This window comes from Amycolatopsis sp. NBC_01286, from assembly GCF_035982555.1.
Lineage (GTDB): Bacteria > Actinomycetota > Actinomycetes > Mycobacteriales > Pseudonocardiaceae > Amycolatopsis.
On record NZ_CP108428.1, the window covers coordinates 3,045,714 to 3,499,690 of the forward strand.

General features: G+C 70.6%; 424 protein-coding genes, 1 tRNA gene, 2 pseudogenes and 2 riboswitches (2 of these 429 cut by a window edge). Of the genes and pseudogenes, 241 read left to right on the plus strand and 186 right to left on the minus strand.

Features of this window, described 5'->3' with window-relative positions; genetic code table 11:
- Nucleotides 1-437: the 5' portion of an RNA polymerase sigma factor gene (locus tag OG570_RS14870; RefSeq protein WP_326944882.1), read on the minus strand. It extends 175 nt beyond the left edge of the window; 437 of the gene's 612 nt are visible here — the first part of the coding sequence; the start codon lies at nucleotides 435-437; the stop codon falls past the left edge of the window.
- A 155-nt stretch (nucleotides 438-592) separates the two neighbouring features.
- On the opposite strand from OG570_RS14870, the gene OG570_RS14875 reads away from it, so the two are divergent.
- Nucleotides 593-1,258, plus strand: a complete 666-nt coding sequence (locus tag OG570_RS14875; RefSeq protein ID WP_326957000.1) for a C39 family peptidase — start codon at nucleotides 593-595, stop codon at nucleotides 1,256-1,258.
- Between the two features lie 25 nt (nucleotides 1,259-1,283).
- Here the strand turns inward: OG570_RS14875 and OG570_RS14880 are convergent, their stop codons facing one another.
- The 4 genes from OG570_RS14880 to OG570_RS14895 form a co-directional block, all read right to left on the minus strand.
- Nucleotides 1,284-1,811: a hypothetical protein gene (locus OG570_RS14880; protein ID WP_326944881.1), complete on the minus strand. Its 528-nt coding sequence runs from the start codon at nucleotides 1,809-1,811 to the stop codon at nucleotides 1,284-1,286.
- A gap of 86 nt (nucleotides 1,812-1,897) precedes the next feature.
- A complete protein-coding gene (otsB, locus tag OG570_RS14885) occupies nucleotides 1,898-4,429 on the minus strand; it encodes a trehalose-phosphatase (protein WP_442788272.1) in 2,532 nt (843 codons plus the stop codon).
- Nucleotides 4,430-4,466: 37 nt separating this feature from the next.
- On the minus strand, nucleotides 4,467-5,912 hold the full coding sequence (locus OG570_RS14890; RefSeq protein ID WP_326944879.1) for an alpha,alpha-trehalose-phosphate synthase (UDP-forming): 1,446 nt from the start codon (nucleotides 5,910-5,912) through the stop codon (nucleotides 4,467-4,469).
- 81 nt (nucleotides 5,913-5,993) lie between these two features.
- Nucleotides 5,994-7,493: a threonine/serine ThrE exporter family protein gene (locus tag OG570_RS14895; protein ID WP_326944878.1), complete on the minus strand. Its 1,500-nt coding sequence runs from the start codon at nucleotides 7,491-7,493 to the stop codon at nucleotides 5,994-5,996.
- Nucleotides 7,494-7,743: 250 nt separating this feature from the next.
- Between OG570_RS14895 and OG570_RS14900 the strand changes: the two genes are divergently transcribed.
- A tRNA-Thr gene (locus tag OG570_RS14900) sits at nucleotides 7,744-7,816 on the plus strand.
- Between the two features lie 1,354 nt (nucleotides 7,817-9,170).
- Here the strand turns inward: OG570_RS14900 and OG570_RS14905 are convergent.
- Together OG570_RS14905 and OG570_RS14910 are read right to left on the minus strand one after the other, a co-directional pair.
- A complete protein-coding gene (locus OG570_RS14905) occupies nucleotides 9,171-9,833 on the minus strand; it encodes a hypothetical protein (RefSeq protein ID WP_326957004.1) in 663 nt (220 codons plus the stop codon).
- 135 nt (nucleotides 9,834-9,968) lie between these two features.
- On the minus strand, nucleotides 9,969-11,582 hold the full coding sequence (locus tag OG570_RS14910) for a glucosaminidase domain-containing protein (protein WP_326957006.1): 1,614 nt from the start codon (nucleotides 11,580-11,582) through the stop codon (nucleotides 9,969-9,971).
- A 179-nt stretch (nucleotides 11,583-11,761) separates the two neighbouring features.
- Here OG570_RS14910 and OG570_RS14915 point away from each other — a divergent pair, with 179 nt between their 5' ends.
- Both OG570_RS14915 and OG570_RS14920 read left to right on the plus strand, forming a co-directional pair.
- On the plus strand, nucleotides 11,762-13,363 hold the full coding sequence (locus OG570_RS14915) for a hypothetical protein (protein WP_326957008.1): 1,602 nt from the start codon (nucleotides 11,762-11,764) through the stop codon (nucleotides 13,361-13,363).
- Nucleotides 13,364-13,386: 23 nt separating this feature from the next.
- Nucleotides 13,387-14,310 (plus strand): PIG-L family deacetylase, encoded by a 924-nt coding sequence (locus OG570_RS14920; protein ID WP_326957010.1) that lies wholly within the window; start codon nucleotides 13,387-13,389, stop codon nucleotides 14,308-14,310.
- A 12-nt stretch (nucleotides 14,311-14,322) separates the two neighbouring features.
- On the opposite strand, the gene OG570_RS14925 is transcribed toward OG570_RS14920, so the two are convergent.
- On the minus strand, nucleotides 14,323-17,406 hold the full coding sequence (locus OG570_RS14925) for an AfsR/SARP family transcriptional regulator (protein ID WP_326957012.1): 3,084 nt from the start codon (nucleotides 17,404-17,406) through the stop codon (nucleotides 14,323-14,325).
- Between the two features lie 259 nt (nucleotides 17,407-17,665).
- On the opposite strand from OG570_RS14925, the gene OG570_RS14930 reads away from it, so the two are divergent.
- The 8 genes from OG570_RS14930 (at nucleotide 17,666) to OG570_RS14965 (ending at nucleotide 29,263) form a co-directional block, all read left to right on the plus strand.
- Nucleotides 17,666-18,529, plus strand: a complete 864-nt coding sequence (locus tag OG570_RS14930; protein WP_326944875.1) for an alpha/beta fold hydrolase — start codon at nucleotides 17,666-17,668, stop codon at nucleotides 18,527-18,529.
- A 553-nt stretch (nucleotides 18,530-19,082) separates the two neighbouring features.
- On the plus strand, nucleotides 19,083-20,957 hold the full coding sequence (locus tag OG570_RS14935; RefSeq protein ID WP_326957014.1) for an AfsR/SARP family transcriptional regulator: 1,875 nt from the start codon (nucleotides 19,083-19,085) through the stop codon (nucleotides 20,955-20,957).
- Nucleotides 20,958-21,066: 109 nt separating this feature from the next.
- Entirely contained in the window at nucleotides 21,067-22,923 is a 1,857-nt protein-coding gene (gene asnB / locus OG570_RS14940; RefSeq protein ID WP_326957016.1) for an asparagine synthase (glutamine-hydrolyzing), read from the plus strand.
- 41 nt (nucleotides 22,924-22,964) lie between these two features.
- Nucleotides 22,965-24,176 (plus strand): cytochrome P450, encoded by a 1,212-nt coding sequence (locus tag OG570_RS14945; protein ID WP_326957018.1) that lies wholly within the window; start codon nucleotides 22,965-22,967, stop codon nucleotides 24,174-24,176.
- Between the two features lie 277 nt (nucleotides 24,177-24,453).
- Nucleotides 24,454-25,890, plus strand: a complete 1,437-nt coding sequence (locus tag OG570_RS14950; protein ID WP_326957021.1) for an MFS transporter — start codon at nucleotides 24,454-24,456, stop codon at nucleotides 25,888-25,890.
- On the plus strand, nucleotides 25,887-27,530 hold the full coding sequence (locus tag OG570_RS14955; RefSeq protein WP_326957023.1) for an FAD-dependent oxidoreductase: 1,644 nt from the start codon (nucleotides 25,887-25,889) through the stop codon (nucleotides 27,528-27,530). Before OG570_RS14950 ends, OG570_RS14955 begins: the two co-directional genes overlap by 4 nt.
- A gap of 163 nt (nucleotides 27,531-27,693) precedes the next feature.
- Nucleotides 27,694-28,449 carry a PEP/pyruvate-binding domain-containing protein gene (locus OG570_RS14960; RefSeq protein ID WP_326957025.1) on the plus strand — a complete coding sequence of 252 codons (756 nt, stop codon included), beginning with the start codon at nucleotides 27,694-27,696 and terminating at the stop codon, nucleotides 28,447-28,449.
- A gap of 97 nt (nucleotides 28,450-28,546) precedes the next feature.
- Nucleotides 28,547-29,263, plus strand: a complete 717-nt coding sequence (locus OG570_RS14965; protein ID WP_326957027.1) for a FadR/GntR family transcriptional regulator — start codon at nucleotides 28,547-28,549, stop codon at nucleotides 29,261-29,263.
- 94 nt (nucleotides 29,264-29,357) lie between these two features.
- Here the strand turns inward: OG570_RS14965 and OG570_RS14970 are convergent, their stop codons facing one another.
- Nucleotides 29,358-30,401, minus strand: a complete 1,044-nt coding sequence (locus tag OG570_RS14970; protein ID WP_326957029.1) for an aminotransferase class I/II-fold pyridoxal phosphate-dependent enzyme — start codon at nucleotides 30,399-30,401, stop codon at nucleotides 29,358-29,360.
- Nucleotides 30,402-30,595: 194 nt separating this feature from the next.
- Here OG570_RS14970 and OG570_RS14975 point away from each other — a divergent pair, with 194 nt between their 5' ends.
- Both OG570_RS14975 and OG570_RS14980 read left to right on the plus strand, forming a co-directional pair.
- Nucleotides 30,596-32,179, plus strand: coding sequence for a hypothetical protein (locus OG570_RS14975; protein ID WP_326957031.1), 1,584 nt, complete (start codon nucleotides 30,596-30,598; stop codon nucleotides 32,177-32,179).
- Nucleotides 32,176-33,306 carry an FAD-dependent oxidoreductase gene (locus OG570_RS14980; protein ID WP_326957033.1) on the plus strand — a complete coding sequence of 377 codons (1,131 nt, stop codon included), beginning with the start codon at nucleotides 32,176-32,178 and terminating at the stop codon, nucleotides 33,304-33,306. Before OG570_RS14975 ends, OG570_RS14980 begins: the two co-directional genes overlap by 4 nt.
- Nucleotides 33,307-33,542: 236 nt before the next feature.
- Here OG570_RS14980 and OG570_RS14985 read toward each other — a convergent pair whose 3' ends face one another.
- Nucleotides 33,543-35,480: an AfsR/SARP family transcriptional regulator gene (locus OG570_RS14985; protein WP_326944864.1), complete on the minus strand. Its 1,938-nt coding sequence runs from the start codon at nucleotides 35,478-35,480 to the stop codon at nucleotides 33,543-33,545.
- 762 nt (nucleotides 35,481-36,242) lie between these two features.
- Between OG570_RS14985 and OG570_RS14990 the strand changes: the two genes are divergently transcribed.
- Nucleotides 36,243-36,878 carry a TetR/AcrR family transcriptional regulator gene (locus OG570_RS14990; RefSeq protein ID WP_247058719.1) on the plus strand — a complete coding sequence of 212 codons (636 nt, stop codon included), beginning with the start codon at nucleotides 36,243-36,245 and terminating at the stop codon, nucleotides 36,876-36,878.
- Nucleotides 36,879-36,994: 116 nt separating this feature from the next.
- Here OG570_RS14990 and OG570_RS14995 read toward each other — a convergent pair whose 3' ends face one another.
- The 4 genes from OG570_RS14995 to OG570_RS15010 all read right to left on the minus strand — a co-directional run bounded on the left by OG570_RS14995 (nucleotide 36,995) and on the right by OG570_RS15010 (nucleotide 39,771).
- The gene (locus OG570_RS14995; RefSeq protein WP_326944863.1) at nucleotides 36,995-38,263 is read right to left on the minus strand and encodes a beta-ketoacyl-[acyl-carrier-protein] synthase family protein; all 1,269 of its coding nucleotides are present in this window, start codon (nucleotides 38,261-38,263) and stop codon (nucleotides 36,995-36,997) included.
- On the minus strand, nucleotides 38,260-38,688 hold the full coding sequence (locus OG570_RS15000) for a cupin domain-containing protein (RefSeq protein WP_326957035.1): 429 nt from the start codon (nucleotides 38,686-38,688) through the stop codon (nucleotides 38,260-38,262). The genes OG570_RS14995 and OG570_RS15000 overlap by 4 nt, the downstream gene beginning before the upstream one ends.
- Nucleotides 38,685-39,020: a TcmI family type II polyketide cyclase gene (locus OG570_RS15005; RefSeq protein WP_247058716.1), complete on the minus strand. Its 336-nt coding sequence runs from the start codon at nucleotides 39,018-39,020 to the stop codon at nucleotides 38,685-38,687. The genes OG570_RS15000 and OG570_RS15005 overlap by 4 nt, the downstream gene beginning before the upstream one ends.
- A gap of 73 nt (nucleotides 39,021-39,093) precedes the next feature.
- Nucleotides 39,094-39,771: an SDR family NAD(P)-dependent oxidoreductase gene (locus OG570_RS15010; RefSeq protein WP_326957037.1), complete on the minus strand. Its 678-nt coding sequence runs from the start codon at nucleotides 39,769-39,771 to the stop codon at nucleotides 39,094-39,096.
- Between the two features lie 154 nt (nucleotides 39,772-39,925).
- On the opposite strand from OG570_RS15010, the gene OG570_RS15015 reads away from it, so the two are divergent.
- The 4 genes from OG570_RS15015 to OG570_RS15030 are packed head-to-tail and all read left to right on the plus strand — an operon-like array spanning nucleotide 39,926 to nucleotide 43,757.
- Nucleotides 39,926-41,089, plus strand: a complete 1,164-nt coding sequence (locus OG570_RS15015) for a nucleotide disphospho-sugar-binding domain-containing protein (RefSeq protein ID WP_326957039.1) — start codon at nucleotides 39,926-39,928, stop codon at nucleotides 41,087-41,089.
- A 23-nt stretch (nucleotides 41,090-41,112) separates the two neighbouring features.
- On the plus strand, nucleotides 41,113-42,315 hold the full coding sequence (locus OG570_RS15020) for a cytochrome P450 (protein WP_326957041.1): 1,203 nt from the start codon (nucleotides 41,113-41,115) through the stop codon (nucleotides 42,313-42,315).
- Between the two features lie 36 nt (nucleotides 42,316-42,351).
- Nucleotides 42,352-43,392 (plus strand): methyltransferase, encoded by a 1,041-nt coding sequence (locus tag OG570_RS15025; RefSeq protein ID WP_326944857.1) that lies wholly within the window; start codon nucleotides 42,352-42,354, stop codon nucleotides 43,390-43,392.
- On the plus strand, nucleotides 43,392-43,757 hold the full coding sequence (locus OG570_RS15030; protein ID WP_326944856.1) for a SchA/CurD-like domain-containing protein: 366 nt from the start codon (nucleotides 43,392-43,394) through the stop codon (nucleotides 43,755-43,757). The genes OG570_RS15025 and OG570_RS15030 overlap by 1 nt, the downstream gene beginning before the upstream one ends.
- A 428-nt stretch (nucleotides 43,758-44,185) precedes the next feature.
- Here the strand turns inward: OG570_RS15030 and OG570_RS15035 are convergent, their stop codons facing one another.
- A complete protein-coding gene (locus OG570_RS15035; RefSeq protein WP_326957043.1) occupies nucleotides 44,186-45,196 on the minus strand; it encodes a methyltransferase in 1,011 nt (336 codons plus the stop codon).
- 187 nt (nucleotides 45,197-45,383) lie between these two features.
- Here OG570_RS15035 and OG570_RS15040 point away from each other — a divergent pair, with 187 nt between their 5' ends.
- The 19 genes from OG570_RS15040 (at nucleotide 45,384) to OG570_RS15130 (ending at nucleotide 61,401) form a co-directional block, all read left to right on the plus strand.
- Nucleotides 45,384-46,121, plus strand: a complete 738-nt coding sequence (locus tag OG570_RS15040) for an SDR family NAD(P)-dependent oxidoreductase (RefSeq protein ID WP_326957045.1) — start codon at nucleotides 45,384-45,386, stop codon at nucleotides 46,119-46,121.
- A complete protein-coding gene (locus OG570_RS15045; RefSeq protein WP_326957047.1) occupies nucleotides 46,121-47,365 on the plus strand; it encodes an FAD-dependent oxidoreductase in 1,245 nt (414 codons plus the stop codon). The genes OG570_RS15040 and OG570_RS15045 overlap by 1 nt, the downstream gene beginning before the upstream one ends.
- 29 nt (nucleotides 47,366-47,394) lie before the next feature.
- Nucleotides 47,395-48,252 (plus strand): LLM class flavin-dependent oxidoreductase, encoded by an 858-nt coding sequence (locus OG570_RS15050; protein WP_326944852.1) that lies wholly within the window; start codon nucleotides 47,395-47,397, stop codon nucleotides 48,250-48,252.
- Between the two features lie 25 nt (nucleotides 48,253-48,277).
- A complete protein-coding gene (locus OG570_RS15055) occupies nucleotides 48,278-49,900 on the plus strand; it encodes an FAD-dependent monooxygenase (protein WP_326957049.1) in 1,623 nt (540 codons plus the stop codon).
- Entirely contained in the window at nucleotides 49,897-51,399 is a 1,503-nt protein-coding gene (locus OG570_RS15060; RefSeq protein ID WP_326957050.1) for a peptide MFS transporter, read from the plus strand. Before OG570_RS15055 ends, OG570_RS15060 begins: the two co-directional genes overlap by 4 nt.
- On the plus strand, nucleotides 51,399-51,779 hold the full coding sequence (locus OG570_RS15065; RefSeq protein ID WP_326957052.1) for a SchA/CurD-like domain-containing protein: 381 nt from the start codon (nucleotides 51,399-51,401) through the stop codon (nucleotides 51,777-51,779). Before OG570_RS15060 ends, OG570_RS15065 begins: the two co-directional genes overlap by 1 nt.
- Nucleotides 51,780-51,782: 3 nt before the next feature.
- On the plus strand, nucleotides 51,783-52,661 hold the full coding sequence (locus tag OG570_RS15070; protein ID WP_326957054.1) for an NAD(P)-dependent oxidoreductase: 879 nt from the start codon (nucleotides 51,783-51,785) through the stop codon (nucleotides 52,659-52,661).
- Nucleotides 52,658-53,107 (plus strand): DUF1772 domain-containing protein, encoded by a 450-nt coding sequence (locus tag OG570_RS15075; protein ID WP_326957056.1) that lies wholly within the window; start codon nucleotides 52,658-52,660, stop codon nucleotides 53,105-53,107. The genes OG570_RS15070 and OG570_RS15075 overlap by 4 nt, the downstream gene beginning before the upstream one ends.
- A 193-nt stretch (nucleotides 53,108-53,300) precedes the next feature.
- Entirely contained in the window at nucleotides 53,301-54,506 is a 1,206-nt protein-coding gene (locus OG570_RS15080) for a ketosynthase chain-length factor (protein ID WP_326957058.1), read from the plus strand.
- Nucleotides 54,507-54,527: 21 nt separating this feature from the next.
- Nucleotides 54,528-54,788: an acyl carrier protein gene (locus OG570_RS15085; RefSeq protein WP_247058700.1), complete on the plus strand. Its 261-nt coding sequence runs from the start codon at nucleotides 54,528-54,530 to the stop codon at nucleotides 54,786-54,788.
- Between the two features lies 1 nt (nucleotide 54,789).
- On the plus strand, nucleotides 54,790-55,248 hold the full coding sequence (locus OG570_RS15090; protein WP_326957060.1) for an SRPBCC family protein: 459 nt from the start codon (nucleotides 54,790-54,792) through the stop codon (nucleotides 55,246-55,248).
- Between the two features lie 24 nt (nucleotides 55,249-55,272).
- Entirely contained in the window at nucleotides 55,273-55,734 is a 462-nt protein-coding gene (locus OG570_RS15095; RefSeq protein WP_326957062.1) for a DUF1772 domain-containing protein, read from the plus strand.
- Nucleotides 55,735-55,771: 37 nt separating this feature from the next.
- A complete protein-coding gene (locus OG570_RS15100; RefSeq protein WP_326944844.1) occupies nucleotides 55,772-56,524 on the plus strand; it encodes an SDR family NAD(P)-dependent oxidoreductase in 753 nt (250 codons plus the stop codon).
- A complete protein-coding gene (locus OG570_RS15105) occupies nucleotides 56,524-56,871 on the plus strand; it encodes an antibiotic biosynthesis monooxygenase family protein (protein WP_326957065.1) in 348 nt (115 codons plus the stop codon). Before OG570_RS15100 ends, OG570_RS15105 begins: the two co-directional genes overlap by 1 nt.
- Nucleotides 56,868-57,191, plus strand: a complete 324-nt coding sequence (locus OG570_RS15110) for an antibiotic biosynthesis monooxygenase family protein (protein ID WP_326957067.1) — start codon at nucleotides 56,868-56,870, stop codon at nucleotides 57,189-57,191. The genes OG570_RS15105 and OG570_RS15110 overlap by 4 nt, the downstream gene beginning before the upstream one ends.
- Nucleotides 57,192-57,363: 172 nt before the next feature.
- On the plus strand, nucleotides 57,364-59,064 hold the full coding sequence (accA, locus tag OG570_RS15115; RefSeq protein ID WP_326957069.1) for an acetyl-CoA carboxylase carboxyl transferase subunit alpha: 1,701 nt from the start codon (nucleotides 57,364-57,366) through the stop codon (nucleotides 59,062-59,064).
- 3 nt (nucleotides 59,065-59,067) lie between these two features.
- Nucleotides 59,068-59,580 (plus strand): acetyl-CoA carboxylase biotin carboxyl carrier protein, encoded by a 513-nt coding sequence (locus OG570_RS15120; RefSeq protein ID WP_247058692.1) that lies wholly within the window; start codon nucleotides 59,068-59,070, stop codon nucleotides 59,578-59,580.
- 5 nt (nucleotides 59,581-59,585) lie between these two features.
- Complete coding sequence (locus tag OG570_RS15125) at nucleotides 59,586-60,950, plus strand: acetyl-CoA carboxylase biotin carboxylase subunit (protein WP_326957072.1); 1,365 nt, start codon at nucleotides 59,586-59,588, stop codon at nucleotides 60,948-60,950.
- Between the two features lie 7 nt (nucleotides 60,951-60,957).
- Entirely contained in the window at nucleotides 60,958-61,401 is a 444-nt protein-coding gene (locus tag OG570_RS15130; protein ID WP_326957074.1) for a MarR family winged helix-turn-helix transcriptional regulator, read from the plus strand.
- A 5-nt stretch (nucleotides 61,402-61,406) separates the two neighbouring features.
- On the opposite strand, the gene OG570_RS15135 is transcribed toward OG570_RS15130, so the two are convergent.
- Complete coding sequence (locus OG570_RS15135) at nucleotides 61,407-61,574, minus strand: hypothetical protein (RefSeq protein ID WP_326957076.1); 168 nt, start codon at nucleotides 61,572-61,574, stop codon at nucleotides 61,407-61,409.
- Between the two features lie 437 nt (nucleotides 61,575-62,011).
- On the opposite strand from OG570_RS15135, the gene OG570_RS15140 reads away from it, so the two are divergent.
- Nucleotides 62,012-62,437, plus strand: a complete 426-nt coding sequence (locus OG570_RS15140; RefSeq protein ID WP_326944822.1) for a hypothetical protein — start codon at nucleotides 62,012-62,014, stop codon at nucleotides 62,435-62,437.
- Between the two features lie 35 nt (nucleotides 62,438-62,472).
- Nucleotides 62,473-63,321 carry an ion transporter gene (locus tag OG570_RS15145; protein WP_326957078.1) on the plus strand — a complete coding sequence of 283 codons (849 nt, stop codon included), beginning with the start codon at nucleotides 62,473-62,475 and terminating at the stop codon, nucleotides 63,319-63,321.
- 61 nt (nucleotides 63,322-63,382) lie between these two features.
- Here OG570_RS15145 and OG570_RS15150 read toward each other — a convergent pair whose 3' ends face one another.
- Nucleotides 63,383-65,722: a chitobiase/beta-hexosaminidase C-terminal domain-containing protein gene (locus OG570_RS15150; protein ID WP_326944820.1), complete on the minus strand. Its 2,340-nt coding sequence runs from the start codon at nucleotides 65,720-65,722 to the stop codon at nucleotides 63,383-63,385.
- 268 nt (nucleotides 65,723-65,990) lie between these two features.
- Here OG570_RS15150 and OG570_RS15155 point away from each other — a divergent pair, with 268 nt between their 5' ends.
- From OG570_RS15155 to OG570_RS15165, 3 genes are all read left to right on the plus strand, one after another.
- Complete coding sequence (locus OG570_RS15155) at nucleotides 65,991-67,238, plus strand: S53 family peptidase (RefSeq protein WP_326957080.1); 1,248 nt, start codon at nucleotides 65,991-65,993, stop codon at nucleotides 67,236-67,238.
- 141 nt (nucleotides 67,239-67,379) lie between these two features.
- A complete protein-coding gene (locus OG570_RS15160) occupies nucleotides 67,380-68,018 on the plus strand; it encodes a hypothetical protein (protein ID WP_326957082.1) in 639 nt (212 codons plus the stop codon).
- A 65-nt stretch (nucleotides 68,019-68,083) separates the two neighbouring features.
- Nucleotides 68,084-68,956, plus strand: coding sequence for a sigma-70 family RNA polymerase sigma factor (locus OG570_RS15165; protein ID WP_326944817.1), 873 nt, complete (start codon nucleotides 68,084-68,086; stop codon nucleotides 68,954-68,956).
- A 181-nt stretch (nucleotides 68,957-69,137) separates the two neighbouring features.
- On the opposite strand, the gene OG570_RS15170 is transcribed toward OG570_RS15165, so the two are convergent.
- Nucleotides 69,138-72,338 (minus strand): SpvB/TcaC N-terminal domain-containing protein, encoded by a 3,201-nt coding sequence (locus tag OG570_RS15170; protein WP_326957084.1) that lies wholly within the window; start codon nucleotides 72,336-72,338, stop codon nucleotides 69,138-69,140.
- Between the two features lie 213 nt (nucleotides 72,339-72,551).
- Here OG570_RS15170 and OG570_RS15175 point away from each other — a divergent pair, with 213 nt between their 5' ends.
- From OG570_RS15175 to OG570_RS15215, 9 genes are all read left to right on the plus strand, one after another.
- The gene (locus OG570_RS15175) at nucleotides 72,552-74,189 is read left to right on the plus strand and encodes a S8 family peptidase (protein ID WP_326957086.1); all 1,638 of its coding nucleotides are present in this window, start codon (nucleotides 72,552-72,554) and stop codon (nucleotides 74,187-74,189) included.
- On the plus strand, nucleotides 74,186-74,761 hold the full coding sequence (locus OG570_RS15180; protein WP_326944814.1) for an RNA polymerase sigma factor: 576 nt from the start codon (nucleotides 74,186-74,188) through the stop codon (nucleotides 74,759-74,761). Before OG570_RS15175 ends, OG570_RS15180 begins: the two co-directional genes overlap by 4 nt.
- Entirely contained in the window at nucleotides 74,758-75,243 is a 486-nt protein-coding gene (locus tag OG570_RS15185; protein ID WP_326957088.1) for a hypothetical protein, read from the plus strand. The genes OG570_RS15180 and OG570_RS15185 overlap by 4 nt, the downstream gene beginning before the upstream one ends.
- Nucleotides 75,244-75,314: 71 nt before the next feature.
- The gene (locus OG570_RS15190; RefSeq protein ID WP_326957090.1) at nucleotides 75,315-75,968 is read left to right on the plus strand and encodes a DddA-like double-stranded DNA deaminase toxin; all 654 of its coding nucleotides are present in this window, start codon (nucleotides 75,315-75,317) and stop codon (nucleotides 75,966-75,968) included.
- Nucleotides 75,956-76,378 (plus strand): Imm1 family immunity protein, encoded by a 423-nt coding sequence (locus tag OG570_RS15195; protein ID WP_326957092.1) that lies wholly within the window; start codon nucleotides 75,956-75,958, stop codon nucleotides 76,376-76,378. Before OG570_RS15190 ends, OG570_RS15195 begins: the two co-directional genes overlap by 13 nt.
- Before the next feature lie 174 nt (nucleotides 76,379-76,552).
- Nucleotides 76,553-79,108 carry a CHAT domain-containing protein gene (locus OG570_RS15200; RefSeq protein ID WP_326944811.1) on the plus strand — a complete coding sequence of 852 codons (2,556 nt, stop codon included), beginning with the start codon at nucleotides 76,553-76,555 and terminating at the stop codon, nucleotides 79,106-79,108.
- Between the two features lie 266 nt (nucleotides 79,109-79,374).
- Nucleotides 79,375-79,848 carry a DUF4232 domain-containing protein gene (locus OG570_RS15205; RefSeq protein WP_326957094.1) on the plus strand — a complete coding sequence of 158 codons (474 nt, stop codon included), beginning with the start codon at nucleotides 79,375-79,377 and terminating at the stop codon, nucleotides 79,846-79,848.
- A gap of 137 nt (nucleotides 79,849-79,985) precedes the next feature.
- Nucleotides 79,986-80,480: a DUF4232 domain-containing protein gene (locus OG570_RS15210; RefSeq protein WP_326944809.1), complete on the plus strand. Its 495-nt coding sequence runs from the start codon at nucleotides 79,986-79,988 to the stop codon at nucleotides 80,478-80,480.
- A gap of 35 nt (nucleotides 80,481-80,515) precedes the next feature.
- The gene (locus OG570_RS15215; protein WP_326957097.1) at nucleotides 80,516-81,112 is read left to right on the plus strand and encodes a DUF4232 domain-containing protein; all 597 of its coding nucleotides are present in this window, start codon (nucleotides 80,516-80,518) and stop codon (nucleotides 81,110-81,112) included.
- 229 nt (nucleotides 81,113-81,341) lie between these two features.
- Here OG570_RS15215 and OG570_RS15220 read toward each other — a convergent pair whose 3' ends face one another.
- Nucleotides 81,342-82,325 carry a small ribosomal subunit Rsm22 family protein gene (locus tag OG570_RS15220; RefSeq protein ID WP_326957099.1) on the minus strand — a complete coding sequence of 328 codons (984 nt, stop codon included), beginning with the start codon at nucleotides 82,323-82,325 and terminating at the stop codon, nucleotides 81,342-81,344.
- A 144-nt stretch (nucleotides 82,326-82,469) separates the two neighbouring features.
- Between OG570_RS15220 and OG570_RS15225 the strand changes: the two genes are divergently transcribed.
- Genes OG570_RS15225 through OG570_RS15235 form a run of 3 tightly spaced genes read left to right on the plus strand, consistent with a single transcriptional unit; the run spans nucleotide 82,470 to nucleotide 84,547 of the window.
- On the plus strand, nucleotides 82,470-82,895 hold the full coding sequence (locus OG570_RS15225) for a YciI family protein (protein ID WP_326944806.1): 426 nt from the start codon (nucleotides 82,470-82,472) through the stop codon (nucleotides 82,893-82,895).
- A complete protein-coding gene (locus tag OG570_RS15230; protein ID WP_326944805.1) occupies nucleotides 82,895-83,242 on the plus strand; it encodes a YciI family protein in 348 nt (115 codons plus the stop codon). Before OG570_RS15225 ends, OG570_RS15230 begins: the two co-directional genes overlap by 1 nt.
- Before the next feature lie 39 nt (nucleotides 83,243-83,281).
- A complete protein-coding gene (locus tag OG570_RS15235) occupies nucleotides 83,282-84,547 on the plus strand; it encodes an RNA polymerase sigma factor (protein WP_247058671.1) in 1,266 nt (421 codons plus the stop codon).
- Here OG570_RS15235 and OG570_RS15240 read toward each other — a convergent pair whose 3' ends face one another.
- From OG570_RS15240 to OG570_RS15255, 4 genes are all read right to left on the minus strand, one after another.
- On the minus strand, nucleotides 84,548-85,411 hold the full coding sequence (locus OG570_RS15240; protein ID WP_326957101.1) for a thermonuclease family protein: 864 nt from the start codon (nucleotides 85,409-85,411) through the stop codon (nucleotides 84,548-84,550).
- Between the two features lie 104 nt (nucleotides 85,412-85,515).
- On the minus strand, nucleotides 85,516-86,073 hold the full coding sequence (locus tag OG570_RS15245) for an HD domain-containing protein (RefSeq protein ID WP_326957103.1): 558 nt from the start codon (nucleotides 86,071-86,073) through the stop codon (nucleotides 85,516-85,518).
- Nucleotides 86,074-86,082: 9 nt separating this feature from the next.
- Nucleotides 86,083-87,774 carry an L-lactate permease gene (locus OG570_RS15250; protein WP_326957105.1) on the minus strand — a complete coding sequence of 564 codons (1,692 nt, stop codon included), beginning with the start codon at nucleotides 87,772-87,774 and terminating at the stop codon, nucleotides 86,083-86,085.
- Between the two features lies 1 nt (nucleotide 87,775).
- Nucleotides 87,776-88,558 carry an IclR family transcriptional regulator gene (locus OG570_RS15255; RefSeq protein ID WP_326944801.1) on the minus strand — a complete coding sequence of 261 codons (783 nt, stop codon included), beginning with the start codon at nucleotides 88,556-88,558 and terminating at the stop codon, nucleotides 87,776-87,778.
- A 339-nt stretch (nucleotides 88,559-88,897) separates the two neighbouring features.
- Between OG570_RS15255 and OG570_RS15260 the strand changes: the two genes are divergently transcribed.
- The 6 genes from OG570_RS15260 (at nucleotide 88,898) to OG570_RS15285 (ending at nucleotide 94,542) form a co-directional block, all read left to right on the plus strand.
- Entirely contained in the window at nucleotides 88,898-90,118 is a 1,221-nt protein-coding gene (locus OG570_RS15260; RefSeq protein ID WP_326957107.1) for a Mur ligase family protein, read from the plus strand.
- Nucleotides 90,111-90,833: a type 1 glutamine amidotransferase gene (locus tag OG570_RS15265; protein ID WP_326957109.1), complete on the plus strand. Its 723-nt coding sequence runs from the start codon at nucleotides 90,111-90,113 to the stop codon at nucleotides 90,831-90,833. Before OG570_RS15260 ends, OG570_RS15265 begins: the two co-directional genes overlap by 8 nt.
- A gap of 29 nt (nucleotides 90,834-90,862) precedes the next feature.
- The gene (locus OG570_RS15270) at nucleotides 90,863-92,266 is read left to right on the plus strand and encodes a sensor histidine kinase (protein ID WP_326957111.1); all 1,404 of its coding nucleotides are present in this window, start codon (nucleotides 90,863-90,865) and stop codon (nucleotides 92,264-92,266) included.
- Between the two features lies 1 nt (nucleotide 92,267).
- Nucleotides 92,268-92,942, plus strand: a complete 675-nt coding sequence (locus tag OG570_RS15275) for a response regulator transcription factor (protein WP_326957113.1) — start codon at nucleotides 92,268-92,270, stop codon at nucleotides 92,940-92,942.
- A 194-nt stretch (nucleotides 92,943-93,136) separates the two neighbouring features.
- Nucleotides 93,137-93,646, plus strand: a complete 510-nt coding sequence (locus OG570_RS15280; RefSeq protein ID WP_326944797.1) for a GvpL/GvpF family gas vesicle protein — start codon at nucleotides 93,137-93,139, stop codon at nucleotides 93,644-93,646.
- An 80-nt stretch (nucleotides 93,647-93,726) separates the two neighbouring features.
- Complete coding sequence (locus tag OG570_RS15285; protein WP_326960034.1) at nucleotides 93,727-94,542, plus strand: NHL repeat-containing protein; 816 nt, start codon at nucleotides 93,727-93,729, stop codon at nucleotides 94,540-94,542.
- Here the strand turns inward: OG570_RS15285 and OG570_RS15290 are convergent.
- The 3 genes from OG570_RS15290 to OG570_RS15300 are packed head-to-tail and all read right to left on the minus strand — an operon-like array spanning nucleotide 94,539 to nucleotide 96,093.
- Entirely contained in the window at nucleotides 94,539-94,940 is a 402-nt protein-coding gene (locus tag OG570_RS15290) for a CoA-binding protein (RefSeq protein WP_326957115.1), read from the minus strand. The two genes, OG570_RS15285 and OG570_RS15290, sit on opposite strands and share 4 nt — an antisense overlap.
- Before the next feature lie 23 nt (nucleotides 94,941-94,963).
- Entirely contained in the window at nucleotides 94,964-95,533 is a 570-nt protein-coding gene (locus OG570_RS15295) for a hypothetical protein (protein WP_326957117.1), read from the minus strand.
- A gap of 56 nt (nucleotides 95,534-95,589) precedes the next feature.
- On the minus strand, nucleotides 95,590-96,093 hold the full coding sequence (locus tag OG570_RS15300; RefSeq protein ID WP_247058659.1) for a VOC family protein: 504 nt from the start codon (nucleotides 96,091-96,093) through the stop codon (nucleotides 95,590-95,592).
- Nucleotides 96,094-96,233: 140 nt separating this feature from the next.
- Between OG570_RS15300 and OG570_RS15305 the strand changes: the two genes are divergently transcribed.
- Both OG570_RS15305 and OG570_RS15310 read left to right on the plus strand, forming a co-directional pair.
- Complete coding sequence (locus tag OG570_RS15305) at nucleotides 96,234-97,031, plus strand: 2-keto-4-pentenoate hydratase (RefSeq protein WP_326957119.1); 798 nt, start codon at nucleotides 96,234-96,236, stop codon at nucleotides 97,029-97,031.
- Entirely contained in the window at nucleotides 97,028-97,789 is a 762-nt protein-coding gene (locus OG570_RS15310; protein ID WP_326957123.1) for a 2-keto-4-pentenoate hydratase, read from the plus strand. Before OG570_RS15305 ends, OG570_RS15310 begins: the two co-directional genes overlap by 4 nt.
- 326 nt (nucleotides 97,790-98,115) lie before the next feature.
- Here the strand turns inward: OG570_RS15310 and OG570_RS15315 are convergent, their stop codons facing one another.
- The 4 genes from OG570_RS15315 to OG570_RS15330 all read right to left on the minus strand — a co-directional run bounded on the left by OG570_RS15315 (nucleotide 98,116) and on the right by OG570_RS15330 (nucleotide 103,402).
- Nucleotides 98,116-98,991, minus strand: coding sequence for an alpha/beta fold hydrolase (locus tag OG570_RS15315; protein WP_326957125.1), 876 nt, complete (start codon nucleotides 98,989-98,991; stop codon nucleotides 98,116-98,118).
- Nucleotides 98,991-100,466: a WS/DGAT/MGAT family O-acyltransferase gene (locus OG570_RS15320; RefSeq protein WP_326957127.1), complete on the minus strand. Its 1,476-nt coding sequence runs from the start codon at nucleotides 100,464-100,466 to the stop codon at nucleotides 98,991-98,993. The genes OG570_RS15315 and OG570_RS15320 overlap by 1 nt, the downstream gene beginning before the upstream one ends.
- 212 nt (nucleotides 100,467-100,678) lie before the next feature.
- Nucleotides 100,679-102,568 (minus strand): ABC transporter ATP-binding protein, encoded by a 1,890-nt coding sequence (locus tag OG570_RS15325; protein WP_326960036.1) that lies wholly within the window; start codon nucleotides 102,566-102,568, stop codon nucleotides 100,679-100,681.
- A gap of 366 nt (nucleotides 102,569-102,934) precedes the next feature.
- Nucleotides 102,935-103,402 (minus strand): DUF1579 family protein, encoded by a 468-nt coding sequence (locus OG570_RS15330; RefSeq protein ID WP_326957130.1) that lies wholly within the window; start codon nucleotides 103,400-103,402, stop codon nucleotides 102,935-102,937.
- A gap of 49 nt (nucleotides 103,403-103,451) precedes the next feature.
- On the opposite strand from OG570_RS15330, the gene OG570_RS15335 reads away from it, so the two are divergent.
- Nucleotides 103,452-103,895 (plus strand): MarR family winged helix-turn-helix transcriptional regulator, encoded by a 444-nt coding sequence (locus tag OG570_RS15335; RefSeq protein ID WP_247058652.1) that lies wholly within the window; start codon nucleotides 103,452-103,454, stop codon nucleotides 103,893-103,895.
- 476 nt (nucleotides 103,896-104,371) lie between these two features.
- On the opposite strand, the gene OG570_RS15340 is transcribed toward OG570_RS15335, so the two are convergent.
- The gene (locus OG570_RS15340; RefSeq protein WP_326957132.1) at nucleotides 104,372-104,941 is read right to left on the minus strand and encodes a TetR/AcrR family transcriptional regulator; all 570 of its coding nucleotides are present in this window, start codon (nucleotides 104,939-104,941) and stop codon (nucleotides 104,372-104,374) included.
- Between the two features lie 93 nt (nucleotides 104,942-105,034).
- On the opposite strand from OG570_RS15340, the gene OG570_RS15345 reads away from it, so the two are divergent.
- The 7 genes from OG570_RS15345 (at nucleotide 105,035) to OG570_RS15375 (ending at nucleotide 114,549) form a co-directional block, all read left to right on the plus strand.
- Nucleotides 105,035-107,461 (plus strand): beta-glucosidase H, encoded by a 2,427-nt coding sequence (locus OG570_RS15345; RefSeq protein WP_326957134.1) that lies wholly within the window; start codon nucleotides 105,035-105,037, stop codon nucleotides 107,459-107,461.
- Nucleotides 107,462-107,618: 157 nt separating this feature from the next.
- Nucleotides 107,619-108,521 carry a GNAT family N-acetyltransferase gene (locus OG570_RS15350; protein ID WP_326957136.1) on the plus strand — a complete coding sequence of 301 codons (903 nt, stop codon included), beginning with the start codon at nucleotides 107,619-107,621 and terminating at the stop codon, nucleotides 108,519-108,521.
- A 106-nt stretch (nucleotides 108,522-108,627) separates the two neighbouring features.
- Nucleotides 108,628-109,065 carry a hypothetical protein gene (locus OG570_RS15355; protein ID WP_326944786.1) on the plus strand — a complete coding sequence of 146 codons (438 nt, stop codon included), beginning with the start codon at nucleotides 108,628-108,630 and terminating at the stop codon, nucleotides 109,063-109,065.
- A gap of 32 nt (nucleotides 109,066-109,097) precedes the next feature.
- Nucleotides 109,098-110,717: a 2,3-epoxybenzoyl-CoA dihydrolase gene (boxC, locus tag OG570_RS15360; RefSeq protein WP_326957138.1), complete on the plus strand. Its 1,620-nt coding sequence runs from the start codon at nucleotides 109,098-109,100 to the stop codon at nucleotides 110,715-110,717.
- A gap of 5 nt (nucleotides 110,718-110,722) precedes the next feature.
- Nucleotides 110,723-112,144, plus strand: coding sequence for a benzoyl-CoA 2,3-epoxidase subunit BoxB (boxB, locus tag OG570_RS15365; protein WP_247058646.1), 1,422 nt, complete (start codon nucleotides 110,723-110,725; stop codon nucleotides 112,142-112,144).
- Nucleotides 112,145-112,153: 9 nt separating this feature from the next.
- Nucleotides 112,154-113,698 carry a benzoate-CoA ligase family protein gene (locus OG570_RS15370; RefSeq protein WP_326957141.1) on the plus strand — a complete coding sequence of 515 codons (1,545 nt, stop codon included), beginning with the start codon at nucleotides 112,154-112,156 and terminating at the stop codon, nucleotides 113,696-113,698.
- Entirely contained in the window at nucleotides 113,695-114,549 is an 855-nt protein-coding gene (locus OG570_RS15375) for an amidohydrolase family protein (protein WP_326957143.1), read from the plus strand. The genes OG570_RS15370 and OG570_RS15375 overlap by 4 nt, the downstream gene beginning before the upstream one ends.
- A gap of 142 nt (nucleotides 114,550-114,691) precedes the next feature.
- Here the strand turns inward: OG570_RS15375 and OG570_RS15380 are convergent, their stop codons facing one another.
- A complete protein-coding gene (locus tag OG570_RS15380; RefSeq protein WP_326957145.1) occupies nucleotides 114,692-115,414 on the minus strand; it encodes a dienelactone hydrolase family protein in 723 nt (240 codons plus the stop codon).
- Nucleotides 115,415-115,547: 133 nt separating this feature from the next.
- On the opposite strand from OG570_RS15380, the gene OG570_RS15385 reads away from it, so the two are divergent.
- Nucleotides 115,548-116,369, plus strand: coding sequence for a helix-turn-helix transcriptional regulator (locus OG570_RS15385; RefSeq protein WP_326957147.1), 822 nt, complete (start codon nucleotides 115,548-115,550; stop codon nucleotides 116,367-116,369).
- A 6-nt stretch (nucleotides 116,370-116,375) separates the two neighbouring features.
- On the opposite strand, the gene OG570_RS15390 is transcribed toward OG570_RS15385, so the two are convergent.
- Nucleotides 116,376-116,831 carry a MarR family winged helix-turn-helix transcriptional regulator gene (locus tag OG570_RS15390; RefSeq protein WP_326944779.1) on the minus strand — a complete coding sequence of 152 codons (456 nt, stop codon included), beginning with the start codon at nucleotides 116,829-116,831 and terminating at the stop codon, nucleotides 116,376-116,378.
- A gap of 84 nt (nucleotides 116,832-116,915) precedes the next feature.
- Here OG570_RS15390 and OG570_RS15395 point away from each other — a divergent pair, with 84 nt between their 5' ends.
- Genes OG570_RS15395 through OG570_RS15410 form a run of 4 tightly spaced genes read left to right on the plus strand, consistent with a single transcriptional unit; the run spans nucleotide 116,916 to nucleotide 120,176 of the window.
- A complete protein-coding gene (locus tag OG570_RS15395) occupies nucleotides 116,916-117,881 on the plus strand; it encodes a ring-cleaving dioxygenase (RefSeq protein ID WP_326957149.1) in 966 nt (321 codons plus the stop codon).
- Entirely contained in the window at nucleotides 117,878-118,480 is a 603-nt protein-coding gene (locus OG570_RS15400; protein ID WP_326957151.1) for an alpha/beta hydrolase, read from the plus strand. The genes OG570_RS15395 and OG570_RS15400 overlap by 4 nt, the downstream gene beginning before the upstream one ends.
- Nucleotides 118,481-118,522: 42 nt before the next feature.
- A complete protein-coding gene (locus OG570_RS15405; protein ID WP_326957153.1) occupies nucleotides 118,523-119,662 on the plus strand; it encodes a dipeptidase in 1,140 nt (379 codons plus the stop codon).
- A gap of 46 nt (nucleotides 119,663-119,708) precedes the next feature.
- Nucleotides 119,709-120,176 carry a LapA family protein gene (locus OG570_RS15410; protein WP_326957155.1) on the plus strand — a complete coding sequence of 156 codons (468 nt, stop codon included), beginning with the start codon at nucleotides 119,709-119,711 and terminating at the stop codon, nucleotides 120,174-120,176.
- Here the strand turns inward: OG570_RS15410 and OG570_RS15415 are convergent.
- Nucleotides 120,173-120,994, minus strand: a complete 822-nt coding sequence (locus OG570_RS15415) for a maleylpyruvate isomerase family mycothiol-dependent enzyme (protein ID WP_326957157.1) — start codon at nucleotides 120,992-120,994, stop codon at nucleotides 120,173-120,175. The two genes, OG570_RS15410 and OG570_RS15415, sit on opposite strands and share 4 nt — an antisense overlap.
- 142 nt (nucleotides 120,995-121,136) lie before the next feature.
- On the opposite strand from OG570_RS15415, the gene OG570_RS15420 reads away from it, so the two are divergent.
- Complete coding sequence (locus OG570_RS15420) at nucleotides 121,137-121,934, plus strand: Abi-alpha family protein (RefSeq protein WP_326957159.1); 798 nt, start codon at nucleotides 121,137-121,139, stop codon at nucleotides 121,932-121,934.
- Nucleotides 121,935-121,938: 4 nt separating this feature from the next.
- Nucleotides 121,939-123,174: a DUF445 domain-containing protein gene (locus OG570_RS15425; protein ID WP_326957161.1), complete on the plus strand. Its 1,236-nt coding sequence runs from the start codon at nucleotides 121,939-121,941 to the stop codon at nucleotides 123,172-123,174.
- Nucleotides 123,175-123,195: 21 nt separating this feature from the next.
- On the opposite strand, the gene OG570_RS15430 is transcribed toward OG570_RS15425, so the two are convergent.
- On the minus strand, nucleotides 123,196-123,564 hold the full coding sequence (locus OG570_RS15430) for a winged helix-turn-helix transcriptional regulator (RefSeq protein WP_326944771.1): 369 nt from the start codon (nucleotides 123,562-123,564) through the stop codon (nucleotides 123,196-123,198).
- Nucleotides 123,565-123,677: 113 nt separating this feature from the next.
- Between OG570_RS15430 and OG570_RS15435 the strand changes: the two genes are divergently transcribed.
- The 7 genes from OG570_RS15435 to OG570_RS15465 all read left to right on the plus strand — a co-directional run bounded on the left by OG570_RS15435 (nucleotide 123,678) and on the right by OG570_RS15465 (nucleotide 134,428).
- A complete protein-coding gene (locus tag OG570_RS15435) occupies nucleotides 123,678-124,661 on the plus strand; it encodes a zinc-dependent alcohol dehydrogenase family protein (protein WP_326957163.1) in 984 nt (327 codons plus the stop codon).
- 108 nt (nucleotides 124,662-124,769) lie between these two features.
- Nucleotides 124,770-127,805: a patatin-like protein gene (locus OG570_RS15440; RefSeq protein ID WP_326957165.1), complete on the plus strand. Its 3,036-nt coding sequence runs from the start codon at nucleotides 124,770-124,772 to the stop codon at nucleotides 127,803-127,805.
- Between the two features lie 220 nt (nucleotides 127,806-128,025).
- The gene (ectA, locus tag OG570_RS15445) at nucleotides 128,026-128,580 is read left to right on the plus strand and encodes a diaminobutyrate acetyltransferase (RefSeq protein WP_326960038.1); all 555 of its coding nucleotides are present in this window, start codon (nucleotides 128,026-128,028) and stop codon (nucleotides 128,578-128,580) included.
- Nucleotides 128,581-128,595: 15 nt separating this feature from the next.
- A complete protein-coding gene (ectB, locus tag OG570_RS15450; protein ID WP_326957167.1) occupies nucleotides 128,596-129,849 on the plus strand; it encodes a diaminobutyrate--2-oxoglutarate transaminase in 1,254 nt (417 codons plus the stop codon).
- 11 nt (nucleotides 129,850-129,860) lie between these two features.
- The gene (locus OG570_RS15455) at nucleotides 129,861-130,253 is read left to right on the plus strand and encodes an ectoine synthase (RefSeq protein ID WP_326957169.1); all 393 of its coding nucleotides are present in this window, start codon (nucleotides 129,861-129,863) and stop codon (nucleotides 130,251-130,253) included.
- 34 nt (nucleotides 130,254-130,287) lie between these two features.
- On the plus strand, nucleotides 130,288-131,190 hold the full coding sequence (gene thpD, locus OG570_RS15460) for an ectoine hydroxylase (protein ID WP_326957171.1): 903 nt from the start codon (nucleotides 130,288-130,290) through the stop codon (nucleotides 131,188-131,190).
- A 511-nt stretch (nucleotides 131,191-131,701) separates the two neighbouring features.
- Nucleotides 131,702-134,428: an AfsR/SARP family transcriptional regulator gene (locus OG570_RS15465; RefSeq protein ID WP_326957174.1), complete on the plus strand. Its 2,727-nt coding sequence runs from the start codon at nucleotides 131,702-131,704 to the stop codon at nucleotides 134,426-134,428.
- A 267-nt stretch (nucleotides 134,429-134,695) separates the two neighbouring features.
- On the opposite strand, the gene OG570_RS15470 is transcribed toward OG570_RS15465, so the two are convergent.
- The 6 genes from OG570_RS15470 to OG570_RS15495 form a co-directional block, all read right to left on the minus strand.
- A complete protein-coding gene (locus OG570_RS15470; protein ID WP_326944765.1) occupies nucleotides 134,696-135,364 on the minus strand; it encodes a DUF4190 domain-containing protein in 669 nt (222 codons plus the stop codon).
- Nucleotides 135,365-135,668: 304 nt separating this feature from the next.
- Nucleotides 135,669-136,553 carry a hypothetical protein gene (locus OG570_RS15475; RefSeq protein ID WP_247058625.1) on the minus strand — a complete coding sequence of 295 codons (885 nt, stop codon included), beginning with the start codon at nucleotides 136,551-136,553 and terminating at the stop codon, nucleotides 135,669-135,671.
- Nucleotides 136,550-137,026, minus strand: coding sequence for a DUF6932 family protein (locus OG570_RS15480; protein ID WP_247058624.1), 477 nt, complete (start codon nucleotides 137,024-137,026; stop codon nucleotides 136,550-136,552). The genes OG570_RS15475 and OG570_RS15480 overlap by 4 nt, the downstream gene beginning before the upstream one ends.
- Nucleotides 137,027-137,082: 56 nt before the next feature.
- Nucleotides 137,083-137,478: a hypothetical protein gene (locus OG570_RS15485; protein ID WP_326957177.1), complete on the minus strand. Its 396-nt coding sequence runs from the start codon at nucleotides 137,476-137,478 to the stop codon at nucleotides 137,083-137,085.
- Nucleotides 137,479-137,492: 14 nt separating this feature from the next.
- Nucleotides 137,493-138,224 (minus strand): OmpA family protein, encoded by a 732-nt coding sequence (locus tag OG570_RS15490; protein WP_326957179.1) that lies wholly within the window; start codon nucleotides 138,222-138,224, stop codon nucleotides 137,493-137,495.
- An 840-nt stretch (nucleotides 138,225-139,064) separates the two neighbouring features.
- Nucleotides 139,065-139,883 (minus strand): SGNH/GDSL hydrolase family protein, encoded by an 819-nt coding sequence (locus OG570_RS15495; protein WP_326957181.1) that lies wholly within the window; start codon nucleotides 139,881-139,883, stop codon nucleotides 139,065-139,067.
- A gap of 279 nt (nucleotides 139,884-140,162) precedes the next feature.
- Here OG570_RS15495 and OG570_RS15500 point away from each other — a divergent pair, with 279 nt between their 5' ends.
- Nucleotides 140,163-140,825 carry a DUF3159 domain-containing protein gene (locus tag OG570_RS15500; RefSeq protein ID WP_247058620.1) on the plus strand — a complete coding sequence of 221 codons (663 nt, stop codon included), beginning with the start codon at nucleotides 140,163-140,165 and terminating at the stop codon, nucleotides 140,823-140,825.
- 101 nt (nucleotides 140,826-140,926) lie between these two features.
- Here OG570_RS15500 and OG570_RS15505 read toward each other — a convergent pair whose 3' ends face one another.
- Nucleotides 140,927-141,892, minus strand: coding sequence for an N-acetylglucosamine kinase (locus OG570_RS15505; RefSeq protein ID WP_326957185.1), 966 nt, complete (start codon nucleotides 141,890-141,892; stop codon nucleotides 140,927-140,929).
- Entirely contained in the window at nucleotides 141,889-142,935 is a 1,047-nt protein-coding gene (locus tag OG570_RS15510) for an SIS domain-containing protein (protein WP_326957187.1), read from the minus strand. The genes OG570_RS15505 and OG570_RS15510 overlap by 4 nt, the downstream gene beginning before the upstream one ends.
- Before the next feature lie 148 nt (nucleotides 142,936-143,083).
- Here OG570_RS15510 and OG570_RS15515 point away from each other — a divergent pair, with 148 nt between their 5' ends.
- Together OG570_RS15515 and OG570_RS15520 are read left to right on the plus strand one after the other, a co-directional pair.
- Nucleotides 143,084-143,839 (plus strand): GntR family transcriptional regulator, encoded by a 756-nt coding sequence (locus OG570_RS15515; RefSeq protein ID WP_247058618.1) that lies wholly within the window; start codon nucleotides 143,084-143,086, stop codon nucleotides 143,837-143,839.
- 42 nt (nucleotides 143,840-143,881) lie between these two features.
- Complete coding sequence (locus OG570_RS15520) at nucleotides 143,882-145,420, plus strand: MFS transporter (protein ID WP_326944759.1); 1,539 nt, start codon at nucleotides 143,882-143,884, stop codon at nucleotides 145,418-145,420.
- 1 nt (nucleotide 145,421) lies between these two features.
- On the opposite strand, the gene OG570_RS15525 is transcribed toward OG570_RS15520, so the two are convergent.
- Nucleotides 145,422-146,369, minus strand: a complete 948-nt coding sequence (locus OG570_RS15525; RefSeq protein ID WP_326957189.1) for a threonine ammonia-lyase — start codon at nucleotides 146,367-146,369, stop codon at nucleotides 145,422-145,424.
- Nucleotides 146,370-146,515: 146 nt separating this feature from the next.
- On the opposite strand from OG570_RS15525, the gene OG570_RS15530 reads away from it, so the two are divergent.
- On the plus strand, nucleotides 146,516-147,256 hold the full coding sequence (locus OG570_RS15530; RefSeq protein ID WP_326944757.1) for a hypothetical protein: 741 nt from the start codon (nucleotides 146,516-146,518) through the stop codon (nucleotides 147,254-147,256).
- A gap of 62 nt (nucleotides 147,257-147,318) precedes the next feature.
- On the opposite strand, the gene thiE is transcribed toward OG570_RS15530, so the two are convergent.
- Nucleotides 147,319-147,978: a thiamine phosphate synthase gene (gene thiE, locus OG570_RS15535; RefSeq protein ID WP_326944756.1), complete on the minus strand. Its 660-nt coding sequence runs from the start codon at nucleotides 147,976-147,978 to the stop codon at nucleotides 147,319-147,321.
- Between the two features lie 133 nt (nucleotides 147,979-148,111).
- Nucleotides 148,112-148,217, plus strand: a riboswitch (TPP riboswitch).
- Here thiE and thiO point away from each other — a divergent pair.
- The 4 genes from thiO (at nucleotide 148,211) to OG570_RS15555 (ending at nucleotide 150,777) form a co-directional block, all read left to right on the plus strand.
- Nucleotides 148,211-149,287, plus strand: coding sequence for a glycine oxidase ThiO (gene thiO / locus OG570_RS15540; RefSeq protein ID WP_326957191.1), 1,077 nt, complete (start codon nucleotides 148,211-148,213; stop codon nucleotides 149,285-149,287). (Overlaps the previous riboswitch by 7 nt.)
- Nucleotides 149,287-149,487, plus strand: a complete 201-nt coding sequence (gene thiS / locus OG570_RS15545; protein WP_326957193.1) for a sulfur carrier protein ThiS — start codon at nucleotides 149,287-149,289, stop codon at nucleotides 149,485-149,487. The genes thiO and thiS overlap by 1 nt, the downstream gene beginning before the upstream one ends.
- Nucleotide 149,488: 1 nt before the next feature.
- Nucleotides 149,489-150,247, plus strand: coding sequence for a thiazole synthase (locus tag OG570_RS15550; protein WP_326944754.1), 759 nt, complete (start codon nucleotides 149,489-149,491; stop codon nucleotides 150,245-150,247).
- 98 nt (nucleotides 150,248-150,345) lie between these two features.
- Nucleotides 150,346-150,777, plus strand: a complete 432-nt coding sequence (locus OG570_RS15555) for a MarR family winged helix-turn-helix transcriptional regulator (RefSeq protein WP_247058610.1) — start codon at nucleotides 150,346-150,348, stop codon at nucleotides 150,775-150,777.
- Here OG570_RS15555 and OG570_RS15560 read toward each other — a convergent pair.
- Entirely contained in the window at nucleotides 150,774-151,577 is an 804-nt protein-coding gene (locus OG570_RS15560) for an ion transporter (RefSeq protein WP_247058609.1), read from the minus strand. The genes OG570_RS15555 and OG570_RS15560 overlap by 4 nt on opposite strands.
- A gap of 320 nt (nucleotides 151,578-151,897) precedes the next feature.
- A complete protein-coding gene (gene thiD / locus OG570_RS15565) occupies nucleotides 151,898-152,725 on the minus strand; it encodes a bifunctional hydroxymethylpyrimidine kinase/phosphomethylpyrimidine kinase (protein ID WP_326944753.1) in 828 nt (275 codons plus the stop codon).
- 111 nt (nucleotides 152,726-152,836) lie between these two features.
- Between thiD (OG570_RS15565) and OG570_RS15570 the strand changes: the two genes are divergently transcribed.
- Entirely contained in the window at nucleotides 152,837-153,847 is a 1,011-nt protein-coding gene (locus OG570_RS15570) for a phosphatidylinositol-specific phospholipase C domain-containing protein (RefSeq protein WP_326944752.1), read from the plus strand.
- On the opposite strand, the gene OG570_RS15575 is transcribed toward OG570_RS15570, so the two are convergent.
- On the minus strand, nucleotides 153,844-154,767 hold the full coding sequence (locus tag OG570_RS15575; protein ID WP_326957195.1) for an NADP-dependent oxidoreductase: 924 nt from the start codon (nucleotides 154,765-154,767) through the stop codon (nucleotides 153,844-153,846). The two genes, OG570_RS15570 and OG570_RS15575, sit on opposite strands and share 4 nt — an antisense overlap.
- 91 nt (nucleotides 154,768-154,858) lie before the next feature.
- Here OG570_RS15575 and OG570_RS15580 point away from each other — a divergent pair, with 91 nt between their 5' ends.
- Together OG570_RS15580 and OG570_RS15585 are read left to right on the plus strand one after the other, a co-directional pair.
- On the plus strand, nucleotides 154,859-155,254 hold the full coding sequence (locus OG570_RS15580; protein ID WP_247058605.1) for a winged helix-turn-helix transcriptional regulator: 396 nt from the start codon (nucleotides 154,859-154,861) through the stop codon (nucleotides 155,252-155,254).
- Between the two features lie 92 nt (nucleotides 155,255-155,346).
- On the plus strand, nucleotides 155,347-156,858 hold the full coding sequence (locus tag OG570_RS15585; protein ID WP_326957197.1) for an alkaline phosphatase family protein: 1,512 nt from the start codon (nucleotides 155,347-155,349) through the stop codon (nucleotides 156,856-156,858).
- Nucleotides 156,859-156,902: 44 nt separating this feature from the next.
- Here OG570_RS15585 and thiD (OG570_RS15590) read toward each other — a convergent pair whose 3' ends face one another.
- The 3 genes from thiD (OG570_RS15590) to OG570_RS15600 all read right to left on the minus strand — a co-directional run bounded on the left by thiD (OG570_RS15590) (nucleotide 156,903) and on the right by OG570_RS15600 (nucleotide 160,414).
- The gene (gene thiD / locus OG570_RS15590) at nucleotides 156,903-157,703 is read right to left on the minus strand and encodes a bifunctional hydroxymethylpyrimidine kinase/phosphomethylpyrimidine kinase (RefSeq protein ID WP_326957200.1); all 801 of its coding nucleotides are present in this window, start codon (nucleotides 157,701-157,703) and stop codon (nucleotides 156,903-156,905) included.
- The gene (gene thiC / locus OG570_RS15595) at nucleotides 157,700-159,334 is read right to left on the minus strand and encodes a phosphomethylpyrimidine synthase ThiC (RefSeq protein WP_326957202.1); all 1,635 of its coding nucleotides are present in this window, start codon (nucleotides 159,332-159,334) and stop codon (nucleotides 157,700-157,702) included. Before thiC ends, thiD (OG570_RS15590) begins: the two co-directional genes overlap by 4 nt.
- A riboswitch (TPP riboswitch) is annotated at nucleotides 159,328-159,452 on the minus strand. (Overlaps the previous gene by 7 nt.)
- Nucleotides 159,453-159,502: 50 nt before the next feature.
- Nucleotides 159,503-160,414, minus strand: a complete 912-nt coding sequence (locus OG570_RS15600; RefSeq protein ID WP_247058602.1) for a S1C family serine protease — start codon at nucleotides 160,412-160,414, stop codon at nucleotides 159,503-159,505.
- 206 nt (nucleotides 160,415-160,620) lie between these two features.
- Between OG570_RS15600 and OG570_RS15605 the strand changes: the two genes are divergently transcribed.
- Nucleotides 160,621-162,786, plus strand: a complete 2,166-nt coding sequence (locus OG570_RS15605) for a glycoside hydrolase family 15 protein (protein ID WP_326957205.1) — start codon at nucleotides 160,621-160,623, stop codon at nucleotides 162,784-162,786.
- 83 nt (nucleotides 162,787-162,869) lie between these two features.
- Here the strand turns inward: OG570_RS15605 and OG570_RS15610 are convergent, their stop codons facing one another.
- On the minus strand, nucleotides 162,870-163,448 hold the full coding sequence (locus tag OG570_RS15610; RefSeq protein WP_247058600.1) for a peptide deformylase: 579 nt from the start codon (nucleotides 163,446-163,448) through the stop codon (nucleotides 162,870-162,872).
- Between the two features lie 155 nt (nucleotides 163,449-163,603).
- Between OG570_RS15610 and OG570_RS15615 the strand changes: the two genes are divergently transcribed.
- Together OG570_RS15615 and OG570_RS15620 are read left to right on the plus strand one after the other, a co-directional pair.
- Nucleotides 163,604-163,912, plus strand: coding sequence for a DUF3263 domain-containing protein (locus OG570_RS15615; RefSeq protein WP_247058599.1), 309 nt, complete (start codon nucleotides 163,604-163,606; stop codon nucleotides 163,910-163,912).
- Nucleotides 163,909-164,535: a LytR C-terminal domain-containing protein gene (locus OG570_RS15620; RefSeq protein WP_326944746.1), complete on the plus strand. Its 627-nt coding sequence runs from the start codon at nucleotides 163,909-163,911 to the stop codon at nucleotides 164,533-164,535. The genes OG570_RS15615 and OG570_RS15620 overlap by 4 nt, the downstream gene beginning before the upstream one ends.
- 51 nt (nucleotides 164,536-164,586) lie before the next feature.
- On the opposite strand, the gene OG570_RS15625 is transcribed toward OG570_RS15620, so the two are convergent.
- Together OG570_RS15625 and OG570_RS15630 are read right to left on the minus strand one after the other, a co-directional pair.
- Nucleotides 164,587-166,854: an AAA family ATPase gene (locus OG570_RS15625; RefSeq protein WP_326957208.1), complete on the minus strand. Its 2,268-nt coding sequence runs from the start codon at nucleotides 166,852-166,854 to the stop codon at nucleotides 164,587-164,589.
- Nucleotides 166,855-166,859: 5 nt separating this feature from the next.
- A complete protein-coding gene (locus OG570_RS15630; RefSeq protein ID WP_326957210.1) occupies nucleotides 166,860-167,483 on the minus strand; it encodes a nitroreductase family protein in 624 nt (207 codons plus the stop codon).
- A gap of 15 nt (nucleotides 167,484-167,498) precedes the next feature.
- Here OG570_RS15630 and OG570_RS15635 point away from each other — a divergent pair, with 15 nt between their 5' ends.
- Entirely contained in the window at nucleotides 167,499-168,128 is a 630-nt protein-coding gene (locus OG570_RS15635) for a TetR/AcrR family transcriptional regulator (RefSeq protein ID WP_326957212.1), read from the plus strand.
- A 202-nt stretch (nucleotides 168,129-168,330) separates the two neighbouring features.
- Here OG570_RS15635 and pssA read toward each other — a convergent pair whose 3' ends face one another.
- Nucleotides 168,331-169,305, minus strand: coding sequence for a CDP-diacylglycerol--serine O-phosphatidyltransferase (gene pssA / locus OG570_RS15640; RefSeq protein WP_326957214.1), 975 nt, complete (start codon nucleotides 169,303-169,305; stop codon nucleotides 168,331-168,333).
- 3 nt (nucleotides 169,306-169,308) lie between these two features.
- A complete protein-coding gene (locus tag OG570_RS15645) occupies nucleotides 169,309-170,040 on the minus strand; it encodes a phosphatidylserine decarboxylase (protein WP_247058595.1) in 732 nt (243 codons plus the stop codon).
- Nucleotides 170,041-170,297: 257 nt separating this feature from the next.
- Here OG570_RS15645 and OG570_RS15650 point away from each other — a divergent pair, with 257 nt between their 5' ends.
- Entirely contained in the window at nucleotides 170,298-170,522 is a 225-nt protein-coding gene (locus OG570_RS15650; RefSeq protein WP_247058594.1) for a hypothetical protein, read from the plus strand.
- A 39-nt stretch (nucleotides 170,523-170,561) separates the two neighbouring features.
- Here the strand turns inward: OG570_RS15650 and OG570_RS15655 are convergent, their stop codons facing one another.
- Nucleotides 170,562-170,846 carry a GlsB/YeaQ/YmgE family stress response membrane protein gene (locus OG570_RS15655; protein ID WP_326944740.1) on the minus strand — a complete coding sequence of 95 codons (285 nt, stop codon included), beginning with the start codon at nucleotides 170,844-170,846 and terminating at the stop codon, nucleotides 170,562-170,564.
- Nucleotides 170,847-170,918: 72 nt separating this feature from the next.
- Here OG570_RS15655 and OG570_RS15660 point away from each other — a divergent pair, with 72 nt between their 5' ends.
- The gene (locus OG570_RS15660; protein ID WP_326957217.1) at nucleotides 170,919-171,479 is read left to right on the plus strand and encodes an ArsR/SmtB family transcription factor; all 561 of its coding nucleotides are present in this window, start codon (nucleotides 170,919-170,921) and stop codon (nucleotides 171,477-171,479) included.
- Complete coding sequence (locus OG570_RS15665; RefSeq protein WP_326957219.1) at nucleotides 171,476-172,729, plus strand: MFS transporter; 1,254 nt, start codon at nucleotides 171,476-171,478, stop codon at nucleotides 172,727-172,729. The genes OG570_RS15660 and OG570_RS15665 overlap by 4 nt, the downstream gene beginning before the upstream one ends.
- Here OG570_RS15665 and moeA read toward each other — a convergent pair.
- A complete protein-coding gene (moeA, locus tag OG570_RS15670) occupies nucleotides 172,683-173,876 on the minus strand; it encodes a molybdopterin molybdotransferase MoeA (protein ID WP_326944737.1) in 1,194 nt (397 codons plus the stop codon). The two genes, OG570_RS15665 and moeA, sit on opposite strands and share 47 nt — an antisense overlap.
- Before the next feature lie 73 nt (nucleotides 173,877-173,949).
- Here moeA and OG570_RS15675 point away from each other — a divergent pair, with 73 nt between their 5' ends.
- The 5 genes from OG570_RS15675 (at nucleotide 173,950) to groL (ending at nucleotide 179,015) form a co-directional block, all read left to right on the plus strand.
- On the plus strand, nucleotides 173,950-174,627 hold the full coding sequence (locus OG570_RS15675) for a TIGR00266 family protein (RefSeq protein ID WP_247058586.1): 678 nt from the start codon (nucleotides 173,950-173,952) through the stop codon (nucleotides 174,625-174,627).
- The gene (locus OG570_RS15680; protein WP_326944736.1) at nucleotides 174,627-175,250 is read left to right on the plus strand and encodes an AIM24 family protein; all 624 of its coding nucleotides are present in this window, start codon (nucleotides 174,627-174,629) and stop codon (nucleotides 175,248-175,250) included. The genes OG570_RS15675 and OG570_RS15680 overlap by 1 nt, the downstream gene beginning before the upstream one ends.
- 111 nt (nucleotides 175,251-175,361) lie before the next feature.
- Complete coding sequence (locus OG570_RS15685; RefSeq protein WP_247058582.1) at nucleotides 175,362-175,568, plus strand: cold-shock protein; 207 nt, start codon at nucleotides 175,362-175,364, stop codon at nucleotides 175,566-175,568.
- Between the two features lie 67 nt (nucleotides 175,569-175,635).
- On the plus strand, nucleotides 175,636-177,129 hold the full coding sequence (locus OG570_RS15690) for a serine/threonine-protein kinase (protein WP_326957221.1): 1,494 nt from the start codon (nucleotides 175,636-175,638) through the stop codon (nucleotides 177,127-177,129).
- A gap of 257 nt (nucleotides 177,130-177,386) precedes the next feature.
- Nucleotides 177,387-179,015, plus strand: coding sequence for a chaperonin GroEL (gene groL, locus OG570_RS15695; protein ID WP_326944734.1), 1,629 nt, complete (start codon nucleotides 177,387-177,389; stop codon nucleotides 179,013-179,015).
- A gap of 56 nt (nucleotides 179,016-179,071) precedes the next feature.
- Here groL and OG570_RS15700 read toward each other — a convergent pair whose 3' ends face one another.
- The 3 genes from OG570_RS15700 to OG570_RS15710 all read right to left on the minus strand — a co-directional run bounded on the left by OG570_RS15700 (nucleotide 179,072) and on the right by OG570_RS15710 (nucleotide 180,846).
- Nucleotides 179,072-179,404, minus strand: a complete 333-nt coding sequence (locus OG570_RS15700) for a hypothetical protein (protein ID WP_326957223.1) — start codon at nucleotides 179,402-179,404, stop codon at nucleotides 179,072-179,074.
- A gap of 173 nt (nucleotides 179,405-179,577) precedes the next feature.
- Nucleotides 179,578-179,793 (minus strand): PspC domain-containing protein, encoded by a 216-nt coding sequence (locus OG570_RS15705; protein WP_323324260.1) that lies wholly within the window; start codon nucleotides 179,791-179,793, stop codon nucleotides 179,578-179,580.
- Between the two features lie 123 nt (nucleotides 179,794-179,916).
- Nucleotides 179,917-180,846, minus strand: coding sequence for an o-succinylbenzoate synthase (locus tag OG570_RS15710; protein ID WP_326957228.1), 930 nt, complete (start codon nucleotides 180,844-180,846; stop codon nucleotides 179,917-179,919).
- 74 nt (nucleotides 180,847-180,920) lie between these two features.
- Between OG570_RS15710 and OG570_RS15715 the strand changes: the two genes are divergently transcribed.
- A complete protein-coding gene (locus OG570_RS15715) occupies nucleotides 180,921-183,710 on the plus strand; it encodes an AfsR/SARP family transcriptional regulator (RefSeq protein ID WP_326957231.1) in 2,790 nt (929 codons plus the stop codon).
- Between the two features lie 459 nt (nucleotides 183,711-184,169).
- Here the strand turns inward: OG570_RS15715 and OG570_RS15720 are convergent, their stop codons facing one another.
- Together OG570_RS15720 and OG570_RS15725 are read right to left on the minus strand one after the other, a co-directional pair.
- On the minus strand, nucleotides 184,170-185,027 hold the full coding sequence (locus OG570_RS15720; protein ID WP_326957233.1) for a DUF72 domain-containing protein: 858 nt from the start codon (nucleotides 185,025-185,027) through the stop codon (nucleotides 184,170-184,172).
- A 271-nt stretch (nucleotides 185,028-185,298) separates the two neighbouring features.
- Nucleotides 185,299-186,060, minus strand: coding sequence for a DUF4253 domain-containing protein (locus OG570_RS15725; RefSeq protein WP_326957235.1), 762 nt, complete (start codon nucleotides 186,058-186,060; stop codon nucleotides 185,299-185,301).
- A 233-nt stretch (nucleotides 186,061-186,293) separates the two neighbouring features.
- On the opposite strand from OG570_RS15725, the gene OG570_RS15730 reads away from it, so the two are divergent.
- A complete protein-coding gene (locus OG570_RS15730) occupies nucleotides 186,294-186,866 on the plus strand; it encodes a DinB family protein (RefSeq protein ID WP_326957236.1) in 573 nt (190 codons plus the stop codon).
- 3 nt (nucleotides 186,867-186,869) lie between these two features.
- On the opposite strand, the gene OG570_RS15735 is transcribed toward OG570_RS15730, so the two are convergent.
- A complete protein-coding gene (locus OG570_RS15735) occupies nucleotides 186,870-188,516 on the minus strand; it encodes a DNA repair helicase XPB (RefSeq protein ID WP_247058562.1) in 1,647 nt (548 codons plus the stop codon).
- A gap of 89 nt (nucleotides 188,517-188,605) precedes the next feature.
- Between OG570_RS15735 and OG570_RS15740 the strand changes: the two genes are divergently transcribed.
- Nucleotides 188,606-189,289: an LppU/SCO3897 family protein gene (locus OG570_RS15740; RefSeq protein WP_326957237.1), complete on the plus strand. Its 684-nt coding sequence runs from the start codon at nucleotides 188,606-188,608 to the stop codon at nucleotides 189,287-189,289.
- On the opposite strand, the gene OG570_RS15745 is transcribed toward OG570_RS15740, so the two are convergent.
- Nucleotides 189,286-190,668, minus strand: coding sequence for an FAD-dependent oxidoreductase (locus OG570_RS15745; RefSeq protein ID WP_326957239.1), 1,383 nt, complete (start codon nucleotides 190,666-190,668; stop codon nucleotides 189,286-189,288). The two genes, OG570_RS15740 and OG570_RS15745, sit on opposite strands and share 4 nt — an antisense overlap.
- Before the next feature lie 58 nt (nucleotides 190,669-190,726).
- Entirely contained in the window at nucleotides 190,727-191,692 is a 966-nt protein-coding gene (locus OG570_RS15750; RefSeq protein WP_326944725.1) for an ABC transporter substrate-binding protein, read from the minus strand.
- A gap of 186 nt (nucleotides 191,693-191,878) precedes the next feature.
- Between OG570_RS15750 and OG570_RS15755 the strand changes: the two genes are divergently transcribed.
- The 6 genes from OG570_RS15755 (at nucleotide 191,879) to mdlC (ending at nucleotide 200,476) form a co-directional block, all read left to right on the plus strand.
- Nucleotides 191,879-194,644, plus strand: coding sequence for a sensor histidine kinase (locus OG570_RS15755; protein ID WP_326957242.1), 2,766 nt, complete (start codon nucleotides 191,879-191,881; stop codon nucleotides 194,642-194,644).
- Nucleotides 194,645-194,656: 12 nt separating this feature from the next.
- Complete coding sequence (locus OG570_RS15760; protein WP_326957244.1) at nucleotides 194,657-195,334, plus strand: copper homeostasis protein CutC; 678 nt, start codon at nucleotides 194,657-194,659, stop codon at nucleotides 195,332-195,334.
- A 421-nt stretch (nucleotides 195,335-195,755) separates the two neighbouring features.
- A complete protein-coding gene (locus tag OG570_RS15765; protein WP_247058548.1) occupies nucleotides 195,756-195,968 on the plus strand; it encodes a hypothetical protein in 213 nt (70 codons plus the stop codon).
- A gap of 48 nt (nucleotides 195,969-196,016) precedes the next feature.
- Nucleotides 196,017-196,970: a hypothetical protein gene (locus OG570_RS15770; RefSeq protein WP_326957247.1), complete on the plus strand. Its 954-nt coding sequence runs from the start codon at nucleotides 196,017-196,019 to the stop codon at nucleotides 196,968-196,970.
- Between the two features lie 158 nt (nucleotides 196,971-197,128).
- Complete coding sequence (locus OG570_RS15775; RefSeq protein WP_326957249.1) at nucleotides 197,129-198,781, plus strand: S53 family peptidase; 1,653 nt, start codon at nucleotides 197,129-197,131, stop codon at nucleotides 198,779-198,781.
- A 108-nt stretch (nucleotides 198,782-198,889) separates the two neighbouring features.
- The gene (mdlC, locus tag OG570_RS15780; RefSeq protein ID WP_326957251.1) at nucleotides 198,890-200,476 is read left to right on the plus strand and encodes a benzoylformate decarboxylase; all 1,587 of its coding nucleotides are present in this window, start codon (nucleotides 198,890-198,892) and stop codon (nucleotides 200,474-200,476) included.
- Between the two features lie 67 nt (nucleotides 200,477-200,543).
- Here mdlC and OG570_RS15785 read toward each other — a convergent pair whose 3' ends face one another.
- From OG570_RS15785 to OG570_RS15800, 4 genes are read right to left on the minus strand one after another with little or no spacing between them, the layout of a single operon-like run.
- Nucleotides 200,544-201,401 (minus strand): ABC transporter ATP-binding protein, encoded by an 858-nt coding sequence (locus tag OG570_RS15785; protein WP_326944719.1) that lies wholly within the window; start codon nucleotides 201,399-201,401, stop codon nucleotides 200,544-200,546.
- Nucleotides 201,402-201,418: 17 nt separating this feature from the next.
- Nucleotides 201,419-202,252 carry an ABC transporter permease gene (locus OG570_RS15790; RefSeq protein WP_247058538.1) on the minus strand — a complete coding sequence of 278 codons (834 nt, stop codon included), beginning with the start codon at nucleotides 202,250-202,252 and terminating at the stop codon, nucleotides 201,419-201,421.
- A complete protein-coding gene (locus OG570_RS15795; protein WP_247058536.1) occupies nucleotides 202,249-203,019 on the minus strand; it encodes an ABC transporter permease in 771 nt (256 codons plus the stop codon). The genes OG570_RS15790 and OG570_RS15795 overlap by 4 nt, the downstream gene beginning before the upstream one ends.
- A 4-nt stretch (nucleotides 203,020-203,023) precedes the next feature.
- A complete protein-coding gene (locus OG570_RS15800) occupies nucleotides 203,024-204,049 on the minus strand; it encodes an ABC transporter substrate-binding protein (protein ID WP_442788273.1) in 1,026 nt (341 codons plus the stop codon).
- 702 nt (nucleotides 204,050-204,751) lie between these two features.
- On the opposite strand from OG570_RS15800, the gene OG570_RS15805 reads away from it, so the two are divergent.
- The 6 genes from OG570_RS15805 (at nucleotide 204,752) to OG570_RS15830 (ending at nucleotide 211,698) form a co-directional block, all read left to right on the plus strand.
- Nucleotides 204,752-208,000: a sensor histidine kinase gene (locus OG570_RS15805; protein WP_326951684.1), complete on the plus strand. Its 3,249-nt coding sequence runs from the start codon at nucleotides 204,752-204,754 to the stop codon at nucleotides 207,998-208,000.
- 20 nt (nucleotides 208,001-208,020) lie between these two features.
- The gene (locus tag OG570_RS15810; protein ID WP_247063745.1) at nucleotides 208,021-208,482 is read left to right on the plus strand and encodes a roadblock/LC7 domain-containing protein; all 462 of its coding nucleotides are present in this window, start codon (nucleotides 208,021-208,023) and stop codon (nucleotides 208,480-208,482) included.
- A 25-nt stretch (nucleotides 208,483-208,507) separates the two neighbouring features.
- On the plus strand, nucleotides 208,508-209,305 hold the full coding sequence (locus OG570_RS15815; protein ID WP_326944717.1) for a DUF742 domain-containing protein: 798 nt from the start codon (nucleotides 208,508-208,510) through the stop codon (nucleotides 209,303-209,305).
- Complete coding sequence (locus OG570_RS15820; RefSeq protein ID WP_247017872.1) at nucleotides 209,286-209,894, plus strand: GTP-binding protein; 609 nt, start codon at nucleotides 209,286-209,288, stop codon at nucleotides 209,892-209,894. Before OG570_RS15815 ends, OG570_RS15820 begins: the two co-directional genes overlap by 20 nt.
- 394 nt (nucleotides 209,895-210,288) lie before the next feature.
- Nucleotides 210,289-210,705, plus strand: coding sequence for a roadblock/LC7 domain-containing protein (locus tag OG570_RS15825; protein WP_247063729.1), 417 nt, complete (start codon nucleotides 210,289-210,291; stop codon nucleotides 210,703-210,705).
- Between the two features lie 6 nt (nucleotides 210,706-210,711).
- A complete protein-coding gene (locus tag OG570_RS15830) occupies nucleotides 210,712-211,698 on the plus strand; it encodes a DUF742 domain-containing protein (RefSeq protein ID WP_326957255.1) in 987 nt (328 codons plus the stop codon).
- 79 nt (nucleotides 211,699-211,777) lie between these two features.
- On the opposite strand, the gene OG570_RS15835 is transcribed toward OG570_RS15830, so the two are convergent.
- Nucleotides 211,778-212,347: a hypothetical protein gene (locus tag OG570_RS15835; protein WP_326957257.1), complete on the minus strand. Its 570-nt coding sequence runs from the start codon at nucleotides 212,345-212,347 to the stop codon at nucleotides 211,778-211,780.
- A gap of 81 nt (nucleotides 212,348-212,428) precedes the next feature.
- Complete coding sequence (locus OG570_RS15840; RefSeq protein WP_326957259.1) at nucleotides 212,429-214,666, minus strand: helicase-associated domain-containing protein; 2,238 nt, start codon at nucleotides 214,664-214,666, stop codon at nucleotides 212,429-212,431.
- 91 nt (nucleotides 214,667-214,757) lie between these two features.
- Between OG570_RS15840 and OG570_RS15845 the strand changes: the two genes are divergently transcribed.
- The 4 genes from OG570_RS15845 to OG570_RS15860 all read left to right on the plus strand — a co-directional run bounded on the left by OG570_RS15845 (nucleotide 214,758) and on the right by OG570_RS15860 (nucleotide 218,007).
- A complete protein-coding gene (locus OG570_RS15845; protein WP_247058525.1) occupies nucleotides 214,758-214,937 on the plus strand; it encodes a hypothetical protein in 180 nt (59 codons plus the stop codon).
- Nucleotides 214,938-215,040: 103 nt separating this feature from the next.
- Nucleotides 215,041-216,429: an NAD-dependent malic enzyme gene (locus tag OG570_RS15850; RefSeq protein WP_247058523.1), complete on the plus strand. Its 1,389-nt coding sequence runs from the start codon at nucleotides 215,041-215,043 to the stop codon at nucleotides 216,427-216,429.
- A 190-nt stretch (nucleotides 216,430-216,619) separates the two neighbouring features.
- Entirely contained in the window at nucleotides 216,620-217,090 is a 471-nt protein-coding gene (gene moaC, locus OG570_RS15855) for a cyclic pyranopterin monophosphate synthase MoaC (protein ID WP_247058521.1), read from the plus strand.
- Nucleotides 217,087-218,007, plus strand: coding sequence for a molybdenum cofactor biosynthesis protein MoaE (locus OG570_RS15860; protein WP_326944713.1), 921 nt, complete (start codon nucleotides 217,087-217,089; stop codon nucleotides 218,005-218,007). Before moaC ends, OG570_RS15860 begins: the two co-directional genes overlap by 4 nt.
- Before the next feature lie 7 nt (nucleotides 218,008-218,014).
- On the opposite strand, the gene OG570_RS15865 is transcribed toward OG570_RS15860, so the two are convergent.
- Nucleotides 218,015-218,458, minus strand: a complete 444-nt coding sequence (locus tag OG570_RS15865; protein ID WP_326957262.1) for a nitroreductase/quinone reductase family protein — start codon at nucleotides 218,456-218,458, stop codon at nucleotides 218,015-218,017.
- Nucleotides 218,459-218,513: 55 nt separating this feature from the next.
- Here OG570_RS15865 and OG570_RS15870 point away from each other — a divergent pair, with 55 nt between their 5' ends.
- Nucleotides 218,514-218,984: a MarR family winged helix-turn-helix transcriptional regulator gene (locus tag OG570_RS15870; RefSeq protein WP_326957264.1), complete on the plus strand. Its 471-nt coding sequence runs from the start codon at nucleotides 218,514-218,516 to the stop codon at nucleotides 218,982-218,984.
- A gap of 88 nt (nucleotides 218,985-219,072) precedes the next feature.
- On the opposite strand, the gene OG570_RS15875 is transcribed toward OG570_RS15870, so the two are convergent.
- The 3 genes from OG570_RS15875 to moaA all read right to left on the minus strand — a co-directional run bounded on the left by OG570_RS15875 (nucleotide 219,073) and on the right by moaA (nucleotide 221,881).
- Nucleotides 219,073-219,723 (minus strand): transglycosylase family protein, encoded by a 651-nt coding sequence (locus OG570_RS15875; RefSeq protein ID WP_326957266.1) that lies wholly within the window; start codon nucleotides 219,721-219,723, stop codon nucleotides 219,073-219,075.
- Nucleotides 219,724-220,611: 888 nt separating this feature from the next.
- The gene (locus OG570_RS15880; RefSeq protein WP_247058511.1) at nucleotides 220,612-220,872 is read right to left on the minus strand and encodes a MoaD/ThiS family protein; all 261 of its coding nucleotides are present in this window, start codon (nucleotides 220,870-220,872) and stop codon (nucleotides 220,612-220,614) included.
- A 1-nt stretch (nucleotide 220,873) separates the two neighbouring features.
- Nucleotides 220,874-221,881, minus strand: coding sequence for a GTP 3',8-cyclase MoaA (moaA, locus tag OG570_RS15885; protein ID WP_247058509.1), 1,008 nt, complete (start codon nucleotides 221,879-221,881; stop codon nucleotides 220,874-220,876).
- Between the two features lie 172 nt (nucleotides 221,882-222,053).
- Here moaA and OG570_RS15890 point away from each other — a divergent pair, with 172 nt between their 5' ends.
- From OG570_RS15890 to OG570_RS15910, 5 genes are read left to right on the plus strand one after another with little or no spacing between them, the layout of a single operon-like run.
- Nucleotides 222,054-222,542 (plus strand): MarR family winged helix-turn-helix transcriptional regulator, encoded by a 489-nt coding sequence (locus OG570_RS15890; RefSeq protein WP_247058507.1) that lies wholly within the window; start codon nucleotides 222,054-222,056, stop codon nucleotides 222,540-222,542.
- 33 nt (nucleotides 222,543-222,575) lie between these two features.
- Complete coding sequence (locus tag OG570_RS15895; protein ID WP_326957268.1) at nucleotides 222,576-222,980, plus strand: TOBE domain-containing protein; 405 nt, start codon at nucleotides 222,576-222,578, stop codon at nucleotides 222,978-222,980.
- The gene (gene modA / locus OG570_RS15900) at nucleotides 222,977-223,783 is read left to right on the plus strand and encodes a molybdate ABC transporter substrate-binding protein (protein ID WP_326957270.1); all 807 of its coding nucleotides are present in this window, start codon (nucleotides 222,977-222,979) and stop codon (nucleotides 223,781-223,783) included. The genes OG570_RS15895 and modA overlap by 4 nt, the downstream gene beginning before the upstream one ends.
- Nucleotides 223,784-223,841: 58 nt before the next feature.
- Nucleotides 223,842-224,609 carry an ABC transporter permease gene (locus tag OG570_RS15905; protein ID WP_326957272.1) on the plus strand — a complete coding sequence of 256 codons (768 nt, stop codon included), beginning with the start codon at nucleotides 223,842-223,844 and terminating at the stop codon, nucleotides 224,607-224,609.
- Nucleotides 224,606-225,673 (plus strand): sulfate/molybdate ABC transporter ATP-binding protein, encoded by a 1,068-nt coding sequence (locus OG570_RS15910; RefSeq protein WP_326957274.1) that lies wholly within the window; start codon nucleotides 224,606-224,608, stop codon nucleotides 225,671-225,673. Before OG570_RS15905 ends, OG570_RS15910 begins: the two co-directional genes overlap by 4 nt.
- Nucleotides 225,674-225,749: 76 nt before the next feature.
- Here OG570_RS15910 and OG570_RS15915 read toward each other — a convergent pair whose 3' ends face one another.
- Nucleotides 225,750-227,531 carry a multicopper oxidase family protein gene (locus tag OG570_RS15915; protein WP_326957276.1) on the minus strand — a complete coding sequence of 594 codons (1,782 nt, stop codon included), beginning with the start codon at nucleotides 227,529-227,531 and terminating at the stop codon, nucleotides 225,750-225,752.
- A gap of 193 nt (nucleotides 227,532-227,724) precedes the next feature.
- Here OG570_RS15915 and OG570_RS15920 point away from each other — a divergent pair, with 193 nt between their 5' ends.
- Together OG570_RS15920 and OG570_RS15925 are read left to right on the plus strand one after the other, a co-directional pair.
- Complete coding sequence (locus tag OG570_RS15920) at nucleotides 227,725-228,519, plus strand: HAD-IIA family hydrolase (protein WP_247058495.1); 795 nt, start codon at nucleotides 227,725-227,727, stop codon at nucleotides 228,517-228,519.
- 37 nt (nucleotides 228,520-228,556) lie between these two features.
- Entirely contained in the window at nucleotides 228,557-229,357 is an 801-nt protein-coding gene (locus OG570_RS15925; RefSeq protein WP_247058493.1) for a metallophosphoesterase, read from the plus strand.
- Here OG570_RS15925 and OG570_RS15930 read toward each other — a convergent pair whose 3' ends face one another.
- The 12 genes from OG570_RS15930 to OG570_RS15985 all read right to left on the minus strand — a co-directional run bounded on the left by OG570_RS15930 (nucleotide 229,358) and on the right by OG570_RS15985 (nucleotide 238,656).
- The gene (locus OG570_RS15930; RefSeq protein ID WP_247058491.1) at nucleotides 229,358-229,732 is read right to left on the minus strand and encodes a YccF domain-containing protein; all 375 of its coding nucleotides are present in this window, start codon (nucleotides 229,730-229,732) and stop codon (nucleotides 229,358-229,360) included.
- Nucleotides 229,732-230,493, minus strand: coding sequence for a PhzF family phenazine biosynthesis protein (locus tag OG570_RS15935; protein ID WP_326957278.1), 762 nt, complete (start codon nucleotides 230,491-230,493; stop codon nucleotides 229,732-229,734). Before OG570_RS15935 ends, OG570_RS15930 begins: the two co-directional genes overlap by 1 nt.
- Before the next feature lie 84 nt (nucleotides 230,494-230,577).
- Nucleotides 230,578-232,065, minus strand: a complete 1,488-nt coding sequence (locus OG570_RS15940) for a hypothetical protein (protein ID WP_326957280.1) — start codon at nucleotides 232,063-232,065, stop codon at nucleotides 230,578-230,580.
- A 2-nt stretch (nucleotides 232,066-232,067) separates the two neighbouring features.
- A complete protein-coding gene (locus OG570_RS15945) occupies nucleotides 232,068-232,547 on the minus strand; it encodes a hypothetical protein (RefSeq protein WP_326957282.1) in 480 nt (159 codons plus the stop codon).
- A gap of 103 nt (nucleotides 232,548-232,650) precedes the next feature.
- Nucleotides 232,651-233,214, minus strand: a complete 564-nt coding sequence (locus OG570_RS15950; RefSeq protein ID WP_326957284.1) for a DUF3558 family protein — start codon at nucleotides 233,212-233,214, stop codon at nucleotides 232,651-232,653.
- Between the two features lie 46 nt (nucleotides 233,215-233,260).
- Nucleotides 233,261-233,983, minus strand: coding sequence for an ESX secretion-associated protein EspG (locus OG570_RS15955; RefSeq protein ID WP_326957285.1), 723 nt, complete (start codon nucleotides 233,981-233,983; stop codon nucleotides 233,261-233,263).
- Nucleotides 233,984-234,016: 33 nt separating this feature from the next.
- The gene (locus tag OG570_RS15960) at nucleotides 234,017-235,270 is read right to left on the minus strand and encodes a ComEA family DNA-binding protein (protein WP_326957287.1); all 1,254 of its coding nucleotides are present in this window, start codon (nucleotides 235,268-235,270) and stop codon (nucleotides 234,017-234,019) included.
- Complete coding sequence (locus tag OG570_RS15965) at nucleotides 235,267-235,710, minus strand: hypothetical protein (protein WP_326944701.1); 444 nt, start codon at nucleotides 235,708-235,710, stop codon at nucleotides 235,267-235,269. The genes OG570_RS15960 and OG570_RS15965 overlap by 4 nt, the downstream gene beginning before the upstream one ends.
- The gene (locus OG570_RS15970; protein ID WP_326957289.1) at nucleotides 235,707-236,282 is read right to left on the minus strand and encodes a 4Fe-4S single cluster domain-containing protein; all 576 of its coding nucleotides are present in this window, start codon (nucleotides 236,280-236,282) and stop codon (nucleotides 235,707-235,709) included. The genes OG570_RS15965 and OG570_RS15970 overlap by 4 nt, the downstream gene beginning before the upstream one ends.
- Nucleotides 236,270-236,473: a DUF2997 domain-containing protein gene (locus OG570_RS15975; RefSeq protein WP_247058476.1), complete on the minus strand. Its 204-nt coding sequence runs from the start codon at nucleotides 236,471-236,473 to the stop codon at nucleotides 236,270-236,272. Before OG570_RS15975 ends, OG570_RS15970 begins: the two co-directional genes overlap by 13 nt.
- 8 nt (nucleotides 236,474-236,481) lie before the next feature.
- On the minus strand, nucleotides 236,482-238,110 hold the full coding sequence (locus OG570_RS15980; protein ID WP_326957291.1) for an AAA family ATPase: 1,629 nt from the start codon (nucleotides 238,108-238,110) through the stop codon (nucleotides 236,482-236,484).
- An 84-nt stretch (nucleotides 238,111-238,194) separates the two neighbouring features.
- The gene (locus OG570_RS15985) at nucleotides 238,195-238,656 is read right to left on the minus strand and encodes a VOC family protein (RefSeq protein ID WP_326957293.1); all 462 of its coding nucleotides are present in this window, start codon (nucleotides 238,654-238,656) and stop codon (nucleotides 238,195-238,197) included.
- A gap of 90 nt (nucleotides 238,657-238,746) precedes the next feature.
- Here OG570_RS15985 and OG570_RS15990 point away from each other — a divergent pair, with 90 nt between their 5' ends.
- On the plus strand, nucleotides 238,747-240,405 hold the full coding sequence (locus tag OG570_RS15990) for an AMP-binding protein (protein WP_326957295.1): 1,659 nt from the start codon (nucleotides 238,747-238,749) through the stop codon (nucleotides 240,403-240,405).
- Between the two features lie 154 nt (nucleotides 240,406-240,559).
- Here the strand turns inward: OG570_RS15990 and OG570_RS15995 are convergent, their stop codons facing one another.
- Both OG570_RS15995 and OG570_RS16000 read right to left on the minus strand, forming a co-directional pair.
- Nucleotides 240,560-241,528 carry a R2-like ligand-binding oxidase gene (locus OG570_RS15995; protein WP_247058467.1) on the minus strand — a complete coding sequence of 323 codons (969 nt, stop codon included), beginning with the start codon at nucleotides 241,526-241,528 and terminating at the stop codon, nucleotides 240,560-240,562.
- A gap of 22 nt (nucleotides 241,529-241,550) precedes the next feature.
- Nucleotides 241,551-242,135, minus strand: a complete 585-nt coding sequence (locus OG570_RS16000; protein ID WP_326957297.1) for a TetR/AcrR family transcriptional regulator — start codon at nucleotides 242,133-242,135, stop codon at nucleotides 241,551-241,553.
- Between the two features lie 94 nt (nucleotides 242,136-242,229).
- On the opposite strand from OG570_RS16000, the gene OG570_RS16005 reads away from it, so the two are divergent.
- A complete protein-coding gene (locus OG570_RS16005) occupies nucleotides 242,230-242,853 on the plus strand; it encodes an HAD family hydrolase (RefSeq protein ID WP_326957300.1) in 624 nt (207 codons plus the stop codon).
- A 3-nt stretch (nucleotides 242,854-242,856) separates the two neighbouring features.
- Here the strand turns inward: OG570_RS16005 and OG570_RS16010 are convergent, their stop codons facing one another.
- Nucleotides 242,857-243,093 (minus strand): hypothetical protein, encoded by a 237-nt coding sequence (locus tag OG570_RS16010; protein ID WP_247058461.1) that lies wholly within the window; start codon nucleotides 243,091-243,093, stop codon nucleotides 242,857-242,859.
- Nucleotides 243,094-243,226: 133 nt separating this feature from the next.
- Between OG570_RS16010 and OG570_RS16015 the strand changes: the two genes are divergently transcribed.
- The gene (locus OG570_RS16015; protein WP_326951683.1) at nucleotides 243,227-243,616 is read left to right on the plus strand and encodes a cold-shock protein; all 390 of its coding nucleotides are present in this window, start codon (nucleotides 243,227-243,229) and stop codon (nucleotides 243,614-243,616) included.
- A 7-nt stretch (nucleotides 243,617-243,623) separates the two neighbouring features.
- On the opposite strand, the gene OG570_RS16020 is transcribed toward OG570_RS16015, so the two are convergent.
- The 3 genes from OG570_RS16020 to OG570_RS16030 are packed head-to-tail and all read right to left on the minus strand — an operon-like array spanning nucleotide 243,624 to nucleotide 246,971.
- Nucleotides 243,624-244,109 (minus strand): DUF2771 family protein, encoded by a 486-nt coding sequence (locus OG570_RS16020; RefSeq protein ID WP_326957302.1) that lies wholly within the window; start codon nucleotides 244,107-244,109, stop codon nucleotides 243,624-243,626.
- 10 nt (nucleotides 244,110-244,119) lie between these two features.
- Complete coding sequence (locus OG570_RS16025; RefSeq protein WP_326957305.1) at nucleotides 244,120-246,162, minus strand: MFS transporter; 2,043 nt, start codon at nucleotides 246,160-246,162, stop codon at nucleotides 244,120-244,122.
- A 38-nt stretch (nucleotides 246,163-246,200) separates the two neighbouring features.
- Nucleotides 246,201-246,971, minus strand: coding sequence for a glutaminyl-peptide cyclotransferase (locus OG570_RS16030; RefSeq protein WP_326957307.1), 771 nt, complete (start codon nucleotides 246,969-246,971; stop codon nucleotides 246,201-246,203).
- Nucleotides 246,972-247,022: 51 nt separating this feature from the next.
- Between OG570_RS16030 and OG570_RS16035 the strand changes: the two genes are divergently transcribed.
- Nucleotides 247,023-249,392, plus strand: a complete 2,370-nt coding sequence (locus OG570_RS16035; RefSeq protein ID WP_326957309.1) for a DUF3027 domain-containing protein — start codon at nucleotides 247,023-247,025, stop codon at nucleotides 249,390-249,392.
- A complete protein-coding gene (locus OG570_RS16045) occupies nucleotides 249,389-252,208 on the plus strand; it encodes a sacsin N-terminal ATP-binding-like domain-containing protein (RefSeq protein WP_442788274.1) in 2,820 nt (939 codons plus the stop codon). Before OG570_RS16035 ends, OG570_RS16045 begins: the two co-directional genes overlap by 4 nt.
- Nucleotides 252,209-252,212: 4 nt before the next feature.
- Here the strand turns inward: OG570_RS16045 and OG570_RS16050 are convergent, their stop codons facing one another.
- A complete protein-coding gene (locus OG570_RS16050) occupies nucleotides 252,213-252,440 on the minus strand; it encodes a DUF2530 domain-containing protein (RefSeq protein WP_247063724.1) in 228 nt (75 codons plus the stop codon).
- A gap of 82 nt (nucleotides 252,441-252,522) precedes the next feature.
- Between OG570_RS16050 and OG570_RS16055 the strand changes: the two genes are divergently transcribed.
- Nucleotides 252,523-254,016 carry an NCS2 family permease gene (locus tag OG570_RS16055; protein ID WP_326951682.1) on the plus strand — a complete coding sequence of 498 codons (1,494 nt, stop codon included), beginning with the start codon at nucleotides 252,523-252,525 and terminating at the stop codon, nucleotides 254,014-254,016.
- On the opposite strand, the gene OG570_RS16060 is transcribed toward OG570_RS16055, so the two are convergent.
- A complete protein-coding gene (locus OG570_RS16060; RefSeq protein ID WP_326957315.1) occupies nucleotides 254,017-254,580 on the minus strand; it encodes a hypothetical protein in 564 nt (187 codons plus the stop codon).
- Nucleotides 254,581-254,686: 106 nt separating this feature from the next.
- Between OG570_RS16060 and OG570_RS16065 the strand changes: the two genes are divergently transcribed.
- Nucleotides 254,687-255,118 (plus strand): MarR family winged helix-turn-helix transcriptional regulator, encoded by a 432-nt coding sequence (locus OG570_RS16065; RefSeq protein ID WP_247058446.1) that lies wholly within the window; start codon nucleotides 254,687-254,689, stop codon nucleotides 255,116-255,118.
- Nucleotides 255,119-255,240: 122 nt separating this feature from the next.
- The gene (locus OG570_RS16070; RefSeq protein ID WP_326944688.1) at nucleotides 255,241-256,497 is read left to right on the plus strand and encodes an MFS transporter; all 1,257 of its coding nucleotides are present in this window, start codon (nucleotides 255,241-255,243) and stop codon (nucleotides 256,495-256,497) included.
- A gap of 170 nt (nucleotides 256,498-256,667) precedes the next feature.
- Here OG570_RS16070 and OG570_RS16075 read toward each other — a convergent pair whose 3' ends face one another.
- The 6 genes from OG570_RS16075 to OG570_RS16100 all read right to left on the minus strand — a co-directional run bounded on the left by OG570_RS16075 (nucleotide 256,668) and on the right by OG570_RS16100 (nucleotide 262,172).
- Nucleotides 256,668-257,216 carry a hypothetical protein gene (locus tag OG570_RS16075; RefSeq protein WP_326957317.1) on the minus strand — a complete coding sequence of 183 codons (549 nt, stop codon included), beginning with the start codon at nucleotides 257,214-257,216 and terminating at the stop codon, nucleotides 256,668-256,670.
- A 255-nt stretch (nucleotides 257,217-257,471) separates the two neighbouring features.
- Complete coding sequence (locus OG570_RS16080) at nucleotides 257,472-258,275, minus strand: arylamine N-acetyltransferase family protein (RefSeq protein WP_326957319.1); 804 nt, start codon at nucleotides 258,273-258,275, stop codon at nucleotides 257,472-257,474.
- A gap of 168 nt (nucleotides 258,276-258,443) precedes the next feature.
- Nucleotides 258,444-259,067, minus strand: a complete 624-nt coding sequence (locus tag OG570_RS16085; RefSeq protein ID WP_247058440.1) for a superoxide dismutase — start codon at nucleotides 259,065-259,067, stop codon at nucleotides 258,444-258,446.
- Between the two features lie 255 nt (nucleotides 259,068-259,322).
- Nucleotides 259,323-259,991 (minus strand): biliverdin-producing heme oxygenase, encoded by a 669-nt coding sequence (locus OG570_RS16090; RefSeq protein WP_326957321.1) that lies wholly within the window; start codon nucleotides 259,989-259,991, stop codon nucleotides 259,323-259,325.
- Between the two features lie 72 nt (nucleotides 259,992-260,063).
- Nucleotides 260,064-260,663 (minus strand): TetR/AcrR family transcriptional regulator, encoded by a 600-nt coding sequence (locus OG570_RS16095; protein WP_326944684.1) that lies wholly within the window; start codon nucleotides 260,661-260,663, stop codon nucleotides 260,064-260,066.
- Between the two features lie 9 nt (nucleotides 260,664-260,672).
- The gene (locus tag OG570_RS16100; RefSeq protein WP_247058435.1) at nucleotides 260,673-262,172 is read right to left on the minus strand and encodes a glutamate-cysteine ligase family protein; all 1,500 of its coding nucleotides are present in this window, start codon (nucleotides 262,170-262,172) and stop codon (nucleotides 260,673-260,675) included.
- A gap of 212 nt (nucleotides 262,173-262,384) precedes the next feature.
- Between OG570_RS16100 and OG570_RS16105 the strand changes: the two genes are divergently transcribed.
- From OG570_RS16105 to OG570_RS16115, 3 genes are read left to right on the plus strand one after another with little or no spacing between them, the layout of a single operon-like run.
- Nucleotides 262,385-263,191, plus strand: coding sequence for a TrmH family RNA methyltransferase (locus OG570_RS16105; protein WP_326957323.1), 807 nt, complete (start codon nucleotides 262,385-262,387; stop codon nucleotides 263,189-263,191).
- A 51-nt stretch (nucleotides 263,192-263,242) separates the two neighbouring features.
- Nucleotides 263,243-263,863 (plus strand): DUF2537 domain-containing protein, encoded by a 621-nt coding sequence (locus OG570_RS16110; RefSeq protein WP_247058431.1) that lies wholly within the window; start codon nucleotides 263,243-263,245, stop codon nucleotides 263,861-263,863.
- Between the two features lie 19 nt (nucleotides 263,864-263,882).
- Nucleotides 263,883-264,236: an MmcQ/YjbR family DNA-binding protein gene (locus tag OG570_RS16115; RefSeq protein ID WP_326944682.1), complete on the plus strand. Its 354-nt coding sequence runs from the start codon at nucleotides 263,883-263,885 to the stop codon at nucleotides 264,234-264,236.
- Nucleotides 264,237-264,239: 3 nt separating this feature from the next.
- Here the strand turns inward: OG570_RS16115 and sepH are convergent, their stop codons facing one another.
- From sepH to OG570_RS16130, 3 genes are all read right to left on the minus strand, one after another.
- Nucleotides 264,240-265,091, minus strand: a complete 852-nt coding sequence (gene sepH / locus OG570_RS16120; protein ID WP_326944681.1) for a septation protein SepH — start codon at nucleotides 265,089-265,091, stop codon at nucleotides 264,240-264,242.
- 301 nt (nucleotides 265,092-265,392) lie between these two features.
- On the minus strand, nucleotides 265,393-266,544 hold the full coding sequence (locus OG570_RS16125) for a sensor histidine kinase (protein ID WP_326957325.1): 1,152 nt from the start codon (nucleotides 266,542-266,544) through the stop codon (nucleotides 265,393-265,395).
- Nucleotides 266,541-267,203, minus strand: coding sequence for a response regulator transcription factor (locus OG570_RS16130; RefSeq protein WP_326957327.1), 663 nt, complete (start codon nucleotides 267,201-267,203; stop codon nucleotides 266,541-266,543). Before OG570_RS16130 ends, OG570_RS16125 begins: the two co-directional genes overlap by 4 nt.
- A gap of 121 nt (nucleotides 267,204-267,324) precedes the next feature.
- Here OG570_RS16130 and OG570_RS16135 point away from each other — a divergent pair, with 121 nt between their 5' ends.
- The 6 genes from OG570_RS16135 to OG570_RS16160 all read left to right on the plus strand — a co-directional run bounded on the left by OG570_RS16135 (nucleotide 267,325) and on the right by OG570_RS16160 (nucleotide 273,842).
- Nucleotides 267,325-267,867 carry a hypothetical protein gene (locus tag OG570_RS16135; protein WP_326957329.1) on the plus strand — a complete coding sequence of 181 codons (543 nt, stop codon included), beginning with the start codon at nucleotides 267,325-267,327 and terminating at the stop codon, nucleotides 267,865-267,867.
- Nucleotides 267,868-267,872: 5 nt separating this feature from the next.
- On the plus strand, nucleotides 267,873-268,958 hold the full coding sequence (locus tag OG570_RS16140) for a peptidoglycan-binding protein (protein WP_326957331.1): 1,086 nt from the start codon (nucleotides 267,873-267,875) through the stop codon (nucleotides 268,956-268,958).
- The gene (locus OG570_RS16145; protein WP_326957333.1) at nucleotides 268,955-269,641 is read left to right on the plus strand and encodes an ABC transporter ATP-binding protein; all 687 of its coding nucleotides are present in this window, start codon (nucleotides 268,955-268,957) and stop codon (nucleotides 269,639-269,641) included. The genes OG570_RS16140 and OG570_RS16145 overlap by 4 nt, the downstream gene beginning before the upstream one ends.
- Nucleotides 269,642-269,718: 77 nt before the next feature.
- A complete protein-coding gene (locus OG570_RS16150) occupies nucleotides 269,719-270,852 on the plus strand; it encodes an ABC transporter permease (RefSeq protein WP_326960040.1) in 1,134 nt (377 codons plus the stop codon).
- Between the two features lie 172 nt (nucleotides 270,853-271,024).
- On the plus strand, nucleotides 271,025-272,551 hold the full coding sequence (locus OG570_RS16155) for an amidohydrolase family protein (RefSeq protein ID WP_326944675.1): 1,527 nt from the start codon (nucleotides 271,025-271,027) through the stop codon (nucleotides 272,549-272,551).
- A 46-nt stretch (nucleotides 272,552-272,597) separates the two neighbouring features.
- Nucleotides 272,598-273,842 carry a glycosyltransferase 87 family protein gene (locus tag OG570_RS16160; protein ID WP_326957335.1) on the plus strand — a complete coding sequence of 415 codons (1,245 nt, stop codon included), beginning with the start codon at nucleotides 272,598-272,600 and terminating at the stop codon, nucleotides 273,840-273,842.
- Between the two features lies 1 nt (nucleotide 273,843).
- Here the strand turns inward: OG570_RS16160 and serC are convergent, their stop codons facing one another.
- On the minus strand, nucleotides 273,844-274,971 hold the full coding sequence (gene serC / locus OG570_RS16165) for a phosphoserine transaminase (protein ID WP_326957337.1): 1,128 nt from the start codon (nucleotides 274,969-274,971) through the stop codon (nucleotides 273,844-273,846).
- Nucleotides 274,972-275,124: 153 nt separating this feature from the next.
- On the opposite strand from serC, the gene OG570_RS16170 reads away from it, so the two are divergent.
- Complete coding sequence (locus OG570_RS16170) at nucleotides 275,125-275,442, plus strand: hypothetical protein (RefSeq protein ID WP_326957339.1); 318 nt, start codon at nucleotides 275,125-275,127, stop codon at nucleotides 275,440-275,442.
- A gap of 42 nt (nucleotides 275,443-275,484) precedes the next feature.
- Here the strand turns inward: OG570_RS16170 and OG570_RS16175 are convergent, their stop codons facing one another.
- Genes OG570_RS16175 through OG570_RS16195 form a run of 5 tightly spaced genes read right to left on the minus strand, consistent with a single transcriptional unit; the run spans nucleotide 275,485 to nucleotide 280,274 of the window.
- Nucleotides 275,485-276,822, minus strand: coding sequence for a serine hydrolase domain-containing protein (locus OG570_RS16175; protein WP_326957340.1), 1,338 nt, complete (start codon nucleotides 276,820-276,822; stop codon nucleotides 275,485-275,487).
- A gap of 23 nt (nucleotides 276,823-276,845) precedes the next feature.
- Nucleotides 276,846-277,466, minus strand: a complete 621-nt coding sequence (locus OG570_RS16180; RefSeq protein WP_247058404.1) for a response regulator transcription factor — start codon at nucleotides 277,464-277,466, stop codon at nucleotides 276,846-276,848.
- Entirely contained in the window at nucleotides 277,463-278,620 is a 1,158-nt protein-coding gene (locus OG570_RS16185) for a sensor histidine kinase (RefSeq protein ID WP_326960042.1), read from the minus strand. The genes OG570_RS16180 and OG570_RS16185 overlap by 4 nt, the downstream gene beginning before the upstream one ends.
- Entirely contained in the window at nucleotides 278,617-279,438 is an 822-nt protein-coding gene (locus tag OG570_RS16190) for an ABC transporter permease (protein WP_326957342.1), read from the minus strand. The genes OG570_RS16185 and OG570_RS16190 overlap by 4 nt, the downstream gene beginning before the upstream one ends.
- Nucleotides 279,435-280,274 (minus strand): ABC transporter ATP-binding protein, encoded by an 840-nt coding sequence (locus tag OG570_RS16195; RefSeq protein WP_247058397.1) that lies wholly within the window; start codon nucleotides 280,272-280,274, stop codon nucleotides 279,435-279,437. The genes OG570_RS16190 and OG570_RS16195 overlap by 4 nt, the downstream gene beginning before the upstream one ends.
- 882 nt (nucleotides 280,275-281,156) lie before the next feature.
- Between OG570_RS16195 and OG570_RS16200 the strand changes: the two genes are divergently transcribed.
- Nucleotides 281,157-282,863, plus strand: a complete 1,707-nt coding sequence (locus OG570_RS16200) for an SDR family oxidoreductase (RefSeq protein WP_326960044.1) — start codon at nucleotides 281,157-281,159, stop codon at nucleotides 282,861-282,863.
- Between the two features lie 20 nt (nucleotides 282,864-282,883).
- Nucleotides 282,884-283,468 (plus strand): TetR/AcrR family transcriptional regulator, encoded by a 585-nt coding sequence (locus OG570_RS16205; RefSeq protein ID WP_326951678.1) that lies wholly within the window; start codon nucleotides 282,884-282,886, stop codon nucleotides 283,466-283,468.
- A gap of 55 nt (nucleotides 283,469-283,523) precedes the next feature.
- Here OG570_RS16205 and OG570_RS16210 read toward each other — a convergent pair whose 3' ends face one another.
- A complete protein-coding gene (locus tag OG570_RS16210; RefSeq protein WP_247058395.1) occupies nucleotides 283,524-284,672 on the minus strand; it encodes a citrate synthase 2 in 1,149 nt (382 codons plus the stop codon).
- Nucleotides 284,673-284,951: 279 nt separating this feature from the next.
- Here OG570_RS16210 and OG570_RS16215 point away from each other — a divergent pair, with 279 nt between their 5' ends.
- The 6 genes from OG570_RS16215 to OG570_RS16240 all read left to right on the plus strand — a co-directional run bounded on the left by OG570_RS16215 (nucleotide 284,952) and on the right by OG570_RS16240 (nucleotide 289,418).
- A complete protein-coding gene (locus OG570_RS16215) occupies nucleotides 284,952-285,254 on the plus strand; it encodes an urease subunit gamma (RefSeq protein WP_247058393.1) in 303 nt (100 codons plus the stop codon).
- Between the two features lie 76 nt (nucleotides 285,255-285,330).
- Complete coding sequence (locus OG570_RS16220) at nucleotides 285,331-285,636, plus strand: urease subunit beta (protein ID WP_326957345.1); 306 nt, start codon at nucleotides 285,331-285,333, stop codon at nucleotides 285,634-285,636.
- Nucleotides 285,637-287,352, plus strand: a complete 1,716-nt coding sequence (locus OG570_RS16225) for an urease subunit alpha (protein ID WP_326957347.1) — start codon at nucleotides 285,637-285,639, stop codon at nucleotides 287,350-287,352. It begins immediately after the preceding gene.
- On the plus strand, nucleotides 287,352-288,032 hold the full coding sequence (locus OG570_RS16230; protein ID WP_326957349.1) for an urease accessory protein UreF: 681 nt from the start codon (nucleotides 287,352-287,354) through the stop codon (nucleotides 288,030-288,032). Before OG570_RS16225 ends, OG570_RS16230 begins: the two co-directional genes overlap by 1 nt.
- Entirely contained in the window at nucleotides 288,022-288,726 is a 705-nt protein-coding gene (ureG, locus tag OG570_RS16235; protein WP_326957351.1) for an urease accessory protein UreG, read from the plus strand. Before OG570_RS16230 ends, ureG begins: the two co-directional genes overlap by 11 nt.
- Nucleotides 288,723-289,418, plus strand: a complete 696-nt coding sequence (locus OG570_RS16240; RefSeq protein ID WP_247058383.1) for an urease accessory protein UreD — start codon at nucleotides 288,723-288,725, stop codon at nucleotides 289,416-289,418. Before ureG ends, OG570_RS16240 begins: the two co-directional genes overlap by 4 nt.
- 63 nt (nucleotides 289,419-289,481) lie before the next feature.
- On the opposite strand, the gene OG570_RS16245 is transcribed toward OG570_RS16240, so the two are convergent.
- Complete coding sequence (locus OG570_RS16245; RefSeq protein WP_326957353.1) at nucleotides 289,482-289,718, minus strand: hypothetical protein; 237 nt, start codon at nucleotides 289,716-289,718, stop codon at nucleotides 289,482-289,484.
- A 411-nt stretch (nucleotides 289,719-290,129) separates the two neighbouring features.
- Between OG570_RS16245 and OG570_RS16250 the strand changes: the two genes are divergently transcribed.
- On the plus strand, nucleotides 290,130-290,840 hold the full coding sequence (locus tag OG570_RS16250) for a TetR/AcrR family transcriptional regulator (RefSeq protein ID WP_326944666.1): 711 nt from the start codon (nucleotides 290,130-290,132) through the stop codon (nucleotides 290,838-290,840).
- Nucleotides 290,841-290,886: 46 nt separating this feature from the next.
- Here OG570_RS16250 and OG570_RS16255 read toward each other — a convergent pair whose 3' ends face one another.
- On the minus strand, nucleotides 290,887-292,560 hold the full coding sequence (locus OG570_RS16255) for a purine-cytosine permease family protein (protein WP_247058379.1): 1,674 nt from the start codon (nucleotides 292,558-292,560) through the stop codon (nucleotides 290,887-290,889).
- Between the two features lie 229 nt (nucleotides 292,561-292,789).
- Here OG570_RS16255 and pdxH point away from each other — a divergent pair, with 229 nt between their 5' ends.
- The 3 genes from pdxH (at nucleotide 292,790) to OG570_RS16270 (ending at nucleotide 295,586) form a co-directional block, all read left to right on the plus strand.
- Nucleotides 292,790-293,467, plus strand: a complete 678-nt coding sequence (pdxH, locus tag OG570_RS16260) for a pyridoxamine 5'-phosphate oxidase (protein WP_247058377.1) — start codon at nucleotides 292,790-292,792, stop codon at nucleotides 293,465-293,467.
- Nucleotides 293,468-293,752: 285 nt separating this feature from the next.
- Entirely contained in the window at nucleotides 293,753-295,018 is a 1,266-nt protein-coding gene (locus OG570_RS16265; protein WP_442788318.1) for an MFS transporter, read from the plus strand.
- A 25-nt stretch (nucleotides 295,019-295,043) separates the two neighbouring features.
- A complete protein-coding gene (locus OG570_RS16270) occupies nucleotides 295,044-295,586 on the plus strand; it encodes a DUF3558 family protein (protein ID WP_326944664.1) in 543 nt (180 codons plus the stop codon).
- Nucleotides 295,587-295,618: 32 nt separating this feature from the next.
- On the opposite strand, the gene OG570_RS16275 is transcribed toward OG570_RS16270, so the two are convergent.
- The 4 genes from OG570_RS16275 to OG570_RS16290 all read right to left on the minus strand — a co-directional run bounded on the left by OG570_RS16275 (nucleotide 295,619) and on the right by OG570_RS16290 (nucleotide 298,902).
- Complete coding sequence (locus OG570_RS16275) at nucleotides 295,619-296,572, minus strand: hypothetical protein (RefSeq protein WP_326944663.1); 954 nt, start codon at nucleotides 296,570-296,572, stop codon at nucleotides 295,619-295,621.
- Nucleotides 296,573-296,660: 88 nt separating this feature from the next.
- On the minus strand, nucleotides 296,661-297,491 hold the full coding sequence (locus OG570_RS16280; RefSeq protein WP_326944662.1) for an MBL fold metallo-hydrolase: 831 nt from the start codon (nucleotides 297,489-297,491) through the stop codon (nucleotides 296,661-296,663).
- The gene (locus tag OG570_RS16285) at nucleotides 297,488-298,324 is read right to left on the minus strand and encodes an MBL fold metallo-hydrolase (RefSeq protein ID WP_326957356.1); all 837 of its coding nucleotides are present in this window, start codon (nucleotides 298,322-298,324) and stop codon (nucleotides 297,488-297,490) included. The genes OG570_RS16280 and OG570_RS16285 overlap by 4 nt, the downstream gene beginning before the upstream one ends.
- Nucleotides 298,324-298,902, minus strand: a complete 579-nt coding sequence (locus tag OG570_RS16290) for a TetR/AcrR family transcriptional regulator (RefSeq protein WP_326957358.1) — start codon at nucleotides 298,900-298,902, stop codon at nucleotides 298,324-298,326. Before OG570_RS16290 ends, OG570_RS16285 begins: the two co-directional genes overlap by 1 nt.
- Nucleotides 298,903-299,023: 121 nt before the next feature.
- On the opposite strand from OG570_RS16290, the gene OG570_RS16295 reads away from it, so the two are divergent.
- From OG570_RS16295 to OG570_RS16315, 5 genes are read left to right on the plus strand one after another with little or no spacing between them, the layout of a single operon-like run.
- Nucleotides 299,024-299,578 (plus strand): hypothetical protein, encoded by a 555-nt coding sequence (locus OG570_RS16295; RefSeq protein ID WP_326957360.1) that lies wholly within the window; start codon nucleotides 299,024-299,026, stop codon nucleotides 299,576-299,578.
- Nucleotides 299,579-299,588: 10 nt separating this feature from the next.
- Nucleotides 299,589-300,494, plus strand: coding sequence for an aldose 1-epimerase family protein (locus tag OG570_RS16300; protein ID WP_326957362.1), 906 nt, complete (start codon nucleotides 299,589-299,591; stop codon nucleotides 300,492-300,494).
- The gene (locus OG570_RS16305) at nucleotides 300,461-300,949 is read left to right on the plus strand and encodes a GNAT family N-acetyltransferase (RefSeq protein WP_326957365.1); all 489 of its coding nucleotides are present in this window, start codon (nucleotides 300,461-300,463) and stop codon (nucleotides 300,947-300,949) included. Before OG570_RS16300 ends, OG570_RS16305 begins: the two co-directional genes overlap by 34 nt.
- Before the next feature lie 9 nt (nucleotides 300,950-300,958).
- Nucleotides 300,959-301,687, plus strand: coding sequence for a hypothetical protein (locus tag OG570_RS16310; protein ID WP_326957366.1), 729 nt, complete (start codon nucleotides 300,959-300,961; stop codon nucleotides 301,685-301,687).
- Between the two features lie 45 nt (nucleotides 301,688-301,732).
- Nucleotides 301,733-302,950: an amidohydrolase gene (locus OG570_RS16315; protein ID WP_326944655.1), complete on the plus strand. Its 1,218-nt coding sequence runs from the start codon at nucleotides 301,733-301,735 to the stop codon at nucleotides 302,948-302,950.
- 69 nt (nucleotides 302,951-303,019) lie between these two features.
- On the opposite strand, the gene OG570_RS16320 is transcribed toward OG570_RS16315, so the two are convergent.
- From OG570_RS16320 to OG570_RS16330, 3 genes are all read right to left on the minus strand, one after another.
- A complete protein-coding gene (locus tag OG570_RS16320; protein WP_326957368.1) occupies nucleotides 303,020-303,625 on the minus strand; it encodes a Uma2 family endonuclease in 606 nt (201 codons plus the stop codon).
- 104 nt (nucleotides 303,626-303,729) lie between these two features.
- Nucleotides 303,730-304,269 (minus strand): Uma2 family endonuclease, encoded by a 540-nt coding sequence (locus tag OG570_RS16325; RefSeq protein ID WP_326957370.1) that lies wholly within the window; start codon nucleotides 304,267-304,269, stop codon nucleotides 303,730-303,732.
- A 225-nt stretch (nucleotides 304,270-304,494) separates the two neighbouring features.
- On the minus strand, nucleotides 304,495-305,634 hold the full coding sequence (locus tag OG570_RS16330) for an acyl-CoA dehydrogenase family protein (RefSeq protein WP_326957373.1): 1,140 nt from the start codon (nucleotides 305,632-305,634) through the stop codon (nucleotides 304,495-304,497).
- Between the two features lie 104 nt (nucleotides 305,635-305,738).
- On the opposite strand from OG570_RS16330, the gene OG570_RS16335 reads away from it, so the two are divergent.
- The 4 genes from OG570_RS16335 to OG570_RS16350 all read left to right on the plus strand — a co-directional run bounded on the left by OG570_RS16335 (nucleotide 305,739) and on the right by OG570_RS16350 (nucleotide 310,223).
- The gene (locus tag OG570_RS16335; RefSeq protein WP_247058349.1) at nucleotides 305,739-306,314 is read left to right on the plus strand and encodes a TetR/AcrR family transcriptional regulator; all 576 of its coding nucleotides are present in this window, start codon (nucleotides 305,739-305,741) and stop codon (nucleotides 306,312-306,314) included.
- A gap of 41 nt (nucleotides 306,315-306,355) precedes the next feature.
- Nucleotides 306,356-307,297 (plus strand): carbohydrate kinase family protein, encoded by a 942-nt coding sequence (locus OG570_RS16340; protein WP_326957375.1) that lies wholly within the window; start codon nucleotides 306,356-306,358, stop codon nucleotides 307,295-307,297.
- Nucleotides 307,298-307,494: 197 nt separating this feature from the next.
- Complete coding sequence (locus OG570_RS16345) at nucleotides 307,495-308,811, plus strand: citrate synthase (RefSeq protein WP_326944651.1); 1,317 nt, start codon at nucleotides 307,495-307,497, stop codon at nucleotides 308,809-308,811.
- 65 nt (nucleotides 308,812-308,876) lie between these two features.
- The gene (locus OG570_RS16350; protein ID WP_326957377.1) at nucleotides 308,877-310,223 is read left to right on the plus strand and encodes a cryptochrome/photolyase family protein; all 1,347 of its coding nucleotides are present in this window, start codon (nucleotides 308,877-308,879) and stop codon (nucleotides 310,221-310,223) included.
- 42 nt (nucleotides 310,224-310,265) lie between these two features.
- On the opposite strand, the gene OG570_RS16355 is transcribed toward OG570_RS16350, so the two are convergent.
- The 6 genes from OG570_RS16355 to OG570_RS16380 form a co-directional block, all read right to left on the minus strand.
- Entirely contained in the window at nucleotides 310,266-311,456 is a 1,191-nt protein-coding gene (locus OG570_RS16355) for an ABC transporter permease (protein WP_326957379.1), read from the minus strand.
- Nucleotides 311,453-312,382 (minus strand): ABC transporter ATP-binding protein, encoded by a 930-nt coding sequence (locus tag OG570_RS16360; protein ID WP_326957381.1) that lies wholly within the window; start codon nucleotides 312,380-312,382, stop codon nucleotides 311,453-311,455. The genes OG570_RS16355 and OG570_RS16360 overlap by 4 nt, the downstream gene beginning before the upstream one ends.
- The gene (locus OG570_RS16365; RefSeq protein ID WP_326957384.1) at nucleotides 312,375-312,929 is read right to left on the minus strand and encodes a hypothetical protein; all 555 of its coding nucleotides are present in this window, start codon (nucleotides 312,927-312,929) and stop codon (nucleotides 312,375-312,377) included. The genes OG570_RS16360 and OG570_RS16365 overlap by 8 nt, the downstream gene beginning before the upstream one ends.
- A complete protein-coding gene (locus OG570_RS16370; RefSeq protein WP_247058337.1) occupies nucleotides 312,926-313,195 on the minus strand; it encodes a helix-turn-helix transcriptional regulator in 270 nt (89 codons plus the stop codon). The genes OG570_RS16365 and OG570_RS16370 overlap by 4 nt, the downstream gene beginning before the upstream one ends.
- Before the next feature lie 588 nt (nucleotides 313,196-313,783).
- Complete coding sequence (locus OG570_RS16375) at nucleotides 313,784-315,325, minus strand: glycerol-3-phosphate dehydrogenase/oxidase (protein ID WP_326957386.1); 1,542 nt, start codon at nucleotides 315,323-315,325, stop codon at nucleotides 313,784-313,786.
- Nucleotides 315,322-315,885, minus strand: coding sequence for a TetR/AcrR family transcriptional regulator (locus OG570_RS16380; RefSeq protein WP_247063704.1), 564 nt, complete (start codon nucleotides 315,883-315,885; stop codon nucleotides 315,322-315,324). The genes OG570_RS16375 and OG570_RS16380 overlap by 4 nt, the downstream gene beginning before the upstream one ends.
- A 97-nt stretch (nucleotides 315,886-315,982) precedes the next feature.
- Between OG570_RS16380 and OG570_RS16385 the strand changes: the two genes are divergently transcribed.
- Entirely contained in the window at nucleotides 315,983-317,602 is a 1,620-nt protein-coding gene (locus tag OG570_RS16385) for an FAD-binding oxidoreductase (RefSeq protein ID WP_326957388.1), read from the plus strand.
- On the opposite strand, the pseudogene OG570_RS16390 reads toward OG570_RS16385, so the two are convergent.
- The 12 genes and pseudogenes from OG570_RS16390 to OG570_RS16445 all read right to left on the minus strand — a co-directional run bounded on the left by OG570_RS16390 (nucleotide 317,599) and on the right by OG570_RS16445 (nucleotide 329,765).
- Nucleotides 317,599-318,590 (minus strand): annotated as a pseudogene (locus tag OG570_RS16390) (IS481 family transposase). The gene OG570_RS16385 and the pseudogene OG570_RS16390 sit on opposite strands and share 4 nt — an antisense overlap.
- Before the next feature lie 125 nt (nucleotides 318,591-318,715).
- A complete protein-coding gene (locus tag OG570_RS16395) occupies nucleotides 318,716-319,279 on the minus strand; it encodes a gamma-glutamylcyclotransferase family protein (RefSeq protein WP_326957390.1) in 564 nt (187 codons plus the stop codon).
- A 65-nt stretch (nucleotides 319,280-319,344) separates the two neighbouring features.
- Complete coding sequence (locus OG570_RS16400) at nucleotides 319,345-320,442, minus strand: S-(hydroxymethyl)mycothiol dehydrogenase (RefSeq protein ID WP_247058328.1); 1,098 nt, start codon at nucleotides 320,440-320,442, stop codon at nucleotides 319,345-319,347.
- Nucleotides 320,443-320,555: 113 nt separating this feature from the next.
- Nucleotides 320,556-320,690, minus strand: a complete 135-nt coding sequence (locus OG570_RS16405; RefSeq protein ID WP_326957393.1) for a hypothetical protein — start codon at nucleotides 320,688-320,690, stop codon at nucleotides 320,556-320,558.
- A 58-nt stretch (nucleotides 320,691-320,748) separates the two neighbouring features.
- A complete protein-coding gene (locus OG570_RS16410) occupies nucleotides 320,749-322,011 on the minus strand; it encodes a peptidase C39 family protein (protein WP_326957396.1) in 1,263 nt (420 codons plus the stop codon).
- A gap of 71 nt (nucleotides 322,012-322,082) precedes the next feature.
- Nucleotides 322,083-322,484 carry a PaaI family thioesterase gene (locus OG570_RS16415; RefSeq protein WP_326944640.1) on the minus strand — a complete coding sequence of 134 codons (402 nt, stop codon included), beginning with the start codon at nucleotides 322,482-322,484 and terminating at the stop codon, nucleotides 322,083-322,085.
- Between the two features lie 111 nt (nucleotides 322,485-322,595).
- Nucleotides 322,596-324,320, minus strand: coding sequence for a TIGR03767 family metallophosphoesterase (locus OG570_RS16420; RefSeq protein WP_326957398.1), 1,725 nt, complete (start codon nucleotides 324,318-324,320; stop codon nucleotides 322,596-322,598).
- Between the two features lie 169 nt (nucleotides 324,321-324,489).
- Nucleotides 324,490-324,987, minus strand: a complete 498-nt coding sequence (locus OG570_RS16425; RefSeq protein ID WP_326957400.1) for a DUF4190 domain-containing protein — start codon at nucleotides 324,985-324,987, stop codon at nucleotides 324,490-324,492.
- Between the two features lie 55 nt (nucleotides 324,988-325,042).
- Nucleotides 325,043-325,858: a carbohydrate ABC transporter permease gene (locus OG570_RS16430; protein ID WP_326957402.1), complete on the minus strand. Its 816-nt coding sequence runs from the start codon at nucleotides 325,856-325,858 to the stop codon at nucleotides 325,043-325,045.
- A complete protein-coding gene (locus OG570_RS16435) occupies nucleotides 325,855-326,751 on the minus strand; it encodes a carbohydrate ABC transporter permease (RefSeq protein ID WP_326944636.1) in 897 nt (298 codons plus the stop codon). The genes OG570_RS16430 and OG570_RS16435 overlap by 4 nt, the downstream gene beginning before the upstream one ends.
- Nucleotides 326,748-328,034 carry an ABC transporter substrate-binding protein gene (locus tag OG570_RS16440; protein WP_326957405.1) on the minus strand — a complete coding sequence of 429 codons (1,287 nt, stop codon included), beginning with the start codon at nucleotides 328,032-328,034 and terminating at the stop codon, nucleotides 326,748-326,750. The genes OG570_RS16435 and OG570_RS16440 overlap by 4 nt, the downstream gene beginning before the upstream one ends.
- 102 nt (nucleotides 328,035-328,136) lie before the next feature.
- Nucleotides 328,137-329,765 (minus strand): long-chain fatty acid--CoA ligase, encoded by a 1,629-nt coding sequence (locus OG570_RS16445; protein ID WP_326957407.1) that lies wholly within the window; start codon nucleotides 329,763-329,765, stop codon nucleotides 328,137-328,139.
- 444 nt (nucleotides 329,766-330,209) lie between these two features.
- Between OG570_RS16445 and mihF the strand changes: the two genes are divergently transcribed.
- Nucleotides 330,210-330,521, plus strand: coding sequence for an integration host factor, actinobacterial type (gene mihF / locus OG570_RS16450; RefSeq protein WP_026468624.1), 312 nt, complete (start codon nucleotides 330,210-330,212; stop codon nucleotides 330,519-330,521).
- Between the two features lie 83 nt (nucleotides 330,522-330,604).
- On the plus strand, nucleotides 330,605-331,747 hold the full coding sequence (locus OG570_RS16455; RefSeq protein WP_326957409.1) for an isochorismate synthase: 1,143 nt from the start codon (nucleotides 330,605-330,607) through the stop codon (nucleotides 331,745-331,747).
- A gap of 83 nt (nucleotides 331,748-331,830) precedes the next feature.
- Here the strand turns inward: OG570_RS16455 and OG570_RS16460 are convergent, their stop codons facing one another.
- Both OG570_RS16460 and OG570_RS16465 read right to left on the minus strand, forming a co-directional pair.
- Nucleotides 331,831-332,154, minus strand: coding sequence for a DUF6247 family protein (locus OG570_RS16460; RefSeq protein WP_326957411.1), 324 nt, complete (start codon nucleotides 332,152-332,154; stop codon nucleotides 331,831-331,833).
- A 41-nt stretch (nucleotides 332,155-332,195) separates the two neighbouring features.
- Nucleotides 332,196-332,882 carry a 4'-phosphopantetheinyl transferase family protein gene (locus OG570_RS16465; protein ID WP_326944632.1) on the minus strand — a complete coding sequence of 229 codons (687 nt, stop codon included), beginning with the start codon at nucleotides 332,880-332,882 and terminating at the stop codon, nucleotides 332,196-332,198.
- 130 nt (nucleotides 332,883-333,012) lie between these two features.
- Here OG570_RS16465 and OG570_RS16470 point away from each other — a divergent pair, with 130 nt between their 5' ends.
- Nucleotides 333,013-334,182, plus strand: coding sequence for an acyl-CoA dehydrogenase family protein (locus OG570_RS16470; RefSeq protein ID WP_326957413.1), 1,170 nt, complete (start codon nucleotides 333,013-333,015; stop codon nucleotides 334,180-334,182).
- Nucleotides 334,183-334,248: 66 nt separating this feature from the next.
- Here OG570_RS16470 and OG570_RS16475 read toward each other — a convergent pair whose 3' ends face one another.
- From OG570_RS16475 to OG570_RS16490, 4 genes are read right to left on the minus strand one after another with little or no spacing between them, the layout of a single operon-like run.
- Nucleotides 334,249-334,569: a hypothetical protein gene (locus OG570_RS16475; RefSeq protein ID WP_247058300.1), complete on the minus strand. Its 321-nt coding sequence runs from the start codon at nucleotides 334,567-334,569 to the stop codon at nucleotides 334,249-334,251.
- Nucleotides 334,570-334,627: 58 nt separating this feature from the next.
- The gene (locus tag OG570_RS16480) at nucleotides 334,628-335,269 is read right to left on the minus strand and encodes a TetR/AcrR family transcriptional regulator (protein ID WP_326944630.1); all 642 of its coding nucleotides are present in this window, start codon (nucleotides 335,267-335,269) and stop codon (nucleotides 334,628-334,630) included.
- Nucleotides 335,260-336,801 (minus strand): ATP-dependent acyl-CoA ligase, encoded by a 1,542-nt coding sequence (locus OG570_RS16485; RefSeq protein ID WP_326957415.1) that lies wholly within the window; start codon nucleotides 336,799-336,801, stop codon nucleotides 335,260-335,262. Before OG570_RS16485 ends, OG570_RS16480 begins: the two co-directional genes overlap by 10 nt.
- Nucleotides 336,798-337,535 (minus strand): enoyl-CoA hydratase/isomerase family protein, encoded by a 738-nt coding sequence (locus OG570_RS16490; RefSeq protein ID WP_326957417.1) that lies wholly within the window; start codon nucleotides 337,533-337,535, stop codon nucleotides 336,798-336,800. The genes OG570_RS16485 and OG570_RS16490 overlap by 4 nt, the downstream gene beginning before the upstream one ends.
- Nucleotides 337,536-337,582: 47 nt before the next feature.
- Here OG570_RS16490 and OG570_RS16495 point away from each other — a divergent pair, with 47 nt between their 5' ends.
- On the plus strand, nucleotides 337,583-339,166 hold the full coding sequence (locus tag OG570_RS16495; protein WP_326957419.1) for an amidohydrolase: 1,584 nt from the start codon (nucleotides 337,583-337,585) through the stop codon (nucleotides 339,164-339,166).
- Nucleotides 339,167-339,170: 4 nt separating this feature from the next.
- On the opposite strand, the gene OG570_RS16500 is transcribed toward OG570_RS16495, so the two are convergent.
- Nucleotides 339,171-339,491 (minus strand): hypothetical protein, encoded by a 321-nt coding sequence (locus tag OG570_RS16500; protein ID WP_326957422.1) that lies wholly within the window; start codon nucleotides 339,489-339,491, stop codon nucleotides 339,171-339,173.
- A gap of 59 nt (nucleotides 339,492-339,550) precedes the next feature.
- Between OG570_RS16500 and OG570_RS16505 the strand changes: the two genes are divergently transcribed.
- The 6 genes from OG570_RS16505 (at nucleotide 339,551) to OG570_RS16530 (ending at nucleotide 344,093) form a co-directional block, all read left to right on the plus strand.
- Nucleotides 339,551-339,991: a GNAT family N-acetyltransferase gene (locus tag OG570_RS16505; RefSeq protein WP_326957424.1), complete on the plus strand. Its 441-nt coding sequence runs from the start codon at nucleotides 339,551-339,553 to the stop codon at nucleotides 339,989-339,991.
- Between the two features lie 39 nt (nucleotides 339,992-340,030).
- Entirely contained in the window at nucleotides 340,031-340,714 is a 684-nt protein-coding gene (locus OG570_RS16510; protein WP_247058286.1) for a metal-dependent transcriptional regulator, read from the plus strand.
- A gap of 337 nt (nucleotides 340,715-341,051) precedes the next feature.
- Nucleotides 341,052-341,885 carry an LLM class flavin-dependent oxidoreductase gene (locus OG570_RS16515; protein ID WP_326944624.1) on the plus strand — a complete coding sequence of 278 codons (834 nt, stop codon included), beginning with the start codon at nucleotides 341,052-341,054 and terminating at the stop codon, nucleotides 341,883-341,885.
- Nucleotides 341,886-341,957: 72 nt separating this feature from the next.
- Nucleotides 341,958-342,302, plus strand: coding sequence for a transcriptional regulator (locus OG570_RS16520; RefSeq protein ID WP_326944623.1), 345 nt, complete (start codon nucleotides 341,958-341,960; stop codon nucleotides 342,300-342,302).
- 51 nt (nucleotides 342,303-342,353) lie between these two features.
- Nucleotides 342,354-343,412 (plus strand): zinc-binding dehydrogenase, encoded by a 1,059-nt coding sequence (locus OG570_RS16525; RefSeq protein ID WP_326957426.1) that lies wholly within the window; start codon nucleotides 342,354-342,356, stop codon nucleotides 343,410-343,412.
- A gap of 54 nt (nucleotides 343,413-343,466) precedes the next feature.
- On the plus strand, nucleotides 343,467-344,093 hold the full coding sequence (locus OG570_RS16530; RefSeq protein WP_247058276.1) for an alpha-ketoglutarate-dependent dioxygenase AlkB family protein: 627 nt from the start codon (nucleotides 343,467-343,469) through the stop codon (nucleotides 344,091-344,093).
- On the opposite strand, the gene OG570_RS16535 is transcribed toward OG570_RS16530, so the two are convergent.
- Nucleotides 344,090-344,662 carry an ArsR/SmtB family transcription factor gene (locus OG570_RS16535; RefSeq protein WP_326957429.1) on the minus strand — a complete coding sequence of 191 codons (573 nt, stop codon included), beginning with the start codon at nucleotides 344,660-344,662 and terminating at the stop codon, nucleotides 344,090-344,092. The two genes, OG570_RS16530 and OG570_RS16535, sit on opposite strands and share 4 nt — an antisense overlap.
- Nucleotides 344,663-344,750: 88 nt before the next feature.
- On the opposite strand from OG570_RS16535, the gene OG570_RS16540 reads away from it, so the two are divergent.
- Both OG570_RS16540 and OG570_RS16545 read left to right on the plus strand, forming a co-directional pair.
- Nucleotides 344,751-345,107 carry a hypothetical protein gene (locus OG570_RS16540; protein WP_326957431.1) on the plus strand — a complete coding sequence of 119 codons (357 nt, stop codon included), beginning with the start codon at nucleotides 344,751-344,753 and terminating at the stop codon, nucleotides 345,105-345,107.
- Entirely contained in the window at nucleotides 345,100-345,330 is a 231-nt protein-coding gene (locus tag OG570_RS16545) for a hypothetical protein (RefSeq protein WP_326957433.1), read from the plus strand. The genes OG570_RS16540 and OG570_RS16545 overlap by 8 nt, the downstream gene beginning before the upstream one ends.
- 32 nt (nucleotides 345,331-345,362) lie before the next feature.
- Here OG570_RS16545 and OG570_RS16550 read toward each other — a convergent pair whose 3' ends face one another.
- The 5 genes from OG570_RS16550 to OG570_RS16570 are packed head-to-tail and all read right to left on the minus strand — an operon-like array spanning nucleotide 345,363 to nucleotide 349,610.
- Nucleotides 345,363-346,208: a biotin-dependent carboxyltransferase family protein gene (locus OG570_RS16550; RefSeq protein WP_326957436.1), complete on the minus strand. Its 846-nt coding sequence runs from the start codon at nucleotides 346,206-346,208 to the stop codon at nucleotides 345,363-345,365.
- A complete protein-coding gene (locus OG570_RS16555; RefSeq protein ID WP_326957438.1) occupies nucleotides 346,205-346,813 on the minus strand; it encodes a 5-oxoprolinase subunit B family protein in 609 nt (202 codons plus the stop codon). Before OG570_RS16555 ends, OG570_RS16550 begins: the two co-directional genes overlap by 4 nt.
- On the minus strand, nucleotides 346,810-347,562 hold the full coding sequence (locus OG570_RS16560; protein WP_326944615.1) for a LamB/YcsF family protein: 753 nt from the start codon (nucleotides 347,560-347,562) through the stop codon (nucleotides 346,810-346,812). Before OG570_RS16560 ends, OG570_RS16555 begins: the two co-directional genes overlap by 4 nt.
- Nucleotide 347,563: 1 nt before the next feature.
- A complete protein-coding gene (locus OG570_RS16565) occupies nucleotides 347,564-348,358 on the minus strand; it encodes a putative hydro-lyase (protein ID WP_326957440.1) in 795 nt (264 codons plus the stop codon).
- A 10-nt stretch (nucleotides 348,359-348,368) separates the two neighbouring features.
- Entirely contained in the window at nucleotides 348,369-349,610 is a 1,242-nt protein-coding gene (locus OG570_RS16570; RefSeq protein ID WP_326957441.1) for an MFS transporter, read from the minus strand.
- 117 nt (nucleotides 349,611-349,727) lie between these two features.
- Between OG570_RS16570 and OG570_RS16575 the strand changes: the two genes are divergently transcribed.
- Nucleotides 349,728-350,459, plus strand: a complete 732-nt coding sequence (locus OG570_RS16575) for a GntR family transcriptional regulator (RefSeq protein WP_326960046.1) — start codon at nucleotides 349,728-349,730, stop codon at nucleotides 350,457-350,459.
- 262 nt (nucleotides 350,460-350,721) lie between these two features.
- Here the strand turns inward: OG570_RS16575 and OG570_RS16580 are convergent, their stop codons facing one another.
- The 5 genes from OG570_RS16580 to OG570_RS16600 form a co-directional block, all read right to left on the minus strand.
- Complete coding sequence (locus tag OG570_RS16580) at nucleotides 350,722-352,086, minus strand: ricin-type beta-trefoil lectin domain protein (protein ID WP_326957443.1); 1,365 nt, start codon at nucleotides 352,084-352,086, stop codon at nucleotides 350,722-350,724.
- On the minus strand, nucleotides 352,083-353,948 hold the full coding sequence (locus tag OG570_RS16585; protein WP_326957445.1) for a ricin-type beta-trefoil lectin domain protein: 1,866 nt from the start codon (nucleotides 353,946-353,948) through the stop codon (nucleotides 352,083-352,085). Before OG570_RS16585 ends, OG570_RS16580 begins: the two co-directional genes overlap by 4 nt.
- Nucleotides 353,945-354,988, minus strand: a complete 1,044-nt coding sequence (locus OG570_RS16590; RefSeq protein ID WP_326957447.1) for a ricin-type beta-trefoil lectin domain protein — start codon at nucleotides 354,986-354,988, stop codon at nucleotides 353,945-353,947. The genes OG570_RS16585 and OG570_RS16590 overlap by 4 nt, the downstream gene beginning before the upstream one ends.
- 104 nt (nucleotides 354,989-355,092) lie before the next feature.
- Entirely contained in the window at nucleotides 355,093-356,325 is a 1,233-nt protein-coding gene (locus OG570_RS16595) for a family 16 glycosylhydrolase (protein ID WP_326957449.1), read from the minus strand.
- Nucleotides 356,326-357,536: 1,211 nt separating this feature from the next.
- Nucleotides 357,537-358,772 carry an ROK family transcriptional regulator gene (locus OG570_RS16600; protein ID WP_326944607.1) on the minus strand — a complete coding sequence of 412 codons (1,236 nt, stop codon included), beginning with the start codon at nucleotides 358,770-358,772 and terminating at the stop codon, nucleotides 357,537-357,539.
- Nucleotides 358,773-358,903: 131 nt separating this feature from the next.
- Between OG570_RS16600 and OG570_RS16605 the strand changes: the two genes are divergently transcribed.
- From OG570_RS16605 to OG570_RS16640, 8 genes are all read left to right on the plus strand, one after another.
- Nucleotides 358,904-360,091: an ROK family transcriptional regulator gene (locus tag OG570_RS16605; RefSeq protein WP_326957451.1), complete on the plus strand. Its 1,188-nt coding sequence runs from the start codon at nucleotides 358,904-358,906 to the stop codon at nucleotides 360,089-360,091.
- A gap of 316 nt (nucleotides 360,092-360,407) precedes the next feature.
- Nucleotides 360,408-361,964: an ABC transporter substrate-binding protein gene (locus OG570_RS16610; protein WP_326957454.1), complete on the plus strand. Its 1,557-nt coding sequence runs from the start codon at nucleotides 360,408-360,410 to the stop codon at nucleotides 361,962-361,964.
- 117 nt (nucleotides 361,965-362,081) lie between these two features.
- Nucleotides 362,082-363,104 carry an ABC transporter ATP-binding protein gene (locus tag OG570_RS16615; RefSeq protein WP_326951677.1) on the plus strand — a complete coding sequence of 341 codons (1,023 nt, stop codon included), beginning with the start codon at nucleotides 362,082-362,084 and terminating at the stop codon, nucleotides 363,102-363,104.
- Complete coding sequence (locus OG570_RS16620; protein WP_247058240.1) at nucleotides 363,101-364,081, plus strand: ABC transporter permease; 981 nt, start codon at nucleotides 363,101-363,103, stop codon at nucleotides 364,079-364,081. Before OG570_RS16615 ends, OG570_RS16620 begins: the two co-directional genes overlap by 4 nt.
- 1 nt (nucleotide 364,082) lies before the next feature.
- On the plus strand, nucleotides 364,083-365,078 hold the full coding sequence (locus tag OG570_RS16625; RefSeq protein WP_326957456.1) for an ABC transporter permease: 996 nt from the start codon (nucleotides 364,083-364,085) through the stop codon (nucleotides 365,076-365,078).
- Nucleotides 365,075-366,067 carry an ABC transporter ATP-binding protein gene (locus tag OG570_RS16630; protein ID WP_326944603.1) on the plus strand — a complete coding sequence of 331 codons (993 nt, stop codon included), beginning with the start codon at nucleotides 365,075-365,077 and terminating at the stop codon, nucleotides 366,065-366,067. The genes OG570_RS16625 and OG570_RS16630 overlap by 4 nt, the downstream gene beginning before the upstream one ends.
- 41 nt (nucleotides 366,068-366,108) lie before the next feature.
- Entirely contained in the window at nucleotides 366,109-367,512 is a 1,404-nt protein-coding gene (locus OG570_RS16635; protein ID WP_326957458.1) for a GH1 family beta-glucosidase, read from the plus strand.
- Nucleotides 367,513-367,743: 231 nt separating this feature from the next.
- Entirely contained in the window at nucleotides 367,744-368,373 is a 630-nt protein-coding gene (locus tag OG570_RS16640; RefSeq protein ID WP_442788319.1) for a DUF2306 domain-containing protein, read from the plus strand.
- Here the strand turns inward: OG570_RS16640 and OG570_RS16645 are convergent.
- Nucleotides 368,330-369,484 carry an acyl-CoA dehydrogenase family protein gene (locus tag OG570_RS16645; RefSeq protein WP_326957462.1) on the minus strand — a complete coding sequence of 385 codons (1,155 nt, stop codon included), beginning with the start codon at nucleotides 369,482-369,484 and terminating at the stop codon, nucleotides 368,330-368,332. The two genes, OG570_RS16640 and OG570_RS16645, sit on opposite strands and share 44 nt — an antisense overlap.
- Nucleotides 369,481-371,823: a bifunctional salicylyl-CoA 5-hydroxylase/oxidoreductase gene (locus tag OG570_RS16650; RefSeq protein ID WP_326957464.1), complete on the minus strand. Its 2,343-nt coding sequence runs from the start codon at nucleotides 371,821-371,823 to the stop codon at nucleotides 369,481-369,483. The genes OG570_RS16645 and OG570_RS16650 overlap by 4 nt, the downstream gene beginning before the upstream one ends.
- A gap of 66 nt (nucleotides 371,824-371,889) precedes the next feature.
- Here OG570_RS16650 and OG570_RS16655 point away from each other — a divergent pair, with 66 nt between their 5' ends.
- The gene (locus tag OG570_RS16655; protein ID WP_326944598.1) at nucleotides 371,890-372,282 is read left to right on the plus strand and encodes a RidA family protein; all 393 of its coding nucleotides are present in this window, start codon (nucleotides 371,890-371,892) and stop codon (nucleotides 372,280-372,282) included.
- A gap of 48 nt (nucleotides 372,283-372,330) precedes the next feature.
- On the opposite strand, the gene OG570_RS16660 is transcribed toward OG570_RS16655, so the two are convergent.
- Entirely contained in the window at nucleotides 372,331-373,185 is an 855-nt protein-coding gene (locus OG570_RS16660) for a PaaX family transcriptional regulator (RefSeq protein ID WP_326944597.1), read from the minus strand.
- Between the two features lie 51 nt (nucleotides 373,186-373,236).
- On the opposite strand from OG570_RS16660, the gene OG570_RS16665 reads away from it, so the two are divergent.
- From OG570_RS16665 to OG570_RS16675, 3 genes are read left to right on the plus strand one after another with little or no spacing between them, the layout of a single operon-like run.
- Nucleotides 373,237-373,914, plus strand: coding sequence for a GNAT family N-acetyltransferase (locus tag OG570_RS16665; RefSeq protein WP_326957466.1), 678 nt, complete (start codon nucleotides 373,237-373,239; stop codon nucleotides 373,912-373,914).
- A gap of 43 nt (nucleotides 373,915-373,957) precedes the next feature.
- Nucleotides 373,958-374,728: a hypothetical protein gene (locus OG570_RS16670; RefSeq protein ID WP_326957468.1), complete on the plus strand. Its 771-nt coding sequence runs from the start codon at nucleotides 373,958-373,960 to the stop codon at nucleotides 374,726-374,728.
- A gap of 37 nt (nucleotides 374,729-374,765) precedes the next feature.
- Nucleotides 374,766-375,125: a PLDc N-terminal domain-containing protein gene (locus OG570_RS16675; RefSeq protein ID WP_326957470.1), complete on the plus strand. Its 360-nt coding sequence runs from the start codon at nucleotides 374,766-374,768 to the stop codon at nucleotides 375,123-375,125.
- A gap of 1 nt (nucleotide 375,126) precedes the next feature.
- Here the strand turns inward: OG570_RS16675 and OG570_RS16680 are convergent, their stop codons facing one another.
- Entirely contained in the window at nucleotides 375,127-375,591 is a 465-nt protein-coding gene (locus OG570_RS16680; RefSeq protein WP_247058219.1) for a MarR family winged helix-turn-helix transcriptional regulator, read from the minus strand.
- Nucleotides 375,592-375,736: 145 nt separating this feature from the next.
- Between OG570_RS16680 and OG570_RS16685 the strand changes: the two genes are divergently transcribed.
- Nucleotides 375,737-376,132 (plus strand): nitroreductase family deazaflavin-dependent oxidoreductase, encoded by a 396-nt coding sequence (locus tag OG570_RS16685; protein WP_326951676.1) that lies wholly within the window; start codon nucleotides 375,737-375,739, stop codon nucleotides 376,130-376,132.
- Here OG570_RS16685 and OG570_RS16690 read toward each other — a convergent pair.
- Nucleotides 376,113-377,303 carry an acyltransferase family protein gene (locus OG570_RS16690; RefSeq protein WP_326951675.1) on the minus strand — a complete coding sequence of 397 codons (1,191 nt, stop codon included), beginning with the start codon at nucleotides 377,301-377,303 and terminating at the stop codon, nucleotides 376,113-376,115. The two genes, OG570_RS16685 and OG570_RS16690, sit on opposite strands and share 20 nt — an antisense overlap.
- A gap of 56 nt (nucleotides 377,304-377,359) precedes the next feature.
- Nucleotides 377,360-378,265, minus strand: coding sequence for a LysR family transcriptional regulator (locus OG570_RS16695; RefSeq protein WP_326957474.1), 906 nt, complete (start codon nucleotides 378,263-378,265; stop codon nucleotides 377,360-377,362).
- 92 nt (nucleotides 378,266-378,357) lie between these two features.
- Between OG570_RS16695 and OG570_RS16700 the strand changes: the two genes are divergently transcribed.
- Genes OG570_RS16700 through ligD form a run of 3 tightly spaced genes read left to right on the plus strand, consistent with a single transcriptional unit; the run spans nucleotide 378,358 to nucleotide 382,296 of the window.
- A complete protein-coding gene (locus tag OG570_RS16700) occupies nucleotides 378,358-379,665 on the plus strand; it encodes an FAD-binding oxidoreductase (protein WP_326957476.1) in 1,308 nt (435 codons plus the stop codon).
- Between the two features lie 56 nt (nucleotides 379,666-379,721).
- Nucleotides 379,722-381,287, plus strand: coding sequence for a hypothetical protein (locus OG570_RS16705; protein WP_326957478.1), 1,566 nt, complete (start codon nucleotides 379,722-379,724; stop codon nucleotides 381,285-381,287).
- Nucleotides 381,288-381,339: 52 nt separating this feature from the next.
- Nucleotides 381,340-382,296: a non-homologous end-joining DNA ligase gene (gene ligD / locus OG570_RS16710; protein WP_326944590.1), complete on the plus strand. Its 957-nt coding sequence runs from the start codon at nucleotides 381,340-381,342 to the stop codon at nucleotides 382,294-382,296.
- 67 nt (nucleotides 382,297-382,363) lie between these two features.
- Here the strand turns inward: ligD and OG570_RS16715 are convergent, their stop codons facing one another.
- The gene (locus tag OG570_RS16715) at nucleotides 382,364-383,122 is read right to left on the minus strand and encodes a CDP-alcohol phosphatidyltransferase family protein (RefSeq protein WP_326957479.1); all 759 of its coding nucleotides are present in this window, start codon (nucleotides 383,120-383,122) and stop codon (nucleotides 382,364-382,366) included.
- Nucleotides 383,123-383,192: 70 nt separating this feature from the next.
- On the opposite strand from OG570_RS16715, the gene OG570_RS16720 reads away from it, so the two are divergent.
- From OG570_RS16720 to ribA, 6 genes are read left to right on the plus strand one after another with little or no spacing between them, the layout of a single operon-like run.
- Nucleotides 383,193-384,149 (plus strand): zinc-dependent alcohol dehydrogenase, encoded by a 957-nt coding sequence (locus OG570_RS16720; RefSeq protein ID WP_326957480.1) that lies wholly within the window; start codon nucleotides 383,193-383,195, stop codon nucleotides 384,147-384,149.
- Nucleotides 384,150-384,181: 32 nt separating this feature from the next.
- Complete coding sequence (locus OG570_RS16725; protein ID WP_326957481.1) at nucleotides 384,182-384,580, plus strand: 6-pyruvoyl trahydropterin synthase family protein; 399 nt, start codon at nucleotides 384,182-384,184, stop codon at nucleotides 384,578-384,580.
- Nucleotides 384,577-385,644: a glycosyltransferase family 4 protein gene (locus tag OG570_RS16730; RefSeq protein WP_326957483.1), complete on the plus strand. Its 1,068-nt coding sequence runs from the start codon at nucleotides 384,577-384,579 to the stop codon at nucleotides 385,642-385,644. The genes OG570_RS16725 and OG570_RS16730 overlap by 4 nt, the downstream gene beginning before the upstream one ends.
- Nucleotides 385,641-386,471 carry a class I SAM-dependent methyltransferase gene (locus tag OG570_RS16735; protein ID WP_326957485.1) on the plus strand — a complete coding sequence of 277 codons (831 nt, stop codon included), beginning with the start codon at nucleotides 385,641-385,643 and terminating at the stop codon, nucleotides 386,469-386,471. The genes OG570_RS16730 and OG570_RS16735 overlap by 4 nt, the downstream gene beginning before the upstream one ends.
- Complete coding sequence (locus OG570_RS16740) at nucleotides 386,468-387,487, plus strand: lysylphosphatidylglycerol synthase transmembrane domain-containing protein (RefSeq protein ID WP_326957487.1); 1,020 nt, start codon at nucleotides 386,468-386,470, stop codon at nucleotides 387,485-387,487. Before OG570_RS16735 ends, OG570_RS16740 begins: the two co-directional genes overlap by 4 nt.
- Nucleotides 387,484-388,122, plus strand: coding sequence for a GTP cyclohydrolase II (gene ribA / locus OG570_RS16745; protein WP_247058202.1), 639 nt, complete (start codon nucleotides 387,484-387,486; stop codon nucleotides 388,120-388,122). Before OG570_RS16740 ends, ribA begins: the two co-directional genes overlap by 4 nt.
- Here ribA and OG570_RS16750 read toward each other — a convergent pair.
- Entirely contained in the window at nucleotides 388,111-388,809 is a 699-nt protein-coding gene (locus OG570_RS16750; RefSeq protein WP_326957489.1) for a creatininase family protein, read from the minus strand. The two genes, ribA and OG570_RS16750, sit on opposite strands and share 12 nt — an antisense overlap.
- A 27-nt stretch (nucleotides 388,810-388,836) precedes the next feature.
- Here OG570_RS16750 and OG570_RS16755 point away from each other — a divergent pair, with 27 nt between their 5' ends.
- The 4 genes from OG570_RS16755 to OG570_RS16770 all read left to right on the plus strand — a co-directional run bounded on the left by OG570_RS16755 (nucleotide 388,837) and on the right by OG570_RS16770 (nucleotide 392,994).
- Complete coding sequence (locus OG570_RS16755) at nucleotides 388,837-389,637, plus strand: inositol monophosphatase family protein (RefSeq protein ID WP_326957491.1); 801 nt, start codon at nucleotides 388,837-388,839, stop codon at nucleotides 389,635-389,637.
- Nucleotides 389,638-389,773: 136 nt separating this feature from the next.
- On the plus strand, nucleotides 389,774-391,237 hold the full coding sequence (locus OG570_RS16760; RefSeq protein WP_326944581.1) for a serine/threonine-protein kinase: 1,464 nt from the start codon (nucleotides 389,774-389,776) through the stop codon (nucleotides 391,235-391,237).
- Nucleotides 391,238-391,358: 121 nt separating this feature from the next.
- Entirely contained in the window at nucleotides 391,359-392,417 is a 1,059-nt protein-coding gene (locus OG570_RS16765) for a glycosyltransferase (RefSeq protein ID WP_326951673.1), read from the plus strand.
- Nucleotides 392,418-392,445: 28 nt separating this feature from the next.
- Complete coding sequence (locus tag OG570_RS16770; protein WP_326957493.1) at nucleotides 392,446-392,994, plus strand: DUF4231 domain-containing protein; 549 nt, start codon at nucleotides 392,446-392,448, stop codon at nucleotides 392,992-392,994.
- Between the two features lie 92 nt (nucleotides 392,995-393,086).
- Here OG570_RS16770 and OG570_RS16775 read toward each other — a convergent pair whose 3' ends face one another.
- Both OG570_RS16775 and OG570_RS16780 read right to left on the minus strand, forming a co-directional pair.
- Nucleotides 393,087-396,332 (minus strand): GH92 family glycosyl hydrolase, encoded by a 3,246-nt coding sequence (locus OG570_RS16775; protein ID WP_326957495.1) that lies wholly within the window; start codon nucleotides 396,330-396,332, stop codon nucleotides 393,087-393,089.
- Nucleotides 396,333-396,498: 166 nt separating this feature from the next.
- Nucleotides 396,499-397,392, minus strand: a complete 894-nt coding sequence (locus tag OG570_RS16780) for a LysR family transcriptional regulator (protein ID WP_326957497.1) — start codon at nucleotides 397,390-397,392, stop codon at nucleotides 396,499-396,501.
- Nucleotides 397,393-397,463: 71 nt separating this feature from the next.
- Here OG570_RS16780 and OG570_RS16785 point away from each other — a divergent pair, with 71 nt between their 5' ends.
- The 7 genes from OG570_RS16785 (at nucleotide 397,464) to OG570_RS16815 (ending at nucleotide 406,591) form a co-directional block, all read left to right on the plus strand.
- The gene (locus tag OG570_RS16785; RefSeq protein ID WP_326957498.1) at nucleotides 397,464-398,735 is read left to right on the plus strand and encodes an MFS transporter; all 1,272 of its coding nucleotides are present in this window, start codon (nucleotides 397,464-397,466) and stop codon (nucleotides 398,733-398,735) included.
- 117 nt (nucleotides 398,736-398,852) lie between these two features.
- The gene (locus OG570_RS16790; RefSeq protein WP_326957499.1) at nucleotides 398,853-399,449 is read left to right on the plus strand and encodes a TIR domain-containing protein; all 597 of its coding nucleotides are present in this window, start codon (nucleotides 398,853-398,855) and stop codon (nucleotides 399,447-399,449) included.
- A complete protein-coding gene (locus OG570_RS16795; protein WP_326957501.1) occupies nucleotides 399,446-401,074 on the plus strand; it encodes a CATRA system-associated protein in 1,629 nt (542 codons plus the stop codon). The genes OG570_RS16790 and OG570_RS16795 overlap by 4 nt, the downstream gene beginning before the upstream one ends.
- Before the next feature lie 10 nt (nucleotides 401,075-401,084).
- Nucleotides 401,085-401,705, plus strand: a complete 621-nt coding sequence (locus tag OG570_RS16800; RefSeq protein WP_326957503.1) for a hypothetical protein — start codon at nucleotides 401,085-401,087, stop codon at nucleotides 401,703-401,705.
- Nucleotides 401,702-404,938, plus strand: coding sequence for an ATP-binding protein (locus OG570_RS16805; protein ID WP_326957504.1), 3,237 nt, complete (start codon nucleotides 401,702-401,704; stop codon nucleotides 404,936-404,938). Before OG570_RS16800 ends, OG570_RS16805 begins: the two co-directional genes overlap by 4 nt.
- Before the next feature lie 174 nt (nucleotides 404,939-405,112).
- Nucleotides 405,113-405,295 (plus strand): hypothetical protein, encoded by a 183-nt coding sequence (locus OG570_RS16810; RefSeq protein WP_326957505.1) that lies wholly within the window; start codon nucleotides 405,113-405,115, stop codon nucleotides 405,293-405,295.
- A 99-nt stretch (nucleotides 405,296-405,394) separates the two neighbouring features.
- Complete coding sequence (locus OG570_RS16815; RefSeq protein WP_326957507.1) at nucleotides 405,395-406,591, plus strand: helix-turn-helix domain-containing protein; 1,197 nt, start codon at nucleotides 405,395-405,397, stop codon at nucleotides 406,589-406,591.
- Here OG570_RS16815 and OG570_RS16820 read toward each other — a convergent pair.
- Nucleotides 406,566-409,502, minus strand: coding sequence for an AfsR/SARP family transcriptional regulator (locus OG570_RS16820; RefSeq protein ID WP_326957509.1), 2,937 nt, complete (start codon nucleotides 409,500-409,502; stop codon nucleotides 406,566-406,568). The genes OG570_RS16815 and OG570_RS16820 overlap by 26 nt on opposite strands.
- 199 nt (nucleotides 409,503-409,701) lie before the next feature.
- Here OG570_RS16820 and OG570_RS16825 point away from each other — a divergent pair, with 199 nt between their 5' ends.
- Both OG570_RS16825 and OG570_RS16830 read left to right on the plus strand, forming a co-directional pair.
- Nucleotides 409,702-410,292: a vWA domain-containing protein gene (locus tag OG570_RS16825; protein WP_326957511.1), complete on the plus strand. Its 591-nt coding sequence runs from the start codon at nucleotides 409,702-409,704 to the stop codon at nucleotides 410,290-410,292.
- Nucleotides 410,289-411,221, plus strand: a complete 933-nt coding sequence (locus tag OG570_RS16830; protein WP_326957513.1) for a hypothetical protein — start codon at nucleotides 410,289-410,291, stop codon at nucleotides 411,219-411,221. Before OG570_RS16825 ends, OG570_RS16830 begins: the two co-directional genes overlap by 4 nt.
- 4 nt (nucleotides 411,222-411,225) lie before the next feature.
- Here OG570_RS16830 and OG570_RS16835 read toward each other — a convergent pair whose 3' ends face one another.
- Together OG570_RS16835 and OG570_RS16840 are read right to left on the minus strand one after the other, a co-directional pair.
- Nucleotides 411,226-411,849 (minus strand): response regulator transcription factor, encoded by a 624-nt coding sequence (locus OG570_RS16835; protein WP_326944572.1) that lies wholly within the window; start codon nucleotides 411,847-411,849, stop codon nucleotides 411,226-411,228.
- Nucleotides 411,846-412,946, minus strand: coding sequence for a sensor histidine kinase (locus tag OG570_RS16840; RefSeq protein WP_326957515.1), 1,101 nt, complete (start codon nucleotides 412,944-412,946; stop codon nucleotides 411,846-411,848). Before OG570_RS16840 ends, OG570_RS16835 begins: the two co-directional genes overlap by 4 nt.
- Nucleotides 412,947-413,122: 176 nt before the next feature.
- Between OG570_RS16840 and OG570_RS16845 the strand changes: the two genes are divergently transcribed.
- The gene (locus tag OG570_RS16845) at nucleotides 413,123-413,623 is read left to right on the plus strand and encodes a GlcG/HbpS family heme-binding protein (RefSeq protein WP_326957517.1); all 501 of its coding nucleotides are present in this window, start codon (nucleotides 413,123-413,125) and stop codon (nucleotides 413,621-413,623) included.
- Between the two features lie 10 nt (nucleotides 413,624-413,633).
- Nucleotides 413,634-414,842: an amidohydrolase family protein gene (locus OG570_RS16850; RefSeq protein WP_326957519.1), complete on the plus strand. Its 1,209-nt coding sequence runs from the start codon at nucleotides 413,634-413,636 to the stop codon at nucleotides 414,840-414,842.
- Here the strand turns inward: OG570_RS16850 and OG570_RS16855 are convergent.
- The gene (locus OG570_RS16855; RefSeq protein ID WP_326957521.1) at nucleotides 414,839-416,761 is read right to left on the minus strand and encodes a DUF2075 domain-containing protein; all 1,923 of its coding nucleotides are present in this window, start codon (nucleotides 416,759-416,761) and stop codon (nucleotides 414,839-414,841) included. The genes OG570_RS16850 and OG570_RS16855 overlap by 4 nt on opposite strands.
- A gap of 282 nt (nucleotides 416,762-417,043) precedes the next feature.
- On the opposite strand from OG570_RS16855, the gene OG570_RS16860 reads away from it, so the two are divergent.
- The 5 genes from OG570_RS16860 (at nucleotide 417,044) to OG570_RS16880 (ending at nucleotide 426,842) form a co-directional block, all read left to right on the plus strand.
- Nucleotides 417,044-418,909, plus strand: a complete 1,866-nt coding sequence (locus OG570_RS16860; protein ID WP_326957523.1) for a DNA/RNA helicase domain-containing protein — start codon at nucleotides 417,044-417,046, stop codon at nucleotides 418,907-418,909.
- Between the two features lie 175 nt (nucleotides 418,910-419,084).
- Nucleotides 419,085-420,650: a hypothetical protein gene (locus OG570_RS16865; RefSeq protein ID WP_326957525.1), complete on the plus strand. Its 1,566-nt coding sequence runs from the start codon at nucleotides 419,085-419,087 to the stop codon at nucleotides 420,648-420,650.
- Nucleotides 420,647-421,387: a hypothetical protein gene (locus OG570_RS16870; RefSeq protein ID WP_326957527.1), complete on the plus strand. Its 741-nt coding sequence runs from the start codon at nucleotides 420,647-420,649 to the stop codon at nucleotides 421,385-421,387. The genes OG570_RS16865 and OG570_RS16870 overlap by 4 nt, the downstream gene beginning before the upstream one ends.
- Entirely contained in the window at nucleotides 421,384-425,790 is a 4,407-nt protein-coding gene (locus OG570_RS16875) for a hypothetical protein (RefSeq protein ID WP_326957529.1), read from the plus strand. The genes OG570_RS16870 and OG570_RS16875 overlap by 4 nt, the downstream gene beginning before the upstream one ends.
- Before the next feature lie 2 nt (nucleotides 425,791-425,792).
- A complete protein-coding gene (locus OG570_RS16880; protein WP_326957531.1) occupies nucleotides 425,793-426,842 on the plus strand; it encodes a Wadjet anti-phage system protein JetD domain-containing protein in 1,050 nt (349 codons plus the stop codon).
- Between the two features lie 569 nt (nucleotides 426,843-427,411).
- Here OG570_RS16880 and OG570_RS16885 read toward each other — a convergent pair.
- Nucleotides 427,412-427,582 carry a hypothetical protein gene (locus tag OG570_RS16885; protein WP_326957533.1) on the minus strand — a complete coding sequence of 57 codons (171 nt, stop codon included), beginning with the start codon at nucleotides 427,580-427,582 and terminating at the stop codon, nucleotides 427,412-427,414.
- 126 nt (nucleotides 427,583-427,708) lie between these two features.
- Here OG570_RS16885 and OG570_RS16890 point away from each other — a divergent pair, with 126 nt between their 5' ends.
- Genes OG570_RS16890 through OG570_RS16900 form a run of 3 tightly spaced genes read left to right on the plus strand, consistent with a single transcriptional unit; the run spans nucleotide 427,709 to nucleotide 430,296 of the window.
- Nucleotides 427,709-428,665, plus strand: coding sequence for a hypothetical protein (locus OG570_RS16890; protein ID WP_326957535.1), 957 nt, complete (start codon nucleotides 427,709-427,711; stop codon nucleotides 428,663-428,665).
- Nucleotides 428,662-429,975 (plus strand): hypothetical protein, encoded by a 1,314-nt coding sequence (locus tag OG570_RS16895; protein WP_326957537.1) that lies wholly within the window; start codon nucleotides 428,662-428,664, stop codon nucleotides 429,973-429,975. Before OG570_RS16890 ends, OG570_RS16895 begins: the two co-directional genes overlap by 4 nt.
- 3 nt (nucleotides 429,976-429,978) lie before the next feature.
- A complete protein-coding gene (locus OG570_RS16900) occupies nucleotides 429,979-430,296 on the plus strand; it encodes a hypothetical protein (RefSeq protein WP_326957539.1) in 318 nt (105 codons plus the stop codon).
- Here the strand turns inward: OG570_RS16900 and OG570_RS16905 are convergent.
- Entirely contained in the window at nucleotides 430,287-430,748 is a 462-nt protein-coding gene (locus tag OG570_RS16905; protein ID WP_326957542.1) for a hypothetical protein, read from the minus strand. The two genes, OG570_RS16900 and OG570_RS16905, sit on opposite strands and share 10 nt — an antisense overlap.
- Before the next feature lie 640 nt (nucleotides 430,749-431,388).
- Between OG570_RS16905 and OG570_RS16910 the strand changes: the two genes are divergently transcribed.
- A complete protein-coding gene (locus tag OG570_RS16910; RefSeq protein WP_326957544.1) occupies nucleotides 431,389-432,420 on the plus strand; it encodes a hypothetical protein in 1,032 nt (343 codons plus the stop codon).
- Nucleotides 432,421-432,507: 87 nt separating this feature from the next.
- On the opposite strand, the gene OG570_RS16915 is transcribed toward OG570_RS16910, so the two are convergent.
- Entirely contained in the window at nucleotides 432,508-433,311 is an 804-nt protein-coding gene (locus OG570_RS16915; RefSeq protein ID WP_326957547.1) for a hypothetical protein, read from the minus strand.
- A 245-nt stretch (nucleotides 433,312-433,556) separates the two neighbouring features.
- On the opposite strand from OG570_RS16915, the gene OG570_RS16920 reads away from it, so the two are divergent.
- A complete protein-coding gene (locus OG570_RS16920; RefSeq protein ID WP_326957549.1) occupies nucleotides 433,557-433,814 on the plus strand; it encodes an excisionase family DNA-binding protein in 258 nt (85 codons plus the stop codon).
- 458 nt (nucleotides 433,815-434,272) lie between these two features.
- On the opposite strand, the gene OG570_RS16925 is transcribed toward OG570_RS16920, so the two are convergent.
- Nucleotides 434,273-434,968 carry a hypothetical protein gene (locus OG570_RS16925; protein WP_326957551.1) on the minus strand — a complete coding sequence of 232 codons (696 nt, stop codon included), beginning with the start codon at nucleotides 434,966-434,968 and terminating at the stop codon, nucleotides 434,273-434,275.
- Here OG570_RS16925 and OG570_RS16930 point away from each other — a divergent pair.
- Complete coding sequence (locus OG570_RS16930) at nucleotides 434,930-435,934, plus strand: thiopeptide-type bacteriocin biosynthesis protein (protein ID WP_326957553.1); 1,005 nt, start codon at nucleotides 434,930-434,932, stop codon at nucleotides 435,932-435,934. The two genes, OG570_RS16925 and OG570_RS16930, sit on opposite strands and share 39 nt — an antisense overlap.
- A gap of 229 nt (nucleotides 435,935-436,163) precedes the next feature.
- On the opposite strand, the gene OG570_RS16935 is transcribed toward OG570_RS16930, so the two are convergent.
- The 3 genes from OG570_RS16935 to OG570_RS16945 form a co-directional block, all read right to left on the minus strand.
- A complete protein-coding gene (locus OG570_RS16935; protein ID WP_326957554.1) occupies nucleotides 436,164-436,832 on the minus strand; it encodes a 3'-5' exonuclease in 669 nt (222 codons plus the stop codon).
- Nucleotides 436,829-437,281, minus strand: coding sequence for a hypothetical protein (locus OG570_RS16940; RefSeq protein ID WP_326957556.1), 453 nt, complete (start codon nucleotides 437,279-437,281; stop codon nucleotides 436,829-436,831). Before OG570_RS16940 ends, OG570_RS16935 begins: the two co-directional genes overlap by 4 nt.
- A 115-nt stretch (nucleotides 437,282-437,396) precedes the next feature.
- A complete protein-coding gene (locus tag OG570_RS16945) occupies nucleotides 437,397-439,571 on the minus strand; it encodes a hypothetical protein (protein ID WP_326957557.1) in 2,175 nt (724 codons plus the stop codon).
- Between the two features lie 96 nt (nucleotides 439,572-439,667).
- On the opposite strand from OG570_RS16945, the gene OG570_RS16950 reads away from it, so the two are divergent.
- Nucleotides 439,668-439,835: a hypothetical protein gene (locus tag OG570_RS16950; RefSeq protein ID WP_326957558.1), complete on the plus strand. Its 168-nt coding sequence runs from the start codon at nucleotides 439,668-439,670 to the stop codon at nucleotides 439,833-439,835.
- Between the two features lie 38 nt (nucleotides 439,836-439,873).
- Here the strand turns inward: OG570_RS16950 and OG570_RS16955 are convergent, their stop codons facing one another.
- Nucleotides 439,874-440,890, minus strand: a complete 1,017-nt coding sequence (locus tag OG570_RS16955) for a DUF6414 family protein (protein ID WP_326957560.1) — start codon at nucleotides 440,888-440,890, stop codon at nucleotides 439,874-439,876.
- A gap of 85 nt (nucleotides 440,891-440,975) precedes the next feature.
- Entirely contained in the window at nucleotides 440,976-442,004 is a 1,029-nt protein-coding gene (locus OG570_RS16960) for a tyrosine-type recombinase/integrase (protein ID WP_326957562.1), read from the minus strand.
- Nucleotides 442,005-442,519: 515 nt separating this feature from the next.
- On the opposite strand from OG570_RS16960, the gene OG570_RS16965 reads away from it, so the two are divergent.
- The 4 genes from OG570_RS16965 to OG570_RS16980 all read left to right on the plus strand — a co-directional run bounded on the left by OG570_RS16965 (nucleotide 442,520) and on the right by OG570_RS16980 (nucleotide 445,419).
- Entirely contained in the window at nucleotides 442,520-442,750 is a 231-nt protein-coding gene (locus OG570_RS16965; RefSeq protein WP_326957563.1) for a hypothetical protein, read from the plus strand.
- A 561-nt stretch (nucleotides 442,751-443,311) separates the two neighbouring features.
- Nucleotides 443,312-444,277 carry a sigma-70 family RNA polymerase sigma factor gene (locus OG570_RS16970; RefSeq protein WP_326957565.1) on the plus strand — a complete coding sequence of 322 codons (966 nt, stop codon included), beginning with the start codon at nucleotides 443,312-443,314 and terminating at the stop codon, nucleotides 444,275-444,277.
- Between the two features lie 96 nt (nucleotides 444,278-444,373).
- On the plus strand, nucleotides 444,374-444,508 hold the full coding sequence (locus tag OG570_RS16975) for a hypothetical protein (RefSeq protein ID WP_326957567.1): 135 nt from the start codon (nucleotides 444,374-444,376) through the stop codon (nucleotides 444,506-444,508).
- Between the two features lie 239 nt (nucleotides 444,509-444,747).
- Nucleotides 444,748-445,419, plus strand: a complete 672-nt coding sequence (locus OG570_RS16980) for a hypothetical protein (protein ID WP_326957569.1) — start codon at nucleotides 444,748-444,750, stop codon at nucleotides 445,417-445,419.
- A 116-nt stretch (nucleotides 445,420-445,535) separates the two neighbouring features.
- On the opposite strand, the pseudogene OG570_RS16985 reads toward OG570_RS16980, so the two are convergent.
- From OG570_RS16985 to OG570_RS17005, 5 genes and pseudogenes are all read right to left on the minus strand, one after another.
- A pseudogene (locus OG570_RS16985) lies at nucleotides 445,536-448,868 on the minus strand (error-prone DNA polymerase).
- A gap of 973 nt (nucleotides 448,869-449,841) precedes the next feature.
- Nucleotides 449,842-450,531 (minus strand): CPBP family intramembrane glutamic endopeptidase, encoded by a 690-nt coding sequence (locus OG570_RS16990; RefSeq protein ID WP_326957571.1) that lies wholly within the window; start codon nucleotides 450,529-450,531, stop codon nucleotides 449,842-449,844.
- A gap of 8 nt (nucleotides 450,532-450,539) precedes the next feature.
- Nucleotides 450,540-453,089, minus strand: coding sequence for an MMPL family transporter (locus OG570_RS16995; RefSeq protein WP_326957573.1), 2,550 nt, complete (start codon nucleotides 453,087-453,089; stop codon nucleotides 450,540-450,542).
- Nucleotides 453,086-453,973, minus strand: a complete 888-nt coding sequence (locus tag OG570_RS17000; RefSeq protein ID WP_326957575.1) for a class I SAM-dependent methyltransferase — start codon at nucleotides 453,971-453,973, stop codon at nucleotides 453,086-453,088. Before OG570_RS17000 ends, OG570_RS16995 begins: the two co-directional genes overlap by 4 nt.
- Nucleotides 453,970-453,977, minus strand: partial view of an MFS transporter gene (locus OG570_RS17005; protein WP_326957577.1) — the 3' end only. Its footprint extends 1,261 nt past the window's final position; 8 of the gene's 1,269 nt are visible here — the last part of the coding sequence; its start codon lies off the right edge, out of view; it ends in the stop codon at nucleotides 453,970-453,972. Before OG570_RS17005 ends, OG570_RS17000 begins: the two co-directional genes overlap by 4 nt.

Sequence of the window (453,977 nt, forward strand, 5' to 3'; positions counted from 1 at the left end):
TCGCGGTCGGCCGGGTTGAGCTTCGCCAGCGCGCCGGCCAGCTGGGCCGCGCGGGCCTGGGCGTCGACCCGCTCGGCGACGCGGCCGTCGTGCCCGGCGTGGCTGAGCTCGCCGGTGTGCGCCAGCCGCGCGGTCGCCTGCAAGCCGCGCAGCTCGGACCGCACGTGGTGGCGCAGCAGGTTGGTCGCGATGCCGTAGAGCCACGAGCGCGCCGTGCCCAGCTCCGGCCGGTAGCTCTCCCGGCGCCGGAGCGCGACGAGGAACGTCTCGGCGACGAGGTCATTGGCCGTTTCGGCGCCGGCCCGGCGGGCGAGGTAGCGCCGCAGCGGCCCGGCGTGGGCGTCGAAGAGCTTGGCGAACACCGGTGCCGGATCGGCCCCGCCCAGGTCGGGACGGTCCTGCCCCCACACGTCGGCACCTTCTTGGATCACCTGCATGCCCCCTGTTGCCCGCAGGCGCCGCCGGCGTTCACGGCGAACCTACCTTCGTCGTGATCCGTTCAGGGACGGTACGAGACAACAGGCGTCTCTTGTCGCGATCATCCCTTTGTTCGGCGCTGGCCAACCGGCGTCAAAACTGGGGAAGGATCGTCATGCGCAGATTCCGTCTGGGGCTCGTCACGCTCATGGCCGTTTCCGGGCTCCTCACCGCGCCCGCGGTGGCCGGGGCCCAGAAGTACGTCTTGCCGGCGCCCGGGTTCGTCAACGCCATGGCCGCGCCCGCGCACGTCGACGGCGTCGAGCGGGCCGAGGCCGTGCTGAACGTCCAGTACCAGGTCCAGAACACCGGCTACTGGTGCGGACCGGCCGCGACCCGGATCGCCATCTCGGCCCGGACGTCGAACGTGCCGAGCCAGGCCACGCTCGCCTCGCAGCTCGGCACGACCACCAACGGCACCGACTGGATCGGGCAGGTCACCGGCGTCCTCAACCAGGACCTCGGCACCAGCTGGTACGAGACGAAGGAGATGCCGAACGACCCGCCGACGCAGGCCCAGCGCGACCTGCTGTGGCGCGACATCGTCCTGGACGTCAACAACGGCTACGCGATCGTCGCGAACATCGTCGCCCCGGCGAACAACCACCCGCCGGGCTACCCGAACTACACGATCTACCACTACTTCACGGTGATCGGCTACGACAGCTCCGACATGACGGTCAAGATCGCCGACCCCGCCAGCTTCGGCGGCAACCAGATCTACTGGCTGACCTTCAACCAGCTCGCGACGCTCATCCCGCCGAAGGGCTACGCGGCCTGAGCCGTCCACTGTGGACTGAACCCGCTCACCAGATCGGGTGGTCGCTGAACCGCCGCAACGTCTGCATCGAGGGGCGAACGTAGAACATGCCCGCCAGGAAACCCATGGTGGCGAAGGCGAGCGTCGCGACCGTCGTGAGCAGGTCCGGAGCTCGCGCCGCGTGGGTCTCGTGCCAGACGTGGAACACGATCGGGACCGCGCACGCGCCGATGATGAGGATCAGCGTCAGCACGTAGGTGACCACGAACGCGTTGCGCGCCGACTGGGCGCTCGCGATCACGAGGTAGTCGCCGCGCAGGCACCGGCGGCACGTCAGCACCAGTACCGCCATCGCCAGCACCGCCAGCGGGGGCAGCACGGCCGCCGCTTTGCCCAGCAACGAGTCCGGGAACGCGTGGCCGTGGACGATGCCCTGCAGGAACGTGGTGAGGCCGAACAGCAGGACCGTGCCGACGATCATCGAGCAGCCGATGACGACCGATCCCCAGCGCACGCGCTCGGCGAACCGGGGCGGCAGCGGCACGTACTCGACCTGCCCGAACGTTCCTTGCACCGCATCACCTCCGAACGCCGTCAAGGCCACCTTACGGGCGCGAGACGCCTGCAAGGTGGCCTTGACGGCAGTTCGGACCGAAAGGGCTAACTGGTCGCCAGCAAGTTGGCGCACCGGATGAGCCCGATGTGCGAATACGCCTGCGGGTGGTTGCCCAGGGACCGTTCGGCGATCGGGTCGTACTGCTCCGGCAGCAGGCCCGTCGGGCCGGCCGCCGCCACGATCTGGTCGAACAGCTCCTGGGCCTCGTTGCGCCGCCCGGTGAGCAGGTACGCCTCGATCAGCCACGCCGCGCAGATGTGGAAGCCGCCCTCCCCGCCGGGGAGGCCGTCGTCGCGGCGGTAACGGTACACAGTGGACCCACTGCGCAGCTCCGCCTCGATCGCGGTCACCGTCTGCTGGAAGCGCTCGTCGGCCGGGTCGATCAGGCCGGTGAGCCCGACGAACAGCGACGCCGCGTCCAGGTCCGTGCCGTCGTAGGCCGTGGTGAACGCCTGGACCTCGTCGTTCCAGCCGTGCTCCAGCACGTCGGCGGCGATCGCGTCGCGCAGCGGCGGCCACGCACCCGGCACGTCCCGGCCGTACTGCGCGCCGAGCTTGACCGCGCGGTCGATGGTCACCCAGCACATGACGCGCGAGTAGACCCGGTGGCGCGGCACGTGCCGCTCCTCCCAGATCCCGTGGTCCGGCTCGTTCCAGCGCCGCGTGACGGCTTCGGCCATCGCGCGCACCATCTGCCAGTCCTCGTCACGCAGGTCGCCGCGCGCCGCGGCGAGCGTGCCGACCAGCTCGACGACCGGGCCGAAGACGTCCAGCTGCACCTGGTGGTTGGCCAGGTTGCCGACGCGCACCGGCCGCGAACCCGCGTACCCGGGCAGCGACTCGATGACGGCTTCGGCGCCGATGACACTGCCCGCGAGCGTGTACAGCGGGTGGAGCCGCTCCGGGCCGGCCAGCGTCGCGAGCACGCCGTGGAGCCACTTGAGGTAGCCCTCGGCCTCCTCGATCGAGCCCAGGTGCACGAGCTCCCGCACGGTCATCGCCGCGTCGCGGATCCAGCAGTAGCGGTAGTCCCAGTTGCGGACGCCGCCGATCTCCTCCGGCAGCGACGACGTCGCCGCGGCCAGCACGCCACCGGTGTCGGTGTTGACCAGGCCGCGCAGGGTCAGCGCCGAGCGCAGCACCAGGTCGGTCTGCACCTTCGGCAGCTGCAGCTTCGAGGTCCACTCGCTCCAGTACCGGCCCGCGCGGTCGCGTCGCTCCACTTCGGACAGTTCGTGCGGGCCGAGGTCCGGCGTGCCGCAGCGCAGCTCCAGCACGACCGGCTGGGTCGGCGTCGGCTGCACCAGCGCGGTGGCCGTGTCGTGCAGGCCGTCCGAGGTGATCGTCCACTCGACGCCCGGCGCGTAGAGCACGAACGGCTCCGACGTGCCGAGCACCTTGACGCCGCCCTCGGTGATCTCCAGGCTCACCGGCACACCGCCGAACTCGGGGCGCGGCGCGAACGTCACGGCCGCGGCCGCCTCACCGGAGATGACGCGGACCAGGTCCGTCCGGTGCGGCGCGCTCTCCGGCTCGAGGTAGTCGGTGACGAGCAGGCGCGACCAGCGCGTCTCGACCGTCATCGTGTTCGGCAGGTAGCGCTGGCCGAGCGGGAGGCCGTTGCGGTGCGGCTTGATGGAGAAGTGGCCCGCGCCCTCGCCGCCGAGCAGGTCGGCGAACACCGCGGGCGCGTCCGGGCCCGGGTGGCACAGCCAGGTCAGCTTGGCGTCCGGCGTCAGGAGCGCGACCGAGCGCTCGTTGGCCAGCATCGACAGCCGCTCGATCGGCGGCGCCGACTCGCCGTACAGCCAGTTGCGCCGCTCCTCCAGCAGGAAGCCGAGGACCAGCGCGACGTCGACGGTGTCCGGCACGTGGTAGCCCGCCAGCGTCTCGCCGTCGCCGACCTTGATGCCCAGGTCGGGGCCGGAGAGCCGGGAGAAGGCCTTCTCGTCGGTGACGTCGTCGCCGAGGAAGATCGCCGCGGTCGCGCCCACCTGGTGGCGCAGGATGTCGAGCGCGTGGCCCTTGTCCGTCTGGACGACCGCGAGCTCCACCACCTCCTTGCCGTCGGTGGTCGAGACGCCGTCCCACTTCGACGGTCCGTTGTGGACGTCCGCGAGCACGCGGCGGCCGGCCTCGTGCTCGGCGCGGCGCACGTGCACCGCGATGCTGGCCGGCTTGACCTCCAGCGACACGCCCGGGACGTCGAGCACGAGTTGTTCGAGCTCGGTCTCGAGCCGTCGGTGCAGCTCACGCGCCTTGTCGTCCAGCGCGTGGATGAAACCGATGTCGAACTCCGACCCGTGGCTGCCGACGAGGTTCACCTCGGACGGCAGCCGCGACAGCGTGGCCAGGTCGCGCAGGGCCCGGCCCGAGATGACCGCGGTGGTCGTCTCGTGCAGACCGGCGAGCGATCTGAGGGCGCCAACGGACTCCGGCAGCGGCCGGGCCTCGTCCGGGTTGAGCGTGATGGGAGCCAGCGTGCCGTCGTAGTCGCAGGCGACCAGCAGTCGCGGAGTACGGGCGATCTGGACGATCGCGCGCCGCAGCTCGGCGGGCAGGGCCTCGGCAGTCAACACTCCTCCTCAGGAGCTCGTGCGTGGTCGGGACCAATCAGTCGACCGCTTCGGCACCCAACGCCTGCAAGAACGAGCGCGCCCAACGGTCGACGTCATGTGTGAGGACCTGGCGACGCATGGCGCGCATCCGGCGACGGCCCTCAGCCGGGTCGAGCGTAATGGCAGCCACCAGAGCATCCTTCACCCCGTCCAGGTCGTGGGGGTTCACGAGGAATGCGCTAGAGAGTTCCGAGGCCGCGCCGGCGAACTCGCTGAGCACCAGCGCACCGCCCAGGTCGTGCCTCGTGGCGACGTACTCCTTGCAGACGAGGTTCATGCCGTCACGCAGCGGCGTCACGACCATGACGTCCGCGGCGGAGAAGAAGGCGGCCAGCTCGGTGCGGTCGACCGATTGGTGCAGGTAGTGCACGACCGGGTGACCGACGCGGGAGAACTCGCCGTTGATCCGGCCGACCATCTGCTCGATCTCGCCGCGCATCCGCTGGTAGTGCTCGACGCGCTCGCGGCTCGGCGTGGCCAGCTGCACGAACGTGACGTCGTCCGGCTGGAGCCTGCCCTCGTGCAGCAACTCGTGCAGCGCCTGCAGCCGCAGGTCGATGCCCTTGGTGTAGTCGAGGCGGTCGACGCCGAGCAGCACGGTCTTCGGGTTGCCGAGGTCGCGCCGCAGCTGCGCGGCCCGCTCCTGGACGCCCTTCGTGCGGGACAGCTGGTCGAGGCCGGCGGCGTCGATGGAGATGGGGAACGCGCCGACCCGCACGGTCCGGTCGCCGACCTGCATGGTGCCCGGCCGCGACCGGACGCCGACCGCGCCGCGCGTCGACTCGAGGCCGATCAGCTGGCGGCACAGCCACAGGAAGTTCTGCGCCCCGCCGGGGCGGTGGAAGCCGACGAGGTCCGCGCCGGTGAGGCCGCGGATGATCGCGGCGCGCCACGGCATCTGCATGAACAGCTCGACCGGCGGGAACGGGATGTGCAGGAAGAAGCCGATGCGCAGGTCCGGTCTCAGCTCGCGCAGCATCGCCGGCACCAGCTGCAGCTGGTAGTCCTGGATCCAGACCGTCGCGCCCGGCGCGGCGACCTCGGCGCTGGCCTGCGCGAACCGCTGGTTCACCTTCACGTAGCTGTTCCACCAGGCCCGGTCGAACACCGGGCGCTCGACGACGTCGTGGTAGAGCGGCCAGAGCGTCGCGTTGGAGAAGCCCTCGTAGTAGTCGCGGACCTCGTCGGCGCTCAGCGAGACGGGGTGCAGCACGAGGCCGTCGTCGTCGAACTCCTCGACGTCGACGTCGGGCACGCCCGGCCAGCCGACCCACGCGCCCTTGCGCGACCGGAGGAACGGCTCGAGCGCCGACACCAGCCCGCCCGGGCTGGCCGTCCAGCGGCGTTCTCCGTCGGTCGTGCGTTCGAGGTCCACCGGTAGCCGGTTCGCCACCACGACGAAATCCGCCTGGTTCGAGTTCTCCTTCGTCGCTTCAGTCACGTGCTCGCTCCTCGCGTCCCGGGTCGCGGCCCCAGAGTGAAACCCTATCGCGTGAGCGATGAACAGCCGGTGACCGTCGGGTTACTCCAAGCGCCGATCGGCCGGTTCGAGCGGACCGGCCATGCGTGGTCCGGCGAACCGGCGTTCGAGCCTGCCCAAGCCGGTGCGGACCGGCTGAGCGAGCCATTCGCCGAGTACCACGCCCGCTGCCAGCGCAAGCCCGATTGCGACCGCCGTCATGAGCGTCGAGATATTGCCGTTCGGCTCGACCCCGATTTGGTATAGACCACGATAGGTGGACAGGCCCGGGAGCAGGGGAGTGATCCCGGACACGGCGACGACGAGCGGCGTGACGCCCAGTCGTCGCGCGAGCACGCCACCGCAGAACCCGACCAGCGTCGCGGCGATCGCGGACGAGCTGACGCCGTCGAGCCGGATCACCGTGAGCCCGCCGTAGACGGTCGCGCCGATCGCGCCGGCGGCCATCGCGACCAGCATCGCGCGCATCTTGGAGTAGGACGCGAGCGCGAAGCAGGCCGAGGCGCCGGCCCCGCCGAGGATGACCAGCGGCAGGTGCTGCGGTGTGGAGGTGGGGACGTCGGGCAGCGGGGTGGGCGGCAGCCCGAGCATCACGGCGATCCGCAGGGCCAGCACGACCCCGGAGATCAGGCCGGCCGACATCAGCACCACTTCCATGGTGCGGCCGGCGGCGGTGACGTTGTAGCCGGTGATGGCGTCCTGCACTGCCGAGACCGTCGACAGCCCGGACAGCAGCACGGTCAGCGCGGCCGCGACGACGAGCGTCGGTTTGTCGGTGGTCAGGACGTGGGTCCGCATGATCGTCATCGCGGACAGCGTCGCGACCAGGCCGCCGATCACCTGCTGGAAGAAGAACGGCAGCGAGTAGCGGTTGACGAACCGCCCGATCCGGTCGATCACGCCGCTGATGACGAACGCGACGGCGGCGATGTCGGGCCCGCCGCCGAGCAGGATGGTGATGAACGCGGCGACCCCGCCCCAGGCCAGCGTCGCGACCCAGCGCGGGTACGGGTGCGGCGCCTGCGAGATCCGCTCCAGCTCGGTCTGCGCCTGCTCGGCGCCGAGGTGCCCGCGGACGATCCGGCGGATGAGCTTCTCGGTCTCGGTCAGCCGCGTGTAGTCGAGGCTGCGGCTGCGCACGACGCGCAGCGCGGTCACCGGCGCGAGGTCGGTGCCGCGGTGGCAGGTCACGGTGATCGACGTGAAGATGACGTCGACCTCGCAGTGCGGCAGCCCGAGCGCGGCGGTGACGGCGATGATCGTCGCGCTGACGTCCGAGGCACCGGCGCCGCTGGCCATCTGCACCTCGCCGAGGCGCAGGGAGAGGTCGAGCACGAAGTTGACGGTGGCGTCATCGGGCAGCTGCGGCCCCATCGCCTCCTCGGCGTCGACCGCCGGGAACTCCCCGGTGGGCGCTTCGAGAACGTGCCAGGGACGGCGTCGCAACAGGTTCGGCCGGTGGGTGCGCGGTCTCTGCGCGGGCGGTTCCAGCAGGGGCCATCTGGTCGCCTTGCCCCCGTTGGTGCGCTCGTTGATCTTCATGATCCATCCACCTCCTCGCTCGTTCCCGAGGACCATCGACGCCCGTCCCCCGACCGTTGCACGGATCATGGAGTGGCGTCCACCACGTTCTGATCATCTTGTCCTGACCAGGGGATCTGCGCTCGCTGGACGGCTTTCGCCGGGGGCCGGCCGACGCCGTCGTCCCGATCTTCGAGACGGGCAGGCGGGGGTGGCTCCCCGGGGCGCGCGGCGGGGGCCCGGTAGACTGCGAGCGGCGCTGCGGCGCCAGGCCGCTATAGCTCAGCTGGTAGAGCATCTGTCTTGTAAACAGAAGGTCAGGGGTTCGAGCCCCCTTGGCGGCTCCTCTTGTTCCGCTCAGGTCCGGGCGACGGCGATCGCCCTTCCGGCCGACGCTCCGGACGGCGCTGCGCTCGACGCGGTAAGCGGACTAGGTAGTAATCCTGGCCGGAGCGTTCGAGGGCGGGCTTACAGCGTTCGGTGCTGGGCGAGGCGACCATAATCGCCCCCGTGACGGACTCGATCGCAACCCGGCGGTGTTGCTGGTCGACGCGACCGAGCGGCCACCATGTGGCTCGGGCAGTCGACGACGACGCCGTATTTGCGGTGAATAACGAATTAAGCGACTGCGAGGAGTCTGCTGCTCGCCCTTGCGCGCTGTCGACTTCGGGATCGAGCAAGGCGATGTCGGAGACGCCAGGGCGACCGCGCGATCGGGTTCGACCTGCCGTACCCGGATTCGGGTCACTGTTGCCTACGGGCGAGGCGACCGAAGAAGTCTTCTGGCGCGGCGAACGTGCATCCGGACATCGAGCAGTTGCGGGCGAATCGATCGAACCTTGTGCCCGGCCGAGCGGCGATACCTGATGGCCGAACAAACTATTTGCAACAGCGAACTGTAAGTTTCGGTACTTGCTGTAGGCGCAACAACACGTCGGTGTCCCTGCATGGTGTGTCATGGACCCTGATCGGGCTCGTTGATCGGTCCAAGTCTTACTTAGAGTCGAGAGCTGCACTCGAAAGAATTACCGCTACTCCGAATGGCCTAGCGACTTAAGGGGTGAAGACTGCTGGCGCCACACCCCTAGTAGTGGGGATACTCCGAACGAGATAAAGATGGGCGCCCCTCGCAGCCACGAGGGACGCCCGGTGCAAACCCCATGTCCAGCGTCACACCGGAGGAGAGGGTCTACTTGACTACCGTAACGCGAAGTCGGTGGAAACGTCGCTCTCGCGACTCAGTGAATCAGCCCATCAGGGAATCCCTGACCGTGTGGAGCTTCGCGCTCCACGTGCTTCGGGAGCCTGAAACGGCACAAGCGGCGATGCGTTTCATAATCGCCGGGGGCATCTTCCTGCTGGTGCTCGCCGTCTTAGGCGCCTTGGCCTTCGTTCTTCGACCGAACGAGGTCCAGGCGATCATCGAGGCGTTCGCTAGCGCAGCGAATCACCGGAGCTCGTGAGCTAAGGGGTGGTGCGCGTGCAGCCGGTGTTGCGGTCAGGCTGCACGCGTATCTGTGCGTCGTTCGCGGACGGTAGTGCGTCGCAAGGTCGCGTATTCGCGGCGACAATCCGTACTCCTTGGCTACCGCCGGTGTCCATCGATACCCAGGTCGCCGACTCGGGCACATCGAACCCCTGACCTTCTGAACAGAAGGTCAGGGGTTCGAGCCCCCTTGGCGGCTCCTCTTGTTCCGCTCAGGTCCGGGCGACGGCGATCGCGAACGGGCTGATGACCTTCACGAGCGCGTCCAGCTCGGCCGAGATGTCCTTGCCGCCTCCGGGGATGGCTAGCTGCGTCAGCCGGTCGTGGCTTGCCAGCAGGGCGAAACAGTGTTCGGGCGGGGCTTTCGGGGCTCTGCCGGTGCAGAACACTTCGTGGGCCTCGGTCGCGTCGGCGGCGCTGGTTCCCACGGTGCTCGTCCGGTGGTACCGGGTGCCTTCGTAGGTGAAGCTGCCGCAGGAGTCCAGGGCGGCCCGGATCGCGTCGAGCACCTCCCGGGCGGAGACGCGGCCGTAGGCGATGATGACCTGCCGGATCTCCTGGCCGTCGGCTTGCCAGGTGAGCGCCGCGCCGTAGCGCACCAGCGCGTCCCACGGCTGGGGGAGATCGCAGACCCGCAGCAGCGCCGCCGGCGGCTCGGAAACCAGCGGGCCGGCGCGGGTCAGGCCGACCCCGAACGCGCTGCCGTCGGCTTCGGTCGGGAGGTAGTGCGTCAGGTCCCGGATCGACGGCCAGACGGTCGGCGCGGGCCGCGGCGTCCACGACGACGGCGAGGCCGCCACGTCGATCGGATCGCATCCGGTGGTCGCCACGGCCAGTGCGGCCAGCAGGACCGGCACGCCGAGCCGCCGTCTCATCCGGGGGATTCTGCCGGGGCCGCGCGGTCGCGCCAAGGACCGTCCGGCCCAGTGGCCACTCCTCCGGCACGGCCGGGACGTCGAGCACGCGAGGAAGGCCGCGGCGGTCGCCGCGGCCTTCTCGTCAGTTGTGCGTCACTGGCCCCAGTTTTCGAGGTCTCGGCTGCCCATGCCGGGGCTCCAGTACCAGTGCATCAAGGTGCCGTCGGTGGTGCGGCCGTAGACGTTCTGCTGGTTCTCGGTCGCGAACCCGGTCAGGTTGGCGCCGATGTTCCCGCCCCAGGACGCGTACTGCGGGGCGTTGTCTTCGGGGGTCCACCACCAGTGGCCGAGTTCGTTGCCGGGCGTACGTGCGAAGACGTGCTGCTGGTCGTTCCAGACGTAGGCGATCGGGTCACCCTGGATCGGTGCGTTCAGCGGCTCTTCGACGACGCCGTCCTCCGGCGTCCAGTAGAAGTGCTTCAGGGTGCCGTCGGTGCCGCGGGCCAGGACGTGCTGCTGCTCGCCGAAGGCGTACCCGGTCGGGGTGCCGGTGATGGTGGTGTTGCCCCAGGTTCCGTAGTTGGGGTCGTTGTCGGTGATCTGCCAGTACCAGTGGCCGAGGTGGCCGTCGGCGGTCCGGCCGAAGACGTGCTGCTGGTCGCCCCAGACGTACGCGACGGGGTCGCCCGCGATGTTCTGCGCCAGGGTCTCCTCGATCTTGTCTTCGTTGCCGGGCGCCCAGTAGAGGTGCTTGAGCTTGCCGTCGGTGCCGCGGGCGAACGCGTGGAGCTGGTCGCCGAACGCGTACCCGGTCGGGTTCCCGGCGATGTCCGTCGCGGCGATCTCGAAGATCGGGTCCGCGTCGGTCGGGCGCCAGAACCAGTGGCCAAGGCGGTGACCGGTCAGCAAGGCGAAGACGTGCTGCTGATCACCGGCGACGTAGGCGACCGGCTCACCGGCCAGTTCACCCGGGTACGACTCCGATTCGATGTCGGTACCCGTGTTGTACGAGTGCTTCAAGGAACCGTCCGCGCCGCGCGAGAACATGTGCTCCTGGCCGCCGTAGCGATAAGACGCCGATGCCGCGATGCCTTCGTCGCCCAAGGACGCGCCCGGCGCGGTGCCCGAGTCGAAGCGGCGCAGGTCGAAGTCGTTGATCAGCGTGAGGACCTTGTTCACGTAGCTCGGATCGGTGGCGTAGTGCGGTCCCACCGCTCTGATGAACGCGTCCGGATCATGTCGGTAGGGCAACGCGCCGGCGTAGACGGAGTTCGTCGTGAGCAGGCGCCCGTAGTCGCGGAACGAGTTCTCCATCGAGTCGTACGACCGGAAGTAGGCGTTCTCCGTGTGACACGGCGAGGGGACGCACTCCTGCGTCGGGTAGTTCGCGCAGCCCTTGGCGAACGGCCCCGGGTTGCTCGGTGACGTGCACTTGAAGCCGAAGTAGTTCCGGTCGTTGGTCGAGAGGGCGCTGCGGCCCCAGTTCGATTCGAGCACGGCCTGCGCGACGGTGACCGACGCGGGGATGTCGAAGTCGTCGTGGACGCGCTGGGCGGCGGGGCCGGCCACCGCGATGAAGTCGTCCTGGTAGCCGGCGGCGACGGCGGCCGCGCGCATCGCGGCGGCTCGCGAAGCCTCCTGCGTGCTCTGGCTCGTGCCCGGGTCGCTGGTCGTCGGCTGGGCGGCCACCGCCGGCGAAACGAGGGTCAGGGCACTGAGCAGCGCGCCGAGGCCGGCGACGGCGATGCGGATCTTGGTGCGGGTCATGGCGTCACTCCCGGTCGTTGGTGATGGACCGAGCCTGGGAGCGCCGCCTGTAAGTGCACTTCAAGTCGCCTGCAACCCCGGTTGAAGGGCTTTTGGGGCCGTTTTGAAGGTCGCCCCGGCACCGTTTCCCCCATCACCTCCGCCGCACCGCCGGTGGAGCACGACCCCGGGAGGACTCCATGACCGTCAAGCGCACAGGCACCCTCGTGGCCGCCCTGCTCGCCTCCTTCGTGATCGCCGGCACCGCGCCGGCCGTCGCGAACGCCCACCCGCTCGGCCCGGCCGCCGCGCAGGCCGGCTACTACGACCCCGCGAAGCCCGGGCCGCTCCCGCACGAAGGCGCCGACGGCGTGGCCAGTCATCCGAAGACGCCCGGGGCGAGCGCCATGACGTCGTCGGCGTCGGTGGAGAACGGGCCGATCACCCGCTCCGAGGTGCTCACGAGATCGAGGTCCTGGATCGACGAGCACGTCATGTACAGCCAGAGCGGCACGCACACCAACCAGTACGGCTCCTACCGCCCGGACTGCTCCGGCTTCGTCTCGATGGCGTGGAACCTGAGCGCCAGCCTGACCACGGCCACCCTGCCGAGCCGGATGGACGCCATCGGCTGGGGCGACCTGCGGCCGGGCGACGCGCTGTGGCGCACCGGGCACATCGCGCTGTTCCTCGCCTGGAACGACGCCGCCAAGACGCAGCCGATCGTCCGGGAGGAGTTCGACTTCGGCAACCCCGCGGTCGAGCGCGCGTGGACGACCCAGTCCTACATCCGCACGTTCACGCCGATGCGGTACCGCAACATCGTCGACGACATCGACCAGCCGAAGCCGATGGGCGACGAGGGCATCGCGGCATCGGCGTCCTACCGCTACGGCGGCCAGGAGCACATGTTCTCCAAGGGCGCGGACGGCTCGCTGAAGCACTCGTACAACACGGGCACCGACATCGAGTCGGAGTCCTACCCGGGCCAGCTGGCCGGTGAGCCGGTCGCTTACGTCGCGGGTGACCAGCAGCACGTGTTCGCCCTGCTGACCGGGAACCGGCTCGGGCACTGGTTCTGGCGGCCGACGGACGCGGACCCGATCTTCGAGATCGCGGCGACGGACATCGCGGGCAACCCGACGGGATACGCGTTCGGTGACCAGTTGCACGCCTTCGCGCGGGGTACCGACGGCAAGCTGAAGCACCTGTACTGGGCACCGGGCAACGAGGACAAGATCGAGGAGACGCTGGCGCAGAGCATCGCGGGTGACCCGGTCGCGTATGTCTGGGGCGACCAGCAGCACGTGTTCGGCCGGACCGCGGACGGCCACCTCGGCCACTGGTACTGGCAGATCACCGACAACGACCCGAACTACGGCGTCTGGGGTGGTTCGCAGATCACCGGCACCCCGACGGGGTATGCGTTCGGGGAGCAGCAGCACGTCCTCGCGCGTGGCGCGGACGGGACGTTGAAGCACTTCTACTGGACGCCCGAAGAAGGTGTCGTGGAGGAGCCGCTGAACTCGCCGATCCAGGGTGACCCGATCGCGTACGTGTGGAACGACCAGCAGCACGTCTTCGCGCGTACACCGGGCAACGAACTCGGTCACTGGTGGTGGACCCCCGAAGACAACGCCCCGCAGTACGCGTCCTGGGGCGGGAACATCGGCGCCAACCTGACCGGGTTCGCGACCGAGAACCAGCAGAACGTCTACGGCCGCACCACCGACGGCACCTTGATGCACTGGTACTGGAGCCCCGGAATGGGCAGCCGAGACCTCGAAAACTGGGGCCAGTGAACACCCGAGGAAGGAACACGACCATGCGCAGACTTCGCCGTGCGGTGGCTCCGGTCGCCGCGCTCGTGCTCGCCGCCGCCGCGCTCGGTGGCCTGAGCACGCCGTCCGCCGCGGCGGACGGGCCCACCACGACGCTGAGCTTCTCCGCCCACCAAGACGACGACCTGCTCTTCATGAACCCCGACATCGCGTCGGACATCGAGGCCGGTTTCAACGTCTGGGTGACCTACCTCAGCGCGGGCGAGTTGCCGTGCGAGAGCCACGACCCGTGCGGCATGGATTACGCCGACCTGCGGGTTGCGGGGGAGCGCGCGGCCTACGCCGAAGCGGCCCGGGTGCCGAACCAGTGGACCTACGAGCAGATGTGGTTCGGCGGCCACCCGGTCGCTGTGAACCACCTCGACGGCACCAACGTGCACCTGGCGTTCACCTACATCCACGCCGCCGCCGGGCCGGAGGACAACTGCGGTGACCTCTACCGCATGCTGAAGGACGGCTCCTACGTGGCGAACCCGATCGACGGCCGTCCCGGGTACACGAAGGACTCCTTCGTCGGGATGCTCGACTCGATCATCGACTACGTGGGCCCGGACTACATCCGCACACAGAGCACGATCGGGCACCGCGAAGTGCGCCGTGACGGCGTGGCGGACAACGTCGACCACGTCGCGGGGGCGATCCTCGCGGCCGACGCGGACGTCGACGGCGCGGGCAAGACCCGGATCCGCCGCGACGAGTACCAGGGCTACATCATCACCGACAAGCCGGACAACGTCAGCGGGTACTGGCGCGATCGCAAGCAGGCGATCTGGGACCAGTACAAGCCGCACGACCCCGCGCTGTGGTCGGGATCCTGGAACGAGGTGATGGGCAAGCAGTACCGCCCGGAGGGCCGGATCTTCTGGCCCGGCATCCCGTGGGTGCCACCGGGCGACTTCACCTGCTGAGGCGGAGCCTCCTCACCGGCCCTGGGGGTCGGTGAGGAGGCCTTCGCGACGCGGGAGCGGTGCCTCGGGCGGCGGGGCGACCCGCGGCTCCCCGGCCTCGCGGGCGCCGTGGCCGTCGAAGAGCGACAACGCTTCGGCGTACGCGGCATCGGCTTCCGCCGGCCGCCCGAGCGCGGCCAGCGCGACGGCGAGATCGCGCAGGTTGCGCGCCCGCCACAGCGGCAGGGACAGCGCGTCGCACCAGGTCAAGGCCAGCTCCAGGTAGCGCCGCGCCGCCTCGGGCGCGTCGCGGGCCAGTTCGAGTTCCCCGAGGGTCCGCAGCACGAGCGCCTGGCCGAAGCCGTCCTGCATGTCGTGGCAGGTCCCCATGGCTTCCTTGAGCTCCGCGTGCACCTCGTCCCACGGCCGTGACCGCTGTCTGATGTGGACCTTCGCGAGCGCTTGCCGGGCGTAGGCGACCATCAGCCGGTCGCCGATCCCGTGCAGGATCTCCAGCGCTTCGGCGCAGTTGCGCTCGGCTTCGGCCAGCCGCCCGGACGCCCGGTGCGCGATCCCGATCGACCGGAGCACCAGCGCGATGCCGTGCTGGTCGGGCAGCGCGCGGTAGCCGGCGAGCGCCACGTCGAGCTCGGCCAGCGACTCCGGCAGCCGGCCCAGTTCCGTCAGCACCATGCCGCGCCCGTGGTGCGCCCGGCCTTCGGCCCACGGGTCGCCGAGCGCGGACAGCGTCGGCAGGGCCGCGTCGAGCAGTCCGAGCGCGTCGAGCAGCCGGCCTTGTTCCCGGCGGACGCTGCTGAGCATCAGCCGGGTCACGGTCTTGCCGTGCACGTCGTCGACCTCGGCGTAGGCCGCCAGCGCCTGCGCGTAGTAGTCCGCGGCCTCGTCGAGCCGGTCCTGCTCGCTGCGCAGCCACCCGAGACCGGACAGCAGCAGGCCCTGCCCCGACTTGTCCCCGGCCCGGCGCGAGGCCTCCAACGCGGCGGTGTGCGTGCGCCACCAGTGGTGGAAGTGGTTTTCCACGGCGAAGGACGACGAACACAACGCCGTCGCCAGGCGGACGGCCGTGTCCGCCAGTTCCAGCTCGCTCGCCCGCTCGACGATCTGCACCAGCGCGGCCTGCTCGGCGTCGAACCAGGTGAGCGGGTCGCCGAGCGTCGCGGTGCGAGCCTCCTCCTCGGCCGTCGCGGTCCTGGTGGGCGCCGGGCGCAGGGCCCGCATCGGCGTGCCACCGGACGCCCACTCGACCAGCCGGTACCACTCCTCCGCCGCGTGCCGCACGGCCAGCCGCAGCTCGGCGCGGTCCTCTTCGGCCTCGGCGCGTTCCCAGCCGAACACCCGGACCAGGTCGTGCAGCCGGTAGCGGGTGAGGCCGGAGCCCTCGTCGCTGACGACGTCCAGCAGCTGCGCGCGGACCAGCCCTTCGACGATGTCTTCGGCGTCGTCGTCCGGCACCTCGAGCAGCACGCTCACCAGCCAGGTCCCGAAGTCCGGGACGCCGAGCCAGCCCAGCCGCCGCAGTGCGGCGCGCTCCCGCGCGGCCAATCCGTTGTAGGACAACGCCAAGCTGCCGCGCACCTCGAGGTCGCCGACCGTCAGCTCGTTGAGGAACTTCCGCTGCTCACGCAGCCTCGGGAGCAGGCGGCTCGGCCGCCAGTCGGGGCGCGCGGCGAGCCGGGCGCCGACGATCCGCACCGCCAGCGGCAGGTTGCCGCACAGGTGCACCAGGGCCCTGGCGGCGTCCGGTTCGGCGTCGATCCGGGCGCGGCCGACGATCCGGGTGAGCAACGCGAGGCAGGCTTCGTCGTCGAGGACCTGCAGGTCGATGTGGTCGACGGAGTCGAGCGCGGCGAGCCGGACGCGGCTGGTCAGCACGCACAGGCACCCGTCGCCGCTGGGCAGCAGCGGGCGGACCTGCCGTTCGTCGGCCGCGTCGTCGAGGATCACCAGCAGCTGCCTGCCGGCCGAGAGGGCCCGGTAGAGCTCGACCCGCTCGTCCAGCCCGGCGGGCAGGTCGGCGTCGGCGACGCCCAGTGCGCGCAGGAAGCGCCCGAGCACCTCCACCGGCTCGACCGGCGAGTGCTGCGCGCCGCGGAGGGTGACGTAGAGCTGCCCGTCCGGGAACCGCGGGCGCAGGCGGTGACCGACGTGCACGGCGAGGGAACTCTTGCCGGAACCGGGTTTGCCGGCGATCGCGACGAGCCGCGAGCGCGGTTCGGTGAGGCGAGCCGCTTCGGTGTCGCGGCCGGTGAAGTCGGTGATGTCCGGCGGCAGCAGGCACGGGCCGTTCGGCGGCTGCTCGGGCGCCGGCTCCGGCCGGTCGGCGGGCGGTTCGGGGAGCGGTGGCGGTGGCGGATCCCCGCGCAGCACCAGCTGGTGGACCGCCCGCAGGTCGGCACCCGGTTCGATGCCGAGCTCCTCCACCAGCAGGTCGCGGCCCGCCTGGTAGCAGCGCAGCGCGTCGGCCTGGCGCCCGGCGGCCCACAACGCCGTCATCAGCTGGCCGCGCAGGCGCTCCCGCAGCGGGTGCTCGGTGACGAGCGAAGTCAGTTCGCCGACCAGCGCCGGTCCCCGGCCCAGGGCCAGCACCGACGCCGTCCGGCGTTCGACGGCGGCCAGCCGCTGGTCCTCCAGCCGCACGGACTCGGCCGCCGCGAACCGCGACTTGAGCCCGCCGAGCGCCGGTCCGCGCCACCGGCCCAGCGCCTGGTCGTACCGGCTCACCGCGGCCTCGTGGTCCCCGGCCGCGGCCAGCGCGTCCGCTTCCGCCGAGAGCCGCGCGAACGCCAGGGTGTCGACCTCGCAGCCGGAGAGTTCGATGCGGTAGCCCGGTTGCTGCGTCAGGATCGCGCCCGGCCCCGGCTCGCCGTTCTGCTTGCCGAAGGCGCGGCGCAGCGTCGAAACGTAGGTGTGGAGCAGGGCGGAGGCGCTTTCGGGCGGGTTCTCGTCCCAGATGATCGAGATCAGCCGGTCGACCGAGAGGACCTGCCCTTCGGCGAGCAGGAGCGCGGCGAGCAGCGTCCGGGGTTTCGGGCCGCCGAGCGTGACGGCTGTGCCGTCCCGGTCCACCTCGACGACGCCGAGCAGCCGAAAACGCATCGAGCTCCCCCTGCCCCAAATCACCCGATTCCGCGATCTTGAATCCGAGGTTAACCACCGTCGTGGACAGCGCACAAGAATCCGCAACCTTCGGTGACGGCTACCGTCGATGGTGGCGGCCCGATACCACCCGAACGGCCGTACCGGTCTGACCAGCGGCTATCCCCGGGACGCCGGTGGCCGGGACACGCCGGGGTCCCGGCGTGGCGGCCCGTCCCGGGCTAGGGTCCGGGCAGTTTCTCGACCCGGGAGGATCCCCATGGCTACGACGTACACGCTGGAGACGGCCGAAGCCGGTCTTGTCTATGACGTGCATGGGCCCGCTTCCGCCGACAGTTCCGCGCCGCCGTTGGTGATGGTTGGGCAGCCGATGGCCGCTGATGGGTTCACCACCCTTGCTTCCTTCTTTCCCGAGCGGACCGTTGTCACCTATGACCCTCGGGGGATCGGGCGCAGTGTGCGGAAGGACGGCCGGGTCGAGCATGAGCCCGAGGTTCAAGCTCGGGATGTGCACGCCGTCATCGGGGCGGTCGGGGGTGGGCCTGTCGATCTCTTCGGCAGCAGTGGCGGCGCCGTGACCGCGCTTGCGCTCGTGGCTGCCTTTCCGGGTGATGTGCGGACGCTTGTGGCGCACGAGCCGCCGTTGCTCTCCGTTGTTCCTGATGCCGCAGCTGCCGAGCGGGCTCGGAACGCCGTGACCGATGCCTATCTCGCCAAGGGGTTCGGGGCCGGGATGGCCGCCTTCATCGGGATGACGTCGTGGGCCGGCGAGTACAACGATGACTACTTCGCGCAGCCTGCCGCCGATCCCGCGCAGTTCGGGATGCCTGCCGATGACGACGGGAGGCGGGACGATCCGTTGTTGTCCGACCGGTCCTGGGCCGTCAGCGGGTACCGGCCCGACGTCGACGCGCTCGCCGCGGCGTCCACGCGGGTGGTGATCGCCGTCGGTGAGGAATCGCTGAGTGTCTTCACCGGGCGGACGGCGGTGGCGACCGCGGAGTTGCTGGGGCAGCGGGCCACCGTGTTCCCGAGTCACCACGGTGGGTTCCTCGCCGGCGATTTCGGCTATGCCGGTCAGCCGGCGGCCTTCGCCGCGCGGTTGCGTGAGGTTCTCGGCTGAGTGGGCGCCGAGCGGAATCCGAGAAAAGCGGTTCGGCTGATCGGAAGATGCTTTTGGTGCGCTCGGGTGCCCGCGTGGTGATCATGAATTGCCGTGGGCTTGATCATCCGGCCGGTAGTGCTCCGAACGGCGCAAAGCCGCGCCTCGAACTTGTCGGAATGTGAGCACTCGCGCCAGGTGAACCAGGCATATCCGGCTTATTGCCGGCGCGTGAATCCGCCCTTGAAGACGGCCGTTCGAGGGTTTCGACGGTGTGTCTGTTCGCGTACGCTGCGCAGCGTACGCGGGTTGACCTCGGGCAACGACGGCGGGTAACCTGCTTTCGGCACAAGTCGATCTACGAATGTGTCGCCTGGGGTGGTGGTCTATGCGGAATTCGAGTGTCCGGACGCTGTTCCGGATGTGGAAAAACTACCTGCGATAAACAACGATGTGCGGTGCGGCGGCTTGGGGGAGGTGCCGGTTCCGTACTCGCTTTCGTGGGTGATCGCAACACATTTCCGGACGTCGGGGAAACCGGGCTGACGGAATCGTCATCTGGGGGATGTTCGGCGTGTTGCTGCAATTCAAACTATTGGGTCCGTTGTGCGTGCTGTCCGACGACCGGGACATCACGCCGAGCGCGCCCAAGCTCCGGGAAATCCTCGCGCTGCTGATCGTGCGGGCCAACCAGTTCGTGTCGACGACCGATCTCGTCGACGAAGTGTGGGGCGCCGACCCGCCCCGCAGCGCCCACGTGACCGTGCAGACCTACATCCACCGGCTGCGGAAGTCGTTGTTCCCCAAGGAATCCGGGCACGAACCCGCCGGGCTGCACACGGGGTGGCACGGGTACCGGCTCGAGATCGCCGCCGAGGCCGTCGACAAGATCCAGTTCGAGCACCTGGCGCACCAGGGCAGCGCGGCGCTGGAGAGCGGCGAACCCGGGGAGGCCACCGAACTGCTGCGGCACGCGCTGCGGCTGTGGCGCGGCCCCGCGATGAGCGACGTCGAGACCGGCGAGCTGCTCAGCGCGTACGCCGTCCGGCTCGAGGAGAGCCGGCTGCGCGCGCTGGAGGGCCGGATCGAGGCGGACCTGCAGCTGGGCCGGCACCGCGGCCTGGTCAGCGAGCTCAAGGAACTGACCATGACCCAGCCCCTCCACGAGGGGTTCCACAGCCAGCTGATGCTCGCCCTGCAACGCTGCCAGCGCCGTGACGAGGCCCTCGACGTCTACCGGCGCTTCCGCGGCCGGCTCGTCGAAGAGCTCGCCCTCGAACCGTCGTCCGACCTGCAGCGGCTGCACCGCTCGCTGCTGACCGAGACCGCCGATGCCCGCCCGGCGCCCGAGGTCGCGGCGGAGCGGGTGCAGCTCGTCGCGCCCGCGCAGCTGCCCAACGACATCGCCGACTTCACCGGACGCGCCGAGCTGATCAGCTCGGCCGTGCAGTGGCTTTCGCCGGCCGAACGCTCGGACGACGGGCTGCGGATCGTGTCGGTGATGGGCATGCCCGGCGTCGGCAAGTCGACGTTCGCGGTCCGCGTCGCGCACCGGCTGCGGTCCGCGTTCGGCGACGGGCAGTTCTACGCGAACCTCGGCGGCCCGGCCGGCGCCGGCCCGAAGGAGGTGCTCGGCCAGTTCCTGCGGTCGATCGGGTTCCCCGGCGAGCGGCTGCCCGACAGCGTCGACGAGCGCGCGACGATGTTCCGGACCTGGAGCGTCGATCGCAACGTGCTGGTCGTGCTGGACGACGTCACCTCGGACGCCGACGTCCAGCCGCTGCTGCCCGCCGGGCCGCGGTGCGCCGCCGTGGCCACCGCGTGTTCCGGTCTGCAGGGCCTGGCCGGCACGCACACCATCGACCTCGAACCGCTGACCGGCGAGGAGAGCCTCGAGATGCTCGCCGTGATCGTCGGGCGGGACCGGGTCGCGGCCGAGCGCGACGAGGCACGCAGCCTGGTCGCGCTGTGCGGGTACCTGCCGCTGGCGGTGCGGTGCATCGGCGCGCGGCTGCGGTCGGTGCCCGGGTGGCCGGTGCGGAACATGCGGCAGCACCTGGAAACCAGCAACCGGCCGCTGGACCTGTTGCAGTTCAACCAGCTCGACGTCCGGGCGCGGCTGGCCGGCAGCTACCGGTCGGTGCCGTCGCACGCCCAGACGGCGTTCCGGCTGCTGCCGACGCTCGGCGCGAGCTCGTTCACCGCGGCCGAGGTCGCGGTGCGGCTCGACTGCCCGCCGAAACGGGCCGAGGCGCTGCTGGCCCGGCTCGTCGGGCACGGGCTGCTGCGGATCCAGAAGGACGTGGTGGACGAGGGCCCGGTGCGGTTCGAGTTCCACCCGATCGCGCGGTGCTACGCCGAGGAGCTGCTCGGCGGGGAGGCCGACGCGACGCCGTACCTCTGGCCGATCTACATGCGCACGGTGCTCGGGTTCCGCAACCACGCCTGAGCGAAGGACATCCGGTCCACCTCGGAAGCCGGTCCGAGGTGCTGTCGAGGCGGGTTCGAGCCGTGGTCGACAGGCTCGGCGGCAGCCGAACGACCAGATGGAGGCCAGCATGTGTGGTATCGCCGGTTGGGTGGACTTCGGGCGTGACCTGTCCGGGGAACGCGCCACGATCGAAGCGATGAACGAGGCCCAGAAGCACCGCGGGACCAACGCCCGCGGGGTCTGGTGCTCCCGGAACGTCGCGATCGGGCACACCAGGACGTCGGTGATCGACCTGGCCGGCGGCGTTCAGCCGATGTTCGCGGAGGAGGACGGGCGCACGATCGCCGTGCTGACGTACTCCGGGGAGGTCTTCAACTTCAAGGAGCTGCGCAGCGAGCTCGAACGGCGGGGGCACCACTTCCGCACCCGCAGCGACACCGAGGTCGTGCTGCGGTCGTACCTCGAATGGGGCGCCGACTGCGGCAAGCACCTCGAAGGCATGTACGCCTTCGGGGTCTGGGACCTGCGCACCGAGACGATGCTGCTCGTCCGGGACCGGTTCGGCATCAAGCCGCTGTTCTACAGCCTGCAGCCCGAAGGCGTCATCTTCTCGTCCGAGCCGAAGGCGCTGCTGACGCACCCGCTGACCAAGGCGGTCGTCGGCATCGAGGGCCTGCGCGAGGTCTTCTCGACGGCGAAGCTGCCGGGCGAGGCCGTGTTCCGCGACCAGGACCAGCTGCGGCCCGGGCACACGCTCGCGATCGGCCGCAACGGCGTCGTCGACCGGACGTACTGGGAGCTCGAAGCCAAGCCGCACACCGACGACCTGGACAACACCATCTCGCACACCCGGCAGCTGCTGGAGGACATCGTCCTCGGCCAGCTGACCGCCGACGTCCCGCTGTGCACGCTGCTCTCCGGCGGCCTCGACTCCAGCGCCGTCACCGGGATCGCGGCCGGCTGGCTGAAGAAGAACGGCGAACGCGTCCGCAGCGTCACGACCACCTACGTCGGCTACAGCGAGAACTTCCGGCCGGACGACACCCGCGACACCGCGGACGGCCCGTTCGCCGACGAGGTCGCCCAGCACCACGGGGCCGAGCACATCCACCTCGTGCTCGACACCCGCGACCTGATGGACCCCGAGGTGCGGCTCGCGGCGCTCGTCGCGCAGGACATGCCGACCACGGCCGGCGACATGGACGCGTCGCACCTGCTGATGATGCGCGCGACCCGGGAGCACTCGGTCGTCGCGCTGACCGGCGAGGTCGGCGACGAGGTGTTCGGCGGCTTCCGCTGGATGCACGACGACGAGCTCGTGCGCTCGGGCACGTTCCCCTGGATCGCCAACGAGAAGCGCGTGCCGGGCTGCGTCAAGGGCCAGGGCCGTGGCTTGTTCGACGACGGCTTCCTCAAGAAGCTCGACATGGACGGTTATTACCGCGACAACTACGCCCAAGCGCTGCGCGAAACCCCGCACCAGGAGGGCGAAAGCGAGTTCGAGGGCATCATGCGGAACGTCCGCTACGTCAAGCTGATGCGCTGGCTGCCGATGCTGCTGGAACGCGGTGACCGGCTGGCCGCGGCGTGCGGGCTCGAGGCGCGGCTGCCGTTCCTCGACCACCGGCTCGTCGAGTACATGTACAACGCGCCGTGGGCGTTCCAGTCGTTCGACGGCCGCGAGAAGAGCATCCTGCGAGCCGCCGTGAAGGACCTGCTGCCGGAGTCGGTGTTCGAGCGGCGCAAGGCGCCCTACCCCGTCACGCAGGACCCGGCCTACACCGAAGCGCTGCACGGGCTGCTCGCCGAGACGCTCGCCGACCCGAACGCGCCGATCCGGCCGCTGCTGGACCAGGCGTCCGTCGACGAGGTCTTCCGGCACCCCAAGGGCGTTTCGCAGGACTGGCCGAGCCGGATGAACGTCGAGATGGCGCTGCAGTTCAACACCTGGCTCACGCACTACGGCATCACCCTCGACATCTGAACCACGCCGTCCGACCCGCGATCCGCGGAAGGAGCAAGCCGATGACCCAGACCCGGCCCAAGCCCGTGCCGATGACCCGGCGGTGCCCGCTGGCCCCGCCCGACGAGTACGCGCAGCTGCGCGAGGAGACCCCGGTCAGCGAGGTGGCCCTGCCGGACGGGAACACCGGCTGGCTGGTCACCCGCTTCGAAGACGTCACGACCGTGCTGGTGCACCCCGACGTGAGCGCCCAGCGGAAGTTCCAGACCTCGGTCACGTCGGTCACCCTCAGCCCCGAGGAGTACCTGGCGTCCGGGTTCGGCGTGTCGTTCATCGGGATGGACCCGCCGGACCACACGCACTACCGCAAGCTGATGACCGGGATGTTCACCGTGAAGCGGCTGAAGTCGCTGGTGCCGCGGATCGAGAAGATCGTCGACGACCAGCTGGACGTCCTGGTCGCCGGCGGCTCGCCCGCCGACCTGATCACGGACTTCGCGACGCCGGTGCCGTCGCTGGTCATCTGCGAGCTGCTCGGGATGCCGTACGACGACAGCAAGCTGTTCCAGGAACGCACGCACGTCATCATGAGCCTCGAGCGGACCAAGGAAGGCCTGCTCGACGCCATGACCGGGATGTCCGACGACATGCGCGCGCTGGTCCACGAGAAGCGCGCGCACCCGGACGGCCGGCTGATGAGCAACCTCATCGAAGCCGTACCGGACGACGGCGTCCCGCTCACCGACGACGAGCTGGTGGCCATCGGGAACCTGATGATGATCGCGGGCTACGAGACCACCGCGAACATGATCGGGCTCGGCGCGCTGACGCTGCTGCACTACCGCGAGCAGTGGGAAACCCTGTGCCGGCAACCGGAACTGGCCGAGCGCGCGGTCGAGGAGATCCTGCGTTACCTCACGGTCGGGCCGTTCTGCCTGCCGCGCACGGCGAAGACGGACCTCGAGCTCGGCGGCAAGCACATCCGCGCCGGCGACCCGATCCTGCTCTCGACCGAGTCGGCGAACTGGGACCCGGCGCAGTTCGAGCACCCCGAGGCGTTCGACGTCACCCGCAAGCCCAAGCGGCACGTCGGGTTCGCGTTCGGCGCGCACCAGTGCCTCGGGCAGGAGCTGGCCCGGATGGAGATGCGGATCGCGTTCGCCAAGCTGGCGCAGCGGCTGCCGGGGCTGCGGCTGGCCGTGCCGCTGGAGGAGATCCCGATGCGCACCGACATGCAGATCTACGGCGCGCACGAGGTCCCCGTCGTCTGGTAGGTCCGTCCGGTAGGTCCCGCTGGCAGTCCCCGCGACGAAGCAGTCGCCTCCGGCCCTTGTCGCTCGCACCGGCCGCCGGCCGGTGCGAGCGGCTTTTTTTGTGTTCGGGCGGGGACTCGCAACCCGTCGCACTCTGCCGCGCCGACGTCACTGATTGTAGTTTCGGATGAGTCGGACAACCTCTTGATCGACTTAATCAAACAAGTAGTTGACAGTGTGAGTCGCCTCGTTGATTATGAGTGCAGACGAGAGTTCACTGTGGGAAAAGGAGTACGTCGTGGAGAAGCACCCGCTCAGGTGGTGGGCACTGGCGGTCGCGGTTCTGGCCGTCCTGGTGGACATGATCGACAACCAGATCGTGGCGGTGGCGCTGCCCACCATCCAGCGGGAGCTGGGTGCGGGGGATTCCGCGCTGCAGTGGATTTCGGCCGGGTACGCGCTGGGGTTCGCGCTCACCCTGATCACCGGTGGCCGCCTGGGTGACCGGTACGGCACCAAGAAGCTGTTCCTCGCCGGCATGGTCGTGTTCACGGCCGCGTCGCTGGCCGCCGGGCTGGCCGGGCACGTCGAGGTGCTGATCGCCGCGCGGGTGATCCAGGGTGTCGGGTCCGGGCTGATGGTGCCGCAGGTCCTGTCGTTCATCCACGCGGAGTTCGACGAGAAGGAACGCCCCAAGGCGATGACGTACTACGCCGGCGCGTTCCCGATCGGCGGGCTCGCCGGGCCGCTGCTGGGCGGCGTGCTGACGCAGGCCGACCTGTTCGGCATCGGCTGGCGCGCGATCTTCCTGATCAACCTGCCCATCGGCGTGCTCGCGCTGGTCGGTGCGCTGATCACGATGCCGAGCCGGCCCGGCTTCTTCCGGCACCGCATGGACTTCAGCGGCCTGCTGCTGCTGACCGCGGGGCTCTTCGCGATCTTCTACCCGCTGGTGCAGGGCCGTGAGCTGGGCTGGCCGAAGTGGTCGATCTACCTGATGCTGGCCGCGATCCCGCTGCTCGCGATCTTCGCGCTGCACCAGCGGATCAAGGCCAAGCGCGGCGGCGAACCGCTGGTCCCGCCGGCGCTGCTGAAGTACCGCAGCCTCTCGGGCGGCCAGGCCGTCATGCTCTGCATCAACACCGCGGTCGGCGTCTTCTTCATCCTGACGCTGCACCTGCAGCTCGGGCTCGGGTTCTCGCCGCTGCAGGCCGCGCTGACGTTCGCGCCGTCGACGATCGGCATCGTCGTGGGCAACGTCCTGGGCATGCAGCTGGCCCCGAAGCTCGGGCGGGCGTTCACCGCCGGGGCGATCGTGGTGCTGCTGGCCAGCCTGGTCGCGATCGCGGTACTGGTGCAGCAAATGGGTCACGACCTGAACGTGTGGGCGCTGCTGGCCCCGGTCATCGGCTTCGGGCTCGGCATGGGCGCGGTGCTGAACTCGCTCTTCGGCGTCTCGATGTCGGAGATCCAGATGCAGCAGGCGGGCGCCGCGTCCGGGCTGGTGAACACGACCGTCCAGCTCGGCACCGCGACCGGGATCGCGTTGTTCGGCACGGTGTTCTTCTCGCGGCTGGGCAGCGGGTTCGAGTCCGCCACGGTCAGCGCGATCGCGGTCAGCGTCGGCGTGCTGGTGCTGGCGTTGCTGTTCACGACCGCCCTGCCGGGCAAGAAGGCCGCGGGCCGGTCGGCCGCGGCCGCCGACGAGCACAAGGCCGGGGCCTCGGCGCGATGACCGAGCCGGGCAACCACGAGACAGCGGTGCTCATCGTGGGCGGGGGCATCACCGGCCTGTCCACGGCGCTCTTCCTCGCAAGGCTCGGGGTTCGCCCGATCCTGGTCGAACGGCATCCGTCCACGGCCCTGCTGCCCCAGGCGCGCGCGTTCAACCCGCGCTCCATGGAGATCTACCGCGCCCTGGGGCTCGCGGAGGCCATCCGGGACCGGACGTCGATCCTCACCGACATGCCGGACATGATCGGCGCGGACACCCTGGCCGGGCGGGAGCACTTCCGGTTCGACGTGCTCGCCCAGGCCCGGCCGCCGGCGTCCCTGAGCCCGGCGGACTGGGAGATGATCGACCAGGACGAACTCGAACGGATCGTGCGCGCCCGCGCCGAAAGCAGCGGCGCGGACGTGCGGTTCGGCACCGAACTGGTCGCGCTGACCGACGCCGGCGACGGCGTCACGGCGGTCGTGCGCGACCTGGAAACCGGCGTCCACCAACGGCTTCACGCCGATTACGTCGTCGCCGCCGACGGGCACCGCGCGGGGCTGCGCGAGCGGCTCGGCGTCGGCGCCGACGGGCCGGGCGTGCTCCTGGAGGTGGCGAACTTCGTGTTCGACGCCGACCTCGGGGCCGCGCTGCAGGGCCGCCGGTTCCTGCTCGCCTACCTGGACCGGCCGACGAAGGGCTCGACCCTGATCCCGCTGCGGGAGTTCGGGCGGTGGGCGCTCGCCGTGCCCTACCGGCCCGAGCTGGGCGAGAGCGTCGCCGACTTCACCCGGGGGCACTGCGTGGAGCTGGCGCGGCAGGCGGTCGGCCTGCCGGACGTCGACATCCGGCTGGTGCCGTCGATGCCGGGGTCGGACCGGATCGTCACGACCACCACCATCGGCGGCTGGGTCGCGCGACGCTACCGGACCGGGCGGGTGTTCTTCGCCGGCGACGCGGCGCACGTCGTGCCGCCGTCGGGCTCCTACGGCGCGAACACCGGCATCGCCGACGCGCACAACCTGGCGTGGAAGCTCGCCGCCGTGCTCGAAGACGGCGCCGGTGACGAGCTGCTCGACACCTACGAGGACGAACGGCGGCCGGTCGCCCGGCTGACGCTCGAAAGCGCGATGCAGCTGCTCCACGACCGCCACGAAGGCGCGGGCGACAAGACGAAGACCGATGACCTGGCCATGATCTTCGGGTACCGGTACCGCTCGTCGGCGGTCCTCGCCGGGACGGCCGGCGCGGGCCGGCCCGTCGAGGACCCGCGCACGCCCAGCGGCGAACCCGGGCTGCGGGCGCCGCACGTGCGGCTGGAGCAGGGCGGCGCCGGACTGTCCACACTGGACCTGTTCACCGGGTCGTTCACGGTGCTGGCCGGGCCGACCGGGGTCGGCTGGGTCGCGGCGGCGAAGGCGGCCGCGGCGGCGCTCGGGCTCGCGGTGGACGTCCACCGCGTGGGTTTCGAGTTCGACGACCCGGACGACCGGTGGGCCGCGGCCTACGGCGTCACCGCCGGCGGCGCGGTCCTCGTGCGACCGGACGGGTTCGTCGCCTGGCGGGCCGGGGAGCTGCCCCGCCACCCCGAGCAGGAGCTGCGGGCCGCGCTGGCCCGGGTGCTCGCGTTGCGCGAGGAGGATCGCCGCTGCGCAGGCTGATCAGTTCGCCGGCACGCCGTCCGGGCCGTGGGGGACCATCCCCGCGGCCCGGACGGTTCGTCGGCTCAGGTCCGGTTCGGCAAGCACGTCTTGGGAGCACGAGTTGTGTGCAACGCGCGAAGGGGGACCCGCCCGGCCGTCGAATCCGCCCGGCCGGGACGAGGTGCGGTGGCTGCCGGTCACGGACGAGCGCTGCGGCGACGACGGGTTCGCGGGCCCCGCGATCGGGGCCCTGCACCGGGTCGGTGACCTGGTCCCGGTGCCGGAGACGATCGTGCTGACCGCGCCCGTCCGGCACTGGCGGGACCGGGTGCGCCAGCGGCCCGCCGACCCGTTCGCGGAGTACGCGGGGCTGGTCGAGGAGCCGGTTTCGGTGCGGGCGTGGCAGATCCGGCCGCGGCGCTCGGACCTGCCGATCGGGCCGGTGTTCAACAACCTCGGCCCCGGCACGGTGGCCGAGGCGATGCTGGAGCTGCTGGCGCTCGCCGAAGACGGCGCCCGCGAGTTCCCGCGGCTGGCGTTCGCGCTGCAGCGGTTCACCGCGGCGGAGGCGAGCGCGCACGTCCACGCGGCGCCCGACGGCGAGCGCGTCCGGGTGCAGGCGTTCCTGGGGCTCGCCGAGCAGCTGTCCGAGCCGCTGCACCCGGACCTGATCGTGCTGGCGGGCCCGGAGCTCGCCGTCCGCGAGTACCGGGTGGCCGACAAGCCGACGGCGACGGTCGCCGCGGCCGGCGGCAGCCGGACGTCGCCGGTCGCCGAGCTGCGCCGGCGCGCGCCGGCGCTGCGCGTGAAGACGGTGCAGCACCTCGGTTCGGTCGCCGTCGCGGTCGCCCGGCGGCTGGCCGTCCCGGTGGCCGCGGAGTTCGCCGTCACCGACGGCGAGGTGGCGTTGCTGCGGTGCCGTCCGGTGCCGTCGTGAGCGGGGAGTCGGGTGCGGTGTTGCGGGTGGGTTCGGTCGCGGCCGCGCGCCGGCTGGATGTGCCGGTGGCTGCGGAGTTCGCGGTATCCAGGGCGAGGTGGCGTTGCCGCCCGGTGTCGCCGTGACCGGGGAGCTCGACGCCGTGTTCCGGCCGGTGCGGGCGGGCCGGGCGGTCGAGGAGACGATCGAGCGGCTGCGGCAGCTGGTGCGGCTCGGCGTCGTCGCCACGGGCTCGCGGCTGCCGGCCGAACGGGAGCTGGCCGAACGGCTCGCCGTCAGCCGCGTGACGCTGCGGGAAGCGTTGCGAGCGCTCGCTTCCGAGGGGTACGTCGAGTCCCGGCGGGGCCGCTACGGCGGCACGTTCGTCGTCGAGCGGCTGCCTGCGCCGGCCCGGACCGGGCGGCTCGACGCGGCCGGGCTGGACGACGTCCTGCGCCTGCGGCACGTGGTGGAGACGGGCGCGGCGGAGCTGGCGGCCGGACGGCGGCTGAGCTCGGCGGACCGGCGGCACCTGGTCACGACGTGCGCCGAGGCGGCCGCGGCAGGCCCGGCCGACCACCGGCGCCGGGACGCGCGGCTGCACCTGGCGATCGCGGAGGTGACGGCGTCCGGCTCGCTGACGACCGTGGTCGCCGACGTCCGGATGCAGCTTGCCGAGTGGCTCGACGGGATCCCGCCGGACCCGGAGCGTTCGCAGGCCCAGCACGCGGCGATCCTCGACGCGATCCTGGCGGGCGACCCGCCCGCGGCCCGCGCGGCGATGGCGGCCCACGTCGAAGCGACGGCGGCCCGGCTGCGCGCGTCCCGGTCGTGAGTGTTCAGGGCGGTTAGAACCGCCCTAACCACTCACGACGGGTGGGTGAGACGGGTGCCGGGGCGGTGGTGGACACGCCCCGGCACCCGGGGTCCTAACCGGCGAGCGCCGCGGCCAGCAGCGGGAACTCGTCGTCCGTCGGGGCCGTGATGCGCAGGCCCGGGACGCGGCCCGCCTGGTCGTCGCCGAAGACGCGGACCACCACGCCCGCCCGGACCAGCTCGTCGTAGTCGCGCTGCGGGTCGTCGGAAGCGACGAACCGGTAGTGCACCGGCGCGCCCTTGACGACGCCCGGGTAGCGGCGGACCAGCAAGGCCTCCATCGCCGCCGCGTTGACGAGCAGCCGCTCGCGGGTGCGTTCGGCCCAGGCCGTCTCCCGCAGCGCCGCGATGGCCACCACGGAGTCCACATAGGACAATGGCCAGTTGAGGCGCTGGGCGGCGACGGCCGTCCGCAGGTCCTCGTTGACCGTCCACATGGCACCCGTCCGGGCGCCGGCGATGCCGAACAGCTTGTTCGGCGACGACAACACGACCACATTGGACAGTCCGGACCACGCCATCGAGCGCCGGGTGCCGCCGCCGAGGAAGTCGACGTACGCCTCGTCGACGATCAGCGTCGACGCCGGGTTCTCGCGGCACACCTCGGCCAGGTCGCCGGGCGGGATGTGCAGGCCCAGCGGGTTGTTCGGGTTCGACAGCACGACGTAGCCGTAGCGGGCCATGCCTTCGGCGACCCGCGCGAGCCGCGTCGCGACGGTGTCGATCTCGTCGGTCGCGGGCGGCAGGTGGTTGGTGAACCAGCGGATGCTGTCGGTGTAGTCCGGCGTCACCACGGCGATCCGGTCCGCGGGCAGCAGCCGCGCCAGCACCCGGATGAACTCGGTGATCCCGCGGCCCGAGACCAGCAGCTCGGGGTCCACCGTGAGGTAGTTCGCGTAGGTGGCCCGGAACAGCGAGTCGGCTTCGTAGGGGTGGGCGCGCAGCCGCTGGACGTCCAGCTCCCGCAGCGCGACGCGGACCGCGGACGGCGGCCCGTACCGGTTCACGCAGGTGCCCAGGTCCAGGTAGGTGTCGCCGGCGAGGCCCCGGAGATCTCCGCCCTGCCTGTGGATGGCGTCGTCGGAAAGACTCTTCATCACTTCCTGCCTTCTGGTGGCGGACGTCCGGTGCCGCCTCGTCAGGGTCCGCTGACCGTGCCAGGGGGCGGTCCAGCTTGGCTCGAACCGGGCTGACGCGGCGGGAATCCAGGTCGTCGCGAGTTGCGCACGAGTGCGCGTGGTGACCATCCGGGGGTTCGCAGAACCCCCGCCGAAACCAGGAAGGACCCACGATGACCGCTGCGTGGATTCGCAGACTCGCCCTCGTCTCCGGGGTGCTGACCGTCGTCGGGCTCAGCACCCCGGCCGCACTCGCCGACACTTCGCACGCGCGGGGGACCCAGTACTACGTCGACTGCGCCGGCGGCCACGACTCGGCGTCCGGGCTCGGGGCCGGCCAGGCGTGGAAGACGCTGGCCAAGGTGAACTCCGTCGTCTTCCAGCCCGGCAGCCGGATCACGTTCAAGCGCGGGACGACGTGCGACGGCACGTTCGCGCCGAAGGGCTCCGGCACCGCCGGCCGGCCGATCACCACCGGCACCTACGGCTGGGGCGCCAAGCCGAAGATCGACGCGCACGGTGCGCTCGCCGCGGTGCTGCTGCACAACGTCGAGGGCTGGGAGGTGCGCGACCTCGACGTCAGCAACGAGGGCCCGGCGCCCGGCGACAACGACGTGCGCATCGGCGTGTTCCTCCAGCTCGAGGACTTCGGCGTCGCGCACCACCTCGTCGTCTCGGGTGTCGACGTCCACGACGTCAACGGCTGCGACTGCCGCAACCCGCACACCCCGGACGTCAGCGGCGCCATCGTCGTCAAGGCGGGCGGCACGACCGAGCCGAGCGGCTTCGACGACGTCGTCATCGAGAACAACACGCTGCGGCACGTCGACCGGCAGGGCATCGCGACGTCGTCCGACTGGGAGAAGCGCGCGCAGTACCCCGACGGCCGCGGCACGACGTACGTCCCGATCACCCGGCTGCGCATCGCGCACAACTACGGCGAGGACATCGGCGGCGACGCGGTCGGCGTCTACAACGCGACCGACGCCGTGGTCGAGTACAACACCTTCCGCGGCTGGGCCGAGCGCGCGCCGTCCTACACCGCCGCGCTGAGCGCGTTCAACGCCGACGGCACGGTCTTCCGCTACAACGAGGTCTCCTACGGCCACGGCTCCGGCCCGCTGCCCTCGGCGGCGTACATGACCGAGCACGCGAACCTCGACACGGTGTTCGAGCACAACCTCAGCCGCGAGAACCAGGGCGGCATGCTGGTGGTCTGCGCCGACGCCGGCCGCCCGACAGACCGCACCACGGTCCGGTACAACATCAGCCAGAACGACTTCTCCAACGGCTACTACCCGGACTTCAACGGCGGCACCGACCCGGTCGGCGTCATCACGGTGATCTGCCTGGAGACCGGGCGAGTGCAGGTGTACGGCAACACGATCTACGCCCCGAACGCCGAGCGGCTGCTGATGAACTACACCACCGACCCGCTGGAGTTCTCCGACAACATCTTCGTCGGGCGCGCGGGCGGGTCGGCGTTCAGCGACGCGTACGGGATTTACGACCACAACCTGTACCGGAACGTCACGACCGTGCCGGCCGGGGACGCGCACGCCGTCGTCGCCGACCCGAAGTTCACCGCGCCGGGCCTGGCGGCCGACCGCCAGGACGCCACCGGCTACCGGCTGCGCGGCGGTTCGCCGGCGCTGTCGGCGGGTGCGGCCAATCCGGGCGTGCGGGACTACTTCGGTTACCCGGTCCCGCCGGTGCGCCCGAACATCGGCGCGTACGCCGGGCCCGCGGTCCGATGAGCCGGCGGGTCCTCGTCGTTGGGGCCGGGATCGGCGGGCTCTGCCTGGCGCACGGGTTGCGGCAGGCCGGCGTCGACGTCGTGGTGCACGAACGCGACGAGAAGCCGGCCCCGCGGCACCGGCTGCGGATCACGCCGGACGGCGAGCGGGCGTTCCGCGCCTGCCTGCCGCCGGCGGTGCGGGACCGGTTCGTCGCGACGTCCATGCGCTACACGAAGGGCATGGCCGCCTACGACGAACACCTGGTACAGCAATGGGAACACCACGACGAGGACGACGGGAACCTCGACCGCGTCGACGCCGTCGACCACCGGACGCTGCGCGAGGTGCTGCTGGCCGGGCTCGGCGACGTCGTCCGGTCCGGTTCGTCGTTCGACCACCACGCGCTGACGGCGTCGGGTGGGGTGCGTGCGTACTTCCGCGACGGCACCTCGGACGTCGGTGACGTCCTGGTCGCCGCGGACGGGACGGACTCGGCGGTGCGCGCGGCGTGGCGGCCCGGCGACGAACCCCGCGACCTCGGCGTCCGCGCGATCGTTTCGCGGATCCCGATGGCGAAGGCGATCAAGGGCGGGCTGCCGGAGTTCATGCACGACCGGTTCACGTCGGTGGTCAGCTCCGGCGGTGTCAGCTTCGGTTTGCTGCCCATGGTGTTCCGGCCGGGCGCCGACGCCGAGGACTACTACACGGCGGTGTTCAACACGCACCGCGCGCACCTCGGGATCGCCGACGACGTCCTGTTCGGGCTGCCCGGGGCCGCCCTGCGGGAGGTGCTGCTGAACCGGACCGCGGACTGGCACCCGGACCTGCACGGGCTGTTCGCGCACGCGGAGCCGGCGGAGACGCACGTGCTGGCCCTGCGGGCCACCGCGCCGGGTCCGGCGTGGGGCCAGGGCCCGGTGGTCCCGCTCGGCGACGCGGCGCACACGATGCCGCTGTCGGGCGGGGCCGGGGCGAACGTCGCGGCCCAGGACGCGGCGGCGTTGTGCCGGGTCCTGACGATGCCGGGCTCACTGGCCGAAGGCCTGGCGGGCTACCAGGCGGACGTCACCCGCCGCGGCACGGCCGCCATCGCCGAGTCGGTCCGAATGGCCCAGGCCTCGATGCGCCTGGACTGGGAGTACTGAGTTCGAACGCCGTGAGGGGCACCTTCAGGGACGTGGTGTCCCTGAAGGTGCCCCTCACGGCGTTGCGGCGCGCGGGGATGGCGGGCGCGCCACCGGAAGTCCGTGAATGCCACATCGAGGGACACTAGGTCCCTCGATGTGGCATTCACGGACTTCGTTGTGGGGTAACGGGTCGCGCACCGCACCGGGGGGTAGCGGTGCGGTGCGCGACCCTCTTTCACCGGGGAGGCTGGGGGTCAACCCCGGTTCGGCGCGACGGCCACCCGCCCGGCCTCGTGGCACAGGGGCTGGTAGGCGTCGCCGGTCGTGACGGCCAGTGCCGGCTGCGGCTCGGTGCGGGCCGCTCCCAGGAGCTCCGCCTCCAGGTGCAGCCGGCGGCCGATGTCGCGGAAGGTCGGCAGCATGCGGTAGTGGTGTTCCTCCGTGTGGTCGGCCGCGTGCTCGAACTCCAGCAGGTGCAGGTTCACCAAGTCGTCCAGCAGGGTCTCCGCCAGGCAGCCGTCGAGGTTCAGCACCGCCGACGCGGCCGCCAGCGACAGGCTCCCGGCGTCGGATGTGCTCAGCGTCCGGAACGCCCAGCGCACCTCCGGCGTCGCGACGCGGTAGCTGAGCGAGACGCTCGAACGCAGGTCGAACGGGTCGTCCGCGCCCGTCGCGGCCCAGTCCGCCGCCCGCCGCACCGGCCAGTGCGGGCGGTGCCGCAGCCGGGTCGCCGCCGCGTGCAGCGCCAGCGGCAGGCCGTCGCAGCGGGCGACCAGCGCGCGGGTGCCGTCCGGGTCCTGAGCGAGCCGCTCCGGGCCGACCAGCCCGCTCAGCACCCGGACGCCGTCCGCGCCGCTCAGCGGGCTCAGGCTGACCACCGTCGTCACCGACGGGTCCGACAGCTGCATCCGGCTCGCGACGACGACCGCGCACCCGCGGCCCGCGGGCAGCAGCGGCGCGAGCTGGTGGTCGTCCAGCACGTCGTCGAGCACCACCAGCACACGGCGGTCGGCGGTCCAGGTGCGGAACTGGGTGCTGCGTTCCGCGACCGAGCCGGCGATCCGGTCGCCCGGGACGCCGATCGCGCGCAGGAACCCGGCCAGCACCGTGCCCGGGTCGACCGGCTGCCCGGCGGCGTCGGCCAGGCTCGCGTGGAACTGCCCGTCCGGGAACTTCTCCCGCACGTCGTGGCCCGCGTGCACGCACAGCGCCGTCTTGCCCGATCCCGGCGGGCCGTCGACGGTGACGACCGCCGGGCCCCGCCGGTCCGGCGCGGTGACGGCGGTGACGACCGTGTGCAGCTCGCTGTCCCGGCCGACCAGCCCCGGCCCGGCTGGTGGCAGCTGGCGCGGCGGTTCCGGCCGCGCCACCTGCCGCCGGACCTGGGCCGGGACGGCGTCGAGGCTGCCGTTGGCGGCCAGCACCGCGCGGTGGACGCGCTGCAGCTCCGCGCCCGGGTCGAGGCCCAGCTCGTCGGCCAGCGCCGAGCGGGTCCGTTGATAGACGCCCAGCGCTTCGGAGCGCCGGCCGGAGCGGTAGAGCGCCAGCATCAGCTTGGCCTGGAAGCCCTCGTGCGTCGGCTGCTGCGCCGCCAGCCGGGTGAGCTCGCCCAGCACCTCCTGGTGCCGGCCGAGCTGCAGCGCGGCGTCGATGCGGTGCTCCAGGGCGTTCTTGCGCATCTCGTCGAGCCGCAGCACCTCGGCCTGCAGCACCGGCCCGGGGTTGAGGTCGACGAGCGCGGAGCCGCGCCAGAGCCGCAGCGCGCCGTCCAGGGTGTGGAAGGCCGCCTCCGCGTCTCCGGCGTCGAGCTCGGTCCAGCCCTGCGTCGCCTGGCGCTCGAAGTGGCTCGAGTCCAGGGCGTCGCGGTCCACCGCGAGCATGTAGCCGCCGGAGAGGGTGAGCAGCACGGGCTGCCCGTCGTCACGGCGGACGCGCGCCGACGGCCGCTGCGCCGGGTCCAGCTCCAGCAGCTTCCGCAGCTGGTAGACGTAGGTCTGCAGGGTCGTCTTGACGCTGGTCGGCGGGTTCTCCTCCCAGAGTTCCTCGATGAGCTGTTCGGTCCGGACGATGTGGTTAGCGGACACGGCGAGCAGGCTGAACACGCGCTGGAGCTTCGGCGCGGACGGCGTGATGGGCACCCCGTCGCGTACGACCTCCAACGGGCCGAGAACCTTGACGCACAACATCTGCATCCTCCAAGTATCGATGCGGCGTGGTCCGCTCCCCGTCGGATGACACCGCTCCCCAGTCCCCAGGTTTGCCCGCATCCCGAACCGGGTATGAACCAGTCGGGTGCGGGCTTCTGCCCACCATGGCCGGGTCCGCTGGACGAGCATTAGCAGAGCGCTGACGCCGCCTTGGGAATGTCAGCCTATCGTGCAAGGTTTTCGTAGCTCCAGGTGCATTCTAGTGACCGGCGGTCACTTTCTGGTCGAAGAGCGCACGATAGAAGGGGTGATCGGGATGCAATACTCCCGGCGAAATTCACCTGATCGGCCCGCATCGTTCTGACCTGGGGCGACGTAGATCGTGAGCAAGGCGTACGACTTCGGCCCGCACCCGGCCGCGGATTTCCCGTCGGCCGCCGAGCGGATTCTCCCGCGACGGGAACGGCACGCGCGCGCGTATTACCGAGGGGTCGTGAATGAATTCGAGGACGCGATTGCCGCTCGACGCGAAATGGTCGCGGAGCGGTCGCTCGACTCGTTTCCCAGGACTGCTGCTACGCAATTCCGGAGGCGGCTCGCGGGCGTCCCGGTGCAGTTCACGGGGACGCGGGAAAGCGCTGTCTTCGGTTGTCCACGGCGGCCTTGAGTGGTTGCTCCCGTGCCGGGTGGGCGGTGTTGCCGGTGTGTCTCTCACCATAGTCAGGGACTTGCCTCACTGTGTCAACCGTCTGTTTCATTAAGTCGATCAGCCGGTTGAGGTGGTTGGGCGCATGTATAGTCGCCGGTGTGACCGCGTCGTCGAAGCCCCGCCGTTCGCCGAAGCCGCAGGAGCGGCAGCGGGATCCGGACCGCACGCGCCGGCTGATCCTGGAAGCGGCCGTCGCGGAGTTCGCCGCGCACGGGTACGCGGGCGCGCGCATCGCGGCGATCGCGTCGCGCGCGGGCGTGAACCAGCAGCTCATCTCGTACTACTTCGACGGCAAGGAAGGCCTGTACCAGGCCATGTCGGAGGGCTGGGGCCAGCGTGAGAGCGAGCTGGTGGCGCCCGGCACCCCGCTGTCGGAGCAGCTGCGCCGCTACGTCCTGGAGGTGCTGACGTCCCGGGACGGCATGCGCCTGCTGGCGTGGTCGGGCCTGGAGTACGGCGGCCCGGACACCGACCCGGACCACGCGCCGCGGTCGGCCCGGCTGGGCGGCACCGTGGACCAGGTGGCCGAGCTGCAGAAGTCCGGCCAGCTCCCCGAGTGGGTGGATCCCGCCTGCCTGACGGTGATGCTGATGGCCGCGGCGATGGCGCCGGTGACCCTGCCGCACGTCATCGAGGGCGTGGCGCAGCAGGACCCGGAGTCCCCGGAGTTCGTCAAGCAGTACGCCGACCAGCTCGCGCGCTTGATCGAATACCTGAACCCCGACAAATCGTGACAACCGGTCGTGAGTGGTAAAGAGGGTTAGAACCCTCATTACCACTCACGACTTGTTCGTGGGCACCGGAAAGAGCGGTGGCGCCGCGAACCCGCACCACCGCTCCTTCTCCTCCCTCAGGCGCCGGCCGCTCCCGGCCGGGCCAGGACCATCGCGCTCTGGAAGCCGCCGAAACCGCTGCCGACCGTGAGAACCACGTCCATCTCGTGCTCGCGCGCGGTCAACGGGACGTAGTCCAGGTCGCACTCCGGGTCCGCCTCGTGCAGGTTCGCCGTCGGCGGGACCACCTGGCGGTCGAGCGCCAGGGCGCACGCCGCCACCTCCAGCGAGCCGATCGCGCCGAGCGAGTGCCCGATCATCGACTTGATGGAGCTGACCGGGACCTCGTACGCCCGCTCCCCGAGACTGCGCTTGAACGCCGCCGTCTCGTGGCGGTCGTTCTGCTTGGTCCCCGAACCGTGGGCGTTGATGTAGTCGACGTCCGCCGGCGCCAGCCGCGCGTGGTCCAGCGCGACCCGGATCGCCTCCGCCATCTCCCGGCCGTCCGGCTTGAGGCCGGTCATGTGGAAGGCGTTGCTGCGCCCGGCGAACCCGACGATCCGCGCGTACTCGCGAGCCCCGCGCCGCAGCGCGGCCGACGTCTCCTCGAGCACCAGCACCGCGGACCCCTCGCCGAGCACGAACCCGTCGCGCCGCGCGTCGAACGGCCTCGACGCGTGCTCGGCGTCGTCGTTGTTCGCCGACGTCGCGCGGATCGCGTCGAAGCACGCCGAGGTGATCGGCGACAGCGGCGCGTCTGTGGCGCCGGCGAGCACCACGTCCGCCGAGCCCTCCTCGATCAGCGCCACGCCGTGGCCGACCGCGTCGAGGCCCGACGTGCAGCCCGTCGACACCAGCGCCGTCGGGCCCTCCGCCGCCACCTCCCACGCGACCTCGACGGCCAGCGTGCTCGGCACCATGTAGCCGTAGAGGTGCGGGACGCCGTAGGTGTGGTCGACCAGCCAGTGCTTGCCCTCGTCGGCGAGCACGGCGTACTCCTCCTCCAGGCCCATCGTGCAGCCGACGGCGCTGCCGATGCTGACCGCGATCCGCCCGGGGTCCAGGCCCGTGAGGTCGAGGCCGCTGTCGGCCACCGCCTCCCGGGTGCACACCGTGGCGAACTGCGCGGCCCGGTCCATCCGCCGCACCTGCTGCGCCGACAGGCCCGCGGCCCGCGGGTCGAAGTCCACCTCCGCCGCGATCTTCGAGCGGAAACCGGTGGCGTCGAACAGGCTGATCCGGCGGGTCGCGGTGCGCCCGGCGCTCAGCAGTGCCCAGAACGGTTCCCGGCCGACCCCGCCGGGCGCCACCACACCGATCCCGGTGATGGAGACGCTCCGGGTCACGAAGCACCCCCGACCGCCGGGTTCGGGGCGTCCGGGCGCTGCGGCTCCTCCGTGTCGACGTGGCCGAGCTCCGGCCGCGGCGCCAGCGGCGACAGGTGGAACACGCCCCGCGCCTCGACGTCGCCGACGTTGACCAGCCGGTGCCGCACGCCGATCGGGACCATCAGCGAGTCACCCGGGCCGAGCCGCACCGCGACGCCGTCGAGCGTCATCTCCAGCTCACCTTCGACGACGTGCAGGAACTCCTCGGAGTACGGGTGGTAGTGCTCGGTGACGTGCTCGCCCGCGCCGAGGATGAGGAAGCCGCCGAAGCCGGACGTCGAGCCGACCGTCTTCGGGCTGAGCGTCACGCGGATGTCGCCGCCGCGGCGCTGGTTCGGGGCCGCCTCGGCGACGTTGACCTTCACCCTGTCCACTGTGGTCATCGAACGCGGCCTTCCTCGGGAGTCCAGACGTAGAACGGGGACGCCATCGCGTCCTTCGGTTCCTTCCAGCCGGGGTCGTACGGCGAGACGAGCTCGGCGAGCTTGGTGTTGATGTCGCTGTACAGCTCCGTGCTGCGCGCCTTGTACAGGCTTGGGTTGATGTCCTGGTCCGCCTCGACGAGGTGGAAGTACAGGTCGTGGAAGTTGAAGAGGGTTCGCCGCGAGACGCCGACCATGCGCGGCAGATCGGTGGCGTCGGACTCGGCGAAGACGTCCGCGATCCGTTCGGGTGAGTCGGTCTTGAGCTTCGCGACGATCAGGGTGCGGTGCACGTTCTCGCCTCCTGGCAACGTGGTGGTACGGGACGCTTCATGTTCCGGGCCGCCGGTGTAGCCCGGCTCGAATTCACCACGGAATCCGCTTGCCCGACCGCAGGAACGCGCCCGTCGGGCCGTCGTCGGGCAGGGTCGCGACGTCGGCGATGTCGACGGCGGCGTCTTCGGGACCGCGTTGCGCGCTGGGCACCATGCGCGTGCGGACCTGCCCGGGGTTGACGGCGTTGACCAGCACGCCGGTGCCCTCGATCTCTCGCGCGAGCATGGTGGTCAGGCCGTTCACCGCGGTCTTCGACAGCGAGTACGCCGGCGCGCCCAGCCACAGCCCCAGCTCGAACGACCCGGTGGCGCTGGAGAGGAACACGACGCGGCCCCAGCCGCGGCGCACCATCGCGGGCAGGAACGCCTGCGCCGTGCGCCAGCCGCCGAGCAGGTTCACCGAAAGCGTTTGCTCGACGAGCTCGAGCGGCACGGTCAGCGGGTCGTGGCCGCCGTCGAGCAGGACGCCGGCGTTGCACACCAGCACGTCCACCTCGGTCAGCTCGGCGGCGGCCCGCGCCACGCTCGCGGGATCGGTGACGTCGAGGGCGTACGGCCGCGCGCCGATCTCGGCGGCGGCTTTGGCGGCGGCGTCGAAGTCCCGCGCGGTCATGATGACGTCGAGCCCCCGGCCGGCCAGCTCGGCGGCGACGGCCTGGCCGAGCCCCCGGTTGGCCCCGGTGATCAGGGCGGTGCGTTGTGCGGCCACGGTGTTCCTCCGCTGTCGGTGGTCGTTCCGCCGCGATGGTCGCGGCCGCGGCTCGATCCGCGCTGGGGTGCCGGTCGTTCGAGTCAGGCTTCAGAACGCGGTGCCACCGTCGTCGCCGAGACGGCCGTCGGCGAGAAGCACAGGAGGAACGGACATGCGGGTGGTGTTCACGACGTGGGCCTGGCCGACGCACCTGTACGCGCTGGCGCCGCTGGCCTGGGCGTGCCGGGCGGCCGGCCACGAGGTGCTGTTCGCCAGCCAGCCCGGGCTGGCCGGCGAGATCCGGCGGGCCGGGCTGACCGCGGCACGGGTCGGCGTCGACGTCGACACCGCGGGGATCGTGCGGGAGTACCTGCTGCCGACCGTGCCCGGGGCCGCGTCGCCGGCGAAGAGCGGCAAACCCCGTGCGGTGCGGCTGTTGCTGGAGCACGCCGAGTCCATGGTGGACGATCTGGCCGAGCTGGTCCGCGACTGGCGCGCCGATCTCGTCGTCTACGACCCGACGGCGCTGGCCGGTCCGCTCGCCGCCGCGGCCGCCGGCGTTCCCGCCGTGCGCCACTTGTACGGCGCCGACCTGCTTTCGCGGGTGAGCGGCGTGCTCGCCGAGGCGTTCGCGCCGCTGGCCGCCCGGTTCGGCGGCCTGCCCTTCGACGCCGCCGGCGCCGCGACGATCGACCCGGTGCCGGCGAGCATGCAGGTGCCGGGCGAGCACCGGCGGCTGCCCGTGCGGTACGTCCCGGTCAACGGCCCGGCCACGCCGCCGCGCGGGTTCCGCATCGGCCGCGACCGGCCGCGGGTCTGCGTCAGCTGGGGCCACACGATCGCGAAGGTCGACCCGCGGCGGTTCCTCGTCGACCGGGTCGTCGCCGCGACGGCGGACCTCGACGTCGACGTCGTGCTGGCGGTTTCTTCGGCGCAACGTCCGCTGCTCGGGCCGCTGCCGGGCCACGTCCACGTGCTCGTCGACGAGCCCCTGCAGCCGATCCTGGCCGGCTGCGACCTGCTGGTCGGCCACGGCGGCGCGAGCAGCCTGCTGACGTCGTTGCACGAAGGCGTCCCCGTGCTGCTGGTGCCGCAGCTGCCCGACCACGCCGGGCACTCGGCGCGGGCCGGGGCGCGCGGGGCCGGCGTGGTAGTCGGGATCGCCGACGCGACGGCTGACGTGCTGCACGACCACATCGTGCGGCTGATCGCCCCCGGCACGCCGCAGCGGACGGCGGCCCGGGAGGTCGCGGCGGAGATGCGCGAGCAGCCGTCGCCGTCGAAGGTCGCCGCCGCGCTGGAAACCCTGACCGGCCCGGTCCTCAACCGTCCGTAGCAGACTGTCCATAGGAGACGCAGATGACCCAAGAAGCCGTCGACACACTGCGGTTTCCGTTCACCAGCAAGCATCCGCTGCTGCCGCCCGAGGAGTACGCGCGGTTGCGCGCCGAGGAGCCGGTCGCGAAGGCGACCCTGCCCAACGGCCACGCCGTCTGGCTGGTCACCAAGCACGCCGACGTCCGCAAGGTGCTGGCCGACGCGCGGTTCAGCCGCGAGGCCATCACCCGCCCGGACGCGCCCCGGCTGCTGCCGGTCGCGGCCGGGTCGAAGTCGATCTTCGTGATGGACCCGCCCGAGCACACCCGGCTGCGCAAGCTCGTCGGCCGCGTGTTCACGACGCGGCAGGTGGAGAACCTGCGCCCGCGCGTCGAGGAGCTGGCCGAGGAGATGGTGGCCGGGATGGTCAAGGCCGGCCCGGGCGCCGACCTGATCGAGCACCTCGCGCAGCCGCTGCCGATCACCGTGATCTGCGAGATGCTCGGCGTCCCGCAGGACGACCACGACCTGTTCCGCGGCTGGACCGACGTGATGCTGAGCGTCGGGCACCGGTCGTCCGGGCAGGTCGGCGAGGCCGCCGGGAAGCTGCGGCAGTACCTCGACGACCTCATCGAGACCAAGCAGAAGAACCCGGCCGACGACCTGCTCGCCGTGCTGATCACCGCGCGGGACGAGGACGATTCGCTCAGCACCGAGGAGCTGCTCGCGTTCGCCGAGACCATGCTGATGGCCGGGTACCACGCGACGACGTCCGAGATCGCGCACGGCGTGCTGACGCTGACCGAACAGCCGGGCGCGGTGCGGCGGCTCGTCGAGCACCGCGACGAACTGCCCGCCGCCGTCGACGAGCTGCTGCGGTATTCGCAGGCCGGCGGCGGCGTCGGGCCGATCCGGATCGCCTTGGAAGACATGGAGATCGGCGGCGTCACGGTCAAGGCGGGCGACGCGGTGCTGCCGTGCATCAACTCCGCGAACCGCGACGAAAGCGTTTTCACCGGCGCCGAAGAGGTGGACCTGACCCGTGCGCACAACCCGCACCTCGCCTTCGGGCACGGCATCCACCACTGCCTCGGCGCGCACCTGGGCCGGGTCGAGCTGACGGTCGCGCTGGACCGGATGCTCGAGCACTTCGGCGAGTTCCGCATCGCCGTCCCGCCCGCCGAACTCGAGTGGAGCGCGAACCGCGCGTTCACCCGACCGGACACCCTGCCGCTGCAGTGGTGACCCCTGTTGATCACACCACGCAAGGAAGGACCGTTCATGACCACCACTGCTGACCAGGGCACGGTTTCCGCGATCAACGCCCGGCCGCTGATCGAGCTGGGGACGTCGTTCTGGGCCGCCAAGACGCTGCTGACCGCCGTCGAGATCGGCCTGTTCACCGAACTGGGCGCCGGGTCGGCGAGCGAGGAGCAACTGCGGGCGAAGCTGGACCTGCACCCGCGCTCGTCGCGGGACTTCCTCGACGCGCTCGTCTCGCTCGACCTGCTGGAGCGCGAGGACGGGCTCTACCGCAACACCGCGACCACGGGGTACTTCCTCGACGAGCACAAGGAAACCTTCCTCGGCGGCTGGATGCGGCAGGCCAGCAAGCACCTGTTCCGCGCCTGGGGCGGGCTGACCGAAAGCCTCCGTTCGGGCAAGCCGTTCATCGGCTGGGACACCGCGGACTACTTCGAGCGGCTGTACGAGGACATGGAGGAGCGGCGCTCGTTCATCGCCGCGATGGACGCGTGGACGACGCACATCGCGACCGAGCTGGCCGACGGCGTCAACTGGGCCGAGCACAAGACGTTCGTCGACGTCGGCGGCGCGCGCGGCAACCTGTCGGCGTCGCTGGTGAAGGCCCAGCCGCACCTGGACGGCGTCGTGTTCGACCGGCCGGAGATCGCCGAGCTGTTCCACGAGCACATGGCGGCCAAGGGCACCACGGGGCGCGTCGGGTTCGTCGTCGGCGACTTCTTCACCGAGCCGATCCCGCCGGCGGACGTGCTGATCTTCGGGCACATCCTGCACGACTGGAACGACGAGGAGCGCGCGACGCTGGTGCGGCGCGCGTACGAGTCTGTCAACCCCGGCGGCATCGTGGTGATCTACGACCGGATGATCGACGACGACCGCCGCGTCAACAAGGTCGGCCTGCTGGGCTGCCTGAACCTGCTGGTGGTGACCCCGGGCGGCTCGGAGTACACGATCGCCGACTGCCGCGAGTACGCGTCGGCCGCGGGCTTCGAGTCGACGACGACGGTGGCGCTGTTCGACGGCCTCGAGACGGCCGTCGTCTGCCGGAAGGCCCGCTGATGCCGTACGTGGCGATCACCTACGACATCAAGAGCGGCTGCGAGGACGACGTCGCCGAGGTGTTCGCGGACTTCCAGCGGCCGAGGTCGAGCGTCCTGCCGGACGGTGCCCGGATCCTGGCGACCGCGGTGTTCATCCGGGACGCGACCTTGGTGCGGTTCATCGAGTACGACGGCGACCTGGACGCCGTGGCCCGCTTCATGGCGAACCAGCCGGGGGTGCGGGAGGTGGAGCGCAAGCTGGCGCCGTACCTGAACAACCCGCGTGACACGGGGACGGTGGAAGGCTTCGTGCGGACGTTCCGGGAAAGCATGCTGCGGTGCGTCACGCAGTTCGCGGTGCCCCGGAGCCCGGTACCCGCCTGACCCGCCGCACCTGCCGACACGAGAACGGGCCGGGATCCTGTCGGATCCCGGCCCGTTCTTCGTGTCGACCCTCTGATCACGCGTGTCGGCTTCCTGATCACGCGAGTCGACCCTTCGATCACGGACCCTGCCCGGCCCCGGAGGGTCGGCTCGCGTGTCTGGAGGGTCGGCTCGCGTGATCCCAGGGTCGACACGCGTGATTGAAGGGTCGACACGCGTGATTCCGAGGACGACACGCGTCGCGTCTCGGGCCCGCGCCGACACCCGGACCCCGGAGGGTCGGTTCGCGTGCCTGGGGAGTCGGTTCGCGTACCCGGAGGGTCGGCTCCGCGGCCGGCCTCCCCGGGGGTAGCGAAAAGCCGTGAAGGCCTCCTTACCGGCCGTAAGAGCCGGTAAGGAGGCCTTCACGGCCCTTGGGGGTGCGGGACTCAGGCGGGGCGGCGAAGGACGACCAGGGTGTCGTAGTCGCCCAGGGGCTTCGACGTGAAGTCCGTGAAGCCGACCTCCGCGGCGTGCTCGCGGACCTCCGAGGCCGGGTACTCCGAGCCGCCGTCGCTGACCAGGAGCATGTCGATGCTGATCACCAGGTTCTCGACGTGGCGGGGGTCCTCGTCCAGCATGCGGTCGTACACCAGCAGCGTGCCGCCGGGGTTGACCGACGCCGCGGCCTTCTGCAGGATGCGCTTGCGGTGGTCGCGGTCGAAGTCGTGCAGGATGTGGCCCAGCACCACCAGGTCGGCCGACGGCAGGTCGTCGTGGAAGACGTTGCCGCCGTGGAACTCCAGGCGGTCGGTCAGGCCGAGCGTCGCCATGTGCTCGGTGAAGAACGGCTTCATCGGCGGCAGGTCGAAGACGTGCCCGTAGAGGTCCGGGTTCGCCTTGACGATCTGGCTCGCCATGTTGCCGCGGCAGCCGCCGATGTCGAGCATGGTCTTGAACTCCGACCACTCGAACGCCTCGATCAGCTGCGGCCCGAGCACCTGCGTGAGCGCGTCCATCATCCGGATGAACTGGCCCAGCACCTTCGGGTTGGCGATGACCTGCTCGAAGTCGCCCTCGGCCTGCGGCTTCCCGGTCTTGAGCGCCTCGGTGAGCAGGCCCCACGCCGGGTACAGGTTGTTGTTGGCGCGGTGCATGAAGCCGCCGACGTACGTCGGGAGGTTCGTCACCAGGTAGCGGTCGGCGCCGGCGGCGTTGCGGTAGCGGTCGCCCTCCTTCTCCAGCAGGCCCAGCGCCACCAGCAGGTTCAGGAAGTCGCCGAGGCCGCGCCCGTGCAGCGCCAGGCTCTTCCGGAGCTGCTCTTCGGTCGCCGAGCCCGAGTGCAGCTTGGTGAACAGGTCGAGTTCCACCGCGGTGAGCAACGCCTTGGCGTCACAGAAAGCGTTGCAGAGCCTGATGATTCCCGCCGGGGTGCTGACATCCGGTGCGGTACTCGTCATGTGCCGACTTCCCTTCTCGACAGTTCGCGCGGCCACTGACCGGGCCGGATCTGTCGTCACCGTTCCACCGCGGGGTGGAGCGCAACTCGAACCGGCGTGGAACCGGCGGGCTCCACCCGGGTTCGAGTTCCGGTTCAGCGGTCCTTGTCAGGCTCACGGCCAAGTCGAACGGGAAAGGTGGCGTCCGGTGGAGCAAGGACTGCGGGGCAAACGAGTACTGGTGACCGGTGGCACCAAGGGGATCGGCCGGGCCACGGCGCTCGCCTTCGCCCGGGCCGGAGCCTGGGTGCTCGCCGGCCACCGAACCGGTGACGAGGCGGCGGAAAGCCTGGCGCGGGAACTGAAGGCGCTCGGCGAGCACCACCGCCTGGTGCAGGCGGACGTGACGCGCCGCGCGGACGTCGCGGCGCTGGCGGAGACGGTGCGAGCCGACTGGGGTGGGCTCGACGTCGTCGTCAACAACGTCGGCGTCGACGGCGGGGTCCCCTTCGGGGAGATCGACGACGCCGAGTGGGGCCGGCTCATCGACCACAACGTGACGTCGGCCTACCTGGTCACGCAGGCCGTGCTGGACCTGCTGACCGACGGCGCGTCGGTGGTGAACGTCGGGTCGTCGGTCGCGCTGCGCGGCCGCGTCAACGGCGTGCACTACACCGCGTCGAAGGCCGCGCTGATCGGTTTCACCCGCGGCCTGTGCAAGGAGCTCGGCCCGCGCGGCATCCGGGTCAACACCGTCGCCCCCGGTCTCACCGAGACCGAGCCGGGCGCGGGCCTGCCGCCGCACGCCGTCGAGCGGATCGTCGGGATGACGGCGCTGGGCCGGATCTGCCAGCCGGAAGACGTCGCCGGCGCCGTGCTGTTCCTTGCCGGTGACACGGCGAAGTACATCAGCGGTGTCACCCTCAACGTCGACGGCGGGGTCTGATGGCCACCGCGCGACGCGGCCTGCGGGTCGTCGTCATCGGCGGTGGCGTCGGCGGGTTGTGCCTGGCCCAGGGGCTGCGCAAGGCCGGCGTCGACGTCTCCGTGCACGAACGCGACGACTCGATCCGCGGCCGCAACCAGGGCTACCGGCTGCACATCAGCCAGGACGGCGAACGCGCGCTGCGGGAGTGCCTGCCCGAGCGCGTCCAGACATTACTGACCGCGACCGCGAACAGCCGCTACGGCTTCGGCATGGCGAACTACGACGAGCACCTCACTCCACAGTGGACCCCGGAGATGACCGACCCGCGGGCCGGGCAGGCGGACAAGGTCGACGCCGTCGACCGCGTCACGCTGCGGAAGGTCCTGCTGGCCGGGCTCACCGACGCCGTCCACTTCGGCAAGCGCTACACCCACCACGAGGTCCAGCCGGACGGCACGGTCGCCGTGCAGTTCGCGGACGGCAGCGTCGACACCGGGGACGTCCTCGTCGCCGCCGACGGCGCGAACTCCGGCATCCGGCGGGCGCGCGGCGGAGCCGAGCCGCGCGACCTCGGCGTCCGGACGATCTTCGGCCGGATCCCGATGACCGCGCGGCTGCGCGCGGAACTGCCGGAGATCCTGCAGGACCGGTTCACCTGGGTGATCGGCTCGGACGAGCACAAGCTCGGCCTGATGCCGATGGTCTTCCGGACCGAGCCGGCGACGGCGTCCGCGCGGCTGTGGCCGGAGCTGGCCTTCGAACCGTGCGACGACTACTTCATGTCGGTGTTCTCCATGCACCGCACCGCGACCGGGATGCCGGACGAGCAGTTCCTCGCGATGAGCGGCGCCGAGCTGTGGGAGTTCGCGAAGGCCCGCACCACCGGCTGGCACCCGCACCTGCGGGCGATCATGGAGTTCGCCGACGTCGAAGAGACGTTCCCGGTAGCCGTCCGGGCGACGGCGCCGATCGAGCCGTGGGAGCCGGGCCCGGTCATCCCGCTCGGCGACGCCGTCCACGCGATGCCGCCGTCCGGTGGTGTCGGCGCGAACACCGCGCTGCGCGACGCCGCGACGCTCACCCGCGAACTGCTCGCCGCCGACCGCGGCGAGCAGCCGGTCGCGCTGGCTTCCGAGCGGTACCAGACGGAAATGCTCGGCTACGCCACGGACGCCGTCGCGATGTCGCTGCAGGTCGCCAAGTGGTCGCTCAAGCGGATCGACTTCGACGAGTCGGTGCTCCCGGCGCGCGTGGCCGGCTGATTCGGCCAGCTGAAAAGACAGGAGGAGTTATGGACATCGGAGTGGGCCTGCCCAACACCGTCCCCGGCACGGACGGCCGGCAGCTGATCGAGTTCGCCGCTCGCGCGGACGAGCTCGGGTTCAGCACGCTGGCCGTGCTCGACCGGCTGGTGTACGACAGCTACGACGCCACGGTGGCGCTGGCCGCGGCGGCCGCCGCCACCAGCCGCATCACCCTGGCCCCGACCATCCTGCTGGCCGGCTACTGGCCGAGCGCGGCGCTGCTGGCCAAGCAACTGGCCAGCATCGACCGGCTCTCCGGCGGGCGGCTGGTGGTCGGCGTCGCCGCCGGCGGGCGCGAGGACGACTTCCTCGCCACCGGCGTCGACTTCCACACCCGCGGCAAGTGGCTCGACCAGCTGCTCGGCGAGCTCAAGGAGGTCTGGGCGGGCCGCGGCCCGGTGCCCGGCATCGGCCCGAAGCCGTCGAACGGCGCGGCCGTGCCGATCTGGGCCGGTGGCAACGGGCCCGCGTTCATCCGCCGCGCCGCCGAGCACGGCATCGGCTGGGTGTCCGGTGGCGGCCCGGTTTCGCGCTACCCGCAGCAGGCCGACCAGGTCCGCACCGCGTTCGTCGCGGCGGGCCGCACGGACACACCGAAGATGGGCGCGCTCACCTACGTCGCCCTCGGCGAGGAGCGCAAGGCGGCCGGCGGCCGCTACCTGCTCGACTACTACTCCTACATGGGCGAGAAGGCGCAGTTCCTGGCGAACGGCGTCATCTCCGACGAGACCCGGCTGCGCGAGACGATCGACGCCTACGCCGCCGCCGGGTGCGACGAACTGCTGCTCTTCCCCTGCACGTCCGACGTCGACCAGCTCGACGAGCTGGCCAAGGTCTGCCTGTAACCCGGCCGCGAGCAAAGGAAAACGCATGACTGACATCCGAGTGCCGGTGCTCGTCGTGGGCGCCGGCCCGGTCGGTATCTCGACCGCGCTGTTCCTGGCCCGCCACGGCGTCGGGCCCCTGCTCGTGGAGCAGCGGGACGGCACGTCCACGCTGCCGCGGGCGCCCGGGCTGCAGGCCCGGACCATGGAGCTGTTCCGCGCCGCCGGGGTGAACCAGGAGATCCGCGCCCTCGAGGTCGGCGACTCCCACCCGTACTTCGAAGGCGGCATCATCCAGGTCCGCACCTTCGCCGAGATCGACGACGCCGAGGTGCTGGAGTCGCCGTCGCTCGACGGCCCGACCGTCAGCCCGGAGCGCGTGATGGGCTGCGGGCAGGACCGCTACGAGCGCGTGCTGGCCGACTTGGCCCGCGGCGCGGGCGCCGACATCCGGTTCGGGACGCGGCTGACGTCGTTCACCCAGGACGAAGACGGCGTCACCGCGCAGATCAAGGACCTGACCACCGGCGAGGAGACCACGGTCCGGGCCGACTACCTGGTCGGCGCGGACGGCGCGAACAGCCGGATCCGCAAGGCGCTCGGCGTCGAGCGCAGCGGCATCGGGACCGTGTTCAACGCGCTGAGCGTGTACTTCCGCGCGCCGCAGCTGACGTCGGTGCTCAAGGACCGCAAGTTCATCCTGTGCTACGCCACCGCGGCGCCCGGCACGCTGATGGGCCTGTCGCGGCTGCACGGCGCCGACCCGTGGCTGGCCGCGCCGCTGTACTACCCGGAGAAGGGCGAGACGCCGGCCGACTACCCGGACGAGCGCTGCGTCGACATCGTGCGCACGGCCGCCGGGGTGCCGGACATGGACGTCGAGATCGTCGCGAAGGTGCCGTGGCAGGGTGCGCAGCTGGTGGCCGACACGTTCCGCCGCGAGCGCGTCTTCCTCACCGGCGACGCGGCGCACGTGCACCCGCCGGCCGGCGGGTTCGGCGCCAACACCGGCATCCACGACGCGCACAACCTCGCGTGGAAGATCGCCGCCGTGCTGGCCGGCACGGGCGGCGACGCGCTGCTCGACAGCTACGACGCCGAGCGCCGCGGCGTCGGCGGGGCGATGGCCCGCCAGGCCATGGTGCGCAACCGGATCCGGCACGGTTACGCCGACGAAGAGACCCGGGCGTCCCTGGTGGACGACGTCATCATCACCCTCGGGTACCGCTACCACTCCGAGGCGATCACCGGCGGTCAGGCGGACGCCCCGACGCTCAGCCCGGGCCTGGAGCTGGCCGGCGAGCCCGGCACGCGCGCGCCGCACGTCTGGCTGGAGCGCAACGGGCAGCGACTGTCCACAATCGACCTGTTCTGGGACAAGTTCGTGCTGCTCACCGGCTCGCGCGCCAACGGCTGGGTCGAGGCCGCCGAGCGCGTCGCCAAGCAGACGGGGCTGCCGCTGGAGGTCCAGGTGATCGACGGCGGCGAGATCACCGCCGTCGACCGCGACTGGGCCAAGGCGTACGGCGTCTCGGCGGACGGCGCGGTGCTCGTGCGGCCGGACGCGTTCGTCGCGTGGCGCTCGGCCGGCAAGGTCGCCGACCAGGACACCGTGCTCGCCGACGTGCTCACCCGCGCCAGCGGCCTGCCGCCCGAGGGCGTGGCGTGAGCGCGCCGGAGATCGACCGGGTCGCGCTCGACGGCACGGTCTCGTTGAGACGGATGCCGCGGTGGTACACCACGCTGTTCGTCACGGACACGTTGGAGCGCTTCGGGTTCTACGGCATGCAGGCGATCCTCGTGCTGTACGCCGCCGCGCCGGTGGAGCGCGGCGGCCTCGGGCTGCGCACGGCCGACGCGGCCGCGTTGTTCGGCGCCTGGATCAGCGTGATGTTCCTGCTCTCGCTGCCCGGCGGCTGGATCGGCGACCGGCTGCTCGGGCAGTGGCGCGGGCTGCTGTGCGGCTGTGTGCTCAGCGGCGCCGGCTACCTGGCGCTGGCCGCGCCGACCGGCTGGGCCACCACGGCCGGCCTGATCCTGCTCGCCGCGGGTGGCGGGTTGTTCAAGCCGAACCACCAGGCGCTGATCAACCTGATGTTCGACGGCCGCCGCGGCCGCGAGTCGGGCATCTCGCTGATGTACGTCGGCGTCCAGATCTCGGCGCTCGCCGCGCCGCTGATCACCGGCTACCTCGGCGAGAAGGTCAGCTGGCACCTCGGGTTCTCGGTCGCCTCGGCGGCCGTCCTGGTGACGGCGGTGCTGCTGGCCTTCTCGGCCGGGCAGTTCGGCGGCACCGGGATGCGCCCACGCCGGCCGGCCACGCCGGTCGAGCGGCGCCGGGCCCTGCGCGGGGCGGGCCTGGTGCTCGGGCTCGCCGTGGTGCTGGTCGCGCTGCTGGCCGTTACCGGCCGGCTGTCCGCGACCACCGCGATCATGATCGCGAGCGTGCTCAGCATCCTGCTCCCGGTCGTGGGGTACGTGACGCTGTACCGGAACCCGGCGCTCACCGCGGGACGACGGCGCCGGCTGCGCGGTTACCTCGCGGTGTGCCTCGGGGCGACGTTGTTCTGGATCATCATCGCGCACTCGGCGTCGCTGCTGACGCTGTTCGCGCGGGACCACACCGACCTCACGGTGTTCGGCCTGGGCATCCCGGCCAGCTGGCTGCAGGCGGCGACCCCGGCGTTCATCCTGGTGCTCGCCCCGGTGGTCGCCAAGGTGCTGCCCGCGGTCGACGGCGTCGGCGTGAAGCTCGGCGTCGGCCTGGTGATGGTGGGCACCGGGTTCCTCGTGATGTGCGTCGGCTCCTCGCTCGCCGAAGACGGTCAGCAGGTGTCACTGCTGTGGCTCGCGCTGGTCTACCTGCTGCACGCGGCCGGTGAGGTGATCATCGCGGCGGTCGCGATCTCGTCGGCCGCCGACGTGCTCGGGCCGGAGTTCATCGGCCGCGTCATCGGGATGCTGTGGCTGTTCGCCGCCCTGGGGGGCGGGCTCGGCAGTTTGCTGGTGCGGCTGAGCACGGCCATGAGCGAGCCCGTCTACTACGCCTCCCTCGGCGGGGTGGCCGCCCTCATCGGCGTCGTCTTCCTGCTGTCCCGCCGCACACTCGGCAACGCGCTCGTCGCCGAAGTCGCCGATGTCGCTGATGTCCAGAAAGGACACGTGTAATGCCTTACGCGGCCATCACCTACCGGGTCAAGCCCGGGTTCGAGGACGAGATCGCCGACGTCTTCGCGCGGTTCAAGCGGGTCGACACCCCGGACTTCCGCGGCGACGACGGCGACGCGGCCGGCCGGCTGCTCGGCACGGCCGTGTTCGTCAAGGACGACATCGTCGTGCGGTTCATCCACTTCGAAGGCGACTTCGCGGCCGTCGGCAAGCACATGGCGGCCCAGAGCGGGGTGCACACGGTCGAGCACGAGCTCGCGCCGTACCTCGCCGAGCAGCGTGACACCGACAGCGCGGCCGGGTTCGCCGAGTACTTCCGGAACGCGACCATGCGATGCGTCTCCCAGCTGTCCGTGGCGACCCACCCGGCGGGGAGCTGAGCCATGACTCTGGCACGCATCGGCGTGATCGGCCTCGGGATGATGGGCGGGGGCATGGCCCGGGCCCTGCTCGCCGCCGGGTTCGAGGTCACCGCCTACAACCGGACCGCGGCGAAGGCCGCCCCGCTCGCGGCGGCGGGGGCGCGGATCGCCGCGTCCCCGGCGGAAGCCGCGGCGGACGTGGACGTCGTGCTGCTCAGCCTGGCCGACGAAGCCGCCGTCACGCAGGTCGTGTTCGACGGCCTCGCGACCCAGCTGCGGCCCGGACTGACCATTGTGGACACTTCGACGGTGTCGCCCGCCTTCGCCGAGGAGATCACCGAGCGGCTCGACGCGCTCGGCGTGCGGCGGGTCGAGGCGTGCGTCATCGGGAACCCGAAGATGGCCGCGACCGGTGAGCTGAGGGTGTTCGTGGCCGGCGAACGCGCGTGGGCGGACGACGTGTCCGGCGTGCTGTCCGCGCTCGGCCGGGACGTCCGCTACCTCGGCGGGCCCGGCAGCGCGGGTGTGCTGAAGCTGGCGTTCAACCTGCTGCTCGGCGTGCAGACGGCCGGGCTGGCCGAGGCGGTCGCGCTCGCCGAGTCGATGGGAATGGAACGCGACCTGCTGCTGGACGCGTTCGACAACAGCGGCTGGCGTTCGCCGGTGCTGGCGTTCCGCGCGGACTTCATGCGGCGCCGCTCCTACCGCCCGGCCGCGTTCCGGACGACGTTGATGCACAAGGACCTCCGGCTCGCGACGGCCGAGGCGGAGCGGCACGGCGCCGCGCTGCCGCTGACGTCGAAAGCGGCCGAGCGGTTCGAGGAACTGCTCGACGCGGGCCGCGGTGACGACGACGCGGCCGCGGTCGTCGAGCTGTCCCGGGCGGCTGTCCGGCCATGATCACGTGGCTGCTGTCCGTCGCGGTGCTGGCCGGCAGCGGTGTCGTGGCCGGGGTGCTGTTCGCGGTGGCGCTGAGCGTGCTGCCCGCCCTGATCACGATGCCCGCCGACCGGTACGTCTACGCGCACCAGCTGATCGGCGAGCGGTGGGACCCGACGATGCCGATCATCGTGCTTTCCTCGACGGTGATCGACGTCGTCCTGGTGTTCACGGCCGATTCCGGGAACGGGTTGTTCGCGGTCGCCGCGGTGCTTTTGCTGGCGGTTTCGATCGTCTCGCACTTCTGCAACGTGCCGATCAACCGCGTCGTCAAATCTCTCGACCCGGAAAGCATTCCGCCGGACTGGCGCGACCCGCGTCCGTTGTGGCGCCGCTTCCACCTGCTGCGGACAGCGTTGGCGCTGGTCGCGGTCGTCGTCAACGCGGTCGCATTGGTTCCGGCCTGACGCTCGGTGCAAGTTGTCGTGAGTGTTTAGGGCGGTTCTAACCGCCCTAAACACTCACGACAAGCTGCGGCAGACCGCGAAGCTTCGAGTCCCGTCCTAGGTGGGTTGTAGGGGTGGTCCGCATTCTGGATCGCGTGAGCAGGAAAGCGTTTGCCGTTATCCGTCTCGGATTCTTTTCGCGTGGAGGGCATCGATGAGCACGGTCGTCACCGGGATCGGCGTGGTCGCGCCGACCGGGATCGGCGCCACGGCGCACTGGGAGGCGGTCCTGGCGGGCAAGTCGGGCATCGCCCGCATCGACCGCTTCGACGCCTCCGGCTACCCGGTCCGGCACGCCGGCCAGGTGCCCGGGTTCTCCGCGAGGGAGCGGATTCCCGGCCGGCTGATCCCGCAGACCGACCACTGGACGCACCTCGGCCTCGCCGCCGCGGCCGACGCGCTGGCCGACGCCGCGCTCGACCCGGCGGGCGTGCCCGAGTTCGAGATGGCCGTCGTCACCTCGAGCTCGTCCGGCGGCACCGAGTTCGGGCAGCACGAGATGGAGCGGCTGTACCAGAACGGGCCGTCGTGGGTGGGCGCGTACCAGTCCATCGCCTGGTTCTACGCCGCGACCACCGGCCAGATCTCGATCCGGCACGGGATGCGCGGCCCGTGCGGCGTGCTGGCCTGCGAACAGGCGGGCGGGCTCGACGTCCTCGGTCAGGCGCGGCGGCTGATCCGCGGCGGCTCGCGGGTCGTCGTCAGCGGCGGCACCGACGCGTCGCTGTGCCCGTACGGCCTCGTGGCCCAGCTGTCCGCCGGCGGCTTGTCCACAGTGGACGACCCGGCCCGCGCGTACCTCCCCTTCGACGTCGAGGCGTCCGGGCACCTGCCCGGCGAGGGTGGCGCGATCCTGATCGCGGAGAGCGCCGAAAGCGCCCGCGAACGGGGCGTCGAGGCGTACGGTGTCATCGCCGGGTACGCGGCCGGGTTCGACCCGCCGCCCGGCTCCGACCGGCCGCCGGTGCTCCGGCGCACCATCGCGCGGGCCCTGGCCGACGCCGGCGTCACACCGTCCGAAGTGGACGTCGTGTTCGCCGACGCGTCCGGCGTGCCGGCCGCCGACCTGATCGAGGCTCGAGCCCTCGTCGAGACGTTCGGACCAGGGTCGGTACCGGTCACCGCGCCGAAGACGCTGACCGGCCGGCTCTACGGCGGCGGCGCCGCGCTCGACGTCGCGACCGCGCTGCTCGCGATGCGGGCCGGGATCGTCCCGCACACCGTCGGCCCGGAGCGGCTCGCCCCGGGCTGCGACCTCGACCTGGTGACCCGGCCGCGTGACGCCGACCTGCGCACCGCGCTCGTACTGGCCCGCGGTCACGGCGGCTTCACCGCCGCACTCGTCTTGCGCCGCCCGTAGCACCGAAGAACGGAGAAACCCATGAGCGAGTTCACCCTGCTGGAGCTCAAGGAGATCATGACGACCAGCGCCGGCGTCGACGAGGGCGTCGAACTGGACGGCGACATCGCCGGCGTCGAGTTCGCGGACCTCGGTTACGACTCCCTGGCCATGCTGGAGCTGCGCAGCCAGGTCGAGCGCCGCTACGGCGTGAGCCTGCCGGACGACGCCGTCTCGGAGACGACCACGCCCGGCGACGCCGTCGCGTTCGTCAACGACCTGCTCTCGAAGGCGGCCGTCTGAGATGGCCGGGCACACCGACAACGAGATCGTCATCGACGCGCCGCTCGAGCTCGTCTGGGCGATGACCAACGACATCCCGACGTGGACGACGTTGTTCAGCGAGTACTCCGAGGCGACCGTGCTGTCCGAAAAGGACGGCACGATCCGCTTCCGCCTCGCGCTGCACCCGGACGAGAACGGCAAGGTCTGGTGCTGGGTGTCCGCGCGGACGCCGGACGAGGCCACGCACACCGTGCGCTCGCAGCGCGTCGAAACCGGCCCGTTCAAGTACATGTGGATCTACTGGGAGTACTTCGCGGTCCCCGAAGGCACCCGCATGCGCTGGGTGCAGGACTTCGAGATGAAGCCGCAGGCGCCGGTCGGCGACCAGGCGATGCAGGACCGGCTCAACACCAACACGCCGATCCAGATGCGGCTGATCAAGGACAAGGTCGAGGCGGCGGCGCGGGCCGTCGTCTGAAGCGAGCAGTGAAGGAGGTGTGCGGTGCTGCAGGTGCTCGTCCCGCTCGTGATCCTGGCCAACGGCCTCGCCGCGGGGGTCCTGATGGGAACCCAGCTCGGGGGCTGGCCGCTGCTGCAGAGCCTGCCGGCGGAGGAGTACGTGCACGCGCACGCCTTCTTCGCCACGCGCTACGACCCGTTCATGCCGGTCTGCCTGATCGTGACCGTGCTCGGCGACGTCACGCTCGCGCTGGTCGCGGACGCGGCGGGCACCCGGCCGCTGTTCCTGGCCGCGACCGTGCTCGCGCTGGCCACGATCACCATCTCCCTGCTCAAGAACGTCCCGGTCAACAAGTGGGTGCGGGCCCTCGACCCGGACGACCTGCCCGCCGACTTCGCCGGCCGCGACCCGCGGCCGGCGTGGGGCCGGTGGAACCGGACGCGCACCGCGCTGTCGGTGCTCGCCCTGCTCGCCAACTGCCTCGCGCTCGGCCTGTCGCTGTGAGCCGCGACGCCCACGTCACCAGAACACGGAGGACCTGATGAATCTCGGTTTGGCAGGCAAGAAGGCACTCGTGACCGGCGGGACGCGCGGGGTCGGCCGCGGCGTCGTGCTCGCGCTGGCACGCCAGGGCGTCGACGTCGTCACGTGCTACCGGCAGGAGGGCGAAGCCGCCCTTTCGCTGGAGCGCGAGCTGAAGGAGATCGGCGGCAACCACCACGTCGTGCGCGCCGACCTGGCCGACCCGGCGCAGATCACCGAGCTGCTCGGTGAGTGCCGGACGCGCTTCGGGCAGCTCGACGTCATCGTCAACAACGCCGCGATCATCAACCACGTGCCGTACGAAAAGCTGTCGCTCGAGGACTGGCAGCGGACGCTCGACACCAACGTCACGGCCGTGCACCTGGTCATCCAGGGCGCGCTTCCCTTGCTGCACGAGGGAAGTTCGGTGATGAGCATGAGTTCGAAGTCGATCGAGGTCGGCATCCCGCTGCGGGCGCACTACACCACCACCAAAGCGGCGTTGCACGGACTCCACAGGTCGGTTGCTCGTGAACTGGGTTCACGAGGTATCCGCTTCAACATCCTGTCCCTCGGCATGATCCACACCGAGGCCATCGACGCGATGCCGGAAGAGCAGCGCGCGCTGATGATCCAGCGCTACAGCGACAAGACGGCGCTCGGCCGCCTCGGCACGCCCGACGAGGTCGCCGGCGCGGTGTCCTGGCTCAGCAGTGACTACGCGCGGTACGTCACCGGCTCGGTCGTCTCGGTCGACGGCGGGATCGCCTGATGGCCGCCGCGTTCCGCGTCATGCTGCGGATGGAGATCAAGCCCGGCCTCGGCGGCGAGTTCGAGCGCGTCTGGGCGGAGATCGGCGACTCGGTGACGTCGCACCCGGCGAACCTCGGGCAGTGGCTGTCGCGGTCGGACGAGGACGGCGTCTACTACATCGTCAGCGACTGGGTCGACGAGCCGCGCTTCCGCGAGTTCGAGACCAGCGAGCGGCACCTGGAGCACCGGCAGAAGCTGCACCCGTTCCGCTCGGGCGGCTCGATGACGACCATGCACGTCGTCGCCCACCTGGCCGGCAGTGCCGAAGCCGGCCGAGCGCACGCGGACTGGGCGGTGGCCCGGTGACCGACGGCGGCGTGCGCGTCCTGCTCTACCACGTGACCGACGACGCCGCCGGCATCGAAGCGGCCTACCACGAGGCCGGCGACCGGCTGGCGGGCACGCCCGGCCTGCTGGGCAACGAGCTGCTGCGCTCGGTCCACGCCGGGAACGGCTTCGTGGTGGTCAGCTCCTGGGCCGACCTGGCCGCGTTCGACGCCTGGGAGCAGGGCGCCGGGCACAAGGACCAGACGGCGCCGCTGCGGCCCTACCGCGATCTGTCGCTGGCGCGGCCGTTCGCCGTCTACCGGGTCGCCGCGACCCGCTCGGGACCGGACGCGCCGTGAACCCCGAGTTCACGGCGGAACCGCGGTGGCGGACGGCGGGCCGGGCCGTGCTCGGCGTGCTGATCGAGTGCGGCGGCGCGCTGGCCGGGCAGCCGCCGTTCAGCCCGGCCCCTGACTCCGGCTTTCAAACCGAGGAACACCATTCTGAGACGCAAGAGGGAGACGGTGCGTCATGACGACTTCGGTGACGAACCGCCCGCCGGACACGGCCGGGCCGGTGGAGGAGGAGTGGCTGTCCTGTCCGGACTGCCGCTCGCTGCTCTACCGCAAGCGCCTCGAGCGCGGCGCCAAGGTCTGCTACGAGTGCGGCCGGTACTTCCGGCTGACCGCGGCCGAACGGCTCGACCTGCTGCTCGACCCCGGGTCGGCCGAGCTGGTCGAGCCCGCCGCGACCGTGCACGACCCGCTGGAATTCACCGACCTGCAGCCCTACGAGCGCCGGCTGGCCAAGGCGCGGGAGAACAGCGGGACGTCGGACGCGGTGCTCGTCGCCCGCGGGGCCATCCGGGGCGCGCCCGTGGTCGTCGCGGTGATGGACTTCGGGTTCCTGGGCGGCAGCCTCGGCACGGCCGCGGGCGAGGCGATCACGACGGCCGCCGAGACGGCGCTCGCCGACCGCGTCCCGCTGCTGGTCGTCACCGCGTCGGGCGGCGCCCGGATGCAGGAAGGCGTGCTCTCGCTGGTGCAGATGGCCAAGACCAGCAACGCGATGGCCGCGCTGGACGAGGCCGGGCTGCTGACCGTCACGCTCGTCACCGACCCGACGTTCGGCGGGGTCGCCGCGTCGTTCGCGACGCTCGCCGACGTGATCGTCGCGGAACCGGGCGCCCGCATGGGGTTCGCCGGCCCGCGCGTCATCGAGCAGACGATCCGGCAGCGGCTGCCGGAAGGCTTCCAGTCCTCGGAGTTCCTGCTGGAGCACGGGCTCGTGGACGACGTCCGCGCCCGCGCCGAGCTGCCGTTCGTGCTGGCGGCGCTGTTCACCGCGACCCGGCCGGTCGACCCGGACTGGGGCGAGAGCGACACCGACCCGGTGATCCGGGACGTCGTCGCGCTGGAGCGCCGCGACATCCGGCAGACCGTCGAGCTCGCCCGGCACCCCGACCGGCCGACCACCCTCGACCACGCCGTCTCCTGGCTCGACGGGTTCGTCGAGCTGCACGGCGACCGCGCGGGCGAGGACTGCCCGGCCATCGTCGGCGGCCTCGCCGCCATCGACGGGCTGCCGGTGATGCTGATCGGCCACCAGAAGGGCCACGCGACCGACGAACTGGTGCGCCGCAACTTCGGCATGCCCTCGCCCGCGGGTTACCGCAAGGCCGCCCGGCTGATGCGGCTGGCGGGCAAGCTCGGCGTGCCGGTGGTGACCCTGATCGACACCCCGGGCGCGCACCCCGGCCTCGACGCCGAACGCGCCGGGCAGGCCGGCGCGATCGCGGAGTGCCTGCGGGTGCTCGGCGGGCTGCGGGTGCCGGTGGTCAGCGTCGTCACCGGGGAGGGCGGCAGCGGTGGCGCGCTCGCGCTGGCCGTCGGCGATCAGGTGCTGCTGTGCGAAAACGCGACCTACTCGGTGATCAGCCCCGAAGGCTGCGCCGCGATCCTGTGGCGCGATCCGGCGGCGGCCGGCGTCGCCGCGGAGGCGTTGCGGGTGGACGCCAGGTCGTTGCTGGAACTGGGTGTCATCGACGGGGTGGTGCCCGAGCCACCCGGTGGGGCGCACCGCGACCCGGCGCGCGCGGGACTGCTCGTGCGCGACGCCGTCGTGTGCGCGTTGCGGGAGCTGCGCGGCCGGGACGGCGCCGGCCTGGCCGCGGCCCGGCGGGCCAAGTTCCGCCGGTTCGGGACCCTTGAAGCGGCGCGGGAACGGAGCTGAGTGATGACCAGGACCTATCCCGAGATCACGACCGACGAGGACTCGGTGCTGCCGGCCTCGACGTTCGGCGGGCTCGACGCGGAGGACGCCATGGCGATCCTCGGCCGCAGCCTCGCCGACGCCGTCCGCGCGGCGCCGGAGCCGCCGAGCCGGGCCGTGGTGCGGTTCGGCTGCGCCAGCATCGAGGTCGAGTGGCCAGTGGGGGTGCGCGTCACCGACGGCGTCGCCGTCGTGGCCCGGCCCGAGGTGACCGACCCGGCCGAGGACCTGGTGGCGGTGGCGGCCCCGGTGGTCGGCACCTTCTACCGGTGCCCCGAGCCGGGTGCGCGGCCGTTCGTCGAGGTCGGTGACGAGATCGAGGTCGGCACGCAGGTGGGCATCGTCGAGGCGATGAAGCTGATGAACCCGATCCTCGCCGAGGAGGCCGGCGTCGTCGCCGAGATCGTCGCGGGTGACGCCGAGTCCGTCGAGTACGGCCAGCCGCTGCTGCTGCTCCGGCCGCGAGCCGAAGGGTGACGCGCGTGACTGCCCAGACGTCGCAGACCGACCCGCCGTTCCGCAAGATCCTCGTCGCCAACCGCGGCGAGATCGCGCTGCGCGTCGTGCGGACCTGCCGCGAGATGGGGATCCGCACGGTCGTCGTGCACTCGACGGCCGACCGCGACTCGGCCGCCGTCCGGCTGGCCGACGAGGCGGTGCAGATCGGGCCCGGGGCGCCGCGCAAGAGCTACCTGTACCCGGCGATGATCATCGAGGCCGCGCTGCGCACCGGCGCGGAGGCGATCCACCCCGGGTACGGGTTCCTGTCGGAGGACCCGGACTTCGCCGAGATCTGCGACAAGAACGGCATCGTGTTCATCGGCCCGCACCCGGACGTCATGGCGCGCCTCGGCGACAAGGCGACCGCGCGCGAGCTGATGGCCGCGGCCGGCCTGCCGGTGGTCCCCGGGTCGGCCGAGGCCATCGGCTCGCCGGCCGAGCTGGTCGAGACGACCAAGCGCGTCGGCCTGCCGGTGATCATCAAGGCGTCCGCGGGCGGCGGTGGCCGCGGCATGGCGGTGGTCCGCGAGTGGGACGAGCTGCTCCCGACGTTCCGCACGACGCGGGCGACCGCGCGCGGCGTGTTCGGCGACGACCGCGTCTACCTCGAGCGGTACTGGGAGAACGCGCGGCACATCGAGGTCCAGGTGCTGGCCGACAACCACGGCACGGTGCTGCACCTGGGCGAACGCGACTGCTCGGTGCAGCGGCGGCACCAGAAGCTGATCGAGGAGAGCCCGGCGCCGCTGCTCCCGCCGGCCTTGCGCGAGCGGCTCACGCAGGCGGCCGTCCGCGGCGCGGCGGCGGTCGGTTACACCGGCGCGGGCACGTTCGAGTTCCTGGTGGACGGCGACGAAGCGGCGTTCATCGAGGTGAACTGCCGGATCCAGGTGGAGCACCCGGTGACGGAGGCGGTCACCGGGATCGACCTGGTCCGCGAGCAGATCCGCGTCGCGGCGGGCCTGCCGCTGTCGGTGACGCAGGACGAGGTGCGGCCCAACGGCGTCGCGATCGAGTGCCGGGTGAACGCCGAGGACCCGCGGCGCGACTTCGCGCCGTGCCCGGGCCTGCTGACGGAGTTCGTCCCGCCGGGCGGCCAGTTCGTCCGGGTGGACACGCACGCGTACGCGGGCTGGCACGTCCCGCCGTACTACGACTCGTTGCTGGCCAAGGTGATCGTCTGGGCCCCGGACCGCGACCAGGCGATCGCCCGCATGCGGCGCGCGCTCGCCGAGTTCCGCATCGCGGGCCCGGGCATCAGCACGACGAGCGACCTGCTGCAGGAGGTACTGGCCGACCCGGTGTTCCGGGCCGGGCAGCACAGCACAGCGTTGCTCCGGAAGTGAGGCGGCGATGCGCACGACGGCACCGGACCCGGGCCGCATCGCGGACCTGGGCGGCCGCTTGGGAACGGCGCTGCGCGAGCGTTTCGACGCGGTGACCCGCGGCTTGGGCTTGACGTTCCGGGAGTACCAGTGCCTGGAAACGCTCCGCGGCGCCGACGGCCCGGTGACCGCGGGGCGCATCGCCCTGGAGACGCACCTCTCGACGGGCGCGGTGACGGGAATGCTGGACCGCCTGGAACGAGCGGGCCACCTCCACCGCCGAAAGGATCGGCTGGACCGCCGCCGCATCCTGGTGGAGTGCACGCCCGCGGGCGCGGCCAGGGTGGCAACAGCGAGGGCGGCGCTGTCCCGCCTGCCGGAGGCGGTGGTGTCGAACTGCACGGTGACGGAACTGCTGGCGGTGGAGCGCTGCTTGACCCTCTGGCTGGCGGCCCTGCCGGACGAGCCCTAGTGCGGTCACTGCTCGACCGGCACGGACGTGGTGGCCGAGCTGCTCACCGGGCTCGGGTGCGGTGTGGTGGCCGGCGCGGCGGGCCCCGCGAGGGCCAGCCCGGCCACGAGGGCGAGGGCGACCAGCAGCACGGCGGCCCGTACCAGCGACGCGAAAGAACAGACGACCATCATGGCAGACTCCTCGAATTTCCCGGACCAGCCGGATTTCGACGATTTCGACGTGAGTGCGAAATCGGGTGACTACATTGATGGTGCGCGTGCGACGTCCGCGGCGACAAGGTGTTTCCCGTTGCCCGGCAAAGACTTCCGAGGTGGACGGCCACAGGGTCCGGGCGGCCGTATCGGCTCGGGGGCTCAGTGCGTCGTCATGGCGACTTCCTCACGACTGGATCGAAGTTTCCTGTCGGTTGATCGGTATCGGCTCCGGTTTCGCTACCCGACGGCGCCGATTCCTCGGCAAGTGTCCTGTTTTTGACGGGTTTCCCTCGCGGGTCCCGGCCGGGTCAACCCTGAGGGGGAGTCCTCTTGCCGGCCGCGCGTCGAGGATCGGGCTCATGACAACAACGCCTCCTCGCTGGGCCGTGGTCGCTGCGCATCTGGTGCCTTTGGTGACCCTGCCGTCCGGGTTGTGGCGGATCGCCTTGGTCGCCGGGGTGCCGCTCGGGCTTCGGGCCGGGGACGCCGATGTCGGCGGGGACGCGGTCTACATCGTCGGGCTCAGTGTGGTTTCCGAGGCGCTCGCGCTGCTGACCCTCGGGCTCGTGCGGCCGTGGGGTGAGCGGGTGCCGCGGTGGGTGCCGCTGCTGGGTGGGCGGCGGGTGGCGCCGTGGGCCGCGATCGGGCCGGCGGCGGCCGGGGCCGTCGCGCTCGCGGTGATCTGGGGCTTCGCCTTCCGGGACTTCCCGGACTTCGGGCTCGTCGCGTTCTCCCACCCGGCCGGGCACGTCCTGCTCGTGGCGTGTTACCTGCCGGTACTGCTGTGGGCGCCGCTGCTGGCCGCGGTGACGTGGAGCTACCACCGGCGGCGCTGCTGACCGGCTCGGGAGCGCCGTCCGTGCCATCATCGGGCATGGCCACCCTTCGCGAAGCCCGCGAGCCGGAGCTCAACAGCGGGATTCTGCCCGGGAACGTGCGCGCCGACGACTGGATCATGCTCATCCTGGCCGCCGGTTCGGTCGGGTTGCTGGGGTTCACGCTCCTCAGCCCGCCCGCGCGCGACGTCGGCCTGGTGCTCTTCTACATCGACTGCGGGATCTGCGCGATCTTCCTCGGCGAGTTCCTGTGGCGGTGGCGCAAACGCAAGTGGGCCAAGAAGTTCCTGGTGCGCAACTGGTACGAGCTGTTCGCCATGATCCCCGTCGCGCACCCGTTCATCGCCGGGCACAAGTTCATCGGCGTCGTGCTGCTGCTGATCCGGATCGGGCGGGCCGCGGACCGGGCCGTCGGCGAGCAGTTCACTTATCGGCTTGTCGACAAACTGTCCGAGCCGATCGTCAAGGCCATCAAGAAGCCGGTGACCATCGCCGTGCTCGACGAGGTCGTCAAGGTCCTCGAGACGGGCAACTACCCCGAGAACCTCGCGAAGTCGCTCGGCGCCAACAAGGACGAGCTGCGCACGATCATCGCCGAGAAGATCGCCGCCGACCCGCAGCTGGGCAAGCTCAAGCGGCTGCCGTTCCACGACGAGATCGTCCGCACGGTCGTCGACACGTCCTTCCGCGTGCTGCTGGAGGTCCTGCTCGACCCGCGGATCGACGACTTCTTCTCCACGGTCGTCCGCGACAACCGCGAGCAGATCCGCCAGGCCGTCCAGCTGGGCCTCAACGACCTGGACGCCGAAGACGACGAGCACTCACTCCCCACGCGCACCCAGCGCGAAGCGGCCCACGAGTACGACACGCTCCACCCCAGGCGCTGACGACGAAGGCCGCCCCACCGGGGTCGGGTCCGGTGAGGCGGCCTTCATTGCGTTACCCGGTTTACGGGTAGCTCACCACGTTGACCGGCACCGTGCCCGTAGGCGTGACACCGCCCGTGTCGTTGATGACGTGCGTGATCGTGCCGCGGTAGTTGAGCGACACCGTCAGCAGGCTGTGGAACTTCACGCCGCTGTTGTTCGGCACCTCGAACGCGTGGTAGCTGGACACCGCCGGGTTCGTGTCGAAGAAGCAGTAACTCCCGAGACCCCAGGCCTCATGGGACGTCACCCCCGCCGCGACCTTGTACGCGGCGTACCCCGCCACACCCGATGGCGCGTTCCACGACGCCTGGTTCGGCACGTCGTAGGGCATCTCGTTCTGGAAGAAGATCGTCTTCCCGCCTTGGCCGTTCCAGATCACCTGGTACTTCTGGTAGTGCTCGACGAACAGGCCGGTCGCCAGCACGTTCGCGCCGTTGACCACCAAGCCCGTCTCGGCCGTGTTCGTGTTCCAGCCGACCGTGCCCGCGTTGCCGTGGTCGGCGCGCCAGGCCCAGATGTGGTCGATGATCGTGTTGGCGCTGTTGACGATCAGGCTGTTGGTCGCCTTGCCGGCGATCGCGCCGCCGATCCGGAAGAACACGTCCTGGACCGTCGTCGGGTTCGCCGCGTGGGACGCCGTCGAGCCGGACTGGCCGACCGTGAGCAGCGCCTGCGAGTTCGTCGTGCCGGCGTCGAACAGCAGGCCCTTGAGCCGCACGCCGTCCACATCGGACACCTGCATCGCGTTGACGCCGTTGTCCGGCACCAGCGTCGGGTAGCCGATGCCGAGGATCGTCGTGCCGGCCTTGGTCACGTTGAGCGTCTGGTTGAGGTGGTAGACGCCCGGCGTGAAGAACAGGTTGCAGCCCGCCGCGAGCGCGTTGTTGATCGACGAGGCCGTGTCGCCGGCCTTGACGACGTAGAACTGGCTCATCGGCGCCGACGTGCCCGGGGTGCTGCCGTTCGCCCAGCTCGGGCCGGACGCGTTGGTGCGCAGCGAAGGCAGGAACACGCGGTACTTGCCGGTGCCGTCGACGTAGAGGTACGGCACGTCGCGGGAGACCGGGGTGGTCGCCAGCGTCGTCTCCGGCGGGTTCGGGAACGTCGTCGCCGGCGCACCGCTGGTGCCGGAGAAGACCATGTTCCAGACGCCGCCGTTCCAGCTGCCGAGCTGCGAGTCGCGGGTGTACCACTGCTGCTGCGAGATCGACGCGGCCTGGCCGGCCACCTTCGTGTCGGCGATGTAGCCGCCGCTCGCGTAGCCGTAGCTCGCCGGGTACAGCTGCAGCCCGCCGCGGACGTCCATCCTGCGGAACGGCGCGGCCTGCGCGACGGCCCAGCGTTCCTGGCCACCGGAGGGGTTGACCGCCATGTTCTCGGCCGAGCGCCAGAAGTTCTGCAGCGCCACGCCGTTGTCGGAGGCGTTGAACGCGTCCACGGTGACGTCACCGTTGATCAGGACGTCGCCGGGGTTCTGGCCGAGGCCGGCCACCGAGGTGTAGAAGCCCACGTTGTCGTGCACGTTGTTGTACGTGCCGGGCTTGAACAGGTGGGCGACGCGCCGGTCCGCGAACTGCGCGGTGAGCGTGTCCTTCTGGTTGTTGAAGTCGGTGTCCAGCTGCGCCTGGATCGTCGCCGCGGACATGCTCGGGTCGAAGATCCGCACGTTGGACCCGAAGTTCGGGGTGTCCGACTGCGTCGGGCAGCCCGCCTGGGTGCCGATCGTGTAGGTCGCGCTCGACACCGCCGACGTCGTCGAACCGGACTTGAGCGCGATCGCGTTGACCGTCCGCGAGCCCGGGACGCTGATCGGCGCCGTGTACTGCGGCGACGACGCGGTGGGCGTCGAACCGTCCACTGTGTACCGGATGGTCGCGCCGGAGGTGGCGCTGCTGATCGTCACCGTCTGGCCCGCCGAGTACGTCCCGCCGGGCGGGCTGAACGTCGGCGCCGCGACGGTCGTCGTGCCGCCGCCACCCACGGTGAAGGTGAAGTGCGGGGTGTCGTACTGCGGCCCGCTCTTCTCGTAGGTGAACCAGTAGTCGAGCGTGTTTCCGCTGCTCAGACCGTTGACGGTGGAGTGCCACGTGCCGGAGGCGTTCGTCATCCGGACGTTCTGCTGCCCGGCGCCCGGCACGCCGGTGTAGTGGACGTCCACGTACACCGCGGGGGTCGTCGGGGTGAAGTTGAGCTGCAGCTGCGTCGAGCTGAGCTGCGTGACGCTCTGCGTGTAGTCGTCCGCGGCCAGTGCGGCCGGGGCGTTCAACCCGGCGCCGAGCAACAGGGTCGACGCCGTGAGGGCGAGCGTCGCGACGGCGCCACGCCGGCGTCGTCGAATCTTTTCCAAAGTCCGGGCCACGCCGTGACACCTCCGCCGTTGGGGATCCACGAGCATTTGTTGCGAGTCACAACAAAGTAGCTCCCGCTCAGCGGTGCTTCGATCACGAATCGATAACAGTTGTCTGGACCAATCATCCAGGTGGGTGAGGCGTTCTGTGATTGATGACCCGATTTGCACAGTAGTGGGCGAATGACTGAACCGAGAAACCTCCGTCGGTCGGGTGACCCCGATCGTGTGACATGCGACGATCCGGTGCCACACCGTGGTCCCCTACCGAGGAGTAGGTATGGCTGAATCATCGCGTGGCAGAACCCTCGTCCGAGCCCTCGTGGCCTTCGTCCTCGTCGCGGCGCCCGTGGTCGCCGCCGTCCCCGCGGTCGCTGCTGAGGCCGCGCCGTTGCCGAGCGGCGGCGTGATCAGCTTCGGCTGCGCCACATCCGGAAAGATGCACTGCCTGGGCAAGGCCATCCGGTCGCCGAAGGGCGCCGGCCCGCTGCTGACGTCGACGCCGGTCGGCTACGGCCCGGCCGAGATCCAGGCCGCGTACAACCTCGGCGGGCTGCACGCGAACGGCCGCACAGTGGCCATTGTGGACGCCATGGACGCGCCGACCGCGGAGGCCGATCTCGCGAAGTTCCGTGCGGCGCGCGGACTTCCGCCGTGCACGTCCGCCAATGGCTGTTTCAAGAAGGTCAACCAGAACGGCGCCACGAGCCCGTTGCCGGCGGGCGACTACGGCTGGGCTGAAGAGATCAGCCTCGACCTCGACGCCGTGTCCGCGACCTGCCCGGACTGCCACATCCTGTTGGTGGAAGCCAGTTCCGCGGACACCGACCCGCTGATGACGGCGGTCGACACGGCCGCGGCGACACCCGGCGTGGTGGCCATCTCCAACAGCTACGGCGGCACCGAGGACTCGACGATCCTCGCCGCCGACGCGCACCTGAACCACCCGGGCATCGCGGTGACGGCGTCGTCGGGCGACTCCGGTTACGGCGTGAGCTGGCCGGCGTCCTCGCCGTACGTCACGGCGGTCGGCGGCACGACGCTGAAGAAGGCCGCGGGCACCACGCGCGGCTGGTCGGAGACGACGTGGTCCGGCAGCGGCAGCGGGTGTTCGGCGCTGGAGGCCAAGCCGTCGTGGCAGCACGACACGGGCTGCGCCAAGCGGACCGTCGCCGACGTCTCCGCGGTCGCGGACCCGGCCACCGGGCTCGGCGTCTACGACACGTACAACAGCTGCGGCAGCTCGTCGTTCTGCGACCTGCTGCTGGCGCTGGGCCTGGCCCAGGGCGCGGACGGCTGGGTCCAGGTCGGCGGCACGAGCCTGTCGTCGCCGGTGATCGCGAGCGTGTACGCGCTGGCGGGCACCGCGGTGACGTCGGGGTCGTACCCGTACGCCCACGCGGGCAGCCTGAACGACGTCACGTCGGGGTCGAACGGCAGCTGCGGCGGCACGTACCTCTGCACTGCGGGCACGGGTTACGACGGCCCGACCGGCCTGGGCACCCCGAACGGCACCGGCGGCTTCTGACGCATCTTCCCACCGACGAGTCCGCTGTGGACGATTTGGCCGGTTCGTCCACAGCGGACTCTTCGCGGCCGATCTTCCACGGACGGGTGACGTTCGTGCTGCGCATTTTCGCGGATCCCGGGGCGGGGTGAGGATGACTTCATGCTGGACACCGACGTGCTGTCGACGACACGGCCGCGGGCGCTGGGCATCGACACGCCGCTCGGCGCCGTGCGGTTCGCCGTGCGTGTCGGCGGGTGGGACGTGCCGGCGCGGCCGGAGCTGACCTGGGGCCTGGACTCCGGCGCGTGGCTGTGCCGGTGGCGGCACCGGTCCGTGCGGCTCGACGTGCTGTCCGGGCCGAGCGCGCCGCACCTGCCCGACGGCTACCCCGCCGTCACCCGGCAGACCACCATCTTCCGCGTGCTGGCGCGGGAACCGCTGAGCGAGTTCGCCGTCCAGGCCGAGCTGATCGGTGCAGCAGACGTGAGTCCCGCCGATGCCGGTTTCACGGCCGAGAGCGCCGACGCCGTGGTCACCGTCGGCGGCCCCGGCGTCGAGGTGCTGCGCGGGTGCGCGCGGGCCGGGCAGCACGTGCCGCCGTACTGGGCCGGGTCGCTCACCGAGGACACCGTGGAGCGGGAGGGCGCGCGGCTCACCTGGCAGCTCCCGGCCGTCGACCGCGGCGACTACGCCGACCTGTGGGTGTCGGCCGCGTGGAGCGCGCCGAGCGAGCACCCCGGCACGTGCCGCGCGGTGGACGTCGATCCGGCGCGGGTGCTGCGGGACCTCACGCACTGAGCTGTCACATCTCGCGCACGGGATCCGTCAAGGTGGTGAGGGCACCTGAGCGAAGGACGAGAACCGTGAACGACGCCGACTGGCTGGCGCACCGCTTCGAGACGCACCGCGAGCACCTGCGGGCCGTCGCCTACCGGATGCTGGGCTCGTTGAGCGAGGCCGACGACGCCGTGCAGGAGTCGTGGCTGCGGCTCAGCCGGAGTGACACGTCAGACGTCGAGAACCTGGCCGGCTGGCTCACCACCGTCGTCGGGCGCGTCTGCCTCGACATGCTGCGCTCGCGCAAGGCCCGGCGCGAGGAGTTCGTGCCGGACCCGATCATCACCCGCGAGGACGACGGCCCCGAGGAGTCGGTGCTGCTGGCCGATTCCGTCGGCCTCGCGCTGCTGGTCGTGCTCGACACGCTCACCCCGGGCGAGCGGCTGGCGTTCGTGCTGCGCGACATGTTCGCCATGCCGTTCGAGGAGATCGCGCCGATCGTCGGCCGCTCCGAGGCGGCGACCCGCCAGCTCGCGAGCCGCGCACGCCGGCGGGTGCAGGGCGCGCCGGTCGCGCCGGACCCGGACGTCGCCCGGCAGCGCGCGGTCGTCGACGCGTTCCTCGCCGCCGCCCGCGGTGGCGACTTCGAAGCGCTCGTCTCGGTGCTCGCCCCGGACGTCGTCCTGCGCGCGGACCGCGGCGCGGAGCGGGGTGGCTCGATCGAGGTCACCGGCGCGGCGGCGGTCGCCGACCAGGCCCTGACGTTCTCCCGCCTCGGCGCGGGCGGCGGTACGGTCCGGCGCGCCCTGGTCAACGGCGCGGCCGGCGTGGTGGCGACCCGCGAGGGCCGCCCGTTCTCGGTGCTCGGCTTCACGGTCGCGGGTGGCCGTATCGTGGCGATCGACATCCTCGCCGACCCGGCCCGGCTCGACCGGCTGGACCTGGCGGTGCTCGACTGAGCGCGCACTCTGTGGAGTTGATCCACTACGTGGTGCTACCATAGGGTGTATCGGCGCAAGGGGAGGGGTCGACATGGGGAAGCACGAGAAAAAAGACAGCGGTGACGCGAACACCACCACGGGCACCGAGAACTCCGGCGGTGAGCGGCAAGGGGGCAAGCACCGCAAGTGACCGCGGCGGTCACCACGCGAGGTCGACCACCGCGCCCTTCTCGTCCGTGACCAGCGCGACCCGGTCCCGGTCGTCGAAGTGCAGGTACCGCCGGGCCCCGTCGGCGTGCCGCCGCACCGCCCCGGCGACCACGACCACCAGCTCGCCGTCCTCGATCGCGTAGAGCTCGTCCGGGGTCAGCGTCTCGTGGATGTCGGTGCCGTGGGTCACCAGCGTGCGGACCTGCCGGCCGGCGTGGTCGTAGCCGTACAGCTCGTTGACGCCGTCGTCGCCGTGCACCCCGCGCAGCCGGCCGAACGCGTCGCGGATCTCGATGCCGGCGGGCTGGTCCAGGCCTTCGACCGGCGCCGGCGGCGGGATCTCGCGCAGCAGGCCGCCCGGGCCGCGGACCACGTGCAGGCCGTTGCCGAAGTGCTCGCTGACGCCGTTCGCGTAGTGGACCGCGGTGCGCCGGCCGCGCACGTCGTACTGCACGGTGTCGACAAATCCCGGCACGCTCACCAGCCTGCTCACGTCGTCGTACTGGTACAGCACGGTCAGCCGGCCGTCCCCGGCGTCGGGGTAGGTCACCTGCGACAGCCGCCCGTCGGCGCGGCGGACGATGTCGAGCCGGTACTCGACGGCCACGTGCGCCGGCCGCCACCGCTTCGTGACGGCGTGCCCGAGCGCGTCGTAACCGAGCAGCGTGACGCCCGATTCGTCGGTCACGCGCACCAGCCGCCCGCAGCTGTGCGGGCCCGCTTCGAGCGGCACCGGGAGCCCGCCGTCGTGGTAGGTGAACGTGGTGACCGGCGGCCCGGCCGGGTCGTCGACCCGCACCGCGGCCACCCGGCCCGCCACGTCGTGGACGCGGTACACCGTGCGCCCGCCGGTGGTCCGCGCCTGGACCGAGTTCCCGGCCGCGTCCCGCACGTGGACGACGCCGCCGGTGTCGCGCAGCACCCGGCCGAGCAGGTCGCGGACCGGTTCGACGGCTTCGGGAGCCGACGACGCGGGCTCGAACGTCCGGACCGAGCCGTCCGGGGCCGTCACCCGCACCGGGCGGGCCAGCGCGTCGTAGCGGTACTCGGTCGCCGGCGCGCGCCGGCCGCCGATCCGGAACGCCCGCGACGTCCGGCACACCAGGCCCCGCGCGCAGTACTCGTGGTGCTCGTCGACGACGTCGCCGAGGAGCTCGGCGTGCCGCCGCTGCAGCAGCCGCCCGGCGCCGTCGCGCACCTCCGCCGTCACGAGCACCTCCGCCTCGCCGGACACCGCGCGCTGCTCGGTGGTGACCCGCACCGGCCCGTGGTGGTGGTCGTAGCGGTGGCGCAGCGTCGGCAGGTCCGCCGAATCGCCCGGCCGCACGACGGTTTCCGGGCGCCCCAGGGGATCGTGCGTCACGGTGGTCACCGCGCCCGCCGGGTCGATCACCTCGCAGACCCGCGCCGTCCGGACGTCGTAGCGCGTCGCCGTGATGTTCCCGACCGGGTCCGTGGCCACCTCGGGGAAGCAGCGGTCCGCCGAGTACCGCACCTCGTGGCTGTCGCCGCGTGGTCCGGTGGTCGTGGTGCGCAGCCCGGTGACGTTGCCGACCCGCCGGTGGAACGTCGTGGTCCACCAGCCGGCCTCGCCGTCGCGGCGGTGGTAGCCGTGCCGGCCGAGGTCCGGCGGGATCGGGCCGTAGACGTCGGCGACGAGCGCGTCGGGGAGCACCAGCTCCTCCCGCGCGGTGAGCTGCCCCTGCGAGCCGGCGCTCCCGTCGGGACACTCGTCGTAGCGGAACAGCTTGTCCGACAACACCTTCCCGGCGCCGTCCAGCTCGCGGACCCGGGCGGGCAGCGCGGCGAAGCGGTGGTCGGGATCGGTCGCGTACGTCGTGCGCGTCTCGCGCACCGCGGGCTCCTGGCCGGGCCGCTCGGTCGTCTCCACCACCCGGACCGGGTTCCCGGCGGCGTCCAGGTCCGACTCCGTCGTGGTGACCGAGACCGGTTTCTCCTGGCGCTCGAACACCGTCGTCACCGATTTCGTCCACTGTGGACGTCCACTGTGCTCGATCCGGCGGTACGGCCGGACGGCGTCGGGCGAGTCGTCGAGGCCGTAGGTCTCCTCCTGCCGCAGGAGCCCGTCGTCGCCGAACCAGCGCACGGTCCGCAGGGTCGGCGCGTGCTCGTCGCCGAGGTCGTCCTGGACGACCCGGCCGAAGCCCGTGAAGGCGTCGCCGGACCGCCGTTCGTGGTACTCGAACTCGGTCGCGCCCGCGTGCCCGGTCGCCGACTCGCGGTGCGTGACGCGCCAGACCACCGGGACCGCCTCGACCGTCGTGTACTCGATCGCGGTGCGCAGGCCGATGCCGTTGTCGATCTCGCTCAGCCGCCCGGCACCCGCGAGGTCGCCGGGTTCGAGGGCGTACCACGGCATCGGTTCGTCCTCGGCGTCGAGGAGCAGCACGCCGGAGCCGCTGCTCGCGCGGGCCCGGGCCGGGACCGGGACCCGTGGCGCGGCCGGTGGATCCGCACGGGCGTAGGCGAGCCGCAGCAGCGGCGCGGCCGCTTCGGCGCCGCGCGCGTCGAAGCCGGTCAGCGCGACGGACGTCAGCACGGAAGCGCCGTCGTCGACGTCGTAACCGAGGGTCCAGCGGCGGACGAGCGGGCGCGCGGCGGCCGGCACCCGCAGCTCGATCCGGGAGCAGCGCAACGCCGTCGTCACGCGGTCGGCGTGCAGGACGTCCGGCCGCGGCTCGTACGCGAAGTCCACTTCGTACGGTCCGTAGGAGATGCGCGCGAGGTACGCCTGCCCGCTGTGGTGCGCCCAGCCGAAGGCCGTGGTGTTGCCCAGGGCGTCTTCGGTCCGCTCGAGGTGCCAGGCGTGGGTGCCGGACCGGCCGCCGTCGGAGGTGCCGAGGAAGTGCCGGGTGCCCGACCGCGCGGTGAGCACGAAACCCTCGCCGCGGCGGGCCAGCCGGCCGCTGGTCCGGCTCCGCGCGCGGCCGTCGTCCAGCCGGACGTTCGGCAGCGGCACGGCGAACCCCGCGCCGAACGGGCCGTTCGGCGCGCCGGTGACGTACCGCAGGGCCAGCGCCGGCGCGATGCCGCCCGGGCCGGCCGGCAGGTCGAGCGGGACGGCGAAACTCCCGCCCCCGGTCGCGGGTTCCGGTGTGAAGGCGCCGCCCAGCCCGCGGACCCGTGCGGGCTGGGCCGCGTCCTGGACGCTCGACCGGAGCAGAGCCATGGCGATCTCCCCGAATGCCGGGCGGCGCGGGTGCGCCACCGGTGACTTCCGAGGTCCAAGTGGGTGAGTCGGCGACGCCAGATACGTCGTCACCCGTTTGCCGTCGTAGTTACGCATTCGTGACGTCCGTGCCGTATCCCGGGTGCGGCTGCCCGGTCTTTCCCGAGTAACCACACGTGATCAATGGCGGGGGCGAACGAGAGGGTGGACCCGATGGTGGTCAGGTTCGTGAGGGACGAGGGCTCCAGGGCGCCGAAGGAGGATCCCGGCACGCTCAACGAGCTTCCGGCACCGCCGAGGCAGCTGCTCGACCGGCACGGCGCGCGGGTGCTCGACCCGGCGACGTCGACGGCGGTGCCGGGCCGGCCGGTGCCGCGCACGACCGTGTACCGGCCGGGGGTGTTCCTCATGCCGAACCGGTACCTGCACGACCAGGGGACCCTCGACGCGGTCAACGGCGTGCTCGCCCGCATCGGCATCTACGCCGAGCCGGCCGACCGCGGCGGCGACACCAAGGCGAGCGTCCGGGCCCGGCAGCTCGAAGACCTGCCCGTGCGGGCGCTGCTGCACGTGCGCGAGGACTCCGACCCGGTCGTCGTCGACTGCTGGAAGGCCGTGCAGCTGCTGCGGGGCGCGTCGGCAGGGGAGAACCCGGAGATCGACCCCGAGATCGTTGCGAAGATTTCCGTGGAGCACCTGGTGTTCTCGACGCCGGTGTTCGGCGGGGTGCCGTGGGAGACCAGCGGCCTCGGCGGAACCCCGTGGGAGACCAGCGGGTTCGGCGCCGGCAGCTCGTACGGCCGGACGCGCGGCGCCAACCGGATCCCGGTGACGCTGTCGGCGGCCCCGCCCCACCGCAGCGCCGAGCCCGCGCACCGGCGCCCGGTCGTCGCGGTGCTCGACACCGGCATCGGCCCGCACCCGTGGTTCGGGCTGGCCGACCGCAGCGGCCCGCCGCCCGCCGACAGCGGGCTGCGCGTCGCGCCGGACATCCAGGCGGCGATCCTGCAAGCGGAGACCGACTCCGGCGTCACCGTGCCGACCCAGCTGCTCAGCGACTACTGGGACGCGCCGACGACCGGCCAGCCGCTGATCGGCGACGTCGACACCGACACCGGCCACGGCCTGTTCATCGCCGGCATCATCCGGCAGGCCTGCCCCGAAGCCGACACCCTCGCGATCCGCGTCGTGCACAGCGACGGCGTCGCGTACGAAGGCGACGTGCTGCTCGCGCTGCACCTGCTGGCCGACCGCGTGCGGAACGCGCAGGCGGACAACCGGCCCGAGGACATGGTCGACATCGTCTCGCTGTCGCTGGGCTACTACGAGGAGAACCCGGTCGACGTCGCCTACACCGGCCAGTTCGCCGCGGCGATCACCGAGCTGACCGACCTCGGCGTGCTCGTCGTCGCCGCGGCGGGCAACGACGCCACCACCCGCCGCTTCTACCCGGCGGCCTTCGCCGACCAGCCGCCCGGCCCGAACGGCGGCCCGCCGGTGATCAGCGTCGGCGCGCTCAACCCCGACCGCACCGCCAGCAAGGCGCTGTTCTCCAATGAGGGCCCGTGGGTCCGCTGCTGGGCGACCGGCGCGGGCGTCGTCAGCACCTACCCGGACGACGTCCGCGGCACCGCGTCGGCCGACCACGAAGTGCCGGACCAGGGCCGCAACTCGTTCGACCCGGACGACTACAGCGCCGGCTTCGCGGTCTGGGACGGCACGTCGTTCGCCGCGCCGCTCGCCGCCGCGGAGATCGGCAAGGCGCTGCTCAAGACCGCGGGCGCCGACCTCGCCACGGTCGAGCGCGACACCGTCGTCAAGCGGGCTTGGACCGCGCTGGGCGCACTGTGACCGTGGCCAAGACGGACCACGAACGGGTCGCCACGCTGTTCGACGCCGCGCGGGACGGGGACCGCGCGGCGCTGGACGAACTCGTCGTCCTGCTCACGCCGCTGCTCTGGCAGGTGGCGCGTGATCAGGGCCTGGACGTCGATCAGGCGTCGGACGTCGTGCAGACGGCGTGGCTGCGCCTGCTCGGCTCGTTCGCGGAGATCCGCTCGCCGGTGGCGCTCACCGGCTGGCTGATCACCGTCACGAAGCGGGAAGCCTGGCGTACGGGGGAAAAACGCCGGCTTGAACGGCCGTTGCCGGAACTGCCGGAGCGGCTCGCCGAAGCATCACCGGCACCCGAGGAGGGGGTGCTGCGCGACGACCAGCGCGCGCGGTTGTGGCGCGCGGTCGACCAGCTGCCCGAACGCTGCCGCAGCCTGCTGCGGATCGTGGCGTTCGTGCACCGGCCGGACTACGCCGAAGTCGGCGTCCGGCTGGGCATGCCGAGGGGGAGTATCGGCCCGACCAGGGGACGCTGTCTCGCGCGCCTGCGTGAGCAGCTACTCGCCAACGGCGAAGGAGATTGGCTGTGACCACCGTCGAACCAGCAGGCGCGAACGAGCCCTTGGACGAGCTCGACCTCCGGCTGCTGGCCGGGGTGCGCGAGCTGTGGGAAGACGCCGACCCGATGCCCGCCACGCTGGTGGACCAGATCCGGTTCGCGATCCAGCTCGAGGACATCGACCTGGAAGTGATGCGGATCCGGGAACAGGAGGGACTCGTCGCCGCCCGCAGCGCCGCCGAGCAGGGCAGGCTGATCACGTTCGACAGCGAAAGCCTGACCATCATGGTGAACGTCAGCCCCGAGCCGGCGGGCACGATCCGCCTGGACGGCTGGCTCACCCCACCGGCCGAGCACCCGATCGAGGTCCGCACCAGTGGCGGCCCGCTGACCACGACGTCCGACCCCGAAGGCCGGTTCGCGGTCTGCGGTGTGCCGCACGGAATGGTGCAGGTCCTGGTCCGCACACTCGGCCGCTCGAGGACGGTGAGCACCCCGGCCATCGAGTTGTGACCCGCTCCTGTCGGCCATAAGTTCGTCGGTGGGCAGCTCGTTGAGCAGCCATGACGTGCGCGGGAGCAACCATGGCCGGAGTCGGCGACTTGTCGTCGGCCGTCCGGAAGGCTTTGCGCGAGCTGCCTCCCGGCGGCCTGGAACGAGCTGCTGATCTTGCCGACGAAGCCCGGCAGGCACTCACGCGGCTGGGTTCCGAGCAGCCCGAGGTCCGGCAAGCGGTGGCGGGCTTCGAGCGGGTGGCAGCGGGCGCGAGCGCTCTTCGGCAGGTTGTCGACTGCGCGGCAGGGTTGTTGACCGGCTATTTGGACAGGCTGGGTGTCAGTGAACCGCCACCGGCGGGCGCGGGCACCGCGGTCGGTCTCGTGCCTTCGACGGCCGCCGGCAAACCCGCGGTGAGTCCCTCGAAGCCGGACGGTCAGCGCCTCACCCGCGAGCAGGCGGAAGCCCTGCAGGCCGGTATGCCGCCGCTCGTCACCGGCAACACGGGGGCCAAGACGCACGGCCGTTGGGTGGACGAGCACGGTCGGACGCACGAGATCGTCAGCGGCTTGGACGACGACTCCGCCGAGGCCGTCCGCCTGCTCCGCGAACACGGCATACCTCCGCGTGGTCACCTCGCCGCGACGGCCGATGTCGAACAGAAACTGGCCGCGCGAATGGTGCGGGAAGGCCGGAACTACCGCAAGACGTTCACCGGAGGAGCGAAACCGTGGTCACGCTAGAGGTCTGGTACAACCAGGAGCCGGACAACGACCATGCCGACGGTGACCCGGCAATCCTCGTGAGTTCGGCGGCCGAATTGGATGCCCTCATCGCGCAGGTCCAGGCGGACACCAAAGACGTTCCGGTGCCGTCGATGGTGGAATGCAGTGTTGCCGGAGATCCGAAGCAGGGCGTATTCGACATGGGCATCGGGCAGGACAGAGGCTTTGTCGTGTTCATGACGCCGGAGGCGGTGCAGACGCAAGGCGACGGAGATCCAGCCGAATACGTCACGTACGACTACATGGCGCATGTGCGGGAAATCCCGGCCGGGTGCGAAGTGGCGATGGACGAGGTGCGGCGGGTCGCGCGGCACTTCTTGGAGACCGGGAGCGTCCCTGCGGGGCTGGTTTCCGCCCCGTCCGTTTGAGACCTCGGCGTGGCGCGCGGCCGGGGCTGGATCCGCCCGGGCCGGGGCGCGGCGCGAGGACGGTGAGGACCCCGGCCATCGAGTTGTGACCCGCTCTTCGCGAGCGCTCAAAAACGCGAGCACCGCGAGGTAGGATCCGGCCGGGGGAACGGTTCCCGGCCGGAAGGGCTGCCTGTGCGCACCGAGGTCGCCTCGCCGAAGGTCGAAGACCGGGTGCGCGACCTGCACAAGCGCGCGGTCGCGGCGACCAACGACGGCCAGCCGGTGGTCGGCGGGCGGCTGATCCGCGCCGCCGCGCGGTTGCTCGGCCTGCCCGCGACGTCCGCGCCGGAAGACTGGCCGGGGTGGACGGACCTCGCCACGCGCGTCCTCGGCACCTACGCGGCCGTCGAAACGGCGCTCGGCAACAGCACCCGCGGCCTCGCGCTGCTCGACGAGGCCGACGTCCTCGTGTCGGACGCCGGGCGCGGGATCCTGCGCCAGCAACGGGGTCTGGTGCTCATCCTGATCGGCCGGATGGACGAGGCCCTCGACTGTTTCGACGAGGCGATCCCGTTGCTGCGGCAGGCGGGCGAGTTCGTCGTGCTGGCCCGGACCCTGCTCAACCGCGCGATGCTGCACCAGTACGCCGGGCGCGTCCGGCTCGCGCTCGCCGACCTCGACCAGTGCGAGCAGATCGGCGCCGGCCAGTCCGAAGAAGAGGGCCTGGCCAGGATCTTCGCGAAGGCGGCGCACGGCCGCGGCCAGGCGCGTGTGCTGACCGGCGACATCCCCGGCGCCCTGCGCGACTTCGACGCGGCGAGCGGCTTCTACGCCGAGCAGAGCGTCGGGATGCTGCCGGTGCTGGCCGTCGACAAGGCCCGCGCGCTGCTCGCGGCCGGGCTGCCCAACGAGGCCGCGGCCGAGCTCGGTGCGGCGCTGGAACAGTTCCCGCGGCTGCGGATGAACCAGGAACACGCCGAGGCCGAGCTGACCCGCGCGCTGGCCGCGCTGGCGAGCGGGGAGACGTCGACCGCGCGCAGCTGGGCCGGGCGCGCCGAGCGTCGATTTCGTCGAAGGGGCAACGAAACCTGGGCGGCGGTCGCCCAGCTGACCGTGCTGCGCGCGGACTTCGCGGCCGGCCGCCGGATCGCCCGCGTCGCCGCCGACGCGACGTCGCTGGCCGCCAGGCTCACCGCGCTGGGCCTGCGCAACGACGCGGAGATCGCCGCGCTGCTCGGCGCCCGGGCCCGGATCGTGCTGGGCGACCTCGACGGCGCCCGCGCCGGCATCGCCGCGCGCGACCGCCGCACCGCGCCGCTGGAGAACCGCCTCTTCCGGCGGCTGGCGCTGGCCGAGCTCGGGGCGGCGACCGGCAACCGGCGCGTGACGTTCGCGAACGCGCGGGCCGGGCTGACGCAGCTGCAGCGTCACCGCAGCCGGTTCGGCAGCGTCGACCTGAAGACCGGGACGACGTCGCTGGGCAAGGAGCTCGCCGACGCCGGCCTCGCCGCCGCGCTCGCCCAGCGGTCGCCGGGGGTGGTGTTCCGGTGGCTCGACCGGTCGCGCGCCCAGGCGTTCCGGTTCCGGCCGGTGCGCCCGCCCGCGCACCCGCAGACCGTCGACGCCGTCGCCGAGCTGCGGTACCTCTCGATGCAGATCCGCGCCGGCGAGCTGTCCGGGAAGCCGGACGCGCAGGCCGTGAAGCGTTGTGCCGCACTGGAACACGAGATCCGCGCCAAGGGCTGGCAGGCCGAGGGCACCGACGAGGACCACCCGGAAGCGAAGCTGCGCGAGGTCGGGGACGAGCTCGCGGCGAGCGGCAGCGCGATGGTGTGCTTCCTCGCCGACCACGGCGCGTTGTGCGCGCAGGTGATCGCCGACCACCGGGTCGCGCTGATCGAGCTGGGCCCGGCAGCGGCGGTCGCGGAGCCGGTCGCGCGGCTGCACAGCGACCTCGACGCCCTGTGCGGCCGCCAGCTGCCGCCGCAGCTGGACCACGTCATCCGCCGGTCGGTGCGCACCCAGGTCACGGCGCTCGACGCGATCCTCCTGAAGCCGCTGGCCGCGCGGCTCGGCGACCTCGACGTCGTCGTCGTGCCGACCGGCGCGCTGTCCGCGATCCCGTGGGGGCTGCTGCCGACGCTGCGCGGCCGCCCGGTGACCGTGACGCCGTCGTCGTCGGCCTGGCTCGACGCCGGCCGCCGCCCGCGCCGCGCGACCGGGGCGCCGCTGCTGGTCGCGGGCTCCGACCTGACCCACGCCGACGCCGAGGTGTCCCGGCTGGCCGCGCTCTACCCGGAGGCCGCGGTGCTGACCGGCCCGGACGCGACGGTCGCGGCAACGCTCAAGGCGTTCGACGGCTGCCGCCTGGCGCACTTCGCCGCGCACGGCCACCACGAGCAGGAGAACGTGTTGTTCTCCCGCCTCAACCTGGCCGACGGGCCGCTGATGGCCTACGACGTCCAGCAGCTTTCGACGGCCCCGGAGCAGGTGGTGCTGTCCTCGTGCGACGTCGGCCAGACGGTCGTCCGCGCGGGCGACGAGGTCCTGGGTTTCACGGCGGCGCTGCTCTACGGCGGCAGCCGGACGGTGGTCTCGAGCGTGGCCCGCGTCGACGACCGGACTGCGGGTGGCGTGATGCTGGCCTACCACCGGGCCCTGTCGTCGGGAACACCCCCGGCCCGCGCACTGGCGGACGCCGCCCAGGCCGAGCCCCTGATGCCGTTCGTGTGCTTCGGCCGCAGCTGAGCTTGCTTCTGCTGGCTGTACGACGTTTCGCCCGGGCCGAGGTTGCTCGCCGGTGATCAAACCCACGGAACGTATCCCCGAAGATCACCGGCGCATCTTTCCCGCGTGAGTCCACTTTCGACACACCGGAGGAAGTCATCGTGAAGCGCGTTTTGCTGGGAATCGGGGCCGCGGCGGGAACACTCGCACTGACGGCGTGCGGTTCGGCCACGCCTGTCGCACCTGCCGCTCCGAAGACATCGACGTCCGCACCCGCGTCGTCGATCGTGCCGAGTACGGCAGCCACCGCGAAGGTGGCCGACAACGCCGCGACGCCGCGCTGCACCACGGCCGACCTGTCGGTGTCGCTCGGCGCGCCGAAGGAGAGCCAGGACGCGAAGGGCCAGTTCGACGTGCCGCTGACGTTCAAGAACACCTCGGCCCGCACCTGCGGCCTGCACGGCGTCCCGGGCGTCGACCTGGTCGGCCCGGACGACCCGAACGGCACCGTCTACCACCTGCCGCGGGAGGACAACGGCGCCAAGTACAACGAGGTCTCCGCGGGTACCACGGCGTCGGCGACGATCACGGTCCTGACGCCGTCCGACGGCGGCGCGTCCTGGACGCCGACGAAGCTCGTGACCATCCCGCCGGGCCAGACCCAGCCGCTGACCGCCGCATGGCCGGCGAACCTGCCGATGCTGCGTCAGGACTCCGCGACGCACCCGGGCAGCTACGTCAACGGCATCCTCGCCGGGTGAGCGTTCTTTCTTTTCGACGTCTCACCCGGGCCGGGGTTGCTTTCGGGTGATCGACCCCATCCGGACGCATCCTCGGTGATCACTTGGGCATCTTCCTCATGAGTCCGAAAGTTGTTGACGGAATGAGGGAGAGCACCATGAAGCGCACTGTTACCGCGATCGCCGTCGGTGGCCTGGTGGCCGGGGGCCTGTTCCTGGCGGCCGGCGCCGCGAACGCCATGCCGAGCGACACCCCGTGCGGCGCGTCCGACGTGCACGTGACGGTCGCGAAGGACCCGTCGAACGCGGCGGGCCACGAGGCCTACGTCCTGACCTACACCGCGACCTCGCCGACCACGAACTGCAAGCTCCAGGGCGCGCCGACGGCGTTGACCTTCGTCGCCGACGGGCAGCGGCTGCCGATCGCCACCACGGTCGACGGGGCCGAGGCGCTGCCGGTGAACCTGCGTGCCGGCCACCCGGCCGTGTCGCGGATCGTGCAGCGCTCGGCCGCGACGCCGTCGCCGGTCGTGCCGACGACCGTCACGTTCGACCTGCCGACCGGCCCGTACGGCCAGCCGGTGAGCGTCGACTGGCCGGCCGGTGCGCCGGTCAAGGGTGACTCCGTGCAGGTCACGCCCGTCAGCAGCTGAATCTCGCCGGCTTTCCGGACACAGGGAGGAATGTCATGAAGCGCATCTTGACGGGGATCGGGGCCGCGGCGGGGATGGCCGCGTTGACCGCTTGTGGCGCGGCGGGGGCCGCGACGCAGCCGTCGTCCGGCGCGGCGGGGGCCGCGGGGACGGCCGGGGGCGCCGCGGCGCCGGCAGCGGCCGCGTCCACCGCGACGCCACGCTGCACCACGGCCGACCTGGCGGTCTCGCTGGGCAAGCCGGCTGAGAAGACCGACGCGCCGGGCCAGTTCGACGTGCCGCTGACCTACCGCAACACCTCGGACCACACGTGCGGCCTGTACGGCGTCCCGGGTGTCGACCTCGTCGGCCCGGACGACGCGACGTTCGGCCCGGTCTACCACCTGCCGCGCGAGGACAACGGCGTGAAGTACAACGAGGTCCCGGCGGGCACCACGGCGTCGGCGACGATCACGGTCCTGACGCCGTCGGAGGGCGGCGCGTCCTGGACGCCGAAGTCGCTCAAGACGATCCCGCCGGGCCAGACCCAGCCGCTGACCGCGGACTGGCCGGCCGACCTCCCGGTCCTGCGCCAGGACGCGGCGACCCACCCGGGCACCTACGTGAACGGCATCCTCGCCGACCCGGCCTGACCCGTCCCCGAGCGCCCCGAGGCCACCTCGGGGCGCTTGGGCCGAATGCCACGCCCTCACTCGATCGGGTGAAGCGCGAGAGCGCGCGTCATACCTGAGGCGAGGTGCCCTCTTCCTCCATGCGGCGGTAACCGGCCGGCACGCCCCCCGACTGGCCGGTTACCGCTGCGGTCTTTCCTACTCACGGTGGACCGGCTCGACGCGCAGGCACCCGTGCTCTCCAGCTCGGTCAGGTCGTCGACCAGCCGTCGCCCCACTCGACGTCGCGGGCGGCGCGGTAGCGGGGGCCCTGCTTCTTCGACACGGCGACGCCGCTCTCGAGGCCGTCTTCGGCGGTGCAGAGGTCGAGTGCGACCCAGCCCTTGTGCTTCTTCGGGTGCCGGATGATCCGCGCGTCCGGCCGCGACGGCGTGAACCGCCCGGCGACGACGTAGGCGAACTTCTCGTCCTCGAACCCGAGCGTGGCGGTCTTCATCCGGCGGTGCAGGTTGGACCGCGGCAGCCGCGCGGCGAAGTGGCACCAGTCCTTGCCGGGCGTGATCGGGCACTCGCCGTCGTGCGGACACGGCGCGACGACCTGCAGGCCGAGCCCGATGAGCTGGGCTCGCGCGGCCCGGATCCGCTCGTAACCGGCCGGCGTGCCGGGCTCGACCACCGCGACGGCCCCGGCTTTCGCGGCGAGCCACCGGACGACGTCTTCGCGGTCCGCTTCCGGCAGCTCGCCGAGGACGTAGGACAGCGTCACGAGGTCCGCTGCGGGCGCGGGCGCGGCCGGGTCGACGAGCCCGCGCCGCCACTCGGCGCCCCGGACGGCAGGCTTCCGCGCCCCGGCGGCCAGCCGTTTCCCGAGCCCGATGGCCCCGGCGACCTGCTCGACGACGGCGCACTTCTCGAGCGAAGGCCAGACCTCCGCGGCGGCCCAGACGGCGGCGCCGGTACCCCCGCCGACGTCGACCTGCGTACGCGGCTCGAAGCCGGGAGCACGCGAAGCGGCTTCGGCGAGCACCGCGTGCACGGCGGCGTAGGTCGCGGGCATGCGGTAACCGGCGTAGGCGGCGACGTCGACCTCGGAGGCGAGGATCGGCGACGTGGCCGCGTCACCTTGCCGGTAGCGCGCACTGAGCCGGTCGAAGGCCTGCGTGAGCCGGTGGAGATGGTGCTTGGCCAGCTCGTCGTCGAGCGCGGCGGAGAGATCGTCGGGGAGTACGGCCACGGCCGTTGATTCTCCCCTGTCCGGATCGTCCCGGCTCCACGCACCCTGAGCTGCTACTTTCCGGGCGCGAAAAAGTTTTCCGGCGCACCCGTCGATCCGGCGTCCCGCTGTTCGACGCGTAAGCAGAAGCGAGAGGAGACCGCGATGCGGTTCATGGTCATCGTCAAGGCGTCGGAGGAGTTCGAGGGCGGGCAGGGTCCCAGCGCCGAGCTGCTGGAAGAGATGGCGAAGTTCAACGAAGAGATGCTGAAGGCCGGCATCCTGCTCGCCGGCGAGGGGCTCACGCCGAGCTCGCAGGGCGCGCGCATCGTGTTCTCCGGCAAGGAAGAGCCCAAGGTCGTCGACGGGCCGTTCGCCGAGACCAAGGAGCTCGTCGGCGGCTTCTGGATCCTGCAGGTCCGCAACCGCGAAGAGGCGGTCGAGTGGATCAAGCGGATGCCGAACACCGACGGCTCGACCCACGAGGTCGAGATCCGGCGCGTCGCCGAGGCGTCCGACTTCGACAACCTGAGCCCGGAGGTCGCCGAGATCGAGGCGCAGCTGCGCGCGAAGACGTCCGGGGAGGCGTGATGCGCTTCCTGGTGATGGTCAAGTCGAGCCCGGAGTCGGAAACGGGCGCGCCGCCGAACGCCGTCCTGCTCGAAGAGATGGCGAAGTTCAACGAGGAACTGCTCGCCGACGACCGGATCGTGCTGGCCGAGGGGCTCACCGCCAGCGCGGAAGGCGTGCGCGTCCTGTTCGAAGGCGACGCGGAACCGAAGCTCATCGACGGGCCGTTCGCGGAGTCGAAGGAGCTCGTCGCCGGGGTGTGGGTGCTCAACGGCGAATCGCTCGACGACGTCGTCGCGCTGATGAAGCGGGCGCCGAACCCGGAGGAGCAGGGCGGCGTGATCGAGATCCGCCCCATCGCCGAGTAGTGGGTTGCACCGGGCGGGCGCAGCCTGTCTGATGGCCGGGTGACGGTAGCGGACACCCGGAGCACGGTCGAAGCGGTTTGGCGGATCGAGTCGCCGCGGCTCATCGCGGGCTTGGCCCGGATGGCCCGCGGCGACGTGGGGCTCGCCGAGGAGCTGGCGCAGGACGCGCTCGTCGCGGCGCTGGAGCAGTGGCCGGAGTCCGGCGTGCCGCGCAACCCCGGCGCGTGGCTGATGACCACCGCGAAGCGCCGCGCCGTCGACCAGTTCCGCCGCAACGAGCGGTACGCCGAGAAGCTCGTGGAGGTCGGCCGCGACCAGCAGGTCGGCGAGGGCGTGCTGCCGGACTTCGACGCGGCGCTCGACGACCACATCGAGGACGACCTGCTGCGGCTGCTGTTCGTCGCGTGCCACCCGGTGCTCAACACCCAGGCGCGCGTCGCGCTGACGCTGCGGATGCTCGGCGGCCTGACGACCGACGAGATCGCGCGCGCCTTCCTCGTCCGCGAGTCGACGATCGCGCAGCGGATCGTCCGCGCGAAGAAGGCCCTCGCGGCGGCGAAGGTCCCGTTCGAGGTGCCCGAAGGCGACGAGCGGGTCGCCCGGGTGTCGTCCGTGCTCGAGGTCCTCTACCTGGTGTTCAACGAGGGTTATTCGGCCACCCGCGGCGATGACTGGATGCGCCCGGCGCTGTGCGAGGAGGCCATGCGGCTCGGCCGCGTGCTGGCCGGGCTGATGCCGGGCGAGTCCGAGGTGCACGGCCTCGTCGCGCTGATGGAACTGCAGTCGTCCCGGTCGAAGGCCCGCACCGGCCCGGCCGGCGAGCCGGTGCTGCTGCTGGACCAGGACCGCGCCCGCTGGGACCGGCTGCTGATCCAGCACGGCCTCGCCGCGCTGACGCTGTCGGAGCAGATCGCCGAAGGCGCGTACGGCCCGTACTCGGCCCAGGCGGCGATCGCGGCCTGCCACGCGCGCGCCCGCAAGGCCGACGAGACGGACTGGGCGCGCATCGCGGCGCTCTACGAAGGCCTCGGCAAGCTCCAGCCGTCCCCGGTGGTCGAGCTGAACCGCGGGGTCGCGGTGGCGATGGCGTACGGCCCCGAGGCGGGCTTGGCGGTCGTCGACGCGGTGGCCGACGAGCCGGCGCTGAAGGACTACCACCTCCTGCCGAGCGTCCGCGGCGACCTGCTGCGCAAACTCGGCCGGCTGGAGGAGGCCGAGCAGGAGTTCCGCCGCGCGGCGGAGATGACGGAGAACGCCCGAGAGCGAGCCCTGCTCCTGTCCCGCGCGACGGCGGTCGGTCGCTAGTCAGGCCTCGATGAACACGATCTGTTCCGGTGGCACCGTCAGCTTCACGCTCTGCCGTTTCACCTCCACCAGCGTCGAGAGTTCCGTCGCGTGGCCGCCGGGGACCGTGAACAGGCGGTCGTTCCTCGTGTCCAGGAAATGCGCGAAACCCGACAGGGACGCGCCGCCCGTTTCGTCCAGGACCAGGTAGTCGGCCAGTCTGCGGAACAGTTTCGGCAGCAGGACCAGGTCGTCGCTGAGCTGGGCGCGGTTGCTCAGCTTGAAGCCCGACGTCGTGACGTCCGACGCCCACACGCCGCTGCCGGACTTCCGGGCCGCGACCGCCGCGTCCGACAGCGACTGGCGGAGATCCGGGTACAGCAGGGAATAGAACGTCGGGTACGCCAGGCCCTCGGTGATCATCCGGAAGTTGACGGAGTTCTTGAGCTGCTTGACGTCCAGGTGCACGAGGCTGCCGTCGACCGAACGGCCCGGGCGTTGGCCGGGGAACGCGAACGCGACCGCGCGGCCGTACTTGTCGGCGAAACGGGTGAGAATGTGCCCGGTCACCTTGTCCGGTGTCGCCGACTTCACCTTGCCGTCGTCGGCCCGGAGAACGTCGGTGAAGCCCAGTACGGCGACCAGCCGGTCGGCCGCCGCCGTGCCCAGGGCGACCGGCTGGTGCAGCATCGGGCCGCCGTGCGGGCGGTAGTGCGTCTCCAGCGCGTCGATCGCGTCGAGCCGCAGCTGCATGCCGCCGCGGGAATTGAGCCGGACCTTCAGCCCGGCCTTCTTCGTCGCCTCGGGATCATCCGGGTAGAACCGCACGGAATCGCCGTCCGGCGAAGCTCCGACGAGCTGGAACGTACCTTTGATCAGCGTCATGGGCATACGACAACGGTAGGACGCCCGGCCATTGATCCGTTCGCTTTTCCACCCGGACAGACCAGTGACCACAGTGGAAACAACCGCGATACCGCCGGACGCGGTTAACGGATTTCCCGCCAGGAAAGCGGGGAAAGCGCCACCGCCGCCGCGGCGATCCTGCGGGCGGTCTCCGTGGTGAGACCCGTTCGGCCGGAGTCGATCCACTCGCCGACCGGCCGGATGCCGGCGTGCTGGTACTCGAGCGCCTGCAGCAGCATCTCCAGCTTGTCCGCGTCCTTGGCGCAAAGCGCTTCGGGCGTTTCCCGTGACTCGTATTCGTCGACGGCCGCGCGGACGACGTCGCGCGAAGACACCGGCAGCGCCGCCGTCTGGTCCGCGGTGATCTCCCGCGGTTCCGGCTTCCGCAGGTACGCCACGGCCGTGTGCGGCAGGTCGCCGGTGCGGGTCTCCTGCGTGTCGTGCCACAGCGCCAGGAACGCCGCCCGTTCCGGCGACGCGCCTTCCTCCGCCGCGAGCAACGCGGCCAGCTGCGCCGCCCGCAGGCTGTGCTCGCCGACCGACTCCGGGTCGCGGACGCCCGCCTGCCACCACCCCGACCGCCGGATGCGTTTCAGCACCCCGAGTTCGTAACCGAAGGCGGCCAAGGCATCAGCACTCATGCCGTCAGCCTAGGGCGACGGGATCATCGCCGTGAGGATCGTCGCCTGCAAGAGGGAGATCACGCCGACAACCGCGGTCAGTGCGAACGACCACAGGAACGTCTGCCGCAGCAGCGAGCCCTCCTTGCCGGTCTGCCCGATCGCCGTCGCGCCGATCGACAGGTTCTGCGGCGAGATCATCTTGCCCATCACGCCGCCCGACGTGTTCGTCGCGCCGGCCAGGATCGGGTCGATGTGCAGCTGCTGGGCCGAAATCACCTGCATCGGGCCGAACAGGCTGTTCGTCGACGCGTCCGACCCGGTCAGGAACACGCCCAGCCAGCCGATGTACGCCGAGAACAGCGGGAACACCGCGCCGGTCGTCGCCAGGGCGAGGCCGAGGGTCTGCGTCGCGCCCGAGTAGTTCATCACGAACGCGATCGCCAGGATCATGAAGATCGTCGCGAGCGCCCAGCGCATCTGGTGCAGCGTTTTGCGGTACGTCGAAAGCAGCAGCCCCGGCTTCGCGCCCATCGCGAACCCGGCGATCACCGCCGCGATCAGCGCGACCGTGCCCGGCGAGAACAGGAAGTCCACCGTGAACGTCGCCGCGTACGGCGCGTTCTTCGCGGTGATCGGCGGGTGCTGGATCACGTGGTTGTGCAGCCCCGGCCAGGCGAAGATCCAGTCGGCCTTGTGCAGCAGCTTCGTCAGGTCCAGCCACACCGGCAGGTTCTTGAAGATCGTGCCGATCCGGGTCAGGAAGATCGCCGCGATCAGGATGATGTACGGCATCCACGCGTAGAGCGCGCCCCGCGAAGCCTTGGCCGCGCCCAAGTTCGACGAGGCGGGAACCGGCGACTCGCCCTCGAAGCGCCACACCGACGCGGGCTGCCAGAAGCGGGTCAGGATCCACAGCGCGGCCATCGCGGTGAGCGCGGCGAGGACGTCGACGAGGCTGGCGCTGATGTAGTTCGACGCCACGAACTGCATGGCCGCGAACGCGAGACCCGCCGTCAGCACCGCCGGCCAGACCTCGACCATGCGCTTGAAGCCCGCCAGCACGACGACCAGGAACGCCGGGATGATCAACGCCAGCACCGGGACCTGACGCCCGACCATCGCCGAGAACGCGTCCGTCGCTTGGTCCGGTTTCAAGTGCATGATCGGCGCGGTCAGCCGGCCCAGCACGATCAGCGGGTTGCCGAGGCCGCCGAACGCCACCGGCGCGGTGTTCGCCAGCAGGGCCAGCACGACGGCCTTCACCGGCGGGAAGCCGAGCGCGGCCATCATCGCCGCGGTGATCGCGATCGGCGACCCACCGCCGGCGACGCCTTCCAGGAGCGCGCCGAAGCCGAACGCGATCAGCAGCGCCTGCAGCCGCCGGTCCTCGCTGAACCCGGCCAGCACCCGCTTGATCGAGTCGAACCGGCCGGTCGCGACCGTGACGTTGTGGAAGTACACCGCGTGGAACGCGATCCAGGCCACCGACCAGACGCCGAACACCACGCCCATCGCCGCCGAGTCGAACGCCAGCCCGGCCGGCATCCCGTACAGCAGCAGGGCGACGCCCAGCGCCGTGACCAGGGCGAGCGCCGCCGACAGGTGCGCCGACAAGCGGACCACCCCGAGCGCCACCAGCAGCACGATGATCGGGAGCGCGGCCAGCAGGGCCGACACCCACAGCCCGCCCGCCGGCTGGTAGTCCTGGATCCAGGTCACGTCAGCTCCTTTGCCCTCGCACGTACCCGAGCCTCAGCGACAGGGCGGCGGCGGTCCCGGCCACGGAGGCACCCAGTTCGTCCAGCCGGCGCAGCACCCGCGGTGCCGGCCCGGCGACGCTGATGGCGGCGATCGGCCGGCCCGAGTGGTCGCGGACGGCGGCGGCGACACAGCCGACGTCCGGCTCGTTCTCGACCTCGTCGACGGCCCAGCCGCGACGGCACGTCCGCGCGAGCTCGTCGAGCAGCCGGTGCGGGTCGATGATCGTCTTGAGCGTGAGGGAGTCCAGCTTCATCCGCCGGACGCGCTCGGCGCGGTCGGGCTCCGGCAGCGCGGCGAGCCAGGCCTTGCCCAGCGACGTCGCGTGCTGCGGGCGCCGCGTGCCGAGGCGGCAGGCCAGGGTGACGGCGCTGGCGCTGCGTTCGGTGGCGACGTAGACCATGGTGTCGTTGTCCGGCACGGCCAGGTAGGTCGTCTCGCCGGAGCGTTCCGCGAGCGACGCGAGGTACCGCGGCGCGCACCGGTGCAGATCGGTCGCGGCCATCGCCCGGGCACCCAGTTCGACGAGCCGCGTCCCCAGCCGCACCCGGCCGGTGACCTGGTCGGCTTCGAGGTATTCGAGGTTCTTCAGGGTGCCGACGATGCGATAGGCGGCACTGCGGGAAAGCCCCAGTTGCCGCGCGATCGCGTTGGTGGAAATCTCCTGGTGACGACCCACGTGCTCCAGCACCGCGAGCCCGCGCTCGAGAGTTCCGCTCTGTTCCAGCCCGCGCTCCGGTCCCACGTTGCCCTCCGTTGGACGTTCCGTTCCCGCTCAGCGGTACGTATTTCCGCTGGGCGGGTTTGGACGGTAACACCTCCGATGTATACGGGGAAGATCTTGGAATAACTCGCAATAGCGCGGAATGTTAGCTCGGCTAATTGGTACAACCTCCGATGGTTAGGTTTCCTACCTAAGGCGGTTGTGGCGGCGGTCACGTCACGCTAGGCGGTGGCCCACGTTCATATCCGTGAACATTCGGCCGAACGAGTGGGCAATTCGGAGTGACCATTGGTCACCCGTGCGGAGACCGCCGTCACGCGCTCAGGAAACTCACAGCGCCTTCCGGGCACCGTCTGCGGCATGACCGTCCTGCGTACCCGCGCGTCCGTGGCCGCCGGCCGGCTGACCGCGTGGCTGTCCCGCAGCGCCGGGCTCGGCTCGGGCGGGATGATCGGCGGGCGCGTCACCCTCGCGCTCGACCCGCGGGCGCTGCGCCGCCTCGGCCGGGAACGCACCGTCGTGCTCGTCACCGGCACCAACGGCAAGACGACGACGTCGCTGATGCTCACCCGCGCGCTCGAAGCGCTGGCCGAGGTCGCCTCCAACGGCGACGGCGCGAACATGCCCGACGGCGTCCTCGCCGCGCTCACCGCCCGCCCGGACGCGCCGTACGCGGTCCTCGAAGTCGACGAGACCTACGTGCCGCAGGTCGCGGACCAGGTCCAGCCCGCGGTCCTGGTGCTGCTCAACCTGAGCCGCGACCAGCTCGACCGGGTCGGCGAGGTCCGCGCGACCGAACGCGACCTCCGCGCCGCGATCGCCGCGCTGCCCGGCACGCTGGTCGTCGCCAACTGCGACGACGTCCTCGTGACGTCCGCCGCGAGCGCGGCCGCGAAGCCGGTGTGGGTGAGCACGGGCCGCCGCTGGACCGGCGACGCGACCGCGTGCCCGCGTTGCGAAGGCCTGATCGCCGAGACCGACTGGCACTGGAGCTGCGGCTGCGGCCTGAGCCGCCCGGAACCCAGCTGGACGCTCGAAGGCGACCTCGTCCGCACGCCCGGTGGCCGCCAGGTCGACCTCGACCTGCGGCTGCCCGGCGACGCGAACCGCGGGAACGCCGCGCTCGCGCTGGCCGCGGCGCACCGGCTCGGCGTGCCGCCGCACACCGCCGCGGCCCGGCTGCGGACCATCACCGACATCGGCGGGCGCTACCGCACGGTCCGCCGCACCCGCCATTCCGTGCGGCTGATGCTGGCGAAGAACCCGGCCGGCTGGGTGGAAACGCTGCGCGTGCTGGACGAAGACACGCCGGTGGTGGTCGCGGTCAACGCCCAGGAGGCCGACGGGCGCGACCTGTCCTGGCTCTGGGACGTCCACTTCGAACGGCTGCGCGGGCGCCAGGTCGTCGTCACCGGCGAGCGCTGCGCCGATCTCGCCGTCCGGCTCTGCTACGCCGAGGTGGCGCACTGGGCCGAGCCGGACCCGGTCGCCGCGATCGACACGCTGCCGCCCGGCGCCGTCGAGCTGGTCGCCAACTACACCGCGTTCCGCGACCTGGTCGGCAGGCTGCCCGGTGGCTGAGTCGATCGTCCACATCGGACTGCTGCTGCCCGAGGTGCTCGGCACCTACGGCGATTCCGGCAACGCGCAGGTGCTGTGCAAACGGCTGCAGTGGCGCGGGTTCGACGCCGAGGTCGTGCCGGTCGGGCTCGGCGTGCCGGTGCCGTCCACTTTGGACCTCTACCTGCTCGGCGGCGGCGAGGACGGCGCGCAGGTGCTGGCCGCCGCGCACCTGCGGAAGCACCCCGGGCTGCGGCGCGCGGTGGCCCAGGGCGCCGTGGTGTTCGGCGTCTGCGCCGGGCTGCAGGTGCTCGGCACCCGCTTCCGCGGCCTCGACGGCGTCGACCACGACGGCCTCGGCCTGCTCGACGTCACCACCGAACCCGGCGAGCGCCGGTCGGTCGCCGAGCTGGTCGCGACGTCGTCCGGGCTCTTGGGGAACTCACCGCTGACCGGCTTCGAGAACCACCTCGGCGTCAGCAAGCTCGGCGCCGACAGCGTCCCGCTGGGCCAGGTCGTGCGCGGTACCGGCAACGGCGACGGCACCGAGGGCGCGGTGACCGACCGGGTCATCGGCACCTACCTGCACGGCCCGGCGCTCGCCCGCAACCCGGCGCTCGCGGACCTGCTGCTCGCCTGGACGGCCGGGCACCCGCTGCCGGCGTTGCCCGTGCCCGAGGTCGACCGGCTGCGCGGGGAGCGGCTCACCACTTCGCGCCGGCGCCGGACGTCGTGACGGCGTCGCGGCGTGGTTACGCTGAGTTGGTGAAACTGGGCAGGGTGATCGCCGCGACCGGCGTCCGGATGCGCACCACCGCGGTGGCGGTGTTCGCGCTCGCGCTGGCCATCGCGGCGGCGCTCGCGATCGTCGTGGTGCTGCTGGAGGAGTCGCTCGACCGCAGCGTCACCGAGAGTGCCCGCAGCACCGGCCGTCAGGTCGCGATCCAGCTCGTCCGCGAAGGCGCGCGGGACCTGAGCGCGAGCGACGTCGCGAGCACCGGCGACACCGAGGCCGTCACGCAGGTGCTGAACGCGCAGGGCCGGCCGATCGCGAGCGACCCGGCCATCGTCGGGCATCCGCCGCTGACGTCCGCCCGCCCGACGATCGGGCACGAAACCGTCGAGACGCTCCCGCTCGGCCTCAACGGCGACGGCGACGACTACCGCGTCGTCTCCCAGGAGGTGAACGGGCCGGGCGGGCCGTTCACGGTGATCTCGGCGCGCTCGCTGGAACCGGTGACCGAAGCCTCGACGCGGCTGACGTTGCTGCTCGGCCTGATCGCCGTCCCGCTGCTGGCCATCTCCGGCCTCGCCGTCTACCGCGCGGTCGGCTCCGCGCTGCGGCCGGTCGAGCGGATGCGCCGGACCGTCGCCGAGATCTCGACGCGCGACCTCGAAGCCCGCGTCCCGCTGCCGCCGGGCGGCGACGAGGTGCACCGGCTTGCCGTGACGCTCAACGAAATGCTCGGCCGGCTGGCCTCCGCGCAGGCGGCGCAACGCCGGTTCGTCGCGGACGCCAGCCACGAGCTGCGGTCGCCGCTCTCGACGATCAGCACCGCGCTCGACGTCTCCGGGCGGCACCCGGAGAGCACCGAGGAGCTGGTGCCGGTGATCGCCCGCGAGACCGCGCGGCTGCGCGAACTGGTCGACGACCTGCTGATGCTCGCCCGCACCGACGACGCCACCGACCGGCCGTCGCGCACCGAGGTCGACCTCGACGACATCGTCCGCGCCGAGGCCGAACGCGTGCGCGGCGAATGCGCGCTCGACGTCGAGGTCCGGGCCGGCCCGGCGAAGGTCTACGGCAGCGAGGCCCAGCTGCGCCGGGCCGTGCGCAACCTCGTCGACAACGCGCGCGGCCACGCGCGGGACCGGATCCGCGTCGCCAGCTCGGTGCACGGCGACCTCGCCGTCGTCGAGGTCAGTGACGACGGCCCCGGCGTCGGCGAGGCCGACCGCGACCGGATCTTCGAGCGGTTCGTCCGGCTCGACGCGTCCCGCCAGCGCGGCCACGGCGGCACCGGGCTGGGCCTGCCGATCGTCGCCGGCATCGCGGCGCGCCACGGCGGCCGGGCGCGCTACGCCGCGTCCGAGGAACCGGGGGCGCCGGGTGCGCGGTTCGTGATCGAGCTGCCCGTCATCGCCGTGCCGGAAGAGGAGGAGGACTGACGTGCGCCTGCTGATCGTGGAGGACGGGCGCGAGTTCGCGGAGACGCTCCGGCGCGGCCTGGTCGCCGAGGGCTTCACCGTGGACGTCGCGCACACCGGCAAGGACGGCCTGTGGTCGGCGACCGAGCAGGAGTACGACGTCATCGTGCTCGACATCATGCTGCCCGAGCTGTCCGGCTACGAGGTGCTCAAACGCCTGCGGGCGGCCGAGAACTGGACGCCGGTGCTGATGCTGACCGCGAAGGACGGCGAGTACGACGAGGCCGACGCGTTCGACCTCGGCGCCGACGACTACCTGTCGAAACCGTTCTCGTTCGTCGTGCTCATCGCCCGGCTGCGGGCCCTGCTCCGGCGCGGCGCCCCGGCCCGCCCGGCCGTGCTGGAGGCCGGTGACCTGCGGCTCGACCCGTCGGCCCGGACCGTCCACAGAGGACAAAGGCGGATCGAGCTGACCGCGCGCGAGTTCGGGCTGCTGGAGTTCCTGCTGCGCCGGGCGGGCACCGCGCTGACGAAGAACGAGATCCTCGGCCACGTCTGGGACGCGCACTACGACGGCGACGAGAACGTCGTCGAGGTCTACATCGGCTACCTCCGCCGCAAGATCGACGTGCCGTTCGGCACCCACACCATCGAAACGGTCCGCGGGGTCGGTTATCGGCTGGCCGGTGGAAATTAACCGGAATCACCTTTTCGGCGCAGTCACCGCCAACCGGGTGGCCGAACTCGGCGAACCGGTGAAAACCACGGTGTGAACGGCATTAGTGCCGAAGCTCCGACGTTGCTACGGTGACGGTCCGGCCGGCGAAGGAGCCGATTTCCCGCAATTTCGCCGCGGTGTCGAGAGCAATTGTCGAACGAGAACGGAGAACCGTGGCGCTGCAGTTGTTCGGGGTGGTCCGGGCCGGTCATCCGAGGGTGCCGCGCGCGGTGCGGTGGGAGGACATCGCGATGGTCGTCGGCGAGACGCCCGCCGACCCCGACCCGGCCGCGCACCTGGCCGTGGTGTCGTCGCTCGTCGAAGGCGGCCCGGTGCTGCCCGCCCGGTTCGGCGCGGTCGCGGAAGACGAAGAGGCCGTCCGCCGCGAGGTGCTCGCCCCGGCCGCCGATGAGTACCGCGCCGACCTCGCCCGCCTCGACGGCCTGGCCGAGGTGCACGTCTGCCTGCGGTTCGGCGACTCCGTGTCGGGGGTGGGCCTGCTCGCGGAGGTGGCGGAACGGGCCCGCGACTCGGTGTCGCTGCCGGCGGGGGAGCACGCCGACGAGCGCTGGGCGTTCCTGGTGGGCCTGGGCGACCTGCTCGTCGTCCGGGAGGCGGTCGCCGGGCACGGCGCCGACTGGCTCGGGCCGCTGCCCGCGTACAGCTTCGTCGACCGGCGGTGAGCGCCGGCGGAACAGTGGCTGAACAGTCCTGACGTCGCTGGTCACCGCGGCCCCGCGTCGGTGATCCTGACGCCGTGGCCATGATCGCGACCCGCACCGACCAGCAGGCTCCGCCGCCGGAGTACCGCGGCGCGTTCGGCCGTGTCGGCCCCGGGCCGGGGCAGTTCGCCGGCCCGGCCGGGATCACGGTCGACGCCCGCGGGCAGCTGTGGGTGGCCGACACCGGCAACGACCGCGTCCAGGCGTTCACCCGCGACGGCAAGCTCGTGCGCGTGCTGGCCGGGCGGCTCAAGGCGCCGGAAGCCGTCGCGGTCGACGCGGCGGGCAACGTCTACGTCGCCGACACCGGCAACCACCGCGTCGCGCAGTACGCGTGGTGGGGCGGGTTCGTCCGGGAGTTCGGCACCGGGGAGCTCGCCGGCCCGTGCGGCATCGCGCTCGATTCGGCCGGCCGCCTGCTCGTCGCCGACCCCGGGCACCAGCGCGTCGCGCGCTTCGACACCCGCACCGGCGCGGCGCTGACCGACATCACCGAGAAGGTCGGCTCACCGCGTGGCATCGCCGGCGACGGCGCGGGCGGCGTCTGGATCGTCCACAACGGACACCCGGCGGACGGCGACGCCGCGGTCGTGCGGTACAACGCCGACGGCCGGGCCATCGGGTCCATCGGGATCGGCCGGTCCAGCGCGGCGGACGTCGCCGTGACCGCGTCGGGCGACGCGTACGTCACGTCGCCGGACCACGGCCGGATCACGCGGTTCGACACCACCGGCTCGTGCCGCGTGGAGTTCGGCTCGGACGCGCTCGGCGCCCCGCTCGGCGTGGCCGTCGACGCGGCCGGCGGGATCTGGGTCACCGACGCCGGGCGCCATCGCGTAGTCAGCTTCGGCGGCTAGCTCTTCGAGATCGACGCCGTCGCGCGGACCACCGCGGTGCAGCGGTTCTGCACGAACTCCAGCCCGCCCTCCTCGGCGATGCGGCGCGCCTCGGCGGAGGTGATGCCCTGCTGCAGCCACAGCGCCTTGGCACCGATCTCGACGGCGTCACGCGCGATCCCCGGCGCCTTGGCGGACGGGCGGAAGACGTCGACCAGGTCGACCGGCTCCGGGATGTCCTTGAGGGACCGGTAGACCTTCTCGCCGAGCAGCTCGGTCGCGGTCGGGTGGACCGGGATGATGCGGAAGCCGTGGGCCTGCAACACCGCCGGCACGCCGTGCGCGGCCTTGGCCGGGTCGCGGCTCAAGCCGACGACCGCGATCGTCTTCGCGTTCGCCAAGATCTCTTCAGCGTTCATGAGGGTGGAACGTCCGGCGCGCGTCAAAGCTTCCAGAGCCGCAGGCCGCGGACGCGGTAGACGGGCCAGAGCACGTGCCACGGCCTCCGGTGGGCGAACGTCGCGCAGCAGGTCAGGATGTTGCGCGCGGACGTCGTCGACACCTCGTGCCGGTCCGGCCACGCCTCGCCCTTGGCGCCGACGGCGATGCGGAACACCGTCAGCAGGCCGCGGCCCTGCAGGTCGTACTTGGCGCCGGTGTCACCGGAGTCGGGGCCGAGTTCGAGGATTTCGGCCCCGAAGGCGCGCGCGATCCCGGACGCCCCGCTGGGGACCGCGCCGACACTGCGGGTGATCGCCTTGCCGTGCAGCCGCCGGGCGTAGCGGGCGAGCAGCAGCCGTTCCCACAGCGGGAGGACGCGGCGGTGCGCGAGCAACGCGGCGCACTCGCCGTGTCCGATCGCGAAGATGGTCTCCACGTCGTCGTAGCTGCCGTACTCCGCGGGCTCGTTCAGGTGCAGCCGCACCTCGAACCGGGTGCGGGCGGTGAGCTCGTCGAGGTGCTCACGGCGGTCGAGCCGGGCCTTCGCGCGGGAAAGCGACCAATCGGCCATCGGACCTCCAGACGTCGCGGACAGGGTAGATCGCCCGCGACGTCCAGACCACGCTTTCAGCCGATCTTCTCGCCGTACATCTCGCCCAGCGGGTCGGAGATCAGCTCGACGCGGGCGCCGTCGGGGTCGGCCAGGTAGATCGACGTCTCGCTCTCGAGCAGGTACTGCACGCCGGCTTCGTCGAGCTTGTCCTTGATGACGCTCCACCGCTCCGGCGTGACCGACAGCGCGAGGTGGTGCAGTCCGCCGAGGACCTCCGCGTACGGGCCGAGGTCCAGGCCGGGCAGGTCGAAGAAGGCGACCGCGTTGCCGTTGCCGACGTCGAAGAAGAAGTGGCTGGAGCCGGGGTAGTCGCGGTTCTCGATCAGCTCGGTGAGGGGGAAGCCGAGGATGTCCTGGTAGAACCCGATGGTCCGCTCGACGTCGCTGGAGATCAGCGCGGTGTGGTGGATGCCGCGGCCGTTGGTTTCGGGCCGGTCGGCGGCCGGGCGCAGGTGGCGCTCGCGCAGCTCGTCACGGACCTCGGCGAGCTTGGTGACCTCGGCCTGTGTCGGTGCCATGTCCCTCACGTCCCTTCCTGGTGGTGTCGTTCAACGTACGCCCGATTTATCTCGCGCGCAAGAGGTTGTCTGGCGAGAGTTCCGCTGGGTGGAACATCCGGGCTTGTGTGCGGCTGCCGCCGCGGGCAGAGTTCCCGAGCGTGGACGCCAGCAGAGTGCAGGAGGCCGCCGCCGTTCTGGCCGGGGCCTACGCGACGCGCGAGCCGATCGAGCCGCTGATCAAGACCTTCCCGGAGGCGACCGTCGAGGACGCCTATCGGATCCAGCAGGAGCAGGTGCGGCACTGGACGGCCGCGGGTGACGCCGTCCGCGGGCACAAGGTCGGCCTCGCGTCGGCGGCGATGCAGCGGCAGATGGGCGTCGACCAGCCCGACTACGGGCACCTGACCGGCAGCATGTTCCACCTGGAGCACCAGCCGATCCCGACGTCGACGTTCCTGCAGCCGCGGATCGAGCCGGAGATCGCGTTCGTGCTCGGGTCGGCGTTGCGCGGCCCCGGCGTCACCGTCGCCGACGCGGTGGGGGCTGTGTCATTTGTGCTGCCGTCGCTGGAGATCGTCGACTCGCGGATCCAGGACTGGAAGATCACGCTCTTCGACACGATCGCGGACAACGCGTCGTCCGGCGGCGTGGTGCTGGGCAGCAGCCCGACGGCGTTGGGTGCGGTAGACCTGCGGCTGGCCGGCTGTGTGCTGTACCAAAACGGTTCGGTGGCGGCGACCGGCGCGGGCGGTGCGGTGCTCGGGTCGCCGTTGAACTCGCTGGTGTGGCTGGCGAACACGGTCGGCCCGCTGGGCGTCACGCTGGAACCCGGGCACGTCGTGCTGCCGGGCTCGATGACCCGCGCGATCCCGGTCTCACCGGGCGACACGGTCGTCGCGACCATCGCCGGCATCGGCAGCGTCACCGCGGTGTTCGCCCCTTCGGAGGAATCATGAACGTGCGCGAAGCGGCGGCTTCCTTGCTGGCCACGGAGTCGGAGCGCCCGCCGCTCTCGGCGGACTGGCCGGACCTCGACGTCGACACGGCGTACGCGATCCAGGACGAGGCCCTGCGCCAGCGCCGGGCCCGCGGCGAGACGCTGATCGGCGTCAAGCTGGGCCTGACGTCCCGGGCGAAGCAGCAGCGGATGGGCATCGACTCGCCGTTGCTGGCCTGGCTGACCGACGCGATGGTGCTGCCCGCGGGGGTGCCCGTGCCGTCGTCATCGCTGCTCCACCCGCGCGCGGAGCCGGAGCTGGTCTTCGTGCTGGGCCGTCGGCTGTCCGGCCCCGGCGTCACGGCGGCGACGGCGCTGGCCGCCGTCGACCGGGTCTACGGCGGGATGGAGATCATCGACAGCCGCTACGCGGACTACCGCTTCACGCTCCCGGACGCGGTCGCGGACAACGGCTCGTCGTCTCACTTCACCCTGGGCCCGATCGGCCTGCCCGCGTCTTCCTTGGACCTCACCTTGGAAGCGGCCCTGCTGGAGGTCAACGGCCAGATCGTCGACACGGCCACGGGCGCAGCGGTCCAAGGCCACCCAGCGGAGGCCCTGGCCCTGGCCGCGAACACCCTGGCGACCCGCGGCCTGGCCTTGGAACCAGGCTGGCTGGTCCTGACAGGCGGCATGACAGACGCAGTCCCGCTCAACCCGGGTTCCCGAGTAGCGGCCCACTTCTCCCACCTAGGCTCAGTAACCCTCTCCACCTAACCCGAGTCGCCTCCCATCACGCGAGTTACGCCCTCAATCACGCGAGTCACGCCCTCAATCACGCGAGACACGTCCCGGATCACGTGAGTTACGCGAACCGGCCCGGCGAACTCGTGTACTTGAAGGGTCGACTCGCGTACTTGGAGGGTCGGTTCACGTGCCTGGAGGGTCGGCTCACGAACCGACCGTCCAGGTACGCGACCCGACTCCCTGGGTACGTGAGCCGACTGTCTGAGTACGTGAGCCGACTGTCTGAGTACGTGAGCCGACTGTCTGAGTACGTGACCCGACCGGCTGGGTACGTGGGCCGACCCGCCGGGTGCGGGTCAGGTCGTAACTTTGGCTCGGTCGGCGATGCGGGTGATGCCCGCGACCACCCGGGGCCAGACCGCGCGGGGCAGGTCGTGGCCCATGCCGGGGACGATGTCCAGGTCGGCGCCCGGGATCGCGCGGGCCGTCGCGCGGCCGCCGGAGACGTGGACCAGCGGGTCCCGCGATCCGTGCACCACCAGGGCCGGCACGCGCACCTTGCGCAGCTTCGGCGTCCGGTCGCGGTCGGCCACGATCGCCGCGAGCTGGCGGACCGTGCCGCCCGGGTGGACGCCGCGGTCGAACGTCCGCTCGGCCCGCTCGCGCATCCGGGCCTCGTCGAAGGGGTAGCCCGGCGAGCCGATCACGCGGAACGTGCGGACCGCCAGCTCGATGTACTCGGCGCGGTCGCGCGGCCGGGCGCCGAGCAGCATCGACATCGCCTTCGGGCTCGGGCGGCCGGCCAGCCGGCTCCCGGTGGTCGACATGATCGACGTCAGCGAAAGCACCCGCGACGGGTACCGGATCGCCAGCGTCTGCGCGATCATCCCGCCCATCGACGCCCCGGCGACGTGCGCCGCCGGAATGCCGAGGTAGTCCAGCAGCCCGGCGGCGTCGGCGGCCATGTCGGCGAGCGAGTACGGCGCGCCGCGCAGCAGGTACGCCTGCGCGAGGTTGGCCTGGCCGTGCATCCGGCTCGACCGCCCGGAGTCGCGGTTGTCGAACCGGATGACGTGGAAGCCTTGTGCGGCAAGGGATTCGCAGAACTCCTCGTCCCACCAGATCATCGGCGCGCCGAGCCCCATCACGAGCAGCAGTGGCCGCCCGCTCGCGTCGCCGAACGTCTCGTGGCACAGCTCGACACCGTTGACCGCCGCGACGCGCTCCGCCATCAGGCCTCCCGGGTGTGCTCGGCGGCCAGCTTGGTGAGCTCGGCCAGCGCGTCGTGCAGGTGGTCGATCAGGTCCCAGACGTCCGGGATCAGCTCGCGGCACGCGACCAGCCCGAAGTCCAGCTTGCCGTCGTAGGACATCACGGTGATGTTCAGCCCGCCACTCGCGTCGGTGATCGCGGACACCGGGTAGTTGGCGAGCAGCCGGGCGCCGGCCAGGTAGAGCGGCACCTGCGCGCCCGGGACGTTCGACACGACGAGGTTGACGACCGGCGTGGTCGCGCCGAGGTACTTCATGGTGGCGCGGGCGGCGAGCCCGCCGAGCGCGGCCGGGAGCATGCCGCTGAAGTCGACCAGCCACGACGCCGGCAGCGGCTGGTACCGCTGCTTCGCGGCGACCATCGCGCTGGTGACCTCGGCCAGCCGCGCGGCGGGGTCGGCGAGGTGCGTCGGCAGCGGCGCCAGCATCACCGACACCTGGTTCCCGGCGTCCTTGGCCTGCTCGGGTGTGCGCACCGACAGCGGAACCAGCGTCACGAGCGGCTGGTCGGGCAGCGCGTCGTGGTCGACGAGCCACCGGCGCATGACAGTCGCGCACAGCGCCATCACGACGTCGTTCACCGTGACGCCGAAGGTGTTCTTGACCCGCTTGACCTCGTCGAGCGGCAGCGAGCCGTACGCGAACCGGCGGTGCGGGCCGATCGGGCCGTTGAACGGCGTGGCCGGCGCGACCAGCCGCGGCCGGTCGACTTCGTGGCGTCCGGCGCCCTGGCGCGTGACGCGGTTGAGCACGCTGCCGGCCTTCGCGAGCAGTCCGACGCCGGGGTAGCGGGCGAGGCCGGGCACCTCGTCGATGTGCTGGAGCAGCTTCGGCACTTGGAGCGCAGCCTTGACGGGGTGCAGCGCGAGCCGTTTCACGCCGTTGAGCGCGAGTTCGACGGGGGACGGGATGTCGTCTGTTCGTGGCTCCCCGGGCGGGTTCACCTGGCGTGGTTCGGGCGTGACGTCCATGAGGACGCCGATCAGCTCGGCGCCGGAGACGCCGTCGATCGCGCTGTGGTGCACCTTCGTGTAGACGGCGACGTTGCCGTCGCGCAGGCCCTGCACCAGGTAGGCCTCCCAGAGCGGCCGCCGCCGGTCGAGCGGCCGCGCGGTGAGCCGCGCGATCTGCTCGGCGAGCTGCCGTTCATCACCCGGCGCGGGCAGCGCGATCTCGCGGACGTGGTACTCGAGGTCGAACTCGGGATCGTCGATCCAGTACGGGTGGTCGAGCCCGAGCGGCACCGGCAGCAGCCGCCACCGCAGGGGCTTGGCGAGGTGCAGCCGCGAGCCGATGAGCTCCCGCAGGTCGTCGACGGTCACGGTGCCGCCCGGCGCGGTGGCCGGATCGAGGATCGACAGCCCGCCGACGTGCCCGGTGGTGGTGGTCGACTCGGCGTTGAGGAACTGCACGTCCAGGGCGGTGAGCTGGCGCATCGGGCCTCCTCGGGGACTCGGCAGGCCAGTCTGCCCGGCGGGGTGACGGCCGTAAATCCGCTAGGAGGGTGCGGAGGTGCAGCTCAGGATGGCCCTGCTGTGACGTGCGTTGTCACGGTGTGGTGGGGGCACGGCTGGTCAGGCTGGAACACTGACTGTGGAGCTGTTCGGTGTTCCAGCAGCAGCGCGTCGAGGTCGCGCGGGCTCGGTGGTCAGGCTGAGGGCTTGGCTGGTCGGGCCGTGCCGGTGCGGTAGGCGCGGGCCTGGATCTCGTACAGCTCGTGGTAGACCCCGCCGACGCGGATCAGGTCTTCGTGCGTTCCCTCCTCGATCAACCTGCCCTTCTCCAGGACCAGGATGCGGTCCGCGGACTTGATGTTGGCCAGCCGGTGGGTCACCAGGACCGTGGTGCGGCGGCCGCGGCTCGACGTGCTCGCGTGTTGCAGGCCCGCGAACACCTTCGCTTCGGCGCGGGCGTCGAGGGCCGCCGTCGGCTCGTCGGCCACCAGGACCGACGCGTCGCGGTAGATGCCGCGGGCGATGCCCATGCGTTGCCACTGGCCGCCGGACAGGTCGTGGCCTTCGTCGAACTTCTTCGAGAGCACCGTGTTTTCCTGACGTGGCAACGATTCGATCACCTCGCCGGCGCCGGAGTGGTCCACCGCTTCGCGCCACGCCCGGCGGTCCGGGTCGGGGCGGCCGAGGCGGCCGACCGTGATGTTGTTCGCCGCGGTCATCGGCCACTCCGCCGGTTCCTGCGCGATCACCGCGATGTTCGTGTGCACCGATTCCGGGTCGGCCCGCGCGAGGTCGACGTCGTCCCAGTGCACGGTGCCTTCGTCCGGCGGGTAGAGGCCGGTCAGCAGCTTGCCGAGGGTGGTCTTGCCCGAGCCGTTCTCGCCGACCAGCGCGATCACCTCGCCGCGCCGGATCGTCAGGGAGATGTCCCGCAGTGCCGGTTTCTTCTGACCCGGGTAGGTGAACGTGACGCCCTCGAGCCGGATCTCGGCCGGGTCGGCGGGCGCGGTCAGCGCCGTCGGCGGCGGCCGCAGCTTCGCCGACTCCAGCAGCAGCTGGTTGTAGAACCCGATGTAGAACGAGTCCTCGTACAGCGAGTTGACCGCGCGCATGGTGTTCGACAGCGCCGTCGACGCCGTGCGCATCGCCAGCACCGCGGTGCCGGCCAGAGCCAGCTCCATCCCGCCGGTGTAGAGCAGCCAGCCGAGCACCAGGTAGGCGACGGCGGTGCCGAGGCCGGCCGCGGCGCGCCCGCTCGTGCGGACCAGGTTGCTGCGGTGCGCGAGCCGGATCTCCTCGCGCGTCAGGCTGCGCGAGATGCGCCGGTACTCGCCGAGCAGCGGCTCCTGGAGCGTGAGCGCGTGGCGTTCGAGGGCCATCGACCGCCAGGTGGCGACCTCCTCGACGATCGACTTGCGGATGTTGCGCCCGACCGTGTCGAGGAAGTGCCGGTAGTTCAGCTTGGCCACGCGCGCCGCGGACCAGCCGTCGGCCGCCGCCGCGAGCAGCAGGACCGGCGCCAGCCACGGGTTGAGCAGCCCGGCCGTGAGCATCGCCGCCGCGAGCGAGATCGCCGACGACGTCAGGTCCGCCACCCGGCGCAGGCTGGTCTCGATCGCGCGGACGCCGTAGCGCGCGCCTTGGCGGGCCAGCTCGCGGAAGTCCGCGTCTTCGAAGGCGATCAGCCCGACGCGCACGACCGCCGCCGTCACCGCGTCGTCCGCCGCCGCGGTGACCTGCGGCCGCAGTGCGCCCTCGACGGCGGCGACGGCGGCGTCGAGCACCGCGCGCGCCGCGTACGAGCCGGTGACGACGGCGATCGCGGGCAGCGACTGCATGACCCGCTCCGGGGTCGGGCCCTGCTGGAGGAGCGCGGTGAAGACGTTCGCGGTGGCGAGCAGCCCGAACGCGGTGACGCAGCCGGAGACGACGTGCACCACCCCCGCCAGCAGGGTCAGCCGCGGCGAGGTCCGCCACGCCAGCCGCAGCACGACGGCGATCGCGGCGGGCAACGCGCGCACGGCCCGCCCGAACCCGGCGCCGGCCACGCGTTCGTCGACCCGCGCCCATTCGGGCATCTTCATGTTCTCGACCCCGATCAGCGGGGGCGAGTCCGGGGTGTCCTGGGGTGGTCCGGCGGATCTGCGCACGCGTTCAGGTGTACTCCGGGGGTACGACAATTTCGGGCGTCCGGCGTCCGCCCTCGGGGACACGGTTCGGAGTCGGCGTTCCGCCATCCGGGTGAAAGTAATCGTTTTCTCTGGGCTGATCGCGGCTTCGAGGACACGCTCGCTGCATAGCCTGAAAGCGCACGACTGAATAATTAACAATCGTTGTGGAATTGCCCCGCCGCCGGACCTCTCGTACCGAGCGAGTCCGCGGATGTGGTGGTGGAGACCGGAAACAGGTGACGTCCTCGTGTACGGGGGGAGGGACGTCGCCTGTTTCCACTACCCGTTTCCGCGGGCGTACCGGGCGCGCAGGAATGGGCTGAATTCGCGGTCTTCGCCCATCTTCACGTCGATTTCGTGCGTGAGGGTGTCACCGTCCGGGGTGAGCCGGTGCCGGGCCACGCCGCGGGCGGTCTGCTTGTCCAGGACGAGCGTCGCGTCGTCCCAGCCGCCGCGGGCGGGGGACTCGGGCGGGAAGCCGTAGCTGTCGAAGCCGTACCAGAGCGTCTCGCCGGTCTGCGGGTCCGCGGTGAAGACGTTGTGGCCTAGGAACTCCGTACCGTCTTCGCGGCGCTGACGGTACTGCTGGACCAGCACGAAACCGTTGAGCTGCAAGCGGTATTCGCAGTCGGCGCGCGCTGTCGAGGCCGGCGCCCACGGGGACGCGGCGAGGTCTTCGGTGCCGGTCCAGTCGCCGACGAAGGCCTTCAGGGCGTCGTGCGCGGGGCCGAGGGTGGGCAGGTCCATGGTTCGCCTCCGTTCGACAGGTGCCTGTCGATGTGCGAGGCTAGCACGCATGCGTTCCCCGCGAGCCGAGACGTTCACCCGGGTGATCGACGCGGTCTTCGCGTGCAACGGCGGCTTCCTGGCCGCGGGCGACGCGCTGACCTCGCCGGTCGGCCTGACGGCGGCGCAGTGGCAGGTGCTGGGCTTCCTGGAGGACGGCGCGGCGACCGCCGCGGACGTCGCGCGACGGCGAGGGTTGCGGCGGCAGAGTGTGCAGGAGACGGTGAACCGCTTGCTGCGCAACGGAATGCTGGAGCGCTCGCCGAATCCCGGGGACGCGCGGGCGCCGTTGCTGGTGCTGACGCGACGCGCGAAGGCGGCGATGGCCGAGCTGGGCGCGGCGCAGGTCGAGTGGGCGGAGGAGCTGGCGGCGGAGGTGCCGGAGGAGGACCTGGAGGTGACGCTGCGGACATTGCGGCGGCTGCGGGAGCTGGCGGTGCGGCCGCGGTTGTGAGGCTGCGGATATTGCGGCGGCTGCGGGAGTTGGCGGTGCGGCCGCGGTTGTGACGCTGCGGATATTGCGGCGGCTGCGGGAGCTGACGGCGCGGCCGCGGTTGTGACGCTGCGGATGTTGCGGCGGCTGCGGGAGCTGGCGGTGGGGCCGCGGTTGTGAGGCTGTGGATGTTGTGGCGGCTGCGGGAGTTGGCGGTGGGGCCGCCGTTGTGAAGTGTCGGCTGGGCGAGCTGCGCTGGGGGTGTGGCTCGTCTGGCCGGGTGGATGCTTCGCGGCGGGCGGGAGTGGTTGAGGTGGGCGGAATGTCGCACGGTGGGCGAGGGCGGCAGCGGGTGGCGGCTGCTCCGGTGGAGTGCCGCTGATCGAGTGGTGGCCGCGGCGACCGGCCCGGGGCCGGCGGGTGGGGGAGCCTGCGCTGTTGGCCGGGGATGGTGCCCAATGTGGCGTCGGGCGCACCGAACGCCGCCGTTGTGTGGGTCAGTCCGGTTTGATGCCCAGCAGGGTCAGGAATGTGCGGAAGCCTGCCGACATGTCGACCTCCTCCGGGGCCAGCAGCCACTGCAGTTGCAGGCCGTCCAGGACTGCTATTGCCAAGGGGGCCAGTTGTTCCGGTGTCGATCCCGGGGGTAGCTCGTCGCGGTGGCGCTCGAGCATCTCCGTCATTCCGGCGCGGACCCGGGTGTAGCGGTCCTGGAAGTACGACCTCGCCGGGTGGCCGTCCGTGACGCTGTCCGCGGCCAGGACCGTGTACGTCTGGACTATCCCCTTGCGGGTCGCGTTGTAGTCGACCAAGTCGGCCAGCTGGTTGACCGTCATGGCCGACGAGTCGCGGCCGAAATGGAGCAGGTCCCACTCGTCGCGGGTCTCCAGTACCGCCGTGAGCAGGTCTTCCTTCGTCGGGAAGTAGTGCATCAAGCCCTGCTGGGTCAGGCCCACCCGGTCGGCCACCGCGGCCAGGGACGTGGCCCGGTAACCGCGCTCGGCTATCACGTCGAACGCGGCACGGACGATGCTCGTGCGGCGGTCGGCGCCCCTGACCCGGGTCATGATCCCGAGCCTACGGGACAACCTGTCACGGAAGCGTAACTTTCACTACTCGGCGCCAGGTAGGGTGGCAGCAGGACCTCCGGAAGGGGCGGCATGAGCTTCGACGTCGACGCGCTGCTGGACGAACTCGACCTGGACGCCAAGGCGAGCCTGCTCGCCGGCCAGGACGTCTGGAGTCTGCCCCCGAGGCCGGAGATCGGGCTCCGGCCGCTCGTCCTCTCCGACGGCCCGGTCGGCGTCCGCGGGGTGCGGTGGAGCCCGGACGACCCGTCCGTCACCCTGCCCAGCCCGACGGCGCTGGCCGCCGCCTGGGATCCGCGCCTGGCCGTGCGCGCCGGGCGGCTGCTCGCGCAGGAGGCCCGCCGCAAGGGCGTGCACGTGCTCCTCGCGCCCACGGTCAACCTCCAGCGCTCACCGCTGGGCGGCCGGCACTTCGAGTGCTACTCCGAAGATCCCCTCCTCACCGGGATGGTCGGCGCCGGCTACGTCACCGGCGTGCAGGACGGCGGGGTCGGCGTCACGGTCAAGCACTTCGTCGCCAACGACTTCGAGACCGAACGCTTCACCGCCGACGTCCGCGTCGGCGAACGCGCGCTGCGCGAGCTCTACCTCGCGCCGTTCGAACTCATCGTCCGGCGGGCGAAGCCGTGGGGGATCATGGCCGCCTACAACAGCGTCAACGGCATCACGATGACCCAGCACGCCGGACTGCTCAACGGCGTGCTGCGCGACGAGTGGGGCTTCGACGGCTTCGTCGTCTCCGACTGGCTGGCCGCGCGCGACACCGTGGCGTCCGCCAACGGCGGGCTCGACGTCGCGATGCCGGGCCCGCGCACCGTGTTCGGCGACCGGCTCGCCGAGGCCGTGCGTGGCGGCGAGGTCGACCCGGACGTCGTCGACGACATGGTCCGCCGCGTGCTCCTGCTGGCCCACCGGACCGGCGCGCTCGGCGAAAGCCCGGCAAGACAGGACTCCACTATGGACGGTGAAGCGGTCGCGCGCGAGATCGCGCACCGGTCGTTCGTGTTGCTCAGCAACGAAACCGGCGCGCTTCCGCTGCATGAACCAAAGCGCATCGCCCTGATCGGCGCGCTGGCCGCGGACCCGAAGATCCTCGGCGGCGGCAGTGCCACCGTGTTTCCCGACCACGTGGTCTCCCCTCTCGACGGCCTCCGGAAGGCCGTTCCTCCAGGCACCGAACTCACTTACGCCATCGGTGCCGATCCGCGAACGACGCTACCGCCGGCCACCGACAATTTCCGGCTCCGGGCGACCGCCAAAGCCGCCGATGGCACCCGATTGGCTGAATTTCCTTTGCGAGAGGCGAGAATCGACTGGATCGGCGAGCTGCCGGCCGGCCTCGACCTGGCCACGCTCGCGAGCGTCGAGATCGACGGCACGTTCTTCCCGGAGACCACCGGCACGCACACCTTCGGCCTCACCGGCCCCGGCGACCTCCGCCTGGTCGTCGGCGGGCAGACCCTCTTCGACGGCGTCAACCTGCCCGAAGGCGGTGACGTCTTCACGTCGATCATGCAGGTCATCGAGCAGCGGCGGGACGTCGAACTGACCGCGGGCGAGCCGGTCGACGTCAGCCTGACCTACTGGATCCCGTCGGAGATGGCGGAGTTCGCGCGCGGCACCTTCGCCTGGGTCACCTTCGCGCTCGGGCACCGCGGCCCGGTGCTCGACCCGGACGCCGCGCTCGACGAAGCCGTTGCGCTGGCCGGGAAGTCCGACGTCGCGATCGTCGTGGTCGGCACCACCGCCGAGGTCGAGAGCGAGGGGTTCGACCGGACGTCCCTGGCGTTGCCGGGCAGGCAGGACGAGCTCGTCACGCGTGTCGCGCGGGCCAACCCGAACACCGTGGTCGTCGTCAACGCCGGTTCGCCGGTCGAGCTGCCGTGGCGTGACGACGTCGCCGCGGTGCTGCTCACCTGGTTCCCCGGCCAGGCCGGCGGCGACGCGCTCGCCGACGTCCTCTTCGGCCGCGAAGAGCCCGGCGGACGGCTGCCGACGACGTGGCCGGCCAAGCTCGAAGACGCCCCTGTCACCCGCGTGACGCCCGAGGAAAGCGTGCTGCCGTACGAAGAAGGCGTCTACATCGGCTACAGCGCGTGGGCCCGTTCCGAGAAGCAGCCCGCCTACTGGTTCGGCCACGGCCGCGGCTACACGACCTGGTCCTACGACGAGCTCGACGTCTTCCCGGACGACGAAGGCGGCGCGAAGGTGCGCGTCCGCCTCCGCAACACCGGGACGCGCAAGGGCCGCGAAGTCGTCCAGCTCTACCTGGTCCCGACCGAACGCGGCGACCGCCCGCACCGCTGGCTCGCCGGCTTCGCGAGCGTCGAAGCCGGCCCGGGCGAGGCGGTGGACGCCGAGATCGCGATCGTGCCGCGCTCGGTCTCGACCTGGCGCGACGGCTGGCAGCACATTGCCGGCGAGTACGTCCTCGAGGCGTCGCACTCCTACGCCGAGCCCAGGCTGAGCACGCGGACTGTGCTGCAGAAAATCCGTTGACGCCCGACGCGGGCGGCCCGTAGGTTCTGCCTCGCACCCTTGACCAGCGAAAGGAGGTGGGTCCGATGATCACGCAACCGATCACGCGCTCCCACCTCGCAACGAGGGTGCCCAGTCCGTAGACCGGGAGCGCGCGCGTACTCCCGGAAGGATTTCCATGACCGATCTGGTCGTGCGCCCGCTCGAAGCGGGCGAAGAAACACTGTTCACCTCCCTGCCCGACCGCGGTCTCGTCGGCCGCAAGCTGCTCGGCAAGGACTACGCCGAGATGGCGCTCCGAGGCGAGTACCGGCCCGGCTGGTCGTGGGTCGCGCTGCGCGACGGCGTCGTCGTGGCGCGGGCCGCCTGGTGGGCCGGGCCGGACGACGAAGAGCCGATCGCGCTCGACTGGTTCGACTTCACCGACCTCGACGCCGCCGTGCAGTTGCTGACGACGGCGCCGTTCCGGGCGGAGTACTCCCTGACCACGCCGCCCGCGTGGCAGGACGACCCGGACGTCGCCCACGAGGTGACCATCCGCGTCGAAGCGGCGGAGAAGGCGGGCTACCGCAAGCTCGTCGAGCGCTACCGGTACTGCTGGACGCCGGAAAACGGCCTGCCGGAGCGGCCCGGGCGGCTCGAGTTCCGGCCCGAACCGGACGACGACGTCATCCTCGACGTCTTCCGCAAGGTCAACGCCGACAGCCTCGACGCGCACGTCCGCCGCGTCGTGGCCGAGCAGGGTGTCGAGGCCGCCGCGCAAGAAGACCTCGACATCATGCGGTGGATGCCGGCGCCGCGGGACTGGTGGCGGCTCGCGTACACGCGCGAAGGCGACTTGGTCGGCTTCGCGTTGCCGAGCCGCAACCACTACGACCCGGTGGTCGGTTACATCGCCGTGGTGCCCGAGCAGCGGGGGCACGGTTACGCGTACGACCTGCTGGTCGAGGCCACGCACGACCTGGTCGCGCAGGGCGCCGACCAGATCGTCGCGGCCACCGACGTCCCGAACATCCCGATGGCGAAGGCCTTCGCGAAGGCGGGCTACCCGGTGACGCAGCACCGCATCGACCTGGTCTGAGCAGGGGTCGTGAGTGGTAATGCGGGTTAGAACCCTCATTGCCACTCACGACCGGTCGCGGTACCTTCGCTAGAGCGATCTATCTAGTCGACTCTGGGGGCCCGTGATGGACGTTCTTCAGGAGAAGGGGCTGACGCCGCTTCGCGTGATCCTCGGCTTCTCCCTGCTCAGCACCACGCTGCACTACACGCACAACACGATCCGCGTCGCGGACTACCCGCAGCTGCCCGGCATCCCGGCGGTGGTGGCGGGCGTCGTCGTGGCGTTCGGCTGGGTGCTCTTCACGACGTTCGGCTACCTCGGCTACCGCGCCTACACGCGGGGGCGCTACCCGCGAGCGCTGGCGTTCTTGCTCGTCTACTCGCTGGCCGGGATGATCACCCTGGGCCACTTCCTGACGGGCGTGCCGCAGATCCCGGCGTTCTGGTTCGCCACGATCTTCACGGACTCCGCGGCCGGCCTGGCGCTCTGGGTCTTCCTCATCTGGGCCTGGGCGACGCTCAACCGGGTGACCTTGCGAGATCAAGTTTCTACACAACATTGACGTTCGCAGAATTCGTGTAGACAATCGGAGGGGTGACCACCACCACACCGGTTGACTTCGGCCGCCGTCCGGACGAGTACCGCCACTGGCGGCTCAGCCTCGACGGGGAGGTGGCCTGGCTCGAGCTGGACGTCGACGAGCAGGGCGGGCTGGTCCCGGGCTACGAGCTCAAGCTCAACTCCTACGACCTGGGCGTCGACATCGAGCTGTACGACGCCACCCAGCGGCTGCGGTTCGAGCACCCCGAGGTCCGCGTGGTCATCGTGACCAGCGCGAAGGACAAGGTGTTCTGCGCCGGCGCGAACATCCGGATGCTCGCCGCGTCTGAGCACCACTGGAAGGTGAACTTCTGCAAGTTCACCAACGAGACCCGCAACGGCATGGAGGACGCGACCGCGCACTCCGGCCAGACCTACGTGGCCGCGGTCAACGGGACGTGCGCCGGTGGTGGGTACGAGATCGCGCTGGCCTGCGAAAAGATCCTGCTGATCGACGACAACTCCTCGACCGTCGCGTTGCCGGAGGTGCCGCTGCTGGGCGTGCTGCCCGGCACCGGCGGGCTGACGCGCGTGGTCGACAAGCGGCGTGTCCGGCGCGACCTCGCCGACGTCTTCGCGACGCGCTCGGACGGCGTCAAGGGGAAGACGGCCGTCGACTGGCGGCTGGTCGACGAGCTGGTGCCGCGTCAGGGGTTCCGCGAGACCGTGTTGCAGCGGGCCCGGGAGATCGCGCGCGAGTCCGACCGAACCGGCGAGGGCGGCATCGAGCTGACGCCGCTCGAACACCGCTACGTCGACGTCGAAGTCGAAAAAGACCAGGCCACCATCACCATCAAGGGCCCCGAGAACGACCCCGGTGACCTGCACGAAGAGGGTGCGAACGGCTGGTTCCTCGCCATGACGCGCGAGCTGGACGACGCCATCCTGCGGCTGCGCACCAACGAGGTCGAAGCCGGCACCTGGATCCTGCGAAGCCAGGGCGATCCGGCGAAGGTGGTCGCGCACGAGCAGGCCGTCCTCGGCGGGAAGGACTGGCTGGCCAACGAGATCACGCACTACTTCAAGCGCACGCTCAAACGCCTCGACGTCACCAGCCGCAGCCTGATCGCGCTCATCGAACCCGGCAGCTGCTTCGCCGGCGCGCTGCTGGAGGTCGCGCTGGCCGCGGACCGGCAGTACATCCTCGACGGGCCGCCGATCGACGACGAAGACAGCGACGCCCGCGCGTCGATCCGGCTGACCGAGGCCAACTTCGGCGCGTTCCCCATGGGCAACGGCCTGACCCGGCTGCAGACGCGCTTCTACGGCGACGACGACCACCTCGCCTGGCTCGCGCGGGAGAAGAACCACGACCTCAGCGCCGCCGAAGCCGTCGAACTCGGTCTGGTCACCGACGCGCCGGACGACCTCGACTGGGGGGACGAGATCCGGATCGCGCTGGAGGGCCGGGCGTCGCTCAGCCCGGACGCGCTGACCGGCATGGAGGCCAACCACCGGTTCGTCGGCCCGGAGACCATCGAGACCAAGATCTTCGGCCGCTTGGCGGCTTGGCAGAACTGGATTTTCACCCGGCCGAACGCATCCGGACCGGAAGGCGCGCTGCGCCGATACGGTACTGGTCAGAAGGCCGTCTTCGACAGGAAGCGGGTCTAGCGCTCATGCCCGAGAAAATCGACTACGACGCGAAGATCCCCAACAACGTCAGCCTCGCCGACGACCGCCGGCTGCAGCGCGCGCTGGAGGGCTGGCAGCCGAAGTTCATGCACTGGTGGGGCGAGATGGGCCCGACGCTCGAAACTCAGGGCGTCTACCTGCGGACCGCGATCAGCGTGGGCCGCGAGGGCTGGGCGCACTTCGACCACGTCAACGTGCCGGACTACCGCTGGGGCATCTTCCTCGCCGAGCGCGACCCCGACCGGCGGATCTCCTTCGGCGAGCACAAGGGCGAGCCCGTGTGGCAGCAGGTGCCCGGCGAGTACCGCGCCGACCTGCAGCGGCTGATTGTCATCCAGGGTGACACCGAACCGGCGTCCGTCGAGCAGCAGAAGCTCCTCGGCCTCACCGCGCCGAGCCTCTACGACCTGCGGAACCTGTTCCAGGTCAACGTCGAAGAGGGCCGTCACCTGTGGGCGATGGTTTACCTGTTGCACGCCTACTTCGGCCGCGAAGGCCGGGACGAGGCCGAAGGGCTGCTGCTGCGCAACTCCGGCAGCCCGGACGCGCCCCGCATCCTCGGCGCGTTCAACGAGGAAACCGCCGACTGGCTGGCGTTCTACATGTTCACCTACTTCACCGACCGCGACGGGAAGTACCAGCTCGGCACGCTCAAGGAGTCCTCCTTCGACCCGCTCTCGCGCACCTGCGAGTTCATGCTGAAGGAGGAAGCGCACCACATGTTCGTCGGCACCACCGGCGTCGACCGCGTGGTCATGCGCAGCGCCGAGCTGATCCGCGAGCACGACACGCGCGACATCGGCCCGCACGGCGGCATTCCGCTGGAGCTGATCCAGCGCTACATCAACTTCCACTACACCGTCTCGCTCGACCTGTTCGGCAGCGAGACGTCGACGAACGCGGCGAACTACTACACCGCCGGGCTCAAGGGCCGCTGGCAGGAGACCCGCCGCAAGGACGATCACAAGCTCACCGAGGACGCCCGCACGCTGGACAAACCGGCCGGCGACGGCACCTGGACGTCCGAGGAGCTGCAGGCGATCCTGCTGCTGAACCTCGACCTGCGCGGCGAGTACACCGCCGACTGCCAGACCGGCGTGAAGCGCTGGAACAAGATCCTCAGCGAGGCCGGGATCGACTTCACGTTCCGGTTGCCACACCCTGGTTTCAACCGGGATGTGGGCATAAACTCCGGCCACCACGTCACTCCCGACGGGACGATCGTCGACGAGACGACGTGGCTGGCCGGCAAGGACAAGTGGCTGCCCACGACCGAGGACCTCGCGTTCGTCCGCTCGCTCATGCACCCGGTGTACGAGCGGGGGAAGATCGCGAGCTGGGTGGCGCCGCCGCGGCAGGGCATCAACGGCAAGCCGTTCGACTACGAGTACGTGTACCTCACGTAGGAGGCCTGGGTGGCGACAGGGTTCAACGCGGCCGAGTACCTGCTCTCGGCCGGGCAGCCGGACGCGATCGCGGTCGTCTCGCCCCGCCGTTCGCTGACCTACGCCGAGCTGGCGGCGGAGTCCCGCCGGGTCGCCGCCGGGCTCACCGGGCTGGGGGTGCGTCCCGAAGAGCGGGTCATGTTCTGCATGGTCGACGACGTCGAACTGCTCACCGGCATCCTCGGCGCGATGCTCGCGGGCGCCGTCGCGGTGCCGGTGTCGACCATGGTCACCGGCCTGGAGCTGGGCAAGGTGCTCGCCGACTCGCGGGCGCGGCTGCTGTGCGTCTCGGGTGAGTTCGCCGAGCAGGCCGTGACCGCGCTCGGCCTCGCCCCCGAGGTCACCGACGTCCTGCTCGACCGCGCCGAGGCGACCGGGTTCGGCGTCCGGACGCACAAGTGGTCTTCGTTGGGCGGCGAGTTCCGAAGTGGACGGACGTGGGCGGACTCGCCCGCGTTGTGGCTGTACACGTCGGGGACGACGGGGCAGCCGAAGGGCGCGATGCACCGGCACGCGAGCATCCGGGCGGTCTGCGAGACCTACGGTCGCGAAGTGCTGGGCACCGTCGAGACCGACCGGGTCCTGTCCGTGCCGAAGCTCTTTTTCGCCTACGGGCTGGGAAACTCGTGCTTCTTCCCGCTCGCCGCGGGCGGGACGACGCTGCTGGAGCCGTCGCGGCCGACACCGGCGTTGTTCGCGCGACGCGCTCGTGAAGAGCAGCCGACGTTGTTCTTCGCCGTCCCGACGTTCTACGCGGCGTTGCTCGCCAGCGACGTCCCGGACGACTCGTTCGCTTCGGTGCGGTACGCCGTTTCGGCGGGCGAGCCGCTGCCCGCGTCGCTGTTCGAACGCTTCCGCGCGCGCTTCGGCCTGGAGATCCTCGACGGCATCGGGTCGACCGAGGCGTTGCACATCTTCCTGTCGAACCTGCCGGGCTCGGTGCGCCCCGGCAGCACCGGCGTCCCGGTTCCCGGGTACGCCGTCCAGATCCGAGACGAGGCCGGCGCGGTGATCGACGCCGTCGGCCAGCCCGGCGAGCTGTTCGTGTCGGGGCCGTCGACGGCGACCGGGTACTGGGCGCGTTACGACGCGACGAAGCTCGTGTTCCAGGGCGACTGGCTGCGCACCGGCGACAGCTACGTGCGCAACGAAGACGGCACGTACAGCTGCCTCGGCCGCTTCGGGGACATGCTGAAGGCGGGCGGGATCTGGGTGTCACCGTCCGAAGTGGAGGAACGGCTGCGGCAGCACCCGGCGGTGGCCGAGGTCGCGGTCGTCGCCGCGCCGGACGCCGACGGCCTCGACAAGCCCGTGGCGTGCGTGGTGGCCGCGCCCGGGGTTACGGTGGACGCGGAAGAGCTGATCGAGTTCTGCCGCGAAGGGCTCGCGGCGTTCAAGCGTCCCCGAGGGGTGGTCGAACTGGCCGAGCTGCCGAAGACGGCGACCGGGAAGATCCGCCGCAACGTGATCCGCGATCAGGTCCGCGACGCGCTGCTGGTGGTGCCCAGCCCGTGATCGACGGGCACTTCGTGGTCGACGCGCACGTGCACACCCCGCGCCTGCCGACGCTCAAGCCCGCGTGGCTGCAGTGGGCGCACGACTTCGCCGGGGCGTACCCGTGGCGTTCGGTGTACGCCGACGACGGCTCGGTGATCCCGGCGGCGATGGACGACCTGATGGAGTCGGAAGGCGTCGACCGGGTCCTGCTGTTCTGCGAGTACAGCCCGCGGGCCACCGGGATCCAGGCCATCGAGGACAACCTGCCGCTGGTGGAGCACAACCCGGAGCGGTTCCGGCTGGTCGCGAACGTCAACCCGTACCTGCACCACCCGGCCGCGGCCGAGGTCGCGCGGCAGCTGGACCTGGGTGCGGTGGCGCTGAAGCTCCACCCGGTGCACGGCGCGTTCTCGCCGGCGGACAAGGAGCTGTACCCGGTCTACCAGCTGTGCCTCGAGCGCGGTGTGCCGGTGATCCTCCACTCGGGAACGTCGAGCTTTCCCGGTTCCCGCACCAGTTTCGGCAATCCCGAGCTGCTGTCCGATGTGGTCGAGGACTTTCCGGCCCTGCAGTTCGTGTTCGCCCACGGCGGCCGCGGCTGGTGGTACGACGTCGCGGCGTTCCTCGCGCTGGCCCGCGACAACGTCTGGCTCGACCTGGCGGGCCTGCCGCCGAAGAAGCTGCCGGAGTACTACCAGCGCTTCGACCTGGCCCGGCTGGCCGGGAAGTTCGTGTTCGGGACGGACTGGCCGGGAGTGCCGTCGGTGGCGAAGAACGTCCGGTCACTGGCCGGGCTGGGGTGGCCCGAGGACGTGCTGACCGGGGTCTTGTCGGGCAACGCGATCAAGCTGATGCCCTCGCTCGCTTGACCACAGGGAGCGCGCTTGACCACGGGGATCGCCGGTGCGGCCACTTCGGCCCTGGCGTGGGCCGCACCGGCGTCCCCATGGCCCCCAGACGTCGCTCACCCCATCGTGCGCCTGCTCAGCGGCCCTGACCAGCACCGGTTTTTCAACGGTGCTTCCCGATGAACGCGAGCGTCCGGCTCCAGGCGTCGTCGCACGCGTCCTGCCACTCGGCGTAGGTCGCGTCGAAGAACGAGTGCGGGGCGCCCTCGTACACCTGCCTCTCGTACGGCTTCCCCGCCTGGTCGAGGCGGGCCGTGAACGTGTCGAACTCCGCCGGTGACGTCGCGACGTCGGCGCCGGCGAGCAGCAGCAGGAGCGGCGCCGAAATGTTGTCGACGACTTCGGTGGCCGGCTGCGGCAGGCCGTAGAAGCCGATCACGCCGCTGACGCCGAGGTCGCTCGCGGCCAAGCGCCAGGACTGGCCGCCGCCGAAGCAGAAGCCGACCGTGAACAGCGGTCCTTCGCCCAGGTGCGCGGCCGCCGCCTCGACGTCGGCGGCGACGTCGTCCGGCCGGACCGACGGCAGGTGCCGCCGCCACTCGAACTCGTCGTCGCGCACGCCGACACCCGCGGTGCGGCCGTAGTAGTCGATGGCCGCGGTCGCGAAACCCGCCTGCGCGAAGCGGTCGGCGAGCGCTTGGTAGTACGGGTGCGTGCCGCGGATGTCCGGCAGGAGCACGATCCGGACGCCGGTGGGCTCGGCCGGGATCGCTTCCAGGGCCGAGAACACCGTGCCGTCCGCGGAGGTGAGTTCGAGCGCTCCGCTCCGGGTGATCTCTCCGGGGTTCGGCAACGCGGGCGGGCGGCTGTCCGTGCTGTGACACATGTTCTTCCTTTCGCAGAGCACCAGTTTCGGGGCGCGCCACCCGGGCAGCCAGCTCCCGGCGTGACCCCCGGACGGCCGTTACTGGTACTGGCAGGACCACGCTCGAACCACGCGGGTGTCGCACACTGGCCTGATGAGCGAGCACAACGAGCTGGGCCGGTTCCTCAAGTCGCGCCGGGCCCGGATCGCTCCCGGCCGGGCCGACGCCCGCCGTCGCGTCGCCGGGCTGCGGCGGGAGGAGGTCGCCGCGCTCGCCGGGATCAGCGTCGAGTACTACGTCCGGCTTGAGCAGGGGCGCGCGTCGAGGCCGTCGGAAGCCGTGCTCGGCGCGATCGGCCGCGCGCTGCGCCTCGACGTCGACGAGCGCCGTTACCTCGACGGCCTGGCCCGCCCGCGGCCTTCGGGCCGGCCGCGGCCCGAGCGCGTCCGCGCCGAGCTGACGCAGCTGCTCGCCATGATGGACCGCGTGCCGGCGCTGGTGATCAACCACCGGATGGACGTCCTGGCCTGGAACTCGCTGGCCGCCCAGCTGTTCTTCGACTTCGCCGCGGTGACGCCGCGGGAGCGCAACCTCGCCCGCTTCGCTTTCCTCGACGCGGCCGGCGAAGAGCGGTTCGCCGACTGGCCGGAGGTCGCGCGGGCGACCGTCGGGGCGCTGCGCCTGGCGACCAGCCGGCACTACGACGACGAAGCGCTCGCGACGTTGCTCGGCGAGCTGATGATGAAGAGCGAGCCGTTCCGGACGTGGTGGGCCGGGCGGGACGTCCGGCAGCGCACGCACGGGACCAAGCGCTTCCGGCACCCCGTCGTCGGCGAGCTGACCCTGCGGTTCGAGCACTTCGACCTGCCCGGGGAGACCGGGCAGCGGCTGGTGGCGTTCAGCCCGGAACCGGCGAGCCCGGCGGCGTCGGCGCTGGAGCTGCTGGCGATGTGGACGGCGCCGGCCGCCTCCTGAACCGGCTCACTCGCCGTTGAACGTCCGCAGGGTCCGCATCGCCTCGGCGAGACCGGCCGCGTCGTCGCCCAGCGGGGTCAGGACGATGCGGCGCAGGATGTTCGCGGCCGCCGCCCGGGCTTTGTTCGCCACCTCCAGGCCGTGGTCGGTCAGCGACGCGAACGTGACGCGGCGGTCGTCCGGGCTCGGGACGCGGCAGATCAGGTCGGCCGCCACCAGGCGGTCCGCGACCTTCGTGAAGCCGCCGCTGGACAGCGCGGCCTCGGTCGCCAGCCGGGTCATCGGCATCCGGTGCTCGGGCGAGCGGACCAGCCGCATCAGGATGTCGAACGACGCGGGCGCGAGGCCGAAGCGCTCCGCGATCTCGCCCATCAGCTTGTCCTGGGTGGCCAGGTAACCCTCGATGACCAGGCCCCACCAGGTGACGATCTCGTCGTCGTCGGTCTTCGGATCGGGTGTCACGCGAACAGCCTAGCGGAGAGTCTGCCCGGAATATATCTTGCGCGCGAGAGGTTCTCCGGTTACCTTGGCCAGAGGAGGCACTCCATGTCGATCAAGACGTCCGGCCTGCACCACGTCACCGCCATCGGCGGCGACCCGCAGCGCAACGCCGACTTCTACCTCCGGACCCTCGGACTGCGGCTGGTGAAGACCACCGTGAACTTCGACGATCCGGGCACCTACCACCTCTACTACGGCGACAGCTCCGGCAAGCCGGGCTCGCTGATGACGTTCTTCCCGTGGCCCGACGCGCCGAGCGGCCGCCACGGCACCGGCCAGGCGACGACCACGTCGTTCTCCGTGCCCGAGGCGTCCATCGGCTGGTGGAAGCAGCACCTGAACGCGCAGCAGATCGAGACGGGCGAGGTCCGCAACGCCGACGACGAGGACACGCTGACCTTCCGCGACCCGGACGGCCTGCAGCTCGCGCTCGTCGCGCACCCGCAGGGCGACCCGCGCGACCCGTGGGACACCGAGCTGGTGCCCGCCGAGCACGCCGTCCGCGGCCTGCACTCCGTGACGCTCTCGGTCGACAAGGAGGACGCCACCGCGGGCATGCTCACCGACGGCCTCGGCCTCGGCTTCACCGGCCAGGACGGCAACCGCCTGCGGTTCGCCGCCGGCGACGGCGGGCCGGGCGCGCTGGTCGACGTCCTCGTGACGCCGGACGCGCCACGCGGGCTGGTCGCCGCGGGCACCGTGCACCACGTGGCCTGGCGCGCGCCCGACGAGGCGACGCAGAAGACGTGGCGCGAGGAGCTCGTGGACAAGGGCGTCACCGTGACGTCCATTTTGGACCGGCAGTACTTCCGCTCGATCTACTTCCGCGAGCCGGGCGGCACGCTGCTCGAAGTCGCGACCGACGAGCCCGGGTTCGCCATCGACGAGCCGCTGCTGGAGCTGGGCCGCGCGCTCAAGCTGCCGCCGTGGCTGGAGCCGCGCCGCGACGAGATCCGGCACATGCTCCCGAAGCTGAACCTCCCCGCCGAGAACAACCCGGAGCTGTCATGACGCTGGTGCACAAGTACGTCGAGGGCGCGCCGGACGCGCCGGTGCTGCTCCTGCTGCACGGCACCGGCGGCGGCCCGGACGACCTGCTCGGCCTGGCGCGCGAGCTGGCCCCGGGCGCCACGACCCTGGCGCCCGCCGGGCCGGTGTCGGAGTACGGCGCCGCGCGCTGGTTCCGGCGGCTCGAAGAAGGCGTTTTCGACCACGAAGACGTCGTCAAGCGGGCTCATGAGCTGGCGGACTTCGTCGTCGAGGCGCGGGAGAAGTACGGCTTCGGCGACCGCCGGCTGGTCGCGGTGGGTTTCTCGAACGGCGCCAACATCGCGGCCGCCGTCGCGCTGCTGCGGCCCGAGGTCGTGCGTGAAGCCGCGTTGTTCGCGGCGATGTCGCCGGTGCCGGACCCGCCGGCCCACGACCTGAGCGCGTCGCGGATCTTCCTGGCCAACGGCGAACACGACCCGATGGCGCCGCTGGCGTCCACGGAAGAACTGATCCGGCTGCTGCGTGAGCGGGGTGCCGACGTCGTCACAGATCGTCACCCCGGTGGCCATCAGGTCACTGTGGACGGTGTCCGCGCGGCAGCGAAGTGGCTTGCGCCGTAGCGATTGTACGGAGCGTATACGGCGTCACCCTAGGATCGGGTGATGACTAACGAGGCACTGCAGCGTGCTACCGAACTGCTGGACGGGGTCATCCTCGCCGACGGGCACAACGACCTGCCGTGGGAGCTGCGGCAGCACGGTGGCGCCAACCCGGTCGAGGCGGTCGCCTCGCTCGACCTGACCGTCCGGCAGCCCGCCCTCCACACCGACTTCCCGAAGCTCGCCGACGGGAAGCTGGGCATGCAGTTCTGGTCGGTGTACGTGCCGTGTGAGTTCGAAGGCCACAGCGCGGTGACCGCCGTGCTGGAGCAGATCGAGGTCGTCCACCAGCTCGCCGAGCGCTACCCCGACCGGCTCCGGCTGGTCGACACCGCCGACGAGGCCGAGGCCGCGTTCGCCGACGGCCGGATCGCGTCGCTGCTCGGCGCCGAAGGCGGGCACAGCATCGCCGAGTCGCTCGGGGTGCTGCGGAGCCTGCGCCGCCTCGGCGTCCGGTACATGACGCTGACGCACAACTTCAACACCACCTGGGCCGACTCGGGCACCGACGAGCCGGCCCACGGCGGGCTCACCGAGTTCGGCCGCGACGTCGTGCGCGAGATGAACAAGATCGGCATGATGGTCGACCTCTCGCACGTCGCGCCGTCGACGATGCGGGCCGCGATCGAGATCAGCTCGGTGCCGGTGATCTTCAGCCACTCGTCGTGCCTCGCGGTCAACGACCACCCGCGCAACATCCCCGACGACGTCCTCGCGAAGCTGCCCGGCAACGGCGGCGTCGCGATGGTCACCTTCGTGCCCGCGTTCATCTCGCCGAAGGTCGCCGCCTGGGACGAGCAGCTCAAGGCGGCCATGGCCGAGGCCGGGCAGGACTACCGCAACCTCACCCAGCGCGGGAAGTTCGTCGCGGAGTGGGACGCGCCGGTCAAGCCGAAGGCAACGGTCGACGACGTCGTCGCGCACGTCGAGCACGCCCGCGAGGTGGCCGGGATCGACCACATCGGCCTCGGCGGCGACTACGACGGCGTCGGCACGCTGCCGGAGGGGCTGGAGGACACGTCCAAGTACCCGGTGTTGTTCGCCGCGCTGCTCGACCGGGGGTGGAGTGACGACGACTGCGCCAAACTGGCCGGGAAGAACACGCTCCGCGTGCTCCGGGACGTCGACGCGTACACCCGTTAGGGGGTTTGACGCAGCGGTCCCCGCGTGCTGGACGGACACTGGAGACATGACGCACGCGCGCGGGGACGCGGCCGGCCACCCCACCGGCTCCGCAGACCACGACCTGCCCGGGAACCTGCCCGGAACCGAGGTGCCGGAAGGCGCCTTGGAGCCCGCCGAGCTGCGTGCCGGCGACGTCCGGCCGGGCCCGGAGGAGGTGACGCCGGTGCGGCCGGCGCCCACCCGGGTCGGCACGTCGACGACGTCGTCGTCGGGCCGGGGCAAGGCCCGGCCGACGCGGATCAGCGGCACCTGGGTCGCGGTGATCGCCGGCCTGCTCGTGCTGACCGTGCTGCTGGTGTTCATCCTGCAGAACCTCGACCCGGCGACGGTCCACTTCTTCGGCGCCGAAGGCAGCCTGCCGCTGGCCATCGCGATGCTGTTCTCGGCCTTGGGCGGCGCGGCGCTGGTCGCGCTGATCGGCGGCGCCCGCATCCTGCAGCTGCGGAAGCAGGCTCGCCGCCCACGCCGTTAGAGGATGATCGACGTCATCCCGAGAACCACCGCGCAAACGTTTTCGTCGCCTGAAGTCTTCACGCGGCTGACGTCCGGGCTGTTGTGGGTGCAGAGCCGCCAGAACGTGTCCGCGTCCGTCGTCACCGTGGCCAGCGGCGTGCGGGACGGCGGGGCGCCGCGGTCGAGGACCCAGCCGTCGCGCTCCAAGCGGGCGTGCCACTTGCCGCCGCCCGCGCCGGTCACCGTGTAGCCGACCTGCTTGCCGACGCGGGCCTCGACGTCGCGCAGGGTGTGCGGCAACGCCCGGACGAACGTGTCGGCGATCGGCTCGGCGTGCTCGGGCTCCAGCGGCGTGTGCTCCAGGGCCTCGCGCAGCTGCACGTGGTGCACCCAGAACTCCGAATAGTCGCGAGCCGCGTCGAGCCAGCGCGGTGCCGGCGCGTCACCCGCCCAGCTCACCGGCTCGCCCAGGACGTCGAGGTCGAGCTTCGCCCAGTAGTCAGTCGTCTGGCCCATGAACTCGTACAGCATCGTGAGCAGGACGTCCGTCGAGAGCCGCCGGCAGGCGACGACCCACTCCTCGTTGAGCCGGTCGATGAACCGCGGGAACGCCTCGCCGGGACGCGGGCCGTCGGCGGAGTGGCCGTCGCGGCCGCGGGAGAGCCTGCCGACCTTGTCGCCCAGCAGGTGGGCCGCGATGTCCTTGACCGACCAGCCGTCGCACATCGTCGGCCGCTCCCAGTCCTCGGGAGTCAGCGCGCCGAGCAGCGTCATCAGCGACTGCTCCTCCTTCGAGAAGTACGGGAGGACGTCGATCGGCGGACCCCAGGGATTCATGGCCACATCATGCGCTGCTGTCCGGGGCTTCGCCCCGAGCCGGGGGCTCCGCCACCCGGGTCCCCGAAGGATGCTGGTAGTCACACCGCCATCCGGCCTACTCGCAGGTAGCATCACCGCGTAAGCAGAGGGGAGTCCGCCCGTGAACGCAGAGCGACCGAACGGCCGGGGCACCGGCGACGAGGTGGCCGACCTGGCCCGCCGCGCCGGCCAGCTGGCCGGCTGGGCCGCGCGCACCGGCTTCGCGTTCACCCGCCGGCTGCCCGGCGTGGAGACCGCCGAACGCGGGGTGCGGCAGGTGGAACGCCAGCTGCTGGGCGAGCTGCGGCGGCGGCTCGACGAGGTCGACGACCCGTACCACGCGGCGCTCACCGCGGCGTCCGCGATGAACCGCCCGCAGGTGTCGGGCAGCAGGCCGATCGAGGCCACCGTCACCCTCGTGCCCGCGCGCGACAACCACACCGAGCCGCTGCGTGCCGCGATGGCCGAGCTGCTCAACCACTCCATCGGCTTCGGCCGCGCCCGGGCCCGCGAGTACTTCTACGCGATCATCCTGCGCCAGCTGACGCCGGACGAGGCCCGGATCCTGTCGGCGCTGTCGGACGGCTCGCCGTTCCCCGCGATCGACGTCGCCGAGCGCACCAGCCTCGGCGGCGCGGGCCGGCTGGTGCTGCGCAACGCGTCGACCGTCGGCAAGGTCGCCGGCGTCTCGCTGCCCGACCAGGTGCCCGGCTACGTCACGCGGCTGATCGGGCTCGGCCTGGTCGACCTCGACGAAGAGGTGCCGTCGCTGGAGACGCAGTACGAGATCCTGATGACGGACGAGACCGTGCGCGACGCCGAGAAGCACGTCAAACGCGCGAAGTTCGTCAAGCGGACGATCCACGTCTCGCGCCTCGGCGCGGAGTTCTGGCAGGCCTGCGACCCGAGTCTCGGCTGACCCCGTGGGGTCGTTCCTCGCCGGCATCGTCGCCGACTTCGCCCAGCACTGGCCCCTGTACGTCTCGATCCCGATCGTCGCCGCCCTGATCGGCTACGGCACCAAGCTCGTCGCCATCCGGATGATGTTCCAGCCGGTCGAGTTCATCGGCATCAAGCCGTTCTTCGGCTGGCAGGGCATCGTGCCCAAGCGCGCCGCGCGGATGGCGAGCATCGCCTGCGACACGATGACCGAGCAGCTGATCAAGCCGGCCGAGGTCGTCGCGCGCCTCGACGCCGGCCGCATCGCCCGGGAGATCGAGAAACCGCTGCTCGCGGGCGTCGAGGACATCGTGCGCGAGGTCGCCGGGCACTACCAGCCGGGCCTGTGGGAGTCGCTCCCGGTGCGGGTGCAGCAGCTGGTGATCGAGCGCGTCCAGCACGAGTCGCCGCGGATGGTGGCCGCCGTGCTCGACCTGATCAAGTCCGATGTGGACAGTGTGTTCGACCTCAAGGGCATGGTGGTCACCAGCCTGGTCAAGGACAAGCGACTGCTGAACCGGATCTTCCAGGAGGCCGGCGCGCAGGAGTTCAAGTTCATCGCGCGGTCGGGCCTGGTGTTCGGCGGCGCGATCGGCGTGATCCAGATGATCGCCTGGATCCTGTTCAAGTTCCCGCTGATCATGCCGGTGTTCGGCCTGTTCACGGGCTGGTTCACCGACTGGCTCGCGCTGCGGATGATCTTCTTCCCGATCGAGCCCAAGAGGTACTTCGGCGTCGAGTGGCAGGGGCTGTTCCTCAAGCGGCGCAAGGAGGTCGCGGAGGCGTACGGCGAGCTGATCGCGAAGGAGATCATCACGCCGCACAACGTCATCGAGGCGATCCTGCACGGCCCGCTGTCCGACCGGGTCCTCGCGCTGATCCAGCGCCAGCTGGACGCCGAGCTCGGCCGGGTCGCGCGGCCGCTGGTGGTGTTCGCGGTGGGCAGCCGCAAGTACCAGGACATGAAGCTGTCGATCGCGTCGCAGATCATGAACCGCCTGCCGGAGACGATGCGCTACATCGAGGACTACGCGACGGACGCGATGGACATCCGCAACGTCCTGGTGACGAAGATGAAGGAGCTGTCCCCGCACGAGTTCGAGCGCCTCCTGCGCCCGGCCTTCGAGCAGGACGAATGGATCCTCATCGCCACGGGCGCGGTACTGGGCTTCGCGGTCGGTGAGGCCCAGGTCCTGCTGCTGGAGCACCTCGCGTCGTGAGTGGTAATTCGGGTTAGAACCCTAATTACCACTCACGAGTTCGTAGGCCTTCCGCGCCTCGGCCACCTTCGAGCGGTGCTTGGCCGCCCACGCCGAGAGCGCGTGCAGTGGCTCGTCCAGCTCCGCCGCGTGGGCCGTCATCGTGTACTCCACCCGCGGCGGGACCTCGGGGTAGACCTTGCGCGTCACCAGGCCGTTGCGCTCCAAGCCGCGCAACGTCAGGGACAGCATCCGGCGGGAGACGCCGTCCAGGGCGCGCTCCAGTTCGCTGAACCGCCGCGGGCCGTCGCCGAGCCGGACGAGGACGCGGACCGCCCACTTGTCGCCCACCAGATCCAGCACCTCGCGCAGGGAGCACGCGTCGGCCGGAGGAGTTTCGCCGTTGTCCATCGCTGTGACCTCGTTCGTAACAGGCGTGTGCCGTCGTACCAGGAAAGTGCCGTCTTCCAGCGCAAACGCATCCGGACCACGATCGATTCCGAGGCAACCGAAAGGAATCGAGAATGACGAAGACGGTGCGGTTCGCCGCCGAGGGCGGACCGGAAGTGCTGGAACTGACCGACGTCGACCCCGGCGCGCCGGGCCCCGGCGAACTGCGGCTGCGGGTCGAGGCGATCGGGCTCAACCGGGCCGAGGCGATGTTCCGCGCGGGCACGTACTTCGAGCGCCCGGACGAGTTCCCGGCGAAGCTCGGCTACTCGGCGTCCGGGATCGTCGAGGCGCTCGGTGACGGCGTCACGGAGTTCGCCGTCGGGGAGGCGGTCAGCACGGTCGCGGGCTTCTCGATGCGGAACTACGGCGTGTACGGCGAAGCGGCGGTCGTGCCCGCGTCCGCGGTGCTGCGCCGTCCGGAGGGGCTCGACGCGATCGAGACGGTCGCGCTGTGGGGGCCGTTCCTCACCGCGTACGGCGCGATCGTCGACGAAGGACACGTGGGGCCGGGCGAGTTCGTGCTGATCACGGCGGCGTCGAGCAGCGTCGGCCTGGCGACGATCGACGTCGTCAACCACATCGGCGCGATCCCGCTCGCCGCCACGCGCACCGCGGCGAAGAAGCAGCGGCTGCTGGACGCGGGCGCGGCGCACGTGATCGTCACCGACGACGAGGACGTCGCCGGCCGCACCCGCGAGATCACCGCCGGGCACGGCGCGGACTTCGTCTTCGACGCGGTCGCCGGCCCGGGCGTGCGCGCGCTGTCCGACGCGACGGCGAAGGGCGGCACTCTCGTCGTCTACGGCGCGCTCGACGTCCCCGAGACGCCGTTCCCGCTGTGGACCCCGCCGACCATGCGGATGTTCAACGCGTTCGACCTGACCATGAACCCGGAGCGGCTGGTCCGGGCGGGTCACTTCATCCGGGCCGGCGTCCGCGCGGGCACCTTCCGGCCCCGCGTGGACCGGACGTTCGACCTCTTCGACGTCGCCGAGTCGCACCGGTACCTCGAAGCGAACGGCCAGTTCGGCAAGGTGGTGGTCACGGTCGGCTGAGAAGCCGATCAACTCCACCCGAACGGCCGTACACCCACGCGTATCCCGCGCCTAACCTTCCGCCTCTAGTCTGCGTCGGGCAGGGACGACAACCGGCTTGGGGAGCTCATGGCGGAGCAAGCGGAACCGTGGCAGCAGGAGATCCGCCTGGCCATGACGATGGTCGGTGGCGCCAGCCTCGCCATCTGGATGGGCGGCGTCGCCACCGAGACCTCCCAGCTGCTGCGGGAGTCCCGGGGCGACGCCGAGGCGGGGCTCTACCGCGGGCTGCTGGACCTGCTGCGCGCCACGGTGTCGATCGACGTGCTGACCGGCACCAGCGCCGGCGGGATCAACGCGGCCTGCCTCGGGCTGGCGGAGGCGTTCGGCTCGACGCCGCAGGTGCTGCGCGACACCTGGATCCGGATCGGCTCGCTGGAGAACCTCATCCGCGACCCGGCGGAGACGCAGCCGCGGTCGGTGCTCGACGGCGACCGCGTGCTGCTCGGTGACCTGGCGCAGGCCCTGCACGAGATCACCGGCCCGGGCACGCCGCCCGCCGAACCGCCGGACATCACCGTGCTGCTCACCGGCACGATGATCGACGGCGAGACGACCCGGTTCGACGACGCGCTCGGGAACCTGGTGCGCGACACCGAACACCGGATGCTCTTCCGCTTTGAAGGTCCACTGTGGACGGATGGGGTGCAGGGGCCGCTGGCGCTCGCCGCGCGCGCCACCGCGTCGTTCCCCGGCGCGTTCGAGCTGGCCCGGCTGCCGATCGGCACCGAGGGCACCGACGCGCTGCACCCGGACATGACGGCCTACACCGACCTGACCCGGTCGCACTGGCTGACCGACGGCGGGGTGCTGCTCAACAAACCGCTGCGGCCGGCGCTGCGGGAGATCTTCGAGCGGCCGTCCCACGCGGACGTCCGGCGGCTGCTGCTCTACGTCGTGCCCACCGGTGAGAAGGACACGACGGCGATCGCCTGCGACCCGGCGGCCCCGCCGTTGCTGGCGAACGCGATGAGCAAGGTCGTCTCCACGGTGATGAGCCAGTCGATCAGCGCCGAGCTGGAGGAGCTGACCCGGCACAACGACGCCGTCGTCCGGACGCGCGACACCCGCGTCTCGCTGGCCGCGCTCGGGCTGCGCGGCGGACCGGAGGCGCTGATCGACAAGCGGCTGGCCACGGCGTACCTGGACCGGCGGACGGCCGAGGACGCCGCCGAGCTGGTGCAGGTGGCCAGCCGCCGGTACGCACTGTCCGATGTGGACACCGAGGACCGCGAGTGGGCGTCCGGGATGTCACAGCAGCTGCGCGCGGTCGCCGTCGGCGGGCTCAGCGCCGGCATCCCGCTCGCGCCGCCGTCGACGAGCATGTCCGTGCCCGAGCTGGTCGGCTACCGCACGAGCGCGCTCGACGACGCCGTGGCCACCGGGTTGCAGCTGATCAACGCCGGGTTCCGGCTCGGGCCGGACCCCAAGGAGGCCAAGGAGCTCAACGACGCGCGGGCGGGGCTGCACGCGGCGCGCAAGACGTCGGCCCGCGGGGTGCGGCTGGCGCAGTGGATCGCCGCGCACGACGGGCCGGGCGCGAGCAGCACCCTCGAGGTGTGGATCGGCGAGCTCGCCCAGGAGTGGGCCGGGCTCGGCCGCTCGGACGCCGTCGTCGAGGCCTGGCCGCTGGTCGTGGCGGCGCTGCGGGCGGCGACGCCGACGTTGCGCACGCTCGCCAACGCGGCCCTGCGGAACGCGACGGCGCCGACGTCGCGGGCGCTCGCCAACGGCGCCCTCGAGTCCGCCAACGCGGCCATCGAGACGGCCGACACCGTGTCGGTCCTGCTGGACTGGCTGGCCCTCGAGAACGGCGCCGACAACGTCGTCCAAGCGCGGCTGCTCGGCCTGCACGTCGCGACGCGCGGGCTGCTCGCGCAGGCGCCGTCGGTCGACCAGCGCGTCGAGCTCGTGCAGGTCAGCGCCGACTCCCGGACGCTGCTGGACCTGAAGCGGCGCCGGTCGGGGGACAAGCTGACCGGGATGCAGGCCGACGACTTCGGCGCGTTCTACAAGGCGTCCTGGCGGGCCAGCGACTGGATGTGGGGCCGCGTCGACGGCGCCGGCTGGCTGGTCCAGTGCCTGCTCGACCCGGCCCGGCTGGCGACGCTGCGCGACCTGATCGGGCCCGAGGCGTTCCGCGCCGAGTTCGTCGCGGCGCTGGGCCCGCTCTGGCGCGAGCCGGACCCCGCCGACAACGCCGAGCCGGCCGAGCTGCAGCAGCTCAAGGACCAGCTGAGCGCCGAACTGGCGTTCCTCGGGCTGGACTGCGCACTGAAGCCGGTCGCGAAGTTCTCGGACGACCCGCCGATCAGCATGCCGGTGACGGCCATGGTGCTCGCGCGGACGCGGCAGGCGCGGATCGCCGCGGAGGAGCTGCCGGTGGTCGCCGAGCAGGCCCAGGCCGACGTCGAGACCGGCGGCTGCAGCGGCGCGGCGTCGGCGGCGTTCCGGGCGCGGAGCGCGCGGCCGATCGGCGACGCGGACACCGCCCAGCGCGCCTTCCAGGCCTGCCAGGTCTCGGCGGAGAAGCTCGCCGGCGAGCAGGGCACCCCGCAGCTGACGCGGACGCTGGTCAAGCTCGGCGCGGCCGTGGTCAACGCCGGCACGGTCGCGTTCCGGCTGCCCGGCGGCTGGCCGACGACGGTGGCGGGCATCCTGCGGACGGTGGCCCGCAGCTCGGCGAAGGTCTCGCAGAGCGCGTCCAAGCTGGGCACGCTCGGCTCGCTGGCGGCGGGCGTGCTGGCGTTGCTGGCCGGCCTGGTCATCGGCGACAGTAGCGGCGCGATCCTGCAGTGGATCGGCCTCCCGGTGCTGGCCGGCGCGGTCGTTTACCTGGCGACGGCCCTGCTCACGATGGGCCGCACGCCACGGCGGCTGGTCGGGGTGCTCGGCGCGCTGGTGGTGGCGGCGCTGCTGCTGGCCGCGTTCCTGCCCCCGATCGCCCGGCCGTTCTTCGGCTGGCTCGGCAACGTGGTGGCCGGCTGGCGCCGCGGCGACGGCGCGGTGTGGTGGCTGGTGGTCTCCGGCCTGCTGATCCTCCCGGCGGTCGTGATGCCGGTCAGCGGGGCCTGGCGACGTCTCCGCCACCGCCGTCGCCCCTGACCCGCGGCACTTTCACGTGAAAGTGCCGTGTGGTCACCCGCGGGGATTCGGCCCGGCGCCTTGCGATCTTCGGCCCGGGGGTTCATGGTGCGGGTAGGTCACGGACAACGAGGACGCGACCTGGGCGCCCGTGTGCCCCGGAACTTCTTCCGTCAAACACGTTTGTGGGACTCCTCACCGGGTACTCCACGTCGCCCCAGGTCATCGCGGGGTGCGTGAGCTGCGTCGCTGGCGGCCGGAAAATTCTCTGTTACGTTTCCTGAGTATGTCCGTAACGCACTTGATCGAATCGCCGACCAAGGCGGACGGCGCGGAGCTGTGGCGAATCGCGCGTGATTCCGCCAAGCTCGATCTCAACTCGCCGTACGCATACATGCTGTGGTGCCGCGATTTCGCCGAGACATCGGTGGTCGCGCGCGAGGACGGCAAGGCGGTCGGATTCGTGATCGCCTACCGCCGGCCCGACGAGCCCGAGGCCGCGCTCGTCTGGCAGGTCGCGGTCGACGCGTCGCAACGAGGGAAGGGCCTGGCCGGGGCCCTGCTCGACGCGTTGTACACGCGCCTGGTCGGCGCGGGGGTGCGCTACCTCGAGACCACCATCACCCCGGACAACGAAGCGTCCATCGGGTTGTTCACGTCGTTCGCGAAGCGCTGGAACACCGCGATGGAAACCAGCGTGCTGTTCGGCGGGGACGAATTCCCCGAAGCCGGGCACCTGGCCGAAGAGCTTTACCGCATCGGTCCGCTATCGGTACGCACAGATCCGGGCGAGTAGGAGAAAAGAAACGTCATGAGCATCTTCGAAGAGCTCGAATCCGAAGTACGCAGCTACAGCCGCGGCTGGCCCGTCGTGTTCGACCGCGCGCAGGGGAGCTGGCTCCACGACGAGAGCGGCAAGCCGTACCTGGACTTCTTCGCCGGGGCCGGCGCGCTCAACTACGGGCACAACAACCCGGTGCTGAAGCAGGCGCTGATCGACTACATCCAGCGTGACGGCGTCACGCACGCGCTGGACATGTACACCGTGGCCAAGCGCGACTTCCTGCAGACCTTCCGCGACCGGATCCTCGACCCGCGCAACCTGAACTACAAGGTCGTGTTCCCGGGTCCGGGCGGCGCGAACGCCGTCGAAGCCGCGCTGAAGCTCGCGCGGAAGGTGACCGGCAAGGAGTCGGTCATCAACTTCACCAACGCCTTCCACGGCATGACGCTCGGCGCGCTGTCGGTCACCGGCAACTCGATGAAGCGCGGCGCCGCGGGCATCCCGCTGGTGCACGCCACGCCGATGCCGTACGACCGGTACTTCGACGGCGCCATGCCGGACTTCCTGTACTTCGAGAAGCTGCTCGAAGACTCCGGCAGCGGGCTCAACGAGCCGGCCGCGGTGATCGTCGAAGGCGTCCAGGGCGAAGGCGGCATCAACGCCGCGCGCCTGGAGTGGCTGAAGGGGCTCGACGACCTCTGCAAGCGCCACAACATCCTGCTGATCCTCGACGACGTCCAGATGGGCTGCGGCCGCACCGGCCCGTTCTTCAGCTTCGAGGACGCCGGGATCTCGCCGGACATCGTCTGCCTGTCGAAGTCCATCAGCGGCTACGGCCTGCCGATGGCGCTGACGCTGATCAAGCCGGAGCTCGACGTCTGGGAGCCCGGCGAGCACAACGGCACCTTCCGCGGCATCAGCCCGGCGTTCATCACCGCCACCGCGGCGATCGACACCTACTGGCGCGACGACGAGCTGGAGAAGTCGACCAAGGCCAACGGGGAGCGCATCGCCAGTGCGTTCTCGGGGCTCGTCGAGGCCTACCCGGAGGCGAAGCTGTCCGCCAAGGGCCGGGGCCTCGCGCGCGGGCTCGAGTTCGAGAACGGCGACCTGGCCGGGCGCGTCTGCGCCGAAGCCTTCGCCCGCGGCATGCTCATGGAGACGTCCGGTCCGGACGGCGAGGTCATGAAGCTGCTGCCGCCCCTGACCCTGACCGACGACGAGCTGACGCAGGGTCTGTCCATCATCGACGAGTCCGTCAAGGCCGTCCTGACCAAGTAGAGGAGTACGACGTGCTCGTTCGCACGCTCGACGAGGTGACCGACACCGACGCCGACATCAAGACCCCCAACTGGCGCAGCAAGCGCATCATCCTGGCGAAGGAGGGTGTCGGCTTCTCGGTGCACGAGACCACGCTCTACGCCGGGACCGTCAACGACTTCTGGTACGCGAACCACATCGAGGCCGTGTTCATCACCTCGGGCGAGGGTGAGGTCGAGGACCTCGCCACCGGCAAGGTGCACGAGCTCAAGCCCGGCACGCTGTACCTGCTCAACGACCACGACAAGCACCAGGTCCGGCCGCGGACCGAGATCAAGTGCGTGTGCGTGTTCAACCCCCCGGTGACCGGCCGCGAGGTGCACGACGAGAACGGCGTGTACCCGCTGATCACCGAGGAAGCGTAAGAGAACCGGAGCGGCAACACAGGAGGCGAAGCCCGTGACGCTGATGGACACCCGGGTCGACGACGGTTACCCGACCCGGATCACCGGTGCGCCGGAGCACCTTCCGCGCGTGCACCCCACCGTGTGGGGTACCGAAGCCGATGGTCCGATCGACGCCGCGACCCTGGCGAACCACGAGGCCCGCGGCTACACGGTGGACGACGACCTGCTCTCGGTCGGCGAGGTCCAGACGTACTGGCAGGAGCTGGTGCGGCTGTCCTCGAACCGGGAGCCGGCGCAGGACGAGCGCGTGATCACCGAAGCGCGGACCGGCGAGGTCCGGTCGATCTTCGCCGTCCACGACATCTCGGACCTGATCTCGGAGCTGGTGCGCGACCCGCGCGTGCTGGACCGGGCGCGGCAGCTGCTCGGCTCCGACGTCTACCTGCACCAGAGCCGGGTGAACTACATGCCCGGGTTCAAGGGCACCGGGTTCTACTGGCACTCGGACTTCGAAACCTGGCACGCGGAGGACGGCATGCCGGCCCCGCGGGCGGTCAGCTGCTCCATCGCGCTGACCGACAACTACCCGTTCAACGGCGGCCTGATGATCATGCCGGGCTCGCACCGGACGTTCGTCCAGTGCGCCGGCGAGACGCCGGCCGAGAACTACAAGGCCTCGCTCAAGGACCAGCGGGTGGGCGTGCCGACCGAGGACGACATCACCAGGATGGCGGCCGAGCACGGCATCGAGCAGTTCACCGGGCAGGCCGGGTCGGCCCTGTGGTTCGACGCGAACCTCATGCACGGCTCGGGGAACAACATCACGCCGTACCCGCGCTCGAACATCTTCCTGGTGTTCAACAGCGTGGAGAACGCCTTGACCGAGCCGTACGCCGCGAGCCGGCCGCGCCCGGCGTTCATCGCCGGCCGCGACACGACGCCGATCTCGCGCTGACGCGCACCCGAAAGCGGCCGACACGCACGCGTGCCGGCCGCTTTCGGCGTTTCTGTCGGCTTTTCGGGGCCGGCGCGGAGAATTCGCGTCAACCCGGCGGTGACTGATCCGGTGCGCTTTGTTACCGTGTCGCCACCGCGAGGGCGTGTGGCCCGCGCGAGAACCGTCTTCGCGGACGACCGGCGGGTGCTTCGCTCGGGGTGAGCAGACCCCACCCGGTCGCTCACGGCGACGACGGGCGGACCGCGCCCCCTGGCGGCCCGGCCGGAGTTCCATTCACGACCCCGCACCAGCGGATCGGGACCGATGGTGCGGGGTCGTGTCATGTCCGGCGGAAGCCGCAGGCCCGGCGCGCCCCGGCAGCGGAATCCGCAGAGTGACGAAGTTCCTGGTGACCGGCCTGTGGCCGTCCCGACTGGGTGGTACAGGTCCGCCTGCCGTCACGGTAAGTTGAATTTTCCGACGAGGGAGACGTCGGACAACCGTGATCCCCGGGGAGGTGGGCGCGAGCGTGGCCGAAACCCGCTTCCAGCTGCTCGGGCCCGTCCAGCTCTTCGCCGGCGACGTCCCGGTGCCCATCGGCGGCCCCGGCGTCCGGGGGCTGCTCGCGCTGCTGGCCCTCCAGCCCGGCAAGGTCGTCGCGCTCGACGACATCATCGACGCGCTCTGGGGCCACGACCCGCCCGCGACGGCCCGGACCATCATCCACGGCAACGTCTCCCACCTGCGGCGCGTTCTGCGGGACATCGAGAGCGACGCCGCCATCCTCACCACCCCGCCCGGCTACCGGCTGGTGGCCGAGCCCGGGCAGATCGACGCCCACCGGGCGCGCACGCTGCTGGACCGCGCGTCCGTGGCGAACCCCGAAACGGCGGCCGCGCTGCTGGCCGAGGCGCTCGCGTTGTGGCAGGGCCCGGTGCTCGGCGGGGTGCCCGAGTCCGTGCGGGCGCCCGAGCTGGCGGAGCTGCGCCGGGCCGTGCACGGCGCTCGCGTCGACGCGGACCTGAACCTGGGCCGGCACGCCGAGCTGATCGTCGAACTGAGCCCGCTCGCCGATCCCCTGGAGGAGCGGACCGCGGGGCAGCTGATGCGGGCGCTCTACCACGCCGGGCGCCGCGGGGCCGCGCTCGAGCTGTACCGGACCGTCTCCCGCGCCACCGTCGGCACCCTGGGCGTCGAACCCGGTGCCGAGCTGCGCTGGCTCCACGAGCGCGTGCTCAACGACGACCTCCCGGCACCGGCGGAAGGGCCCGCGAAGGCGATTTCCCAGCTGCCCGCCGCGGTGCCGAGCCTGGCCGGGCGCGCCGGCGAACTCGACTGGCTCGACGCGCTGGTCACCCGCGTCGAGGCCGGGGAGACCACGATCGCCGTGGTCACCGGGACCGCCGGCGTCGGCAAGAGCACGCTGGTCGTCTGGTGGGCCCACCGCGTCGCGGCGCGGTTCCCGGACGGCGTCCTGTTCGCCTCGCTGCGCGGCTTCGACCCGCACCACCCGCCGCTGGAGCCCGCCGAGCTGCTGACGCAGTTCCTGCTCGGCCTCGGCGTCGAAACCGCGCAGGTCCCGGAGCTGCTGCACGAGCGCGTCGCGCTGTACCGGTCACTGATCGCCGGGCGCCGGATGCTCGTGCTGCTCGACGATGCCCGCACGGCCGAGCAGGTGCGTCCGCTGCTGCCGCCGAGCGCGCGCACGATGACCGTGGTGACGAGCCGGTCGCGCCTCGACGGGCTCGCCGTGTCGAACGCGGCCAAGCAGCGCGTGCTCGGCACGCTCGCCCCCGGCGACGCCGTCCGGCTGATCGAGGAGCTGGCCGGCCCGGCCGAGCACAACCACACGCTCGCGCGGCTCTGCGGTTACCTCCCGCTCGCGCTGCGGATCGCCGGCGCCCGCCTGTCGGCGAGCCCGCAGCGCACCGCGGCGGAGCTCGTCGACGAGCTCGGCAACGAGCGCACACGGCTGGCCGGGCTGCAGGTCGACGGCGCCGAAGACGGGGTGCGCGCGGCCTTCGACGTCTCCTTCCGCGGCCTGCCCGGCGAGATCGCCGAGACGTTCCTGCAGCTGGGCGGGGTGCCCGGGGTGATGGTCGGGCCGCACCTGATGGCCGCCGTCGCGCAGATCCCGGTGGCCGAGGCCCGCCGCCGGCTGCGGGCACTGGCCGCGCACAACCTCATCGAAGAGACCGCCCGCGACGTCTTCGCCCCGCACGACCTCGTCTGGCTCTACCTGCGCGAGCTGGCGGAGCAGGAGCTCGACGAGAAGGAGCGCGACGAGACGCTCGGCTGGACGGTCCGCTACTACCAGGCGGTGGCCGACCGGGCGCGGCGCCGGCTCGCCCGCGTCGTCGATCCGCTCGACTTCTCGGGCGTGCTGGCCGAAGACGTGATGCCGCCACTGCGGGGCTTCGCCGAGGCGCAGGACTGGTTCGGTGCCGAGTGGCCGAACCTGCTGGCGGTGCTCGACGCCGCGTACGCCGCGGGCCGCTACGACGACGTCTGGCGGCTGGCCCTGCTCGGGCACACCTACCGCGTCGCGTGCCCGCTGCTCGACGAGTGGACGCGGATGGCCGAGCTCGGCGTCGCCGCCGCCGTGGCCGCGGGGGACGTCGCCGGGCAGTGCTGGCTGCGGCTCACCCGGTGCGAGATCGCGCTGACCTTCGAGCTGCCGGGCGCCGGGCTCGCCGATGCCGAGCGGGCGCGGGAGCTGGCCGCCGGGCTCGCCGACGACCGGCTCGCCACCGCGGCCGACCTGCAGCTCGGCCGCGCGCTGAGCCGGCTCGGCGAGCACGACCGGGCCGTCGAGCGGCTGCGCACGGTCATCGCGGCGGCCGACGGCGATCCCGTGCTGCTCGGGCAGGCGCTCAGCAGCTCCGCGGCGGCGGAACAGCGGGCGGGCCGCTTCCCCGACGCGATCGCCCACCAGCTCGCCGCGCTGCGGATCGACCGCGAGCTGGGCGACGACGACCGGGTCGTCCGCTCGCTGGACGACCTGGCCGCGCTGAGCCTGCGGGCCGGGGACCAGCCGGCGGCCGAGCGCTACGTCCGCGAGGCGATCGACCTCGCGATCAGCCGGGAGTTCGTCGCGCGCGAAGGCGCGTTGCGGCTGACATTGGGCCGGGTCCTGCGGGCGAAAGGCGATCCGGCCGGCGCCCGTGAGCAGCTCGCGATGTCCGTGCGCATTTACGAACGCGTCCACCCGAAGCTCGTCGGCGAAGTCCGCGCCGAACTCGCTGAACTGCAGTGACGATTCGGCAGGCTGTTGCGAACGGGTCACGGCCGCCCGGTGACCGGGGAATCCTTAGTGGATTCTTAGTGCCCGCGTCCGCCGTCCGCGTAGGTTCGGCGGTGCCGGTGGAGCCCTGGGGAGGGGCAGGCTGTGAAGCCGGTGCCAGGCCCCATCAGGAGCACGGGGGAAACCCCGGCGGGGCCGGGAGCCGCCAGGAGCGGCTCGTGGCGGCCCGGCCGGCCGAGATGGGGGTAGGCCGGCCGGTCGCCAGGCGGGTGCCGCCGATCAGCCCACGTTGGCCGTGCAGAGCGCGATGCTCGTCCCGCTGTTCTCCGCGACCTTCTTGCCGTCGACGAGAATGGCGCACCCGATATCGTTGTATGAATTCGAATTGCGCGTGTCCGCGGTGAGCGTCAAAAGATAAGAACCATTGTTGTACGAAGCCTGGCCCTGCCACGCGTCGGTGCTCGCGGGCGCGGTTTCGGTGCGCTGGTCGCTGAGGCTGCCGTAGCGCACGGTCGCGCCGCCGGCGGAGGTCACCTGGAAGACCACAGCGTGCTTGTCGCCGGCCGCCGCGGGCATGTGCAGCCCGGAGCTGCCGCCGCCGAGGAAGGTCGAGTAGACCAGCATCCCGCCGGTCGAGAGCAGCGCCACGACGGAGACGACGACGGCGGTGATCGCCAGCCCGCGGCCGCCCACGGTCCCCTTCTTGACCTGGACCACCCCGAGGACGCCCAGGACCAGCCCGATCGCGCCCAGGGGCCACGCGACGAACCCGATGTCCGGGACGAAAGCGACGGCCAGGGCCGCGATCCCGAGGAGCAGGCCGACGATCGCCAGGATGTTCCGGGCGGGTTTCGCATTCGCTTGACGACGCTCAGTGGCCGTCACCGGCGGCGCCGGCCTGCTGCCGTGGCGCGCGGTGGTCGGCGGGTACTGCGGGTCGGTCATCATGCCTGCCCCTTCGGCTGGGAGTGCGACGACGTTAACCCATAAGTGTGGCCCAGAACGAAATTGTTACATTCTGGAAAAAGTCATTGTCCCACCATTTTGCGCCGGGTATCGGTATTTCCTGACCTCGCGCGCAGGGTGTGGCCCGGTGATCAATGGGAAGAATATCGGAGTTCCCACTGTTCGATGCGATCTTCCGCGACCTCACGGCCGGTATCGTAAATTCGGTACGAACATCCCGGCACCGCCGTGAGGCCTACGACGAGTGGCGGGTCGGTCGCGGAGTGCAGGCCGGATATCGGACTTCTCAGTCGAAAAGACTCACTTCGGGAGTGATCTCGAGGAGCTCGAACACCGGCCGGCCGCGGCGGCCGTCGATCGTGGTCGTGCGCACGACCCGCAGCCGGGCGGTCACCGGGTGGTCGAGGTTCTCCTTGATCTCGTCGAGCAGGTCCTCGGCCACGGCGCCCTGGATGGTCCCGCCCGACTCGCGGTCGAGGTAGAAGATCCGCCGCCGGGTGCGGACGCCGTCGAGCCGCCCGCGCACCGTCTCGTAGCCGACGGCCTCGCGGGACTCCCGGAGGCTGCCCTGCAGGATCCGCGCCTGCTCGGTCGTCATGCTGCGGGTGACCTGCTCGCCGGCGGTCGGCGTCAGCGCCATCCCGATGCCGGCGTTCTTCGCCACGGCGTTGACGATGTCGCTCACGGCGTTGCGGACGGTGTCGCGCTGCAGCAGCACGGCGTCGAGCGCGCCGTCGTCCGAGCCGTTGGCCGGCAGGAAGTCGCACAGCTCCTTCACGGCCCGCTCGGACAGCGTCTCGATGCCGTCCACGATCAGCGCGTCGTCGGCGACGTCGAGCTCGGGGAAGCCGAAGAAGATCGCGTTGCCGGCCTGGCCGCGCTGGATCAGCGGCGCCTTGTCCCGGTCGGCCTGCTGGACGATGGTGACCTCGCCCGAGGGGTTCCGGATGATGTGCCCGATCTTGGCCGTCGCGTCCTGCAGCGCCCGGCTGATGTCGGAGAAGGTGTAGGCGTCGATGTGCTGCTCGCCGATCACGGACACGTGCAGCAGCGGAGAGCGGGACGTCCGCTCGAACTTGGCGTTCGCGGCCATCGCCGACGCGCGCGCCAGGTCGTCCAGCCAGGTGCCGCCCGGGATCTCGTCGGCGATGCGCCGGAACTCGTTCCTCACCAGATCATCTCCGGGTAGCCCTTGCCGCCTGCGGCCCAGACCTCGGCCCAGGTGTCCTCGTCGCCGGGGCGGCACAGGAAGCCGTCCAGCATGCCCCCGACCGGCTGCACCTGGTCCAGGTACATCGCGGGCTGCCCGACGATCACGCCGCGCAGGGTCAGCAGGCCGTACAGCGCCGACCGGCCTTCGTCGTCGAGCCGCTTCAGCGCGCCCCACTCGTCCGGGATGAGGACGACGTCGAGGCCGCGCGGCGGGTGCGCGGTGCGCGTGACCAGCTCGCCGCCGATCCACGCGCGCCCCGACGGCATGATCCGGCGGGCCACGCCGAGGTAGCTGTTGAGCGCGCTGAAGAGGATCTCGCGCTCGTTCTGGTGCGGGGCGTCGAAGACCAGGCGCTCGTAGACGTCGGCGAGGTCGCCGGCGTGCCGGCCCGGCGGCAGAACCTGCTGGGGCGTCCAATGGGGGAGCGCCACGCCACCCCCTTCTCAGCCTCGCTCACAGTGCGTAGCCGAATTTACCAGGATGGGTGTCAGGCACCGCGCCCAGGCTGGTGCGGGGCCTGCGGCCACTGGTGGGTGGCGTCGGGCAGGTCGTCCGCTTCGGGCCAGACCGGTTCCTCTTCGGCGGGCCAGTACTCGTCCTGCGCCCCGCGTTGCGGCGGCAGCGGCAGGTGTCCTTCCCGGTGCCCGGCGGGCTCGGGGGTGTCCTCGTCGTAGCGGGACTCCTCCGTCGGCTGGAAGTTCGCGGCGGGGATGAACTGCGTCTGCTCGGCTTCATCGCGGGGCGTGGGCTCGTAGTACGGCTCGGGTTCCCGCGTGGGCTCCGGCGCGGTGTGCTGGGTGCGCAGAACGAGCCACGCGGAGACCGCACCGAGGGCGAAGGCGACGATCAGCCACAGCCAGATCTGCCCGAACAGCCACACCATCTGTTCACACCCCTTCAGACGACGGTGATCTCGACGCGCCGGTCCTCTTCGCCACCGGCGGCGGGCCGGGTGTCACCCAGCCCCCGCGACGTCACACGCCCGGCGGTCAGCCCGTTCGACGTGAGGATCCGCGCGACGGCCCGGGCACGGTCCCGGGAGAGTTTCAGAGCAGCGCTCTCGCCACCGGGCCCACGGGCGACGTGCCCGGTGACGCGGTACCGAAAGGTCGCGGGCGACTTGGCGAGCGCGACGGCGACGCCCTTGGCGGCCTGCTCACCTTCGGGAGTGAGCCGAGCGGTGTTCGGCACGAAGGCGATGGGCGCCTCGGCGAGCATCCGATCGATCTCGGCCTGCACGCCGGCTTTGTCGGTTGGAGGCGGTGCTGGGCTTGTGGTCGTTGTTGGGCTTGGCTGTGTTGTCTTTGTCGGGCTGGGACTCGGGGTCGGGGTAGGGGCCACGGGGATGACGTCGCCGGAGATCTGCGCGGCCCGGACACCATCGACGTTCTGGACGACATCGAGGGCGCGCAAGGCCTTGTCGGGCGGAAAGCCGCTGAGGGTGGCATCCCGGCCGTCGAAGCTGACGGAGCCCGCGGGAAGCCCCGCGGCGGCGAGCGCGTCCTGGGACTTCGTGGTGAGGTCGCGCTGGATGCTCCCGGCCAGCGCCCAGGTCACGACCCCCGCCAGCAGCGCCGTGACCAGCACCGCGATCGGGATCAACCGGATCCAGCCACGCCCACCGGACATGAAGCGACTGTAAGCCGGACGACGCGGCTTGGCGACCTGGGAGAGCCGTCCGTCCACAGTTTGTCCCCAGCCGGGTCGACATGTGGACAACTCGGGTTGTGGTGATCGTCCGGACACGTTCTGTCGGATCCCCCCGTTACGCTGGAGACGGGCGGCCCCCCTTGGGAGTGGTGGGGTATGTCTGTTGGGTCACCAGGGGGCGGTTTTCGCAGGTTGGTGGGGGTGGTGGGCGCGGAGCGCGAGCGGAGCCGGGCGGAGCGAAGGAGCGGAGCGAGTGGGCGGAGCGCGAGCCGGCGGAGCCTGGTGCAGCGGAGCGAGCCTGGTGCAGCGGGTGGGCGGAGCGCAGCGGTGTGGGCGAGCTGAGCGGGCGGAGCTGAGCGGAACCTGGCGCAGCGGAGCTGAGCGAAGCAGAACCCGGCACAGCGGGCTGGCGGAGTCTGGCGCAGCAGAGCGCAGCGCAACGGGCGGAACTGAGCGGGGCGAGTGAGCGAAGCGAGCCTGGCGGAGCAGTCGGGTTCGGCGGGGCTTGGAGCCAGGCGATCCTTCGGCCGTCAGACAGCTCGGCGGACTTGAGGTGGGCGGGCAGCCGGAGCCCCGATGGTCCTGGGCCGTGTCGGGTGCCCACAGACATGCGCCGCTAGGACCGGCGCGAGATCGGTAGAGAGATCAGCCGCGAGGCGGGCAGCGAGATCAGCCGCAGGGCGGCAGCGGAACAACCGCAGACCGGCAAGCAGAACTAACCACAGAGCCGCAGGCAGCAGGACAAATCGCAGGGCAGACCCCCCAGCCCGACAGCAACCAGCCGAGAGGCGCGAAGACCCCCGACGTGAAACCCCAACCTCAGCTGGCCTGCTGCTGTTGCTGAGCGTTCTCCGCCGCTTCGAGAACCTCGATCGGCACCAACGGCGCCAGCTGCGGCCGCTTCGGGGACAGGCCGTCCCCCATCGACTCGCCTCGTAGCTGGCGGCGGATCCACGGCAGCAGGTGCACCTTCGTCCACGCCAGGTCCGACCTGCGTGAGTCGATCCAGCGGCTCGGGGTGTCCTCCGATGGCCACGGCTCGCGCCAGTCGCTGGCCACCGGGATGCCCAGGACCTCCGCCGACTTCAGGGCGATGCGGCGGTGGGCTTCCGGGGAGAAGTGGAGGCGGTCGTCGCTCCAGGCTCGGCGGTCGTGTAGCGGGCCCATTGTCCACAAGTCGACCATGCGGGCTCCGTGGCGCTCCGCGATCGCCCACAGGTGCGTGTTGTAGATCGCCACCTTGCCGCGCAGCACCGACATCACCGACAGCACCTTGGTGTCCGGGCCGTTGAAGATCAGTACCGGGATGCCGGCCTCGCGCAGCTTCGCGACGCCCTCCTCGAACCGCTCGACGACCGCTTCGACGTCGGCGCCCGGGACGATGATGTCGTTGCCGCCGGCGCAGAGCGTGACCAGGTCGGGCTTCAGCTCCAGCGCGATCGGCAGCTGCTCGTCCATGATCTCGTCGAGCATCTTGCCCCGCAGGGACAGGTTCGCGTACCGGAAGTCGGACCGATCGGCCGCCAGGATCTCGGCGAGCCGATCGGCCCAGCCCCGGAACGAACCGTCCGGCAACGCGTCGTTGAGCCCCTCGGTGAAGCTGTCACCGAGCGCCACATAGCTGTCGAATCCGTACACGTTGGGTCCCCTTCCCGTCCTGCGACCGACCCACCCCGACATATAGTTGTACACCCCAACTAACGAATCGGGCCGCACCCCCACGATGCGCCCACCGCCACCGCGGGTTCAGCCAGCGGTAACAGTGTCTTATCTTGTCGGCCTTCCGCGCTTCTGTATTACGCAGTCTTCACCTTCGGTATGCCGTGAAACAGCACACTCGGAGTTAAAACCGGCACCCGATGTGGCGAAGATCTCCCCGGCCGGGGCGTTCCGGGGCTGATCCGGCAGGCTGGACACGTGTCCGAACAACCCCGCGAGTCGCTCGCGCAGATCCTCGGCGGCCGCCGGGGTGCGCTCGACGCCAGCATCCCGCCGGTCGGTTTCGTCGTGGGCTGGCTCGCGGCCGGCCAGTCCATCGCCTGGGGGGCGGGCGCCGCCATCGCGGTCGCCGTCGCGCTCGGGGTCTTCCGGTACGCCCGCGGCGGCAAGATCCGCGCGATCGTGGTCAGCCTCGCCGCCGTCGTCGCGGCCGCGCTGATCGCCCTCCACACCGGCCGCGCCCAGGACTTCTTCCTGCTGCAGCTGATGTCCAATGTGGCCAGCGCGCTGCTCTGGGCGGCCAGCATCGTGGTCCGCTGGCCGCTGCTCGGCGTCGTCGTGGGCCTGGTGCTGGGCCAGAAGACGCGCTGGCGCCGCGACCCCGTCCTGCTCAAGGCCTACTCGAGGGCGAGCTGGGTGTGGGTGTTCGGCCAGTACGTGCTGCGCGTCGTCGTCTACGGCCTGCTGTGGTGGTCCGGCCAGGTGATCGCGCTCGGCGTGGCCCGCACGGTGCTGTCGTGGCCGCTGGTCGCGCTGACCGTCGCGGTCAGTGGCTGGGTGCTCTACCGCGCGTTGCCGCCGGAGCACCCCGGCCTGCGCTTGACCCCCGAAACCCGGCCGGAGGACGTACCCGGGGCATAAGGCGGCCCCCGGCGAGGGGGGAGGGTCCGGGGGCCACTGCCTACGGTACCCGGCCTACCCGGGTTCAGTCGACGTTTTCACGTCTTCGCGCCGCGTTTTGCTCATTTTCCCAGGAGCGCGGGTCTCGGCGCCCCCTCGCCGAAGGCGTCGACGGCGGCCAGCCAGGCCGCCCCGAGCACCCCATCGGAGCTGGTCAGCACCTCGAGACCGGTCAATCCACGCCGCACGAGCGCCCCGACCGGGCTGGTCCCGGTGAGCACCGAGCCGACGAGGACGACCGGGGTCGACTCGCCGGGCTCGCGCGCGGCGAGGGCGTTCGCGACCAGCAGCCCGGCCCCGCGGGCCACGATTTCGCCCGCCGCGGGCTCGCCGGTGTCGTGCGCCGCGCTCACCAAGGGGGCGAACCGGGCCAGCCGCACCGGCGCCTCCGCGTTGGCGTTCGTGATCAACGCCCGGGACGCGGCGAGCCGCTCGGCGTCGGTCCGGACGTCCACACCGGACGGTCCGAGCGCTTCGGCGAGCACCGCCGAGGGGAGGCCGTCGAGTGACGACCCGCGCCCGAGTGCCTCCAAAGTGGACCGGACGGCTTCCCGGCCGAGCCAGAACGCCGACCCCTCGTCACCGAGCAGCCAGCCGTAGCCGCCCGCGGTGCCGGCCAGCCGCCGCTTCCGGATCCGGCCCGCGATCGAGCCGGTGCCGGCGACGAGCACGGTCCCGTCCGGCGCGGCGGTCGCGGACGCGTACGCCACTTCCGCGTCGGCGACCGTACGCACGACGCCGGTGAGCCCGATCCGGGCCCACGCCGCGTCGAACACGGCCGCGATCGCCGGGTCGCTCAGCTTGCTGACCCCGGCCATGCCGACGACGCACGCGCGCACGCCGCCGGGGTCGCGCCCGCCGAGGGCCGCGGTGATCGCGTCGGCGATCCGGCCCGCGGCCACCTCGGGCGCGTGCGCGTTGGGGTTGGCGCCGTCGCCGCGCCCGGTACCCAGCACGACGCCGGCGGCGTCGACCAGTGCGGCCCTGGTCGACGTGCCGCCGGCGTCCACGCCGACAGCGAAGGTCACCGGGTCTTGGTCACCTTCAGCAGGCCGCGCGGGCTGTCCGGGTCGCCGCCGCGGGCCAGCGACAGGCCGAGCGCGAGCCGCTGGAGCGGCAGGATCTCCAGGATCGGCGCCAGCTCCTCGACGGTCGGCGCGACGTCGATGCGCAGCGCCGCGGGCACCTCGGAGGCGGCCGAGCCGACGGCGAGGACGTCCGCGCCGCGCTTGCCGACGGCCTCGAGGACCTCGTGCATCGCCTGGCCGCCGTGCCCGGCGCTGGTCACCGCGAGCACGGCGGTCTCGCCGTTCACCGCCGCGACCGGGCCGTGCAGCAGGTCCGCGCCGCTGTACGCGCGAGCGGCGAGGTAGCTGGTCTCGGCCAGCTTGAGCGCGCCTTCGAGCGCGGACGCGTAGGAGTAGCCGCGGCCGGTCGTGAGGACGCGGTCCACGAAGCGGTAGCGGTCGACCGCGCGCTGAACGCCCTCGACGGAGCCGTCGAGGGTCTGCTGGGCCAGCTCGCCGATTTTCTCGGCGTCGGCCGCCTTGCCGCCGCGCACCGCGTCGATCAGCAGGTACAGCGCCATCAGGGTGGCGGAGTACGTCTTGGTCGCGGCGACGGCCTTCTCGACACCGGCGCCGATGTCGATGCCGAGCTCCGACGCCGCGCGCAGCGGCGACTCGGGCGTGTTGGTGACGGACACGGTCAGCGCGCCCTGGCGCCGGGCCGTCTCGGTCACCTCGATCAGGTCAGGTGAGCCGCCGCTCTGGCTGACCGTGACGAACAGCACGTCCCGCAAATCGGGCCGCGCGCCGTACAGCGTCGCCGTAGACGGGGAGACAAGACCAGCCGGAAGGCCGAGCATTACCTCGATCAGGTACTTCGCATACAACGCTGCGTGGTCACTCGATCCACGCGCGGCGAGCAAAGCGAAGCGCGGGGGGCGTTGTGAGATCTTTTCCGCCACCCCGGCGATTTCCGCCTGACGCTCGACCAGTCCGGCCAAGACGTCCGGCTGCTGGGCGATCTCCGCGGCCATGTGCTCGCCGGGCCGTTGTTCGGTCATCATTTTCCTCTCCACCTCCGGCATTATGTACCGGACTCAGGCGGCGTCGGTCAGGTCTAGACCAATCTTAGTAGGGCGGCGCGTTTGGGGAAAAGGGTACGTTTCTTACGGGGACGTGGCGTGTTATGAGGGAAGACATAGGGAGTCGGGCATGTTGGACACCACCACCGCGGGCGAGGCGGGTGCCGTCGCCGGGATGCGCGGTCAGCGAGAGCCCAAGTACTGGGCACTGAAACAGCACCTGCTGGACCTGCTCGACGTGCTGCCGCCCGGGTCGCCGATCCCGACGGAACGCGCGCTCGCCGGGGAGTTCACGGTCTCCCGCACCACCGTGCGCCAGGCGCTGGCCGACCTCACCGCCGAGGGCCGGCTGCACCGTGTGCAGGGAAAAGGCACCTTCGCGGCCGAGCCGAAGCTCGCTCAGCGGCTGCAGTTGTCCTCCTACACCGAGGACATGCGCAAGCAGGGCCTGAAGCCGTCGTCCAAGCTCCTGGAAGTCGAGGAGCTCCCGGTCGAGGGCGATCTGGCGAAACTGCTCGGAATCCGGACGGGGGCGAAAATTCTTCGCCTTCGACGGCTTCGACTGGCGGATTCCCAGCCGATGGCACTGGAGACGACGCACCTGCCGCTCGGCCGCTTCCGCGGCTTGCGCAAGCACGTCTCGGCGGGCGCGTCGTTGTACGCCGTTCTGCGCGAGCACTACGGCGTCGAACTGGAACGCGCGGAGGAGACGATCGAGACGTCGCTCGCCGGGCCGCAGGAAGCGGAGATGCTCGGGGCGGACGTCGGCATGCCGGTGCTGATGCTGACACGGCACTCGTTCGCCACCGACGGCAAGCCGGTGGAGTTCGCCCGCGCGATCTACCGGGGGGACCGCTACAAGTTCGTCACGACGCTGATGCCGTAGGGCCAGGTTGACGGGGGTCTTCGGGCACGGTGGAGTGTGCTGGTGACAGCCACCGAAGACACCGGGATCCGGTGGGGGACGCACGCCGCGCGCGGCGTGCTCGCCACGACCATCCTCGGCTCCGGCATGGCGATGCTCGACGGCACGATCGTCAACGTCGCCCTGCCCCGCATCGGCACCGAGCTGGGGGCGTCCGTCGCCGGGCTCCAGTGGATCCTCGACGGCTACATGCTGGCGCTCGCCGCGCTCATCCTGGTCGCCGGCTCGCTCGGCGACCGGTACGGCCGGCGCCGCATGTACCTCATCGGCGTCGTCTGGTTCGGCGTCGCGTCCGGGCTCTGCGCCGCCGCGACGTCGACCGAGATGCTCGTCGCGACGCGCATCCTGCAGGGCATCGGCGGCGCGCTCCTGACGCCCGGGTCGCTGGCGATCCTCCAGTCGTCCTTCGCGCACGACGCGCGCGCCCGCGCGATCGGCGCGTGGTCCGGCCTCGGCGGCATCGCGGCCGCCGCCGGGCCGCTGCTCGGCGGGCTGCTGGTCCAGCTGTGGTCGTGGCGGCTGGCGTTCCTGATCAACGTGCCGATCGCGGTCGCCGTCGTCTTCATGGCGCGCAAGTTCGTGCCCGAGTCGCGGGACGAGGAAGCGACCGGGCACCCGGACTTCGGCGCCGCCGCGCTCGGCGCGATCGGCCTCGCCGGGATCACCGGCGCGCTGGTCGAGGCGCCGGGACGCGGCATCGGCGACCCGATCGTGCTGGTCGCGGGTGTGCTGGGGATCGCGGGGCTGGCCGCGTTCGTGTTCGTCCAGCACCGCTCGCGGGAGCCGCTGGTGCCGCCGTCGCTGTTCCGCGACCGGACGTTCACCCTGTCCAACGCGCTGACCTTCGCCATGTACGCGGCGCTCGGCGGCGTGCTGATGCTGCTGGTCATGCAGCTGCAGGTCTCGCTCGGCTACTCGCCGACCGCGGCCGGCCTGTCCGGCCTGCCGCTCACGGTGATCATGCTGCTGCTCTCGGGCCGCTCGGGTGCGCTCGCGCAGCGCATCGGCCCGCGGACGCAGCTGGTGGTCGGGCCGATCGTCGTCGGCATCGGGATGCTGCTGATGCTGCGCATCGCGCCCGGCGCGTCCTACCTCGGGGCCGTGCTGCCCGCGGTCGTCGTGTTCGGGCTGGGCCTGGCGACCGTGGTGGCCCCGGTGACCGCGACGGTGCTCGCCGCGGCCCCGGACCGCTACGCCGGCGTCGCGTCGGGCGTCAACAACGCGATCGCCCGCTCCGGCGGCCTGCTGGCGGTGGCGGTGCTGCCCGCCGCGGCCGGGCTGACCGGCGAGGCGTACAACGACCCGGTCGCGCTGACCGCGGGCTGGCGGACGGCGTTGATCATCTGCGCGGTCCTGGCCATCGCCGGCGGGCTGATCGCGCTCGGCATCCACAACGGCGTCCTCGCGCCGCCGACTCCCGCGCCCGCGCCGCCGGCCGCGGACGAGTCGTCCCACCCGGACGAGGCGCCGCACCTGGGCGAGTGCTTCAGCTGCGGGGTCGAGGGCCCGCCGACGCACGTGCGCCGGGGGACCCCCGCCTGACTCAGGCCAGGATCTCCGCGAACAGCGCCGGGTCGACGTTGCCGCCGGAGACGATCGCCACCGTTCGGCCGGTGGGCAGCTCGGCCGCGTGGTGCAGGTAGGCCGCCGTCGTCACCGCGCCGCTGGGCTCGGCGACCAGGCGGGCCTTTTGCGCCAGCGTCCGGACGGCGTCGCGGATCTCGTCCTCGGTGACCGTGACCATGACGTCAACGACCTTCGTGAGGTGCGCGAACGTCAGCTCGGACGGCTGGGCGCGCAGGCCGTCGGCGATCGTGCGGGCGCGGTCGGCCATCGGCCAGTCGACCTGGCGGCCCAGCCGCAGGCCTTCGGTCGCGTCGCCGGCCAGCGCGGGCTCGACGCCGATGACCCGCGCCCGCGGGCAGCGCGCCTTGATCGCGGTGCCGACGCCGGCGGCGAGCCCGCCGCCGCTCACCGGCACCAGCACGACGTCGACGTCCGGCAGGTCTTCGGCGATCTCCAGGCCCGCGGTGCCCTGCCCGGCGATGATCGCCGCGTGGTCGTAGGGCGGGACGAGGGTCAGCCCGCGTTCGGCGGCCAGTTCGTGCGCTTTGGCCTCGTGTTCGCCGATCGGCACCTCGATCACCTCGGCGCCGTACGAGCGGGTGGCCTCGACCTTGATCCGCGGCGCGACGTCCGGCACGACGATCACCGCGGGCACGCCGTACCGCTGCGCCGCGTACGCGACGGCCTGCGCGTGGTTGCCGCTCGAGTAGGCGATGACGCCGCGGGCGCGCGTCGCGTCGTCGAGGGTGCCGATCGCGTTGAACGCGCCGCGCACCTTGAACGCGCCGATCGGTTGCAGGCTCTCGGGTTTGAGCCACAAGGACTCGCGCGGGTCCCACGTTTGGAGCAACAGCGGCGTGCGCACGGCGACACCTTCGACGCGCTTCGCGGCCGCCTCGATGTCGGAGATCGTGACCAGTTCCATGTGCCGAGTATGTCAAGAAACCGTTCGGTTTACACTGTCCATAGTGGACGGTCAACGTGGCGCTCCTCACGCTGCGGCAACGAGGGGAGTTTCCCGCGCGCCTTACACGTTGGACAGGGGAGAAGACTTACTACCGGATCGGGATCATGAGCAAGGAGAACGCAGCGACTTCCGAAACGAAGGAAGCGAAGTCAGGACTGCGCATCGCGCAGGTGATGGCGGCGGCGCTCGCGGCGGTGACGGCGGCGCTGCTGGGGTCGACGCTCGGCGTGGCGGGCACGGTGGCCGGCGCGGGCGTGGCGAGCGTGATCACCACGGTCGGCGGCGAGGTGTACCTGCGCTCACTGCAGCGCACGCGAGCGGCCGCGTCGAAGGCCCGCCAGCTGGCGACGTCGGGCATCCGCCGCCGAGGCGGCGCCGAGGTGCCCTTGGCCGAGCAACCCACGGTCCGGCTGAAGCGCCCGGACGACCTGCCCACGGACGGTCCGGACGACGAGCCGGGCAGGCTGCGAAAACTGCGCTGGCCACTGATCATCGGCACGAGTGTGGTGGCGTTCGCGGTGGCAATCCTGGCGATGGTCAGCGTGGACGCGGCCACGGGCGGCAAGGTAGCGGGCGGCACGGGAGCGGGCATCGGCAAGATCTTCGGCAGCGGCTCGGGCCCCTCGACCCCGACCCCGTCGACGACGCCCTCGACCTCGACGAACGACACCCAGGACTCACCGACGGACACGTCGTCGACGACGACGCAGTCGAACACCCCACCGACGACCTCGTCGGACACACCGACCACCACCCCGACAACGCCGAGCACGACCTCCCAGAAGCCGACAACCTCGGCGGCACCCCCGACCAGCCAGGGCGCGGCGTCCACCCCGACCCCGTAAAGCCGTGAAGGACTCCTTACCGGCCATAAGAGCCGGTAAGGAGTCCTTCACGGACTTCAGCGTCAGAGCAGGTGGGAGCGCAGTTCGCGGGCTGCCGCAGCCGGGTCCTCCGCCTCCGTGATCGCCCGGACCACCACGATCCGCGACCCTCCCGCCGTCAGGACCTCCGGCAAGCGCGGGACGTCGATGCCGCCGATGGCGAACCACGGCCGGGACACCGCGGCGGCGGCCGTGGAACGGACCAGGTCCAGGCCCGGCGCCGAGCGACCCGGCTTCGTCGGCGTCGGCCAGCAGGGGCCCGTGCAGAAGTAGTCCACACCCGGCTCGGAAGCAGCGGCCGCAGCCTGCGAGACCGAGTGCGTCGAGCGGCCGATCACGACGTCGTCGCCCACGATGCGGCGGGCCAAGGGGACCGGGATGTCGTCCTGGCCCAGGTGGAGGACGTCCGCGCCGACCGCCAGGGCCACGTCCGCCCGGTCGTTCACCGAGAGCAGTGCTCCGTGACGCTCGCACGCCTCCGCCAGCACCTCCAGCGCCGCGATCTCGCCGGCGGCTTCCAACGCGCCGGTCTTGTCGCGCAGCTGGATGATGTCGACGCCGCCGGACAGGGCCGCGTCGGCGAACGCGGCGAGGTCGCCGCGGGTCGTTCGGGCGTCCGTGCACAGGTACAGGCGCGCGGTGTCGAGGCGGGCGCGGATCTTGTCACCGGAGAGGGCGGGCATAGCGGCGACCGTACCTGGCCGGTTACCGGTCCGGCCAAAAGCAGGCCGGCCATCGAGCGGTACGTGCCGTTGCCTCGAAAGCCATCCGGCCGTGGCTGTGGTTGGACTGGTAACGACCGGCGCAGTAGGGTGGCCGAGTCCGCACGGGAGCCCGAGGCACGGGCTGAGAGGGAGCTGCCGCTCCGACCGTGGAACCTGATCCGGGTCATGCCGGCGCAGGGAGCGTGATCCCATGACGAACACCTTGGCCGTGGTCGGTGCCGGCGTGATCGGCCTGTCCGCGGCGTGGCGCGCGGCCGCGAAAGGTCACGCGGTCACCGTTTACGACCCCGAACCCGTGCGCGGCGGCGCGTCCTGGCTGGCCGGTGGCATGCTCGCCCCGGTCACCGAGGCCTGGCCGGGCGAGGAAGACGTCCTCGCCCTCGGCGAAGAGTCCCTCCGCCGGTGGCCCGGCTTCGCGGCCGACCTCAAGCAAGAGGGCGTCGACCCCGGGCTCGCCGAGCACGGGACGCTCGTCGTCGCCTTCGACAGCGCCGACGCCGGGCACCTCGACATCCTCGCCGGCCACCTGAAGTCCCTCGGCCGCGCGGCCGAACGCCTCACCGGGCGCGAGGCCAAGCGGCTCGAACCCGGCGTCGGGTCCGTCCGAAGTGGACTCCACGTGCCCGGCGACCTGGCCGTGGACAACCGGAAACTGCTCAACGCGCTGTACGCGGCCTGCGTCAACCGCCAGGTCCGGTTCGTCCGCGAACGCGTCGAAACGATCCCGGACGCCGACGCCGTCGTGCTCGCCGCCGGCGCCTGGACCGGGCGGCTGCACCCGCGGCTCGCCGACGCCGTCCGCCCGCTCAAGGGCGAGATCCTCCGCCTCAAACCGCGCCGCGGCTGCCTGCCGCCGCCGACGCGGACCGTCCGCGCCGTCGTCGAAGGCCGGCCGATCTACCTCGTCCCGCGCGGCGACCAGGAGCTCGTCCTCGGCGCGACGCAGTACGAAGCGGGCTTCGACCAGGCCGTCACCGCGCGCGGTGTCCGCGAGCTGATCGAGGGCGCCGAGCGCGTCTTCCCGGCGATCACCGAGTACGAGCTGGTCGAGACGGCCGCGGGCCTGCGCGCCGGCAGCCGCGACGCGCTGCCGTACCTCGGCGTCCTGGACGACGGCGTCTACGCCGCGACCGGGCACCACCGCAACGGCCTGCTGCTGGCCCCCGTGACCGCGGCCGCCGTGGTCGCCTGGCTCGAAGGTGAGAAGCCGCCCGAAGGCGTCGAAGCGGCTTCACCCGCCCGCCTGCACCAGAAGGAGCACGTGTGATGGAGATCAAGCTCAACGGCAAGTGGACGGAGTTCCCGGACGACGCGACCGTCGCCGACGTCCTCGACGCCACCGGCGGGCAACGGCCCGGCATCGCCGTCGCGGTCGACGGCGTGGTCGTCCGGCGCGGCGACTGGGCCGCCACCGCCGTCCCCAAGGGCGCGGCGCTCGACGTGCTCACCGCCGTCCAGGGAGGCTGAAGTGGACGAAGCACCGCTCGTCATCGGCACGCACAAGCTGTCGTCACGGCTGATCATCGGCACCGGCGGCGCGGCGAACCTCGCCGTGCTCGAACGGGCGCTGGTCGCGTCCGGCACCGAGCTGACCACCGTCGCCATGCGCCGCGCCGACGCCGAGGGCGGCTCCGGCGTCCTGGAACTGCTCCGGCGCCTCGGGATCGAGCTGCTGCCGAACACCGCGGGCTGCCGCACCGCCGCCGAAGCCGTGCTCACCGCGCGGCTGGCGCGCGAGGCGCTCGGTACCGATCTGATCAAGCTCGAAGTCCACGCGGACGACCGGACGCTGCTCCCGGACCCCGTCGAAACCCTCGACGCGGCCGAGCAGCTGGCCGCCGACGGGTTCACCGTGTTCGTCTACACGAACGACGACCCGGTGCTCGCGCTGCGCCTGGAGGAGGCCGGCTGCGCCGCCGTGATGCCGCTGGGCGCGCCGATCGGCACCGGCCTCGGGATCCGGAATCCGCACAACATCGAGCTGATCGTCTCGCGAGCAGGCGTCCCGGTGATCCTCGACGCCGGAATCGGCACCGCGTCGGACGCCACCCTGGCGATGGAGCTCGGCTGCGACGCCGTCCTGCTGTCCACCGCGGTCACCCGGGCCAGCGATCCCGAGCGGATGGCCGCGGCGATGCGGTCGGCCGTCGTCGCCGGACGGCTGGCCCGCGGCGCGGGGCGGGTGCCGCAGCGCTTCTGGGCGCAGGCGTCGAGCCCGCCGCGGTGAACCGGAGCGCCTTAACACCGAACCCGCACCGCCAACCCGTAAGGTAGACGGAACTTTCCGGCGCACCCGCGCACGGGTGAGGGCAGAAGGAGCCAGCCGTGACCACATCGGTTCAGGACACCTCGGGCAGGTTGTACCTCGCCGTGGGCAGGCTGTCCCGGTCACTGCGCCAGGCCGGTGTGCCGGGCCCCGGCCACGGCGCGATCTCCGCGCTCGCGACCCTGGTCCACGCCGGCCAGCTGCGCCTCGGCGACCTCGCGGCCAAGGAGGGTGTCGCGGCGGCGACCATGTCGCGGATCATCGCTTCCCTGGTCGAGGCCGGGTACGTCAGCCGCGAGTCCGACCCGGTCGACCGGCGGGCGTGGCTGGCGAAGGCCACCGAAGAGGGCGAGCGGCTCGTGTCCGGCGTCCGGTCGACGCGCGTACAGGAGCTGAACCGGCGGCTCGACAAGCTGTCGCCGGAGCACCGCGAGGCGCTGACCACGGCGCTCCCGGCGCTCGAAGCGCTGATCGCCGACGAAGACCGCTAAGCGGCGTTCTGCCGCAGCTCGGCCAGCTCCGCGCGCAGGGCGCGGAGCTCTTCGAGGATTTCGCGGTTCGCTTCGGCCTGCGTCGCGGCCTGCTTCGCCTCTTCTTCGCGGATGTCCTGGCGCAGCTCGTCCTCCATGCCGCTGACCACGACGGCGATGAAGAGGTTCAGCACCGCGAAGCTGGACACGAGGATGTAGACGACGAAGAAGATCCAGGCCATCGGCGCCTGCTGCATGATCTCCTTCGCGATGTCCGGCCACGCCTCGCCGGTCATCACCTGGAACAACGTGAACAACGACGTCCCGAGGTCGCCGAAGTTCTCCGGCGAGATCACGCCGAACAGCTTGGTCGCCATCACGCCGGCGACGAAGATGATCAGCCCGAGCAACGCGGCGATCGACGCCATCCCGGGGATCGCCGCGAGCAGCCCGGAGACGACCTTGCGCATCGACGGGACGACGGAGATCAGCCGCAGCACCCGGAGCACGCGCAGCGACCGCAGCACCGCGAACGGCCCGGTCGCCGGGATCACCGCGATGCCGACGACCAGCAGGTCGAAGACGTTCCAGTTGTCACGGAAGAACGCGCCGCGGTAGGCGTAGAACTTCGCCAGCAGCTCGGCGACGAAGATGCCGAGCGCGATGTGGTCGAGGGTGTGCAGGAGGCCGCCGTAGCCGTCGATCAGCGACGTCGACGTCTCCATGCCGAGGGTGACCGCGTTGAACACGATCACCGCGATGATGAAGTTCTGGAAGCGGCGGTCCTCGAGGAACCTCGCGACCCGTTCGCGCCCGGTCAAGGCCGTCCCCCGTTGTAGTCAAGGATCAGTAAACGAGGAAAGGGTAACCGGACGGGTACTCAGCGCTCTTCGGGTGCCAGCCGCCAGAAGGCCGGGGCCGGTGTGGTCCGGGCGCCCGCGCGGTGCCGTGTCGCGCGGGCGCCCGGCGACCGGTTTGCCAGGGTGCCGGCACAGGCCGCAGGAAGGGTGCGGCCGCGGCGGGGTGACCCGTGATCTTCGGGGGCCGGTTGCCGGACAGCCTGATTCGGTCGCCCCAGCGGAGGGTCCGTGCGCGAATGGCGGCGACCGGCGGGTCTTCGGGCGCAAGTCGTGACGGGTACTCAGCGTTCTTCGGGTGCCAGCCGCCAGAAGGCCGAGACCGGGCCGACCTTGGCGCCCATCGGGTAGGCGTGCTCGACCGCCTGGGAGACGAACCACTTGCCGTAGCGGGCCGCTTCCACCACCGACATGCCCTTCGCCAGGCCTGCCGTCAGCGCCGACGCCATCGTGTCGCCCGCGCCGTGCGTGTGCTGGGTCGGGTAGCGCTCGCCCGGCAGCTCCACGAACGTCGAGCCGTCGAAGAGGAGGTCGACGCACTCCGGGTCCGCCTGCAGGTGGCCGCTCTTGACCAGGACGTAGCGCGGGCCCATCCGGTGCAGCACCACCGCCGCGGTGTGCATGCCCTCGCGGTCCTTCACCGTCATCCCGGTCAGCAGCCGGACCTCGTCGAGGTTCGGGGTGAGCACCGTCGCGCGCGGCAGGAGCTCGTCGCGCAGGGCGCGCAGGCCGGCGTCGTCGAACAGCGGGTGGCCGTGCATCGAGGCCGCGACCGGGTCGACGACGAACGGGATCTTCTCGTCGCGGCCGATCTCCGCCTTGTCGCACGCGGCCGCGACGGCGTCGATGATCTCCGCGGACGCGAGCATGCCCGTCTTGGCCGCGCCGACGCCCATGTCCGCCGCGACGGCCTCGATCTGCCCGGCCACGATGTGCGGCGGCAGGTCGGCGCGGTCGTGCACGCCCAGGGTGTTCTGCACCGTGACGGCCGTGACCGCGACCAGGCCGTGGACGCCGCAGGTCAGGAACGTGCGCAGATCCGCTTGCAGACCGGCGGCGCCGCCGGAGTCCGAACCGGCGATGGTCAACGCGGTGGGCGGGCTCGTGGTCATTCTCTTCCCGACTTCTGGTCTAGGCCAATCGGCCGCTTTTGCTTCATCAACAGGCCACCACGGTGGCACATTGTGTGGGCTACTCACCAGTTCACGGGCGAAGGAGCCTGGATGAAGCTCTTCTCGGTGGTACTCCTCACGGCCGCTCTCACGTTCTCCGGGGCGACCGCCGCCAACGCGGACGGCCCGAAGCTCTCCCACGTCACGACGGTCGGCGTGCACAACACGTACGACCCGGCGGCCTACGACTACCTGGCCAGGGCGCTCGACGCCGGCTCGTCGCTGATCGAGCTCGACGTCTGGCCGGACTTCTTCACCCACGAGTGGAAGGTCAGCCACTCGAACCCGTTGGGGAACAGCAACAACTGCGTCGCGGCGACGTCGGCGGCGCAGCTGTACACCGGCGGGAAGAACAAGAACCTGGAGTACTGCCTCGACGACATCCGGATCTGGCTCGCGGCCCACCCGGGGCACACGCCGCTCACGCTCAAGCTCGAGATGAAGACCGGCTTCTCGGACAACACCGGCATGGGCCCGGACGAGCTGGACGCCACGTTCCGCGCGCACCTCGGCAGCGTCGCGTTCCGCCCGGGTGAGCTGCTCGGCAGCTACGGCACGCTCGACGACGCGGCCAAGGCGGACAACTGGCCGTCCGTGGACGCGCTGCGGGGCCGGGTGATCACCGAGATCATCCCGGGCACGGTCGAGGAGCAGAACCCGACCGACACGCTGAAGACCGACGTCGAGTACGGCCGCTACCTGCTCGGGCTCAAGAACGCCGGCCGGATCGGCGACGCCTACATCTTCCCGACCGTGCACGGCGCGGCCGGCGGTGACCCGCGGGACAAGTACACCGCCGACCTCAAGCCGTGGTTCGTGGTCTTCGACGGCGACGCGAACGCGTGGGTCACCCAGACCGGGCCGGGGTGGTACGACACCAACCACTACTACGTCGTGATGACCGACGGCCAGAACGTCGCGCCGGCCATCGACGCCCACAACCCGACGGTCGAGCAGGCCAACCAGCGCGTCGCCGACCTGGCGAAGCAGCACGCGTCGGTGATCACGTCCGACTGGACCGGGCTCACGACGGTGCTGCCCCAGGTGCTCGCCAGGGGTTAGACGGTCAGCACGAGCTTGCCGGACACCCGGCCGGACTCACCCAGCTCGTGCGCCTTCGCCGCGTCTTCCAGCGGGAAGGTCTGCTCGACGCGGACCTTCAGCTGACCGGCCTCGATCAGCTCGACGAGGCCGGTCAGCCCGCCGCGGTCGGGTTCGACGAGGATCCGTGCCGTCCGCACTTTCCGTTCGGCGGCAGCCTTTTCGACGCGATCGCCGACGCCGCTGGGCACGCCGATCAACAGTCCGCCTTCCTTGATCGCGGGCAGCCAGCGCAGGTCGCTCTCCTCGCCGACCAGTCCGAAGTGGACGTCCACATCGGACGCCGTCGCGGTTTCGTCGTGGTAGTCGATCGGCTCGTCGACGCCGAGTTCGCGCAGCAGGTCGTGCTTGCCCGCGCTGGCCGTGCCGAGCACGTACGCGCCGCGCGCCTTGGCGATCTGGACGGCGAGGTGCCCGACCCCGCCCGCGGCGGCGTCGACGAACACCCGCTGTCCGCTGTGGACGTTCGCGACGTCGACCAGGCCCTGCCAGGCGGTCAGCCCGGCCAGCGGCAGCGCGGCGGCCTCGGCGAACGAGAGTCCGGCGGGCTTGCGCACGAAGTGGCGCGAGGGCGCGGTGACGTACTCCGCGTAGGCGCTGGCCGGGCGCGGGAACCAGGGCATGCCGAGGACTTCGTCGCCCTGCCGGACGCCGGTGGCGCCGAAGCCGGTCTCCTCGACGACGCCGGCGACGTCCCAGCCGACGGTGAACGGCGGCTCGCCGAGGAACCCGCCGCCGGCGCGCACCTTCCAGTCGACCGGGTTGATCCCGGCGGCGTGCACGCGCACCAGGACCTCCGTGGGCCCGGGGACCGGCCGCGGTGCTTCGGTGACGGTCAGCACCTCCGGGCCGCCGAGTGCCTGCTGGGTCACGATGCGCATCTGTTCGCTCCTTCGTTCCGGGGTCGGCTCCTATACTCGGGTGGGTAGGCACTTTTCGCCAGAAGGCACTTCTTCGTAAAGTAGGTACCCGATGGAAACCACCTGCGACCAGGACGGACCCTGGGACGTCTACCTCCGCAGCTGCCCGTGCCGTGACGTGCTGGACCTGCTGGCCAACAAGTGGACGGCCCTGGTCCTGGGCGCGCTGGCCCGCGGCCCGCACCGCTTCGGCGAGCTGCGCCGCGCGGTCGACGGCGTCAGTCAGAAGATGCTGACCCAGAACCTGCGTCAGCTGGAGCGCGACGGCTTCCTGACGCGCACGGTCTACCCGACGACACCACCGTCGGTGGAGTACGCGCTCACGGACATGGGCGCCGAGGTCGGCGCGCACCTGATCGCGTTGAGCGCGTGGTCCCAGGCCAACTTCGGGCGGATCCGCTCGGCCCGCGAGTCCTACGACGGCCGGGAGCTGCAGCCGGTCCGCTGATGGCTCACCGGGTTTCGCCGCGCGTTCACCTCTTCGCCTTCGTGACTCCCTAACCTCCGGGTAACTCATCCGAACCAATTCCTGGAGGGTTCATGCGGAGACTGTTCTGCCTGGTCACGGCGTTGGTGGCGGCCGCGGGGCTGACCACCGGCGTGGCCGGGGGCGCGGCGAAGACGCCCAAGGTGCTGGTGATCGGGCTCGACGGCACGCGGTTCGACAAGCTCCTCGCCGCCGACACGCCGAACGTGCACGCGCTGGTCCAGCGCGGGTACTCGGCGCGGAGCTCGCTGTACGGCAGCGGGATGGCGCCGACGCTCAGCGGGCCCGGCTGGTCGTCGATCCTCACCGGCGTCTGGCCCGACAAGCACCTGGTGAAGGACAACGCGTTCACCGGCAACAACCTGGCCGCCTACCCGAGCTGGCTGGCGCGCGCCGAGACGGCGAACCCGGCGCTCGACACGTACGCCGCCGTCGACTGGAAGCCGATCGGCGACAAGATCCTGCGGACCGGTCAGGACCGCAAGTACGTCCTGGACGGTGACAGCGCCGGCTACGAGAACACGGACCCGCAGCTCGCCGCGGACGCCGAAAAGCACCTGAAGCAGGACAAGGCCGACGCGTCGTTCGTCTACTTCGGACAGACGGACGAGGCGGGCCACGCGCACGGCGCCGACTCGCCGGAGTACGCGGCGACCCTGCGCGCGGACGACGCGTACCTCGGCCGGCTGCTGACGGCGATCAGCGCACGACCCTCGTATTCGTCGGAAGACTGGCTGGTCATGCTGACGACCGACCACGGCCACACCGGCCCCGGCGGCCACGGTGGCGACAGCCCCGAGGAGCGCATGACGTTCGTGGTCGCGGCGGGCGGCGCGGTGCCGGCCGGAACACCCGCGGTGGCGCCGAAGATCGTCGACATCGCACCGACGGCGTTGCGGCACCTGGGAATCCCGCTTTCCCTGGACGGCTACGCGCTGGGCTCGCTTCCCGCGGATCCGTTCGACTCGGCGGTCTTGAAGCCGCGGGTGGACGAAACGGGCGTCCCGGCGTCGGTGCCCGGCTGGACGCACGACGCGCCGTCGGGCTGGACGGTCCGCAACGCGTCGGCCATGCCCGCGGGTGTCACGGAGTGGCAGGGCTGGGCGTTCACGACGGACGACTTCTGGACGCGCACCGCGCCCGGGCAGGAGCGGGAGGCGAACGTGCGCGCCCGGGGCGTCTTCGCGGTGGCGGACCCCGACGAGTGGGACGACAAGGGGTCGCCGTCTTCGTCGGGGACCTTCGACTCTTCCCTGGTGTCACCGGCGCTTGCGGTGACCGGTAAGTCCACAGTGGATGCCGGGTTCGTCTCGCACTACCGCCAGGACGGCACCCAGCGCGGCGCGCTGACGGTCTCCTTCGACGGCGGCGCGGAGCAGCCGGTCTTGTCGTACGGCCCGGAATCCTCTGCCGCGAACCGGGGCGGCGACGTCTTGTCCCAGCCGACGACGACATCGGTAGCGGTCCCGGCGGGCGCTCGTTCGGCCCGCTTCACGTGGCGCCTCTACGCGGCGGGCAACAACTGGTACTGGGCGATCGACGCCCCGCACCTGACGACCCGCTGACCCACGTCGTGAGTGGTAATTAGGGTTAGAACCCTAATTACCACTCACGAGGACCCGAGCACCCAGAACGGTGACACCGGGCCCACGCCCGCGCCGAGCGGGTAGGACTCCGCCACGCACCTCTCGATGAACTTCTTCCCCGCCGCCACCGCGTCCGGGACCGAGGCGCCCTTCGCCAGCGATGACGTGATCGCCGAGGCCATGGTGTCGCCGCCGCCGTGGGTGTTCTCCGTGTCGTAGCGGGGGCCGCTCAACGACAAGAACGAGGCGCCGTCGGTCAGGAGGTCTACGCACGTGCTGCCCGTCATGTGGCCGCCCTTGACCAGGACCCAGCGCGATCCGAAGGCCAGCAGTGCCTCGGCCGCCTCCCGTTGGGACGCGGGAGAAACCACCGAGATGCCCGTCAGCAAGCGGACCTCGTCCAGGTTCGGCGTGATCAGCGTCGCTCGGGGGAACAGCTCCGTGCGGATCGCCTCCAGGGCGTCCTCGCGCAGCAGCGCGTGGCCCGTCATCGACGCCGCCACCGGGTCGACCACCAACGGGATGTCGCCGCCGACTTCGTCCAGGGTTTTGGCCACGGCTCGGATGATCTCCGCCGTCGCCAGCATGCCCGTCTTGGCCGCGTTCACGCCCATGTCCGTCGCCACGGCCTTGATCTGCGCGGCCACGACGTCGGCCGGGATCTCGGTGAAACCCTGCACGCCCAAGGAGTTCTGCACGGTGACGGCCGTCAGCGCGACGAGCCCGTGGACGCCGTGCGCGAAGAACGTGCGCAGGTCCGCCTGGATGCCCGCACCACCGCCGGAGTCGGATCCGGCGATGGTGAGGGCGGTGGGCGGAGTCACGGCTGCACCACGGGCAGGTAGACCTGGCCGCCGGACTCGGTGAACTCCGCCGACTTCGAAGCCATGCCGGCCTCGATGGCCTCCACAGTGGACAGACCGTGCTCCTCGGCGTACTTGCGGACGTCCTGCGTGATCCGCATCGAGCAGAACTTCGGCCCGCACATCGAGCAGAAGTGCGCGGTCTTGGCCGGCTCGGCGGGCAGGGTCTCGTCGTGGAACGCGCGCGCCGTGTCCGGGTCGAGCGACAGGTTGAACTGGTCGTTCCAGCGGAACTCGAAGCGCGCCTTGGACAGCTCGTCGTCCCACTCCTGCGCGTACTGGTGCCCCTTCGCCAGGTCGGCGGCGTGCGCGGCGATCTTGTACGTGATCACGCCGGTCTTGACGTCGTCGCGGTTCGGCAGGCCGAGGTGCTCCTTCGGCGTGACGTAACACAACATCGCCGTGCCGTACCAGCCGATCTGCGCCGCGCCGATGGCCGACGTGATGTGGTCGTACCCCGGCGCGATGTCCGTCGTGAGCGGACCGAGGGTGTAGAACGGCGCCTCGCCGCAGAGCCGTTCCTCCAGCTCGACGTTCTCCTTGATCTTGTGCATCGGCACGTGGCCGGGGCCCTCGATCATCACCTGGACGTCGTGCGAGCGCGCGAGGTGCGTCAGCTCGCCGAGGGTCTCCAGTTCGGCGAACTGCGCGCGGTCGTTGGCGTCGGCGATCGAGCCCGGGCGCAGGCCGTCGCCGAGGGAGAACGTGACGTCGTACTGGCGCAGCAGCTCGCAGAGTTCCTCGAAGTGCGTGTACAGGAAGGACTCCTGGTGGTGCGCGAGGCACCACGCCGCCATGATCGAGCCGCCGCGGCTGACGATGCCGGTGACGCGCCGCGCGGTCAGCGGGATGTAGCGCAGCAGCACGCCGGCGTGCACCGTGACGTAGTCGACGCCCTGCTCGCACTGCTCGACGATGGTGTCGCGGTAGACCTCCCACGACAGCTTTTCCGGTTCCCCGTCGACCTTTTCCAGCGCCTGGTAGATCGGCACGGTACCGACCGGCACCGGCGAGTTGCGGATGATCCACTCGCGCGTCTCGTGGATCCGCTTGCCGGTGGAGAGGTCCATGATGGTGTCGGCACCCCAGCGGGTGGCCCACACCATCTTGTCGACCTCCTCCTCGACCGACGACCAGACGGCCGAGTTCCCCATGTTCGCGTTGATCTTCACCAGGAAGTTCTTCCCGATGATCATCGGCTCGGACTCGGGGTGGCGCCGGTTGACCGGGATCACCGCGCGGCCGCTCGCGACCTCGTCGCGGACGAACTCCGGTGAAACCCGTTCGCGGGCGGCGATGTACTCCATTTCCCTGGTGACGACGCCTTGTTTGGCCCACCCGAGCTGCGTGTTGTGCTCCCGGCCGTCGGCCCAGCCGGCCCGCAGCCGGTGCAGTCCACTGTGGACGTCGATGTTCGCTTCAGGGTCGGTGTACGGCCCGGAAGTGTCGTAGACGTCGAAGTGTTCGCCGTTCGAGAGGTCGATCCGGCGCGCGGGAACACGCAGTCCGGACTCGGTCTGGTGGTAGATCTTGTGCGAGCCCGTGATGGGCCCGGTCGTGACGGAGACGTCCTTGTTCTCCAGCGTTGTCAACGACTTTCACTCCCTACGCCGGCATTACCCGGTCAGGTTCATGCGGTCGGTGACACCCGGGACAAATCCCCAGTCACCCTCTCAGCCCGCCATGGCGCGAGCTCCCGCGTTGTGGTGTTGTGCCACCGACCATGCCACGCCGGGGCGCCAGACTCAAGTCCGCTCACCTCACCCGACCAGTTCGGCCGGTGTGGCGTAGACGTCGACCATGGCTCCGTTGCGCAGCACGGTGATCGGCAGTGCGGTGCCGATCACTTCGGCGAACAGCTGCCGCTGGATGCCCTGCGCGTCCGACACCCGGGCGCGCCCGACGGTCAGTACGAGATCGCCCGTTCGCAGCCCGGCGCGCTCGGCGGGCCCGCCGGAGACGACTTCGCGCACGCGCAGCCCGGCCTCCTGCCCGGTGCGCTCGGCGACGTCGTCGGGCAGCGGCGCGGGCACGCCGACGACGCCGAGGTACGCCCGCCGCACCCGGCCTTCGACGACGAGCGTGTCGATGATCCGGCGCGTCGTCGAGTTGATCGGCACGGCGAGCCCGAGCCCGACGCCCGCGACGGCGGTGTTGATCCCGACGACGCGGCAGGCGGAGTCGGCGAGCGCGCCGCCGGAGTTGCCCGGGTTGAGCGCGGCGTCGGTCTGGATGACGTCCTCGATCACCCGGCCGGCGCGCCCGTGCCGCACCGGGAGCGCCCGGCCGAGCGCGCTGACGACGCCGGCGGTCACCGAGCCGGAGAAGCCGAGCGGACTGCCGATCGCCACCACGAGCTGCCCGACGACGAGGTGGTCGGCGTCCCCGAGCACGGCGGCGGACGGCGTCTCGTCCCGCGCGCGCAGCACGGCGAGATCGGACAGCGGATCGGCGCCGACGACGTCGAAGCGGGCTTCGCTGCCGTCGGCGAAGGTCGCGACGCCGTGGCGTTCGCCGTCGACGACGTGGGCGTTGGTCAGCAGGTAGCCGTCGTCGGCGAAGACGACCGCGGAGCCACTGCCGCGCCCGAGCTGAACCCCGGCGACGTGCGGCGTGACGGTCTTGGCGACCGTGCTGACCGCGCGCGAGTAGGCGTCCATCGCCTCGTCCATGGAGTACCTCGATTACACCGTTGCAGGTACTTCAAGTGTGCGCCGCGAACGGCCGGAAGTCCGTTCGCTGCTGGTGAACCGGCGGCGTGACCGGACCAGTGACGGTCAGTGGTTCACCGGTTCGGACCATGCGCCCGTGAAGAATCGGCGAGACACTGCCTGTCGCTTCTGTAACGGTGCAGAAGCGACATCACTGTGGGGTTGATATGCGCAAACTCATGGTTCCGGCACTCGCCGGGCTGCTGGTCACCGGGCTGATACCGGCGACCGCGGCGGCCCAGGGGACGGCTCCCGGCGCGCCCGGCGCCCATCCCAGCTGGCTACCCGCGAACAAGACCGGCTTCGGCACGGCCCACGATCGCGGCAGCAACGTCTGGTTCACGCTCCAGGGCGGCCAAATGTCCGAGGTCTACTACCCGGACCTGTCCACGCCCAGCGTCCGCTCGATGGACTTCGTCGTCACCGACGGGCGCAGCTTCGCCGTCGCCGACAACACGGCCAAGTCGCAGCAGGTCCGGCGGACCGACGACGACAGCCTGACCTACGAGCAGACCATCACCGACGACCAGCACCGGTGGCGGCTGCGCAAGACCTACGTCACCGACCCGGCCGCGACGACCGTGCTGGTGGACGTCGACTTCCAGTCGCTCACCGGCCGGCCGTACCAGCTCTACGCGGTCGCCGACCCGGACCTGACCAACGACGGCTCCGACGACTCGGCCGCGCGCAAGGGTGACGCGCTCACCGCGTCGGACGCCACCAACGCCGCCGCCCTCACCGCAAAGCCCGGCTTCACGCGCACGAGCGTCGGTTACGCGGGCGCGTCCGACGGCGGCACCCAGCTCGCGAAGACGTTCAAGCTCGCGACCTACGACACCGCCGGCAACGGCAACGTCGTGCTCACCGGGCAGACCGCGGCCGACGGCGTGCGCAGCCGGCACGTCACCCTCGCGCTCGGCATGGGCGCGAAGGCGGCCGACGCGCTCGGCAACGCGCAGGCGTCGCAGCGACGCGGTTTCGGCGCCATCACCCGCGCCTACGACCGCGGCTGGGAGCAGTACCTGCGCGGGGTGAGCAAACCGCCGTCGTCGCTGAAGACCGACAGCGAGCGCGACCTCTACAAGGCGTCGATGCTGACGCTGGCCGCGAGCGAGGACAAGCACCACCCGGGCGCGTTCATCGCGTCGCCGAGCATGCCGTGGCGGTTCGGGAACAACGACCCGGAGTGGTCGCCGTCCGGCACCTACCACCTGGTCTGGCCGCGCGACCTCTACCAGATCGCGACCGGCCTCGCCGCCGGCGGCGACACGGCGGCCGCGAGCCGCGCGGTGACCTACATGTTCGGCACGCAGCAGCAGGCCGACGGGCACATGCCGCAGAACAGCCGGGTCGACGGCGTGCCGTACTGGACGTCGGTCCAGCTCGACGAAACCGCTTTCCCGATCGTGCTCGCGCAGCAGCTCGGCCGCAACGACGTCTGGCCCGGCGTGCGCAAGGCCGCCGACTTCCTGTTGTCCTACAAGGGTCCTGACGGCCAGGCGGCGCCGTGGACCCAGCAGGAGCGCTGGGAGGAGCAGGACGGCTGGTCCCCGTCGACCATCGCCTCGGTGATCGCCGGGCTCGTGTGCGCCGCGGACATCGCGTCGCACAACGGCGCGGCCGCCGACGCCGAGAGGTACCTCGCCGCGGCCGACAAGTTCAAGGCCGACCTGCCCAAGCAGACGATCACCACGAACGGGCCGCTGTCGAAGGACCCGTACTTCGTCCGGCTCACCAAGGACGGCAACGCCAACGCCGGAACGACGTACAACCTCGGCAACTCCAGCGTGACCATGGACCAGCGCGCGGTCACCGACGCCGGGTTCCTCGACCTGGTGCGCCTCGGCATCTACCGCGCCGACGACCCGGTGATCCGCAACAGCGTGCGCGTCACGGACAAGGAGATCTCGTTCACCACGCCGACCGGTCAGTTCTGGCACCGCTACACGAAGGACGGCTACGGCGAGCAGGCCGACGGCTCGCCGTGGGACTACACGTTCCCGGCCGAGAGCCGCACGACGTTCGGCCGGCTGTGGCCGCTGCTGGCCGGCGAACGTGGTGAGTACGAACTGACGCTGGGCCAGCCGTCTTCGGCCGCGCGGCGGCTGCGTGACCTCGGCCGGGTGAGCAGCTCGGCGGAGACCATGCCGGAGCAGGTGTGGGACGAGAACCCGCCGTCGGGTCAGACGGGGTTCCCGGCCGGCACCCCGAACAACTCGGCGACGCCGCTGGCCTGGACGCACGCGCAGTACGTCCGCCTGGCCTGGGACGTCAAGGCGGGCGCGACCCTCGAAACCCCGCGCGTGGTCCGCTGCCACTTCCTCGGCTGCTGAGGTTCGCCAAAAGCCGTGAAGGCCTCCTTACCGGCCATAAGAGCCGGTAAGGAGGCCTTCACGGCTTTACGGAGTACGGGAGGTCAGATGACGGCGCCGTCGTCTTCCGGGGTGCGCGGCGGCAGCCACGAGAGGCCCGGGACGCCCCACTTGTTGGACTTCAGCATCTTCTTCGCGGCGCGGGCGTGGCGCCCGACGAGCCGGTCGAGGTAGATGTAGCCGTCGAGGTGGTCGGTCTCGTGCTGCAGGCAGCGCGCGAAGTAGCCGGTGCCCTCGACCTCGATCGGGTTGCCCTCGATGTCGGAGCCGGTCACCTTCGCCCACGACGCGCGGCCCGTCGGGTACGACTCGCCGGGCGCCGAGAGGCAGCCCTCCCAGTCGTCGTCCGGGTCCGGCATGGTCTCCGGGATCGCCGACGTCTCGAGCTTCGGGTTGACGACGACGCCCTTGTGGCGCACGCCCTCGTCGTCCGGGCAGTCGTAGACGAACACCCGCAGGTCGAGGCCGATCTGGTTGGCCGCTAGGCCGACGCCCTCGGCTTCGTACATCGTCTCGAACATGTCGTCGGTGAGGACGCGCAGCTTCTCGTCGAACTCGGTGATCTCCCGAGTCGGGTGGTGCAGCACGGGGTCGCCGGCGATCCGGATGGCGTGGACGGTCACGAGCGGGCAGTTTAGTCGGACCCTTCTGGTAGACCTGCATCAGACCGTGACGCGCCGATGTCGATGCCCACGTCGGCGTGTTGATCCGTGGTTGAATGACGCCCGCGGAAGAGGTAGGTCTGGATCACCATGTCGCCCGATTGAGAGGGACTCGGATGGACGCCGCGGAGTCGATGGCTGAGCCGCAGCCGTCGCCGCCGAAGCCCGTACCCGGCCTGACCGAACGCGAGGTCGAGATCCTCGCTTTCGAGCGCCAGTGGTGGCGACATGCCGGTGCGAAGGAGAACGCCATCCGTGAGCGCTTCGAAGTCTCCAGCACGCGCTACTACCAGCTGCTGAACAAGCTGCTGGAGAAGCCGGAGGCGATCGAAGCCGACCCGATGCTGGTGAAGCGGCTGCGCAAGACGCGCGCCGCCCGCCAGCGCAAGCGTGGGGCCAGGCGACTGGGGATCGAGCTGAAATGAGCGTGTTTTCGGGAATGTCCCGGCCGATGAAGGCCGCGGGCGTCGTGCTGATCGGCGTGGCGATCGTCGCCGCCGTGATCGGCGGGATCTCCGCGTTGAGTGGTGGCGGTTCGAACGAAGCCGGGCCGAGCGGTACGCCCAGCACCCAGCCCGGCACGCCGCCGGGCGGGACGTCGCCGCCCACCTCGCCGTCGACACCGCCGCCGTCGTCCACGACCCCGCCGACGTCACCCACGCCGTCGTCGCCGACGCCCGGCCAGCCGACGCCGGGGCAGCCGACGTCCGGGCAGCCGGGTCAGCCCGGTGACCAGCAGACGGGCAACAAGTGGGTGACCGTCCGGGTCTTCAACAACTCCCTGATCAAGGACCTCGCCGAGCGGGCCGCGAGCGACTTCCGCGGTGACGGCTGGACCGTCAACGAGGTCGGCAACTACTCGCAGGGCACGATCCCGGTGACCACGGCGTTCTACCGCCCGGGCACCGACGAGGAAGCCGCGGCGAAGCAGCTCGCGCAGGAGTTCCAGATCAAGGCCGAGCCCCGCTTCCCCGGGATAGAGAGCGCCAGCCCGGGCGTGATCATCATCGTGACGAAGGAATACGAGTCGGGCCACAAGGGCAGCTGACGAGCTCGTACCGAAGGGGCGCCACCCGCGGGTGGCGCCCCTTCGCGCGTTTCAGTCGCCGGCCTGGGCGTGGGCGTAGGCCTCCAGGGCCGCGAGCTGGCCCGGGTCCAGGCTCGGCCGGACCGTCTTGCGGGCCGTTTCGAGGTGGGCCGCGGTGACTTCGTGGGCTTCCAGCGACTCGCGCATCGCCGTCAGCGCCGCTTCGCGGATCAGCGCCGCGCAGTCGGCCGCCGAGTAACCGTCCAGAGTGGACGCCACCGCGGCCAGGTCCACATCGGAGGCCAGCGGGGTGTTCTTCGAGGTCGCGGTCAGGATCGCCGTGCGGGCCTCGGCGTCCGGCGGCGGCACGTAGACGCGGCGCTCCAGCCGGCCCGGCCGCAGCAGCGCCGGGTCGACCAGCTCGGGCCGGTTCGTCGCGCCGAGGACGACGACCTCGCGCATCGGCTCGACGCCGTCGAGCTCGGTCAGCAGCGCCGCGACCACGCGGTCGGCGACGCCGGAGTCCGACGACTGGCCGCGGCGCGGGGCCAGCGCGTCGATCTCGTCCAGGAAGATCAGCGACGGCGCGGCCTCGGCGGCGCGGCGGAACAGCTCCCGCACCGCGCGCTCCGACTCGCCGACCCACTTGTCCATCAGCTCGGCGCCCTTGACGGCGAACACGTTGAGCGCGCCGGTGCCGGCCAGCGCCCGCACCAGGAACGTCTTGCCGCCACCGGGCGGCCCGTAGAGCAGCACGCCGCGCGGCGGTTCGACGCCGAGCCGGGCGAACGAGTCCGGGTACCGCAGCGGCCACAGCACGGCCTCGGTGAGGGACTGCTTGACGTCGACCATGTTCCCGACGTCGTCCAGTGTCAGCCCGCCGGTGGCCAGGTTGTCCGAAGTGGACATCGAGACCGGCCGGACGGTCGCCAGCGCGTCCACCAGGTCCTGCTGCGACACGCGCGGCTCGTCCTCTTCCCGCTGGCGCAGCGCGGCCCGCAGTGCCGCGTCCCGCCGCAGCGCGATGAGGTCCGCCGCGACGAACCCCGGCGTCCGCTCGGCGAGCGCGCCGCAGTCGATGCCCGGCTCCAGCGGGACGTCGCGGAGCAGGACGTTCAGCAGCTCACGGCGGGTCTTCGCGTCCGGCAGGGCCAGGCCCAGCTCGCGGTCCAGCAGGTCCGCGGCCCGCAGCCGCGGGTCGGCCGACTCGGCGCGGGCCGTCGTCGCGACCACGGCGAGGCGGTCGCGGCGCAGGGCCGCGCGCAGCTCCTCCAGCACGACCGTGGCCACCGGCGGCGGTGTGGTCGCGGGCAGCAGCGCGTCGACGTCGGTGATCAGCAGCACGGTCGGGCCGGACGCGGCGCGGATCGCCTCGCGCAGCCGCGCCACCGCGACGTTCGGGTCCAGCACCGCGAGGTTGGGCGCGGCCACCGGCACGACCTTGACGTTCTCGGCCTGCGCCACCGACCGCACGAGCGTCGCCTTGCCGACGCCCTCCGGGCCGGACAGCAGCACGCCGAGGTGGGCCGGCGCGCCCAGCTTCGCGAGCAGCTCAGGCCGGTGGAAGGCCAGGTCGAACCACTCGGACAGCTTGCGCGCGGCCGCTTCGCCACCGATCAGGTCGGCCACCGCCACGGCCGGCTCGGTGAGCTCCTCGGCCTCGATCTCGTCTTCGACGATTTCGGCGTCGATCCACTCCTCGGCCGCGGTGACGGCGGTGGTGCGGACGAGCGCGGTCGCCGTCCGCGGCGCGGCGGGTTCGGCGGCGGGCCGGGCGCCGTCGCGCCAGACGACCACAGTGGACGGTCCAACCGCGACAGTGCCGGCGGGCTCGGTCGCCGTGACGGTCAGCAGCTCGTTCGTCCAGGTCGCGCCGATGGCCCGCGAGAGCTGGCCGCGCAGGCCGGCCGGGTCCGACCCCGGCTGCGGTGCGAGGTCCTGCGGCAGCAGGGAAACCGCGTCGCCGATGGTCAGGACCTTGCCGATCAGCGCCAGCCGCAGCATGTGCGGGCTGACCGACGAGCTGGCCAGCCGTGACCCTGCGACCGTCACCGTCCGCGCGGCCGACACGTCGGCGGGCGCGACGACGACCTCGGCGCCTTCGGTGACGCCGAGGTTCGACATCGTGACGTCGTCGGTGAGCAGCACCCCCGGCACGCCGGTCTCGTCGGCCGGCGCCGCGAGCGCGGCGCTGACGCGGGCGCCGGTCAGGTGCACCGCGTCCCAGGCCCGCAGGCCCAGCGCGTCGAGCACTTCGGGGTGCAGCCGGACGACGCCGCGGCGGGTGTCCAGCGCGGACGGCGTGTGCCGGACGGTCAGCGTGATCTGGGGGTGGCTCACGCCGTTCACCCTAGCGATGCGGAGCGCTCCCACGCGTCGAAGTAGGTGATGTCCCGGACCGCCGGTCGCGCCGCCGGGCGGAAGTCGCGCTGGGTCGTGTACGCGACGGCGAGCAGGCTGATCTGCGTGACGCCGTCCGGGATGCCGAGCAGGGCGGCGACGGCGGCCTCGTGGTCCTGCAGGTGGTAGCCGCAGATCGAGCTGCCGAGGCCGCGGGCGCGCAGCGCCAGCTGGAAGCTCCAGATCGCCGGGTAGGCCGAGCCGAAGTACGCGGACTGGGTGAACGCGTCGGCCGGCGGGCGGCCGATCATGCAGGGGATCGCCAGCACGGGCACCCGTTCGAGGTTCCGGACGAGGTGCCGTGCCGACGTGAGGGCGCGTTCCTCGACGAGGTGGCCGTACTTCGCCCACGCCGTCTCGGCGGTTTCGCGGGTGTAGGCGGCGATCTCGGCCTTGGTCTTCGCGTCCCGCACGAGCAGCCAGCGGAACTGCGCGGCCATGCTGCCCGCGGCGGGGGCCTGCTGGGCGATCTCCAGGCAGCCGTCGAGGACGTCCTGGGGCACGTCGCGGTCGAGGTCCAGCTTGCGGCGCACGGATCGGGTGGTGGTGAGCACGGTTTCGGCGTCCATACTTACACTGTAAGTGTGAGTCTGAACCGTGGGAAAGTACTTGACGCGGCGCTGCGGCTGGCCGACGAGCAGGGGCTGGCGGCGCTGTCGATGCGCAAGGTCGCGGCCGCGGTGGGCGTCGAGGCGATGTCGCTCTACAACCACGTCTCGAACAAGGGCGACCTGCTCGACGGGCTCACCGCGCGGGTCTTCGAGGAAGTGGACGTGCCGGATCCGGCGCTGCCGTGGGAGTCGCGGGTCCGGCTGCTGGCCGACGGGCTGTACGCGAGCTTCGCGCGGCACCCGGTCGTCGTCCGGGCGCTGGCGGCGCAGGACGCGAACCCGCGCTCGGCCGGGGCGCTGCGCGTCATCGACGCGCTGCTGCACGCGCTGCTCGACGCGGGCCTGTCGGAGGAAGCGACGGCCCGGGCGTACCGATCGCTGCTGGGAATGCTGTTCGGCTCGGTCCTGACGGGCACCGCCGGCGGTGTTGCGGCTAAGGCCGAGCGGGCGGAACCAGTGGGCGCGTACTTCCGCCGGATGGCGACACCATCGGAGCTGCCGAGCCTGCACCGGGTCCTGCCGGCCCTGGAGTCCGGCGACTGCGTCCAGGACTTCGAGTACCAGCTGAACCTGCTGATCGGCGGCCTCGGCTCTGCGAGCTAGACCGCGTGTCGCCCCCTCAGTCACACGTGTCGACCCTCTGATCACGCGTGTTGGCTGCTCAATCACACGCGATCGCGTGCCCGGAGGGTCGGCTCGCGTGCCTGGAGGGTCGGCTCGCGTGCCTGGAGGGTCGACTCGCGTGATTGGAGGGTCGGCTCGCGTGATTGGAGGGTCGGCTCGCGTGATTGGGGGGTCGACACGGCTACTTGCGGCGTAGGCCGATCTGGCGCCAGGAGCGGCGGCGCTGGCCGTCGCCGTTGGTGGCGCCGTTTTCGCGGGGGCCTCGGGGGGTGCGGACGTACTCGCCGTTGCGGGGGAGGCGGACCGCGCGCATCGCGGCTCCCGCTACGCGCCTGCGCAGCGGGGGACGCAGGCCGAGGCGGCGCTGGGACCGTGCGCGGCGGATCGCCCGGCGCTCGCGCGGCGGGACCGTCCAGGCCTCGGGGTGCGCGGCCAGCCAGCGGCTGCGGTAGACCGAGTACGGGATGTGCGCCAGGTACAGCACCATCGCGACGAGCAGCGCGACCAGCGGGAACTGGATGATCGCCGCCGCCAGCAGGGCGACGCCGATCAGCAGCGGGGCGATCGCCTTCGCCGGGGCCTTGACCGTCTTCAGTGACAGCGTCGGGATGCGGCTGATCAGCAGGGCCGCGATGGCGATCGTCCAAGCCCACACGACCCACTGCGACGACCACCAGCCCCCGCCCCACTGCAGCCAGGCGACCAGCGGCAGCATCGCGAGCAGGCCGCCCGCGGGCGCCGGGACGCCGACGAAGAACTCGCTCGAGTACGGCGGCTGCTCGGTGTCGTCCAGCAGCGTGTTGAACCGGGCCAGCCGCAGGATCATGCAGACGGCGAAGATCAGCGACGCCACCCAGCCGATCCGGTCGGCGCCGGCCTGCCACACGTAGATGACCAGCGCCGGCGCGACGCCGAACGAGATGCCGTCGGACAGCGAGTCCAGCTCCGCGCCCATCTTCGACGTCGCGTCGAGCAGGCGGGCGATCCGGCCGTCCAGGCTGTCGAGCACCGCGGCGATGCCGATGGACGCGATCGCCATCGAGTAGTTCTTCGTCAGCGCGAACTGCACCGCCGACAGGCCGGCGCAGAGCGCCAGCACGGTGATGGCGTTCGGCAGCAGCCGCACGCCGGGGGTCGTCGTGGTCACGCGGACCATGGGTCAGCCCTTCGAATCGGACACAGCCGCAGGGAGTTCCGCGATCACCGTCTCGCCGCCGACCGTGCGCTGGCCCTTCGCGACCAGCACCCGCGAACCCGGCGGGAGGTAGAGGTCGACCCGGGAGCCGAAGCGGATGATGCCGTACGTCGCGGCGGCGCCGACCTTGTCGCCCTCGCGGATCTCGCAGAGGATGCGGCGCGCGACCAGCCCGGCGATCTGCACGACGACGAGCTCGTGGCCGTCTTCGGTGCGCATCAGCACGGAGTTGCGTTCGTTGTCCTCGCTCGCCTTGTCCAGGTCCGCGGAGAGGAACTTGCCCGGCCGGTAGGCGACGCGCTCGATCACGCCGTTCGCCGGCACGCGCTGGACGTGCACGTCGAACACCGAGAGGAACACCGACACGCGCAGCCGCGGCTCGGCGGGCAGGCCGAGCTCGGCGGGCGGGACGGCTTCCTCGATCAGGGAGACGAGACCGTCGGCCGAGGCCAGCGCGACGCCGTCGCGCGGCGGCGGGACCCGCTTCGGCTCGCGGAAGAACGCGGCCATCGCCACGGTCGTCAGCGCGCCGAGGACGCCCAGGCGCTTGGAGAACCGGCGGGCGACCAGTGTCGCGACCGCGCCGCCCGCCACGAACGGGCGACCGGCCGGGTGCATCGGCGGCAGCGTCTCGCGGGCGAGCTGGAGGGCGTGGGCGACGGGATTGCCGGCGGATTCCGGCCGGTTGCCGCTCATGGTCGGGTCCCCTGGTTTCGTGTCGTGAGGGCGGGTGACGCCGGGGTTCCGGCGGCCGCGTACGGGCGCCACCACGCTACCGCTGCCCCTGGTAGGGGTCTGGTCCGGTACCGCCGGGCTCCTCCGTGAGGGTGTCCCCGGCACGGGTGGGAGTGCCGGCTTCGCGGTAACGCAAGGTCGAAGTCTGCGATAACTCTGGGTAGTTGACGCCGTTCGGGGCGCTGCCGCGCGCATCCCCGCCAGACCTGTGAGGACCGATGACCGACCGCCGCGAAGCCGCCGATGCTCAGCTCACGGAGCTGCTCGGCGCGTGGCGCCGGGACATCACCGAGGTGCCGATGCCGTCGCTCGTCGACCCGGACCACGCGGTGGACGTCGTCATCGAAGCGCTGAGACGAAGCCGGGTGCATGCACCCCCCGACGGCGCATGCACCCGGCCGCGGAATCAGGGCCTGAAAGAAGCACCGAAGGACACACTTTAGTGGCGGACGCCGTGTTGACCACGGTTCGTCCGGCAACTGTTACGAACGATCGCCCGAACGCCGGCCGATCCCGCTGACGAGCCGCAGGATCGCCAGCAGCACGACGGCGCCCAGGATGGCCACGCCGAAGCTGGGGAAGTCGAAGTCGAACGACTTCGCCTGGCCGGTCGCGAGCCGGTAGATCAGCCCGCCGAGGGCCGCGCCGACCACGCCCACCAGCACGCTGACCAGGCAACCCTGCCGGCGCCGGTCCCGGCCGCCGACGACCAGGTTGGCCGCCCAGCCGACGAGCGCGCCGAAGATGACCCATGCGACGAAACCCATGCCGGGAGCTTACGGGAACAGTTGTACAAGAGATATTGCACAATAACTCTTGTACAACTACTCTTGTGCGTCATGAGCGATGAGGTCCGGAACATCCGGGATTCGAAGGTGCTGGCGGCGGTGTCGCACCCGTTGCGGCGGCGGCTGATGGAACTGCTCCACCTGGACGGCCCGGCCACGGCGTCGATGCTGGCGGGCAAGACCGACCAGGCGGTCGGCAACATCAGCCACCACATGAAGGTGCTGGCCGCGGCCAAGCTGGTCGAGGAGGCGCCTGAACTGGCCCGTGACCAGCGGGAACGCTGGTGGAAGCGCACGGTGAAGACCATCCGGTGGGCGGCCGAGGACTTCCCGGGCGACCCGATCGCGGAGGCCGCCGAGGTGCTGACCCTCGACCACCAGACGGCGATCGCGCGCGAGTGGATCGCGAACCGCGAGACCTACCCGGAGCCGTGGCGCGGCTCGGCGTTCAGCACCGACACGTGGATGCGGCTGTCGGTCGCGGACCTCGAAGAGCTGAACGAGCGGGTCCTGCTGCTGCTGACCGAGTTCGAGAGCCGCACCGAACCGGGTGACGGCGTCGAGCGCCGTCCCGTCTTTTTCGCCGCGCGGGTTTCGCTGGGCAAGCCGTGAAGGGGCTCTGGGGGAACCGCGACTTCCGGCTGCTGTGGACCGGCGAGACCACCAGCATGCTCGGCAGCATGGTCGCGAGCACGGCGTTGCCGCTGGTCGCGGTGATCACGCTGGGGGCGTCCACGTTCCAGGTCGCGCTGCTGACGGCGGTGGCCTGGCTGCCGTGGCTGGTGATCGGCCTGCCCGCCGGCGCGTGGGTGGACCGGCTGCCGAAGCGGCCGGTGATGCTGGCCTGCAACACGGTGTCCATGGCGGTGTTCGGCAGCGTCCCGCTCGCCGCCGCGTTCGGCGCGCTGACCATGTCGTACCTGCTGGTGGCCGCGCTGCTCGGCGGCGTCGCGAAGGTGTTCTTCACCCTCGCCTACCGGGCTTACCTTCCGGCACTGGTCGGCCGCGAGGACCTGCTGGAAGCCAACGCCAAGCTGCAGGGCAGCGAATCCGCGACGCAGGTCGGCGGCCCCGGCCTGGCCGGGGTGCTGGCGCAGGCGTTCGGCCCGGTCAGCGGGGTGCTGGCCGACGCCGTCAGCTTCGGCGTCTCCGTGCTGTGCGTGCGGGCGATCCGCGTCCGCGAGGCGGTCGTCCCGGTCGAGCGCACGCCGTTGCGCAGCCAGATCGCCGTGGGCCTGCGGTTCGTCGCCGGTGACCGGTACCTGCGCTCGCTGATGGTGTTCGGTGCGGTGTCCAACCTCGCGCTGACCGGCTACAGCTCCATCCAGATCGTCTTCCTGTCCCGCACCCTGGGCGCCGGCCCCGGCCTGGTCGGCCTGGTCCTGGCCCTGGCCGGGCTGGGCGGGGTCCTCGGTGCGGCGCTGGCCGGACGGCTCGGCGCGCGCTTCGGCACCGCCCGCGCGTTCCTGCTGTGCGAGGTGGCCGCGGCGCCGATGATGGTGCTCGGGCCGCTGAGCGGACCGGGCTGGCGGCTGTCGCTGTTCGTCCTCGGCGTGTTCGGCGTCTGCGCGGGCGTCGTCGCGTCGAACGTGCTCACCACGACGTTCCGGCAGGGGTACTGCCCGCCGGAGCTGTTCGGCCGGATCACTTCGAGCGCCTCGCTCGCCGCCTACGGGACGATCCCGCTGGCCGGGGTCCTCGGCGGGGTGCTCGGCGAGGTGATCGGCGTCCGCGAGACGCTGTGGGTGGCGTCCGTCGTGCTGGTCGCCGCGCTCCCGATCCTCGCGCCGTTCCGGAGGCTGCGCGACTTCCCGGTCACAGCAGCAGGACGTCCACCTCGTCGCCAACCGCAGCCGAGCTGACGTCCTCCGGCAGCACGATCAGGCAGTTGGCCTGGGTGAACGCGGCCAGCAGGTGCGACCCCGGGCCGCCGTGCGGGCCGACGACCCCGGTGACCTCCCGCTCCGACAGCGTGAACACGCCGCGGCGGTACTGGCGGCGCCCGGGCGGCGAGCTCATGGCCTCGGTGAGCCGGGCCCGCACCCGCCGCCGGAAGACGTCGGTGTGGCCGAGCGCGGCCAGCAGCGCGGGGCGCAGGAACGCCTCGAACGAAACCAGCACGCTCACCGGGTTGCCGGGCAGCGTCACGACCGGCACGCCGTGCCAGCGCCCGTTGCCCTGCGGCCCGCCCGGCTGCATCGCGACCTTCTGGAACTCGACGCCCTGCCCGGTGAGCGCGTCCTTCACCACTTCGTACGCGCCGGCGCTGACGCCGCCGGAGGTGACCAGCAGGTCGGCGTCGGCCAGCCGCGGCTCGATGACCTTGCGGAACTCCTCGACGTCGTCGACGACGCTGCGGACCACCTCGACCTCGCAGCCGAGCTCGCGGATCGCCGCCGCCAGCATGACGCTGTTGGACTCGTAGATCTGGCCGTGGCGCAGCGGCGCCGGCGCGTCGACCAGCTCGGTGCCGGTGGAGGCGACGAGCACCCGCGGCGGCCGGTGCACGCGCACCTCGGCCAGCCCGACCGCGGCGGCCAGCCCCAGGTGCGAGTGCCCCAGCACGGTCCCGGCGGCCAGCGCGAGGCTCCCGGCGACGACGTCCTCCCCGAGCCGCCGGATGTGCGCGCCTTCGCGGGCCTCGGCGGTGATCGTCACGGTCTCCGTGCCGCCGTCGGTGTCCTCCACCATCACGACGGCGTCCGCGCCCGGCGGCAGCGGCGCGCCGGTCATGATCCGGTGCGCGGTGCCCGGCTCGAGGGTGCCGACGTCGACCCGGCCCGCCGGGATGTCGTCGGCGACCGGCAGCGTCACCGGCACCGACGTGACGTCGGCGGCGCGGACCGCGTAGCCGTCCATCGCGGAGTTGTCGAACGGTGGCAGGGAAACCCTCGCCGGCACGTCCTCGGCCAGCACGAGGCCGGCCGCGTCGGCGAGCGGGAGGACGGTCGCGGGAGCGGTGCCCAGGAGCGCGGTGATCCGCTCCCGGTAGTCGTCGACGGAGATCACCGGACCATCCTCCCCCCTGCGGGGTGCCGTGCAAGACTCTGCGTCGTCTGAGAGCACGCTTAGGGGAGAACGCATGCAGGTCCGAGTCCGCAACCAGCCCTCTTTCGCCGTCGCCCGGCTGATGCTGGCGCCGGGGGAACCGTGCCAGGTGGAGTCCGGCGCGATGATGGCCACCAGCTACGGCGTGCAGGTCCAGTCCCAGGCGCAGGGCGGCATCATGAAGGGCCTCGGCCGCGCCTTCCTCTCCGGTGAGTCCTTCTTCATCTCCACCTTCACCGCGCCGCAGAACGGCGGCTGGGTCGACGTCGCGGCCAACCTGCCCGGCGACATCCAGACGATCACGCTCGACGGCCGCACCGGCTGGGCCGTCACCCGCGGCTGCTGGCTCGCGTCGTCGCACGGCGTGCAGACCGAGACCAAGTGGGGCGGGATGAAGAACCTGATGGGCGGCGAAGGCGGCTTCCTGACGCACGCGACCGGCCAGGGCGAGCTGCTCGTCAGCTGTTACGGCGCGGTCGAGACCATGACCCTGCAGCCGGGTGAGATGGTCACCGTCGACACCGGGCACGTCGTCGCCTACGCCGACACCGTGCAGTACCAGATCCGGAAGGTCGCGACCGGCATCATCCAGTCCATGAAGAGCGGTGAAGGCCTCGTCTTCGACTTCGTCGGCCCCGGCCAGATCATGACGCAGACGCGCAACCCGTCCGCGCTGATCAGCTGGATCATCTCGCACGTCCCGTCCCGCTGATGCGCGTCCAGACCCGGCACACGCCGGGCTTCGGCGTCGCCCGCGTGCTGCTCGACCCGGGCGAGGCCGTGCAGGCCGTGCCGGAAACGCTGCTCGCCAGCCGCTTCGGCGTCACCGAGACGGCGGCGGGGCGCGGCGGCGTCCGCGTGGGCAAGGCGACGATGGCCGTGTACACGGCGCCGTCCGACGGTGGCTGGATCGACTTCGCGCCGCTGCGCCCCGGCGACGTCTACCCGCTGGAGCTGCGCGCCGGCACGGGCTGGTCCGTGCACCGCGAAGCCGTGCTGGTGCGGCCCTCGGCCGTCCGCCACGACCCCGGCTGGACGCCGTTGCAGCAGCTCTTCGGCGCCGACGCGGGGTTCCTCGAGCACTACAGCGGAACCGGGCCGCTCGTGCTGGCCGCGCCCGGGCCGGTGGACGCGTTCGAGCTCGCCCAGGGCGAGCTGGTCACCGTCCGGCCGGACTACCTGCTGGCCTACCCCGACACCGTGCAGTGCCGGCTGCGCGCGCTCGACCCCGGCGGCCCGCAGTCGGTGCGCACCGGGGAAGGACTGGCGGTCGACTTCGCGGGTCCCGGGACGGTGCTCGTGCACGCGCGCAACCGGCGCCTTTCCGGTGCGTGATCTTCAGACGAATTGCCCATTGCCGAGGGGAATAATTCCGGTAGCGTGATTGTCACTCGCGCCGCTGGCCCACGCTGGGCCAGCGGATCCTTGTGTGCTGAGGGAGGCGCCGTGACTGTCGGCACCGTCAAATGGTTCAACTCGGAAAAGGGCTACGGTTTCATCGAATCGACCGAAGGACCGGACGTCTTCGTGCACTATTCCGCCATTCAGGCTGACGGATTCCGCACTTTGGACGAAGGCGATCGGGTCGAGTTCGAAGTGCAGTCCGGCCGGGACGGCAGAAGCCAGGCGGCCGACGTGCGGAAGGTGTCGTAACCACCGCTGTTGACCTGTTGGGCCAACCCCCGGCAGCCGCCGAACCAGGGGCGTTAGGCTGCCGGGCGTGACAGGCGATGTGTCGGGGGACCTCACCGGTCGCCGGCTGGGCAACTACCGCATCGACGGAGTGCTCGGCAAGGGCGGCATGAGCGTGACCTACAAGGCCACCGACGTGCGCCTGGGCCGGAAAGTGGCGCTGAAGGTCATCGGCGACCACCTCGGGACCGACGCCGAGTTCCGCGAGCGGTTCGTCGACGAGGCGCGCAACACGTCCGCGATCGACCACGCCAACGTCGTGCCGCTGTACGACTTCGGCGAGCTCGACGGGATGCTCTACATCGCCATGCGCATGGTCGACGGCGGTGACCTGGCCGGCCTGATCGCGGGCGGCCCGATCGCGCCCGCGCGCACGTTGACCATGCTCGACCAGGTCGCGGACGCGCTCGACACCCTGCACAACCGTGGTCTGGTCCACCTGGACGTCAAGCCGGCCAACGTGCTCGTGACGAAGAAGGAGACCTCGCGCGAGCACGTGTACGTCGCCGACTTCGGGCTGACGCGCCGCGGCGCGACCGGCCACCGCACCCGTGGCGGCGACTTCCTCGGCTCGCCCACGTACGCGGCGCCGGAGCACCTGCGCGGCGAGCCGCTGGACGGGCGCACCGACCAGTACGCGCTCACGTGCGTCCTCTACGCCTGCCTCACCGGCAGCCCGCCGTTCAAGGGCGACGTGCCGACGGTGATCAAGGGCCACCTCAACGGCGAGCCGCCCGCCATCTCCCGCGCCGTCGCGCTGCCCCCGGCGATCGACGAGGTCATCCGCAAGGGCATGGCGAAGAGCCCGGCCGACCGCTACGCCAGCTGCGTCGAGATGGTCGCGGCCGCCCGTCGCGCGCTCGGTGCCCAGGCGGCGTCGGACACCCCGCCCGGGCCGCCCGGGTCCCCGGGGACCAATCCGGGTGGAATCCCCGCGCCGCAGCGTCCTGGTCAGGTACAACAGGGACCGCACCAGACCACGGCACCGCAGCAGGGAGAGGGGGCCCCCGTGCACCCGTACGGAGGACAGCAGCAGCCCGGTTACGGGCAGCAGCCCGGACCGCAGGGCCCCGGTGGTCCTGGCGGCCCCGGCGGCCTTGGTGGCCCGCCGCAGGGCCCGCCCCCCGGCTACGGCTACCCCCAGCAGGGCCCGCCGCAGGGGATGCCGCCGCAGGGCCCCTACGGCTACCAGCAGCAGGGCATGCCCCCGCAGGGCCCGCCGCCCGGCTACGGCCCACCCGGCGACCCGATGCGCCTGCGCCCGCCGATGCCCGCGGGCGGAGCGGGCGCGTTCCACCAGGCCAAGAGCGGCAACGCCAAGTGGATCTGGATCGTGCTCGGCGCGGTCGTGGTGATCGGCGTCATCGTGACGGCGATCATCCTGTTCACCGGCGGCGACAGCGGCGGCGGCAGCCAGACCACCGCGCCGAACATCCCGGTCGGCCCGGGCGACTCCCAGGGCAACCCGACGTCCTCGCTCAACGCGCCCCCGTCGTCGATCTCCATCAAGCCGAGCTCCTGAAATCGTGCGGCCCTGAGCAGGTCTTCTTGCACTCTCCCCCCGAGAGTGCTAAACACGGACTTGGCACTCGACGCCGTTGAGTGCCAGGCGCGCGGTCACCGATCGCGCGCTTGAAGGTCGGGACGGTGAGGCTGAGCCCCCACGTGGGAGCAGTCGTCCGTCGCGGGCACCGAGCCTGGCCGAGGAAGAGTCCTGCTGCCGCCGCTGCAAAGCATTCAGCGCGGCGGTGGCGCCCAATACCGGAGGACCACACCGCAATGGCCAAACTGATCGCGTTCGACGAGGACGCCCGCCGTGGTCTTGAGCGCGGCTTGAACATCCTCGCCGAAGCCGTCAAGGTGACCCTCGGCCCGCGGGGCCGGAACGTCGTGCTCGAGAAGAAGTGGGGCGCGCCGACGATCACGAACGACGGCGTCTCCATCGCCAAGGAGATCGAGCTCGAAGACCCGTGGGAGAAGATCGGGGCCGAGCTCGTCAAGGAAGTTGCCAAGAAGACCGACGACGTCGCGGGTGACGGCACCACCACCGCCACCGTGCTCGCCCAGGCCCTGGTCAAGGAAGGCCTGCGCAACGTTGCCGCCGGCGCCGACCCGATCAGCCTGAAGCGCGGCATCGAAGCGGCCGTCGAGGCCATCATCGAGCAGCTGCACAAGATGGCCGTCCAGATCGAGACCAAGGAGCAGATCGCTGCTACCGCCTCGATCTCGGCCGCTGACCGCACCATCGGCGAGCTGATCGCCGAGGCGCTGGACAAGGTCGGCAAGGAAGGCGTCGTCACCGTCGAGGAGAGCAACACCTTCGGTCTCGAGCTCGAGCTCACCGAGGGCATGCGCTTCGACAAGGGCTACATCTCGGGCTACTTCGTGACGGACCCGGAGCGTCAGGAAGCCGAGCTGGAGGACCCCTACATCCTCCTCTTCGGTTCCAAGATCTCCACCGTCAAGGACGTCCTGCCGCTGCTGGAGAAGGTCATCCAGTCCGGCAAGCCGCTGCTGATCATCGCCGAGGACGTCGAGGGCGAGGCCCTGGCCACCCTCATCGTCAACAAGATGCGCGGCACCTTCAAGTCCGTCGCCGTCAAGGCCCCGGGCTTCGGTGACCGCCGCAAGGCGATCCTGCAGGACATCGCGATCCTGACCGGTGGCCAGGTCATCAGCGAGGACGTCGGCCTCAAGCTGGAGAACGCCGACCTGTCGCTGCTGGGCAAGGCGCGCAAGGCCGTCATCACCAAGGACGAGACGACCATCGTCGAGGGTGCGGGCGACGCCGACCAGATCCAGGGTCGCGTCAACCAGATCCGCGCCGAGATCGAGAACTCGGACTCGGACTACGACCGCGAGAAGCTCCAGGAGCGTCTGGCGAAGCTGGCCGGCGGCGTGGCCGTCATCAAGGCCGGCGCCGCCACCGAGGTCGAGCTGAAGGAGCGCAAGCACCGCATCGAGGATGCAGTGCGCAACGCCAAGGCCGCCGTCGAAGAGGGCATCGTCGCCGGTGGTGGCGTCGCTCTCATCCAGGCTGCCGAGGCTGCCTTCGCCGGTCTGAAGCTCGAGGGCGACGAGGCCACTGGTGCCAACATCGTCAAGGTGGCCGTCGAGGCCCCGCTCAAGCAGATCGCGATCAACGCCGGCCTCGAGGGCGGCGTCGTCGTGGAGAAGGTCAAGGGTCTGCCGCAGGGTCACGGCCTGAACGCCGCCACGGGTGTCTACGAGGACCTGCTCGCCGCCGGCGTGCCGGACCCGACGAAGGTCACCCGCTCCGCGCTGCAGAACGCCGCGTCCATCGCGGCGCTGTTCCTGACCACCGAGGCCGTCGTGGCGGACAAGCCGGAGAAGGCTTCGGCCGCTCCCGCCGACCCGTCCGGTGGCATGGGTGGCATGGACTTCTGAGCCACGCCTGAAAAGAGCCCGGTCCGCTTCGGCGGGCCGGGCTTTTTCGTTGGTCGCTATGGTTTGGTGAAGAACCAGATGGCGAAGGCGCCGACGATCACGACGCCGAGCGCGAGCACGCCGAGGCCCCCGAGCCAGGCGGTGCTCGCTTCTTCCGCTTCCAGTGCGACGACGATCGCGCCGATCCCGGTGAGCAGGATCCAGATCGCCGCCGCCGCGGCGGTGTAGAGCACGGTCCTGGTGACGCTCGCGCTGCCGGTGTCGTTGAAGGCGAGCGCGAAGAAGGCGGCGAAGGCGGTCAGCCCCAGTCCGGCGAGCAGGTAGAGCCCACCCAGGACCCCGACGACGACCTTCGCGGCCGTCCGGCCGGCGGTGTTCCCTTGATCCACGACCGCGAACCCTAACCCCTCGAACGGGGTTCGCGGAGGGCATTTCGGCCGGTCAGCTTAGTGGTCTACGCCGAACGGCCCGGACGTCCCCTTGGCGTCCGGGCCGTTCAGTGGCACACCCCGTGATCGTCCGGCGGGCACCGGTTCCCCCTGCGAACCGGCGCCCGCCCCGGTCAGGAGTCTTCTTCGGGCGTCAGAATCGCGGCGGCGATGTAGATCGGGATGGCGATTCCGACGGAGAGGAAAACGGCGGCGACGAGCCCGATGCGCAGCACGTTCGCGTCGATGCCGAGGTACTGGGACCAGCCACCGCAGACGCCGGTGAGCATCTTGTCGGTGCGGCTGCGGCGGACCTTCTTGGTTTCCGGGGTGTACACGCTGTTCGTCATGCACCAATGTTCGCCCGGCGGCGGCCCGGTCCACATCGGGAAGGGCCCGGATCCGGACCCTGAACTCGGCCTCGGGGTCACCCTGTCGTGAGTGTTTAGGGCGGTTAGAACCGCCCTAAACACTCACGACAGGCCGCGGACCCTCGCCAGCCGGGCTTCCCACGCCGCTTGGACGTCGGCCGAGGCCGCGTACGCCGCTGTGGGCTCCGGGGGCTTGCGCAGGACCGGGAGGTAACCGTCCACAGGGGACAGTGGGTTCGCGCAGACGTCGCCTTCCAGCAACGAGATCGTGCCCAGGCCACACGCGAACTCCAGCTCCGGGAGGGCGCCGGCCAGGGCCAGGCCCGCGGCCAGGCCGACGCTCGTCTCCACCGCCGACGACACCACGCACGGCAAGCCGCACGCCTCGGCGACTTCCAGCGCCCGGCGGACGCCGCCCAGCGGGGAGACCTTCAGCACCGCGATGTCCGCCGCGCCGGCGACCGCGACCTTCAGCGGGTCCTCCGCGCGGCGGATCGACTCGTCCGCGGCGATGCGGACCGACACCCGGCGGCGGACCGCGGCGAGGTCGTCGATCGTCGGGCACGGCTGTTCCGCGTACTCCAAGCCGCCGGCCGCCTTGTCGAGGTCGGCGATCGCGCGGACCGCGGTGTCGACGTCCCACGCCGTGTTGGCGTCGACGCGGATCGCGCCGCCCGGGCCGAGCGCGTCGCGGACCGCCTCCACCCGGGCGCAGTCGTCGGCCAGTGACGAGCGGGGGTCCGCGACCTTCACCTTGGCCGTGCGGCAGCCGGACGCGCTGACCAGCTCGTACGCCTTCTCCGGGTCGACCACCGGCACCGTCGTGTTCACCTCGACGCGGTCGCGGACCGGCGCCGGCCAGCCCGTTTCACTGGCTTCGACGGCCGCGTGCAGCCACGGCAGGCTCTCGGCGTCCGAGTAGTCGGCGAACGGGCAGAACTCGCCCCAGCCCGCCGGGCCGGGCAGCAGCACGCCCTCACGGACCGTGATGCCGCGGAAGCGGTTGCGCAGGGGAATCGCGTACACCTTCATCGACGTCGATCATGCCACCGTCCCGCGTTTCGCGATCGGGTGCCGATCAGCGCGTTTCCGGACAGAATGGGCCGGTGGTCCTCGATTTCCGCCTGCTGGGCCCGGCCGAGGTCACGGCCGACGGCCGCCCGGTGCCACTCGGGGGGAGCCGGCCGCTGATCGTGCTGGCCGGGTTGCTGCTGCGCGCCAACCGCGTCGTGCCGGTCGACGAGCTGGGCCGGTGGCTGTGGAACGACGACCGCCGCCGGTCCAAGGGCGCGCTCCAGACGTACGTGCTGCGCCTGCGCCGCGCCCTCGGCGACCAGGTCTCGATCCGCACCGAGAGCGGCGGCTACCTGATCGAGGTCGACGACGACCTGCTCGACCTGTCGCGGTTCCGCGCGCTCGCCGCGCGGGGCCAGGCGGCGCTGGACAGCGGTGAGAGCCGGCAGGCGGCGGCGCACTTCGCCGACGCGCTGGCGCAGTGGCGCGGCCCGGCGCTGCTGAACGTCGAGTCCGACGCGCTGCACCGCGACGAAGCCGGGCAGCTCGCCGAAGAACGCCTGCGTGTGCGCGAACTGTGGGCCGACGCGCTGCTCGAAGCCGGCGAATACGGCACTGTCGTCCCCGAACTGACCCGGCTGACCAGGGAAAACCCGCTGCGCGAGCGGCTGCACGAACAGCTGATGGTCGCGCTCTACCGCTCGGGCCGTCAGGCCGAGGCGCTGGACGTCCACCGCCGGATCAGCGGGGTGCTGGCCGACGAGCTCGGGCTGGACCCCGGCCCGTCGCTGCAGCGCACCCGGCAGGCGATCCTCACCGGCACCGACGCCGCCGAACCCGCGCGCTACCGCCTCGGCGTCGAACCGCTGGTGCCGCACCAGCTGCCCGCCGACCCGCGGACGTTCGCCGGCCGCGAGAGCGACCTCAAGGCGTTGCACGCGCTGCTGCCGGAGGCGCTCGACGCCGACGCGTCGACGCCCATCGCGTCCGTCGAAGGCATGGGCGGCATCGGCAAGACGACGCTCGCGGTGCACTTCGCGCACGAGATCGCCGACCGCTTCCCCGGCGGGCAGATCCACCTCAACCTGCGGGGGTACGGGCCCGGCGAGCCGGTCGAGCCGGCGGCCGCGCTGGAGGCGATGCTCACCGCGCTCGGCGTCCCGTGCGAGCAGATCCCGGCCGACCTCGACGGCCGCGCGGCGAGCTGGCGGACGCACACCGCGGGGCGGCGGCTGCTGATCGTCCTCGACAACGCCAACCGCACGGAACAGGTGCGGCCGCTGCTGCCGGGGCCGGGCTGCCTGGTCCTGATCACCAGCCGCTGGCAGCTGCGGGCGCTGGTCGCGACGCACGGCGCCCGGCGCGTCGCGCTGGCGGAGCTCGGCGCGGAGGACGCGGTCGAGCTGCTCGCGTCCACGATCGGCCTCGAGCGGGTGGCGCGCGACCCGGCGGCGACCGAACGGTTCGTGCGGTACTGCGGCGGGCTGCCGCTGGCGATCCGGATCCTCGCCGTGCGGACGGCGCAGTTCCCCGGCCTGCCGCTCGACGAGTTCGTCGACTCCCTCGAAAGCGAGCACGACCTGCTCGGCTCGTTCGACCTCGCCGACGGCGACGGCACCAACATCCGTTCGGTGTTTTCCTACTCCTACCAGGCACTCGAGCCGTCGGCGGCGCGGTTGCTGCGACTGCTCGGGCTGTCCACCGGCGTCGACTTCAGCGTGCCCGCGGCGGCCGCCGTCGCCGGTCTGGACCTGACGCGGACCCGGCCGCTGCTCACGACGCTGGCGGCCGCGCACCTGCTCGCCCAGCCGCGGCCGGGCCGCTACCAGTTCCACGACCTGATCCGCGCGTACGCGGGCGAAGCCGCGGAGCAGGTCGACACCGCGGAGGAGCGCGACGCCGCGCTCGACCGGCTGCTCGGCTGGTACCTGGCGACGGCGTTCAACGCGTCCCGGCGGATGCGGCCCGAGCGCTACTACCGGCTGCTGGAGCCGGCCGGTCTCGACGGCTTGGCGTTCGCCGAGTACCACGACGCGCTCGACTGGTTCGACGAAGAGGCCGGCAACCTGATCGCCGCGGTGCACCTGGCGCGGCGCCGGCGGCGCGACGACGTCTGCTGGAAGCTCGCCTGGCTGCTGCAGAGTTACTTCGGGACGCGCTCGCGGCTGGACGACTGGCGTGCGGTGTTCGGCGTGGCACTGGAAGCCGCGCGGGACGGCGGCCACCGGCCGGGCGAGGCGGGCATCCTCAGTGGACTCGGCGTGGTCAACGGCGTGGTGCGGCAGTACGCCGAGTCGCGGCACTACCTGGAACGGGTACTGACGATCCAGCGCGAACTGGGCGCGCGGGAGGGCGAAGCGCGGGCGCAGTACAACCTGGCGCTGGCGGCGCACAACCTGGCCGACTACACCGGCGCGTACGAGCACGGCATGCGGGCGCTGGAGATCGTCCGCGAGCTGGGGATGGGCGCGTTCGAGGCGAGCGTGCTGCGGGCACTGGGCGACATCTGCACATCGATGGGCGACCACGAGCAGGCCCTGGAACTGGCCGACGCGGCCCTGGCGATCCCGGGCCCGGACGGTAGCCCGGTCGACACCCGGTTCACGCAGCACACACGAGGCCTGGCCCTGCTCGGCCTGGGCCGGCTCGCCGAGGGCATCGCGTGCATCAGCGAATCGGTGGAAATGTTCTTCACCATGGGCGAGCACTACGAGGCCGCGGACGTGCTGTCCCAGCTGGGCACGATCCACCTGAGGCAAGGAGACGGGGCACTGGCCCGGGAGTGCTGGGTCCGATCGGCGCGCTTGCTGACAGAGCTGGGCCACCCGGACGCGGACGACGTACGCGCCAAGCTGGCAGCGCTGGTGGGCACTCCGAGCTGAGGCGCCTTCGGCAGGGGTCGCCGGGTGGGCGAGGCTCTGTGTTGCGAGAGCGGCTCGGTGGCCGGTGGCGGCGGTGCCCGCGCGCTATCGATGCGTTGCGCGGGGTCCTTGGCCGGCTTCACCTGCTCGGTGGGGTTCTCCTCGGCCACGGCGGTGCAGGTCTGCGCGCGAGGCCACTGCGAGCCCGAGTTCTGCGGGTGGGACCGGGCTCCTGCCTGGGCGTGGGAGGCGCTGCTTGGCGAGGGCCCTGTGAGTGCGGAAGGCCATGCGAGGCGAGTGGTCAGAGAGCGGCGTGGGTTGTGGCTGCTCGCGGCAGGACCTGCTCGGCGTGGTTCGCGATGGTGCCGGCGGTCGCGTCAGCTGGGCGGCTGTGCGCGTGCGGCGGACCGCTCGCGTGCTGACCCCCAGTCGCGGCACGCGAGGCGGTCCCGCCCGCTTTGTCATCCAAGACCGGGGCGCTCACTGTCCACTCACTGTCTTGTTCGCGGGCTTGACGCCCAGCATGTCGGCCAGGGCCTGCGCGTTGCGTGGGGCCTCCACTTTTGCGTCGTTGTCGAAGTAGACGTGGACGTCTCGCTTGCCGTCGTCGTGCCAGGTGCGGATCTTTGCCGCCCACTCGCGCAGGGCCTGGTCCGAGTAGCCGCTGACGTACAGCTCCTCGGCGCCGTGCAGGCGGACGTAGGTGAAGCCGGCGGTCTGGTCTTCCAGGAACGGCCACTTGCCTGCCGTGTCGGCGATCACCAAGGCGATCCCGTGGTCCCGCAGCAGCTTCTTCGCCGCGGGCTCCGCGAAGCTCGGGTGGCGGACCTCCAGCGCGTGCCGCAACGGCCTTCGTTCCCCTGCCTCCAAGTACGGCTTCGCTTTCAGCTTGTCGTCGTGCTTCGTCGCCAGCTCGGCCGCGTCCGTTGTGGTGCGTGGGAGGAGGGCGAAGAAGTTCGCGAGGCGGTCCGGGTCGAACGTGAGCCTCGGTGGTAGCTGCCAGAGGAACGGCCCCAGCTTCGCGCCTAGTGCGAGGACGCCGGACGCGTAGAAGTTGGCCAGCGACGTCTCGACGTCGCGCAGCTGCTTCATGTGCGTGATGAAGCGGCCGCCCTTCACCGCGAAGAGGAAGTCCGACGGCGTCTCGTCGAACCACGCGCGGAAGCGCTCCGGGCGCTGCAGCGAGTAGAACGAGCCGTTGAGCTCGACCGCGTTCAGCTGCCGCGACAGGTACTCGAGCTCGCGGCGCTGCGCCAGGCCCGGCGGGTAGAAGTCACCGCGCCACGGCGGGTAACGCCACCCCGATGTCCCGATCCGGATTTCGGCGATCGTTCTCACCGCCTTCCCGCGCTGCGTGATGCCCGTTCGCCGGGGCGCCCAAACGCGCCCGAGCGGCCACCGTCCGGACCGGTGGACCGCCGGCCGGGACAGCTGACCCAACTTCGCGGACGGCCGTCTCACCGGGCCTTTGACGCGCTTGCTCATCGCGCCGCCCCGCGCCGGGCACCCGCGCCGCATCCGCGGGCCGCGGGACGCAGTGGGCGGCGCGCGGCCCGCGGCGACGAGGATCCGGCGGCGAGACGCCCGGAACGGTTGCCGCTGCTCGGTTTCACGCCCAGGAGAACCTCCAGTGCCGGGCCTGCACCAGGTCCGACGCGTACTCGCGCAGGTTGCCCGGCTGGGCCGCGAACGTCGGCAAGCTGAACGCCCGGTGCTCCGCCGCCACCGACAGCGCCCTCGCCTGGTTGCGGGGTGGGGCCGACACCGACAGCTCGATCGCGTCGAAGCCCAGCACCACCAGCGTCGCCCCGAACCGCTCTTCCCAGCTGCGCAGTACCGCAGACAGCTCGGCGACCTGGTCGGTGCACTTGATCATGCCCGTCCAGCCCAGCAGGGCCGGGATGTCCGCGGGCCGCTCGGTCTGGACCAGGCCGAGCCGGTGCGGGGCGCGGGTGGCCAGGATCGAGCCCGTGTTGCCCGCCTCGGCCAGCGGGTCGGACCGGCGCGGGCTGCGCTTGGCCAGCCCGGGGAACTTCGCGCTGAAGGGGCGCAGGCAGGCGCCGTCACAGCAGGAGCCGTCCCACCAGCGGTCGAGCACGCTCAACGCGTCGGCCGAGGCGACCCGGTGGCCGGCCGGGGCGAGCCGGCCGCGGTCGTCGATCCAGTCCTCGCCGTTGGCCGCGAAGCGCTGGTCGTGCGGGATCAACACCGGCCACAGCCCGGACCGCTCGAACTCGGCCACGCAGCCCAGATAACGCTCGGGCCGGGTCAGTGGCAGGTCGGACACCCACAGCCGGCCGTGCCACGCCCCCGGTGGCAGGGTCTGGACCGGCGGCGCGGGCGTACCGGGGCGGAGCGGTGCGATCGTCATGACGTCCCCTCGAACTTGTGTTCGGCTGTACTCGTCGAACAGTAGTTCGAGGGTCTGACAATTTCCAGCGTCGCGCCCGCTCATCCGTTCGGGTGAATCCGGAAAAGCGCAGGTCAGGGGCCTGGGTGAGACGTCTGTGGCGAAAGTTGTTCCTGTGACGATCCGCTGGGCCGAACGGGGACGCCGCGATCGCCGAAAGCACGAGGTGCGCTCGTTGGTGCAAGCTGGAACCCGTGATCGACGACTTCGCGAAGGACTACCTGCACAGCGACCTGCGAGAGATCCGGGAGGAGATGCTCGGGAAGCTCGACGGGCTGTCCGAGTACGACGTCCGGCGCCCGCTGACCGCGACCGGGACCACCCTGCTCGGCCTGATCAAGCACCTGGCGGTGGGCGAGGCCCGGTACTTCGGCGAGGTCTTCGGCCGGCCGTCGCCCGACGCCGTCCCGCGGTGGGACGACCTCGAGCGGCGCGGTATCGACATGTGGGCGACCGAGCACGAGACGCGCGAGGAGATCATCGGCCGCTACCGGCGTGTCTGGGCGCACTCCGACGCGACGATCGCGGCGCTGCCCGTCGACGCGCCCGGCCACGTGCCCTGGTGGCCGCGGCCGCACGTCAAGCTGTTCAACGTCCTGGTGCACGTGCTCACCGAGACCAACCGGCACGCCGGGCACGCCGACGTCCTGCGCGAGCAGCTGGACGGCACGCCGCCGGCGGACAGCGGGCGTGACCAGGCGTTCTGGGCGGCGCGGTGTGCGGAGGTCGACCGGGCGGCGCGGGCCGCCGCGCCGGTCGCCCCCTGAGCGTCAGAGCGGCCGGAGCAGGTCGTCCGCGTCGACGATGTGGTAGGCGTACCCCTGCTCCGCCAGGAACCGCTGCCGGTGCGCCGCGTACTCCGTGTCGACCGTGTCGCGCGAGACGATCGAGTAGAAGTGCGCCTGCCGCCCGTCGCCCTTGGGCCGCAGGAGCCGGCCGAGCCGCTGGGCTTCCTCCTGCCGGGAGCCGAACGTGCCCGAGATCTGGATCGCCACCGACGCCTCGGGCAGGTCGATCGAGAAGTTCGCCACCTTCGACACGACGAGCGTGCGGATCTCGCCGCGGCGGAACTTGTCGAACAGCTCCTCGCGCTCCTTGTTCCGGGTGGAGCCCTGGATCACCGGCGCGTCGAGCTCGTCGCCGAGCATCTCCAGCTGGTCGAGGTAGGCGCCGATGACGAGGGTCGGCTCGCCCGCGTGCTTCGCGACGATCGACTTGATCACCGGTGTCTTGGTCATCGCCGTCGCCGCCAGCTTGTAGCGCTCGTCGGCCTCGGCCGTCGCGTAGCCGAGGCGCTCGGCGTCGGTCAGCGTCACGCGGACCTCGGTGCACTCCGCCGGCGCGATCCAGCCCTGTGCCTCGATGTCGCGCCACGGCACGTCGTAGCGCTTCGGCCCGATCAGCGAGAAGACGTCGCCCTCGCGGCCGTCCTCGCGCACCAGCGTCGCCGTCAACCCGAGGCGACGCCGCGACTGCAGGTCCGCGGTCATCCGGAACACCGGCGCGGGCAGCAGGTGGACCTCGTCGTAGACGACCAGGCCCCAGTCGCGCGAGTCGAACAGCTCCAGGTGCCGGTACTCGCCCTTGGTCTTGCGGGTGACCACCTGGTAGGTCGCGATGGTGACCGGCCGGACTTCCTTCTTCTCGCCGGAGTACTCGCCGATCTCCTCTTCGGTCAGCGACGTCCGCGCGATGAGCTCGCGCTTCCACTGCCGCCCGGCGACGGTGTTCGTCACCAGGATCAGCGTCGTGGCCTGCGCCTTCGCCATCGCGGCCGCGCCGACCAGCGTCTTGCCGGCACCGCAGGGGAGCACGACGACGCCGGAGCCGCCCGCCCAGAAGGCCTCGGCGGCCATCCGCTGGTAGTCGCGCAGCTGCCAGTCCGTCTCGTCGAGCGCGATCGGGTGCGCTTCGCCGTCGACGTACCCGGCGAGGTCCTCGGCCGGCCAGCCGACCTTGAGCAGCGCCTGCTTGAGCCGTCCGCGTTCGGACGGGTGCACGAGCACGGTGTCGTCGTCGATCTTCGCGCCCAGCATCGGGCTGATCTTCTTGTTGCGCGAGACCTCGGTGAGCACCGCGCGGTCGGTGGTGGACATCACCAGCCCGTGCGCGGGGTGGTTGGCGATCTGCAGCCGCCCGAAGCGGCCCATCACGTCGACGACGTCGATCAGCAGCGGCTGGGGCACGGGGAAGCGCGAGTACGTCGTCAGCGCGTCGACGACCTGCTCGGCGTCGTGGCCAGCGGCGCGGGCGTTCCACAAGGCCAGCGGCGTGATCCGGTAGGTGTGGACGTGCTCCGGGGCGCGTTCGAGCTCGGCGAACGGCGCGATCGCGACGCGCGCGTCGTCGGCCTGGGGGTTGTCGACCTCCAGGAGCACGGTCTTGTCGGACTGGACGATCAGCGGGCCATCAGTCACAACTACTGTTATACGTGCCTCGCTCCGGCCCGCTCCGTTCGCGGGTCCGCCGGTGGGACGATATGCCGAGGGGATCACTGGAGGGCACGTTGACCACACCACCGTCCGACGACAACCCGTTCCGGACGCCGGACTACGCGACGCCGTCCGTGCCGATGCCGGCGGCCCCGATGCCCGGGGGACCGATGCCGGGGATGCCGATGCCGGGGATGCCGGGAATGCCGCAGCGGCCGGGGATCCCGCACTGGTTCAGCGTGAAGGTGCGGATCACGCTGATCGCGTGCGTCGTCGCCGCGCTGGGGCTGGGCGCGCTGGGGGCGATGAGCATCGTCTGGATCCACCAGGCCGGGCCGCCGTCGGACGGCGAGTGCCTCTACCTGACGCGCGAGAGCGGCGAGCAGCTCGCCTACCACCGCGTCGGCTGCGGCGAGAACAGCGCGACGTTCAAGGTGGACGACAGCTACCGCGGGACGTTCAGCTGCGGGGCCAGCGACGACTACGTGCGGTTCCAGATCAGCGGCTCCGGCACCGACCGGACCCTCTGCCTCGCGCTGAACGTCAGCACCGGCGACTGCCTGCGCGACGTCGACGACGACGCCGCGGTCGCCAAGGTCAGCTGCACCGACCCGACGGCGCAGATGCGCGCCGAGGTCGTCTCCGGCTACGGCGTCACGGACCCCGAAGAAGCCTGCGGCGACGCCGAGAAGGCCCTGAAGTACACCGGTCCGCCGCGCCGGATCGTGTGCCTGAGCCAAACCGGCGAGAACATCTAGCCGAACCACCGGCCCAGCTCGGCAGGCTCGACGGCGTACCCGTCGGGCCGGACGAGCAGCTGCCGGCCGCGGTACTCGCTGTCGGCGGTGGTCGCGTGCACGACGTCGGCCTGCCCGGTGAAGCCGGCCGGTTCCGGGTGGTCGCCGAGGTCGAGCAGCAGGCCGCGGCCGCCGTGCAGCAGCGTCGAGAGCCGCGTCGGGCCGGCCGCCGTCGTCAGGTCGAGGTCCGGGACGCGGTGCGCGCCCGGGTAGCCCAGGGCCAGCCCGGACATCAGCCCGCTGAAGTAGCGGTTCCCGTCCGGCGTCCGCATCAGGTCGACGACGATCTCGCGCAGCGCCTCGACGTTCTCACCGCGGTCCGGCGTCGTGAAGACGCGCTGCGCGGCCGTGTGCCGCAGCACCCGGGCCGCGGCCGGGTGGCGCTCGTCGTGGTAGCTGTCGAGCAGCCCGGCCGGCGCCGTGCCGCGCACGGTCGCGGCCAGCTTCCAGCCGAGGTTCATCGCGTCCTGGACGCCGAGGTTGAGCCCCTGGCCGGCGAGCGGCGGGTGGATGTGCGCGGCGTCGCCCGCGAAGAGCACACGGCCGTGGCGATAGCGCTCCAGTTGCCGTGTGGCGTCGTTGAACCGCGACGCGCCGTGGAGCTCGCCCAGGCGCGTCTCGGCGCCGTAGAGGGCTGTCAGGGCCGCGGTGACCTCGGCGTCGGTCACCGGCGCGTCGCGGCCCGGCTGGGTCGCCGTGGTGCCGAAGACGAACCGGTGGGTGCCGTCGCCGAGCGGGGTGAGCATCGACCAGTGGCCGTTCGCCTGCCGCGTCACCTCGCTGAAGTGCGCCATCCGCGGCGGGACGAGGGCGGACGCCGCCGCGAGCGTGATGTGCGCGAGCGTGGCGACGTAGGTCTCGGTGCGGCCGGGGAAGGGCAGCCCGAGCCGCTTGCGGACGGTGCTGTGCGCGCCGTCGCAGGCCACCAGCCAGCGCGCGCGGAGCCCGTCGACGGTGACGCCGTCGTCGTCGGCCTCGACGGTGGTCACCTCGAACCCGCGCCGGAGCACCGCGCCGTGCTTGACGGCGTGCTCGGCCAGCATCTCCTCGACGTCGTCCTGGCTCCGGTTGCGCACCCGCGGGTGGCGGGTCCGCCAGACGCTGTGGTCGAGCGCGACCGGCAGGCCGGCGAAGTGGCCGCTCGGGCCGTCGAGCGTCCGGTCGGCCGGGTCCAGGCCACGCAGGTCCAGCAGCTCTGCGGTCCGCGGCTGCAGGCCGACCGGCCGCGGCAGGCCCGGCCCGTCGCGGCGGTCCAGGACCGTGACGGAAACCCCGGCCAGCGCGAGTTCGGCGGCGGTCGTCAGGCCGGTGGGTCCGGCGCCGGCGATCAGGACGTCCATGTGCCCTCCTCAAGTAGACTGAGTGCAAAAGTAGACCAAGTGCAGAGTCTGGTGAAATCTAATAAGCGTTCTGGTCCGGCAGGAGCGCCTGGACGTCGAGGCGGTCGGCCAGCTGACCCGAGTTGTGCATCAGGTCCGCGACGCGCTGCAGCCGGATGCCGTTGAGCGACGCCGGGTACGAGCCCAGCGAGATGAGCGCGGCCGTCGTCGTGTCGATGTCGGAGAACTTCGGCAGCGAGTCGCGGACGATCGCCGGATCGGTCGCGCTCTGCTGGGCCGCGCTCAAGGCCTTGCGGAACTCCGCGAGCGTGCGCGGGTTGGCCTGCGCGAACGGCTTCGCGGCGGCGTAGCCGGACAGCGGGAAGCCGAGGGTCGCGCCGCGGGCGCCGTCGGCGAGGATGTGCGCGCCCAGGTCCTTCTCGGCGCGGGTGATGTACGGCTCGCTCATCAGCGCCGCGTCCGCGTCGCCCGCTTGGAGCGTCTGCGGCATCCGGTCGAACGGCACCTGCTTGAACTTGATCTTGGCGACGTCGACGCCGGCGGTGCCCAGCACCGAGCGCGCGGCGAGCGCGCCGACGTCGTCGAGTGCGTTCACCGCGATCTCCGGTGCCTTCTTGGCGGTCGGCACCGTGTAGTCGGAACCCGGCAACGTGACCAACGCCATGGTGTTCGGGCCGGACGTGTACGCCTCGCCCTGGAGCTGCAGCGCCGCACCGCCCGCCGCGGCGCGGAACATCGCGATGTCACTGGCGAACGTGACGTCGAGGTCACCGGCCGCGACCTTGGCCAGCCCGTCGTCGGCGCCCAGCTCCACGAGCTGCACGTTCAGGCCCGCCGAGCCGAACTTCCCGGCGTTCACGGCGATGCGCAGCGGGGCCGTGTCGATGGCGTTGCCCACACCGACACGCAGAGTGGTCCGTTCCAATGGCGGTGGCGCGGCCGTTGAACCGGAATTGAACAGGCTGCAGCCCGCAGTCGCCAGCAGCGCCGCTACCAGCGGAATCGTCCATCCGCGTCTGATCATGAACCGCCACCTACCGCGAGAATCTGATTCTCGTGCTGGATCGTATGGTCCGCGCCCCATACGATCGCGGGCAGGGCCGGATCGCACCAGCGCGGCTTTCGGATCTTCATCGAGCGGGCTACCGTTCAGTAGGTTCGAGGTGTCGGTAGGTCCGCGGGTTCCTCCCGCGGTGGAAAAGGAAACCAGGTGACCCGTCGCGACAAGCGTCCCCGCAAGGGTGGCGACGCGGCGGATCCGCGTCCGGCCGGCGGCCGCTGGCGATTGCGGAACTGGCGCCTCGGCACGAAGCTCTTCGCTGTCCTGCTCATTCCCGCGCTGGCCGTGATCGCGCTCGTCGGCCTGCGCATCAGCACGGACCTGCGTGACGCGCAGCAGCTCGCGGAGTTCGCGACCCGCGGCCGCGTCGACAGCACCGTCGCCGAAGCCATCCACGAGCTCCAGCGCGAGCGCGACCTCACCGTCCGGTTCGTCGCGCAGAACCGCTCGGGGGACACCGCGGACCTCGCCGGCCAGCGCAAACGCGTCGACCAGGCGATCGGGACGTTCGAGCGGACGCTGGCCGACAGCCGGCCCCGCCTCGACGCGAAAGCCGCGGAAAGCCTGCAGCAGACCGACGACCGGCTGCGCGTGCTCGGCGGTCTCCGGTTCTCCGCGGAGCACTCCGCGTTCCCCGCCGACGCCGTGCTGCGCTCCTACAGCGAGCTGATCTCCGGCCTGCTCGACATCAGCGACTCGGCCGCCGCCGACGTCTCGGACCCCGAGCTCGCGCGGTTGCGCTTGGCGGGCAACGCACTGGCCCGGATCAAGGACCAGCTGTCGGTCAAGCGCGCGGTGATGGCGGAGGCGCTCGCCGAGGGCACGCTGAGCCGCGACCGCACGCGCGCGCTGCTCGGCGCCGAGGCCGAACTCGCCGCCGCGCGCAACGACTACCGCACCTTCGCGACCCCTGACCAGCAACGGATGTTCGACGACACGGTGATCGGCCTGGTCGTCGACATCGGCAACGACATGGTCGAATCCGCGCTCACCCGTACCGAAAACGGCCAGAACCTCTCGGGCCTCGACCCGAACCAGTGGGACGTTTCGGCGACCCACACGGTGAACCTCGCCCACCAGGTGCAGCAAGCGCTGCTGGTCCAGTTGCAGGAACGCACGGACACCCTCGCGACGCAGGCCCGCGCGGCGGCGATCTGGGACGGCGGGGCGGTGCTCGCCGTGCTGCTCGTCGCCGGCGTCCTGTCGGTCGTCATCGCGCGGTCCCTGTTGCGCCCCTTGCGGATCCTGCGCCGCACGGCCTTGGAGGTGGCCGAGCACCGGCTGCCCGCGGCGGTCCAGGGCCTGCTCACCGACCCCGAACCCGCGCCGGAGAACCTCCGCAAGCGGCTCGCCGTCGCGCCCGTCCCGGTGTTCACGCGCGAAGAGGTCGGTCAGGTGGCCCGCGCGTTCGACGCGGTGCACGGCGAAGCCGTCCGGCTGGCCGGCGAACAGGCGATGCTGCGCGAGAACGTCAACGCGATGTTCGTCAACCTCTCGCAGCGGAGCCAGGACCTCGTCGAACGGCAGCTTTCGGTGCTGGACCGGATGGAGGCCGACGAGCAGGACCCGGACACCCTCGCCGGGCTGTTCGAGCTCGACCACCTCGCGACGCGGATGCGGCGCAACAGCGAGAACCTGCTGGTCCTGTCGGGGCACGACTCCGCGCGGGAGGACGCCGGCGCGGTGGCGGCCGACGAGATCATCGGCGCCGCGCTCTCGGAGGTCGAGCACTACCAGCGCATCGAGCTCGGCCCGGCGCCGCAGGTCGCGGTCCGCGGCGAGGCCGTCAACGACCTCGTGCACGTCGTTTCGGAGCTGCTGGAGAACGCGACGCGCTACTCCGGCGGCGGCACGGTCACCGTCGCCAGCGCCGAAACCCACGACGGCGACTGGCAGATCGAGATCACCGACCACGGCGCCGGCATGCCCCAGGCCGAGATCGACCGCACCAACACGCGCCTGGCGAACCCGCCGGACGTCGACGTCGAGGTGTCGCGCCGGATGGGCCTGTTCGTGGTCGCGACGCTGGCCAAGCGGCACCGGATCGACGTCCGGCTGAGCGCCGCCAACGGCAGCGGGCTGGTCGCGACGGTGCTGGTGCCGACCGGCCTGATCGTCGAGCTGCCGCCCCTGCCCGCGCCCCCGCCGCCCGCCGAGCCCGAGCACGCCCCGGAACCCGAGCTGCTGGCGCCGCTGGCCCCGCTCACGCAGCCGGAACCGGAGCCCGAGGGGCCGGAAGAGCTGACGCCGCCGTCGATCGAGGCCGGCCCGCCGCGCCGCGCGCCGGTGGTGGCGCGCGAGCACGCCCCGGAGTGGCCGACCGCGGAAGACGACCCGCACCTGGACTTCGACGCCCCGACCGAGCGGATGCCCGCCTACCGCGACGTCCTGTCCCGCTGGTTCGACGCCGCCGCGCCGCCCGAGGTGCCGCGGCGCGCGGCCGAGCCGCGGCCGATCGCGGAAGAGCCCCGCCCCGCCGAGCCCGAGCCGCGCCACGCGCTGGCCTCGGGGCTGCCGCTGCGCGAAGCCGCGCCCGTCCCGCCGCCGCCACCGCCCCCGCCACCCCCGCCGCCGCTCGCGCCGCAGCCGGTGGCCGCCGAGCCGAACCCCGACGACGAGGACACCGATCCCCAGTTCCCGCCGGTGCCCCCGCCCGTCGCGCTCCCGCAGCCGTCCGCCGCGATCGAGCCCGAGTACCAGTGGCCGACACCCGCGGAGCTGGAGCAGGAGGACGGCGCCGAGGACACCTGGCCGTTCCTGCAGCCGGCCGACGCCGCGGCCAGCCCGGGAGCGGTGCCGGAGCAGCGGCCGATACTCTCGCTTTCCCCGGAAGCGGTGCGCGAACGGATGACGAGCCTGCAAGGCGGCTTCCGGCGAGGGCGGCACGCGAGGGGAGAAGACACCCGGAACCAGTGAAACGGATGAGGCATGAGCTCGAAGACGCCCCTGCTGGAAGTGATCGCGCTGGACGCGGCGGACGCCGAAGGCGCGCAAGCGGGCGGGGCCGACCGCCTCGAACTGGTCGCGGACATGGCCCAGGACGGCCTGACGCCTTCGCTGGAGACGCTGCGTGATGTGCGGTCGGCGACCGATCTCCCGATCCGGGTCATGCTGCGGGACAACGGTTCCTTCGCCGCCGGGGACATCGAAGGCCTGCGCGCGGACACCGCCCGGCTGATCGACGCGGGCGCGCGCGAGTTCGTGTTCGGCTTCCTGAACGTCGACAGCGAAATCGACCTCGACGCGTGCGAAGCACTCATCAAGGAGATCGACGGCCTGCCCTGGACGTTCCACCGTGCCATCGACCGTACGCGCGACCCGCTGCGCGCGTACGACCATCTCGCGGCGCTGGGCTGCGACACGGTGCTCGCCGCGGGCCACCCGAACGGCGTCGGCAGCGGACTGTCCGTGCTGCAGCGCCTCGCGCAGCGCGACAACGGACCGGAACTGCTCGTCGGCGGCGGCCTGCGCGCCCAGCAGGTCCACCTTCTGCGCGCGGGCGGCGTGCGCGGGTTCCACGTCGGCAGCGCGGTCCGGCCCGGCGGCTGGCAGTTCGCGGTCGACGCTGAATCGGTTCGCACGTGGGTCGAACTCGTCAAGTCCTGATCGAACTGCGAATTCTGCGCGTCACGTGAGTCATGATTACGGGATTCGCAGGGTGCGCCGGCGTGCGCGGTAAGCACGTTCTTTCGCGGTGAAATCCCATTTCGCCGTTGCAAAAGCCGAGCGGCACCTGCGCGTGCGGATGCACGCGCAGGTCACGGCTTTGACCTGGTTGGCGGCTGATTTCGCGCAGATCGACTCGCTACGGTTGTCCCGCATTTCGCGATCCGGCCGATGTTCAAGAATCGTTCTGCAGTGCGGGAGGCGGCGCTGTGTGCGCGCGTATTCAGTTCAAGACGAGCTCGTGGCCAGGCCAGCAGGAACCGAAGAACTCGACCATCCGGTGGGTGTTCGTCGCCTGGGGGCGGCTGATTCCCCGCGAATGTCGAACCAGTGTGTCCGGAACAACCCGGAAGGTCGAATCGTGACCAGCGCGATCCCGCGGCAACGCGGAACCGGAACGTCCGAAGACGAGTTCGCCCACCTGGGACTCGGCAGTTCGCTCGCCCTCGGCGGCCTCCTGGCCGTCGTCAAGATCGCGGAAACCGCCACGGGTGTGGTGCTGACCGCCACCGGGGTACTCCCCGGTGGCCACCCCCCGAAGGAACGACCCGGGGCGTGGTCCGGAGGGGAATGACCGGGAGCTGCCACGGGCGGTGGCTCTCCAGGAAGACGGAGGGCTGCCATGACCGGCAGTGACGGCCGGGAGGACCCGCGCGGCGCTCGCGTGGGCCTCACCGACGTGCGACGGCTGGAGGAAGCCGTCGCGGAGCTCCGGGCCCGGGACTACCGCCACGGCGGCGGGTCCTGCGCCGAGGCGATCGCGGCGCGGTTGCCGGTCGCGGCGGACCTGCTGGCCGGCACGATGCGGGACGCCGTCCTCGTGCGGCTCTGCACCGTCGTCGCCGATCTGTACAACCTCGCCGGCTGGACGAGCTTCGACGAGAACCGGCCCGCGGCCGCGCTGGCCGCCTTCGCGCGGGCGTTGGAGCTGGCCGTCGAGGCCGGGAACGACGACCTCCAGGCCAACATCCGGTACCGCACCGGACGGCTGCACCTGCACTACGGCGCGGTCGACGCGGCACTGGTGGAGTTCGCGCGCGGACGCGAAGCGGCGCTGCGGGCGCGGTCCCAGCGGGCACAGGCGATCCTGTCGGCCAACCAGGCGTGGGCGTACGCGAAGAAAGCCGACGTCGCCGCCGCGCTGACGTACCTGCGCCGCGCGCGGGCCGAGTTCGCGGCCGCCCACGAGACCGAGGTGTCGCCGTGGGCGGCCTTCTTCGACGGCAACGACATGGCGGCGATGACCGGCACGGTGCACGGCGAGCTGGCCCAGGTGGTCGACGTCCGGCACGGCCGCGCCGGGATCCGCGCCCTCACCGACGCGATCGCCGGCTACGGCCCGGACATGACGCGCAGCCGGGGCCTGACGGTGATCTGGCTGGCCACCGTGCACGCGCTGGACGGCGATCTCGACGTCGCCGCGAGCGTCGGGCAGGAGGCCATCGAGCTGGCCGGCGCGCTGCGGTCGCCGCGGACCCGGCAGCGGCTGCGGACGCTGTCGGCGGCGGCCCGCCGGTTCGCCGGCGACGGGCACGCGCAGGAGATCGTCGAGCGGATCGACGAGCTACCGCGTTGACCATCGAATTCCCATGAAATGGTAAACGGTGCGGAAAACGAAAATGGGAACCGCGAAATGACCAACAAAAGTAGGTTGGTTGCCGACTTATGCTCCTTGGCAACCTGCTGCGAGCATTCCGCGCAGGCCCGGTCCCCACCGCCGAGAGGAATTCTCCCATGCGCTTGCGCAAGCTCGTCGCGGCCGCCGTGCCGCTGCCGGCGTTGCTCGGCCTCGCCGTGGCCGTCCCGGCCGCCGCGGCGACGGAACCCCTGGTCACACTGGCCGACTCCGCCGCTCCGCTGGTCAACAGCGCCCGCACCGGCGACGTCGGCGCGGCCCAGCAGATCACCGCGGCGCTCTCCCTGAAACTGCACAACCAGCAGGCGCTGGAAAGGTTCCTCGCCGAAGTGCAGAACCCGGCCTCGCCGCAATACCACCACTTCCTCACGCCGGCGCAGTTCAATGCCGAGTTCGGTCCGACGCAGGCCGACGTCGACAAGGCTGTCTCATTCCTCGGGAAGGCGGGGGCCACCGGGATCGAGGTTTCCGGCAACCGGCAGGCCGTCACGTTCCACGGTTCGGCGGCGCAGCTCGAAGCGGCGTTCCACACCCGGATCGGGAACTACCACGACACCGTCTCCGGCCGGAACTTCTTCGCGAACGACTCCGCGCCGACCGTCGCCGCGGACGTCTCGGGCGTTGTGGCGAACGTCGTCGGCCTGGACGACCACGCCGTGCGGACGCACTCGTCCCAGGCGTCGAAAGCCCAGCCGAACGTCGTCAAGTCCGTCACCCCGCCGATCCTCAAGACCGCGTACGGCACCAGCGGTCTCTCGGCGACCGGCAGCGGCGTCAAAGTCGGCTTCGTCGAGTTCGACGGCTACAAGAAGGCGAACGTCACCAAGTACGACAGCACGTACGGCCTCTCGGCGGGCTCGGTGACGACGGTCCCGGTCAGCGGCGCGAACTACGACTCCTCGCCCGGTGACGGCGAGATCGAGGTCGAGCTGGACATCGAGGTCGTGCACGCGCTGGCCGCGGCGGCCAGCGACTACGTCTACGAAGCGCCCAACTCGAGCGCCGGCGAACTGGCGATGTACCAGAAGATCGCGTCGGACCACACGGTGAACGTCGTCTCGATCTCTTGGGGCGCCTGTGAATCCGCCGAGGGCTCGAGCGCGGCGAAGAGCGTCAGCAACGCGATCGCGACCGGCACCGCGGAGGGCATCTCCTACTTCGCGGCGGCGGGCGACGACGGCACGACCGACTGCTACCGCCAGACCGGCTCCACCGCCAAGGCCGTGGACTTCCCGGCGTCCAGCCCGAACGTCACGGGCGTCGGCGGCACGCAGCTGACGGTGACCTCGTCGAACGCCTACAGCAGCGAGAAGGCGTGGAACGACGGCGCGTCCAACGGCTCGACCGGCGGCGGCATCTCGACGGTCTTCACGGCGCCGTCCTGGCAGTCCACCCAGAGCACCACGAACCGCAAGGTCCCGGACGTCTCGGCGGACGCGGCCAGCGGCTCGGGCTACTACATCTACACCGCGGGTTCCTGGGAGACGGTCTGGGGCACGTCCGGCGCGGCCCCGCTGTGGGCGGCCTTCGCGACGCTGCAGAACCAGGTCCACGGCGGCGGCCTGGGCAACCTGAACCCGAAGTTCTACTCGATCGGCAACGGGTCCTCGTACGGCACGGGCTTCCACGACGTGACGACGGGCAACAACACCCTGCACGGCACGACCGGCTTCACCGCCGGCACGGGCTACGACCAGGTGACCGGCTGGGGCTCCTTCAAGGGCTCGGGCCTGTCGGGCCTGATCGGCTGAGGTCCAGGTAGGTCCGTGAAGGCCTCCTTACCGGCTCTTGGCGCCGGTAAGGAGGCCTTCACGGCTTTTGGTGGTTTCTTTCGCAGCGCTAACGGTTAGCCTGGGGGCATGCTCAAGCGCACGGTGCTGGACGCCACCCGCGAACTCCTCCGAGAACTCGGCCTCACCACGGTGTTCGGCAACCCCGGCACCACCGAGGTCCCGTTCCTGACGGAGTGGCCGGACGACTTCGACTACGTCCTGGGGCTGCAGGAGTCCGCCGTCGTGGCGATGGCCGACGCCTACTCCCAGGCCACGCGGCAGGCCGCGCTGGTCAACCTGCACTCCGCCGGCGGCGTCGGGCACGGCCTCGGCAGCATCTTCACCGCCTACAAGAACCGGACGCCGCTGATCATCGTCGCCGGGCAGCAGGTGCGGTCGCTGCTGCCGCACGATCCGTTCCTGGGCGCGATGGACGCGCCGGAGTTCCCGAAGCCGTACGTGAAGTGGTCGATCGAGCCCGCGACGGCCGAGGACGTCCCGGCCGCGCTGGCGCGGGCCTACCACGTCGCGACGCAGGCGCCGTCCGGTCCGGTCTTCGTGTCCGTCCCGGCCGACGACTGGACCGTCACGACCGAACGCCCGATCGTCTCCCGGCCGCGGATCCGTGGCTTCGCGCCGGATCCCGAGGCCGTCGCCGAACTCGCCGCCGCGTTCGCCGCCGCCGAACGGCCCGCCATCGTCGTCGGCGGGGCCGTCGACCAGGACGGTGCCGTCGAGGAGGCTGTCGCGCTCGCCGAGCGGGTCAACGCCGGCGTGTGGGTCGCGCCGATGTCCTTCCGGTGCTCGTTCCCCGAAGATCACCCGCTGTTCCAAGGGTTCCTGGACCCCGAGCGCGGCACGATCTCGGACAAGCTGGCCGCGCACGACCTCGTCGTCGTGCTCGGTGCGCCGGCCTTCACCTACCACGTCGAGCGCGGCCGGGGCGAAGCTCCGCTGCCGCCGCTGTTCATCGTCAGCGACGACGAGCAGATCCTCGCGCGGGCCTTCGAAGGCACCGGTATCCGCGCCACCTTGAAGCTCGGCATCCGCGCGCTCGTCGACGCCGTGGGCGAGACGAGCCGGCCCGCGCCCGCGCCGCTGGAGCGGCCCGCGAAGCCGGACGGCAGCGCGCTCACCGGGGCCTACTTCTACGCGACGCTCGCGGAGGTCCTGCCGGACAACGCGCTCGTCGTCGAGGAAACTCCCAGCCACCGCGCGGTGATGCACGACCACCTGCCGATCACCGCGACCGACACCGGCTTCCTGACGATGGCCAGCGGCGCACTCGGCTACGGCGTCCCGGGCGTCGTCGGCGCGGCCATCGCCCGGCCGGACCGCAAGGTCGTCGGCGTGATCGGCGACGGCTCCAGCATGTACGGCATCCAGGCGCTCTGGACGGCCGCGCGTCAGGAACTGCCGGTGACGATCGTGATCCTGGACAACACGGAGTACGCGGCGGTCCGCATCCTCGGCGACGCGATCGGCGGCTCCAAGCTGCCGGGCACGCAGCTGGGCGGGATCGAGTTCTCGGCACTGGCGGCGAGCATGGGCTGCCAGGGCATCGCGATCACCGAGCCGGCCGCCTTGGCCCCGGCGTTGACGGCGGCCCTGGCCGACGACCGCCCGACCCTGGTCCACGTCCGGGTCGTGCCGGAGAACTCCACCATCTACTGAAGTCCGTGAATGCCACATCGAGGGCCACTACGTCCCTCGATGTGGCATTCACGGACTTGAAACCGGGTCAGCGACGGGCCTTGGCCCGCTGCTCCTTGGCCTGCTCGGCCATCGCCCACTCCGCGGCGTCGGAGGCGGCCTTGGCCGCTTCCTCCGGGGTGCCGCCGTTCAGCAGCCGCGCCACTTCACCGCGCAGCGTCACGAACTCCAGCGACTCGCGGGTCGCGATCTGGTCGCGGTCGGCCGGCAGGTCCACCCGCAGGTCCGCCACGATCGACGCCGGTGACTTCGACAGCACCAGCACGCGGTCGGACAGGTAGACGCTCTCGTCGATGTCGTGCGTGACGACGAGGATCGTGGCGCCCTGCTCGCGCTGCACCCGCCGGGTCAGGTCCTCGAGCTCGAACCGCGTCTGCGCGTCGACCGAGGCGAACGGCTCGTCCATGAGCAGCAGCGACGGCCGGCTGGCCAGCGCGCGGGCGATCGACACCCGCTGCTGCATCCCGCCGGACAGCTGCCACGGGTACTTCCCGCCGACGCCGGACAGCCCGACGTGCTCCAGCGCCTCGGCGGCCCGCTTGCGCCGCTCGGACCGGGAGATCGAGCGCCACCGCAGCGGGAACTCGACGTTCTTCTGCACCGAGAGCCACGGGAACAGCGACCGGCTGTAGTCCTGGAAGACGACGGCGAGGTCGTCCGGCACGCCCGAGACGCGGTCGCCGTGCAGGCTGACCGTGCCGTCGGTCGGCGGGGTCAGCCCGGCGATGCAGCGCAGCAGCGTCGACTTGCCGCAGCCGGACGGGCCGACGATGCTGGCCAGCTGCCCGGCCTCGACGGTGAACGACAGGTTGTCGACGGCGGTGTGCGCCTTGGGGCCGGAGCCGTAGCGGTGACTGACACCGGACACTTCGAGCATGGTTGACATTGAGGGCCTTTCCACCGTCAGTCGCGGCCGAGGCGGGCCGGCTGCCACGCCAGTACCCGTCGCTCCGCGGCCAGGAAGATCGTGTTGAAGACGTAGCCGAGGATGCCGAGCAGCACCAACCAGGACCACATCGACGGGAAGTCGAAGTCCTGCTGGGCGTTCAGCAGTGAGCGCCCGATACCGAAGGAGGCTCCCACCAGCTCGGAGACCACCATGAGCAGCAGCGAGATCGACAGGCTCACCCGCAGCCCGGCGAAGATCTTCGGCGCCGCCGCGGGGAGCACGACCATGCTGATCCAGTACGCCTTGGGCGTGCGGAACGAGCGCGCCGTCTCCACCTTGACCTGGTCGACCGAGCGGACGCCGTCGACCGCGTTGAGCAGCACCGGCCAGATCGCGCCGAAGATGATCGACCCGACCTGCATGCCCGAGCTCAGCCCGAACAGCACCGCGAACACCGGGATCAGCGTGGGCGGCGGGATCGAGCGGAAGAAGGCGAACAGCGGCCCGAGGTAGTCCATCGCCTTCGGAGACCGGCCGACCAGCACCCCGAGGACGATACCGACCACGGACGCCAGTGCCCAGCCGCCAAGCATGTGACCGAGGCTGGGGAACACGTTGTCGAACACCGCGTCGGTGAGGAAGAGGTGGTCCGCCGGCCCGGTGAACCACAGGTTCGCGGCGCGGACCGCGATCTCCGACGGCGGCGGGAAGAACTTGCTGCCGCCCGCGCGGGCGGCGAACTCCCAGAGCACCACGAGGACCGCGAAGAGCAGCCAGTTGCGCAGGACCGCGGTGGCGCCGCGGACGGCGCGCCTGCCGACGCGGCCGGACAGGGTCGCGGCGGTCACGCGATCGCCTCCCGGTCCACGGTGCTCCAGCGGAACAGCCGCTTGCCCACTTGCTCGAGCCCTTCGTTGATGAGGTAACCCAGCAAGCCGGCCACGACGGTGCCGGCCAGCACGAGGTCGAACCGGGTCGAGCCGGTGCTGGAGACCAGGATGAAGTTGCCGAGCCCGACCTCGGAGCCGGCCAGGAACTCGGTGCTGACGACGGCGATCAGCGCGATCGTCGCCGACAGCCGGATGCCGGTGAAGACGAACGGCGCGGTGAACGGCAGCGCGACCGACGTCAGGATCCGGAACCGGCTGGTCCCGGACGCCCGCGCGGTCTCCATCAGCACCGGGTCGATCTCGCTGAGCCCGTAGATCGTGTTGAACATGATCGGCCACAGGGCGGCGTACACCGCGAGGGTGATCTTCGCCTCCGGCCCGGAGCCGATCACCAGCAGCACCAGGGGGATGAGCGCGGCGACCGGGATCGGGCGGAGGAACTCGACGATCGCGGCGGTGGCGTTGCGCAGCACCGGGACGCTGCCCAGCAGCAGGCCGGCGGGCACGCCGACGGCCACCGCGATCAGGATCGCGATCAGCCAGGCGAGCATCGTCGCGATGACGTCGCGGATGAAGGAAGCGTCGCCGAGCAGTTCCCCGACGGTGACGAGGACGACGCTGGGCGGCGGGATGAACGTCTTGCTGACCAGGCCGACCTGGACGACGACCTCCCAGAGGAGGAGGAAGCCGACCAGGCCGGTCAGGTTGCGGAGCAGTCTGGTCACGATGTCAGCTGGCAGTCGCCTGGGGGGCGATCATCGACGCGGCGTCGACCGCCGTGTTGATGGCACCCAGCTGCAGCAGCAGGTCGGGGACGCGCTGCATGCGCCGGGCGTCCAGAACCGAGCCGTAACCGGGGATCGTCAGCAGCTTCGCGGTGTCTTCGTCGATCTTCGCGTACTTGACCAGCAGCGGCTCGACCTTCGAGCGGTCGTTGATCGCGTCGCGGGTCGCCTTCTGCATCGCGCGCTGGAAGGCCGCGAGGGTCTTCGGGTTGTCCTGGACCCACTTCTTGGGGGCGCCGTAGCCGGTCAGGGGGAAGTCCTGGCTGGCGCCGGTGTTGATGTCGATCACCGGGGTGGCGCCGACGTTCTTGGCGGCCTGGGTGATGAACGGCTCCGGCAGGTACGCGGCGTCGACCTGGCCCTGCTGCAGCGCGGCCGCGATGTTCGGCAGCGCGAGCGTGACCCACTGGACCTTGTCCGAGGGGACGCCGTGGTCCTTCATCACGGACTTGGTCAGCAGGTCGGAAGCCGTGTTCTTGGCCGTGATGGCGATCCGCTTGCCGGCGAGGTCGGCGACGGTCTTCACCGGCGAGTTCGGCACCGTGACGATGGCGTTGCTCTTCGCGTTCACGGAGGAACCGTCGGCGACGAGCTGCATGTCGGCGGCACCGGTGCTCTTCGCGATGAAGAACGGCGTATAGGTGGAGAGGGCGATGTCGGCTTCGCCGGAGATCGACTTGGTCATCGAGGCCTGGCCGCTGGCCGCGACCACGGACTTGACGTTGAGGCCCTCGGCCTTGAAGTAGCCGCCGTCCTGGGCGAGCCAGAACGGGCCCAGGTCGGTGGTCGGCAGGATGGAGACCGTGATGTTCGGCTTCTCCAGGCCACCCCCGTTCGACGAGGCGTTCGAGTCGTCCGAGCCGAGCGCGCTGCAGCCGCTGGCGGCTGTCACGGCGGCGGCGGTGAGGGCGAGCCCGAGCGCGGCACGGCGAGTGCGAACCCGGCCACTGCTCCTGGCGTTTCCAAGCAAGGCCTGCTCCTTGACGAAGGTGACGGTTGGTGTACCGAATCCAGTGAAAGTGCGTGACTCATTGTCCGGAGACACGCGGGCCACTGTAGACAGCGTGACAGCCTGCTCACAACGGGTGGAAGCAATACCCGGACGAGTGGTACGCATCACTCTTTGGGCCTCTGGTCTAGACCCGCTGCTCCACTCGCCGTAGCAGAACACCCAGCGTAGGACGGGGATCCGCAAAAAGGGATCACCAGTTGCGCGTCGACTGAGCGAACGCTGTGCAACATCCTGCGCGTGTTGTCGGGAGGGTTACATCTTCCCCGGCCGTTCGCTACCCTCTGCACCTGCGGGGAGGTTTCAACCTCCGATGTAGTGAGAGAGAGTCCCTGGATGGCCGATCAAGAAGACCCACATTGGTCTACCAGGACACGCTGTGCTTTTCCTGAGAGATTCGCCCCCGCAGTAGAGACCACAGCCAGGCCGGGCAGAGCCGCCGCGCCGGTGGGATAGGCCGACATAGACCGATGCAAGATCAGCGCAGGGACCCGACCGTGATGCTCCAGCTGAACCGATTCCGCCCGCGAGGGCGGCGTTCGGGCACCCCCGTCGAAGACGATCTTTTCACCCGTACGGGTACCGTCTCGCGCTGGGCTCCGACCGACCGGCCGGTGCGCCGGTATGCCAGGAGCGTGCGTACGAGTGGCTGAGGAGAACGTGATGCGCCCCGGCGGGCGCTGGACCGACCAGGGCTTTACGAGCACGAACGATGATGGTGGTGCGGCGGTGCCGAACGAAGACGCCGCGGGGGTGGGAGGGACCCCTGCGCAGTCGCCCGGAGCGAATCCGGGGAAGAAGTCCGGATTTTTCTCCGGCATGCGTGACTGGCGGCTGCGGTCCAAGCTGGCCGCAGTCCTGATCATCCCTACTCTGACCGCGTCGGTGCTGGGTGCACTGCGCGTGGTCGACGACGCCCAGCAGGCGGCGGAGTTCCAGCGCACCGCCGACCAGGTCGCGTTCGCGGTCAAGGTCACCACGGTGGTGCACGAGCTGCAGAACGAGCGCTCGCTGGCCGTCGCGCGGATCTCGTCCGCCAACCAGTTGCTGCAGACGGGGCTGGACGCGCAGATCGCCAAGGTCGACCGCGAGGTCACCGACCTCAAGGGCGCCGCGTCGACGTTGAAGAACGACGACCAGGCCACGACCGACCGCTACGCCCGCGGTATCCAGCGCCTCGACGCGCTGCGCCCGCTGCGTGCGGCCTACGGCGCGCAGAACGGCCTGCCGGACATCACCGTCATGACGGCGTACTCCGGCATCGTCGACGCGCTGATCGAGCTGGGCCGCGAGGTGACCACCGCGGTCACCGACCGGGACGTGCTGCGCCTCGGCACCAGCACGCAGGCGATCAGCGAGGCCAAGGAGTTCACCGTCCGCGCGGACGCCGACCTGCAGATCGCGGCGTACCGCACGAACTTCCCCGGTGACCTCCTGGACCAGACGCGTGCGGCGGCGTCCAGTGCGGACGCCTCGGTCATCTCGTTCCTCGCGAACGCCGACGACGACCAGCGGCAGCTCTACAACGACACCTACTCCGGTCCGGAGGTCGACGACCGCCGGCGGATCCAGACCAGCGCGTTCGCCTCCGCCCAGCTGGGTGAGGCGCCGAGCATCGAGCCCTCGACCCTCAGCAAGGACAGCACGGTCTCGGCGGACAAGCTGCACGCCGTCGAGTCGAACCTGCTGGCCCAGCTGAAGACCCGCGCGGACGACCTGGCCACCGCGGCCGTCAACTCCGCCTGGATCGGCGGTGCCATCGTGCTCGCCGCGCTGGCCGCCGCGATCGCGCTGATGCTCATCGTCGCCCGCCTGATGCTGCGCCCGCTCCGGGTGCTGCGGAAGAGCGCGCTGGACATCGCGTACACCCGGCTGCCCGAAACCGTGCAGAACATCCTCGACGACCCGGACCCGGTCGGCGCCTCGAAACGCGCCGTCCAGCCCGTGCCCGTCGACTCGCGCGACGAGATCGGCGAGGTGGCGCGCTCGTTCGACATCGTCCACGAGCAAGCCGTCAAGATGGCCGCCGAGCAGGCCCTCCTGCGCGAGAACGTCAACGGCATCTTCGTGAACCTCTCGCGCCGGTCGCAGCGGCTGGTGGAACGCCAGCTCGGCGTCATCGACCGGCTCGAGGCCGACGAGCAGGACCCGGACCACTTGGCCAGCCTGTTCGAGCTCGACCACCTGGCCACCCGGCTGCGGCGCAACGGTGAGTCCCTGCTGGTGCTTTCCGGCGCCGGCCTGGCCAAGTCCGTGCCGAAGCCGGTGCCCGCCGCCGACGTCATCGGCGCCGCGGTGTCCGAGATCGAGCAGTACGCCCGGATCGAGGTCGGCATCGTGCCCGACGTCGCGGTCCAGGGCCTCGCGATCCACGACCTCGTGCACGTCCTGGCCGAGCTGCTCGACAACGCGACCTACTTCTCCGAGCCGGAGACGAAGGTCATCGTGCGGGCGGTCGTCACCCGGCGGAAGGCGCTCGCCATCCAGGTCACCGACCACGGTGTCGGGATGGGCGACGACCGGCTGGCCGAGGTCAACGCGCGGCTCGCCGAGCCGCCGGACCTGGACGTGTCGGTGACCCGGCGAATGGGCCTCTACGTGGTGTCGCGGCTCGCCAAGCGCCACGGCATCGAGGTCCGGCTGCGCGAGAACGAGGACATCGAGGGCGGCGTCATCGCCCGCGTCGTCGTCCCGGCCGAGCTGCTCACCCAGCTCCGCCCGGGCATGCCGCGCCAGCAGCTGACCCAGACGCCGCCGCCGCAGAACCGGTCCGAGACGTCGATGTCGATGCCGAGCATCCCGGTGCCGTCGATCCCCGACTACGAGCAGACGCAGACGCACCACCACACCCCGCCGCCGCCATCGGCCCCGCCGGTGCACGAACCGGTCGCCAACCAGGGTGGGCTGGTCCCGCTGGACCAGCCGATCAGCCTGGACGACCTGGTCAGCGGCGGGCGTGCGGCAGGCCCGTTCCTGTCGCCGGAGCTGCCGAAGCCGGAGACGCCCGCGTGGCCGACGGCCGAGGACCTCGCGCCGCTGACGCCGTCGCCGAACGGCGACGGGGCCAGCCACAGCGCGGACACCCGGTTCCAGCCGCTGGTGCTGCCCAAGCGCGAGCCGAAGTACGTCCCGCCGGAGGAGCCGCCCCCGCCGCCACCCGTGGCGGACGTCGGCTCGTCGGCGCTCGAAGACGATGTACCCACCCGGCGGCTGCCCATCTACCAGTCGGTGCTGTCACGCTGGTTCAGTGAGGGCGACGAAGCGGGCGCGGCCGATCCGGTGCCGGCTCAGGCCGACGCCGCGGCCGACCCGATGCTGCCGCCGCTCAACGGGCTGGCCGACGAGCCACGGCACGAGGCTCGTCGCGAGCCCGCACCGCGGTACGAAACCGAGCGCGAGCCCGTTCGCGACCGGGAGCCCGTCCGTGACCGTGAGCCGGTCCGCGACCGCGAACCCGTTCGTGATCGCGAACCCGTCCGGGACCGCGAGCCGGAGCCCGAGCGCGTCGACGAGCTGCAGCCGACCGCGGCGACGAGGCACCCGCTTCTCCCGCCCGACGACGGCTGGCACAGTGCCTCCGACGAGGGCTGGAACGCGGCTCAGTCGCTGCTGGAGGCGAAGGACGAGGAGATCACCCCGGCCGGGCTGCCCAAGCGCGTCCCGAACGCCTACCTGGTGCCCGGGTCGATCAACAGCCCCTCGTCCGACGCGCCGGCGCAGAACAACTTCGCGGACAACACCGGTGGGAGGCCCGGAACGGGTGTGATCACCCGCTCGGCGTCCACGGCGCGGAGCCGGATGGCAAGCTTCCAACGTGGCTACACGTCCGGACGGCACGCGTTGAAGGAACGCACGGACGAAGACGGTGTGTTTCCGATGAATGGCAACACCACAGACAGCAGTGAGGAGTGAAAGTGACACGGGCGGGTGCAATGCAGCCGGGTGGCTCCGCGCAGCCGGGTGGCTCCGCGCAGGCCAAGGCGGGTAATACCGGCAGCTTCGCTTGGCTGATCACGGATTTCGTGCACCGGGTGCCCGGCGCGGCCCACGCGGTCGTGGTGTCGGCGGACGGTCTGCTCCTGGCGGCCTCGCGCGGTCTCCCGAAGGACCGGGCGGACCAGCTGGCGGCCGTCGCGTCGGGGCTCACCAGCCTCGCGCGGGGTGCGGCCAAGGTGTTCGAGGGCGGCACGGTCGCACAGACCGTGGTCGAGATGGCCAACGGCTTCCTCTTCCTCATGGCGGTTTCCGACGGTTCCTGTCTCGCGGTGCTCGGGTCACCCGAAAGTGACATCGGCTTGGTCGTCTACGAGATGACCCTGCTGGTGGAGCGGGTCGGCCAGCAGCTGACACCGGAGATGCGGGCGCAACTGCAGGGCGCAGCGGTCCGCCGCTGACGACCGGGGAACCGAGGAGAGAGCCGTGGACGACGGGCGCTTGAGGGGCGATGGCCGGCTCGGTGACGACTTCTCCGGCGGGTGGTCCGAGCAGCCGGGGCCGGACGACGGCCGGGAGGACTGGCAGTCGTTCCGGGAACGCGTCGACCGTGAGTGGCGGCAACGGCGGGTCCAGGGTTCCGACAGCGACCCCGTCCGGGAACCGCCGAACTGGCTGACGGACTCGAACGCGGGGCAGGAGCCGATCCGGCCCATCGAGCCCGGCAGCAACGGGTACCGCGACCGCCTGCTCGGCGGTCCGGGTTCGGAGCTGTTCGGCGGCGCGAGCGGGCCGTTGTACGACGCGGCGGACTTCGCCGCGTACAGCAACGACCGCGAGCGCGACTACACGTCGGGACCGGACTCCGGGGAGCTGGCCGCGGCGCTGCCGCGACAGGCCCACCAGGAGTACGTCGACGAGCCACCGCCGCCGACGGAGATGGAGACGTCGGGCCTGGTCCGGCCGTACTTCCGGACCCGCGGGCGGACGAAGGCGACACTCGATCTGGCGATCGAGACGTTGATCTCGACCAGCGAACAGGGCCGGTTGCTCGACCGGGTCCGGGTGCCCGAACACCGGTCGATCTGCGACCTGTGCTTCGACACCCGGTCGGTGGCCGAGGTGGCGGCGCTGCTGCGGCTGCCGCTCGGTGTGGTGCGGGTGTTGATTGGTGACGTGGCGGGGCTCGGGCTGGTGCTGGTGCACTCCAGCAGCCAGACCGTGGGTGACCGGCCGAGTATCGAGTTCATGGAAAGGGTGCTCAGTGGGCTTCGGAGAATTTGACTCCGACGCGAACGCGCCGCAGGTGACGGGTCCGACCTCGTCGGCCAAGATCGTGGTCGCCGGCGGGTTCGGTTCGGGGAAGACAACGATGGTCGGGGCGATCTCGGAGATCGACCCGCTGACCACCGAGGCCATGATGACCGAGGCGAGCGTCGGACACGACGACACCTCGGCGACGCCCAACAAGACCACCACTACCGTGGCGATGGACTTCGGGCGCATCTCGCTGGACTCGGACCTGGTGCTGTACGTGTTCGGTACGCCGGGTCAGCACCGGTTCTGGTTCATGTGGGACGACCTGGCGGTCGGGGCCATCGGCGCGGTCGTGCTCGTGGACACGCGGCGGCTGGCCGACGCGTTCCCGTCGATCGACTTCTTCGAGAACCGGAAGCTGCCCTACGTCGTGGCCATCAACTGCTTCGACCGGTTGCTGCACCACCAGATCGAGGACGTCCGGCACGCGCTGACCATCGCGCCGTCGGTCCCGATCATGGCGTGTGACGCGCGCGAGCGCGACTCCGCCAAGCAGGTGCTGATCTCGGTCGTCCAGCACGCGATCGCGCACGATTCGGCGTTGCGCGCGGGATAGCCCGATGACGCCCCGAACCGGATGCGGCCGTTGGAGTGAACTCCACGTGCTTCACCCACCTCGGGGGAAGCGGCCGCCGTCCGGAGCGGGGCTCGGGGCGGCGCGTTCGGCACCGTCGACGGCCGGGCCGTCCCGCTGGACTGCCCGGACCTCGGCTGACCTGCGCGGACACCGCGTCGCCACGCATCGTCGCCGGCGGCGCGGAGTGTCGCTCGAACGCGTGGACCCGTCCGGGTCAATGCGGTGCGCGAGCATGCGCACACGTAGAGTGCGCGGCGGCCATCCGGTCGCGGACTCGACACCGCCGTCGGTGCGAATACGCTTGAGGGAGGCGCCGTCGACCGGCCACTCCGGTGTGCGGCGCGCGGCGCGGCACGAGCAAGGAGGGGTAGTGGTGACGGCATCCGGCCAGGGCACGTTCGGCTGGCTCATGACGGAGTTCGTGCGCCGGGTACCCGGCGCCGCCCACGCCGTGCTGGTGTCCGCCGACGGCCTGCTGCTGGCGCCGTCGGAAGGACTGCCCCAGGAGCGCGCCGAGCAGCTGTCCGCGGTGGCCTCCGGACTGCTCAGCCTGACGCACGGAGCCGCACGCTGTTTCGAGGCGGGCGGGGTCAACCAGACGGTAGTGGAGATGGAGCGCGGCTACTTGTTCCTGATGTCCGTTTCGGACGGCTCGTCGCTGGCGGTGCTGGCCGCGCCGACGTGTGACATCGGCACGGTCGCGTACGAGATGACCCTGCTCGTCGAGCAGGTCGGCCAGCAGATCACCCCCGAGCTGCGCGCGCAGCTGCAGGGCGGCGTGCGTGGGTAGGACACGATGAGGATTTCGGGATTCGACGATCCGGACTCCACCGGCTGGGACGCACTGCACCGCGGCACCGAGCGCGAGGGTTTCGATTCGCCGAGCAAGTTCGACATGTCGACGTTGTCGACGATCATGCCGCGCCGGAAGCGGCAGACGCCGCCGCCTCCGCAGCCGCGGCCGGACCCGCAGGGCTACACCGACGAGGACACCCGCGAATGGGGCTCCTCGGCGGCCGCGACCCCCGATGACGGCTACGAAGACGACGCTTACCAGGACGACGGTTACGACACCGGCTACCACTCCGGTTACGACGACGGCGGGCACGCCGCCGGCCGGCCGGAATGGCGGGACGAGCCACGCTACGAGCCGGAACCGCCGCCGGTGGAGACCTGGACGCCGCCGCGTGGCGCGGGCCGTGCCCCGGCTCCGCGCCCGCCCGCGCCCCGGCCGCCGGCCCCGCGCCCGCCCGCGTCCCGGCCCCGGGCCCAGGCGCCCGCGCCGTCGTGGGCCCCGCCGGTCGACCCGCGCGCCGGCTGGACGCCGCCGCCGGACCCGGAGACCCGCTGGATCCCGCAGCCGCCCGAGCCCTACGGCTACGACGAACCGGCCCCCTGGAACGAGCCCGCCGCACGCGTGGCGAGCCCGGTCCCGGTGGCTTCGGCCGGCTCGCGGGTGCGCCCGTACACCCGCACCGGTGGCCGCACCCGGTCCGACCACAACCTGGCGCTCGAGGCCCTGGTCTCGACGTCCGACGACGGCCGCCGCTACCGCGGTGTCCGGTCGGTCGAGCACCGCCGGATCTGCGACCTGTGCCTCGACACGCGGTCGATCGCGGAGATCGCCGCGCACCTGCGGCTGCCGCTGGGCGTGGTGAAGGTGCTGGTCGGGGACATGGCCGACATCGGGCTGGTGCTGGTCCACCACACCGAGCTGATCCTGGGCGACCGCTCGTCCCGCGACTTCATGGAACGCGTCCTGGCGGGCCTGCGGGCCCTGTAGCCCGACCTGCGCCACACCCGTCGTGAGTGGTTAGGGCGGTTAGAACCGCCCTAACCACTCACGACAAGCTGCGGCAGACTCAGGGCGTGAGGGTCAGGGCCAGCGTGTTGCCCGGCCCCGGGACCGCCGCGTTGACCAGGGCCGTCCCCGGACCGCAGTTCGCGAAGGTGCCGATCGTGTAAGTCGACGTCAGGTGCCCGCCGGTCGAGAGCGTGAAGTCGGCCGACGTGATCTCCGTCGTCACCGGCTGGGCGGTGCCGCACGCGGGGCCGACGTCGTACGGGGCGCCGCCGACCGTGACGTTCGAGACGCGCACGGGCCAGGTCGCGGTGCCCGTGAACCCGCCGAACGACGAGCCTTCGACGCGGGCCGGGCCGAGCGTCACCGTGGCGCTGACCGCGCCGCTCGTGACCCGCGCCGGCGGCAGCGTGAACGTCCCGTAGTAGGTGTAGGGCCCGATGTCGGTGTACATCTCGACCGTCCCCGGCCCGAGCTTCACGTTCGCGTCGGGCTTCGCGACGTGCGTGGTGCCCACGACCGCGTACTTCGTGTAGACCGGCGGTCCGACGGCGCTCGCCGGCCCGGCGAACCCCAGCCCGCTCACCACCACCGCCGCGGCCACCGCGGTCACGCGTGTTCCTCGCTTCATGGTCCCTCCCCTGACTTCCGAAGGACCCAGGCTTACCACGTCGGCGCGCAGTCCGGTGCCGATTCACCGGATCGCGGATGATCAGTCCTCGACCAGCGCCGCCGAGGTGATGCGGTGCAGGGAGTAGCGCTCGTTGTTGTCGCCTTCGAGGATCCCGCCGCCGACGCGGATCGGGCGGACGACGCGCTGGCTGGCGGTGCCGCGCGAGTCGACGAAGCCGATCCAGACCTCACGGCGTTCGAGCGTGGCCCGGGACAGCAGCTCCAGCGTCGCCGACGTGTCCGCGCCGCCACCGCCCGGCGCCTTGACCGTCGAACCCCGGCGCCGCGCCGAGGCCGCGTCGCCCGCGCGCAGGTTGGAGACGATCCGCTCCGCCTGGTCCTCGGTCAGCACCGCCTGCTCGCCCGGGTTGCGCCGGGGCGCGCGGGCCTTCGCCGGCAGCCGCCTGCCGCCGGGGCGGATGTCGACGACCCGGCCGTCCGGGCCCTCCGCGGCCGGGGCGAACCCGGCGCCGCGCAGCCCGGTCAGGACCTCGTGCAGGGGATCCGGGCTGATCACGACGGTCGGCGCGATCAGCCGCAGGTCGTGCTCCGCGGCGATCGGGTGGGCGAGCACCTCGGCCAGCAGCGCCTCGTCGTCGCACCGCAGGAACGACGCCGCGACCCCGCCGCGCAGCCGCCCGTGCCGCCGCGCGACGTCGTCGACCAGGTAGCTCAGGCCCTGCGGTACCGGCGTCGCGGACTTCGCCTTGAACAGCGCGTGCAGCTCGTCGGCCGTCCGGCCGGTGTCGAGCGCGCGCCGGACCGAGCCCTCGGTGATCCGGTAGACCGTCGCGTGGCCGGCCGACTCGATGTCGGCGACCGCGTCCATCTCGGTGGCCAGCTCCGGCTCCAGCGGCCCCGGCGCGACCACCGTCAGGTCGGCCTGGAGCAGCACGTGGTTCACCGGCGCGGGCAGCGCGTCCAGGATCGCCTCGACGGCGGCCGGGCGGTCGTCGGCCAGCAGCGCCCGCGTCGCCGTCGTGACGCCGCCGAGCCCGACCAGGCCGAGCGCGCTCGCCTCGGCCATGGTCCAGCGCACCGTCTCGTCCCGCAGCCGCCCGCCACGGCGGGGGGCCCGCCAGGCGAGCACCGCGACCAGCTCGTCGACGCTCTTCACCCCGGCGCCCTCGGGCAGGGCCGCCAGCGTGGCCAGCACGCGGCGGCGCGCGACCGGCGCCAGCGGCCGCCGGAGCTCTTCGGACAGCGGCGCGACCGGCTTGTCCTTGGCGTCGCGGCCGCCGGCGAGCCCGGGCAGCCGCGGCAGCTCGAGCCACGCCTGCGCGAGCGTCATCCAGCGCTGGGCGGTCGGCGACGCGAGCCAGGAGTCGGTCAGCGTCGTCGGCACCCATTCGGGCACGCTCGCCTCGCTGTCCGCGACGAGCCCGGCCCCGACGGCCAGCTCGGCCAGCAGTGTCGCCTGCGTCTCGTCGATCTCGAGGTCCTTGGCCAGCTTCTTCAGCTCGCGCACGCCGAGGCCGCCCGACTTGAGCACCGGGGGCGGCGCCGCCGACCACCCGCGGAGCAGGGATTCGGTGTGGCGCAGGAACTCCATCGCCTCACCGGCCGCGGCTTCGTCCAGAGTGGACGCCCGGTGCGGGTGCACCGGCAGCTCGGGCTCGGTGAGCGTGCCCGGTCCGAACACCCCGCCGCGCACCGCGACGCCGAGCTCCATCGGCAGCTCGACGGTCTGGTCGTCGCGCCGCAGCAGCAGCCCGCGGGCGAGCAGCTTCTGCACCGGCGTTTCGGCCTTCTTCAGCGTGAGGTCGATCCCCGCGTCGCGGGTGCGGCCGATCGGCGGGCCCGCGGCCAGCGCGTTCAGCACGCCGCGTTCGTCGTCGGACAGCTCGGCCAGCCGCGCCTCGAGGTCTTCGCCGGCCAGTGCCGGCGACGGCGTGCCCAGCCCGGCCGGGAACGGCCCGAGCGCCTCCCGGACCGCGGGCGGCACGCGCAGCGCGTCGTCCGAGCCCCAGACCAGCGCCCGCGCGCGGAGCCGGGTCAACGGCGCCGCGATGTCGGCGCCGACCAGCTTCGCGACGTTCTCGACCGGCACGGGGTCGCGGTCCGCGCCGGTCAGCAGGCACGCTTCGAGCACGGCCAGGGTGACGGTGTCGAGGTCTTCGCAGGCACGCGCGACCGAGCCCGGGGTGCCGGCGCGGGTGGCCAGCACCGTGCTGTCGGAGGGCGGCGGCGTCGACAAGTCGCGACGCGTGCGGAGCAGCTCTGCGAGTGCGGCGTCGGGCTCCGCACGCAGCCAGTCCGCCAAGGAGGTCGCGGGCATAGAAGGACCAGGGTACCGGGCGGTTGGCCGAGCTCGCCTCGGCTCGGGCAGACTGTCCCCGAGAACAAGGACGGCTGTGTGGGAGGACGTTGTGGCCAAGGGCGAGAAGAAGCACAAGGGTGTCGACCCGACCTGGCCGGGCGAGGCCGGTGAGCACCCCGTGACCGAACTGGCGTCGGACCGCCAGGGCGCGCTGTCGCCGTTCGGGGACCTCACGTTCCCGCTCGACACGGTGCCCTACGTGCACCCCGAGACCGAGATCAACCGCTGATCGCATAGTTACTGGTCAGTACCGGTATCGGGGCCTCGTGAGGGCGGTCACGGGAGTAGGTTCGCTCCCGTCCCAAGCCCTCTTTCCCACGTGGGAGTAAGCCATGCCGGTTCCCGGTCCCGGATATTCGATCACCGTCCGGGTCGAGGCCCCGGCCTCGTCCAGCGCGGCCGGTGACCTCACCACCGCCGTCGGGCGCGTCGGTGGCGTGCTGACCGCGTTCGACGTCGTGGAGTCCCACTCCGACTCGATCGTGGTCGACATCAGCGCCAACGCGCTGTCGGAGAACCACGCGAACGACATCACCCAGACGCTCGACTCGCTGCCCGGCGTCAAGGTCCGCAAGGTCTCCGACCGGACGTTCCTGATCCACCTCGGCGGCAAGATCGAGGTCACCCCCAAGGTCGCGCTCCGCAACCGTGACGACCTCTCCCGCGCCTACACCCCGGGCGTCGCGCGCGTCTGCCAGGCGATCGCGGCGAACCCCGAGGACGCCCGGCGGCTGACCATCAAGCGCAACACCGTCGCGGTGGTCACCGACGGGTCCGCCGTGCTCGGCCTGGGCAACATCGGCCCCGCCGCGGCGCTGCCGGTGATGGAGGGCAAGGCGGCGCTGTTCAAGAAGTTCGCCGACGTCGACGCCTGGCCGGTCTGCCTGGACACCCAGGACACCGAAGAGATCATCATGATCGTCAAGGCGCTCGCGCCGGTCTACGCGGGCATCAACCTCGAGGACATCGCCGCGCCGCGCTGCTTCGAGATCGAGAAGCGGCTGCGCGAGCAGCTGGACATCCCGGTGTTCCACGACGACCAGCACGGCACCGCGATCGTGGTCGTCGCCGCGCTGCGCAACGCTCTGCGCGTGGTCAAGAAGAACATCGAGGACTGCAAGATCGTGGTCAGCGGCGTCGGCGCGGCCGGCTCGGCGATCATCCGGCTGCTGCTGCGCAAGAACCCGGGCGACATCGTCGCCGCGGACATCGACGGCATCGTCCACTCCGCGCGCGGCAACCTCGACGACAACCTGACCTGGATCGCGTCGCACACCAACGCCGAGCAGGTCAGCGGCACCCTGCACGAGGCCCTGGTCGGCGCGGACGTCTTCATCGGCGTCTCGGCGCCCAACCTGTTCGGCGCCGAGCAGGTCGCGACCATGAAGGACGACGCGGTCGTCTTCGCGCTGGCCAACCCGGACCCGGAGATCGACCCGCTCGAGGCGCAGCAGCACGCGGCCGTCGTCGCGACCGGCCGCAGCGACTTCCCGAACCAGATCAACAACGTGCTGGCCTTCCCGGGCGTCTTCCGCGGCCTGCTCGACGCGCACGCCAACAACATCGACGACGACATGCTGCTGGCCGCGTCCGACGCGATCGCCGACGTCGTCGACAACGGCAAGCTCAACGCGTCGTTCATCGTGCCGAGCGTGTTCGACAGCGCGGTGGCGCCCGCGGTCGCCGAGGCGGTGCGCAAGGCCGTCCGCGCCGAGCGCTGAGTCACCATTTCGGCTGATCTTCGAATCCGTCTCCGGACGGACGACGGCGGTGTTCCGCGCGCCCTAGGCTCTTGGCCGTCCCAAGAGACCAACCGGCGAGCACCGGCGCCCGGGACCCCCAGCTCGCGGCGCCGGTGCGAAACCGGTCACCTGCTCTTCGCCCGGCACCGGCGGAAAGTAGCCTCGGCTGGTGAGTGAACTCAGCCACGTCGACGAGACCGGCGCCGCCCGGATGGTCGACGTCTCCGGCAAGACCGCCTCCGCGCGCACCGCGCTCGCGGCCGGCACCGTGCGGACCACCGCCGAGGTGCTCCGGCTGCTCGCCACCGACGGCCTCCCGAAGGGTGACGCGCTGGCCACCGCGCGGATCGCCGGGATCATGGGCGCCAAGCGGGTGCCCGAGCTGATCCCGCTGTGCCACCAGATCGCGTTGTCCGGGGTCAAGGTCGAGTTCGAGCTCGGCGAGGCCGAGGTGCGGATCCGCGCGACCGCCAAGACCACCGACGTCACCGGCGTCGAGATGGAGGCGCTGACCGCGGTGGCCGTGGCCGGGCTGACCGTGCACGACATGATCAAGGCCGTCGATCCGGCGGCGACGCTGGACGAGGTCCGCCTGCTCCGCAAGGACGGCGGCAAGACCGGGACCTGGGAGCGGCCGTGAAGCGCACTGCGCGGGTGATCGTGGCGTCCAACCGCGCCGCGAAGGGGATCTACGAGGACAAGACCGGCCCGGTGATCGCCGCCTGGCTGGCCGATCGCGGGTACGACGTCCCGGCGCCGGTCGTGGTCGAGGACGGCGACCCGGTCGGGGTGGCGCTGCGGGCCGCGCTGGCCGACGGCGTGGCCGTCGTGCTCACCACCGGCGGCACCGGGATCTCCCCGACCGATCGCACCCCGGACGTCACGAAGGCGGTCCTGGACCACGAGCTGCCGGGCGTCGCGGACGCGATCCGCGCGGCGGGCCTGCCCAAGGTGCCCTCAGCGGTCCTCTCACGCGGTGTGGCCGGGGTTGCGGGGAGGACCCTCGTCGTGAACCTCCCGGGCTCCAGCGGCGGCGTCAAGGACGGTTTGGGTGTCCTCGACGGCATCCTGGACCACGCCGTCGACCAGCTGGCCGGCGGCGACCACCCGCGCGCGGTCCCCACGGGCCCGGCGGTCCGCGTCGCGCGGGCGCTGGTGGCCTCGGAGCCGCTCTCGGTCGAGGAGCACGCCCGCCTGGTCGAGGACGACGCCGCGGGCGCGGTGGTGACGTTCGCCGGCGTGGTCCGCGACCACGACGGCGGCAAGGGCGTGCGCGACCTGACCTACGAGGGCCACCCGAGCGCGAGCCAGGTCATCGCGGACGTCGTGGCCGACCTGTCGGCCCGCTGGACCGGCGTCCGGGCGGTCGCGGTCAGCCACCGCATCGGCGCGCTGACGATCGGCGACGTCGCGCTGGCGATCGCGGTGGCGGCCGAGCACCGCGGCCAGGCGTTCACGGCGTGCGCGGAGCTGGTGGACGAGGTCAAGGCCCGGCTTCCGGTCTGGAAGCACCAGCACTTCACCGACGGCACGGACGAGTGGGTCAACTCGCCCTGACGCGCGGTCAGCCCGCCGCAGGAGCGATCCGGAAGACCGCGACCCGGTCGGCCGCCGCGGCGAACTCGTCCGGGTCCGCTTTCGTGACGATGCCCAGCTTGACGAACATCGGCACCCCGTGCGGGACCTCGCGCGGGAAAGCCCGCACGACCTCGCGGCGCAGGCCGGGGTCGGTGACCTCGGTGAGCGTCACCGGCTGCCGGCGGCGGCCGCGCGCGAGCTCACCGCGGCCCGCGGCGCGGACGTTGCGTGCCCAGTCGGACTCCGGCAGCCCGGCGATGACGTAGCGGTGGCCGCCGACGGTCAGCGGGGAGACCGGCGTGGCCCGCGGCGCGCCCGAGCGGCGGCCCGGGACCGTCAGGACGTGGATGGTGCCGAGGGGCAGCCCGGCCCGCGTCAGCAGGCGGATGAGCCGGTTGGCGGGCCGCAGCCAGCCGGGGAGGGTCGTCACGAGAGCAAACCTTTCGACGATCGAAGGAGTTGCCCGTCAAGGTAGACTCTTTCGAGTGTCGAAACAACTGCCGTCCCGGGCCGAGCTGATCGCCGAGGCCACCCACGCCGCGGCCGACTTCGGCGCGGCCGACGACCTGGTCGACGAGGCCGCGGCGGCGGCGTTCGGCGTCAACCGGACGGATCTGCGGATCATCGGCCTGGTCATGACGGCGGGCACGCTGACGGCCGGCGGGCTGGCCACGGCGGCCGGACTGAGCCCGGCCGCGACGACGACGGCGATCCAGCGGCTGATCCACGCCGGGCACCTGACGCGAAAAACCGACGCCGAGGATCGGCGCCGGGCGGTGGTGGAGCTGACCCCGCGCGCGGTGGACCTGCTGGAGGAGGTCTACGCACCGGTCGAACGGGCCGGGCGTGAGCTGCTCGAGCGGTACTCCGCGGAAGAACTGGTGTTCATCATCGACCTGCTGCGCCGCGGCGAGCGGCTGCAGCTCGCGCAAGCGCGCCGGGTCCGGGGCGAATGACAAGAACCCTCCACCGCCCGGGGGATTGGCGGTGGAGGGTTCCCGATGTCACGGCTCGAGGCCGGACCTGCGCATCACTGCGCGATCGTCACTTGGTGGCGATCTTCTGCCCGACGAGGATCATGTCCGCGTTCGGGATGTACTTCGCGTTCAGGTCCTGCAGCTTCTGGTAGCCGCCGGTGACGCTGAACTGCTTGGCGATCTTGGACAGCGTGTCGCCCGCCACGACGGTGTAGTCACCGGCCGGGTTCGAGCTGCTCACGCCGGTCGCCGACGGGGCTGCGGCCTGCTTGGGGGTCGCGGCCTGCTTCGGGGCCACCGGGGTGCTCTTCTTGGGAGTCACCTTCTTGGGCGTGGTGGTCTTCGCGGTCCGCGGGGCCGTCGACGAACCGCCGCCGCCCTTCTTGCCGCAGACCGGCCAGGCGCCGATGCCCTGGCCCTGTAGAACGCGCTCGGCCACGGCGATCTGCTGGTCACGCGACGCGCCCTGGGCGCTGCCGGTGCCGCCGTAGGCCTTCCAGGTGCTCTGCGTGAACTGCAGGCCGCCGTAGTAGCCGTTGCCGGTGTTGATGCTCCAGTTGCCGCCGCTCTCACACTGCGCGATCGCGTCCCAGTTCGTCGCCGACGCGGGGGTCGCGGCGATCGCGAGGGGGGCGCCGACCGCGATGCCCGCGATGGCGACGCGAGCGACGGTGCGGGTGGCAGCGGACATCTTGCGGTGCTTGCCTCGGTAAGACATCTGAATGCTTCTCAGGCTTCCCTGCGCCTACGAGACTTGTGCTGAGGGTCAGGATCGGGGTCCTGGCGCCGGCCCTCTCAGACCGGCAGACGGCTCCGACGCACGACGCGTCGTCCTCGTCCCCTCGTCCCTGTCCGGAAATGCTTTCGCTCGGGGTATGGGTCCGGGTATCCGTCGGACAGGGCTAGGCGCTACGGATTCCCGGTGTTGCGTGACTGGTCGGGGCCAGCCGATTAGCGACGGTACGTAACGATGACCGTGATCGGAAATTATTCGGGGCGTGACCTACGTCACAGTAACAGCACGCAACCCCCGTCGATGTGGGTGTCTACGCAGGTCAGAGGGCCGTTATCTGTCCGTTTCCTTGCCGAGACAAAGCACGGATCGTGAGGCTTGCATCACGTGTTTTGCGCAGTGAATGGCCCTTTCGGGCCGCCCGGTTCACGAATGGGGGGCGCATCTTATGGAGTCCCCCGGCGGTTCGCCAGACTTGACAGTGGCCTCTGGTGCCCCATGAGTAACTCCGGCCCCACCTGTTCGAGGGGTTTGCGAGCACGGTCGGAGGCGTCCGTCCGGGCGGCGGGTGCCGGCGGGGGCGACGGACCGTGTCCGACCAGGCGAGACGGGTCACCGGACGGAGTGGGATCGACCGCGGATTCAGCGTCCCGCGAACGCCCGGCCGCGGCGGGGTGCCACGCCGCGGCGCCGGACCCGCGTCGGCGAGCGGTCGGCTGCCGTACCCGAGCGGTCGGCGGTTATCGGGGGAGGGGAAGTGGCCCGCCCGGCCGGGCGGTTCGCGTACGCGGAGGGCCGGCGCACCTATCTATAGGAGAGACGCGGGATCAGCGGGGCAGCACGCGGGACGGCGCCCTTATGTAGAGGAGAAGGTCAGCCGCCGGCGAAGGGCGGGAGGACGTCCAGCTCGGCGCCGTCCTTGAGGCGGCGGGTGAGGTCGCGGACCGCGATGCCGTCGAGCAGGTAGCTGACGGCCTCCAGGACCCGCGGCAGCCGCTCCGGGTGGAGGCGGCGCAGCTCGGCCACGGCGTCGGCGACCGAAGCGTTCGAAGGCAGCTGCACCTTCTCCTCTTCTTCACCGGCCGCGGCGCGCGCCGCGGCGAAGTACCGGACCACGATGGTCAGGGTCGTCATCTCAGCCGCCGATCGCGCTCATCGGCCGGATCGGCTGTGCGAACCCGGCGTCGTTGATCTCGTGCCCCGCGAGCTTCCCCCACATTGTCGCCCGCCAGGCGTCCGCCACTTCTTCATCGCGCACACCCGCGCGCACGAGGGCGCGCAGGTCGGTCTCGTCGTTGCTGAACAGGCAGGAGCGCACCGCGCCGTCCGCGGTCAGCCGGGTCCGCTCGCAGGCGGCGCAGAACGGCCGGGTCACCGACGCGATCACGCCGACGTCGCCGGGGCCGCCGTCGACCAGCCAGCGCTCGGCCGGCGCCCCGCCGCGGGACACCGGGAACGGGCTCAGCGAGAACTCCGTGCCCAGCATCCCGAGGATCTCCGACGCGGTGATCATCTCGCCGCGGTTCCAGCCGTGCTGGGCGTCCAGCGGCATCTGCTCGATGAACCGCAGGTGGTAGCCCTCGGCGAGGCAGAACTTCAGCAGCGCCACGGCTTCGGTGTCGTTGACGCCCCGCATCAGCACGGCGTTGACCTTGACCGGTGTCATCCCGGCGTCACGCGCGGCGGCCATGCCGGCCAGCACGTGCGAGAGCCGGTCGCGCCGGGTGATCTCGAGGAAGGTGGCGGGGTCGACGGTGTCGAGCGAGACGTTGATCCGGGCCAGCCCGGCGGCCGCGAGGTCCTTCGCGCGCTTGGCCAGGCCGATCCCGTTGGTGGTCATGGACAGCCGGGGCCGCGGCTCGAGCGCCGTGATCCGCGCGACGAGGTCCTCGAGGCCCGGCCGCAGCAGCGGTTCACCGCCGGTGAGCCGGATGTCGGTGACGCCCAGCATCTCGACGGCGATCCGCATCAGCCGGACCAGCTCGTCGTCGGTCAGGACTTCCTCGCCCGGCATCCAGTCGAGGCCCTCGGCGGGCATGCAGTAGGTGCAGCGCAGATTGCACCGATCCGTCAGGGAAACCCGCAGATCGGTGGCCACCCGGCCGAAGGTGTCGATGAGTCGTGGGTTCTCGGGTCGGGGCACACGAGACGAACCTCGTGTACCGGGGACGCGAGGAAACCCGAGATCCACTGCCGTCATTACGCACAGCCTAACTCTGGAACGCGCGAAGCGAGGTGATCGCTAGGATACTTTGCGGAGTGAGTGGTTCAGCGGCCGAACTACCCCGGTCGGCACGCCGGGAGAAGGACTCGTGATGTCGAGCACGACGGAAAAGCCGTACCCGGTGCCCGAAGCGGAACTCTTCCGCTTCGCGGAATTGGGTCGCGAAAGCAGCACGCTGACCGTACTCCGGCACGCCAGGATCGCCGAGCGGATGGGCCTGTCCGGTACCGACCACAAGACGTTCGACCTGGTCGGACAGGCGGCCGGGCCGCTCACCGCGGGCCGGATCGCCGAGCTCACCGGGCTGTCGACCGGCGCGGTCACGGGCGTCATCGACCGGCTGGAGAAGGTCGGGCTGGTCCGCCGCGTCCGCGACCCGGAGGACCGGCGCAAGGTCCTCGTCGAGGTCGTGCCCGGGGCCGCCGAGCGCTACGCGCCGCTCTTCCAGTCAGCCTTCGACGGGCTTCGCGAGAGCCTCGCGCAGTTCTCACCGGCCGAACGAAAAGTCATCGAGCGTTATCAGAATGTCATGCTGGAACAGCTGCGCGCCGAGATCATGCACAATTCGCGCCCCGCGTAGCTTTTCCTCAACTGCGGCGATAATGTCTGCGCTATGCCGCAATTTCGGTTGTCCGAGGCCGCGCGCCTGCTCGGGGTCAGTGACGACACGGTCCGCCGCTGGGTGCGCGCGGGCCAGCTGACCGCCACCGACGACGCCGCCGGCCGCAAGGTCGTGGACGGTGCCCAGCTGGCCGGGTTCGCCCGTGCCCAGGCGAGCGGCCCCGACGACCCGTCTTCGGTCGGCCGCTCCGCCCGCAACAAGTTCGTCGGGCTGGTCACCGAGGTCGTCGCCGACAAGGTGATGGCCCAGGTGGAACTGCAGTGCGGGGCACACCGTGTGGTGTCCCTGATGAGTACGGAAGCCGTACGCGAGCTGGGCCTGCGCCCGGGGGTGCTCGCGGTCGCGGTGGTCAAGGCGACCACTGTCGTGGTGGAGACACCGGAAGGAAGTCGATGAAGAAGCTTGCTCTCGCCGTTGCGGCCGTCGCTCTGTTCGCGGGCGCGTGCAGCAGCTCGGACGAGCCCAGCACGCAGCCCGGCGGGTCGTCGGCCAGCGCGCCGGCGCCCAAGGGCGCCGGCGAGGCCGGCGGCACGCTGACCGTGTTCGCCGCCGCGTCCCTCACCGAGTCGTTCACCGCGCTCGGCAAGGAGTTCGAAGCCGCGCACTCCGGCGTCACCGTGAAGTTCAGCTTCGCCGGTTCGTCCGGTCTGGTCCAGCAGCTGACCAACGGCGCGAAGGCCGACGTCTTCGCCTCCGCCGACCAGGCCAACATGGACAAGGCCGTGCAGGGCGGGGTGATCGACGGCCAGCCGACCGTGTTCGCCACGAACAAGCTCGCCATCGCCGTCGCCCCGGGCAACCCCAAGGGCATCAAGACGTTCGCCGACCTGAACAAGGCCGGGCTGACCGTGGTGACCTGCGCCGCGCAGGTGCCGTGCGGCTCGGCGACGAAGAAGGTCGAGACGAGCACCGGCGTCACGCTCAAGCCGAAGAGCGAGGAGCAGGACGTCAAGCAGGTGCTCGCCAAGGTCCAGTCCGGGGACGCCGACGCGGGCCTGGTCTACGTGACCGACGCCACGTCCGCCGCGGGCAAGGTCGACAAGGTCGACTTCCCCGAGGCGAGCGGCGCGATCAACAACTACCCGATCGCCGCGGTCAAGGGCGGGCAGAGCGCACTGGCCAAGGAGTTCGACGAGTTCGTGCTCGGCGCGGAGGGCAAGGCGGAGCTGACGAAGGTCGGGTTCGGCCCTGCGGCGTAAGTACCTCGTGAACGGCCGGCCGGGGAAGTCCCCGGCCGGCCGTTCGCGGGTTCCGTGGGTGCTCGCCGTGCCCGCCACGCTCGCGCTGGCGCTGGTCGTGCTCCCCGTCGTCGGGCTGCTGGTGCGCTCCGACCTCACGCGGTTCCCCGCGCTGATCGTCACGCCGTCGTCGCTGCACGCGCTGCGGCTGTCGCTGATCACGGCCACGTTGTCCACTGTGGCCTGCGTGCTGCTCGGCGTGCCGCTGGCCGTCGTGCTCGCCCGCGCCCGGTTCGCCGGCGTCCGCCTGCTGCGCTCGATCGTGCTGCTGCCGCTGGTGCTGCCCCCGGTCGTCGGCGGGCTCGCGCTGCTCTACCTGCTCGGCCGCAAGGGCTTCCTCGGCATGCTGATCACCACGCTGACCGGGGAGTCGGTGCCGTTCACCACGACCGCGGTGGTCATCGCGCAGACGTTCGTCGCGATGCCGTTCCTCGTGGTCAGCCTCGAAGGGGCGCTGCGTGGCTCCGGCGACCGCTACGAGCAGGTCGCCGCGACGCTCGGCGCGCGGCCGTGGACCGTTTTCCGCCGGGTCACCCTGCCGCTGCTGCTGCCCTCGCTCGGCTCCGGCGTCGTCCTCAGCTTCGCCCGCGCGCTCGGCGAGTTCGGCGCGACGATCACCTTCGCCGGCAGCCTCGAAGACGTCACCCGCACGCTGCCGCTGGAGGTCTACCAGCAGGCCGAAGTGGACGTCGACAGCGCGGTGGCGCTCGCGCTGCTGCTGATCGTCGTGGCGGTCGTCGTGATCGCCGTCGCGCGCCCGCGCTCGTGGGAAGGCGGGCTGCGATGAGCCTGACCGCCCGGATCGAGGTCGTCCGCGGTTCGTTCGAGCTCGACGTGGACCTCGACGTGCCCACCGGGACGGTACTGGCGCTGCTGGGCCCGAACGGCTCCGGCAAGTCGACGGTGCTCGGCTGCCTCGCCGGGCTGGTCGCGCCGCGGTCCGCGGAGATCACCGTGGCCGGGCGGTCGCTGGCCGACTTGGCGCCGCACCGGCGTGGCATCGGGCTGCTCTCGCAGGACGCGCTGCTCTTCCCGCACCTGTCCGCCGTGGACAATGTCGCGTTCTCGCCGCGCTCGACCGGCACCGGCCGCCGTGCCGCCCGCGACCTCGCCCACCACTGGCTGGCCGAAGTGGACGCCGTCGAGCTGGCCGGCCGGCGCCCCGGCCAGCTGTCCGGCGGGCAGGCCCAGCGCGTCGCGATCGCCAGGGCGCTCGCCGCCCAGCCGGACCTGCTGCTGCTCGACGAGCCGTTCGCCGCCCTCGACGTCGACGCCGCGCCCGCGATCCGCGGCCTGCTGCGGCGCGTGCTGAAGACCGGGCCGACGACCGTCCTGGTCACGCACGACCCGCTCGACGCGCTCGCGCTCGCCGACCACGTCGCGGTGATGAACGACGGCCGCGTCGTCGAACGCGGCCCGACCCGTGACGTGCTGTCCGCCCCGCGAACGGCGTTCACCGCGCGGATCGCCGGCCTCAACCTGATCGCCGGCACGGCGGTCGAAGACGGCCTGCGGACGGCGTCGGGTGCCGTCGTCTCCGGCATTCCGGCGGCCGATGTGGTCCGGGGCGAGCCGGCGGTCGCGGTGTTCCCGCCGAACGCCGTCGCCGTCTACTCCCGCGACGGCGAGCACCGGGGGAGCCCGCGCAACACCGCCGGCGCCGTCGTCGCCGCGCTGGAGCCGCACGGGCCGGTGATCCGCGTCCGGGCCGAGGGCGACGGCTGGGTGCACGGCCTCACCGCCGATCTCACCCCGGCCGCCGTCGCCGAGCTGGCCCTCGAACCCGGCACAGCGGTGACGCTGTCGGTCAAGGCCGCCACGGTCAGCGTGCACCCGGCCGCCACTTCCTGACCCTGCCGCGGCTTGTCGTGAGTGGTAATTCGGGTTAGAACCCTAATTACCACTCACGAGGGCCGCGGCAGACCGCTCAGCCGTCGTGGTGGTGGCCGCCGCCCGGGTGGACGTGGAACTTCGCCACCTCCGGCGGGTGCACGACGAACGGCCGCATCATGCCTTCGTCCTCGTGGTCGAGGATGTGGCAGTGGTACATGAACTCCCCGGTGCCACCGCCGAACCGCCCGGCCACGCTCACCCACTGGCCGGGGTTCACGATGATCGTGTCCTTCCAGCCCTCTTCGTACTTCTCCAGCGGGACGTCGGTGAACCCGGCGAGCGGCGTGGTCGTCCGGGCCGACGCCTGGTCGAACGTCGTGGTGAAGGCCCGCCGGAAGAGCGCCTGGAACTCCGTCAGGTGGATGTGGATCGGGTGCGCGGGCCCGCCGTTCGCGACGTGCAGGATGTTCCACACCGCCCACCGGTCGTGGTCGATGAAGATGCCGGTGGTGTCGTCGAAGATCTTCCCGATCATCCGGAACGTCCGCAGCGGGCCGGCCGGGTCCTGCAGCTGGATGATCCCCTCGCCGCCGGGATCCGGCGTGTCCAGTTCTTCGAGGTCCCACATCTCGGGGTGGCCCTCGGCGTTGAGCAGCAGCGCGACCCAGACGTGGTCGTGGTCTTCCGGCAGCGTCGAGCCGTGCACCAGCCGCGTGTAGGACGTCGAGATCGTCACCGGCAGCCGGAACGGGTCGTGCTTCGCGCGGCCGTCGACCCGGAACTCCATCAGGTCCGGCTCGACCGTGCCGAGGCGCGGGTCGGCGTTGCGCAGCTTGAGCTTGCGGCCCTTGAAGCGGCTGAAGTCGATCAGCACGTCGAAGCGCTCGGCCGGGGCGACGGTCAGGCCGGCCGCGGGCAGCTCGGCAGGCACCGGCAGCAGGCCGCCGTCGGTGCCGATCAGGCGGACGGCGTCGTTCACCGGCCGGTTGTCCTCGTCGACCAGGTTCAGCGTGTAGAACCGCGAGTTGGCCGCGTTGAGCAGCCGGAAGCGGTACCACCGCGCGTCGACGTCCAGGTGCGGCCAGATGACGCCGTTGACCAGGGTGAACGGGCCGGTGAACGGGATCATCGGGCCGTTCGGGACGACCGGGACCTTGAACAGCAGCTGCCCGGTGAGCGCGCCGGTCGCCGGGTCGGTGTCGAGGTTGCGGTCGGTGATGATCAGCGGGATCTCGTGGTCGCCGTGCGGCAGGTCGAGCGCGTCCTCCTCGTCGTCGCGGATGAGGTACATCCCGGCGAGGCCGGTGTGCACGTTGAAGCGCGTGATCGCCATCGCGTGGTCGTGGTACCAGAGCGGCATCGCGGGCTGGGCGTTCTGGTACTCCGTCAGCTGCGAAGTGCCCTTCAGGCCGGCGTTGTGCGCCCAGCCGTCGTTGCCCGCGTTGGTCCGGGCGCCGTGCAGGTGCACCACGGTCCACGCCGGCAGGTCGGCGACGCCGTCGATGACGGAGTAGCCGGGCCGGTCCAGCTCGCGGCCGGGCCGGCTCGCCGGCGCGTCCGCCACCGGGCCCTGAACGGCGACGAGCGGAAACTCACCGTCGATTTCGTTCGACCACGAAATCCGCAGTTGTTCGCCGGTGCGCACGTCGATAGTCGGACCTGGGAAATGTCCCGCGTACGTCCACAATGTACTCGGCGGCAATTGTGAGTGGAGCCGCTGGTGCTTCGTCACCATCGGAATGGTGATCGCGTCGTGGCGCCAGGAATGCGGCCGGAGCGCCGGTGGAACGCGCAGTGCGTCGAGGAACTTGGTGAGTCCCCAGTTCGGCGCGGTGATCGGCCCGGTCGTCGCCGGGCGCTCGATGATTCCGGTCATGCGTTTCTCCCCCTCGCGGTGCGGGGGCAGGACGAATTGCGCCACGACGTTTCCGCCGACGACGTGTGCGATGAATTCCCCCGAACCCCCTCGGTGGCCGGGTACGCGACTCCCCTCGCGATACCGGCAATTCCCACTGTAACCCTTTTCGTCGGCGAACGCAGGTGTCTCGCGCGCGTGATAGGTTTCGCCCATGGATGAGCGCCGGTGGACGTATCTCTCCGACATGGACGGCGTCCTGGTGAAGGAGGAGCACCTCGTTCCCGGGGCCGACGAGTTCCTCGCCGAGCTGAAGGCGAACGGCATCGGCTTCCTGGTGCTGACGAACAACTCGATCTACACCCCGCGTGACCTGCGGGCGCGCCTGGAGCGCACCGGGCTCGACATCCCCGAAGAGGCGATCTGGACGTCGGCGCTGGCGACGGCGAAGTTCCTCTCGTCGCAGCGGCCCAACGGCACGGCGTACGTCATCGGCGAAGCGGGCCTGACGACGGCGCTGCACGAGGTCGGCTACGTCCTGACCGAGCGCGACCCGGACTACGTCGTGCTGGGCGAGACCCGCACGTACAGCTTCAGCGCCATCACGCGGGCGATCCGGCTGATCGAGGGCGGCGCGAAGTTCATCGCGACCAACCCGGACGCGACCGGCCCGAGCGTCGAGGGCTCGATGCCCGCCACCGGATCCGTCGCGGCGCTGATCGAGAAGGCCACCGGGCGTTCGCCGTACTACGTCGGCAAGCCGAACCCGTTGATGATGCGCTCGGCGTTGCGCCGATTGGGTGCCCATTCGGAGTCGACGCTGATGATCGGCGACCGGATGGACACGGACGTGCACTCGGGCATCGAAGCCGGGCTGCAGACGATTCTGGTGCTCACCGGCATCTCCACCAGGGAGTCGGCCGAACGCTATCCGTATCGGCCCACTCTGGTGCTCGACTCCATCGCCGACCTGATCGGGAAGACGACCGACCCATTCGGGGAAGGCTGATCGAGACCCCGTCGCGAGCAGGGCTTATCGTCACCGGATGAGCAACTCCACATTTGTGGTGGGCGACGTGCATGGCCACCGGGACGAACTGGCCGAAGCACTGCGCGCCGAGGGGTTGGTGGACGACGAAGACAACTGGTCAGGGGGCGAGGACCAGCTGTGGTTCCTCGGTGACTTCGTCGACCGCGGGCCGGACGGCGTGGGCGCCATCGACCTGGTCATCCAGCTCGAAGCGCAGGCGGCGGAAGCCGGCGGCCAGGTCCAGACGCTGCTGGGCAACCACGAGATCCTCGCGCTGGGCATGTACCACTTCGGCGACCAGCCGGTGCCGTCCGACTTCGGGCCGCGCAGCTTCGCCCGCAGCTGGGAGATCAACGGCGGCCTGCTGTCGGACCAGGACCGGCTGACCCCGGAGCACATCGAGTGGCTGACCGCCCGGCCCCTGGCCGCGCTCGCCGCCGACCACCTGCTCCTGCACTCGGACACCCTGGAGTACCTCGACTGGGGCGATTCGGTCGAGGCGATCAACGCCTCCGCCCGCGAGATCCTGCTCGGCTCGGACATCGAGTCGTGGTGGGACGTCTGGCGCCGGATGACGACGCGCTACGCGTTCCGCGGCCCGGAGGGCGAGGACAACGCCCAGAAGCTGATGGACGCACTGGGCGGCTCGCGCATCATCCACGGGCACAGCGTCATCGCGGACCAGCTGGGCATCCACCCCACGCAGATCGAGGGCCCGTTCCTCTACGCGGGCGGCAAGGCCCTCGGCGTCGACGGCGGGCTGTTCGTCGGCGGGCCGTGCCTGGTGGTGAAGCTGCCGTACGAGCCGGAGTCGTGATCAGGGGAGCTCGACGATCTCCTTGCCGAGCGGCATCAGGGACACCGGGATCATCTTGAAGTTCGCCACGCCCAGCGGGATGCCGATGATCGTGACGCACAGCGCGATACCCGTGAACACGTGCCCGATCGCCAGCCAAAGCCCGGCGAAGAGGAACCAGATCACGTTGCCGACGAAGGACGGCGAGCCCGCGTCTCGCCGGTCGACGACCGTGCGGCCGAACGGCCAGAGCGCGTAGCGGGCGATCCGGAACGACGCGAGGCCGAACGGGATCGTGACGATCAGGATGCAGCAGACCACGCCCGCGGCCAGGTAGCCCAGCGCCATCCAGAAGCCGCACAGCACGAGCCAGATGATGTTCAGCAGCGTGCGCATCAGACGTGCAGCTCCCCGCTCACGACGGTCACGGCCTGGCCGGACAGGTGGACCCGGTCGCCGTCCTGGCGGGTCCGGACGATGCCGCCGCGCGCCGACACCTGCGCGCCGGTCAGCTCGGACTTGTTCAGCCGCCCGGACCAGTACGGCGACAGGACGCAGTGCGCCGAGCCGGTGACGGGATCTTCGTCGACGCCGACGCCGGGCCCGAAGAACCGGCTGACGTAGTCGATGCCGTCGACGTCACCCGCGGCCGTGACGAGCAGCCGGCCCTTCCAGGTGGCCTTCAGCGCTTTCAGGTCGGGCTCGAGGGTGCGGACGGCCTCGGCGTCCGGGAGGACGGCGAAGAGGTTCTCGACGCCGCGTCCGGTGCGCTCGATCTCGACGCCGGGCAGGATCGCGCTGAGGTCGTCGTCGGACGGCGAGGGCGGGTCGGAGGGGAAGTCCAGCTCGACCCAGCCGTCGGCGGCCTTCGCGCGCAGCTCGCCGCTGAGGGTGGCGTAGACCTGCTCGCCGCCGAGGACGTGCGTGGTGGCGACGGTGGCGTGCCCGCACAGGGCGACTTCGGCCGCCGGCGTGAACCACCGCAACGACTTCGGCCCCGCGCCGGTGGTGACGACGAAGGCGGTCTCGGAGTGCCGCATCTCCGCGGCGACGGCCTGCATCCAGGCGGGCTCGGCGGGCGCGTCGAGGAGCACGACCCCGGCGGAGTTCCCGGCGAAGGCCTTGCCGGTGAAGGCGTCGACGATGAAGAAGCGCATGCTTCCACTGTATCCAGGGCATTTGGGCCCGTGTGGTGACGCTTTTCTCGCGCTACCAGGGCAACCCCTTAGGGGTCCTCGGGGTCAGGCTTCGCCGATGGTCGGCCGGACGATCTTCTCGCCGTCCGGTCCGCGTTCCGGCTTGAGGTCGAAGATGTCTTCCTCGAGCTGGATCTTGTTCTTGTGTTCCTTGTCGTCTTCCTTCTTCTTGCCCGCACCGGCCCCGGCCGCGCCGGCGCCCCCGGCCTTCCCCTTGGCCGCGGCGGCCGCGGTCGCGCCGCGCTCGAGCCGTTCGCCGGTGCCCTTGGCGCCCGTCTTGCCGCCTTCGCCCGCGGTTTCCTTCGGCCCGCCGGTGGCGCCGCCGCCGGAGACCCGCGACCCGGCGAACCCGCTACCGGCGCGTCCGGCGCCGGACTTGCCGCGCGTGATGTCCCCACCGGCCCCGCCTGCCCCGGTCGTCCCTCCCGGCATGGCGAGCCCGTCGGGCCCCATCCGAGGGAACGCACTCGCGGCGGGTGCGCCGCGGAAGCCGGAGTTGCCGCCGCCGAAGCCACCGGCGTTCCCGGTGCCGCTGGTGGCCCCGGGCGGAACGAAGGTGCTGGGCGGCGTCGCCCCGGGAGGCGTGGTGCCGCCGGGGGGCGCGAAGCTGCCGCTGGTCCCGCCGGTGCCCCCGGCTCCGCCGCCGACTCCGCTGAAGCCGCCTGTCCCACCGGTTCCACCGGTTCCGCCTGAGCCGCCGATGGTCGGGGTGCCGCTGAAGCTGGTGCTGCTGGTCCCGTGGAACCCGCTGGCGGTGGTGCTGTCACTCGACCCCAGCTGCGGCGGCGGCGAGTAGGTCGGCTGGGTGCTGGCGGTCTCGTGGTAGGTGCCGTCGAGGCCCTGGAGAACCTGCACGGCCTGCTGGTGCGCGGCGTCGGCCTGCTGCTGCTTCGCGGCGACGCCGTTCATCGTGTTGGCCCCGCCGATGAGATCACCGGCCTGGTACTGCTTGGTCGCTTTGTCGACCTCGGCCTGCTGGTTGAAGCCGGTGGGCTCAGGCATGTTCTTCTGCGCATAATCAGCGGCGGCCGCCTGCTGCGAGTAGCGGTTGGAGCTGAGCTGAGCGGCGTTGGCCGTATCGGCGGTGTAGGTGGCGGTGTTCTGGAAGAACCCATGAGCCTGCGCGGCCCCGGAGCCCTGCCACTGCACCTCACTGGAGTTGACGGCGTCGTTCGCGGCGTTGGAGACGTCGGCCAGCCAGTTGCCGAGCTTGTTGGCCACCCGGCCGCGGTCGTCCAGATCCCCGGGATTCATGTTCTCGTGGACCATGTTGTAGAGGTCTTCATGACTGCTGGCGGGGTAGTTCTGCCCCGGCGCGGGCGCATCCCCACGGGTGGCCCGATCGTGCAGCAGCTGCTTGCCCTGCTCGACGGAGTACTGCGCGGCCTGGTTCTGCGTCTGCGGCGCGACACCGTCCCGGGCATCGCCCTGGTCTTCGGCGCCGAAGTGGTGCACGTTCTGCTGCAGTTTCTGCTGCGTCTGCGCGTAGAAGTCGCTTTCGTACTGCCGATGCCCGGCGTGCTCCTGAGCCATGGTCACTCGCCCCCACGAAGCTTGGCGAAGGTCTGGCTGTGGGTGTCCTCGGTCTCGCTGTAGTTCTTCCGAGCGATGGTGAGGGCCTCACGGACTTGGATGAAGCCCTGCTTCAGCAGCTCCAGGTTCGGGATCAGCGATTGGCCACCGTCCGAGGCGACCTTCGCGTTGAAGTCGGCTACTTCCTTGGCGTAAGGACTTGATCCCATGCCGGGTGCTCTGGCCAGCAGCTTCACGTCGTGGAAGATCTCGTCGAACTCGTGGATGAACTGGTCGCACACCTTGGTGTACGCGTCGAAACCCGCCTGGTTGATCCCGAATCCGCCGTTCTCGGCGAGCGACTTGAATTGTTGCGCGCCGGCGTTAAGGCGCTTGGCGCCTTCGTCGTCGAGAGGCACGTCCAGCAGGCCCGTCAGGAAGGTGTTGCCGGCGTCGCCCGCTGCCGCAGGCGGCTCACTGCCGAAATGCGCACCCGTCGTCATCGTCAGCCCCTCTCGACACCGTGCGTGCCCGGTCCAACTGTAGTAGTGACGAACCGTCGTGTCAGCAGGTCCGTGACGTCGGCAACCCGCTAGGGGTCTGCTCTCAGCCGTTCGCGGGAAGGAGGGGTTCGACTTTCGTCGAAACGTCGTTGGCGAGTCGACAGGCCTCGTCGGTGCCGGCTGTCTGCAGGGTGATCAAGACCGTGGCCCGCGAGTTCGGCTTCACCTCCATGGAGACGTCACAGGAACCCGTGCCTCCGAGGGCGTCACGCTCCTGCACCGCGGCCCGGCCGTTGACATCCCCGGTCACCGCCTTGCTCGGGTCGGTGATGGTCTGGTTGATCGTCTGACCGGGCTGGAGGGCGAGACCGACTACGCCGTAGTCGGTCTTCTTCGTGTCGCAGTTGTGGGCCGCGTCGGCATCACTCCGCTTCGCCGCCGCGTAACCCTGGCCTGCCAGAACCTGGTCGAGGAGCTTGCACGGGTCGCTGTCCCCGAACGGGTTGTCAGCGGTCGTGCCGCTGGGGCCGGTCGTGGGTGCGCTGCTCGTCGGCGTGTCCGCGGCTTGAGGGGTGCCCCCCACCTTGCTGTCGCAGGCGCTCACCACGAGGGTGAGCAGGACCAGGCTGGTGAGGGCGGCTCGACGTCCGAAGCTCGATCGGGTCACGACCTGAACACTACGGGTAGGCCGCTCGGCCGCGCGAGGACGCGGGTCAGCGGCCCGTGGTCTCCGCGATTCGCTCGTGCAGCCACGCCCTCAGGTGACCGCCGTCCGAGGGGACGAACCGCAGGCGGGTCTCGTCGCCCGGCAAGGGCTCGGTGAACGTCAAGTACCGGCCGCCGTCCGAATCGAGGAACGTGACCGTTCCCGCGGGGCGCAGGGCGGACTGGCCGTGGCGGGTGGACAGCTCGAACGTGCCGTGGCGGTGTGGGGGCCACGTCGCGAACGGGGCCAGTGCGTCACGGTCCCGCGTGCTCGGTGCCTGGCCCGTGCGCTGGGTGATCGTCACCGGCGGCAGGGGGACCGGGCCGTACCTGGGGAGGATGCCGATCAGGGCGTCTACCAGGTGGTCCGGGCGGATCTGGACGAAGTTGACGCCGCCGGTGACCAGTTCCGAGTAGACGCCCAGGCCGTGGCCGACCGTTGCTCGGTACAGGACCTGCCTGCCGCCCGCTATCTCCGCCGCTCGGACGATGATCAGGATCTCCGGCTGGGTCCACGACCGCAGCGTCTGCTCGACCTCGATGTCCAGCTTGTCCGGCCCCGCCAGTCCACGAGCGCGAAGGGCGTCCCACGAGGCCGCCGCCAGACGGGCGTTTTCCTCGAGGGTGTGGCCGGCACTGCGGATCTCGAACGGGTGCCAGTTCGCCGGGAGACCGGTTCGCCGGACCGCGACGTCGACCTCGTTCAGCCCCAGGGCGAATTCCTCCGGCACGATGCCGAGCGTAGCGGAACCGCCACCGGGCGCTCAGATGTCCAGCTGCCGCACGCCCGTCTCGCGCTGCGCGACGCCCGTCACCTGACCCGCCGTCGCGCGCCCCCGCAGCCGGACTATCTCGTGCGGCTGCAGCCCCACCGCCACGCCGAACGCCTCGACGTCCGCGAAACCGCCCTGACGCCGGCGCAGCTCCAGCGCCTGGCTCACCCGTTCCGGCGTCATCCCCGGCAAGCGAGCCAGGTCTGACGGAGTCGCCGCGTTGACGTCCACGAGCGGCACCGACAGCGGAGCAGAAACCGGAGCAGAGACCACAGCAGGCGGTGGCGCCAGAACCGGCGCGTCGACCGGCACGTACGTCTCGACGATGTCGTTCTGCCGCACCTCGCGCGTTGCCAGCCCCAGGGTGAACACGCCCGTCCCGGCCGCCGTGCGCATCGCGACGCCGCCCCTCGCCACCGACAGGATCCGCAGGTCGGTCGCGATGACCGTGCTGCGCTCGTTGAACGTCGTGCCCACCGGGCGCAGCAGCCGCGCCCGCGTGCCGACCGTCAGCAGGTTGTTCGTCCGCGCCTCCGGCACCTCGACCGCGGCCACGACCGAGCCGGTGCCCAGATCGCTGACGCCGTGGACGTGCGCGGTGCCTTCACGACGTTCCAGGTAGTCGTGAGACGGCTCTTCGTACGCGGTCAGCGCGTCGCCGGCCATCGGCGGGACGTCGCACTGGAAGCCCAGCAGCACCGTGCCCACCTGGCCGGCCGGCAGCTCCGGCAGTGGCCCGGCCAGGCCGAACAGGCCCAGCACCCGCATCGGCTGGCCGACGGGACGCCCACCGCGGAACAGCCCGGTCAACGCGCCGAACCGCAGCACGCCACGGTCCGGGCGCACCTGCACGTGGAAGCCCGTCAGCTGGTCGTACGCCGGCGCGAGCACCGCGGCGACGCTCGCGTGGCGGCTGGTGTCCGGCCCGATCGTGTCGTCGGTGTACAGCTCCAGGGCGTCGCCGGGTCCGAGGTCGGTGCGTCCGACGGCGACGAAGACGTCCTTCAGAAACCCCGCGTCGGTCACCGGCTCGACGTCGCTGGAGAAGAACTTCTTCCGCACCATGATCCCGAGGCGCAGGTTGTCCGCGAGGATCCGGTCGGCCCGCTTCAGCCGCGCGCGGGCGCCGCGGACCGCCCGGCCCGCGCTCACCTGGCCGCCGGGCAGCTCGCCGAGGCCGGGCAGGGCGACGCTGGCGTTGAGCGCCTTGCCGAACTCGATCAGCCCGACCCTGACCTCGGTCACGACGTGGCGGCCAGCGTGACGCTGATCGACTGGTCGGCGTTGGTCCGCTCGGACTCGACGCGCATGCCCGACCGCGCCGCGCGCTCCTTCAGCCGCGTGAGCACCGCGCGCTGCACCTCGGCGCCGTACGCCTCGTCGACGGACAGCACGAGCCGCTCGGCCTCGGCGGGCGTCAGACCGGGGCCGTCGACGTGTGCCACCTGGACGCCGTCCGGGCCGTAGCCGAACGCGATCCGCCGCCCCTCCCACGCACCGGCGACGGTGGTGCCGTCGTCGGTGACCTGGGCGCGCAGCCCGGACAGCGCGCGGGCGAGCAGGTCGCGGTGCCGCATCCGGGTCCGCACGACGACGACGCCGGGCTGCGCCTGCGCGTGCGCGGCGACGGTGGCGGCGTTGAGCTGGGCCAGCGCTTCGCTGCGCAGCTTGAGCGTGACGCTCATCGGTGATCCCCTTCGAGCAGCGCTTCGAGTACTTCGGTGGTGGCGAACCCGTTCAGTTCCACGGATCCGTCGGTGCCGATCCGCAGTTCGAGCCGGTTCGGCGTGGTGAAGATCGACTCGTCGTAGCGGTCGGTCAGGAAGTGGAACCGCTGGTTCACCGAGCCGACCCACGGCCGTGACGTTTCCGGCCGGTCGGCCAGATAAGGCCCGTCCACCAGCAGGTCCGTCGCCTCGAGCAGCTTCGACGGTGGCAGGTCTTCCAGCACACGCCCGGTGAACGTCATCACCGAAAGCCCCGCCGCGCGGACGGCGGAAGCGAACGCGCCCAAGGGTTCCGGCTGGTCGAACGGCTCGCCGCCGAGCAGCGTGACGCCTTCGATGCCCTCGACCGCCAAGACGCGCGAAACCACCTCCTGCCAAGGCAAGAGCGTGCCGCCGCGGGTCGTCCACGTCTGCGGGTTGAAGCAGCCGGGGCAGCGCACCGAGCAGCCCTGCGTCCACACCGCGCACCGCAGGCCGGGCCCTTCGGCGGCGGTGACGTCGACGATCCGGTGCAGGTTCAGGAGTTCCATTGTGTCTGCTGCTGAGAAGCGGTGTTCTCCGCCTGGGCGGACGTGCGCCGGTAGTCCTCGGTGAACTCCGACGTCTCCGTCTCCGCGCCGAGCAGGTCCTCCAGCAGCGGGATGTAGTCGAGGCACTTCGAGCCGGTCACGCCGTGCGTTTCGGCGCTGATCGAGCCGTCCTTGGCGATGGTCACGGTCACCCGGTGCGTCATACGTCGATCGCCCTTCCCCTCGCCGGCTCCGGTCGTGGCGCCGCCGGTTCCGGCACCGCGGCGGTGTGATCGGCGTCGTTGTCCGTGGCGGCCACCGCGCGGGTCTCCGCCCACTGCCGGATGGCCAGGATCTCGTCGGCCTGCGTGACCGACAGCGGCACGGTGGACTTCACCGCCCGCACCAGGTCGTCCCGGCGCAGCGGGCGCTTCTCGGCGAACGCGTCGACGAGCCCGGACAGCACGGCCTGCTCGATCTCCGCGCCGCTGTAGCCCGCGCTGACGTCGGCGAGCTCGGCGTACAACGCGTCGTCCACCTTCAGCTCACTGCGCACGAAGTCGTCGGTGACGCGCTTGTTCAGGTGGATCCGCCAGATCGCGGTGCGCTCCGGCGTCGAGGGCAGGTCGACGAAGAAGATCTCGTCGAACCGGCCCTTGCGCAGGAACTCCGGGGGCAGCGAGTCGACCTGGTTCGCCGTCGCCATCACGAACACCGGCGCCGTCTTCTCCTGCATCCAGGACAGGAACGTGCCGAACACGCGCCGCGCGGTGCCGCCGTCGCCACCGCCGCCCGCGCCGGCGAGGCCCTTCTCGATCTCGTCGACCCACAGCACGCAGGGCGCGATGCCCTCGGCGGTGCGGATGACCGTGCGCATGTTCTTTTCGCTGGAGCCGACCAGGCCGGCGAAGACCCGGCCCAGGTCCAGGCGCAGCAGCGGCAGCCGCCACATGTTCGCGACGCACACCGCGGACAGGCTCTTGCCGCAGCCGGGCACGCCGGACAGCAGCAGCCCCTTCGGCGCGGCCAGGTTGTACGCGGCCGCGGCGGGCGTCCAGGTGCCGGTGCGCTTGGTCAGCCAGCGCTTGAGCCGGTCGAGGCCGCCGACGGCGTCGAAGCCCGTGTCGGCCGGGACGATGTCGAGCATCCCGGACCGGCGCACGGCCTGGCGTTTCTCGGCGAGGATCAGCTCGAGGTCGCTGGGGTCAAGGCCGCCGCCCTCGACCAGCGCCCTGGCGAACGCGTTCTCGGCTTCCGGCAGCGTCAGCCCGCGCGCGGCGGCGACGATCATGTCGCGGTCGTCCCGGTCGATGCTGATCCGGACGTGCTGGCGGTGCGCGGCGACCATGCCGTCGAGCAGCTCGCCGATCTGCTGCCGGTCGGGCAGCGGGAACTCGACGACCGTGGCGTCGTGCTCCAGCTCGGGCGGCACGGGCAGCGACGGCGACACGAGGATCAGGCTCAGCGGCACCGGCCGGGTCTTGAACGCGGCCGCCAGCTCGCGCAACCGCCGTACGACCTCGGGGTCGGGCCGGTGCCCGCCCTCGGAAACCAGCGACGGGTGCAGGTCGGCGAAGACGAACACGGCGGGCTCACCCCAGCCGTAGACGCGCTCGAGCGCGGCGGACGCCGTGCGCGTGTCGGCGATCGGCGGCCCGCCCGCCGGGGCCAGCCCGGTGGTCGACGACCAGACGTACACCCGCCGCGGCGTGCGCAGCCGGGCGCTGTCCTCCGCGACCGCGCGGATCTCCCGGACCACCCGCTGCTCTTCGTGCGTTTCGACGACCAGCAGCGGGTAGCGCGCCTGCAGCAGCTGGGTCAGCTCGTCGCGAAACCCCTGGCCGGTCATCGATCGCCCCCTCGATTCGGGTCCGGATGCTACCAGCGGCCCGGGCCCGGAGCGGATCATCCGCCGAATCCGTCTACTGTGGACTCACTTGCCGAGCCACGTGCTGCCGAGGTCGGTGTGCGCCGGGTCCATGTCGATCGACGCGGGGTCGTCCGGCAGCCGCGTGTACAGCCGGATCGCCAGGCCGTCCGGGGTGCGCAGGTCGACGAGGTGACCGGCGAAGCCGGCCAGGACGGGCGAGTGCGCCACGCCGGCGGCGTCGAAGTGCCGGACCCAGTCCTCGAGCGCGGCGCGGTCGGCCACGGCGAACGTGACCGGGTCGTACCCCGCGGTCGCCGCGGCCGCCTCCGGCCACTGCCGGAGTTCGACGGGGACGTCGAGACCCGGCAGCCGCACGATCACCCCGAACAGGACGCCGTCGTGGTCGCGGTGGTCGAAGCCCGGCAGGCGTTCCGCGCCCAGCGCGGTGCGGAACCAGGCGAGCGTCGCGGCCAGGTCGGCCGCCGGAAACTTCAGGTGGTGGACGCCGGTGAGGGTCGGGCTCATGTCTTCGAGCGTAGGAGGCGACGGCGTTGGCGCACTGAGCTGGGGTTTCCTAGACTGCGGTCGCAGTCACCGCAGACTTCAGGAGGCACCATGCCTGACGCGCCCGCCCGGCCGAGCTACGCCTCGGGGATCTCCGAGGTCCCGCTGCTCGGGGACACCATCGGCGACAACTTCGATCGGACGGTGGCGGCGCACGGCGACCGGGACGCCCTGGTCGACCGGTTCGCCGGCCGCCGGTGGACCTACCGCGAGCTGGCCGCCGAGGTGAACGCGCTGGCGCTGGGCCTGGTGGCGCAGGGCATCGGCAAGGGCGACCGGGTCGGCATCTGGTCGCCGAACCGGGCCGAGTGGACGTTCCTGCAGTACGCGACGGCCAAGATCGGCGCGATCCTGGTCAACATCAACCCGGCCTACCGGTCGCACGAGCTGGAGTACGTGCTCAACCAGGCCGGGATCCGGCTGCTGGTGGCGTCCGACAAGTTCAAGACGTCCGACTACCCCGCGATGGTCGAGGAAGTGCGCGAGAAGTGCGCGCAGCTGGAGCACGTCGTGCTGCTCGGCGGCGAGAGCTGGCAGGCGCTGGTGGACGCCGGCCGGCGGGACGACCCGGCCGCGCTGGCCGAAAAGCAGGCCGCGCTCTCGGCCGACGACCCGATCAACATCCAGTACACGTCGGGCACGACCGGCTTCCCGAAGGGCGCGACCCTCAGCCACCACAACATCCTCAACAACGGCTACTTCGTCGGCGAGCTCTGCAACTACACCGAACAGGACAAAGTCTGCATCCCGGTGCCCTTCTACCACTGCTTCGGCATGGTGATGGGCAACCTGGCCTGCACCAGCCACGGCGCCTGCATGGTCATCCCGGCGCCGGCGTTCGACCCGAAGGCGACGCTCGAAGCCGTCGCCGCCGAGCAGTGCACGTCGCTCTACGGCGTGCCGACGATGTTCATCGCCGAGCTGAACCACCCGGACTTCGCGAGCTTCGACCTGTCGTCGCTGCGCACCGGCATCATGGCGGGCTCGCCGTGCCCGGTCGAGGTGATGAAGCAGGTCATCGACCGGATGGGGATGGCCGAGGTGTCCATTTGTTACGGCATGACCGAGACGTCCCCGGTGTCGACGCAGACGCGTTCGGACGACTCGGTCGAGCGCCGGGTCTCGACGGTCGGGCGGGTCGGGCCGCACCTGGAGAGCAAGGTCGTCGACCCGGAGACCGGCCTGACCGTGCCGCGCGGCGTGCCGGGTGAGCTGTGCACGCGCGGGTATTCGGTGATGCTCGGGTACTGGGAGCAGCCGGACAAGACGGCCGAAGCGATCGACGCGGCCCGCTGGATGCACACCGGCGACCTGGCGGTCATGGACGACGACGGCTACGTCAACATCACCGGCCGCATCAAGGACATGGTCATCCGCGGCGGCGAGAACCTGTACCCGCGCGAGATCGAGGAGTTCCTCTACACGCACCCGGACATCCTCGACGCGCAGGTCATCGGCGTCCCGGACGAGAAGTACGGCGAAGAGCTGATGGCGTGGGTCCAGATGCGCGAAGGCGCTTCGCCGTTGACCTCCGAGAAGGTGCGTGAGTTCTGCGAAGGCAAGCTCGCGCGCTACAAGATCCCGCGGTACGTGCACCTCGTCGAGGAGTTCCCGATGACGGTGACGGGCAAGGTCCGCAAGGTCGAGATGCGCGAGAAGTCGATCACGTTGCTGGGCCTGGAAGCCGCGGCGGCCGCGAAGCACGCCTAAACCGAGCGGGACGCTCGGGCGTTGCCCCTTCGCAAGTGTCGCGAAGGGAGGTCGACATGGTGGAGATCCTGTACTGGGACTGGTGAGCTGAAACGCCGTGAAGGGCACCTTCAGGGACAAATAAGCCCTGAAGGTGCCCTTCACGGCACTCGCGTCAGGAAACCGCGGCCGCCGCCTCGGCGATCGCCTTCTCGTCTTCCTCGCCGAACGTGTCTTCCAGCTGTTCCGGCGAGTAGTCCAGGTCGATCTGCTCCACCGGCATCCCGCGCGCCGACTCGATCGCGCCCAGCCGTCGCTGCGCGCGGTCCGCCGCGTACTGGATGATCTCCTCCGGGTCGTTGTCGAACGGCACTTCTTCGAACTGGTCCTGCACCCACTGGATCATGTCGAGCGCGTGGGGGAGCAGCTCGCCCATCCGCTGCTGCACCGCGTCCCACAGCGAGTCGTCCGCGGCCACGTGGCGGCGACAGGTGAACGTGCCCCACGCCATGTGCCGGCGTTCGTCGTCGCCGATGCGGCGGACCAGTTCCTGCATGCCCGGCAGGATGTTCTGCTGGGTGCAGATCAGCTGCCACGAGTAGTACCCCGTCAGCGCGAGGCTGCCCTCGATGACGTGGTTGTACGTCACGCTCGCCCGGATCTGGTTGAGCGGGCTGGGATCGTCCTCCAGTGCCCGCAACGACTGCGGCAGCTCTTCGTAGAACAGCTTGCGGTAGTGCGGGTTTTCGGCGACGTACGGGTGCAGGTCCTCGGTCAGCCCGACGGCGTCCATCCACCGCCGGAACACTTCCGTGTGCTTGGCTTCCTCGAAGCAGAACTGCGTCAGGTACATCTCGTCACCGAATCGGCCGGTCGCCGACATCGCCCGCATGAACGGCTGGATGTCCTCGGTGACGGCTTCCTCGCCCGCGATGAACTGTGCGACCAGGTACGTCGTGCTTCGTTGCTGTTCGGGGTTGAGCGTGTCCCAGCCTTCGCGTTCGCGGCTGAAGTCGAGGTCCGCCGGGTTCCAGAACTTCTTGTTGCCCTTGACGAACAGCCGCAGCGGGAACGAGTCCCAGTTCAGGCCGCCCTTGCGCAGTGAGGAGAAGCCGGTCCGCAACTCCGGGAGCGTGTCGGTCATCGTGTCACTCCATTGTGGACGATCAGGGGACGAAGTGCCGGATGGCGGGTGCCATGACGGCGGTGACGGCGTCGGCCGCCTCCGTCGCCGTGTGTGTGGGGAGTACGAGGTGCGACAGTGAAAGCCGCACGACGGTCTCCGCGAGCAGGGCGGCGGACTCGGCCGACAGCCCCGGCTCCAGTTCGAAGTAGTGCTCGGCCGCCAGTTCGGCGGCCGCGGTCAGGATCGGCTCGCCCTTGGTGGTCAGCAGGGGCAGCAGGTCTTCGCCGGCTTCGGTGCCGAGCGCCGCCGCGACCAGCCGGTTCTCCCGCGCGTGCTCGATCGTGTAGACGACGCCGCGGTGGATGCCGGCCAGCAGGCCGTCCGCCGTCTCGAACCGCTGCCGGATCCCGTCGAGGAACTCCGCCGCGGTGCGCAGCGCCACCGCCTGGGCCAGCGCCGCCTTGTTGCCGAACTCGTTGTAGACGGTCTGCCTGCTCACCCCGGCCCGGGCCGCGACGTCGGCCATCCGCAGCGCCGCGTAACCCCGGTCCGGCAGCAGGTCCCCGGCCGCGTCGAGCAGCGCTTCGCGGAGGGACGCCTTGGTCCGGTCAGTGAAGCTGGTCACACTCTAACCTTGACACAGATCGCTTCGCTGTCAAGACGCTGTACATGATCAGTCAGCGTGTAAATCTGTCGGTGCTGCCAGTTACGGTGCAGGTGTGGGTATCACGGTGGGCTTCGACCTCGACATGACACTGATCGACGCGCGGCCGGGCATGGCCGCGGCGATGAACGCGCTCGGCGTCGAATCCGGCCTGCCGCTGGACGGCGCGGCGTTCGCGGCCAACCTCGGCCCGCCGCTCGACGACGTCCTGCGCGGCTTCGAGGCGCCCGAGGAACGCATCCCGGGCCTGATCGACCGGTTCCGCGCGCTGTACCCGGACACGGTCGTGCCGAGCACGGTCGCGCTGCCGGGCGCGGCCGAGTCGCTGCGCGCGGTCCGGGCCGCGGGCGGGCGCACGCTCGTCGTCACCGGCAAGTACGCGCCCAACGCGCAGCTGCACGTGGACGCGCTCGGCCTGGACGTCGACGAGGTCGTCGGCGAGCTGTGGTCGACGCGGAAGGCCGAGGCGCTGCTGGCGCACGACGCGCGCGTGTATGTCGGAGATCACGCCGGCGACGTCCGGGGCGCGCTCGCCGCCGGGGCGATCCCGGTCGGCGTCACGACGGGTCCGTGCGACCGCGCCCTGCTGCTGCGAGAGGGCGCCGAAGTGGTGTTCGACTCGCTGACGGAGTTCCCCGAGTGGTTCGAACGGACCTTCGCCGGGAGCGTGGTGCCCTGACGCCTATTTCTTGGCGCGCGCTTCGCGGACCAGCGCGATCAAGCCCAGCAGCAGGCCCAGCGGCGTGATGATCCCGGCGGCGGCCGACAGCCACACCGGCAGGTTCTCCAGGCCGGCGGCGAACATGATGAACACCGCCAGCACGGCGAGCATGCCGAGGCCGAAGAGGCCGATGCCGATCCGCATGAGGAACGGTTTACCGGGGGCGGCCACGGCGGCCTCCTTTGTCGCGGTCGTCATGGAGCAAAGGGTATCCGCCGTTACCGACTTCTCCCCAGGGCATGTGGCGAGATACCCTTTCAGGAGCGCGCCCTGGGTACGCCCACTGGGCGCGTTCGTCGTGAGCGGGACAGCAGAAGGACTGGTGAGGGAAGTGCCGACCGGCAAGGTCAAGTGGTACGACGTGGAGAAGGGCTTCGGCTTCGTCACGCAGGATGACGGTGGCGCCGACGTCTACATCCGCAAGGCCGCGCTGCCGCAGGGCATCGAGGGGCTCAAGGCCGGACAGCGGCTCGAGTTCGGCGTCGCCGACGGCCGTCGCGGGCCGCAGGCGCTCTCCGTCCGGCTGCTCGACCCGCCGCCGTCCGTCGCCGAGGCCCGTCGCCGCCCGGCCGAAGAGCTGCATGGCCTCATCGAGGACATGATCAAGCTGATCGAGCTGAAGGTGCAGCCGGACCTGCGGCGCAACCGCTACCCGGACAAGAAGAACACCAAGCAGATCGGCGAGATCATGCGCGCCGTCGCCCGGGACCTGGATCCCTGAGCCGGCGTCACGCCTGCGGCTGGTCGAGCCGCAGGCCCCAGACGTCGCTGGGCAGCAGGCCCGACTCGCCGGTGTCCGCGCGCAGCACGGCCGTGTACCGCTGGACGTCGACCGCCGAAATGCGGTCGGCGGGCGTCGGCGGCGTGACCGTGTACGCGTAGCGGTCCAGCGAGGTGAACGGGATCGGGTCGCTCTGCTTGAACTCGCCCTGCGGGGTCACGTACTCGTAGACGATCTGCCACGGCGCGTCCGCGACCTCGCCGGGCACCGAGACCTGCACCGGCTTGCCCGGCCGGATGCGGAGCGTCTGCGTCTGGCCCTTCGCGCTGCACGGCTGCGCGAGCTGCTGCGAGTAGTCGCACGTCAGCACCGGCGTGGTGTTGATGGTGTGGCCGTCGGCGTAGAAGGTGACCTCGGCCGGGCCGGGCGCCGAGCAGCCGGCCACCGCGAACCCACCGGCCGCAAGCAGGGCCACCACCCGGGAACGTCGCATGTGCCGGAGCCTACCGGCGGGCCCGTGGGTCCCCGGGCAGGCCCTGGGCCGGGAAGCTGCCGGTCGGCTCGGGGCGCAGCGGGCGGTCGCCACCGAGGCCCGGCACGAGCGAACCGCCGCGGCGCACCAGGTAGGTCTGGGTCAGGCCGACGGCCAGGACGACCGTGATCACCAGGAAGCCGATCCAGTACGTCGGCGGCAGCAGCAGGCCGGCGCCGCCACCGAGGCACCACGCCAGCTGCAGCACGGTCTCCGAGCGGCCGAACGCCGACGCGCGCGACTCTTCGGGCAGGTCCTCCTGGATCACGGCGTCGAGGCTGATCTTCGCCAGCGCGCTGGCCGTCGCGCCGACCAGGCCGACGATCGCCGCCGTCGCCAAGCCGGGCAGCACGGTCGCCACCAGCGCGGCCAGCACGCAGCTCGCCACGCACGCGACGATCACCTGGTCCGGCGAACCGAAGCTCAGCCGCGAGCCCAGCGCGTTGCCGAGGAACCCGCCGGCCCCGGCCGCGACGCCGATCACGCCCAGCAGCAGCAGCTGCATGAACGGGGTGTGCCCGGTGCCCTCGGTCTGGGCCTTCACCGCGAACGCGGCGAACATCATCAGGAAGCCGGTGAGCACGCGCACCGAGCCGTTGCCCCACAGCGCGACGACGATGTGGCGGCCCAGCGGCTGACGTCGTTTCTTCTCGGTCGGGTGCGCCGAAAGCGACGTCGGGACCTCGCCCTCGGTCGCTTCGACCCAAGCCGGGATCCGCATCGACTGCACGGCCGCGGCGACGCAGATCAGCGCCGTGAACCACAGCGCGCCCGCCGAGCCGGTGATGGCGTTGATGCCGCTGGCCAGCGCGCCGAACGTGCCCGCGGCGATCAGGCCGAACGTGGTCAGCCGGGCGTTCGTCTTGGACAGCGTGATCTCGGACGGCAGCACCCGGGGCGTCACCGCGGCCTTGAGCACGGTGAACGACTTCGAGAGCACCATCATCCCGAGCGCGGCCGGGTAGAGCAGCCAGTCGTCGAAGTGCAGCGCCATCACGACGGCCATCAGGCCCTGGCCGACCGACGACGCGCACATCGCCAGCCGACGGCCGCGCTGCACCTTGTCGAGCGCGGGCCCGATCACCGGCGCGACCAGCGCGAACGGCGCGATCGTGATGAGCAGGTAGAGCGCCACCTTGCCCTTGCTCTCGCCGCTGGTCGCGGCGAAGAACAGGGTGTTGGCCAGCGCGATCGCCATCGCCGCGTCGCTGGCGTAGTTCAGCATCACGGCGTAGGTCAGCGAGGTGAGGCCGGACTTCTCGGCGCCGTCGGCCTTCGTCGCGCGCTGGAAGGCGCCGACGGCCTGGCCGGTCAGCTGCCGCCCGCGCATCGCCGCCACGCGCGTGACGGTGATCTTCTTCGGCAGCTTCGGCGTGCCGCCGGGAGTGCGCGGCTCTTCCCGGGGCGCCGGTTCGGGCTCGGGCGGGCGCGGCTCACCCGCGTAACCGCCGGTGTCGTAGTGCTCGTACTCACCGCTGCCGGGGTGGTATTCACCCTGGTAGAAGCCGCCCGGCGGGGCCGGCTCGCGGCGGACCTGCTCGGTGCGGTTCGGGTCGTGGGCGGGGTACGGCCGGGCGCCACGCGGCGGCGGTGGCCGGTGCCCCGTCGGTGCGGCGGCGGTCGGGGCCTCGTTCGCGTCCGGGACGCGGGGTGCCTGGTCGTAGTACCCACCCGGCGGCTCGCGCCGGGGCGGCGCCTGGCGGGGTGGCTCTTGCCGGGGCGGCTGGGGTCGTTCCGCGTACGGGGGATCGACGCGGGCCGGGTTCGCCGGCGGCGCCGCGGGGCGGTCGACGCGGGTCGGGTTCGCGGGCGGTGCCGCGGCGCGGTCGACCCGGGTGGGGTTGGCGGGCGGGGCGGCCGGGCGGTCGACGCGCGTCGGCGCGGCCTCCCGCCAGGAGCGGGCCTGGGCCGCGCCCGGTTCCGGCGTCCAGCGTCGCTTGCTCTTCCGGCCGCGCTGACCCGACCGGCCGGTGCGTGCGCCGTCGGAGCCGGAACGGGAGCCGAAGAGTGCCACGCCTCAATCCTGCCTTACCCGGGGCCGGTTCCGCCTGCTCATCCGTGCTTCGGCGGGACGAACCTCACCCGGAACGTGACCGGCCACTGCTTGCCGGCCAGCAGGAACTCGTCGGTCCCCGGGACGGCGGCGATCCCGTTGAGCACGGCTTCCGGGTCGGTCACCTTCGCCTGCGCACGCAGCTGACCTGCGTCGATCGTCGCGGTGACGTGCCCGGTGGCGGCGTCGATCCGCAGGATGGTGTCGGTGTGCCAAACGTTTGCGTAGACGTCGTCGCCGACGCACTCGAGTTCGTTGAGCTGGTCGCGGCCGACGTCGACACTGCCGGTCACGGCGAAGGTCTTCGGGTCGCGGAAGGTCAGCCACGACGAGCCGTTGCTCATCACCAGCCGGCCGCTGTCCTGGTGGCACAGCCCCCAGCCCTCACCCTGGAACGGCACCCGCCGCAGCTCGGCGAGGGTCTTCGTGTCGCGTTCGATCGCGAAGCCGTCCTGCCAGGTGAGCTGCCAGAGCGTCGGACCGAGGATCGTGACGCCCTCGCCGAACAGGGGCGACGGCAGCGTGGCGCGTTGGCCGGGCGGTCCGCCGGCGGGTCCGGCGGTCAGCTGCGACTGGCCGGCGAGACCGGTGCTTTCGTAGAGCGTGCCGCCCGCGAACTCGAGGCCTTCGGTGAACGCGGCGGGGTCGTGCGGCAGCATCGAGACCACCTGGACCGTGAGTTGTTCCGGGCCGGACGGCGTGGCGGGAGTGCCCGCGCAGCCGCCGAGCGCGGCGGCCAGCAGCAGCGTGGTGAGGATCGGCGTGCGCACGTAGAACAGCCTGGCACGGGCGCCGCGGGTGCGTGCGGCACAATTGGCCGCATGACTCTGCTGCTGACCCTGGACGACGGCTCCGTGCAGCGCAAACTCGCCGATGCGGTGGAGTTCGCGCGTGTCGCGGTGCTGGCGGAAGCGCCCGAGGAGCAGATCGGTGCCCACGTCGGCGCCGGCCGGGAGGACGCGGTCTCGGCGAGTCACCTGTTCGAGGCGCAGGTGCCCGGCTACCGCGGCTGGCGATGGTGCGTGACGATCGCTTTGGCGGGCGACGACGAGCCGGTGACGGTCAGCGAGGTCGTCCTGGTCCCCGGCCCCGAAGCGCGCATCGCGCCGGCGTGGGTGCCGTGGGAGCGCCGGGTCCGCGCGGGTGACCTCGGCGTCGGCGACATCTTCCCGACGGACGACAACGACCCCCGCCTAGCACCGGCGTACCTCCAGTCGGACGACCCGGCGGTGGAGGAGGTGGCCCGCGAGACGGGCTTGGGCCGCATCCACGTCCTGTCCCGCTTCGGCCGCGAAGACGCGGCAACCCGCTGGCACGGCGGCGAGTTCGGCCCCCGCTCGGACATGGCCCGATCGGCGCCGGGAGTGTGCGGAACGTGCGGTTTCTTCGTCCCGCTGGCGGGCTCGCTGCGAGGCGGCTTCGGAGCATGCACGAACGACATAGCCCCAGCGGACGGCCACGTAGTTGACGTCGAGTACGGCTGCGGAGCGCACTCTGAGGTAGAGGTCGAGGTGACATCGTCGATCCCGGTGGCGGAACTGGTCTACGACGACTCACTGCTGGAATACGACACGCCTGAAGCAGCGCCGGCTGCCGAGCTTTCGGAAGCTCCGGCGGCTGAGGTTGTTTCGCCGCCCACGGCCCGAGCCGAGGGAACGGTTGCAGACCCGACGGTGGCTGAGGTCGAAGCGGTAGCGGTGGTCGAGGCCACGGAGGCAGTCGAGTCCCCGGCAGCGGAGACCGAAACCGCGGTGACGGAGGCCGACCTGTCACCGGCGGAGGTGGAGCCGGAAGTAGCGGAGGCCGAGGCAGCAGCGAAGACGCAGGCCGAGCCGCTGACGGCCGAGGCGATTCAGTCTGCGGTGACGGCGGAAGCCGAGCCGACCAAGGTCGACCCGGTGGTGGCTGGGACCGAGCCGGCTGCAGCTGAGCCTGTGGCCGTCGGGACCGAGTCGGCCGAGGTTGACCAGGCGATTGCCGGGACCGAGTCGGCTGCGGTTGCGCCGGTGTCGGCTGAAGCCGCACCGGGAGCCGAGGTTTCGGAGCCGGCCCAGGCCGAAGCGACTGCCGAGCCGCAGTCGGTTGTGCCTGAGGCCGAGCCGGTTACGGCGGCGGCCGAAGCGGCAGCGGCGGAGCCGCTGACCGCCGAGACGGAGTCCGCTGCGGCCAAGCCGTTGGCGGAAGAAGCCGAGCCAGCTGCTGCGGTGTCGGCGGAGACCGAGTTGGCGGAGGCGGAGCCCGTTGCGGCGGAGACCAAGCCTTCTGAGGCCGAGGTTGCGGAGCCGGCCCAGGCCGAGGTGACTGCCGAGCCGCAGTCGGTCGTGCCGGAGGCCGAGCCGCTGGCGGCTGAGGCGCCGGAGTCGACCCAGGTCGGTGCCGAGTCGCAGGTGGTCGAAGCCGAAGGTGTTGCGGTCGACCAGCAGTCGGCTGAGCCGGTTGCGGCGGCCGAGCAGGCTGAGGTGTCGGAGCCGGCCCATGCTGAGGAGCCTCAGGCGGTTGTGCCTGAGGTTGAGCCGGTCACGGTTGCCGGTTCTGAGGCCGAAGCGGCTTCCGAGCAGGAGCCGGGCCGGGTTGATGTTGCCGAGTTGCCGGGCGCTACGCCTGAAGCTCAGGAAACTGCGGTGGGCGAGACCGGTGCGGCTGACGTGCCGGAATCGGCCCAGGGCGATGTGGCTGCTGAGCCGCAGGTGGTCGAGGCTGATGATGCTGCGGTCGCCGAGCTGTCCGTGGTGGTCGGCGAGCCGGTCGCGGCCGAGGCCGAGGTGACCGACACCCCTGTTGGGCCGTTGGCGGAGGGTTCCGAGGTCGAACTGCCGGAAGCTGTGCTGACCGACTCGGTTGTCACCGAGACCGTCGAGCCGCAGAAGGCTCAGCCTGCTCAGGCCGAAGTGACCTATGCGGTTGTCGCCGAGCCGACTCAGGCCGAAGGCACCGAGGCGGGGAGCGCGGGCACCGAGGCAGCAACTGACGCCACGGAAACCGAAGCCGCGCACCACGACGGCACCGGGACCGGGGCCACGGAGACCGAGGCTGTGCATCGCGATACCGCCGGGACCGGGGTCGCGGAGCCTGAGGCCGCGCAGCACGACGCCATCGGGATTGCGGGGACCGAGGCCGCGCAGCACGATGCCGCCGAAACCGAAGCCAAGCACCACGACGGCACCGAGACCGATCACCGCAGCGAACGGTGACCGGGTCTGCTGCTGAGCCGGCCGGTTCCGACCCCTTCGGTACCTCGCGGCTTCGGGATGCGACTCTGCGCGCCTGGCGGGACTCGCCCACTCGGCTTATCGAGGACACCAACGTCGAGCGGGACCTGCGTGTTGGGGCCTATCGGGATCGGCTCTTTGTCGAGCTTGCGCAGAACGCTGCCGATGCCGCTATGGCCGCCGGTGTGCCTGGGCGCGTCAAAGTGTCGCTTGTGGACGGTCAGCTGAGGTTCGCCAACACCGGTGCTCCGCTCGACGCGCGGGGTGTGGCCTCGCTCGCGTCGCTGCGGGCTTCCGGCAAGACCGGGGACACCGTCGGGCGCTTTGGGGTCGGTTTTGCCGCCGTCCGGACCGTTTCCGATGAGCCGCAGGTGCTCAGCACCGCTGGTGGGGTCGTCTTTTCCGCCGAGCGGACTCGCGAAGCCGCCGGGATCGACGGTGACGTTCCCGTTCTGCGGCTGCCGTGGCCGATCGAGGCCAAACCGTCCGCCGGCTTTGACACCGAAATTCGCCTGCCGCTGCGTGGCGATGTTGATGGGCAGGCTCTTCTGGACGAGCTGGGTCACGACATCGGTGACCTTTTGCTTGCCCTGCCGTGGCTGGCTGAGGTCGATGTGGACGGTCGCGTTTGGACTCGTGATGCCGACCAAGACATCGTCGAGATTCGCGGGCCTGGAAAGAAAACCCGGTGGCTGACTCATCGCGGGGACGTCGTCTGGGCGGTTCCGGTCGACGACCACGGGACTCCGGTTCCGCTCGTGGAAGACGTTCTGCACGCGCCGACGCCGACCGATGACGGGCTTTCGCTGCCCGCTCGGCTGCTCGCTCCCGTGCCGGTCGAGCCGTCGCGACGGCGGGCGCTTCCCGGTGAAGAACTCAAACAGGCGCTCGAAAAGGCCGCGGAAGAGTACGTCGATCTGGTGCGGCTGCTGCCGCCGGAACACCGGTTCGCGCTTGTGCCCGTGCCCGGGTTTCCGAAGTCCACTGTGGACGCTCAGCTGCGGGACGACGTGCTGGCGCAGCTCGCCACCGAGCCATGGTTGTCCACTCAGGACGGTCGGGAGGTCTCCGGTCGTCAGGCGCGGGTGATCGACGTCGATGTGCCTGGGCTGCCCGCGCTGCTGACCGACGTCGTTCCCGATCTGCTCGCCGAAGCGCCGCCCGCCAGTGCGCTCAAAGCTGTTTCCGTGCAAGTGATCAGCGTCGAAGAGGTGCTGGAAACGCTTACCGGCGCCACGCGGGAGCCGTCCTGGTGGCACGACGTCTACCAAGCACTGAACATCGCCGTCGAATCCCACGCGCTCGCCGCGGCGAGGCTCGACGGGCTGCCCGTGCCGCTCTCCGACGGCCGTACGTTGCCCGGTGCGCGGGGCAGCCTGCTCGTCGACGGCTCGGCCGAGCTGCTCGACCTGCTGTCCGATGTGGACATTCCGGGACTGCGGCTGGTGCACCCCGCGGCGTCGCACCCGCTGCTGGAACGGCTGGGTGCCAAGCACGCCGACGCGCGTGAGCTGCTCAACGCCGACCAGCTGCGTGACGCCGTCGAACGCAGTGTCGAGGACGTCCGGTCCGGTTTGGACGGGACGACGCTCGCCGGCGCGGTCCTCCGGCTGATCGCCGACTGCGGGGACGACGCTCCACAGTGGACCAGCGCGCTCGCGTTGCCCGCCACCGACACCTGGCGCCGTGCCGACGAACTCGTGCTCCCGGCGTCGCCGCTCATCGACATCTTCGACGAAGAGGTCTTCGAGGAGGACGGCACGCTCGACGTCCTCGACGACGACTTCGCCGAAGACTGGCCGGACGGGACGCTGAAAGCCGTCGGTGTGCTCGACTCGTTCGCGCTGGTCAACGACGACGAGCCGCACGAACCCGACCACGACCTGCCGGACGAGGAAGCCTGGTGGGACGCGCGCTCCGAGCCGCCGTCGACGCTCGTCGCGATCCGGGACCTCGACCTCGTCGCCGACGACTCCTGGCCCGCGGCGCTGCGCCTGCTCGCGACGCGGCCCGAGACGTGGCACGCGCTGCGCACGCCCGGTGGGCACGCCGCCTGGTGGATCGCGCAGTACGCCGTGCTCGGCGGCCTGGCGCCGAACGAGTGGCGGCTACCGGACGCCGACCTCGCCGGGCTCTACGACGAGGTCCCCGACGTCGGCCTGACCGAAGACCTGCTCCGGATCGCCGGAGTGCGCAAGGATCTCACACTGTCCACAGTGGACGAGGCCGCGGACGTCCTGCGCCGGCTCGGCGACCCGGACCGCACCGTCTCGGCCGGCTTGGCCACGCGCGCCTACGACGCCGTCGTCGAGTCCGGGTTCGATCCCGGCGCACCGGACGCTGTCCGGGCCGCGGACGGGTCCGTCGTCGAAGACGCACTGGTCCTGGACGTGCCGTGGGTCGCCGGGGCGCTCGAACCGGACCAGTACGTCGTCGCGCCCGACGAGCCGGAGCGGCTGGCGGACCTGCTCGACCTGCCGTTGGCGAGCACCACCCCCGCCGAGATCATCAGCGAGGGCGAGTACGCGCCGTGGGCCGAGCTGCCCGCGCTCAAGCTCGTCGCCGAGCAGCTCGGGATCCGGCTGCCCGACGGTGGTGTGCTGGTGCACGACCCGCTGACCGTGTCGATCCAGCTCACCGAGCACGACGTCCAGTGGTGGTCCGACGGTCGGCTGCACGCGGCCGACACGTCGGAGGGCCTGGCCCGCGCGTTCGCCTGGGCGACCGGGCGCTGGCCGGACCGGCACCTCATCACGGCGCTGCTCGACGACCCGTCGCCGCGGACGCTGCTGGCGTAAAGGACTAGACCCGCTGCGCGGAACGAGAGCCGCGGCGGGCGGCGGCGCGCTGCCACAGGATGATCGCCATCCCGATGAAGCCGAGCACGAACCCGGCCAGCGCCGTCTGCACCCACAGCCCCGAAGTCGTGAAGAAGAGCACCACCAGCGCGACGGTCCAGATCGTGGTGCCTACGATCACCACCGGCGTCAGGTCGGTCAGCCTCTTGGGCAGTTCCGGCGTGTGCCGCAACGAGCCCGTAACCTCCGGTGGATTGCTCGGATCACTCACGAGGTGCAGGGTACTCCGCAGCAGCGAGAGAATGGGCAGGCGAATGGCGGAGCAGGAGACGACCCCCACCGGGACGCCGGAGGCGGCCGGCACCGGGACGTCCACACTGGACCGGTTCTTCAAGATCACCGAGCGCGGGTCGACCGTGCCGCGCGAACTGCGCGGCGGCCTGGTCACGTTCGTCACGATGGCCTACATCGTGGTGCTGAACCCGCTGATCATCGGCAGTTTCGCGCCGGACGACGCGGCCGCGCACAAGGACCTGCTCGGCGGGATCCTGCCGGTGCCGCAGGTCGCCGCCGTCACCGCGCTGGTCGCCGGGGTCATGACGATCCTGATGGGCCTGGTCGCGAACTACCCGTTCGCCATCGCCACCGGCCTGGGCATCAACAGCCTGGTCGCGGTCACCATCGCCCCGCAGATGACCTGGCCCGAAGCGATGGGCCTGGTCGTCATCGAGGGCGTCATCATCGTGGCGCTCGTGCTCACCGGCTTCCGCACGGCGGTGTTCAAGGCCGTGCCGGCGTCGCTGAAGTCCGCGATCGCCGTCGGCATCGGCGTCTTCATCTGCCTGATCGGCCTGGTCGACGCCGGGTTCGTCCGGCGCCTGCCGGACGACGCGCACACCACCGTCCCGGTCGGCCTTGGCATCAACGGCTCGATCGCGTCCTGGCCGACCGCGGTGTTCGTCGTCGGCCTGCTCATCACCGGCATCCTGGTGGTGCGCAAGGTCAAGGGCGCGATCCTGATCGGCGTGCTGTCCTCGACGGTGCTGGCCATCGTGGTCGAGGCGATCGTCAAGGCCGGGCCGTCGAAGGGCACGAACCCGAAGGGCTGGAACCTCGGCTACCCGGCGCTGCCGGACCAGGTGCTCGGCCTGCCGAACCTCTCGCTCGTCGGCGACGTCTCGTTCGGCGCCTGGACGCGGCTGCCGATCATCACCGTCTGCCTGCTGGTGTTCACGCTGGTGCTGGCCGACTTCTTCGACGCCATGGGCACCATGACCGGCCTGGGCAAGGAAGCCGGCCTGATCACGAAGGACGGCCAGCTCCCGAACGTCGGCAAGGCGCTGTTCGTCGAGGGCCTCGCGGGCGCGGCCGGCGGTTTCGGCTCGGCCAGCTCGAACACGGTGTTCGTCGAGTCGGCGGCCGGCATCGCCGAAGGCGCCCGGACGGGCCTGGCGAACGTCGTCACCGGCGTGCTGTTCATCGCCGCGATGTTCCTGACGCCGCTCTACCAGGTGGTGCCGGTCGAAGCGGCCGCGCCGGCGCTGGTCGTGGTCGGCGCGATGCTGATGGCGCAGGTGCGCGACATCGACTTCACCGACTACGCGATCGCGCTGCCCGCGTTCCTGACCATCGTCGTCATGCCGTTCACGTACTCGATCGCGAACGGCATCGGTGCCGGCTTCGTCAGCTACGTCGTGATCCGCGCGGCGACCGGCAAGGCCCGCCAGGTGCACCCGCTGATGTGGGTGATCGCGGTGGCGTTCGTCGCGTACTTCGCGGTCGGCCCGATCCAGGCGGCGTTCAGCTGATCAGCCCGGCGCGCTGACCTTCATCGCGGCGTCCAGGACGCCGCGGTTGCGGTCGAACTCGGCGGGCGGCGCCTCGAAGCGGATCGTGACGAGGCTGTCGCCCGCGCCGAGCCCGACGACGGCGACCCGCTCGGGCGTGCCGTCGCGGAGGTAGGTGTAGTCCCATTCCGCCGCATCCGGGATGTCACCGGCTTCGACGGGCGTGACGACCGAGCCGTCGTAGTGGGTCTTCGCGGCGATGGCCTTGAGCCCGCTCAGGGCGTCTTCCTGCGTGATCGGCACCTTGTCGGTCTCCAGCAGGAGGTTGCCGCTGCGGTAGCTCGCGCGGTCCTTGTCGCGGGTCACGGCCCAGCCCGACGGGACCGGGATCCGGATCGCCCAGCCGCGGCCGTCCGCCACGTCCGGGAACGCGTACTCCGCCACGGACGGCTGCGCGGACGGGCTCGGCGCCGCTGTCGACGGCGGTGGTGCGGCCGCCGGCGCTTCGCCGCTCCAGAACAGCGCCACCACGACAGCCAGGATCGCCGCGCCGACCACGGCCGCGCCCACCAGTTTCTTGTTCATCCGACCCCCAGGTTCCTCCGTCGGGAAGGACGCGCGGCCGACTTCCGGGTTGCGGGTTGACGGAGATCACCTGAAGGGAGGAAGTTTCGTAAGGTATGCTAACTATATGTCCGGCGACACGCACGAACGCTCCTTGGCGAGCCGTCTGCGTCTCGCGGTGGTCCGGCTCAACCGCCGGCTGCGGGCACAGCGCGTCGGGGACGATCTGACGTTGACGCAGGTCGCCGCGCTGTCCACCTTGCACAAGTGCGGTGCGCTGACCCCGGGTCAGCTCGCCGCGAAGGAAGGCGTCCAGCCGCCCTCGATGACGAGGGTGATCGCCGCGCTCGAGGAGATGAAGTTCGTCGAGCGGCGGCCGCACCCGACCGACGGTCGGCAGGCCATCGTCGAGTTGTCCGAGAGCGGGCTGGCCTACGTTCAGCGGGCCATCTCCGTCCGGGAGGCGTGGCTGGACCGGCAATTGGCCGATCTCGGTGACGAAGAGCGTGAAGTGCTCTCGAAAGCCGCCGAAATCATCGACAGGATGGCGGGGAACTAACCACGGTGACCACCACGGGTAGCGAAACAGAACGACAGATCGAGACCACTGCTACCCGGGACACGGCACCACCGCCGTCTTCGTCACCGCCGTCCGAATCCGTGCCCCAGCGCCGCGGCAGCATGTTCGCCTCCCTGCGGGTCCGCAACTACCGGCTGTTCTTCACCGGCCAGGTCATCTCGAACATCGGCACCTGGATGCAGCGCATCGCCCAGGACTGGCTGGTGTTCACCCTCAGCGGCAACAACCCGATCGCCCTCGGCGTCGCGGTCGCGCTGCAGTTCACGCCGACGCTGTTCCTCTCGCTCTGGGCCGGCGTCCTCGCCGACCGCGTCGACAAGCGGCGGCTGCTGACCTGGATCCAGGCCGCGGCGTGCTCGCAGGCCGTCGTGCTGGGTGTGCTCGACCTGACCGGGCTCGTGGCGCTGTGGCAGGTCTACGTCCTGTGCTTCACGCTCGGCATCACGGCGGCGCTCGAAGTGCCGACGCGGCAGTCGTTCGTCGCCGAGATGGTCGGGCGGGACCAGATCGCGAACGCCGTCGCGCTGAACTCGTCGATCTTCAACATGGCCCGGATCGTCGGCCCGGCGATCGCCGGCTTCGCGATCACCTGGATCGGCACCGGCTGGCTGTTCATCGCCAACGCGGCCAGCACGATCGCGGTCATCACCGGGCTGATCCTGATGAACCCGGACAAGCTGTTCCGCGTCGCGGCCGTGCCGCGCGAGAAGGGGCAGCTGGCCGAGGGCCTGCGGTACGTCCGCCGCCGGTCGGACCTGATGACGGTGATGGTGCTGGTGCTGTTCGTCAGCACGTTCGGCATCACGTACTTCAGCTCGCTCCCGATCGTCGCGGCCAACGTCTTCCACACCGCGGCCGACGGTTACGGCCTCCTTTCGACCCTGGTCGCGGTCGGTACCTTCACCGGCGCGATCATGTCCGCCCGCCGCGGCACGAAGGGCAGGCCACGGGTGCGGCTGATGCTGATCTCGGCGTTCTTCCTGGGCGTGTTCGAGCTGATCACGGCGTTCATGCCGAACTACCTGACGTTCGGCCTCGGCCTGATCCCGCTCGGCTTCGCCACGATGACGTTCCTCAACACGGCGAACGCGCTGGTGCAGACCTCGGTCAGCCCGGAGATGCGCGGCCGCGTGATGGGCCTGTACGTGCTGGTCCTGATCGGCGGCAACCCGATCGGCGGCCCGATGGTCGGCTGGATGGCGCAGGCGTTCGGTGGCCGGTCTCCCTTCTACATCGGTGGCGCGGTTTCGGCGCTGGCCGCGGTGGTCTGCGCGATCGTGCTGATCCGGCGGGGCGGGGTCTCCTGGCCGGTGCAGCGGGGGTTCGGGCTACGGGTGCTGAAGCGGACGAAGGTCTAGCGGCCGAGCAGCGGTGGGATCAGCTTCCCGGCGAGTTGGCGCAGCCTGCGGTCGATCTTCGTCTGGGCGGTAGTTGGGGTACACTTCGTGGGCACTCGTCATTAGACGGGCGAAGTGAACCCGGCAGCCTTCCGGACGGTGGGTGGGCCGGGTTTCGCGTATCCAGCGTGCTACACGATCCGCACTTCCCGGACGAAGTCCCGCGCTCTCACCTTCCATTGCCCGCCGCGTTGCCAGCACCAGGCGATCGCGTCCGGAATGGAAAGCAGCGGCTCTTCATGTGCTCGATGGTGGCGATATTCAAGGGTTTCGTGACACCCGTGCTGCCGGGACGAGCGATAGAAGATCCGCCGGTCGAGATCGAGAACCGATTCATCGGTCTCGATGACGAGCATGCGTGTTCCCGCAGACGCCAGGTCCGCGACGAGGCCGTCCAGACATGCTTCGCGCTGCTGTCGGCGGGGATGCGCGGAACCGTCGTAGATCGTGACCACGGGCGTGAGTTCGGCGACGACATCGAGGATTCGCTTGCGACGACCATCGCTTTCATGGGTGAAGTGCAGGCGCCGCTGGCCGGGCAACACGAGGCCGCGCATGCTCTGGCGTGCGCGGCCGAGATCGCCGGGAAGCACAGCGGCTGCCGTGATCAGGTAGCCGCCTTGCTTGGTCTCGTCGACGAACACGTGCGCGGTCACCGAGGCATTGTGCTGCATGGCCATCGACGGTGAGTAAGCACCCCGACTCGCTGGGTAGTTCCGACGCTCGGCACGCGCCGACAGAAACCGTCGGTTTCGCGCACTGGACGTCACCCGTACGAGTGAGATCCGAGTCTCCCTGGAAGACCTCTTGCCTCATGAGATGAGGTTAGGCTAACCTCATACACGTCCGCTTCGTGGTGGGAGCGGCAGTCAGTTCGGGAACGGACGGAGCCCCGGCCCTGGGAACCCCAGGCCGGGGCTTCGTTCATATGCGGGTCACGGCAGTGTCGGGCTGAGCGAAGGGCTCGTCAAGGGGTTCTCACCCGGGAGCGTGGGCAGGCGCTGCAACGCCATCCCGAAGTACACCCGGTAGGCCGCGCGGATCGCGTCGTCGCCGGTCAGGGGGACCTCGTGGCGGACGCCGTCCTCCGTCTCGATCAGCTTGGCGCCCGAGAGCGTCACGCGGCCCTGGGACGTCGGGCGGGAGCACGTCAGCGACCGCGTGAAGTGCGACTCCGGGGACGTCGACTGCCACCAGGCCATCGGCACGAAGTCCGCGAGCGGGCGCGGACGGCGTTCCAGGCGGTACTGCGGCTTCCCGTCCATGAGGATGTCCACGTCGCCGTACGGCGCGTCCAGCAGCAGGAAGTCGCCTTCGGGGTCGCTCTGCGCGTCCACTCCGGACAGGCGCAGCGGGTGCCGGGAGAACCGGCCGAAGCCGACGTCGAGCAGCCACGGCTCGTCGAGCTCGACGACGACCGCCGCGTGGTCCAGGGGTGGGCCGAGCGAGCCGTCCGGGCGGAAGACTTGCGCCGCGCGCAGGGAAGCGTCGTAGCCGAGCTCGCGCAGCAGGGCGGCGAACAGGCCGTTGAGCTCGTAGCAGAACCCGCCGCGGCGCCGCTCGACGATCTTGGTGAACAGCGCCTCCTCGGAGAGCTCGATCGGCTCGCCGAGGTGGACGCTCAGGTTTTCGAAGGGGACCGCCGCCAGGTGGCGTTCCTGCAGGGTGCGCAGCGTCGCGAGGTCGGCCGCCGCGGGCCATGCGACGCCCAGCCGGGCCAGATACGCGTCAACGTCCATGCCCTCAAGCCAAACACCTCGACCGCACTCGAGGTCAAGTGCTGTAATCCCCCGGGGGTCGAACCCCCGGACCCCCGCCAGGGGGCTCCGCCCCCTTGGATCCCCCGAATGGGTGGGAACGGAAACGGGGCCCTCCACAGTGGAGGGCCCCGCTTGCGTACCGCGTGCTCAGCCGAGCAGCAGGCCGTTGCCGCCGGCGACGGCGTTGTCGAAGCGCTTGCTGATCTCGGCCCAGTTGAAGATGTTCCACAGGGCCTCGACGTACTTCGGCTTCACGTTCTTGTAGTCCAGGTAGAACGCGTGCTCCCAGACGTCGACCAGCAGGATCGGCACCGTCGGCAGGATCAGGTTGTTGTGGTGGTCGCGCAGCTGCTGGGTGATCAGCGTCTTGCCGATCGGGTCCCAGGAGAGCGCGCCCCAGCCGTTGCCCTGGATCGTCGTCGACACGGCGGTGAACTGCGCCTTGAACTTGTCGAAGGAGCCGAAGGCCTCGTCGATCGCGGCGGCCAGCTCGCCGGTCGGCTTGTCGCCGCCTTCCGGCGACAGGATCTTCCACCACACGACGTGGTTGGCGTGGCCGGCCAGGTTGAAGGCCAGCGTCGTCTCGAGACCGACGATGCCACCGAAGTCCCCGGCGTCGCGGGCTTCCGCGATCTTGTCGAGGGTGTCGTTCGCGCCCTTGACGTAGGTCGCGTGGTGCTTGCTGTGGTGCAGCTCGTTGATCTCGCCGGAGATGTGGGGCGCCAGGGCGCTGTAGTCGTAGTCGAGATCGGGGAGCTCGTAGCGGGCCATTGGCCCTCCTTCTGTCTTCGACACAAGATTCCGGTATCGAACCTAGTAGCACACGGCCGCTCGCGGCGAGCGGGGGCGCGTCGTCGTCCCACCCCTTGGGGGTCCGGGTGGCGGAGCCCCCGGCTCGGGGCGAAGCCACGATTGTTACTGCTTGGGACGACGGGTTCGACAGTGGCTTACCCGGGGGCACGCCACCCGAAACCGAGCCTGCAACCTGGACTTAAGTCGAGGTCAAGGTGCTGTGACGACGATCATTCAGGCGATGCGGAACTCGGTCAGCCGCTGGGCCAGCTCGTCGAACACCGCGACGTTGCACTCGAACGCCACCAGTGTCTCGTCGATCACCCGGGCGCGCTCGGCGTCGGTCCAGGGCGCGTTGTCCAGCTTCGCGCGGTAGACGTCGCGGAACTTCGGGGCGCTGCCGATGCCCTCGAAGTGGTAGAAGAGCGTGCCCGCGTCGGCGACGTCGTACGTCTTCTCCAGCAGGCGGCGGATGGCCTGACCGCCCGCGATGTCGCCCAGGTAGCGCGTGTAGTGGTGGGCGACGTAGCCGCCGGCCCACGCGGACGCCTCTTCGATGCGCGCGACGTACGCGCGGGTCGACGCCAGAGGCGTGATCGTCGAGCGCCAGTCCGGGCCGACCAGGTGCGCCAGGTCGCGCTCCAGGCTCGGCAGCCGGCGGAGCGCGTCGAAGACGAACTCGCCGCCGACCGGGTCGCCGGCCATCCGGTCGCTGGCCGCCTCGATCGCGCTGTAGATGAAGTAGTACTGGATCGCCAGCTGGGTGTAGCCGTCCTGGGACAGCTCGCCGCCCAGCAGCGCGCGCATGTACGTCGAGTAGTTCGCCTTCTCGTGCACCTGCAGCGTCGAGGCGCGCAGGGTCGCCGAGAACGGACGGGTGTCGAGGTCCGTGGTCACCGACATGGAAGGCCTCCCGGCGATCGATCTGACACACTGTCAGAAAGAGCCTAAGCCATAACCAGCGGTAAGGCTACCCTAAACTTTCGCCGTCCCGACCGCGCGCAGCACGAACCGGACGGCCGCTTCGACGACGTCGTCGCGCTGCTCCGGCGGCCCCTCGACCAGCGCCCGGTTGCCCAGCGCGGCGGTGATCATGGCGATCAGGACGTCCGGGTCCTCGGCCGGCCAGCGCCCCAGGTCGACGCCGCCGGCGAGGATCGCGCGCAGCCGGTCGGTGATCGGGTCGGCGTGCGCGCTGATCCGCCGGTACGCCGCGGGGGCCAGCGCCGACGCGAGCGCCGTGCCCGGCGGCATGTGGTACTCGGCCAGCACCCGCAACTGGAGCCGGACGAACGTGGCGAGCTGGTCCACCGGGTCGGCCTGGGCCTCGACGGCGTCGGTCAGCCGGGTGACGTACCGGGCGGCCTCGTCCTCGACGAAGGCGACGAGCAGGCTCTCCTTGTCCGGGAAGTGGTTGTACAGCGCGCTCCGGCCGACGCCGGCGGCCGCGGCGACGCCGGTGAGCGAGATCGCGTCGAAGCCGCGTTCGTACAGCTGGGCGCGCAGGACGTCGAAGACGCGCGCGCGGACCTCACGGCGATGCGCCTCCAGCGACCCACCGAGAATCTTCGGCATCGGCCCAGGCTAATCGGCCACGGGCCACGTGTGCACGGGCTCGCCCGCTTCCGAGAGCTCCAGGTAGCGCCCGAGCATCCGGGTCAGCGCCGCCTCCCGGTCGAGCCCGTGCTCCTGCGCGTGCACGACGAAGTCGCGCTGCCAGGTGGCCCCGGTCCGCCGCGCGAGGCACCGCTGCTCGATGATCCCGAGGTAGCGCTCACGGGCCTCGTCGGAGACGTCGGAAGCGCGCAGCCCCTCGTGGGCCAGCGGGAGCAGCACGCGCAGCGCGAGCTCGTCCGGCGGGATCCAGCCGATGCCCGGCCAGTACAGCTGCGCCTCGAAACCGCGGCGCGCGCCCGCGTACAGGTTCTCCTCCGCCGCCTGGAACGACATCTGGCTCCACACCGGGCGTTCCGCCTCGGCGAGCGCGCGCTGGGCGCCGTAGAAGAACGCCGCGTTCGCCACGGTGTCGACGACCGTCGGCCCGGCGGGCAGGATGCGGTTCTCGATGCGCAGGTGCGGCAGGCCGTCGACGACGTCGTACACCGGGCGGTTCCAGCGCCAGATGGTGCCGTTGTGCATCCGCAGCTCGGTGAGCTTCGGCGCCTGACCGGCGTCGAGCGCCTCGATCGGGTCCTCGGCGTCGGTTTCCGGGAGCAGGCCGGGGAAGTAGCGGACGTTCTCCTCGAACAGGTCGAAGATCGACGTGATCCAGCGCTCGCCGAACCACACCCGCGGCCGGACGCCCTGGTTCTTCAGCTCTTCCGGGCGCGTGTCGGTCGCCTGCAGGAACAGCGGGATGCGCGTCTCCTGCCAGAGCGCCTTGCCCAGCAGGAACGGCGAGTTCGTGGCGAGCGCGATCTGCAGCCCGGCCAGGCACTGCGCGGCGTTCCAGTGGGCGGCGAACTCCTCCGGCGCCACCTGCAAGTGCAGCTGCACGCTCGTGCACGCGGCTTCCGGAAGAATGGATTCCGCATAGCTGCGCAGGCGTTCCGGTTGCTGGCCCGGCAGCGGCGCGCCCTCCATCGCCAGCACGGTCCGTTCGCCGCGCGCCGCGAATATCTGGTCGTTCAGCGTGACGTACCGGGATTTGTTGGTGAGCCATTTCTGGTCGAAGTGCTCGTGCTTCAACGTCGGCAGGATGCCGATCATGGCCAGCGCCGACCCGTTGTCCCCGGCTTTCGCCGACGCCGTGCTCAGGTACGCGCGGAGGTCGTCTTCCAATTGGAGCGCGGAATCGCCGGCCAGCGGCCGCGGCGGCACGTTCAGCTCCAGGTTGTGCTGCCCCAGCTCGGTGGTGAACGACGGGTCGTCCAGCGCTTCCAGCACCGCGGTGTTCGTCATCGACGGCCGTAGCTCGCGGTCGACCAGGTTCAGCTCCACCTCGAGCCCGATGTTCTTGCGGGGGAACGAAAAACTGCCGTCGGTGAGCATCCGGGCCAAGGTGTCGAGACAGCGCTGCACCTTGCGGCGGTACCGTCCTCGATCGAGCGTGTTGAACGGTTGTGCCGCCAGGTCCATCCCCATGACCATCCCTGCTTCGCGTCGGCGTGGAACTAGTACGTGTTTCAGGTTCCCGGCGGATAACCGTTTCACAGCGGTTGAATCCGTGCTAGCGGCCAAACTGGTGCTCTCCGTCACCGGGAGTTAACCGACAGCAAATTGAACCCGTTCGTACCAGAGTGGCGTGGACGTTCGGACCAGTGAGCGACCCGGCAAGCGGATGACAGACTGGGCGGATGGCCGTGATCCACACCGATGACCGGGACGACCCGCGACTCGACGACTTCCGCGACCTGTCCACTGCGGACCGGCGTCCGGACCGCCCTGGTGGCAAGGGACTCGTGATCGCCGAGGGCACCGTCGTGGTGTCGCGGCTGCTGGCGTCCCGGTACCCCGTGCGCGCGCTGCTGGGCGTCGAACGGCGGTTCGCCGAGCTGGCGGACGACCTGGCCGGGACGGACGCGCCCCAGTACGTCACTTCGGCGGAGGTGATGGCCGACGTCGTCGGCTTCCACCTCAACCGCGGCATCCTCGCGATCGCCGACCGGCCGGCGCCGCCGACGGTATCCGACGTCGTGGCCGGGGCCGGCACGATCGCCGTGCTGGAAGGCGTGGGGGACCACGAAAACCTCGGCGCGCTCTTCCGCAACGCGGCCGCGCTCGGCGTCGACGGCGTGCTGCTCGGCCCCGGCTGCTCCGACCCGCTGTACCGGCGCAGCGTGCGCGTGTCCATGGGACACGTCCTGCGCGTCCCCTTCGGGTACCTGACGGACTGGCCGGGCGGGCTCCACGACCTGCGGTCGCGCGGGTTCGCCGTCGCCGCGTTCACCCCGCGGCCGGGCTCGGTCCCGCTGCGCGAGCTGCGTGAGCGCGTGCCGGGTCCGGTGGCCCTGCTGTTCGGCGCGGAAGGGCCCGGACTGACCGAGACGGCGCTCGCGGCTGCTGATCACGCGGTCCGGATACCCATGCCCGAGGGAGTCGACTCCCTCAATATCGCGACGGCCGCCGCCGTGGCGTTCTACGAACTGGTCTCGGGTGACTAAGGTGACGGCGATCTCTATTCTCGGCTGACCCCGCCGGCGCGAAAGGACCCCATGGAGCTGCGGATCCGCGGTGAGCGCGCGGTGCTGGCCGGACCCGGTGGCGACCAGGCGCGCGAGGTGGATCCGTACAAGCTCGCGATCGGCGGGGATCTGGCGCAGGCCCTGCACGAGTGGGCGCGGGTGGCTTCCGCCGTGTCCGCCGACCCGGGCGCGGAGGCGGCCTCCGTCGTCTCGCAGCGCGGCCGTCAGCTGGCCGGCCGGCTGGCCGCGGTGATGGGCACGGCCGTGCGGTTCGTGGATCCGGTGACCGGCGCCGACACCGTCGTCGAGCCGCCGCCGCGCCAGCCCGAAACCGGCCGCAAGCTGGTCCGGACGGTGCTCGGCCCGCCGGGACCGCCCGGCGAGCCCACGCCGTGGGTCACCGGGCTGATCGTCTCCGCGTTCATCGCGGCCGTGGTCGTGGTGGCGATGCTGGCGCTGGCGACGACGCTGGCGCGCGAGACCAGCAGCTGGCTCGCCCTGGTGGCGTCGGTGGTGGTGACGGCCGGGATCGCGCCGTCGCTGTGGCTGATCCGCCGCACCCCGATCCTGCGCTGGGCCGCCTACGGCGCGGCGGGCGGCGTGCTGATCGCGTGGATCGGCGTGCTGGTCATCGTCTTCAGCGGCGCCTGACGCAGGGGATACTGGCGCGATGGAGCAGCTGGACGCGTTGCGGAAGTTGTGTCTCGCGCTGCCGGAGGCGAGCGAGCGGGACAGCCACGGTGAGCCGACGTGGTTCGTGCGCGGCAAGAAGACCTTCGTCAGCTTCGCGAACCACCACCACGACGACGGCCGGCTCGCCTTCTGGTGCCCGGCGGCGGCCGGGGTGCAGGAGGAGCTGGTGCGCACCGAGCCCGAGCGGTTCTTCCGGCCGCCCTACGTCGGGCACCGCGGGTGGCTGGGGGTGCGGCTGGACGTCGACGTCGACTGGGCCGAGATCGACCGGATCGTGCGTGACGCCTACCGCCTGGTCGCGCCGAAGTCGCTCGCCGCGCTGGTCGAGTAGGACCTAACCGCGCTGCGAGCGGACCCCGAGCAGCACGTCCTCCCAGGACGGCACGATCGGGTGGTTCTTTTTGGCCTTCGGGCGCGCGGGCTCCTCCGCGGTGGCCGTCTCCTCTTCGGGGTCGGCCGGGACGCGGGGGATCTCGCGGGTGTCGTCGTCCGGGTCCGGCTCGGCGGCCGGCAGCTCGGCGTGGTCCGGCGGCACCGAGTCCAGCGTCGGCTGGAACTCCGCGTCGCGGGCCGGGTTGAGCGCGCGGACCGTCCGGGGCGGGCGGTAGGCGTTGGGGTCGAGCAGGACCTCGGCGTTCTCGTCGAGCGCCGTCACCGTGCCACCGTGCGCTCCCGGGGCAAACGCCCAGTGCGCGCGGTTGTCCGAGCGGCCGGCCTTCCAGCGCAGCACGACGACCCAGCGGCCGTCGTCGCCCTTCCAGGAGTCCCAGGTGGCCTGCGAGTAGTCGTGCCCGCGCACGCCGAAGCCGTACGCGACGACCTCGCCGAGCGTCTGGACGTCCGGGCCGTCTTCGCGGACCGGGTGCGCGCTCTGCGCGAGCTCGGCCGTGCGCGACCGCTCGAGCAGGACGGGGTAGGCGTAGCGCTCGACGCGCTGCTCCGAGATCCCGGCGCCGCTCGCGACCTGTTCGACTGATTCGCCGGCGCGGATTCGCGCCTGGATCTCGCGTGGCCGCATCTGGCTCTCCAACTCGATTTCGATCTGGCCGAGGCGGGTGATGTCACCCCGCGCCGCCGCGCGCAGTCTCTCATCGGCCGGGAGGAGGAATTGCGTACGGCTCGCCGGGTCTTCGCACACGATGGACTTACCGTCCTCGTGCAACCCGACCACTCGCAGCGTGCGCATTGTTCGCCTTCCCCGATGCTTCACCGTTGTGGGTGCCCACGTTAGAACGGCGCGTCGGCTTGACGTGCGAGGCGCGCCGAGTCATCACCCAAAGGACCACTGTTCATCTTGTGACTCTCGCATCATCCGTGCCCAGGTCAGCGGCGATCGTGTGACACGCCGACCACGCAAAGTCACGATCGAGTGGATCGCTTCGGCGTGTTCCGGCAAAATCTCCTCCGACTGGCCCAGTCCGCTGGGCCCTGTGGTTTCTGGGACTGATGTGACTACTGGGACGCGTGGGACGTCGCGAGGTTCCCGCTCAGGACGGCAGGCGGACGGTCACGGTGAGCCCGCCGCGCTTGCCCGGCTGGGCCTCGGCGGTGCCGCCGTGGGCGTGGGCGACCGAACGCACGATCGAGAGCCCGAGCCCGGCGTTGCGCGTGTCGCCGGTCCGCTCGGCGCCGTTGATCCGGCGGAACGGCTCGAAGAGCGTCGGCACGGCGTCCGGCGGGACCACCGGGCCCGAGTTGCGGACCTCCAGGGCCGGGTCGCCGCGGACCTCGACGTACACCCAGCCGCCGCGGGCGTTGTACGTGATCGCGTTGACCACCAGGTTCGTCACCAGCCGCTCCAGCAGCACCGGGTCGCCCGCCACCGTGCGCGGCCGGAAGCGGGTCTCCACCTTGACGCCCGCCGACTCCGCCTGGGCCGCGGTGGCCCGCACGACCGCCGCGACGACCTGGTCGAGCCGGACCGGCGTGCGCGCGGTCAGGCCGCGGTCGCTGCGGGCCAGGATCAGCAGGCCCTCGATCATCCGCTCGCTGCGCTCGTTGGTGTGCAGCAGGTGCGTGCCGAGCTTCCGCAGGTCGGGCGCGACTTCGGGGTCGGCCATCGCGACCTCGATCAGCGTCCGCTGCACGGCCAGCGGCGTCCGCAGCTCGTGGGAGGCGTTCGCGACGAACCGCTTCTGGCTGTCGAACGACTCCGCGAGCCGGTCAAGCATGCCGTCGAAGGTGTCGGCCAGCTCCTTCAGCTCGTCGGGCGGACCTTCGAGGTTGATCCGCCGGTCGAGCTTGCCCGCCTCGAGCCGCCGCGCGGCCGACGTGATGTCGTGCAGCGGCCGCAGCGCCCGCCCGGCCATCAGCCAGCCGAACAGGACGGCGAGCGCGGCCGTCGCCACGAGCGCGATCGCCGAGTTGACGACCAGGGTGGACAGCGTCGAGGAGCGGTACTCGTCCAGCGAGCCGCTGACCAGCCGCACGGCCATCCCGGCGGGCGCCTGGACCGTGTCGTCCGGGAGCCCGTACGCCATGTCGGCGGCGGAGCCGAGCGACGCCGTCGCGAACCGGGCCGGGTCGGGCAGCGTGCCCTGCACCAGCAGGTAGTCGATGACGACCAGGACCAACCCGGCCAGCAGGAACAGCCCGCCGTACCAGGCGGTCAGCTTGGTCCGGACGGACAGCGCGTTCACGGGGTGCCGAACCGGTAGCCGGCGCCGGGCAGCGTCTCGATCACCGGTGGGTCGCCGAGCTTGCGGCGCAACGTCATCACCGCGACGCGCACCGCGTTGGTGAACGGGTCCGCGTGCTCGTCCCACGCCTTGTCCAGCAGGTCCTCGGCGCTCACCACCGTGCCCTCGGCCCGCATCAGCACTTCCAGCACGGCGAACTCCTTCGGCGAGAGCTGCAGGAACCGGCCGTCGCGCGCGGCCTGGTGGCGCGGCAGGTCCAGCACGACGCCGTCGCGCTGCAGCACCGGCGGCAACGCGGGCCGCGCGCGCCGGGACAGCGCCTGCACCCGGGCGACCAGCTCGGCGAACGCGAACGGCTTGGTCAGGTAGTCGTCGGCGCCCAAGCCCAGCCCGGCGACGCGGTCGGTGACGTCGGCGGCGGCCGTCAGCATCAGCACCCGTGCCTCGCCGCCCGCCGCGACGACGGCGGCGCACACCGCGTCGCCGTGCACCTTCGGCAGGTCGCGGTCGAGGACGACGACGTCGTAGCCGTGCACCCCGACCCGCTCGAGGGCTTGTTCGCCGTCGTAACAGACGTCGACGGCCATCGAGAAGCGGCGAAGCCCCTCCGCGACCGAGTCGGCGAGCAGCCGCTCGTCCTCCACCACCAGCACACGCACCCGCCCAGTCTGCCCAGGCGGGCCATAAGCCCCGCATAAGCGACTTCGCTTAGCGCGCCGGAATCCCCCGATCCGTAGACCTTGCCACCGAACCGGAAGACCGGAAGAAGGGAGCGAGCCGATGCGAACACGCCTGACGCTCATCGCGGCGATCGGCGCCGCGGTGCTGCTCGCGGGGTGCGGGGCCAAGCCGGACGACGCGTCGAAGGTGGCCTCGATCTCGGGGCCGTCCTCGTCGGCCCCGGCCAAGGCCGCCGACAACAAGAGCGACGAAGACAAGATGCGCGACTTCGCCAAGTGCATGCGCGAGCACGGCGTCGACATGCCCGACCCGAAGCCGGCGGGCGACGGCGGGATGGCGGTCACGCTCGGGGGTGACGCCAAGGACGCGGGGAAGCTCGACGCGGCGCAGAGCGCCTGCAAGAGCCTCATGCCCAACGGCGGCGAGATGAAGCCGCCGAGCCCCGAAGAGCTGGACAAGATGCGCAAGGACGCCAAGTGCATGCGGGACCACGGCATCGACATGCCCGACCCCGATCCGAGCGGCAAGGGCGCGACGCGGATGGGTGGCCCGGGCGACGACCCGTCGAAGTTCGAGGCCGCCGCGAAGGCGTGCGGGCTCGGCATGTCGATGCACGCTGAACCGGCGGCACCGGCCCGATGACCGAGATGATCGAATCCAAGCCGCGACGCCGGGGCCGGGCGCGCTGGTTCATCGCCGCGGCCGTGCTCGTCGTGGTGGTGGGCACCGGCTCCGCCGTGATCCTCACCCGCGTCTCCTCCGCCACCTCGGTGCAGGAGGCCGCTCCGCCGCCCGTCGAGACGGCGGAGGTGGCCAAGACCGACCTCGCCGAGGAAGAGGAGGCCGACGGCACCCTCGGCTACGGCGAGGAGTCCTCGGTCGCCGGCCGCAAGCCCGGCACCGTCACGTCGTTGCCCGACGCCGGCGCGACCCTCACCCGCTGCAAGGCCGTGTACGGCGTCGACGCCAAGCCGGTGCCGCTGTTCTACGGCACGCTGCCGTTCTACCGCGACCTCGCCGCGGGCGCGGCCGACGGCGCCGACGTCAAGCAGCTCGAGGAGAACCTCAAGGCGTGTGGCTACGGCGGTTTCGGCACGCCGGACAAGAAGTTCACGTCGGCGACGGCGGCCGCGCTGAAGAAGTGGCAGAAGGCGCTGGGGCTGGACCAGACCGGCGCGTTCGGCCCGGGCGACGTCGTCCTCGCGGCGGGGGAGCTGCGCGTGTCGGCGTTGTCGGCCAAGCTCGGCTCGCCGGCCCAGGGCGAGGTGCTCAAGACCAGCGGCACCGTCCGCTCGGTGCAGGTCAAGCTCGACGCAGCCAAGCAGGACCTCGCCCAGCAGGGCGCGAAGGCGTCCGTGACGATCAACGGGAAGACGTCGAAGGGCACGATCACCGACGTCGGGAAGTCGGCGGTCGAGGGCAAGGACGGGGCGGGCCAGGACGACGGCAAGCCCAAGATCACCGTGACCGTCCAGCTCGACGACCCGGCCGTGGCCGGCACGCTCGACTCGGCCCCGGCGACCGTCCGGTTCACCAAGGACGTCCACTCCGGCGTGCTCGCGGTGCCGGTCGGCGCGCTGCTCGCGCTCGCCGAAGGCGGTTACGCCGTCGAGGTCGACGAGAACGGGAAGCGGCGGCTCATCGCCGTCCGAACGGGACTGTTCAGCGGCGGCAAGGTCGAGGTCGGCGGCAACGGCCTGACCGCGGGCATGCGGGTGGTGACGACGTCGTGACGCCCGTCCTGCGCGTGCACGAGGTCACGCGCGCCTACCCCGGCGGCGTCGCCGCGCTCGACGGCGTCTCGCTGAGCCTGGAAGACGGCGAGATGGTGGCGATCGTCGGGCCGTCCGGGTCCGGGAAGTCGACGCTGCTGCACCTGATGGGCACGCTCGACCGGCCGTCCACCGGCCGCGTCGAGCTGCGCGGCCACGACGTCGCCGCGCTGTCCGACCGGAAGGTCTCGGCGCTGCGGTCGCGCTGGATCGGGTTCGTGTTCCAGCAGTTCTTCCTCGACGAAGGGATGAGTGCGGTGGACAACGTGTGCACCGGCCTGCTCTACGCCGGGGTGCCGCGGCGGCTGCGGCGCACGCGAGCCCGGGAAGCGCTCGACCGCGTCGGGCTGGGGCATCGGGCGTGGCACCGGCCCGGCGAGCTGTCCGGCGGGGAACGCCAGCGCGTCGCGATCGCCAGGGCCGTCGTCAACGACCCGGCGATCCTGCTGGCCGACGAGCCGACCGGCAACCTCGACACCGGGACCGGCGCGGCCGTGCTCGCGCTGCTGGGCGAGCTGTCCGCCGACGGCACGACGATCGTGGTGATCACCCACGACCGGGAGATCGCCGCGGGCATGCCGCGCCGGATCGAGCTGCTCGACGGGCACCTGCGGCTCGACACCGGTCTGGTGGGTGCGCGGTGATCGCCCCACCCGAGGTCCAGCTGCCCGAGCCGGCCCGGCTCAAGCCACCGGACGTCGTCGCGCTCGGCGCCCACGGCATGCGGACGCGGCCCGTGCGCGCGGTGCTTTCCGCGCTGGGCATCGCGATCGGCGTCGCGGCGATGGTGGCGGTGCTGGCGATCCCGGCGTCCGGCGCGCAGGCCCTGCACGACCGGCTGGCCGCGCTCGGCACCAACCTGCTCACCGCCGGGCCGGGGCAGACGTTGTTCGGGGCCAACGCGACCCTGCCGGACGACGCCGTCGCGATGGCCAAGCGGATCGCGCCGGTGACCGCGGCGACCGGCACCGGGACGACGTCGGCCAGCGTGCGGCGCAGCGACAAGATCCCGGTCGACGAGACGTCCGGGCTCGGCGTCTTCGCGGCGCGACCGGACCTGCTCGGGGTGCTGGGCGGGAAGGTCCGGTCGGGGGCGTTCCTGGCCCCGGGCAACCGGAACTACCCGGTGACGGTGCTCGGTGCGCAGGCCGCCGCGCGGCTCGGCATCGACCACGTCGACCCGGCACGGCCGCCGCAGGTGCTGATCGGCTCGCAGTGGTTCACCGTCGTCGGGATCCTCGGGCCGATGCCGCTGGCGCCGGAGATCGAACGCTCGGCGTTGGTCGGCTGGGACGTCGCGGAGCGGCTCCTCGGCTTCGACGGCCACCCGTCCACGGTGTACGTCCGCGCGAACGAGTCCGAAGTGGACGGTGTGCGGTCGGTGCTGGGCGCGACGCTGAACCCGCAGGCGCCCAACGAGGTCGAGGTCCGCCGCCCGTCGGACGCGCTCGCCGCGCAGAAGCTCACCGACAACACCTACAGCGCGCTGTTCCTCGGCCTCGGCGGGGTCGCGCTGCTCGTCGGCGGCGTCGGGGTGGCGAACACGATGGTCATCTCGGTGCTGGAACGGCGGCGCGAGATCGGCCTGCGCCGCGCGCTCGGGGCCACGAAACGCCAGGTGCGCGGGCAGTTCCTGGCCGAATCGGTGCTGCTGTCCGGGCTCGGCGGGCTGGCCGGCGTCGTGACCGGGGTGCTGGTGACCGCGGGCTACGCGCTGAGCCAGGGCTGGCCGGCCGTGCTGCCGGTCGGCGCGCTGGCCGGCGGCGTCGGCGTCGCGGCACTGGTCGGAGCGGTCGCCGGGGCGTACCCGGCGGTCCGCGCGGCGCGGCTCGCCCCGACGCGGGCGCTCGCCTGAGCCGTCACTTTCGTACCAAAAGTGTCTTCGGATCACTTTTGGTACGAAAGTGGCGCTTCGGCCGCACCTTCGCGTGTGCCCTACACCGGAATTGAGCAAGGTGGAAGATTCCCCGACCGTGGCTCGCGGCGTTGAATATCGATCAAATCCGTTGATCGAAAGGGCGGCTGCCGTGGTGCGCGTCGAGGCGAACAGACGTGATTTCCTCCGCTGGCTGGCGACGGCCGGCGCGGGCCTCGCCGCCGCGGGTGTCGCGCCCGCGCTCTTCGCCCAGGAAGCCGCCGCGGCCGGCACGGACGTCGTCGTCGTGCTCGGCGCCACCGTCGTCGACGGCACCGACGCCCCGGCCCGGCCGAACTCCGCGGTCGTGCTGGTCGGTGACCGGATCGCCTGGGTCGGCCCGGCGGCCGAGCTGCCGCACCACGCGGGCGCCCGGATCGTCGACGGCCGCGGCCGGTACCTGATCCCCGGCCTCTGGGACATGCACGCCCACGGCATCGACTACGAAAAGCTGTGGCCGCCGCTGTTCCTGGCCAACGGCGTCACCGGCATCCGCGAGATGCAGGGCTACGACGAGAACCGCGCCACCCGCGACAAGATCGTGCGCGGCGAGCTGCTCGGCCCCCGGGTCGTGCTCGCCAGCTCGATCCTCGACGGCCCGGTCAGCCTGCTCGGCCCGCCGATCACGCAGGTGGCGACCCCCGAAGAGGGGCGTGCGGCCGTCCGGACCGCCGTCGAGCAGGGCTCCGACTTCGTCAAGGTCTACTTCTACCTGCCGAAGGACGTGTTCCTGGCGATCGCCGACGAGTGCCGCCGCGTCGGCCTGCCGTTCGCCGGGCACTGGCCGTACCGGCTGCGCCAGGTCGAGGCCGCGAGGGCCGGGCAGCGCACCTTCGAGCACCTCTTCGGCCTGTCCATCGCCACGTCCCGGCGCCGGGACGAGTTCCTGGCCCGCCTCGACGCGACGCCGTTCGACCCGGACGCGAAGCGCGACTTCTTCAACCTCGCCCGCGACCTCGACCGGCAGGCGGCCCAGACCTACGACCCGGCCACCGCGGAGCGCCACTTCGCCCAGCTCAAGGCGCTGGACAACTGGGTGAGCCCGACGTTCACCGTCAACCGCGTGATGTCGAGCCCGACCGAAACCTACGCGCACGACCCGCGGCTCAAGTACGTCTCGCAGGACATCGTCGACTACTGGGCCGACCGGCTCCCGATGTTCACGCCGGCCACGGCCGAGCAGATCGACCAGCAGAACGCGTACTTCGAGGCGCAGCTGCGCCTCGTCGGCGCCGCGCACCGGGCCGGGCTGGGGGTCCTCGGCGGCACCGACTGCCTGAACCCGTACGTCTTCCCGGGCTTCAGCCTGCACGACGAGCTCGGCTACCTGGTCCAGGCCGGGCTGTCGCCGCGGCAGGCGCTGCAGACGGTGACGCGCGACGCCGCGCGGTTCCTCGGCCGGTCGGCCACCGCGGGCACGATCACCCCCGGCAAGGTCGCCGACGTGGTGCTGCTCGACGCGAACCCGCTCACCGACATCCGCGCGGTCCGCCGGATCGACACCGTCGTCACCGCGGGCCGCGTGCTCGACCGGGCGCGCCTGACCCGGATGCTGGCGGACGCCGAGACGGCGGCGAAGCAGCCGCTGGCGAGCGCGAACAGCAGGTCAGTGGGCTTGCCGGTGCGTGGCTGCTGCTGAGCGCCCGGTAATCTCGGCCGGTCGGAGACCGGCTCGAGGGGGATGCGTGTCACAGTGGTCCGGGCGGAAGCTGGCGGGGGCGCTCGTCGTGCTCGAAGTCGCCGCCGTGGTGCTGGTACTCGTGCTGAAGCGGTTCGACGGCCTCGACCTGGAGGTCTACCTGGGCGGCGCGAAGGCGCTGGCCCAGCAGGGCTCGCCGTACGACGCCTGGGTGCCGACGACGCACCAGATCCTGCTGCCGTTCACCTACACGCCGTTCGCGGCGGCGGTGTTCCTGCCGGGCACGCTGCTGCCGTTCGCGGCGACGATGAAGCTCGTCAGCATCGCCTCGATCCTCGCGACCGGCGTCGTCGCCTACCTCTACGTCGCGACGCTCAACGGCTCGCTGACCGACGCCTCGAAGGTCCACGGCCGCGCGGTGGCGGCGCTCGTCGCGATCGTGGCGCAGCTGGCCGGCGCGCTGCTCGAGCCGGTGCGCTCGACGCTGGGCTTCGGGCAGATCAACGCGCTGCTCATGGTCCTGGTGGTGCTCGACGTCCTGCTGCCCGGCAAGCGCGGGCGGACGAAGGGCCTGCTGATCGGCGTGGCCGCGGCGATCAAGCTGACGCCGGCGGTGTTCGTCGTCTACTTCCTGTTCCGCCGCGACTTCAAGTCGGCCGCGCGGGTGGTCGCCGGGTTCGTGGCGGCGGGCGCGCTGCTGTGGCTGGTCCGGCCATCGGCGTCCTTCACGTACTGGACGAAGCTCGTCTTCGACGCGGGCCGCATCGGCGGCGTCGACTACGTCGGCAACCAGTCGTTGAAGGGCCTGGTGACGCGGCTCGGCCTGCCGGAAACCGCGGGGAACGTCGTGTGGCTGCTGGCCGCGCTCGCCGTGATGGCGGTGGTCGCGGTGGTGATCGTCCGGGCGGCCGAGCCGGTGCTCGGGCTGACCGCGTGCGCGCTGGGCGGGCTGCTGGTGTCGCCGATCTCGTGGACGCACCACTGGACGTGGTGCGTGCCGATCCTGGTACTGGCCGGGTACTACGGCGTCCGGTCCTGGCGCACCGACCGCGTGGTGACGTGGTGGGCCGGCGCGGTCGTCGTGGCCGGCCTGGCGCTGTTCATCTGGGGGCCGATGTGGTTCGCCCCGCGCCCGGCCCCCTCGGTGGGCTGGTGGCTGGCGACGGAGTCGTACGAACTCTTCGGCCTCGCCCTGCTGGTCCTCGCGGCTTTCGCCGCACCTCGCCTGAAAGCCGTGAAGGCCTCCTTACCGGCCGTAAGAGCCGGTAAGGAGGCCTTCACGGACGTCTAGGTCAGCTGCCCAGGCGCTCGACGACGTATTCGATGCTTTGGGTGAGCTTCGTGATGTCGTCCGGGTCGATGGCCGGGAACAGGCCGACGCGCAGCTGGTTGCGGCCCAGCTTGCGGTACGGCTCGGTGTCGACGATCCCGTTGGCGCGCAGCACCTTCGCCACCGCGGCGGCGTCGACCTCGTCGGCGAAGTCCACCGTGCCGACGACCTGCGAGCGCAGGTCCGGGTCCTTCACGAACGGCGTCGTGTAGCTGGTCTTCTCGGCCCACTCGTAGAGCCGCGACGACGAGTCCTTCGTGCGCGCGGTCGTCCACTCCAGGCCGCCCTGGCCGTTCATCCACTCGATCTGCTCGGCGAGCAGGAAGAGCGTGGCCACGGCCGGGGTGTTGTACGTCTGGTCCTTGCGGGAGTTGTCCAGCGCGGTGGTCAGCGACAGGAACTCCGGGATCCAGCGGTCGCCGCCGTCGATCTCGCCGATCCGCTCGACCGCGGCGGGCGAGGCCAGCGCGATCCACAGGCCGCCGTCCGCGGCGAACGACTTCTGCGGCGCGAAGTAGTAGACGTCGAAGTCCTCGGCCTTGACGGGCAGGCCGCCGGCGCCGGAGGTGGCGTCGATCGCGACCAGCGCGCCGTCGGAACCTTCGGGACGGCGAACCGGGACGGCGACACCGGTCGACGTCTCGTTGTGCGCCCAGCCGACCAGGTCGGCCCCGGCCTCGTAGGCGATCTCGGGCGCGCTGCCCGCTTCGGCCTTGACGACGATCGGGTCGGCCAGGAACGGCGCGCCCTTGGTGACGGAGGCGAACTTCGAGGAGAACTCGCCGTAGGTGAAGTGCTGCGAGCGCTCGCGCACCAGGCCGAACGCGGCCGCGTCCCAGAACGCCGTGGTGCCGCCGTTGCCGAGGATCACCTCGTAGCCCTCGGGGAGCGAGAACAGCTCGGACAGCCCGGCCCGGACGCGCCCGACGAGCGACTTGACCGGCTTCTGCCGGTGTGACGTACCGAGGTAGGTGGAACCGGACTCCGCCAGGGCGCTCAGCTGCTCGGCGCGGACCTTCGACGGTCCGCAGCCGAAGCGGCCGTCGGCCGGCTTGAGATCTGCGGGGATGGTCAACTCAGCGTCGGTCATGTGGCCAGTCTCTCAGGTCGGGACAGAGCAGGTCGAAGCGGTGCTGAAGTGTCCGGAATGTGGAATCGGCGCTGTTCCGGGCAGTGGGACGCGCTGCCGTGACCGTAAAAACACGGTTACCGGACGCCCTGACCGGGGCTACCTTGCCGCGTCATGACGACTGTGCAGCACAGCTTCCCCGCGCCGCCCGAGGTGCTGTGGAACGCACTCCCCGCCGGCGTCGCCGCCGTCGGCGGCCAGGGCCCGTACTACGAGGGCCAGCGCGGTTTCGTGTCCTTCCGCACCGGGATGACCCTCTTCAGCTGGGGTCAGGAGGTCACCGCGACGGTCACGCCGGCCGCGGGCGGGTCGACGCTCACCGTCCTGACCAACCTGAAGTTCGGCCTGTTCGACTGGGGCGAGGGCAAGCGCATCGCCACCCGGTTCGCGGCCGCCGTCGCGTTTTCCGCGGGGACGGTCGCGCTGGCCTGAAGGCCCCGCTCACTCGGCTGGGGGTGTGAGCGGGGCCTCTGGTCAGCGCCAGCCGTCGACGCCGCCCGGCACCGGCGCGGCCGGGTCGTACGGCGTGCGCGTGAAGACGAACGTCGCGAGGTCGAGGTGGGTCGCGACGCCTTCGCCGTCCCGGCCCACCTTCAGCGTCTCGCCGGAGTAGTAACCGTCGAGGCCGACGTACGTGTCGTCGCCGGTCGGCCGGAAGCGCGAGCCGCGCCCGGCCCCCTCGACCGGGGCCAGCAGGAGCGCGTCACCCTGGATCCGCAGGTGGTACGGCGTCGGGCCCCAGTGCCAGAGCCCGGTCAGCGCCAGCAGCGCCGGGTCCACAGTGGACGGCTGCCACTCCGCGGGCAGGTGCGGTTCCAGCTCTTCGGTCGTGGTGATCAGGTCCAGCGCGAGCTGGGTGATGCCGACGCCGGACGTCGAGTTCGTGAGCGCCAGCGCGCCGGTCCGGGTGGCCGGGTCGACCAGCGTGACGGCGAGGAAGCCGGGCATCGAGCCGGTGTGCCCGGCCAGCCGGCGGCCGCGGTAGCGCACGAGCATCAGGCCCAGCCCGAAGCCGGTCGTCCAGACGTCGGAGTCGTCGACGGTGACCATCGTGCGCATCTGCTCGAGGGTGTCCGGGCTGAGCACACCGCCGTCGTCACCGCCGAGGAACGCCGTCCAGCGGCCGAGGTCGGTGACCGTCGACCACAGCTGCCCGGCCGGGGCCATCGCGCCGGCGTCCGGGTGCGGCTCGGGCAGCAGGACGTCGGCGAAGGGGTGCACGGCGAAGCCGTCGGCGTGCGCGCCGACCGGGTGCGGGGTCGTGCGGGTCATCCCGAGCGGACCGAGGATCTCCTCGTCGAGCACGGACAGCCAGTCCTTGCCGCGGTGGCGCGAGATGAGCTCGCCGAGCACGCCGTACCCGACGTTCGAGTAGTGGAACTTCGCGCCCGGGCGGTGCTTGGTGGCGCCCTCGGCGAGGCTGCCGACGAGTGCGTCCCAGTCGGCGCCGGGGGTGCGTTCCCACCACAGGCCGGGCGACTCGGACGTCAGGCCGGAGGTGTGGGAGAGCAGCTGGGCCACGGTCGCGGCGCCGAACGGCGTGCCCGGGACGTGGTTTTCGAGGGGGTCGTTGAGGTCCAGCAGGCCCTCGTCGCGCAGCCGCATGACGGCGGTGGCGACGAGGGTCTTGGTGATCGAGCCCAGCCGGTACTGGGTGTCGGTGCCGGGGACCGCGTCCCCGACGCGCCCACGCCCGCCGGACCAGACGATCTCCCCGTCGCGCACCACGGCGGCGACCAGCGACGGAGCCCGGCAGGCCGCCTGCTCGTGGGCGATCCGGCGGAGCAGTGCGTGTTCGGTCGACTCAAGCATGCTGGCATTCTGCCGCGCGCCGCTCAGGTGAGCAGGTTCCGGGCCATCGCCGTGGTCACCGCGGCCGTCCGGTCCGAGACGCCGAGCTTGCCGAACGTCCGCAGCAGGTGCGTCTTCACCGTCGCCTCGCTGATGTGGAGCGCGCGGCCGATGTCGGCGTTCGTGCCGCCCTTCGCGACCAGGCGCAGCACCTCCACCTCGCGCGCCGAGAGCGACTGGGGCCCCGGGTTGCGGACCCGGTTGACCAGCTTGCCCGCCACCGACGGCGCCAGCACCGTCTCGCCGCGCGACGCCGCGCGGATCGCGTTCGCCAGCTCCGTGCGGGACGCGTCCTTCAGCAGGTAACCGGACGCGCCGGCCTCGACCGCGCGCAGGATGTCCGCGTCCGTCTCGTACGTCGTCAGCACGACGATCCGGCGGCCGGGCTGCTCGCGCAGGATCCGCTTGGTCGCGCCGACGCCGTCCAGCCCGGGCATCCGCAGGTCCATCAGCACGACGTCCGGCCGCGCGACGCGGTCGAGCGCGACCGCCTCGTCACCGGAGCCCGCCTCGCCGACGACCGTCAGGTCCGGCTCGGCTTCGAGCATGCCGCGCAGCCCTTCCCGGACGACGGGGTGGTCGTCGACGAGCATGATGCGGATCACGCGGGGACCTCCAGGGTCAGTTCGGTGCCGTCGGCGCCACTGCGGACGCTCAGCGTGCCACCCACCTGTTCCGCGCGGGACCGCATGCCCCGCAACCCGAACCCGGCGGCGCGGTCCGGGTCGAAGCCGGCGCCGTCGTCCCGGACGTCCAGCCGGACGGCGTCGTCCACAAGGGACAGCCGGACGAGCACCGCGGCCGCCGTCGCGTGCCGCCGGACGTTGTTCAGCGCCTCCTGCGCCCCGCGCAGCAGGACCACCTCCGCGGCCATGGCCAGCGCGGGCAGGTCACTGTCCACTTCGTACCGGACGGCCAGCCCGGTCTCGTCGCCGAGCCGGTCGGTCAGCCGGCGAACGGCGTCGACCAGCGAGCCCGACGTCAGGTCGTCCGGCGCGAGCGCGGCGACCATCGTGCGGGCTTCGGCGAGGTTCTCCCGCGCCGTGCGGGCGGCCAGCTCGGCGTGCCGCCGCGCCGCCGCCGGGTCGGCGTCCACTTCGGACTCGATGGCCTGGGCGAGGGTGACGATGCTGGTGAAGCCCTGCGCGAGGGTGTCGTGGATCTCCCGGGCCAGCCGCTCGCGCTCGGCCGCCGTCGCCGCCGCCCGGGACAGCCGCACGACTTCCGCCTGGCTCTCTTCGAGCTTGGCGATCAGGTCGGCCCGCGCCCGGCTCTCCTCGATGACGTGCAGGATGAACTTGCCGGCCAGCACCCCGAACACGATGAGGATCGCGGTCATCGGCAGCAGGATGTGCAGCTCCGGGCCCTGCAGCCCGTTGTCGGCGATCGCCGACGCGGGGCTCAGCAGGATCGCCGCCGTGGTGAGCACCGCGGCCGGCCGGAACTCGAGCGTCATGAACAGCAGCGGGCACGCCATGAACAGGACGAAGCTGGCCGTCGTGTTGGCGAGCACCGCGGTTGCGACCAGGGCCAAGACCACGACCGCGAACACCCACCGCTGCCGCGCGTGCTCGTCGTTCCGGACGATCCCGCGGCCCCAGAGCAGGTACGTCAGCGCGAGCGCGGTGAGCGCCCCGACGGCGACGGTGCCGCGGACCGGGTCGGTCTCGTCCAGCAGCACCAGGACCGTCGTGGCGACGTAGGTGACCGCGAAGAGGATCTCCCAGAGCCAGTTGAACCGGTCCCAGGCGTCGTTCACTTCCCGTCGGTCCACCGGAAGCTCAGCCGCGCCAGCACCAGGCCCGCCACGCACCAGATCCCCAGCACCAGCGCCACCCGAGGCAGTTCCCATGAGCCGGCCATCTCCATTCCCACCGCGCCGTCCGGCAGGAACACCGACCGGAAGCCCTGGCAGATCCATTTGAGCGGGAAGAACGACGCGATGTCCACCATGATCTTCGGCAGGTTCGTGATCGGCGTGACGAACACGCCGGAGATGAACTGCAGCACCAGGTACAGCATCTGCACCACGGCCACCGCGCCGGTGGTCGACTTCGCGAGCGAGCTGAGCGCGATCCCGAGCAGCGTGCAGGACACGATGCCGAGCACGAACACCCACAGCAGCGTCAGCCACTTCGCCGGATCGGCCGGCAGCTTCAGCCCGAAAAGGAGGGTGCTGACGGCGACCATCAGCACGGTCTGGGCCAGGCTGGACACCGCGACCAGCACCATCTTGCCGATGAAGTAGGACGCCGAGGGCATCGGCGTGCCGCGCAGCCGCTTGAGCGCGCCGGTCTCGCGGTCGGCGGAGACGCCGGTGGCGATGCTGTTGAACGACGTCGAGACGATGCCGGACCCGATCATCCCGGCGGCGAGCAGCTGCCCCGACGTGACGCCGGCCAGCGCGGTCGGGCCGTCCAGGATGGAGCCGAGCAGGATCATCAGCACCGCGGGCAGGGAGAAGGTGAAGACCACCTGTTCCTTGTGCCGGAAGAACTGCCGCAGCTCGGTGCCGCCGCGGGCCAGGCCCAGCGCGAGCGGGCCGGGGAGGGTTCGGGTGGCTGCCGCGGTGGTCATGCCTTGTCTCCGATCAGGTCCAGGTAGATGTCCTCCAGGCTGGGCCTGGTCACGGTGAGGTTCCCCAGTTCGCGGCCGCCCGCGGAGAGCTGGTTGACGAGCTTGGTCGGGTACGCCGTGCGCTCGGTGTGCTCGCCGCGTTCGTCGGTCCACCGCACGGTGGCCTCGGCGCTCGCCCGGCCGCCGAGGTTCTGCGGCGTGTCCTGGGCGACGATCTCCCCACGCGCGATCACCGCGACGCGATCGGCGAGCGCCTCGGCCTCGTCGAGGTAGTGGGTGGTGAGCAGGATCGTGGTGCCCTCGCCGGCGAGATCGCTGATCAGCGCCCAGAACTGCCGCCGAGCTTCGGGGTCGAACCCGGTGGTGGGCTCGTCGAGGAAGAGGAGTTCGGGCCGCCCGACGATCCCGAGCGCGACGTCGACGCGCCGCCGTTGCCCGCCGGAGAGCGCCTTGACCCGCGACTTGGCCTTCTCGGTGAGCCCGACCTTCTCGATCACCTCGTCCGGATCGCGCGGGTTCGGGTAGTACTTCGCGAAGTGGCGGACGGTCTCGGCAACACTCAGCTCGGCGGCATCGTTCGCGGTCTGCAGCACGATGCCGATCTTGGAGCGCCATTCCCGCCCGGCCTTGCCGGGGTCTTCACCGAGCACGGTCACCTCGCCACCGGTCCGCTGCCGGTGACCTTCGAGGATCTCGACGGTGGTGGTCTTCCCGGCACCGTTGGGCCCGAGCAGGGAGAAAACCTCACCTTGGGCGATGTCCAGATCCAGCCCGGCCACCGCGAGGTGACCGGGGTACTGCTTGCGCAGGCCGCGCACGCTCACTGCTGTGGTCATGGGTCCAGCTTGGTCTTCATGCGTGTGGATTCCGCCCAACGCGCGACTGAATCCGGCTGTCCACCGATCGGTGGACAGAGTCGTCGGCTGGGGCGGGTCTTGGCTCTCTGACCTGGGCTTGGGCTGCACCTGGGCCGAGGTGTGGTGCCGGTGGGCCGTTCGCGCTTCAACCGGTGGGGATGGCCCTTTCGTGCCGCTCCAGTCCTGGTGCGAGCGGGCCGTTCGCGCCTCGCCGGGCACAAGTGGTCCGTTCGCGTCCGACTCGGCGCGAATGGCCGTTGGTGTCGCGTTGGACGCGAGCGGCCCTTTGGTGTCGCTCCAGCCCCGGCGCGAGTGGCCCGTTTGTGCCGCGCTGCGCGCGAGTGGCTTTCGTGCTCCAGTCCAGCGCGAGTGGCCCGTTGGTGTCGTGTTGGGCACGAGTGGCCCTTTCGTGCCCTCCGGCTCCGGCGCGAGTGGCCCGTTGGTGTCGCGTTGGGCGCGAGTGGCCCGTTGGTGCTGCTCCAGTCCTGGTGCGAACGGTCCGTTCGCGCCTCGCCGGGCACGAGCGGTCCATTCGTGCCCGACTCGGCGCGAGTGGCCCGTTGGTGTCGCCGGGGCGCGAGTGGCCCTTTCGTGCCCCCTCCCGCAGCGAACGAGACCCCAGCGCGCCGCCTCAGCACCGCCTCCGGCCCGACCGGCGCGTCCGCCGCATCACCGATCCGTGGGCCGCGTCGTCGGCGCGGCGGCTTGCGAGATCGTGCAAGTTTCCCGTGGAACCACAAAAACGCTGTCATACAAGGGAAATGCACGAACGGCGCCCATCCGGTAGCCCCCGCAAGGGTGAATGATCAGTCGCGCGCTTGTTGACAAGTTGTCTAACATGACGGAATGCCTCACAAGTGGGTGACCGCCAGCGACGGTGTCCGCCTCTCGGTCGACATCGACGGCCGTGATGACGGGCCGACGGTCGTGCTCGTGCACGGCTATCCCGACAACAGCTCGATGTGGGATCCCGTCAAAGCCGAGCTGCGCGGCAGACACCGCGTCGTCACCTACGACGTGCGGGGTGCCGGGCGGTCCGACAAGCCGTCGGGACGCTCGTCCTACCGGCTGGACCAGCTGGCCGATGACCTCAAAGCCGTCGTCGACGAGGTCCAGCCGAGCGGCAAGGTGCACCTCCTCGCCCACGACTGGGGCTCCATCCAGACCTGGCACGCCGTCACCGGCGACGGACTGCGCGGGCGCGTCGCGTCCTTCACCTCGGTCTCCGGGCCGAGCCTCGACCACGCCGGCGCCTGGTTTCGCGCGCAGCTGACCCGCCCGTCGCCGAAAAGGATCAAGAACGCGCTCGCCCAGTTCCTGCACTCCTGGTACATCCTCGCGTTCCAGCTCCCGTTCCTCCCGCCCCTGCTCTGGCGCACCGGCATCATGCCCGCGCAGATCGCCCGGATGGACCCCGGCGCCGCCAAGCCGAGCACGAAGGACGGCGTCAACGGCCTCGAGCTGTACCGCGCGAACATGTTCACCCGGCTGAGCCGCCCGACCCCCCGCAACGCCGACGTCCCGGTGCAGGTGCTGGCCCCGACCGGCGACGCCTTCGTCACGACGCCGTTGCAGACCGAGATCGCCGAATGGGTGCCTGACCTGCGGGTTCGCCGGATCGTCGGAACGCACTGGGTGACCCGCGCCAAGCCGAAGGTCATCGCCGACGCGGCCGCCGAGCTGATCGAGTACACCGAAAACGGCGCCGAGAGCCGCGCGCTCCGCAAGGCGAAAGTCGGGCCGAAACCAGGCAGGTTCGCCCACCAGCTGGTCGTCGTCACCGGCGCGGGCAGCGGTATCGGCCGCGCGACCGCGCTCGCCTTCGCCGACGAGGGTGCCGACGTCGTCATCACCGACATCGATCCGAACGCCGCCGCGGAGACCGTGAAACTCCTGCAGGACAGAGGGGTCGACGCGGCCGAGTACACAGTGGACTCCAGTGACGGCCCCGCGGTGCACCGGTTCGCGGAGCAGGTCAAGGCCGAGCACGGCGTGCCGGACATCGTGGTCAACAACGCCGGGATCGGTATGTCCGGGCCGTTCCTCGACACGTCCGTCGAGGACTGGGAACGCGTCATCGACGTCAACCTCTGGGGTGTCATCCACGGCTGCCGCGCGTTCGCGCCGATGCTCGCCGAACGCGCCGAGGGCGGGCAGATCGTCAACCTGGCGTCCGCCGCGGCCTACCTGCCGTCGAAGATACTTTCCGCTTACGCCACCACGAAATCCGCCGTGCTGACGCTCAGCGTCTGCCTGCGCGCCGAGCTGGCCGAGCACCACATCGGCGTCACGGCCGTCTGCCCGGGCATCGTCAAGACGAACATCACCAGCACCACGCGGTTCGTCGGAGTGTCCGACGAGGAGCAGCAGCGGCGGCAGAAGGAAAGCTCGAAACTGTACGCGCGGCGCGGGTTCGGCCCGGAAGGCGTGGCGAAGGACATCCTGCGGGCGGTGGAAAAGGACACCGCCATCGCACCGTCCACTCCGGAGTCGAAGGTCGCGCTGGTCCTTTCGCGACTGACGCCGGGGCTGCTGCGAGCGGCGGCGAAACTGGACGTCACCCCTTGACCGAACGCCGGCCGCGGCGGATGTCGCCGCAGGCGCGCCGCGACGACCTGATCCGCGCCGCGCTCGACCTGTTCGGGTCGCGGCCGCCGGAACTGGTCACGGTGGACGACATCGTCGCGGCGGCCGAGGTGTCGCGGCCGCTGTTCTACCGGTACTTCCCCAACCTGCGCGAGCTGCAGGTGGAGGCGCTGCGCACGGTCACCGACGGGCTGATCGACGGCCTCGCCGGGCTCGAGGAGGGCCCGCCGGAGGCGCGGCTGCGCGCGGCCGTCCGCGGCCTGATCGACGTCGCGGACAACTACCGCGCAGGCTACATCGCGTTGCTGCGCAGTGGATCCGTGATCGCGACGTCGGAGACGAACGCGGCCGTCGACGCGGTCCGCAACCGCGCGGTCGCCCTGATCCTCGACGCGCTCGGCGTCACGGACCCGTCGCCCCTGGTGCTGCTGACCCTGCGCTGCTGGACGGCGGTCGTCGAAGGCGCCCTGCTGAGCTGGCTCCAAGAACGCACCGTGCCCCGAGAATCCCTGGACGCCTGGCTCGTCGACCAGCTCACCGCGATGCTCGCCGCCACCGCCGCCCACGAGGTCACCGCAAAGCCGTGAAGGACTCCTTACCGGCCATAAGAGCCGGTAAGGAGTCCTTCACGGACAACGGCGGTCAGCGCTGGGTGACCAGGTCCCAGCCTTCGACGTCCTGCGGGGTGCGCGGCGCCGGGCCGATGTACTTGGCCGACGGCCGCACCAGGCGGCCGGTCCGCTTCTGCTCCAGGATGTGCGCGGCCCAGCCGGCGGTGCGCGCCGAGCTGAACATCGACGGCATCATGTGCGGCGGGACCTGCGCGAAGTCCAGGATCACGGCGGCCCAGAACTCGACGTTCGTCTCGATCGGGTGATCCGGACGGCGCTCGCGCAGCTCCTTCAGCGCGGCCTGCTCCAGCGCCGCGGCGACCTCGTAGCGCTCGGCGCCCAGCTCCTGGCAGGTGCGCCGCAGCACGCGGGCCCGCGGGTCCTCCGCGCGGTAGACGCGGTGGCCGAAGCCCATCAGCCGTTCCTTGCGGTCGAGGATGCCCTTGACCAGGCCGGCGGCGTCACCGGTGCGTTCGACCTCTTCGATCATCGGCAGCACGCGGGCCGGGGCGCCGCCGTGCAGCGGGCCGGACATCGCGCCGATCGCGCCGGACATGGCCGCCGCGACGTCGGCGCCGGTGGAGGCGATGACGCGGGCGGTGAAGGTGGACGCGTTGAGGCCGTGCTCGGCGGCCGACACCCAGTAGGCGTCGAGGGCCTTGACGTGGGCCGGGTCCGGCTCGCCGCGCCAGCGGATCAGGAAGCGTTCGGTGATCGAGTGGGCCTCGTCGACGCGGGTCTGCGGGACGGCCGGCTGGCCGATGCCGCGGGCCGACTGCGCGACGTAGGACAGCGCCATCACCGAGGCGCGGGCCAGCTGCTCACGGGCCTCTTCGTCGGTGATGTCGAGCAGCGGGCGGTAGCCCCAGATCGGGGCGAGCATGGCCAGCGCGGCCTGGACGTCCACTCGGACGTCGCCGGTGTGCACCGGCAGCGGGAACGGCTCGGCGGGCGGGAGGCCGTGGCCGAACCGGCCGTCCACGAGAAGGCCCCACACGTCGCCGAAGGTCACCTTCCCGGCGAGGTCTTCGATGTCGACGCCGCGGTAACGCAGGGCACCGCCGTCCCGGTCGGGTTCGGCGATCTCGGTGTGGAAGGCGACGACGCCTTCCAGACCCGGTCGGAAGCCGTCGTCGGGTTGGCCGGACGGCTGTGGCTTGCTGATCGTGGAGGTAGTCACTGTTTCGCGAAACCTTTCGGTGCGCTTTCTTCCCCGGCTGGTCGCGCTGACGGGATACGCACGGAAAGCGCGCACCATCGCACGGATGGATAGACCTTGCTCCCTCGATCGCCGGGGGGCAATCGAAAGATGTGGTGGTTTCGGTCACGATTACGAGAACGATTCAGTCACCCAGGCCGTCCGGCAGGAGAATTTTTCGCCACGGACTGTGACGAACCCCAGGTAAATCCTGTGTTTCCGAACCGGGCGCGGCTGTGGTCCGGGTGATAGACCTGACTGATGCACCTCAGCCCCCAGGAGCGCGACAAGCTGCTGATCCACGTGGCGGCGGACGTCGCGCGGAAGCGGCTGGACCGCGGGGTCCGGCTCAACTACCCGGAGTCGGTCGCGCTGATCACCGACCACGTCCTCGAAGGCGCCCGCGACGGCCGCACGGTCAGCGAGCTGGTCGCCAGCGGCCGGACCGTGCTCGGCCGGGCCCAGGTCCTCGACGGCGTGCCGGAGATGGTCGACTCCGTGCAGGTCGAGGCCACTTTCCCGGATGGCACCAAGCTCGTCACCGTGCACGACCCGATCGTCTGACCGCCCGCCGGTCGTGAGTGCGTAACAGTGTTCTAACACTGTTACGCACTCACGACCCCCACGTGAGAGGAGCCGGATGCGTCCAGGCGAGATCATCCCCGGCGACGAGCCGGTGGAGCTGAACCCGGGCCGCCTGCGCGTCCGGCTGCTCGTGCGCAACCTCGGCGACCGGCCCGTGCAGGTCGGCTCGCACTACCACTTCGCGGCCGTGAACCCGGGCCTCGAGTTCGACCGTGACGCCGCCCGCGGGCACCGGCTCGACGTCCCGGCCGGCACGTCGGTGCGGTTCGAACCGGGCGTCGAACGCGAAGTCGATCTCGTTCCGCTCGCCGGCGCGCGCCGGGTTCCGGGGCTGCGGTCCGAATTCTCGGGGGAGTTCTGAATGCCGCAGATCGACCGTGAGCGTTACGCGGAACTGTTCGGCCCGACCACCGGCGACCGGATCCGGCTCGCCGACACCGACCTCCTGATCGAGGTCACCGAAGACCGCTCGATGGGCCCCGGCGGTTCCGGCGACGAGGTCCTCTTCGGCGGCGGCAAGGTGATCCGCGAGTCGATGGGCCAGGGGACGGCGACGCGCGCCGAGGGCGCGCCGGACCTGATCATCACCGGCGCCGTCATCCTCGACCACTGGGGCATCATCAAGGCGGACGTCGGCGTCCGCGACGGCCGGATCGTCGGGATCGGCAAGGCGGGCAACCCGGACACGATGGACGGCGTCGATCCGGCGCTGGTGATCGGCCCGTCGACGGAAGTGCTGTCCGGCAACGGGAAGATCCTCACCGCGGGCGGCATCGACTGCCACGTCCACTTCATCTGCCCGCAGCTCGTCGACACCGCGCTGGCCGCCGGACTGACCACTTTGGTCGGTGGCGGCACCGGGCCGAACGAGGGCACGAAGGCCACCACCGTGACGCCCGGCGCGTGGAACCTCGGCCGGATGCTGTCCGCTATGGACGGTTACCCGGTCAACGTCCTGTTGCTGGGCAAAGGGAACACCGTCCGGCACGAGGCGCTGCGCGAACAGCTGGCCGCCGGCGCGGGCGGGTTCAAGCTGCACGAGGACTGGGGCACGACGCCCGCGGCGATCGACGCCTGCCTCACCGTGGCCGACGAGTCCGGTGTCCAGGTGGCCATCCACACGGACACGTTGAACGAGGCCGGCTTCCTGGAGTCCACTGTGGACGCCATCGGTGGGCGCTCGATCAACGCGTACCACACCGAAGGCGCCGGCGGCGGGCACGCGCCGGACATCATCCAGGTTGTCTCGCTGCCGAACGTGCTGCCGTCGTCGACCAACCCGACCCGGCCGCACACCGCGAACACCCTCGACGAGCACCTCGACATGCTGGTCGTCTGCCACCACCTCAACCCGTCGGTGCCCGAGGACCTCGCGTTCGCCGAGAGCCGGATCCGGCCGACGACCATCGCGGCCGAGGACGTCCTGCACGACCTGGGCGCCATCTCGATGATGAGCTCGGACTCGCAGGCGATGGGCCGGATCGGCGAGGTGATCATCCGGACCTGGCAGACCGCGCACGTGATGAAACGCCGTCGCGGCGCGCTGCCCGGCGACGGCGCGGCCGACAACCTGCGCGCCCGTCGTTACGTCGCCAAGTACACGATCAACCCGGCCATCGCGCACGGCATGGAGACCGAGATCGGCTCGGTCGAGGTCGGCAAGCTCGCCGACCTGGTGCTGTGGGAACCGAAGTTCTTCGGCGTCCGGCCGCACGTGGTGTTGAAGGGCGGGTTCCCGGCGTGGGCGGCGATGGGCGACGCGAACGCGTCCATCCCGACGCCGCAGCCGGTCATGGCCCGCCCGATGTTCGGCGCCAACATCGGCGCGGCGCTCAGCCTGCACTTCGTCGCACCGGAGGCCCTCGACAGCAACCTGCGGGAGACGTTCCGGATCACGCGGCCGCTGGTCGCCGTCTCGAACATGCGCGCGCGGACCAAGGCGGACATGGTGCTCAACGACGCCACGCCGGACGTCCGGGTCGAGCCGGACAGCTTCGCGGTGCACGTCGACGGCGAGCTGATCGAGCCGCAGCCGGTGACCGAACTGCCGATGGCCCAACGATACTTCCTGTTCTGATGGACCTTTCGGCACTCATCCTCGCGGACTCGCGCTTTCCCGGCGGCGGGCACGTCCACAGTGGCGGGCTCGAAGAAGCCGTCGCGCGCAAGCTGATCAAGTCCGAAAGGGACCTTCCGGGATTCCTTTCCGGACGGTTGCGGACGGCCGGTTCCCTGGCGGCGGTGTTCGCGGCGGCGTCGGCCCACGCGGCCGCGCGATCTGTCGCGAGTGGACACTGGTCCCGGCTGGACGCCGAGCTGGACGCGCGGACGCCGTCGCTCGCGCAGCGCGAGGCGTCACGGGCGCAGGGGCGGGGGACCGCGCGGGCCGGGCGGATCTCCTGGCCGTCACCGGTGCTCGTCGCCCTGCTGAAGGAAACCCCGCGGCCGCACCACCCGATCGTGCTGGGTGCGCTGGTCGGAGTCGCGGGCGGTGCGCCCTACGACGCCGCGATGGCCGTGGCCTACCTGGCCGTGAGCGGGCCGGCCAGCGCGGCGGTGCGGTTGCTGGGGCTGGACCCGTTCGCCGTCAACGCCGTCGTCGCGCGGCTCGACCTGCGGTCGGTGTGCGAGACCGCGGCCGCGGTCGCGGGCGACGACCCGGCGTCGCTGCCGGCGCCCGGGTCACCCGGGTTGGATCTGTTCGCCGAGGCGCACGCCCGGCATCACCAGGAAGAGGTGCGTCTCTTTGCCAGCTGAAGGCCACGGTCACGGGCATTTCCACGAGGTCAACTTCGACCCGACGGCCGCCGAACCCGACCACTACGACCCCGCGCCGACGGCCGGGCGCGCGTACCGGATCGGCATCGGCGGGCCGGTCGGCTCGGGCAAGACGGCGCTGACCGCGGCGCTGTGCCGGGCGCTGGGCGACGAGGTGAACCTCGCCGTCGTCACCAACGACATCTACACGACCGAGGACGCGGATTTCCTGCGCCGCGCGGGAGTTCTCGACCCGGAGCGGATCGAGGCGGTGCAGACCGGCGCGTGCCCGCACACGGCGATCCGCGACGACATCACCGCGAACCTCGACGCCGTCGAGCGCCTGGAGGAGAAGTTCGCCGGGCTGGACCTGGTGATCATCGAGAGCGGCGGCGACAACCTGACCGCGGTGTTCAGCCGCGGGCTGGCCGACAGCCAGGTGTTCGTGGTCGACGTCGCGGGCGGCGACAAGGTGCCGCGCAAGGGCGGCCCCGGCGTCACGACGGCGGATCTGCTGGTGATCAACAAGGTCGACCTCGCGCACCTGGTCGGCGCGGACATGGACGTGATGACGTCGGACGCGCACCGGATGCGCGGCGAGCTGCCGGTCATCACACAGTCCCTTGTGGACACCCCGGACGCGCCGGCGGTGGCGGACTGGGTCCGGTCGCTGCTCCCGGTCCGCGCCGGGTGAAGGCCCACGCCCGGCTGACGGCGTGCTTCGACGGCTCGCGCACGATCCTGCGCGAGCTGCGCTCGATGGCGCCGCTGACGCTGTTCCCGCGCCGCGGCGGCGGCCGGACGGCGGTGGTCCACCTGGTCAACTCGGCGACGTCCCCGTTGGGCGGCGACGACCTCCGGCTGACCATCCACGTCGGCCCGGGCGCGTTCCTGCGGCTCTCCGGCGTCGCGGCCACCTTGGCGCTGCCCGGCCTGCACGGCGAGGGTTCATTGTCCACAGTGGACGTCTCGGTGGCCGAGGGCGGCCGGCTGGAGTACCTGCCGGAGCCGACGGTCATCACGGCCCGCGCTCGGCACACCGCCGTGTTCCGGGCGTCGCTGGCGGACGACGCCTACCTGCACACGCGCGAGGTGCTGGTGCTGGGCCGGGCGAACGAGAAACCGGGCACGCTCACGACGTCACAGCAGGTCACGCGGGGTGTGACGCCGGTGCTGCGCCAGACGCTGACGATCGGCGACTCCACTTTGGACGCGAGCCTGGCCCACCTGGCGGGCCGCCGGGTCCTGGCCACCGACCTGGAAGTGGGCGGCGAGGAACTCCCGGCGGCCTCCGGTGAGTGGTGGTCGCGCACGCCGCTGGCCGCGGGGGGCACCCTCACGACCTCGCTCGCGCCGGACGCCGTCACGGCGCTGGCGCCGTTCTGAGCAGCCCCCGATTTCCACGCTAGCGGAGGGGGCCGACAGTTTCGGGTGCCGCCGCGCGCCGGGTCACTGGTGGTGGCCGCAGGCCCACTTCCAGGTGGCGGCGCCGTACGCGGTCGCCGCTGTGTCGGGGTCCTTCCCGGGAGCCGGCATGGCGATCGCGTCGGCTTGTGCGGGGTCCAGCGCCGTTCGTGCGAGCCCGGCGATCGCGAGCGCCGAGCCGGCGGCGCAGAAGTTCGTGGCCGACTCGAACATCTCGTCGTACGTGTGGGGCGAGTTCGGCTTGAACCCGGCCTTCTTCATCTCGGATGTCCATTCCGCCTCGGGGTCTGGTGGCGCATCATTACCGCAACCGGCAAGAACAGTGATTCCCCTCGAAAGGTGATCGACATCGTGATGTCGTCGACACGCCGGGGCTCGTTACCGGCCGCGGTGCGGCACTTTCGCGTGAACGTGCCGCCGCTCGCCGGGGAAGACCCCCTGCGCCGTCCCCGGCGAGCGGAAGTTGTCGAATGCCGGATCGGCCGGGGAGTACCGGCGCCGGCCTCGCGAAAGCGTTTGCGCGAGCGGGATGCGCTCGTTCTCGATACCGTGCGCGCGCAGGCTCGGTGTCGTACGCGACGACCGAGACCGCAGGTCCTCTGGTAACGAAGATTTTCACAATTTACTCACCCGGGTAGGATCTGGCAATCCCTCGGAAGGAGGAGAGAACCGGTGGCTCGCACGTACGGCGGGGTCGCGCCCGAGCAACGTCGTGCCGATCGCCGTCAACGGCTGCTCGTGGCCGGGCTCGAGCTGTTCACCTCCACCGGTTTCCGGCACACCAAGATCACCGAGGTGTGCGCGCGGGCCGGCGTGTCGACGCGGAACTTCTACGAGGAGTTCACGAGCAAGGAGGACGTGCTCCGCACCCTCCACGACCAGATCAACAGCCTGGCGCTCGCGCACGTCACCGCGGAGCTCGACAAGGTCGCCGACGCCGACGCGCTCACCCGCATCTCGAAGCTGCTGGACGTCTTCATCGCGACGGTCACCGTGGATCCCCGGATGCCGCGCCTCAACTACGTCGAAGCGGTCGGCGTCAGCGCCGAGCTGGAGGCGCAGCACCAGGTGTGGGTCGACCGCTGGGCGAACTTCATCGCCGCCGAGGCGAACCGCGCCGCGGAGCACGGCGTCGTGCCCGTGCGGGACTACCGGCTGACGGCGATCGCGCTGGTCGGGGCGGGCACCGGGCTGCTGCGCGAATGGCAGGCGCACGACCCGCCGCTGCCGGTCGAAGAGATCGGCGCGGAGTTCCGCGCGATGATGCTGTCGGCCATCATGCGGCCGGAAAAGATCTTGGACATCGAGGGCAACCGCGGTGCCGCGGCCGACGTGGAACAGTCGAGCCGGGAGGGGGATCCGGGGGGAACCCGGCCAACGTGAAGGCCCGTTACCGGCGGCGGACGCCGGTAACGGGCCTTCACGGACGTTACGCCTGGCGGGCTGTGGGAATGCCCAGCGAAACCGGACCCGTCGTCTGGCACAGGTCGTGGCAGCTGTTGTCGAGCGTGCAGCACAGCGAGCAGATCGGCCCGCTCTGCTTCGCGCAGTCGGCGACGTCCGGCAGTTCGTACGGATCACCGCAGACCGAGCAGGTGTACGTCGCCCGCAGGTCGACGTCCTGGTCGGGCCCGGCGACCGTGTTCGGCCGGGCCAGGTAGTACTTCCCGCGCGTCACGACCGCCAGTGTCGGCACCAGCACGATCGCGATGACCAGCGCCAGCAGCGGGCTGAACGCGGCCAGGAACGGCCCGAAGGCCCCGAAGTACGCCGCGATCGACACCGTCGAGGCGACGAGCATCGAGCCGAACCCGACCGGGTTGATCTTGTGCAGGTAGGCCCGCTTGAACTCGATGTACTTCGGCGAGAGCCCGAGCGGCTTCGCGATCACGAGGTCCGCGCACACCGCGCCGATCCAGGCGATCGCGACGTTCGAGTAGAAGCCCAGGATCTTGTTCAGGAACCCGAACGCGCCGAACTCCATCAGCGCCAGCGCGATCCCGCAGTTCACCAGCACGTACCAGACGCGGCCCGGGTGCTTGTGCAGCACGCGGGAGAAGAAGTTCGCGAACGACAGCGAGCCCGAGTACGCGTTGGTCGTGTTGATCTTGATCTGCGAGACGACGACGAACAGCGCGGCGAACGTCAGCGCGACCGGCCCGAGAGCCGGCTTCACGGCTTCGACGTACGGCGCGATCGGTTCGAGCGCGGCCGTCTCGCCGACGACGCCGAGCGCGAGGAACGCCAGCAGCGCGCCCCCGATCTGCTTCGCGGCCCCGAGGATCACCCAGCCGGGCCCGGCGGCGAGCACCGCGGTCCACCAGGCCCGCTTGTTCTCCGCCGTCTTCTCCGGCATGAACCGCAGGTAGTCGGCCTGCTCGCCGATCTGCCCGATCAGCGACAGGGCGACACCCATGCCGAAGCCGAACCCGATCGCGGAGAACCCGGACCCGGCGCCGTCCGTGCCGCCGAAGGCCGCGAAGTCGGCGAAGCGGCCCGGCTCGCGGACCAGCACGACGATGAACGGCAGCACCAGGCCGGCCAGCCACAGCGGCTGCGTCCAGGTCTGCATCTTCGCCACCGCGCCCATGCCGTAGAGCGCGAACGGCAGGACGATCAGCGTGGCCAGCAGGTAACCGACCGCCAGCGGGATGCCGAGGGCGAGCTCGAAGGCCTGGCCCATGATCGAGCCTTCGAGCGAGAAGAAGATGACCGTGAAGCTCGCGTAGACGAGCGAGGTGAGCGTCGACCCGAAGTAGCCGAAGCCGGCTCCGCGGGTCAGGAGATCCATGTCCACTCCGGACTTCGCGCAGGCGGCCGCGATGGGCACGCCGGTCGTGAAGATGACGACGGCGGCGGCGAGGATCGCCAGCACCCCGGAGGTGAAGCCGTAGGAGAGCACGATGCTGGCGCCGATCGCGAAGTCGGCGAGGTAGGCGATGCCGCCCAGCGCCGTCGTCGCGACCACGAACGGTGACCATTTCCGGAACGAATGAGCGGCGAAGCGCAGTGAGTAGTCCTCGCGGTTCTCATTCGCCGCGAGTGGTGCGTACTGGCGTTTCGGTGGGGCCGTTTCTTCAGCGTTCGACAGGATCTCGGTCATGCCTGCCTCCGGGGGTGGTGGGGAACGGGCCGAAAGATAGACGCGTCCTTTATCGATCCCGGTCCGGGAGGTAACGCGGGCGTAAACGCTTGCTGACGGGCGGTTACGTGACGATGGCGGCGAAGTCGTGTCGGGAGTCACCGTTCAGTGGGTTCCGCTGCAGCTCGCGAGGCCCTAACGTCACCTGGACCCAAGTGTCAGGGCCCCGACCGGGTACGGAGGTTTGGCGATGATGCCGGAGATCGAGGACAAGGTGGAAGACGCCGTGGTACGCCTGCCCGGGATGCGCGTCGCCTACGACGGCGCCGCGTTCGACGAGTCGGCGCTGGCGGCCACGTGGACCGACCAGTTGCAGGGCTGGCTGAACCAGGCCGTCGCCGCCGGGATCGCCGAACCCAACGCGATGGTGCTGGCGACCGCGGACGCCGAAGGCCGCCCGTCGTCCCGCACCGTGCTGTGCAAGGGCCTCGACGAACGGGGTGTCGTGTTCTACACGAACTACACCTCGTCGAAGAGCCACGACCTGACCGCGACGCGCTACGCGTCGGTGACGTTCCCCTGGTACCCGCTGCACCGCCAGGTCCACGTCCGCGGCGAGGTCGAGAAGGTCGGCGTCAAGGAGACGGCGGAGTACTGGGCGCAGCGGCCGCGCGGTTCGCAGCTCGGCGCCTGGGCGTCCCCGCAGTCCCGCGTCGTCGACGGGCGCCGCGCCCTGGAGACCGCGCTGCACGGCATCGAGCGGCGCTTCGCCGACGTCGAGCGGATCCCGGCCCCGCCGCACTGGGGCGGCTGGCGGATCCGGCCGGACCTCGTCGAGTTCTGGCAGGGCCGCGAGGACCGCATGCACGACCGCCTCCGCTACATGCGCCACGAGGACGGCTGGAACATCGAGCGCGTCGCGCCGTAGCTGTCGATCTTTCGAAGGGCCCCCGCCGCGGCGGGGGCCCTTCGGCGTTCCGGCGTCGACGCCGGCCGTCACGGCCGGGTTGTCCCCACCCCGGCCGTGATGTGGACAACCGGGCCCCGGAGACGGCTTTTCCGGCGTCCCGTCGGAGGGTGCCGATAAACTGGGTGCGGGGCCGAACCCCCGGAGAGGGCGGGGGGTGCTCGCCGGCCGCGGCGACGAAAATCACGCGACCGGGGATAGTTAGCCGAGCTAAGCTCATTGGTTGTGAGTGATCAACGGGGGACCTTGCCGCCCCGCACGGGCATCCGCGGGCTTCTCGGTCGCATCATCGTCGACACCCGGCCGCTGAAGATCCCGGCCTTCCGCCGGCTCTGGCTGTCCACTGTGGTCACCGCGGTCGGCACCCAGCTGACCGCCGTCGCCGTGCCCAAGCAGGTCTTCGACCTCACCGGCTCGTCGGCGTACGTCGGTCTCTCCGGGCTCGTCGCGCTCGTCCCGCTGCTGGTCTTCGGGCTCTGGGGCGGCGCCATCGCCGACGCCGTCGACCGGCGGAAACTCCTGTTCGTCACGAACGTCGGGGTCGCGATCACGTCCGCGCTGCTCTGGCTGCAGGCGTTCCTGAACTTCGGCTCGGTGTGGCTGGTGCTCGCCCTGCTGGCCGTCAACCAGGCGTTCTTCGCGATCAACATGCCGACGCGCGGCGCGGTCGTCGCCCGGCTCGTCCCGCCCGAGCTGCTGCCGTCGGCGAACGCGCTGAGCAGCACGATGTCGACGTTCGGCGCCGTGTTCGGCCCGCTGATGGCCGGTGCGCTGATCCCCGTCCTCGGCCTCTCGACGCTCTACCTGATCGACGTCGTCGCCCTGACGATCACGCTCTTCGCGGTCTGGCGGCTGCCGTCGATCCCGCCGCTGAACGGGCCGTCGCGCCGCGCCGGCGTCCGCGACGTCGTCGACGGCTTCCGCTACCTCGCCGGGCAGAAGATCCTGCTGGCCTCGTTCGTCGCCGACATCATCGCGATGGTCTTCGGCATGCCGCGCGCGCTGATCCCGGAGATGGCCGAACGCACCTTCGGCGACCCGCCCGGCGGCGGCCCGGCGCTCGGCTGGCTCTACGCCGCGCTGCCCGCGGGCGCGATGCTGATCGGGCTGTTCTCCGGCTGGCTGACGCGCATCCACCGCCAGGGCGTCGCGGTCGTCATCTCGATCTGCGCCTGGGGCGCGGCGGTCGCCGGGTTCGGGCTCGCGCACTCGCTGTGGCTCGCGGTCCTCTTCATGGCGGCGGCCGGCGCCGCGGACATGGTCAGCGCGGTCTACCGGATGGCGATCCTGCAGACCGCCACCACCGACGAGATGCGCGGCCGGCTCCAGGGCGTGTTCACCGTCGTCGTCGCCGGTGGCCCGCGGATCGCCGACCTCACCCACGGCTGGGGCGCCGCCGCGTTCGGCACCGAAGTCACGGCGACCGTCGGCGGACTGCTGGTGATCGTGCTGGTCCTGGCCGCGATGCTGGTGCTCCCGGCGTTCTGGCGGTACCGGGCGCCGACGGCTTAGGGCGCTTCCGGCTACTGTGCAAAGTATGCGTATCGCAGTCGCTTTGGTCGCTTTTGCCGCTTTGACCGCCTGCTCCGCCGAGGACAAGCCGGCGCCCAGCTCGTCGTCGCCCGCGCCCAAGCCGAGCACGAACGCCGCCGCGGCGGCGCTCGACCCGTGCGCGCTGCTGCCGGCCGCGGCCGTGTCGAAGGCGCTGTTCCTGGACAACCTCACGGCGGTGCCGGGACCGGTGCAGGACAACGCGACCAGCGGCGGCAAGGCCCGCACCTGCGAGTACAAGCTCGACGACAAGGCCGCGGGCGCGCTCGCGGTGACGCGGTACGACGGCCGCCAGGCCAAGCCCGCCGACATGGTCGCGTCGATCAAGAAGGCCAAGCCGGGCGCCCAGGACGTCGCCGGGTTCCCGGACGGCGCGGTCTACTACGTCGACGAGCAGAAGACGGCCACCCTCGCCGCGGCCGAGCTGGTGTCCGGGACGCCGGTGCTGATCAACTACACCGGCCCGGCGAAGATGACGCCGGAACAGCTCGCGCCGCTGGTCAAGGCCGCCCTCGCGGCGAGCAACTGAGCTGACATCCGGGGGCCCCGGTAGCTCCGGGTTCAGGCCCAGCCGACGAGCTGGCGCTCACCGGCCGCCGGCAGCTGCTTCAACGCGGGCCGCGTGATCGCGCCCGGCGTGGTGGGCGAGTCGAACCACTCGCCCTGCGTCGTCTGGTAGAGCACGGTGGCCCGGTCCGGCGCGGCGGCCGCCTTGCCGATCCGCGGCTCCGCGCGGTCGACGAGCTTGGTGACCTGCGGAACCCCGTCGTCGACCTTCAGCCGGGCGAGCGCGCCGTGCGCGTCGGTGCCGCCGACGGCGTACAGCAGCACGGTGACGGCGTCGAGCGCGGTGACGAAGTAGTAGCGCGTGCCCGCGTCGTCGTAGGTCGCGTAGCCGATCGCGCCCGACGAGTCGGTCAGGTAGGCCAGGCCGCCGGCGCGCCGGACGTCCTTCCACGTCAGCACCGTGCCCTGCGCGTCGGGCCACCAGGCCTGGACGCGCGGGTCGAGCGGGTCGTCCGGCGGCACGAGGCCGGCTTCCTCGGTGTTCTGGCCGGGCCGCGTGTAGTCGGTGGAGTAGACGGCTCTGCCGTCGTCGAAGTAGAGCTTCGTGCCCATCGGGCCGAACCGCGGGTTCCGGAAGCCCGCCACGGTGCCGGTGCGTTCGTAGCGCCGCCCGCGGCGGTCGAGCTTGAAGACGTCGACGCCGCCGCCGGACTCGAGGGTGGCGTACTGCCCGTCGGGGGAGACGAGGTCGAGCTTGCTGGCCGGCCCGTCGAACCGGGTCGGCGAGGTGTCGCGCCCGGGCAGCGGCAGGGTGGTCTTCACGACGCCGGTGGCGGGATCGGCGAAGACGACGTCGTCGTGGCCGGGGTTGCGCTGGAGCAGCACCACCCCGGAGAGATCGAGCGGCGCCGGCACCGGCGCGACGGCGGGAGCGACCGGCGGGCCGCCCCCGCAGGCCGCCACCAGCAGGGCGAGCAGCGCGACGCCCCACCGAGCCTTCCCCACCATCGAGCCTCCCGAAGTCCACGGCTCAGATGCGGCGGGCGATCGTCCGGTTCCCGGTCGTGAGTGAGAAACAGTGTTCTAACACTGTTTCTCACTCACGACGGCGCAGGGCGGCCAGTTCCACCGGGCTGTGGGCCGAGAACACCGTCACCTCGTCCTGGTGGGCCTTCACCAGCTCCTGCAGCCGGGCCAGGTTGGCCAGGCGGGCGTCGCGCTTCGTCTGGACGATGTTCTGGAACGCCGTCATGCCCGGCGGGCAGTGCGGGGCGACCGGGTCGAGCTGGCCGTGGAAGAAGTACGCGTCGCCCGCGTGCAGGAGCCAGCCGTTGCCCGTGTCGATCGCGACGCCGTTGTGGCCGAGCGTGTGGCCCGTCAGCGGGACCAGCAGGATCTCCTCCGGCAGGCCCTTCAGCGACCGGACCGCGTCGAAGCCGAACCAGGGCTCGCCCGTCTCGTCGTAGGTGCTCCACAGTGGACGGTGGGCGAACTGGGCCGCGCGGTAGCGGTTCTTCTCGGCCGCGTTCGACGGGGCCGTCGCCGCGCGCTGCTCCTCGGTGCGGACGTGCACCACCGCGTTCGGGAAGTCCGCCAGCCCGCCGGCGTGGTCGACGTCGAGGTGGGTCGGCACGATGTGGCGGACGTCGGCCGGGTCGAGGCCGAGCGCCTCGATCTGCGCGACCGCCGTCTCGGCCGCTTCGAGCCGGGCGCCGACCATCGCCATGAACGGCCGGCCCAGCCACTTGCCCGGCTGGGCGACACCCTGGGTGCCGAACCCGGTGTCGACCAGCACCAGGCCGTCGCCGGTCTCGATCAGCAGGCAGTGGGCGACGAGCTCCGCCCGCCGCAGCAGCCCGGGTTCGCCGTCGAGCAGCTTGCCGCCCGCCGGGCGCATCGTGCCGCAGTTGAAGTGGTGCACCTTCATACGCTGCTCCTGGTGCTCAGCCGGAGGAACTGGGTCTCGTCGTGCGCGGCGAAGACGGTCACCTCGTCGCCGTGCTCCTGAACAAGCTGTCGCAGGCGGGCGTGATTGTCCAGTCTGGCGCCCTTCACTGTCTCCATCCGGCCCTCGAACCACTTCAGGCCCGGCGGGCAGTGCGGCGCGGCCGGGTCGACCTGGCCGTGGAAGAAGTACGAGTCGCCCGCGTTGAGCAGCCACCCGCTCCCGGTGTCGACGGCGACGCCGGCGTGCCCGCGAGTGTGGCCGCCGAGCGGGATCAGCAGGAGCTCGTCGGTCAGGCCGGCCAGCTGCCGGACGGCGTCGAAGCCGAACCACGGTTCGCCGGTGTCCGGATAGGACGTCCACTGTGGACCGTGACTGAACTGGATCTTCCGGTACCGCCCGCGTTCCGCGGCGTCACGCGGCGACTGCAGGGCCCGCAGCTCCTCGGCGTAGACGTGCACCCGCGCCCACGGGAAGTCGATGAGCCCGCCGGCGTGGTCGAGATCGAGGTGGGTCAGCACGATGTCCCGGACGTCCGCCGGGTCGAAGCCGAGCGCCCGGATCTGCGCGATCGCGGGCAACGCCGGATCCGCGACCGGGTTCGACTGCCGGACGAACCCGGCGCCGAGCCAGGCCTCGCGGTCGACGGCGGCCGGCGTGCCGGTGCCGGTCTCGACCAGCACCAGCCCGGTGGCCGTCTCCAGGAGCAGGCAGTGGCAGACCATGGTGGCGCGGCGGAACAGGCCGGGCCGGCCGTCGACCAGCCGGCCGCCGGGCGGGCGCATGGTCCCGCAGTTCAGGTGGTGGACGCGCATCAGGAGAACTCCCGTTCGAGGGTGGCGTGCAGGTGGGCGGCGACGGCCCGCAGCGGGGCGACGTCGCGGCGGGTGCGGGCCAGCAGCAGCCCGCCTTCGACGGCGGCGAGCACGATGGTGCCCAGCTCGTCCGCGCGCTCTTGCCCGAGTCCCTGGGTGGCCAGGTACGCGGTGAGGATGTCGTGCCAGTCCGAGTAGCCGTCCGCGCAGGCTTCGCGGATCGGCTCGCTCTCGGCGGCGGCGTCCAACGCGACTGTCGCGAGTGGACAGCCGCGCTGGAAGTCGGACTCTGTCAGGAAGTTCGCGAGCGCGTCGACGACCCGGTCGACCGCGGTCACGACGTCCGGGGCGTCGGCGACGACGGCGCGGAGCAGCGCGCCGGTGCGTTCGCTCGACAGCCGGACGGCTTCGGCGGCCAATTGTTCTTTGCCGCCGGGGAAGTGGAAGTAGAGCGACCCCTTCGGCGCGCCCCCGGCCGTCGTCAGCTGGGTGAGGCCGGTGGCGTGGTAGCCCTGCGAGTGGAACAGGTCGGCGGCGGTCTCGAGCATCCGCTGCCGCGTGTCGGTGCGGCGAACCATGGGACGACCGTAACTCAAACTATGACGACCGGTCTAGTGAGTAACGCTGAAAAGTTCGGCTACGGCCATCCGGGTGAGGTCGCTGGTCTGACCGGGTACCGGCGGAGCAGCATCACTAAGCGTGAGCGAATCCGAGTTCGTCGCACTGCCGGGTGGTGTTCGCCGAGCGCTGCCCCGGGCCGCCGCCAGCTCGCGGCGGCGCGTCACCGTGACGCTGGTGCTGCGTCGGCGTTCGTCAATCCCTGACCAGCTCATCGCGGGTCCGGGCACTCTCGGACGAGACCTGTTCGCCGAGCGGTACGGCGCCGATCCGGTCGACGTCGAGATCGTCCGCGCCGCTCTCGCCGACCTCGGACTGGAGGTCGGCGAGAGCGACCTGGGTACACGGAGCGTAGTCGTCTCGGCTCAGGTCAGGACACTCGTCCGGGTCCTCGGGCCCCGGCTGTGGATCCCCGCCGAGCTCGACGGCATCGTCCTCGCGGTGCTCGGCCCCGACGACGGGCCCGGCGAGTTCCTGGCCGCACTGGCCGCGGCGGTGCACGCCGAGCCGACTCCGCCGGTGCTCGACGTCGACGTGGCCGAGCGGGACTGGACCGAGCGGGAACGCGCGGTGCTGGCCGAACTGCTGGCGGACGCGGCGGCGCTGGGCATCAAGGTCGTCCCGCAGCCTCGGTAAGGTCGTCCGCATGGGCAACCCGACCGGTCAGCAGTTCGAGATCACCCGCGGCAACGCGCGCGCCGTCGTCACCGAGATCGGTGCGGGCCTGCGCGCGTTCGAAGTCGGCGGAGTGCCGTACGTCGAGGAGTTCGCCGAAGACGCGAAGCCGCCGAAGGGCGCCGGGCAGGTGCTGCTGCCCTGGCCGAACCGGACCAAGGCCGGCCAGTGGACGTTCCAGGGCGAGAAGCAGCAGCTCGAAATCACCGAGGAGGCGCGCGGCAACGCCATCCACGGCCTGACCCGCCACCTCGAGTGGGAGCTGCTGGAGCACGCCGAGTCGTCGATCACCCTGGCCGTCGACGTCGAGGTGCAGCCGGGCTGGCCGGTGCCGCTGCGCGCGACGATCACCTACGACCTCGCGCCGCGCGAGCTGACCATCACGCACGAGATCCGCAACGAGGGCGAGCAGCCGATCGGCGTCGGCGTCGGCACGCACCCGTACTTCCGGATCGGCGACGTCCCGACCGACGAGCTGACCCTCACCCTGCCCGCGAGCCGCGTCCGGCCCTACCTCGGCGACGAGCAGATGCCGTACGCGCCGGAGCAGGACGTCGAGGGCACCGAGTTCGACTTCCGCGTCGGGCGTGTCCTCGAAGGCGTCGACCTGGACACGGCGTTCGGCGGTCTCACGACGGCCGACGACGGGCTGCACCACTTCGTCCTCGCGCACGGCGACCAGCAGCTGCTGGTCTGGACCGGCCCGGACTTCCACTGGGCGCAGGTCTTCACGCCGGACGATCTGGTCGGCCGCGGCCGCGCGGTGGCGATCGAGCCGATGACCTGCCCGGCCGACGCGCTCAACACCGGCACCGACCTGGTCGAGCTGGAGCCGGCGACGTCGTGGTCCGGCAGCTGGGGCATCCGCGTCAAGTGAAGCCGCTTCGCCTGGGCGTCGCCGACGCGGGTGAAGTGCTGACGCTGCAACGCGCCGCGTACGTCACCGAAGCCCGCGCGCACGACGACTTCGACCTGCCGCCGCTGCTGGAGACCCTCGCGGAGGCGCGGACGGCGTTGGAGTCATGCCTCTCGTGGGGTTTCCGCGAGAACGGCCGGCTGCTCGCGTCGGTGCGGCTGACGGTGACGGGACACGTGGGTCTGGTGACGCGGCTGGTCGTCGCGCCGGACCGGCAGGGCGCCGGCCTGGGCGGCGGGCTGCTGCTCGCGGCCGAGGCGGCGGCCCCGCCGGAGGTGACGGTGTTCCGGCTGTTCACCGGGTCGAAGAGCGTCGGGCCGCTGGGGATGTACGCGAAGCACGGCTACCGCGAGACGCACCGGACGCCGGAGAACAACCACGAATTGGTGCACCTGGAGAAGGCACGGGTTCCGTAGGCTGCTGCGGTGCAGACGGTCTCGTTCTGGCAGGCCTGGGGGCTGTGGTTCGACGGCCGGTCCGTGGCGGGTTTCCGGCTGTGGGGCCTGCCGGTGCTGTGGTGGGGCCGGTTCGGCAAGCTCGGCCAGTTCACCGGCGGCCTGGCGGCGATCATCGACATCGTGGGCGTCGCCCGCATCACGGGGTGGGGAGAGCGGCTGCGGGCGAGGCCGGTCGAGGGACAGCGGCAGACGCTCGCCGAAACCTGGCGCCGAAGCCGGGTGATCTTCCGGGCCGCCTACCGCGACCTCTTGGCCGACTACATCCGGCCGAAGCAGATGAAGGAACGGCGCATCGAGGGGCGGACCGGCGAGCCGAAGCGCGAACCGCTCGACGCGGAGACCCGCCGGGTCAAGCGCATCCTGGTGACCGTCGTGCTCGTCTGGGCGGCGCTGATGTGGGCCCTGACGATCTGGGCCCGCTCAGCGTGGGACGGCGGATCCGTCGAGCAGGACCTGCCCTGGTGGGTGGCGATTCTGGTTGTCGTCTTGACCTTCCCGCTCTCGCTCATGGCCGTCTTCACCGGCATCTCGCTCGGCCTGAACCTGCTGGCCCGGGCCTGGCCGCTGGTCGTCTACGGCTTGTTCGTCCGGCCGCCGCTCGTGCTGCTGCGCGGTCCGCAGCCCGACCGGTCGCTGCGCGTCATCGGCGTCCTGCTGGTCGTCGTGGGTTTCGCGTTCGATCTGCTGGCGAGCTGAGCCCGGCTCGCGCCTGCCCGGACCAGTTCGTTAGCGTGGCGAACTATGGCGAAGGCAATTGTCGGGGGCTACGTCGTCCCCATCGACGGTGATCCCATCGACAACGGCACGGTCCTGATCGACGACGGCAAGATCGTCGCGATCGGCACGGAGGCCGACGTCGACATCCCGGAGGACGCCGAACTGGTCGACGCGGCCGGCACCTGGGTGTTGCCCGGCTTCATCGACGCCCACGCGCACCTCGGCGTCCACGAGGACGGCGAAGGCTGGTCCGGCAACGACACCAACGAGATGACCGACCCGAACGGCGCCCGGTTCCGCGCCATCGACGGCATCGACCCGTACGAGCCCGGCTTCGACGACGCGCTGGCCGGCGGCGTCACGAGCGTCGTCATCAAGCCCGGGTCGGGCAACCCGATCGGTGGCCAGACCATCGGCGTCAAGACCTGGGGCCGCAGCATCCTCGACATGGTCTTCGCGGAGCACGTCAGCGTGAAGAGCGCGCTCGGCGAGAACCCGAAGCGCGTGTACGGCGAGAAGAAGCAGACGCCGTCGACCCGGCTGGGCGTCGCGGCGATCCTGCGCGAGGCGTTCACCAAGGCCCGCAACTACCAGGCGAAGCGCGACCACGCGGCCGCCGAGGGCAAGCCGCACGAGGTCGACCTGACCCAGGAGGTCCTGGCCAAGGTCCTCGACGGCGAGCTGTACTGGGACCAGCACGTCCACCGCGCGGACGACATGGTCACGGCGATCCGCCTCGCCGACGAGTTCGGCTACAAGCTCGTGATCAACCACGGCACCGAAGGCCACCTGATCGCGGACCTGCTCGCCGAGCGCGACGTCCCGGTCATCCTCGGGCCGCTGTTCACCACGAAGTCCAAGGTCGAGCTGCGCAACCGCACGCTGCGATCCGCGGGCATCCTGGCCCGCGCCGGCGTCAAGATCGCGATCACCACGGACCACCCGGTGATCCCGATCAACTTCCTGGTCTACCAGGCGGCGCTCGCGGTCAAGGACGGCCTCGACCCGCACACGGCCCTCAAGTCGCTGACCGTCAACCCAGCTGAGATGCTGGGTCTGGACAGTCAGATCGGCTCACTGAAGCCGGGCCTGGACGCGGACGTCGTCCTCTGGTCCGGCGACCCGCTGGACGTGATGAACCGCGCCCTGCGGGTCTTCGTCCGCGGCGCCGAGGTGTACCACTTCGACGAGCAGCTGGGCGAAGGCGTATCGGCGGACCGCCGGTACCGCGAGTCCCGCTGACCGTCCCCAGAGCGGACGGACGACACGCCGGTTACCGGGCGGTTCCAGCGTGTCGTCCGTCTATTCACCTCACGACAGCAGGGCGTCGAGGTCGAGCTTGACCGGGAACGGGACGTCGGTCGCGAAGGTCCCGGTGACCGCGGGCGCGTCCATGTAGCCGAATTCGCCAGCCTGGTGACAGGCGACGAGTGAGACCGGCTCGGTGATGTCGACGATCCAGTAGTGCGGGATGCCGGCATCGGCGTACTCGTCGTGCTTCACCTGGTAGTCAGTGCGTCTCGAACCCGGCGACACGATTTCGACGACGATGGCCACCTCTTCGGCCCGGAGCATGTCGTTGTCTTTGTTGACGCGCGCGATCGCGGTCTTGTCAACGATCAGCAAGTCGGGTCGACGGGAAAAGCCAGGCTTGTCGGAAGGGGCCAGACCGAGATCCACGTCGGTGTCGGGAACGAAGTCGAGGTGGTCCGGAAGCTGTGCTTCGAGTTGTGCCACCAGCCGGTAGATCGCGCGGTTGTGTCTCGGCTTGGGGCTGGGTGACATCACTACGCGGCCTTCCGCGAGTTCGGTGAAACCTGATCTGGTTTCACCGAGCGCCGCGTACTCCTCGATCGTCAGCAGGTGATCGGGGATCTCCCACCGGCGAGCAGGCTCCGGCTGGGAAAGTGCAATCACAGCATCTCCTCACGTCGCCGGAATTGTCTCACGGCTCAAGTGCAACCATGAGTAACCGTATCCGTACTCTGCGTGGGACACTTCTGCCTCGATCGAGCGAAGATTCACGACAGCAGGGCGTCGAGGTCGAGCTTGACCGGGAACGGGACGTCGGTCGCGAAGGTCCCGGTGACCGCGGCGGCGTCCTGGTAGCCGCGGCAGGCGGCGAGCGAGACCGGCTCGCCGATGTCGACGATCCAGTAGTGCGGGATCCCGGCGTCGGCGTACTCGTCGTGCTTGACCCGGTAGTCGGTGCGCCGGGAGCCCGGCGACACGATCTCGATGACCACGGCCACCTCGTCGGCGCGGATCAGGTCGCCGGCGCGCGCGACCGCGGCCCGGTCGAAGACCAGCAGATCCGGGCGGCGGGAGAAGCCGGGCTCGCCGTGCGGTGCCAGCTGCAGATCCAAGTCCATGCCGAGGGCGAAGGCGAGATCGCGCGGCAACTGCCGTTCGAGCTGTCCGGCCAGCCGGCACGCGGCCATGTTGTGCCTCCGGCCGGCGCCGGGCGACGGCACCACCCGGCCTTCCGCCAGTTCGGTGAAACCGCGGTCGGTTTCCCCGAGCGCTCGATACTCCTCGACGGACAGCAGACGGCCGGACATGGGGTAACGGTATCCGTGCCGGCCGTGCGACAGCCTTCGCTGGACCGGGCTACAAGACCCCGGCCGACAACCCGTAACCCGCGTGATCACCGCCGTGACTCGCGTGATCACCGCCGTAACTCGCGTGATTGGGGCCGGAACCGCGAGTTCCGGCCCCAATCACGCCGGACACGGCCCGGATCACGCGAGTTACGGCTCGGATCACGCGGGTTCGGGGTAGCCGGGCTACGCCGAGGCCTTCAGTTCGCGGGCGATGACCATGCGCTGGATCTGGTTCGTGCCTTCGAAGATCTGCGGCACCTTCGCCTCCCGCATGTACCGCTCCACCGGGAAGTCGCGCGTGTAGCCGGCCCCGCCGAGGACCTGGACGGCGTCCGTCGTCACCTTCATCGCGCCGTCCGTGGCGACCAGCTTGGCGATCGACGCCTGGCGCTGGAACGGCATCCCGCGGTCGCGTCGCCGGGCCGCGTCCAGGTACGTCGCGCGCGACGACTCGACCGTCGCCGCCATGTCGGCCAGCAGGAACTCGACGCCCTGGAAGTCGATGATCGGACGGCCGAACTGCGAGCGGCCCTTCGCGTAGGTGACCGCCTCGTCCAGCGCCGCCTGCGCCAGGCCCACCGCGCACGCTGCGATGCCCAGGCGTCCGGAACTCAAGGACGACAAGGCGATCCGGAGCCCCTGCCCCTCCGCGCCGATGAGCCGCGAAGCGGGCACCACGGCGTTGTCGAAGTTCAGCTGGGCCGTCGGGGAGCCCGTGAGGCCCATCTTCCGTTCGCGCGCCGCCGCCGAGAGGCCGGGCGTCGAGCCGTCGACCAGCAGGCAGGAGATGTCCTGCTCGCTCGTGCGGACCATCGTCGTGTAGAAGTCCGCGACGCCGGCGTGGGTGATCCACGCCTTCGTGCCGTTGACGACGTAGTCCGGGCCGTCGAGCCGCGCGCGGGTCGACAACGCGGCCGCGTCCGAGCCCGCCTGCGTCTCCGACAGCGCGTACGCGCCGAGCAAACCCCCTTCGAGCATGTCCGGCAGCCACTCGTCACGCTGCTCGTCCGTGCCCCAGTTGGCCAGGCCGTAGCAGGACATCGTGTGCACCGAGAGCCCGACGCCGACCGTCATCCACGCGGCCGCGATCTCCTCCAGGACCTGCAGGTACACCTCGTACGGCACGTCGCCGCCGCCCCAGCGCTCCGCGTACGGCAGCCCCAGCAGGCCGGACTTGCCGAGCAGCCGGAACTGCTCGCGCGGGAACCGCTCGGCCTCCTCGGCCTCGGCCGCGCGGGGTGCCAGCTCGTCGCGGGCGATCTCGGTCGCCAGCGCGACCAGGTCTTCGGCGTCCGAATCGGGCAGCAGGCGTTCGGCAGGCATGGTCGTCCTCCCAGACAACGGTACTGAAAACAGTACTGTGGGTCTGTCGAGAGTACAGTACGACGAGCCTGGGGTGGCCGTGAGACGTAGGAGATAGTGGTCCGATGGAAGCCAGTCGCAGGCCCACCGCGAGGCAGCGCGCCCTGCTCGCCGACCTCGAGGCCCTCTTCCTCGCGGAGGGTTTCGCCGCCTTCACCCTGGACGACATCGCCGCCCGCCTGCGCTGCTCGAAGTCGACGCTCTACGCGCTCGCGCCCAGCAAGGAGCAGCTTGCCGTCAAGGTCGTCGCCCAGTTCTTCCGCGGCGCCGCGGCGCGCATCGAGGAGCGGATCGCCGGGATCGACGACGCGCCCAAGCTCATCGGCGAGTACCTGGCCGGCGTCGCCGAGCACCTGAACCGCGCGTCGGCGACCTTCATGCGCGACATCGCCGAGTTCGCCCCGGCGCGCGAGACCTACCAGGTCAACAGCCGGTTCGCGGCGCAGCGGATCCACGCGTTCATCGACAAGGGTGTCGCCGACGGCGTCTTCCGCGACGTCCACGCCCGGCTCATCGCCGAGATGACCGGGCTGATCGTCGAGGGCATCCAGACCGGCGTGCTCGCCCAGCGCACCGAGGTGTCGGACGCCGAGGCGTTCACCGCGCTGGGTGAGCTGTTGCTCGGCGGGCTGAACAAATAGCGGACAGGAATTGTCAGTTGAATCTCCTCTAAACTCGCCGCGTGATCGTCGTAGGCGGAGAAGCTCTCGTAGACCTCGTCCCGGGTGACCCCCTGGACTCCACTGTGGACGGTGGGCTGCGCGCGCTGCTGCCGCGCCTGGGCGGCGGGCCGTACAACGTCGCGCTGGCCGCGGGCCGGCTCGGTGTGCCGACGGCGTTCCTGTCGCGGGTGTCCACCGACCGCTTCGGCGAGGCGATGGTCGAGCGGCTGCACGCGTCCGACGTCGACACGTCGCTGCTGCAGCGCGGCGACGAGCCGACGACGCTGGCCGTCGTCGCGCTCGACGCGAAGGGCGCCGCGCACTACACGTTCTACGTCGAAGGCACGGCGGATCGGCTCGTCGCCGACCCCGGCGCGCTGCCGGAGCAGGTCACCGCGCTTTCGCTCGGCACGCTCGGCATGGTCCTCGAGCCCGGCGCGTCGGCGTACGAGGCGATGCTGCGGCGCGAGGCCGCCCGTGGGGTGCTGACCGTGCTCGACCCGAACATCCGCGAAGCGCTGATCACCGATCCGGCCGCCTACCGCGCCCGGTTCGCGTCGTGGCTGCCGGACGTCCGGTTGCTGAAGATCTCCGACGACGACACCGCGTGGCTCACCGAAGGCGCCGACCCGGTAGCCGCCGCGAAGACGTGGGTCGAGTCCGGTGTGGACGCGGTCGTGCTCACCCGGGGCGCCGACGGCGTCGCGGTGATCACCGCCGCAGGTGAGGTGGCCCACGTGCCGTCGCGCAAGGTCACGGTGGTCGACACCATCGGCGCCGGCGACACCGTGCAGGGGGCGCTGCTGGCCTGGCTGACCACCCGCGAGGTCTCGGACCTGGCCTCTCTGGACGCGGACGCGTGGCGCGAAGCCCTCACCTTCGCCGCGAAAGCCGCCTCGATCACCGTGTCGCGCAGTGGCGCGGAGCCGCCCACATCGGCCGATATGGCATCCACCGTGTGAACCTGGTCCCAAAGCGGGTACCAGGGGCAACGTCACCGCTGCGCGGTGCCGGGGTTCTCGACTAGCGTAGAGGGGCATTCTTCATACCCCAGCGGGGCGGTGTGCAGCGAGGCGCCAGTGTTTCCTCGCGTGAACACGTGGCTACCTGTGGAACCTACAGGCGCCGCCGTCCCGTGCCCAACGTGAGAGGGACTTGCATGTCCGACGCGACGACTGCGGGGCAGTCCGGCGGCGAAACCGCGAAGCTGAGCCTTCCGAGTGGCGAGCACGAATTCAAGATCGTCCACCCGGTCGAGGGCGCGCCCGGGATCGAACTGGGGAAGCTGCTGGCGCAGACGGGGTACATCACCTACGACCCCGGTTTCGTCAACACCGGCGCCGCGTCGTCGGCCATCGCCTACATCGACGGCGACGCCGGCATCCTCCGCTACCGGGGTTACCCGATCGAGCAGCTGGCCGAGAAGTCGACCTTCATCGAGGTCTCCTACCTGCTGATCTACGGTGAACTGCCGACCGAAGCCCAGCTTTCCGACTTCACCCAGAAGATACAGCGCCACACGCTGCTGCACGAAGACCTCAAGGCGTTCTTCAGCGGCTTCCCGCGCGACGCGCACCCGATGCCGGTGCTGTCCAGCGCCGTGTCCGCGCTGTCGACGTTCTACCAGGACTCGCTCAACCCGTTCGACGAACCGAACGTCGAGCTGTCCACCATCCGCTTGCTCGCCAAGGTCCCGACCCTGGCCGCGTACGCGTACAAGAAGTCCGTGGGCCAGCCGCTGCTGTACCCGGACAACTCGCTCGGCCTGGTCGAGAACTTCCTCCGCATGACGTTCGGCTTCCCGGCCGAGCCGTACGAGGTCGACCCGGACGTCGCGAAGGCGCTCGACCTGCTGTTCATCCTGCACGCCGACCACGAGCAGAACTGCTCGACCTCGACCGTGCGCCTGGTCGGCTCGTCCGAGGCGAACCTGTTCGCCTCGATCTCGGCCGGCATCAACGCGCTGTTCGGCCCGCTGCACGGCGGTGCGAACGCCGCGGTGCTCGACATGCTCGAGGGCATCAAGAACGACGGCGGTGACGTCGCCAAGTTCGTCGAGCGGGTGAAGAACAAGGAAAAGGGCGTGAAGCTGATGGGCTTCGGGCACCGGGTCTACAAGAACTACGACCCGCGCGCGAAGATCATCAAGAACACCGCCGACGAGATCCTCGGCAAGCTGAAGGGCGGCGACCAGCTGCTCGACATCGCCAAGAAGCTCGAGGAAACCGCGCTTTCGGACGATTACTTCGTTTCGCGCAAGCTGTACCCGAACGTGGACTTCTACACCGGCCTGATCTACCGGGCGCTGGGCTTCCCGACGAAGTTCTTCACGGTGCTGTTCGCGCTCGGCCGCCTGCCGGGCTGGATCGCGCACTGGCGCGAGATGATCAACGACCCGGCCACCAAGATCGGCCGCCCGCGGCAGATCTACACCGGCCACGCGTCGCGGGACTACACCCCGATGTCGGAGCGCTGAGCGTTTTAACCCCGATAAGCGCCCCGTCGTGCACTGGCACGGCGGGGCGCTTATCGTTGTCCGGCGTGACCAAAGAAGCGCCGGTTGTCCTGTGGTTCCGCCGCGACCTGCGGCTGGGCGACCACGCTGCCCTGCTGGAAGCGTCGAAGCACAGCAAGCACGTCCTCGCGTTGTACGTCCTCGACGAGGCGCTGCTGAAGCCGTCCGGCGATGTGCGGACGGCGTTCCTCTACGGCTGCCTGGAGAAGCTCGACGAGCAGCTCGGCGGCCGGCTGATGCTGGTGCGCGGCGACCCGGCGGCCGAAGTGGTCCGGGCCGCGCGCAAGATCGGCGCGTCCGCGGTGCACGTCAGCGCCGACACCGGCCCGTACGGCCGGCGCCGGGACGCCGAGGTCGCGAAGGCCTTGGCGGAGAACAACATCGACTGGGTCGAGACGGGCTCGCCGTACGCGGTGGCGCCCGGGCGCGTCACCAAGCCGGACGGCGACCCGTACCGCGTCTTCACGCCGTTCTTCCGCGCCTGGACCGCGCACGGCTGGCGCGCGCCCGCGGACACCGGACCGTCCCTTGTGGACTGGGTCGAGCCGCCGAAGTCGTTGAAGATCCCGAAGCCGCCGCGCGTGTCCGCGGTGCTGCCCGAACCGGGGGAGCAGGCCGCGCTGGACGTCTGGCACGCCTTCCTCGACGGCGGCGTCGACACCTACGACGAGGACCGCGACCGGCCGGACCGTGAAGGCACCACGCGGATTTCGCCGTACCTGCGCTGGGGGTGCGTCCACCCGCGGACGCTGCTGGCGGACCTCGCCGGTGACGACCGCGTCGGCGCGAAGTCGCTGCGCAGCGAGCTGTGCTGGCGCGAGTTCCACGCCGACGTCCTGTGGCACCGCCCGGAAACCGCGCGCAAGAACTACGACAAGCGCTTCGACAAGATGAGCCACGACGACGACCGCGAGGCCTTCGACCGGTGGTGCGCCGGGAAGACGGGCTACCCGATCGTCGACGCCGGGATGCGGCAGCTGCTGGCCGAAGGCTGGATGCACAACCGCGTCCGGATGGTCGTCGCGAGCTTCCTGGTGAAGGACCTGCACCTGCCGTGGTGGCAGGGCGCGCGGCACTTCATGAACCACCTCGTGGACGGCGACCTCGCGTCGAACCAGCTGAACTGGCAGTGGGTCGCGGGCAGCGGCACCGACGCGGCGCCGTACTTCCGGATCTTCAACCCGACGACGCAGGGCGAGAAGTTCGACCCGAACGGCGACTACGTCCGCAAGTACGTGCCGGAACTGCGTCCGGTGGCAGGGAAAGCAGTCCACAAGCTGAAGGACCGCCCCGCGGACTACCCGGAGCCGATGGTCGACCACGCCCACGAGCGCCAGGTGTCCTTGGAGCGGTACGGCGCGATCACCTCGTGAGTGGTAATGAGGGTTAGAACCCTCATTACCACTCACGACCGGTCAGCCGCGCAGGGCCTCCGACAGCTTGATGCGGCTGCCGATGCGCAGCACGCTGTTGCCGTAGATCTTGCCGCCCAGCCAGGTGAGCAGCGCGACCAGCGCGACGGTCAACCCGAGCGACAGCCCGATCTCCCAGCCCGTCGCGGCGCCGGTCGCGATCCGGGCCGGCATCAGGATCGGCGAGAGCAGCGGGATAAGCGAGACGACCTTGGTCGCCGTGCCGTCCGGGTCCTGCAGGAGCAGGTTGAACCCGGAGACGAACCCGATGATCAGCACGACGTTGATCGGCCCGACCACGGACTGCGTGTCCTCCTGCCGCGACACGAGTGAGCCGAGCGCGCCGTAGATCGTGGCGTACAACAGGAAACCGAGCAGGTACCAGAGCAGGCCCCACAGCAACGCGCCGGTCGCGAAGCCGGTCAGGGAGAGCACGCCGGTCGCCGTCGCCGCGATCAGCCCGGCGACGGTGAGGATGACGAGCTGCGTCAGGCCGACCAGGCCGAGCCCGATCACCTTGCCCAGCAGCAGCTGCCACGGCCGCACACTGGCGAGCAGGATCTCCACGACCCGGCTCGACTTCTCCTCGACGACGCCCTGGGCGACCATCATGCCGTAGGTGATGATGCTGATGTAGAGCAGGAACGCGACGATCACGCCGAGGATGAGCCGTTCCGTGTGGTCGGCCGGCTCCGGCGACAGCGCGTCGTCCTGCACGTGGGTGCCGTTGACCTGCGCCATCACGTCGGCGGGTTCGAGCTGCGCGGCCGAGAGGACGCCGTCGAGCACCTGCTGCTGCGCGACTTGGTCGAGCACCGTGCGCAGGCTGGTGTCCAAAGAGGACTTGTAGGTGGCGGTCAGCTTCGCCGCGCTGCCCGAGACGAGCGCGTCGAAGTCGCCGTCCTCGACCTTCTGCTTGCCCTCGGCGGGATCGGTGACGATGACCGTCGAGATCTGCTGGCCCGACTGCGCCGCCTTGGTCTGCAGCTGCTGGGCGATCCCGATGGCCTGCCCGGTCAGCCCGACCGTGCGCTTGTCCGCCGCCCCGGCCAGCGCCGTCTGGAACCCGACGTAACCCAGCAGCAGCACCAGCATCACGACGGTGCCGATCACGAACGAGCGGGTGCGCAGCCGCGTGTTCAGCTCGCGCTTCATCACGAGCCAGACGGCCCGCCGGCCACTCAGCGTCCTCATCGTGGCTCCCCCTTGTCCGCTGTGTCGTTCTGAGAGACGGCGTCGCGGAACAGCTCCGTCAGTGTCCGGCGGCGGTGGCTGAACTCGGTGACCGGCCCGGTCGACAGCGCCGCGGCGAGCACGGCCTGGTCGTCGGCGCTCGGTTCGAGGCCGAGCACCGTGGTCGTGTCGCGTTCCTCCAGCACGCGCACGCCGGGCAGGCTCGCGGCCCAGCCGGGACGCGCACCCGGCGCCGTCACCACGAGCTTGCTGCCGGCTTCGGCGGTCAGCTCGCCGACGGTGCCGACGGCGACCATCCGGCCGTTGCGGATGATCCCGACCCGGTCGCAGAGCCGTTCTACGAGGTCGAGCTGGTGGCTGGAGAACACGACCGGCACGCCGGCCGCGGCCTTCTCGCGCAGCACCGCGCTCATCACGTCGACGGCCAGCGGGTCGAGGCCGGAGAACGGCTCGTCGAGCACCAGCACGGCCGGGTCGTGCACCAGCGCCGCGGCCAGCTGGACGCGCTGCTGGTTGCCGAGGCTGAGCTTCTGCACCTCGTCCTTGCGGCGCTCGGCCAGGCCGAGCCGGGTGATCCAGGTTTCGGCGTTGCGGTGGGCTTCGTTCGTGGTCAGGCCGTGCAGCTCGGCGAGGTAGACGAGCTGGTCCAGCACCTTCATCTTCGGGTACAGCCCGCGTTCCTCCGGCATGTAGCCGATGTGCGTGCGGGTTTCGTGCGTGATCGGCTTGCCGTCGAAGCGGACCTCGCCGCCGTCCGCGGCCAGCACCCCCAGTGCGATCCGCATCGTCGTGGTCTTGCCCGCGCCGTTGCTGCCGACGAAGCCGAACAGCTCCCCGGCGCGGACGTCGAACGTGACGCCGTCGAGCGCCACTTTCGCGCCGTAGCGCTTGGAGATCGCGTCGATCTCCAGGTTCCCCTCACTCATGTGTGTCCCCCTCTTCGAAATCCTCGGGGTCGTCGTCCGGCAGCGACCAGCCCAGCACGATGGGCGGGACGGTGGTGCCGGTGACCAGCAGTGCGGACATCATCATCACGCCGCGGAACGCGCCCTCGGCCTGCCCGGCGACGACCAGGGTGTAGAACATCGCGACCAGCATCAGCGCGACGAGCGCCAGGTAGCCGATGTAGGTGACGCGGTGGCGCCACTCGCGTTCGCGCTCGTCCAGCAGCCGGGAGAAGCTCCCGCTCATCCGGCCGGTCAGGATCTTCAGCAGCGTGAAGGCGGCTCCGCCGGCCAGCAGCGAGCCCATCCAGAGGCCGAAGTACAGCCACGGCGAGACCAAGGTGAAGACGGCCGCACTGCCGACGAGCACCAGGTCGGCGACGACCAGCACCCCGGCCAGCGCACGCCGGTGCCGCCGGTCGCGCCAGCCCGGCAGCCGCTGGGCGTGCCGCAGTTCGCGTTCGTCCATCTTGTCGAGCTGACGTTCCCAGTAGGCCGCCAGCCGACCCTGCTGTTCGATCATGGTCATGCTCCCCCCTCGCGGTAAACCTGGGTGGACAGTGGCAGGAACGGCTCGCGGCTGAACACCGCTTCGACCGGCAGGTCGAACACCGCGCAGATCCGGAAGGCCAGGTCCAGGCTCGGATAGTGGTCGCCGCGCTCGAGCGCCCCGATGGTCTGCGGGTTCACTTCGACGGCATTCGCCAACGCGGCCCGGCTCATCCCCCGCTCCGCACGAAGCACGGGAAGCCGGTTGTGGATCGGCAGCTCCTTGCCGCGTCTGACCGGACTCATGAAACGTACTGTTGCAAAAACCCAACGACTCGTCAACCTAAGAGAACATCAAGCCTGCTTGTCCACAGCCCGTTTGTGATGTGGACAGCTCGGCCTCGGCGAAGGCTTTTCGCGGGGTTTGTCGGGGGGTGCCGATACGCTGGAAGCGGGGCCGGTCCCCCGGAGAGGGCGGGGGCTGCTTTTGGGCGGCGGGCGTGGCCGGCGAGATTCAACGGCGGTGTTGGCTGGCGGTTCCCCGGGGTGGGGGCAGGCCAGGTGGTGGGCGTTTGCTGGGACGTTCGTGGCGGGGCTGCCGCGGCAGGGCGCTGGCCGGATTCGAGCGGCACTTTCACGTGAAAGTGCCGCCCTGGGGCGAGGCTTGCCGACCGGTCCGCAGCCGCGGTGTTGCCACGGCCGCGTCGGAGGGCCGGTGCGATCGTTCGCGGATGACTGCTTCTGACGATGGAGGTTTCGGGTCGTTCAACGTCCCGAAACCTCCATCAACGGCTAGCGGTCGGGGCGCGGGTGGAGTGAGCGGCGGTCGGTGCGTCGGGTCGCGTGCTCTTCGCCCGCCAAGCGGCACTTTCACGTGAAAGTGCCGTCTCGGCGTCAGGCCAGGCCGGCCAGGGCTTTGTCGACCAGTTCGGCCACTCGTGGGGTCGCCGCGGCGGCGTCCGCTGGGACCAGGGCCAAGCGGGTCCGGCGTTCCAGCACATCCTCGATGTCCAACGCGCCCTCGTTGCGGACCGCCCAGACGATCTCCGCCGCCGTGATCTCCGTGCCCGGCGATACCGGTGCCGCGAACTCCGCGTCCAGCTCGCCCAGTGCCGCGACCCGGGGGGCCTCCGTGCCGTACTTGGCCACCAAGCGGGCCGGGGCGTCCACAAGGGACAGATCCTCGCGGCGGGCCGCGCCCAGCAACGGAAGTCTGGCCGTTCGGCAAGGCGAAGCCGACAGCCCGGCCAGTCGCACCGCCGCGTCGACCGCGTCTTCCGCCATGCGCCGGTACGTCGTGAGCTTGCCGCCCACCACCGTCAGCAGGCCGTCGGAACCCGCCAGCACCGCGTGTTTGCGGGACAGGTCCGCCGATCGGCCCCCCGTGCCCTCGATCAGCGGGCGCAGGCCGGCGTATGAGCCCGCGATGTCAGCGCGGGTCAGGGGGCGTGACAGGACCGACGACGCCAGTGACAGCAGGAAGTCCACATCGGACTCGGGAACCGTTGGCACGTCCGGCAACGGACCCGAAACGGGCTCGTCCGTCAGTCCCAAGTAGACGCGGCCGTCCGGCTGGGGGAGCAGGAACACGAACCGGTTGGTCTCGCCCGGCACGCCGATGTTGATCGACGTCGTGCCCATCGGGACTGTTCCCGGCGCCAGCACCAGGTGCGAACCGCGCGACGGGCGCAGGCGGACCGAGCCGGTCAGCGTGCCGGCCCAGACGCCCGTCGCGTTGATCACCTGGCGGGCGGCCAGGTCCAGCTCGTCGCCCGAAACGCCGTCGCGGACGCGGACGCGGTCGGCCGTCACCGAGAGCGCCGACAGGCGAGTCAGGATGCGGGCGCCGAACGTCGCGGCTGTTCGGGCCAGGGAAACCACCAGGCGAGCGTCGTCGACAAGAGCGCCGTCGTACGCCAGCAAGGCTCCGCGCAAGCCGGAAGGGGACAACCCGGGCGCCAGGGCCAACGCTTCTGCCGCGGGGATCGTGCGGGGGCGCGGCAGCACCGACGACGGCGTTCGCGCGGCTCGGCGGAGGCCGTCGCCCGCGCGCAAGCCCGCCGACACCAGCGCCTGCTGCGTCCGGGATGTGCTGGGGTACAACGGGAACAGCTGCGGCATCGCGCGCGTGAGGTGCGGTGCCGTGCGCGTCATCATGATGCCGCGCTCGACCGCGCTCTCGTGCGCCAAGCCCAGTTCGCCGTGCGCCAGGTACCGCAGTCCGCCGTGGACGAGCTTCGACGACCAGCGTGACGTCCCGAAGGCGAGGTCGTGCGCCTCGACGAGCGCCACCGACAGACCACGGGACGCCGCGTCGAGCGCGATCCCGGCGCCGGTGACGCCGCCGCCGACCACGATGACGTCGACGCGCTCGCCCGACGCCAGTTCCGCGAGCTCGCGTTCGCGGCGCCGCGCGTTGAGCGAACCGGACGTCATGGTTTCAAGGCCGCGTCGAGCACGTGGGTGAACTCCGCCATCAGCGCCGCTGGGTCGAGGTCCATCGTGGCCGGCCGCAGCGAGAACGCGAAGGACTGGACCAGCAGCAGCACCGACCGGGCCTGCGCCGCGACCGGCGCGCGCCGGACCGAGCCGTCCTGGTGGCCGGCTTCGAGCAGCTGGTGCAGCACCTGCTCGGCGAACCGCTGGGTCGCGCCGAGCCGCTCCACGATGTACGGCAGCACCAGCTCGGGGTCGACGTCGAGCAGCGTGCGGAACAGCGGGTCGTTCGACAGTGCGCGGATGCCGGCCGAGGCGATGAGCACGAGCCGCTCACGGCTGTCCGCCGCCTCGGCGCCGCGTTCGCTCGCCGTGCGGAGCAAGCCGCTGAACTCGCGCGTCATCAACGCGGCGAGCACGCTGCGCACGTCCGGGAAGCGGCGGTAGACCGTCATCCGGCTGACGCGGGCGGTGCGGGCGATTTCGGCGAGTGTGGTGCGGCGCACACCGACGGCCAGCACGCAGGTGCGCGCGGCGTCGAGCAGCACGTCATCGGCCACTCGCGTCGCCGTCTGCCGGTTACGGGTGTCCGCGAGCGCGGAAGATCCCGCGGTCTGCGTGGTGTGACGTTTCACGTCCATATGTCACACTGTAGTCGTGAACGAGCTGATTGACCACCGTCTCCGTCAGTCCTGGACCGCGGAAGCCGCCGATGCCGCCCAGCTGCCCGCGCGGGCGGCGAAGTGGCTTGAACAGCGTATAGGCCAGGTGGCTCCCAGCGCTGCACAGGTGGCCGAATTGACGGTGAAAATACCGTCGTCAAGTTTGGCCGAGTCTGCAGTGGAAGCGCTGTCCGAGGTCGTCGGAACCGCGAACGTGCTGGTCGACGACGCGGCGCGGCTCGCACGGGCCACCGGGCTGTCCTACCTGGATCTCCTGCGCCGTCGGTCGTCCGCGGCGGACTTCCCGGTGCCGGACGCGGTCGTGCTGCCCGCCGGGCCGGACGAGGTCCAGGCCGTGCTCGACGTCTGCGTGCAGCACGATGTCGGAGTTGTCCCGTTCGGCGGCGGGACCTCTGTGGTCGGTGGGGTCGCGGCGCTCAGCGGCGGGAAGACGTCCGTGATCGCGCTCGACCTCGTCCGGCTCGACGCGCTGGTGTCGGTCGACACCGAATCGCGCATCGCCGTGCTGCAGGCCGGCGTCCGCGGACCGGAAGCCGAGCGGCTGCTCGGCGAGCGCGGCCTGACGCTCGGGCACATCCCGCAGTCGTTCGAACGCGCCACGATCGGCGGCTTCGCGGCGACGCGCTCGGCCGGCCAGGCGTCGGCCGGCTACGGCCGGTTCGAGGACATGGTCACCGGCGTCCGGCTGGCCACCCCGCGCGGCGAGTGGAAGCTCGGCGTCGCCCCGGCGTCCGCGGCCGGGCCGGACCTGCGCCAGCTCGCCGTCGGCAGTGAAGGCACGCTCGGCGTCATCACGGAGGTCTCGCTGCGCGTCCGGCCGGCGCCGCTGGTCAAGCGGTACGAGGGTTACGCGCTGCCCGGCTGGGAAGCCGGCGCGGCGGCGGTCCGCGACCTCGCCCAGAACCACGTGCTCGCCGACGTCACCCGGCTGTCCGATGTGGACGAAACCGAGGTGTCGCTCGCGCTGAACGCCGGGCTCAAGACGACGGCGCTGCGCAAGTACCTGGCCGCGCGCGGGGTGCGGCGGCCGTGTTTCCTCATCGTCGGCTGGGAAGGCACCGCGCACGACGTCGCGGTCCGGCGCCGCGAGACCACGCGCCGGCTGAAGGCGCTCGGCGCGGTGCGCGTCGGCAAGGCGCTCGGCGAGTCCTGGCGGCACGGCCGGTTCGGCGGCCCGCGTCAGCGCGACGCCCTGATGGACCGCGGCGTGTGTGTCGAGACGCTGGAGACGGCGACGTACTGGTCCACTGTGGACGAACTGCGCGACGACGTCCGCGCGGCGCTCACGGCGTCGCTGGGCCGCGCGATCGTCATGTGCCACATCTCGCACGCGTACGAGACGGGCGCGTCGCTGTACTTCACGGTGCTGACCGCGCGCGACAAGGCCGACCCGGTCGGGCAGTGGCAGCGCGCGAAGGCCGCGGCGTGCGAGGCGATCAGCGGCCTGGGCACGATTTCGCACCACCACGCCGTCGGCGTCGACCACGCGCCGTACCTGAGCGCGGAGATCGGCAAGCTCGGCGTCGAGGTGCTGCGCGCGGCGAAGTCCGCGGTGGACCCGACCGGGATCCTGAACCCCGGCAAGCTGATCTAGGTGTGATGTCCGGGGAGGTTGGTCAGCCGGGTGACCGGCGGCTTGCCGCCGGTTGAGCTGTGGGGTCGGTGATGATTGTAGAAGTGCAGCCACCCCGGTAACGCCGCCCGCCGCAGGGTCTCCGCTGGGTAGAAGCGGGCGTAGGCCCAGCCCTCGGCCAAAGTGCGGTGGAACCGCTCGATCTTGCCGTTGGTCTGCGGCCGGTAAGGCCGAGTTCGTTTCGCAGTGATCTGCAGCTCGGTGCAGGTGTCGCGCCAGGCGTGGGACCGGTAGGCCGAGCCGTTGTCCGAGAGCACGCGTTCGACGCTGACGCCGCGGGCGGCGAACCAGCCCACCGCCCGGCGCAGGACCGCGGTGGCGGTAGCGGCGGTCTCATCGGCGTGGATCTCGGCGTAAGCAACCCGGGAATGATCGTCGAGCACGGTGTGCACGAACGCGGTCCCGATCTTGGGGTTGCGGTAGGCGTTGCGTGGTTTGCCCGGTGTCGCGGCCCGGTTGCGGTCGCCTTGGGCACGGCCGACGTAGCGGTGGCCGCCGCCGTCGGGGATGTTGCCGAACTTGGTGACATCGACATGGATCAGCGAACCGGGGTGGTCGTGTTCGTAGCGGCGCAGCGGTTCACCGGTGACCCGGTCTATCCGGGTGAGCCGGTTGATCCGGCAACGCACCAGCACCGCGTGCACGGTGGATGCGGGCAGGCCGAGCCGGCCGGCGATCTGGACCGGGCCCAGCCGCTGCCGCCACCGCAGCCGCACGATCGACCGGACCAGGTGTTGGGGGTGCGGGCCGGGCTGTGGTGCGGACGCGAGCTGCGGTCGGCCATCCCGGCCGCGCCTTCGGTGCGGTAGCGCTGGGCCCACTTCGCGGCGGTGTTGGCGGCGACCATGAACATTTTCGCTGCTGCGGTGCAGGTCCAGCCTTGTTCGACGATCAGGCGGGCGAGCCGTAGTCGGGTGCGTGGGGTGAGGGTGGCGTTAGGGTGGGACACGAAGGCCTCCGGGCGGTGATGTGGTTCCTAGACAGCTCCACTTCACATCCGGAGGCCTTCACCTGTCTGTGCGACAGGCCGCCACCGGTCACCTCAACTCGGGACAACGTCCCTGGACATCACATCTAGGGGAAGGTGCGCCCGTCCGGCGGCTCGACGACCTCGCACGCGACGCCCGGGCCGGCCGCTTCCTCGCCCCGCAGCTCGACGGCCTGCGCCTGCGGGACGTCGGCGGTGCGGACGGGCTTGCCGTCGACCAGCAGCGGGAAGCGGATCGGCATCGCGCCGATGTAGGCCAGGACGTCGGTGACCTTGCTGCCGTCTTCGAGCGTGATGTCCGGGTCGGTCAGCCGGACCAGGTGGTAGCGGTTGCCGCGGCCCTCGCAGACGTCCAGCACCGCGAGCTGGTCCGGCGTCACGAACCAGACGGCGTGCTCCTCGACGCCCGGCAGCGCGGTGAGCGTCGCCGGGCGCTGGCCGTCGCGGTAACGCAGGCCGGACGCCCAGACCGCGGCGAGGCCGTCGCACCGGGCGTGCGCGACGACTACCGGGCCCCGCAGGCCCAGTTCGGCGCGCATCCAGCTGATCTTCGACGGGTTCGCGTTGGAGCCGTACGCCAGCACGGCCTGGCGTTGCCGCCAGCCCTCCGGCGCCGTGTCCAGCGGGTGGCCGGCGCCGTCGGTGTGCACGAAGGAGAAGCCCGGCCGGGTCCCCGGGTAGGGGTCGGCCGGGTAGTCCTCGTCGACGAAGAGCGTCAGAACGTCACCACGCTACGCAGGACGTCGCCGTGGTGCATGCGCTCGAAGGCCTGCTCCACGCCGTCGACGCCGATCCGCTCGGTGACGAACTTGTCGAGCGGCAGCCGGCCCTGCAGGTAGAGGTCCACCAGCATCGGGAAGTCGCGGCTCGGCAGGCAGTCGCCGTACCAGGACGACTTGAGCGAGCCGCCGCGCGAGAAGAAGTCGATCAGCGGCAGGTCGTTCAGCCGCATCTCCGGCGTCGGCACGCCGACGAGCACGACGGTCCCGGCCAGGTCGCGGCCGTAGAACGCCTGGCGCCAGGTCTCCGGCCGGCCGACGGCGTCGATCACGACGTCCGGGCCGAAGGAGTTGGTGGCGTCCTGCATGGCCTCGACGACGGCTTCTTCGCTCAGCCCGCGGCTGTTGACGGTGTGGGTGGCGCCGAAGTCCTTGGCCCACTCCAGCTTCCGGTCGTCCATGTCGATCGCGACGATCGTGGTGGCCCCGGCCAGCTTCGCGCCCGCGATGGCCGCGTCGCCGACGCCACCGCAGCCGATGACCGCGACCGAGTCACCGCGGGTGACGGCGCCGGTGTTGATCGCCGCGCCGAGCCCGGCCATCACCCCGCAGCCGAGCAGCCCGGCGACGGCCGGTTCGGCGTCGCGGCTGACCTTCGTGCACTGTCCGCTGTGGACGAGCGTCTTCTCGAGGAACGCGCCGACGCCGAGCGCGGCCGACAGCTTGGTGCCGTCGGCGAGCGTCATCGGCTGGGTGGCGTTGAACGTCGAGAAGCAGTACCACGGCTTGCCGCGCTTGCAGGCCCGGCAGGTGCCGCAGACCGCGCGCCAGTTGAGGATGACGTAGTCGCCGGGTTCGATGTCGGTGACACCGTCCCCGACGGCCTCGACGACGCCCGCGGCCTCGTGGCCGAGCAGGAACGGGAAGTCGTCGTTGATCCCGCCTTCGCGGTAGTGCAAGTCGGTGTGGCAGACCCCGCAGGCCTGAACGTTGACGACGGCCTCACCGGGCCCGGGATCGGGCACCAGAACCGTCTCCAGCGAGACCGGCTCGCCCTTCGCCCGCGAAACGACCCCCTGGACCTCGTACGGCATGTATCCACCTTCCGGCTGCACTGCTGGTTCGTCCGCAGCTTGCCACGGATCACGCACAGATGGCGACATCCGCATGAGTGAGAGTCGATGCGGAGGGTGCACGGTGTTGCGCTTTACGCAACAGTGGTGAGCCAGGCGGCGATGACGTCGAGGTCGCGCGGCGTGAGACCGGCGCTCGGCGTGAGGCCGACGCTCGGCGTGACGGTGTGGAGCAGTGCCGGTCCGGCCAGGTCAGCGCGGACAGTCATGAGGGGCACCCTGAGGGACACAACGTCCCTGGGGGTGCCCCTCACGACACGTCGAGGGCTACGCCGGCGTGATGATGTACGCGATCCCGCCCGGGCCGCCCGCTACGGTTCCGTCCGCGCGGTAGCGCTGCGTGCGCTGCCAGATCTTCTCGAACTGGTCCCGCTTGTAGACGTTGCGCACCCGGTCGTTGCTGCTCGACGCCGGGTCGTTGACGATCACGTCGCCGTCCTTGGTGAAGCCGACCACCACCATGATGTGGCCCGCCGTGCCGTAGCCCGCGCCGTCGAGCTCGTCGGCCAGGAACGACTGGGACGTGATCACCGGGATGCCGCGGACGATGTAGTTCTCCAGCTCGTTCAGCGAGTGCAGCCGGGTGATGTGCCCGCGCAGCCCGCGTGACGCCGCATACGCCGTGTTGAACGGCCAGTTGCCCGTGCCGTCGTACGCGTGGTCGTAGGTGTAGCGCGCCGCGAACGCCACCGACGGGTCGACGTAGTCCGACGGGATCCACGACATCTCCGCCGCCGACGGCTTCTTGCCCCAGTACTCGGCCACCATCTCCGTCGACGTCGGGCTGCACCACGCCTCGCCGCCCCCGCCGTACTGCGGGAACTGTCCCTTGTGGAGGTTCTGCGCGTACGCCGGCACCTTCAGCTCGATCCCGCTCGCGCGGCCCGGCTTCGTCGTCTGGACGTCGAAGCGGCTCGGCACCGCCGAGGTCATCGCGCCCAGCGACGTCACCGACGGCGTCGCGTGCGAGCCCGCCTCCCGGTAGAGGCTGATCCGCAGCTTGTACGACTTGAGCGTGACGCCGGCCTTCGTGACCAGCGTGTCGACGTCGACCAGGGCGTTCGCGTCGTCTTGGCCGTCGACGCTGGTGCGCAGGATGTCGGCGTCGCCGCTGGCCCAGCGGCCCATCACGTACCAGCCGGTTTCCGCGCCGGCCGCCGTCTTGCCCTGCGCCTCGACCTGCAGCCAGGTCTTCGCCGGCGTCTGCGCGTTCCACGACGACACGAGCTGCGTCGCGCCGAAGCCCTGGCGGTACGACGGGGACGTCCACTGGCCGTATTCGTACGTCTTCGTCGTGCCCAGCTCGGGCTCGGTGTGCTCGACCGTGCCGATCGGGCGGGTGATGCGCAGGCCGTCGCGGGTCAGCGCGAGCCCGGCGAAGCTGCCCTCGTGCAGGCGGCCGCCGGCCCACTCGTGGTAGTCGATCGACTCGTCGTCGCCCGGCCGGCCGGGCGCGGCCTCGGCGACCTGCGCCGTCACCGCCGTCAGCATCACAACGGACAATATGGCGAACAAACTGCGTACCCGCATCCCGGCTCCTCGTTCGACCCACCCAGTAGCCAGGGATTTTCGCCGGTCCGGCCGGGTATGTAAACAGGTACCTAGAGGACGGCCTGGGTCTGTGTCACTTTCGCGACCAACTTGCCGTCGTCGTCGTGGATCTCCGTCTCCACCACGACGAACTTGCGGCCCGCGTGCAGTGGTCCGGACGACGCAGTCGCGTAGCCCGAACGCACCGCGCGCAGGAAGTTCGTCTTCGACTCGACGGTCGTCGTGCCCTGCGCGCCCTCGGGCAGGTTGAGGAACGCGCACACGGCGCCGGTCGAGTCGGCCAGCGCCATGAGCGCGCCGCCGTGCAGCGCGCCGCCGAGCGTGCAGAGGCTCTCGTCCCACTTCAGCCGGCTGCGCACGAGCGCGGGCCCGTGCTCCAGAACCTCGACGCCGAGGCGTTCGGAGAACGGCATGGAGCGGTGGAAGAGCTGCGTGCCCTCGGGATCGGTCATGCTCCGCAGCTTGCCGGACGCCGAGGCTGCAGGTCGATTACCTCCGGGGTAGTCGTGAGTGTTTAGGGCGGTTAGAACCGCCCTAAACACTCACGACAAGCCGCGGAAGACTCAGGAAAGCGGGTGGACGAGCAGCAGTTCCGTGTTGTGATCCGCGTCCGAGCCGACGCGGCCCAGGTCGACGTGGATGTCGTTGTACGACAGCTCGCGGTACAGGGACGCAAGCGCTTGCGGGGTCCGGGCGTCGTAATCCACGGCGTACGGTGCTTCCGCCTCGATCAACGTCGTGAACAGCGACAACGTGCCGTCGGCGTTGTCCGCTACCTCGACGATGCGGGCCTGCTGCGGGAAGTCGACGTGCGACGCGGTGTTGATCTCCCAGAAGCTCTGCTTCGGCGTGCCGCCGGCGTGGGCGGTGATCTGGTTGCGGTGCGTGTGGCCGTTGACCCAGGCCAGCACGTTCGGGAAGCGCTTGAGCAGCGCCACGAACGCGTTGCCGTCGAGGCGCGGGTCGAGCAGGTGGCGCGAGTCCGGCAGCAGGTTGCCCATCGAGCCGCTGGTGTGGTGGCTGAACAGCAGGAACAGCTCGTCGGTGACGCTGTGGGTGACCTTGCGGCCGAAGAAGTCGTAGTACGCCGAGCTGCCGCGCTTGAGCGTCGACTCGACCCAGCTGTACTGCGCGAGGCCGATCGAGCCGTCGGCGAACCCGGCGTCGGTCGTCGTGTCGAGGCTGATGCCGGTGATGCCCGGCGCGATCCGGAACGTGTAGTAGACGGCCTTGCCGTCGGCGTTGTCGGCGCCGAAGCCGTGCCCGACCGGGCCGGGGCCGGTGTTGGCGGTGTCCAGGTGCGCGCGGACGAACTCGCCGGTGCTGAACGGGCGGCGACGCGCGTCCGGCGTGATCTCGCGGATCGTGCCCCCGCCGCCGAACAGCTCGGCGACGGGCACGCTCGAGCCCGGCTTCTTGATGGCCGCGGCGAGCTTCTTCGCGGTGCTCTCGTCCTTGCCGATCACCTTGTACTTGCTGGTGTACCAGGCGTCGATGCCGGGGATCTGGGCCGGCAGCGAGCCGACGATGCTGTCGTCGTGGTTGCCGAAGGTGCAGAACCACGGGACGTCGAGACCCGGCGCGGTGAACGTCCCGATGCCCGCTTCGAGCAGGCCGGGCAGCTGCGGGAAACCCTTGGCGGAGTAGGCGTCGGCGCCCGGGGTGGCCGGGTTCCAGAACGTGCTGTTCCCGGAGTTCTGGACGCCTTCGTACGCGCTCGCGTCGCCGGAGTTCGGCGTGATGCTGCCGCCGTTGAGCAGCTTGAGGAACCAGTCGAGCTCGATCAGCTCGTGGTTGTCGGTGTTGTCGCCGGTGGTGACCATGAGGTCGAACGGCCGGCCGGTGAACGGGCCCTGCCGCACGCTGTTGACGCGTTCGACGAGCGCGCTGGTCGCGACGGTCCCGAGCGCTTCCTGCGGCCGGTGCGCGGAGCCGATGTAGGGGTGCAGGTACTCGAAGCGCGCGGGGCTTTCGGTGTCGGTGATGTGCAGGTCGGTGAACTGCACGAACGCGCTGAGCGCGCGGCGCCGGTCGTCGCGCCCGGTCTGCGGGGCGGCGAGATCGCCGCGGACGACGAGCGGCCAGCCGGGGCCGGCGCTCAGCCGGGAGTAGGTCGTGGTGCCGCCGCCGGTCGCGACCTGCTCGAGGGTCGTCCCGGCGGTGCTGACGGAGCGGGTGGAGGTGAGCCGCAGCGCGCGGTCGAGCGCGTTCGCGGTGGGCGTGCAGAGCAGCAGCCCGAGACCGGCGGCGCCGGCGGTGGCGAAGGTGCGCCGCGTGAGTTCGGCCATGGTGTCTCGCTCCCCAGGTATCTCGGTTGCCCAGCACCGTGCCGGACGACGTTGACCACACGGTGAACATGAAAAACATTCACCGTGACACTTGGGTTCACCATGTCACGGTGGCTGGGTGGGGTGTACCGCCGAAGGTCGTGGTCATTTCCGCCGCTGGCGCTGCCGCTCAGCAGGCGATGCCGCACGCTCCGGCGGCGGCGAACAGGCCGAAGAAGAACAGCATCACGATCAGTGCCGGGATCACGCCGATGATTCCGCAGATCAGGCCCGCGATCGCCATGCCCTTGCCGGTGTAGCCGGGCCGGCCGCCCTGGACGATGCCGGCCCACGACAGGCCGATCGCCAGGAAACCGAGCAGCAGGTCCGCGAACGGGACCCAGAAGCCGATCAGCGCCAGGATGCCGACGACCATGCCCGCCACCGCCATGCCGCTCGTGCGCAGCATCGGGTACGCCGCCATCGCGTAGGGCTGGGCGAGGTAGGGCTGGGCGAGGTAGGGCTGCGACGGGTAGGCCTGCGCCGCGTAGGGCTGGACCGGGTACGGCTGCGTCCCGTAGTAAGGCTGCATCGCCGCCGGCGGGGCCGGCGTCGGCATGGACGGCGGGTACTGCTGCCACGCCGGCTCGGCCGGGCCGGGCTGCTGGTAGGAGTCGAAATCGGTCACGCCGCACCCACTTCTGTCAGTAACCCGAAGTCGTTCCGGTGGCCCCGGTCGTTACTCAGCCCTTCAGGCCCGACTCCGTCACCCCCTGCACCAGGTACCGCTGCAGGAACGCGAACAGCAGCACGATCGGCAGGATCGAGACCGCCGCCGCCAGGAACAGCAGGTTCAACTGCGGGTTCTGGGCTGTCAGCAGGCCTGACAGTGCCACTTGGACCGTCCACGAATCCGGCGACTGGGCGATGATCAACGGCCACAGGAACGCGTTCCAGCTGCCGATCACCGTGATCACCGCGATCGCCGCGAAGAAGCCGCGGGAGTTCGGGACCACGATGCGCCAGAACACACCCCAGCGGGTGAGGCCGTCCACCCGGCCCGCCTCCTCCAGCTCGCGGGGGAAGTCCAGGAAGTACTGCCGGAACAGGAAGACGCTGAACGCGCTGAACAAGCCCGGGATCACCAGGCCGCGGAAGTCCGACAGCCAGCCGAGTGTCGAGACCACCACGAAGCTCGGCACGAACGTCACCGACGTCGGGATCATCAGCGTCGCCAGCACCGCGTAGAACACGATCCCGGAATGCCGGTACGGGATGCGCGCCAGGCCGTAGCCCGCCAGCGAGCACAGCACCAGCAGGCCGACCGTCTGCAGCACCGCCACGATCGCCGAGTTCAGCAAGCTCCTCGCGAAGGGGACGTCGTCCGAGGCGAAGAGCTTGGCGAAGTTCTCCCAGTGCACTGTGGACGGGAAGAACGTCCACCGTGGAGCGGTGATCTCCGCGCGCGAGGCCAGGCCGTTGCGCAGCAGCAGGTAGAACGGCAGCAGGAACAGCACGGCCGCGATGATCAGCGCCGTCCAGCGGAGGAACGCTCTCATGACGCACGTCCGAACCGCAGGACGCGCCCCTGCAGCAGCGTCACCAGAGCGATGATCAGCGCCAGGATCACCGCGCCCGCGCTGCCGCGGCCGAGGTCCTGGCCGCCCGAGCCCAGGGATGTGTAATACAGGTAGACCAACGGCGGCCGCGCGAACGGCGGGTAGCCGCGGGCGTCCCCCATGATGTTGTAGAACTCGTCGAACGCCTGGTACGCGTTGATCAGGTTCAGCAGCAGCACCGCCACGGCCGTCGCGCGCAGCTGGGGCAGCGTGACGTACCGGAACACCTGCCAGCCCGGCTTCGCGCCGTCGAGCCACGCCGCTTCGTACAGGTGGACCGGGATCCGTTGCAGCGCCGCGATGAACAGAATCATATAGAACCCGAGCTGCAGCCACAGCCGTGCCGTCACCAGCACGATCCAGTACAGCGGCGGGTGGACCGTGCCGGTCCAGGCCACCGGGTCGGCGCCGAACAGCGACAGCACCGTGTTCGCCAGGCCGTACCGGACACCGGAGAACAGCGACGTCTTCCAGATCAGCGACGCCACGACGTACGAGCACGCGAACGGCAGGAAGAACACCGACCGGAAGAACGCGCGCGCGAACCGCAGCTGGTTGACGCCGAGCGCGAGCGCCAGCGACAGGACGAACGTCAGCGGCACGATGAACAGCGCGAACACGCTGAACGTGCCGAGGCTGGACAGGAACGGCTCGTCGGTGAGCATGTGCCCGTAGTTGTCCAGCCCGACGAACCGCGTCGGCGTGACGGTGTTGCGCGCGTCGAAGAACGACAGGTACGCGCTCCAGCCGATCGGCAGGTACGCGAACACCGCCAGCCCCAGCAGGAACGGCCCGACGAACAGCCAGAACGCGCGCGCATCGCGCCGCTTCATCCGAACAGGCGCTTGAGCTCGGCCTGCGCGACCCCGACCGCCGTCTTCACCTGCGCGGCCGGGTCCGCCCCCTCCTTCGCGATCTTCGCCGCCGCGTCGGACAGCGCCGTGTTCGCCTGCTGGGTCCACACGGGACCGCCGACCAGGTGGCTGTTCTCCTTGACGAAGCGAGCGGCGTCGGCGGCCGGGCCGGACTTGAGGCTGTCCGCGCGGTCGATCAGGCTCTGGCGTGCCGGGACGTGGAAGCCGAACTTCGTCGCGAACTCCAGCTGGTCCTGCGTCTGGTCGACCCACAGCCACTTGACGAACGCCTTCGCCTCGGCGACGTGCGCGCTCTTGGCGTTGATCATCGCGCCGTACGCGCCGACCGGCACCGACGGCGCGCCGCTGCCGTCGAGCTTGGGGAAGGGCAGCACGCCGAAGTCGTCGTCGAACGCGTCGCGGATCTTCGGCACGTTCCACAGCCCGGTCCACTGCATCGCGGCCAGCCCGTCGATGAACGCGCCCGGGTCCGACCAGTCGGCGGGCGCGCCGAGCAGCAGCGAGCCGTTGGTGTTGAGCGTGTGCAGCTTGGCCAGGGCGGTCGCCGCGCGCGGGTCGTCGAAGCCGACCTCGCGGTTGCCGTTCTTCAGGTAGTCGAGGCCGGCCGACCACAGCAGCGGGCCGGTGAGCACGCCGACGCCGCCGTCGTTGCCCGCGAAGAAGCCCTTGACGCCGTCCTTCGTGAGCTTCGCCGCCGCGTCGATCAGCTCGTCGACGGTCTGCGGCGGCTGCACGCCGGCCGCCTGCAGCAGGCTCTTGCGGTAGAAGAGCACCTGCGTGTCGGTGGCCTGCGGGATGCCGTAGACCTTGCCTTCGACGGTCTGCGCGGCCAGCACGGCCGGGCTGAAGTCGCCCTTCACCGGCCCGATGACGTCGTCGAGCGCGACGACCTGGTTCTGCCGCACCCAGTCGATCTTCACCTGCGCCTCGAAGACGTCCGGCACCTTGCTGTTCTGCAGCGCGGTGACGATCTTCGAGTCGTAGTCGCCGGGGTTCCACTGCACGGTGACGGCGGCGCCGGGGTAGGTCGCGGCATAGCGCTTGACGGCTTCCTGGACGCCGTCCTCGCCGTACGCGTGGTACCACTGCTGCAGGCCGACCTTCGGGGCGTCGGACGGCGGCGGTCCCGCCGAGTACGCCGTCGACGCGGGTGGGTCACCCTGCCGCCCGGTGTTGGACCCGCACGCCGCGACGAGCGCTCCGACCCCCGCGAGCGCGAGAAAACTACGTCTGTTCCGCATCCCCAGTACTCCTCCGCGTACGTCCGTGAATGCCACATCGAGGGACACAGAGTCCCTCAATGTGGCATTCACGGAACTGAAGCCACGCCGGAGATTTACCCGTTAGAGCTGTGAGATGTCGAGCTTTCCCTCGGAGTAGGACGCGCGGATCCGCTTCTTGTCGAACTTGCCGACGCTCGTCTTGGGCACTTCGTCCACGAAGGTCCAGTTTTCCGGCAGCTGCCACTTCGCGACCTTGTCGCTGAGGAACTCGCGCAGCTCCTCGGGCGTCGCCGTCTGGCCTTCCTTGAGCACGACGGCGACCAGCGGCCGCTCGTCCCACTTCTCGTCCGGGATGCCGACGACCGCGGCCTCGGCCACCGCCGGGTGGCCCATGACCTGGTTCTCCAGGTCGACCGACGAGATCCACTCGCCGCCGGACTTGATGACGTCCTTGGCGCGGTCGGTCAGCGTCAGGAAGCCGTCCGAGCTCACCTTGCCGACGTCACCGGTGCGCAGCCAGCCGTCGTGGAACTTCTCCGGGTCGATGTCCTGCCCGCCGTAGTACTGCCCGGCGATCCACGGGCCCTGGACCTCCAGCTCGCCGACGGCCTCGTTGTCCCAGGGCAGCACCTCGCCCGAGTCGCCGATGAGCCGGGCCCGCACGGACGCCGGGAAGCGGCCCTGCGTGTAGCGGTAGCGCCAGGCCTCGTCACCGGTCGCCGACGCCGGCGGCCGCGCGACGCTGCCCAGCGGCGACGTCTCGGTCATGCCCCAGGCGTGCAGGATCGGCACGTTGTGGCGCTCCTGGAACGCGTGCATCAGCGACGGCGGCACCGCCGAACCACCGACCACGACCTCACGCAGGTGCGAGATGTCCTGCGGGTGCGCTTCGAGGTGGGCGAGCAGGCCCTGCCAGACGGTCGGGACCGCGCCGGCGAACGTCGGTTTGACCTCGGCCAGCAGCGCGGCGATCGGGGCGGGCTGGAGAAAGCGGTCCGGCATGACCAGCGTCGCGCCGACCATCAGCGCCGCGTACGGCAGGCCCCACGCCATCGCGTGGAACATCGGCACGATGGCCAGCGCCTTGTCGTGCTGGGCGAGGTTCATGCTGTCGCTCATGCAGACCTGCATCGAGTGCAGCCAGATCGACCGGTGCGAGTAGACGACGCCCTTGGGGTCACCCGTGGTGCCCGACGTGTAACACATCGCGGCCGCGGAGCGCTCGTCGATCTCCGGCCAGTCGAAGGTGTCCGGCTGCGCGGCCAGCAGTTCGGCGTAGGAGTGCACCTCGACGCCGGCCGGGGCTTCGAGCGCCGACGCGTCGCCGTTGGCCACGATGACGTGCCGGACGGTCTTGAACTCCGGCAGCTGCTTGGCCAGCAGCGGCACCAGCGTGCCGTCGACGATGACGACCTGGTCCTCGGCGTGGTTGGCCACGAAGACCAGCTGCTCGGGGAACAGCCGGATGTTCAGGGTGTGCAGCACGGCGCCCATGGCCGGGACGGCCAAGTAGGTGGCCAGGTGCTCGGCGTTGTTCCACATGAACGTGCCGACGCGCTGGTCGCCGGTGATGCCGAGGCTCCGGAGCGCGTTCGCGAGGCGGGCGGCGTTGCGGCCCAGCTCGCCGTAGGTCTCGCGCCGGGCTTCTGAACCGGTCCAGGTGACGACTTCGCTCGCCGAGTGCACCGACGTGCCGTGGCGGAGCAGGTTCGCCAGCGACAGCTGGCCGTCCTGCATGGTGCTCAACATGGTCACTCCCGGGGGTGTTCGCCGGTGAACTGGGGTTGAGCCGACTCTAGTGCGGATCGGGTGAAGCGGGCATGGTCAACAATGGCTCCGTTCGGTCACGGTCGTCGCCCGATCGCGGGACGACCGAACGGTGATCATGATCATCGGATCTGGCCCTTTTCCTTGTATGTAAGGAAATAAGCGCGGATTCGGGGCGTAGTGGAGGCTTCACTTCCGGGTGAGTCAGGCCACTCGGGACGCGGATTGGGAGCGTTTCCGCAGGCCGGAGCGGGTTGCCCGGCATCACCTCCAGGGGTAATAAGTGCGTGTCGGTTGCACGGCCGCGATCCCGGTGGCGTTTACTGGGGCCGTGGTAAGGGACGGCTGGCCAGCGCTTGCAGCAGCAAGCACAGCAAAAAGCCGTCGGCCGCGAAAGCGGAGACCTGAGAGGAAAGGACTACTACGTTGGCTCTGCCTACGTTGACTCCGGAGCAGCGCGCCGATGCACTCGCCAAGGCGGCCGAGGCTCGCAAGGCGCGTTCGGAGCTGCTCGCGTCGATCAAGTCCGGCAAGGAGAGCATCGAAAAGGTGCTCAAGCAGGCCAAGGAGAACAAGACGATCGGGAAGACGAAGGTCACCCAGCTGCTGAAGGCCGTTCCCGGCCTCGGCGCGGTGAAGGTCGCCGCCCTGCTCGAGCAGGCCGGCATCGACCCGGACCGGCGCGCCGCCGGCCTGGGCGAGCGCCAGCGCGAGGCGCTCATCGACGCGCTCAAGTAGCCGTCACCAGGAGCTGACCGCGGGGGGAGTGTCGCTCGTGACACTTCCCTCGCGGATCTCCCGGATCCTGGGACTCTGGAGTGGTGGACGAACTCCCTGCCGTTGATCTGGCCGCTCGCTACCAGCGCGGCGACTTCCTGTTCACGACCGCCCGGCGCGCACTCCTGGCGCAGGGCACCCTCCGGACCGTCACCGAGACGGACCCCCGGCGGCTCGCCGCGGTGCTTCCCGGCGTCCTCGCCGAGACCGGCGCCCCGCTGGCGGTAGGCGTCCTGCCGTTCGACACCGGGCCCGACACGAAGGTGCCGGGTCACCTGGTCGTGCCGCGGACCGTCCACCGGTCCGAAGGCGCTCCTTCGCTGCCCCGTGAGGTCCTGCCGGCGCCGTCGCGCGTGCGTGCGGTGCCCTCACCCGAGCAGCACATGGCTTCGGTGCGCGCCGCCGTCGACGCTCTTCGTGAGCGTGACCTGCGGAAAGCCGTCCTGGCCCGCGCGCTCGACCTCGAGTTCGCCGCCCCCCTGGTCGCCGAAAGCATCGTGCGCAACCTGGCGGTCGGCAATCCCCGGCACTTCACCTACGCGGCCGAGCTGCCCGGCGGCCGGACGCTCGTCGGCGCGACGCCCGAGCTGCTGCTGCGCCGCACCGGGTCGACGGTCTTCTCCAGCCCGCACGCCGGCTCGATGCCGCGCTCGGCCGACCCGGCGACCGACCGGGCCAACGGCGAGGCGCTGCGGACGTCCCGCAAGGACCAGCTCGAGCACGCCGTGGTCATCGACTACGTCGTCGAGGCGCTGCGGCCGTTCTGCCGGACGCTGGAGGTCCCGGCCGAGCCCGAGCTGGTGACGACGCCGGCCATCTGGCACCTGCGCACGCCGATCACCGGCGAGCTGGCCGACCCGGACGTCACCGCCCTCGACCTCGCGGCGGCCCTGCACCCGACCCCGGCGATCTGCGGCACCCCGACCGAGGGCGCCCGCGACCTGGTCCAGGAGCTGGAGCCGTTCGACCGCGACTACTACGCGGGCGCGGTCGGCTGGGTCGACGCCACGGGCGACGGCGAGTGGGCGGTGGCGATCCGCTGCGCCGAGATCGCCTCGACGTCGATGCGGCTGTACGCGGGCGGCGGCATCGTCCCGGCATCGGACCCGAGGGCGGAACTGGACGAGACGACGGCGAAGTTCCGGACCCTGCTGACGGCGATGGGCCTGGAAGACTCGATCACGTAGCTTCGGCCAGGGCCGGAAAGCCAGCCGTGGCAGTGCTCGAATCTGGTCCTGTACTTCGGGGTAGACCTCGATGTCGTAAGCCACTACTGCAGGCCGAGCTCCGTCTTGAACTTGCTCCACGACCGGCTGCCGGCCGGCGCTTGCCCGGTCTGAAGGGTCTTGTCCGCAGCCTGGAGCATCCGCCGGTGCGCGGCCGGGTCGGCCTGCGTGCTGCGAGCCACCCGGCTCCACGAGGCGAGGGTCTCGACCAGGTCGGTCAGGCTCAGGTCCCGACGGGCGACGTCGAACGCGTGTTCGTAGTCGCGATCGAATTCGGCCACGTCCTCCGGCAGCAGGGCCGATCGGATAGCGGACGGCGACGTGCTCGTACCGAACTCCGGTTCCGGTTCCATGGCTGCGGTGGACATGAGGTCACTGTAGCGGCGGGAGCCGCTACTCCGTGTCTTTGTCAGGGCACCCAGTGTTCCTCGGTCACCGACAGCTCTTCGGTGGTCAGGACGGCGATCGCCGCGCGGTAGCCGTCTGCAGCCTTCAGGTCCGTCAGGCTCGTGCGGGCCGGGTCCAGGGCCGGGTCGCCCGAGGCGAGCAGGCGGGCCGGCTCGTCGTAGCGGGAGAACGTGATGCTCTGCAGCGGGATCTTCAGGCCCTTGCCCGTGGCCTTCATCACCGCTTCCTTGCGCGTCCAGTAGACGAAGAACGCGCGCGCCTTCTCTTCGCCCGACAGTCCGGTCAGGTGCTGGGCCTCGGCGGGGCTCAGCGCGTACTCGATGAGGCCCTCGTCGGCCTTGCGCGTCGCCGTCTCGACGTCGAGGCCGACCGGGACCGCCGGGGTGGCCGCGAGGCCGATCAGGTCGCCCGAGTGTGAGATGGACAACGTCAGGTCCGCGCCCGGGATGCGTGGCCTGCCGTGCGGCTTGCCGCAGTCGTCGCAGGTCGCGTCGAACTTCACCGACTCCAGCGGGATGCCCAGCCGCTCGGCCGTGACCGTCTTCGCCAGGACGCGGCCGGTGAGGAACCGGCGTTTGTCCGCGTCCTGCCGGTACGCCCCGAAGCGGTCCTGCTCGACGTCGTCCAGCAGGCGCAGGAAGCGCGGCTCGGCGGGCAACGGCGCTGACCAGCGGACCACGATCTCCATCACACCCCCGATCCTTCCCGGTGCCAGGCCGGTTGTCACGAATTCGGGTGCAGGACTGGGGTAATGCCACACTCAGCGGGTACTCTTGACTAAGCAAGCGCTTAGCCAGTGTCGGAGGAGCAGCTCACCCATGGACTTTTCTCTCAGCACCGAAGAACGGGAAGTGCGCGACTGGGTCCGCACGTTCGTCCAGCGCGAGCTGGTTCCGCTCGAGCAGGAGGTCCTGCGGCGCGAGCGCGCGCACCAGCCCGGCCTCACCGGCGAGGAGCTGAAGGACCTCCAGCTGAAGGCCAAGGAGTCCGGCTTCTGGGGCATCCTGACGCCGGAGGAGTACGGCGGCATGGGCATGTCCGCCGTGATGGCCGCGCTGCTCGAAGCCGAGCTGGGCCGCACCTTCGTGCCGTTCCGCTTCGGCGGCGCCGCGGACAACATCCTGTTCCACGCCAACGAGGAGCAGAAGCAGGCCTACCTGCTGCCGACCATCTCGGGCGAGCGCAAGTCCTGCTTCGCGATCACCGAGCCGGGCGCCGGATCCGACGCGAAGGCCATCCGGGCGACGGCGCGCAAGGACGGCACGGACTGGGTCATCAACGGCGAGAAGACCTTCATCACCGGCGGCAACGAAGCCGACTTCACCATGGTCTTCGCCATCACCGACCCCGAAAAGGGCGCGAACGGCGGTGTTACGTGCTTCCTGGTCGACCGCGAGGCCGGCTGGAAGTCCGAGTACATCGACACCATGGGCGAGTGGGGCCCGGCGTCGCTGATCTTCCAGGACGTCCGCGTCCCCGAAACGCAGATCCTCGGTGAGGAAGGCCGCGGCTTCGAGCTGGCCATGCAGTGGATCGGCCAGGGCCGCTACCTGCTGCCGGCGCGCGCGATCGGTTCGTGCGAGCGGCTGATCTCGATGGCCATCGAGTACGCCAACACCCGGGAGACGTTCGGACAGAAGATCGCCGAGCGGCAGGCCATCCAGTGGATGATCGCCGACTCCGGCGTCGAGCTGGAAGCCCTGCGCTGGCTGGTGCTCAGCGCCGCCTGGCAGGTCGACCAGGGCGTCGACTCGCGGCACGCGCAGTCGATGGCGAAGCTGTACGGCGGCCAGAAGGCCAACGAAATCGTCGACCGCGTCATGCAGATCCACGGCGGCATGGGTTACACGCGGGAACTGCCGGTCGAGCGCTGGTACCGCGAGCTGCGGCTGCTGCGCATCTACGAGGGCACGGACGAGATCCAGCGCCGCACGATCGCGCGCAACCTGCTCAAGGGGCACGTGAAGGTCGGCGGCGTCCTCGGCTGAGGACCCCCGGAACGCGGTCAAGGCCACCTCCCGAACTCCGGGAAGTGGCCTTGACGGCGGTTGGAGCTACTTCTTGTTGCGGATGGCGATCGGTACGCCGGCCAGGTCCTCTTCGTTGCACAGCAGCTTCACGTCGTAGTACGGCGAACCCTGGCGGTCGTCGTAGTCGAGGTGGATGGCCAGGACGTCGAGGGGCTCGCCCAGCCACTCCTGCGCCTGCCGTAGCCACTTGGAGCACCGCTCCAGGGCGGTGGGGAGATCGTCATCGCGGAACTCGACCGGGCGGTAGGGCACGTCCTGCACCTGATCGCGGGGGTTTGCCGGCGTCGGGAGGCCCGGCGCGAGACCCGAGTCGTCCAGTTCCAGTTGGATCGTTTCCTCAGTCACCCTTCGAGCGTCCCCCACGCGCGCCGTCTGAGCAAGGCGTACTCAGGTAAAACCGGCGCTAAACGGACAGCCCCCACTCTTTGGCGATGATTTCGCGGCACCGGGCCAGGTTGCTCACGCCGGGAGCCGACGTGCAGCCCAGCGCCCGCGACGCCAGCTCCGCGTAGTGCTCCGCGAGCTGGTCCAGCGCGAGCGGGCCGCGCGGGGAATACCACCGCGCGACACCACTGCACATCTCCAGCAGCGCCAGCCGGGTCACCGCCGGGTGTTCGGTGTGGAACACCCCGGCCGCGACGCCTTCGTCGATGGCCGCGGCCCAAAGCCGCTCGTAACCGTCGCGCAGCGCCACGACCGGCTCGCGCGCCGCCGGGGACAGGACGTCGACTTCGTTGTCCACCACCCGGGTTTCCGCCGGGCCGACCGCGTGCGCGAGCACGTGCAGGGCCACCAGCGTGCGCAGCCGGTGCACCGGGTCGGGGCTGCCGGCGGTCGCTTCGCGGGCGGCGTCGAGGAGGCGGGTCAGCGCGGTGTGCATGATTTCCGCGAGCAGATCCTCCTTGGTGCCCATGTAGTGGTACAGGCTCGCCGACGAAAGTTCCGCCTCCTGGGCCAGATCCCGGATGCCGGTGCCGTGGAAACCCTTGGTGGCGAACAGTTTCACGGCCGCCGCGCGCACCCGGTCGCGACTGCTCACAGCCATCTCTCCACCTTCGTGTCCCAGGCGCCGGCGCGCAGGTCGGCCACCTTCCGCAGCTCGCCCTTGGCGACGCGCTCCGACGGCGTCAGCGGCAGCTCGTCGGCGAACGCCCAGAACCGGGGAACCTTGAAGTAGGCCAGCTTTTCCGCGCAGAACGCCGTCAGCGCGGCCGGTTCGGGACGCTCGCCGTCGCACACGACGTACGCCTTGATCTCCTCGCCGCGCAGCTCGTCCGGCACCGCGATGACGGCCGCCACGCGCACCGCCGGGTGCAGCAGCAGCGCGCGTTCGACCTCGTCGGCGGAGACGTTCTCGCCGCTGCGGCGGATCATGTCCTTCGTGCGGCCGACGTAGTAGACGCGGCCCGCGTCGTCCATCCGGGCGAGGTCGCCGGTGTGGAACCAGCCGTTCTCGAACGCTTTCGCCGTCGCGACCGGGTCCGCGTGGTAGCCGTGCATCAGGCCGATCCCGCGGATCAGCAGTTGCCCGGTTTCCCCGCGCGGCAACGGTTCCCCGTCGGGCCCGGCGATCATCACCTCGCGGTCGCGGCTCGGCCGGCCGATGCAGCCGGTGCCGACGGTCTCGTCGTGGTCGGCGGCGCCCACCCGGATGTCGCCGCCCGTCTCGGTCATCCCGAACGCCTCGAACCACGGCACGCCCCAGCGCTGCTCCAGCTCGGCGTGCAGGTCGAGCGGGATCGCGGACGCGCAGATCGCGCGGACCTTGTGATCGCGATCGGCGTCGGCCGGCTCCTGGCGCAGCAGCAGCGCCGGCATCAGGCCCAGGCAGTAGAACCACGTGACGCCGTGCTCGCGGACCTTCGCCCAGAACGTGCTGGGGTGGAACCGGTCCAGCACGACGAGCGTGGCGCCGCCGGCCAGGCCCAGCGCGACGTTCCACTGTGGATCGATGTAGTGGAACGGTTGCGCGGTCAGGATGACGTCGTCCGCGCCGACGGCCGGGAAGTCCGTGGCGAGGCTGACCGCGAGGGTGGTCCAGTACCGGTTCGGCAGCACGCAGCCCTTGGGGGCGCCGGTCGTGCCCGACGTGTACTGGAGGTTCACCGGCGTTTCCGGCACCGGCGTGAAAGCGGCACTTTCACGTGAAAGTGCCGCTTGGAGCGCGTCCGGAGTGACGACTTCGGCGAGGCTGGTTTCCGGGGCGATGCGCGTGAGCAGGTCCACGAACTCCTCGGCGGCGATCGCGAGCCGGGCGCCGGAGTGGCGGAGCACGTGGGCGCCGTCGAACTCGCGGTAGTTCGTGTTGATCGGCACCAGCAGCGCGCCGATCTTGGCCAGGCCGAGCCAGATCAGCGGGAACGCGGGCACGTTGCGCAGCATCACGGCGACCCGGTCACCCGGGCCGACGCCGCGTTCGGTCAGCGCGGCGGCGATGCGCGACGTTTCGGCGTCGACCTCGGCGAAGGTGAAGCGCTGGTCGCCTTGGTCGAAGATCCACGCCGTGCGCTCAGGCCACAGTTCGGCGGCCCTGGTGACGAGCTGGGCGAGGGTCCCGATCTCGGCCAGGGGCGTCACGTCCGGCTCCGGAAGGCCTCCGTGGACGCGGCGACCGCGGCCGAGTGCTCGGTGATCAGCGCGTGGCTGACTTCCAGCTCCAGCGCGGGCTCGACGTCGATCGGGGTGTCGAGGACGCGCTTCGCCATCGCGGCGGCGGCCGGCGGATGCTCGGCGATCCGCTTCGCCCAGCTGCGCGCCTCGGCCTGGAGCTGATCGGCGGGGACGGCCGCGTTGACCATGCCCAGCTCCGCGGCCTTCCGGCCGTCGAAGCGCTCGCCGAGCAGCAGCAGCTCCTTCGCCTTGAGCGGGCCGACGAGCAGCGGCAGCAGCCGCGACGCCGCGCCGGTGACGCTCAGGCCCAGCGAGACCTCGGGGAACGCGAACACCGCGTCCTCGGCCGCCAGGATGAGGTCGCAGCCGAGCGCGAACTCGGCGCCCGCGCCGATCGCGTAGCCGTGCACCGCGGCGATCACCGGCTGGCGCAGCGCGCGCAGCCGCCGCGTGACGTCCTGGAGCCGGTCCAGGCGCGCCCGCGAATCACCTTCCGGGGTGGATTCCTTGAGGTCGTGTCCGGCGCAGAAGGCCCGGCCGTTGCCGGACAGCACGACGACGCGCGCGTCACTGCGGGCGGCGGCGTCGAGGGCGGCGAGGAAGTCGTCGACCAGCACGGCGGCGACCGCGTTCAGCCGCTCGGGCCGGTTGAGCCGGATGTGCGCGATGCCGTCTTCGACGGCGAAGTCCACGGTGGGCATGAGGCCGATGCTAGACGTTCGATCGATCGATCGATAGCCTCGGATCCATGCGGGTCGATGCGGTTTACGAGAACGCCCTGGTGTGGACGGGCACGGGCTTGACCAGCGCACTCGCTGTGCTGCACGGCCGGGTCGTCGCGCTGGGGGAGGACGCTCTCGGGGTGTCCGCGCGCCGCCGCGTCGACCTCGGCGGCGGGTTCGTCGTGCCCGGCTTCCACGACGCGCACAACCACATGGCCTGGTTCGGGATGGCCCTCGACGACGTCCCGCTCGGCGGCTGCCGCAGCGTCGAGGAGGTCTACGACGCCGTCGCCGCGCGGGCCGCGACGCTGCCGCCCGGCAGCTGGGTGGTCGGGAGCGGGTACGACCAGAACAAGCTCGCCGGCGGGCACCCGGACCGGCACGGCCTCGACCGCGCGGCGCCCGGGATGCTGGTCCGGCTCAAGCACACGTCCGGGCACATGACGGTGGTCAACTCGGCGGTGCTGGACCAGCTGGACCTCGCGCACGTGCCGGTCGGCGGCGACGTCGTGCACGCTGACGGCTCGCCGACCGGGCTGCTGCGCGAGCAGGCCCAGCTGCTGCTGCGGCCGCTGACCTACCCGACACCGGTGGAGCAGGTCGTCCGCGGCCTCGACCGGGCGTCGGAGCGGTACCTGTCCGAGGGCATCACGAGCGTCCAGGAGGCCGGGATCGGCGGCGGGCTGGTCGGCGAGACGCCCGCCGAACTGGCCGCTTACCAGGTCGCGCGCGATCGCGGCGTGTTGCGCGTGCGCAGCACGGTGATGGTCGCCGCGAGCGTGCTCCACGACCTGCCCGACGGCGCCGGTTTCGGCCTCGACCTCGGCCTGCGCACCGGCCTCGGCGACGAGTGGCTGCGCGTCGGCCCGATGAAGCTGTTCGCCGACGGTTCCCTGGTCGGGCGCACCTGCGCGATGCACGAACCCTTCGACGGCGAGCCGGACAACGTCGGCTACTTCCAGGTGCCCGAGGACGAGATCGCCCGCACGATCCGGAAGGCGCACGACGCCGGCTGGCAGATCGCGACGCACGCGATCGGCGACCGCGCGATCACCGTCGTCCTCGACGCGTACGAAGCCGCGTTGGCCGCTTCGCCACGCGCGGACCACCGGCACCGCATCGAGCACTGCGCGGTGCTTCAGCCCGCGGAGCTGACCCGGCTCGCCTCGCTGGGGCTGCTCGCCTCGCCGCAGGGCCGGTTCGTCAACGAGCTCGGCGACGGGATGCGCGCCGCGCTCGGCGAGGCCCGCGTGCCGTGGTGCTACCGCCTGCGCAGCGTCCTCGACGCGGGCTGCGTGCTCCCGGCGTCGTCGGACCGCCCGGTGGTCGACGGCGCGCCCCTGCTCGCCCTGGCGGACATGGTGCGCCGGCGGACGGCGTCCGGCGCACCTTTCACACCCGAAGAGGCGCTGACGCCGGAGCAGGCGCTGCGCGCGTACACGTACGGCTCGGCCTACGCGAGTTTCACCGAGCAGGACCTGGGCACGCTGGAGCCCGGGAAGCTCGCCGACTTCGCCGTGCTCTCCGGCTCGCCGCTGGACGAGTCCGCTTTGGACGACCTGAGCGTGCTGGCCACCGCCGTCGGCGGCGAACTGCGTTACCAGGCCTGATGTCTCACATGCCTCCCACGAACTCGAGTGCCTCCTTCGCCAGGGCGGGCCACGGCTGCGGCGAGTCCGCCGCCAGGGCCAGCCATTCCTTCATCGGGGTGCCCTTGTTCGCGTCGAACCGGACGCCGTGCCCGCCGTCGACCAGCTCGTCCACCCGCGCTGCCGGCAGCTTCAGCACCAGCTGCCCGCGGACGAACATCACGAAGATCCGGCCGCCGACGCGCAGGGCGCCACGCCCGAACCCGCCGGTAGCGCCGGGTGGCGTGATGCCCGGTTGTCCGGTGAACTCGTCGACCAGGTCCTCATATTTCTCCTCCGGTGCCATCGACCACCTCCTCCGCGCTCGACCCTAACGACCACCACCGACAGAAACGGGAGGCGAAAATGCCCGTCCGCGACGCCGTCGCCGAAGACATCGAAGAGATTTGCGCGCTCATCGAGGAGCACGCCGTCTACGAGGACAAGCACGACCTCAAGCTGGACCGCGCCGAGATGAGCGGTCACCTGTTCGGGCCGGCACCGAAGGCCTGGGTGCTGATCGCGACCCCGCCCGACGAGCCCGGCACGGTCGCCGGCTTCGCCTTCTGCAGCTGGAACTTCTCCACCTGGGAAGCCAAGCCGGGGATCTGGCTGGACGACCTGTTCGTGCGTCCCGCTCAGCGGCGCCACGGCCTCGGCGGCGCGCTGCTCGCCGAGCTGGCCGCCCGCACCGACGGGCGCGTCGAGTGGGACATGCAGGCGGGCAACGAGAAAGGCGAGGCGTTCTACGCCCAGCTCGGCGCGGAACCGGTCCCCGGCTGGATCCGCTACCGCTGGCGGCCGTGAGGCGCACGGCGAAAGTACGCGGCCCGTATCGTATGCGGCATGGGAGATGGTTCGGTCCGGAGATCCTCGTCGGTCGAGGACTACGTCCGGGTGATCTACGGCCTGGTCGAGCGCGGTGAGCCCGTCACCAACACCTCGCTCGCCGGCCGGCTGGAGGTCAGCCCGTCCTCGGCGTCGGGGATGGTCACGAAGCTGTCCCAGCTCGGCCTGGTCACCCACGTGCCCTACCGCGGCATCGAGCTCACGGCCGACGGCCGGCTGCTCGCGCGGTCGGTGCTGCGCCGGCACCGGCTGATCGAGACGTACCTGGTCTCCGAGCTCGGCTACACCTGGGACGAGGTCCACGCGGAGGCCGACGCGCTGGAGCACGCGGTGTCCGACCGGCTGGTCGAGCGCATCGCGGCCAAGCTGGGCAACCCGGTCCGCGACCCCCACGGCGACCCGATCCCGGCCGCGGACGGCAGCGTCGAGGAACTGTCGGTCCGCATCCTGGACGACCTGGAGCCGGGCGCGGTCGGCGAGATCGTCCGGGTCTGGGACACCGACCCGGAGCTGCTGCGCTACCTGACAGAACACGCGATCAACCTGGGCGAACGCATCGAGGTGGTGGAACGCCAGCCGTTCGGGGGACCGATGGTGGTCAAGGTGGGGTCACCCCCGGAGGTGGCGACCCACGCGATCGGCAAGGAGATCGCGCAGGCCCTGTCGGTCACGCTGCGCTAGCCCCCGATGGTGAGGCTGAAGCCGTCGCGCTCGGTCTCCTCGGCGCTCTTCCACAGGGTGCCGCGCAGCTCGGTGGTGGCCACGACCTGCCCGGTCTCGTCCACGAGCGTGACTTGCGAGCCGTTGCTCAGGCGGCACCCGTGACGATGAAGAGGGGTTTGTGGCTTCGTCTCGCGGGCGGCGAAGCCGTTTCGGCTTGCGAGACGGGCTCTGACGGCGGCGGTTGGCGGGTATTCGGGTCGGCGGTGATCGAGCTGTGATGACGTCGGGGCGCGTACGTCCGGGTGACGTCCTGGAGCGGATGTGGTGACACCGCCGTGCCGCCGATCATGGCCGCATGACCACTCCGTTCCGCTTCGGCATCGTCGCCGGTTATGCCCCTGACCTCGGTGCCTGGACCGCTCAGGCGCGGCGGGCCGAGGCACTCGGCTTCGACACCCTGCTCGCCACCGATCCCGTCTCCGGGGGTGACCCGTTCGTGCTGCTCGGGGCCGCCGCCGCGGTCACCGAGCGGATCACCCTCGGTACCTTCGTGCTCGCCGATCCCTTCCGGGACGCGCGGGTGCTCGACTGGCAGGCGCAAACCCTCCACCAGCAGACCGGCGGCCGGTTCGAGCTCGGGCTGGGTGCCGGGCGGCCCGGTGCCGACGCGCACGCCGCGGTGCTCGGGCGGGAGTTCGGCTCGCCGGGTGAGCGCGTCACACGGATGGCCGAAACGATCGCGCTCCTCAAGCGATCGATCGACCGGCCGCGGCTGCTGCTCGCCGCAAGCGGGCCGAAAATGCTGGCGCTCGCCGCGCAAGAAGCCGACATCGTCACCTTCTCGTGGGCGCCCACGACCACGGAAGACCAGGCCCAGTCCATTGTGGATCGATTCCGAACGCTCGCCGGGCCGCGGCTGCCGGAGATCGAGCTCGGGCTGAACCTGATCGCCGTCGGTGACGAGCCGTCCCAGCAGGTGGTCCGCTTCGCCGGGGTCGACCTCCCCGAGCTGGCGGCGATGGGTGCGGTCACCGTGCTGCCGTCGGATCCGGGCCGTGCCACGGAAAACCTCCGCCGGTGGCGGGACCGGTGGGGGATTTCCTACGTCACGGTCAACTCCGGCCACATGGCACCCTTCGCCGCGATCGCGGACCACGTCAGGACTTCCGGGGCGTTCGCAGGTGGGTGAGTGGTCTTCCGATCTCGCCGAAGCAGGCCTACGCTCCAATTTTCGGTTTCGGGAGTGCTTCGGAGCGATGTGATGACCGGTCAGCGAACACACACGATCGACCGGGGGGAACAGGCGGAACTCGACCGGCTGCTGGCCGTTGGGCCCTTCGCCGTGGCACTGCGGACGGCGATCCGGCATCGCGGCCTCGGCCTCGACCGGATCCGCTATCGCTTGCGCGGCAGGGGAACCACGGTCAGCCTGGCCACCCTCAGCCACTGGCAGTCCGGGCGGTGCCGGCCCGAACGGGTGGAATCGTTGGAGGCGCTGAGAAACCTCGAGGACATTCTCAACGTGCCCGATGGTTCGCTCAGCAAACTGCTCGGGCCACCGCGGCCGCGGACCCGCTTCCACCCGCAGCCGCCGCCGCTCAACTGAGCGACGGCAACGGAAACCCGCTCACCTGAGCGGCTCGGTTAGGCTCGCGATATGCGAGCTGTGGTGATGGCGGAGTTCGGCGTCCCGCCCCTGGTCCAGGACGTGCCGGAACCGGTCGCGCCGCCCGGCGGGGCCGTCATCGAGGTCGACGCCACCGGCGTGTGCCGCAGCGACTGGCACACGTGGCAGGGACATGACAGCGCGGTGACACTGCCGCACGTCGCCGGCCACGAGCTCGCCGGCCGCGTCGTCGCGCTCGGCGAAGGCGTGCGCGGCTGGGCGCTCGGCGCGCGCGTCACCGTGCCGTTCGTCTGTGCCTGCGGCACGTGCGCCCAGTGCGCCCGCGGCGACCAGCAGATCTGCGACCGCGAGTTCCAGCCGGGCGCGACGCACTGGGGGTCGTTCGCCGAGCGCGTCGCGATCGGGCACGCCGAGGTCAACCTGGTCGCGCTGCCGGACTCGCTCGGCGCGGCCGAGGGGGCGGCGCTGGGCTGCCGGTTCGGCACGGCGTTCCGCGGGGTGCTGCGGCAGGGCCGGGTCACGGCCGGGCAGTGGGTGTCGGTGTACGGCTGCGGCGGCGTCGGGATCTCCGCCGTGCTGCTGGCCGTCGCGGCCGGGGCGAAGGTGGTTGCGGTCGACGTCTCGCCGGCCGCGCTCGAGCTGGCGGCGAAGTCGGGGGCGGCGCTGACGGTCGACGCGTCGGCGTTCGACGGCCACGAAGCCGTCGCCGCGCACGTGCGCGAGCTGACCGGCGGCGGCACGCACGTCTCGCTCGACTGCCTCGGCTCGCCGTCGACCTGCGCGGCGTCGGTGGGCAGCCTCCGCAAGCGCGGGCGGCACGTCCAGGCCGGGCTGATGCCGCCGGCGCAGGGCGTCGCGCCGATCCCGATGCACCGGGTCATCGGCGGCGAGCTGGAGCTGGTCGGGATCCACGGCCTGCAGGCCCACGAGTACCCGGAGCTGCTGCGCGTCGTCGAGACGTCGGGGATCGACCTGGCCGCGCTGATCGGCCGCCGGATCGGGCTCGACGACGTCCCGGCCGCGCTGGCCGAGATGAACGACCCGGTGCCGGCGCGGGCGGGCGTCACCGTGGTGACGTTCGGTGCGTGATCCACGGCACGTTGCCGGAAGTCGGCGGCGGGAGTCGCTGGCACAATCGAAGTAGTGGACGCTCTTCTGCCGAGACCCCGCGCCGAACTGGCGCCGGGTGCGGTGCACCTGCCCGACTGGCTCGATTTCGACGCGCAGCGCGACCTCGTCGCCGCCTGCCGCGGCTGGCCCGGCTACCGCAACACGACGTATCCCAACGGCGGCGTGATGTCGGTCAAGACCGTCTGCCTCGGCTGGCACTGGTACCCGTACGGCTACTCGCGCACGACCGACGACGGCCGGCCGGTGCTGCCGTTCCCGGACTGGCTCGGCGACCTCGGCCGCCGCGCGCTGGCGGACGCGTACGGCGAACCGGCTGAGGACTACGAGCCCGACACCGCCTTGGTCAACTTCTACGCCGCGAAGACGAAGATGGGCCAGCATCAGGACAAGGACGAGCAGAGCGCGGCCCCGGTGGTGTCACTCAGCCTCGGCGACACGTGCGTCTTCCGCTTCGGCAACACGGAGTCGCGCAACAGGCCGTACACCGACGTCGAGCTGCACTCGGGCGACTTGTTCGTCTTCGGCGGGGCGTCCCGGTTCGCCTACCACGGCGTCCCGAGGACGTTGCCGGGCACGGCGGACCCGGCGCTCGGCCTGACCGGCCGGCTGAACATCACGCTGCGGGTGTCCGGGTTCTAGGCGCTGTCCGTCTCCGGGACCATGACCAGCCGGACGGCCAGCGCGCGAGACCCCTCGGGGTGCTCGCCCGGCGCGGTGACGTACCTCCAGATCAGGTTCTGGTACTCCTCGACGAACGACGCGATCTGGTCCTTCGTGAGGCGCAGCCCGGAGCGGTGGATCTGGTTCCAGCCCTCGGCACTGTCGTACCCCGCGTACGCCCGCGTGACCAGGCCGATGTCGTGGCTCAGCTTGAGCGCGCCCAGCTTCGACGCGGCTTCGCGCTCGTCCGGTGTCATCTCCAGGCCGGGTGGTGTGAAGATGTCCTTCGACAGCGCCTTCCACCAGCGCTCGCGGCCGGTGGAGCGCTCCTCGATCTCCGCGATCAGGTCCAGGTCGGCGAGCTTGCGGAGGTGGTAGCTGGTCGTCCCGGTGCTTTCGCCGAGGGCCTTCGCGACGCTCGTCGAGTTCGCTTCGCCGTGTTCGCCCAGGTAGGACAGGATGTCGCGGCGCACAGGGTTGGCCAGGGCCTTGTAGAAGGCCTTGAGATCCGCGCCGGTGAGGACCCGCCGCTCGGGACGTTCGACCATGCCCGGAGCGTACTACAGAGACTGTTTGCAAAGAATCTCTGCATTCGGCTACCTTGGGTTCCGGGGGTACGAGACTTCGGGGGTTTCGATGCGGAAGGTCTTCTGGGCGGCGGGATTGTGCCTGCTGCCGTGGATCGCGGTACTGGGGATGACACTGCCGGACGTCTATCCGGCGCAGCACTGGAGCCTGGCGTGGACGGGCTTCGACGCGGCGGAGGCGCTCGGCCTGCTCGCGACGGCCTGGCTGCTCGGCCGCGGCGACGCGCGGATGCCGTTCGCCGCGATCGGCACGGCCACGCTGCTGCTGACCGACGCCTGGTTCGACGTCGTCACGGCCGGCGACGACATCGTGTTCTCGCTGCTCATGGCCGGGCTGGAGGTGCCGCTGGCCCTCGCGTGCCTGTCGGTGGCCCTGCCGCGGCCGGCGGTCCCGGCCCATGTCTGAGCTGAGCCCGCGGCTGCGCGACGAGATCGACGACCAGGTCGCGGAGGCCTTCGACGCCTACCTGGCGGAGTCCGGCCTGGCACGGCGACGGCGGCGGGCCTGGCCGGTGCTGGTCGCGATGGCTCTGGGGGTCATCGCGACCGGCCTGGCCCCGGGCGCGGCCTGGGCGATCTGGCTCGCGGTCGCGGTCACGGCCTGGGTGGTCTGCCGCAGCTTGTCGTGAGTGGTAATTCGGGTTAGAACCCTCATTACCACTCACGAGGCCCGGAAGCGGAGGGTCTGGCCGGGGCGCAGCTGGGCGGCGACGTCCAGGTCCTCCTCGTCGACGACGGCGATCACCGGGTAGCCGCCCGTCGTGGGGTGGTCGGCGTGGAACAGGATCGGCTGTCCCGACGGCGGTACCTGCAGTGATCCCGGCACGCACGGCTCCGACGGTAGTTCGTCGTGGCGGGTGCGGGAAAGCGGAGGGCCGGTCAGGCGGATGCCTACGCGGTCGGAGTCCGGCGAGACCGTGTACACAGTGGACAGCAGCCGCGCCGGGTCGGTGAACCAGTCGCGACGCGGGCCCGGCGTCACGCGCAGCACCGGCGACACCGGCAGGGCCGCGCGAGGCGCGAGATCGACCGTGGGGAAGCCGATCGGCGGAGATCCGATCGGCAGCAGCATTCCCGCGGCGAGCGGTGGCGGGCCCAGCTTGCCGAGCGTGTCCGTCGACCGCGAGCCCAGCACCGGTGGGACGTCGATGCCGCCGCGCACCGCGACGTAACAGCGCAGGCCGGCCGACGCCACGCCGAGGGACAGCTCCGCACCTGCGGGCAGCGTGATCGGTGCGTTGCGGCCGAAAGCGCGGCCGCCCACCGTGAGAGGGCAGTCCGCGCCGGTCACCGCGATCGTCGTCAACGCCGTCGCGCGCAGCACCAGGCCGCCGAGCGTGACTTCCAGGCCCGCGGCCCCCGACGGGTTGCCGACGAGCCGGTTGGCCAGCCGGAACGAGCCGCGGTCGGCGGCGCCCGAACGGCCGACGCCGAGGGCCGCGTGGCCGGGGCGGCCGAGGTCCTGCACGGTCGTGGCGAACCCGGGCCGGAGGATCTCGAGCTTCACGAAACCTCCCGGAAGCGCACGCGCGTCCCCGGCGGCAGCAGGTTCGGCGGGTCGCGCTCGACATCCCACACCGGCGCCTCGGTCCGTCCGAGCAGCCGCCAGCCGCCCGGCGACGCGCTCGGGTACACCGCGCTGTACTCGCCCGCGATCGCCACCGAGCCGGCCGGGATGCGCGTCCGCGGCGACGATCGGCGGGCCACGTGCAGCTCCGGGGCCGCGCCGGACAGGTAGGCGAACCCGGGCGCGAACCCGCAGAACGCCGAGACGTACGACCCCGCGCTGTGCCGGGCCACGACCTCCGCGACCGACAATCCGGTCTCGGCAGCGACCTCGGCGAGGTCTTCGCCGTCGTACACCACCGGGATCACCACCTCGTGCGCGTCGGCAGGCCCACTGTCCACAGGGGACACTCGACGCAGCAGGGCGCCCAGCCGGTCAGCGGAGGTCACCGCCGGGTCGAAGCGGACCAGCAACGTCTGTGCGGCCGGAACCAGCTCTTCGACACCAAGAGGCGGCGCCTGCGCCAGCGCGGCCTGATAACCCAGTACGTCGTCGACCTCCACGAGCACCGCGCGCCGCCCGCACGGCAGCAGCCGGACGGTCATCCGGTGAACGCGGTGAGCGGCACACCCGCGTCGGTCAGGCCGTCGCGGATCCGCCGGGCCAGCTCCACCGCGCCCGGCGTGTCCCCGTGCACGCACAGGGAGTCCGGGCGCAGGTCGAGCTTGGCGCCGTCGGCCGTGACGACCCCGCCGCCGGTCGCCATGGCCACCGCGCGCTCGGCGACGGCGCCGGGTTCGTGCAGCACGGCGCCGGGCTGCTTGCGCGACACCAGACGGCCTTCCGCGGTGTAGGCCCGGTCGGCGAACGCCTCGGCGTACGCCACCACCCCGGCCTTTTCCGCCTCCCGCTGCATTTCCGAGTCCGGCAGGCAGAGCAGCGCGAGCGCCGGGTCGTAGCGGCGCAGGCCCTCGACGATCGCCGCGGCCTGCTCCGGGTCGGCCGCCGCGGTGTTGTACAACGCGCCGTGCGGCTTCACGTACGTCACGCGGCTGCCGGCCGCGCGGGCGAACGCGTCGAGCGCGCCGATCTGGTAGAGCACCTCGTTGGCCAGGTCCTCCGGGGCGATGTCGAGCGCGCGCCTGCCGAACCCGGCCAGGTCGTGGTAGCCGACGTGCGCGCCGATCGCGACGTCGCGATCGGCCGCCAGCTCGCACACGTGCCGCATCACCGACGGGTCGCCGGCGTGGAAGCCGCACGCGACGTTCGCGCTGGTCACGATGTCGAGGACGGCTTCGTCGTCGCCCATCTTCCAGGCGCCGAAACCCTCGCCGAGGTCGCTGTTCAGGTCCATTTCAGCCCACCCGGTATTCGCTGTCGTGGCGGTCGGTGATGAACATGTACCCCGGCGCGTGGGTGATCGCGTACGGCGGCCGCGACGCCATCAGCGCCGCCTGCGGGGTGACCCCGCAGGCCCAGAACACCGGGACGTCACCGTCGGCCGCGTCCACCGGATCACCGAAGTCCGGCCGCGAAAGATCTTCGACGCCCAGGGTACGCGGGTCGCCGATGTGCACCGGCGCGCCGTGGACGGCCGGCATCGCGCGGGTGATGCGGATGGCGTCGTCGACGCGGTCCTCGGGGAGGTACCGCATCGACACGACCATCGGGCCGAAGAGCCGCCCGGCCGGTTCGCACGGCCGGTTCGTCAGGTACATCGAGACGTTGCGGCCCTGCTCGAGGTGCCGCAGCGGGATGTCCTCGGCGGCCAGCGCCGTCTCGAACGTGAAGCTGCAGCCGATCGAGAAGGCGACCATGTCGCTGCGCCACAGCCCGGTCGCGTCGGAGACCTCGCCGGCGAGCACGCCGTTCTGCCAGATCCGGTAGCGCGGCAGGTCGGTGCGCAGGTCCGCGCCGTCGGCCAGCTTGGTGCCCGGGTCGCCGGGGTCGGTGACGTCGAGCAGCGGGCACGCCTGCGGGTTGCGGGTGCAGAACAGCAGGACGTCGTAGGCCCAGTCCTGCGGCACGGCGATCAGGTTCGTCTGGGTGAAGCCGCCGGCCCAGCCCGTCGTGGGGCGGGCCGTGCCGCGTCGGAAGGCGGAACGTGCTTGCTCCGGCGTGAAGGTGGCGGGTTGGTCGAAAGTCGTCATGAGTTCCCCCTCAGTCAACGAGTTCGATCCCTCGGGTCTCGGGCAAGCCCAGCAGGGCGAGCGCGGCGATGGCGTAGCCGATGGCGCCGAACACGATCGCGCCCCCCGCGCCGAGGAAGCCGACGACGGTCGGGAAGATCGCGCCGACCGCGCGGCCGAAGTTGTACGTGAAGCCCTGGCCGGTGCCGCGCACCGTCGTCGGGTACAGCTCGGCGAGGTACGCGCCGAAGCCGCTGAAGATCGCGGACATCGAGAAGCCGAGCGGGAAGCCGAGCACCAGCACGAGACCGTTGGCGCCCTTGGGGATCTGGGTGTACGCGACGATCAGCCCGGCCGACAGGATCGCGAAGGTCAGGAAGGTTTTCTTGCGCCCCATCAGGTCCGTCAGGTAGCCGCCGCAGACGTACCCGACGAACGCGCCGGTGATCAGGAAGGCGAGGTAGCCGCCGGTGCCGATGACGGTCAGTTCGCGTGTCTTCTTCAGGTACGACGGCAGCCACGTCGAGATCGTGTAGTACCCGCCCTGGACGCCGGTGGCGAGCAGTGCGGCGAAGAACGTCGTGCGCAGGAGGTCGCGGTGGAAGATCTTGACCAGCGTGCCCTTGACGCGCTCGCTCTTGAGACGTTCTTCCGCGCGGGGCGCGTCCTTGACGCTCTTGCGGACCCAGAGCACGAGCAGCGCCGGGATGACGCCGGTCCAGAACATGATGCGCCAGGCCAGGTCGGGGCTCGCGAGGCTGAACACGACGGTGTAGACGATCACCGACAGGCCCCAGCCGACCGCCCACGCGCTCTGCACGAACGCCACGGTCCGGCCGCGGTAGCGCGCCGAGGAGTACTCCGCGACCAGCGCCGCGCCGGCCGCCCACTCGCCGCCGAAGCCCAGGCCCTGCAGCGCGCGGAAGATCAGCAGCGTCTCGAAGTTGGGCGCGAACCCGCAGAGCACGGTGAACACCGTGTACATCGCGATGGTGATCTGGAGCGTGCGGACGCGGCCGATGCGGTCGGCCAGCATGCCGGCGCCGATGCCGCCGACGGCCGACACGACCAGCGTCGTCGTGCCGAGCAGGCCGGCTTCACCGCTCGAAATGCCGAAGTACGCGGTGATCGCGGCGAGCCCGAGGGGCAGGGTCTGGTAGTCGAACGAGTCCAGGCCGTACCCGCCGAACGCGCCGGCGAAGGCGAGCCGGCCGCGTTTCCCCAGTGTGCGGAACCAGTCGAACGGCCGGGCCTCGGTTGCTGTGGCAGTCATGTCGGGCACCTCCAGGCCAGTGTCTCATCGTGGCGTGTCTCACACAGTAAGGATTGTTCAACAATTCCACAAGAGTGCAATTCGATCGTCCCCTGTGTGACGGGTACCATCGTCGCCGTGGTCATCGAAGACAGCGTGGTCCCGGACCTTCCCGGCCTGGAGGCCGATCGCGGCCTGGTCAGCCGCAAGAGCACCGCCGAGCGGGTGGCGGGCGTCCTCCGCAAGCGCATCGCGGAGGGCTTCTTCCTGCCCGGCGGGCGGCTGTCGGAGCAGGACATCGGCAACGCGCTCGGCGTCTCGCGCAACACGCTGCGGGAGGCGTTCCGGCTGCTCACGCACGAGCGGCTGCTCGCCCACGAGCTCAACCGCGGGGTGTTCGTGCGGATCCCGAGCATCGAGGACGTCGTCGACATCTACCGCGTCCGCAAGATCATCGAGTGCGCCGCGGTCCGGAGCGTGACGGCGAAGCCGGCGTCGTTCCCGCGGATCAAGGAGAAGGTCGACATCGGCGACGAGGCCGCCCGCAACGGGAACTGGAAGGACCTCGGCACCGCGAACGTCTGGTTCCACCAGGAGCTGGCCGCGCTGTCGGGCAGCGAGCGCGTCAACGAGCTGGTCGGCCGGCTCACGGCCGAGCTGCGGCTGGTGTTCCACATCATGGCCGAGCCGCGCCGCTTCCACGAGCGCTACCTGCCGCGCAACCACGAGATCCTGGACCGCGTCGAGGCGGGCGACGGCCCGGGCGCGGAGCAGCTGCTGATGAAGTACCTGGAGGACGCGGAGGAGCAGCTGGTCGAGGCGTACGCCGACCGCGCGGCCGCCGCCCGGGCGGCGATCGCCGTCGAGTAGTGCGTCTTCGGGCACGCTTGCGGTCCGGACGGGCCGAGCCCGGCGTTTCCGGGCCGCGGACTGGATAACCTCAGCGCGGTTTCGCCGCCGGATACCCCCAGCGGCCCGCGAAACCCGGCTGCCGGGGCGTGACTACCCCCAGGGTCACCCCCGGCAGTTCCGAAACGGCACGCGGCACCCCTGAACGCCGAAGTCCGTGAATGCCACATTGACGGACACTATGTCCCTCGATGTGGCATTCACGGACTTTCGGGGTGGTGCGTCAGCCGGCGTAGCGGGCGAAGATCCTCGTGAAGTCCCACGCCTGCTGGGAAACGCCCGAACACGTGTCGTCGTTCGGGTAGGCGCCCGGGCAGGGGCGGTCGCGGTTCGCGGACCAGAACGTCAGCCGGGCCAGGTGGTGCGTGTTCGCGTAGGCCAGGATGGTGTTGAAGTCGGCCAGGGTGACCGTCTCGCTGTTGTCCGTGATGCCGTTCATCGACGAGATGCCCATGTGCCGGTAGGCCGTGTCGTCGTCGTAGCCGTAAGCCGACTTGACGACGTTCTTGAGGCCCTCCGCCGCGCGCTGCGTGAGCGTGCCCATGTTCTGGCCGGCGCCGCCGAAGTCGAACGGCATGATGACCCAGCCGTCGACCGTGAGCCCGGACTGGGCCGCGCGGTTCACCAGGCTGTTGTCCGGCCCCGACTGCCCGGTGCCGAACGTGACGTACAGCTTGATGCCCGCGTTGTTCGCCCGGATCGTCTTCAGCGCGTCGACCGTGCGCTGCTGCACCGTCGGGTTGCTGTAGGCGTCGGCCTCGATGTCGATGTCGATCGCCTTGAGGCCGTAGGCGCTGATCACCTTCTGGTACGCCGCCGCCAGCTCACCCGCGCTGCCGCACGACGACTCCAGCTTGTTGCCGGAGTAGCCGCCGAACGACGGGATGACGTCGCCGCCGCCCGCGCGCACGGTGTTGATGGTGTTCTGGTCGACGCCGCCGGTCAGTGCGCGGCCGCCGTCCCACTGCGGGTTGCAGTAGCCGTTGGACAGCACGAACGCCAGCGTGAACCACTTGACGCCGGTGGCGTTCTGGATCGTCGCCGGGCTCGGCGGGTTGCCCCAGCCGTTGTAGAGGTACGGCGCGACGGCCATCACGCCCGGCCCGGACGGCGGCGGGGTCGTGCCGCCGCTCGGGAGCGTCCACTGCTGGTTGGCGCTGCTCGCGCACGTCCAGATCTGCAGCCGCGTGCCGTTCGCCGAGCTGTTGCCGGTGGCGTCGAGGCACTTGCCCGACCCGGTGTTGACGAGGTTCTTCGCCGCGTTGGCCGTCCACTTCTGGGCGTTGGAGCCGTTGCAGTCCCACAGCTGGATCAACGCGCCGTTCGCCGTGCCCGCGCTGGTCACGTCGAGGCACTTGCCCAGCGCCTGCAGGGAACCGTCGGACCCGACCGTCCACTGTTGCGCGTTCGAGCCGTTGCAGTCGTAGAGCTGGATCGCCGTGCCGTTGGCGGTGCTCGCCGCGTTGACGTCGACGCATTTGCCGGCGATTCCGGTGATCGGGCCGGTCGCCGCCTGCGCGACTCCTGGTGCGAGCACCAGTGCCGACGCCGCGGCTACCAGCGCGCCGAATGCTGCCAGTTTCTTCATGCGGGCACGTTCCACTTCTGGTTGGCGGCGCCGGTGCAGGTCCAGATCTGCAGCCGGGTGCCGTTCGCGCTCGAGTTGCCGGTCACATCGACGCACTTGTTCGACGCCGCCCCGACGAGGTCCTTGGCCGCCGTCGCCGCCCATCTCTGGTTGGCCGTCCCGCCGCAGTCCCACAGCTGCAGCTGGGCACCGTCCGCTGTGGACTGTCCGGTCACGTCGAGGCACTTGCCCAGCGCGCGGAGCGTGCCGTCGGTGCCGACCGTCCACTGCTGCGCCGCCGACCCGTTGCAGTCGTAGAGCTGCACGGCCGCGCCGTTCGCGCTGCTGCCGCTCGCGACGTCCAGGCACTTGCCGCCGAGGCCGGTGATCGGCCCGGTCTTGCCGGTGCCGCCACCGCCGCCGGTGCCCTGGTTGCCCGCCCAGGTGAACGTCGCCGACGTGTGGCCGGGCAGGTTGTAGGTGAACGACGAGTTGCCCCAGTTCACCCGGACGCTCTGGTTGCCGGTGCTGGTGTTGTACGCGATCAGCGCCTTCGAGCCGTCCGGGTTCTTCCAGGCGACGTTGCGGACGGTCGAGTTGTCGTTCGAGTCGATCCGGACCGCGCCGGGCTTCACGAACTTCGTCAGGTGACCCATCGTGTAGTACTCGACGGTGTAGTCGACCTGGCCGTTGCGCCCGTCTCCGTTGTGGACGGTCACCAGGCCGGTGCAGGTGTCACAACCGCCGTTGTGCGGGTTGTGCGCCTGGTCCATCGCCAGGCTCCACTTGGTGACCGTGCGGCTCCAGTTGCGCGTGTAGTCGACGATGTTCGTCATGTCCTCGGCCTGCTGGTTCGACACCCAGGTGCCGCCCGAGTGCTCGGTCGAGTACGCGTTGACGCTCGGGTACTGGTTGTGCACGGTCGTCTGCTGCGAGACGTTGCCGCCGTAACCGTGCCACGCCATGCCGCCGAAGTTCGGGTCGTTGCGGATGGCGGCGTCGTCCATTGTGGGCGCCGCGAAGGACTGGTACTGGTCCCAGTTCCAGTCCAGCGCGAGGACCTTTGTGGACAGTCCGGCGCTGTGCAGCGCGGGCAGCAGGTTGGTCTTGGTGAAGTACGCCAGGCCCGCGCCGTTCCAGTTGGTCGACGGGTAGCTCGCGCAGCACGTCGGTTCATTTTGGACGGTCAGGTAGTTGATCGGCACGCCGGCGGCCTGGTAGGCCTGGACGTACTTGACGAAGTACTGCGCGTAGGCCGGGTAGAACTGCGACTCGACCCAGCCGAGCAGGTAGCTGTCGTTGTCCTTCATCCACGGCGGCGCGCTCCACGGCGAGGCCATGACCTTGATCTGCGGGTTGAGCTGCAGCGCCTGCTTGGTCAGCGGCAGCACGTCCGCCTGGTCGTGCACGATGGAGAACTTCGCCAGGTTCGGGTCGGTCTGCCCGGCGGGCACGTCGTCGAACGTGTAGCTGTTGCGCGCGATGTCCGACGCGCCGATCGGGTTGCGCAGGAAGCTGATGCCGATGCCCGCGTTGGGGTCGAACAGCTTCTGCATCACCGAGTTGCGGGTGCTGGCGCTGAGCAGGTTGCTCGAGTTGAGCAGCCACGCGGCGGAGTCGGTGAACGACGCGCCGGCGCCCTCGAACTGCTGGTAGGTGGTGTTTTCGTTGACGTTGATGGTCTGGCCGCCGGTGCCGGTGCCCGCGGTGAAGCTGATCGGCGTCTGCTGCTGCAGGCCACGGGTGACGTTGACGCCCTTGGCGTCGTCGGTCGTGGTGAGCCAGACGTTCACGGCTTCGCCCGCGGCCTGCGCGGGCACGGCGAAGGCGGCCGCGGCGAGCGCGGTCACGCCCAGCAGGGAAAGGAGAGAGCGTTTTCTCATGGGAGCGTCCACTTCTGGTTCGCGCCGGACCCGCAGGTCCAGATCTGGAGCCGGGTGCCGTTGGCCGAGCTGTTGCCGGTGGCGTCGAGACACTTGCCGGAGCCCGCGTTGACGAGGTTCTGCGAGCCGTTCGCCGACCACTTCTGGGCGTTGCTGCCGTTGCAGTCCCACAGCTGGACGGTGGTGCCGTTGGCCGTGCCCGCGCTGGTGACGTCGAGGCACTTGCCGAGCGCGCGGATCGTGCCGTCGGAACCGACCGTCCACTGTTGAGCAGTGGTGCCGTTGCAGTCGTAGAGCTGGACGGCGGCGCCGTTGGCGGTGCTCGCCGCGTTGACGTCGACGCACTTGCCGCCGACGCCGGTGATCTGCCCGCCGCCGGCGGGCGGCGGGGTGGTGGTGCCGCCGGCGAACTGCGTCGCGACCTGCTCGCCGAGACTGGTGGCGTTGTTGTGGTTCTCGATCGGGTTGACGTGCGTGTTCGGGAACACGATGTACGTCACCGGACCTTCGGTGCCGCCGTTGCTCGGGTCGGGGTTGATGCCGAGGTTGACCGCGGTGGCGTAGGACGCCTCACCGATGATGCTCGTCGGCCCGGTGTCGCCGACCACGGCGTAGGTGACCTGGTTGTTGTAGATCACCGCCACGGCCGAACCGCCGTCGATGCCGTAGTTGCGGTAGTCCCATGTGGACGTCGGCTGCGGCAGCACGATGTAGGGCAGCTGGGCCGCGTTGAGCGGCTGGTCGGTCGAGGTGTGGAACGCGGTGTCCGGGTAGAAGCAGCAGTCGGTCTGCTCGTTGCACTGCGTGGTACGGACGCCGTCGCAGTCGATGTCCATGTCGGCCTTGAAGAACACCGCGCCGTTGGCCTGGCAGACGGGCACGGTCGCCGCGCCGCCTTCGTCGAAGGAGTACTTGCCGTTCGAGATCTGCTGGCAGGACGTCGTTTTCGCGAGCAGCTGGCTCGCGGACGGACCCGCCTCGACCGCCGCTTGCGCGGAGGTGGACGTCAGGAAAGAAAGCGCTAACAGGGCACACCCCATTAGCGCGACGAGGAATCGCCGCACTTGGATTCTCCTGTGGGGTAAGGGGTCGTGAGTGCGTAACAGTGTTAGAACACTGTTACGCACTCACGAGGGGGACCGGATCAGGGAGTGGTCCACTTCTGGTTCGCGCCGCCGCCGCAGGTCCAGATCTGCAGGCGGGTGCCGTTCGCACTCGAATTGCCGGTGGCGTCGAGGCATTTGTTCGCCTGGGGGTTCACGATGTCCTTGGCCCCGCTGATCGCCCACTTCTGGGCGGCGGTGCCGTTGCAGTCGTAGAGCTGGACCGCTGTCCCGTCGGCGGTGCCGGCGGCGTTGACGTCCATGCACTTGCCGAGGGCGCGGATCGTGCCGTCGGTGCCGATGGTCCAGTTCTGCGCGGCGTTGCCGTTGCAGTCGGTGATCTGGATCGGCGTGAGGTTGGCGGTGCTGGCGCCCGCGACGTCGACGCACTTGCCGCCGATGCCGGTGATCCGCCCGGTGCGCCCGGACGGCGGGGTGGTGCCGCCGCCGGTGTCGTTGGTGACGTGGACGTAGTCGACGACCAGCTGCTGCGGGAACGTCGTGCTGCTGTTGGGGTCACCCGGCCAGTACCCGCCGACGGCGAGGTTCAGGATGATGAAGAAGTTGTGGTCGTAGACCCAGCGGTTGCCGTTCAGGTCGGACGGCGTGCGCGTCTGGTAGAGGTTGCCGTCGACGTACCACTTGATCTGGTTGGGCGCCCAGTCGACGGCGTAGGTGTGGAAGTCGTCGGAGAAGTTGGGGCCGTTGTAGGCCGCGCCGATGCCGCCGGAGCCGGAGTAACCCGGGCCGTGGATGGTGCCGTGCACGGTGTTCGGCTCGAAGCCGACGTTCTCCATGACGTCGATCTCGCCGTCGGTCGGCCAGTTGCCGCCGCCGAGCATCCAGAACGCCGGCCACATGCCCTGCCCGCGCGGCAGCTTCATGCGCGTCTCGAAGTGGCCGTAGGCCTGGCTGAACTTGCCGGAGGTGTTCATCCGCGCGGAGGTGTACTCGCAGCGGCCGTACCAGCAGTTGTAGTTGCCGGGGTTTTCCTTCTTGGCCGTGATCACGAGGTGGCCCTGGCCGTCGAGCTGGGCGTTGTTCGTGCCGGAGGTGTAGTACTGGCGTTCGTGGTTGTTGACGTTGTCGCCGGTTTCGAGCTGCCACTTGGAGCCGTCGACGGCGGACCCGGCGGGGCCGTTGAAGTCGTCGGTGAAGGTGGCCGCGGCTTCGGCGGCGGGGGCGGTCAGTGCTTGCTGCCCGAGGACGAGCAGCGAGCCGACGGCCAGTAGCGCCGCTGCTCTTCGCAACTTGCGGAATTTCGAGGTGGACATCTTTGTCGCCTCTCTCACCGTGGGGACCGGCGTTCCGCGCGCAGCACGGAACGCGGGGAGGGGAGGGTGGCCGTGCATGCCGGGGCGGCGGCAGGCGTGACCGGGCATCGCGGTGCCGTCCGCGGTCCAGGGCGGGTGGATCGCGGGCGACGAAGGGTTCTACAGGGCTTTGTTGTGCCTGGCAACAAAGTATGCATGGTCCAGACAAGTCGGGCAACAGTCGGACCGTCATTTTTTTTCAACCCGAATTAAGGGTGGGTTGCTGACGGGTGTGGGCGGCTCGAGGTGCGGCTGAGCTGCGGAAGCCGGGTTCCCGCTCAGCGGGGCATGGCGGTTGTCCACAGGGTTGTCGGGTTGTGGATGGGGGGTGCTGTTGCTGGAGCTTTCGCTGGGGGTTGTCGGGTGGGGTCGATACGCTGGAGCGGGGATGGACCCCCTTGGGGAGGGTGGGCGCCGCTCTGGGGCCGCCGCCGGTGCGGTGGTGGACGCTGTTCGGGTGGGTGGGCGCCGCTCAGGTGGCGGGCGCTGCTCGGGCGGGCGCCGCTCTGGGGCTGCGGGACTGTGCGGTGGTGGACGCGGTTGGGCTCGGTGTTCGGAAGTCCAGCTGTGGCGACGGCCCGATCAGGGGCATCCACAGCCCTGCCGAGTTGTGGACAAGTGGGCGCCTGCCCCGGTCTTCCGCGGCCTTTTGTCGGTCGGCGCCGATACGCTGGTGCGGGGATGGACCCCCTGGGAGGGTGGGCGCTGTTCGGGTGGGCGCTGTTCGGGTGGGCGCTGTTCGGGTGGGCGCTGTTCGGGTGGGCGCTGTTCGGGTGGGCGCTGTTCGGGTGGGCGCTGTTCGGGTGGGCGCTGTTCGGGTGGGCGCTGTTCGGGTGGGCGCTGCGCGAAGCCGTCGCGAGAACCTGGCTGCGGAGCCAGCGGCCGCTGCTCGGGCGGGCGGGCGTTGCTCGGAAGGCGGGCGCTACTCGGGAAGACGCTGCGCAAAGCCGCCGCGAGAACCTGGCTGGCGGAGTCGGCGGCCAGTTGCCAGCAGCGGCCCGGCCCGGCCGGCCTCTCGGCCCGGCAGGGCCGGCCCCAGGCCGAGCCAGCCTTCCGGCCTGGCAGAGCTGGACAGCCGCGGCCCAGCCCAGCCTCAGGCCGCGTCGTTCCCAGCCTGGCCGAGCCAGCCCAGCTCAGGCCGAGTCAGCCCAGCCGGGCCAGCCCAGCGGGCCTCAGGCCGCGTCGGAGTTTGATGCTCCTGGCTTGGCCAGCCGGGACGTCGCTCCCTGCTCCAGCAGGTCCGCCACCGGTAGCGTCGCCGCTCCCGTCGCTACCGCGTCCAGACCGAGAGACCCCAGCTGGATCGACGTCTGGCTGAACGGGTGCCGTAGGGCGTGCTCGCCCGCGGCCTCACGAATGCGCGGCAGGAGCTGCTCGCCCAGGGCCAAGCCCGCCCAGCCGCCGATCACTATGCGCTCCGGGTTGAACAAGTTGATCAAGTTCGCGATGCCCGCGCCCAGGTAGCCCGCCGTGTCGTCCAGGACTCTCGCCGCCGTTTTCGACTTCGGGGCCGCCTCCAGCAACGCCGAGAACTGCGCCTGCTCGTCCGCTCCCGGGATGTCCTTGCCGCGCGCCTTCCGATACCGCGTCAGCACGCCCTCCGCGCCGATGTACGCCTCCAGGCAGCCGTGTGCGCCGCAGCGGCATTGTGCGCCGCCGTACGCGATCGTCGTGTGGCCCCACTCGCCCGCGCTGCTCGTCGAGCCGCGGTACGTCGAGCCGTCCGCTACCACCGCCGCGCCTACTCCCGAGCCGATCAGCGCTATCACCGCGTGCTTCGCGCCGCGGCCCGCGCCGAACCACATCTCCGCCTGGCCCTGGGTCTTCGCGCCGTTGTCGACGAACAGCGGCAGCGTCACCCCGGCGTCGCGCAGCAGGTCCGTGAGCGGGACGGCGTCCCAGCCGACCGTCGGCGCGTGCACCAGCACCCGCTCGCCCTGCTCGACCGTGCCCGGGACGCCGATGCCGACGCCGAGGACGGCTGAGTCCCCGATGCCCGCGCTGGCGAACACCTCGCGCAGCCCGGACGTCACCTGCTCGACCGCGGTCGCCGGGTCCGGGGCCGCCGGGAGCGGGTGGTCGACCGTCGCGAGGCGGTTCATCGCCAGGTCGAACAACTCGATCTTGACGCCGGTCTCGCCGATGTCGACGCCGACGACGTGGCCGTACGCCGGGTCGACGCGCAGCAGCACGCGCGGGCGGCCGCCGTCCGATTCCACCTGGCCCGCTTCGGTGATGAGCCGTTCCTCGCCCAGTTCGGCGGTGACGTTGCTGACCGTGGCGGCACTCAGTCCGGTCAGCTGGCTGAGCTCGTGCCGCGACAGCGGGCCGTCGAAGTAGAGTTTCGACAGCAGCAGGGAACGATTGTGCCGCCGCAGATCGCGGACGGTGGTGCGCTTGCTCGCCATGGGCAACCCATCTGAACTCTTACCGGCTACTGACAGGATGCCTGATCACCCTAAGTTGTGGCCATGTATTAACTGGTGAACTAAGTCCCGAACTGATGGTCGCACCGCATGTGTCTGGCACAATCCCCACCGTGACCCAGGTGGTGCGGCAGACGACCAGAGACCTCCGGCGGCACAACCGTGCGGCGCTCCTCTCCACCCTCTACCTCCACGGCCCCGTCAGCAGACTGGAACTGGTAGCTGAATCGGGACTGTCGGCCGCCACCGTTACGAACGTCGTGGCCGAACTGATCGCGGACGGCGTCGTCGCCGAAGCCGGATCGGTCGAATCGGACGGCGGACGGCCGCGGACGCTGCTGGCCGTGCGGCCGGATTTCGGCCACGTCGTCGGCGTCGACGTCGGCGAGACGCACGTCGAGGTCGGCCTGTTCGACTGCGCGCTCGGGACGCTGGGCACCGTGCGCCACCCCCTCGTCGGCACGCGGCTCTACCCGGGTGAGGTCGCCGCGCTGGTGCGCGCCGGCATCGCCGAGGTGCTCGAGGGCGGGGACGCCGCCGCGGTGTTCGGCGTCGGCATCGGCGTGCCCGGGGCGGTCCGCGACGGCGGGATCGTCCACGCGCCCACCCTCGGCTGGCGCGGCGTGGCCTTCGCCGACCTCATCCGCCCGCACGTCGTCGCGCCGCTGCACCTCGACAACCGCGCCCGCACGCTGGGCCAGGCCGAGAGCTGGCTGGGGGCCGGCCGCGGCGCCGGCCGCGCCATCGTCGCGCTGCTCGGCGTGGGGGTCGGGGCCGCGGTCGCCACGGCCGGGCCGTCGCACCCGGGCATCACGACCAGCGAGTGGGGGCACACGGTCGTCAAGGCGGGCGGTGCGGCCTGCCGGTGCGGGTCGCACGGCTGCCTGGAGGCCTACGTCGGTACCGAGGCGGTCGTCCGGCACTACGCCGATCGGGTGGGGAAAGATCCCGTCATCGGGGACGAAAGCGACGCCGAACTGGCCCACATCGTGGCCGAAGCGCAGGTCGCCGGGCCGGCCGCGGAGGTGCTGGCCGAGACCGGCGAGTACCTCGGGATCGGCATCGCGAACCTCATCAACCTGCTCAGCCCCGACCGGGTGGTGCTTTCCGGCTCCGCAGGGGCGATCATGGGTCCGGCGATCCTGCCCGCCGTGCGTGACGCGGTCGGCCGGCACGCGCTCGACTACCTCGCCGGGCGCACCGAAGTCGTCCTCGGCCGGCTCGGGCCGGAGGCCGTCGCGCTCGGCGCGGCCACCCTGCCGGTCGCGCAGCTGCTCGCCGCGGGCGGCCGGACCGGCTGAAACCCCTTGTGTCGCAAGGGGTAAACCGCCGGTCGGCCCAAGCCTGCGAGTTCTTTCAGTACTTAAACTTAGGTACAAAACGTTACCGCCGTGTTATTGACGTGACCCGAGTCACCCAGGTTGACTCGTGGCGTCGTTCGGTCGCCGGCGGTCGGGGCTCGCTACCAGTCGACACGGAGTAGTCGTCGATGACCAGGAGGAACCGATGCGAGTCAAGCGCTCCATCGTCGCAGCGCTAGTGGCACTAATGGCCCTGGGGGGCTTGACCGCGTGCGGGGGAGGTAGCTCGAGCGCAGGTCAGGGCAACCCCAACGCCGTGCTCAACGTGGGGATGCCGAACGGCCCGCAGTCGGAGAACAACAACCCGTTCCTCGAGACGTCGGCCGCGGCCAACCTCGGTTACCGGTGGACGATCTTCGAGCCCCTCGTGATGCTCAACCGCGTCAAGCCGCAGGAGCCCGGCAAGCCGTGGCTGGCGACGAAGTGGGATTGGTCGGACAACTACAAGAAGCTGGTCCTGACCGTCCGGGACAACGTGAAGTTCTCCGACGGCCAGCCGATGACCGGTGACGACGTGGCCTACACGTTCGGCCTGCTGCGGGACAACAAGGCGCTGAACATCGACGCCGTCCCGTACAAGGACATCACCGCGGCCGGCAACCAGGTCACGCTGAGCTTCGACAGCTCCCAGTTCGTCAACCAGGTCAAGATCCTGCAGACGATCGTGGTGCCGAAGCACATCTGGCAGGGCATCAAGGACCCGGCGCTCGACACGATCAAGAACCCGGTCGGCACCGGCCCGTACACGCTCAAGTCGTTCACCCCGCAGACGGTGATCGTCAGCCAGCGCGAGGGCTACTGGCAGGAAGCGCCGAAGGTCAAGGAGATCCGCTACACGTCCTACACGGACAACAACGCGCAGGTCTCGGCGCTGGCCAGCGGTGCGGCCGAGTGGAGCTTCGTCTTCATCCCGAACTACAAGGCCGTCTACACGAACAAGGACCCCGAGCACTACAAGCTCTGGTTCCCCGCGCAGCTGGCCGTCCACGGCCTGTGGTTCAACACCGAGAAGGCCCCCTGGAACAGCGCGCCGCTGCGCCAAGCGATCAGCAAGGTGATCAACCGCGACGACATCTTCAACCAGGGCGAGGCGGGTTACTTCTACCCGAAGAACGACCAGGTCACCGGCATCCCGACGCCGGCGGGCGACCCGTTCATCGCGCCGCAGTACCAGGGCCAGACCGTCAAGGTCGACGTCGCGGCGGCCAAGGCGCAGCTCACCGGCGCCGGCTTCACGTTCAACGGCGACAAGCTGCAGGACCCGTCCGGCAAGCCGGTCACCCTCAAGCTCACGGTCCCGTCGGGCTGGTCGGACTACATCACCGACCTGGAGATCATCAAGGACAACCTGTCGCAGATCGGCATCACCGCGACGGTCGACAAGATGAACCAGGACGCGTGGACGAAGTCGGTCGACACCGGTGACTTCGAAGGCCTGATGCACTGGACCAACGACGGTGCGACGCCGTACGACCTGTACCGCGACGTCATGGACGGCAACCGCTACAAGCCGACCGGCCAGGGCAACATCAACGGCAACTACGGCCGCTTCAAGAACGACGAGGCGACCAGGGCGCTCGAGACCTACGCCAACGCCGAGGACGACGCCTCCCGCACCGCCGCCATGGCGACGCTGCAGAAGATCATGATCGACCAGCAGCCGATGATCCCGACGTCGGCCGCGAACTCCGGTGGCGAGTACAGCACGAAGAACTGGACGGGCTGGCCCGAGGAGGCGAACCCGTACGCCCCCGCGCAGCCCACCCTGCGCAACGCGCTGGACATCATCCTGCACCTGAAGCCCGCGGCCTGATCGATGGCGGACTCAGGTGTGAAGACCGAACACGGGGACGGCCACGGCGACGCCGCGGCCGCCCCGGCCCCCTCCGATCCGGCTTCGGCCGGATCGGAGGGGGGAACCCCCGGTGCGGTGGTCCTCGAGGCGGAGGGCCTGACCAAGCACTTCCCGGTGCGGCGCAAGGGACGCGCCGGGCTCACCGGCCCGCGCCGCGCCGTCCAGGCCGTCGACGACGTCTCCCTGACGTTGCGGCGGGGGCGGGTCACCGCTCTGGTCGGCGAGTCCGGCTCGGGCAAGTCGACCGTCGCGCGGCTGCTCGCGGGGCTCTACCCGCGCACCGGCGGCGACATCCGGCTGCACGGCGAGACCGTGAACGTGCGGCACGGCAAGGCGTTCCGGGCCTACTGCCGCCGGGTGCAGATGATCTTCCAGGACCCGTTCGCGTCGCTGAACCCGGTGCACACCGTCCGGTACCACCTGACGCGGGCGCTGAAGATCCACGGCCGGGCCGGCGACGACCTGGAGCAGGCGCTGCACGACCTGCTCCTGCGCGTCCAGATGACGCCGCCCGAGCGCTACATCGACAAGTTCCCGCACGAGCTGTCCGGCGGGCAGCGCCAGCGCGTCGCGATCGCGCGGGCCCTCGGCGCCGACCCGGAGGCCCTGCTGGCCGACGAGCCGGTGTCCATGTTGGACGTCTCCATCCGGCTCGGCGTGCTGAACCTGTTGCGGGACCTCAAGGAACGCCTGCACCTCGCGATCCTCTACATCACCCACGACATCGCGTCGGCGCGCTACTTCGCCGACGAGACGATGGTGATGTACGCCGGCCGGATGGTCGAAGGCGGCGACAGCGAGACGATCACGCAGCGCCCGGCGCACCCGTACACGCGCCTGCTCATCGAATCCGCGCCCGACCCCGACCGGCTACAGGTCGCCGCCGGGGACAGCGACCTCGCACCCGGCGAGGTGCCCGTCGAGCGCGGGGCCGGCGAGCCGCCGAGCCTGATCGACCCGCCGTCCGGCTGCCGGTTCCACCCGCGCTGCCCGGTCGCGATGGAACGCTGCAAGACCGACCTGCCGCCGCGGTTCGAGGTCGACGACGCGCCCGGCCACTGGGCCGCGTGCTGGCTGTACGACGGGGCCGCCCGATGAGGTACCTGCTGCAACGGCTGGCCTTCTACCTCTTCACGGCGTGGGCCGCCGTCACCATCAACTTCTTCATCCCGCGGCTGATCCCGGGTGACCCGGTGCAGTCGCTGATCACGAAGAACCAGGGCACGCTCAGCGCCGACGCGATCCAGTCGCTGTACGTCCTCTTCGGACTGGACAAGAACGAAAGCATGGTGACCCAGTACTTCCACTACTGGGCCCAGCTCTTCCGCGGCGACCTCGGGCTGTCGTTCACGTTCTTCCCGACGCCGGTCACCGAGGTGCTCGGCGACAGTCTGCCGTGGACGATCATCCTCGTCGGCATCACCACGATCATCGGCTTCCTGATCGGCACCGGCCTCGGAGTGGTCGCCGGCTGGAAGCGCGGTTCGTGGGTCGACGGCCTGCTCCCGGTGACGACGTTCCTCTCGTCGGTGCCGTACTTCTGGCTCGGCCTGATCGCCCTGACGCTGCTGGCCGGGCCGGGGAGCTTCTTCCCGTCGTCCGGCGGGTACGACCCGGGCCTGATCCCCGGCTGGGACCCCGACTTCATCGGCAGCGCGATCCAGCACAGCCTGCTGCCCGCGATCACCATCCTGATCAGCTCGATGGGCAGCTGGATCCTGGGCATGCGCAACATGATGGTGACCGTCGCGTCGGAGGACTACGTCACCGTCGCGCACGCCAAGGGCCTGTCCGAACGCCGGGTCGCGGTCGGTTACGCGGCGCGCAACGCGCTGCTGCCGAGCGTCTCCGGGTTCGCGCTGGCGCTCGGGTTCATCGTCGGCGGCACGCTGCTCGTGGAGATCGTCTTCTCCTACCCCGGGGTGGGCTTCGAGCTGTTCCAGGCGGTCGGCTCGCAGGACTACCCGCTGATGCAGGGCATCTTCCTGATCATCACGCTGTCGGTGCTGGTGGCGAACCTCCTCGCGGACGTCGCCTACCTCGCACTCGACCCGCGGACCCGGAAGGCAGGCTGACATGGCGGTACCAGCAGCGGACGTCAAGGCCGCCCAAGCGCTCCCGATCGACGCCGTCGCCGGGCGCGCCAAGCGGCGCCGGTTCCGGTTCCTCACCGGCGGCAAGACGATCACCGGGCTCAGCGTCATCGTGTTCTTCCTGATCATCGCGGTGATCGGTGAGTGGATCGCGCCGTTCGACCCGTCGGCCCGCAGCAACGACCTGCTCGAAGGGCCGTCGGGCCGGCACTGGTTCGGCACCACGCACCTCGGCCAGGACATCTTCAGCCAGGTCCTGGTCGGCACCCGCAGCGTCATGCTCGTCGGGCTGACCGCCGGCGTCGTGGCGACGATCCTCGCGGTCATCGTCGGCGTCACGTCCGGCTACCTCGGCGGGACACCGGGCGAAGGACTCTCCGCACTGTCCAATGTGTTCCTGGTGATCCCGGCGCTGCCGCTGATCATCATCATCGGCAGTGCGCTGCCGAGCGGTGGTGACTACCTGGTCGCGGTGGTCATCGGGTTGACGTCGTGGGCGTGGGGCGCGCGAGTCCTTCGCGCGCAGACCCTCTCGTTGAGAGGCCGGGAATACGTCGAAGCGGCGCGCGCCACCGGCGAGTCGACGTGGCGGATCATCTTCTTCGAGATCCTGCCGAACCTGACGGCGGTGATCGCGTCCAGCTTCGTCGGCACGGTGATCTTCGGCGTGATGTCGGAGATCACGCTGGCGTTCGTCGGCGTCTCGAGCTTTTCGAACTGGAACTGGGGCACGATCCTGTTCTGGGCACAGAGCCAGCAGGCGCTGGCCCAGGGCGCCTGGTGGTGGTTCGTGCCGGCCGGGCTGGCGATCGCCGTCCTCGGCACCGCGCTGTCCCTGCTGAACTTCGGCATCGACGAGTTCGTCAGCCCGCGGCTGCGCGGCAGCGGCAAGGCGAAGGTGAAGGACATCCACGGACGCACGCAGCACATGCGAGTGGGCTTCACGCCCGTGCTCGGGCGGGAGGAACAGGCATCATGACACCGGTCCTGGAGATCAAGGGCCTCGACGTCGACTACGGCGTCGGCGACGAGGCCGTGCGCGCGGTGCGCGACGTGCACCTGACGCTCAACCGCGGCGAAGTCCTCGGCCTGGCCGGGGAAAGCGGCAGCGGGAAGTCCACTTTGGCCTACGGGCTGACGCGGCTGCTCGCACCGCCGGGCGTGATCCGCGGCGGCGAGGTGATCTACCACCCCGAGAACGCCGAGCCGTACGACGTCCTGAAGCTGACCCACAAGCAGCTGCGCGACTTCCGCTGGGCCGAGACGTCGATCGTGTTCCAGGGTGCGATGAACTCGCTGAACCCGGTGCACAAGGTCGTCACCCAGCTCGTCGACGTCATCAAGGCGCACGAGCCGGACACGACCCGCGCCGGGCGGGTGGCCCGGGCGAAGGAGCTGCTGAAGCTGGTCGGCATCTCGGCCGACCGGCTGGAGGCCTACCCGCACCAGCTCTCGGGTGGCATGCGCCAGCGCGTGATGATCGCGATGGCGCTGGCGCTCGAACCACGCGTGGTCATCATGGACGAGCCGACCACCGCGCTCGACGTCGTGATGCAGCGCCAGATCCTCGGCCAGCTCGTGGAACTGCGTGAACGGCTGGGCTTCTCGGTCCTGTTCATCACGCACGACCTTTCGCTGCTGGTCGAGTTCTCCGACCGGATCGCGATCATGTACGGCGGCCGGATCGTCGAACAGGCCCCGGCGTCGGCGCTCTACCGGGACGCGCTGCACCCGTACAGCTACGGCCTGCTGAACTCGTTCCCCGCGCTGCGGGGTCCGCGACGCGAGCTCAGCGGGATCCCGGGTTCACCGCCGGACACGCGGGGCATGCCGGCCGGCTGCGCGTTCCACCCGCGGTGCCCCAAGGCCTTCGAGCCGTGCGACTCGAAGGTGCCCGTGCTGGGCCTGCCCGGCGGCGACGCGTCGCGCGAAGTGGCGTGTTTCCTGCACCCCGTCGCAACCCCCTGAACGTCGCCCGTCCTGTCCGGTACCACTGGAGGAGAGCCGCCTTGACCGAGACCACAGCCGCGACCGCGCAGCAGCAGGCGTTGATCGACAGCCTGCCGCCGGACTTCCGCTGGGGCGTGGCCACCGCCGCGTACCAGATCGAAGGAGCGGTCTCCGAAGACGGGCGCACACCGTCCATTTGGGACACTTTCTGCCAGGTCCCGTGGGCGATCGACAACAATGACAACGGTGACATCGCCTGCGACCACTACCACCGGATGCCCGAAGACATCGGGCTGGTCAGTGAGCTGGGCGCGGACACCTACCGGTTTTCCGTGGCGTGGCCCCGGATCCAGCCGCGCGGCCGCGGACCGGTCAACGAGGCGGGCATCGGGTTCTACGACCGGCTGGTCGATGAGACGCTCGGCAAGGGCATCACGCCGTGGCTGACGCTCTACCACTGGGACCTGCCGCAGGAGCTCGAAGACGCGGGCGGCTGGCCGGCGCGGGACACGGCGTACCGCTTCGCGGACTACGCGATGCTGGTGTTCGACCGCCTCAAGGACCGCGTGCGGCACTGGACGACGTTGAACGAGCCGTGGTGCTCGGCGATGCACGGGTACGTGCACGGCGTGATGGCGCCGGGCCGCCGGGACTACGCGGCCGGGCTGCACGCGGTGCACCACCTGCTGCTGGGCCACGGCCTGGCGACGCAGCGGATGCGCGAGGCCGCACCGGCGGACACGGAGTTCGGAATCACGCTCAACATGTGCACCGCCGACCCGGCGACCGACGCGCCGGAAGACGTCCGCGCGGCGCGGCAAGCGGACGGCTTGGGCGTCCGGATCTACCTGGACCCGCTGGTGCGCGGGGAGTACCCGGAAGACGTGGTCGAGGACCTGGCCGCGCGCGGTGTCAAGCTGCCGGTGCAGGACGGCGACCTGGAGATCATCTCGGCCCCGCTGGACTTCCTCGGCGTCAACTACTACTTCGGCCAGCAGTTCTCCGGCGTCGACGAGCAGGGCAGCGCGGTCGACTCGGACGGCGTCCCGACGTCCCGCACGGTGCCGTTCGGCGAGCCGACGACGGCGATGGGCTGGGAGATCCTGCCGGACAAGTTCACCGAGCTGCTGACCCGCCTGGGGCGCGACTACCCGGGAGTCCCGATGTACATCACCGAGAACGGCTCGGCGTTCGACGACGACCCGGATTCGAGCGGCTTCGTCCGCGACGAGCAGCGCACGGCCTATCTGGCCTCGCACATCGCCGCGGTGGCGGCGGCGCGCAACGCGGGCGCGGACGTCCGGGGCTACTTCGCCTGGTCCCTTTTGGACAACTTCGAGTGGGCTTACGGCTACGCGAAGCGGTTCGGCCTGATCCGGGTGGACTACGAGACGCAGGAGCGCACGGTCAAGCAGAGCGGCCTCTTCTACCGCGACACGGTCCGCCGGGTCCGCGGCAGCTGAGCTACGTCCGTGAAGGCCTCCTCACCGGCTCTTACGGCCGGTAAGGAGGCCTTCACGGCTTTTCGGCGGTAAGGCGGGCCCCACCAGGGTGGCGGTGGCAGGCCCCATGGTTCGGCCCCGGGGATTTCCCTAGCTTCGTACGGGTAGCCGACCCTTGGGGGAACCATGAGTGTCCGGACCGAAATCAGACCCGCGCCACCGCAGCGGCCGCCGTGGTGGCGATGGCCGTGGATCGGGCCGCTCGCGTTGCTCGTGCTCGCTTTCCTGGCCTTCTCGCTGCCGCCGTACCTCGCCTTCGACCCGGCGCGGTCGCGGGTGCCGCAGCCGGCCGGCTTTCCCGCGCACTACTGGTTCCTCGTCGCCCACGTGATCTTCGGATCCGTCGCCATGGTGGGCGCCGTGCTGCAGATCTGGCCGTGGCTGCGCCGGACGTACCCCGTTTTCCACCGTTACGCCGGCCGCGCGTACGTCTTCGCCGGCGTGCTGCCGGCCGGGGTGATGGCGCTGACCATCGGTTCGCAGAGCCCCTTCGGGCCCACGACACGGGTCAGTGACATCGTCGCGGCGCTGCTCTGGCTCGGCTGCACCTTCGCCGGCTGGCGCGCGGTGCGCGAGCGGCGCTTCGGCGACCACCGCAAGTGGATGATCCGCAGTGCGTCGCTGACGTTCTCGATCATCGTCAACCGGCTGATCACGCCGATCGCGATGGTCGTGCTGGAGCCGCAGATCCCGACCACGTTCGGCGGCAGCGAGCTGGCCTACTCGCAGAGCGTCGCGGCGATCTCGTCCTGGGGCGGTGTGGCGATCGCGCTCGTCTTCAGCCAGTGGTGGCTCGAGCGGAAGCCAGCCACCGCGCGATGATCGTGCGCTGGATCTCCGACGCTCCTTCGTAGATGCGCGGCGCGCGGACCTCGCGGTAGAGGTGCTCCAGCAGGTGCCCGCGCCGCAGGGCCCGGGCGCCGTGCAGCTGGACCGCCGAGTCGACGACGAACTGGGCGGCCTCGGTGGCGAACAGCTTCGCCATCGCCGCGCGGCCGCCGAGGTTCTGCTCGCCCGCGTCGTACGCGCCCGCCGCCGCGTAGACCAGCAGCCGGGCGGCTTCGGTGCGCGTCGCCATCTCCGCCAGCGCGTGCGCGACCGCCTGCTGCTTGATCAGCGGGCCGCCAAAGGCTTCGCGCTGCCCGGTGTAGTCCACAGTGGCGTCCAGCGCGGCCTGCGCCATCCCGACGGCGAACGCGCCGACGCTGGGGCGGAACAGGTCCAGGGTCCGCATCGCGACGGCGAACCCGCGGTTCTCCTCGCCGAGCAGCTCTTCGCGCCGGACCTCGACGCCGTCGAACGTGACGGTGCCGATCGGGTGCGGGCTGACCAGGTCCAGGTGCTCGCCGCCCAGGCCCGGGCGGTCGCCGGGGACGACGAACGCGCTGACGCCGCGGGAGCCCGCGCCTTCGGTGGTGCGCGCGAACACTGTGTAGAAGTCGGCTTCGGGGGCGTTGGAGATCCACATCTTCTCGCCGGTGAGGCGCCAGCCGTCGCCGTCCGTCTCGGCTTTCAGCGAGAGCGCGGCCGCGTCCGAACCGGCGTCCGGCTCGGTCAGCGCGAACGCTGCTACGGCGTCACCGGCCGCCACCGCGGGCAGCCACTTCGCGACCTGATCGTCCTGTCCGGACTGCAGGATCGGGTAACTTCCCAGGCCCTGCAACGCCAACGCCGTCTCGGCCTCGGTGCTGATAGTGGCGAGGTTCTCGCGCAGGATGCACAGGTCCGTCGCGGCGGCCTGGCGTGACGGCTTTCCGTCGGCGACGCCGGGGAAGAGCCGCGCGAGCAAGCCGAGCGCGCCCATCGCCTTGAGCAGCGGGCGGTTGACCGCACCCTCCACACCGGACTCGGCGAGCGGGCGCAGCTGCTCCTCGGCCAGCTTCCGGACGTCCGCCGCGAAGGCGAGCTGGTCCGCGTCCAGGGTGAAGGTCATCGGTCGCCTTCCGGTCGCCAGCGGGCGTGGGCGGTACCGGTCGGGCCCGACCGGACGAGGTCCAGCCGCGGTTCCGGGCCGTCACTGCGGCCGGTCTGCGGCTTGCGGTTGCCCGCGGCGAACTGCTTCGGCCAGGCGATCGGATAGCCCTGCTCGGCCGCCGCGTGCAACGTCCACTGTGGATCGTAGAGGTGCGTGCGGCCCAGCGCGCACAGGTCCGCGCGGCCGGCCAGGATCAGCGAGTTGACGTCGTCGTACGACGAGATCGCGCCGACGGCGATCACCGCGATGCCGTACTCCTGCCCGATCTCGTTGCGGATCCGGTCGGCGTACGGCGTCTGGTAGCTGCGGCCGTACTGCGGCTTCTCGTCGCACACGACCTGACCGGTCGAGACGTCGATGCCGTTGGCCCCGTGGGAAGCGAAGGCGCGCGCGATCTCGACGGCGTCGTCGGCGTCGATGCCGCCGTCGGCCCAGTCGGTCGCCGAGATCCGGACGGTCATCGGCCGCTCGGCGGGCCACGCGGCGCGGACCGCGTCGAAGACTTCGAGCGGGAAGCGCAGCCGGTTCTCCAGCGAGCCGCCGTAGCCGTCGGTCCGCTGGTTCGTCAGCGGGGAAAGGAAAGAGGACAGCAGGTAGCCGTGCGCGCAGTGCAGTTCGAGGACGTCGAACCCGGCGCGGGCGGCGGCTTCGGCGCACGCGACGAACTCGTCCCGGATCGCCGTCATGTCCGTTGTGGACAGTTCACGCGGGACCTGGTTCCGCTCGGAGTACGGCAGCGCCGAAGGTCCGCAGACTTCCCAGTTTTCCGACGGCAGTGGCTCGTCGATGCCGTCCCACATGAGCTTTGTCGAACCTTTGCGGCCTGAATGTCCTAATTGGACGCCGATGCGAGCGGGCGACTGGGCGTGCACGAAGTCGACGACCCGCTTCCACCCGGCCTCCTGCTCGGCCGTGTAGAGGCCGCCGCAACCGGGCGTGATCCGGCCTTCGGGCGAGACGCAGACCATCTCCGTCATCACCAGCCCGGCGCCGCCGAGGGCCTTGCTGCCCAGGTGCACCAGGTGGAAGTCGCCCGGAACGCCGTCGACCGCGGAGTACATGTCCATCGGCGACACGATGATCCGGTTGGGCAGCTCCAGCTCGCCGAGCTTGAACGGCTGGAACATCGGCGGCCGCGACGTCGTGCCGAGCGAGCGCGCGAACCAGTGGTCCAGCTCGGCGGCGAACTCCGGATCACGCAGGCGGAGGTTGTCGTAGGTGACGCGGCGGCTGCGCGTGAGGATGTTGAACGCGAACTGCGGCGGGTCCTGGTGGGCGTACTGCGCGATGTTCTCGAACCACTCCAGGCTGGCCTGCGCGGCGCGCTGGGTCGACGTCACGACCGGCCGCCGTTCCAGCTCGTACGCCTTGAGCGCCTCCGCGACGCCCGCGTTTTCGTGCAGGCACGCGGCCAGCGCGAGCGCGTCCTCCATCGCCAGCTTCGTGCCGGAGCCGATCGAGAAGTGCGCGGTGTGCGCGGCGTCGCCGAGGAGGACGACGTTGCCGTGCACCCAGGTCTCGCAGCGCACGGTGCCGAACGTGACCCACTTCGAGTTGTTCGCCATGACGGCGTGGCCCTGCAGGACGTCGGCACAGAGTTCGCGGATCAGCGAAATCGAGTTCTCGTCGCTCTCGCCGGGCTTGAGCGCGGTCGCCGCGACGGGGGCGAACGTCCGCTGCCAGACGTCCTCCTGCACTTCGAGGATGAACGTGCTGCCCTCGCGGCCGTACGGGTAGCCGTGGATCTGCATGATCCCGGCCGGCGTCTCGAGGACGTAGAACTTGAAGGCGTCGAACACCAGGTCCGTGCCGAGCCAGATGTAGCGGCACCGGCGCGTCTCGACGCTCGGCCGGAAGTGCTCGGCGTGTTTCGCGCGGACCGCGGAGTTGACGCCGTCGGCGGCGATGACCAGGTCGTAGGCCGACAAGTCGACCGGCGCCTCTTCGCGGAAGCGCAGCTCGACGCCGAGTTCCGCGCAGCGGTCCTGCAGGATGCCGAGCAGGCGCTTGCGGCTCATCGCGGCGAAGCCGTGGCCGCCCGAGGTCGTGACGGTGCCGCGGTAGTGGACGTCGATGTCGTCCCAGCGGGCGAACTCGGCGCGCATGGCCTCGTGCACGGCCGCGTCGGCGTGCTCGATGCCGCCGAGCGTCTCGTCCGAGAACACCACGCCGAAGCCGAAGGTGTCGTCGGGCGCGTTGCGCTCCCAGACGGTGATGTCGTGACCCGGGCCGAGCTGTTTCGTCAGCGCGGCGAAGTACAGGCCCGCCGGGCCGCCGCCGATGACCGCGATACGCACGCCGTCCAGGGTATGTCGTCATGCGTACGACCGTCAATGAGGCGAAAGATGGGCTACCGTGTCCGCATGGAACGCATCAACCCGCCGGAGCTGGGCAAGCCGTCCGGGTTCTCGCACGCGGTGGTCGCCGAGGGGCGCGTCGTCTTCCTCGCCGGGCAGACCGCGCTGGACGCGTCGAACCGGATCGTCGGCGACGGCGTCGTCGAGCAGTTCGAACGCGCACTGGGCAACCTGCTGACGTCGCTGCGCGCGGCCGGCGGCGCACCCGCGGACCTCTGCAGCGTGACGATCTACATCGTCGACATGGCCGACTACCGGGCGCACGCGCGCGAGATCGGCGCGGTCTGGCGGCGCCTGGCGGGCACCGAGTACCCGGCGATGGCCGGCATCGGCGTCGACCGGCTCTGGGACGAAGAGGCGCTGGTCGAGGTCCAAGGCTTCGCGGTCGTGAGTGGTTAGGGCGGTTAGAACCGCCCTAACCACTCACGACAAGCTGCGGCAGCGGACTCAGCCGAGGTTGATCGCCTTCGAGACGTACGCGCGGGCCGGGTCCTCCAGCCGGGCGTGCAGCTCGAAGAACAGCTCGGCCGCGCGGATGCCCGACCAGTCGCGCGGCAGGAACTCCGCGGGCAGGCCGGGGTCGAGGTAGGGCATCCGCCGCCAGCCGGTGAGCACCCGGACGTAGTCGCCGAAGGCCTCTTCGTCGGCGACGGACTTGCGCCGCTGCCAGCGCCGCAGCGCCGGGCCGTGCTCGTCGAGGAACGTCGTGTACAGCTCGTCGAGCCGGTCGAGGTCCCACCAGTCGCGGACCTTCGCCGCGACGTCGCCGAAGGCCAGGTGGTCGGCCCGGAAGAGGTCGGCGTACCCGGCGAGACCGAGGCGGGTCAGCGCCTCGGCCGTGACGTCGTGCAGGTGCGCGGGCGCGATCCAGACGCCCGAGGCGGCGGTGCCGAAGCCCATCCGGGCGAGCTGGGTGCGCAGCAGGTGCCGCTTGTGCCGCTCGGTCTCGGGCACCGAGAACACCGCGAGCAGCCAGCCGTCGGCCGGAGTCGCGCGCTCCCGGCGGAAGATCCGCTCGTCGCCTTCGCGCAGGATCCCGCGGGCGTCGTCGGACAGCTCGTAGCCTGCGGTGGCGTTGCGCCGCACGGCCTCGAGGATCCCGCGCCGCTTAAGCCGGGAGATCGACGAGCGCACGGCGGGCTCGTCGACCCCGACGGCGGCCAGCAGATCGATCAGCGACGCGACGGAAAGCCAGCCGCCTTCGGTGCGCGAATAGAGGCCGTACACCGTCACGATGAGCTGACGAGGCTGGGCCGCACGGCCGGAGCCGTCCAGTTCGGTCGCCTCGGGTACGGCCGTCATCGGGTCACAATAACAACCGGCCGCCGACGGCTCCGCTACGATTTCGCCGCGATGCTGCCAGCCACCAAGGGGATCTTCGACCGGCTCAGCCGGCGCGGGCGCCTGATGTCCAAGCGGGCCTGCGACCGGTCCGGCCATGTGGTGCGCACCGGGCGCTTCCTGTTCCGCACGCCCACCGCCTGGGAGTACGCCGCCGCCGTCGCCTGTGGGAGTGATCCGGCCGCGCAGCGGTGGCTCGGCTGGCAGCGTGACTCCATCGTCGCGCGAGGGGCCCGGGCGGACGCGTTGCGCGTCGTGCCCGGTACCGGGCCGGACTGGGTGTCGCCCGATCCGCAGTCGATCGACCTGGTGATGATCGACCTCGAGGCCGGCCGGTGCGTCGGGCTGGTCAGCGTGCACACCGGCGAGGACGGCGGGCCGGAGACCGGCGGTTACCTCGCCCCCGCCTACCGCGGCCGCGGCATCGGCCGGACGCTCTTCGCCACCGGGCTCGTCCTGGCGCACGACCACCTCGGCCTGCCGCGGGTGCGCGCCGGCGCGGAGGTCGGCAACGTCGCGAGCGCGCGGTCGCTGCAGGCCGCGGGGCTCGCCCGCGTCGCCGGCCCGCCGACCTACCGGCTGCCCGACGGCCGCGTCACCGAGGCCTGGTGGTTCGAGCACGCCGTCCCGCGGGTGACGCGCTGTGCGGGCCCGCAGGCGACCTGGTTCCCGGCGACGTCGGCGCTCTGAAACTTCGGCGGGCGCCGACGTTTCCCGCGCCTACGGTCACCGCATGACCCAGCTGACCGCCCCGGTGCCACCCGTTCCCGCCGACGTCCCGTCCGGCGGTGTCGCCTGGCTGCGCGCGTCCGTCGCCCGTTTCAGCAACGGCGCCGACCACGTCCGGCGGCGCGCCCTCGCCGTGTCGCTGCTCGCCGAGGTCGACGAGAACGCGTTGCGGGACAAAGCTTTCGCGTGGACCCAGCGGATCGTGGAGTCGGTCGAAGACGTCGATGTGATGGCCGTGATCGCCCGGCCGGTTCCGGTCGGCGTGCTCGCGGAGGCGCTCGGGCTGCCGGACGTCTCGGCGGAGGTGACGATGGTCGCGGCCGCGTACCACCCGCACGTCACGCCCTCCGAGGCGGCGGAAGCCGCGATGGGACGGCTGATCGACGCGTGCGGGGGAGCCGACGAACACGCGGCCGCCCGGATCGGCCTGCTCGTCCAGGCCTGCGACGCCACCGCCGGCCTGATCGGCAACGCGCTTTCCGCGCGGCTGGCCGGAAAACCGGGCGAGCTGCTGGCCGATCCGCCGGTGCTGCGCACGCGCCGCCGCGTCGACGGCGAGGACGTCTCCGTGGAACTGGCCGGGACGCCGTTCGGTGCCGGACCGCGCGAGTGCCCGGGGCCGGCGCACGCGATCGCCCTCGCGACCGGGGTTCTCCAGGCGTTGCGTCGTTTCCGCCTGACAGAAGCGGAAACGACGTGGGTGTCGTCGCCGAATCTCCGGATGCCCCGAGTACTCCGGGTGACCCGCGGAAGTTCTGCCGGTGGCCTCTGCTAGAACTACCGCGTTCATTTCTCTGGGGGAAGGCCGGAAATTGCTGTACATGGATGGGCTGCTCGGTTTCGTCACGCTCGGGCTGTGGATCTTCTGCCTGGTCGACGTGATCACCACGGACGAGTCGTCGTGCCGCAACCTGCCGAAGACGTTGTGGCTGCTGCTCGTGCTGCTGGTGCCGCTGGTCGGGTCGATCGTCTGGCTGGTCGCGGGGCGGCCGCAGCACGTGTCGCGCGCCACCGGCCGTTACGAGCGCACCGCGCCCGCGTTCCCGGAGTACGACCGGCCGGGCCGGTTCGCGGCGACGAGCGCGGACGACGACGACGAGTTCCTCCGCAAGTGCCGCGAGCGCGCGGAAGCGCAGCGGAAGCTGGCGCGCGAGAAGGGCAGCGACGCCTGAGCTAGCAGGCGGGGCCTTCGCAGGAGCCGCGTTCGTAGGCCTCCAGCGTCGAGATCACCAGCTTGCGCTCGGCCGGCGTCAACGGCGTGAGCGCGTTGCTCCACGCTTGCGCGCCGCGGGCCAGCCAGGCGTCGACGGCCGGGCGCTTGTCCGGCTGGATGCTGACGATCGTGCGGCGGCGGTCGGCGGGGTCTTCGGCGCGGTTCAGCACGCCCTGGCGGCTGAGGTCGCCGACCATCAGGCTCGCCGTCGTCGGCGCCACCTCCAGGCGGCCGGCCAGCTCGGTGACCGTCATCGGGCCGTCGAAGAGCAGGTAGGACAGCAGCGAGAGGTGCCGCGGCGCCAGCGTGCAGCCGTTGAGCTCGTCGGGGACCGGAGTGCGCTTCGCCCGGCCGACCAGGCGCGGCATGAGCAACAGGAGCTGCCGCACGCCGTCTTCGACACTCGGCCCGGCTTCCGTTGACATCGCACTCCTCCCGTCGGTAGCTTTGTTTGCAAAACAAACGCTTCGGCCGCTCCCGAGCCTACCTCGGGGTACCGATCGAGCGTACCGGCAAGAAACAGGGGTTGAGATGACGTCCGAGGTTCCGGGTTTGACCGAAGTTCGCGCGATGAACCAGGGGGTCGCCGAGGAGTTCCGCGCGAACGAGGGTGTCGTCGGCGGCATGTTCGAGGGCAAGAACGTGCTGCTGCTCACGACGATCGGGGCGAAGAGCGGCGAAGAGCGCCTGTCCCCGCTGGTCTACACCCGCGACGGCGACCGCCTGGTGATCGCCGCGTCCATGGGTGGCGCGCCGAAGAACCCGGCGTGGTTCCACAACCTGGTCGCGAACCCGAAGGTGACGCTCGAGGTCGGCACCGAGAAGTTCGAGGCGACGGCCACCGTGATCGCCGACCGCGCCGAGCGCGACCGCCTGTACGCGGGCATGATCGCCCACGCCGAGGGCTTCGCCGACTACGAGAAGAAGACCGACCGGATCATCCCGATCATCGTCCTGGAGCGCTAGGAACCGACGTCCTGGCCGACGCCGGGGACGGCTCGACGCGAGGCTCGGCAGGCTGCTCGGCGGCCTCCCGCTCCTCGCGCCGGGCCTCCTTGCGCGTGATGATCCGCTTGCCGACGTCGATCAGCGGCTTCTCCACCCAGCGGTGGATCAGGTCCGCGATCGCCAGGCCGACCAGGAACACCGTCAACGCCGTGACCGTGCGGTTCACCACGAGCCCCGGCACCGCCTGGACGACGGCGAAGTGCACCGGGCCCTGCAGCAGGTAGAGCGAGTACGACCGCTCGCCGACGAAGCGCATCGGCGCCGTGCCGAGCAGCCGGCCCAGTGGGCCCGGGCTGACCAGGACGATCAGCAGCAGCATCGTCAGCACCGTGTACCCCACGAGCAGCAGCAGGTTCTGCCGCGACTCGTTCCACAGGGTGTCGAGGTTCGTGTGCAGCAGGCCGAACGCGGCGACGATCGGGATCGCGGCCAGCGGGTGCGTCAGCGGCTTCAGCAGCGCGTACCCGCGGCGGTAGTGCAGCAGGATGGCCAGCAGGCAGCCGCTGGCCAGGATGAAGTAGTGGATGGTCGAGCGGTAGATCGCGACCTTCGAGTCGCCGAGGATCCAGCCGCCGGTGGTCAGCGGCACCAGGGCCAGCAGCGTGACCATCGCCACGCCGACCAGCAGGAACTTGCGCTTGGCCGCGCCGATCCCGATCGCGACGAGCAGGAACGGCCAGACCAGGTAGAACTTCTCTTCGATGCCCAGCGTCCACGAGCCGCTGAAGAAGTTGTCCGTGCCGTTGGTGAACGAGGGCAGGAACTCGTTGAGGAACGTCAGGTAGAACTTCAGCGCGTTCGGGAAGTCGCGGGCGTGGAACTCGCCGCGCAGGACGACGAACGCGACGATGCCGCCGAGGATCACCAGGTACGGCGGCAGGATCCGGAAGACGCGCCGGATGTAGAAGTTCGACAGCGAGATCCGGCCGGTGCGGTCCTGCTCGCGCAGCAGCAGCGTCGTGATCAGGAAGCCGGACAGCACGAAGAAGATGTAGACGCCGACCCAGCCCGACAGCCAGCCCCACTTCGGGCCGCCGAAGTGGAAGAAGATGACCATCGTCGCGGCCAGCGCGCGCAGGCCGTCGAGCCCGGGGAAGCGCCGGCTGCCGAGGTAGTCCTCATGGCTCATCGTGCGCAAGACGTTCCCCCATCAGTGTCACAGTCGGGGGCGAGTATAGGGCGTGGCTACGTACGCCCCGGCGGTGTGGGGCGGGGCAGGTGCGTCCGGGCGAACGCGATCAGGGCGCGGGCCGCCGGGCCGATCGGGCCCTCCGCGCGCCACGCCAGCGCCAGCACCCCGCGCAGCCGCGGCCGGACGATGTCGAGCACCCGCACGTCACCCTCGTGGTAGCGGGCCAGTGACTCCGGCACCACCGCCACGCCGAGGCCGCGCACCGCCAGCTGCACCAGCACGTTCGGGTCCGCCGCCTCGAACGCGATCCGCGGCGTCAGCCCTTCGGCCGCGAAGGCCCGGTCCAGCGCCGTGCGCAGGCCGGTGCCCTTCGGCAGGGCCATCAGCGGCGGCCCGGCCAGGTCAGCCAGCGCGACCTCCCCGCGGCCGGCCAGCGGACCCGACGGCGCCGTGACGGCCAGGAACGGCTCGTCGATCAGCACCTGCGTCGTGATGCCCGGCGGCGGCTCGGCCGCGAGACCGACGACCGCCAGGTCGAGCCGGCCCTCCCGCAACGCCGTCAGCATCGTGTCGGAGTTGGCCTCGGCCAGCGTGATCTCCACCGCCGGGTAGCGCTCGTGGAACCCGGCCAGCAGGTCCGGCAGCCCGACCGGGCCCGCCGACGTCACGGCGCCGAGCGCGACCTGGCCGCGGACCAGCCCGGCCAGCTCGTCGACGGCTTCGCGCACGCCTTTCACCGCCGCGAGCGCGGCGCGCGCGTGCGGCAGCGCGGCCGCGCCGACGTCGGTGAGCCGCACGGTGCGGCCGGAGCGGTCCAGCAGCTCCTGGCCCAGCTCGCGCTCGAGCCGCCGGATCTGGGCGCTCACCCCGGGCTGGGCGACGTGCATCCGCTCCGCCGCGCGCGTGAAGTTGCCCTCCTCCGCGACGGCGACGAAGTACGCGAGCTGGTGCAGTTCCATAAGCACTGATTCTAGCCGAGATACAAACCAGATCTTGGACTTCTGATCGTCGCGGACCGAAGGTGGAAGGAGCACCGAAGGAGGAGTTCACGATGGACGTCACCCCGCTCACCGGCCAGGTCTTCGAGCCGGGCCAGGACGGCTACGCCGACGAGATCGCCGGCTTCCAGCTCGCCGTCGCCAGCCGGCCCGCCGTGGTCGTCGGCGCCGAGACCGCCGCCGACGTCGTCACCGCCGTCCGGTTCGCCTCGGCCCACGGCCTGCGCGTCACCGTGCAGGCCACCGGGCACGGCCTGACCGCGGGCACCGACGGGCTGCTGATCAGCACCCGCCGGCTGACCGGCGTGGACGTCGACGCCGCGGCCGGCACCGCCCGCGTCGAGGCCGGGGTCCGCTGGGGCGCGGTGCTCGAAGCCGCCGCGAAGCACGGGCTCGCCCCGCTCAGCGGCTCGTCGCCGGACGTCGGCGTCGTCGGCTACACCCTCAGCGGCGGCTTCGGCCTGATGGTGCGGAAGTACGGCCGTGCCGCCGACGACGTGCGCGCGATCGACGTCGTGACCGCCGACGGCTCGCTGCAGCACGTCGAGGCGGGTTCGGACCTGTTCTGGGCGCTGCGCGGCGGCCGGGCGGACTTCGGCATCGTGACCGCGCTGGAGATCGGCCTGGTTCCGGTCACCGAGCTGTACGGCGGCGGCCTCTACTTCGGTACCGAGGACATCCCCGCGGTGCTGCGGGCCTGGCGCACGTGGGCGTCGAGCGTGCCCGACACGCTGACGACGTCACTCGCGATGATCCCGTACCCCGACCTGCCGATGGTGCCGGAACCGTTGCGCGGCAAGCACATCGCGCACGTCCGGGTCGCCTACCTCGGCGACGGCGGTGACGACCTCGTCGCGCCGCTGCGGGCCGCGGCGCCCGCGTTGCTGGACACGCTGAAGCCGATGCCGTTCAGCGAGTCCGGCTCGATCGCGGCCGAGCCGCCGCACCCGCACGGCTACCACGGCACCAACGCGACGGTCACCCAGCTCAACGACGCCATGCTCGACGCGATCGTCGAGCACGCGGGCCCGGGCGCGGACGTCGACACGGTGCTGATCGTCGACCGGCTGGGCGGCGCGCTCACCCGGCCGCCGGCGGTGCCGGGCGTCGGCTGGGACAGCGCGGCGGAGTTCGTCGTCCGGGCGCTTTCGGTGGTCGAGGCCGGGATCGAGCCGGTCCGGCGGGCGCACGCGAAGCTGTTCGACGCGCTGACGCCGTGGTCGAGCGGGCGGCTGCTGCCGTTCGTGTACGGCGAGCACGACCCGGCGGAGGTCGCGGAGAGCGTCTTCCCGGCGGGTGACCTGCGGCGGCTGCGCGAGCTGAAGCGCGAGTACGACCCGAAGGCCACCTTCGGTGCTTGATGTCGGAAGCGCCCGGTTACAGTGCCGGGTCGGCACCAGCCATCCGAGGGGATTCCATGACGGCGATCGAGGCGGACGTCGAGCCACCGGTGACCGCGCCCGCCCGCCGCCGGCCCCCGGTCGTCGTCTCGGTGCTCCTGCTGGCCGTGTTCCTCGTCGGCGCCTGGGCCGCGTGGTTCCTGACGATCGACGACGCGTTCATCAGCTTCCGCTACTCGGCGAACTTCGCGGCCGGGCACGGCCCGGTGTGGAACGTCGACGGCCCGCGCGTCGAGGGCTTCACGAACTTCGCCTGGGTCGTCTGGTCCGGGCTCGGCGCGTGGCTCGGGCTGGCGCTGCCGCTGTTCACCAAGGTGACGTCGCTGCTGCTCGGCCTGGGCACGCTGTATCTGCTCATCCGCGAAGGCCACCGCCGCGCGGGGCTCACCGGTGCGCTGGTCGGCGCGGGCGCGTACGTCGTGTTCCTGCCGACCTACTTCCACATCACCGCCGGCCTGGAGACGGCCGCGTTCGCCGCGGTGCTGCTGCGCGTCGTCGTGCTCGGCCTGCGGGTGCTGGCGAACGAACGCGTGCGCGTGTGGGAGCCGCCGGTCCTGCTGCTCCTGCTCGGCATGCTCCGGCCCGAAGGCGTGCTCGCCGCGCTGCCCGTGGTGGCCCTGTGGTTCTGGCGCGAACGCGGCGCGGCCCGCTGGTGGTGGACCGGCGGCGCGGCGGTCGTCGGTGCGGTGTACTTCGTGTGGCGCTGGCGGTTCTACGGCCAGCTGCTGCCGAACACCTTCTACGTCAAGTTCGGCAACCTCGACTCCGGCTGGGTGTGGACCAAGCACACGACACTGCTGCTGCTCCCGCTCCTGCTGCTGACGCTCTCGCTGCTCATCCGCAAGGCAACACGCGCGATCGGTGCGCTGCTCGTGGTGACCGTCGCGGTCACGTACCTGACGTACGCGGTGTCCGGGCCGACGATGGACTACCTCGACCGCTTCGCCGACCACGCGATCCCCGTGCTGTGCCTGGGCGCCGGGATCGCCGCCGGGACGCTGGCGCCGCGTCTCGTGGGTGCGCTGCTCGGGCTGGTGGCCGTCGGCTGGTCGGCCGTCGCCGGGGCGAGCGCGCCCGACCTGGGCGTGATCGCGAACTACGGTCCCGACCTGCAGCGCGCGCACATCGCGATCGGCAAGGGGCTGGCCGCGGCCGACGTCCCGGCGCCGGCCCGCAGCCTCGCCGTCACCGACGCCGGCGCGATCCCGTACTACAGCGGCTGGCAGTCGATCGACTACATCGGCCTCAACGACGCGGCGATCTCCCACGGCGCGAACCCGACCCAGGTCGTCACGCGGGCGCGGCCGACGGTGATCGTGGTGACCGCGAACGGCCCGGAGCCGTCCGGCATCCGCTACGGCTTCGACTTCGCCCAGGGGACCGCGGGCTACCAGCAGGTCGCGGCCGTCGAGATGCGCGCGGGTTACTGGCAGGACGTCTTCGCGTTGCCGCAGTACGCGGACACGATCGGGCAGCACGTCCGGCAGGAGGCCGACGCCGCCGGACGGGCCAACGATCCGGGGCGGCCGGAGGACACCGTCGACCGCTGGCTGGACCGGCTCCGCTCGCAGCTGCCGTTCTGAGGAAGGCTCGCAACGAGTTGACCGCTTCGCGCGCGCGGGCGAAGGTGGGCCGATGAGCAGCGATGAGCTCCGTCACGGCGTGAAGCTGAGCAGTCTCGACCAGGAGGTCTTCCCCGGTGCGGGGGCCACCAAGCGCGAGATGCTCGACTACCTCGAAGCGGTCGCCGACCGGATGGTGCCGGAGCTGCGCGACCGGCCGTTGTCGGTGGTGCGGGTGCTGCGCGGCCAGGGGCCGTTCATGCAGAAGAACCTGCCGAAGTACACGCCGGACTGGGTCGAGCGGATGCCGCTGTGGGCCGACCGCTCGCGCCGCGAAGTCATCTACGCGCTCGGCAACGACCTGCGCACGCTGATCTGGTTCGGCAACCAGCGGGCGATCGAATACCACGTGACGCTCTTCCGCGGCGAGCCCACGACCGGGCCGACGCACCTCGTCCTGGACCTCGACCCGCCGGAGGAAGGCCCGTTCACGCTGGCGATCGACGCCGCGAAGCTGGTGCGGGAGGCGCTGCAGGCCGACGGCCTCGACGGCGCCGTCAAGACCAGTGGTTCGAAGGGCCTGCACGTCTTCGTCCCGCTGGCCCCGGGCCAGTCGACCGAGGACATCGCGGCGGCCACCCGGGCGGTGGCGGCCCGGGCCGAGCGCATCGACCCGGCGCGCGGCACGACGGAGTTCGTCAAGGACCGCCGTGACGGCAAGGTCTTCCTGGACTCGACCCGCTCCGGCGGCGGCACGGTCGTCTGCGTCTACAGCCCCCGCAACCGCCCGGGCGCGCCGGTGTCGTTCCCGGTCCGCTGGGCCGACCTGGACGGCGTGAAGCCGTCGGACTTCACGGTCCACACCGCGCCGGCCCTGCTCGCCGACGGCGACCCGTGGACGGCGGAGATGCCGGAGCCGTTCGTGCTGCCGGCGGACCTCGTCGAGGAGGGCCACACGATCCCGGTCGCCCGGGTGGCCGCGATGCACGAAGGCAAGCGCCGCGCCAAGGCCGCCCGCGAGTCGGGCTGACAGCGCACCGGTCGTGAGTGGTAATTCGGGTTAGAACCCTCATTACCACTCACGACCCGACGCGAGGTCAGGCGGCCTGGTTGTGGCCCGGCAGCGCTGTGCCGTGGCCGAGGCGGCGGGTGAGGACCACGATCGGCGCCGGGCGTTCCGCCGGGACGCGTGTCCGGGCCAGCCAGACGATGTCGCGGCCGAACGACCAGACCAGTGACGTCAACGCCACCACAACCGCCGCGAACGTCCACGCCACCGGCAGGATCTCCGACACCGCGACCACCAAGACCACGCCCTGGACCGCGGCCACCGTCTTGCGGGCCATGCTCGGGTACAGCGGCGCCGTCAGCCACGGCATCGCCCACGAAGCCGCGACGAACGCGTAGCGCATCAGGCCGATCGCCAGCACCCACAGGCCGAGCTTCTCCGACACCTGGACGCACAGCAGCAGGATCAGGAACGCGTCGACCTCCATGTCGAAGCGCGCGCCGAACTCCGATGACGTCCCGGTGCGGCGGGCGACCTGGCCGTCGACGCCGTCCAGCGCCAGGGCGACGGCGATCAGCGCGACCAGCCACGCGATCGGCTGGTGGGCGTCCGCGATCAGTTCCGCGGCGCAGCCGACGAGCGTCGCCCGGGCGAAGGTGATCCAGTCCGCCGGACCGAAGCTCCCACGGCCGGTGCGTCGCAGGCCCCAGCCCGTCAGCAGCACCAGCGCGAGGCCGAACACGAGCCCGGTCGCCCAGGCGATCGGCGCTAGGCCACCGGCGACGGCCCCGGCGGTGAGCACCCACGCCGGCACCGCCGCGCGTAGGAGAAGTCCGTGCTTGATCATCGTCCGCTCCGCGAATTTGCTCATAGGGTGGCGGCGACACCAGCCTCCGGTCGCCTGCTAGGAGAAACACGTGGAACGCGCTTTCTGGGTTCAAAAGCCGGGCGAAGGCGAGATCCGGCCCGTGACGCTGCGCGACCCCGGATCGGGCGAAGTCCTTGTGCGCACGCTGTATTCGGGCGTCTCGCGCGGCACCGAGACCCTCGTGTTCCGCGGCGGCGTCCCGGCGAGCCAGTACGACGTCATGCGCGCGCCGTTCCAGGAGGGCGAGTTCCCCGGCCCGGTGAAGTACGGCTACCTCAACGTCGGCGTCGTCGAGACCGGCGAGCTCCGGGGCAAGACCGTCTTCTGCCTCTACCCGCACCAGACCGCGTACGTCGTCCCGGTGAGCGCGGTGACCCTGGTGCCCGACAACGTCCCGCCCGGCCGCGCGATCCTCGCCGGCACCGTCGAGACCGCGGTCAACGCCGTGTGGGACGCGCGGCCGCGGCTCGGTGACCGGATCGCCGTGATCGGCGCCGGGATGGTCGGCGCCAGCGTCGCCAAGCTGCTGTCCGGCTTCCCCGCGACGCGCGTGCAGCTCATCGACGTCGACCCGCGACAGAAAGAGATCGCCGACGCACTCGGCGTCGACTTCGCGACGCCGGAAGCGGCGCTGGGCGACTGCGACCTCGTCGTCCACGCGAGCGCGTCCGAAGCCGGCCTCGCGAAGGCGCTGGAGCTGCTCGCGCCGGAGGGCGAGGTCGTCGAGCTGTCCTGGTACGGCGACCGGAAGGTCAGCGTGCCGCTCGGCGAGAACTTCCACTCGCGACGGCTGACGATCCGCAGCAGCCAGGTCGGCACGGTCGCGCGCCCGGACCGCGACTACGCGCAGCGGCTCGGCGTCGCTCTCGATCTTCTGGCCGATCCGGCGTTCGAGGCGCTGGTCAACGGCGAATGCGCGTTTGCCGACCTGCCGTCGGTGTTACCCCGGATGGCCGCGAATGAACTTTCCGCCCGCTGCCTCCGTGTCATGTATCAGCCGCAGTAACCACGTCCACCCCGAACGCATCGGAGGTCTTGGTGTTCAGCATCACCGTCCGTGACCACGTGATGGTCGCCCACAGCTTCCGCGGAGAAGTCTTCGGACCCGCGCAACGCCTGCACGGCGCGACCTTCGTGGTGGATGCCACCTTCCGCCGCACCGACCTCGACGATGACAACATCGTCGTCGACATCGGCAAGGCCACGGAAGAGCTCGGGGCGGTGCTGAGCGACCTGAACTACCGCAACCTCGACGACGAGCCGGTGTTCAAGGGCATCAACACCTCGACCGAGTTCCTCGCGAAGGTCGTCGCCGACCGCCTCGCCGACGCGATCCACGCCGGCCGCCTCGGCGAAGGCGCGCGCGGGCTCGAAGGCATCACCGTCTCGCTGAAGGAATCGCACGTCGCCTGGGCGAGTTACGAGCGTGCGCTGTGAACGCCCTCTACGTGATCCTGCCCGGTGACGTCGACGACCCGGCCGTCCCGAGCGGCGGCAACACCTACGACCGCCGGATGTGCGACGGCCTCACCGCCGCCGGGCTGGACGTGCACGAGATCGCCGTCGGCGGCAGCTGGCCACGGCCGGACACCGAGGCGCGCGCGGTCCTCGGCCACCTGCTCTCGGCGTTGCCCACCGGCTCCGCGGTGCTGCTCGATGGCCTGGTCGCGTGCGGTGTGCCCGAGGTGATCGTCCCGCAGGCGCGTCGCCTGTCGCTCTCGGTCCTGGTGCACCTGCCGCTGGCCGACGAGACCGGCCTGCCGCCCGCGCTCGCCGCCGAGCTGGACGCGCTGGAGCGCGAGACGCTGCACGCCGCGAGCTCGGTCGTCGCGACCAGCGAGTGGGCGGCGCGACGGCTGATCCGCCACCACGGCCTGGCCCCGCACCGCGTCCACGCCGTGACGCCCGGGGTCGACCCGGCGCCGCTGTCGATCGGCACCGACGGCATGTCGCGGCTGGTCTGCGTGGCCAACGTGACCCCGCGCAAGGGCCAGGGCGTGCTCGCCCAGGCCCTCGAGACCGTCGCCGACCTGCGCTGGACCTGCGAGTGCGTCGGCGGCATCCGCCGGGAGACGAAGTACGTCGAGCGGCTGCGCGAGCACCGCCTCGGCGCCCGGTTCACCCTCACCGGCCCGCGGACCGGCCCGGCGCTCGCCGCGACCTACCACGCCGCCGACCTGCTCGTGCTGCCTTCGCGCGCCGAGACGTTCGGCATGGTTGTCACCGAGGCCCTCTCCCGCGGCGTGCCGGTGCTGACCACCGACGTCGACGCGCTGCCCGACACCGTCGGCGTCGCGCCGGACGGCTCGGTGCCCGGGATGCTCGTGCCGGGCGACGACGTCGAAGCGCTCGGGGCCGCGCTGCGCCGCTGGCTGACCGAAGCCGACCTGCGCAAGCGTTTGCGCACGTCGGCGCAGCTGCGCCGCGAGACGCTGACCGGCTGGGACGCCACCGCGCGCCGTATCGCCGAGGTCCTGCAGCGGCAGGAGGCGGCCGCATGACCGAGTACTCGACGGAGTGGCTGAGCCTGCGGGAACCCGCCGACGCGGCGGCCCGCGCGCCCCAGCTGCTCGAACCGCTCCGGGACTACCTGACCGACGACGAAGACGTCGTCATCCGCGACCTCGGCTGCGGCACCGGCTCGCTCGGCCGCTGGCTGGCCGCGCGCCTGCCCGGCACCCAGCACTGGATCCTGCACGACCACGACACCGCCCTGCTCGCCCACGCCCAGGCCGGCCTGCCGCGGACCGCGCTCGACGGCAGCCCCGTCGACGTCGTCACCGAGCAGCGCGACGTCACGGCGTTGCGTGCGCCGGACCTCGCCGGGACGTCGCTGGTCACCGCGTCCGCGCTGCTCGACCTGCTGACCAAGGACGAGGTCACGGCGCTGGCCGGCGCGATCGTCGGGGCCGGCTGCGCGGCGCTGCTGATGCTCTCGGTGGACGGCCGCGTCGAGCTGTCGCCCGCCGATCCGCTCGACGACGAGATCGCCGCCGCCTTCAACGCCCACCAGCGCCGGATCACCGCCGGCCGGCGCCTGCTCGGCCCGGCCGCGCTGGACGTCGCCGCGACCGCGTTCGGCCGGCTCGGCGCGACCGTGGTCCGCGCGGCCAGCGCCTGGCGCCTCGGCCCCGACCAGGTGGAACTGCAGCAACAGTGGCTGCGCGGCTGGGTCGGCGCCGCTGTCGAGCAGGTCCCGGACCTGCTCCCGGCCGCCGACGTCTACCTGCAGCGCCGGCTGGAGATGGCGCAGGCCGGCGAGCTGCACGCGGTGATCCACCACGGCGACCTGCTGGTCCTGCCGCCGAGCCTGGAGGTGGCGGCGTGAAGCGCGCGCTCGCCTGGCTGCGCATCCTCGGCGCCGTCGGCATCCTCGCGGTGCTCGTCTGGCAGCTCGGCAGCGGCGCCTTCCTCGACGGCCTCGGCCGGATCGACACCGTCGGCGTGGTGGCCGCGCTCGGCATCGGCTTCGCGACGACGCTGTTCAGCGCGGGCCGCTGGCAGATCGTCGCCACCCGGCTCGGCCTGCGGCTTTCGCTGCGGACCGCGGTCGGCGACTACTACCGCGCGCTGTTCCTCAACGGCGTGCTGCCCGCCGGCGTCCTCGGCGACGTCCACCGCGCGGTGCAGCACGGCCGCGAGTCCGGCGACGTGCCGCGCGGCGTGCGCGCCGTCGTCCTCGAACGCACCGCGGGGCAGGTCGTCCTGATCGGCTCCGCCGTCACCGTCGTGCTGGCCTGGCCGGGGGTCGTGCCGGGCGCGTTCCGCCAGGTCGTGACGCTCTGCGGGGTCGTCGTGGTGCTGCTCGCGGTCGCCGCCGCGGTGATCGGCCGGACGGTCGGCGGCCGCTGGATCCACAGCCCGTCGAAGGTGCGCCGCGGCTTCGCCGCCACCCTCGCCGACGTCCGCCTGGGCCTGCTGACCCGCGAGACGTGGCCCGCCGTCGGCTTCCTGTCGGTCGCGACGCTGGCCGGGCACCTGGCGCTGTTCCTCGTCGCCGCCCGCGTCGCCGGCGTGGCCGCACCGGTCGGGCAGCTGCTGCCCCTGATGATCCTCGCGCTGCTCGCGATGGGTCTCCCGCTCAACGTCGGTGGCTTCGGCCCGCGTGAAGGCGTCTGCGCCCTGCTCTTCGGCGCGGCCGGCCTCGGCGCCGCCCAAGGTGTCACCGTCGCCGTCGTCTACGGCGTGCTCTCGCTGGTCGCGAGCCTGCCCGGCGCCGGTGTCCTGCTCGTCCGGAGCATCGCCGGGTTCCGCCTGGCCCGCGCTCCGCACGCCGGAACCGTCCCCGTCCCGCGCAAGGCGGCCGACGTTCCTGTCGAATCGGAGATGGGATTGAAGTCATGACCGCAAGCGAAGCCGTCGAAAACCTGCCGCACCGGGCCGTGGTCGAGCGGGTGGTCGACACCCGGCTCCCGACGCGGCACGGGACCTTCCGCGCGGTGGGCTACCTCGACCGGACCGGCACCGAGCAGGTCGCGCTGGTCCACGGCGAGATCACCGAGCTCGGAACGCTCACCCGCGTCCACAGCGAGTGCCTGACGGGGGACGTCTTCGCCTCGACGCACTGCGAATGCGGCGACCAGCTGGCGGCGGCCCTGGACCGGATCGTCGAAGAGGGCGCCGGCGTGCTGATCTACGTCCAGGGTCACGAGGGCCGCGGGATCGGCCTGCTCGCCAAGCTCAAGGCGATGCGCCTGCAGGACGAAGGCCTCGACACGGTGGACGCGAACGTGGCCCTCGGCCTGCCGATCGACGCCCGCGACTACCACTCGGCGGCCGGCATCCTGCAGGACCTCGGCGTCCGCTCGGTGCGGCTGCTGTCGAACAACCCGGAAAAGGCCAACCAGCTCACCCGCTACGGAATCCGCATCAGCGAACTGGTTCCGCTGCTGGTTCCGCCGAATCCGGAGAGCCTCCGCTACCTCCGGACGAAGGCCGAGCGGATGGACCACCTGCTCCCGCACCTGTCAGGCGCTTAACACCTCGAGCACCGCGGCGAAGCGCTGGACCAGCGTGTCCAGCACGACGTGCCCCTTCGCCGCGGTCGCCAGCGACGGCCGGCCGACGATGCCCGACTCCGTGTACGCCCGCAAGCCCAGCGTCAGCAGGTGTTCGCGGTCGGTGACGTGGTCGGCCGTCTCGTAGCCGGGCCGGACCAGGTGCGGGTGCGCGTGCAGCAGGATCGACGTCTCCAGCTCGCCCGCGTGCATGTCGTCGTCCAGTGACGTCCGCAGGCCGGCCGCGGTGTGCGCGGCCTGCCAGTCCGCGACGCCGGGGAACAGCGCCATCGACCCTTTCGACTCCTGGACCACATTGGACAGTACGTAGTTGCCGCCGTGCCCGTTGACCAGCACGAGCCGGTCCACGCCGGACGCTTCGAGCGAGTCCGCGACGTCGGTGACGACGGCGTGCAGCGTGCGCGCGGAGACGCTGACCGTGCCGGGCCACGCGGCGTGCTCGTGCGAGCAGGAGATCGGGAGCGGCGGCAGGTGCAGCACGGGGTAGGCGTCGGCGACGGCCTTGGCCAGCGTCGCGGCGATGACGGTGTCCGTCACCAGCGGCAAGTGCGCGCCGTGCTGCTCGAAGCTGCCGATCGGCAGCACCGCGACCGCCGCCCGCCGCCGCTGCTCGTCGGCCGTGGTCGCGAGCGGGAACAGGTCGGTCATGGCGCACCCCTTCTCTATGTTGGTGGCATGAGCGAGCATGCCGCACTGCTGGACGTCGCGCGCGAAGCCGTGGCGAAAGCGACCGCGATCATCCGGTCGCGCCCGAGTTTTTCCGTTTCCGCGAAAGGTGATCGCGACCTGGTGACCGACGTCGACACCGCGGTCGAGGACGCGCTGCGCGAGTTCCTCGCCGCCGAGACGCCGGAGATCGGCGTCCTCGGCGAGGAGCGCGGGCGCAGCGGTGACGGCGGTGATCGCTGGTGGGCGCTCGACCCGATCGACGGGACCGCGAACTTCGCCCGCGGGATTCCACTGTGCGGGATTTCCCTGGCGCTGGTGGACGGCACGCAGAGCACGGTCGCGGCGATCACGCTGCCCTATCTGGGCGTCACCTACACGGCCGCGGAAGGCGAAGGTGCGTTCGCGAACGGGGAGCGCGTCCGCGCGTCCGCCGCGACGGAGATGTCGGACGCGATGATCGCCGTGGGTGACTTCGCGATCGGTGAACTCGCGGACGAGAAGAACCGCGCCCGGCTGTTGCTCCTTTCGGACCTCGGCGCGCGGGCGCAGAAGATCAGGATGTACGGCAGCGCGGCGATCGACCTGGCGTGGGTGGCGGACGGAAAGCTCGACGCAGCACTGATTCTGGCCAACAAACCGTGGGACACGATGGCCGGCGTGCTGCTGGTGCGCGAGGCCGGCGGCGCCGTCGTCGACCGCGACGGCAGCGAGCATTCGGTCGATTCCACGGCCACGATCGCCGTCGGTGCCGGGCTGCGCAAGGAGATCGTGGACGCGCTTGATCGTGCCCATGGGGTTGTTCGTTAAGATTCCGGGTACACGGTGGGCAGCGCCACGTGCGTGATTGCACTGTCCGCGCAAGGTTTTCGGTTACGTTGGTACCGGTCGGCGGATGAGCCTGGCATGCTGGCCGGATCTCGTCGGCCGCTTCGGAGAATGGTGGATGCTCGTGGAAAGTCGCCGGATCCGCGATCGGTACCGGCTGATCGAGCCGATCGGCGGCGGCGCGATGGGCACGGTGTGGCGCGCGCAGGACGAGCGGCTCGACCGCACGGTGGCGATCAAGGAACTCCTGCTGCCGCACGACCACGACGAGGACCGCACCGAAGAAGCGAAGAACCGCGCGATGCGCGAGGCGCGGATCGCGGCCCGGTTGCAGCATTCCCACGCGATCACGGTGTTCGCCGTCCTCGAGGAAGAGGACCGGCCGTGGCTGGTGATGGAGTACCTGCCGTCGAAGAGCTTCGCCGTCCTGATCCAGGAGGAACCGGTTCCGGTCGACGACGCCATCCGCGTCGGCGCCCAGATCAGCTCCGCGCTGGCGGGCGCGCACCGCGTCGGGATCGTCCACCGCGACGTCAAGCCGGCCAACATCCTGGTCTCCGACGACGGCACAGCGAAGATCACCGACTTCGGCATCTCCCGTGCGATCGGTGACGTCAAGCTCACCGCCACCGGCGAGATCGCCGGAACGCCCGCGTACCTCGCGCCCGAGATCGCCCGCGGCGAGGACGCGAGCTTCGCCGCCGACGTCTTCTCCCTCGGCGCCACGCTGTACGCCGCCGTCGAGGGCTCGACGCCGTACGGCACTTCGGACAACCCGATCGCCTTGCTCTACAAGGCGTCGAGCGGGGAGATCGAGCCGCCGGTCAAGGCCGAGCGGCTGACCCCGCTGCTGCTGCGGATGCTCGCCCCCGAACCCGCCGAGCGGCCGTCGATGGACGAGGTCGAGCGGGAGCTGCGGGCGCTGCTGACGGACGACGAGCCGGGGGAGGCCGTGCTCGCGGCGACGATCCCGGAGGCGCCGGCCGCCATGCCGGCCTCGGCCGTCATCCCGCCCCCGCCGGGCGAGGTCGCCGCGGTGTCGCCGGGCGCGCGCAAGGGCATGATCGCCGTCGGCGCGGGCGCGGCACTGCTGTGCGTCGCGGTCGTCGTGGCGATCCTGCTGGTCGTGCGCCAGAAGCCGCCGCAGGACAACGCCGCCCCACCGGCCTCGCCGGCGCCGTCCACCTCGGCTTCGGCCCCCACCTCGGCCTCGCCGTCCCCGACACCTCCGCCCACGTCGGCGCCGTCGACCTCGGCACCGCCGACGTCACCGACGATTTCGACGGTGGCGTCCGCGAAGAACGCCGCCGACGCGCTCAACTCCTACTACCAGTTGCTCCCGGGCAACCCGGCGGAGGCGTGGAAGCTCCTGACCGCCCACTTCAAGGCGTCGCGCAGCCAGACGTATGACACGTACACGCGCTTCTGGAGCCGGTTCAAGTCGGTGAACGCCAGCGGCGTGAGGGAGGTCGGACCCAACCGGGTCACCGCGCACGTCGTCTACGACGGCGGCCAGGCCGAGAACGACACCTTCACCATGGTCCAGGAGAACGGCGTCTGGATGATCGACGGACAGGGCTGAACCGACCCGGTGCCGGCCACGTGTGACAGATGAGCCGTCATCGTCGTCGACCGCGCCTGGAGGTAGCCGTGTCCGTTTCCACCGCCCTGCCCCGGCGTCCGCGATGAGGCCCGCCGACCCGATGGTCTTCATCCTCCCGGCCGCGCCGCCGGGCAGCGACAGCTACGACAAGCGCATGTGCCAGAACCTGCCCGCCGTCGGGCAGCCGGTGCTGGAGCTGCCGATCGTCGGCGACTGGCCGGAGCCGGACGCGACGGCTCGCCGACGGCTCGCGCGGTCGCTCATGGCGCTGCCCGACCGCACGGTGGTGCTGCTCGACGGCATGATCGCGGCCGGCGTCCCCGAGATCGTCGTCCCGCACGCCAGACGGCTGCGGCTGGCCGTCCTGGTCCACCAGGCCCTCGCCGACGAGCCCGGCCTCGACCCGGCGCGCCGCGCGGAGCTGGACGCGTGCGAGCGCGAGACGCTGCGGATGGCGGGCATGGTCGTCGCGACCAGCCCGTGGCTGGCCCGGCTGCTGATCGACCGCCACGACCTGGACCCGAGCCGCGTCTACGTGGCGAAGCCGGGCACGGACGCGGCCCCGCTGGCCGCCGGCGCGGACGGCGTGTCCCGCCTGCTGTGCGTCGGCGACGTCACCCGCCGCAACGGACAGGACGTGCTGGTCGAGGCCCTGGGCGAGGTCGACCACCTCGCGCTGTCGTGCGTCTGCGTCGGCTCGCTCGAGGTGTCCCGGGGTTACGTCGACGAGCTGGGCTGGTCGATCGAGCGCCTCGGCCTCGGCGGCCGGATCACGCTGTCCGGCGACGCGGTGGACCTGGGCGCGGCCTACAACGCGGCGGACCTGCTGGTGATCCCGTCGCGCGGCGGCGCGTCGGGCATGTTCGTGGCGCAGGCCCTGGCCCGCGGCATCCCGGTGCTGGCGACCGAGGTGGGCGGGGTGTACGACGCCCTGGGCGTCGACGCGGACGGCGAGATGCCGGGCCTGCTGGTCCCCCCGAACGACCCGTTCGCCCTGGCGGACGCCCTGCACCGCTGGTACGCGGACCCGGAGCTACGCAGATCCCTGCGCACGGCGGCCCTGGGCCGGGGAAGCGCACTGGAGGAATGGGACGTCGCGGCAAGACGGCTGACGCAGGTGCTGTCGAGGTTGGCGTCGGAGCCACGCATCGTCGCCTGACCCTTGCCGCGGCTGGCAGTCTGGCCGGATGGCGCCCCAGTCCGAACGGCCCGACCACCACCTCGACTCCGAACGCGGGTTCCTCGAAGTCGCCGGTCGCGAGGCGGACCGCCCGCTGCGCGAGACGCTGCTGGGCTTCCGCGACCTGGTCTCGGCCGACATGGACTGGGCCGACGTCCGCAAGCGCCGCTTCCGGCAGCGCGCGTCGATCGTGCGGGTGAGCGCGCTCGTGCTCACCGCCGCGTCGACCGTGGTCCTGGGCATTCAGGAGATCCCGGCGCGGGCGTCGATCGCGTTGCCGATGGTCGCGCTGGTCACCGTGCTCGGCGGGCTCGAGACGTTCTTCAACTGGCGGTCGCGCTGGGTGCTGATGGAAGAGACCCGTTACGGCCTGAACCGGCTGCGGGACGACATGGACTACTACATCGTCGCGACCCCGACGGCCGAGCTGAGCCGCGAGCGCCTGCAGGAGTTCTTCGACCGCCACCAGGCGACCTGGTCGGACGTCAGCCGCCAGTGGGTCGAGTTCCGCAAGCTCGACCGAGCGCCCCAGGCCCCGGAGGTCCGGCCGTCCTGACGGCACCTCGCCGCCCCGACCGAAAAGCCGTGAAGGCCTCCTTACCGGCCATAAGAGCCGGTAAGGAGGCCTTCACGGCTTTCAACGAGCGCTCACACCAGGGTGAGCGCGTAGATCTCCACCCGCGGGTCGTTCGGCAGGCTCACCGACTGCAGGGTCTTCCCGCCGTCCAGCGCCGCCGAGATGCCGAACAGCCGTACCGCCGGCCCGTCGACGCCGCTGCCCGCCTTGATCCGGTGCGGCATGTCCAGCACCACCGGGCTGCCCGATCCCGCCCAGTCGCCGAACGTCGCGGCGAGGTCGGCGCTCGTGCCGTCCGTGTAGTGCGCGGTCAGCGTGGTCGTCACCGGGCCGTTGTGCGACGACCCGACCAGCCGCAACGCCGCGTGCGCACCGGCCGGGAGCAGCAGCGACTGGCCCCGCGCCTCGACGAAGTTCGCCGCGGTCCCCGACGCGTCCGGTGCCGCGTACGTGACGCCGTCCCAGGTCACCGGCCCGGCCGCCGGCAGCAGCGCGGCGTCGTAGCTCCAGCCGCCGCCGTCGAAGTTGCCGTCGGACGACGCCGCGACCGTCGCCGTGCCGTCGTGGTTGTAGTCGCGGCCGAGGTCGACCGCGCACTGCGTCCCGGCGGAAGCGCACGCCGACGGCGTCCGGACCTCGATCGACACCGAGCGGGAAACCGTGTTCGCGCCCAGCCCGGCCGCCTTGACCTGCACCGGGTACGTCCCGGCGGCGGTGCCCGCGGGCACCGTCACCGTGATCGGCACCGTCTTCGACGTCGGGAGCCGCCCGGACCAGATCACCTGGATCGGCTGGACCTTCGTCTTCCACCCGGCCGGCGCGGTCGCCGTCACGGTCACCGGCTGCAGCAGCGGGTTCTGCGCGACGACGTCCAGGTCGAGGTGCACCTGCTGCGCCGCACCGGCCGGGATCACCACGGACGTCTGCCGCAGCGACGCGTCGACGTGCCGCCGCAGGTCACCGACGGCGTTGTTCACCGACGGCGGCTGGGCACCGGCCGAAGTCCCCCACGAGGACGGCTTCGAGCCGAGCTTGTGGTTCAGCGTGCCGCCGTGGGCCAGGGCCGGCCAGTCCAGCGACGTCTGCCGGACGTCGCGGCCGTTGAGCGACACGCTCTGGACGTACCGGTTGGTGTCGCTCGCACCCGGCGCGTTCACCGTGAGCGTGCCGCCCTGCGACCGCCCGTACTGGCCGATCCGGACGGTCGCCGACTCGAACTGCGGGCTCGACACGGCGAGGAAGTTCGCGCCGCTCATCGTCGGGTACAGCCCGAGCGACGAGAAGACGTACCACGCGGACATGGTGCCGAGGTCGTCGTTGCCGGTCATGCCGTCCGGGCCGGTGGTGAACAGCGTCATCGCCGCGCGGACGACGGTCGCGGTCTTCGCCGGCGCGCCGACCCAGTTGTACATGTACGGCGCGAGCAGGTCGGGCTCGTTGTTCGGGTTGTACGTCGGCTTGCCGTAGTAGTCGTACGGGCTGGCGATCCAGTCGTTGCGCGCGGTCCCCGCCGGGTCCGTGAGCAGCTTGTTGTAGACGAAGAACGAGTCGAGCCGCTTCTCCGTCGCGGGCTTGCCGCCCATCAGCGAGACGAGCCCGGCCGGGTCCTGCGGCACGAGCCACTGGTACTGGTAGGCGCCGCCCTCGTGGAACTGGTGGTCGGCGTCGACCGGGTTGTACGGCGTGAGGAACGTGCCCTCGGTGGTGCGCGGGCGGAACGCCTGCGTCGAGGAGTCCCAGAGGTTCTTGTACCACTGGCCGCGGTCGGCGAACATCCGCGCGTCGGCCTGGTGGTTCAGTCCCTTCGCCATCAACGAGAGTGCCGCGTCGGCCGCCGAGTACTCCATGGTCGCCGACGCCGGGTGCTCGCAGTCGTTGTCGCCGCCCTTGGCCGCGCAGTCCGTGCCGAGCGTCAGCCCGCTCGGGATGTAGCCGCGGTCGTTGTAGTAGTCGACGCCGGAACGTCCGTTGTACGGCGAGTCGGCGGGCGGCGTGCTCGTCGCGTTCTTCTTGAGCAGCGCGTACGCCTCTTCTTCGTGCCCGGCGAGCAGGCCTTTCGACCACGCCTCGACGAGGAACGGCGTCACCGGGTCGCCGGTCATGATGTTCGTTTCGCTCTCGGCCAGCGCCCAGCGCGGCAGCCAGCCGCCGTCCCGGCCGATGGCGACGACCGACAGCGCGACGTCCCGCGCGACCTGGGGTTCGAGCATTTCGAGCAGCTGGTTCTGGGGCCGGTAGGTGTCCCAGAGGGAGAAGTTCTGGTACGGCGTGTAACCGGCGGCCGTGTGCACCTTGGCGTCGAAGCCGGTGTACGTGCCGTCGGTGTCGCCGGCGAGGTTCGGGTGCAGCTGCGAGTGGTAGAGCGCGGTGTAGAACGCCGTCTGCCGCTCGGTGGTGCCGCCGCCGATCTTGATCGCGCCGAGCCGGTCGGCCCACTGCTGGTGCAGCGCGGTCTTCGTGGCGTCGAAGTTGAAGTCCTTGGTCTCCGCCGCGAGGTTCTTCCGCGCGCCGTCGAGCCCGGTGTAGGACAGCCCGACCTTGAGGACGACGTCGTGGTCGGTGGTGGCGTCGAAGCTCGCCCAGGCGCCGTTGCCGCCGGTGCCCGCGGCGTCGCGGCTCGCGGGCGTGCGCGTCGAGCCGCGCCAGGTGCCGTAGGAGCTGAACGGCCGGTCGAAGGTGGCGGTGAAGTAGACGGTGTGCTCGTCGTGCCCGGCGCAGAACCCGCCGGCGCGCACGCGGCCCTCGAGGGTCCGGTCGCCGACGACGTGGATCTCGGAGTCCTTGACGGACTGGTTGGCCTGGCCGGTGTTGAACAGGACGTTCGCCTGGCCGGTCGACGGGAAGGTGTAGCGCTGCCAGCCGGTGCGCGCGGTCGCCGTCAGCTCCGCGTTCACGCCGTACTTCTGCAGGCCGACGCGGTAGTAGCCGGGCTCGGCGTGCTCGTCGTCGTGGCTGTAGGTGGACTTGTAGGCGTCTTTGTCAACGTTGTCGACGGCGCCCGTCGTCGGCATGATCGGCAGCTCGCCCATCACGCCGCAGCCGACGCCGGACAGGTGCGTCTGGCTGAAGCCGTAGATCGCGTTCTGCAGGTAGTCGTACCCACCCTGCCCGCCGGTGTCCGGGCTGACCTGCACCATGCCGAACGGCGCGCTCGCGCCGGGGAAGGTGTTGCCGAAGTTCTGCGTGCCGACGAACGGGTTCACCAGCGACACCGGATCGGCGGCCGCCGGCGCGGCTTGCGCCACGGCGGGGGCCAGGCCGACGACCACCACCCCCGCGGCCACCGCGGCGGCCAACCGTCTGCTCTGCGACCACATGGGCGCACCTCCCAGGAGATGACAACGTTGTCAGAAGCGGACCTTTGGTCACGTCCTCGGTCCGGTGAGCACCTTTCCACCTCGATGGGCGTTTGAGAAGCCCTCAACCGGCCGCTTCGCGCAGTAACCGAACATCGTCACTGACAGCGTTGTCGGCGAGCGGCGTTCATCCTGGAGCCGGCGGGCGAAACCTGTCCTCATCGGACAACGGGTTCCGCGCGACGGCGAGCAGCGCGGCAATGCTCGGCTTGCGTTCGTCCCGCCGCCGCCAGGTCATGGTGACGCTGGTTTCCGCGCCGGCCAGCGGAATCGCCGTCGCGCCGTCGTGCTCGACGATCCCGGGCACGATCCCGCACCCCAGCCCCTGCGCGACGCACCGGCACAACGCGGCCAGGCTCCCGACCTCGGCCTCGATGACGGGCCCGTCGATCCGGTCCAGCATCTCCCGGAAGCCGCAGCCTCGTTGCGTGGCAAGGAACCCGACGCCGTGCAGATCGCCGGGCCGGATCTCCGCCTTGGCCGCCAGGGGATGACCGTCGGGCACGATCACGACGAGCGGTTCCGTGCCGAGCACCTCGCTGGCGAAAGCGGGATCGGCGGGCGCGTCCCCGAACGTGAAGCAAACGTCCATTTCGGACTCCCGGACGGCCGCGTACAGCTCGCCGCGCCCGCCTTCCCGAACCGAGACCCGCACCCGCGGCCACCGCTGCCGGTACTCCTTGAACATCCCCGGAACCCGGTGCGCGCAGAGGGTTTCGAGCGCCCCGATCGTCAGCTCGCCCTCGGGTTCACCACGTTCGTCGTCGACGGCGGCCTTGGCCTCCTCGACGAGCGCGAGCACCCGATCGGCGTACCCCACCAGCCGCTCCCCGGCCGCGGTGAGCGCCAGCCGCCGTCCGCGCTCGAACAACGGCGTCCCGAGTTCGCCTTCGAGGGCCTGCACTTGCTCGGTGACGCTGGACTGCGCGTAGTGCAGCTCACCGGCGGCACGGGTGAAGTTGAGCGTCCGCGCGACGACGCGGAAAGTGCGCAGGTGGCGCAGTTCCATGGTGTCCCCCATCGGAGTTCCCGATACCGGCCATCGTAACTCCCTGCTTCCGTCGACGTCACGGAGCGTCCAGGCTCGAAGCCGTGCCAAGACTCCTCACCGGCCTCTCGCTGGGCTACTTCCTGGTCATGCTGGACACCACGATCGTCACGGTCGCGCTCCCGGCCCTAGCCCCATCGCTGTCCGGTCAACAGTGGATCTCGAACGGCTACACGCTGACGTTCGCCGCGTTCCTCCTGACGGCGGGAGCGTGGTCCGACCGCTACGGCGCCCGCCGGATCTTCTTCACGGGCTTGCTCTCGTTCGCGCCGCTCTCTCTGCTCTCGGCTCTGTCGGTTTCCGTCCCGATGTTGATCGCGTTGCGCGCCCTCCTGGGCATCGCCGCCGCCCTACTGGTGCCGTCGTCGCTGTCCCTGATCGCGGTCGCTTACCCGGAACCGGCGTCCCGCGCGAAGGCCATGGGCGTGTGGGCGGCGGTGAGCGGAACCGGCCTGGTGGCGGGCCCCCTGCTGGGCGGCCTGCTGACGGAGACGTTCGGCTGGCGGGCGATCTTCGTGGTGAACGTCCCGGTGGCGCTGATCGCGCTGGCCCTGTCCCGCAAGGCCCCGGCAACCCCACCCAAACCCCGCCACACCGACCTGACCGGCCAGGTGTCCGCGGTGATCGCGTTGTCGACGCTGACGTACGCCTTGGTCGAGCGGAATTGGTGGGCACTGTTGCCGTCCGCATCGACCGCGGCGGTGTTCGTGATATCCCAACGCCGCCCGGACGCGATGCTCCCGTCCCGCCTCATTTCCCGGAACCTGCTGGCAGGCGCGATGGTGAATTTCGCATTGTCAGGTGTTCTGTTCGTGCTGTCGCTGTATTTCCAGAAAACTCGGGGCTATTCACCGTCGTCGACGGGCTTGGCGTTCCTCCCGCTGACGATTCCGACGGCGTTCAACCCGATCTTCACCGGCCGTCTCGTGGCCCGGATCGGCCCCCGGATCCCGGCGGTGTCGGGCTTCCTCCTGATGTCGGCCGGCACGCTGCTCCAGGCACTGGCCCCCGCTCTTTCGGTGGCGGCGTTGGTACTGCTGGGTTTCGGGGTCTCGCTGGCCATCCCGTCACTGCTGACCGCCGTGGTCGGCTCTGCGCCGCGAGAGCTGGCGGGCATCGCGGGCGGAGCGCTGAACGCCGCCCGCCAAACGGGCGCGGTCCTGGGCGTGGCGATCCTGGGAGCTCTCGCCCCTGCGTCTTCGACAGCTTTCACTCTGACGATCACCGCGGCCGTTCTGCTGGTCGGAGCGGGGATGGTTGCTTGGGCGCCTTACCCTGCAGTCACGGAAAGTGTCGCCGGATCCTCCCCTCGATGACAGATGGGCTTGATCGGCACCGTGTCCACTTTTTAGCAAGTTTTTGGACGATCGTCAGTATTCTGACCACTTTTTTGTTCTGGTGTTGCCCCGTTCGGTCTGCATATCATCGTCCGCGTGTCGGACTACGAGTACGATGTGTTCGTCAGCTACAGTCGACGCGGAAGTGCGCCGAAATGGCTGCTGAACAACTTTCTTCCCAGCCTGGTCGACTTTCTCGTCGACGAGATCGGACCTGAGCCCAAGATCTTTCTCGACAAGACGATGCCGCGTGGTGTCCACTGGCCGTCTCAGCTCGAGAGGGCGCTGGGGCACAGCAAGATCATGATCGCGGTGCTGTCCGCCCCGTACTTTGCGTCGAAGTGGTGCATGGCCGAGTGGGAAAGCATGCAGGCACGGGAAAAGGTGTTGGGGCTGGCCAGTCCGCGGCGTCCGCAGGGATTGATCTATCCCATCCGGTATTCGGACTCGGTCAGTTTCGAGGACGAGGGTCGCCGACGGTCTTGGTGGGACTTCAAGGGGCTTGACAACCCGAACAAGGGGTTCCAGGAGAGCCGGGACTGGCATCCGTTCCAGCAGCGAGTCAGAGAGTGTGCGCTGGACCTCGCGACTTTGCTGAAGCAGGTACCACCGTGGCAACCCGATTGGCCGGTCGTCGAACGTCCCGATCCTGTGCTGCCACCGCCGCCGTCGATACCGAGGTTCGACCCATGACGGGAACCGTAGTCACGTTCTACTCCTACAAGGGCGGCGTCGGGCGTAGCTTCACCCTGGCCAATGTCGCCGTGCTGCTGGCTCGATGGGGCTACCGGGTACTGGCTCTCGACTGGGACCTGGAAGCCCCGGGGCTGCATCACTACTTCGGTCCGTACCTGTCGGAGCCACCTCGAGGTGGCGTGATCGATCTCGCGACGGACTTCGTCGCCGGTCAAGAGGGTCCGAGCGAACACGCGGTACGGCTCGACCTCGCCGAACGAGGGACCGTCGACCTGCTTGCCGCCGGCCGCGTGGATTCGACCTACGCCGGCCGAGTGCAGAGCGTCGACTGGGAAGACCTGTACAGCCGGGGGTTCGCCAGTTTCCTGGAGCAGTGCCGGGAGGAGTGGACCGAAAACTACGACTTCGTCTTGATCGACAGCCGGACCGGCATCTCGGATATCGCCGGGATCTGCACTGCCCATCTGCCAGACCGGCTCGTCGTGCTGTTCACGGCCAACGATCAGAGCGTCGACGGTGCTGTCGAAATCGCGCGCCGTGCGAACATCGCGCGCGATCGGCTGCCCTACGACCGGCCACCGCATCTCGTGCTGCCGATACTGTCCCGCCTGGACAACCGTGTGGAATACCAGCGAGCCGATTTCTGGCAGAAGAAGTGCGCCGAGGCCACCGCGGAGCTGTTCCGGAACTGGCTTGCGAAGAGCGTGACCCAGGAGATGATGTTGCGGCACCTGACGGTGCCCTACGTTTCATACTGGAGCTTCGGCGAGTACCTGCCCGTGTGTGAGGAGACCATTCCGTCGGCCGACCAGATTTCGTTCGCGCTCGAGACGGTCGCTGCGGTGATCGCGCAGCAGTTCGACCGCACGGACCTCTTGGCCGACAACCGGGACGCCTACGTCGCGGCCGCTCGCTCGCAGCGCGTGTCGTACGACCTGGACCTCCTCGTCTCGGTTCCGCACCAGGAACCGCCGGCGGTAGCCGAACTCGTCAGGGACCTGGAGGAGCTCGGGTTGCGGGTAGAGCGGTCGCGGTCCAGCTATCCCGAGTGGGACCAAGAGCTCAGCGGCGACCTGGCCAAGCACCTGTGCCTGGTGGTGGACGGGGAGGTCAGCCGCTGGCAGTCCACCGAGGCGGAGCGATTTCTGCGGCACGCCTTGGACGTCGACAGCGACCGGCAGCTGTTCTGCGTGGTCACTCGCAAGGCCGACCTGGAGCAGTTGCCCTCGTTCCTCCGCCACCTGCGGCGTTTTCAGCTGGACGCGAAAACGGGTCCCGGCCTGGTGGCCCGTCAGCTGCACGGGATCATCACCGATTCGCCCGGCCGCCACACCGATTCCGACCATGCCGCGCTACAGGAAGCGGCAGCGATGTTGCGCGCCGTGCCCGGCGAAGTGGCCAACCCCGGTCGGTGGGCGCTCATCGACCAGACCGTGCGCGACATGGCCGCGGCTCTGGACAACGCGGACATGCTGCTGCTCAAGGACTTGACCGTGGACCTCGAGCAGCTCAACCACGTGCGGGCCAACGGCGGCCGGGTCGCGGCACCGGACGGACTCCAGTCCCGAATCGGCGAGTTGCTCGTCCGGCTCGATCGACGCACCAAGTTCTCGACCAAGTGAGGAGCGGGGAATGGCGGAAAAGTTCGGAAATCCTGAGCGGGCGGCACTGTTCGTGCTGTTGCTGAACGGCGGGGAGATGAAGAACCCGGACCTGAAGAACGTGCACGGCATCGAGCTCAGCCCGGCAGCCCGCGGGAGGCTAAACAAGGCGGAGCTGCTCTTGACGCAGACCGAGAGCCGGCCCTTCGTTCACCGGATCACTCCGGCGGGCATCGACTGGTGCGAGCACGCTCTGGCCGACATCGAGACGCCGCCGCGATCCGGTGGGCTGGCCAAGGCCGGATTCGAGCTGCTTCGCCGCTACGTTCGCCACGCTCGGGCGCAGGGGATCAGCCTGTCCGTGGTGATCGGCGATCTCGGTGATCCGGTTGATCTCGAGACGCTGATCCGCGAGGCCTACTGGCAGCTCGCAAGCCGGCCCCAGGAGTTCGTTCGCCTGGCCGAACTCCGGCTCAAGCTCAACGGGAGCGATCGGGCCGAAGTGGACCGGACGTTGCTGGCGATGAACCGGTCCGAGCAGGCCCACCTCTCTCCTGATTCCGACCGCCGGAACCTCACCGACGACGATCACGCCGCAGCCATTCCGATCGGCAGGGAAGACAACCACCTCTTCGCGATCGAGGGATCATGAGCGAAGAACTACAACGGCAGGCGCTCGCCGCCGTCCGATTCAACTCGGCGGAGACGCCCGACGACGTCTGGGGAACGTCGATCTTCCACGTCGACGGAATGCACACCCGTGCGGAGGATCGCATCCGCCGAAGCATCGACGACGCGAAGCGCAGCAGCGGCCCGAGTCCTGTCGGACTCACCCTCCAGGGACGGAAGGGCGTCGGCAAGACCCACCTGCTCGGCCGGGTCCGGCGGATCGTGCAGCAGCAGGGTGGGTACTTCTTCCTGATCGACCTCACCACGGGTCGCGCGTTCTGGAGCGACGTCGTGCGGGCCGTGCGCACCGAACTGTGGCGGAAGGACGAAGACGGTGAACTGCAGCTGACCAAGTTGCTGCAGCGCTTGTGCGACAAAGCGAATGTTCCTGAAGCTGTCGCCAAGCCGATCCTCGGGCAGGCGACGCTGACTACAGATGACCTTCAGGTCTTCATCGGAGCCCTCCGTCGCGTCGACCCTCTCGTCGCTGTGGAATGTGCGGATACCCTCCGCGCGTTGGCGCTGTACGCCGCCGACGACACCGACCAGCAGACACTGGGGAAGGACTATCTGTCCGGAATCGCGGACGACGACAAGAAGAGGAAACGCAAGGCGTGGGGTCTGCCTGCCGAGGCGAGGCCGCAGCGCGACCTCGTTACGGAGATCTCGCGAGTACTCGCCGTCACCGGTCCGAGCGTGGCCGCGATCGACCAGCTCGATTCGCTGATCACCAAGGCGGCCGACGTGCCCGCAGGGGAGACGTCCGGAGAACTCGCGACCATCGCCGACGGACTGATGCAGCTCCGGCAGACCGCCCAGCGGACCTTGACCATCGTCGCTTGCCTGCCCACGACGTGGACGCGGTTGCGGAAGGCGGCAACCGATTCGTTCGATGACCGGTTCACCGAGACGCCGATCCTGAGCGTCATCAACGATCCGCGGCTCGGGCGGGCGCTGGTGGAGAAGTGGCTGGGCGTGGTCTACCAGGGCGTCGGCTTCACTCCACCCCACGTGACCTGGCCGGTGGCGGAGACCGCCTTCGGGGACGAGTGGCGAGGCTACACGCCACGTCAGGTGCTCCGGCGAGTTCAGGAACACGCCGAAGTGTGTTTGTACGGCGAGATCCGCGAACTGAAGTCCTTCGACGAAGAGCCGGTGGAAGTCGTGGTCGAGGTGCCGCAGCCGCCCGGCTCGGAACCCGGGTACTTCGCCGACTTCGACCGCCGGTTCGCCGAGCTGCGCAAGAGCGCAGACGTCAACACCGTACTGAGCTATCACACCGAAGACGACGTGATGCCGGACATCCTGCAAGCTGTGTTGCGGGCGTGGATCACGGAGGTCGGCAACGACGACAAGTCGTGGGAAACCGAACCGCCGGACGGCGCCGGGCACCTGCACGCCGGGCTGGTGCGGGTGCTCGACGAAGAGGATGACGTCAGGGAACGGTGGATGTTCCGGGTGTTCGGGCCGAACCAGCACGGCAACCGGGTGCTGCGGCGGATGCGGGACGCGAAGGCGGCCGCCGGGATCAGCGACGGTGTCCGCAACCGGCACCTGGTGCTGGTCTATCACGGGCGAAAGGGCTGGACCGGCAAGACTACCGAGCGGGTGTACACGGATCTGGACCACGTCGGCAGCCCCCGGATCGAGATCACCAAGGAGGACGTCCGGACGTTCTGCGCGCTCAACCAGATGCTCACGAAGCAGAGCTACGAACTGCTGAACTGGCTCGTGGCACGCAAGCCGGCGAGCCGGACGACCGTTCTGCGGCAGTTGCTGCCTGACGCGGGGAAGTCCCGCGGTGGACAGCGGGAAACCCGCCCGCCGCCGGTGGGCAGGAAGCAACCAACGACGGCGGACGGGCAGAAGTCACCGGTCACGGCTAAGGAACAACCCCTGGCGCAGTCATCGACGCCCCAGGAGGAAGTGTCGCCGCCGGCGGTTGTGAAGCCGCAACCGCCGGAACAGCCAACGAGGCCGCCCGTCGAGCAGAAGCCCGGTGAGCTCACCCTCGGTATCGATGGTGAGATCCGCATCGAGCTCGAATCTCTTCGCAAGCACGCGGTGATCTTCGCCGGTTCCGGGACCGGCAAGACCGTTCTCCTCCGGCGCATCATCGAAGAGTGCGCGCTGCACGGCGTTTCCGCCATCGTGCTCGACCCGAACAACGACCTCGCGCGGCTCGGCGACGCCTGGCCGGAACCGCCGGACGGCTGGCGCGAAGGGGACGCCCCCAAAGCTGCCGACTACATCGCCAACACCGAGGTCGTCGTGTGGACTCCCGGGCGGGCTGGTGGGCGGCCACTCAGTTTCCACCCGCTGCCGGACTTCGCCGGTGTCCGGGACGACGAGGACGAGTTCACCGCCGCGGTGGAGGCGGCCGTCGCGCGGCTCGTCCCGCACGCCCGGGTGAGCGGTGGCACGAAGGGGGCGAGCCGCGGGCAGGCCGTGCTGCGCGAGGCGCTCACGCACTACGCGCGGAAGGAGTCACGCAGCCTGTCCGGCTTCATCGACCTGCTCGCCGAGCTGCCGGTGGGGGCCAGCAAGCTCGCCACGGGTACGAAGACCGCCGCCGATCTCGCCGAGACGCTGCGGGCCGCGATGGTCAACGATCCGCTGCTCGGCGGTTCGGGCGAGCCGGCCGATCCGGCGGCGTTGCTGACCCCGGGGCCGGGCAAGCGGGCCCGGATCTCGGTGATCAGCTTTGTGGGGCTGCCGTCCGAAGAACAGCGGCAGGGCTTCGTCAGCCAGCTCCAGCTGGAGGTGTTCGCCTGGATCAAACGCAATCCCGCTACCGACCGGCCGCTCGGCGGACTGTTCGTCATGGACGAGGCGCAGACGATCGCACCGTCCGGCGGCTGGACGGCCAGCACGCAGAGCACCATCCTGCTCGCTTCGCAGGCCCGCAAGTACGGGCTCGGCCTGCTGCTCGCTACCCAGGCGCCGAAAGGCCTGCACAACCAGATCACGGGTAACGCGACGACGCAGTTCTTCGGTCGCCTGAACAGCCCGGCGCAGGTCGCCGCGGCGAACGAGATGGCGAGGGCCAAGGGCAGCACCGTCGGGGACATCTCGCGGCTGGAACGCGGGCAGTTCTACGTCACCGGTGAGACGTTCGGGTTCCGCGTCATGCGGGCTCCGCTCTGCCTCAGCCATCACCCACCCAGCCCGTTGCGCCTGGAAGAAGTACTCGACCGGGCCCGCAACGGCCGCTGACGAAAAGGCCGCGTTCCGAGGGGGAACGCGGCTTTTTTGTGCGTTGACCGTTTCCCGATGCTTTGGGAAACGGTCAACTCCTTGTTGACGAAACGCTGATGACGAATCCTGATTGCAGGGCCCGGAAATACCGAAAAGGCTCTGAACAATCACCCTCTTCAAGGAGGATTCGTCATGTCCATGCCCAAGAAGCTGGCCAAAATCGGTGGACCCGTGCTCGCGCTCTGCATCCTCGCGGCGGCCCCGGTGATCGGCGCGAACTCGGCGTACGCGGACGGCGACGGCGGGACGCCCCCGCCGCCCACCACCAGCACGCCGCCCCCGGCGGGCACCGACGGCAACCCCTGGCACGGGTGACCGGCGCCGGGTCGGTCGTGACGTGTTCGCGGCCGGCCCGGCAATTGCGTTGGGAACGCGGAAATGATGTACTCGAATGCGGCAAGAATGGAGGTCCGCATGGCCGAAACATTCGGCGCGCTGCTGCGGGAGTGTCGAGCCGCCGCCGGGATCTCGATGGGTGAACTGGCCAAGCGGGTCAACTACAGCAAGAGTTACATCAGCAAGATCGAGAACGATCTGAAACCGCCTAACCTGCTGCTGGCGCGGATCTGCGACCGCGTCCTGGACGCCCATGGCGCGCTGGTCGACTCGGCCCACGAGACCCGGGCGCGGACCCAGGCTTCGAGCACGCTGGACCGCCGCCAGATGCTGACCGGTGCGGGGGCGATGCTCGGCATCGCGCTGGCCGGCGGCCCGCGTCCGATCCTCGACGACCAGGTGGTGACCGGGCTGCGCGCGTCGTTCGAGCACTTGCGCACGCTCGGCATGCAGACCAGTCCCGCGGTGATCCTCGAGTCCCTCGTCACCCAGACGCACACGGTGCACGCGCTGGCCAGGGGCAACCCGGAGCCTGTCCGCTCGCGGCTGTTGCTGCTCGCGGCCCGGATGGCCGAGTACACGGGGTGGCTGAGCCAGGAGGCCGGCAGCGAGCAGGACGCGCTGAAGTGGACCCGGCACGCGTCGGAGCTGGCCCGAACCGCCGGCGACCGGGAAATCGCGAGTTACGCTTACGTCCGGGAGGCCGGACTGGCGTTGTACCGGCAGGACGCGATCGGCACGATCGGCCTCGCCGGTCAGGCGCAGAAGCTCGGCCGGCCCGGTTCGCGGACGTTCGGCCTGGCCGCCCGGCGGGAGGCGCAGGGCCACGCGCTGGCCGGCGACCGAGGTGCCTTCGACCGCGCGATGGACCGCGCGATGGCGTCCACTGTGGACAGCGCTACCGCCGACTACCCGGTACTCGGCTCGACCGCGCCGGACCCGCTGGCGCTCGCCCGCGGCTGGTCGCTGGTCGACCTCGGCCAATCCGGTGAAGCGGCGGCACTGCTGGCAGACGAACTGGCCCGCGTGCCCGTCGTCAACCGCCGCACCCGAGCGCGGTTCAGCGTCCGCCGGTCACTCGCGCACGCCTTGGACGGCGAGATCGACGAAAGCTGCCGGACCCTGGCCGAGACTCTCGGCGACGTGACGCAGGTCGATTCCGCGACCGTGCGCACGGACCTGCGGGAACTGGCCCGGTGCCTCAGCAGGTGGCGTGGCCACCAGGCCGTCCGGGAGATCTACCCCGAACTCAACCGGGTGCTGAACCGGCAGTGAGGTCACCGCACGCGCACTCCATCGCCGCGCGTTCTTCGCGCACCCGCTCGACGTCCGGCAGGTCGAGTTCGGCGAACCCGTGCTCGGCCGCTTTCCAGTGCGTCACGGCGTTTTCGTGGTCGCCCATCGCGTGCAGGGTCTTCGCGATGTCATGGTGCGCGCGGGCCTCGTACGTACGGTTCCCGTGGCCGTCGGCCAAGTCCAGTGCCGCCTTGCCGGCGGTGAGCGCGTCGCGGTGGGCGCCCTGGGCTAGGGCGGTCGCGCCGCGGTCCAGGTAGAGCTGGGTCTGCAGGTCGGCGTCGGGCGCGTTCGCCGCCACCTCGCGGGCCTTGTCGTGGTAGCGCACGGCTTGGGGGAACCGGCCCTGCTGGCGGTGCACGTTGCCGATGTTGTTCAGCGCGTACGCCTCGACGACGTGGTCGCCGACCTCGGCGGCGTGCCCGTGCGCCTCGGTGTAGCTGGCCAGCGCCTCGGTGAGCAGGCCGAGCTTCTCCTGCGCGGCCCCGAGGTTGTTCAGCGTGTGCGCGACGCCCTGGATGTGGCCGATTTCGCGCAGCATCCGCGCGGCCGCCGCGTTCTGCTCCATGGCGACGGCGAAGTTGCCGTGCAGCTCGTTGAGGTAACCGAGCATGCTCAACGCGTGGGCCTCGCCCCGCCGGTCCTCGGTCTGTTCGTACTTCTCCCGCGCCGCCTCGAGGTGGGCGATCGCCTGGTCGTGCTTGCCCAGCTCCATCGTCGGGATCGCGAGCGCGCACAACGTCGCCGCTTCGCCGCGCGGGTCGCCGAGGCGGCGCCACTTCGGCAACGCCCGGGCCGCGAGCTCGAGCGCTTCGGACAGCTGCCCGCGCCGGTCGTGCGCGGTCGCCAGCCGGAGCAGCACGTGCGCCTGGCCGTAGTCGTTGCCCGGGTCGGCGGCGACGGTTTCCCAGGCCAGCTCGAGCGTGCCGATCCAGTCCTCGAACTGGTTGGTCGTGTTGAAGTAGCGCCACAGCAACACGGCCAGCCGCCACGTGTGCTCGGGCAGGTCGTGCTTGGCGGCGTACCGGATCGCGGCCACGAGGTTGTCGCGCTCGGCGACGATCCACCGCAGCCCCGCGCCGGTGTCGGCGAAGGCCGGCGTCACCGCGGAAGACCGGTCGGTCGCGGGCAGCTGGGCCTTGTCGAACGGGTACGCGGCGCCGACCGCGGCCGCCAGTGTCACCAGGTAGAAGTCGAGCAGCCGCACGAGAGCTTGCCGCGGCGCCGGTTCCGCACCGGCGAACTCCTTGAGCGGGTCGAGCATCAGGTACCGCTCCGGCGCGGCCTCCTCCAGCAGGCTGACCTCGTGCAGGTCGTCGAGCAGTGACCGCGCCTCGCCGACGTCGCAGCCGGCCAGCGCCGCGCCACCGGTGACGTCGACCTCCGGCCCGGGCAGGCTGCCCAGCAGCGTGAACATCGCCCGCTGCGGCTCGCCGAGCTGCTGGAAGGACACCCGGACGGCGGCGATGCCGTCTTCCTCGCCCCACGGCCCGCTCTCTTCGAGCAGGTGGAGCAGGTGCTCCAGCGGCCACCGCTCGTGCCGCCGGAACAACGCGGCCGCCACCCGGACCGGCATCGGCAGGAACCCGCACCGCTTGACGACCTCGGCCACCGCCGCCGCCCGGCCGCGCACCCGCGGCGGCTCGGTCAGCGCGTGGAACAGGTCGACGGCTTCTTCGGGCGCCAACGGCGAAAGCCGGACGGAGTCGCCGGTGTCGGCGTCGCCCATCCGGCGGCTGGTGACGACGACCAGGCAGCCGTCCGCCTCGGGCAGCAGCGGCCGGATCTGCTCCGGCGACGCGGCGTTGTCCAGCACGATCAGCGTGCGCGTGCCCCAGAGTGTCGTCTGGTAGAGCGTGGCCTTCCGGCCGACGGTGGCCGGGATCTGCTCAGGCGGGACACCCAGCTCGACGAGCAGTTCGGTGAGCGCGTCGCCGACGCTCGTCGGGTCGACGCCGGGGGTGAACCCGTTCAGCCGCGCGAGGAGCTGCCCGTCGGGGAACCGGTCGCGCAGCCGGTGGGCCGCCTCGACGGCCAGCCCGGTCTTGCCGACGCCGGGCGCGCCGCTCACCCAGACCGCGCGCCGCCCGGTCGTGGCCGCCGTCTCGATCGTGGCGAGTTCGGCGACGCGGCCGGTGAACCCGCCGGGCCGCGACGGCAGTGAGCTGGGCGGTTCGCCGTGCTCCGCCCGCGCGGCGAGGTTGCGCAGCACCGGGCCCGGTTCCATGCGCAGCTCGGCGAGGGCGGTGCGAGTGCCGTTGAAGACGCGCAGCGCGCCGACCCGGTCGCCGCCGGCGATCAGGGCGCGCATGAGCAGCTCGGCGTGCATCTGGCCGGCCGGGTCGGAGCGGACGAGCGGCCGCAGCCGGTCGCGCGCCGAGCGGTGGTCCCCGGTTTCCAGCTCCAGCTCGGCCAGGTCGCCGACGGTGTCGGGCAGGCTCTCCTCCGGGAAGACCACCTCCGGGCCGCCGACGCGGTCGATGTCGATGTCCTCGAGGAACGCCCCGCGCCACAGGCCGGCGGCCTCGCGCAGCAGCTCGACGGCCCGGCGCGGATCACGCGTCCGGACCTCGGCGGCCTCGGTCCGCAGCCGGTCGAACCGGACGGTGTCGAGCTGCGCGTCACCGATCCGCAGCAGGTAGCCGGTCGGGGTCGTCTCGATGGTCACGTCGGTGTCCTGCACGACGTCACGCAGCCGCTTGATGTAGCCGCGCACCATGGTCGGCTTGGCTTCCCGGCCGGCCCAGACGATCTCCGCGAGGCGCGTGGGCGTCACCGGCTTGTTCGCGTTCAGGAGCAGCACGACGAGGACGAACCGTTGCTGCTGGTCACCCAGCTGCACCGGGGCGCCGTCGTGCCACGCCTCGAGCGGGCCGAGCATCCGAAACTCCACGCGGCCTCCCCGGCGCCAGCTTGCTGTCCGCAAATGACATCGCGCAATCGGCCGAAAGGGTTTCGAAAATCCGCATTTCCTGCACGTTCGATACACACGGCCTTGCCAGGCTGCGCCGGTGAACCAGGGGCGTGAGGGAGAAACCGGTATGGGGTCCGACGTGTTGCCGTGCTACGTCGCTTGCGATGTGTCGCTTTCGATGGCGGATCACCTCGACGAGCTGAACACCGGGCTGCGGGAGTTCCGCGGCGCCGTGGACGCCGACGCGTCGGTCACCGGCCGGATCCTCTGCAGCGTGATCGGGTTCGGGGAGACCCCGCACGTGGTGCAGCCGCTGCTCCCGATGGACGACCTCGCCGAGCTGCCCGCGCCGCGGGCGGGCGCCGGCACCAACTTCGGACCGGCGTTCACGTTCCTGCGCGAGGCCATCGACGGGGACGTCGGCGGGCTGGAGAAGCACCGGCTGCAGGTGCACCGCCCGGTGGTGTTCTTCCTGTCCGACGGCCAGCCGACGGACCCGGTGACCTGGCCGGCGGCGTTCGCTTCGCTGACCGACCCGGCGTGGGCGCGCCGGCCCCGGGTGGTGGCGTTCGGCGTCGGCGACGCGGACGAGGACGCGCTCGGCCGGATCGGCACGTTCCGCACGTACTTCGGCCGCGACGGCGTCCGCGTGGGCACGGCGTTGATCGCCTCGGTGATGCACGTTCTGTCGACTTCCCGTCCACCGGCCGGTCGCATCCTGTCCAGAAAGGAGACGTCATGGAAACGCACTGAAGGAGACCGGCTGTGAGAGGGCGCGCAGAACTGGTCCAGGAGCTCAAGACCCTGCGCAAGGGGCGCGGCTTGCTGGGCAGGCTGGAAGAGCGGGTGGGCCCGGTGCTGCGGTCGGCCTGCGAAGTGACCGAAGAGGACGGCCTGGCGACGGTCCGCCAGAAGGTGGCCGGCCGCCTGTCCGAACTGGCCGAGCACCTGCCGGAGGACCTGCGGCTGGCGGCGTTGGCGGCCTTCGCGATCTGCGCGGAGGCCCGCCAGCCGCTGTACCAGGACCGGGTGAAGTGGGCGGCGATGCGCGTCGACCGCGACCCGCGGACGGTCCGCCGTCGCGTGGACGAGGCCATCGAGCTGCTGGCCGAGCTGGCCACCGGAGCTGCGGCCGCGCCGGCCGCGTCCCCGGCCGACCGCTGGCACTCGACGTCGCTGACGGTGGCGATGGTCCTCGACCAGCCGCAGCCGGAGATCCTGGAGCAACGCCGGATCGTCGCCGACCAGGACGGCTTGCGTTCGCTGGACCTGGCGGTGTCGTTGCCCGCCGGCCGTCAGGACCTGACGGTGACGGTGTTGTACGGCGGCACGCTGGTGGACCGCGGGATGGAGGCGAGCGACCGCTGGGGCTACGGCCTGGAGCTGCCCCGCCCGCTGGCCCGGGGCGAGTCGTGGGAGGTCGCGGCCCTGTTCCGCCTGCCGTCGGCGGCGGCGCTGAGGCCGTACATGGTGTGCGTGCCCCGGCACCTGTGCGACTCGTTCGACCTGCGCGTCCGCTTCGGACTGGAGCACCCACGCGAGGTCCGCACCCTGGAGGGCGCATTCCAGCGAGACGTCTCAGACCCGGCCTACAGCGGCGGCCGCCACGCGGTCGATTCGGCGGGGGAGGTCCACCTGCGGTTCCGGGGGCTGACGCCGGGTCTGGCATACGGCGCGAGGTGGGACGACGAGCCGTGAGCGGTCAGTCCAGCAGCCGTTGTTCCTTCGCCACCGCGACGGCGCCGGCCCGGGTGTCGACGGCGAGCTTGCCGTAGATCCGGCTCAGGTGGGTCTTGACCGTGGCCTCGCTGATGAACAGCGCGCGGGCGATCTCGCGGTTGCCCAGCCCCTGCGCGAGCTGGCGGAGGATGTCCCGCTCGCGATCGGTGAGCGACGGCCGCGGGGTGCGCAGCTGCGCCATCATCCGGTCGGCGACCGGCGGGGAAACCGCGGTTCGGCCGGCCGCGGCCGCCTCGATCGCCGCGTACAGCTCGTTGGCGGACCCGGCCTTCAGCAGGTACCCGGTGGCGCCCGCGGCGATGGCGCGGGTGATGTCCGCGTCGGTGTCGTAGGTCGTCAGGACCAGGATCCGGGGCGCGCCGGGATCGGCGAGGATCCGCCGCGTCGCCTCGATCCCGTCGATGCCGGCGCCCAGCTGCAGATCCATCAGGACGACGTCCGGGCGCACAGTGGCCGCGGTCGCGACGGCTTCCTCCCCGCTCGCCGTCTCCGCGACGACCTCGATGCCGTCCGCGCCGGCCAGCAGGGCACGCAGCCCGGCCCGCACGACGGCGTGGTCGTCGCACACCAGCACGCGAATACTCATGGGGCAGTCTCCAACGGGATCGCAGCCGAGATCACAGTGCCCTGGCCGGGGGCGGATTCGACGGTCAGCCGGCCACCGAGTTGCTGCGCCCGGGCTCGCATGGCCGGCAGGCCGTGGCCGCGTTCACCGGGTTCTGTTTCTGTCACGGCGAAACCTCGTCCGTCGTCGGCGACGTCGAGCACGACTTGGTCGTCGAGGTAGGTGAGCGTGACGACGGCGCGGCCGGCTCCCGCGTGCTCGAGCGCATTGGCCAGCGCGCCCTGGGCGATGCGGACCAACGCGGACTGAACGCGCTCGGGCAGCGGCCGCTCGTCGCCGTCGACGCGGACCTCGGCGGGCAGTCCGGCCTGCGTCTGCCGATCGGCGACGGCGTGGAGCGCGTCTTCGAGCGTGGCGTCGGCGAGGTCGGCGGGCGCGAGGTCCTGCACGAGCCGGCGCGCTTCCGACAGGTTGCCGGCGCCGACGCGCAGCGCGGAACGCAGGTGCTCGCGCGCCAGCTCGGGCCGGGCCCAGGCCTGGTCGGCGGCCTGCAGCAGCATCGCCTGGCTGGACAGACCCTGCGCGAGAGCGTCGTGGATCTCGCGGGACACCCGGTGCCGCTCGGCCAGCACCCCGGCGTTTCGTTCGGACTCGCGCAGCCGCTCGGTTTGCCGCCGCATGAAGGTGATCACCGCGGTCGTGACCAGGGCGATGGCGATCGGCACGATGGTGAGGTTCGGGTCGAAGCCGTCGGCCAGCCGGTTCTGCGAGACGACCACGAGCGCGGTGACCACGGCGACCAGGACGACGGCCGGGCCGGTCGGCAGCGTGCGCAGGCCCGTGACGAACAGCGGGATCGCCGACCACGCGAAGCTGGGCGCGAGCACGACCAGCACCACCCAGAACACCAGGACGACGAGCAGCCAGACGAGGCCGGGCTTCAGCAGCCCGACGCCGTACGCGACGACGAGGGCCGCGGTCAGCGCGATCACCCAGGGCGCCAGCGGGGTGCCGTCGTGGCGGGTCAGGAACCGGACCGCGGACGCGAGCACCAGCAGCAAGAACGCCGAGTGCATGACCACGGCGAGCCACCGCGCGTCCGAGTCGGCTGTCGTCATGTTCACTCCCCCTCCGCTCTCAGCGTCAACCGGGCTCGGTGCCCGCGCATCAGCCGATCGGCTGACCCGGACGTCGGCCGGTCGACGCGGGAAACGTCGCCGACGCATCGACCGCGTCGACCCCGTGGCGGGCTGAAGCTGGAGCCATCGAACCCCACGATCCCGAGGAGCGCACCATGATCTCGACCCGCACCCGCATCGCCGCCGCTGTCGCCGCGCTCGCCATCACCACGGTCGGCGCGGTGTCGGCCACCGCGGCTCCGGCTACGGGCGTCGTCCAGACGTCACACCTGACGATCGCCTCCGCGCAGAAGGCCGCCCAGGCCGCACTGAACGCCGCGACCAAGGCGGGCCAGCACGTGTCGGTGGCGGTGGTGGACCGCGACGGCAACACGGTCCTGACCCTGCGCGGCGACGGCGCGGGCCCGCAGTCCTACAGCTCGGCGCAGCAGAAGGCGTTCACGGCGGTCTCGTGGAACGCGAAGACGTCCGAGCTGGTGGGCCGCCTGCAGCAGACCCCGACGTTGAAGGACATCGAAGGCACCCTGTTCCTCGCCGGCGCGGTCCCGGTGACCGCGGGCTCCACCCCGATCGCGGCGGTAGGCGTCGCGGGAGCGCCGTCGGGTGCCCAGGACGAGACGTTCGCCCAGGCCGGCGTGGACGCGCTGGGCAAGTAACGTGTCTTCGATGTTGATCAGTGACGTCCGCCCCTGGGGCGGCGAGCGCAGCGACGTCGAACTGGACGGCGACCGGATCACGGCAATCCGCCCCCACGCTCCCTCTGCGTCTCCTTCGCTGGAGGGCCGAGGCCGCCTGCTGTTCCCGTCGTTCAGCGACGTCCACGTCCACCTGGATTCGACGCGCATCGGCCTCCCGTTCCGCCCCCACACGGGCGGCCCGGGAGTGGTCGCGATGATGACGAACGACCGCGACAACTGGCGGACAGCGGAGGTCCCGCTACCGGAGCGGGTGGCCGGAACCCTGGAGCGAATGATCGGGTTGGGTACGACCCGAGTCCGCAGCTACGCCCAGGTAGACGTCGACTGCCGCCTGGAGAAGCTGGACGCAGTCCTGGCCGCCCGCGAGAAGTACGCCACCCAAGCCGAAGTCCAGGTAATGGCGTTCGCCCAGGCAGGCATCCTCCGCGAGCCGGGCACGCTGGACCTCCTGGACGCAGCAATGCGCTCCGGCGCAACGGTCATCGGCGGAATCGACCCGTGCACGTTGGACCGAGACCCGAAAGGACACCTGGACGCGGTCTTCGCCCTGGCCGAGAAGCACCAGGCCGAGATCGACATCCACCTACACGAGCCGGGCCACCTGGGCCTGTTCTCGACGGACCTGGTGATCGACCGAGTCCGGGCGCTGGACATGCGCGGCAAGGTGACGATGTCCCACGCGTATGACCTGGGCTCGATCTCGGAGTCGGTAAGCCGCAGGGTGATCGACGACTTCGCTTCACTCGACATAGCGATGACCACAGTCGCCCCCTCTGCCGCCGGCCAGCTACCCCTGCTGGACCTGGTCGCCTCAGGCGTCCGCATCGGCCTGGGCGAGGACGGCCAGCGGGACTACTGGAGCCCCTACGGCAACTGCGACCTACTGGACCGAACCTGGCAACTGGCCTTCACCCGAGGCTTCCGCCGCGACTCGCACATCGAGCTGGCTTTGGCGATCGCGACGATGGGCGGAGCATCGATCATGAGCCACGACGTCCCGCGCCTATCGGACATCGACGACCGCCCGGGCCTGGCGGTGGGAGACCGAGCGAATCTGGTCTTGGTGGACGGCGAAACCCCGACAAGCGCGGTGATGGACCGAGGAAAGGACCGAACAGTCCTCCACAACGGCGTCGTGGTGGCAGACGGTCTCGAGGTGCTCACGAGGCCGGTCTAGCTGGTCATCTCCTCGAGAAATGCCTGGGTCTCGGGGTCCGTAGAGTAGACGGCGGTGCCGCGCATGCCCCGGGTGAGCAGGACCTTGTAGGTGTTCTTGATCAGGGCGGCGAAGTGCAGGTCATCGGCGCGTTTGACCGCCGGGTCCTTCGAGTCGGACCTGCTGGGCACCCACATCCCGTCGCGGCGCACCAGGTCCGGGCCGAAGATGACACCGGACCAGTCGTATTCGAAGCCCTGGGCGGTGTAGATGCAGCCGACCTGGCCGAAGCCGCGGGTGTCGGTGGCCCAGTAGTCCGACTCGGGGACGTCCGGTACCCGTTTGCCCTCGGACTTCGCGTTCCAAGGTCGCTCCCAGGAGCCGATGCGGACGTCGTCGACGAGACGTCGTTCGCCTTCTTCGCCGACCGGATCACTCCACCGCCAGCAATAGCCGGCCGTGATCCGCGCGACTCCGCTGTGCGCGGCCTGCTGGTTCAGCACCCAGCCCTCCAGCGCCTCCGGTGAGCTCACGCCGGCCAAGGTGATGCCCTGGTCGAGCGGCCCGGCGAGTTTGCTCCACGGAATCGGTGGTTCGGCGGTCCCGCCGAGCCCGAGGAGCCGCGCGACCCACGTGTCGTACCAGACGGACCCGCCACAACGCATCTGGTCGTACAACCGGACCACTTCGACTTCGCAGCCGAGGGCTTGGGCGGCGGCGGTGATCTCCGTCAGCGACCCCATCTCTCCGGGCCGCACGATCTGGTTTTCATCGAGCAGGAAGACGGGGACGTTCGCGACGTTGACCAGTTCGTCGATCTGACGGCCCGCCCGCTCCCGCTGTTCCTTCTTGGTGAACCGGTTGATCCCGTTTTCGCGGATGCGGTGTGCCTCGTCGCAGATGACGACGTCGAGTTCCCTGGGACGACTGCCGACGTAGGAATTGAAGTACTTGAACAGTCCCTTGACACGCTGGTTTCCTCGACCGGCGTATTTCCGCATGGTCTGGGTGAACGCTTTCGAGCCCGTGGCGTGGTGAACCGCCAGACCTCGGCGTGCGAGCTCGCCGAGGAGGCTCAGCGCGATGACGCTCTTCCCCGAGCCGGGCCCGCCCTCCACCACGACGACCGTCCGGGTGTGCGCCGCACGCGAGCGTTCGACCGCGTTCAGGACGAGCTCGTAGGCGACCTTCTGCTCGTCGAGGAGGACGAACTGCTCTCTGTCTTGGATTTCCTGCGCGGCCAGCGTCAGCAGAGGCTTGGTCGGCCGGTGTTCGAAGTTCAGGAACTCGTCACCGGCCGCGATGTCGGCGACTCGTCCGGCGCCTGGATCGAGGAGCGAGCGCAGGTGGTCGGCGAGCTTCGCGTTGTCGTCCATCGTGAACAACCGGCCGTAGCCGTCGACCTGGTGGTCGAAGAGCGAGGCCACATCCGCTCGGCGGGCGTTGTGCAGGTACGCGACACCGTGCACGGCCCGTGGGCGCTCGATAAGGGCGGGCGTGTGGTCGGCGAAGTACTGGCAGTAGCCCCGTACTTGCTCGACGGGGTGCAGGTGCCGCCCGGGCAAGCCGGGCACGTTCAGCACCTCGGCCAGGTAGAGCTCGGCCTTGGACCACTGCTTGAGCTCCACGAAGACGAAGGAGGACTCGGCGGTCCGCGGATGGATACCGCACAGGACGACATCGATCCGCTGACGGCTGTGCGGCAGCTGGTGCTCCAGCAGGACTTCGGTCTCCCCGAGGCCAGCGTCCGCGACCTGCTGCAAGAGGATGGGCAAGCTCCGCTGCCACGAGTTGACCTCGCCGATCCCCACCCGCGTCCCGATGACGTATCCCGCCTGTTCCTGAAGCCGGATGTGCAGGTGACCGGCGCGTGCTTCGGCAAGCAGATCACTTGCGCTGCCACGGATCAGAGCCAATGGATCCCCCTGGACGTGCGTCATCGACGTACGGTTTCGGGGGCAGCAACGGAGTACTCCGGTGCCCGTCGGGCCGTGATCGACAAGCCTAGTGGAAGCCGGGTCTGTGGTTGGGGACCCTCGCCGCTGTCCGGACGTGACCAAATGTGACCTGACTAGGCCAATCGGTCTAATGTGAGGTCTGAATGTCGTAACTTCCGGAAGTATCCGGAAACTATTCACGTATTTTGGTTGAGAACCGTTGTCTCTGCTCGAATGATCGACCCCGATCGAGGGGTATCGACATTGTCGGGAGGGACAAGGTTGGTGCAGGGTTCGGCGCGGAATCTGCTGCGCGAGTTCGAAGAAGGAAGGCTGGTTCCGGCGCTGGCGGCGCACGTCGGCATTCGTTACCGGCCGGACGAGGAACACGGCGAAATCGGATCGTGGCGGAGGAGTGTTCCGGTCTTGCTGGGACTGCTGTGCGACTGCGGTCTGGGTGATCTCCAGGTCATCCTCGAATACCAGCTGCCGTACAGCCCCAAGCGGGTCGATGCTCTGCTGTGCGGCGTCCACCCGGAAACCGGCCTGCCGTCGTATGTCCTGGTCGAACTCAAGCAATGGAGCAACGCCGAGGTCGTCAGGCATGGACTGGTCCGCTACAACGGGCGGAAGGGCCAACCGGTGCTGCACCCGGCGGAGCAGGTTCGCCGGTACTGCATGCACCTCCTCGGATTCGTGCCGTCGTTGGCTCGCACGCCTTCGTGCGTGAAAGGCCTGGCTTACCTGCACAATGCTCACCGCGGTGACGACTGGCAGCTGGACGACTTCGACCGTGACGACTACAGCGGGCTGTACACGGCCGACCAGCTGGGAGATCTCGCCACCGATCTGGCGGCGTCGTTGCAGGTCGCCGACGACGCCGCGGACCGGTTGGTCCGGGCCAGGCGAGCGCCGGCCCGGTCGTTGCTGATCACGGCCGCCGGTTCGGTTGCGGCGCGCACGGACTTCGTGCTGCTGGACGAGCAGCAGGTGGCTTTCGAGGCGGTGCGGGGAGCGGTTGCCGATGCCTCCGGGAACGGTGGCGGCCGGAAGAAGGTCGTCCTGGTCCGAGGAGGGCCGGGAACGGGCAAGAGCGCCATCGCGCTGAACCTCTATGCGGCGATGGCGCGGAGCAGGGTCAAAGTGGTTCACGCGACCGGTTCGAAGGCCATGACCGAGACGCTGCGACTGTCCGTCTTCGGTGAGAACCACTGGCAGGGCGAAGACGTCTTCAAGTACTTCAACAACTTCGCCCGTGCCCGCCAGAACGAGCTCGACGTCCTGATCTGCGACGAAGCACACCGGCTTCGAGGGCAGGCCAACGTGCCCGATTACTGGCGCGGCCGATTGCGGGGGCAGATCCACCAGCTCATCGACGCGGCGAAAGTCCCGGTCTTCCTGCTCGACGACCACCAGGTGGTGCGGCCGAGTGAGATCGGTTCGCCGAACGACGTCTTGGAAATCGCCCGGGCGATGGACTGCCAGATCGTCGAGGTCGACCTCGACGGACAGTTCAGGTGCGGCGGATCACCGTTGTTCGACCTGTGGGTGCAGCGCCTGCTCGGCTTGGTCGAAGAGGCGCCGGTTTCGTGGTCTGACCTGGTCGCGGACACCGACGACGAATATGTGGTGGAGTCGGTCGAAGCTCCGCATGCGCTCGAGTCCTGGTTGCGGGCACGAATCAGGGATACCGATGCCGGCGCCCGGATCGCCGCCGGCTTCTGCTGGGAGTGGACGCCGCCGGTGCGGAAGGACGGAAAGCTCAGCCTGGCCGACGACGTCCGGATCGGTGGCTGGCACAGGCCGTGGAACGCGTGGCCGGATGTGGAAGTCCCGGACGTACCAGCCACATCGTTCTGGGCGTCGGACCCGAGGGGCTTCGGCCAGATCGGCTGTGTCTACACGGCCCAGGGTTTCGAATACGACTGGGCCGGCGTGATCATGGGCGAGGACCTGGTGATCCGCGACGGGCGATGGGTGGCGCAACACGACCGCACAGAAGACCCCGCGCTCAAGCGGACAACCGGAGAAAGGTTCGACCGGCTCGTCCGGAACGCGTACAAGGTGCTCTTCACCCGCGGGATGCAGGGCGTGTGCGTCTACTCGGCAGACCCGGAAACCAACGATTTCCTCCGGAAGCACACTGCGTAGTTTCACCTACGATCACGTAGACGGCGTTTCGGCATTCCGTGCGCGCTTGTGCGGCCTCTTCGGCGAATTGAGTGACCTGCTGGGCCGAACGGGTGTAACGGTGGCGACTGGGTGCCGAAACTGTCGGAGGTCGACCCTACGGTGAGGTGTCGGCACGCCGAGGGGGTGATCACACGTGAGCGACCTGTCGGCTATGGGACGGGCGGTGTTCGACGAGTCGTTCGGCGAGCGGGTGCGGGCACTCCTTCGGGTTCGGCCTGTGGCAGACGCGGCGGACAACGCCGCACGCCAGCCGTGGGGCGCAGACGGCTATGACGTCGTGACGCTCGCGCTGGCGGCCATCGACACGGTCATCGCCAGGCAGGGGTTCGACGACGAGATCACCTACGACGAGGTTGTCGCCGGACTGGGCGCGCTGGCCGCGAACGCCCGGCCGGAACGGACCGCCGACGAACACAGCGCAGTCGCGCGATATGTCGTCGATGTGTTGCTGAACCGCCGTGAACGTGAAGCGCCGTACAGCTACCGGATTTCGATCTTCGGTCGCGACACCGGCGGATCCGTTCGGCACCGGCTGATATCTGCCGAGTTCCGGCTGCTGACCGAGCACGAAGACCACGCCAGAGGTGTGAATGTGCTCCGTGCGTCGACGGATGCGATCAACGCGTTGGTCGGTGGTCTGGAATTCGACGTCGAGGACGAGCAGGCCGCGATCGAGCTCATGCTCGCCCGGCAGCTCGAACGAGGGGCGTTCGGGCAGGCGGAGAAAGCAGCGGAACGGTCACGGCTGCTTTCCGTTCGCTACGCCGACGAGCTGCGAACGCTCCTGGCTGACACCGTGCGGGACATCCGTTCGGTGCTCACGCAATGGGCCGAGCACGTACCCGAACAACTGGAACGCAGCCGAACGCATCTCGAGGATCGCCTTGCGGCAGAAGTCAAGTTGCTCGAGCACGTCCGCGGCGCGTTGGACGCCGCCGACGCGGAACCCGCGATCGCCACCGCGGCCGCGCGCATCGCGGGATTGCTGGAGGAGTGCCGTCAGCGGCACACGGAGCTGCACGGAAGATTGGTCAGTGCGCGGACGATCTTCCTCGACGAGCAGACGCGGCAGTCGTTCCGGCCGGTCGGAGGCCTGCGAAATCCTGATATAGCCGATGGCGTGTTGCTCCCATTGCTCACGATGCCGGCCGGTGACGCGGTGGATCCCGCCGAGACTTTCGCTGTGCTCCTGGCTGGTACCCAGGTGCCGCGGATCGTCCGTTTCGCGGATCTGGTCGACGATCTGCTTGCTCCACGTCGGGAGATCACGCCGGAGGATCCGCCTGTCCTCGACGACGAACTCGGTGATCCGGACCCGCCGGCCGTGCCTCCGGAAGTTCTGGTGGCCGCCGCGCGCGTGGTCGACACCATCGAACTACCGGCACGCCTGTCGGACCTTCTCCTCGCCGTTCGGGTGGCGGACTTGCCCGAAGGATTCGATCGCACGGCGGTCGAGCGGATCATCGTCCTCGCTGTGCTCTGGAACTACGCGCCTGAGACCGCCCAGGACGTCTCCACCGCTGTGGATACGGCTGCTCGAGTTCTCGGACCCGCCGCTGCGGTCGATGCCGACGGCACGACGATCAGCGTTTCCGGCTGGTCGGGTGACGACCTGATCGTGGCCGAGGACGAAGAGGCGCTCGCACGGTGGGCGGCCACGACGCATCCACGAGCACGGGAAGATCGGGAGGCGTCGTGACTCTCAGCCGGCGTGATCTGGCCGACGTGGGTGTGCTCATCGGCTGTGCTCTTCGCCCGAAGATGCGTCCTGGTGCCGACTCCGATTACCGGACTCTTCTCGGTCGATACCGCGCCGACACGGAGTTCCGCACCGCGGTCGACAGCGTCCTCGACGGACTGGACGCGCAGGTGTTGTCCGACTCGGACCTCGGCCTAGTACTCGGTGTACGTCGCGAGTCGGTGTTCGCGTACCGCGTCTCGGACCTGCCGAACGTCGGTGGTGTGAGCGAGCGGCTGCTGGTGGGGCTCGTGAGCGTTGCCGTTGCCGCCTACGCGTTTCCGACGCCGGCGGACTTCGACGACGATCGGGTGCGGTGGGTGTCGGTCGACGAGATCGAACGCTTCGTCCGAGACATGTGCGATCGGCTGAAACGGACGCCGGAACGGACGGAGCGTGAGGATGAATCGTTCGACGAGGCGTGGCGCACCTTCGACCGGTTGTCGCCCGGTTACAAGGCCGACCGGGGAAAGGGCAAGGCGCGCCGTTCTCCGGCGTCGTCGACCTACTGGGTGGCCCACGTGCTCACCTGGCTGGCGGACCAGAGGCTCGCCCGTTCCGCGCCCGCCCGTGGCCCGGAGGCCTTTCAGCTGCTCGAACGGTTCCGCGTCCAGGCCGGTGAGCTGGCCGGCAATGCGACGTACGACTTGCTGGCCGCGATCCGCCGCGGCGACCACCCATCGGAGGAGGCGCCGTGACCTACCAGCTGTCACGCCTGCGGCTGGCGAGCGTCGGTGATCGGGCCGCCCGGTTCACCGACCTCACGCTCAACATGTCTTCGCTCGAACGAGCCGATGCGATCGAACCCGTCGACTCGATCCTGTGGCTGCGCAACGGAGGTGGCAAGTCAAGCCTGCTGTCCCTCTTCTTCGCCTTGTTGCTGCCCTTGCGGAGGGACTTCATGGGCAGGTCGGTCAAGCGTCACCTGGAGGACTACGTCGCGTCCGGCGACACCAGCCACACGGTGGCCGAATGGGTGGCGCAGTCCGATGGCAGCTTGATGCCGGCACCTCGGCTCATCACGGGCGCGGTGTACGAGTGGACGGACCGGCGCAAGCCCGTCGACCCCGATCGCGATCGCGACAAGCTCCGGGGCTGGTACTACACGTTCTTCGTGGTACCGGGCGTACTCGACCTAGCCCTCCTGCCCGTGCACGACGAGACGGGCCGGGTGAGGCCGATGCCTGAGTTCGTCCGCCTGTTGCGGGAGATCGCGGCGTCCCGGCCGCAGCAGTTCCTCTTCTCGATCACCGACCAGCGTGGTCAGTGGATGGAAACGCTCACCGCGCGAGACCTCGATCCTGCGTTGTTCGGCTACCAGAAGCAGATGAACCACTCGGAAGGCGGGGTTGCCGAGCTGTTCAACTTCCCGTCCACCGACAAGTTCGTCGACTTCCTGATCGACCTGACCGTCGACACCGCCCAACCCGATCTCGTCGCCTCGAACCTGCGAAAGGTCATCAGCGTCCTCGGCCGCAAGCCGGAGCTACTCGTCGATCGCGACTTTTGCAGCGAGATGGCGAGCAGGCTCGAGGTGCTGGCCGAACGGCACGGCTTCGCTACGAAAGCCGCCGGTGAGGCAGCTGAGTCGAGGGAGGCGGCCGCTCGTCTCGCCGGCGCGCTGCGCAGCGCGGCATCGGCGAAGGAGGTCGACAAGGAGTGGTTCACGGACGAGGAACGACGACTCCGCGAGGATGCCCTCAGACTGGACCGCGAGCGCAACCGGGTCAACGACGCCGCGAACGAGCTCTTCAGGATCGCTGCCGGGCACAGGCACACTGTCGCGGTTGCGGCGCAGGAAGCCGCGACGGCCACCGTTGCGGCCACCAAGCACGAGAACTTGGCTTGGGAGGCTGTTGAGCCGCTGGCCGAGCGGATGGAAGCAGAGCACCAAGCGGAGTCCGTGCGCCTGCAGATGGCTGAGGAGGAGCGGCAGACCGCGCCACTGCGCGCGGCCCGAGACGAAGCCGCCGCGGCTCTGAAGATCCGCTACTCGACGCTCGCCGCCGATGAGCGTGCCTCTGAGCAGATGGAGACAACGGCAGCCGAAGACGCGAAATCGACGTCCGAGACGGAGGCTGCTCGAGCACAGGAAAATCGCGTTCTCGCTGCCAAAGGCAAGGTACGGATGGAGAACGTGCAGGCTCAGGTGGCGGAAATCGACGCAGCTTTCGACAGTGCGGTGAGTCGGGGAGACTTGCCGGATTCCGAGGCGGTTCCGGCTGTCGTCCTCGCCGAGTCCCGGACCGCCAGGCGTGCGGCAGCGAAACGGCTCGACGTTGTCCGCCGGCAGCGAGCGGCCCGACCGGCGCGGCGCAAAGTGCTGGGAGACCAGCGGAGGAAGCTGGCGACTGACAGCGCCGAGAGGGTGGCGGAACGGGATCGCCACGCTGCTGACCGCGCGCAACTGGTCGCGCGCGTGGATGTACTCGCAACCGACGCCCGGCTTGCCGAGCTGATGCAGCTCGAAGAAGGTGGTCGGCTCGCGCTGTGGGCTGAAGCCGCTGACTTGCGGTCTGCCCTGACCCACGCGGCCGCGGCGGCCGAGTCGGCGATTGTGGACAACCGTGTTGACGCTGCGGACGACAGCCGCGCGCTGGAAGCGTTGCGTGCCGACGACTTCCTGCCCACCACCCGTGATGCCCAGCGCGCTGCCGAGGTGCTTGTCGCTGCGGGCGTGCCGGCCCGGCCCGGGTGGGAGTTGTTGCGTGATCTCGTCACCGAAGCAGAACGTGCTGAGGTGCTGGAGAACGCTCACGTCGCCGAACTCGCCGCGGGCGTCGTCGTTGCCGATGCCGACGCCGACGGTGCCCGTAGTGCGGTGGCGTCTCACGACTGGCATTCGATTTCCCACGTGACGGTGTGCACTGCCGCGCAGATGCAGCGGGCGCTCGATACCGCCGCACCGGCGTGGTCCGTGGTTCCCAGCGATCCGGCGTTGTTCGACGGAAATGCGGCCGAGAGCGCGCGAACGGAGCGTGAGCTACGACGCCACGAGCAGGACCAGCGGATCACCGCGCTCCACCAGCAGCTGAACGCGGATCGAACACTCCAGGGCGCGTTGGAGTCGTTGCTGCGCGACTGCCCCGCGGGTCATCTGGATGCGCTGGAGAAGACCATCGGCGAACATCAAGAGGCGATCGATGCGATCGAGATCACCGACGGGACACTGCGAGAGCAGATCGACGAACTCGATCGCCAGGGAGAGGAGGATGCCGCCGAAGAGGAGGTCATAGTCGAGCAACTCGTGGTGCTGGCGGGGACGATCGAGCGGCTGGCGACTCTGGCGGACAAGGTCTTCGAGCTCTCAGGGCTACGGCATGCTATCGAGCGGCTCGGCAAGGAAGTCGAGTTGCACGAACGTATCGCCGATGAAGCGGCTGGTCGCGCGAGAAGCTATCAGGAAGCCGAGCGAAGTGCCCGAGGCCTGGCCAGAGACCACAAGTCCAACCGGGAGCGGTACGAGCGGGACGGCCGCGCGATTTCCCTGCTCGATCACGACCACGCCGATGTCGTCGTGAAGGATGGTGACCCGCTGTCGGTGTTGCAGAGCCGGTTCGCCGAGCTTGATTCGCAGTGGGCGACGGTCGCCGCGCAGTCCGTGCTGGCCGAACGGCTCAGCTCCCTCATCGATCGCGGCGAGCGAGCTGACCGAACACTGGCGAGCTCCTCGGAGGCAGTCCGTGAACGGGCGGCGACCCTGCTCGAAACCGGCGACGGTCAGGATGCGGAACGCCGCGCCGCCGCGAAAGATCGTTCGCGAGAAGCGGCCGACAAGGCTCAGCGCGAGTTGGCCGCCGCCGACTCCGAACTGGAACAGGCGCGGGACGAAGTCGAACGCCGGAAGCCGAAGGACAGGTTGCGGCACGCGCAGCTCGAAGTCGAACCCGAAACCGAAGCTGAGGCGCGCGAGCTGGCCGAAGAGGAGTCGAGACGGGCCACCGAGATGAGCAGCAGGGTGACCAGCCTCCACCGAGAAGCTGACGAAGCAGACACGGCCGCGAAGGAGGCGAACACCGTCGCTCAAGTATTCGGCCAGCAAGCCAGCCGGCTCGGTGATGCCGCCTCTCCGGCCGTCGTTTCCGAGGGCGTACCTGCCTACGACGGCAGCAATGCGGAGGCCGAGTTGACGGCCGTGCTCAAACGTCTCAACACCGCCGCAAGCCTCGCCTCATCGACCGGGCATCGCGCGGAAGAAGCCGTGCGTGACGTGCGCAAGCTTGCGGCGGAGAACCGGTTCTCCGGCATCCCTGATGCGATCCGAGACCGGTTCACCGGGGACGATTCCGATGTGTTGGCTGAACGCGCCGCCGCCCGCGCGGGTGAGATGAGAGTGCGACGCACGACTATCGATGGGCAGCTCGCCGACATCGGACGTGATCAACGGCTCGTGGTGGTCGAAGTCGCGGCACTTGTTCGGGACGTGCTCGCCAACCTGGATTCGGCGCACCGGCACTCGAAGCTGCCAGGCACCCTCGGCGGGTGGGGGAACGAGCACTTCCTGCGGATCAGGTTCGTCCGGCCCGGCAGCGAGGAGGACCTGCACGCTCGGATCGACGCCGTTGTGGACCGGATTGTGGCGGAGAAATCGAAACCCGAAGGCCTCACCTTGCTCAAGCGGTGTGTGCACGAGTCGGTGGCGCCGCGCGGCTTCACGGTCAAGGTACTCAAGCCGAACAGCGATCTGGCGGTCGAGCCGGTCGATGTGACCCATCTCGGCAAGTTCTCCGGCGGTGAGAAGCTCACGGTCTGCGTCGCTCTCTACTGCACTCTCGCTCGCCTGCGTGCGGTCAACCGCGGTCGGGGCAAGGGCGCGCTCGGCGGCACGCTTGTGCTGGACAACCCGTTGGGCACGGCCAGCCACGTTGCCCTCCTCCGGTTGCAGAGAGATGTGGCGGCCGCGCACGGCGTGCAGCTCGTCTACACAACCGGAGTGGAAGACCTCGGTGCCGTGGGACAGTTCCCGAACGTGGTGCGGATGCGGAACTCGCCAGGCGCACTTCGCACGCGACGCTATGTCGTCGTCGAAGAACAGCTCGGGTCGGCTGCCGAAGGCATCACCAGCGCCCGCGTCACCCGTGACGACGGCGCCGCGTCGTGAACATGAGTGCGCTCGCCAGGTACCTTGCCGATCGCGTGGAGGCAGCACCGACGCAACGGATAGAGGTCGAGGCCTTGTACACCGCAGCGGTCACGTTCGATCGAAGCCTGGCGACCGCGCCGACCGCGCGTGGGGACATTCGCGATGCGCTGCACGAGCTGGTCGCCGCCGAGCTCGTGGTCTTGCCGAGCTCGTCACGTCACTTCGACGTGCGAGCGGTGCCAGCTCTGCCGCTGTGGGTGCGCCGCCCGCCACGCGAGCGGATCGTGCGGGAGACGCGAGGTGCGCGTGTGTGGCCGGTCGCGCTCGAAGCGGCCGGCCGCATTGCCGGCCGGGACGATGAGGTCGCTCTGCTCGAGACGGTGGCGGCCTTTCTGCGGGACGGTGGCACGTCGCGGCCGAGAGTGCCGATGCGAGAACGCTCGTTGGAGCTCTTCGGTGACGAGAAACGGCTAAACAAGCTCCTGGCCACCCGGTTGTTCAGGTCGGGTGCTTTGACGCCGGACCTGTTGCGGTGCTATTCGGTACCCATTCCCTTTGTCTCCCAATGGATTTCAGGCGCTGTGGACACCAGGGGAACAGCGTTGCTCATCGCGGAGAACCACCACACCTACGCGTCGCTTTTGGAGGTCACGCGGCACTACGCCGCGGAAGGCGGCCCGGGACGCCACGTGGGTTATGGCACCGGCAACCAGTTTCCCTCCGCGGTGCTGTCGGTGCCGTTGCTGGTGCCGGCGCCGGCTCGGATCGTGTACTTCGGCGACGTGGACCTGAAGGGGTTGCAGATTCCCGCCGCGGCGAACGCCGGCGCGAGGGCGGCCGGTCTCCCGGAGGTCGTTCCGGCGTATCCGCTTTATGAGCTGCTTTTCGGCGCACGGCACAGGAGTCCGGCCGCACGAGTACCGGCAGCCGTGGCTGTCGAAGCTGCCGAGTGGCTGGGCCAGTACGCCGAGCGAGCCCGCGACGCGCTGATCGATGGATTCCGGCTTCCCCAGGAAGCAGTCGGTTACGAGCTGCTGATGGACCACCGCGACGTGCTCGATGCGATTTGACGACCGCGCGCCCAAGTCCTGATCCGGGGAAGCCATCGTTGTCGAACTGTGCCCCCGGCAGGATTCGAACCTGCGACACCTGCTTTAGGAGAGTGGGTGACGACGTCGTCTAAGGCCTCTACCAGCCACTATACCCTCATGGTTGCCTCTCGGGACCCCAGAAATCACACGGTTCAACACGGTTTCGGGTCACGAAATGGGTCATGCGAGGGCTCCTCCAGAGCGTGGCGTAAATCACAACTTGGATGCGTGTGTCGGCGGAGTGCGTGGCTGGAGATGGGTGCACGGGGTGAGAGACCGTCGTCAGGATGGGTGTGCCGGGCGCCAGCACGCCGCATAGGTCAAGATGTCGACTGCGGCAGCCCTGGTCGACCTGTTTGCACTACGCGGCGTGAGCGGCCGGGACCGGGTGCTGCGTGAGCATTGTGAGCCCGGGTCGAAGTGTGGCATTCGGGTGGGGCGTAACTCCGGAAACAGAGATGCCGAGTTTATCGATGCGGGATTTGCAGCGAGCCGGATGCGTCGTCGAAGCGCTCGCGGTTGAGGGGAACCGCTCGTCAAAGGAACGCTCACTCCATCTCCTTCATGCCGCGCTTGCACGCAACCAACGTCTTAACCCCCCAGGCGCTGCGATGATGGAATAAAACAACCAGCAGCTCGAACGCGCCGAAATCTGCCGGGGCCAAGCTCCAGCTACTTCGCTCGACCTGCCAGATGATCGATTCGGGCCCGTGTGGCATGCGGGCTCCCCCTGCCGGCGCTTCCTCTGCCGCGCACTTAGTAGAATCGCTAGCGAAACTGATTCCGATGGTGGTGACGGGACGGTACTCATGCCAGGAGTTCCTGGAGTCCTCTATCGCGCCCAGGTGCTGCACGAGATCGGTGCCCTCACTCTGCCGCCGATCTTGGAGAAGGTCGCCACTGAGGCACGCTCGATCCTGTGGTACCGGGATGACATCACTGATGGCTGGGTTGGTCGCAACGTCGTGGTCTTCCAGGGATACCGGCTCTCACCCGAGCGTACGGCTTTCGAGGAGCGGCTCAGGCAGACACTTAACCATGAGGATGTGGTGACATTCGGTGACAGTGACCCGTACGGTGCCGTCGTCCGCAGCCTGCTGAGCCTGCACGCTGACCATGACAAGTCGTCCCACCAGCGGCGGCTTCAACAGCTCCGCTCCGCCCAGCAGGCCGCCAGCCGTGAGGCACGGCACCCTGAGACCACAGTGTTACTGCTACTGGCTGCGCTGGCAGACCGCGACGACGACGGCCTCGCCCCGCTGCGGGCAGCGCTTGACTGTATCGCTCCGGTGGCGACCTCGCTGCGGCCGACGCTGGACATTGTGGAGGCACTGTTCGGCGTTGCGTGTGACGCGCCGGGCACGCCGAAGGAGCGCGGCGGGCTGGCCCCCCAGGTCATTGCGATCACCGACGCGCTGGTAGAACGCCTGCCTGATCCGGCTTACCTGCCCTTTCTCGCCCACGTGGGAGTAGAGTGCCGGTCCTGGCTGGCATTGGCGCGGGCGCTCGTCGGCGACGCGGACGTCGTGCGGAGGATGGCGAAAGCTGCCATTTTGGCGTTCGAGGCCGTACCTCTCGAGGTCGTTATGGCTGCATCTGAACGAGGCTGGCGCATGCCAGGCTCAGGATTTTGGTGGTGGCCCCAGTGGGACGAGCTAAGCCTTGAGCGCATTGCCGATGGCTACCTCCTGCTCGGTCTGTGCGAGACCGCGCGGCAGCTGCTTACCGTCATTGACGAGGACTCCGTGGGGATGCGTATGTATACCCGAGCGATGGAGCGACTCGGGCTGGAGGATCGATGAGTGCAGGCAACGGTCGGCATCTGGTCGACTTCATCGAGAATGTCTTCGGTTCCTCGTGCGCCGAGCTCGGCAGACGTATCGCCGAGCATCCGCATCACGTGCTCTTTCGCAAGGCCACGTTCTACGAACAGATGGGCGAGACGTGGCTCGGCGACCGGCTCGGCGAGCTCCGCGCTATGCAACGTCCCGGCCAACTCTGGCCGATCTCTGGCAATGGCGCGTCAGATCCAATCGAAGCGGCGCGGCTCGCCGAACGCAGATCTGCGGTCCGTGTAGGTGATCCGGCCGCGATCGCGGATAGCTACCGCCGTGAGAATCAGAGCCTGCTCCTGTATGCCCACGGCATCCTGATCCGAAACCCACTGACGGCCAAACTCGCGGACGCCGACTTCTTGGCCGCGCTCGCGTACGTCTGCGCGATCGAACCTCTGGTTAGAGCGCAGATAGTGCGTGTGTTCGAGCCGGAGCCCGACCTCTGGGCACTACTCGCCGAATCCGAGGTGCTCGCTGAGATAATATCGTTGGTTGGGGACGGTATCTATGAGCACTCAGGGGAGAGGTCGCGCAGTCAGCGGGCGGCCAAGATGGTCGTGCGCCGACTGTTGGAAAGTCAATTTCCCGGCGACGCCGACCTGACCATGCCACCCGGTGAACGAACGCTGTATTTCCAGGGTCGCTACGACGCTGCGGCGCTCGACGCGATCATGAGCCGCGTGCCCAAAGCTTCCGGCCTGCCGAACGCGGCGGACTCACGATTAGACCAACTGGTCACCCTGGATCTGCCGGGCCTTGATGACATCACGCTGACCGACATGGTGCATATCCGGAAAGACAGCAGTTTTTCAATCTTCCGCGACGACATCCGGAGTTCACTGCTAGACGCTGACGATCATCTGCATAGCGGCGATCTCCGCGGGGCACGTGCCGTGGTCGCCGAGCACATGGAGGCCAGCCTCGCGCAGCTTGGTGTCAGCACTCGGCGGGGCATCCTGGGCAACGCAGTGGTGGGCGACGCGTTCGGCTGGGCGCTGGGCGCTGTCGCTGCCTGGAGCATCGCCGGGCTGCCCGGCGCCTTGGCCACGCTCGCCGGAAAGGGCGTGACCGAGCTTGTCCGGCTCCGACCGTCGCAGTCGGAACGGGCGCTTAAAGCCCACTACGTTGCGCTCAGCAAACCGGGCGAACAGGCGTTGGCACCTCAATCGTTCCGCGAACTCCCTGAGAATCTTTGGTGGGGCGGCAATTCGACGGGGGAAGCCGATCGGGCTCGACAGGCCCGGGATTCGCTGGCTGACTTCCTTGAGGACTGGTGACCCATGTCAGCCGCCTCGTTGGACGATCTCGTCACCAAGCTTGAGTCGATCATTGTCGCCGCCGACAGCGACCTGGCCCGATGGATTGTTCGCGTGTGTCATCTGCTTCACGTACGGCTGTCTGAGGACGCTACGAGCGCTGGCCTGCACTACCGCGTAGCCCGCATAGCTGGCATAGCAGCACGCGACGCCCGCATCGATTCCTCGACCATCCTCGCCAACCGCATCATCGATCACTGCCTTCTAGCCATTTCGGAAGGACGACTGGAGGCGCCGCTGAGCACCCTTGAGGAGCTCAACTACTTGCGTCTTCAACTCTGACGACGAAGTCGCAACTCCTGCCGCGGATAGACGCTGCGCAGGTAGTCGAGTCCTGCGGATCGCATGGCCGGCTCGAAGCCGTGGTGCGCCACTACGTCGAGCATGCCAGCTAATCTGCGTAGTCGTCGGTATATGTTCGCCTGCATGAAGGCGTCCGCTTCGGTCCGTCCTATCAGTGCGATTGCGTGCGCATGGGTCTCTTTCAATTCCTGCGCCGTCATCGGCCGGACACAAGTAACGAACGGTCGCCCCTGATTGTCAGTCTCGATCGTCGGATGCCCGTTGAGTCGCAAATCGTAGTTGGCAAAGGAGATGTGCTCAGCTAGCCCTGGGATGTGCGACCTCGCTGGGCCATGGTCGTCCAGCCAGTCCTGATTCCAATGTAGCTTTCCCTGCCTAACCCAGTGTAGATAGAGCGGCGCGTCTTCGATCTCCGGCAACAGACGGCTCATATGTCAGATGGTAGACCCAAGTCCTCGACTGTCGGCTCCGTCGCCTCGCGTGTGCAACCTATCTGTTACTGATGAAGCGAGCACCTCTCGAGTCGTCAGGGCGCTCTCGTGCCGCACGGTGGCGTTCGAAAGCACAGACGGTTGTCGAACGGTGAGCTGCAGCGTGATAGAGCAGGAGACGCCGGCTGGGCTTCCTTGATCGTGCTGGGCTGGCTGGTGATCTCCCTTGGCAACCCGTGCTGACCGGTAGTCCCGGACACATCGATGTCAACATCGGATGGTTCCATCGAACCGTGTCGAGCGTCCACCGAGCCAGGTGGATCGATTGGTGGGACGTCCCGACGCCGACCTGTAAGGCAAGCCTGTTAACCACCAACCACGGCCTCCGTGAGCGCCGAAATCAGCGTGGCTCCTGACAAGCGGCGTCTTAATGCGCCACAATAGTGCTATGAGTTGGCAGTGGCTGTCAGTTGGCGGGTTCAGGATTCGACACCTTAAAGGGGAGCTTCCAGCTGAAATTCTGGCAATATTTCACGACGGTATGTACCGACGACGGCCGTTCGACGGCGCTATCGACCACGGCCTGACTCCTCGTCTGCGCAATGGAAGATGCGCTTGTGGGCAGCGGCATCCTGCTGAGGTGCACGAGCTCGCAGGAAACGGTCCGGAGATCGCCGACCGTCTCGACGCTCTGGGCATAACGCCGAGCGTCACGGCTTCGAGAATCGAGAAGTGGATCGCGCGCATCAACAATGATCATTCGTTGCTAGTAGAAGAGCCTCATTTAAAAAATCTAACCGTGCAGCGGTGGCTTGATTGCATGCAAACTTCACTCGATGGTGATGACATATTTCCGCTGCTGCCGATTGATAACGACGAACCTGTCGTCGACATGCGATACGTCATTCGGGCATTACTTATGGCAAAGGCAAATCAGTCTGTCGAACTGGATCTTACTGCTCACATTGAGGAACTAAGCCTTCTGGGCAAGCCTGATCTTCTTTGTGAAAACTCCCTGCAACACCTGCTGGAGACCCGCCCTCAATACTCGAAAATGGTTGTTTTGACAGAGGGTCGGAGCGATGCTGATATCTTAGGGCCAGCTTTGAGGCTGCTATATCCTCATTTGATTGATCTGATTCACATCATGGACTTCTCTGGACGTCCACCTGGCGGAGTTGGATGGTTGACGACCTTAGTGAAATCGTTCGCCTCGGCGGGAATTGTTAATAGAGTTGTAGCACTGTTCGATAACGACTCTGCCGCTCGGTCGGCGCTGGCAAAAATTGGACCTTTGCCCGCCAATATTCGTGTAGGCTATTTGCCGGAGATGGAGTTCCTTCGTTCATATCCGACACTTGGACCGCCTGACGCGAGCCATCCCGAAGGGTATATCGGGAAAGCCGACGTCAATGGAAGGGCTGCATCTATCGAGCTGTATTTCGGTATGGATGTTCTCCGTGATGGCCGAGGAGAGCTGCATCCAATTCAGTGGACCTCTTTTGAGCGGGGTGTTCAGCAGTATCAAGGTGAGGTCGTCGGCAAGGCTGAGCTGCAAGACCGTTTCAAGGAAAAACTGAGGTCTGCCGAGAATGATTCGCAAGTTATGGCGCTGCAGGACTGGTCTGCAATCCGGGCTGTGCTGAATGTAATTATTCGGGCTTTTAACTGAGTTCCGGGTGCGGCTATGTCTTTACCTTTAATGCCGCGGCAGCTATCGGGTGTGCCGCAGATCCACTCATCGCTGCGATGTCGAGTGTTAGCTGACGCGGTACGAGCTCAGGTGGCTTGGCACAGCCGTGAGACGCTTCACGTCGGCTGGAACTCCAATGAGCATTGCTCTGCTGATGCTCGCGCTTCCGTCAGTGGTTGTGAAGATATTGATCGTCCCTATCCTTCTTCCGCGCTCAACTTCGGCATGAGGTAAAATGCCAACTAAAGCAGTCGGCCCAACGGTCTTATTTCGGCGGTGTGTCCGCCTGATCGCATGCAACAAAATGTCAGCAATGGCGACTGGTCCGATACCTTTTCTCTTTCCGCGCCGAAGGAGTCGGATCATTTCGTTTCGAATATCTGGGGGTAGTACTGCGCCGTTCTCCCACCAGCCGCCGCGATGTGGAAATTCGTGCGCAATCCCCTTGAAGGACGTCATGATGCTATTGTGAGAATCAAGATTTGTCACTATTCCTGCAATGAGCGTTACCTCGTCGGTGTCGGATAGTGCCCATCCGCAGAGGGTAATCCTGAGGGCTTGGTTGCGGAACCGACGACGGCGCTGCGTTAAGTTGGTTAACTTGTCCGCAATTTTTTGGAGCACGGCGCCCAATTCGGTGTTGGGATTCCATTCGAGTGCAAGCTGATCCATGATCCAATTGGAAGTTGAACGATGTCGTTCGAGTTCCGCGAGGCCGGCGAAGCTAACGATCAGAGTTCCGCCAGCTAGGATAATTTTACTAGCTTTGTCATCTCGTGGTTCGTATTTTCCTGCCGCAATGGAGCCAATACGACGATCTGCAACATGGATGATGTTATCGTGATCGGCCCATGTTAGAACGAGTGTCATCTGGCTCCTTTTGTCGTGGCTGAGGATAGTTTAGCTCCTGCGCCGCGACGGTCTAGTTCATGGCGTCTCGGTACGGGTCGTCGCCCTCAATCTGCTTCAGTATGCCGTGGGGTCACCGCTGCGTCGGCGCCAGGTTGACGAGTTGATGTTCCTGGCGGATGCTGAAGGTAATGGTGTCGATGTGTGCGGTCGCTCGGACCGTCGGCGCCGACCTCCCCTTGTCACGTAGTATGCGGAGGTCTGTGATGTCCGAGTCCAAAGTGAGCACGCCGCGTTTCTTGACGGTCGATCAAGCGGCGAAGTTGCTCGGCGTTTCTGCCATGACGATCTACCGTGCGGTAGATGACGACGCCTTCCCGGCGATCCGGACGCGAGGGCGAATCTCGATCCCGGCGAAAGCGATCGACGCGATGGAGGAAGTTGCTGTCTCGGAAATGCGGGTAGTTGACTGCAGTGAGATCACGCTGCAGATGAGGAACGGTGCCGAGGGTGGTAGTAGGTAGAAGAGTTTCGGCGCGGCGTTGGCAACCAAGGTCGGTGGGTTTAGCCCTCAGGTTGCGACTAAGCGCGAATTGGCGCATATCGCGCTGATGTTGTGATTGCAGCCTGAGGGTGTCCGCTTGACCGCGGGAGGGGGTGTACAGAGTGGGGGAAGTTGACGTCGTGTTGTGTTCGGCTGCTGCGGTTTCGCTCAAGGTGAATGCGTCACAGTCGGCTTCGCCCCCGGTGTAGCGGCGCACGCATTCGAGGATTCCAAGCTTGAGCGCGGCGTCGCGGGCTCGGCGGACGGTCTTGGGATCGAGACCTGCGCGCTCGGCCCAGTGGCGAACGGAGATCGAGCCGTCGGTGGTGAGTACTGCGTGCGCGAACGCGTCGAGTGCGGCGTGCAGGCTGCTGACCCGTACGCCGGCGATCGTGTCGTTGCGCCCTCCGGGGCTGGATCTCCGTGCCACATGCCGGTCTACGGCCGCGTGAAGCGCCGCTTGGACCTGCTGGAGACGGCGAGGTGAGGGTTCACATACGCGGCCGGTGGCGTGGTGCGGTCCGAGGCGTTTGCGTCGCGGCCGAGTTCCGCCGCCTCGCGGAGGGCGGGTAACCAGCGGTTGCGGCGCCACACGTCCCTTCCGATGTGGGCAGCCTGGGCGGGAGAAGCCTGGTGGAAGAGATCCCATGCCTGCTGCTCGGTGAGGCCACGTTCGGCGGCGGCGATGGTGGTGGCGGGTGCCCAGAACCAGCGCCGCCATGCTTTCTCGCCGATCTCGCGGGCTTTGGTGCCGCTGAGGTTGGCGAAGGCCCAGGCGTGCGCAGTGCTATGGCTGGCGCGGGCAAGGGCGAGGGCGTGGCCGTATTCGGATTCGGATCTGCTGCGGTTGGCGCCGCGTCGCGGACGCGCGGGTCGTGCTGTATGCGGTGTTGTGGACGTGACGGGCGTGTCTACGTCGGCCGTCGTGAGCGTGCAGCTCAGGACGGGGCTGGGTAGCCCGTGCCGGTGCGGAGAGGAGGTGAGCCGGAGAGTGGAGCGGACGGTAGCAGAGACGTTCTGCCGGCTGGCGACCGTGCGGACGACGAGCTGGAGCTCTTCGCGCAGACACGGCGGTGTTTTGATGATGAGGTGGGTGTGGCCGGGGCGGCCGGACTCGCGGCGCAGCCAGGGCATCCCGTAGCGGTCGGCCCAGAGGAGCAGCTGTTCGGCGACTACGTCGCCAGCGTCGGCACCGGCGCCGGTGTCTTCGGGGTCGATGTCGATGGCGAGCAGAGGCCGCTGGAGGGTGCCGACGATCGCGCGGGCCGCATTTACCAGGCCGCCGGGATCGCTGCACTGGAACGACGTGCCGAAGAGGAGTGGTACCAGGTGCGCGTCCAGTTCACCGACTGGTCGGCCGCCGAGACGATCGGGGCCACGACGCTTGGCCCGGCTCTTGACCGGCTCTGCGCCGACGAGGCGGTGGCCGGGTGGTGGTTCCTGCGCAAACACCCCTGCTGGCGGCTACGCCTGTCGTGTGCGGACGCCACGGCCGTCGATCGCGTGCTCGACGAGCTGACCGGCATCGGAGTCATCTCGCGCTGGCGGCCGACGGTGTACGAGCCGGAGACCGCCGCCTTCGGGGGCCCTACCGGCATCGACACCGTCCACGAGCTGTTTTGCGCCGACAGCGCGGGGGTGCTCAACTACCTGCGCCAGGACCGTCCTGGCCTCGGCCGCCGGGAGCTGTCGTTCCTGCTACTGAGCGGATTGATGCACGCCGCCGGGCTCGATGCCTTCGAGCGCGGCGACGTATTCGACCGGGTCGCTCGACTGCGGCCTGCACCCTCTGACGCGGACACGGAACGCATCGGCAAGCTGGTTGAGAACGTGCGCCTGCTCCTGTCGATCACCGACCTGGCAGACAGTGAACTGTTCACTCCGAGCGGGCCGGTCGCGCACGCCGCGCCGTGGCTCGCCGCGTTGCACGCTGGCGGCGACCGGCTCGGCGCGGATGCCGGAGCCGGGCGCCTGGACCGGGGCCTGCGGGCCATCCTCACCCACGTGGTGATCTTCCACTGGAACCGCTTCGGTCTATCTGCTACGAGTCAGGGCATCCTTGCCCGCGCAGCCGCCGCCGCGCTGCTGCCCCGGCGCTGACCATGAATCCCACGCCGAACACCTCCACGTTGACCGCCGTGATCGGCCGCTGTCCGCTGTTGAGCCGGCTGTCCTGCCTCCCGTGTCTTGTCTGATCGACATGATCGAGGTGGGCGCCACCTACGACGATCAGAACAAGTCGACTTATCCACAGATGCGTTGAGTTGTGGGTAACCTGTGGACAGCTTGCGGGACTATGCGAAGAAAACTCTCTTCATGGCGTTCCTGGTCAGAAGAGACCGGGCTGGTCGGCGACGCCTAGGCCTGGTTTCTTCGCCGGCATGAGGGCGATGCGCTCGAGGTCCATCAACGTGGACCACCTGCCTCGCTGCAGCAGGCGCTGGAGAACAGCAAGGGTGAGTCGGACGTCGGCGAGCGCGCGGTGCCGGTCAGGTGGGATCGGCAACTCGAGGTGCCGCGCTAGGTGGTCCAGGCTGTGAGAGGGGAGTTCCGGTATGCAGGTGCGGGCCAGCCGGACAGTGTCGAGCAACGGAGTGTTGGCGAGGCGTGGGCAGTGGTCGCGCTGGCCGTGCAGCAGGGTCCGCTCGGTGGCGGCGTGGTGGGCGACGAGCAGGATCGCGTCGCCGGCGTCTGTGGCTGGTGCGTGCACACGCCGGTCGAGTTCGGACATGACTGCCGACGCCGCCGGTGCGGTGGCCAGCAAATTCTCCGTGATCCCTGACGCCTGGTCGAACCTGGTGATTGGAACATCCGGTGGCGGCGCCATCAGCGACTGATAGCAGTCCAGCTCGGTGAAGTGGCCTGCCGGCGAGAGCGCGACCGTGACGGCGGCAACCTCGACCGGCACTGGCGGTCGTCCAGCAGGGGTGAGGCCTTCGAAGTCGATGACGACGAATCGGGTGCGATGCGCTCGAAGATCTTCGGCCAGATGCGTCATTGTCGAGGCATCGCATCTGTCGGCCGGAATCTGACTGCGCTCGTCGTTGACGAGAACCCTCCAAAGTCGGCGCGCTCTCCGATTGGCGCGAGCGAGTTCGCTGGCACGCCGTGCGTGAGCAGGGCCCAGCCGGTGCGGTGCTGGTCGAATAGGACGGTGTGCATACCTGCACGAGTCTCGTGATCGTGGAGGTAGTCGGCGGTGAAGGGCAAGCCGAGATACGCGTGTCCATCGGTGTTCCAGGTCGGGTCCTCGACCGTGCCGTCGAGCCGTGCGCACCAGGCGTGCGGGGCTGGGAATCCGCTGGTGTGGATGGCGAACCCCTCGACGTAGACCAGCCCGTAGGTCTCGCTGTGCAGGGACGCGTTGCGGTAGCAGCGCTGCGGCTCGCCACGGGGTCGATCTGGTGGTAGGGACGTCGGAGTGAACCAGCGTCCGTGTTCGAGCACGAGCGCTTCGTTGCTGGCGTGCCTGCGGTTAGGTTGAGGCGGTAGGCCTCAGCCATGACTCGTAGCAGTGCGGTCAGCTTCGTCTGGTACTGCGTGAGGGCGCCGGCATCGGAGTTCATGCTGGCTCGCGCGGTGTATTTCGCGCTGAGCCGGCTGAGGGGTGCGGGGTCACGAAGCCCGCGTCTTCCACCATCCACACGAGAGCTTCGTCAACGGCTTCGCCGATTGCGGTCGCCGTGAGGCCCAGCGGCGTGGTCACGCCGATCGACAGGGCACGTGGACCAGCGCCACGCGGGGAGCCGAGAAGTGAGAGGTCGATCATGTCCAGGATGGGAATCGTTGGGCGACGATCGGAATGACCGGGCTGCTCATTGCCGATGTGGAATTCCAGTCTGGCTGCTCCGGCGGGAGGTGCGGCCAGCGGGTCCTCGACGGCGCCGAGCAGAAGCGCGACCGTCGCTGTCGGCCAGGCGCGGACGAGGAAGGTCGTGAGCTCGTTGAACGCCAGAGGACGTGTGCCAGGGACGTCGTCGGGGGACTCGGTCGGTGTTGAGAGGGCGCTGAAGTCGACGCGCAGGTCGACCGTGGTGTGAACTTCGGTGCCGCGACCGGCGGGAAGGGTCAGCCGCAGGCACAGGGCGAGTGCGGTACGGCCGTCGGAGGTGCTGGCCGTGATCTGGTAGGCGGCGAACCGGCTGTTGTTCTCGCCGTCAGGTTTGTCGATTTCCTGCCAGGAATCAGCTGAAGTCTGAACAGAATATCGGTCGGCGAGCGTGGAAAAGAACGCGGCTATTCCGGTGGCATCCACTGCCTCGAGCATGCGCGCCCGTCCGGAGATCCGCCACACTCTGGCCGACAAGGGGATCCGGGCTGCCACGCGGATGCGGAGATCCCGCTGGTCGAAGAGGCTTGACCAGGCGTCCCGGTGCTTCGAGGCTTCGCTGTCGAAAGTCAGCTCGGGCTGCCAGACGGGCGATCCACCAGCCGGCCGGAGAAGCCGCCCTCGGCGCTCGGGGTCCCACCGACCGCCGGCCAACTCGACTGTCTTGACGTCTGAACGTACGAAGGCGCCCGAGGTGTTCTCCTCGAACATTGGGAATCCGATCCCGACCGCGCCTCCGCCGGAAACTCCATCCCCGATCGCCTCAATGTCGTTCCACACCGCGGTCGCGACGACAACTACCTTCTTGCCGTAGAGCGCGCAGAGCACGGCCGGTTCGCCCCCAGCACCACCAGGGAAGAACTGGAGCCAGCCGAGTTGGTGTTCTTGTACCTGTCCGAGTGCATTGCCCAGCATGTACACGCCACCGGCGGCATCGTAAGCGGGCTGAAACGCTGCTTCGTGGCCCGACTCCCCGGGTTGGTAGACCTTGGTGGTTGGCGCGGTAGAGAGGCGAGCCAGAACGCCGGCGACGATCTCGTTCGACGCAGATAGACTGCTGACCGCATGACGGACGTCCGGGTAGGCGTCGAGAAGCTCGCCAAGCCGTTTCTCATCCCAGATCAGCCAATCGCGGAGCCCGAATTCGTCAGCGTGAAGGTCGATCAGCTCGGTCAAGGGCGCGAGTTCGCCGTCATCGGCGGTCAACTGTACGTTGGTCGCGAAAATGAAGTAGTCAGGCCGCCGGTCGCCCCGCTCAACCCGCTGGGACCACCAGTTGAATTCGCGCTTGATCCGATGACCGAGCGCGCGCTTAGCCCAGCGCGGATTCGATTGCGGTTGACTGAACATCGCAATCATGGCGATATAGCCGTCCCACGGCGCCTGCCGGCTCGGGAACCCTTTCGTGGGCCCGTCGAACGCGGCGTCGCGCCCGCCATCTGGCCCGGGGCCTACGAAAACCTCTGTGCCGGGGCCGAGCACGTGGACAGTAAGCGCCTGGCAAATTTTTTCGAAGCCCTCGCGGCCGAGCCGGTTGAGGTCGTAGTGCAGGAAGATCTGCTCGACCTGCCCTTCCGTTAGGCTCCGGTCGCTGGCCGCCGCGGTTTGCTCGCGTTTCCAGTCGAGGAGCTCGTCGACGGGGTAGATGGACTCGTGGTCGTCGACCGGCTTGTGGTGCGTGCCGCACAGGAGCAGCAGGTTCTCTTCCTCGTTGATCAGCTCTGCTGGGTACGCGGGGTCGTGCCGGGGGCCGTCGGGCTTCTCGGATCGGATGTGCGCGATCTCCGCTACGACGGTGAGCTGGCCACGGTGCTCGAGTACGAGCTGCGTACTGCAGCCGGGGTACGCGCATTGCCGTGCGCGCGCGAAGAGCAGCTTGATCGTCTGCTGCGAGTAGGTACGAGCCACATGCCGACCCTAGTCGGGCCGGAGGTTCTGGTCGGTCACCAGGAAGTCGTCCGTGGGCTGTCTCTAAAGATTATCAGTATAGTATCTGCCTGAATTTTGGACATCGCCCATGTCGAGGAGCTGCAGGTCGCTCCGGGCCGGGAAGAAGAGCCGCCCATCGCCGAGGTCGAGCCGTGGTTCGACGAGTACACGCCGCCGGTCAGGGGCTTGTATCGCGACCGGGGCGTCCAGGCTCCCCCGTGCTGGGTGCCGGAAGACGCCTGATCACTCGTCAACGACCGGGTGCCCCGGGTCGCAGCTGGTCAGGCGTAGATCGCGATCGGAAGCACGGTAAAGGAATACCCTTCAATAATGGCCGGAAAATCAAGATTGAACGGAGGTGGCACTTTACCCTCAGTTTCATCTCTGAGAAATCCCGGCATTGCTTCGCCATTGACAGATTTTTCCGTCAAGTTGGTAATTTCGGAGAGAATGTACTTCACCCACTCGTGATTCATGCGGCTCAACAACTTGTTTTTGCGGAAAATCGGCACATCTTGCTCTGGTTTCGTAACCACTTTGCCGAAAACGGTAAAGTCTCCGTCGAGAGGTCGATCGGGATCGGCTGTAACGAAGTGTTCCGCCTCGCACACGACAAGCGCGGTCAGTGAGGAATCAATTTTGCAATGCAGTTCCGTAGTGGTCTTGCGGCGAAAATCCGTATGTACTGCTTCGGTGATCGTGCGGGCTAGATCGGCCTTAGTCGTAGCCTCCTGCTCGACAAGCTCCCAGCGTACTTTGACCTTGTCGATGTCCCAATCTTCTTCAACAATTTTTGCGCGCTTTCCCTGACGGGTCGCAAACCGGGTCATCTCCGCGACAGCGTCTGGGCTCCCGAGGTCCAACAGTGCGCTGATGGGGTCGGGCCGAAACCTGCCGTGAAATTTTACGAGGGAGCCCGTGTCCAGTGCGGCGCCGTCGCTGTTGCTGCTAACCGTTGTTGTGAGTTTGTCGAGGCGTTCGTGAAGTACATGCAAATATAGTGCAGTGTCACGAGACATTTCGACGCGGTGACGCCGTGTCGAGGTCTGCCCATCTTTGTTAGCAACCTCTTTTCCGCCGCCAACAGTTCCCTCGAGTTTCGCAACTCCAGGAATATTTCCTCCCGCCTTAATGCTGCCTTGCCCCTTGTTCGTGCCGGTTCGACTCTGATCCGAGGTGCCGGATGTTTCGTATTGACTCGTGTTGGGGAGACCGTCGTTCGTCTCGCTTTGGTAAAGGCTTCCGACGAAATCCGCGTTTTGGTAGACGATCACATAAGGCTTCTGCTCGTGGGGCATTGCGTCAGTATGGCATACCGATGAGTACTGATCGGTTCTGCTCGTTGCGGCACAAGAACGGACAGCGCGATGTCGCAAACCTGGTCTACTCGTCGACGGTCAGGCGCTCAATCGCGGCCTGCTTGTCAGCCTCGGTGGGCTGGCTGTAGTGCCGTGCGGTCTCCACGCTGTGCCCGAGCAACTCGGCGACCAGGACAACGTCGACCCCGTCGCGCACGAGGTTCGTACCGGTGGTGTGGCGCAGAGAGTGCGGGGTGAGGTCGCCGTCGCGGCCGAAAGCGAGATTCGCATCCGCAGCGATCGCCTTCAGCTGGTCGTAAGCGCCGCGGGTGGAGAGCCGGCCGCCGCGGCGGTTGAGGAACAGCGCCGGCGTCTCGGCCGCACCCGGCCACCCGGCCCGCTCGGTGACCCACTCCTCGATGGCCGCGCGCAGCTGCGAGTGCAGCGGCACCTCCCGGTACTTACCGCCTTTGCCGAACCGCACGATCAGCACGCCCTTGCGGGCGGAGATCCGGACGTCGCCGACGTCGAGCGCGACGACCTCGCCGCCGCGCAGCCCGCCGTAGTACTCGACGTAGGCCAAGGCCTTCCCGCGGGCGTCGGCTCGCTGCGCCGCGCGCAGCCACCGCGTCCGGTTCCGGTCGCTCAGCGCCCGCGGCGCCGACTTCGGCACCTCCTGGCGCTTCGCCGCCGCCGGTCCGACGCCGACGTGGCGCAGGAAGTCGTCGACGGCGGTCAGGTGCGCGTTGACCGTCGAGAGCTTCCGCTTCGCCACCGTCAGCAGGTACGCGCGGTAGTTCCGCACCGCGCCGTCGCGCGCCTGGCCGTCAACGAGCGGGTCACCGTCGACGTCAGCCCCATCGAGCCACGCGAGGAACTGGCGCGTCCGCGAGCAGTACGCCCGGACCGTGTCGTCGTCGAGCGGCTCGCCGGGTCGCGCCTTCGCCGCGACGTACCCGTCGAACCGCTCGACGAACGCCGCCGGCACCACCGTTGCGGCCGCGCCCGGCCGCCGCCGAGCTTCGTCGACCGCACCGCCTTCGAGGGGGATCGAAATATCGGAAGTAGTTCCGGCGCCTTGCGTATCCGCCTGGACCGAAATATCGGAAGTCACGGCCGGAGTCTACTTCTGATACTCATAAGTATCAGAAGCAGGCCAGAATCGGGCTGGCGCCCAGTAGAACTGTTTACCTACCCTCACTAAAGCGCGCTCAATTGCTCTGGTATAAGCCTATCTGATAACCGGAGTCGCCTCCGCTTTACGGTTAATTTCGTGTGAGGTTAACGTTGAGTCACAAAAAAATTTCCTTCACCCGTGTGGGTGAGAAGCGATCTTGCTTCAGCATTGGTCCGGACCAACCGAGGGTTCTCACCTGCTGAAACGAACTTGCTAGGGGTCGACTCAACAAGTCCGGTCGTACGGTTTACGGCCCGGTGTCGATACCAGGGGACGAAGCGCGCATGTGGGTTGCTTGTGCTTGCGGCGGCCGTAGGTCATCGTTGTTTCGGGCTCCACCTTCGGGTGGATCCCTAGGTGGATCTGCACCTTGATCCTCCGCTCTTCGAGGTCACGAAACTCGTGGCCAGGACGTCCGGCGACGAGCCGGGCTTCGAAGAGAGGAGAAGGTGATGTTCACCGAGCACGACCCTCCCGATGGGAACCAGCCGACACTTCGTGACGGCAACGACCCGGAGGAAGGCGGTAGTAAGAGGGCCTTGCAGGCGTGGCGGACGGTTGTTCGTCCGAGCTTGCTGGTCGTCGAGGCGTTGGCCGTGCTCAAGCAGCACGAAGCCCTCGCCGCGACGGCGAGGGCCCTCGTGATGATCGGCGACGTGATCACGCAGTCCTACCAAGACTGATCACGTGCCAGGGGCGGGCCCAGTTCACTTCGGTGTTCTGGGCCCTGTCTCTGTGTCCCTTCCTCCACTACATCGCAGGAGGGGTCACAGAAGTTTCACCGCTGCCGAGCGAGACGTTCCGGGCTTATTCGGAGAGTGTCACTTGTAGCCGTTGGGAGCAGTTTGGGTTCCGGTGGCACTCGTCGTCAACGGGTGCCACTGTAGTCACTTTCGTTGGCTAATGGCACGAAAATAGCGTTTCCCCTGGTGAGATGTCCAGTCTTCCTCTAGGATGTTGCTATGCCGGGACCTTCGTCCAGCACGAAAACACCCGAACGGGCAAGCCAGCTCACCTGTGAGCAGTGCAACACGCCGTTGCCTCCCGCTCGCAACGACGGTAGGGGGCGCCCGCGTCGGTACTGCTCGTCGACCTGCCGCTCCGCAGGCCGTCGGCGACGTGAACGGGACGCTCGTCCGACACCGCCCGAGCACAGCGAAGACGTCTCAATCGGGCTGCTGGGAACGTGCGAGTTTGCGATAGCGGGTTTCCGTTGCACACGGCCTGCCGACCGTGTCATCTACATGCACGCATCCGATGGTCAGCGGGTGAACGCCTGTAACAGCTGCGTCGATCTCTTCCGGAGGTGGTTGGCGTCCGCAGCTCCCGTCCCGGCGGTCGAACGTCGCCTAACGCGGAAGAGGAGGCTGCGACCGGTCGAGTCCGAGGAGCCTGCGCGCCGGGAGCGGGGAATCGGGCTCAGTCAGCAGGAAGTCGCGGTGTTGAAGGCCTACGCCTCGGGCAAGACAGCCGACGCCGTCGGGCGAGAGCTGAACTTGCAGGTCAGCACCGTTCGTGAGTACCTCAACCGCGCTCGAGACAAGTTCCGGGAGTCTGATCGCGCAGCCAGTACGCGCCTGGACCTATACAAGCGAGCCGTCGAAGACGGCCTGCTGCCGGCACCGCAGTCTTTGGATCACACCAGCGTTCTGCCTGAGCGAGCGGACGCCGTCGAGCCTGCAACCCAAGACGTGTCCTCCTGGCTTCCGCAGAAAGTCACCGACGGGCTTTACCGCTACATCTTGGCTCGCATGCGAGCGTTCGCGCTTCCGGGGATGGCGGCCGAGGATGTGTTCCAGGAGGTGCTGGTGGACTACCTCGACTACCGCAACTCCGGTCACCAAGTGCCCGTCGACGAGGTTCTCCATTTTCTCGTGCGTATCACCCAGAGGAAACTCTCCACTCTGTACAAGGCCAGTCAGCAGCTTCCGGCAGAGGTCCTGTTCGACCAGGTGCCGGAGGTCCCGACGCGGGCGTTCTCCTCGTCGTCTGAAATACCGCCGCTCGGCGAGCTTCTCCTCGAACTGCCTGACCAGCAACGAGACGTACTCCTCCTTCGTATCGGCAGCGGACTCTCGACGATCGATACCGCTGATGCACTCGGCATCACTCCCGGGGCAGTACGCATCATTCAGCACCGTGCACTCTCGAAGCTCAAGCCCAAGATCATCGCCGACGCGCTGAACTCGAGATCGGAATCAGACGACTGACGGAGAGTCGTGGGTGGGGGAGCGCCGTACGGAGTTCAACGCCTGAGCCGTGGTCACCCGCCTGGTCCCGGTGGGATCATGCCGAGATGCCCAACGTTGTCACCGTTCTGGGACCTCCGCTGCAACGGCGGAACGGCCTACCGGCTGCACGGCAACACCAGCCGCCAGGCGCTCGACGGCTACCTGACGGCCCAGGCCGTGGCCTACCGGACGTTCTGGAACGCCGCGTAACCCCGCTGCGGGAGCCCGTCCTCGCGACGGGCTCCCGCCCTTCCACTCTCCGGCCGGACACGGACCGCGCGCTCCCCGAACCCGACGTCACCGTGCGCGAAGATGCCCAGCATGAGCACCGAAGGCCCTGGTCATTCATCGTCGCCGGAGCACGAGGCGATCCGGATCGCGATCGCCTTCGAGAGCTACGACCAGACCGGCCGGTACTGGGAATCACCAGCGACGACTCACTCTTCGGCGTGGCGAGGGTCTGGCCGGGCCGGGTCCTGCATGTCGTCGGCGCGACCGAGATGGCCGAGCAATTGCGCAGCCTCTACGGCACCGGTGAGATCACCGGCTGGTCCCTGCAGCCGATGGCCGGCACTCGGACCCCGCTGCACACCGTCGAGCAGCGGATTCGGGACGCCGCCGGCGGGACCGGCCGCGGGTACCCCCCGCTCGCCCGCGGCGGCTTCGTCCACACCGAGGAAGTGCAGGCCACCCCGGACGCCGCGCTGCTTGGCGTCCGCAACGTCGGGCCCAACACCCTCCCGATCATCCGAAAGGTCCTTCCCTACACCGGCCCCGCCGTCGACGAGGCCGCCGAGCTGCCGCCGACCGCCCGCGAGCGCCTCAACGCGCCCGAGCGCCAGGCTGAGCTCGACGAGCTGTTCACCGCGACCACCCGGGCCCGCTACCGGCGCCTGGTCGACGGCCTCGTCGGTTCCCGCGGCCGCCCTGCGCAAGATCGGCGAGTCCCTCAACGCCGAGGCACTCCCGCCCGCCGACTCGCTCGTCGAGCTGCTGCTGGAAACCGCCGGCCTCGAAGGGCTGCTGCAGCTACCTTCGAGCCTTCAACAACACCTGACGGATGCCAAACCATGACGTCATCATCGGCGCTACCGCCCCGACGGCTGAGCGAGTGCCGCTAACTCCACCCGGACGGCCGAGTCGCACTCCGGCTGCATAAGTGCAGTTCAGGTGCAGTTCGTAGAGAGACAGTGCAGCAAAATGTGAGGTCCTACAGCCGAGCTGCCGGTGCCGTGGCCTACCGGAAGTCCCGGGACGGCGCGGCGGCCATGGAGAGGTCGATGGCTTCGAGACGGTCGGCCAGGAGGGTGACGACACCTTCGGCGGCCTGGACTCGGCCGCGAATCAGCAGGGCGGAGCTGGTGCGGGCGACGACCCGCTGCCGGTTCCACAGCCCCGGTGAGACGAGGATGTTGGCCATGCCGGTCTCGTCCTCGAGGTTGAGGAACGTGATGCCGCCGGCGGTCGCCGGGCGCTGGCGGTGGGTGACTGCGCCGCCGACCCAGACTCGGGTCCCGTCTTCGGCCTGGGTCAGCTCGGCGGCGGTCAGCGCGCCGCGTGCGTTCAGCAGTTCGCGTAGGTACTCGACCGGGTTGCTATCAGGCGAGACGCTGGTAGCCCACAGGTCGGCCGCGGTGACCTCGAACCGGGTCATCCCAGGTAAGGCGGGCGCGTCCAGGCCGGGCGCGAGGCCGGGCAGGTGCCCGGGCCGCGTTGTTGCCGCGGCTCCTCCGGCCCACAGCGCCTGACGACGGTCGGTACCGAATCGGGTGAAGGCGCCGGCGGTGGCGAGGGCTTCCACGACAGTCTTCTTCAGCTGAATCCGGCAGGTCAGGTCCCCGATGCTGGCGTACGGTCCGTGCGCCTGACGCTCGGCGACGATCGCTTCGGCGACGTCGTCGCCGACGTGGCGGACCGCAGCGAGGCTGAGGCGGATCGCGACGCCGCCGGTGCTGTCGGGATCGGGTTCGAGGGTGGCGTGGGCGAGACTGGCGTTGAGGTCCGGCTCCCGCACCAGGACGCCGTGGCGGCGGGCGTCGGCGACCAGCGACTGCGGGCTGTAGAACCCCATCGGCTGCGCGCGCAGCAACCCCGCGCAGAACGCGGCCGGATAGTAGAGCTTGAACCACGCCGACGCGTAGACCAGCAATGCGAACGACATCGAGTGCGCCTCGGGAAAGCCGTAGCCGGAGAACGCGTGGATCTGCTCGAAGATCCGCGTCGCGAGCTCGCGGTCCAGTCCGTTGGCCTCGCACCCGGCGAAGAACCGCGCCATCAGCGCGTGCATCTTCGCACTGGACCGCTTGGCCCCCATGGCCCGGCGCAGCTGATCGGCCTCGGCGCCGGTGAACGACGCGACGTCGACGGCCATCTGCATCACCTGCTCCTGGAACAACGGCACGCCCAGGGTCCGGTCGAGGGAGCCGGCCAGCAGCGGGTGCGCGTGCTGCTACTGCTCCTCACCGCGCCGGCGGCGGATGTACGGGTGCACCGAACCGCCCTGGATCGGGCCGGGCCGGATCAGCGCGACCTCGACCACCAGGTCGTAGAACTTGCGCGGCCGCGGCCGCGGGCGCGGCAGCGTCGCCAGCTGCGCGCGGGACTCCACCTGGAACACCCCGACCGCGTCGGCCTCGCAGAGCATGTCGTAGACGCCCGGATCGGCCAGATCGAGCTTCCCGATGTCCACAGTGGACCCGTGGTGCACCGCGGCGAGGTCGATCATGTAGTGCAGCGCCGAAAGCATGCCGAGACCGAGCAGGTCGAACTTCACCAGGCCGACACTGGCGCAGTCGTCCTTGTCCCACTGCAGGATGCTGCGGTCGGCCATCGTCGCCCACTCGACCGGGACCACTTCGGACACCGGCTGCTTCGAGATCACCATCCCGCCGGAGTGGATGCCGAGGTGACGCGGGAAGTCCTCGAGCCGCGCCGCCAGGTCGAGGACGTCGTCGGGGATGTCGCCCGCAGCTTGCTGTTTCGTGGCGGTGACGCCGCCCCAGCGATCGACGAGCTTGCCGTAGGCGTCCTGCTGCCCGACGCTGTGCCCCAAGGCTTTCGCGGCGTCGCGGATCGCCGACGGCGCCCGGTAGGTGACGACGTTCGCGACCTGCGCGGCGTGCAGCCGCCCGTGTTTGCCGTAGACGTACTGGATGGCTTCCTCACGCCGGTCGGACTCGATGTCGATGTCGATGTCCGGCGGCCCGTCCCGCTCCGGCGCCAGGAAGCGTTCGAACAGCAGGTTCCACTTCACCGGGTCCGCGTGGCAGATCCCCAGCGCGTAACAGACCGCGCTGTTGGCGGCGGATCCCCGGCCCTGGCACAGGATGTTCGCCTCGCGGCAGAACCGGACGATGTCCCACACCACCAGGAAGTAACCCGGGAACTCGAGCTGCTTGATGACGTCGAGTTCGTGGTCGAGCTGGGCGTAGGCCTTCGGGTTGTCCTCGCGGCGCCCGTAGCGCGTGATCGCCCCGGCCCAGGTCAGGTCGCGCAGGAAGGACATCTCGTCGTGGCCGGGCGGGACGTCGAACGGCGGCAGGTCCGGCGCGACCACCTGCAGGTCGAACGCGACCTCGACGCCCAGCAGCGCGGCCCGGCCGACCGCGCCGGGGTACCGGTGCTCGAAGCGGCGTCGCTGTTCGGACCCGGAGCGCAGGAACGCCTGCCCCGACGGCGGCCGCCACCCGTCCAGCTCCTCGGCCGACCGCCGCGCCCGCACCGCGGCGACCGTCTCGGCCACGACGGCGTCGTCCGGGCGGGCGTAGTGCGCGTTGTTCGACACGATCGTCGGCAACCGCAGGTCGGCGGCCAGCTCGGCGAGGACGTCGTTGGCGGCCGAGTCGTGCGGGAGCCGCTGGTCGATCAGCTCGACGGCGACGTGGCCGCGCCCGAACCAGCCGGCCAGCCGGGTCAGCTCGGCGCGCGCGGCCGCGGGGCCCCGCCGGGCGAGCGCGCGGCGGACGGCGCCTTTGCGGCAGCCGCTCAGCACCACGACGTGCCCGGCCAGCTCGTCGACCAGCTCCTCGACGTCGTAGACCGGGCGGCCCTTCGCGCCGCCGGCGAGCTGGGCACGGGAGATCACCCGGCAGAGCCGGTGGTAACCCTCCTGCCGCCGGGCGATCACGAGCAGGTGCGACCCGGCCGGGTCCGGCGCACCCCCTTGCGGCGCCGGGAGGTCGAGCGACAGCTCGGCCCCGAAGCCGACCCGGACGCCGAGTTCGCGGGCGGCGTCGTTGAACCGGACCGCGCCGTACATCCCGTCGTGATCGGTGAGGACGAGCGCGTCGAGTTCGAGCCGGGCGGCCTCCTCGACGAGGGTCTCGGGGTGGGAGGCGCCGTCGAGGAAGCTGAAGTTGGAGTGGACGTGCAGCTCCGCGTACGGCGCCCGGAGCCGCTCGCCGCCGTCGTCACGGCTGCGGCGGTGCTGCAGATCTGCCGGGGCGCCGGAGTAGCCGTCACGCTTGCGCGACCACGCGGGCGAGTCGCTCCCGTCTCCGATCACGGGAGCGCGGCCGGACGCGACCCGCTCGACCTCGGACCAGGGCACAGTCGGATTGTTGAACGCCACGACAAGCTCCCACATCACGCCAGATCGCTGTGGGAAGTCAGCGACATCAAGTTCGAACACCAGAACGACAGCTGCCTCAATCCTGGGCTGCGCGCGTCGTCCTGTCAACTCGTCGTGATCGACGATAATGCCTGGTGAGACAAGTGACACGCAACTACGGCAGGATCCGCATGCGGGGCGAGTGCGCGTGGTTGAATGCGACACGAAAGTAGGCCGAATGGCTGATCTTTGAGGCATCGACGTGATCTGGAGGAGGAGGTCGAGGTTGTTGTCAGCGGTCAACCAACCTGGCCTGTGGTCACTCGAGTTGGCCCGCGAGTGGCCCGTGGGCCATGAGACCTGGCACGACCAGATCTCCAGTCCGGCCGTCGTCAGGATCGAGCGCGGGGCGGTTGAGTCGGGGCTTGCGGGCATTGTCGGCATACGAATCGGCAACGGTGCGTAGGCGGCCGGGCAGCCCGCACGACCGCGTCATCGCTGCGACCTGTGCGGCGATCGCGGCCGAGTCGCCACGGTCGATCGGAACGAACCATTGCCCTCGACATCGCCACCCGCACCATCGCCGCCGCGATCTTGCGTCCGCACGGCACGAAGGCCGTCGACGCCGCGCTGCTGTTCGCGCGGGCCTTGGTCCGGAGCCGATGCGGCCTGGCTGGTCCGAGGCGCTATCGATGGTCGCTGTTCTCGTCCATGTATAGGCCCGTGCGGTCCTGTCGCTGATTCACGGCAGCCAGGTACTTGGGGGAAGTCGGTGACCGTCATCGCGAAGGCATGGTGCTGAACAACCTCAGGTCCGAGTTGCCGGCTGTCCTGCCAAAAATACGTCACCTACGACATCCAGCCACCACCACGAAGCTCAGGGCTGCGAAATCGGCATGGGCCCATCACCTGACGGATCTGAAAGGATGTTCAACCGGCTATCCTGCAGGCGCTCACCCTCCCGGCTGATCCGTCGCTGACCTTCGATCCGGGCTCAGAACACAACGCTTAGCCAGCCCACAAGCAGGAGGTTGGCCACCCCCTGTGCGACGAAGCTAGCGACGCATGAGCCGGTGATAGTGCGACAAATGCCCAGCGCAAGGCCCATGCAGAACACCGACGGCAGCACACCAGCGAGCACGGCCGGGTTGAACGGTATGAGTCCGTAGTTGCCGACGTGCACCAACGCCCAGCCAACCGAGGTCAGCGTTATCGCGGTAGCAGTCCCGGCGATCCGCTCAACTGCAATGAATAGCGCACCTCGGTAGCAGACTTCCTCCAAGGCAGGCACGACCAGGCCCATTGCCACGACCATCAGTACTGCAGCGACCGCCGCCGACGCGGAGGCGAGTTGTCGAAACATTGTCGGGATGCCGGTGGTCCAGTTGTCCCGAGACAGCCCAAACGCAGCCGTGTTGGCCGCGATCACGGCCACGTACACCGCCACGACGAGGGTCAATCCGAGTGCGAGCCGCGAGTTGGAGGCGGGGCGCAACCCCGCCTCCGCCCATCGCGAGCGTGGCAGTACGAGTAGTACGCACGGGGTGAGCACGAGTGAGAGCACCATGAACGGCAGTCCGTAGGCGCCTGCGACTCGCACGACCGCGAGGACCAGGTACAGCGTGAGTGTGGTGGTCAGTGGTGTGGCGTCGTGCCGCGTGCGCAACCAAACCAGCGGTGCCATGGCGCGGCTCACTTCGCAGTCGCAGGGTCGCGGCGTCCGCGTCGCCGTGTCGGCAACCACCAGTTGTAGTGGTCGAAGATGACCAGGGTTGCCGGGACGAACAGCATCCGGATCAGCGTGGCGTCGAGCAACACAGCGATGGCGAGGCTTGTGCCGTACTGCTGGAGCATCACTGTCGAAGACAGCACCATCGTGCCGAGGCTCCCGGCCATTACTAGACCGGCTGAGGTGATCACTCGACCGGTGTCGATCACCGCCTGCATCGTGGCATCCATGGTGGACAGCCCGCCGCGCATCAAGTCCTTCACCCTGGTTACGAGGAAGATCTCGTAGTCCATGCCGAGCCCCATCATCAGAATGATCAGGAAGATGGGCAGATCGTTGATGATGGCGATGCCGAGGACCGTGTCGAAGATCAGCGCAGTGATCGCCAGCGCCCATATGTTGCTCATCATGATCGTCGCAATGAGGTGCAGCGGGATCACCACCGAGCGCAGGGCGAACAGCAGCATGACGAAAACCCCGCCGGACACGAGTGCGATCATCTGCCAGAAGCTGGATCGCAGCGCGTCGTCATACTGAGTGTCCACACGAGTTGCGCCGCCGACCTGCAGTTGCCCCACCTCGCCCGTCTCGGCGACGACCCGCTCGACCCGGGCCACGGTGTCCACCGCTGCGTCGGAGTACGGTTCGTCGCTCAGCTTGACCACGATCCGGGCGATGCCGGATTCGGACACGAAGTCCTGCCGCACGGTCTTGGGCAGCGTCGCCACGTCCCTGAAGGGCACTGGGATCCCGAACGGTCGGGTGATCGAGTCCACCTCCGCGACGCCGGGCACCTTGGCGATGCGCTCGCCGAGGTCGGCGAGTCCCTGGTAGCCAGCCTCGGTCACCTCGCCGTCCTTGTGTTGGTCGGGCGCGATTGGCCCGGTAACCAGAGTGGGCAACAGCATCCCGGGGCCCCATTCCGCGGCGACCGTCTCGAACCCGTGCTTGGAGTCGTTGTCCGGGCTGAGCTCCACGGGGTCCGCAGTTGAGTCGTGGGTGGCGGTGATCCATGCGAACGGCATGGTGATCACCAGGAACAACGCGGCGACGGCGTAGCGCCGCGACTTGGCCACAGTGGACACTCGGCGCAGATAACGGCTGAGGATGCCGGTGCTTTCCATGTCGCCGAGCGAGTTGCGGCCGAGCGCGAAGAACCGGTCGCCGAGCAGCACGAGCAGGGCGGGCGTCAGGGTCAACGCGGCGGACATGATGATCGGGATGCCGACCAGGCCGCCATAGCCCAGCGGCGGGATCCAGTCGACCGGTGAGAGCAGGGTCGCGCCGAAGGCGACCGCGACCGCGCCGCCGGCCAGCAGCACGCTCTCCCCGGCATGCACGGTGGCGTGCACGGCCGCGTCGTGCACCGATCGCCCGGCCAGGCGTTCCTGCCGGTATCGGGAGGATAGCAGCATGCTGTAGTCCACACCGGCGCCCAGCATCACGAAAGTCATGATCGTGACGGTGAACTGAGTGAGGGTGACCGCGTGTCCGAGGCTGAACAGTGCGGCTTGGCTGACATTCATCGCGAGGCCGATAGAGACCAACGTGACCAGGGTGGGCACCACCGCGCGGAAGAACAGCAGCAGGATCACGGTGATGATCCCGTAGGCAGCCAGTTCCATGATCGCGTTGTCCGCCTCTGCCTGGGCGTAAGTGTCGTCGATCAGCGCGAGCTCGCCGGTGACGTGCACCTCGGCGACTCCGGCGAGGTTGTTGTCCGCGAGCATTCGCTCACCGAGCTGGCGCAGTGACGCCACGTCCGGGTTGGCACCCGCGCTCTTGGCGAAACTCACTGGCACGAGCGCGGCCCGCCTGCTCGGCGAGATCAGCTGGTTGACCGCCTCGGCGGGCACGGGCACCGGGAAGTCCGCCCAGTCCGCGTCGAACGTGACAGTGCGGGCAGCGCTCGCCAGCTCGCTGGCGACGGTCGCGTCGCTCGCGGCGACTGCGGCGCGGGCGGCATCGGCAAGCTCGCCGGGCACTTGGCCGGCCACCACAGCCTGATCGACCACAGCTTGGCGGGCGGTGGCCCCGGCCGTCGGCCCGGCCTGGGTAGTGATCTGCTGGCGCAGGACGGTCAGGTATCGCACGACGGCGTCCTGGTAGAGCCCCATCGGCGAGTCCACCTGGTCGATCTCGCCGCGCTCGACCCGCTCGGCGAGCCTGTCCACGGTACCGGCGAGCATTCGCTTCACCTGGTCGTTGCGCACATCCGGAGCTGTGATCACGAGGAGGGTCTGCCGTTGGGAGCGCTGCGGGAAGTCCTGCTCGATCATCTGCTCGACCGCGGCGCTCGATGTGCTGGGCACGACCTTGGACGCGCCTTGCTGGGTTAGCACCGAGTCGAGTTGGAACGCGAACGGCGTGCAAGCGGCGATGACCAACAGCCACGCGGCAAGCACAGTCTTAGGACGCCGGGCAATCAGCTCGGCGGCCCGCTGCAGCGGCCCTAGCCAGGTCCGCGCCGTGGGCCGCTCGGGCGGCATACCCAGGAGTTCGCTGGTGTTCACGAACTCTCCTCACCATCGACCGGACTTACCCCGGTGACCACTACGAAGGTGTGGGTGAGGCTGAGGCCAGCTGTGCTGGCTGCCTGCTCGGCGAGCGCGTCGCGGACCCGGCAAAGCACTTCCTGTTCTCTGGCGGAGTCGATCGCGTCCTTGAAGCCGGCGGCGGCGCCGGAGCGCTGCACCCATTCCAGCGCCGCCTCCGGTGTCACCACCGGCAACGTCTCGCTGCCCTCGCCGGTATGTGTCACAGTGAGCCCGGCTCTGCTGAACCACCGGGCGACGACCTGCGCGTTCTTCGGCAGCGACATCCGGATGAGGCCGGTGAGCAGGCTCGGATCGTCAACGAACACCTGCTGCAACGAGGTGACAAGCGACGCGAGCGCGTCGGCTCTCGTCTCGACGATTACTACCTCACCGCCGGGCCGCAAGACCCTCCGGATCTGGCGCAGCAGCGCGACCGGCTTGGCGTAACAGATCGCCCACCCGCAGACCACGATGTCGGCCTGTCCATCGGGTTGGGCACGCAGGAACTGCTGCATGTCGCCCTCGGTGAACGACACGTCGAGCTCGGTGGAGGGACGTACCTTCTCGCGGGCGATGGCAAGCATCCCGGAGGACAGGTCGACTGCGCGGATGACGCCGCGCCACTGCATCCGTTCGCTCATCGCTTGGGTGAGATGGCCGGTGCCGCAAGCGAGTTCGATCACCGTTTGTCCCGGTCTGATGCTCACCTGGTCCAAGGCAGACTCCGAATGCACGCCCATGACCCGGGTGAAGAATGCGTCGTAGTCTGCGCTTGCGGCGTCGTAGTCGTGGATCGGGTCGGCGTTCTTGCCGCTCAGGGCGAGCCGCAACGCGCGGATCGCCAACCTTGTCTTGGTCATTGTG

Coding starts and splice junctions, on each gene's coding strand:
- OG570_RS14875 (WP_326957000.1), top strand. CDS start 593: ATGCGCAGATTCCGTCTGGGGCTCGTCACGCTCATGGCCGTTTCCGGG.
- OG570_RS14895 (WP_326944878.1), bottom strand. CDS start 7,493: ATGAAGATCAACGAGCGCACCAACGGGGGCAAGGCGACCAGATGGCCC.
- OG570_RS14905 (WP_326957004.1), bottom strand. CDS start 9,833: ATGAGACGGCGGCTCGGCGTGCCGGTCCTGCTGGCCGCACTGGCCGTG.
- OG570_RS14910 (WP_326957006.1), bottom strand. CDS start 11,582: ATGACCCGCACCAAGATCCGCATCGCCGTCGCCGGCCTCGGCGCGCTG.
- OG570_RS14915 (WP_326957008.1), top strand. CDS start 11,762: ATGACCGTCAAGCGCACAGGCACCCTCGTGGCCGCCCTGCTCGCCTCC.
- OG570_RS14920 (WP_326957010.1), top strand. CDS start 13,387: ATGCGCAGACTTCGCCGTGCGGTGGCTCCGGTCGCCGCGCTCGTGCTC.
- OG570_RS14925 (WP_326957012.1), bottom strand. CDS start 17,406: ATGCGTTTTCGGCTGCTCGGCGTCGTCGAGGTGGACCGGGACGGCACA.
- OG570_RS14930 (WP_326944875.1), top strand. CDS start 17,666: ATGGCTACGACGTACACGCTGGAGACGGCCGAAGCCGGTCTTGTCTAT.
- asnB (WP_326957016.1), top strand. CDS start 21,067: ATGTGTGGTATCGCCGGTTGGGTGGACTTCGGGCGTGACCTGTCCGGG.
- OG570_RS14945 (WP_326957018.1), top strand. CDS start 22,965: ATGACCCAGACCCGGCCCAAGCCCGTGCCGATGACCCGGCGGTGCCCG.
- OG570_RS14955 (WP_326957023.1), top strand. CDS start 25,887: ATGACCGAGCCGGGCAACCACGAGACAGCGGTGCTCATCGTGGGCGGG.
- OG570_RS14970 (WP_326957029.1), bottom strand. CDS start 30,401: ATGAAGAGTCTTTCCGACGACGCCATCCACAGGCAGGGCGGAGATCTC.
- OG570_RS14975 (WP_326957031.1), top strand. CDS start 30,596: ATGACCGCTGCGTGGATTCGCAGACTCGCCCTCGTCTCCGGGGTGCTG.
- OG570_RS14980 (WP_326957033.1), top strand. CDS start 32,176: ATGAGCCGGCGGGTCCTCGTCGTTGGGGCCGGGATCGGCGGGCTCTGC.
- OG570_RS14985 (WP_326944864.1), bottom strand. CDS start 35,480: ATGCAGATGTTGTGCGTCAAGGTTCTCGGCCCGTTGGAGGTCGTACGC.
- OG570_RS15000 (WP_326957035.1), bottom strand. CDS start 38,688: ATGACCACAGTGGACAGGGTGAAGGTCAACGTCGCCGAGGCGGCCCCG.
- OG570_RS15015 (WP_326957039.1), top strand. CDS start 39,926: ATGCGGGTGGTGTTCACGACGTGGGCCTGGCCGACGCACCTGTACGCG.
- OG570_RS15020 (WP_326957041.1), top strand. CDS start 41,113: ATGACCCAAGAAGCCGTCGACACACTGCGGTTTCCGTTCACCAGCAAG.
- OG570_RS15025 (WP_326944857.1), top strand. CDS start 42,352: ATGACCACCACTGCTGACCAGGGCACGGTTTCCGCGATCAACGCCCGG.
- OG570_RS15030 (WP_326944856.1), top strand. CDS start 43,392: ATGCCGTACGTGGCGATCACCTACGACATCAAGAGCGGCTGCGAGGAC.
- OG570_RS15035 (WP_326957043.1), bottom strand. CDS start 45,196: ATGACGAGTACCGCACCGGATGTCAGCACCCCGGCGGGAATCATCAGG.
- OG570_RS15045 (WP_326957047.1), top strand. CDS start 46,121: ATGGCCACCGCGCGACGCGGCCTGCGGGTCGTCGTCATCGGCGGTGGC.
- OG570_RS15050 (WP_326944852.1), top strand. CDS start 47,395: ATGGACATCGGAGTGGGCCTGCCCAACACCGTCCCCGGCACGGACGGC.
- OG570_RS15055 (WP_326957049.1), top strand. CDS start 48,278: ATGACTGACATCCGAGTGCCGGTGCTCGTCGTGGGCGCCGGCCCGGTC.
- OG570_RS15065 (WP_326957052.1), top strand. CDS start 51,399: ATGCCTTACGCGGCCATCACCTACCGGGTCAAGCCCGGGTTCGAGGAC.
- OG570_RS15070 (WP_326957054.1), top strand. CDS start 51,783: ATGACTCTGGCACGCATCGGCGTGATCGGCCTCGGGATGATGGGCGGG.
- OG570_RS15075 (WP_326957056.1), top strand. CDS start 52,658: ATGATCACGTGGCTGCTGTCCGTCGCGGTGCTGGCCGGCAGCGGTGTC.
- OG570_RS15080 (WP_326957058.1), top strand. CDS start 53,301: ATGAGCACGGTCGTCACCGGGATCGGCGTGGTCGCGCCGACCGGGATC.
- OG570_RS15085 (WP_247058700.1), top strand. CDS start 54,528: ATGAGCGAGTTCACCCTGCTGGAGCTCAAGGAGATCATGACGACCAGC.
- OG570_RS15090 (WP_326957060.1), top strand. CDS start 54,790: ATGGCCGGGCACACCGACAACGAGATCGTCATCGACGCGCCGCTCGAG.
- OG570_RS15100 (WP_326944844.1), top strand. CDS start 55,772: ATGAATCTCGGTTTGGCAGGCAAGAAGGCACTCGTGACCGGCGGGACG.
- OG570_RS15105 (WP_326957065.1), top strand. CDS start 56,524: ATGGCCGCCGCGTTCCGCGTCATGCTGCGGATGGAGATCAAGCCCGGC.
- accA (WP_326957069.1), top strand. CDS start 57,364: ATGACGACTTCGGTGACGAACCGCCCGCCGGACACGGCCGGGCCGGTG.
- OG570_RS15120 (WP_247058692.1), top strand. CDS start 59,068: ATGACCAGGACCTATCCCGAGATCACGACCGACGAGGACTCGGTGCTG.
- OG570_RS15130 (WP_326957074.1), top strand. CDS start 60,958: ATGCGCACGACGGCACCGGACCCGGGCCGCATCGCGGACCTGGGCGGC.
- OG570_RS15135 (WP_326957076.1), bottom strand. CDS start 61,574: ATGATGGTCGTCTGTTCTTTCGCGTCGCTGGTACGGGCCGCCGTGCTG.
- OG570_RS15145 (WP_326957078.1), top strand. CDS start 62,473: ATGGCCACCCTTCGCGAAGCCCGCGAGCCGGAGCTCAACAGCGGGATT.
- OG570_RS15155 (WP_326957080.1), top strand. CDS start 65,991: ATGGCTGAATCATCGCGTGGCAGAACCCTCGTCCGAGCCCTCGTGGCC.
- OG570_RS15160 (WP_326957082.1), top strand. CDS start 67,380: ATGCTGGACACCGACGTGCTGTCGACGACACGGCCGCGGGCGCTGGGC.
- OG570_RS15170 (WP_326957084.1), bottom strand. CDS start 72,338: ATGGCTCTGCTCCGGTCGAGCGTCCAGGACGCGGCCCAGCCCGCACGG.
- OG570_RS15175 (WP_326957086.1), top strand. CDS start 72,552: ATGGTGGTCAGGTTCGTGAGGGACGAGGGCTCCAGGGCGCCGAAGGAG.
- OG570_RS15190 (WP_326957090.1), top strand. CDS start 75,315: ATGGCCGGAGTCGGCGACTTGTCGTCGGCCGTCCGGAAGGCTTTGCGC.
- OG570_RS15210 (WP_326944809.1), top strand. CDS start 79,986: ATGAAGCGCACTGTTACCGCGATCGCCGTCGGTGGCCTGGTGGCCGGG.
- OG570_RS15215 (WP_326957097.1), top strand. CDS start 80,516: ATGAAGCGCATCTTGACGGGGATCGGGGCCGCGGCGGGGATGGCCGCG.
- OG570_RS15225 (WP_326944806.1), top strand. CDS start 82,470: ATGCGGTTCATGGTCATCGTCAAGGCGTCGGAGGAGTTCGAGGGCGGG.
- OG570_RS15230 (WP_326944805.1), top strand. CDS start 82,895: ATGCGCTTCCTGGTGATGGTCAAGTCGAGCCCGGAGTCGGAAACGGGC.
- OG570_RS15240 (WP_326957101.1), bottom strand. CDS start 85,411: ATGACGCTGATCAAAGGTACGTTCCAGCTCGTCGGAGCTTCGCCGGAC.
- OG570_RS15245 (WP_326957103.1), bottom strand. CDS start 86,073: ATGAGTGCTGATGCCTTGGCCGCCTTCGGTTACGAACTCGGGGTGCTG.
- OG570_RS15260 (WP_326957107.1), top strand. CDS start 88,898: ATGACCGTCCTGCGTACCCGCGCGTCCGTGGCCGCCGGCCGGCTGACC.
- OG570_RS15285 (WP_326960034.1), top strand. CDS start 93,727: ATGATCGCGACCCGCACCGACCAGCAGGCTCCGCCGCCGGAGTACCGC.
- OG570_RS15290 (WP_326957115.1), bottom strand. CDS start 94,940: ATGAACGCTGAAGAGATCTTGGCGAACGCGAAGACGATCGCGGTCGTC.
- OG570_RS15295 (WP_326957117.1), bottom strand. CDS start 95,533: ATGGCCGATTGGTCGCTTTCCCGCGCGAAGGCCCGGCTCGACCGCCGT.
- OG570_RS15300 (WP_247058659.1), bottom strand. CDS start 96,093: ATGGCACCGACACAGGCCGAGGTCACCAAGCTCGCCGAGGTCCGTGAC.
- OG570_RS15310 (WP_326957123.1), top strand. CDS start 97,028: ATGAACGTGCGCGAAGCGGCGGCTTCCTTGCTGGCCACGGAGTCGGAG.
- OG570_RS15315 (WP_326957125.1), bottom strand. CDS start 98,991: ATGGCGGAGCGCGTCGCGGCGGTCAACGGTGTCGAGCTGTGCCACGAG.
- OG570_RS15320 (WP_326957127.1), bottom strand. CDS start 100,466: ATGCGCCAGCTCACCGCCCTGGACGTGCAGTTCCTCAACGCCGAGTCG.
- OG570_RS15325 (WP_326960036.1), bottom strand. CDS start 102,568: ATGAAGATGCCCGAATGGGCGCGGGTCGACGAACGCGTGGCCGGCGCC.
- OG570_RS15330 (WP_326957130.1), bottom strand. CDS start 103,402: ATGGACCTGCCCACCCTCGGCCCCGCGCACGACGCCCTGAAGGCCTTC.
- OG570_RS15335 (WP_247058652.1), top strand. CDS start 103,452: ATGCGTTCCCCGCGAGCCGAGACGTTCACCCGGGTGATCGACGCGGTC.
- OG570_RS15340 (WP_326957132.1), bottom strand. CDS start 104,941: ATGACCCGGGTCAGGGGCGCCGACCGCCGCACGAGCATCGTCCGTGCC.
- OG570_RS15345 (WP_326957134.1), top strand. CDS start 105,035: ATGAGCTTCGACGTCGACGCGCTGCTGGACGAACTCGACCTGGACGCC.
- OG570_RS15350 (WP_326957136.1), top strand. CDS start 107,619: ATGACCGATCTGGTCGTGCGCCCGCTCGAAGCGGGCGAAGAAACACTG.
- OG570_RS15355 (WP_326944786.1), top strand. CDS start 108,628: ATGGACGTTCTTCAGGAGAAGGGGCTGACGCCGCTTCGCGTGATCCTC.
- boxB (WP_247058646.1), top strand. CDS start 110,723: ATGCCCGAGAAAATCGACTACGACGCGAAGATCCCCAACAACGTCAGC.
- OG570_RS15380 (WP_326957145.1), bottom strand. CDS start 115,414: ATGTGTCACAGCACGGACAGCCGCCCGCCCGCGTTGCCGAACCCCGGA.
- OG570_RS15385 (WP_326957147.1), top strand. CDS start 115,548: ATGAGCGAGCACAACGAGCTGGGCCGGTTCCTCAAGTCGCGCCGGGCC.
- OG570_RS15395 (WP_326957149.1), top strand. CDS start 116,916: ATGTCGATCAAGACGTCCGGCCTGCACCACGTCACCGCCATCGGCGGC.
- OG570_RS15400 (WP_326957151.1), top strand. CDS start 117,878: ATGACGCTGGTGCACAAGTACGTCGAGGGCGCGCCGGACGCGCCGGTG.
- OG570_RS15405 (WP_326957153.1), top strand. CDS start 118,523: ATGACTAACGAGGCACTGCAGCGTGCTACCGAACTGCTGGACGGGGTC.
- OG570_RS15410 (WP_326957155.1), top strand. CDS start 119,709: ATGACGCACGCGCGCGGGGACGCGGCCGGCCACCCCACCGGCTCCGCA.
- OG570_RS15415 (WP_326957157.1), bottom strand. CDS start 120,994: ATGAATCCCTGGGGTCCGCCGATCGACGTCCTCCCGTACTTCTCGAAG.
- OG570_RS15430 (WP_326944771.1), bottom strand. CDS start 123,564: ATGGACAACGGCGAAACTCCTCCGGCCGACGCGTGCTCCCTGCGCGAG.
- OG570_RS15435 (WP_326957163.1), top strand. CDS start 123,678: ATGACGAAGACGGTGCGGTTCGCCGCCGAGGGCGGACCGGAAGTGCTG.
- OG570_RS15440 (WP_326957165.1), top strand. CDS start 124,770: ATGGCGGAGCAAGCGGAACCGTGGCAGCAGGAGATCCGCCTGGCCATG.
- ectB (WP_326957167.1), top strand. CDS start 128,596: ATGAGCATCTTCGAAGAGCTCGAATCCGAAGTACGCAGCTACAGCCGC.
- OG570_RS15470 (WP_326944765.1), bottom strand. CDS start 135,364: ATGATGACCGACCCGCAGTACCCGCCGACCACCGCGCGCCACGGCAGC.
- OG570_RS15485 (WP_326957177.1), bottom strand. CDS start 137,478: ATGGTGTGGCTGTTCGGGCAGATCTGGCTGTGGCTGATCGTCGCCTTC.
- OG570_RS15490 (WP_326957179.1), bottom strand. CDS start 138,224: ATGTCCGGTGGGCGTGGCTGGATCCGGTTGATCCCGATCGCGGTGCTG.
- OG570_RS15510 (WP_326957187.1), bottom strand. CDS start 142,935: ATGATGACCGAACAACGGCCCGGCGAGCACATGGCCGCGGAGATCGCC.
- OG570_RS15515 (WP_247058618.1), top strand. CDS start 143,084: ATGTTGGACACCACCACCGCGGGCGAGGCGGGTGCCGTCGCCGGGATG.
- OG570_RS15525 (WP_326957189.1), bottom strand. CDS start 146,369: ATGGAACTGGTCACGATCTCCGACATCGAGGCGGCCGCGAAGCGCGTC.
- OG570_RS15530 (WP_326944757.1), top strand. CDS start 146,516: ATGAGCAAGGAGAACGCAGCGACTTCCGAAACGAAGGAAGCGAAGTCA.
- thiE (WP_326944756.1), bottom strand. CDS start 147,978: ATGCCCGCCCTCTCCGGTGACAAGATCCGCGCCCGCCTCGACACCGCG.
- thiO (WP_326957191.1), top strand. CDS start 148,211: ATGACGAACACCTTGGCCGTGGTCGGTGCCGGCGTGATCGGCCTGTCC.
- thiS (WP_326957193.1), top strand. CDS start 149,287: ATGGAGATCAAGCTCAACGGCAAGTGGACGGAGTTCCCGGACGACGCG.
- thiD (WP_326944753.1), bottom strand. CDS start 152,725: ATGACCACGAGCCCGCCCACCGCGTTGACCATCGCCGGTTCGGACTCC.
- OG570_RS15570 (WP_326944752.1), top strand. CDS start 152,837: ATGAAGCTCTTCTCGGTGGTACTCCTCACGGCCGCTCTCACGTTCTCC.
- OG570_RS15575 (WP_326957195.1), bottom strand. CDS start 154,767: ATGCGCATCGTGACCCAGCAGGCACTCGGCGGCCCGGAGGTGCTGACC.
- OG570_RS15580 (WP_247058605.1), top strand. CDS start 154,859: ATGGAAACCACCTGCGACCAGGACGGACCCTGGGACGTCTACCTCCGC.
- OG570_RS15585 (WP_326957197.1), top strand. CDS start 155,347: ATGCGGAGACTGTTCTGCCTGGTCACGGCGTTGGTGGCGGCCGCGGGG.
- OG570_RS15600 (WP_247058602.1), bottom strand. CDS start 160,414: ATGGACGAGGCGATGGACGCCTACTCGCGCGCGGTCAGCACGGTCGCC.
- OG570_RS15605 (WP_326957205.1), top strand. CDS start 160,621: ATGCGCAAACTCATGGTTCCGGCACTCGCCGGGCTGCTGGTCACCGGG.
- OG570_RS15615 (WP_247058599.1), top strand. CDS start 163,604: ATGGACGCCGCGGAGTCGATGGCTGAGCCGCAGCCGTCGCCGCCGAAG.
- OG570_RS15620 (WP_326944746.1), top strand. CDS start 163,909: ATGAGCGTGTTTTCGGGAATGTCCCGGCCGATGAAGGCCGCGGGCGTC.
- OG570_RS15630 (WP_326957210.1), bottom strand. CDS start 167,483: ATGGACGCCGAAACCGTGCTCACCACCACCCGATCCGTGCGCCGCAAG.
- pssA (WP_326957214.1), bottom strand. CDS start 169,305: ATGGTCCGCGTGACCACGACGACCCCCGGCGTGCGGCTGCTGCCGAAC.
- OG570_RS15645 (WP_247058595.1), bottom strand. CDS start 170,040: ATGAGCGGCAACCGGCCGGAATCCGCCGGCAATCCCGTCGCCCACGCC.
- OG570_RS15650 (WP_247058594.1), top strand. CDS start 170,298: ATGACCGACCGCCGCGAAGCCGCCGATGCTCAGCTCACGGAGCTGCTC.
- OG570_RS15655 (WP_326944740.1), bottom strand. CDS start 170,846: ATGGGTTTCGTCGCATGGGTCATCTTCGGCGCGCTCGTCGGCTGGGCG.
- OG570_RS15660 (WP_326957217.1), top strand. CDS start 170,919: ATGAGCGATGAGGTCCGGAACATCCGGGATTCGAAGGTGCTGGCGGCG.
- OG570_RS15675 (WP_247058586.1), top strand. CDS start 173,950: ATGCAGGTCCGAGTCCGCAACCAGCCCTCTTTCGCCGTCGCCCGGCTG.
- OG570_RS15680 (WP_326944736.1), top strand. CDS start 174,627: ATGCGCGTCCAGACCCGGCACACGCCGGGCTTCGGCGTCGCCCGCGTG.
- groL (WP_326944734.1), top strand. CDS start 177,387: ATGGCCAAACTGATCGCGTTCGACGAGGACGCCCGCCGTGGTCTTGAG.
- OG570_RS15705 (WP_323324260.1), bottom strand. CDS start 179,793: ATGACGAACAGCGTGTACACCCCGGAAACCAAGAAGGTCCGCCGCAGC.
- OG570_RS15710 (WP_326957228.1), bottom strand. CDS start 180,846: ATGAAGGTGTACGCGATTCCCCTGCGCAACCGCTTCCGCGGCATCACG.
- OG570_RS15725 (WP_326957235.1), bottom strand. CDS start 186,060: ATGACGATCGCACCGCTCCGCCCCGGTACGCCCGCGCCGCCGGTCCAG.
- OG570_RS15745 (WP_326957239.1), bottom strand. CDS start 190,668: ATGGACGTCCTGATCGCCGGCGCCGGACCCACCGGCCTGACGACCGCC.
- OG570_RS15750 (WP_326944725.1), bottom strand. CDS start 191,692: ATGATCAGACGCGGATGGACGATTCCGCTGGTAGCGGCGCTGCTGGCG.
- OG570_RS15760 (WP_326957244.1), top strand. CDS start 194,657: ATGAGCTCGAAGACGCCCCTGCTGGAAGTGATCGCGCTGGACGCGGCG.
- OG570_RS15770 (WP_326957247.1), top strand. CDS start 196,017: ATGACCGGCAGTGACGGCCGGGAGGACCCGCGCGGCGCTCGCGTGGGC.
- OG570_RS15775 (WP_326957249.1), top strand. CDS start 197,129: ATGCGCTTGCGCAAGCTCGTCGCGGCCGCCGTGCCGCTGCCGGCGTTG.
- mdlC (WP_326957251.1), top strand. CDS start 198,890: ATGCTCAAGCGCACGGTGCTGGACGCCACCCGCGAACTCCTCCGAGAA.
- OG570_RS15785 (WP_326944719.1), bottom strand. CDS start 201,401: ATGTCAACCATGCTCGAAGTGTCCGGTGTCAGTCACCGCTACGGCTCC.
- OG570_RS15805 (WP_326951684.1), top strand. CDS start 204,752: ATGCGCCCCGGCGGGCGCTGGACCGACCAGGGCTTTACGAGCACGAAC.
- OG570_RS15810 (WP_247063745.1), top strand. CDS start 208,021: ATGCAGCCGGGTGGCTCCGCGCAGCCGGGTGGCTCCGCGCAGGCCAAG.
- OG570_RS15830 (WP_326957255.1), top strand. CDS start 210,712: ATGAGGATTTCGGGATTCGACGATCCGGACTCCACCGGCTGGGACGCA.
- OG570_RS15835 (WP_326957257.1), bottom strand. CDS start 212,347: ATGAAGCGAGGAACACGCGTGACCGCGGTGGCCGCGGCGGTGGTGGTG.
- OG570_RS15840 (WP_326957259.1), bottom strand. CDS start 214,666: ATGCCCGCGACCTCCTTGGCGGACTGGCTGCGTGCGGAGCCCGACGCC.
- OG570_RS15850 (WP_247058523.1), top strand. CDS start 215,041: ATGCCGGTTCCCGGTCCCGGATATTCGATCACCGTCCGGGTCGAGGCC.
- OG570_RS15875 (WP_326957266.1), bottom strand. CDS start 219,723: ATGTCTTACCGAGGCAAGCACCGCAAGATGTCCGCTGCCACCCGCACC.
- OG570_RS15880 (WP_247058511.1), bottom strand. CDS start 220,872: ATGACGACCCTGACCATCGTGGTCCGGTACTTCGCCGCGGCGCGCGCC.
- OG570_RS15890 (WP_247058507.1), top strand. CDS start 222,054: ATGTCGAGCACGACGGAAAAGCCGTACCCGGTGCCCGAAGCGGAACTC.
- OG570_RS15895 (WP_326957268.1), top strand. CDS start 222,576: ATGCCGCAATTTCGGTTGTCCGAGGCCGCGCGCCTGCTCGGGGTCAGT.
- modA (WP_326957270.1), top strand. CDS start 222,977: ATGAAGAAGCTTGCTCTCGCCGTTGCGGCCGTCGCTCTGTTCGCGGGC.
- OG570_RS15910 (WP_326957274.1), top strand. CDS start 224,606: ATGAGCCTGACCGCCCGGATCGAGGTCGTCCGCGGTTCGTTCGAGCTC.
- OG570_RS15915 (WP_326957276.1), bottom strand. CDS start 227,531: ATGACCGGAATCATCGAGCGCCCGGCGACGACCGGGCCGATCACCGCG.
- OG570_RS15920 (WP_247058495.1), top strand. CDS start 227,725: ATGGATGAGCGCCGGTGGACGTATCTCTCCGACATGGACGGCGTCCTG.
- OG570_RS15925 (WP_247058493.1), top strand. CDS start 228,557: ATGAGCAACTCCACATTTGTGGTGGGCGACGTGCATGGCCACCGGGAC.
- OG570_RS15930 (WP_247058491.1), bottom strand. CDS start 229,732: ATGCGCACGCTGCTGAACATCATCTGGCTCGTGCTGTGCGGCTTCTGG.
- OG570_RS15935 (WP_326957278.1), bottom strand. CDS start 230,493: ATGCGCTTCTTCATCGTCGACGCCTTCACCGGCAAGGCCTTCGCCGGG.
- OG570_RS15940 (WP_326957280.1), bottom strand. CDS start 232,065: ATGGCTCAGGAGCACGCCGGGCATCGGCAGTACGAAAGCGACTTCTAC.
- OG570_RS15945 (WP_326957282.1), bottom strand. CDS start 232,547: ATGACGACGGGTGCGCATTTCGGCAGTGAGCCGCCTGCGGCAGCGGGC.
- OG570_RS15965 (WP_326944701.1), bottom strand. CDS start 235,710: ATGAGCGTCACGCTCAAGCTGCGCAGCGAAGCGCTGGCCCAGCTCAAC.
- OG570_RS15970 (WP_326957289.1), bottom strand. CDS start 236,282: ATGGAACTCCTGAACCTGCACCGGATCGTCGACGTCACCGCCGCCGAA.
- OG570_RS15980 (WP_326957291.1), bottom strand. CDS start 238,110: ATGACCGGCCAGGGGTTTCGCGACGAGCTGACCCAGCTGCTGCAGGCG.
- OG570_RS15985 (WP_326957293.1), bottom strand. CDS start 238,656: ATGAGCCCGACCCTCACCGGCGTCCACCACCTGAAGTTTCCGGCGGCC.
- OG570_RS15990 (WP_326957295.1), top strand. CDS start 238,747: ATGCCTGACGCGCCCGCCCGGCCGAGCTACGCCTCGGGGATCTCCGAG.
- OG570_RS15995 (WP_247058467.1), bottom strand. CDS start 241,528: ATGACCGACACGCTCCCGGAGTTGCGGACCGGCTTCTCCTCACTGCGC.
- OG570_RS16010 (WP_247058461.1), bottom strand. CDS start 243,093: ATGACGACCGCGACAAAGGAGGCCGCCGTGGCCGCCCCCGGTAAACCG.
- OG570_RS16020 (WP_326957302.1), bottom strand. CDS start 244,109: ATGCGACGTTCCCGGGTGGTGGCCCTGCTTGCGGCCGGTGGGTTCGCG.
- OG570_RS16035 (WP_326957309.1), top strand. CDS start 247,023: ATGACTCTGCTGCTGACCCTGGACGACGGCTCCGTGCAGCGCAAACTC.
- OG570_RS16055 (WP_326951682.1), top strand. CDS start 252,523: ATGGCGGAGCAGGAGACGACCCCCACCGGGACGCCGGAGGCGGCCGGC.
- OG570_RS16060 (WP_326957315.1), bottom strand. CDS start 254,580: ATGAACAAGAAACTGGTGGGCGCGGCCGTGGTCGGCGCGGCGATCCTG.
- OG570_RS16065 (WP_247058446.1), top strand. CDS start 254,687: ATGTCCGGCGACACGCACGAACGCTCCTTGGCGAGCCGTCTGCGTCTC.
- OG570_RS16070 (WP_326944688.1), top strand. CDS start 255,241: ATGTTCGCCTCCCTGCGGGTCCGCAACTACCGGCTGTTCTTCACCGGC.
- OG570_RS16075 (WP_326957317.1), bottom strand. CDS start 257,216: ATGGCCATGCAGCACAATGCCTCGGTGACCGCGCACGTGTTCGTCGAC.
- OG570_RS16080 (WP_326957319.1), bottom strand. CDS start 258,275: ATGGACGTTGACGCGTATCTGGCCCGGCTGGGCGTCGCATGGCCCGCG.
- OG570_RS16085 (WP_247058440.1), bottom strand. CDS start 259,067: ATGGCCCGCTACGAGCTCCCCGATCTCGACTACGACTACAGCGCCCTG.
- OG570_RS16090 (WP_326957321.1), bottom strand. CDS start 259,991: ATGTCGGTGACCACGGACCTCGACACCCGTCCGTTCTCGGCGACCCTG.
- OG570_RS16095 (WP_326944684.1), bottom strand. CDS start 260,663: ATGCCGAAGATTCTCGGTGGGTCGCTGGAGGCGCATCGCCGTGAGGTC.
- OG570_RS16100 (WP_247058435.1), bottom strand. CDS start 262,172: ATGGGGATGGACCTGGCGGCACAACCGTTCAACACGCTCGATCGAGGA.
- OG570_RS16105 (WP_326957323.1), top strand. CDS start 262,385: ATGGCCGTGATCCACACCGATGACCGGGACGACCCGCGACTCGACGAC.
- OG570_RS16110 (WP_247058431.1), top strand. CDS start 263,243: ATGGAGCTGCGGATCCGCGGTGAGCGCGCGGTGCTGGCCGGACCCGGT.
- OG570_RS16115 (WP_326944682.1), top strand. CDS start 263,883: ATGGAGCAGCTGGACGCGTTGCGGAAGTTGTGTCTCGCGCTGCCGGAG.
- sepH (WP_326944681.1), bottom strand. CDS start 265,091: ATGCGCACGCTGCGAGTGGTCGGGTTGCACGAGGACGGTAAGTCCATC.
- OG570_RS16135 (WP_326957329.1), top strand. CDS start 267,325: ATGCGAACACGCCTGACGCTCATCGCGGCGATCGGCGCCGCGGTGCTG.
- OG570_RS16140 (WP_326957331.1), top strand. CDS start 267,873: ATGATCGAATCCAAGCCGCGACGCCGGGGCCGGGCGCGCTGGTTCATC.
- OG570_RS16150 (WP_326960040.1), top strand. CDS start 269,719: ATGCGGACGCGGCCCGTGCGCGCGGTGCTTTCCGCGCTGGGCATCGCG.
- serC (WP_326957337.1), bottom strand. CDS start 274,971: ATGACCGACGCTGAGTTGACCATCCCCGCAGATCTCAAGCCGGCCGAC.
- OG570_RS16170 (WP_326957339.1), top strand. CDS start 275,125: ATGACGACTGTGCAGCACAGCTTCCCCGCGCCGCCCGAGGTGCTGTGG.
- OG570_RS16175 (WP_326957340.1), bottom strand. CDS start 276,822: ATGCTTGAGTCGACCGAACACGCACTGCTCCGCCGGATCGCCCACGAG.
- OG570_RS16190 (WP_326957342.1), bottom strand. CDS start 279,438: ATGACCACCGCGGCAGCCACCCGAACCCTCCCCGGCCCGCTCGCGCTG.
- OG570_RS16195 (WP_247058397.1), bottom strand. CDS start 280,274: ATGACCACAGCAGTGAGCGTGCGCGGCCTGCGCAAGCAGTACCCCGGT.
- OG570_RS16205 (WP_326951678.1), top strand. CDS start 282,884: ATGTCGCCGCAGGCGCGCCGCGACGACCTGATCCGCGCCGCGCTCGAC.
- OG570_RS16215 (WP_247058393.1), top strand. CDS start 284,952: ATGCACCTCAGCCCCCAGGAGCGCGACAAGCTGCTGATCCACGTGGCG.
- OG570_RS16220 (WP_326957345.1), top strand. CDS start 285,331: ATGCGTCCAGGCGAGATCATCCCCGGCGACGAGCCGGTGGAGCTGAAC.
- OG570_RS16225 (WP_326957347.1), top strand. CDS start 285,637: ATGCCGCAGATCGACCGTGAGCGTTACGCGGAACTGTTCGGCCCGACC.
- OG570_RS16230 (WP_326957349.1), top strand. CDS start 287,352: ATGGACCTTTCGGCACTCATCCTCGCGGACTCGCGCTTTCCCGGCGGC.
- OG570_RS16245 (WP_326957353.1), bottom strand. CDS start 289,718: ATGAAGAAGGCCGGGTTCAAGCCGAACTCGCCCCACACGTACGACGAG.
- OG570_RS16255 (WP_247058379.1), bottom strand. CDS start 292,560: ATGACCGAGATCCTGTCGAACGCTGAAGAAACGGCCCCACCGAAACGC.
- pdxH (WP_247058377.1), top strand. CDS start 292,790: ATGATGCCGGAGATCGAGGACAAGGTGGAAGACGCCGTGGTACGCCTG.
- OG570_RS16270 (WP_326944664.1), top strand. CDS start 295,044: ATGCGTATCGCAGTCGCTTTGGTCGCTTTTGCCGCTTTGACCGCCTGC.
- OG570_RS16275 (WP_326944663.1), bottom strand. CDS start 296,572: ATGGTGGGGAAGGCTCGGTGGGGCGTCGCGCTGCTCGCCCTGCTGGTG.
- OG570_RS16280 (WP_326944662.1), bottom strand. CDS start 297,491: ATGAAGGTGCACCACTTCAACTGCGGCACGATGCGCCCGGCGGGCGGC.
- OG570_RS16285 (WP_326957356.1), bottom strand. CDS start 298,324: ATGCGCGTCCACCACCTGAACTGCGGGACCATGCGCCCGCCCGGCGGC.
- OG570_RS16290 (WP_326957358.1), bottom strand. CDS start 298,902: ATGGTTCGCCGCACCGACACGCGGCAGCGGATGCTCGAGACCGCCGCC.
- OG570_RS16300 (WP_326957362.1), top strand. CDS start 299,589: ATGGGCAACCCGACCGGTCAGCAGTTCGAGATCACCCGCGGCAACGCG.
- OG570_RS16315 (WP_326944655.1), top strand. CDS start 301,733: ATGGCGAAGGCAATTGTCGGGGGCTACGTCGTCCCCATCGACGGTGAT.
- OG570_RS16325 (WP_326957370.1), bottom strand. CDS start 304,269: ATGTCCGGCCGTCTGCTGTCCGTCGAGGAGTATCGAGCGCTCGGGGAA.
- OG570_RS16330 (WP_326957373.1), bottom strand. CDS start 305,634: ATGCCTGCCGAACGCCTGCTGCCCGATTCGGACGCCGAAGACCTGGTC.
- OG570_RS16335 (WP_247058349.1), top strand. CDS start 305,739: ATGGAAGCCAGTCGCAGGCCCACCGCGAGGCAGCGCGCCCTGCTCGCC.
- OG570_RS16345 (WP_326944651.1), top strand. CDS start 307,495: ATGTCCGACGCGACGACTGCGGGGCAGTCCGGCGGCGAAACCGCGAAG.
- OG570_RS16355 (WP_326957379.1), bottom strand. CDS start 311,456: ATGAGGACGCTGAGTGGCCGGCGGGCCGTCTGGCTCGTGATGAAGCGC.
- OG570_RS16360 (WP_326957381.1), bottom strand. CDS start 312,382: ATGAGTGAGGGGAACCTGGAGATCGACGCGATCTCCAAGCGCTACGGC.
- OG570_RS16365 (WP_326957384.1), bottom strand. CDS start 312,929: ATGACCATGATCGAACAGCAGGGTCGGCTGGCGGCCTACTGGGAACGT.
- OG570_RS16370 (WP_247058337.1), bottom strand. CDS start 313,195: ATGAGTCCGGTCAGACGCGGCAAGGAGCTGCCGATCCACAACCGGCTT.
- OG570_RS16375 (WP_326957386.1), bottom strand. CDS start 315,325: ATGACGTCCGGTTCGCTCAACGCGCGGCGCCGCGAACGCGAGCTCGCG.
- OG570_RS16400 (WP_247058328.1), bottom strand. CDS start 320,442: ATGCCGTACGAGGTCCAGGGGGTCGTTTCGCGGGCGAAGGGCGAGCCG.
- OG570_RS16405 (WP_326957393.1), bottom strand. CDS start 320,690: ATGACTGTCCGCGCTGACCTGGCCGGACCGGCACTGCTCCACACCGTC.
- OG570_RS16410 (WP_326957396.1), bottom strand. CDS start 322,011: ATGCGGGTACGCAGTTTGTTCGCCATATTGTCCGTTGTGATGCTGACG.
- OG570_RS16415 (WP_326944640.1), bottom strand. CDS start 322,484: ATGACCGATCCCGAGGGCACGCAGCTCTTCCACCGCTCCATGCCGTTC.
- OG570_RS16420 (WP_326957398.1), bottom strand. CDS start 324,320: ATGGCCGAACTCACGCGGCGCACCTTCGCCACCGCCGGCGCCGCCGGT.
- OG570_RS16430 (WP_326957402.1), bottom strand. CDS start 325,858: ATGAGAGCGTTCCTCCGCTGGACGGCGCTGATCATCGCGGCCGTGCTG.
- OG570_RS16435 (WP_326944636.1), bottom strand. CDS start 326,751: ATGAAGCGGCGCGATGCGCGCGCGTTCTGGCTGTTCGTCGGGCCGTTC.
- OG570_RS16440 (WP_326957405.1), bottom strand. CDS start 328,034: ATGCGGAACAGACGTAGTTTTCTCGCGCTCGCGGGGGTCGGAGCGCTC.
- OG570_RS16445 (WP_326957407.1), bottom strand. CDS start 329,765: ATGTTGAGCACCATGCAGGACGGCCAGCTGTCGCTGGCGAACCTGCTC.
- OG570_RS16460 (WP_326957411.1), bottom strand. CDS start 332,154: ATGTCCACCGCAGCCATGGAACCGGAACCGGAGTTCGGTACGAGCACG.
- OG570_RS16465 (WP_326944632.1), bottom strand. CDS start 332,882: ATGGAGATCGTGGTCCGCTGGTCAGCGCCGTTGCCCGCCGAGCCGCGC.
- OG570_RS16470 (WP_326957413.1), top strand. CDS start 333,013: ATGGACTTTTCTCTCAGCACCGAAGAACGGGAAGTGCGCGACTGGGTC.
- OG570_RS16480 (WP_326944630.1), bottom strand. CDS start 335,269: ATGGCTGTGAGCAGTCGCGACCGGGTGCGCGCGGCGGCCGTGAAACTG.
- OG570_RS16490 (WP_326957417.1), bottom strand. CDS start 337,535: ATGCCCACCGTGGACTTCGCCGTCGAAGACGGCATCGCGCACATCCGG.
- OG570_RS16495 (WP_326957419.1), top strand. CDS start 337,583: ATGCGGGTCGATGCGGTTTACGAGAACGCCCTGGTGTGGACGGGCACG.
- OG570_RS16500 (WP_326957422.1), bottom strand. CDS start 339,491: ATGGCACCGGAGGAGAAATATGAGGACCTGGTCGACGAGTTCACCGGA.
- OG570_RS16505 (WP_326957424.1), top strand. CDS start 339,551: ATGCCCGTCCGCGACGCCGTCGCCGAAGACATCGAAGAGATTTGCGCG.
- OG570_RS16510 (WP_247058286.1), top strand. CDS start 340,031: ATGGGAGATGGTTCGGTCCGGAGATCCTCGTCGGTCGAGGACTACGTC.
- OG570_RS16515 (WP_326944624.1), top strand. CDS start 341,052: ATGACCACTCCGTTCCGCTTCGGCATCGTCGCCGGTTATGCCCCTGAC.
- OG570_RS16520 (WP_326944623.1), top strand. CDS start 341,958: ATGACCGGTCAGCGAACACACACGATCGACCGGGGGGAACAGGCGGAA.
- OG570_RS16525 (WP_326957426.1), top strand. CDS start 342,354: ATGCGAGCTGTGGTGATGGCGGAGTTCGGCGTCCCGCCCCTGGTCCAG.
- OG570_RS16535 (WP_326957429.1), bottom strand. CDS start 344,662: ATGGTCGAACGTCCCGAGCGGCGGGTCCTCACCGGCGCGGATCTCAAG.
- OG570_RS16540 (WP_326957431.1), top strand. CDS start 344,751: ATGCGGAAGGTCTTCTGGGCGGCGGGATTGTGCCTGCTGCCGTGGATC.
- OG570_RS16545 (WP_326957433.1), top strand. CDS start 345,100: ATGTCTGAGCTGAGCCCGCGGCTGCGCGACGAGATCGACGACCAGGTC.
- OG570_RS16555 (WP_326957438.1), bottom strand. CDS start 346,813: ATGACCGTCCGGCTGCTGCCGTGCGGGCGGCGCGCGGTGCTCGTGGAG.
- OG570_RS16560 (WP_326944615.1), bottom strand. CDS start 347,562: ATGGACCTGAACAGCGACCTCGGCGAGGGTTTCGGCGCCTGGAAGATG.
- OG570_RS16565 (WP_326957440.1), bottom strand. CDS start 348,358: ATGACGACTTTCGACCAACCCGCCACCTTCACGCCGGAGCAAGCACGT.
- OG570_RS16570 (WP_326957441.1), bottom strand. CDS start 349,610: ATGACTGCCACAGCAACCGAGGCCCGGCCGTTCGACTGGTTCCGCACA.
- OG570_RS16580 (WP_326957443.1), bottom strand. CDS start 352,086: ATGAAGAAACTGGCAGCATTCGGCGCGCTGGTAGCCGCGGCGTCGGCA.
- OG570_RS16585 (WP_326957445.1), bottom strand. CDS start 353,948: ATGAGAAAACGCTCTCTCCTTTCCCTGCTGGGCGTGACCGCGCTCGCC.
- OG570_RS16590 (WP_326957447.1), bottom strand. CDS start 354,988: ATGGGGTGTGCCCTGTTAGCGCTTTCTTTCCTGACGTCCACCTCCGCG.
- OG570_RS16595 (WP_326957449.1), bottom strand. CDS start 356,325: ATGTCCACCTCGAAATTCCGCAAGTTGCGAAGAGCAGCGGCGCTACTG.
- OG570_RS16600 (WP_326944607.1), bottom strand. CDS start 358,772: ATGGCGAGCAAGCGCACCACCGTCCGCGATCTGCGGCGGCACAATCGT.
- OG570_RS16620 (WP_247058240.1), top strand. CDS start 363,101: ATGAGGTACCTGCTGCAACGGCTGGCCTTCTACCTCTTCACGGCGTGG.
- OG570_RS16625 (WP_326957456.1), top strand. CDS start 364,083: ATGGCGGTACCAGCAGCGGACGTCAAGGCCGCCCAAGCGCTCCCGATC.
- OG570_RS16630 (WP_326944603.1), top strand. CDS start 365,075: ATGACACCGGTCCTGGAGATCAAGGGCCTCGACGTCGACTACGGCGTC.
- OG570_RS16645 (WP_326957462.1), bottom strand. CDS start 369,484: ATGACCTTCACCCTGGACGCGGACCAGCTCGCCTTCGCGGCGGACGTC.
- OG570_RS16655 (WP_326944598.1), top strand. CDS start 371,890: ATGGAACGCATCAACCCGCCGGAGCTGGGCAAGCCGTCCGGGTTCTCG.
- OG570_RS16660 (WP_326944597.1), bottom strand. CDS start 373,185: ATGACGGCCGTACCCGAGGCGACCGAACTGGACGGCTCCGGCCGTGCG.
- OG570_RS16665 (WP_326957466.1), top strand. CDS start 373,237: ATGCTGCCAGCCACCAAGGGGATCTTCGACCGGCTCAGCCGGCGCGGG.
- OG570_RS16670 (WP_326957468.1), top strand. CDS start 373,958: ATGACCCAGCTGACCGCCCCGGTGCCACCCGTTCCCGCCGACGTCCCG.
- OG570_RS16680 (WP_247058219.1), bottom strand. CDS start 375,591: ATGTCAACGGAAGCCGGGCCGAGTGTCGAAGACGGCGTGCGGCAGCTC.
- OG570_RS16685 (WP_326951676.1), top strand. CDS start 375,737: ATGAACCAGGGGGTCGCCGAGGAGTTCCGCGCGAACGAGGGTGTCGTC.
- OG570_RS16690 (WP_326951675.1), bottom strand. CDS start 377,303: ATGAGCCATGAGGACTACCTCGGCAGCCGGCGCTTCCCCGGGCTCGAC.
- OG570_RS16695 (WP_326957474.1), bottom strand. CDS start 378,265: ATGGAACTGCACCAGCTCGCGTACTTCGTCGCCGTCGCGGAGGAGGGC.
- OG570_RS16700 (WP_326957476.1), top strand. CDS start 378,358: ATGGACGTCACCCCGCTCACCGGCCAGGTCTTCGAGCCGGGCCAGGAC.
- OG570_RS16705 (WP_326957478.1), top strand. CDS start 379,722: ATGACGGCGATCGAGGCGGACGTCGAGCCACCGGTGACCGCGCCCGCC.
- ligD (WP_326944590.1), top strand. CDS start 381,340: ATGAGCAGCGATGAGCTCCGTCACGGCGTGAAGCTGAGCAGTCTCGAC.
- OG570_RS16715 (WP_326957479.1), bottom strand. CDS start 383,122: ATGATCAAGCACGGACTTCTCCTACGCGCGGCGGTGCCGGCGTGGGTG.
- OG570_RS16735 (WP_326957485.1), top strand. CDS start 385,641: ATGACCGAGTACTCGACGGAGTGGCTGAGCCTGCGGGAACCCGCCGAC.
- ribA (WP_247058202.1), top strand. CDS start 387,484: ATGACCGCAAGCGAAGCCGTCGAAAACCTGCCGCACCGGGCCGTGGTC.
- OG570_RS16750 (WP_326957489.1), bottom strand. CDS start 388,809: ATGACCGACCTGTTCCCGCTCGCGACCACGGCCGACGAGCAGCGGCGG.
- OG570_RS16755 (WP_326957491.1), top strand. CDS start 388,837: ATGAGCGAGCATGCCGCACTGCTGGACGTCGCGCGCGAAGCCGTGGCG.
- OG570_RS16760 (WP_326944581.1), top strand. CDS start 389,774: ATGCTCGTGGAAAGTCGCCGGATCCGCGATCGGTACCGGCTGATCGAG.
- OG570_RS16765 (WP_326951673.1), top strand. CDS start 391,359: ATGGTCTTCATCCTCCCGGCCGCGCCGCCGGGCAGCGACAGCTACGAC.
- OG570_RS16770 (WP_326957493.1), top strand. CDS start 392,446: ATGGCGCCCCAGTCCGAACGGCCCGACCACCACCTCGACTCCGAACGC.
- OG570_RS16775 (WP_326957495.1), bottom strand. CDS start 396,332: ATGTGGTCGCAGAGCAGACGGTTGGCCGCCGCGGTGGCCGCGGGGGTG.
- OG570_RS16780 (WP_326957497.1), bottom strand. CDS start 397,392: ATGGGGGACACCATGGAACTGCGCCACCTGCGCACTTTCCGCGTCGTC.
- OG570_RS16795 (WP_326957501.1), top strand. CDS start 399,446: ATGACGGGAACCGTAGTCACGTTCTACTCCTACAAGGGCGGCGTCGGG.
- OG570_RS16800 (WP_326957503.1), top strand. CDS start 401,085: ATGGCGGAAAAGTTCGGAAATCCTGAGCGGGCGGCACTGTTCGTGCTG.
- OG570_RS16805 (WP_326957504.1), top strand. CDS start 401,702: ATGAGCGAAGAACTACAACGGCAGGCGCTCGCCGCCGTCCGATTCAAC.
- OG570_RS16810 (WP_326957505.1), top strand. CDS start 405,113: ATGTCCATGCCCAAGAAGCTGGCCAAAATCGGTGGACCCGTGCTCGCG.
- OG570_RS16815 (WP_326957507.1), top strand. CDS start 405,395: ATGGCCGAAACATTCGGCGCGCTGCTGCGGGAGTGTCGAGCCGCCGCC.
- OG570_RS16825 (WP_326957511.1), top strand. CDS start 409,702: ATGGCGGATCACCTCGACGAGCTGAACACCGGGCTGCGGGAGTTCCGC.
- OG570_RS16835 (WP_326944572.1), bottom strand. CDS start 411,849: ATGAGTATTCGCGTGCTGGTGTGCGACGACCACGCCGTCGTGCGGGCC.
- OG570_RS16840 (WP_326957515.1), bottom strand. CDS start 412,946: ATGACGACAGCCGACTCGGACGCGCGGTGGCTCGCCGTGGTCATGCAC.
- OG570_RS16845 (WP_326957517.1), top strand. CDS start 413,123: ATGATCTCGACCCGCACCCGCATCGCCGCCGCTGTCGCCGCGCTCGCC.
- OG570_RS16850 (WP_326957519.1), top strand. CDS start 413,634: ATGTTGATCAGTGACGTCCGCCCCTGGGGCGGCGAGCGCAGCGACGTC.
- OG570_RS16855 (WP_326957521.1), bottom strand. CDS start 416,761: ATGACGCACGTCCAGGGGGATCCATTGGCTCTGATCCGTGGCAGCGCA.
- OG570_RS16880 (WP_326957531.1), top strand. CDS start 425,793: ATGAGTGCGCTCGCCAGGTACCTTGCCGATCGCGTGGAGGCAGCACCG.
- OG570_RS16885 (WP_326957533.1), bottom strand. CDS start 427,582: ATGCCACACGGGCCCGAATCGATCATCTGGCAGGTCGAGCGAAGTAGC.
- OG570_RS16895 (WP_326957537.1), top strand. CDS start 428,662: ATGAGTGCAGGCAACGGTCGGCATCTGGTCGACTTCATCGAGAATGTC.
- OG570_RS16900 (WP_326957539.1), top strand. CDS start 429,979: ATGTCAGCCGCCTCGTTGGACGATCTCGTCACCAAGCTTGAGTCGATC.
- OG570_RS16905 (WP_326957542.1), bottom strand. CDS start 430,748: ATGAGCCGTCTGTTGCCGGAGATCGAAGACGCGCCGCTCTATCTACAC.
- OG570_RS16915 (WP_326957547.1), bottom strand. CDS start 433,311: ATGACACTCGTTCTAACATGGGCCGATCACGATAACATCATCCATGTT.
- OG570_RS16920 (WP_326957549.1), top strand. CDS start 433,557: ATGTCCGAGTCCAAAGTGAGCACGCCGCGTTTCTTGACGGTCGATCAA.
- OG570_RS16925 (WP_326957551.1), bottom strand. CDS start 434,968: ATGCCCTGGCTGCGCCGCGAGTCCGGCCGCCCCGGCCACACCCACCTC.
- OG570_RS16935 (WP_326957554.1), bottom strand. CDS start 436,832: ATGACGCATCTGGCCGAAGATCTTCGAGCGCATCGCACCCGATTCGTC.
- OG570_RS16955 (WP_326957560.1), bottom strand. CDS start 440,890: ATGCCCCACGAGCAGAAGCCTTATGTGATCGTCTACCAAAACGCGGAT.
- OG570_RS16965 (WP_326957563.1), top strand. CDS start 442,520: ATGTTCACCGAGCACGACCCTCCCGATGGGAACCAGCCGACACTTCGT.
- OG570_RS16970 (WP_326957565.1), top strand. CDS start 443,312: ATGCACGCATCCGATGGTCAGCGGGTGAACGCCTGTAACAGCTGCGTC.
- OG570_RS16990 (WP_326957571.1), bottom strand. CDS start 450,531: ATGGCACCGCTGGTTTGGTTGCGCACGCGGCACGACGCCACACCACTG.
- OG570_RS17000 (WP_326957575.1), bottom strand. CDS start 453,973: ATGACCAAGACAAGGTTGGCGATCCGCGCGTTGCGGCTCGCCCTGAGC.